At 65.0% G+C, this 445,079-nt stretch carries 430 protein-coding genes, 4 tRNA genes, 4 rRNA genes and 3 pseudogenes (2 of these 441 cut by a window edge); 257 read left to right on the forward strand and 184 right to left on the reverse strand.

The window, feature by feature from the left end:
* Window positions 1-392 carry the 3' portion of a tRNA-uridine aminocarboxypropyltransferase gene (locus tag ABKS89_RS08695; RefSeq protein ID WP_081517923.1) on the forward strand. It extends 325 nt beyond the left edge of the window, so 392 of the gene's 717 nt are visible here — the last part of the coding sequence; its start codon lies beyond the left edge, outside the window; it ends in the stop codon at window positions 390-392.
* Window positions 393-640: 248 nt separating this feature from the next.
* On the opposite strand, the gene ABKS89_RS08700 is transcribed toward ABKS89_RS08695, so the two are convergent.
* Window positions 641-1,525 carry a DMT family transporter gene (locus tag ABKS89_RS08700; RefSeq protein WP_138212697.1) on the reverse strand — a complete coding sequence of 295 codons (885 nt, stop codon included), beginning with the start codon at window positions 1,523-1,525 and terminating at the stop codon, window positions 641-643.
* A 265-nt stretch (window positions 1,526-1,790) separates the two neighbouring features.
* Between ABKS89_RS08700 and erdR the strand changes: the two genes are divergently transcribed.
* Together erdR and ABKS89_RS08710 are read left to right on the forward strand one after the other, a co-directional pair.
* The gene (erdR, locus tag ABKS89_RS08705) at window positions 1,791-2,441 is read left to right on the forward strand and encodes a response regulator transcription factor ErdR (RefSeq protein ID WP_024765291.1); all 651 of its coding nucleotides are present in this window, start codon (window positions 1,791-1,793) and stop codon (window positions 2,439-2,441) included.
* A 108-nt stretch (window positions 2,442-2,549) separates the two neighbouring features.
* Window positions 2,550-2,921, forward strand: a complete 372-nt coding sequence (locus tag ABKS89_RS08710; protein WP_024765290.1) for a diacylglycerol kinase — start codon at window positions 2,550-2,552, stop codon at window positions 2,919-2,921.
* Window positions 2,922-3,036: 115 nt separating this feature from the next.
* Here the strand turns inward: ABKS89_RS08710 and ABKS89_RS08715 are convergent, their stop codons facing one another.
* A complete protein-coding gene (locus ABKS89_RS08715; RefSeq protein ID WP_081517925.1) occupies window positions 3,037-3,963 on the reverse strand; it encodes a LysR family transcriptional regulator in 927 nt (308 codons plus the stop codon).
* A 222-nt stretch (window positions 3,964-4,185) separates the two neighbouring features.
* On the opposite strand from ABKS89_RS08715, the gene fpr reads away from it, so the two are divergent.
* Entirely contained in the window at window positions 4,186-4,962 is a 777-nt protein-coding gene (fpr, locus tag ABKS89_RS08720) for a ferredoxin-NADP reductase (RefSeq protein WP_081517926.1), read from the forward strand.
* 320 nt (window positions 4,963-5,282) lie between these two features.
* Here the strand turns inward: fpr and ABKS89_RS08725 are convergent, their stop codons facing one another.
* Window positions 5,283-5,696 carry a VOC family protein gene (locus ABKS89_RS08725; RefSeq protein WP_348587676.1) on the reverse strand — a complete coding sequence of 138 codons (414 nt, stop codon included), beginning with the start codon at window positions 5,694-5,696 and terminating at the stop codon, window positions 5,283-5,285.
* 60 nt (window positions 5,697-5,756) lie between these two features.
* On the opposite strand from ABKS89_RS08725, the gene ABKS89_RS08730 reads away from it, so the two are divergent.
* Window positions 5,757-6,059 carry a heme-binding protein gene (locus ABKS89_RS08730; protein WP_138212700.1) on the forward strand — a complete coding sequence of 101 codons (303 nt, stop codon included), beginning with the start codon at window positions 5,757-5,759 and terminating at the stop codon, window positions 6,057-6,059.
* Between the two features lie 8 nt (window positions 6,060-6,067).
* On the opposite strand, the gene tsaA is transcribed toward ABKS89_RS08730, so the two are convergent.
* Both tsaA and ABKS89_RS08740 read right to left on the reverse strand, forming a co-directional pair.
* Window positions 6,068-6,766, reverse strand: a complete 699-nt coding sequence (gene tsaA, locus ABKS89_RS08735) for a tRNA (N6-threonylcarbamoyladenosine(37)-N6)-methyltransferase TrmO (RefSeq protein ID WP_348587674.1) — start codon at window positions 6,764-6,766, stop codon at window positions 6,068-6,070.
* Between the two features lie 57 nt (window positions 6,767-6,823).
* On the reverse strand, window positions 6,824-7,597 hold the full coding sequence (locus ABKS89_RS08740; RefSeq protein WP_348587672.1) for an SDR family oxidoreductase: 774 nt from the start codon (window positions 7,595-7,597) through the stop codon (window positions 6,824-6,826).
* A 173-nt stretch (window positions 7,598-7,770) separates the two neighbouring features.
* Between ABKS89_RS08740 and ABKS89_RS08745 the strand changes: the two genes are divergently transcribed.
* A complete protein-coding gene (locus ABKS89_RS08745) occupies window positions 7,771-9,354 on the forward strand; it encodes an ArnT family glycosyltransferase (RefSeq protein ID WP_348587670.1) in 1,584 nt (527 codons plus the stop codon).
* Here the strand turns inward: ABKS89_RS08745 and ABKS89_RS08750 are convergent.
* Genes ABKS89_RS08750 through rimO form a run of 3 tightly spaced genes read right to left on the reverse strand, consistent with a single transcriptional unit; the run spans window position 9,302 to window position 11,511 of the window.
* Window positions 9,302-9,670 carry a DUF2784 domain-containing protein gene (locus ABKS89_RS08750; RefSeq protein ID WP_138212704.1) on the reverse strand — a complete coding sequence of 123 codons (369 nt, stop codon included), beginning with the start codon at window positions 9,668-9,670 and terminating at the stop codon, window positions 9,302-9,304. The two genes, ABKS89_RS08745 and ABKS89_RS08750, sit on opposite strands and share 53 nt — an antisense overlap.
* 7 nt (window positions 9,671-9,677) lie before the next feature.
* Window positions 9,678-10,139: a YehS family protein gene (locus tag ABKS89_RS08755; RefSeq protein WP_081517933.1), complete on the reverse strand. Its 462-nt coding sequence runs from the start codon at window positions 10,137-10,139 to the stop codon at window positions 9,678-9,680.
* A gap of 49 nt (window positions 10,140-10,188) precedes the next feature.
* A complete protein-coding gene (gene rimO / locus ABKS89_RS08760; protein WP_081517934.1) occupies window positions 10,189-11,511 on the reverse strand; it encodes a 30S ribosomal protein S12 methylthiotransferase RimO in 1,323 nt (440 codons plus the stop codon).
* Window positions 11,512-11,755: 244 nt separating this feature from the next.
* On the opposite strand from rimO, the gene ABKS89_RS08765 reads away from it, so the two are divergent.
* A complete protein-coding gene (locus ABKS89_RS08765; RefSeq protein WP_138212705.1) occupies window positions 11,756-13,660 on the forward strand; it encodes a potassium transporter Kup in 1,905 nt (634 codons plus the stop codon).
* Between the two features lie 127 nt (window positions 13,661-13,787).
* Here ABKS89_RS08765 and aceK read toward each other — a convergent pair whose 3' ends face one another.
* The gene (aceK, locus tag ABKS89_RS08770) at window positions 13,788-15,524 is read right to left on the reverse strand and encodes a bifunctional isocitrate dehydrogenase kinase/phosphatase (RefSeq protein ID WP_348587668.1); all 1,737 of its coding nucleotides are present in this window, start codon (window positions 15,522-15,524) and stop codon (window positions 13,788-13,790) included.
* Window positions 15,525-15,700: 176 nt separating this feature from the next.
* On the opposite strand from aceK, the gene ABKS89_RS08775 reads away from it, so the two are divergent.
* Entirely contained in the window at window positions 15,701-16,198 is a 498-nt protein-coding gene (locus ABKS89_RS08775) for a GNAT family N-acetyltransferase (RefSeq protein ID WP_348587665.1), read from the forward strand.
* An 85-nt stretch (window positions 16,199-16,283) separates the two neighbouring features.
* A complete protein-coding gene (locus ABKS89_RS08780) occupies window positions 16,284-17,189 on the forward strand; it encodes a DMT family transporter (RefSeq protein ID WP_348587663.1) in 906 nt (301 codons plus the stop codon).
* A gap of 48 nt (window positions 17,190-17,237) precedes the next feature.
* Here ABKS89_RS08780 and ABKS89_RS08785 read toward each other — a convergent pair whose 3' ends face one another.
* From ABKS89_RS08785 to ABKS89_RS08805, 5 genes are all read right to left on the reverse strand, one after another.
* Window positions 17,238-18,143 carry a DMT family transporter gene (locus ABKS89_RS08785; protein WP_348587661.1) on the reverse strand — a complete coding sequence of 302 codons (906 nt, stop codon included), beginning with the start codon at window positions 18,141-18,143 and terminating at the stop codon, window positions 17,238-17,240.
* Between the two features lie 441 nt (window positions 18,144-18,584).
* On the reverse strand, window positions 18,585-19,679 hold the full coding sequence (locus ABKS89_RS08790) for a polyamine ABC transporter substrate-binding protein (protein WP_081520319.1): 1,095 nt from the start codon (window positions 19,677-19,679) through the stop codon (window positions 18,585-18,587).
* 222 nt (window positions 19,680-19,901) lie between these two features.
* On the reverse strand, window positions 19,902-20,876 hold the full coding sequence (gene cysK, locus ABKS89_RS08795) for a cysteine synthase A (RefSeq protein ID WP_348587659.1): 975 nt from the start codon (window positions 20,874-20,876) through the stop codon (window positions 19,902-19,904).
* An 81-nt stretch (window positions 20,877-20,957) separates the two neighbouring features.
* Entirely contained in the window at window positions 20,958-21,158 is a 201-nt protein-coding gene (locus tag ABKS89_RS08800; protein ID WP_138212711.1) for a helix-turn-helix transcriptional regulator, read from the reverse strand.
* A gap of 22 nt (window positions 21,159-21,180) precedes the next feature.
* Window positions 21,181-21,570: a hypothetical protein gene (locus ABKS89_RS08805; protein WP_138212712.1), complete on the reverse strand. Its 390-nt coding sequence runs from the start codon at window positions 21,568-21,570 to the stop codon at window positions 21,181-21,183.
* A gap of 230 nt (window positions 21,571-21,800) precedes the next feature.
* Here ABKS89_RS08805 and ABKS89_RS08810 point away from each other — a divergent pair, with 230 nt between their 5' ends.
* The 4 genes from ABKS89_RS08810 (at window position 21,801) to ABKS89_RS08825 (ending at window position 25,519) form a co-directional block, all read left to right on the forward strand.
* Window positions 21,801-22,646, forward strand: a complete 846-nt coding sequence (locus ABKS89_RS08810) for an AAA family ATPase (RefSeq protein ID WP_015476360.1) — start codon at window positions 21,801-21,803, stop codon at window positions 22,644-22,646.
* Between the two features lie 131 nt (window positions 22,647-22,777).
* Complete coding sequence (locus tag ABKS89_RS08815; RefSeq protein WP_138212713.1) at window positions 22,778-23,959, forward strand: vWA domain-containing protein; 1,182 nt, start codon at window positions 22,778-22,780, stop codon at window positions 23,957-23,959.
* Between the two features lie 217 nt (window positions 23,960-24,176).
* Window positions 24,177-25,196, forward strand: coding sequence for an AraC family transcriptional regulator (locus ABKS89_RS08820; protein ID WP_138212714.1), 1,020 nt, complete (start codon window positions 24,177-24,179; stop codon window positions 25,194-25,196).
* A gap of 107 nt (window positions 25,197-25,303) precedes the next feature.
* Window positions 25,304-25,519, forward strand: coding sequence for a DUF3079 domain-containing protein (locus ABKS89_RS08825; RefSeq protein ID WP_081520326.1), 216 nt, complete (start codon window positions 25,304-25,306; stop codon window positions 25,517-25,519).
* A gap of 74 nt (window positions 25,520-25,593) precedes the next feature.
* Here ABKS89_RS08825 and ABKS89_RS08830 read toward each other — a convergent pair whose 3' ends face one another.
* From ABKS89_RS08830 to ABKS89_RS08840, 3 genes are all read right to left on the reverse strand, one after another.
* Entirely contained in the window at window positions 25,594-26,163 is a 570-nt protein-coding gene (locus tag ABKS89_RS08830; RefSeq protein WP_138212715.1) for a hypothetical protein, read from the reverse strand.
* A gap of 132 nt (window positions 26,164-26,295) precedes the next feature.
* Window positions 26,296-27,342: a class I SAM-dependent methyltransferase gene (locus tag ABKS89_RS08835; RefSeq protein WP_138212716.1), complete on the reverse strand. Its 1,047-nt coding sequence runs from the start codon at window positions 27,340-27,342 to the stop codon at window positions 26,296-26,298.
* Window positions 27,343-27,541: 199 nt separating this feature from the next.
* Complete coding sequence (locus ABKS89_RS08840; protein ID WP_348587657.1) at window positions 27,542-30,001, reverse strand: DUF3772 domain-containing protein; 2,460 nt, start codon at window positions 29,999-30,001, stop codon at window positions 27,542-27,544.
* Between the two features lie 252 nt (window positions 30,002-30,253).
* On the opposite strand from ABKS89_RS08840, the gene ABKS89_RS08845 reads away from it, so the two are divergent.
* The 4 genes from ABKS89_RS08845 (at window position 30,254) to ABKS89_RS08860 (ending at window position 33,871) form a co-directional block, all read left to right on the forward strand.
* The gene (locus tag ABKS89_RS08845; protein ID WP_138212718.1) at window positions 30,254-31,294 is read left to right on the forward strand and encodes a histone deacetylase family protein; all 1,041 of its coding nucleotides are present in this window, start codon (window positions 30,254-30,256) and stop codon (window positions 31,292-31,294) included.
* An 87-nt stretch (window positions 31,295-31,381) separates the two neighbouring features.
* A complete protein-coding gene (locus tag ABKS89_RS08850; RefSeq protein WP_348587655.1) occupies window positions 31,382-32,479 on the forward strand; it encodes an extracellular solute-binding protein in 1,098 nt (365 codons plus the stop codon).
* A 143-nt stretch (window positions 32,480-32,622) separates the two neighbouring features.
* Window positions 32,623-33,561 (forward strand): DMT family transporter, encoded by a 939-nt coding sequence (locus ABKS89_RS08855; RefSeq protein WP_348587653.1) that lies wholly within the window; start codon window positions 32,623-32,625, stop codon window positions 33,559-33,561.
* A gap of 175 nt (window positions 33,562-33,736) precedes the next feature.
* A complete protein-coding gene (locus ABKS89_RS08860; RefSeq protein WP_260403232.1) occupies window positions 33,737-33,871 on the forward strand; it encodes a PA1414 family protein in 135 nt (44 codons plus the stop codon).
* Between the two features lie 58 nt (window positions 33,872-33,929).
* Here the strand turns inward: ABKS89_RS08860 and ABKS89_RS08865 are convergent, their stop codons facing one another.
* The 6 genes from ABKS89_RS08865 to speB form a co-directional block, all read right to left on the reverse strand.
* Window positions 33,930-34,655: an MBL fold metallo-hydrolase gene (locus ABKS89_RS08865; protein WP_348587651.1), complete on the reverse strand. Its 726-nt coding sequence runs from the start codon at window positions 34,653-34,655 to the stop codon at window positions 33,930-33,932.
* 330 nt (window positions 34,656-34,985) lie between these two features.
* Window positions 34,986-36,587 carry a 5-guanidino-2-oxopentanoate decarboxylase gene (locus tag ABKS89_RS08870; RefSeq protein WP_138212722.1) on the reverse strand — a complete coding sequence of 534 codons (1,602 nt, stop codon included), beginning with the start codon at window positions 36,585-36,587 and terminating at the stop codon, window positions 34,986-34,988.
* Between the two features lie 96 nt (window positions 36,588-36,683).
* A complete protein-coding gene (locus tag ABKS89_RS08875) occupies window positions 36,684-38,063 on the reverse strand; it encodes a sodium:solute symporter family protein (RefSeq protein ID WP_348589611.1) in 1,380 nt (459 codons plus the stop codon).
* Between the two features lie 133 nt (window positions 38,064-38,196).
* The gene (locus ABKS89_RS08880) at window positions 38,197-39,717 is read right to left on the reverse strand and encodes a purine-cytosine permease family protein (RefSeq protein WP_348589610.1); all 1,521 of its coding nucleotides are present in this window, start codon (window positions 39,715-39,717) and stop codon (window positions 38,197-38,199) included.
* Window positions 39,718-39,742: 25 nt separating this feature from the next.
* Window positions 39,743-40,153: a YybH family protein gene (locus ABKS89_RS08885; RefSeq protein ID WP_192224155.1), complete on the reverse strand. Its 411-nt coding sequence runs from the start codon at window positions 40,151-40,153 to the stop codon at window positions 39,743-39,745.
* Between the two features lie 18 nt (window positions 40,154-40,171).
* On the reverse strand, window positions 40,172-41,131 hold the full coding sequence (gene speB / locus ABKS89_RS08890; RefSeq protein ID WP_081520337.1) for an agmatinase: 960 nt from the start codon (window positions 41,129-41,131) through the stop codon (window positions 40,172-40,174).
* A gap of 288 nt (window positions 41,132-41,419) precedes the next feature.
* On the opposite strand from speB, the gene ABKS89_RS08895 reads away from it, so the two are divergent.
* Window positions 41,420-42,316, forward strand: a complete 897-nt coding sequence (locus ABKS89_RS08895) for a LysR family transcriptional regulator (protein WP_024765259.1) — start codon at window positions 41,420-41,422, stop codon at window positions 42,314-42,316.
* Complete coding sequence (locus tag ABKS89_RS08900) at window positions 42,313-42,909, forward strand: tRNA-uridine aminocarboxypropyltransferase (protein WP_348589609.1); 597 nt, start codon at window positions 42,313-42,315, stop codon at window positions 42,907-42,909. The genes ABKS89_RS08895 and ABKS89_RS08900 overlap by 4 nt, the downstream gene beginning before the upstream one ends.
* A 194-nt stretch (window positions 42,910-43,103) precedes the next feature.
* Here the strand turns inward: ABKS89_RS08900 and ABKS89_RS08905 are convergent, their stop codons facing one another.
* Window positions 43,104-43,427, reverse strand: a complete 324-nt coding sequence (locus tag ABKS89_RS08905) for a hypothetical protein (RefSeq protein ID WP_348589607.1) — start codon at window positions 43,425-43,427, stop codon at window positions 43,104-43,106.
* Between the two features lie 268 nt (window positions 43,428-43,695).
* On the opposite strand from ABKS89_RS08905, the gene ABKS89_RS08910 reads away from it, so the two are divergent.
* Both ABKS89_RS08910 and ABKS89_RS08915 read left to right on the forward strand, forming a co-directional pair.
* Window positions 43,696-45,306: an ABC-F family ATP-binding cassette domain-containing protein gene (locus tag ABKS89_RS08910; RefSeq protein WP_348589605.1), complete on the forward strand. Its 1,611-nt coding sequence runs from the start codon at window positions 43,696-43,698 to the stop codon at window positions 45,304-45,306.
* Between the two features lie 175 nt (window positions 45,307-45,481).
* Window positions 45,482-45,922, forward strand: coding sequence for an acetyltransferase (locus tag ABKS89_RS08915; protein ID WP_348589603.1), 441 nt, complete (start codon window positions 45,482-45,484; stop codon window positions 45,920-45,922).
* Window positions 45,923-45,996: 74 nt separating this feature from the next.
* Here the strand turns inward: ABKS89_RS08915 and ABKS89_RS08920 are convergent, their stop codons facing one another.
* A complete protein-coding gene (locus tag ABKS89_RS08920) occupies window positions 45,997-46,344 on the reverse strand; it encodes an antibiotic biosynthesis monooxygenase (protein WP_138212729.1) in 348 nt (115 codons plus the stop codon).
* 74 nt (window positions 46,345-46,418) lie between these two features.
* Here ABKS89_RS08920 and soxR point away from each other — a divergent pair, with 74 nt between their 5' ends.
* Window positions 46,419-46,883 (forward strand): redox-sensitive transcriptional activator SoxR, encoded by a 465-nt coding sequence (soxR, locus tag ABKS89_RS08925; protein WP_348589601.1) that lies wholly within the window; start codon window positions 46,419-46,421, stop codon window positions 46,881-46,883.
* 196 nt (window positions 46,884-47,079) lie between these two features.
* Here soxR and ABKS89_RS08930 read toward each other — a convergent pair whose 3' ends face one another.
* The 3 genes from ABKS89_RS08930 to ABKS89_RS08940 form a co-directional block, all read right to left on the reverse strand.
* The gene (locus ABKS89_RS08930) at window positions 47,080-48,432 is read right to left on the reverse strand and encodes an HlyD family type I secretion periplasmic adaptor subunit (RefSeq protein WP_348589599.1); all 1,353 of its coding nucleotides are present in this window, start codon (window positions 48,430-48,432) and stop codon (window positions 47,080-47,082) included.
* A gap of 5 nt (window positions 48,433-48,437) precedes the next feature.
* Window positions 48,438-50,600 carry a type I secretion system permease/ATPase gene (locus tag ABKS89_RS08935; RefSeq protein ID WP_348589623.1) on the reverse strand — a complete coding sequence of 721 codons (2,163 nt, stop codon included), beginning with the start codon at window positions 50,598-50,600 and terminating at the stop codon, window positions 48,438-48,440.
* A gap of 178 nt (window positions 50,601-50,778) precedes the next feature.
* On the reverse strand, window positions 50,779-52,068 hold the full coding sequence (locus ABKS89_RS08940; protein WP_518300999.1) for a TolC family outer membrane protein: 1,290 nt from the start codon (window positions 52,066-52,068) through the stop codon (window positions 50,779-50,781).
* A gap of 67 nt (window positions 52,069-52,135) precedes the next feature.
* Between ABKS89_RS08940 and ABKS89_RS08945 the strand changes: the two genes are divergently transcribed.
* From ABKS89_RS08945 to ABKS89_RS08980, 8 genes are all read left to right on the forward strand, one after another.
* A complete protein-coding gene (locus ABKS89_RS08945; RefSeq protein ID WP_138212732.1) occupies window positions 52,136-52,480 on the forward strand; it encodes a hypothetical protein in 345 nt (114 codons plus the stop codon).
* A gap of 137 nt (window positions 52,481-52,617) precedes the next feature.
* A complete protein-coding gene (locus ABKS89_RS08950; protein WP_348589595.1) occupies window positions 52,618-61,749 on the forward strand; it encodes a retention module-containing protein in 9,132 nt (3,043 codons plus the stop codon).
* Between the two features lie 179 nt (window positions 61,750-61,928).
* Window positions 61,929-63,113, forward strand: coding sequence for a thiolase family protein (locus tag ABKS89_RS08955; protein WP_138212734.1), 1,185 nt, complete (start codon window positions 61,929-61,931; stop codon window positions 63,111-63,113).
* A gap of 379 nt (window positions 63,114-63,492) precedes the next feature.
* A complete protein-coding gene (locus tag ABKS89_RS08960; protein WP_348589593.1) occupies window positions 63,493-64,548 on the forward strand; it encodes a putative 2-aminoethylphosphonate ABC transporter ATP-binding protein in 1,056 nt (351 codons plus the stop codon).
* Window position 64,549: 1 nt separating this feature from the next.
* Entirely contained in the window at window positions 64,550-66,265 is a 1,716-nt protein-coding gene (locus ABKS89_RS08965) for a putative 2-aminoethylphosphonate ABC transporter permease subunit (RefSeq protein ID WP_348589591.1), read from the forward strand.
* Window positions 66,266-66,375: 110 nt separating this feature from the next.
* A complete protein-coding gene (locus tag ABKS89_RS08970) occupies window positions 66,376-67,401 on the forward strand; it encodes a putative 2-aminoethylphosphonate ABC transporter substrate-binding protein (protein ID WP_037012373.1) in 1,026 nt (341 codons plus the stop codon).
* Window positions 67,402-67,735: 334 nt separating this feature from the next.
* The gene (locus ABKS89_RS08975; RefSeq protein ID WP_348589589.1) at window positions 67,736-68,866 is read left to right on the forward strand and encodes a TIGR03364 family FAD-dependent oxidoreductase; all 1,131 of its coding nucleotides are present in this window, start codon (window positions 67,736-67,738) and stop codon (window positions 68,864-68,866) included.
* Between the two features lie 158 nt (window positions 68,867-69,024).
* Window positions 69,025-70,047 carry a transporter gene (locus tag ABKS89_RS08980; RefSeq protein WP_348589587.1) on the forward strand — a complete coding sequence of 341 codons (1,023 nt, stop codon included), beginning with the start codon at window positions 69,025-69,027 and terminating at the stop codon, window positions 70,045-70,047.
* A 138-nt stretch (window positions 70,048-70,185) separates the two neighbouring features.
* Here the strand turns inward: ABKS89_RS08980 and ABKS89_RS08985 are convergent, their stop codons facing one another.
* From ABKS89_RS08985 to phhA, 3 genes are all read right to left on the reverse strand, one after another.
* Window positions 70,186-71,382, reverse strand: a complete 1,197-nt coding sequence (locus tag ABKS89_RS08985) for an amino acid aminotransferase (protein WP_348589585.1) — start codon at window positions 71,380-71,382, stop codon at window positions 70,186-70,188.
* Complete coding sequence (locus tag ABKS89_RS08990; protein WP_348589583.1) at window positions 71,379-71,735, reverse strand: 4a-hydroxytetrahydrobiopterin dehydratase; 357 nt, start codon at window positions 71,733-71,735, stop codon at window positions 71,379-71,381. Before ABKS89_RS08990 ends, ABKS89_RS08985 begins: the two co-directional genes overlap by 4 nt.
* Before the next feature lie 105 nt (window positions 71,736-71,840).
* Window positions 71,841-72,629, reverse strand: a complete 789-nt coding sequence (gene phhA, locus ABKS89_RS08995; RefSeq protein WP_348589582.1) for a phenylalanine 4-monooxygenase — start codon at window positions 72,627-72,629, stop codon at window positions 71,841-71,843.
* A gap of 260 nt (window positions 72,630-72,889) precedes the next feature.
* Between phhA and ABKS89_RS09000 the strand changes: the two genes are divergently transcribed.
* The gene (locus ABKS89_RS09000) at window positions 72,890-74,452 is read left to right on the forward strand and encodes a sigma-54-dependent transcriptional regulator (RefSeq protein WP_138212742.1); all 1,563 of its coding nucleotides are present in this window, start codon (window positions 72,890-72,892) and stop codon (window positions 74,450-74,452) included.
* Window positions 74,453-74,538: 86 nt separating this feature from the next.
* On the opposite strand, the gene ABKS89_RS09005 is transcribed toward ABKS89_RS09000, so the two are convergent.
* Window positions 74,539-74,748 (reverse strand): DUF6316 family protein, encoded by a 210-nt coding sequence (locus ABKS89_RS09005; RefSeq protein ID WP_081519197.1) that lies wholly within the window; start codon window positions 74,746-74,748, stop codon window positions 74,539-74,541.
* A gap of 292 nt (window positions 74,749-75,040) precedes the next feature.
* Here ABKS89_RS09005 and ABKS89_RS09010 point away from each other — a divergent pair, with 292 nt between their 5' ends.
* From ABKS89_RS09010 to ABKS89_RS09080, 15 genes are all read left to right on the forward strand, one after another.
* On the forward strand, window positions 75,041-75,679 hold the full coding sequence (locus ABKS89_RS09010) for a peroxiredoxin (protein ID WP_045212297.1): 639 nt from the start codon (window positions 75,041-75,043) through the stop codon (window positions 75,677-75,679).
* Window positions 75,680-75,853: 174 nt separating this feature from the next.
* Window positions 75,854-76,867 (forward strand): aliphatic sulfonate ABC transporter substrate-binding protein, encoded by a 1,014-nt coding sequence (locus ABKS89_RS09015; protein WP_348589580.1) that lies wholly within the window; start codon window positions 75,854-75,856, stop codon window positions 76,865-76,867.
* Between the two features lie 3 nt (window positions 76,868-76,870).
* Window positions 76,871-77,695 carry an ABC transporter permease gene (locus ABKS89_RS09020; protein WP_192224160.1) on the forward strand — a complete coding sequence of 275 codons (825 nt, stop codon included), beginning with the start codon at window positions 76,871-76,873 and terminating at the stop codon, window positions 77,693-77,695.
* The gene (locus ABKS89_RS09025; protein WP_348589578.1) at window positions 77,692-78,444 is read left to right on the forward strand and encodes an ABC transporter ATP-binding protein; all 753 of its coding nucleotides are present in this window, start codon (window positions 77,692-77,694) and stop codon (window positions 78,442-78,444) included. The genes ABKS89_RS09020 and ABKS89_RS09025 overlap by 4 nt, the downstream gene beginning before the upstream one ends.
* Before the next feature lie 345 nt (window positions 78,445-78,789).
* Window positions 78,790-79,383 (forward strand): NADPH-dependent FMN reductase, encoded by a 594-nt coding sequence (ssuE, locus tag ABKS89_RS09030; RefSeq protein WP_138212746.1) that lies wholly within the window; start codon window positions 78,790-78,792, stop codon window positions 79,381-79,383.
* Window positions 79,384-79,517: 134 nt separating this feature from the next.
* Window positions 79,518-80,483: a sulfonate ABC transporter substrate-binding protein gene (locus tag ABKS89_RS09035; RefSeq protein ID WP_348589576.1), complete on the forward strand. Its 966-nt coding sequence runs from the start codon at window positions 79,518-79,520 to the stop codon at window positions 80,481-80,483.
* A 157-nt stretch (window positions 80,484-80,640) separates the two neighbouring features.
* A complete protein-coding gene (ssuD, locus tag ABKS89_RS09040; protein ID WP_348589574.1) occupies window positions 80,641-81,789 on the forward strand; it encodes an FMNH2-dependent alkanesulfonate monooxygenase in 1,149 nt (382 codons plus the stop codon).
* 107 nt (window positions 81,790-81,896) lie between these two features.
* Entirely contained in the window at window positions 81,897-82,685 is a 789-nt protein-coding gene (ssuC, locus tag ABKS89_RS09045) for an aliphatic sulfonate ABC transporter permease SsuC (RefSeq protein ID WP_138212749.1), read from the forward strand.
* Window positions 82,682-83,494 carry an aliphatic sulfonates ABC transporter ATP-binding protein gene (gene ssuB, locus ABKS89_RS09050; protein WP_138212750.1) on the forward strand — a complete coding sequence of 271 codons (813 nt, stop codon included), beginning with the start codon at window positions 82,682-82,684 and terminating at the stop codon, window positions 83,492-83,494. The genes ssuC and ssuB overlap by 4 nt, the downstream gene beginning before the upstream one ends.
* A gap of 39 nt (window positions 83,495-83,533) precedes the next feature.
* Window positions 83,534-83,749, forward strand: a complete 216-nt coding sequence (locus ABKS89_RS09055; protein WP_017517652.1) for a TOBE domain-containing protein — start codon at window positions 83,534-83,536, stop codon at window positions 83,747-83,749.
* Window positions 83,750-84,006: 257 nt separating this feature from the next.
* Window positions 84,007-84,426, forward strand: a complete 420-nt coding sequence (locus tag ABKS89_RS09060; protein WP_348589572.1) for an MAPEG family protein — start codon at window positions 84,007-84,009, stop codon at window positions 84,424-84,426.
* 93 nt (window positions 84,427-84,519) lie between these two features.
* Window positions 84,520-85,479 (forward strand): DMT family transporter, encoded by a 960-nt coding sequence (locus ABKS89_RS09065; protein WP_348589570.1) that lies wholly within the window; start codon window positions 84,520-84,522, stop codon window positions 85,477-85,479.
* Between the two features lie 189 nt (window positions 85,480-85,668).
* Window positions 85,669-86,190 (forward strand): sigma-70 family RNA polymerase sigma factor, encoded by a 522-nt coding sequence (locus ABKS89_RS09070; protein ID WP_348589567.1) that lies wholly within the window; start codon window positions 85,669-85,671, stop codon window positions 86,188-86,190.
* Complete coding sequence (locus ABKS89_RS09075; RefSeq protein WP_348589565.1) at window positions 86,187-87,137, forward strand: FecR family protein; 951 nt, start codon at window positions 86,187-86,189, stop codon at window positions 87,135-87,137. The genes ABKS89_RS09070 and ABKS89_RS09075 overlap by 4 nt, the downstream gene beginning before the upstream one ends.
* Before the next feature lie 484 nt (window positions 87,138-87,621).
* Window positions 87,622-90,180: a TonB-dependent receptor, heme/hemoglobin family gene (locus ABKS89_RS09080; protein WP_518301000.1), complete on the forward strand. Its 2,559-nt coding sequence runs from the start codon at window positions 87,622-87,624 to the stop codon at window positions 90,178-90,180.
* Between the two features lie 222 nt (window positions 90,181-90,402).
* On the opposite strand, the gene aqpZ is transcribed toward ABKS89_RS09080, so the two are convergent.
* The 4 genes from aqpZ to ABKS89_RS09100 form a co-directional block, all read right to left on the reverse strand.
* Complete coding sequence (gene aqpZ / locus ABKS89_RS09085) at window positions 90,403-91,086, reverse strand: aquaporin Z (protein ID WP_138212756.1); 684 nt, start codon at window positions 91,084-91,086, stop codon at window positions 90,403-90,405.
* A gap of 240 nt (window positions 91,087-91,326) precedes the next feature.
* Window positions 91,327-91,950 (reverse strand): NAD(P)H-dependent oxidoreductase, encoded by a 624-nt coding sequence (locus ABKS89_RS09090; RefSeq protein WP_348589563.1) that lies wholly within the window; start codon window positions 91,948-91,950, stop codon window positions 91,327-91,329.
* Window positions 91,943-93,337, reverse strand: coding sequence for a class II fumarate hydratase (locus tag ABKS89_RS09095; RefSeq protein ID WP_081519212.1), 1,395 nt, complete (start codon window positions 93,335-93,337; stop codon window positions 91,943-91,945). Before ABKS89_RS09095 ends, ABKS89_RS09090 begins: the two co-directional genes overlap by 8 nt.
* 134 nt (window positions 93,338-93,471) lie before the next feature.
* Window positions 93,472-94,485: a DUF2804 domain-containing protein gene (locus ABKS89_RS09100; protein WP_348589561.1), complete on the reverse strand. Its 1,014-nt coding sequence runs from the start codon at window positions 94,483-94,485 to the stop codon at window positions 93,472-93,474.
* Window positions 94,486-94,606: 121 nt separating this feature from the next.
* On the opposite strand from ABKS89_RS09100, the pseudogene ABKS89_RS09105 reads away from it, so the two are divergent.
* The 5 genes and pseudogenes from ABKS89_RS09105 to ABKS89_RS09125 all read left to right on the forward strand — a co-directional run bounded on the left by ABKS89_RS09105 (window position 94,607) and on the right by ABKS89_RS09125 (window position 99,062).
* Window positions 94,607-95,165, forward strand: a pseudogene (locus tag ABKS89_RS09105) (DUF2059 domain-containing protein).
* A 52-nt stretch (window positions 95,166-95,217) separates the two neighbouring features.
* Window positions 95,218-95,526 carry a BolA family protein gene (locus tag ABKS89_RS09110; protein WP_138212761.1) on the forward strand — a complete coding sequence of 103 codons (309 nt, stop codon included), beginning with the start codon at window positions 95,218-95,220 and terminating at the stop codon, window positions 95,524-95,526.
* Between the two features lie 175 nt (window positions 95,527-95,701).
* Window positions 95,702-96,637 (forward strand): oxygen-dependent tRNA uridine(34) hydroxylase TrhO, encoded by a 936-nt coding sequence (gene trhO, locus ABKS89_RS09115; protein ID WP_138212762.1) that lies wholly within the window; start codon window positions 95,702-95,704, stop codon window positions 96,635-96,637.
* 36 nt (window positions 96,638-96,673) lie between these two features.
* Window positions 96,674-97,276, forward strand: coding sequence for a DsbA family protein (locus ABKS89_RS09120; protein ID WP_348589621.1), 603 nt, complete (start codon window positions 96,674-96,676; stop codon window positions 97,274-97,276).
* Complete coding sequence (locus tag ABKS89_RS09125; RefSeq protein ID WP_348589559.1) at window positions 97,269-99,062, forward strand: ABC transporter ATP-binding protein; 1,794 nt, start codon at window positions 97,269-97,271, stop codon at window positions 99,060-99,062. Before ABKS89_RS09120 ends, ABKS89_RS09125 begins: the two co-directional genes overlap by 8 nt.
* Here the strand turns inward: ABKS89_RS09125 and ABKS89_RS09130 are convergent, their stop codons facing one another.
* Together ABKS89_RS09130 and ABKS89_RS09135 are read right to left on the reverse strand one after the other, a co-directional pair.
* Window positions 99,063-99,950, reverse strand: coding sequence for a methyltransferase domain-containing protein (locus ABKS89_RS09130; protein WP_138212765.1), 888 nt, complete (start codon window positions 99,948-99,950; stop codon window positions 99,063-99,065). It abuts the gene before it with no gap.
* 123 nt (window positions 99,951-100,073) lie between these two features.
* Window positions 100,074-101,138 (reverse strand): PAS domain-containing protein, encoded by a 1,065-nt coding sequence (locus tag ABKS89_RS09135; protein WP_518301001.1) that lies wholly within the window; start codon window positions 101,136-101,138, stop codon window positions 100,074-100,076.
* A 429-nt stretch (window positions 101,139-101,567) separates the two neighbouring features.
* Between ABKS89_RS09135 and ABKS89_RS09140 the strand changes: the two genes are divergently transcribed.
* Window positions 101,568-104,018 (forward strand): EAL domain-containing protein, encoded by a 2,451-nt coding sequence (locus ABKS89_RS09140; RefSeq protein WP_348589620.1) that lies wholly within the window; start codon window positions 101,568-101,570, stop codon window positions 104,016-104,018.
* A 76-nt stretch (window positions 104,019-104,094) separates the two neighbouring features.
* Window positions 104,095-104,883 (forward strand): iron-containing redox enzyme family protein, encoded by a 789-nt coding sequence (locus ABKS89_RS09145; RefSeq protein WP_138212766.1) that lies wholly within the window; start codon window positions 104,095-104,097, stop codon window positions 104,881-104,883.
* 28 nt (window positions 104,884-104,911) lie between these two features.
* On the opposite strand, the gene ABKS89_RS09150 is transcribed toward ABKS89_RS09145, so the two are convergent.
* The 3 genes from ABKS89_RS09150 to ABKS89_RS09160 all read right to left on the reverse strand — a co-directional run bounded on the left by ABKS89_RS09150 (window position 104,912) and on the right by ABKS89_RS09160 (window position 107,470).
* The gene (locus tag ABKS89_RS09150; protein WP_138212767.1) at window positions 104,912-105,868 is read right to left on the reverse strand and encodes a quinone oxidoreductase family protein; all 957 of its coding nucleotides are present in this window, start codon (window positions 105,866-105,868) and stop codon (window positions 104,912-104,914) included.
* A gap of 65 nt (window positions 105,869-105,933) precedes the next feature.
* The gene (locus ABKS89_RS09155; protein ID WP_138212768.1) at window positions 105,934-106,095 is read right to left on the reverse strand and encodes a DUF1427 family protein; all 162 of its coding nucleotides are present in this window, start codon (window positions 106,093-106,095) and stop codon (window positions 105,934-105,936) included.
* Between the two features lie 607 nt (window positions 106,096-106,702).
* Window positions 106,703-107,470 carry an AraC family transcriptional regulator gene (locus tag ABKS89_RS09160; protein ID WP_138212951.1) on the reverse strand — a complete coding sequence of 256 codons (768 nt, stop codon included), beginning with the start codon at window positions 107,468-107,470 and terminating at the stop codon, window positions 106,703-106,705.
* 314 nt (window positions 107,471-107,784) lie between these two features.
* Between ABKS89_RS09160 and hppD the strand changes: the two genes are divergently transcribed.
* The 3 genes from hppD to ABKS89_RS09175 all read left to right on the forward strand — a co-directional run bounded on the left by hppD (window position 107,785) and on the right by ABKS89_RS09175 (window position 110,067).
* Window positions 107,785-108,867 (forward strand): 4-hydroxyphenylpyruvate dioxygenase, encoded by a 1,083-nt coding sequence (hppD, locus tag ABKS89_RS09165; protein WP_081519226.1) that lies wholly within the window; start codon window positions 107,785-107,787, stop codon window positions 108,865-108,867.
* 52 nt (window positions 108,868-108,919) lie between these two features.
* Entirely contained in the window at window positions 108,920-109,561 is a 642-nt protein-coding gene (gene maiA / locus ABKS89_RS09170) for a maleylacetoacetate isomerase (RefSeq protein ID WP_138212769.1), read from the forward strand.
* Between the two features lie 128 nt (window positions 109,562-109,689).
* Window positions 109,690-110,067 carry an MliC family protein gene (locus ABKS89_RS09175; protein ID WP_015476418.1) on the forward strand — a complete coding sequence of 126 codons (378 nt, stop codon included), beginning with the start codon at window positions 109,690-109,692 and terminating at the stop codon, window positions 110,065-110,067.
* Between the two features lie 244 nt (window positions 110,068-110,311).
* Here ABKS89_RS09175 and ABKS89_RS09180 read toward each other — a convergent pair whose 3' ends face one another.
* Window positions 110,312-111,106, reverse strand: a complete 795-nt coding sequence (locus ABKS89_RS09180; protein WP_348589619.1) for a nucleoside-binding protein — start codon at window positions 111,104-111,106, stop codon at window positions 110,312-110,314.
* 369 nt (window positions 111,107-111,475) lie between these two features.
* Between ABKS89_RS09180 and arfB the strand changes: the two genes are divergently transcribed.
* Entirely contained in the window at window positions 111,476-111,889 is a 414-nt protein-coding gene (arfB, locus tag ABKS89_RS09185; RefSeq protein ID WP_088416673.1) for an alternative ribosome rescue aminoacyl-tRNA hydrolase ArfB, read from the forward strand.
* Window positions 111,890-112,000: 111 nt separating this feature from the next.
* On the opposite strand, the gene ABKS89_RS09190 is transcribed toward arfB, so the two are convergent.
* The 5 genes from ABKS89_RS09190 to glcD form a co-directional block, all read right to left on the reverse strand.
* Window positions 112,001-113,692 (reverse strand): lactate permease LctP family transporter, encoded by a 1,692-nt coding sequence (locus ABKS89_RS09190; RefSeq protein WP_348589555.1) that lies wholly within the window; start codon window positions 113,690-113,692, stop codon window positions 112,001-112,003.
* 244 nt (window positions 113,693-113,936) lie between these two features.
* Window positions 113,937-114,335 (reverse strand): heme-binding protein, encoded by a 399-nt coding sequence (locus ABKS89_RS09195; protein ID WP_348589553.1) that lies wholly within the window; start codon window positions 114,333-114,335, stop codon window positions 113,937-113,939.
* Window positions 114,314-115,588 (reverse strand): glycolate oxidase subunit GlcF, encoded by a 1,275-nt coding sequence (gene glcF, locus ABKS89_RS09200; RefSeq protein WP_348589551.1) that lies wholly within the window; start codon window positions 115,586-115,588, stop codon window positions 114,314-114,316. Before glcF ends, ABKS89_RS09195 begins: the two co-directional genes overlap by 22 nt.
* Window positions 115,588-116,628, reverse strand: coding sequence for a glycolate oxidase subunit GlcE (glcE, locus tag ABKS89_RS09205; RefSeq protein WP_348589549.1), 1,041 nt, complete (start codon window positions 116,626-116,628; stop codon window positions 115,588-115,590). The genes glcF and glcE overlap by 1 nt, the downstream gene beginning before the upstream one ends.
* Window positions 116,628-118,127, reverse strand: a complete 1,500-nt coding sequence (glcD, locus tag ABKS89_RS09210; RefSeq protein ID WP_348589547.1) for a glycolate oxidase subunit GlcD — start codon at window positions 118,125-118,127, stop codon at window positions 116,628-116,630. Before glcD ends, glcE begins: the two co-directional genes overlap by 1 nt.
* 229 nt (window positions 118,128-118,356) lie before the next feature.
* On the opposite strand from glcD, the gene glcC reads away from it, so the two are divergent.
* Complete coding sequence (gene glcC / locus ABKS89_RS09215) at window positions 118,357-119,127, forward strand: transcriptional regulator GlcC (protein ID WP_138212775.1); 771 nt, start codon at window positions 118,357-118,359, stop codon at window positions 119,125-119,127.
* Window positions 119,128-119,296: 169 nt separating this feature from the next.
* Here glcC and ABKS89_RS09220 read toward each other — a convergent pair whose 3' ends face one another.
* Complete coding sequence (locus ABKS89_RS09220) at window positions 119,297-119,806, reverse strand: MerR family transcriptional regulator (RefSeq protein WP_348589545.1); 510 nt, start codon at window positions 119,804-119,806, stop codon at window positions 119,297-119,299.
* Between the two features lie 91 nt (window positions 119,807-119,897).
* On the opposite strand from ABKS89_RS09220, the gene ABKS89_RS09225 reads away from it, so the two are divergent.
* A complete protein-coding gene (locus tag ABKS89_RS09225) occupies window positions 119,898-121,130 on the forward strand; it encodes an NADH:flavin oxidoreductase/NADH oxidase family protein (protein WP_348589543.1) in 1,233 nt (410 codons plus the stop codon).
* Between the two features lie 169 nt (window positions 121,131-121,299).
* Here ABKS89_RS09225 and ABKS89_RS09230 read toward each other — a convergent pair whose 3' ends face one another.
* A complete protein-coding gene (locus tag ABKS89_RS09230; RefSeq protein ID WP_138212778.1) occupies window positions 121,300-122,025 on the reverse strand; it encodes an SDR family oxidoreductase in 726 nt (241 codons plus the stop codon).
* Window positions 122,026-122,137: 112 nt separating this feature from the next.
* On the opposite strand from ABKS89_RS09230, the gene ABKS89_RS09235 reads away from it, so the two are divergent.
* A complete protein-coding gene (locus ABKS89_RS09235) occupies window positions 122,138-122,923 on the forward strand; it encodes a LysR family transcriptional regulator (protein ID WP_348589542.1) in 786 nt (261 codons plus the stop codon).
* Between the two features lies 1 nt (window position 122,924).
* On the opposite strand, the gene ABKS89_RS09240 is transcribed toward ABKS89_RS09235, so the two are convergent.
* Entirely contained in the window at window positions 122,925-124,130 is a 1,206-nt protein-coding gene (locus ABKS89_RS09240; RefSeq protein WP_348589540.1) for an MFS transporter, read from the reverse strand.
* 88 nt (window positions 124,131-124,218) lie between these two features.
* On the opposite strand from ABKS89_RS09240, the gene ABKS89_RS09245 reads away from it, so the two are divergent.
* Window positions 124,219-124,773, forward strand: coding sequence for a TetR/AcrR family transcriptional regulator (locus ABKS89_RS09245; RefSeq protein ID WP_348589538.1), 555 nt, complete (start codon window positions 124,219-124,221; stop codon window positions 124,771-124,773).
* 241 nt (window positions 124,774-125,014) lie between these two features.
* Here ABKS89_RS09245 and ABKS89_RS09250 read toward each other — a convergent pair whose 3' ends face one another.
* Window positions 125,015-126,253: a flavin monoamine oxidase family protein gene (locus tag ABKS89_RS09250; protein WP_348589536.1), complete on the reverse strand. Its 1,239-nt coding sequence runs from the start codon at window positions 126,251-126,253 to the stop codon at window positions 125,015-125,017.
* 141 nt (window positions 126,254-126,394) lie between these two features.
* The gene (locus ABKS89_RS09255) at window positions 126,395-127,465 is read right to left on the reverse strand and encodes an AbrB family protein (protein ID WP_348589534.1); all 1,071 of its coding nucleotides are present in this window, start codon (window positions 127,463-127,465) and stop codon (window positions 126,395-126,397) included.
* Window positions 127,466-127,571: 106 nt separating this feature from the next.
* Here ABKS89_RS09255 and ABKS89_RS09260 point away from each other — a divergent pair, with 106 nt between their 5' ends.
* On the forward strand, window positions 127,572-128,474 hold the full coding sequence (locus tag ABKS89_RS09260) for a LysR family transcriptional regulator (RefSeq protein ID WP_348589532.1): 903 nt from the start codon (window positions 127,572-127,574) through the stop codon (window positions 128,472-128,474).
* Window positions 128,475-128,706: 232 nt separating this feature from the next.
* On the opposite strand, the gene ABKS89_RS09265 is transcribed toward ABKS89_RS09260, so the two are convergent.
* Window positions 128,707-129,600, reverse strand: a complete 894-nt coding sequence (locus ABKS89_RS09265) for a TauD/TfdA dioxygenase family protein (protein ID WP_138212783.1) — start codon at window positions 129,598-129,600, stop codon at window positions 128,707-128,709.
* A gap of 128 nt (window positions 129,601-129,728) precedes the next feature.
* On the opposite strand from ABKS89_RS09265, the gene ABKS89_RS09270 reads away from it, so the two are divergent.
* From ABKS89_RS09270 to ABKS89_RS09295, 6 genes are all read left to right on the forward strand, one after another.
* Entirely contained in the window at window positions 129,729-130,760 is a 1,032-nt protein-coding gene (locus ABKS89_RS09270) for an AraC family transcriptional regulator (RefSeq protein ID WP_138212784.1), read from the forward strand.
* Window positions 130,761-131,105: 345 nt separating this feature from the next.
* Window positions 131,106-133,385, forward strand: a complete 2,280-nt coding sequence (gene pvdQ, locus ABKS89_RS09275) for a bifunctional acylase PvdQ (RefSeq protein WP_348589530.1) — start codon at window positions 131,106-131,108, stop codon at window positions 133,383-133,385.
* 189 nt (window positions 133,386-133,574) lie between these two features.
* The gene (gene ppk2 / locus ABKS89_RS09280) at window positions 133,575-134,492 is read left to right on the forward strand and encodes a polyphosphate kinase 2 (protein WP_081519246.1); all 918 of its coding nucleotides are present in this window, start codon (window positions 133,575-133,577) and stop codon (window positions 134,490-134,492) included.
* Window positions 134,493-134,792: 300 nt separating this feature from the next.
* The gene (locus ABKS89_RS09285) at window positions 134,793-136,397 is read left to right on the forward strand and encodes an inorganic phosphate transporter (RefSeq protein WP_348589529.1); all 1,605 of its coding nucleotides are present in this window, start codon (window positions 134,793-134,795) and stop codon (window positions 136,395-136,397) included.
* A 743-nt stretch (window positions 136,398-137,140) separates the two neighbouring features.
* Window positions 137,141-138,379 (forward strand): glutamine synthetase family protein, encoded by a 1,239-nt coding sequence (locus tag ABKS89_RS09290; protein ID WP_348589618.1) that lies wholly within the window; start codon window positions 137,141-137,143, stop codon window positions 138,377-138,379.
* 270 nt (window positions 138,380-138,649) lie between these two features.
* Window positions 138,650-140,002, forward strand: coding sequence for an MFS transporter (locus ABKS89_RS09295; RefSeq protein WP_518301002.1), 1,353 nt, complete (start codon window positions 138,650-138,652; stop codon window positions 140,000-140,002).
* Window positions 140,003-140,045: 43 nt separating this feature from the next.
* On the opposite strand, the gene ABKS89_RS09300 is transcribed toward ABKS89_RS09295, so the two are convergent.
* The 4 genes from ABKS89_RS09300 to flgA all read right to left on the reverse strand — a co-directional run bounded on the left by ABKS89_RS09300 (window position 140,046) and on the right by flgA (window position 142,543).
* Window positions 140,046-140,795, reverse strand: a complete 750-nt coding sequence (locus ABKS89_RS09300; RefSeq protein ID WP_501734531.1) for a flagellar brake protein — start codon at window positions 140,793-140,795, stop codon at window positions 140,046-140,048.
* Window positions 140,796-140,892: 97 nt separating this feature from the next.
* Complete coding sequence (locus tag ABKS89_RS09305; protein WP_081519251.1) at window positions 140,893-141,354, reverse strand: flagellar protein FlgN; 462 nt, start codon at window positions 141,352-141,354, stop codon at window positions 140,893-140,895.
* 43 nt (window positions 141,355-141,397) lie between these two features.
* The gene (gene flgM / locus ABKS89_RS09310) at window positions 141,398-141,712 is read right to left on the reverse strand and encodes a flagellar biosynthesis anti-sigma factor FlgM (RefSeq protein ID WP_045212162.1); all 315 of its coding nucleotides are present in this window, start codon (window positions 141,710-141,712) and stop codon (window positions 141,398-141,400) included.
* A 141-nt stretch (window positions 141,713-141,853) separates the two neighbouring features.
* Window positions 141,854-142,543 carry a flagellar basal body P-ring formation chaperone FlgA gene (gene flgA, locus ABKS89_RS09315; RefSeq protein ID WP_348589616.1) on the reverse strand — a complete coding sequence of 230 codons (690 nt, stop codon included), beginning with the start codon at window positions 142,541-142,543 and terminating at the stop codon, window positions 141,854-141,856.
* A gap of 136 nt (window positions 142,544-142,679) precedes the next feature.
* Here flgA and ABKS89_RS09320 point away from each other — a divergent pair, with 136 nt between their 5' ends.
* Window positions 142,680-143,618 carry a chemotaxis protein CheV gene (locus tag ABKS89_RS09320; RefSeq protein ID WP_081519253.1) on the forward strand — a complete coding sequence of 313 codons (939 nt, stop codon included), beginning with the start codon at window positions 142,680-142,682 and terminating at the stop codon, window positions 143,616-143,618.
* Window positions 143,619-143,740: 122 nt separating this feature from the next.
* The gene (gene cheR / locus ABKS89_RS09325) at window positions 143,741-144,562 is read left to right on the forward strand and encodes a protein-glutamate O-methyltransferase CheR (RefSeq protein ID WP_138212790.1); all 822 of its coding nucleotides are present in this window, start codon (window positions 143,741-143,743) and stop codon (window positions 144,560-144,562) included.
* A gap of 234 nt (window positions 144,563-144,796) precedes the next feature.
* On the opposite strand, the gene ABKS89_RS09330 is transcribed toward cheR, so the two are convergent.
* A complete protein-coding gene (locus ABKS89_RS09330) occupies window positions 144,797-145,165 on the reverse strand; it encodes a hypothetical protein (protein WP_348589527.1) in 369 nt (122 codons plus the stop codon).
* A 111-nt stretch (window positions 145,166-145,276) separates the two neighbouring features.
* Here ABKS89_RS09330 and ABKS89_RS09335 point away from each other — a divergent pair, with 111 nt between their 5' ends.
* Both ABKS89_RS09335 and ABKS89_RS09340 read left to right on the forward strand, forming a co-directional pair.
* Window positions 145,277-149,593, forward strand: coding sequence for an Lhr family helicase (locus ABKS89_RS09335; RefSeq protein ID WP_348589526.1), 4,317 nt, complete (start codon window positions 145,277-145,279; stop codon window positions 149,591-149,593).
* A 57-nt stretch (window positions 149,594-149,650) separates the two neighbouring features.
* The gene (locus ABKS89_RS09340) at window positions 149,651-151,171 is read left to right on the forward strand and encodes a glycosyltransferase family 39 protein (RefSeq protein ID WP_348589524.1); all 1,521 of its coding nucleotides are present in this window, start codon (window positions 149,651-149,653) and stop codon (window positions 151,169-151,171) included.
* 12 nt (window positions 151,172-151,183) lie between these two features.
* Here the strand turns inward: ABKS89_RS09340 and ABKS89_RS09345 are convergent, their stop codons facing one another.
* On the reverse strand, window positions 151,184-151,501 hold the full coding sequence (locus ABKS89_RS09345) for an Mpo1-like protein (RefSeq protein ID WP_045210136.1): 318 nt from the start codon (window positions 151,499-151,501) through the stop codon (window positions 151,184-151,186).
* A 148-nt stretch (window positions 151,502-151,649) separates the two neighbouring features.
* Between ABKS89_RS09345 and ABKS89_RS09350 the strand changes: the two genes are divergently transcribed.
* Window positions 151,650-152,648: an AraC family transcriptional regulator gene (locus ABKS89_RS09350; RefSeq protein WP_348589523.1), complete on the forward strand. Its 999-nt coding sequence runs from the start codon at window positions 151,650-151,652 to the stop codon at window positions 152,646-152,648.
* Between the two features lie 168 nt (window positions 152,649-152,816).
* On the opposite strand, the gene ABKS89_RS09355 is transcribed toward ABKS89_RS09350, so the two are convergent.
* The gene (locus ABKS89_RS09355; RefSeq protein WP_138212795.1) at window positions 152,817-154,271 is read right to left on the reverse strand and encodes a TrkH family potassium uptake protein; all 1,455 of its coding nucleotides are present in this window, start codon (window positions 154,269-154,271) and stop codon (window positions 152,817-152,819) included.
* Between the two features lie 179 nt (window positions 154,272-154,450).
* Between ABKS89_RS09355 and ABKS89_RS09360 the strand changes: the two genes are divergently transcribed.
* Window positions 154,451-155,011, forward strand: a complete 561-nt coding sequence (locus ABKS89_RS09360; RefSeq protein ID WP_138212796.1) for a nitroreductase family protein — start codon at window positions 154,451-154,453, stop codon at window positions 155,009-155,011.
* Here the strand turns inward: ABKS89_RS09360 and ABKS89_RS09365 are convergent.
* The 7 genes from ABKS89_RS09365 to ABKS89_RS09395 form a co-directional block, all read right to left on the reverse strand.
* Window positions 154,992-155,471, reverse strand: a complete 480-nt coding sequence (locus ABKS89_RS09365; RefSeq protein ID WP_348589521.1) for a hypothetical protein — start codon at window positions 155,469-155,471, stop codon at window positions 154,992-154,994. The two genes, ABKS89_RS09360 and ABKS89_RS09365, sit on opposite strands and share 20 nt — an antisense overlap.
* Window positions 155,472-155,497: 26 nt before the next feature.
* Window positions 155,498-156,835: a sensor histidine kinase gene (locus ABKS89_RS09370; protein ID WP_348589519.1), complete on the reverse strand. Its 1,338-nt coding sequence runs from the start codon at window positions 156,833-156,835 to the stop codon at window positions 155,498-155,500.
* Between the two features lie 93 nt (window positions 156,836-156,928).
* On the reverse strand, window positions 156,929-157,384 hold the full coding sequence (locus ABKS89_RS09375; RefSeq protein ID WP_045210140.1) for a Spy/CpxP family protein refolding chaperone: 456 nt from the start codon (window positions 157,382-157,384) through the stop codon (window positions 156,929-156,931).
* Window positions 157,385-157,554: 170 nt separating this feature from the next.
* Window positions 157,555-158,232: a response regulator transcription factor gene (locus ABKS89_RS09380; RefSeq protein ID WP_348589517.1), complete on the reverse strand. Its 678-nt coding sequence runs from the start codon at window positions 158,230-158,232 to the stop codon at window positions 157,555-157,557.
* A 13-nt stretch (window positions 158,233-158,245) separates the two neighbouring features.
* Window positions 158,246-158,668: a translation initiation factor 2 (IF-2, GTPase) gene (locus ABKS89_RS09385; RefSeq protein ID WP_348589515.1), complete on the reverse strand. Its 423-nt coding sequence runs from the start codon at window positions 158,666-158,668 to the stop codon at window positions 158,246-158,248.
* A 107-nt stretch (window positions 158,669-158,775) separates the two neighbouring features.
* Complete coding sequence (locus ABKS89_RS09390) at window positions 158,776-159,075, reverse strand: YciI family protein (protein WP_192431999.1); 300 nt, start codon at window positions 159,073-159,075, stop codon at window positions 158,776-158,778.
* A gap of 1 nt (window position 159,076) precedes the next feature.
* A complete protein-coding gene (locus ABKS89_RS09395; RefSeq protein ID WP_138212802.1) occupies window positions 159,077-159,670 on the reverse strand; it encodes a septation protein A in 594 nt (197 codons plus the stop codon).
* Between the two features lie 214 nt (window positions 159,671-159,884).
* Here ABKS89_RS09395 and ABKS89_RS09400 point away from each other — a divergent pair, with 214 nt between their 5' ends.
* The 6 genes from ABKS89_RS09400 to bglX all read left to right on the forward strand — a co-directional run bounded on the left by ABKS89_RS09400 (window position 159,885) and on the right by bglX (window position 167,599).
* The gene (locus ABKS89_RS09400; protein ID WP_348589514.1) at window positions 159,885-160,760 is read left to right on the forward strand and encodes a PHP domain-containing protein; all 876 of its coding nucleotides are present in this window, start codon (window positions 159,885-159,887) and stop codon (window positions 160,758-160,760) included.
* Window positions 160,757-161,386 carry an L-threonylcarbamoyladenylate synthase gene (locus ABKS89_RS09405; RefSeq protein ID WP_045210146.1) on the forward strand — a complete coding sequence of 210 codons (630 nt, stop codon included), beginning with the start codon at window positions 160,757-160,759 and terminating at the stop codon, window positions 161,384-161,386. The genes ABKS89_RS09400 and ABKS89_RS09405 overlap by 4 nt, the downstream gene beginning before the upstream one ends.
* 100 nt (window positions 161,387-161,486) lie before the next feature.
* The gene (locus ABKS89_RS09410) at window positions 161,487-162,662 is read left to right on the forward strand and encodes a tryptophan--tRNA ligase (protein ID WP_518301037.1); all 1,176 of its coding nucleotides are present in this window, start codon (window positions 161,487-161,489) and stop codon (window positions 162,660-162,662) included.
* Window positions 162,663-162,949: 287 nt separating this feature from the next.
* Window positions 162,950-163,978, forward strand: coding sequence for a segregation/condensation protein A (locus tag ABKS89_RS09415; RefSeq protein WP_518301003.1), 1,029 nt, complete (start codon window positions 162,950-162,952; stop codon window positions 163,976-163,978).
* Window positions 163,979-164,061: 83 nt separating this feature from the next.
* Window positions 164,062-165,084, forward strand: coding sequence for an SMC-Scp complex subunit ScpB (gene scpB, locus ABKS89_RS09420; RefSeq protein ID WP_348589512.1), 1,023 nt, complete (start codon window positions 164,062-164,064; stop codon window positions 165,082-165,084).
* A gap of 217 nt (window positions 165,085-165,301) precedes the next feature.
* A complete protein-coding gene (bglX, locus tag ABKS89_RS09425) occupies window positions 165,302-167,599 on the forward strand; it encodes a beta-glucosidase BglX (protein ID WP_348589615.1) in 2,298 nt (765 codons plus the stop codon).
* 59 nt (window positions 167,600-167,658) lie between these two features.
* Here bglX and ABKS89_RS09430 read toward each other — a convergent pair whose 3' ends face one another.
* Window positions 167,659-168,438: a hypothetical protein gene (locus ABKS89_RS09430; protein WP_348589510.1), complete on the reverse strand. Its 780-nt coding sequence runs from the start codon at window positions 168,436-168,438 to the stop codon at window positions 167,659-167,661.
* Between the two features lie 296 nt (window positions 168,439-168,734).
* Here ABKS89_RS09430 and ABKS89_RS09435 point away from each other — a divergent pair, with 296 nt between their 5' ends.
* Window positions 168,735-169,487, forward strand: coding sequence for a class I SAM-dependent methyltransferase (locus tag ABKS89_RS09435; protein ID WP_348589508.1), 753 nt, complete (start codon window positions 168,735-168,737; stop codon window positions 169,485-169,487).
* A 320-nt stretch (window positions 169,488-169,807) separates the two neighbouring features.
* On the forward strand, window positions 169,808-169,990 hold the full coding sequence (locus tag ABKS89_RS09440) for a DUF1289 domain-containing protein (protein ID WP_138212809.1): 183 nt from the start codon (window positions 169,808-169,810) through the stop codon (window positions 169,988-169,990).
* Between the two features lie 263 nt (window positions 169,991-170,253).
* On the opposite strand, the gene gap is transcribed toward ABKS89_RS09440, so the two are convergent.
* Window positions 170,254-171,258, reverse strand: coding sequence for a type I glyceraldehyde-3-phosphate dehydrogenase (gene gap / locus ABKS89_RS09445; RefSeq protein ID WP_348589506.1), 1,005 nt, complete (start codon window positions 171,256-171,258; stop codon window positions 170,254-170,256).
* Window positions 171,259-171,386: 128 nt separating this feature from the next.
* Here gap and edd point away from each other — a divergent pair, with 128 nt between their 5' ends.
* From edd to ABKS89_RS09495, 10 genes are all read left to right on the forward strand, one after another.
* Entirely contained in the window at window positions 171,387-173,213 is a 1,827-nt protein-coding gene (gene edd, locus ABKS89_RS09450) for a phosphogluconate dehydratase (protein ID WP_138212811.1), read from the forward strand.
* A 114-nt stretch (window positions 173,214-173,327) separates the two neighbouring features.
* Entirely contained in the window at window positions 173,328-174,326 is a 999-nt protein-coding gene (locus ABKS89_RS09455) for a glucokinase (protein ID WP_348589504.1), read from the forward strand.
* A 47-nt stretch (window positions 174,327-174,373) separates the two neighbouring features.
* Complete coding sequence (locus ABKS89_RS09460) at window positions 174,374-175,108, forward strand: response regulator (RefSeq protein WP_081518033.1); 735 nt, start codon at window positions 174,374-174,376, stop codon at window positions 175,106-175,108.
* 19 nt (window positions 175,109-175,127) lie between these two features.
* Window positions 175,128-176,549, forward strand: a complete 1,422-nt coding sequence (locus tag ABKS89_RS09465) for an ATP-binding protein (RefSeq protein ID WP_348589613.1) — start codon at window positions 175,128-175,130, stop codon at window positions 176,547-176,549.
* A gap of 164 nt (window positions 176,550-176,713) precedes the next feature.
* Complete coding sequence (locus tag ABKS89_RS09470) at window positions 176,714-177,976, forward strand: ABC transporter substrate-binding protein (RefSeq protein ID WP_348589501.1); 1,263 nt, start codon at window positions 176,714-176,716, stop codon at window positions 177,974-177,976.
* 103 nt (window positions 177,977-178,079) lie between these two features.
* Window positions 178,080-179,006, forward strand: a complete 927-nt coding sequence (locus ABKS89_RS09475) for a carbohydrate ABC transporter permease (RefSeq protein WP_138212814.1) — start codon at window positions 178,080-178,082, stop codon at window positions 179,004-179,006.
* Entirely contained in the window at window positions 178,999-179,844 is an 846-nt protein-coding gene (locus ABKS89_RS09480; protein WP_348589499.1) for a carbohydrate ABC transporter permease, read from the forward strand. Before ABKS89_RS09475 ends, ABKS89_RS09480 begins: the two co-directional genes overlap by 8 nt.
* 11 nt (window positions 179,845-179,855) lie before the next feature.
* Complete coding sequence (locus ABKS89_RS09485) at window positions 179,856-181,016, forward strand: ABC transporter ATP-binding protein (RefSeq protein ID WP_348589497.1); 1,161 nt, start codon at window positions 179,856-179,858, stop codon at window positions 181,014-181,016.
* A 52-nt stretch (window positions 181,017-181,068) separates the two neighbouring features.
* A complete protein-coding gene (locus ABKS89_RS09490; RefSeq protein ID WP_138212817.1) occupies window positions 181,069-182,427 on the forward strand; it encodes a carbohydrate porin in 1,359 nt (452 codons plus the stop codon).
* A 180-nt stretch (window positions 182,428-182,607) separates the two neighbouring features.
* On the forward strand, window positions 182,608-183,444 hold the full coding sequence (locus ABKS89_RS09495; RefSeq protein WP_138212818.1) for a D-hexose-6-phosphate mutarotase: 837 nt from the start codon (window positions 182,608-182,610) through the stop codon (window positions 183,442-183,444).
* A gap of 164 nt (window positions 183,445-183,608) precedes the next feature.
* Here the strand turns inward: ABKS89_RS09495 and ABKS89_RS09500 are convergent, their stop codons facing one another.
* The 3 genes from ABKS89_RS09500 to ABKS89_RS09510 form a co-directional block, all read right to left on the reverse strand.
* A complete protein-coding gene (locus ABKS89_RS09500) occupies window positions 183,609-183,737 on the reverse strand; it encodes a hypothetical protein (protein WP_017516671.1) in 129 nt (42 codons plus the stop codon).
* Window positions 183,738-183,811: 74 nt separating this feature from the next.
* The gene (locus ABKS89_RS09505; protein ID WP_138212819.1) at window positions 183,812-184,000 is read right to left on the reverse strand and encodes a hypothetical protein; all 189 of its coding nucleotides are present in this window, start codon (window positions 183,998-184,000) and stop codon (window positions 183,812-183,814) included.
* A 21-nt stretch (window positions 184,001-184,021) separates the two neighbouring features.
* Window positions 184,022-184,459, reverse strand: a complete 438-nt coding sequence (locus tag ABKS89_RS09510; protein WP_348589496.1) for a hypothetical protein — start codon at window positions 184,457-184,459, stop codon at window positions 184,022-184,024.
* 222 nt (window positions 184,460-184,681) lie between these two features.
* Here ABKS89_RS09510 and ABKS89_RS09515 point away from each other — a divergent pair, with 222 nt between their 5' ends.
* Window positions 184,682-185,116, forward strand: coding sequence for a PGDYG domain-containing protein (locus tag ABKS89_RS09515; protein WP_348589494.1), 435 nt, complete (start codon window positions 184,682-184,684; stop codon window positions 185,114-185,116).
* A 156-nt stretch (window positions 185,117-185,272) separates the two neighbouring features.
* On the forward strand, window positions 185,273-186,178 hold the full coding sequence (locus ABKS89_RS09520; protein ID WP_348589493.1) for a YihY/virulence factor BrkB family protein: 906 nt from the start codon (window positions 185,273-185,275) through the stop codon (window positions 186,176-186,178).
* Here ABKS89_RS09520 and ABKS89_RS09525 read toward each other — a convergent pair.
* The gene (locus tag ABKS89_RS09525) at window positions 186,175-186,726 is read right to left on the reverse strand and encodes a hypothetical protein (protein ID WP_138212823.1); all 552 of its coding nucleotides are present in this window, start codon (window positions 186,724-186,726) and stop codon (window positions 186,175-186,177) included. The genes ABKS89_RS09520 and ABKS89_RS09525 overlap by 4 nt on opposite strands.
* Before the next feature lie 88 nt (window positions 186,727-186,814).
* On the reverse strand, window positions 186,815-187,723 hold the full coding sequence (locus ABKS89_RS09530; protein WP_348589492.1) for a LysR family transcriptional regulator: 909 nt from the start codon (window positions 187,721-187,723) through the stop codon (window positions 186,815-186,817).
* Window positions 187,724-187,829: 106 nt separating this feature from the next.
* Here ABKS89_RS09530 and ABKS89_RS09535 point away from each other — a divergent pair, with 106 nt between their 5' ends.
* Window positions 187,830-189,062, forward strand: a complete 1,233-nt coding sequence (locus ABKS89_RS09535) for an SGNH/GDSL hydrolase family protein (RefSeq protein WP_348589491.1) — start codon at window positions 187,830-187,832, stop codon at window positions 189,060-189,062.
* Window positions 189,063-189,303: 241 nt separating this feature from the next.
* On the opposite strand, the gene ABKS89_RS09540 is transcribed toward ABKS89_RS09535, so the two are convergent.
* Entirely contained in the window at window positions 189,304-190,428 is a 1,125-nt protein-coding gene (locus tag ABKS89_RS09540) for a PilT/PilU family type 4a pilus ATPase (protein WP_138212826.1), read from the reverse strand.
* 148 nt (window positions 190,429-190,576) lie between these two features.
* On the opposite strand from ABKS89_RS09540, the gene ABKS89_RS09545 reads away from it, so the two are divergent.
* The gene (locus ABKS89_RS09545) at window positions 190,577-191,206 is read left to right on the forward strand and encodes a hypothetical protein (RefSeq protein ID WP_138212827.1); all 630 of its coding nucleotides are present in this window, start codon (window positions 190,577-190,579) and stop codon (window positions 191,204-191,206) included.
* Between the two features lie 39 nt (window positions 191,207-191,245).
* Here the strand turns inward: ABKS89_RS09545 and ABKS89_RS09550 are convergent, their stop codons facing one another.
* The 4 genes and pseudogenes from ABKS89_RS09550 to ABKS89_RS09565 form a co-directional block, all read right to left on the reverse strand.
* The gene (locus tag ABKS89_RS09550; protein ID WP_138212828.1) at window positions 191,246-191,797 is read right to left on the reverse strand and encodes a hypothetical protein; all 552 of its coding nucleotides are present in this window, start codon (window positions 191,795-191,797) and stop codon (window positions 191,246-191,248) included.
* A 101-nt stretch (window positions 191,798-191,898) separates the two neighbouring features.
* Window positions 191,899-192,477: a methyl-accepting chemotaxis protein gene (locus ABKS89_RS09555; protein ID WP_518301038.1), complete on the reverse strand. Its 579-nt coding sequence runs from the start codon at window positions 192,475-192,477 to the stop codon at window positions 191,899-191,901.
* A gap of 9 nt (window positions 192,478-192,486) precedes the next feature.
* Window positions 192,487-193,215: pseudogene (locus ABKS89_RS09560) on the reverse strand (PAS domain-containing protein); the annotation flags it as partial.
* Between the two features lie 136 nt (window positions 193,216-193,351).
* Window positions 193,352-195,109: a hybrid sensor histidine kinase/response regulator gene (locus ABKS89_RS09565; RefSeq protein ID WP_348589488.1), complete on the reverse strand. Its 1,758-nt coding sequence runs from the start codon at window positions 195,107-195,109 to the stop codon at window positions 193,352-193,354.
* A 27-nt stretch (window positions 195,110-195,136) separates the two neighbouring features.
* Here ABKS89_RS09565 and ABKS89_RS09570 point away from each other — a divergent pair, with 27 nt between their 5' ends.
* On the forward strand, window positions 195,137-195,796 hold the full coding sequence (locus tag ABKS89_RS09570) for a response regulator (protein WP_348589487.1): 660 nt from the start codon (window positions 195,137-195,139) through the stop codon (window positions 195,794-195,796).
* 211 nt (window positions 195,797-196,007) lie between these two features.
* On the forward strand, window positions 196,008-196,640 hold the full coding sequence (locus tag ABKS89_RS09575; RefSeq protein WP_348589485.1) for a LysE family translocator: 633 nt from the start codon (window positions 196,008-196,010) through the stop codon (window positions 196,638-196,640).
* A 70-nt stretch (window positions 196,641-196,710) separates the two neighbouring features.
* Here the strand turns inward: ABKS89_RS09575 and ABKS89_RS09580 are convergent, their stop codons facing one another.
* Both ABKS89_RS09580 and mdaB read right to left on the reverse strand, forming a co-directional pair.
* Window positions 196,711-196,992 carry a peptidylprolyl isomerase gene (locus tag ABKS89_RS09580; protein WP_017516439.1) on the reverse strand — a complete coding sequence of 94 codons (282 nt, stop codon included), beginning with the start codon at window positions 196,990-196,992 and terminating at the stop codon, window positions 196,711-196,713.
* A gap of 185 nt (window positions 196,993-197,177) precedes the next feature.
* Window positions 197,178-197,768 (reverse strand): NADPH:quinone oxidoreductase MdaB, encoded by a 591-nt coding sequence (gene mdaB / locus ABKS89_RS09585; RefSeq protein WP_138212832.1) that lies wholly within the window; start codon window positions 197,766-197,768, stop codon window positions 197,178-197,180.
* A 165-nt stretch (window positions 197,769-197,933) separates the two neighbouring features.
* On the opposite strand from mdaB, the gene ABKS89_RS09590 reads away from it, so the two are divergent.
* The gene (locus ABKS89_RS09590) at window positions 197,934-198,227 is read left to right on the forward strand and encodes a putative quinol monooxygenase (protein WP_348589484.1); all 294 of its coding nucleotides are present in this window, start codon (window positions 197,934-197,936) and stop codon (window positions 198,225-198,227) included.
* Between the two features lie 7 nt (window positions 198,228-198,234).
* Here the strand turns inward: ABKS89_RS09590 and ABKS89_RS09595 are convergent, their stop codons facing one another.
* Entirely contained in the window at window positions 198,235-199,674 is a 1,440-nt protein-coding gene (locus ABKS89_RS09595; RefSeq protein WP_348589483.1) for a sensor domain-containing diguanylate cyclase, read from the reverse strand.
* Between the two features lie 244 nt (window positions 199,675-199,918).
* On the opposite strand from ABKS89_RS09595, the gene ABKS89_RS09600 reads away from it, so the two are divergent.
* Window positions 199,919-200,767 carry a CAP domain-containing protein gene (locus ABKS89_RS09600; protein ID WP_192432031.1) on the forward strand — a complete coding sequence of 283 codons (849 nt, stop codon included), beginning with the start codon at window positions 199,919-199,921 and terminating at the stop codon, window positions 200,765-200,767.
* A 4-nt stretch (window positions 200,768-200,771) separates the two neighbouring features.
* On the opposite strand, the gene ABKS89_RS09605 is transcribed toward ABKS89_RS09600, so the two are convergent.
* The 4 genes from ABKS89_RS09605 to ABKS89_RS09620 all read right to left on the reverse strand — a co-directional run bounded on the left by ABKS89_RS09605 (window position 200,772) and on the right by ABKS89_RS09620 (window position 203,740).
* Complete coding sequence (locus ABKS89_RS09605) at window positions 200,772-201,293, reverse strand: hypothetical protein (RefSeq protein WP_348589482.1); 522 nt, start codon at window positions 201,291-201,293, stop codon at window positions 200,772-200,774.
* A 183-nt stretch (window positions 201,294-201,476) separates the two neighbouring features.
* Complete coding sequence (locus tag ABKS89_RS09610) at window positions 201,477-202,313, reverse strand: bifunctional allantoicase/(S)-ureidoglycine aminohydrolase (protein ID WP_138212837.1); 837 nt, start codon at window positions 202,311-202,313, stop codon at window positions 201,477-201,479.
* 187 nt (window positions 202,314-202,500) lie between these two features.
* On the reverse strand, window positions 202,501-203,385 hold the full coding sequence (locus ABKS89_RS09615; protein ID WP_138212838.1) for a LysR family transcriptional regulator: 885 nt from the start codon (window positions 203,383-203,385) through the stop codon (window positions 202,501-202,503).
* Between the two features lie 82 nt (window positions 203,386-203,467).
* The gene (locus ABKS89_RS09620) at window positions 203,468-203,740 is read right to left on the reverse strand and encodes a hypothetical protein (protein ID WP_138212839.1); all 273 of its coding nucleotides are present in this window, start codon (window positions 203,738-203,740) and stop codon (window positions 203,468-203,470) included.
* Window positions 203,741-203,897: 157 nt separating this feature from the next.
* On the opposite strand from ABKS89_RS09620, the gene ABKS89_RS09625 reads away from it, so the two are divergent.
* Window positions 203,898-204,221: a hypothetical protein gene (locus tag ABKS89_RS09625; protein WP_138212840.1), complete on the forward strand. Its 324-nt coding sequence runs from the start codon at window positions 203,898-203,900 to the stop codon at window positions 204,219-204,221.
* A 58-nt stretch (window positions 204,222-204,279) separates the two neighbouring features.
* Here the strand turns inward: ABKS89_RS09625 and ABKS89_RS09630 are convergent, their stop codons facing one another.
* Both ABKS89_RS09630 and ABKS89_RS09635 read right to left on the reverse strand, forming a co-directional pair.
* Window positions 204,280-204,921 carry an amidase gene (locus ABKS89_RS09630; protein ID WP_348589481.1) on the reverse strand — a complete coding sequence of 214 codons (642 nt, stop codon included), beginning with the start codon at window positions 204,919-204,921 and terminating at the stop codon, window positions 204,280-204,282.
* Window positions 204,922-205,019: 98 nt separating this feature from the next.
* Window positions 205,020-205,241, reverse strand: a complete 222-nt coding sequence (locus ABKS89_RS09635; protein ID WP_024763117.1) for a DUF1654 domain-containing protein — start codon at window positions 205,239-205,241, stop codon at window positions 205,020-205,022.
* A gap of 356 nt (window positions 205,242-205,597) precedes the next feature.
* On the opposite strand from ABKS89_RS09635, the gene ycaC reads away from it, so the two are divergent.
* Window positions 205,598-206,227: an isochorismate family cysteine hydrolase YcaC gene (ycaC, locus tag ABKS89_RS09640; protein ID WP_192404027.1), complete on the forward strand. Its 630-nt coding sequence runs from the start codon at window positions 205,598-205,600 to the stop codon at window positions 206,225-206,227.
* A 1,158-nt stretch (window positions 206,228-207,385) separates the two neighbouring features.
* Here the strand turns inward: ycaC and ABKS89_RS09645 are convergent.
* The 4 genes from ABKS89_RS09645 to ABKS89_RS09660 form a co-directional block, all read right to left on the reverse strand.
* Window positions 207,386-207,853: a BRO-N domain-containing protein gene (locus ABKS89_RS09645; protein ID WP_348589479.1), complete on the reverse strand. Its 468-nt coding sequence runs from the start codon at window positions 207,851-207,853 to the stop codon at window positions 207,386-207,388.
* Window positions 207,854-208,223: 370 nt separating this feature from the next.
* Window positions 208,224-209,846 (reverse strand): tetratricopeptide repeat protein, encoded by a 1,623-nt coding sequence (locus tag ABKS89_RS09650; RefSeq protein WP_348589478.1) that lies wholly within the window; start codon window positions 209,844-209,846, stop codon window positions 208,224-208,226.
* A gap of 130 nt (window positions 209,847-209,976) precedes the next feature.
* Window positions 209,977-211,224: a ribonucleotide-diphosphate reductase subunit beta gene (locus tag ABKS89_RS09655; RefSeq protein WP_081518061.1), complete on the reverse strand. Its 1,248-nt coding sequence runs from the start codon at window positions 211,222-211,224 to the stop codon at window positions 209,977-209,979.
* A 243-nt stretch (window positions 211,225-211,467) separates the two neighbouring features.
* Window positions 211,468-214,356 carry a ribonucleoside-diphosphate reductase subunit alpha gene (locus ABKS89_RS09660; protein ID WP_348589477.1) on the reverse strand — a complete coding sequence of 963 codons (2,889 nt, stop codon included), beginning with the start codon at window positions 214,354-214,356 and terminating at the stop codon, window positions 211,468-211,470.
* A 768-nt stretch (window positions 214,357-215,124) separates the two neighbouring features.
* Here ABKS89_RS09660 and ABKS89_RS09665 point away from each other — a divergent pair.
* The 3 genes from ABKS89_RS09665 to ABKS89_RS09675 are packed head-to-tail and all read left to right on the forward strand — an operon-like array spanning window position 215,125 to window position 218,015.
* Window positions 215,125-215,829, forward strand: a complete 705-nt coding sequence (locus ABKS89_RS09665) for a response regulator (RefSeq protein WP_348589476.1) — start codon at window positions 215,125-215,127, stop codon at window positions 215,827-215,829.
* A gap of 3 nt (window positions 215,830-215,832) precedes the next feature.
* The gene (locus ABKS89_RS09670; RefSeq protein ID WP_348589475.1) at window positions 215,833-216,393 is read left to right on the forward strand and encodes a GNAT family N-acetyltransferase; all 561 of its coding nucleotides are present in this window, start codon (window positions 215,833-215,835) and stop codon (window positions 216,391-216,393) included.
* Window positions 216,390-218,015 carry an ATP-binding protein gene (locus ABKS89_RS09675; protein WP_199287117.1) on the forward strand — a complete coding sequence of 542 codons (1,626 nt, stop codon included), beginning with the start codon at window positions 216,390-216,392 and terminating at the stop codon, window positions 218,013-218,015. The genes ABKS89_RS09670 and ABKS89_RS09675 overlap by 4 nt, the downstream gene beginning before the upstream one ends.
* 217 nt (window positions 218,016-218,232) lie before the next feature.
* Here ABKS89_RS09675 and ABKS89_RS09680 read toward each other — a convergent pair whose 3' ends face one another.
* Window positions 218,233-218,661: a TOBE domain-containing protein gene (locus ABKS89_RS09680; RefSeq protein WP_138212848.1), complete on the reverse strand. Its 429-nt coding sequence runs from the start codon at window positions 218,659-218,661 to the stop codon at window positions 218,233-218,235.
* A gap of 127 nt (window positions 218,662-218,788) precedes the next feature.
* Here ABKS89_RS09680 and modA point away from each other — a divergent pair, with 127 nt between their 5' ends.
* Genes modA through modC form a run of 3 tightly spaced genes read left to right on the forward strand, consistent with a single transcriptional unit; the run spans window position 218,789 to window position 221,353 of the window.
* Window positions 218,789-219,544, forward strand: coding sequence for a molybdate ABC transporter substrate-binding protein (gene modA / locus ABKS89_RS09685; protein ID WP_138212849.1), 756 nt, complete (start codon window positions 218,789-218,791; stop codon window positions 219,542-219,544).
* 11 nt (window positions 219,545-219,555) lie between these two features.
* Window positions 219,556-220,242, forward strand: a complete 687-nt coding sequence (gene modB / locus ABKS89_RS09690; RefSeq protein WP_138212850.1) for a molybdate ABC transporter permease subunit — start codon at window positions 219,556-219,558, stop codon at window positions 220,240-220,242.
* Between the two features lie 7 nt (window positions 220,243-220,249).
* Window positions 220,250-221,353, forward strand: coding sequence for a molybdenum ABC transporter ATP-binding protein (gene modC / locus ABKS89_RS09695; RefSeq protein WP_348589474.1), 1,104 nt, complete (start codon window positions 220,250-220,252; stop codon window positions 221,351-221,353).
* Window positions 221,354-221,536: 183 nt separating this feature from the next.
* On the opposite strand, the gene ABKS89_RS09700 is transcribed toward modC, so the two are convergent.
* The 3 genes from ABKS89_RS09700 to ABKS89_RS09710 form a co-directional block, all read right to left on the reverse strand.
* Entirely contained in the window at window positions 221,537-222,910 is a 1,374-nt protein-coding gene (locus ABKS89_RS09700; RefSeq protein ID WP_518301004.1) for an OprD family outer membrane porin, read from the reverse strand.
* A gap of 220 nt (window positions 222,911-223,130) precedes the next feature.
* Window positions 223,131-223,841 carry a 4'-phosphopantetheinyl transferase family protein gene (locus tag ABKS89_RS09705; protein WP_348589473.1) on the reverse strand — a complete coding sequence of 237 codons (711 nt, stop codon included), beginning with the start codon at window positions 223,839-223,841 and terminating at the stop codon, window positions 223,131-223,133.
* A gap of 240 nt (window positions 223,842-224,081) precedes the next feature.
* On the reverse strand, window positions 224,082-224,879 hold the full coding sequence (locus ABKS89_RS09710; RefSeq protein ID WP_348589472.1) for a dienelactone hydrolase family protein: 798 nt from the start codon (window positions 224,877-224,879) through the stop codon (window positions 224,082-224,084).
* Between the two features lie 207 nt (window positions 224,880-225,086).
* Here ABKS89_RS09710 and ABKS89_RS09715 point away from each other — a divergent pair, with 207 nt between their 5' ends.
* The 5 genes from ABKS89_RS09715 to ABKS89_RS09735 all read left to right on the forward strand — a co-directional run bounded on the left by ABKS89_RS09715 (window position 225,087) and on the right by ABKS89_RS09735 (window position 229,832).
* Window positions 225,087-225,758 carry a polysaccharide lyase family 7 protein gene (locus tag ABKS89_RS09715; RefSeq protein WP_138212855.1) on the forward strand — a complete coding sequence of 224 codons (672 nt, stop codon included), beginning with the start codon at window positions 225,087-225,089 and terminating at the stop codon, window positions 225,756-225,758.
* Window positions 225,755-226,963, forward strand: coding sequence for a lytic murein transglycosylase (locus ABKS89_RS09720; protein ID WP_348589471.1), 1,209 nt, complete (start codon window positions 225,755-225,757; stop codon window positions 226,961-226,963). The genes ABKS89_RS09715 and ABKS89_RS09720 overlap by 4 nt, the downstream gene beginning before the upstream one ends.
* 183 nt (window positions 226,964-227,146) lie before the next feature.
* A complete protein-coding gene (locus ABKS89_RS09725; RefSeq protein ID WP_138212857.1) occupies window positions 227,147-227,758 on the forward strand; it encodes an outer membrane beta-barrel protein in 612 nt (203 codons plus the stop codon).
* Window positions 227,759-227,814: 56 nt separating this feature from the next.
* Window positions 227,815-228,492, forward strand: a complete 678-nt coding sequence (locus ABKS89_RS09730) for a response regulator (RefSeq protein WP_138212858.1) — start codon at window positions 227,815-227,817, stop codon at window positions 228,490-228,492.
* On the forward strand, window positions 228,489-229,832 hold the full coding sequence (locus tag ABKS89_RS09735; protein ID WP_138212859.1) for an ATP-binding protein: 1,344 nt from the start codon (window positions 228,489-228,491) through the stop codon (window positions 229,830-229,832). The genes ABKS89_RS09730 and ABKS89_RS09735 overlap by 4 nt, the downstream gene beginning before the upstream one ends.
* Window positions 229,833-229,925: 93 nt before the next feature.
* Here the strand turns inward: ABKS89_RS09735 and ABKS89_RS09740 are convergent, their stop codons facing one another.
* Entirely contained in the window at window positions 229,926-230,927 is a 1,002-nt protein-coding gene (locus ABKS89_RS09740; protein ID WP_348589469.1) for an AraC family transcriptional regulator, read from the reverse strand.
* A gap of 365 nt (window positions 230,928-231,292) precedes the next feature.
* Between ABKS89_RS09740 and ABKS89_RS09745 the strand changes: the two genes are divergently transcribed.
* Complete coding sequence (locus ABKS89_RS09745) at window positions 231,293-232,594, forward strand: dicarboxylate/amino acid:cation symporter (protein ID WP_081518078.1); 1,302 nt, start codon at window positions 231,293-231,295, stop codon at window positions 232,592-232,594.
* 413 nt (window positions 232,595-233,007) lie between these two features.
* On the opposite strand, the gene ABKS89_RS09750 is transcribed toward ABKS89_RS09745, so the two are convergent.
* The 3 genes from ABKS89_RS09750 to ABKS89_RS09760 form a co-directional block, all read right to left on the reverse strand.
* On the reverse strand, window positions 233,008-234,399 hold the full coding sequence (locus ABKS89_RS09750; protein ID WP_138212861.1) for an adenylate/guanylate cyclase domain-containing protein: 1,392 nt from the start codon (window positions 234,397-234,399) through the stop codon (window positions 233,008-233,010).
* 141 nt (window positions 234,400-234,540) lie between these two features.
* Window positions 234,541-235,125, reverse strand: a complete 585-nt coding sequence (locus ABKS89_RS09755; RefSeq protein ID WP_348589468.1) for an HD domain-containing protein — start codon at window positions 235,123-235,125, stop codon at window positions 234,541-234,543.
* Window positions 235,126-235,284: 159 nt separating this feature from the next.
* A complete protein-coding gene (locus ABKS89_RS09760; RefSeq protein WP_348589467.1) occupies window positions 235,285-236,088 on the reverse strand; it encodes a helix-turn-helix transcriptional regulator in 804 nt (267 codons plus the stop codon).
* Window positions 236,089-236,300: 212 nt separating this feature from the next.
* On the opposite strand from ABKS89_RS09760, the gene ABKS89_RS09765 reads away from it, so the two are divergent.
* Together ABKS89_RS09765 and ABKS89_RS09770 are read left to right on the forward strand one after the other, a co-directional pair.
* Window positions 236,301-237,665 (forward strand): APC family permease, encoded by a 1,365-nt coding sequence (locus ABKS89_RS09765; RefSeq protein ID WP_348589466.1) that lies wholly within the window; start codon window positions 236,301-236,303, stop codon window positions 237,663-237,665.
* A 20-nt stretch (window positions 237,666-237,685) separates the two neighbouring features.
* Complete coding sequence (locus tag ABKS89_RS09770) at window positions 237,686-238,783, forward strand: DmpA family aminopeptidase (RefSeq protein ID WP_348589465.1); 1,098 nt, start codon at window positions 237,686-237,688, stop codon at window positions 238,781-238,783.
* Between the two features lie 201 nt (window positions 238,784-238,984).
* Here ABKS89_RS09770 and ABKS89_RS09775 read toward each other — a convergent pair whose 3' ends face one another.
* The 11 genes from ABKS89_RS09775 to gcl all read right to left on the reverse strand — a co-directional run bounded on the left by ABKS89_RS09775 (window position 238,985) and on the right by gcl (window position 253,334).
* On the reverse strand, window positions 238,985-239,983 hold the full coding sequence (locus ABKS89_RS09775) for a sulfate ABC transporter substrate-binding protein (RefSeq protein WP_138212864.1): 999 nt from the start codon (window positions 239,981-239,983) through the stop codon (window positions 238,985-238,987).
* 175 nt (window positions 239,984-240,158) lie between these two features.
* Entirely contained in the window at window positions 240,159-241,814 is a 1,656-nt protein-coding gene (locus ABKS89_RS09780; protein WP_348589464.1) for a mucoidy inhibitor MuiA family protein, read from the reverse strand.
* A 147-nt stretch (window positions 241,815-241,961) separates the two neighbouring features.
* A complete protein-coding gene (locus ABKS89_RS09785; RefSeq protein ID WP_348589463.1) occupies window positions 241,962-242,813 on the reverse strand; it encodes an ion transporter in 852 nt (283 codons plus the stop codon).
* Window positions 242,814-242,902: 89 nt separating this feature from the next.
* Entirely contained in the window at window positions 242,903-244,147 is a 1,245-nt protein-coding gene (sstT, locus tag ABKS89_RS09790; RefSeq protein WP_348589461.1) for a serine/threonine transporter SstT, read from the reverse strand.
* Window positions 244,148-244,364: 217 nt separating this feature from the next.
* Window positions 244,365-245,201: a diaminopimelate epimerase gene (gene dapF / locus ABKS89_RS09795; protein ID WP_348589460.1), complete on the reverse strand. Its 837-nt coding sequence runs from the start codon at window positions 245,199-245,201 to the stop codon at window positions 244,365-244,367.
* 33 nt (window positions 245,202-245,234) lie between these two features.
* Window positions 245,235-246,137, reverse strand: a complete 903-nt coding sequence (locus tag ABKS89_RS09800) for an urea transporter (RefSeq protein WP_348589459.1) — start codon at window positions 246,135-246,137, stop codon at window positions 245,235-245,237.
* 574 nt (window positions 246,138-246,711) lie between these two features.
* Window positions 246,712-248,142: a pyruvate kinase gene (gene pyk / locus ABKS89_RS09805; protein ID WP_348589458.1), complete on the reverse strand. Its 1,431-nt coding sequence runs from the start codon at window positions 248,140-248,142 to the stop codon at window positions 246,712-246,714.
* Window positions 248,139-249,410, reverse strand: a complete 1,272-nt coding sequence (locus tag ABKS89_RS09810; protein WP_151186445.1) for a glycerate kinase type-2 family protein — start codon at window positions 249,408-249,410, stop codon at window positions 248,139-248,141. Before ABKS89_RS09810 ends, pyk begins: the two co-directional genes overlap by 4 nt.
* Window positions 249,411-249,679: 269 nt before the next feature.
* Entirely contained in the window at window positions 249,680-250,570 is an 891-nt protein-coding gene (locus ABKS89_RS09815) for a 2-hydroxy-3-oxopropionate reductase (protein WP_024763150.1), read from the reverse strand.
* 69 nt (window positions 250,571-250,639) lie between these two features.
* Entirely contained in the window at window positions 250,640-251,422 is a 783-nt protein-coding gene (gene hyi, locus ABKS89_RS09820) for a hydroxypyruvate isomerase (RefSeq protein ID WP_138212871.1), read from the reverse strand.
* Window positions 251,423-251,558: 136 nt separating this feature from the next.
* On the reverse strand, window positions 251,559-253,334 hold the full coding sequence (gcl, locus tag ABKS89_RS09825; RefSeq protein ID WP_138212872.1) for a glyoxylate carboligase: 1,776 nt from the start codon (window positions 253,332-253,334) through the stop codon (window positions 251,559-251,561).
* A gap of 356 nt (window positions 253,335-253,690) precedes the next feature.
* On the opposite strand from gcl, the gene ABKS89_RS09830 reads away from it, so the two are divergent.
* A complete protein-coding gene (locus ABKS89_RS09830; protein WP_081518101.1) occupies window positions 253,691-254,122 on the forward strand; it encodes a GlcG/HbpS family heme-binding protein in 432 nt (143 codons plus the stop codon).
* A gap of 244 nt (window positions 254,123-254,366) precedes the next feature.
* On the opposite strand, the gene ABKS89_RS09835 is transcribed toward ABKS89_RS09830, so the two are convergent.
* Window positions 254,367-255,020 carry a TetR/AcrR family transcriptional regulator gene (locus tag ABKS89_RS09835; RefSeq protein ID WP_138212873.1) on the reverse strand — a complete coding sequence of 218 codons (654 nt, stop codon included), beginning with the start codon at window positions 255,018-255,020 and terminating at the stop codon, window positions 254,367-254,369.
* A 212-nt stretch (window positions 255,021-255,232) separates the two neighbouring features.
* Here ABKS89_RS09835 and moaA point away from each other — a divergent pair, with 212 nt between their 5' ends.
* From moaA to ABKS89_RS09865, 6 genes are all read left to right on the forward strand, one after another.
* On the forward strand, window positions 255,233-256,228 hold the full coding sequence (gene moaA / locus ABKS89_RS09840) for a GTP 3',8-cyclase MoaA (protein WP_348589457.1): 996 nt from the start codon (window positions 255,233-255,235) through the stop codon (window positions 256,226-256,228).
* Window positions 256,229-256,293: 65 nt separating this feature from the next.
* Window positions 256,294-257,124 (forward strand): transporter substrate-binding domain-containing protein, encoded by an 831-nt coding sequence (locus tag ABKS89_RS09845; protein WP_518301005.1) that lies wholly within the window; start codon window positions 256,294-256,296, stop codon window positions 257,122-257,124.
* 109 nt (window positions 257,125-257,233) lie between these two features.
* Window positions 257,234-257,719 (forward strand): hypothetical protein, encoded by a 486-nt coding sequence (locus tag ABKS89_RS09850; protein WP_138212876.1) that lies wholly within the window; start codon window positions 257,234-257,236, stop codon window positions 257,717-257,719.
* 131 nt (window positions 257,720-257,850) lie between these two features.
* On the forward strand, window positions 257,851-258,246 hold the full coding sequence (locus ABKS89_RS09855) for a PA2779 family protein (RefSeq protein WP_348589455.1): 396 nt from the start codon (window positions 257,851-257,853) through the stop codon (window positions 258,244-258,246).
* A gap of 11 nt (window positions 258,247-258,257) precedes the next feature.
* Complete coding sequence (locus ABKS89_RS09860; protein ID WP_348589454.1) at window positions 258,258-259,202, forward strand: PA2778 family cysteine peptidase; 945 nt, start codon at window positions 258,258-258,260, stop codon at window positions 259,200-259,202.
* A gap of 73 nt (window positions 259,203-259,275) precedes the next feature.
* Complete coding sequence (locus ABKS89_RS09865) at window positions 259,276-260,235, forward strand: formate/nitrite transporter family protein (RefSeq protein WP_348589452.1); 960 nt, start codon at window positions 259,276-259,278, stop codon at window positions 260,233-260,235.
* A 34-nt stretch (window positions 260,236-260,269) separates the two neighbouring features.
* Here the strand turns inward: ABKS89_RS09865 and ABKS89_RS09870 are convergent, their stop codons facing one another.
* The gene (locus ABKS89_RS09870; RefSeq protein ID WP_138212879.1) at window positions 260,270-261,553 is read right to left on the reverse strand and encodes an NAD(P)/FAD-dependent oxidoreductase; all 1,284 of its coding nucleotides are present in this window, start codon (window positions 261,551-261,553) and stop codon (window positions 260,270-260,272) included.
* A 185-nt stretch (window positions 261,554-261,738) separates the two neighbouring features.
* On the opposite strand from ABKS89_RS09870, the gene ABKS89_RS09875 reads away from it, so the two are divergent.
* Window positions 261,739-261,815, forward strand: a tRNA-Val gene (locus tag ABKS89_RS09875).
* 23 nt (window positions 261,816-261,838) lie between these two features.
* On the opposite strand, the gene ABKS89_RS09880 is transcribed toward ABKS89_RS09875, so the two are convergent.
* Window positions 261,839-262,273 carry a tyrosine-type recombinase/integrase gene (locus ABKS89_RS09880; RefSeq protein WP_348589451.1) on the reverse strand — a complete coding sequence of 145 codons (435 nt, stop codon included), beginning with the start codon at window positions 262,271-262,273 and terminating at the stop codon, window positions 261,839-261,841.
* A gap of 157 nt (window positions 262,274-262,430) precedes the next feature.
* Here ABKS89_RS09880 and ABKS89_RS09885 point away from each other — a divergent pair, with 157 nt between their 5' ends.
* The 5 genes from ABKS89_RS09885 (at window position 262,431) to ABKS89_RS09905 (ending at window position 264,607) form a co-directional block, all read left to right on the forward strand.
* Window positions 262,431-262,556, forward strand: a complete 126-nt coding sequence (locus ABKS89_RS09885; RefSeq protein ID WP_277873389.1) for a hypothetical protein — start codon at window positions 262,431-262,433, stop codon at window positions 262,554-262,556.
* 131 nt (window positions 262,557-262,687) lie between these two features.
* Window positions 262,688-262,774, forward strand: coding sequence for a hypothetical protein (locus ABKS89_RS09890; protein ID WP_518301039.1), 87 nt, complete (start codon window positions 262,688-262,690; stop codon window positions 262,772-262,774).
* A gap of 61 nt (window positions 262,775-262,835) precedes the next feature.
* Window positions 262,836-263,177: a hypothetical protein gene (locus tag ABKS89_RS09895; RefSeq protein WP_348589450.1), complete on the forward strand. Its 342-nt coding sequence runs from the start codon at window positions 262,836-262,838 to the stop codon at window positions 263,175-263,177.
* Window positions 263,174-263,323, forward strand: coding sequence for a hypothetical protein (locus tag ABKS89_RS09900; protein ID WP_348589449.1), 150 nt, complete (start codon window positions 263,174-263,176; stop codon window positions 263,321-263,323). The genes ABKS89_RS09895 and ABKS89_RS09900 overlap by 4 nt, the downstream gene beginning before the upstream one ends.
* A gap of 666 nt (window positions 263,324-263,989) precedes the next feature.
* Window positions 263,990-264,607, forward strand: coding sequence for a hypothetical protein (locus tag ABKS89_RS09905; protein WP_348589448.1), 618 nt, complete (start codon window positions 263,990-263,992; stop codon window positions 264,605-264,607).
* Between the two features lie 21 nt (window positions 264,608-264,628).
* Here the strand turns inward: ABKS89_RS09905 and ABKS89_RS09910 are convergent, their stop codons facing one another.
* Window positions 264,629-264,943 carry a hypothetical protein gene (locus ABKS89_RS09910; protein ID WP_348589447.1) on the reverse strand — a complete coding sequence of 105 codons (315 nt, stop codon included), beginning with the start codon at window positions 264,941-264,943 and terminating at the stop codon, window positions 264,629-264,631.
* Window positions 264,944-265,083: 140 nt separating this feature from the next.
* Here ABKS89_RS09910 and ABKS89_RS09915 point away from each other — a divergent pair, with 140 nt between their 5' ends.
* Complete coding sequence (locus tag ABKS89_RS09915; RefSeq protein WP_348589446.1) at window positions 265,084-265,260, forward strand: hypothetical protein; 177 nt, start codon at window positions 265,084-265,086, stop codon at window positions 265,258-265,260.
* A gap of 456 nt (window positions 265,261-265,716) precedes the next feature.
* Window positions 265,717-266,238, forward strand: a complete 522-nt coding sequence (locus tag ABKS89_RS09920; RefSeq protein WP_348589444.1) for a DUF4946 domain-containing protein — start codon at window positions 265,717-265,719, stop codon at window positions 266,236-266,238.
* 69 nt (window positions 266,239-266,307) lie between these two features.
* Here ABKS89_RS09920 and ABKS89_RS09925 read toward each other — a convergent pair whose 3' ends face one another.
* Window positions 266,308-266,532 (reverse strand): hypothetical protein, encoded by a 225-nt coding sequence (locus ABKS89_RS09925; RefSeq protein ID WP_138212887.1) that lies wholly within the window; start codon window positions 266,530-266,532, stop codon window positions 266,308-266,310.
* Window positions 266,533-266,975: 443 nt separating this feature from the next.
* Window positions 266,976-267,329, reverse strand: a complete 354-nt coding sequence (locus tag ABKS89_RS09930) for a histone-like nucleoid-structuring protein, MvaT/MvaU family (protein WP_138212888.1) — start codon at window positions 267,327-267,329, stop codon at window positions 266,976-266,978.
* Window positions 267,330-267,585: 256 nt separating this feature from the next.
* Between ABKS89_RS09930 and ABKS89_RS09935 the strand changes: the two genes are divergently transcribed.
* The 10 genes from ABKS89_RS09935 (at window position 267,586) to ABKS89_RS09980 (ending at window position 276,098) form a co-directional block, all read left to right on the forward strand.
* Window positions 267,586-268,419: an alpha/beta fold hydrolase gene (locus ABKS89_RS09935; RefSeq protein WP_348589443.1), complete on the forward strand. Its 834-nt coding sequence runs from the start codon at window positions 267,586-267,588 to the stop codon at window positions 268,417-268,419.
* A 240-nt stretch (window positions 268,420-268,659) separates the two neighbouring features.
* On the forward strand, window positions 268,660-270,582 hold the full coding sequence (gene thrS / locus ABKS89_RS09940) for a threonine--tRNA ligase (RefSeq protein WP_301532635.1): 1,923 nt from the start codon (window positions 268,660-268,662) through the stop codon (window positions 270,580-270,582).
* Window positions 270,582-271,133, forward strand: coding sequence for a translation initiation factor IF-3 (infC, locus tag ABKS89_RS09945; RefSeq protein WP_171039364.1), 552 nt, complete (start codon window positions 270,582-270,584; stop codon window positions 271,131-271,133). Before thrS ends, infC begins: the two co-directional genes overlap by 1 nt.
* 60 nt (window positions 271,134-271,193) lie before the next feature.
* Complete coding sequence (gene rpmI / locus ABKS89_RS09950) at window positions 271,194-271,388, forward strand: 50S ribosomal protein L35 (RefSeq protein ID WP_017516491.1); 195 nt, start codon at window positions 271,194-271,196, stop codon at window positions 271,386-271,388.
* Between the two features lie 21 nt (window positions 271,389-271,409).
* Window positions 271,410-271,766: a 50S ribosomal protein L20 gene (gene rplT / locus ABKS89_RS09955; protein WP_045217787.1), complete on the forward strand. Its 357-nt coding sequence runs from the start codon at window positions 271,410-271,412 to the stop codon at window positions 271,764-271,766.
* A 97-nt stretch (window positions 271,767-271,863) separates the two neighbouring features.
* Window positions 271,864-272,880 (forward strand): phenylalanine--tRNA ligase subunit alpha, encoded by a 1,017-nt coding sequence (gene pheS / locus ABKS89_RS09960; RefSeq protein WP_024763164.1) that lies wholly within the window; start codon window positions 271,864-271,866, stop codon window positions 272,878-272,880.
* A 34-nt stretch (window positions 272,881-272,914) separates the two neighbouring features.
* A complete protein-coding gene (pheT, locus tag ABKS89_RS09965) occupies window positions 272,915-275,293 on the forward strand; it encodes a phenylalanine--tRNA ligase subunit beta (protein WP_348589442.1) in 2,379 nt (792 codons plus the stop codon).
* 3 nt (window positions 275,294-275,296) lie between these two features.
* Entirely contained in the window at window positions 275,297-275,599 is a 303-nt protein-coding gene (gene ihfA / locus ABKS89_RS09970) for an integration host factor subunit alpha (RefSeq protein WP_003090661.1), read from the forward strand.
* Window positions 275,580-275,936 carry a MerR family transcriptional regulator gene (locus tag ABKS89_RS09975; protein ID WP_045217778.1) on the forward strand — a complete coding sequence of 119 codons (357 nt, stop codon included), beginning with the start codon at window positions 275,580-275,582 and terminating at the stop codon, window positions 275,934-275,936. Before ihfA ends, ABKS89_RS09975 begins: the two co-directional genes overlap by 20 nt.
* A gap of 85 nt (window positions 275,937-276,021) precedes the next feature.
* Window positions 276,022-276,098, forward strand: a tRNA-Pro gene (locus ABKS89_RS09980).
* Window positions 276,099-276,186: 88 nt separating this feature from the next.
* Here the strand turns inward: ABKS89_RS09980 and ABKS89_RS09985 are convergent.
* The 5 genes and pseudogenes from ABKS89_RS09985 to ABKS89_RS10005 all read right to left on the reverse strand — a co-directional run bounded on the left by ABKS89_RS09985 (window position 276,187) and on the right by ABKS89_RS10005 (window position 278,511).
* Window positions 276,187-277,293, reverse strand: coding sequence for a tyrosine-type recombinase/integrase (locus tag ABKS89_RS09985; protein ID WP_348589441.1), 1,107 nt, complete (start codon window positions 277,291-277,293; stop codon window positions 276,187-276,189).
* Window positions 277,293-277,505: a hypothetical protein gene (locus tag ABKS89_RS09990; RefSeq protein WP_348589440.1), complete on the reverse strand. Its 213-nt coding sequence runs from the start codon at window positions 277,503-277,505 to the stop codon at window positions 277,293-277,295. Before ABKS89_RS09990 ends, ABKS89_RS09985 begins: the two co-directional genes overlap by 1 nt.
* Entirely contained in the window at window positions 277,502-277,738 is a 237-nt protein-coding gene (locus ABKS89_RS09995) for an AlpA family transcriptional regulator (protein WP_348589438.1), read from the reverse strand. The genes ABKS89_RS09990 and ABKS89_RS09995 overlap by 4 nt, the downstream gene beginning before the upstream one ends.
* 174 nt (window positions 277,739-277,912) lie before the next feature.
* Window positions 277,913-278,230: pseudogene (locus ABKS89_RS10000) on the reverse strand (DUF4406 domain-containing protein).
* Between the two features lie 80 nt (window positions 278,231-278,310).
* Window positions 278,311-278,511 carry a hypothetical protein gene (locus tag ABKS89_RS10005; RefSeq protein WP_348589437.1) on the reverse strand — a complete coding sequence of 67 codons (201 nt, stop codon included), beginning with the start codon at window positions 278,509-278,511 and terminating at the stop codon, window positions 278,311-278,313.
* 53 nt (window positions 278,512-278,564) lie between these two features.
* Between ABKS89_RS10005 and ABKS89_RS10010 the strand changes: the two genes are divergently transcribed.
* Window positions 278,565-279,302 (forward strand): RipA family octameric membrane protein, encoded by a 738-nt coding sequence (locus ABKS89_RS10010; RefSeq protein WP_348589436.1) that lies wholly within the window; start codon window positions 278,565-278,567, stop codon window positions 279,300-279,302.
* 415 nt (window positions 279,303-279,717) lie between these two features.
* On the opposite strand, the gene ABKS89_RS10015 is transcribed toward ABKS89_RS10010, so the two are convergent.
* Both ABKS89_RS10015 and ABKS89_RS10020 read right to left on the reverse strand, forming a co-directional pair.
* Window positions 279,718-280,479 (reverse strand): hypothetical protein, encoded by a 762-nt coding sequence (locus ABKS89_RS10015; protein ID WP_348589435.1) that lies wholly within the window; start codon window positions 280,477-280,479, stop codon window positions 279,718-279,720.
* Entirely contained in the window at window positions 280,476-280,733 is a 258-nt protein-coding gene (locus ABKS89_RS10020) for a hypothetical protein (protein WP_348589433.1), read from the reverse strand. The genes ABKS89_RS10015 and ABKS89_RS10020 overlap by 4 nt, the downstream gene beginning before the upstream one ends.
* Window positions 280,734-280,816: 83 nt before the next feature.
* Between ABKS89_RS10020 and ABKS89_RS10025 the strand changes: the two genes are divergently transcribed.
* Window positions 280,817-281,035, forward strand: coding sequence for a hypothetical protein (locus tag ABKS89_RS10025; protein WP_348589432.1), 219 nt, complete (start codon window positions 280,817-280,819; stop codon window positions 281,033-281,035).
* Here ABKS89_RS10025 and ABKS89_RS10030 read toward each other — a convergent pair.
* Window positions 281,032-281,901 (reverse strand): adenine nucleotide alpha hydrolase family protein, encoded by an 870-nt coding sequence (locus tag ABKS89_RS10030; RefSeq protein WP_348589431.1) that lies wholly within the window; start codon window positions 281,899-281,901, stop codon window positions 281,032-281,034. The genes ABKS89_RS10025 and ABKS89_RS10030 overlap by 4 nt on opposite strands.
* Before the next feature lie 250 nt (window positions 281,902-282,151).
* Here ABKS89_RS10030 and ABKS89_RS10035 point away from each other — a divergent pair, with 250 nt between their 5' ends.
* Window positions 282,152-282,238 carry a YceK/YidQ family lipoprotein gene (locus ABKS89_RS10035; protein WP_518301040.1) on the forward strand — a complete coding sequence of 29 codons (87 nt, stop codon included), beginning with the start codon at window positions 282,152-282,154 and terminating at the stop codon, window positions 282,236-282,238.
* Between the two features lie 104 nt (window positions 282,239-282,342).
* Entirely contained in the window at window positions 282,343-282,948 is a 606-nt protein-coding gene (locus tag ABKS89_RS10040; RefSeq protein WP_348589430.1) for a hypothetical protein, read from the forward strand.
* Here the strand turns inward: ABKS89_RS10040 and ABKS89_RS10045 are convergent.
* The 3 genes from ABKS89_RS10045 to ABKS89_RS10055 all read right to left on the reverse strand — a co-directional run bounded on the left by ABKS89_RS10045 (window position 282,941) and on the right by ABKS89_RS10055 (window position 284,382).
* Window positions 282,941-283,261 (reverse strand): hypothetical protein, encoded by a 321-nt coding sequence (locus ABKS89_RS10045; protein WP_348589429.1) that lies wholly within the window; start codon window positions 283,259-283,261, stop codon window positions 282,941-282,943. The genes ABKS89_RS10040 and ABKS89_RS10045 overlap by 8 nt on opposite strands.
* Window positions 283,261-283,521: a hypothetical protein gene (locus tag ABKS89_RS10050; RefSeq protein WP_348589428.1), complete on the reverse strand. Its 261-nt coding sequence runs from the start codon at window positions 283,519-283,521 to the stop codon at window positions 283,261-283,263. The genes ABKS89_RS10045 and ABKS89_RS10050 overlap by 1 nt, the downstream gene beginning before the upstream one ends.
* Before the next feature lie 333 nt (window positions 283,522-283,854).
* Complete coding sequence (locus ABKS89_RS10055; RefSeq protein ID WP_348589427.1) at window positions 283,855-284,382, reverse strand: hypothetical protein; 528 nt, start codon at window positions 284,380-284,382, stop codon at window positions 283,855-283,857.
* A gap of 589 nt (window positions 284,383-284,971) precedes the next feature.
* Between ABKS89_RS10055 and ABKS89_RS10060 the strand changes: the two genes are divergently transcribed.
* Window positions 284,972-285,310, forward strand: a complete 339-nt coding sequence (locus tag ABKS89_RS10060) for a DUF1654 domain-containing protein (protein WP_348589425.1) — start codon at window positions 284,972-284,974, stop codon at window positions 285,308-285,310.
* Between the two features lie 100 nt (window positions 285,311-285,410).
* Here ABKS89_RS10060 and ABKS89_RS10065 read toward each other — a convergent pair whose 3' ends face one another.
* From ABKS89_RS10065 to ABKS89_RS10085, 5 genes are all read right to left on the reverse strand, one after another.
* On the reverse strand, window positions 285,411-286,085 hold the full coding sequence (locus ABKS89_RS10065; RefSeq protein ID WP_348589423.1) for a hypothetical protein: 675 nt from the start codon (window positions 286,083-286,085) through the stop codon (window positions 285,411-285,413).
* A complete protein-coding gene (locus tag ABKS89_RS10070) occupies window positions 286,082-286,543 on the reverse strand; it encodes a hypothetical protein (RefSeq protein WP_348589421.1) in 462 nt (153 codons plus the stop codon). The genes ABKS89_RS10065 and ABKS89_RS10070 overlap by 4 nt, the downstream gene beginning before the upstream one ends.
* A 93-nt stretch (window positions 286,544-286,636) precedes the next feature.
* Window positions 286,637-287,470, reverse strand: coding sequence for a DUF3037 domain-containing protein (locus ABKS89_RS10075; RefSeq protein WP_348589420.1), 834 nt, complete (start codon window positions 287,468-287,470; stop codon window positions 286,637-286,639).
* A complete protein-coding gene (locus tag ABKS89_RS10080; RefSeq protein WP_348589419.1) occupies window positions 287,467-288,210 on the reverse strand; it encodes a HipA family kinase in 744 nt (247 codons plus the stop codon). The genes ABKS89_RS10075 and ABKS89_RS10080 overlap by 4 nt, the downstream gene beginning before the upstream one ends.
* A gap of 45 nt (window positions 288,211-288,255) precedes the next feature.
* Window positions 288,256-289,077, reverse strand: coding sequence for an XRE family transcriptional regulator (locus ABKS89_RS10085; protein ID WP_348589418.1), 822 nt, complete (start codon window positions 289,075-289,077; stop codon window positions 288,256-288,258).
* Between the two features lie 95 nt (window positions 289,078-289,172).
* Here ABKS89_RS10085 and ABKS89_RS10090 point away from each other — a divergent pair, with 95 nt between their 5' ends.
* From ABKS89_RS10090 to ABKS89_RS10275, 38 genes are all read left to right on the forward strand, one after another.
* Complete coding sequence (locus ABKS89_RS10090) at window positions 289,173-289,355, forward strand: helix-turn-helix domain-containing protein (protein WP_348589417.1); 183 nt, start codon at window positions 289,173-289,175, stop codon at window positions 289,353-289,355.
* 65 nt (window positions 289,356-289,420) lie between these two features.
* Entirely contained in the window at window positions 289,421-289,855 is a 435-nt protein-coding gene (locus tag ABKS89_RS10095) for a phage regulatory CII family protein (protein WP_348589416.1), read from the forward strand.
* A gap of 124 nt (window positions 289,856-289,979) precedes the next feature.
* Entirely contained in the window at window positions 289,980-290,852 is an 873-nt protein-coding gene (locus ABKS89_RS10100) for a helix-turn-helix domain-containing protein (RefSeq protein WP_518301006.1), read from the forward strand.
* The gene (locus tag ABKS89_RS10105; protein WP_348590211.1) at window positions 290,849-291,085 is read left to right on the forward strand and encodes a hypothetical protein; all 237 of its coding nucleotides are present in this window, start codon (window positions 290,849-290,851) and stop codon (window positions 291,083-291,085) included. Before ABKS89_RS10100 ends, ABKS89_RS10105 begins: the two co-directional genes overlap by 4 nt.
* A complete protein-coding gene (locus tag ABKS89_RS10110; protein WP_348590212.1) occupies window positions 291,082-291,453 on the forward strand; it encodes a Ref family recombination enhancement nuclease in 372 nt (123 codons plus the stop codon). The genes ABKS89_RS10105 and ABKS89_RS10110 overlap by 4 nt, the downstream gene beginning before the upstream one ends.
* On the forward strand, window positions 291,450-291,815 hold the full coding sequence (locus tag ABKS89_RS10115) for a RusA family crossover junction endodeoxyribonuclease (RefSeq protein ID WP_348590213.1): 366 nt from the start codon (window positions 291,450-291,452) through the stop codon (window positions 291,813-291,815). The genes ABKS89_RS10110 and ABKS89_RS10115 overlap by 4 nt, the downstream gene beginning before the upstream one ends.
* A complete protein-coding gene (locus ABKS89_RS10120; RefSeq protein WP_348590215.1) occupies window positions 291,802-292,089 on the forward strand; it encodes a hypothetical protein in 288 nt (95 codons plus the stop codon). Before ABKS89_RS10115 ends, ABKS89_RS10120 begins: the two co-directional genes overlap by 14 nt.
* Before the next feature lie 297 nt (window positions 292,090-292,386).
* Window positions 292,387-292,776, forward strand: a complete 390-nt coding sequence (locus ABKS89_RS10125) for an antiterminator Q family protein (RefSeq protein ID WP_348590217.1) — start codon at window positions 292,387-292,389, stop codon at window positions 292,774-292,776.
* Between the two features lie 190 nt (window positions 292,777-292,966).
* Window positions 292,967-294,691: a DUF262 domain-containing protein gene (locus tag ABKS89_RS10130; protein ID WP_348590219.1), complete on the forward strand. Its 1,725-nt coding sequence runs from the start codon at window positions 292,967-292,969 to the stop codon at window positions 294,689-294,691.
* Window positions 294,692-295,359: 668 nt separating this feature from the next.
* Window positions 295,360-295,731, forward strand: coding sequence for a hypothetical protein (locus ABKS89_RS10135; RefSeq protein WP_348590221.1), 372 nt, complete (start codon window positions 295,360-295,362; stop codon window positions 295,729-295,731).
* A gap of 1 nt (window position 295,732) precedes the next feature.
* Window positions 295,733-296,485 carry a hypothetical protein gene (locus ABKS89_RS10140; protein WP_348590222.1) on the forward strand — a complete coding sequence of 251 codons (753 nt, stop codon included), beginning with the start codon at window positions 295,733-295,735 and terminating at the stop codon, window positions 296,483-296,485.
* Between the two features lie 193 nt (window positions 296,486-296,678).
* Window positions 296,679-297,224 (forward strand): terminase small subunit, encoded by a 546-nt coding sequence (locus tag ABKS89_RS10145; RefSeq protein ID WP_065086006.1) that lies wholly within the window; start codon window positions 296,679-296,681, stop codon window positions 297,222-297,224.
* Entirely contained in the window at window positions 297,196-299,124 is a 1,929-nt protein-coding gene (locus ABKS89_RS10150; protein WP_348590224.1) for a phage terminase large subunit family protein, read from the forward strand. Before ABKS89_RS10145 ends, ABKS89_RS10150 begins: the two co-directional genes overlap by 29 nt.
* Window positions 299,125-299,139: 15 nt before the next feature.
* The gene (gene gpW / locus ABKS89_RS10155) at window positions 299,140-299,364 is read left to right on the forward strand and encodes a gpW family head-tail joining protein (RefSeq protein WP_233300404.1); all 225 of its coding nucleotides are present in this window, start codon (window positions 299,140-299,142) and stop codon (window positions 299,362-299,364) included.
* Complete coding sequence (locus ABKS89_RS10160) at window positions 299,364-300,842, forward strand: phage portal protein (protein ID WP_348590225.1); 1,479 nt, start codon at window positions 299,364-299,366, stop codon at window positions 300,840-300,842. The genes gpW and ABKS89_RS10160 overlap by 1 nt, the downstream gene beginning before the upstream one ends.
* Entirely contained in the window at window positions 300,839-302,029 is a 1,191-nt protein-coding gene (locus ABKS89_RS10165; protein WP_348590226.1) for a head maturation protease, ClpP-related, read from the forward strand. Before ABKS89_RS10160 ends, ABKS89_RS10165 begins: the two co-directional genes overlap by 4 nt.
* Window positions 302,030-302,039: 10 nt before the next feature.
* Entirely contained in the window at window positions 302,040-302,399 is a 360-nt protein-coding gene (locus ABKS89_RS10170) for a head decoration protein (RefSeq protein ID WP_348590227.1), read from the forward strand.
* A gap of 69 nt (window positions 302,400-302,468) precedes the next feature.
* A complete protein-coding gene (locus ABKS89_RS10175) occupies window positions 302,469-303,464 on the forward strand; it encodes a major capsid protein (protein WP_348590229.1) in 996 nt (331 codons plus the stop codon).
* Window positions 303,464-303,778 (forward strand): hypothetical protein, encoded by a 315-nt coding sequence (locus ABKS89_RS10180; protein WP_518301007.1) that lies wholly within the window; start codon window positions 303,464-303,466, stop codon window positions 303,776-303,778. Before ABKS89_RS10175 ends, ABKS89_RS10180 begins: the two co-directional genes overlap by 1 nt.
* Window positions 303,775-304,212 (forward strand): hypothetical protein, encoded by a 438-nt coding sequence (locus ABKS89_RS10185; RefSeq protein ID WP_348590233.1) that lies wholly within the window; start codon window positions 303,775-303,777, stop codon window positions 304,210-304,212. The genes ABKS89_RS10180 and ABKS89_RS10185 overlap by 4 nt, the downstream gene beginning before the upstream one ends.
* Window positions 304,213-304,261: 49 nt before the next feature.
* Complete coding sequence (locus ABKS89_RS10190; protein ID WP_348590235.1) at window positions 304,262-304,483, forward strand: hypothetical protein; 222 nt, start codon at window positions 304,262-304,264, stop codon at window positions 304,481-304,483.
* Window positions 304,484-304,512: 29 nt separating this feature from the next.
* On the forward strand, window positions 304,513-305,259 hold the full coding sequence (locus ABKS89_RS10195; protein WP_348590236.1) for a phage tail tube protein: 747 nt from the start codon (window positions 304,513-304,515) through the stop codon (window positions 305,257-305,259).
* A gap of 75 nt (window positions 305,260-305,334) precedes the next feature.
* Entirely contained in the window at window positions 305,335-308,607 is a 3,273-nt protein-coding gene (locus ABKS89_RS10200) for a tape measure protein (RefSeq protein ID WP_348590238.1), read from the forward strand.
* A complete protein-coding gene (locus ABKS89_RS10205) occupies window positions 308,607-309,002 on the forward strand; it encodes a hypothetical protein (RefSeq protein WP_348590240.1) in 396 nt (131 codons plus the stop codon). The genes ABKS89_RS10200 and ABKS89_RS10205 overlap by 1 nt, the downstream gene beginning before the upstream one ends.
* A gap of 11 nt (window positions 309,003-309,013) precedes the next feature.
* Window positions 309,014-309,313 (forward strand): hypothetical protein, encoded by a 300-nt coding sequence (locus ABKS89_RS10210; protein ID WP_348590242.1) that lies wholly within the window; start codon window positions 309,014-309,016, stop codon window positions 309,311-309,313.
* A gap of 63 nt (window positions 309,314-309,376) precedes the next feature.
* Window positions 309,377-312,952, forward strand: a complete 3,576-nt coding sequence (locus ABKS89_RS10215) for a hypothetical protein (protein ID WP_348590243.1) — start codon at window positions 309,377-309,379, stop codon at window positions 312,950-312,952.
* Window positions 312,952-313,920 carry a hypothetical protein gene (locus tag ABKS89_RS10220; protein ID WP_348590244.1) on the forward strand — a complete coding sequence of 323 codons (969 nt, stop codon included), beginning with the start codon at window positions 312,952-312,954 and terminating at the stop codon, window positions 313,918-313,920. The genes ABKS89_RS10215 and ABKS89_RS10220 overlap by 1 nt, the downstream gene beginning before the upstream one ends.
* Complete coding sequence (locus tag ABKS89_RS10225) at window positions 313,920-314,693, forward strand: hypothetical protein (RefSeq protein ID WP_348590245.1); 774 nt, start codon at window positions 313,920-313,922, stop codon at window positions 314,691-314,693. Before ABKS89_RS10220 ends, ABKS89_RS10225 begins: the two co-directional genes overlap by 1 nt.
* Window positions 314,694-316,460 (forward strand): hypothetical protein, encoded by a 1,767-nt coding sequence (locus tag ABKS89_RS10230; protein ID WP_348590246.1) that lies wholly within the window; start codon window positions 314,694-314,696, stop codon window positions 316,458-316,460.
* Window positions 316,460-316,696: a hypothetical protein gene (locus ABKS89_RS10235; protein ID WP_348590248.1), complete on the forward strand. Its 237-nt coding sequence runs from the start codon at window positions 316,460-316,462 to the stop codon at window positions 316,694-316,696. The genes ABKS89_RS10230 and ABKS89_RS10235 overlap by 1 nt, the downstream gene beginning before the upstream one ends.
* Window positions 316,697-316,885: 189 nt before the next feature.
* On the forward strand, window positions 316,886-317,218 hold the full coding sequence (locus tag ABKS89_RS10240) for an HNH endonuclease (protein WP_348590250.1): 333 nt from the start codon (window positions 316,886-316,888) through the stop codon (window positions 317,216-317,218).
* A gap of 60 nt (window positions 317,219-317,278) precedes the next feature.
* Window positions 317,279-317,689: a cell wall hydrolase gene (locus ABKS89_RS10245; protein ID WP_348590253.1), complete on the forward strand. Its 411-nt coding sequence runs from the start codon at window positions 317,279-317,281 to the stop codon at window positions 317,687-317,689.
* Window positions 317,690-317,698: 9 nt separating this feature from the next.
* Complete coding sequence (locus ABKS89_RS10250; RefSeq protein WP_348590254.1) at window positions 317,699-318,073, forward strand: hypothetical protein; 375 nt, start codon at window positions 317,699-317,701, stop codon at window positions 318,071-318,073.
* Window positions 318,070-318,327, forward strand: coding sequence for a hypothetical protein (locus ABKS89_RS10255; RefSeq protein WP_348590255.1), 258 nt, complete (start codon window positions 318,070-318,072; stop codon window positions 318,325-318,327). The genes ABKS89_RS10250 and ABKS89_RS10255 overlap by 4 nt, the downstream gene beginning before the upstream one ends.
* Window positions 318,328-319,147: 820 nt before the next feature.
* Window positions 319,148-320,653, forward strand: a complete 1,506-nt coding sequence (locus tag ABKS89_RS10260; RefSeq protein ID WP_348590258.1) for a DNA cytosine methyltransferase — start codon at window positions 319,148-319,150, stop codon at window positions 320,651-320,653.
* Window positions 320,619-322,232, forward strand: a complete 1,614-nt coding sequence (locus tag ABKS89_RS10265) for an McrB family protein (protein ID WP_348590259.1) — start codon at window positions 320,619-320,621, stop codon at window positions 322,230-322,232. Before ABKS89_RS10260 ends, ABKS89_RS10265 begins: the two co-directional genes overlap by 35 nt.
* 3 nt (window positions 322,233-322,235) lie before the next feature.
* Window positions 322,236-323,921 (forward strand): DUF2357 domain-containing protein, encoded by a 1,686-nt coding sequence (locus ABKS89_RS10270; protein ID WP_348590260.1) that lies wholly within the window; start codon window positions 322,236-322,238, stop codon window positions 323,919-323,921.
* A gap of 38 nt (window positions 323,922-323,959) precedes the next feature.
* Window positions 323,960-324,391 carry a DNA mismatch endonuclease Vsr gene (locus ABKS89_RS10275; protein WP_518301041.1) on the forward strand — a complete coding sequence of 144 codons (432 nt, stop codon included), beginning with the start codon at window positions 323,960-323,962 and terminating at the stop codon, window positions 324,389-324,391.
* A 448-nt stretch (window positions 324,392-324,839) separates the two neighbouring features.
* On the opposite strand, the gene ABKS89_RS10280 is transcribed toward ABKS89_RS10275, so the two are convergent.
* Complete coding sequence (locus tag ABKS89_RS10280; RefSeq protein WP_348590262.1) at window positions 324,840-325,058, reverse strand: hypothetical protein; 219 nt, start codon at window positions 325,056-325,058, stop codon at window positions 324,840-324,842.
* Window positions 325,059-325,123: 65 nt separating this feature from the next.
* On the opposite strand from ABKS89_RS10280, the gene ABKS89_RS10285 reads away from it, so the two are divergent.
* On the forward strand, window positions 325,124-325,372 hold the full coding sequence (locus ABKS89_RS10285; RefSeq protein WP_348590263.1) for a phage regulatory CII family protein: 249 nt from the start codon (window positions 325,124-325,126) through the stop codon (window positions 325,370-325,372).
* 30 nt (window positions 325,373-325,402) lie between these two features.
* On the opposite strand, the gene ABKS89_RS10290 is transcribed toward ABKS89_RS10285, so the two are convergent.
* Both ABKS89_RS10290 and ABKS89_RS10295 read right to left on the reverse strand, forming a co-directional pair.
* Window positions 325,403-325,546, reverse strand: a complete 144-nt coding sequence (locus ABKS89_RS10290) for a hypothetical protein (RefSeq protein WP_242015306.1) — start codon at window positions 325,544-325,546, stop codon at window positions 325,403-325,405.
* 181 nt (window positions 325,547-325,727) lie between these two features.
* Window positions 325,728-326,222 carry a BRO-N domain-containing protein gene (locus ABKS89_RS10295; RefSeq protein ID WP_348590265.1) on the reverse strand — a complete coding sequence of 165 codons (495 nt, stop codon included), beginning with the start codon at window positions 326,220-326,222 and terminating at the stop codon, window positions 325,728-325,730.
* 1,017 nt (window positions 326,223-327,239) lie between these two features.
* Between ABKS89_RS10295 and ABKS89_RS10300 the strand changes: the two genes are divergently transcribed.
* The 6 genes from ABKS89_RS10300 (at window position 327,240) to rrf (ABKS89_RS10325) (ending at window position 332,612) form a co-directional block, all read left to right on the forward strand.
* A 16S ribosomal RNA gene (locus ABKS89_RS10300) occupies window positions 327,240-328,776 on the forward strand.
* A 64-nt stretch (window positions 328,777-328,840) separates the two neighbouring features.
* Window positions 328,841-328,917: transfer RNA gene (locus tag ABKS89_RS10305), tRNA-Ile, on the forward strand.
* A 27-nt stretch (window positions 328,918-328,944) separates the two neighbouring features.
* A tRNA-Ala gene (locus ABKS89_RS10310) sits at window positions 328,945-329,020 on the forward strand.
* Between the two features lie 229 nt (window positions 329,021-329,249).
* Window positions 329,250-332,141 (forward strand): 23S ribosomal RNA (locus tag ABKS89_RS10315).
* 134 nt (window positions 332,142-332,275) lie between these two features.
* Window positions 332,276-332,391: ribosomal RNA gene (gene rrf, locus ABKS89_RS10320) — 5S ribosomal RNA — on the forward strand.
* Between the two features lie 105 nt (window positions 332,392-332,496).
* Window positions 332,497-332,612: ribosomal RNA gene (gene rrf, locus ABKS89_RS10325) — 5S ribosomal RNA — on the forward strand.
* Together the 16S, 23S and 5S rRNA genes with 2 tRNA genes alongside form the textbook arrangement of a ribosomal RNA operon.
* A gap of 208 nt (window positions 332,613-332,820) precedes the next feature.
* On the opposite strand, the gene ABKS89_RS10330 is transcribed toward rrf (ABKS89_RS10325), so the two are convergent.
* The 6 genes from ABKS89_RS10330 to ABKS89_RS10355 all read right to left on the reverse strand — a co-directional run bounded on the left by ABKS89_RS10330 (window position 332,821) and on the right by ABKS89_RS10355 (window position 340,316).
* Window positions 332,821-333,279: a GNAT family N-acetyltransferase gene (locus ABKS89_RS10330; protein WP_348590081.1), complete on the reverse strand. Its 459-nt coding sequence runs from the start codon at window positions 333,277-333,279 to the stop codon at window positions 332,821-332,823.
* 118 nt (window positions 333,280-333,397) lie between these two features.
* On the reverse strand, window positions 333,398-334,615 hold the full coding sequence (gene fabB, locus ABKS89_RS10335; RefSeq protein WP_348590083.1) for a beta-ketoacyl-ACP synthase I: 1,218 nt from the start codon (window positions 334,613-334,615) through the stop codon (window positions 333,398-333,400).
* Window positions 334,616-334,625: 10 nt separating this feature from the next.
* On the reverse strand, window positions 334,626-335,141 hold the full coding sequence (fabA, locus tag ABKS89_RS10340) for a 3-hydroxyacyl-[acyl-carrier-protein] dehydratase FabA (RefSeq protein ID WP_138216449.1): 516 nt from the start codon (window positions 335,139-335,141) through the stop codon (window positions 334,626-334,628).
* Window positions 335,142-335,372: 231 nt separating this feature from the next.
* Entirely contained in the window at window positions 335,373-337,289 is a 1,917-nt protein-coding gene (locus ABKS89_RS10345; protein ID WP_348590085.1) for an ATP-binding protein, read from the reverse strand.
* Complete coding sequence (locus ABKS89_RS10350) at window positions 337,286-338,206, reverse strand: ABC transporter substrate-binding protein (RefSeq protein WP_138216447.1); 921 nt, start codon at window positions 338,204-338,206, stop codon at window positions 337,286-337,288. The genes ABKS89_RS10345 and ABKS89_RS10350 overlap by 4 nt, the downstream gene beginning before the upstream one ends.
* Before the next feature lies 1 nt (window position 338,207).
* Entirely contained in the window at window positions 338,208-340,316 is a 2,109-nt protein-coding gene (locus ABKS89_RS10355; RefSeq protein ID WP_242015420.1) for a TonB-dependent receptor plug domain-containing protein, read from the reverse strand.
* Window positions 340,317-340,497: 181 nt separating this feature from the next.
* Between ABKS89_RS10355 and ABKS89_RS10360 the strand changes: the two genes are divergently transcribed.
* The 11 genes from ABKS89_RS10360 to ABKS89_RS10410 all read left to right on the forward strand — a co-directional run bounded on the left by ABKS89_RS10360 (window position 340,498) and on the right by ABKS89_RS10410 (window position 350,633).
* Complete coding sequence (locus tag ABKS89_RS10360; RefSeq protein WP_348590086.1) at window positions 340,498-341,520, forward strand: NAD(P)H-dependent glycerol-3-phosphate dehydrogenase; 1,023 nt, start codon at window positions 340,498-340,500, stop codon at window positions 341,518-341,520.
* A gap of 13 nt (window positions 341,521-341,533) precedes the next feature.
* Window positions 341,534-341,890 (forward strand): DUF4389 domain-containing protein, encoded by a 357-nt coding sequence (locus ABKS89_RS10365; protein ID WP_138216445.1) that lies wholly within the window; start codon window positions 341,534-341,536, stop codon window positions 341,888-341,890.
* Window positions 341,887-342,351, forward strand: coding sequence for a phosphohistidine phosphatase SixA (sixA, locus tag ABKS89_RS10370; protein ID WP_138216444.1), 465 nt, complete (start codon window positions 341,887-341,889; stop codon window positions 342,349-342,351). The genes ABKS89_RS10365 and sixA overlap by 4 nt, the downstream gene beginning before the upstream one ends.
* A 259-nt stretch (window positions 342,352-342,610) precedes the next feature.
* A complete protein-coding gene (locus ABKS89_RS10375; RefSeq protein ID WP_348590087.1) occupies window positions 342,611-344,278 on the forward strand; it encodes an AMP-binding protein in 1,668 nt (555 codons plus the stop codon).
* 15 nt (window positions 344,279-344,293) lie between these two features.
* A complete protein-coding gene (locus ABKS89_RS10380; protein WP_081519161.1) occupies window positions 344,294-344,719 on the forward strand; it encodes a hotdog fold thioesterase in 426 nt (141 codons plus the stop codon).
* Window positions 344,720-345,134: 415 nt separating this feature from the next.
* Window positions 345,135-345,938 (forward strand): AraC family transcriptional regulator, encoded by an 804-nt coding sequence (locus ABKS89_RS10385; RefSeq protein WP_138216442.1) that lies wholly within the window; start codon window positions 345,135-345,137, stop codon window positions 345,936-345,938.
* A gap of 44 nt (window positions 345,939-345,982) precedes the next feature.
* Window positions 345,983-346,630: a LysE family translocator gene (locus ABKS89_RS10390; protein WP_348590089.1), complete on the forward strand. Its 648-nt coding sequence runs from the start codon at window positions 345,983-345,985 to the stop codon at window positions 346,628-346,630.
* Window positions 346,631-346,856: 226 nt separating this feature from the next.
* Complete coding sequence (locus ABKS89_RS10395; protein ID WP_138216440.1) at window positions 346,857-347,657, forward strand: alpha/beta fold hydrolase; 801 nt, start codon at window positions 346,857-346,859, stop codon at window positions 347,655-347,657.
* A gap of 9 nt (window positions 347,658-347,666) precedes the next feature.
* Window positions 347,667-348,527: an alpha/beta hydrolase gene (locus tag ABKS89_RS10400; RefSeq protein ID WP_138216439.1), complete on the forward strand. Its 861-nt coding sequence runs from the start codon at window positions 347,667-347,669 to the stop codon at window positions 348,525-348,527.
* Between the two features lie 83 nt (window positions 348,528-348,610).
* Window positions 348,611-349,501, forward strand: a complete 891-nt coding sequence (locus tag ABKS89_RS10405; protein WP_431312067.1) for a DUF4892 domain-containing protein — start codon at window positions 348,611-348,613, stop codon at window positions 349,499-349,501.
* 76 nt (window positions 349,502-349,577) lie between these two features.
* Window positions 349,578-350,633 carry an AI-2E family transporter gene (locus ABKS89_RS10410; RefSeq protein WP_138216438.1) on the forward strand — a complete coding sequence of 352 codons (1,056 nt, stop codon included), beginning with the start codon at window positions 349,578-349,580 and terminating at the stop codon, window positions 350,631-350,633.
* A 266-nt stretch (window positions 350,634-350,899) separates the two neighbouring features.
* Here ABKS89_RS10410 and ABKS89_RS10415 read toward each other — a convergent pair whose 3' ends face one another.
* From ABKS89_RS10415 to ABKS89_RS10435, 5 genes are all read right to left on the reverse strand, one after another.
* The gene (locus tag ABKS89_RS10415; protein ID WP_138216437.1) at window positions 350,900-352,177 is read right to left on the reverse strand and encodes a CynX/NimT family MFS transporter; all 1,278 of its coding nucleotides are present in this window, start codon (window positions 352,175-352,177) and stop codon (window positions 350,900-350,902) included.
* Window positions 352,178-352,220: 43 nt separating this feature from the next.
* Window positions 352,221-352,868, reverse strand: coding sequence for a FadR/GntR family transcriptional regulator (locus ABKS89_RS10420; RefSeq protein ID WP_138216436.1), 648 nt, complete (start codon window positions 352,866-352,868; stop codon window positions 352,221-352,223).
* Between the two features lie 127 nt (window positions 352,869-352,995).
* Window positions 352,996-353,799 (reverse strand): EF-hand domain-containing protein, encoded by an 804-nt coding sequence (gene xopAW / locus ABKS89_RS10425; protein WP_138216435.1) that lies wholly within the window; start codon window positions 353,797-353,799, stop codon window positions 352,996-352,998.
* A 108-nt stretch (window positions 353,800-353,907) separates the two neighbouring features.
* Entirely contained in the window at window positions 353,908-355,038 is a 1,131-nt protein-coding gene (locus ABKS89_RS10430) for a sensor histidine kinase (RefSeq protein ID WP_138216434.1), read from the reverse strand.
* A complete protein-coding gene (locus ABKS89_RS10435) occupies window positions 355,019-355,774 on the reverse strand; it encodes a response regulator (RefSeq protein ID WP_138216433.1) in 756 nt (251 codons plus the stop codon). Before ABKS89_RS10435 ends, ABKS89_RS10430 begins: the two co-directional genes overlap by 20 nt.
* Before the next feature lie 320 nt (window positions 355,775-356,094).
* On the opposite strand from ABKS89_RS10435, the gene kdpF reads away from it, so the two are divergent.
* The 6 genes from kdpF to ABKS89_RS10465 all read left to right on the forward strand — a co-directional run bounded on the left by kdpF (window position 356,095) and on the right by ABKS89_RS10465 (window position 364,239).
* Window positions 356,095-356,184 carry a K(+)-transporting ATPase subunit F gene (kdpF, locus tag ABKS89_RS10440; protein ID WP_009618573.1) on the forward strand — a complete coding sequence of 30 codons (90 nt, stop codon included), beginning with the start codon at window positions 356,095-356,097 and terminating at the stop codon, window positions 356,182-356,184.
* 8 nt (window positions 356,185-356,192) lie between these two features.
* The gene (gene kdpA, locus ABKS89_RS10445) at window positions 356,193-357,887 is read left to right on the forward strand and encodes a potassium-transporting ATPase subunit KdpA (protein WP_138216431.1); all 1,695 of its coding nucleotides are present in this window, start codon (window positions 356,193-356,195) and stop codon (window positions 357,885-357,887) included.
* A 12-nt stretch (window positions 357,888-357,899) separates the two neighbouring features.
* The gene (gene kdpB, locus ABKS89_RS10450) at window positions 357,900-359,960 is read left to right on the forward strand and encodes a potassium-transporting ATPase subunit KdpB (RefSeq protein ID WP_138216430.1); all 2,061 of its coding nucleotides are present in this window, start codon (window positions 357,900-357,902) and stop codon (window positions 359,958-359,960) included.
* A gap of 186 nt (window positions 359,961-360,146) precedes the next feature.
* On the forward strand, window positions 360,147-360,695 hold the full coding sequence (gene kdpC, locus ABKS89_RS10455) for a potassium-transporting ATPase subunit KdpC (RefSeq protein ID WP_138216429.1): 549 nt from the start codon (window positions 360,147-360,149) through the stop codon (window positions 360,693-360,695).
* A gap of 153 nt (window positions 360,696-360,848) precedes the next feature.
* A complete protein-coding gene (locus ABKS89_RS10460; protein ID WP_348590091.1) occupies window positions 360,849-363,506 on the forward strand; it encodes a DUF4118 domain-containing protein in 2,658 nt (885 codons plus the stop codon).
* Window positions 363,507-363,546: 40 nt separating this feature from the next.
* Window positions 363,547-364,239 (forward strand): response regulator, encoded by a 693-nt coding sequence (locus tag ABKS89_RS10465; RefSeq protein WP_138216460.1) that lies wholly within the window; start codon window positions 363,547-363,549, stop codon window positions 364,237-364,239.
* A 78-nt stretch (window positions 364,240-364,317) separates the two neighbouring features.
* On the opposite strand, the gene ABKS89_RS10470 is transcribed toward ABKS89_RS10465, so the two are convergent.
* Window positions 364,318-365,355, reverse strand: coding sequence for a patatin-like phospholipase family protein (locus ABKS89_RS10470; protein WP_348590092.1), 1,038 nt, complete (start codon window positions 365,353-365,355; stop codon window positions 364,318-364,320).
* A gap of 108 nt (window positions 365,356-365,463) precedes the next feature.
* On the opposite strand from ABKS89_RS10470, the gene selD reads away from it, so the two are divergent.
* Both selD and mnmH read left to right on the forward strand, forming a co-directional pair.
* Window positions 365,464-366,498 carry a selenide, water dikinase SelD gene (selD, locus tag ABKS89_RS10475; protein ID WP_192295356.1) on the forward strand — a complete coding sequence of 345 codons (1,035 nt, stop codon included), beginning with the start codon at window positions 365,464-365,466 and terminating at the stop codon, window positions 366,496-366,498.
* A complete protein-coding gene (mnmH, locus tag ABKS89_RS10480; RefSeq protein WP_348590093.1) occupies window positions 366,498-367,598 on the forward strand; it encodes a tRNA 2-selenouridine(34) synthase MnmH in 1,101 nt (366 codons plus the stop codon). Before selD ends, mnmH begins: the two co-directional genes overlap by 1 nt.
* 390 nt (window positions 367,599-367,988) lie before the next feature.
* Here the strand turns inward: mnmH and ABKS89_RS10485 are convergent, their stop codons facing one another.
* A complete protein-coding gene (locus ABKS89_RS10485; RefSeq protein WP_138216424.1) occupies window positions 367,989-368,336 on the reverse strand; it encodes a GFA family protein in 348 nt (115 codons plus the stop codon).
* Window positions 368,337-368,488: 152 nt separating this feature from the next.
* Here ABKS89_RS10485 and ABKS89_RS10490 point away from each other — a divergent pair, with 152 nt between their 5' ends.
* Window positions 368,489-368,767, forward strand: coding sequence for a hypothetical protein (locus tag ABKS89_RS10490; RefSeq protein WP_081520653.1), 279 nt, complete (start codon window positions 368,489-368,491; stop codon window positions 368,765-368,767).
* A 77-nt stretch (window positions 368,768-368,844) separates the two neighbouring features.
* Window positions 368,845-369,453: a flavin reductase family protein gene (locus ABKS89_RS10495; protein ID WP_348590094.1), complete on the forward strand. Its 609-nt coding sequence runs from the start codon at window positions 368,845-368,847 to the stop codon at window positions 369,451-369,453.
* A 24-nt stretch (window positions 369,454-369,477) separates the two neighbouring features.
* Here ABKS89_RS10495 and ABKS89_RS10500 read toward each other — a convergent pair whose 3' ends face one another.
* Window positions 369,478-369,852, reverse strand: coding sequence for a hypothetical protein (locus ABKS89_RS10500; RefSeq protein WP_348590096.1), 375 nt, complete (start codon window positions 369,850-369,852; stop codon window positions 369,478-369,480).
* 273 nt (window positions 369,853-370,125) lie between these two features.
* Between ABKS89_RS10500 and ABKS89_RS10505 the strand changes: the two genes are divergently transcribed.
* Window positions 370,126-372,081 (forward strand): methyl-accepting chemotaxis protein, encoded by a 1,956-nt coding sequence (locus ABKS89_RS10505; RefSeq protein ID WP_348590098.1) that lies wholly within the window; start codon window positions 370,126-370,128, stop codon window positions 372,079-372,081.
* Here the strand turns inward: ABKS89_RS10505 and ABKS89_RS10510 are convergent.
* Window positions 372,049-373,788: a SulP family inorganic anion transporter gene (locus ABKS89_RS10510; protein WP_348590100.1), complete on the reverse strand. Its 1,740-nt coding sequence runs from the start codon at window positions 373,786-373,788 to the stop codon at window positions 372,049-372,051. The two genes, ABKS89_RS10505 and ABKS89_RS10510, sit on opposite strands and share 33 nt — an antisense overlap.
* Window positions 373,789-374,279: 491 nt before the next feature.
* Window positions 374,280-375,284 carry an NADP-dependent oxidoreductase gene (locus ABKS89_RS10515; RefSeq protein ID WP_348590101.1) on the reverse strand — a complete coding sequence of 335 codons (1,005 nt, stop codon included), beginning with the start codon at window positions 375,282-375,284 and terminating at the stop codon, window positions 374,280-374,282.
* A 237-nt stretch (window positions 375,285-375,521) separates the two neighbouring features.
* Here ABKS89_RS10515 and ABKS89_RS10520 point away from each other — a divergent pair, with 237 nt between their 5' ends.
* From ABKS89_RS10520 to ABKS89_RS10530, 3 genes are all read left to right on the forward strand, one after another.
* Window positions 375,522-376,283 carry an SDR family oxidoreductase gene (locus ABKS89_RS10520; RefSeq protein WP_348590102.1) on the forward strand — a complete coding sequence of 254 codons (762 nt, stop codon included), beginning with the start codon at window positions 375,522-375,524 and terminating at the stop codon, window positions 376,281-376,283.
* Window positions 376,284-376,651: 368 nt separating this feature from the next.
* Window positions 376,652-377,542 carry a bile acid:sodium symporter family protein gene (locus ABKS89_RS10525; RefSeq protein ID WP_348590103.1) on the forward strand — a complete coding sequence of 297 codons (891 nt, stop codon included), beginning with the start codon at window positions 376,652-376,654 and terminating at the stop codon, window positions 377,540-377,542.
* A gap of 689 nt (window positions 377,543-378,231) precedes the next feature.
* Window positions 378,232-378,522 carry a LasR-specific antiactivator QslA gene (locus tag ABKS89_RS10530; RefSeq protein WP_138216417.1) on the forward strand — a complete coding sequence of 97 codons (291 nt, stop codon included), beginning with the start codon at window positions 378,232-378,234 and terminating at the stop codon, window positions 378,520-378,522.
* A gap of 289 nt (window positions 378,523-378,811) precedes the next feature.
* Here ABKS89_RS10530 and ABKS89_RS10535 read toward each other — a convergent pair whose 3' ends face one another.
* The 3 genes from ABKS89_RS10535 to ABKS89_RS10545 are packed head-to-tail and all read right to left on the reverse strand — an operon-like array spanning window position 378,812 to window position 381,845.
* Window positions 378,812-379,975 carry an AAA family ATPase gene (locus tag ABKS89_RS10535; RefSeq protein WP_138216416.1) on the reverse strand — a complete coding sequence of 388 codons (1,164 nt, stop codon included), beginning with the start codon at window positions 379,973-379,975 and terminating at the stop codon, window positions 378,812-378,814.
* 54 nt (window positions 379,976-380,029) lie between these two features.
* Entirely contained in the window at window positions 380,030-381,229 is a 1,200-nt protein-coding gene (locus ABKS89_RS10540) for a benzoate/H(+) symporter BenE family transporter (RefSeq protein WP_138216415.1), read from the reverse strand.
* 13 nt (window positions 381,230-381,242) lie between these two features.
* Window positions 381,243-381,845: a LysE family translocator gene (locus ABKS89_RS10545; protein ID WP_138216414.1), complete on the reverse strand. Its 603-nt coding sequence runs from the start codon at window positions 381,843-381,845 to the stop codon at window positions 381,243-381,245.
* Window positions 381,846-382,011: 166 nt separating this feature from the next.
* Between ABKS89_RS10545 and ABKS89_RS10550 the strand changes: the two genes are divergently transcribed.
* Entirely contained in the window at window positions 382,012-382,653 is a 642-nt protein-coding gene (locus ABKS89_RS10550; protein ID WP_348590105.1) for a hypothetical protein, read from the forward strand.
* Here the strand turns inward: ABKS89_RS10550 and ABKS89_RS10555 are convergent.
* Window positions 382,650-383,093, reverse strand: coding sequence for a MarR family transcriptional regulator (locus ABKS89_RS10555; protein ID WP_081520641.1), 444 nt, complete (start codon window positions 383,091-383,093; stop codon window positions 382,650-382,652). The genes ABKS89_RS10550 and ABKS89_RS10555 overlap by 4 nt on opposite strands.
* Before the next feature lie 82 nt (window positions 383,094-383,175).
* Between ABKS89_RS10555 and ABKS89_RS10560 the strand changes: the two genes are divergently transcribed.
* The 4 genes from ABKS89_RS10560 to ABKS89_RS10575 all read left to right on the forward strand — a co-directional run bounded on the left by ABKS89_RS10560 (window position 383,176) and on the right by ABKS89_RS10575 (window position 386,724).
* The gene (locus ABKS89_RS10560) at window positions 383,176-384,333 is read left to right on the forward strand and encodes an aminotransferase-like domain-containing protein (protein WP_192383215.1); all 1,158 of its coding nucleotides are present in this window, start codon (window positions 383,176-383,178) and stop codon (window positions 384,331-384,333) included.
* Between the two features lie 10 nt (window positions 384,334-384,343).
* The gene (locus ABKS89_RS10565) at window positions 384,344-384,946 is read left to right on the forward strand and encodes a glutathione S-transferase family protein (RefSeq protein WP_081520639.1); all 603 of its coding nucleotides are present in this window, start codon (window positions 384,344-384,346) and stop codon (window positions 384,944-384,946) included.
* A 367-nt stretch (window positions 384,947-385,313) separates the two neighbouring features.
* Window positions 385,314-385,775 carry a bacteriohemerythrin gene (locus tag ABKS89_RS10570; RefSeq protein ID WP_081520638.1) on the forward strand — a complete coding sequence of 154 codons (462 nt, stop codon included), beginning with the start codon at window positions 385,314-385,316 and terminating at the stop codon, window positions 385,773-385,775.
* Between the two features lie 97 nt (window positions 385,776-385,872).
* Entirely contained in the window at window positions 385,873-386,724 is an 852-nt protein-coding gene (locus ABKS89_RS10575) for a cache domain-containing protein (RefSeq protein ID WP_348590106.1), read from the forward strand.
* Window positions 386,725-386,788: 64 nt separating this feature from the next.
* Here the strand turns inward: ABKS89_RS10575 and folE are convergent, their stop codons facing one another.
* Together folE and ABKS89_RS10585 are read right to left on the reverse strand one after the other, a co-directional pair.
* Complete coding sequence (gene folE, locus ABKS89_RS10580) at window positions 386,789-387,334, reverse strand: GTP cyclohydrolase I FolE (RefSeq protein WP_017517249.1); 546 nt, start codon at window positions 387,332-387,334, stop codon at window positions 386,789-386,791.
* Between the two features lie 91 nt (window positions 387,335-387,425).
* Entirely contained in the window at window positions 387,426-387,767 is a 342-nt protein-coding gene (locus tag ABKS89_RS10585; protein ID WP_138216410.1) for a winged helix-turn-helix transcriptional regulator, read from the reverse strand.
* Window positions 387,768-387,841: 74 nt separating this feature from the next.
* Between ABKS89_RS10585 and ABKS89_RS10590 the strand changes: the two genes are divergently transcribed.
* On the forward strand, window positions 387,842-388,390 hold the full coding sequence (locus tag ABKS89_RS10590; RefSeq protein ID WP_348590107.1) for a carboxymuconolactone decarboxylase family protein: 549 nt from the start codon (window positions 387,842-387,844) through the stop codon (window positions 388,388-388,390).
* On the opposite strand, the gene ABKS89_RS10595 is transcribed toward ABKS89_RS10590, so the two are convergent.
* The 3 genes from ABKS89_RS10595 to ABKS89_RS10605 form a co-directional block, all read right to left on the reverse strand.
* Window positions 388,391-388,948, reverse strand: coding sequence for a Smr/MutS family protein (locus ABKS89_RS10595; protein WP_081520635.1), 558 nt, complete (start codon window positions 388,946-388,948; stop codon window positions 388,391-388,393).
* Window positions 388,949-389,016: 68 nt separating this feature from the next.
* Complete coding sequence (locus tag ABKS89_RS10600) at window positions 389,017-389,337, reverse strand: hypothetical protein (RefSeq protein ID WP_348590109.1); 321 nt, start codon at window positions 389,335-389,337, stop codon at window positions 389,017-389,019.
* Window positions 389,338-389,510: 173 nt separating this feature from the next.
* Window positions 389,511-390,107, reverse strand: a complete 597-nt coding sequence (locus ABKS89_RS10605) for a cysteine hydrolase family protein (RefSeq protein ID WP_045208668.1) — start codon at window positions 390,105-390,107, stop codon at window positions 389,511-389,513.
* 180 nt (window positions 390,108-390,287) lie between these two features.
* On the opposite strand from ABKS89_RS10605, the gene prmB reads away from it, so the two are divergent.
* Window positions 390,288-391,202: a 50S ribosomal protein L3 N(5)-glutamine methyltransferase gene (gene prmB / locus ABKS89_RS10610; protein ID WP_138216407.1), complete on the forward strand. Its 915-nt coding sequence runs from the start codon at window positions 390,288-390,290 to the stop codon at window positions 391,200-391,202.
* Window positions 391,203-391,272: 70 nt separating this feature from the next.
* Here the strand turns inward: prmB and ABKS89_RS10615 are convergent, their stop codons facing one another.
* The gene (locus tag ABKS89_RS10615; RefSeq protein WP_138216406.1) at window positions 391,273-392,052 is read right to left on the reverse strand and encodes a hypothetical protein; all 780 of its coding nucleotides are present in this window, start codon (window positions 392,050-392,052) and stop codon (window positions 391,273-391,275) included.
* 49 nt (window positions 392,053-392,101) lie between these two features.
* The gene (locus ABKS89_RS10620) at window positions 392,102-393,121 is read right to left on the reverse strand and encodes an alpha/beta hydrolase (protein WP_138216405.1); all 1,020 of its coding nucleotides are present in this window, start codon (window positions 393,119-393,121) and stop codon (window positions 392,102-392,104) included.
* Between the two features lie 122 nt (window positions 393,122-393,243).
* On the opposite strand from ABKS89_RS10620, the gene aroC reads away from it, so the two are divergent.
* The 6 genes from aroC (at window position 393,244) to ABKS89_RS10650 (ending at window position 397,824) form a co-directional block, all read left to right on the forward strand.
* Complete coding sequence (aroC, locus tag ABKS89_RS10625; protein ID WP_285887938.1) at window positions 393,244-394,335, forward strand: chorismate synthase; 1,092 nt, start codon at window positions 393,244-393,246, stop codon at window positions 394,333-394,335.
* A gap of 55 nt (window positions 394,336-394,390) precedes the next feature.
* Window positions 394,391-395,551: an MFS transporter gene (locus ABKS89_RS10630; protein ID WP_138216403.1), complete on the forward strand. Its 1,161-nt coding sequence runs from the start codon at window positions 394,391-394,393 to the stop codon at window positions 395,549-395,551.
* Window positions 395,535-396,161: a methylthioribulose 1-phosphate dehydratase gene (locus tag ABKS89_RS10635; RefSeq protein ID WP_348590110.1), complete on the forward strand. Its 627-nt coding sequence runs from the start codon at window positions 395,535-395,537 to the stop codon at window positions 396,159-396,161. Before ABKS89_RS10630 ends, ABKS89_RS10635 begins: the two co-directional genes overlap by 17 nt.
* Window positions 396,162-396,208: 47 nt before the next feature.
* Window positions 396,209-396,754, forward strand: a complete 546-nt coding sequence (locus tag ABKS89_RS10640; protein ID WP_024765430.1) for a 1,2-dihydroxy-3-keto-5-methylthiopentene dioxygenase — start codon at window positions 396,209-396,211, stop codon at window positions 396,752-396,754.
* Window positions 396,755-396,864: 110 nt separating this feature from the next.
* Entirely contained in the window at window positions 396,865-397,548 is a 684-nt protein-coding gene (gene mtnC / locus ABKS89_RS10645; RefSeq protein WP_348590112.1) for an acireductone synthase, read from the forward strand.
* A gap of 84 nt (window positions 397,549-397,632) precedes the next feature.
* Window positions 397,633-397,824, forward strand: a complete 192-nt coding sequence (locus ABKS89_RS10650) for a PLDc N-terminal domain-containing protein (protein WP_045208647.1) — start codon at window positions 397,633-397,635, stop codon at window positions 397,822-397,824.
* Between the two features lie 72 nt (window positions 397,825-397,896).
* Here ABKS89_RS10650 and ABKS89_RS10655 read toward each other — a convergent pair whose 3' ends face one another.
* Entirely contained in the window at window positions 397,897-398,424 is a 528-nt protein-coding gene (locus ABKS89_RS10655) for a dihydrofolate reductase family protein (RefSeq protein ID WP_138216400.1), read from the reverse strand.
* Window positions 398,425-398,491: 67 nt separating this feature from the next.
* Between ABKS89_RS10655 and ABKS89_RS10660 the strand changes: the two genes are divergently transcribed.
* On the forward strand, window positions 398,492-399,070 hold the full coding sequence (locus ABKS89_RS10660; protein WP_348590114.1) for a TetR family transcriptional regulator: 579 nt from the start codon (window positions 398,492-398,494) through the stop codon (window positions 399,068-399,070).
* A 24-nt stretch (window positions 399,071-399,094) separates the two neighbouring features.
* Window positions 399,095-399,628: a methylated-DNA--[protein]-cysteine S-methyltransferase gene (locus ABKS89_RS10665; protein WP_348590116.1), complete on the forward strand. Its 534-nt coding sequence runs from the start codon at window positions 399,095-399,097 to the stop codon at window positions 399,626-399,628.
* Between the two features lie 39 nt (window positions 399,629-399,667).
* Here the strand turns inward: ABKS89_RS10665 and ABKS89_RS10670 are convergent, their stop codons facing one another.
* Both ABKS89_RS10670 and ABKS89_RS10675 read right to left on the reverse strand, forming a co-directional pair.
* Window positions 399,668-400,144 carry a methylated-DNA--[protein]-cysteine S-methyltransferase gene (locus ABKS89_RS10670; RefSeq protein ID WP_348590118.1) on the reverse strand — a complete coding sequence of 159 codons (477 nt, stop codon included), beginning with the start codon at window positions 400,142-400,144 and terminating at the stop codon, window positions 399,668-399,670.
* Window positions 400,145-400,146: 2 nt separating this feature from the next.
* Window positions 400,147-401,052: a DNA-3-methyladenine glycosylase family protein gene (locus ABKS89_RS10675; RefSeq protein WP_348590120.1), complete on the reverse strand. Its 906-nt coding sequence runs from the start codon at window positions 401,050-401,052 to the stop codon at window positions 400,147-400,149.
* A gap of 193 nt (window positions 401,053-401,245) precedes the next feature.
* Between ABKS89_RS10675 and speE the strand changes: the two genes are divergently transcribed.
* The 3 genes from speE (at window position 401,246) to ABKS89_RS10690 (ending at window position 405,522) form a co-directional block, all read left to right on the forward strand.
* The gene (gene speE, locus ABKS89_RS10680; RefSeq protein ID WP_348590122.1) at window positions 401,246-402,106 is read left to right on the forward strand and encodes a polyamine aminopropyltransferase; all 861 of its coding nucleotides are present in this window, start codon (window positions 401,246-401,248) and stop codon (window positions 402,104-402,106) included.
* Window positions 402,107-402,428: 322 nt separating this feature from the next.
* Window positions 402,429-404,507: an LTA synthase family protein gene (locus tag ABKS89_RS10685; protein ID WP_348590123.1), complete on the forward strand. Its 2,079-nt coding sequence runs from the start codon at window positions 402,429-402,431 to the stop codon at window positions 404,505-404,507.
* A 229-nt stretch (window positions 404,508-404,736) separates the two neighbouring features.
* Complete coding sequence (locus ABKS89_RS10690; protein ID WP_081520618.1) at window positions 404,737-405,522, forward strand: sulfite exporter TauE/SafE family protein; 786 nt, start codon at window positions 404,737-404,739, stop codon at window positions 405,520-405,522.
* Window positions 405,523-405,541: 19 nt separating this feature from the next.
* On the opposite strand, the gene ABKS89_RS10695 is transcribed toward ABKS89_RS10690, so the two are convergent.
* Entirely contained in the window at window positions 405,542-406,558 is a 1,017-nt protein-coding gene (locus tag ABKS89_RS10695) for an AraC family transcriptional regulator (RefSeq protein WP_348590124.1), read from the reverse strand.
* A 146-nt stretch (window positions 406,559-406,704) separates the two neighbouring features.
* Between ABKS89_RS10695 and ABKS89_RS10700 the strand changes: the two genes are divergently transcribed.
* The 6 genes from ABKS89_RS10700 (at window position 406,705) to ABKS89_RS10725 (ending at window position 412,273) form a co-directional block, all read left to right on the forward strand.
* On the forward strand, window positions 406,705-408,180 hold the full coding sequence (locus tag ABKS89_RS10700) for a flavin-containing monooxygenase (RefSeq protein ID WP_348590125.1): 1,476 nt from the start codon (window positions 406,705-406,707) through the stop codon (window positions 408,178-408,180).
* On the forward strand, window positions 408,164-409,141 hold the full coding sequence (locus ABKS89_RS10705) for an alpha/beta hydrolase (protein WP_348590126.1): 978 nt from the start codon (window positions 408,164-408,166) through the stop codon (window positions 409,139-409,141). Before ABKS89_RS10700 ends, ABKS89_RS10705 begins: the two co-directional genes overlap by 17 nt.
* Complete coding sequence (locus ABKS89_RS10710; protein WP_348590127.1) at window positions 409,138-409,896, forward strand: SDR family oxidoreductase; 759 nt, start codon at window positions 409,138-409,140, stop codon at window positions 409,894-409,896. Before ABKS89_RS10705 ends, ABKS89_RS10710 begins: the two co-directional genes overlap by 4 nt.
* A 154-nt stretch (window positions 409,897-410,050) precedes the next feature.
* A complete protein-coding gene (locus tag ABKS89_RS10715) occupies window positions 410,051-410,734 on the forward strand; it encodes a hypothetical protein (RefSeq protein ID WP_138216389.1) in 684 nt (227 codons plus the stop codon).
* A 280-nt stretch (window positions 410,735-411,014) separates the two neighbouring features.
* Window positions 411,015-411,353, forward strand: a complete 339-nt coding sequence (locus ABKS89_RS10720) for a ribonuclease E inhibitor RraB (RefSeq protein WP_045208619.1) — start codon at window positions 411,015-411,017, stop codon at window positions 411,351-411,353.
* Window positions 411,354-411,568: 215 nt separating this feature from the next.
* Complete coding sequence (locus tag ABKS89_RS10725) at window positions 411,569-412,273, forward strand: type 1 glutamine amidotransferase (protein WP_348590149.1); 705 nt, start codon at window positions 411,569-411,571, stop codon at window positions 412,271-412,273.
* Between the two features lie 167 nt (window positions 412,274-412,440).
* On the opposite strand, the gene ABKS89_RS10730 is transcribed toward ABKS89_RS10725, so the two are convergent.
* From ABKS89_RS10730 to ydcS, 5 genes are all read right to left on the reverse strand, one after another.
* Entirely contained in the window at window positions 412,441-413,865 is a 1,425-nt protein-coding gene (locus tag ABKS89_RS10730; RefSeq protein WP_348590128.1) for a gamma-aminobutyraldehyde dehydrogenase, read from the reverse strand.
* A gap of 75 nt (window positions 413,866-413,940) precedes the next feature.
* Window positions 413,941-414,762 (reverse strand): ABC transporter permease, encoded by an 822-nt coding sequence (locus tag ABKS89_RS10735; RefSeq protein ID WP_348590130.1) that lies wholly within the window; start codon window positions 414,760-414,762, stop codon window positions 413,941-413,943.
* Window positions 414,752-415,603, reverse strand: a complete 852-nt coding sequence (locus tag ABKS89_RS10740) for an ABC transporter permease (RefSeq protein WP_242015422.1) — start codon at window positions 415,601-415,603, stop codon at window positions 414,752-414,754. The genes ABKS89_RS10735 and ABKS89_RS10740 overlap by 11 nt, the downstream gene beginning before the upstream one ends.
* A gap of 47 nt (window positions 415,604-415,650) precedes the next feature.
* Complete coding sequence (locus tag ABKS89_RS10745; RefSeq protein ID WP_348590131.1) at window positions 415,651-416,670, reverse strand: ABC transporter ATP-binding protein; 1,020 nt, start codon at window positions 416,668-416,670, stop codon at window positions 415,651-415,653.
* 134 nt (window positions 416,671-416,804) lie between these two features.
* Window positions 416,805-417,977 (reverse strand): putative ABC transporter substrate-binding protein YdcS, encoded by a 1,173-nt coding sequence (gene ydcS, locus ABKS89_RS10750; protein WP_348590132.1) that lies wholly within the window; start codon window positions 417,975-417,977, stop codon window positions 416,805-416,807.
* 325 nt (window positions 417,978-418,302) lie between these two features.
* On the opposite strand from ydcS, the gene ABKS89_RS10755 reads away from it, so the two are divergent.
* The 4 genes from ABKS89_RS10755 (at window position 418,303) to ABKS89_RS10770 (ending at window position 422,276) form a co-directional block, all read left to right on the forward strand.
* Window positions 418,303-419,715 (forward strand): circularly permuted type 2 ATP-grasp protein, encoded by a 1,413-nt coding sequence (locus ABKS89_RS10755; RefSeq protein ID WP_081520606.1) that lies wholly within the window; start codon window positions 418,303-418,305, stop codon window positions 419,713-419,715.
* Window positions 419,716-419,717: 2 nt separating this feature from the next.
* Window positions 419,718-420,668 (forward strand): alpha-E domain-containing protein, encoded by a 951-nt coding sequence (locus tag ABKS89_RS10760; RefSeq protein ID WP_045208605.1) that lies wholly within the window; start codon window positions 419,718-419,720, stop codon window positions 420,666-420,668.
* Window positions 420,665-421,474 carry a transglutaminase family protein gene (locus ABKS89_RS10765; RefSeq protein ID WP_348590133.1) on the forward strand — a complete coding sequence of 270 codons (810 nt, stop codon included), beginning with the start codon at window positions 420,665-420,667 and terminating at the stop codon, window positions 421,472-421,474. Before ABKS89_RS10760 ends, ABKS89_RS10765 begins: the two co-directional genes overlap by 4 nt.
* A gap of 67 nt (window positions 421,475-421,541) precedes the next feature.
* Window positions 421,542-422,276, forward strand: coding sequence for a proteasome-type protease (locus ABKS89_RS10770; RefSeq protein ID WP_348590134.1), 735 nt, complete (start codon window positions 421,542-421,544; stop codon window positions 422,274-422,276).
* 231 nt (window positions 422,277-422,507) lie between these two features.
* Here ABKS89_RS10770 and ABKS89_RS10775 read toward each other — a convergent pair whose 3' ends face one another.
* On the reverse strand, window positions 422,508-423,311 hold the full coding sequence (locus tag ABKS89_RS10775) for a c-type cytochrome (protein WP_348590135.1): 804 nt from the start codon (window positions 423,309-423,311) through the stop codon (window positions 422,508-422,510).
* 145 nt (window positions 423,312-423,456) lie between these two features.
* Window positions 423,457-423,909 carry a hypothetical protein gene (locus ABKS89_RS10780; protein WP_138216380.1) on the reverse strand — a complete coding sequence of 151 codons (453 nt, stop codon included), beginning with the start codon at window positions 423,907-423,909 and terminating at the stop codon, window positions 423,457-423,459.
* Between the two features lie 75 nt (window positions 423,910-423,984).
* On the opposite strand from ABKS89_RS10780, the gene ABKS89_RS10785 reads away from it, so the two are divergent.
* The 4 genes from ABKS89_RS10785 to ABKS89_RS10800 all read left to right on the forward strand — a co-directional run bounded on the left by ABKS89_RS10785 (window position 423,985) and on the right by ABKS89_RS10800 (window position 428,949).
* Entirely contained in the window at window positions 423,985-425,190 is a 1,206-nt protein-coding gene (locus tag ABKS89_RS10785) for an acetyl-CoA C-acetyltransferase (protein ID WP_138216379.1), read from the forward strand.
* Between the two features lie 17 nt (window positions 425,191-425,207).
* Window positions 425,208-427,352 carry a 3-hydroxyacyl-CoA dehydrogenase NAD-binding domain-containing protein gene (locus ABKS89_RS10790; RefSeq protein ID WP_348590136.1) on the forward strand — a complete coding sequence of 715 codons (2,145 nt, stop codon included), beginning with the start codon at window positions 425,208-425,210 and terminating at the stop codon, window positions 427,350-427,352.
* Window positions 427,353-427,452: 100 nt separating this feature from the next.
* Complete coding sequence (locus tag ABKS89_RS10795; protein WP_348590138.1) at window positions 427,453-428,007, forward strand: cysteine hydrolase family protein; 555 nt, start codon at window positions 427,453-427,455, stop codon at window positions 428,005-428,007.
* Window positions 428,008-428,211: 204 nt separating this feature from the next.
* The gene (locus tag ABKS89_RS10800; RefSeq protein ID WP_138216376.1) at window positions 428,212-428,949 is read left to right on the forward strand and encodes an amidotransferase; all 738 of its coding nucleotides are present in this window, start codon (window positions 428,212-428,214) and stop codon (window positions 428,947-428,949) included.
* Window positions 428,950-429,133: 184 nt separating this feature from the next.
* Here the strand turns inward: ABKS89_RS10800 and ABKS89_RS10805 are convergent, their stop codons facing one another.
* The 4 genes from ABKS89_RS10805 to ABKS89_RS10820 form a co-directional block, all read right to left on the reverse strand.
* Entirely contained in the window at window positions 429,134-430,105 is a 972-nt protein-coding gene (locus tag ABKS89_RS10805) for a magnesium and cobalt transport protein CorA (protein ID WP_138216375.1), read from the reverse strand.
* 99 nt (window positions 430,106-430,204) lie between these two features.
* The gene (locus ABKS89_RS10810) at window positions 430,205-430,426 is read right to left on the reverse strand and encodes a hypothetical protein (protein ID WP_088417497.1); all 222 of its coding nucleotides are present in this window, start codon (window positions 430,424-430,426) and stop codon (window positions 430,205-430,207) included.
* Window positions 430,427-430,774: 348 nt separating this feature from the next.
* The gene (locus tag ABKS89_RS10815) at window positions 430,775-430,966 is read right to left on the reverse strand and encodes a hypothetical protein (RefSeq protein ID WP_081520664.1); all 192 of its coding nucleotides are present in this window, start codon (window positions 430,964-430,966) and stop codon (window positions 430,775-430,777) included.
* Between the two features lie 159 nt (window positions 430,967-431,125).
* Window positions 431,126-431,815: a crotonase/enoyl-CoA hydratase family protein gene (locus ABKS89_RS10820; RefSeq protein ID WP_348590140.1), complete on the reverse strand. Its 690-nt coding sequence runs from the start codon at window positions 431,813-431,815 to the stop codon at window positions 431,126-431,128.
* A 237-nt stretch (window positions 431,816-432,052) separates the two neighbouring features.
* On the opposite strand from ABKS89_RS10820, the gene ABKS89_RS10825 reads away from it, so the two are divergent.
* The gene (locus tag ABKS89_RS10825) at window positions 432,053-433,327 is read left to right on the forward strand and encodes an aq_1923 C-terminal domain (RefSeq protein ID WP_138216373.1); all 1,275 of its coding nucleotides are present in this window, start codon (window positions 432,053-432,055) and stop codon (window positions 433,325-433,327) included.
* Window positions 433,328-433,349: 22 nt separating this feature from the next.
* Entirely contained in the window at window positions 433,350-433,634 is a 285-nt protein-coding gene (locus tag ABKS89_RS10830) for a GNAT family N-acetyltransferase (RefSeq protein ID WP_024765462.1), read from the forward strand.
* Window positions 433,635-433,756: 122 nt separating this feature from the next.
* Here the strand turns inward: ABKS89_RS10830 and ABKS89_RS10835 are convergent, their stop codons facing one another.
* A complete protein-coding gene (locus tag ABKS89_RS10835) occupies window positions 433,757-434,833 on the reverse strand; it encodes a 3-deoxy-7-phosphoheptulonate synthase (protein ID WP_138216372.1) in 1,077 nt (358 codons plus the stop codon).
* A 180-nt stretch (window positions 434,834-435,013) separates the two neighbouring features.
* Complete coding sequence (locus ABKS89_RS10840; protein WP_138216371.1) at window positions 435,014-435,433, reverse strand: PilZ domain-containing protein; 420 nt, start codon at window positions 435,431-435,433, stop codon at window positions 435,014-435,016.
* On the opposite strand from ABKS89_RS10840, the gene ABKS89_RS10845 reads away from it, so the two are divergent.
* The 5 genes from ABKS89_RS10845 (at window position 435,432) to cysB (ending at window position 439,418) form a co-directional block, all read left to right on the forward strand.
* The gene (locus ABKS89_RS10845; protein WP_348590141.1) at window positions 435,432-435,818 is read left to right on the forward strand and encodes a YbbN family protein; all 387 of its coding nucleotides are present in this window, start codon (window positions 435,432-435,434) and stop codon (window positions 435,816-435,818) included. The genes ABKS89_RS10840 and ABKS89_RS10845 overlap by 2 nt on opposite strands.
* On the forward strand, window positions 435,818-436,765 hold the full coding sequence (locus ABKS89_RS10850; RefSeq protein WP_138216369.1) for a putative 2-dehydropantoate 2-reductase: 948 nt from the start codon (window positions 435,818-435,820) through the stop codon (window positions 436,763-436,765). The genes ABKS89_RS10845 and ABKS89_RS10850 overlap by 1 nt, the downstream gene beginning before the upstream one ends.
* A 17-nt stretch (window positions 436,766-436,782) precedes the next feature.
* Window positions 436,783-437,694 (forward strand): 5'-nucleotidase, encoded by a 912-nt coding sequence (locus ABKS89_RS10855; protein WP_081520592.1) that lies wholly within the window; start codon window positions 436,783-436,785, stop codon window positions 437,692-437,694.
* 96 nt (window positions 437,695-437,790) lie between these two features.
* Window positions 437,791-438,276 (forward strand): universal stress protein, encoded by a 486-nt coding sequence (locus tag ABKS89_RS10860; RefSeq protein ID WP_138216368.1) that lies wholly within the window; start codon window positions 437,791-437,793, stop codon window positions 438,274-438,276.
* Between the two features lie 167 nt (window positions 438,277-438,443).
* Entirely contained in the window at window positions 438,444-439,418 is a 975-nt protein-coding gene (gene cysB / locus ABKS89_RS10865) for an HTH-type transcriptional regulator CysB (RefSeq protein WP_138216367.1), read from the forward strand.
* Between the two features lie 56 nt (window positions 439,419-439,474).
* Here the strand turns inward: cysB and ABKS89_RS10870 are convergent, their stop codons facing one another.
* The 3 genes from ABKS89_RS10870 to ABKS89_RS10880 form a co-directional block, all read right to left on the reverse strand.
* Window positions 439,475-440,659 (reverse strand): MFS transporter, encoded by a 1,185-nt coding sequence (locus tag ABKS89_RS10870; protein ID WP_348590143.1) that lies wholly within the window; start codon window positions 440,657-440,659, stop codon window positions 439,475-439,477.
* 77 nt (window positions 440,660-440,736) lie between these two features.
* Window positions 440,737-441,081, reverse strand: a complete 345-nt coding sequence (locus ABKS89_RS10875) for a hypothetical protein (protein WP_045208573.1) — start codon at window positions 441,079-441,081, stop codon at window positions 440,737-440,739.
* A gap of 85 nt (window positions 441,082-441,166) precedes the next feature.
* Window positions 441,167-441,901 (reverse strand): phosphoadenylyl-sulfate reductase, encoded by a 735-nt coding sequence (locus tag ABKS89_RS10880; RefSeq protein WP_081520588.1) that lies wholly within the window; start codon window positions 441,899-441,901, stop codon window positions 441,167-441,169.
* A gap of 189 nt (window positions 441,902-442,090) precedes the next feature.
* Here ABKS89_RS10880 and thrH point away from each other — a divergent pair, with 189 nt between their 5' ends.
* Entirely contained in the window at window positions 442,091-442,708 is a 618-nt protein-coding gene (thrH, locus tag ABKS89_RS10885; RefSeq protein ID WP_024765701.1) for a bifunctional phosphoserine phosphatase/homoserine phosphotransferase ThrH, read from the forward strand.
* A gap of 99 nt (window positions 442,709-442,807) precedes the next feature.
* On the opposite strand, the gene pabB is transcribed toward thrH, so the two are convergent.
* Window positions 442,808-444,151 carry an aminodeoxychorismate synthase component I gene (gene pabB, locus ABKS89_RS10890; RefSeq protein WP_348590144.1) on the reverse strand — a complete coding sequence of 448 codons (1,344 nt, stop codon included), beginning with the start codon at window positions 444,149-444,151 and terminating at the stop codon, window positions 442,808-442,810.
* 162 nt (window positions 444,152-444,313) lie between these two features.
* Between pabB and ABKS89_RS10895 the strand changes: the two genes are divergently transcribed.
* Window positions 444,314-445,079, forward strand: partial view of a winged helix-turn-helix domain-containing protein gene (locus ABKS89_RS10895; RefSeq protein ID WP_138216364.1) — the 5' portion only. It continues 1,943 nt past the right edge of the window; 766 of the gene's 2,709 nt are visible here — the first part of the coding sequence; its start codon is at window positions 444,314-444,316; its stop codon lies off the right edge, out of view.

Genomic DNA, 445,079 nt, shown 5'->3' on the forward strand with positions numbered 1-445,079 from the left:
TCCCTGGCGAGTTCGTCCAGCCCGAGCGCGTGGTCACTACGGTGGAGCCGCAGGACGGCAAGCGCCCGCTGTTCATCCTGCTCGACGCCACCTGGAACGAAGCGCGCAAGATGTTCCGCAAAAGCCCTTACCTGGATCGCTTCCCGGTGCTGAGCATCACCCCCGATGCGTTGTCGCGCTATCGCCTGCGCCGCTCCAAGTTCGACGAGCACCTGTGCACCGCTGAGGTTGCCGCGCTGTGCCTGGGGCTGGCCGGCGACCGCCGCGCCGGCGATGCGCTGGATGCCTACCTGGACGTGTTCAGCGAACGCTACCTGGGCTCCAAGCGCCAACAGCCGCTGGACGAGCAGAGCCCGGCGCATCAGGCGTTGATGCCGTTTACCCAGCGCTGATCTGACAGACCGACTCCCGGTGTAGGAGCGGGCCATGCCCGCGATCGCGCGCATGGCGCGCTCCTACAGGTTGGCACTGTGTTGACCCGTAGGATGGGTGGAGCCCAGGCGATACCCATGCTGCTGATTGCAGGACCGATGGGTATCGCTGCTCTCCACGCCATCCTGCGAATGCGGCCTCGGCAGCCGCGGATGCACTCGGTTCGCGAGCTTGCTCGCGAACAGCATCGATCCAGAGGCGAAGGCAGTCAGGCCGCTGTGGCCACGGCCTTCTTCGGCCACAACTGGGCCACCAGCATGCCGGCGAGCATCAGTGCGCAGCCGAAGTAGCCGCGCACATGCAGGGTTTCGTTGAGGAATAGCGCGCCGGCGATGGCGGCGAACACGGCTTCCAGCGAAAGGATGATCGCCGCGTGGGAGGCGATGGCGTGCTTCTGCGCGATGACCTGCAGGGTGAAGCCGGTGGCGACGCCGAACAGGCCGCCGTAGAGCAGGGCAGGGCCGGCCTGGATGATGGCGTCGAGGTGAATCTCCTCGAACACCAGCGCCAGGATCATGCTCACCACCGCGCAGGTGGCGAACTGCAGGAAGGCCAGGCGGATCGGGTCGTAGCGGCTGGCGAACAGGCCCACCAGCAGGACGTGGCCGCCCCAGACGAAGGCGCCGGTCAGCTGCAGCCAGTCGCCGGAGGCGACGTGGAAGCCCGGGCCGATGCTCAGCATCGCCATGCCGGTCACGGCCAGCGCCGCGCCAAGCCAGGTGCCCATGCCGGCGCGATGGCCGATCAGCAGGCCGAGCAACGGCACGATGATGACGTACAGGCCGGTGATGAAGCCGGAGTTGGTCACGCTGGTGAACATCAGGCCGACCTGTTGCAGGTTGATCCCCACGGTCAGCGCGGTGCCGATGGCCAGGCCCGCCAGGATCAGGCCGCGGTTGAACGGCTGGGCGCCGCGCTTGCTCGACCAGGCCAGCAGCGGCAGCAGTGCCACGGCGCCGAGGGTGAAGCGCAGGCCGGTATAGAGGAAGGGACCGATGGCATCCATCCCGAGGCGTTGCGCGACGAAGGAGACCCCCCAGATCATCGCGGTGAACAGCATCAGGAAATCGGCGCGCAGCGCATGGCTTTTCATCTTGTTCTCGTAACGGGCAGGAAAAAAAGCGGAACTCTGCCGTAACGCCGGGCCTTTGGAAAGGGGACAGGGTTCCCGGCGGGCACAGCGGCAGGGGCTTTCAGACCATTGTGCATGTACTGCGAGGGACGTATTCGCGGCGGACAGCGAAGCCGCTCTTTGCGTACAATGTGACAAGTAGTGCTCTATCCGTGCTCCGACCTTTCGTGCGCAAGTCTGGCTGTTATCCGCGGCGGGACTTCGGCGCGGCCTTCAAGGAAAATTCATGGCTTCCTACGAGATCCTGATCGCTGACGATCACCCGCTGTTCCGCAGTGCCCTGCACCAGGCCCTGACCATCGGTCTCGGCCCCGAGGCGCGGCTGTCGGAGGCGGCGAGTATCGCGGAGCTGGAGACGCGCCTGAACGAGAAGGCCGACTGGGACCTTGTGCTGCTGGACCTGAACATGCCCGGCGCCTATGGCTTCTCCGGCCTGGTGCTGCTGCGCGGGCAGTACCCGCAGATTCCGGTGGTGATGGTCTCGGCCCAGGAAGACGCCGCCGTGGTGCAGCGCTCCCGCGAGTTTGGCGCCAGCGGTTTCATTCCCAAGTCCAGCGAGCTGAGCGTGCTGCAGCAGGCTGTACGGGCGGTGCTCGATGGTGATGTCTGGTGGCCGCCACAGGTGGACGCCGTGACCGAGATGAGCGACGACGTGCGCGCCGCCAGCGCCGGCCTGGCGAGCCTCACGCCGCAGCAGTTCCGCGTGCTGACCATGGTCTGCGAAGGCCTGCTGAACAAGCAGATCGCCTTTGAGCTGAGCGTCTCCGAAGCCACGGTGAAGGCCCACGTGACCGCGATCTTCCGCAAGCTGAATGTGCGCACCCGTACCCAGGCAGCGTTGCTGCTGGCGCAGATGGAATCGGTGCCGGGGGCCTGAGGCCCGTCACACTCAGCCCCTGAGGTCGTCACATTCTGTAATGTCCTTGACCCCTTTTTGACGATCGCTGGTATAGAGTGCCGCGACCTTTGCCTGTGAGAACCACACGTGTCCGCTTCCCCTTTCAAGGGCCAGACCGGCCTGAAACGCATCTTCAACGCCGCCGGCTACTCCCTGGCCGGCTTCGCCGCCGCCTTCAAGGGTGAAGCGGCCTTCCGCCAGCTGGTGCTGATCAACGTCATCCTGATCCCGCTGTCGTTCTTCTGCGACGTGACTCGCGGCGAACGAGCGCTGATGATCGCCGTGTGCCTGCTGGCGCTGATCGTCGAGCTGCTCAACTCCGCCATCGAGGCGGTGGTGGACCGGGTTTCCCTGGAGCGTCACCCGCTGTCGAAGAACGCCAAGGACATGGGCAGCGCCGCCCAGTTCGTTGCGCTGACCATCATCACCGTGACCTGGGCGGGCATCCTGCTCGGCTAAACGGTTTTCGGCAGGGGCTTTCGTAGGGCGAATAACGTGCCAGCGTTATCCGCCGCGCAGAGCCGGCGGATAACCTGTTCCAGGTTATTCGCCCTACGCAGCGTTCGCTTTCGCGTCAGGGAATCATCGGCAGGACGATGTCGTCGCTGCGCGTCACCCCGGCGGTTTCGCTGCGGCACAGTTCCAGGAACTCGCGCATGGTCGCGGTCTGGTACTTCTGCCGGTGCCAGATGAAGTAGAACTGTCGGCGCAGGTCCAGGTCCGGCGTTTCCACCGGCACCAGGCTGCCGCGGCGGAAGGCGTCGCGCAGGGCCAGGCGGGAAATGCAGCCGATCCCCAGTCCCGATTCCACCGCGCGTTTGATCGCTTCGGTGTGCTCCAGCTCCAGCCGCACGTTCAGCGGTTCCACATGGTGACGCATGGCCTGGTCGAAGGTCAGCCGCGTGCCTGAGCCCTGTTCCCGCAGAATCCACGCTTCTTCCGTCAGCCGCTCCAGGCTCGCGCGGCCCTCACGGGCGAGCGGGTGCTGCGGCGCGCAGAAGACCACCAGTTCATCTTCCATCCATGGCTGCACCTCAATGTCCGGGTGCTGGCAGTCGCCTTCGATCAGGCCCAGGTCCAGCTCGTAATGAGCCACGCGCTGCACCACATGGGCGGTGTTGTGCACGTGCAGGCGCACCCGGCAGTCGGGCTGGCGCTGCATGAAGGTGCCGATCAGCAGGGTCGCCAGGTAGTTGCCGATGGTCAGGGTGGCGCCCAGGTCCAGCGAGCCGAAGGCGCTCTTGCCGTTGAGCATGTTCTCGATCTCGCTGCCGCGGTCGAGCAGGGCCACCGCCTGGGGCAGCAGCTGGCGGCCAAGGGCATTGAGCGTCAGGCGTTTGCCGGAGCGGTCGAACAATTTGCAGTCGAACTGCCGCTCCAGTTCGCCCAGCGAGGTACTGGTGGCCGACTGCGACATGGACAGGGCTTCGGCCGCGCGGGAGACGCTTTCCTGCTGGGCGACGGCGACGAAGACTTCGAGCTGGCGCAGGGTGAACTTCATGCTGTGGGGCTCCGGAGAAGGCTGCGCGACATTTCGTCACCCCGGCGTAGGAAGTACCTGACGGTATCCTTTTGCGGCGACTGGGCGGCCTTATCTGCGTTTTGGATTAGCAATATCCAGATAATTTATTTTGCGGATATTGTCGCCGCCTATAAAATGTCGCGCAATTGCGCTACGTCCGGGATCTGCTGGGGTGCGCCACGTTTCTCCTAGGAGTCCTTGATGAGCAACCTGTACACCGAGCGCGTTCTCAGCGTGCACCACTGGAACGACACCCTCTTCAGCTTCAAGACCACCCGTAACCCGGGTCTGCGCTTCAAGACCGGTCAGTTCGTGATGATCGGCCTGGAAGTCAACGGTCGTCCGCTGATGCGCGCGTACAGCATCGCCAGCCCGAACTACGAAGAGCACCTGGAGTTCTTCAGCATCAAGGTCCCGGACGGTCCGCTGACTTCGCGTCTGCAGCACCTGAAGGAAGGCGACGAGCTGATGGTCAGCCGCAAGCCCACCGGCACCCTGGTGCTGGACGACCTCAAGCCCGGCCGGCACCTGTACCTGCTGAGCACCGGCACCGGCATGGCGCCGTTCCTGTCGGTCATCCAGGACCCGGAAGTCTACGAGCGCTTCGAGAAGGTCATTCTGGTCCACGGTGTACGCTGGGTCAGCGAGCTGGCTTACTCCGACTTCATCACCAAGGTCCTGCCGGAGCACGAGTACTTCGGCGACATGGTGAAAGAGAAGCTGATCTACTGCCCGCTGGTGACCCGTGAAGAGTTCCACAGCATGGGCCGCCAGACCGACCTGATGCGCAGCGGCAAGCTGTTTGCCGACATCGGCCTGCCGCCGATGAATCCGCAGGACGACCGCGCGATGATCTGCGGCAGCCCGAGCATGCTCGACGAGACCAGCGAAGTACTGAATGGCTTCGGCCTGCAGATCTCCCCGCGCATGGGCGAGCCGGGCGACTACCTGATCGAGCGCGCCTTCGTAGAGAAGTAAGCAGCGCACGAAAGCTCAGTCGAAAGAACGCCGCGACTCCTTTGGGGGCGCGGCGTTTTTTTATGGTCCGAAATTCCTCCGATGCCCGGAGTGATGCAGGAGCAATTGCCTTTTTCGGGATAAATCTGTGCCTGTGCTTCCCCCTCTCCCTCAGGGAGAGGGGGCAGATTGTGCCGGCTGACGCCATGGTTTCACCCTGCACCTAACGGTCCCCTCTCCCCTTGGGAGAGGGTTAGGGTGAGGGAGGCACACGCGCAGGACTATATGTAGGAGCGGACTCTGTCCGCGATGAGCCCGCATTGCGCCGGAGAAGTCTGCTCCTACAGGAGGCGCTGCCCGGAAACCGCCGGGTGGTAAAGCGGTTGAACCTTGTTCCCCGCCGGGTCGAGCAGGTGGAAGCTGCGCGCGCCGTCGCCGTGGTCGAAAGGGCGGTCCAGCAGGGTCACGCCGCGTGCCTTGAAGTACTGGTACCAGGCTTCCAGCTCTTCCACGCTGTCGACGATGAAACCGTAGTGATCCATGGTCTGCAGGCCGTTGGCCGCGCCGAAGCCGCGTCCCAGGGAGAGGTTGTCGTTGCCGCAGGTGAGGTAGACCAGGTCTTCATTGGCGCGGTTGAGCACCTGCATGCCAAGTACGTCGACGTAGAAGCGCTCGCACTCCTCGAGGTTCGGTACCAGCAGGGCGAGGTGGCGCAGGCCGTTGAGGCGGCCGGGGCGGGCAGGGAGATCGGACATGGACGCGGTTCCTTTTTTGTATACAATTTGATTTCAAATTTAAAACAAAAGGAACGCCCTGTGTACAGCCTGTTCATCAAGACCCGCGTGAAGCCCGGCAGCGCCGAGGACTTCCTCCACGCCATCAAGGCCAATGCCGCCGCTTCCGTATCCAGCGAACCCGGCTGCCTGGTCTTCGATGTGTCCCAGGATCGCCTCGATCCGGACGTTATCTACCTCTACGAGATCTACCGCGACGACGCGGCTTACGAGGCGCATACGCAAACCGCGCACTTCCGCGACAGCCGCCCGCTGGTGGAGCCGCTGATCGTCGAGCAGGAGTGCTTCGAGAGCGACGTGATCGCCCTCAATCCGGTGGACTGACGCCGGCTTCAGTCGACGGCGGGTTGCAGGTCCAGTACGCGGATTTCGCCGTCGGCGGGGTAGTGCCAGTGCACGTCGAGGTCCCACAGGCGCACGCCATAGCGGCGCTCGGGCGGTGGCTTCTGGTAGGCCGGGCGCGGGTCCTGGGCGAGGCACTGCTCGACCAGTTCGCGCACCGGCTGGCCGAGGCGCAGGCCTTGTTCATGGGCCTGAAGCAGAGCTTCGTCGCTCCAGTGTACGGGGATGGGGGCGGGCGGCGCGTCGGCGATGGCGTTGCGTGCGTCCGGCACGATGTCGGCGTAGGGCACGTAGGGCTTGATGTCGATAACCGGGGTGCCATCCAGCAGGTCGATGCCGGACAGCCAGAGGCGGCCGGGCTCGACCTTCTCCAGTTTCACCACGGATTGGCCGAGGCCGTTGGGCCGGTGGGTGGCGCGGGTGGCGAACACGCCCATCGACTGGTTGCCGCCCAGGCGCGGCGGGCGAACCTTCAGCCGCGGCTTGTCTTCCAGTGCCTGGTGGAAGAGGAAGATCAGCCAGACGTGGCTGACCTGCTCCAGGCCCTCCACCGCGTCGCCGGTGTCGAACGGCGGCAGCAGCTCCAGCACGCCGGTCGCGGCCGGGGCCAGTTGCGGCTGGCGCGGGATGGCGAACTTCTCCTTGAAGCAGGAGCGGACGTGGCCGATCGGCGAGATGCTGTGGGACATGGCGGCACGGGCTGTTGCAGGGGCCGCCATGGTACCCGATTCCCCTCGTAGCGGGGCTCAGCCGAGGTGGAAGCCACCGTCGATGGGGATGATGTTGCCGGTCATGTAGGCGCCGGCGGCGCTCGCCAGGCTGATCGCCAGGGCGGACATCTCTTCCTCGCGACCCCAGCGGCCCATGGGGATGACCGCCGTGTCCTCGGCCATCGCCTGTTCGTCGTTGGCGATGTGGCGGGTCATCTTGCTGGGGAAGCGGCCGGGGGCGATGACGTTGACGTTGATGTGGTCCTTCACCAGTTCGCGGGCGAGCATGCGCGACAGCTGGTGCAGCGCGGCCTTGCTCGGACCGTAGGCGTAGGCGCTCTCGCCGTGGGAGGTCACGCCGGCCACCGAGCCGATGTTGATCACCCGCGCCGGGTTCTGCGCGCTGCCGCCTTGCTTCAGCAGCGGCAGCAGTTGCTGGATGCAGCTGAACACGGCGGTGACGTTGAGCTGCATGACCTTTTCCCAGCCCGAGGCCGGGTAGCTTTCCAGCGGTGCGCCCCAGGTGGTGCCGGCGTTGTTCACCAGGATGTCGAGGTGGTCCAGGCGCTCGTTCAGCTCGGCGGCCAGGGCGCGGGCGCCTTCCTCGGTGGCGAGGTTGGCCGGCAGGCCGAGGCACTCGCCGTACTGCGACAGCTCAGTGGCGGTGTCGGCGCAGGCGGCGCCATCACGGGCGCAGATGATCACCTTGGCGCCGGCTTCGAGCAGGCCCTGGGCAATCATCCGGCCGATGCCGCGGGTGCCACCGGTGACCAGGGCGGTCCGTCCGGCGAGGGAAAAGTACGGGTGCATGAGCCTCTCCTGGCTAGGTTTTCGCCTCACCCTAGCGGGATCGCCGGGGCGCTCCGAGCACTATCCAATCGGGAAATGCCGACGCATTACGCGATGGCTGCATTTTCTTAACCTGCGCATAACCATCGCTGCCCTAGTGTCCGGCGCACGTTCGAGAGGCCGGGGGCCGGGTGATGCAGGGTTGGAGCGAAGATCGCAAGGCGCTGGCGCTATTGCTGGGCGTCACGCTGGTGCTGTTGGTATTCGGGCTGGGCTGGCGTGAGGTCTGGGGACCGGAAGTGCGCTGGGCGGACATTTCATTGCAGATGCTGCAGTCGGGCGACTACTTCGACCCCTACCTGCGCGGCGCGCCGTACTACGACAAGCCGCTGCTGTCCTACTGGCTGATCACCGCGCCCGCCAGCCTGTTCGGCCTCAATCACTGGACGCTGCGTCTGAGCACCGTGCTGGCCGGGCTGGGCAGCGTCTGGCTGACCTGGTGGCTGGGCGAGCGCCTGTTGCGCAAGGGGACTGGAGTGCTGGCCGGCTGGCTGCTGGCGACCACCTTCTACTTCCTGTTCTGGGCGCGGGTGGCGACGGCGGACATGCTCACGGTGTTCGGCGTGCTGGCGGCGCTGGCCTGGTACTGGCGTGATCCGGAAGACACACGGTTCTCCGGCTATCTGGGCTTCTTCCTGATCCTGTCGCTGACCTCGCTGTGCAAGGGGCTGATCGGATTCGTCCTGCCGGGGCTGGTGCTGTTGCCGCACCTGTTCGGCGAGGGGCGCTGGCGTCGGCACCTGAACCTGCGTCTGGTGGCGGCACTGGTGGTGGCCGGTGCGGCCTACGCGATTCCCTTCGTGCTGTCGCACTTCTACGGCCAGCCCAGCTACGGCGAGAGCGGTCTGGCGCTGGTGTTCCGCGAGAACGTGGTGCGCTTCTTCGAGCCTTTCGACCACGAGGGGCCGATCTACACCTACCTGCTTTACCTGCCGGCCTACACGCTGCCCTGGGCGCCGTTGTGGATACTCGGTCTGTGGTTCGCCGCGCGCCGCTGGAAGCAATTGCAGCCGAACGCGCGCTGGCTGGTATGGGCGCTGGTGCTGCTGTTTGCTTTCTTCACCGCCAGTGGCGGCCGGCGCAGCTATTACGTGCTGCCGCTGGTGCCATTCGCCCAATTGCTGGCGGCCTGGTGGGTGGTCGAATCGCGACACGAACGTGGGCTCGCCGATCTGGGGCGCATCTGGCCACGGGTAGTGGCAGCGGGGGCGGTGCTGATGCTGCTGGTGGTCGGCGTGGCTTATCCGTGGAGTAATGGCGGTGGCGGGATTCCGCTCTTCGCTAAAGAAGTGCGCGCTGCGGCGGAGCAGACCGCGCCCTGGTCGCAGTGGCGGGTGCTGATCCTCGGGGATGACGATGCGCGCCTGCCGATGTACCTGGAGCAGCGCGGCGAGCGCCAGGCGCATCCGTTCTGCTATGTCCATTCCGGTTATCCACAGGGCGACAGCGCCGTGCTGTTTGCCTGGTTGCGCCAGAGCACCGGCGAGGCCTGGGACCCCGCACGCACCCTGATCATTTCCCAGGTGACCCACGAAGGGGAGCAGCCCCTGAACTGGCTGACGGCGGATCACCGGCTGATCGAATCGAAGCTCAACAATGGTCAGCGCCTGGGCCATGCGAAGAACCAGGAGGCGAGCCTGGCTTACCTGCCGCAGGGTGAGCCGCTCAGCGCGAACTCAGCGCCCGGCGCAGCAGGAGCAGGTACGGCGGCAAATTGACCGCTGCCACCACGAGGCCGAGTGCGACCTGGGTCGTCTCGGTCAGGCCGGCGGGGTAGATCAGTGGAATCAGGTAGTGCTCGACGAAGCCGCCGCTGTAGCCGCTGTCGCCGGCCAGGGCGCGGAAGTGGTTTTCCAGCGGGGTGAGCGGGCAGTAGAGGTGGAGGAACTCCACCGCCATGCCCCAGGCCGCCGCCGGCACATGCAACCAGGCCAGGCGCGGCCAGCGCAGCACCAGCAGGCCGCCGAGCAGCACGAAGAGGATGAACCCCAGGTGCAGCAGGACGACGGCGTCGGCGGCCAGGCGATAGAGCACGTTGGCCTCAGCGCTGCTGGCGCTGGGTCAGGCCCTTGAGGAAGTTGCGCAGCAACTGGTCGCCGCAGGGGCGGTAGTTGTTGTGGCCGGGTTTGCGGAACAGCGCACCCAGTTCGGTCTTGGTGACGATGAAGCTGACGCTGTCGAGGATCGCGAGGATGTCGTCGTCGCGCAGCTCGAAGGCGACGCGCAGCTTCTTCAGGGTGATGTTGTTGGTCAGCGGCAGTTCCACCGGCGGCAGCGGGCGCGATTCGTCGCGGCCTCGGCGATGCACGATCAGGCCGTCGAGGAAGTGCGCCAGCACGCGGTCGCTGCACGGCTTGAAGTCCGGCTCGTCGTCGCGGGCGAGGTAGGCGCCGATTTCCTCGGCACTGACGTTGAACCCGGCCAGCGCGGTGATCTCGGCCACCTGGGCATCGCGGATGTCCAGCAGGTAGCGCAGGCTGCGCAGCACGTCGTTGTTGGTCATGTTCTTACCCTTGAAATGAAAAGCCCCGCTTCAGCGGGGCTTTTGCGGATCAGACCAGTTCGGCCCAGAGGTCGTACTCGTCGGCGTCGGTGATGCGTACGCGCACCTTGTCGCCCGGCTTCACGTCGAAGCTGTCGATGTACACCGCGCCGTCGATTTCCGGGGCGTCGGCGTAGGAGCGGCCGACCGCGCCTTCATCGTCCACTTCGTCGATCAGCACGTCGATTTCCTTGCCGATCTTCAGTTGCAGGCGGGCGGCGGAGATCGCCTGCTGGTGCGCCATGAAGCGCTCCCAACGGTCCTGCTTGACGTCATCGGGTACGACGTCCAGGCCCAGGTCGTTGGCCGGAGCGCCTTCCACCGGGGAGTACTGGAAGCAGCCGACGCGGTCGAGCTGGGCTTCGGTCAGCCAGTCCAGCAGGTACTGGAAGTCTTCCTCGGTCTCGCCGGGGAAGCCGACGATGAAGGTGGAGCGGATGGTCAGCTCGGGGCAGATCTCGCGCCATTTCTTGATGCGCGCCAGGGTCTTGTCCTCGAAGGCGGGGCGCTTCATGGACTTGAGCACTTTCGGGCTGGCGTGCTGGAAGGGGATGTCCAGGTAGGGCAGCAGCTTGCCCTGGGCCATCAGCGGGATCACGTCGTCGACGTTGGGGTACGGGTAGACGTAGTGCAGGCGCACCCACACGCCCATCGAGGAGAGCGCCTCGCACAGCTCCAGCATGCGGGTCTTCACCGGCTGGCCGTCCCAGAAGTCCAGCTTGTACTTCAGGTCCACGCCGTAGGCGCTGGTGTCCTGGGAGATGACCAGCAGTTCCTTGACGCCGGCCTTGACCAGACGCTGGGCTTCGCTGAGCACGTCGCCGACCGGGCGGCTGACCAGCTTGCCGCGCATCGACGGGATGATGCAGAAGCTGCAGCTGTGGTTGCAGCCTTCGGAAATCTTCAGGTAGGCGTAGTGACGCGGAGTCAGCTTGATGCCCTGCGGCGGCACCAGGTCGATCAGCGGGTTGTGCTCGGCCTTGGGCGGGATCACTTCGTGGACGGCATTGACCACCTGCTCGTACTGCTGCGGGCCGGTCACGGCCAGCACGCTGGGGTGCACGTCACGGATGCTGTCTTCGGCGACGCCCATGCAGCCGGTGACGATCACCTTGCCGTTCTCGGCAATGGCTTCGCCGATGGCGTCCAGGGACTCGGCCTTGGCGCTGTCGATGAAGCCGCAGGTGTTCACCACCACCACGTCTGCGTCCTGGTAGGTGGGGACGATTTCGTACCCTTCCATGCGCAGCTGGGTGAGGATGCGTTCGGAGTCGACGGTCGCTTTAGGGCATCCGAGCGAGACGAATCCGACTTTGGGTGTGGCGGTGGACATGTGCGGCTAACCTCGAAGGGCGCGCTGGCGGCGCCTCTGATCAAAAAGTGCGCAATTCTAGCGGCGTCCCGCGCACTTGACCAGCCTCTCTGGGACAACCTGTCGCAGGCCATCCGGCAGCCCTGTTTGCCCGGTAATTCCGGGCAACAGGCTCTATAGTCATTCAGAACCTTCGCACCCGGCCCTTGCATCGACGAATGGCTCGGAGCAGGATGCGCCGAATTTTTTTGAGGAATTTTGTTACATGTCCGATGCAAGCGCCGGCACCGTTGAGCATGAACAGCCCCATTCCAGCTCCGCCGTCGGCCTGATGGTCGGTGCCGTGGGCGTCTGCTACGGCGACATCGGCACCAGCCCGCTGTACACCCTCAAGGAAGTCTTCATCGGCGGTTATGGCGTACAGGCCAACCACGACGGCGTTCTCGGCGTGCTGTCGCTGATCTTCTGGTCGCTGATCTGGGTGGTGTCGATCAAGTACGTGATCTTCGTCCTGCGCGCCGACAACCAGGGCGAGGGCGGGGTGATGGCGCTGTCCGCGCTGGCCCGTCGCGCTGCTGCCGGGAAGCATCGCTTGCAGGCGATGGTGGTGATCGCCGGCCTGATCGGCGCGGCGCTCTTCTACGGCGACAGCATGATCACCCCGGCGATCTCGGTACTCTCGGCCATCGAGGGCCTGGAGATCGCCTTCGACGGCCTGGAGCGCTGGGTGGTGCCGCTGTCGCTGATCGTGCTGGTCGGCCTGTTCCTCATCCAGAAGCACGGCACCGCGCGCATCGGCATTCTGTTCGGCCCGGTGATGGTGGCGTGGTTCCTCGCGCTGGCGGCGCTGGGCGCCTACGGCGTGTCGCGGCAGCCGGAAGTGCTGAAGGCGATGAACCCGGCCTGGGCCGTGAACTTCTTCATCTCGCATCCTGGCATCGGCGTGGCCATCCTCGGCGCCACCGTGCTGGCGCTGACCGGCGCCGAAGCGCTGTACGCCGACATGGGCCACTTCGGCCGCAAGCCCATCGCCCGTGCCTGGTTCGCCCTGGTGCTGCCGGCGCTGGTGCTGAACTACTTCGGCCAGGGCGCGACCATCCTGGTCAACCCGGAAGCCGCGCGTAATCCCTTCTACCTGACCGCGCCGGGCTGGGCGCTGGTGCCGATGGTGGCGCTGTCCACCGCAGCCACGGTGATCGCGTCGCAGGCGGTGATTTCCGGCGCCTTCTCGCTGACCCGCCAGGCTATCCAGCTCGGCTACGTGCCGCGCATGTCGATCCAGCACACCTCCAGCCACGAGCAGGGCCAGATCTACATTCCCATGGTGAACTGGGCGCTGATGGTCGGCGTGGTTCTGCTGGTGCTGGGCTTCGAATCCTCCGCCGCCCTGGCCTCGGCCTATGGCGTGGCGGTGACCGGGACCATGCTGATGACCACCCTGCTGATGGGCGTGGTGGTCTGGCTGCTGTGGAAGTGGCCGCTGTGGCTGGCGATTCCGTTCTTCCTGATGATGCTGTTCGTCGACACCCTGTTCTTCGCCGCGAACCTGCCCAAGGTCGTCCAGGGTGGTGCCTTCCCGGTGATCGCCGGTATCGGCCTGTTCATCCTGATGACCACCTGGAAGCGCGGCCGCCAACTGCTGGTGGACCGCCTCGACGAGGGCTCGCTGCCACTGCCGCTGTTCATTTCCAGCATCCGCTCGCAGCCGCCGCACCGTGTGCAGGGCACTGCCGTGTTCCTCACCGCCCGCACCGACGCCGTGCCCCATGCGCTGTTGCACAACCTGCTGCACAACCAGGTGCTGCATGAGCAGGTCGTGCTGCTCACCGTGGTCAACGAAGACAGCCCGCGCGTGCCGCCGGACCGTCGCTTCGAGGTGGATGCCTACGGCGAGGGCTTCTTCCGCGTGGTGCTGCACTTCGGCTTCATGGAAGACCCGGACATCCCGCAGGCGCTCAAGCTGTGCCACCTCAACGAGCTGGACTTCAGCCCGATGCGCACCACCTACTTCCTCAGCCGCGAGACGGTGATCCCGTCCAAGCTGATCGGCATGGCGCGCTGGCGCGAGGCGCTGTTCGCCTTCCTGCTGAAGAACGCCAACGGCAACCTGCGCTACTTCAACCTGCCGCTGAACCGGGTGATCGAATTGGGGACGCAGGTGGAAATCTGAGTTTTCGCTGTATGAAAAAACGCGCCCAATGGCGCGTTTTTTCATTGTGCCGGGATATCCCTGTAGGAGCGGGCCATGCCCGCGATCGCGCCCATGGTGCGCTCCTACAGGCCATGTGCAGCTTGGCCTAGCGCGCCAGCGCTTCCTCTGGCGATTCGTGGCGGCGGTAGGGGAACACGTCGATCACTTTCCCCGCGCGAATCTGCTCCTGCAGCCCCTTCCAGTAGTCCGCGTCGAACAGGTTGCCGTGCAGCTTGGCGAACTGCCGGCGCAGCTTCAGGTCGACGAACAGGAAACGCGGGAACTCCTCCGGGAACACATCCATCGGCCCCACCGAGTACCAGGGCTCGGAGGACATCTCGTCTTCCTCGTAGCGCGCTGGCGGGATGTGGCGGAAGTGCACTTCGGTGAGGTAGCAGATTTCGTCGTAGTCGTAGAACACCACGCGGCCATGGCGGGTGACGCCGAAGTTCTTCAACAGCATGTCGCCGGGGAAGATGTTCGCCGCCGCCAGTTGCTTGATCGCCAGCCCGTAGTCCTTCAGCGCTTCTTCCACCTGCGCCGGCGTGGCGTGTTCCAGGTAGATGTTCAGCGGGGTCATGCGGCGCTCGGTCCAGCAGTGGCGGATCAGCACCACATCGCCCTCCAGCATCACAGTGGAGGGCGCGACGTCCAGCAGTTCGGCGAGGCAGTCCGGGTCGAACTTGCGCACCGGGAAGCGGAAGTCCGCGAACTGCTGGGTGTCGGCCAGGCGCCCGACGCGGTCGTGGTTCTTCACCAGCTGGTACTTCTGGATCACCGTGGCGTGGTCCACGGTCTTGGCCGGGTTGAAGTTGTCCTTGATGATCTTGAACACGGTGTTGAAGCCCGGCAGGGTGAACACGCTCATGACCATGCCGCGCACGCCGGGGGCCATGACGAAGCGGTCGTCGGTGGTCGCCAGGTGGTTGATCAGCGCGCGGTAGAACTCGCTCTTGCCCTGCTTGTAGAAACCGATGGAGGTGTACAGCTCGGCGATGTGCTTGCCCGGCAGCAGGCGCTTGAGGAAGGCGACCATTTCCGCCGGCACCGGCGCGTCGACCATGAAGTAGGAGCGGGTGAAGGAGAAGATGATCGAGACTTCCGCCTCGTCGGTGATCACCGTGTCGAACTGGATGCCGCGCCCTTCGTGATGCACCAGCGGGAACACCAGTGGCCACTGCTCCTCCGGGGTGAACAGGCGGCCCACCAGGTAGGCGCCCTTGTTGCGGTAGAACACCGAGCCGATGAGTTCGATGGTCAGGGTCGGATCCTTGCACACCCAGTCCGGCAGGTTGGCGTGCAGCAGGCTGTCCATGCGTTGCAGGTCGCGCTCGCGGTCGTCGTAGTCCACGGCGAAGCGGTAGTCGTCGAAGATGCTTTCCAGCGCCTGGCGCAGCTTGCCGCCGGGGCGGTAGACGCGTGTGTGCGGGTCGCGCGAATGGGCGCGCAGCGAGGGCCGGGTGGTGTGTACGAACATCGTGCCGTCGCTGATGTTGTCGTGGCTGAACAGGCCGCAGAAGATCGAGTTGAACCAGGTTTCCGCCAGTTCGTCGTCCAGCCGCGGGTCGATCAGGGTGATGTAGGCGCTCTTGGCTATGGGCCAGCGCTCCACGTCCACCAGGTCGATGCCGGCCATGGCGCGGGTCAGTCTGCCCACGGTCTCGGCGACCATTTCCTCGTACAACTCGATGCGCTCGGCAGAGGCGCGCTGGGCCTCCTGCCACTGTGCCTGCTCGAAACGCGCGGGCGCTCCGGCGGTGATCTGGTGGAACTTCGCGCGGTAGTCGTCGAAGCCTTCGAGGATCAGGGTCGCGATCTCGGTCGCCGGCCAGTGCTGAGCCATGGGAGCGCCTCTGCTGGGTTCTGGTGCAGCGAGCTTAGCCATGGGAATGGGTGAGGGAAAGGGCGATTTCGCCGGAGGATCCTGGCGCTTTCCTGTGAAATTAGCGCGTATGCTGGTCGGCCACGCTCTTGGATGAAGAGCCCTGGAAAGCCCCTTCGGCAAGGAGCCGGCACGCAATGGAAGACTTTCGCATCGAGCGCTGCACCGAGCAGCACATCAATGGCCTCGCGGCCCTCTACAACGATCCGGCGGTGGCCCGTCAGGTGCTGCAGATGCCGCACCAGGCGCCGGAACTGTGGCGCAAGCGACTGGTGCTGGACGACGAGCGCCGCATCACGCTGATGGCGATGCACCAGGACCAGGTAATCGGCAGTGCCAGCCTTGAACAGTACCCGCGCGTGCGCCGCAGCCAATGCGGCAGCATCGGCATGGGCGTCGCCGTGGCCTGGCAGGGACGCGGCGTCGGCACGCGGCTGCTGGCCGAGCTGCTGGAGGTGGCGGACAACTGGATGGGGCTGCGTCGCGTCGAACTGACCGTCTACACCGACAACGAGCAGGCCATCGCGCTGTACCGCAAGTTCGGCTTCGAGGTGGAAGGAACGCTGCGCGAATACGCCCTGCGCGACGGTGTTTACGCCGACGTGCTGAGCATGGCTCGCCTACGTCGCATCTGACAGTGGACTTTGAAAGTCAGCTATGGATGGATGGTGTCTGCCACCAGCGTAGGCTGGTGGCTTACCTGCCCTGGAGCTTTTTGCGATGAATCCCGCTGCTCTGCTGAATATGTTCGGGCTGGCCGCCATCTGGGGCGCCAGTTTCCTGTTCATGCGTCAACTGGTGCCTGCCATCGGCGTGATGCCGACGGCGTTCTTCCGGGTCGTGCTGTCCGCAGTCGGGCTGGTCGTGATCATGCTGGCCCTGCGCACGCGCTGGGATTTCCGCGGCAAGCTGGTGCGTCTTCTGCTGATCGGCGTGATCGCCTCGGGCATTCCGGTGCTGATGTACAGCCTGGCGGCGCAGTTTCTGCCGGCCGGGTATTCGGCGATCTTCAACGCCACCACGCCGCTGATGGGCGTGCTGATCGGCTCGCTGTTCTTCGGTGAGGCACTCACCGGCGGCAAGGCGCTCGGGGTGCTGCTGGGGTTGGCGGGCGTAGCGGTGCTGACCCGCGCCGGGCCCGTGCCCTTCGACTCCCAGGTGCTCTGGGGCGCTGCCGCCTGCCTGGTGGCGACGACCTGCTACGGTTTTGCCGGCTATTTCACCAAGCGCTGGATCAACGACCAGGGTGGCCTGGACTTCGCCGTTTCAGCCCTGGGCAGCCAGACGGGCGCAACCCTGTGCCTGCTGCCGTTCTTCCTCGGCACCAGCCTGGACATGCCGCTGGCGCCACTGGCCGAGCCGAAGATCCTGCTGGCGCTGGCCGGGCTGGGCTTCCTCTGCACGTCCTTCGCCTACGTCCTGTACTTCCGTCTGCTGGCCAGTATCGGCCCGCTGAAGACCATGACGGTGACCTTCCTGATTCCGCCGTTCGGCGTGTTCTGGGGCGTGCTGCTGCTGGATGAGTCGCTGTCCTGGGCGCACCTGCAGGGAGGCGTGCTGATCGCCCTGGCGTTGTGGCTGGTATTGCGCCCGGCGCCGCAGCCGAAGGCAGAGGCAGCCAACTGAGCGAAGTGCAGGCGAGGAGCGGTCCTCGCCTGCGTCTTTCGGGGCCGGCTAGCGGTTATCCACAGCCTGTGTCGACTTGGATTCACGAGCCGGGGCTGCCGGGCGGAAGACCAGCATCAACCCCACCACGATCAGCCCCATGCCCAGCAGGCCGAGGGCGGACAGGCGATTGCCGAACACCGCGTAATCCATCAGCGCCGTGACCGCCGGCACCAGGTAGAACAGGCTGGTGACGTTGACGAGGTTACCCGCCGCGATCATCCGGTAGAGCAGCACGGTGGCCAGCACCGAGACCATCAGGCCCATCCACAGCGCGCTGAGAATGAACGCGGCGTTCCACTCCACGTGCAGCGGCTGGAAGGGCGCGACGCCAATGCACAGAGCGAGCCCGGCCATGTACTGCAGGGGCAGGGTCCCCAGCGGGTTCTCGCGGATGTTCTTCTGCAGGATCGAGCCGCCGGTGATCGACAGCAACGCCAGCAGGCAGCAGGCCAGCCCGGCGAAGGTCAGCCCCGACAGCCCGATGCTCTGGTAGACCACCATCACCAGCCCGATCAGACCCAGCGCGAGGCCGCCCAGTCGCGGCGCCGAATGCCGGCGTTCGAGCAGGAAGCTGGTCAGCATCGGCTGCACGCCCAGAACGGTGGCGATGACGCCGGGGGTGACGTGCAGGTCCAGCGCCATCAGGTAGAAGATCGGGTAGATGCCCAACATCACCAGGCCGGTGAGCACGGCGTGGCGCACCTGCTTGCGCTCGCGCGGCCAGCGCAGGCCGATCAGCGGCGAGAGGATCAGCAGCGCCACCAGCGCGGTGCCGAAGCGGGCGATGAGGAAGACCATGGGCGATGCGTGGGCCAGCCCCCACTTGCTGATGATGGCGGCACTGCTCCACAGCAGCACGAACAGGGAGGTGCTGGCCAGGGCGGCCAGGGAGGAACGGTTGGGCGAAATCATGCAATGCACCTGTCGTCAGGCAGATCACGACCGGCCATCAAGGGGCCGGACACAGACCGGGAGTCGCGTCAGTTGAGCGCGGAAAACCAGGCGATGGAAAACGCGTGTGGCGTCAGAAGCTCACGCCGGGTGGCGGGTAGGCCGCACCGGGAGGCGGAGGCGACGCGACAGCGACGACAGGGAGCGGGGGAGGGCAGGCCGCGCCCGCACCCGCGCCGCAGGCCGGGGAGGCTGCAACGGTGATTGCCGGATCGGGCAATGGGTATCGGGACATGGAAGGCGAACCTGTTCAGTGGGGCAGCGGTTGCGCTGCGTGGGGTGACTATAGCGGCCCGGATCGCCGCTGGCGAGCCCCGTGCGAGTTGTGCGGCAAAGCGCGACTTGCGCGACGAAAACGACAACGCGCGGCCGGGGCCGCGCGCTGTCAGGCAAGGGTGACGCTTACTTGCCAGTCTTGATGGTGTTCCAGGTGCGGGTACGCACGCGATCGATCTTCATCGGCATGGATTCGAGGGCGAACAGCTTGGCCATCTTGTCCTGCGGCGGGTAGATCGCAGGGTCCGCCTTGATCGCCTTGTCCACCAGCGGGTCGGCAGCCAGGTTGCCGTTGGCGTAGTGCACGTAGTTGCTCACGCCGGCCATGACTTCCGGGCGCAGCAGGTAGTTCATGAAGGCGTAGGCTGCTTTCTCATCCGGTGCGTCGTTGGGCATGGCGACCATGTCGAACCACAGCGGCGAGCCTTCCTTCGGTGTGGAGTACTGGATTTCCACGCCGTTCTTGGCTTCCTTGGCGCGGGTAGCGGCCTGCAGGATGTCGCCGGAGAAGCCGACGGCTACGCAGATCTCGCCGTTGGCCAGGTCGCTGACGTACTTGGAGGAGTGGAAGTAGCGGATGTACGGACGCACCTTGAGCAGCGCTTCCTCGGCCTTCTTGTAGTCATCCAGCTTCTGGCTGTGATGCGGCAGGCCCAGGTAGTTCAGGGTGATCGGCAGCAGCTCCGGGCCGTTGTCCAGTACCGCTACGCCGCACTTTGCCAGCTTCTCCATGTATTCGGGCTTGAAGAAGATGTCCCAGGAGTCGATGGGCGCGTTGTCGCCGAGCACTTCCTTGATCTTCGCCGGGTTGTAGCCGATGCCAGTGGTGCCCCACAGGTAAGGGAAGCCGTGCTCGTTGCCCGGGTCGTTCACTTCCAGTGCCTTCATCAGCACCGGGTTGAGGTTCTTCCAGTTCGGCAGCTGGCTCTTGTCCAGCTTCTTCAGCGCGCCGGCCTGGATCTGCTTGGCCATGAAGTGGTTCGACGGCACCACGATGTCGTAACCGGATTTGCCGGTCATCAGCTTGCCATCGAGGGTCTCGTTGCTGTCGTAGACGTCGTAGGTCGCCTGGATGCCGGTTTCCTTGGTGAAGGTCGGCACGGTGTCCGGGGCGATGTAGTCGGACCAGTTGTAGATCTTCACGTTATCGGCCTGGGCGGCGCCGGCGGCAACGGAGAGGGAGAGTGCGAGGGTGGAGAGCAACGGGGCGGAAATTTTCATTCTTGTGTTCCTGACAACGGTGCGGAAAGCCCGGGCCATCCGCGAAAGATGGGCGACGCTTCGTCGCGGGCTGCGCAAGAATTAACCATTTTGCCGGAACATGGCGAGGGGCCATGGCTGCCTGCGGGTCCGCAGACAGCGCACGTGTCACGTACGAGACTTGGGCCGCACCGATTCGGAACGGCAGGTAGGAAACCGCCCCGCAGAGGGGCGGAATAGAGCTTACTGGACCAGTTCCTGGTCCTCGAACAGGCCGTCGAAGAGCATGGTGGAGAGGTAGCGCTCGCCCGAGTCCGGCAGCACCACGACAATGGTCTTGCCCTGCATGTTCGGCTCTTCGGCGAGCTTCACCGCGGCGGCCATGGCGGCGCCGCTGGAGATGCCGCAGAGGATGCCTTCTTCCTGCATCAGGCGCAGGGCCATGTTCTTGGCGTCTTCGTCGGCGATGGTGGCGACGCGGTCGACCAGCGACAGGTCGAGGTTCTTCGGCACGAAGCCGGCGCCGATGCCCTGGATCTTGTGCGGGCTGGGCTTGATCTCTTCGCCGGCCATGGCCTGAGTGATCACCGGCGAGGTGACCGGCTCGACAGCCACCGAGAGGATCGGCTTGCCCTTGGTGTTCTTGATGAAACGCGATACCCCGGTGATGGTGCCGCCAGTGCCGACGCCGGCCACCAGCACGTCCACCGCGCCATCGGTGTCGTTCCAGATTTCCGGGCCGGTGGTCTTCTCGTGGATCGCCGGGTTGGCCGGGTTGTCGAACTGCGCCGGCATGAAGTACTTCGCCGGATCGCTGGCGAGGATTTCCTCGGCCTTGGCAATGGCGCCCTTCATGCCCTTGGCCGGTTCGGTCAGGACGATCTCGGCGCCCAGGGCCTTGAGCACCTTGCGGCGTTCCAGGCTCATGGAGGAGGGCATGGTGAGGATCAGCTTGTAACCACGGGCGGCGGCGACGAAGGCGAGGCCGATGCCGGTGTTGCCGGAGGTCGGCTCGACAATGGTCATGCCCGACTTCAGACGGCCGCCGGACTCGGCATCCCAGATCATGTTGGCGCCGATCCGGCACTTCACCGAGTAGCCCGGGTTGCGCCCTTCGATCTTGGCCAGGATGGTGACGCCGCGCGGGGCGATGCGGTTGATCTGGACCAGCGGCGTGTTGCCGATGGACTGCGCGTTGTCGGCGAAAATGCGGCTCATGATGCGTTCCTTAGGTTCGGAGCTGTGCAGACCCAGCAGCCTATGCCCGGCGGGCTTCGTAGTCCAGTCGGCGCGCCCGGTTCACTGGGGCTGCGCGTCGCTGAAGATGGCCTCGATGGGCAGGCCGAAGACCCGGGCTATACGAAAGGCCAGCGGCAGGCTGGGGTCGAACTTGCCACTCTCGATGGCGATCACGCTCTGCCGCGAAACCTGCAGTTGCAGGGCCAGGTCCTGCTGGCTCCAGCCGCGTTCGGCGCGCAGTGCCTTGAGGCGATTCTGCATGGTTGCTCCTTTCTGGGATCGGTCAGGCAAAGCGTCGGCGCAGCAGCACCACGGCAACGCCATAGGCAGCCCAGAACAGCGGGAAGGCGAGGATCACCGGGAAGCGCGGCCAGGCGGCGTACTGCTCCAGGAAGCCCCAGGCGCTGAACAGCCCGACCACCACGCCGCCGGCCAGCATGGCGGCGCGGGACAGCAGGAAACGCAGGAATTCGTCCGGCTCGCTGCACAGGTAGCGGTCGAACACGTAGAGCATCGCCAGCAGCGGCAGCGCCGGGGAAGTGGCGGCCAGGACGCGCAGGGCATAAGGCAGCTTCTGCAGGTCCAGCCCCCAGCTGATCAGTGCGACCAGGGCGGAGTAGAGGAACATGAGGGCGGCGCAGGACAGGGTATAGCGGCGCAGGGCGGGATTCATCGCGGTCTCCTTGTGATGTAAAGCGAACTTAACATCGGGATTTCAGCGATGTAAAGTAAACTTGTCATCGGCAGGCCATTTGCGATCAGTCATCCCCTGACCCGCCATTCAATGACTGAATGCCGCGTCTGCGTTCACACTCGCCTTGGCTGCGCGGTATAGTCGCAGCTTGTCCGACCATTCGCCCGGCCCGGCAGAGCGCCCGGCCCGCATCGTTCGAGGATTCACCGATGAAGTTCGAAGGCACCCAGTCCTACGTCGCCACCGACGACCTCAAGCTGGCGGTCAACGCCGCCATCACCCTGCAGCGCCCGCTGCTGGTGAAAGGCGAGCCGGGCACCGGCAAGACCATGCTCGCCGAGCAGTTGGCGGAGTCCTTCGGCGCCAAGCTGATCACCTGGCACATCAAGTCCACCACCAAGGCCCACCAGGGCCTCTACGAGTACGACGCGGTCAGCCGCCTGCGCGACTCGCAGCTGGGCGTGGACAAGGTCCACGACGTGCGCAACTACATCAAGAAGGGCAAGCTCTGGGAGGCCTTCGAGGCCGAAGAGCGCGTGATCCTGCTGATCGACGAGATCGACAAGGCCGACATCGAGTTCCCCAACGACCTGTTGCAGGAACTCGACAAGATGGAGTTCTTCGTTTACGAGACCAACGAGACGATCAAGGCCAAACAGCGCCCGATCATCATCATCACCTCGAACAACGAGAAGGAGCTGCCGGACGCCTTCCTGCGCCGCTGCTTCTTCCACTACATCGCCTTCCCCGACCGCGAGACCCTGCAGAAGATCGTCGACGTGCACTACCCGAAGATCAGCGGCACGCTGGTCAGCGAAGCGCTGGACATCTTCTTCGACGTGCGCAAGGTGCCGGGCCTGAAGAAGAAGCCCTCCACCTCCGAGCTGGTGGACTGGCTGAAGCTGCTGATGGCCGACAACATCGGCGAAGCCGTGCTGCGCGAGCGCGACCCCACCAAGGCCATCCCGCCGCTGGCCGGCGCCCTGGTGAAGAACGAGCAGGATGTGCAGCTGCTGGAGCGCCTTGCCTTCATGAGCCGCCGCGCCAGCCGCTGATGTCTTGCTCCCTCTCCCTTCAGGGAGAGGGCCGGGGAGAGGGAGATGGCCCCGTGCCGTGCTTGCCCTCTCCCTAACCCTCTCCCTGAAGGGAGAGGGAACCGTTACCTGCGATTTCCGAGGGCATATCCATGCTGCTCAACCTGTTCAACGAAATGCGCGCGGCCAAGGTGCCGGTGTCGGTGCGCGAGCTGCTCGACCTGATCGATGCGCTCAAGCACCGCATCGTGTTCGCCGACATGGACGAGTTCTACTACCTCGCCCGCACCATCATGGTGAAGGACGAGCGCCACTTCGATAAGTTCGACCGGGCCTTCGGCGCCTACTTCAAAGGCCTGGACAAGCTCGACGACCACCTCAAGGCGCTGATCCCCGAAGAGTGGCTGCGCAAGGAATTCGAGCGCCTGCTGACCGACGAGGAGCGCGCGCAGATCCAGTCCTTGGGTGGCCTGGACAAGCTCATCGAGGAGTTCAAGAAACGCCTTGAGGAGCAGAAGGAACGCCATGCCGGCGGCAACAAGTGGATCGGCACCGGCGGCACCAGCCCGTTCGGTTCCGGCGGCTTCAACCCCGAGGGCATCCGTGTCGGCGACGCCGGCAAGCGCCAGGGCAAGGCCGCCAAGGTCTGGGATCAGCGCGAGTACAAGAACCTCGACGACCAGGTCGAGCTGGGCACGCGCAACATCAAGATCGCCCTGCGCCGCCTGCGCAAGTTCGCCCGCGAGGGCGCGGCGGAAGAGCTGGACATCGACGGCACCATTGACCACACCGCCAAGGATGCCGGCCTGCTCAACATCCAGATGCGCCCCGAGCGCCGCAACACCGTGAAGCTCCTGCTGCTGCTGGATATCGGCGGCTCCATGGACGCCCACGTGAAGGTCTGCGAGGAACTGTTCTCGGCCTGCAAGACCGAGTTCAAGCACCTGGAGTACTTCTACTTCCACAACTTCATCTACGAGTCGGTGTGGAAGAACAACCTGCGCCGCTCCAGCGAGCGCACCGCCACCTTCGACCTGCTGCATAAATATGGGCCGGACTACAAGGTGGTGTTCGTCGGCGACGCCGCCATGGCTCCGTACGAGATCACCCAGGCCGGCGGCAGCGTCGAGCACTGGAACGAGGAAGCCGGCTACGTGTGGATGCAGCGCTTCATGGAGAAGTACAAGAAGCTCATCTGGATCAACCCGTACCCGAAGGACACCTGGAACTACACCGCGTCCACGGGCCTCGTGCGCGAGCTGGTGAAGGAACAGATGTTCCCGCTGACCCTGAGCGGCCTGGAAGAGGGCATGCGCTTCCTCTCCCGCGGCTGATCCGTTTAGCGCCAGGACGGTGCATCTGCACCGTCCCGGTGTCCGCAAAGGTAACCCTGCTGCCGGGCAGGAAATCTCCCGCCCGGCGTCGCAAGCCCCGCCCCGTGGGGATCGATACGGCCACGCCAGGTGGCCGGCACGCAACTTGCCTCACCCTGACCTGCGCCGGCCGCGGTAACATCCGCTGGCGCGCCGTAGCGTCTACGATGGGCATCGAATGAATCCTCTGACCTTCTCCCGCTCCACCTGGCTCAACTCCCTGCACATGACCTCGCTGACCGTCGCGCTGATGGAGTCCGAGGGGCACAGCCGCGAGTCCATCCTCGAGGGCAGCGGCATCACCGGCGACGATCTGCTCGACCTGCGCCGGCTGGTCAGCCCCTGGCAGGAGCAGCAGGTCTTCGGCAACGTGCAGAACCTCGCTGGCGAACCGGCCCTCGGCCTGCGCCTGGGCGTGCGCACGCGGATCACCGCCTACGGCCTGCTGGGTTATGCGCTGATCTCCGCGCCGACCCTGGGCGAGGCGCTGCGCATTGGCCTGAGCTACCCGGTGCTGCTGGGTACCTACTTCCACCTCGCACTGGAAGTGGACGGCGACATGGCCTGGTTGGTCGCCACCGGCTATGGCGAGGAAGAGGAGCTGCGCCCGTTCAACACCGAGTTGTGCCTGGGCTCGCTGAAGGTGGCCTGCGCCGACCTGCTCGGCCAGCCGTTGCCGCTGGTGCGCGCTGAATTCGATTACGCCGGCCCGGCCGATCGCCGCGCCGCCTACGCCACGCTGTTCGGCTGCCAGCTGGAATTCGATTGCGCGCGCAGCGCCATCGGCTTCCCGGCGAGCTGGCTGAACATGCGCCTGCCACTGGCCGACGCAGTGACCCACCGCGAGATGCTCGAACAGTGCCGCCGGCAGAACATCGACCTGGCGGCGCGCCGCGCCTGGCTCGACAAGGTCCGCGCGATCCTCGGCGAGCGCCTGCAGGAACCGCCGGGCCTGGAAGAACTGGCGCGCCGCCTGAACTGCTCCTCGCGCAGCCTGCGTCGCCACCTGCAACAGCAGCAGACCAGCTACCAGCAACTGCTCGACGAACTGCGCTTCGCTCGCGCCAAGGAACTGCTGCAGGACGGCGACATGCCGATCTACCGCATCGCCGAGGAACTGGGCTTCAGTGAGACCGCCAGCCTGCGCCACGCCTTCCAGCGCTGGAGCGGCCAGCCGCCGAGCCACTTCCGTGCATAACGACGCGCGCATGAATTCCGCGCGAAATTGTCGCAGATCAAGGATCAGGTCGGTCTGACAGGCATAGCCTTCAGGGATCCCACAAGGAAACCCTCGAGGGCCTGACCATGGCCAAGAAATTCCCGCTCAATCCTCCGCACCCCGAACGCATCTGCTGGGGCTGCGACCGCTATTGCCCGGCGACCAACCTGGCCTGCGGCAACGGCGCGGACCGCACCATGCACCCGGCCGAGATGCTCGGCGATGACTGGTACCAGTTCGGTGACTGGGGCATAGAGGCGCCCAACACGATTCCCACTGTGCAGCTGGAGCCCGCCAGCTAGCACGCTCCGCGCCGTTGCGGCGCCGGAAAAAAGAAAGCGCGTACTCCCTCCCCGGAGTACGCGCTTTCGCGTCATCAGCCCTTGGCGGGAGTGATGCCGTAGATCTTCTGGAAGCGGGCGATCAGGCCGACCGGCTTCTTCTCTTCCTTCTGCATCAGGTAGACCACGCGTTCACCGTTGGGGCCGCTGGCGATTTCGGTGTGGCGGAAGATCGGTTCGCCCAGGCCGTTCATGTCGACCATGTCGCCGTAGCGCTGGGCAACATAGATCACACCTTCCTGACGGATCTCGCCGTAGAAGCCGGCGGCCGGCGGCAGACTCTGCTTGTAGAACTGGTAGGAGGCGATCTTCTTCGCGTCCTTGTCCTTGTCCTCGGCGCGCACGACCAGGACGACGTTCTGACCGAACTTGTCCTTCTCGCCGACTTCCTTGGTGTAGGTGGTCTTGCCGGTGACGATGTAGTCGCGGTAGACGGTGGCGTCATCGAACAGGTAGAGGGTCTCGTCGGTGCGGACCAGATACCAGTCGTCGTTGTTGGGGGTGGCTTCCTTGCTGGCGACCGGCGCCTGCGCAGCGCAGCCGGCGAGGGCGGCGGCGAGCAGGGCGAGAGATGCAGCTTTGTTGGCATTTTTCTTGTTGAACATCTGGGGGCTTCCCTGGAGTTGAAAGCCTGCGAGTTTCAACGGGCCGCATAACGGATTGATGACGGCAAAATGACGAATTGTTTCCGTGCTACAGCGCCCGTATTTCGGGCGCTGTAGCCGATCGTGGAGGCATTACGGGCGGGCTTCGAGGATCAGATTGAACGGCGTTTGTGCCGCGCGGCGGAAGCGGCTGAACCCGGCTTCCTCGAACACCTTGCGCAGACGTGCTTCGCCGGCCTGAGCTCCCAGCCCCAGCCCGACTTCCTGGGACAGCGAATTGGGCGTGCAGATGAAGGTCGAGGCGGCATAGAACAGCCGGCCGACCGGGTTCTGGTTGTCGTCCAGGTGGTCATTGGCGAAGGGCTCCACCAGCAGCACCGTGCCATCCGCCTTGAGTGCCTGGCGTGCGTGCTGCGCGGCGCCCACCGGGTCGCCCATGTCGTGCAGACAGTCGAAGAAGCAGATCAGGTCGTAGTCGTTGCCGGGGTAGTCCTTGGCGCTGGCGCGCTGGAAGCTGGCACGCCCGCCGACTTCGGCCTGCCCGGCGCGCTGGTTGGCCACGTCGATGGAGGGCTGGTGGTAGTCGAAGCCGACGAAGTTCGACGCCGGGAAGGACTGCGCCATGACGATGGTGGAGGCGCCGTGGCCGCAACCGACGTCGGCGACCTGAGCACCGCGTTCGAGCTTGCCGACCACTTCCTCCAGCGCCGGCAGCCACTCGGCCACCAGGTGCGCGCGGTAGCCGGGGCGGAAGAATTTCTCGGTGCCGGAGAACATGCAGGGGTGGTGATCGCCCCACGCCAGGCCGCCGTCCCCGCGCATGGCGGCGACCAGTTTGTCCTTGTCGTGGTAGAGCGCAGCGACCACGGAAGCGCCGCCGGCGACGTACACCGGCGAGTCCTCGATGGCCAGCGCCATGGCCTGTTCTTCGGGCAGGCGGAAGTTGCCGTCCTGGTGCTCCATGTAGCCGGAAGCGGCGTGGGCGCTGAGCCATTCGCGCAGCAGGCGGGCATTGCAGCCGCTGCGTTCGGCCAGTTGCGCCGGGCTCAGCCATTGACCGTCGGCCATGGCTTTGTAGAGGCCGAGCTCTTCGCCCAGGATGATGTTGGCGAGCATCGCCGCGCCACCCATGTCGGTGACCAGCTTGCCCATGAATTCGTTGAGTCTGGCTTCGTCCATCGCGCGATCTCCCGTGCGCCGCAGCGGGGAGGCCCGGCGGCAACCGAGGAAGGAAGGCGGCAGGCGGCGGTGCCGGGTGCCGCGACGGGCGCCGGCCAACGGCGGGCACGGGGCGCTGCTGGCGCAACGCAAACTCCCGTGCGGGACTGTTGCGCGAAGGCCGGCGAGGCGACTGCCCCGCCGGCGTAACCCCTTCATTCTACGGCGGCGGATTCGGCCCGGTGTCATCGCCGACTTGCGGTGCTGCCGCCTCGTCGGCAGGCTCCGTGCGCGCCAGTTGCGGCCGCTGCAGGATCAGGTTCTGCGGTATGCTCAGGCTGATGCCGGCCTCGCGCAGGCCGCTGAAAATGGTGAACAGCAGGTCGCTCTTGGTCGAGTACACCGCGCGCGGGCTGCTGACGTTGCCCGAGGCGGCCAGGGTCAGGCCGGTGGCGCTCAGGTCCTTGAAAGTCACCGAAGGGGCCGGGGTCTCGACGATGTTCTCGTGTTCGCTGTAGGCCTTGAGCATCAGTTCGCGGACCTTCTGCACGTCGGTATCCAGCGGCAGGGTGAGGTTGATGCCGACCACGCCCAGCGCGCTGCCCATGGTCACGTTGCGCACGTTCTGCGAGATGAACTGGGAATTCGGCACGATCACCGTGGACTGGTCGGACATCTGGATTTCCGTGGCGCGCACGTTGATCCGCCGGATATCGCCCTCCACGCCGCCGGTCAGGCTGACCCAGTCGCCCACTTTCACCGGGCGCTCGGTGAGCAGGATCAGGCCGGAGATGAAGTTCTGCACGATGGCCTGCAGGCCGAAACCGATACCCACCGACAGGGCGCTGACCACCCAGGTCAGGCTGGTGAGGTTGATGCGCAGCGCGGAGAGCACCAGCAGCACCAGGATGACCATGCCGATGTAGCCCACCAGGGTCACCAGCGAGGCGCGCATACCCGCGTCCATGCGGGTTTCCGGCAGCAGCTCGTCGGCCAGCCAGCGCTTGAGCAGGCGCAGGCCGAACAGGCCGGCGGCCAGGGTGCCGAGGGCCAGCAGGATGTCCTGCGGGACGATGTTCAGGCGCCCCAGTGACTGGCCGCTTTCCACCAGCTGTACCAGGCCCTGGAGCAGCTCACCGGGGCTGGTGCCGGAGGTGGAAAAGGCGATCAGCAGGGTGGACAGTACCAGCAGCGTGCGCCCGGCACCGGTCAGCAGGGTGGCGAACTGTGCCTGGTGGCGTGGATCGACGCCGAGGTTTTCCGCCAGCCGCTCGCCGATCGGCTGGCGTGGCGACAGCAGGACCTCGCAGAGGTCGACGAACAGGCTCGTCAGCAGATAGCCGGTGGCGCACACCACGCTGGCCCAGAGCAGCTTGCCGGCGAAGAAGTAGGCCAGCGACAGATAGCCGGTGACCAGCGCCAGCACGATCAGCAGCACGGTCAGCAGCATCGCGAACACCAGGATTCCGGCCAGCGGCGAGGTTTCGTGGCCTTCGGCTTCGCGGCGGGCGGCGCGATAACGATAGAGAGCGACGCCATATAGCACGGCGGTTGCCAGGGCGGTGAGGCCGTTGACTGCCACGGTCAGGGCGAGGCTGGCGCCGCTGGAGCTGTTGATTCGATCCAGAGTGCCCAGCACCAGCAGCATCCAGGCCATCAGCCAGGGGAAGGGGGAGAGGGCTGTGGCCACCGGGTCGGGCAGGTCGGGTAGCCGCCAGGACGGTCGCTGCACGGCCAGCAGCGCGCGGCCCAGGCCCGCGGTGAAGGTGCAGAAGATCACCAGCGAGAGCATCTGGTTGCCGAGGTTGTCCATGTTGCCGCTGAGCTGGCTGTGCCAGTTCATGCCCTCGTGGATCACCGTGGCGCCGCCGCCGAGGGTGAGGATGGTGGCCAGGCCGACCGCCACCGCCAGGGCGCTGCGGCGCAGGCGACCGACAGGAATCCAGCGGATCATCGCCTTGGTCAGCAGTTGCTCCAGCAGGCGCCGGCCGGGAATCCACAGCAGCACGGCGATGATCAGGCTGGCGATGAAGGGCGGCCGGTGTTCGGGCTTCCAGATCGTGGCGAAGGCGTCGCCGATCTGCGCGCGCATGGATTGCAGGCGCGTCAGGTCGTCGTCGGTGGGACGGATCAGGTTCGACCAGAAGCTGGGGCTCAGCGGCGGCGGGTAGCGCATGGCGATCTGCGAGTTGAACTGGCTGCGGCGCAGGTTGACGATCTGCGCGGCGAGGTCCTGGGCGTTCTTGTCCAGCTGGTTGGCGCGCTCCAGCTGTTTCTGCAGGTCTTTCTGGGCATCCGTCAGGTCGTTGCGCTGCCGGGTCAGGCTCTCGGCCTCGTTGGGCGTGACCGGGCCGAGCACCTTGAGCTGGTCTTCGGTGCGCGACAGTGCGGTGCCGATGTCGGTAGCGTTCTGCTCCGCGCGGGCCTGAACGGCCAGCGCGGACTGCCGCAGGTTCGACAGCAGGCCATCGTCGCTGTCGGCGGAGACGCGCTGGCGGATCAGTTCGAGGCGCGCGCTCAGTTGGTCGACGCCAGCATCCTCGGGCAGGTCCGGCAGCTGGATCGAATCGCCGGCCTGGACGTCGGTCGGCTCGTCCGCCAGCACGGCGCCAACGCCGGCCAGCGACAAGGTCAGCATCAGCAGCGCACGGCTGCAGGCGCGTACGAAGGTTTCCCGCATCTTCCCCCATCCTGTGGTCAAAACGCTTGATGATGTTCGACCGGCTCTGGGCCAGGACAATTCCCTGAGCATAGCGCCGCCGCGGTGGGTCTTTGTCGGGCGAAAGTGGATAATCAACGCATACAGATGGTTAAGGGTCATAAATTCTGGCCACATCGATCCCCTTTTGGCCGCTTCCGCTGTTCTGTGTGGCGCGGTCGCTGGGCAGAATTCCCGTCACCGGACAACAAGAATCCTTCAGAGGGTACTCCCATGCTTACCGTGTACAGCGATGATCACCGCCTGCATTTCGGCCAGTCCGAACTGGTCGACGGCAAACTCCAGCCCTGCTTCGAGATGCCCAGCCGCGCGGACACTGTGCTGGCCCGCGTGAAGTCGCAGAACCTGGGCGAAATCATCGAGCCCAAGGACTTCGGCATGGAGCCGATCCTGCGCGCGCACAACACCCGCTACGTCGAATTCCTCAAGGGTGCCTGGGCCCGCTGGGCGGCCGAAGGTCACACCGGCGACCTGGTCTCCACCACCTTCCCGGGGCGTCGCCTGCTGCGTGACGGTCCGATCCCGACTGCGCTGATGGGCGAAGTGGGCCACTACAGCTTCGACACCGAGGCGCCGATCACCGCCGGCACCTGGCAGGCCGTGTACAGCTCGGCCCAGGTCGCGCTGACCGCTCAGGACCACATGCGCCAGGGCGCCAGCACCGCCTTCGCCCTGTGCCGTCCGCCGGGCCACCACGCCGGCAGCGACTTCATGGGCGGCTACTGCTTCCTGAACAACGCCGCCATCGTCAGCCAGGCCTTCCTCGACCAGGGTGCCAAGCGCGTGGCGATCCTCGACGTCGACTACCACCACGGCAACGGCACCCAGGACATCTTCTACCGCCGCAACGACGTGCTGTTCGCCTCGATCCATGGCGACCCGCTGGTGGAGTACCCGTACTTCCTCGGCCACGCCAACGAGCACGGCGAAGGCGCCGGCGAAGGCTACAACCACAACTACCCGCTGCCCCATGGCACCGGCTGGGACGGCTGGTTCGCCGCGCTGGAAGATGCCTGCCAGAAGATTTCCGCCTACGCGCCGGATGCGGTGGTTGTCTCCCTGGGCGTGGATACGTATAAGGACGACCCGATTTCCGAGTTCAAGCTGGACAGCCCGGACTACCTGAAGATGGGCGAGCGCATCGCCGCACTGGGTATCCCGACCCTGTTCATCATGGAAGGCGGTTACGCGGTGGAAGCCATCGGCGTCAACGCGGTGAACGTGCTGCAGGGCTACGAAGGCGCTGCACGCTGATAAGACGAATCGGGCGGATGAGAATCCGCCCGTTTGCTTTTCATTGCTCGCAACCTTTTGCGCGAGCGCATCCAGCTGGGGAAGGACATGAACAAGAATACCGCGCTGCGCGGCCTGCTCGCCGCCGCCACCCTCGTCACGGCCAGCGCCGCCAGCGCTGCGCCGGAAGTGCGCATCTACAACTGGTTCGACTACATCGGCCCGGACACCCTCAAGGGCTTCCAGGGCGAGACCGGCATCAAGCCGCAATACGACGTCTACGACAGCAACGAAGTGCTGGAAGCCAAGCTGCTTTCCGGGCACTCGGGCTATGACGTGGTCGTGCCCAGCGACAGCTTCCTCCCCAACTACCTCAAGGCCGGCGTGTTCCAGCCACTGGACAAGAGCAAGCTGCCGAACTGGAAGAATCTCAATCCCGCACTGCTCAAGGTGCTGGAGAGCAAGGACCCGGGCAACCAGTATGTGATGCCCTACATGTGGGGCACCAACGGCATCGCCTACAACGTCGACAAGGTCAAGGCGGTGCTCGGCGACAATGCGCCGGTGGACTCCTGGGACCTGGTGTTCAAGCCGGAAAACCTCGCCAAGCTGAAATCCTGTGGCGTGGCCTTCCTCGACTCGCCCACCGAGGTGATCCCGCAGGTCCTGCATTACCTGGGCCTGTCGCCCAACAGCCACAACCCGGACGACTACAAGAAGGCCGAGGCACTGCTGGCGAAGCTGCGCCCGAACATCACCTACTTCAGCTCCTCGAAGTTCGTCACCGACCTCGCCAACGGCGACGTCTGCGTGGCCCTGGCCTGGTCCGGCGGCGCGATGCAGGCGGCCAACCGCGCCAAGGAAGCGGGCAACGGCATCCACATCGAGTACCGCATTCCCAAGGAAGGCGCCGCCGCCTGGTTCGACGTGCTGGCGATTCCGAAGGATTCGAAGAACGTCGAGCAGGCCCACGCCTTCCTCAACTACCTGCTGCGCCCGGAAGTGGTCGCGCCGATCTCCGACTACGTGGCCTACGCCAACCCCAACCAGGCGGCGGACGGGCTGATCTCCAAGGAACTGCACGACAACCCCAACGTCTACCCGCCGGCGGACGTGCAGGCCAAGCTGTTCTCGGTGGAAATGCTGCCGCCGAAACTGGAGCGCATCCGCACCCGCACCTGGACCCAGGTGAAATCCGGGAAGTAATGTCGCTGGCAGCTGGCTGAACAGCGGATTTCCGTTGGCGGCCGGCGGGCGCGAACTGGCATGATCGGCGGACTTTCCTCGAGGAAGTCCGCCGATTGTCCTTGTGGCTTCCCGATTCCTGCCCATTGCTGCCGAGCCTCGCCATGAACTCCCAAGCCAACCTCGTCGAGCGCAAGGGCGCCGACGCCTTCGCCATCCAGGTCATGACCGGCCTGTGCGTGATCTGGGGCATCCAGGCGGTGATGGTGAAACTGGCCGCGCCGGACATCGCGCCGATCATGCAGGCCTTCGGGCGCAACCTGGTGGCTGCCGTGGCGGTGGGCCTGATCATGTGCTGGCGCGGTGGCTGGGATGGTTTCCTGCGCCAGGGCACGCTCAAGGGCGGGCTGCTGGCCGGCGTGCTGTTCGCCGCCGAGTTCTTCTTCATCGCCCAGGGGCTGGTCTACACCTCGGCCTCGCACATGGCGGTGTTCATCTATACGGCGCCGATCTTCTCGGCGCTGGCGCTGCATTTCCTGCTGCCCAGCGAGCGCCTGCGGCCGCTGCAATGGATCGGCATCGGCGTGTGCTTCGGCGGCATCGCGATGTGCTTCGGCGGTGGCTTCGACTTCTCCAGCATGGACAGCCGCATGCTGCTGGGCGATGCCTTCGGCGTGCTCGCCGGGTTCGCCTGGGGCATGACCACGGTGGCGGTGCGCACCACGCGGCTGTCCGAGGCCAAGCCGATCCTGACGCTGTTCTACCAACTGCTGATCGCCGCGCTGCTGCTGCCCTTCGCCGCGCTGGCGCTGGGCAAGACCCATGACGTGAGCTTCACCGCCGTCGGCGTGGGCAGCGTGCTGTTCCAGGGGCTGGTGGTGTCGTTCTTCAGCTACTTCACCTGGTTCTGGCTGCTGCGCCGCTACCTGGCGTCGAACCTGGCGGTGTTTTCCTTCATGACGCCGATGTTCGGTATCGCCTTTGGCGTGCTGATCCTCGGCGAGCCGCTGACCCTGAATTTCGTTGCCGGCGCCGCGCTGGTGCTGGCGGGCATCACGCTGGTGAGCAGCGAGCAGTGGATTCGGCGGATGCTTCGCCGCTGAATTGGGAAATGTCGCGCTCTTGATTCAGGTCAGGCGCTGCGGCGAGGGAAGACGATAGTCTTTGTTGCAAGGAGTGAGTGGCACGGGCGGAGAGTGGGACGCCGGGCTATTCTTCCTAGGGCGGCCCATGGTGGTAACGGGCCGCCCGACCTGAATTCGTACAAGGAGGCATTCCATGAAAGTCTGGCTGCAAAGCATTGCGTGGAAACTCGGTGTCACGCTCGGCCTGATCGAGCCTCCACGTCTGCAACCCATCCCCATCCGCAGCGACGAGCAACGTCGCCTGATGGAGCAGCGCCGGCGCTACTGATCGCGCCCGCGTTACCGCAAAGGAAGAACCCGCCAGCTGGCGGGTTTTTTCATGCCTGCTATTCGTGGGCTTTGAACCAGCCGTCGATCATCGACTTCAGCCTTTCCCCGGAGAAGCTCTCGAAGTGCCCGCCGTGCACGGTGCGCACCGGCAGCTCGCGCAGGCGCGCCAGGCTCGCGGCGTAGTCGTCGAGGTTGGAGTGATAGGCATCCTCGATGAGCGGGCCGTCGTAGATGATGTCGCCGGAGAACAGCGTCTGCGTCCTCTCTTCCCACAGGCTGATGCCGCCCGGCGAATGACCGGGGGTGTGCAGTACCTGCAGGGTACGGTCGCCGAGATCAAGCACGTCGCCTTCATCGATGGTGCGGGTCGCCGGCGCGGCCTTGACGCGGTACTCGGCGTAGCACAGCGGGCAGTCCGGGTGCGCATCGAACATCTCGTCGTCGACGAAGGCAGTAGCCAGGGTGCGTTCGCCGTCGGGGCTGGCGAGGATGTCCGCTTCGGCCGGGTGTACCAGGCGCTCGTCGAACTCGTGGTGGCCGGCGATGTGGTCGAAGTGGGTGTGGCTGGCCACGGCCAGCAGCGGGCGGTCGGTGAGCCAGGGCAGTTGTTCGCGCAGGCTGACCAGGCCGGAGCCACTGTCCACCAACACGTCGCGCTCGCGTCCCTGGATGTGCCACATGTTGCAGCGGTAGAAGGGGCGGACGTAGGGCTCGTGGATCAGGCTGACGCCGTCGTAGCAGTGACGGACCTCGAACCAGCGGTCACGGGTGACGATCTTCATGAGTCGGATTCCGGGTGGGATGCGCGACGCGTCCGGCGCGCGGATCGCGGGTGACTGTGCATTCACCCTAACCTCTCCCAGAGGGAGAGGGAACCGTGCGGAACCTTGGGGGGGGAGTGGCCGGCGCCGGTAGCTGCGCCAGACACCCGGCTCCGTGCGTTTCCCGCTCCCTCTGGGAGAGGGCAGGGCGGCGGGGCGGGTTGGGGATAACCCGCCCCACGTCGCAAGCAACGTAGGGCGAATAACCGCTTGCGGTTATCCGCCGATGGCCGTGGTGCGAGGGCCGATGGCGGATAACGCTGGCGCGTTATGCGCCCTACGGGACCTGGGTTACGGCGCGAAGGGCGCCGCTTCCATCACTTCCACGATCAGCGGGCGATCGCTCGGTGCGGTGCGCAGCAGCTCCTGCAGGTGGTCGTGGTCGCGGGCGCGCTCGGCGGCGCAGCCGAAGCCGCGGGCGATGGCGAGGAAGTCCGGGGTGTAGATGTCCACGCCCAGCGGGGTGATGTCGCGGCGTTCCATGTAGCGCTTGATCTCGCCGTAGCCGTGGTTGTTCCACAGCAGCACGACGATACCCACCCTGGCTTCCACGGCGCTGGCCAGTTCGGTCATGGTGAACTGCAGGCCACCGTCGCCCATCAGGCTGATCACCGGGCGGCCCGGCTCGCCGAGCTTGGCGCCGATGGCGGCCGGCAGGCCGTAGCCCAGGGTGCCGTAGCCGGTGGAGGCGTTGAACCAGCGGCGGCCGCCGTCCAGTTCCACCAGGTGGTTGCCGCTGTAGACGGTCTGGGTCGAGTCGCCGACGAAGCGGGCGTCGGGCAGCACTTCGAGGATCTTGTCGAACAGGGTGCGGTAGTGCGCCCAGCCGCTGAAGTCCTCGGCCAGTTGCGCGCGCACCTTGGCTGCGCGCTGGGCGCCGGGGCTGGCGGCGTCGGCCTCGCGGGCAGGCAGCAGCTCCAGCAGGGCGCGCATGGCGGTGCGGGCGTCGGCCTGGATGGCGATGGTCGGCGCGAAATTGCGCATCAGCTGCTGCGGGTCGATGTCGATGCGGATCAGCTCGCCGCCGATCTTGAAGTTGCCGTCGAACACCACGTCGTAGTCGGTCTCGCCCAGCTCGGTGCCGATGGCCAGCACCACATCAGCCTCCAGCGCCAGTTCACGGACCGGGATCAGCGACTGGTTGCTGCCGATCAGCAGCGGGTGGCTCGGCTGCAGCAGGCCCTTGGCGTTGATGGTCTGCGCGGTCGGCGCATCGAGGGCAATGGCCAGCGCGCGGGCTTCGGCCTGGGCGGCTACGCAGCCACCACCGAGCAGCAGCAGCGGCTTCTGTGCCTTGGCCAGCTTGGCGGCGGCCTCGTGCAGCGGCGAGCGGGCCGGGGCCGGGCGGGCCAGCTGCACGCGCGGCAGCACCTGCATGTGGTCGGCCGGGGCGGTGATGATGTCCAGCGGCAGCTCGATGTGTACCGGGCGCGGGCGCTCGCTGTCGAACACGGCGAAGGCGCGGGCCAGCACGGCCGGCAGCTCGTCGACGCTCATCAGGGTGTGGCTGAAGGCGCTGACGCCGGCAACCATGGCGCGCTGGTTCGGCAGCTCGTGCAGGTAGCCGTTGCCGTGGGCCAGGCGCGAGCGCTCGTTGACGCTGGAGATCACCAGCATGGGGATGGAGTCGGCGTAGGCCTGGCCCATGGCAGTGAGGATGTTGGTCATGCCCGGACCGGTGATGATGAAGCAGGTGCCCGGCTTGCCGGTGACGCGCGCATAGCCGTCGGCCATGAAACCGGCGCCCTGTTCGTGGCGCGGGGTGATGTGGCGGATGCCGCTGTGGGGCAGGCCGCGGTACAGCTCGACGGTGTGTACGCCGGGGATGCCGAAGACGGTATCGACGCCCCAGGCTTCGAGTTGCTTGACGAGGAATTCGCCGCAGGTGGTCATGGCAGTTCCTTAAAATTCGTGGGTGAGGTCGTTGTCATAAAGCAAAAGGGCGCGGAGATCAGCTCGCCGCGCCCTTTTGCCTAGCGCAAGTTCTTGTCAGACCGCGTCAGCGACCGGCGCCGGGCGCGGCGACAGCAGGCTGACGACGATGAAGCTGACCAGGCCGATGGCCAGGCTGTAGTAGATCGGGGTGTTGGCGTCGAGGCCATCCTTGAACATGAACACCAGGGCGGTGATGAAGCCCAGGGCCATGCTGGTGATGGCGCCGGCGGTGGTGGCGCGCTTCCAGTAGATGGCGCCGATCAGCGGGATCAGCATGCCGCCCACCAGCAGGTTGTACGCCAGGGTCAGGGCGTTTAGCACGTCGTTCACCACCAGGGCGATGCCCAGGACCACGATACCGGTGAGCAGGGTGCAGATGCGGTTCAGGCTCAGGCGAGTGGAACGCTGGCCGGTGAAGATCGGCAGCAGGTCCTCGGTGATGGTGGTGGAGGCGGCAAGCAGGCCGGCGCTGGCGGTGGACATCATCGCGGCCAGGGCTGCGGCGATCACCAGGCCGCGGATACCGTCCGGCAGGGCGGCGCTGACGATGGCGGCGAAGGCATTGTTGACGTTGTCCAGGTCAGGCAGCAGGACCTTGGCGCACATGCCGATCAGCGCGCCGACCAGGCCGTAGATCACGCAGTACACGCCAGCGGCGGTGCCGGCGTACTTGGTGACCTTGTCGTCGCGGGCGGTGAACACGCGCTGCCAGATGTCCTGGCCGATCAGGATGCCGAAGAAGTAGATCAGGAAGTAGGTGATGATCGTGTCGTAGCCGATGGTGTGGAAGCTGAAGGCGCTGGCCGGCAGCTTGGCGACCAGCTCGTCCCAACCGCCGACGCGGTACAGGCAGATCGGCAGCAGGATGAACATCAGGCCGACGGTCTTGATGATGAACTGCACGATGTCGGTCAGGGTCAGGGACCACATGCCGCCGATGGTGGAGTAGATCACCACGACGCCGCCGCCCAGCAGCACGGACACCCAGAACGGCAGGCCGAACAGGACCTGCATCACGGTGCCGATGGCCAGGGTGGAGACCACACCGATCATCAGCGCGTAGGCGAACATGATCACCGCCGAAGCCTGGCGGGCCATGGGGTTGTAGCGACGCTCCAGGACCTGGGTAACGGTGAAGATGCGCAGCTTGAGCAGCGGTTTGGCGAGGAACAGGTTCAGCGCGATGATGCCGGCGCCCAGGGCGGCGCACAGCCAGAAGCCGGAAATGCCATGGACGTAGCCCAGGCGCACGGTGCCCACGGTGGAGGCGCCGCCCAGTACGGTAGCGGCCATGGTGCCCATGTAGAACGACGGGCCGAGGTTGCGGCCGGCCACGAGGTAGTCTTCGTGGGTCTTGGCGCGGCGCATGCCGTACCAGCCCAGCCACAACATGCCAGCGGCATATATCAGTACGACGATCAGATCTAACGCCATGGTCGGCTCCTCACACTTGCATTGTCATTGTTGCCGCGCGCTTGTGGCGTGCGGTAGGGCACCGGACCGGCGGCAACCGGTCCGATGGGGGGCTTTCAGGTAGAGCCGTTCGTGTCAGGTCACGAACGTTGGATCAGGCCGTCGGCTCGCTGATGCTGCGCACCGGGCGGTCATGGCTGCCGACCCAGCGCGGGCCCTTGGGGCCGTAGACGCCAGCGGGCTCCGGGAAGGTTCGCAGCAGGGCGACGTAGAGCAGGGCGGCCATGCCGAGGGTCACCGGCAGGCTGATGTCGATACCACCGGCCAGGTCGCCCAGCGGGCCGACGAACTGGCCCGGAAGATTAACGAAGCACAGGCCCATGGCCGCGCTCGGGATCCACGCACCCATGCCGCGCCAGTTCCAGCCGTTGTGGAACCAGTAGGCGCCGCCTTCCTGGCCACGGGTGAACACCTGCAGGTCATCGGCGTGGTAGAAGCCACGGCGGATCACCAGGCCGAGGATCATGATCACCATCCAGGGGCTGGTGCAGGTGATGATCAGCACGGCGAAGGTGGACACGCTCTGCACCAGGTTCGCGGCGAAGCGACCGATGAAGATGAAGGCGATGGACAGCAGGCCGATCAGCAGGGTGGCCTGCACGCGGTTGAGCAGGCGCGGGAACACGCTGGACATGTCCAGGCCGGTGCCGTACAGCGAGGTGGTGCCGGTGGACATGCCGCCGATCACCGCGATCAGGCACACCGGCAGGAAGAACCAGCTAGGCGATACGGCCAGCAGGCCGCCGACGTAGTTGTTCTGCGCGATGTAGTCCGGGGCGTTGACCGCAACGATGGTGGCGGTGGCCAGGCCGAACAGGAACGGGATCAGGGTCGCCAGCTGGGCGCAGATCACCGCCAGCATGATGCGCTTCTGCGAGGTCTGGCGCGGGATGTAACGGGCCCAGTCACCGAGGAAGGCGCCGAAGGATACCGGGTTGCTCATGGCCAGCAGGGCGGCGCCGATGAAGGCGGCCCAGAAACCTTCGCTGCCCATCTGCACGGTGCCGGCATAGCCAGCGTCGAACGGGCCGGAGAAGGCGAACAGGCCGAGCAGGAACAGCAGGCTCGCGGCCCAGACGGCGATCTTGTTGACCATCAGCATGAAGCGGAAGCCGTAGATGCAGACGATCAGCACCAGCACGGCGAACAGACCGTAGGCCAGGCCCAGGGTCAGGTCGGTTTCCGGCAGGTCGAACAGGCGCTTGGCGCCGCCGATCAGCGCATCGCCCGAGCTCCACACGGAGAGGGAGAAGAACGCGACGGCGGTGAGCAGCGACAGGAACGAGCCGACGATCCGCCCGTGCACGCCGAAGTGGGCGCCCGAGGAGACTGCGTTGTTGGTGCCGTTGAGCGGGCCGAACAGGCCCATGGGTGCGAGGATGATCGAACCGACCAGCACGCCGAGGACGATGGCCCAGACGCCGGCCTGGAAGGACAGCCCGAAGAGCACCGGGAAGCTGCCGAGCACGGCGGTGGCGAAGGTGTTGGCACCACCGAAGATCATGCGGAACAGGTCGGTGGGCGTGGCGTTGCGTTCGTTGTCCGGGATCTGTTCGACCCCGAATGTCTCGATCGTTGTGATTGCGTGTGCGTGTGCGTTGTTCTTGTTATCCATGACTTCCTCCCGGGGAGCCCTGTCTTTATGGCGTCGGAGACGGTGACAGGTGCTCGTGTGTGGCCAGCCAGCGGCCCTGTTTCGGATCACGGCGGAAGACGATGGTCTCCCGTTCGTGGTTCAGGCTTTCCTCTCCCTGGATGCGCAGCCGCGTGGCGACGTCGTGACAGAACACGGCCACGTCTTCGCCCTGCAGGCTCACAAAGGTGTTGCTCGAAAGGCAGTCAAGGACCTCGAAACCATCGTCACGCAGCCAGCTTTCCCACACCTCGCGGTAAGCCGCGCGCGAAAGCAGCGGCTGCGGCCAGGTGTGGAAGATGAAGCTGGCGTCTTCGCTGAAGGCGGCGAAGTAGGCTTCGGTGTCGGTGCGCGCGAAGGCTGCCACGAGAACGCGGGCAGCCTCCAGCACCTGTGCTACGCAGGCGTCGTTATTCATGGGTGTGCTCGTGCGCGCTTAGCGGCGCTCTACGCCCGGGAGGATGCAGAGCATTTCGTACAGCAGGTTGGCGCCGAGCAACGAGGTGTTGCCGGTGGTGTCGTAGGGCGGGGAGACCTCGACCAGGTCGCAGCCGATGATGTCCAGGCCCTGGCAGCCACGGACGATCTCGATCGCCTGGATGGTGGTCAGGCCGCCGATTTCCGGGGTGCCGGTACCCGGCGCCCAGGCCGGGTCGATGCCGTCGATGTCGAAGGACAGGTAAACCGGGCCGCCGCCGACTTTCTCGCGAACTTCGGCCATCAGCGGTTCCAGCGACTTGTGCCAGCACTCTTCGGCTTGCACCACGCGGAAGCCCTGCTTGCGGCTCCAGTTGAAGTCTTCGGCGGTGTAGCCCTGCGCACGCAGGCCGATCTGCACCACGCGGTCGCAGTCCAGCAGGCCTTCTTCCACCGCGCGGCGGAAGGTGGTGCCGTGGGCGATCTTCTCGCCGAACATGTGGTCGTTCACATCGGCGTGGGCGTCGATGTGCACCAGGCCGACCTTGCCGTGCTTCTTGTGGATGGCACGCAGGATCGGCAGGGTGATGGTGTGGTCGCCACCCAGGGTCAGCGGGAGGATGCCGTGGTCGAGGATCTTGTCGTAGGACTCCTCGATGATGCGCACCGCTTCCATCAGGTTGAAGGTGTTGATCGCCACGTCACCGATGTCGGCGATGTTCAGCGAGTCGAACGGAGCGGCGCCGGTGGCCATGTTGTACGGACGGATCATCACCGACTCGGCGCGGATTTCGCGCGGCCCGAAACGAGTGCCGGAGCGCAGGGAGGTGCCGATGTCCAGGGGCACGCCGACGAAGGCGGCGTCCAGCTCGTTGAGCTCTTCGGGGGACTGGATATGCGGCAGGCGCATCATGGTGGCGATGCCGCCGAAACGCGGCATTTCGTTACCGCCCAGGGGCTGGTGAAGTTTCTTGTCCATGGGGAGGGCCTCAGGCTGATCGCTGTCTTCGTGGAAACAGGCTTGTTGAATACTGAGGGCCGATTCTCGTCACGGGCGGTAGTGAAAAAAATCGCTGGCTACAAATAATCACTTCAGAGTTTTCTAAACTAAAGAGGGTCGCTAGACTGCGCCACCTTGCCGCAGCAGACGGCTCGCCGGGCTTGTGGCCTGTGGTTCCTGAATAGATAGCTGGCTTGCTATCATCCTTTTTTCAGGTACAGAAAGTACTGAACTAGAGCGGCCCGGCCGCGGTTTTGCGGAGTCTTCATGAGCGCGAGCGCACTGCCCGACGTCAAACTGCTGCGGATTTTCGCCTGCGTGGTGCGCAGCCAGGGCTTCGCCGCCGCCCAGCAGGAGCTGAACCTGTCGACCTCGGCAATCAGTACCTACATGAGCCAGTTGGAGAACCAACTGGGCATCGTGCTCTGCCACCGCGGCCGGGGCGGCTTCGGGCTGACCAGCAAGGGCGAGCTGTTCCACCAGGAAACCCTGCGCATCCTCGGCGAACTGGAAGGCTTCGAACGCTACGCGGCGACCCTCAAGGGCGAGCTGCGCGGCACCTTGAACCTCGGCGTGCTGGACTCCACCGTGAGCGATCCGGCGCTGCCGCTGGCCGATGTGATCGGCTCCTTCAGCAGCCTGCACCCGGCGGTGCACCTGCATCTGCAGGTACAGAGCCCGTACGAGCTGCAACTGGCGGTGCTGGATAACCGTCTTGACCTGGCCATCGGCTCGTTCTTCAGCCGGATGAACGGCCTGGTCTACCAGCCTCTTTATAGAGAGCAGCACTGGCTGTACTGCAGCGACCGCCACCCGCTGTTCGACGGCCGGCGCATCCCCGCCGAGCTGATCACCCAGCAGCGCATGGTCGGCCGTGGCTACTGGAGCCAGGCGGAACTGGCGCGGCACGGCTTCAAGCACAGCGCCGGCACCGTGGAGAGTATGGAGGCGCAGCTGATCCTGATCCTCTCCGGCGGCTACATCGGTTACCTGCCCGAGCACTACGCGCACCCCTGGGTAGAGCAGGGGCGCCTGCGTGCGCTGCTGCCGGCGACCTTCGGCTACCAGGCGCCGTTCTCGCTGATCCTGCGCCGTGGCCGCTCCCGTGAGCCGCTGATCCAGAACTTCCGCGACCTGCTGCGCACCCAGCCGAGCCAGTCATGAGCCGGGCCCGCTGTCCGCGCTGCGAGCGCCCGCTGAACCACTGCCTGTGCGCGCTGATCCCGCGCCTGGACAATCGCACCCGCGTGCTCCTGCTGCAGCACCCGAGCGAGGTCGGGCATGCGCTGAATACCGCACGCCTGGCGGCGCTTGGCCTGGCCAATGCAGAACTGCTGGTCGGCGAAGATTTCAGTGGCCTCGACCTGTCCGCCTGGGATGCCTGGCTGCTGTTCCCCGGTGAATCTGCCGTGGCGCTGGCCGAACTGGCCGCGCAGCCTTTGGATAAACCACGCCTGCTGGTGGTGCCTGACGGCACCTGGCGCAAGGCGCGCAAGCTGCTGCACCTCAACCCGAACCTCGCGGCGCTGCCACGGGTCGTTCTTCCTGAAGGGCTGACCTCGCGCTACCGCCTGCGCAAGGCGCCGGCCGAAGGCGCGCTGTCGACCATCGAGGCAGTGGTGCATGCACTCGATGCGCTGGATGCACCGCAGTCTCACTCCGACCTGCTGCGCCCGTTCGAAGCGCTGATCGAAGGGCAGATTGCGGCGATGGGGGAGGAGACCTTCCGGCGCAACCACGGGCCGCGCAGCTCATAGTCGATGGCGGACCTTGTCCGCCATCGCGTGCGTGGCACGCTCCTACAGTCATGCACCCTGTAGGAGCGTGCCATGCACGCGATCCGCCGGCAGGGCCGGCGAATGCCTTACTGCCGACATTTCTATCCGCGCGCGGAATTGATGGGCATCGCTTCGCTCCACACCATCCTGCGTCGTGTTTGCCCTATGGATATCTACGTTTGCCGGGACAAAGTCCGGTAGCGCTCCACCAGCAACGGAATAGCCCGCTCGCGCCAGAATTCGCTGCTGACCATCCCGCTGGACATGCCGCCGTGGGCATGGCGCGGCAGGTGCACGGGTTTGGGATCATCCAGGGAAATGCCGACAAGCTGCTCAAAAAGCGCCGTGAGCCGTTGGGTCAGCTCCACGTCGCCGGCGGGCCACGGCGTGTCGACGAGCAGCTCGGCCATTTCCCGCCACAGGTACGGGTCGCCACGCAGGCCCCACTGGATGGGCTCTTCGCGGAACAGTTCGGCGACGGAGGTGGAGCGGCGCATGGGCTGACGTCCTTGTACGGTGTTCTTGACTGCCGCACGCGGGCGGGGAGGGCAGTGTCGCCGCTCGCGAGGGCGCCTGGAAAGGTTTTCTGCGCGCTGATTTCTGCCCGGCGGCCGCGTCTGCCTCGTGACTGCCGTTATACTGCGCCCCTTATTCCCCTTCGCGAGGTGTTCGTCCGATGCGCAATTGATGCCGCCGTGGTTTCACGGCCCGTTTCCTTCCCTGGCCCGTTCCCGGGGGATTTCCGGCATCAATCTGGTATTGCGCATGACGAGCCCGTTCACCCTGGCGCTGCAAGGCGTCTCTTTCCAATTGCCCAGCGGCGAGCCGCTGCTGAGCGACCTCAATGAAACTTTCGACGAGCGCCGCAGCGCGCTGGTCGGGCGCAATGGCGCGGGCAAGTCCGTGCTGGCGCGGATCATGGCCGGCGAGCTGCCTGCCAGCGCTGGCCGCTGCCAGGCGTCCGGGCTGGTGCATTACCTGCCGCAACGTATCGAGCCGCAGGCGTTCCGCAGCGTTGCCGAGCTGGCCGGTGTGCAACCGTTGCTGGATGCGTTAACGCGAGTCGAGGCCGGTGGAGTCGATCCCGCTGACTTCGAACGCCTCGACGGTCACTGGGATGTCCGCGCTCTTCTGGAAGCCGAACTGGCTGCTGCCGGGCTCGCCCATCTGCTGCCGGACACGCCCGCCTCGCGTCTCAGCGGCGGCGAATGCACGCGGGTGGCACTGCTCGGCGCGTGGCTCAGCGGGGCGGACTGGCTGATCCTCGATGAGCCGAGCAATCACCTCGACCGCGCCGGCCGCGAGGCCCTGCGTGAGCAACTGCAACGCTGGCGCGGCGGCCTGATCCTGATCAGCCATGACCGTCTGCTGCTGGACGACATGCAGCGCATCGTCGAGTTGTCGTCCTCGGGCCTGCGCAGCTATTGCGGCGGCTATGCCTTCTACCGCGAGGTGCGCGAGCAGGAGCAGGACAACGCCCAGCGTGAGTTGCAGCGGCGCAAGCTGGAGCGTGATCGTCAGCACCACGCCATGCAGGAGCAGCGCGAGCGCCAGGAGCACCGGCAGGCGAAGGGGCGCAAGGAGGCGAAGCAGGCCAACCAGGCGAAGATTCTCGTTGACCGGCAGAAGGAGCGCAGCCAGACCAGCATCGCGCGCCTGGCTACGCAGCAGGATGAGCGCCGGGAGCGGCTGGCGCGGGAGGTGCACGAGGCTTTCGGGCAGTTGCGCGAAGAGGTTGCGGTGGTGCTGAACGCGCCGGACTGCGAGCTGCCCGAATCCCGTGGCGTGTTGCAGCTGGAGGCGCTGCGCCTGCCGTTCGGCAATGCCGCGCCGCTGGACTTGCAGTTGAGCGGCCCACGCCGCGTGGCGGTCACCGGGCGCAACGGCAGCGGCAAGTCGACCCTGCTCAAGGTCATCGCGGGCGAGCTCGCCCCTGTGGCGGGCTCGTGCGAAGTGAGGGTGCGCAGTGCCTACCTCGATCAGCATCTCGCCGCACTGTCGCCTGATCGTTCGGTGCTGGAGCTGCTGGAGGAGCGCAATCGCGTGGCGGACCCTTCGGTGTTGCGCACCCGGCTGGCGCAACTGGGATTGCCGGCGGCTCGGGTCGAGCTGCGCAGTGGCCTGCTCAGTGGTGGGGAGCGGCTGAAGGCGGCGCTGGCCTGCGAGCTCTACGCCGAGCATCCGGCGCAGCTGCTGCTCCTGGACGAGCCGGACAACCACCTCGACCTGCCATCTCGCGAGGCGCTGGAAAACCTGCTGCGGCAATACCGCGGCGCGCTGCTGGTGGTGTCCCACGACGAGGCATTGCTTGCCCGGCTGGCGCTGGAGGCGCGGCTGGAATGCGCGGAAAACGGCTGGCGCTGGTCGGTCGGCTAAGGCTTTACCGGCCGGGAAGAGCTGGGTAGGATCGACCTCCCTCTCTTTCCGGCTGCCTCTGCCGTGTTCCGCCCAGGCGTTGAATCGCGAAGCGGGCATTCATGCTGCCGACGCTCCAACGGCCGTCACCTCGCGTGGCGCGCTATCCCTTTGTGATCTGAATCAGGATGAATTCATGCTCATTCGCCAACGCATCGCTGCGGACAATCCGCGGCTGCTCGACATCTGGCTGGGCGCCGTGCGCGCGACCCACCACTTCCTCCAGGCGTCGGACATCGACGACCTGTTGCCCCAGGTCCGTGACCTCTACCTGCCCGCCGTCGAGGTCTGGGTGGCGGTGGACGATGCGGACCTTCCGCTGGGTTTCATCGGGCTCAACGACAGCCATGTGGAAATGCTCTTCATCGACCCGGAACGGCGTGGCCAGGGCATCGGCCGCGCTCTGCTCGATTTCACGCGCGAAATGCGCGGCACGTTGAGCGTCGACGTCAACGAGCAGAACCCGCAGGCGGTGGGGTTCTATCTGCACTATGGCTTCGTCCAGACCGGGCGTTCGCCGCTTGATGGCGAAGGCCGGCCCTTCCCGTTGCTGCATATGAGCCTGCCGGCGGGTTGATTGCGCTGCTCCCCTGTAGGAGCGGGCTATGCCCGCGATCGCGCCCATGGGGCGCTCCTGCAGGGGAAACCGTGTCAGGCGGTCTCGCCGCTGCCGAAGCGAATGCTCCGCGCGCCGAGCTTGAGCAGGCTGTCGGCGAACAGGTCGCTGGCAGTCTGGCGGCAATCCCAGGCGGCTTCCCAGTCTTCCCGGCGGCGCCAGTGCAGGCGGCCGACCAGGCGCTGCGGTTCGCCTTCGGCGTGCAGCTCGCTGGCGAGGTAGCCGGGGCGCAGGTAGAACAGTTCCTGCAGGTGCGACAGGTAATCGCCCAGGCGCGCGGCGATGTGCGGGCGTTGCTGCGGCGTTACGTCGATCTCGATCTGCAGGATGAAGTGCGGATTGTCCACGCAGGCATGGGCGGTGATCGGGGCGGGTTGCGTCATGTTCCTGGGCTCCCTGGCTTGAACCGAATGCCTGGCGAGGGTAAAACCTCAGCTTAAGTTGAGGTCAATAGCCCATGAAAAATACTTCTTCCTGCTCCATGCACCGCGAGTTGAGCGTCGGCGAGCTGGCCAAGCGCGCCGGCGTGGCGGTTTCCGCGCTGCACTTCTACGAGGCCAGGGGCCTGATCAGCAGCTCGCGCAATGCCGGCAACCAGCGCCGCTATTCCCGCGACACGCTGCGCCGGGTGGCGGTGATCAAGGTCGCGCAACGGGTGGGCATTCCCCTGGGCGAGATCGCCGAGGCGCTGGGCTCGCTGCCGACCGGGCACAACCCGACGGCAGCGGACTGGGCGCGATTGTCGGCGCGCTGGCGGGAGGACCTGAACGAGCGGATCGAGAAGTTGCTGCTGCTGCGCGATCAGCTCGACGGCTGCATCGGCTGCGGCTGCCTGTCGATGGAGGCCTGCCCGCTGCGCAATCCGGGGGACCGTTTGGCGGAGGAGGGGCCGGGGGCGCATTGGCGTGGGGAGCGGGGGTGAGGCGCGAGCGATGAAGAGCTGAAAGGCCCCTCACCCTAACCCTCTCCCAGAGGGAGAGGGGACTGTCCCGAGTGAAGTGCGGCAGATGAGTCAGCCGGTTGCCTTGGTGCTAGGGGCTCGGGCTTCAAGCCCTTACGAACTGCTCCCTCTGGCAGAGGGGGGAGGGCGAGCCCGAGCGGCGAGTCCGACCGGCAACTCACCGCTCCCGCAAAGCCTCCCACCGCGCCTTGAGCACCGGTTTGAGGATGTAATCCAGCACGCTCTTCTCGCCGGTGATGATGTCCACCGTCGCCACCATGCCGGGGATGATCAGCAAGGGCTTGGCGTCGGTGCCCAGGTGATTTTTATCGGTGCGCACCTGGATCATGTAGAAGCTGTTGCCCTTGTCGTCGGTGATGGTGTCGGCGCTGATCACTTCCAGCTTGGCCTTGAGCCCGCCGTAGATGGTGTAGTCGTAGGCGGTGAACTTCACCGTGGCCGGCTGGCCGGGGTGGAGGAAGGCGATGTCCTGCGGGCGCACCCGCGCTTCCACCAGCAGGTTGTCCTCCAGCGGGACGATTTCCACCATGTCGTTGCCCGGCTGCACCACGCCGCCGATGGTGTTGACCTTGAGCTGCTTGACGATGCCGCGCAGGGGCGCGACCACCAGGGTGCGGTTGACCTTGTCGTCGATGGCGCGGCTGCTGGCGGTGAGCTTGTTGAGGTCGGTGCGGACGTCGTTGAGCTCCTTCAGCGCGTCGCTGCGAAAGCCCAGTTTCGACTCTTCCACCTTGCGCTGGATCTCGTTCACCGCCGCCTCGGCGCGGGGGATGGCGAGGTTGGTGGCGTTGAGGTCGCCGCTGATTTCCACCGCGCTGCGGCGCAGGCGCAGCAGTTCCACCGGGGACACCGCGCCGGCCTTCACCAGCGGCTCGGACATGTTGATCTCCTGCTGCACCAGCCCGAGGCTCGAGCGGTACTGCTGGGTCTTGGCGCGGAACTCCTGAAGTTCCTGAGCCTTTTGCCGCAGCTGTTCCTGGAGGATGCTCAGTTCGCTGTTCTGCCGCTGCATGCGCGTCTGGTATAGCGCCAGCTGGTCTTCCACCACTTGCGGCGCGTCTTTCTTCAGCGCGTCGGTGAACGCCGGTTCGCGCCCTTCGGCCTCCGCGCTCAGGCGTTCGACACGGGCTTCGAGGGAGTTGCGGTCGGCCTCGGTCTCGCCCTTGTTGGAGGAGAAACGGGTGTCGTCCAGGCGCAGCAGCGGCTGGCCCTTGTTCACCACCTGGCCCTCGCGGACGAAGATTTCCGAGACGATGCCGCCTTCCAGGTTCTGGATGGTCTGCACCTTGGAGGAGGGAATGGCCTTGCCTTCGCCCTTGGTCACTTCCTCGATGTCGGCGAAGTAGGCCCAGGTGATGGCCGCCACCAGCAGCCCGAGCGCCGCCCAGAGGGTGATGCGGGTGGCGTTGGGCGAATCCTCCAGCAGGGTGCCCTGGACCTCGGGCATGAATTCGGTGTCGCGGGCGCCGTTGCCGCCCAGGTAGCCGCGGATCGATTGCGAAAAGTGCATGGCCATTACCCCGCTGCCGGGCCGACGTGGCCCTTGCGCAATGCTTCGATGACCGCGTCTTTCGGGCCGTCGGCGACGATTCGGCCGCTGTCCAGCACCAGCAGGCGGTCGACCAGGCTGAGCATCGAGGTGCGGTGGGTGACTAGCAGCAGAGTCTTGTCGCGGCAGGCCTCGTGCAGGCGCTTGCGCAGGATTTCCTCGCTGCTGTTGTCCATGGCGCTGGTGGGTTCGTCGAGCAGCAGGATCGGCGGGTCGAGCAGCATCGCGCGGGCCATCAGCACGGCCTGGCGCTGGCCGCCGGAGAGCAGCTGACCGCGCTCGCCCACCGGTCGGTCGAAACCGGCCGGGTGTTGCCGGGCCAGTTCGCTGACGCCGGTCAGCTCGGCCACTTCGAGCATCCGTGCATCGCTGACGTAGCGCGCGCCGAGGGTCAGGTTGTCGCGCAGGCTGCCGGCCAGCAGCGGCAGGTCATGGGCGACGTAGCCGATCTGTTGGCGCAGGTCGGAGACGTCGAGCTGGCGCAGGTCCAGGCCGTCGAGCAGGATCTGCCCTTCGTCCGGGTGATAGAAGCCCATCAGCAGACGGCCGAAGGTGCTCTTGCCCGAACCGCTCTTGCCGATGATGCCGATCTTCTCGCCGGGAGCCATGCGCAGGCTGACGTGGTTGAGTGCCGGGGTGGCCTGGTCCGGATAGCTGAAGCTCAGCTGGCGGACTTCCAGCGCGCCGTGCAGCTGGGTGCGCTCCAGCGGGCGCTGGCGGGCCTGGCGCTCCTGCGGCAGCTCCATCAGCGCGTCGGTGCTCTTCATGGTCAGGCGCGCCTGCTGGTAGCGGGTGATCAGCCCGGCGATCTGCCCCAGCGGAGCGAGCACGCGGCTGTTGAGCATGTAGCTGGCGACCAGTGCGCCGACGCTGAGGTTGCCGTCGAGGATGCTGTAGACCCCGGCGCAGATCATCGCCAGGCCGGCGAACTGCTGGAGGAACAGGGTGCCGTTGGTGGCCAGCGCGCTGAGGAAGCGCGCGTGGTTGTCCAGCCGCGCCAGGGCGCCGTGGGTGGACTCCCAGCGGTACTGCCGCTCGCTTTCGGCGCCGCAGGCCTTGAGGGTTTCCAGGCCGCCGAGGGTTTCGATCAGCAGGGCCTGGCGTTCGGCGCCCAGGGTCAGGCTCTTCTGCACGGTGTCGCGCAGGCGGCTCTGGATGATCAGGGCGAATACGATGGTGATGGGGAAGGCCAGCAGCGGCACGGCCACCAGCCAGCCGCCGAGCAGGCCGATGACCAGGATCATCAAGAGCGAGAAGGGCAGGTCGATCAGGCTGGTCAGGGTCAGCGCGGTGAGGAATTCGCGCAGGCCCTGGAAGTCATGGATGCTCTGCGCGAAGCCGCCGACGGTCTCGGGCTTGGCCTTGAGCGACATGCCGGTGATGCGTTCGAACAGGGTGGCGGAGAGAACCACGTCGGTCTTCTTGCCGGCCATGTCCAGCAGGTTGGAGCGCAGTACCCGCAGCAGCAGTTCGAACAGCGTGCCGATCAGCAGGCCGGCGGCGAGCACCCAGAGGGTCGACAGCGCCTGGTTGGGCACCACGCGGTCGTAGGTCTGCATGACGAACAACGGCACCAGCATGCCCAGCAGGTTGATCAGCAGGCTGGCGACCAGGGCGTCGGTATAGAGCCAGCGCGACAGCCGCAGGGTGTCGCGGAACCAGGCTTCGACGCGCGGCACCAGCGGTTTGCGCGCCGCTTCCAGTTCGTGACGCGGGCGCGCGAAGAGGGCCTGGCCGCTGTACTGGGCGGCCAGCTCGTCGGCGCCGACGGCCTGTTCACCGCCTTCGGTCTCGCAGGGCAGGATCAGCGCCTGGCCGTCTTCGCGCCACTGGCGCAGCACGGCGCTGCGGCCGTCGTTGAGCAGCAGCAGGACCGGCAGGTTCAGGTTGGAGATGCTGCGCAACTCGCGGCGCAGCAAGCGGCCCTGCAGGCCGGCACGGGCGGCGGCCCGCGGCAGCAGGGCGGCGGAGAGTCGCTGGTCGCGCAGCGGCAGGCCGGCGGACAGGCTGTTGCGGCTCACCGCGCAGCCATGCAGGCGGCAGAGGATCAGCAGTCCGTCGAGCAGGGGATCGTCATGGCTCAGGCGCGGATCGCCCGGCGCGGGTGTGCCGCGCTCCTGGATGATCATGGTCACGCTACTTCCTCCCGGGCCGGGACGACCCGCGCCAGCGGCACCCGGCGAACACTTGCAGGTGTTCGCCGGCTGTGGCCGGTCGTCGGGTTTTCCGTGCCCCTTCGTATCGCTTCACGGCCGTCGCCCCGACGCCGGGCAGCGCGGGGCAGAGTGACGAGCGCGTGCGATTTTCTTATTTCAGATCAGGCAGGCGTGCCTCGTTCTTCACATCCGACAGGGCCACGGACTCGTGCGGCGCGACGACATGCTGCGAGCGCAGCAGGGCGCCCATGCTGCCGAGCACGCGGTACATCGAGTATTCCTCGGTGTAGCGGACCTCGGTGTAGCGGCGGTTGGCGGTGAACAGTTCGTTCTCGCTGTCCAGCAGGTCGAGCAGGGTGCGCTGGCCAAGGGTGAACTGTTGCTGGTACGCCTCGCGCACCTTGCGGGTGTAGTCGGCGTATTCGCGGGCGGGCTGGGTCTGCTTCTTGGAGTTCTCCATCGCGTCCCAGGCCAGCGAGAGGTTTTCGTTGAGCAGCCGCAGCGCGTTGTTGCGGATGTCCTGGGCCTCGTTGATCTGGTGCGAGGTGGCGTTCAGGTGGGCCTTGTCGCGCATCCCGTTGAACAGGTTGTAGCGCATCACCACCTGGGCTTCCCAGCTGTTGTAGTGGCCTTCGTCGCCGTCGACGTTATTGTTGGCGGCCTTGGCCAGCTCGGCGTCGAAGCGCGGGTAGAAGGGCGCCTTGGCGGCCTCGTACTGGGCTTCGGCGGCGTTGACGTCGGCCTGGGCCGATTTCAGCAGCGGGTTTTCATTGAGCATGCCCTGGCGCGCGGCGAGCAGGTCCGCCGGGACGTCCGCCTTCACGGTGGAGGGGGATTCGAGCTGGTCCGGCATGCGGCCGGTGGCGCTATAGAAGCTGGCCTCGGCATCGGCCAGGTTCACCTCTTCGGTGTAGAGGTTGTTCTGCGCCAGGGCCAGACGGGCGATGGCCTGGTCGTTGTCGGCGGTACTGCCGACACCACGCTCGCTGCGCAGGCGGATCTGGTCGCCGATGCGTTCGTGGGCCTGCAGGTTGTTCTTGGCCAGCGTCACCATCTCGCGGCGCTTGAGCACATCGAGGTAGACCTCGACGGTGCGCAGGGCGGCGGTTTCCGAGGTGCCGAGGATACGGAAGGCCTTGGCGTTGACGTTGGACTCGTTGCGCTTGACCTCGTTGGGGGTGCCGAAGCCGTCGAACAGCATCTGCCGCAGACGGATTTCCGCATCGCCGCGGGTCAGGGTCTCGTCATTGTGGTTACCCAGCGCGCGGGTGCTGGGGCTGTCGGTGTTCTCGCGGCCATAGCCCGCGACAAGATCGACGGTTGGCAGGTAGCCGCCCCTGGCGAATTTGAGCTCTTCATCCGCGGTGAGACGGCTGTTTACGCTCTGGCTGATTTCCGGGTGGTATTGCAGCGTGCTTTGTATAGCTTCGGTCAGCGTCATGGCTTGCCCATGAGTCCCCGACACCGCCAAAAATACACCGCTCCATAGTGCCGCGTTACGACTGCGCATGGCTTTGCTCCTGGTGTTCTTGTACTTCGATGCTCTTTGGTCGCCAATTTATTGGCTTTTTTCTCTTATCAAGCGTTTCACGCCTGTAACATCAGAGCTAAGAACAACTTTTCGAAAACCTCAGAAGAATTTTTCACAAGGGTTATTCGGAAAAAATCTTATGAGCCGTGTGAAAAGCAGCACATTGTTTCTGCGTGCAAGCCCTCGTGTTTCCTGGGTATGGGCCGGAGCAGGCGCTTGCAGAAGAAGCCAGGTACGGTTTGTAGCAGTTAGGGCGGGGACCACCGCAGAAGGACAAGAATCGCGTGGCCAGCATGACAAAAAATTGTCGCTGGCTTTTTGATGCAAAAGCGCTAGCAGTCCTTTTCGCACCCTTCGCAACTTTCTTCGCAGCATCCGGATACAAGCGTGCCATGGCCTGTTTCGGTCAATCGTGTGTCGGTGGAACCGGCCACGGGATGTGCAGCGGAGGAAGGACTCATGGCTACTTTGATGGGTGTCGTCAGCAAGGTAATCGGCGAAGTGTTTGCGGTAGCCGCCGATGGATCGCGTCGTCCTTTGGAACAGGGAGACAAGGTTTTTGTCGGTGAGCAGCTGGTCACCGGCGCCAACGGCGCAGTCGCGCTGAAGATCGCGGGAGGCGGCGAAATCACGCTGGGGCGTGACAGCGCCCTGCCGCTGACCTCACAGATGCTGTCGGCCGCGCACCAGGCCGACCAGGGTGACCAGTCGGTTGCCCAGCAGCAGCCGGCGACGCCGACCAAGCAGGACGTCACCGACGTCAAGGCCTTGCAGGCCGCCATCGCCGCGGGCATGGACCCGACCCAGGCTGCCGAAGCCACCGCCGCCGGCCCGAGCGCCGCGGGCGCCGCCAACGGCAAACCCGGTGGCGGGCACTCCTTCGTGCTGCTGACCGAAGTGGGCGGGCATATCGACCCGACCATCGGCTTCCCCACCGGGCCCATCGGCTCCGGGCCGTTGCCCCTGCGTGAGTTCGACGGCACCCCGGATGTACGCCCCGAGGCCGAGCCGCCCGTGGTCCCGCCGGATGGCGTGCCGAGCGCCGGCCCCAGCGGTCCTGGTGGCGCCAATGTGTTCGAGGCCGGCCTGCCCGGTGGTATTCCCGATGGTGTGGGGGAGGGGGCGACCCACTCCGGCACCCTGGGCTACAGCTTCGGGCCAGATGGCGTTGGCAGCTTCTCCTGGGGCACCGCAGGGCTGCCCAGCCTGACCTCCGGTGGCGTCGCCATCACCTATAGCGTCAGCCCCGATGGTCATGTGCTCACCGGCAGCGCCAACGGCACGCCGGTCTTCACCGTGACCCTCACCGATATCAACACCGGTGCCTTCGAGGTCACCCTGCTGCAGCCGGTGGATCACCCGGTCAAGGGTTCCGAAGACACCCTGAACTTCGATATCCCCTACACCATCACCGACGGCAACGGCACTCCGGCCAACGGCACGCTGACCGTGGGCATCGTCGACGATGCGCCGCAGGCCAGCCTGTCCGCCGACATTGGCGTGGACGTGCTGCTGCAGACCCATGACGCCAACACCGCTGGCGCTGCCTTCGACACCTCCACCGCCGACTACAGCTCGGCCTTCCAGGTGACCGCCAACTACGGCGGCGATGGCGCCGGCACCACCCAGCTCAGCTACAACCTGAACCTGGTAGGCGGCAACGGCACCGACTCGGGCCTGACCAGCGGCGGCGCGACCATCTACCTGTACAGCGTGGGCGGCGCCATCGTCGCTTCCACCTCCGCCAGCGCCGCTGGCATCACCGGCGAGAACACCATCTTCAGCCTGTCGGTGAACGGCAATAGCGGTGTGGTCACCCTGACCCAGTTCAGCGCCGTGGACCATGCCCTGCCGGGCAGCGATGGCAACTACGCCAGCCAGAACGCCGTGCTCGATTCCGGCCTGGTGCAACTGCAGGGCAACCTGACGGTGACCGACCGTGATGGCGACAGCGTTTCCTCCAGCAGCTCGCTGGACCTCGGCGGCCGCGTCAGCTTCACCGACGACGGCCCGACCATCGCCGTGGGCGAAACCGAAGGCCTGCACCTGACGGTGGACGAGTCCGCCCTGGGGGCCGACGCCACCAGCAGCGTGGCCGCGGGCGATCTGTTCAACGCCCAGTTCGGCGCTGACGGCGCCGGCTCGATCACCTACAAGGTCGAGACCCAGGACAACACCGACAGCGGCCTGAAAGACACCGCCACCGGCAGCCAGATCTTCCTGTTCAACACCGCCAGCGGCGTCGAAGGCCGCGTGGGCGGCGTGAACGGTGAAGTTGCGTTCCGCGTGACCCTCGGGCAGGACGGCAAGATCACCCTGGATCAGGTCCGCGCGCTGGTGCACCCGGACAACGCCGACTCCAATGATCCGCTCAGCATCGGTGCAGGCAAGATCAGCCTGACCGCTACCGTGACCGACGCCGATGGCGACCATCAGAGCGCCGGCCTCGACTTGGGCAGCAAGCTGACCTTCCTCGACGACGGCCCGAGCATTTCCGTGGGCAGCACCGAAGGCCTGCACCTGACGGTGGACGAGTCCGACCTGGGCCAGAACGCCACCAGCACCGGTTCTGTGGCCGATCTGTTCAACGCCCAGTTCGGCGCTGACGGCGCGGGCTCGATCACCTACAAGGTCGAGACCCAGGACAACACCGACAGCGGCCTGAAAGACACCGCCACCGGCAGCCAGATCTTCCTTTTCAACACCGCCACCGGCGTCGAAGGCCGCGTGGGCGGCGTGAACGGTGAAGTTGCGTTCCGCGTGACCCTCGGGCAGGACGGCAAGATCACCCTCGACCAGGTCCGTGCTCTGGTGCATCCGGATAAACTGGATGCCAACGATCCGCTGAGCCTGGGCGAAGGCAAGATCAGCCTGACCGCCACCGTGACCGATGCCGACGGCGACCATCAGAGTGCCGGGCTCGACCTGGGCAGCAAGCTGACCTTCCTGGATGACGGCCCGCGCATTGCGCCCATCGAAGGCAGCGACCTGCACCTGAGCGTCGACGAAACCACCCTGGGCCAACCGGCGACCAGCACTGGCTCGGTGGCCGACCTGTTCAACGGCCAGTTCGGCGCTGATGGCGAAGGGTCGATCACCTACAAGATCGAAGCCGCCAACAACACCGACAGTGGCCTGACCGATACCGCCAGCGGCCAGCGGGTAATCCTCTTCAACACCGCCAACGGAGTGGAAGGGCGCCTGGAAACCAGCGGCGAAACCGCCTTCCGCGTGACCCTCGGCCCGGACGGCAAGGTCACCCTGGAGCAACTGCGCGCGCTGGTGCATTCCGACACCAGTGATCCCAATGACTCGCTGAACCTGGCCGGCAAGATCGCCCTCAGCGCGATCATCACCGACAAGGACGGCGACAGCGCGACCACCTCGATCGACCTGGGCGGCAAGCTGACCTTCCTCGACGATGGCCCGAGTATTACGCCGAACACGGGACACGACCTCCAGCTGACGGTGGATGAAACCAACCTGAACTTGGATGCCACCAGCACAGCCAGTGTCTCCGACCTGTTCACCACGCACTTCGGTGCCGATGGTCCGGGGCAGATCACCTACAAGATCGAGACCGAGGACAAGACCGACAGCGGCCTGAAAGACACGGCCACCGGTGACTCTATCCTCCTGTTCAACACCGCCAGCGGTGTGGAAGGCCGGGTCGGTGGCGAGAACGGTGCGGTCGCCTTCCGCGTGACCCTGGGCCAGGACGGCAAGATCACCCTCGACCAGGTGCTCGCCGTCGTGCATCCGACTCCGGGTGACAACAACGAAGGGGTCAGCCTCGATGCGAACACCCTGACCCTGACCGCGACCATCACCGACAAGGACGGCGACAGCTCCTCGGCGCACATCGACCTGGGCAGCAAGCTGACTTTCCTCGACGACGGCCCGAGCATCGCGTCGTGCGAGGACGTGGACATCAAGCTGACGGTGGATGAGACCCACCTGAACGTCGATGCCACCAGTTCGGCCACGGTGTCCGACCTGTTCAACGCCCACTTTGGCGCCGATGGTGCTGGCTCGATCACCTACAAGGTAGAGACCAGCGACAACACCGACAGCGGCCTGAAGGACACCGCCACCGGCAGCAAGATCTTCCTGTTCAACACCTCCAGTGGTGTGGAAGGCCGCGTAGGCGGTGAAGACGGTACCGTCGCCTTCCGTGTGACCCTGGGGCAGGACGGCAAGATCACCCTCGACCAGGTGCGCGCTATCGTCCATCCGACAGCGGGCGACAATAACGAAGGTGTCAGCCTCGACCCGAACACGCTCACCCTCACGGCCACCATCACCGACAAGGACGGCGACAGCGCCCAGGCCCACATCGACCTGAGCGGCAAGCTGACCTTCCTCGACGATGGCCCGAGCATCGAGCCTTGCAACGATGCAGACATCAAGCTGACCGTGGACGAAACCCACCTCGGCGTGCCGGACACCAGCAGCGCTTCGGTGGCCGACCTGTTCACCACCCACTTCGGTGCGGACGGTGCCGGGTCGATCACCTACAAGCTGGCCGGCGCCGACAACACCGATAGCGGGCTGAAAGATACCCAGAGCGGTGCGAAGGTCTACCTCTACAACACCGACAACGGCATCGAAGGTCGCCTGCAAGGCACCGACACCGTCGCCTTCCGCGTCTATGTCGATGGCGATGGCAAGGTCACCCTGGAGCAGCTGCGTGCGCTGGCGCATCCGGACACCGGCAACCCCGATGACTCCCTGAGCCTCAGTGGTCAGGTCACCCTCACCGCGACCATCACCGACAAGGATGGCGACAGCGCCAGCGCCCACATCGACCTGGGCAGCAAGCTGACCTTCCTCGACGACGGCCCGAGCATTGTGCCGTGCCTGGACGCCGACATCAGCCTGGAGGTGGACGAGTCCGACCTGTCGAACAACGCCCGCGTCGAAGTCAGTCTGGTGTCCCAGCTGTTCACGCCGAGCTTCGGCGCTGACGGCGCAGGCACCATCACCTACAAGGTGACCACGGTCGATGGCACCGACAGTGGCGTGCAGACCACCCAGGGCCAGGCCATCCTGCTCTACAACGTGAATGGTACAGTGGTCGGCAAGGTTGCCGTTACCGGCGACATCGCCTTCGTGGTCAGCGAGGACCAGGGCGCGCTCACGCTCGACCAGCGCCTGGCGCTCAAGCACCCGGATGCCACCAACCCGGATGAGGCACTGCGCCTGCCCGACGGCAAGATCACCCTCACCGCCACCATCACCGATGGCGACGGCGACAAGGCTTCGGCCCATGTCGACCTCGGCAGCAAGATGGTGTTCTACGACGATGCCCCGAGCATCAGCGCGAATACCCAGGGCGCTCCCAGCCTGGTGGTGGACGAGACCAACCTGGCCAACAATGCCAGCGCGGACTTCTCCGGCCAGTTCAACGGCAACTACGGTGCGGATGGACAGGGCTCGCTGACCTACAAGGTCGAAGCCGTCGCCAATGGCGGCGACAGCGGCCTGCAGACCAGTCAGGGCCAGACCATCCTGCTGTTCAACGAAGGCTCCAGCGTGGTCGGTCGCGTGGGCGGCCCGGCTGGTGCCATTGCCTTCAAGGTCACTGTGACCGACGGCGTGGTGACCCTCGACCAGCAGATGGCGCTCAAGCATTCGGACGCCAGCAACCCCAATGACTCGGTGAGTATCGCCGGCGGCAAGATCAACCTGGTCGCCACCATCACCGATGGCGATGGCGACTCCAGCCATGCAGAACTCGACCTGGGTAACCGGCTCGCCTTCAACGACGACGGCCCGAGCATCAGCGCCAACAGCCAGGGTGCGCCGGTACTGACGGTGGACGAAACCAACCTGGCCGCCAACGCCAGCGCGGACTTCTCCGGGCAGTTCACCAGCAGCTTCGGCGCCGACGGCGCCGGCACCCTGACCTACCAGCTCAGCGCCGTTACCAACGGCATGGACAGCGGCCTGAAGACCACCGATGGCCAGACCATCCAGCTGTTCAACGAAGGCGGCAATGTCGTCGGCCGCATCGGCGGAGACCAGGGGGCGGTCGCCTTCAAGGTCACCATCGCCGGTGGCGTAGTCACCCTCGACCAGCAGATGGCGCTGCAGCACTCGAACGCCAGCAACCCCGATGACTCGGTCAGCCTGCTGAGCAACAAGATCAACCTGGTGGCCACCATCACCGATGCCGACGGCGACTCGCTCTCCGCCAGCCTCGATCTGGGCGATCGGCTGACCTTCAAGGACGACGGCCCGAGCATCACCGCCAACGCTGGCCAGGCGCCGGTCCTCACGGTGGATGAAACCGTGCTGACCACCGATGCCACCGCCAACTTCAGCGGCGCCTTCACCTCCAACGGTGGTGCTGACGGCGGCACCGTCAGCTACAGCCTGTCGGCGACCGACGGCACCGCGAGCGGTCTGCAGACCACCAGCGGGCAGAGCATCGTACTGGTCAAGGTCAGCGATACAGTGGTCGAGGGCCGCGTGGGCAACGCCGGCGGCGCGGTCGCCTTCAGCCTGACCCTGAACAGCACCACCGGTGACCTGACGCTCGATCAGAAACTGGCGTTCAAGCACACTGACACAGCCAACCCCAACGACTCGGTGAGCCTGCTGGGCAGCAAGATCGCCCTGGTGGCGACCATCACCGACGGTGATGGCGACCAGCAATCCGCCAGCGTCGACCTGGGTGACAAGCTGGTGTTCAAGGACGACGGCCCGGCGCTTATCGCCGGTGGCAACGTGACCGGCCAGGTCATGGAAGATGCGCTGCCCGGCGGCAACCCCGATGGTGCCAGCGACACCACGACGGCCAAGGGCTCGCTGAGCAGCCTGGTGAACTTCGGTGCTGACGGCCCCGGTGCCTTCTCGCTGACCGGCGACTACTCCTCGCTGACCTCGCAGCACCTGACCTCCGGCGGCGTGGCGCTGGTCTACAGCGTGGTCGGCAACCTGCTGACCGCCATGGCCGGCGCCAAGACCATCTTCACCCTGTCGGTGGATACGGCGGGCAACTACGAGTTCAAGCTCGTCGGTCCGCTGGATCATCCGCTGCACAATGGCAGTGATACGGAGCAGCTGGCGCTCAACCTCGGCGGCCTGATCAAGGCCACCGACGGCGACGGCGACCCGGTCAGCCTGGGCAGTGGCTCGCTGGTGATCAACGTGCAGGACGACCTGCCGGTGGTACACAGCGAGCCGCCGTGCCAGGACGTGTCCGAGGTTCCCGGCTTCGTGCTCAACGGCACACTCGACGTGAGCTTCGGCGGCGACGGCCGCGGTGCCTTCGACCTCAGCGGCAACACCGCGCCGGATGGCCTGACCTACGTGGTTACCCAACTGGCCGGTGGCGGCTCGCAGCTGACCGCCTACGACGGTTCCAACGAGGCGTTCTTCGTTCTCAAGGTCAATGCCGACGGCACCTACAGCTTCGAAGTGCTCAACTCGCGGCCGATCTCGACGGTGGAATACGATCTTGCCCAGCTCGCCGCCGGCGGTCCGCGTCCGTCGGCCTCCTTGACGTCTGACGGCCTGACGGTGGTCTTCACCAGCCCCAACGGCAATGTGAACCCCTCCAACAATGGCATGGGTGTGGGCGGCAACAACCTCATCACCCCCGGCGAGAACCTCAACATCGCCTTCAGCGAGAAGATCTACGACGTCAGCTTCGACGTGCAGAAACTCTCCACCAGCGATGTGCTCACCTGGAAGGTGCTCGGTGACGGCGGGGTGGTGCTGGCGACCGGCACCTTCTCGCCGCCGGCCGGCTACGGCGAGAACAGCTCGGCCTCCTTCAACCTGCTGACCGACGGCCACTTCACCAGCGGTTCGGCCTTCCAGCTGTCCGAAGGCGGCTTCAACTCCGTGGTGCTGAGCAGCAGCAGCGGCGACTACCGTCTGGTCACCGTCTCCGCCGGGCAATCGGTCCTGCCGGAGAACCTGGACCTCAACTTCCACGTCGGCCTCACCGACGGCGATGGCGACAGCACCGGGCTGAACCTGTGCCTGGACCTGAGCTCCCCGCAGTCGATCCTGGTGGTGGGCAGCAACAGCAGCGACCTCGACGGCTCCAGCACCCAGCACACCCTGCCCAACCCGCAGGATGTGGACAAGTCCGGGACCATCAGTGGCGGTGCTGGCAACGACGTGCTGGTGGGCGATCCGGGTGGCGTGTCGGTCTATACCCAGCCGGGCAAGAACTACAACATCTCGCTGATCGTCGATACCTCCGGCAGCATGAAGGACCCCTCCGGTACCGGCAGCCTGTCGCGCATGGACCTGGCGAAGAACGCGCTGGTGAACCTGGTCAACGCCATCAAGGGTCATGACGGGGTCATCAACGTCAGCCTGGTGTCGTTCGGCGACAACGCCACCCGCGTCAGCTACAACGGCCTGACGGCAGCCAACGTGGCCTTGCTGATCTCCGCGATCAACGCGCTCAGCGCCAATGGTGCGACCAACTATGACGATGCCATGCAGAAGGCTTCGGCATGGTTCAACACCCAGGTCGGCACCAACCACGCCGATGCGGCTCACGGCTACGTCAACCTGGCGTTCTTCCTCACCGACGGCAACCCGACCGTCTACAACGGCAACTCCGGCAGCGGCAACAGCACCAGCTACAACGACATGAACGTCGCGATCACCTCGGGCAACGACATGCTGCACCATGCCGGCACCCTCGTCGGCGACAACTCGGTGGCGGTCAATGCCATCGGTATCGGCAACGGCATCAACAGCGACTACCTGCGCTACTTCGACAACACCAACACCACCGGCACCGTGGTGACCAATGTCGACGGCACCAACCTCTCCAATACGGTCGGCCAGCCGCAGATCATCAACACCGCCGAGCAGTTGCAGGCGGCGCTGCAGGAAGGCTTCAGCACCAGCACACCGGTGAGCGTGGGCAACGACCACCTGGTCGGCGGCGCGGGCAACGACATCATGTTCGGCGATGTCATCAACACCGACCAGTTGGCCTGGGCCGGGCATGCCGCCGGCACGCACAACGGCCAGGGCTTCCAGGGACTGGTGGACTACCTGACCGCCACCAACGGCACCGCGCCGACGGCGGCCACGATCAGCAACTACATCATCCAGCACGCGGATCAGCTCAACGTCGCCGGGGACATGCGCGGTGGCGACGACACCCTCGAAGGCGGCGCCGGCAATGACCTGATGTTCGGCCAGGGCGGCAACGACAAGCTGATCGGCGGACCCGGCGACGACATCATGTACGGCGGCACCGGCGCGGATGAGTTCATCTGGAAGTCCGGCGATACCGGTCACGATGTGATCAAGGACTTCAACATCGCCGAGCACGACGTGCTGAACTTCGCCGACCTGCTGCAAGGGGAAACCGCCACGGCCTCGTCACTGGCGCATTACCTGACCTTCTCGGTCAACGCCGGCACCACCACCATTGGCGTCAGCCCGATCAGCAATGGCACCGTCACCCAGACCGTCGACCTGGCCAACGTCGACCTCGCCGCCAAGTACGCGGGCCATGCCGGCAACGGCGTGCTCTCGGCGGGGGATACCCAGACCGTGCTCAACGGCCTGCTGGGCGATCACGCGATCAAGACCGACACCGTCTGACCCCGTGTGAAGCCTCTTGAAACCGCCGCCTTCGGGCGGCGGTTTCGTTGCTGCCCGCCCAACGAGGGTGGGGGCACGGCTATACGGCTGGTGAATGATCGTCGCCCTGTGTCCTCACTGGCGCCTATGCTCGGGGCCACACCATCCTCCCCAACGAACAACAAGCAACGAGGTTTCCCATGCGCGAAGTGGTGATCGTCGACAGCGTCCGTACCGGCCTGGCCAAGTCCTTCCGTGGCAAATTCAACATGACCCGTCCGGACGACATGGTCGCCCATTGCATCGACGCGCTGCTGGCGCGCAACAACCTCGATCCGCTGCTGGTGGACGACTGCGTGGTCGGCGCGGGCTCCAACGAAGGCGCCCAGGGCCACAACATCGGCCGCAACGCCGCCGTACTGTCGCGCCTGGGCACCCATGTCGCCGGCATGACCCTGAACCGCTACTGCTCCTCGGGCCTGCAGGCCATCGCCATTGCCGCCAACCAGGTGGCTTCGGGCTGCAGCGACATCCTGGTGGCCGGCGGCGTCGAGTCCATCACCCTGACCATGGGCAAGCAGAACCTCGACAACTTCGTGAACCCGCGCCTGAAGGACGAGTTCCCCGGCATCTACTACCCCATGGGCCAGACCGCCGAGATCGTCGCCCGCCGCTACAACGTCACCCGCGAGCAGCAGGACCTGTACTCCCTGCAGAGCCAGCAGCGCACCGCCCGCGCCCAGGCCGAAGGCCTGTTCGACGATGAAATCGTGCCGATGAGCGTGAAGTACCTGGTGGAAGACAAGGCCACCGGCGAGAAGAAAGTGCTCGACGGCGTGGTCGACCGCGACGACTGCAACCGCCCGGAAACCACCCTCGAAGGCCTGAACTCCCTCAAGCCGGTGTTCGCCGAGGACGGCTCGGTCACCGCCGGCAACGCCTCGCAGCTCTCCGATGGCGCCTCGATGACCCTGATCATGAGCCTGGAGAAAGCCCTGGAACTGGGCCTCAAGCCCAAGGCCTTCTTCCGCGGCTTCACCGTCGCCGGCTGCGAGCCGGACGAAATGGGCATCGGCCCGGTGTTCTCGGTGCCCAAGCTGCTCAAGGCCAAGGGCCTGCAGGTCGCCGACATCGACCTCTGGGAACTCAACGAAGCCTTCGCCTCGCAGTGCCTGTACGCTCGCGATCACCTGGGCATCGACAACGAGAAGTACAACGTCAACGGCGGCTCCATCTCCATCGGCCACCCGTTCGGCATGACCGGCTCGCGCCAGGTCGGCCACCTGGTGCGCGAACTGCAGCGCCGCAACCTGCGCTACGGCATCGTCACCATGTGCGTGGGCGGCGGCATGGGCGCCACCGGCCTGTTCGAGGCCGTTCGCTGAGCACGGCGGGCGAGGGCGCAGGCCCTTGCCCGGATGGCACCGATCGCTCCACGCAAGCGGTTCGGTGTCGCTGAGAGACCCCCGGCGGTGACGCCGGGGGTTTTTCATTTGTGCTTCCCTTCAGGGGCGGGCATAACCACGAAATGTCGGCGCCAACCTGTAGGAGCGCCCCATGGGCCCGCTCCTACACAAAGCGCGGCCCGGGCTCTACACCGCCACATCCAAAAAATTTTCGCCCCCATACCCAAATCTGCCTATGGATCTATCGGCGCACTTGGCCCTTTAGCAATAGTGCCGTCGCAATCGCTCCCTAGCATGGACCTCGTTCCTTCACGCCACGGCTCACGCGGCGTGGACCATAAGAAAACGAGGTACCGCCATGCATCCCACCATCGCCGGCACGCCGCTCAGCGTGCGCCATATCCGCAAGCGCTTCGGCCAGTTCGTCGCCCTCGACGGCGTGTCGCTGGACGTCAAGGCCGGTGAGCTGGTGTGCCTGCTCGGCCCCTCCGGTTGCGGCAAGACCACCCTGCTGCGCTGCATTGCCGGGCTGGAGCAGCAGGACGAAGGCACCTTGCACCTGGGGCAGCGCGATGTGTCGAACCTGCCGCCGCAGGCGCGGGACTACGGCATCCTGTTCCAGTCCTACGCGCTGTTCCCCAACCTCACGGTCGAGCAGAACATCTCCTATGGCCTGACCAACGCTTCGAAGGATGAAGCCCGCAGCCGCGTCGCCGAGATGCTCGAGCTGGTCGGCCTCACCGGCAGCGAGAAGAAGTACCCCGGCCAGCTTTCCGGGGGCCAGCAGCAGCGCGTTGCCATGGCCCGCGCGCTGGCGCCCAGCCCGTCGCTGCTGCTGCTCGACGAGCCGATGTCGGCGCTGGACGCCCGCGTCCGCGAGCACCTGTGCGGCGAGCTGCGCCAACTGCAGAAGAGCCTGGGCATCACCACCGTGATGGTCACCCACAACCAGGACGAGGCCATGCTGATGGCCGACCGCATCGCGGTGATGAACCACGGGCGCATCGAGCAGTACGGCACCGCCCAGGATATCTACAGCACCCCGAGCACGCCCTTTGTGGCCGAGTTCGTTGGCCAGGGCAACTGGCTGCCGTTCGAGCGCGGCAGCGATGGCCATGCCCGTGTCGGCAGCCTCAACCTGCGTCTGCACAGCCAGGCGCCGAGCGCCTCGGGCCGGCTGTTCTGCCGCCCGGAAGCGATCAGCGTGAACCCCGCCGTGCACCAGGAAAACCTGTTCCGCGCGCAGATCCGCGAGATCACCTTCCTCGGCAACCGCTGCCGCATGAGCTTCGAGCTGGAACAGCTGCCGGGCCACGCGCTGCTCGCCGAGCTGGCGCCCGAGGACATGCCGCGCCTGGGCACCCCGGACATCTGGGTGTCGCTGCCGCCCCGTAGCCTGCAGGTGTTCGCCTGAGATGGAAGCCGTGGTGAAACACAGCCCGGCGCTGCCCGCCGGCAAGATTCGCAGCGATCTGGGTGATCGTCTGTTCGTGCGTGGCGGCAAGTACCTGCTGCTGCTCCTGCTCACCCTCGCGGTACTGATGCCGCTGCTGGCCATCTTCTGGCGCGGCTTCAGCGGCGAGGCGGGGCAGGGCGGTGGCCTGGCGGCCATGGGCGAGCTGCTGCGCAGCGACAATTTCCACTGGCTGCTGGGCAACAGCCTGAAGGTCTCGCTGAGCGTGGCGTGCATCGTCGTGCCGGCGGCCTACCTGTTCGCCTACGCGCTGCAACGCACGCTGATCCCGGCCAAGGGGCTGTGGCGCGGGATTTCCCTGCTGCCGCTGCTGGCGCCGTCGATGCTGCCGGGCATCGCGCTGATCTACCTGTTCGGCAACCAGGGCCTGCTGCGCCACCTGCTGCCAGACAACATCTACGGCTTCTGGGGCATCGTCCTCGGCGAAGCCATCTATACCTTCCCCCATGCGCTGATGATCCTGCTGTCGGCGCTGTCGCTGGCCGATGCCCGCCTGTTCGACGCCGCCTCGAGCATGGGCGCCGGGCCCTGGAAGGCCTTCCGCAGCATCACCTGGCCGGCTTCTCGGCAGGGCGTGTTCGCCGCCTTCTGCCTGGTGTTCACCCTGACCATCACCGACTTCGGCGTGCCGGTGGTAGTGGGCGGCGACTACCAGGTGCTGGCGCTGGAAGCCTACAAGGCGGTGGTCGGCCAGCAGCAGTTCGGCCGTGGTGCGCAGATTGGCATGATCCTGCTGCTGCCAGCGCTGCTCAGCTTCGCCGTCGACACCTGGCTGCGCCGCCGCCAGGGCGACGCCATGAGCGGCCGTGCGCAGGTCTACCATCCCAAACCGTCGCGTCGCCGCGACGGCGCCTTCCTTGCCATCGTCGTGCTGATCAGTGCGGTGCTGCTGGGCGTGCTGGGCATGGCCGTGTACTCCTCGCTGGTGAAGTTCTGGCCGTACAACCTGTCGCTGTCGCTGAACCACTACGACTTCAACACTACCGCTGGCGGCGGCTGGCTGGCCTACCGCAACAGCCTGACCATGGCCGCGTGCACCGCGATCATCGGCAGCGCGCTGATCTTCACCGGCGCCTACCTGATCGAGAAGACCCGCGAGCAACGCTGGCTGAGCCAACTGCTGCGCATGCTGTGCTTCGTGCCGATGGCCGTGCCGGGCCTCGTGCTGGGTCTGGGCTACGTGTTCTTCTTCAACTTGCCAGGCAATCCGCTGCACGTGTTCTACGGCAGCATGGCGCTGCTGGTGGTGTGCACCATTTCCCACTACCTGACCACCGCGCAGATGACCGCCACCGCCGCGCTGCGCCAGCTCGACGGCGAGTTCGAGGCCGCCGCGCTGTCGCTGAAGATGCCGCTGTGGCGCCACTACCTGCGCGTCACCGTGCCGATCTGCCTGCCGGCGCTGCTGGACATCACCCGCTACCTGTTCGTCTCGGCGATGACCACGGTCTCGGCGGCGATCTTCCTCTACAACCCGGACACCATCCTCGCCGCCGTCGCCGTGCTGAACATGGACGACTCCGGCAACGTCGGCGGCGCCGCTGCCATGTCGACCCTGATCCTGCTCACCTCCGCGGCCGTGTCGCTGCTGCTGGCCGGCGCCTCGCGCGGCCTGCTGCGCCGCTCCCAGGCCTGGAGGACGGGCGCGAACCCGTAACACCGCTGGACGCTGTCGCCCGGCGCCTGTGCCCTTTCAGGTCAGCTGCCGGGCTCAACCCCTGACAAACCCGCCCCGAGCGGGAGACCAACACTGCCAAGGAGCTCCACATGTTCAAACGTCTTGCCCTCGCCGCCGCCGTGGTTGCCGGTTTCGCTGCACAGGTCCACGCCGCCGACACCGAGCTGACCGTCTACACCGCCCTGGAGCCGGAACAGCTGACCGCCTACAAGCAGGCCTTCGAAGCCGAGAACCCGGACATCAAGATCAAGTGGGTGCGCGACTCCACCGGCATCGTCACTGCCAAGCTGCTGGCCGAGAAGGATCGCCCGCAGGCCGACGCCGTGTGGGGCCTGGCCGCCTCCAGCCTGGCCATCCTCGACCAGCAGGGCATGCTGGAGAAGTACGCGCCCAAGCACCTGGACGCCATCGGCAAGAACTACCGCGACCCGGCCAACCCGCCGGCGTGGGTCGGCATGGACGTCTGGGCCGCGACCATCTGCTTCAACACCGTCGAGGCCGAGAAGCTGGGCCTGGAGAAGCCGGTGAGCTGGCAGGACCTGACCAAGCCCGAGTACAAGGGCAAGATCGTCATGCCGAACCCGGCTTCCTCGGGCACCGGCTTCCTCGACGTCTCGGCCTGGCTGCAGACCTTCGGTGAGAAGCAGGGCTGGGCCTACATGGACGCGCTGCACGAGAACATCGGCCAGTACGTCCATTCCGGCTCCAAGCCGTGCAAGCTGGCCGCCGCCGGCGAATTCCCGATCGGCATCTCCTTCGAGTACCCGGCCGTGCAGCTCAAGCGCCAGGGCGCGCCGCTGGACATCGTCCTGCCGAAGGAAGGCCTGGGCTGGGAAATCGAAGCCACCGGCATCGTCAAGGGCACCCAGCATGAAGCCGCGGCGAAGAAACTCGCCGACTTCTCCGCCAGCCCGAAAGCCATGGAGCTGTACAAGGAAAACTTCGCCGTGCTGGCCCAGCCGGGCATTGCCAAGCCGCAGACCGAACTGCCGGCCGACTACGAACAGCGCCTGATCAAGAACGACTTCGCCTGGGCCTCGAAGAACCGCGACGAGATCCTCGCCGAGTGGCGCAAGCGCTACGACGGCAAGTCGGAGAAGGTCGCGCAGAAGTAAGGTTCGGCTGAAGTTCGACTGTGGTTCGGCACTGGCGGCTCCCTCTCCCCAACCCTCTCCCTGAAGGGAGAGGGGGCTGTCCGGTGTGTTGGTTCGAGGTTGGTGCACTCCTGAAACCCAGGAGGGCAGTATGGTGCGGCGGCTGAAGGCGTATCCGCTCCACTGGAGACTGCCTCGGACTGACATTGGCATCCACTCGATGCTCTGAAGTAGCAGGATTAACGCTGAATTCTTCTCGGCAGAGGAGGGTTCCCTCTCCCTTCGGAGCGGGGCGCGTAGCCAGGGCTGGGAGAGGCGCTTTTCTGCTTGTTTTATACGCAAGGAACTTATCCCCATGAACCAGACCCACTGCGACGTCGCCATCGTCGGCGCCGGCATCCTCGGCCTTTCCCACGCCTACGCCGCCGCCCGCCGCGGCCTCTCCGTGCGCGTCTTCGAGCGGACCGCCACGCCCCTGGGCGCCTCGGTGCGCAACTTCGGCCAGGCGCTGGTCACCGGCCAGCCGCCGGGCGTGATGTCAGAACTGGCCCGTGCCAGCCGGCCGATCTGGGCGCAATGGGCGGAGGGGGCCGGGTTCTCCCTGCGGCGCAATGGCTCGTTGCTGTTCGCCCGCAGCGAAGCCGAGGAGCATCTGCTGGAAGCCTTCTGCGCCGGCCGCGCCAGGGAGCTGGACTACCGCGTGGGCCTGCTGCGCGGCAGCGAACTGAACGACCTCTACCAGGGCCACTTCCGCCACCACCGCGCGGCGTTGCTGGGCTTCGACGACCAGCAACTGTATTCCCGCGAGGCGCTGCCGAGCCTGATCGACTACCTGCGCCGCGAGCACGGCGTTGAGTTCCACTTCTCCACCCTGGTGCGTGACGTCGACACCGGCGTGCTGCGCACCACGGCGGGCACCTTCACCTCCGGGCAGGTGATCGTCTGCTCCGGCCACGACTACCAGACGCTGCTGGCCGAGGTCATCGCACCGCTGGAACCGCAGGTGTGCCGTCTGCAGATGCTGCGCGCCCGCCCGCAGGTCGATCTGGGCCTCGCCCATTCGATCCTCACCGGCCTGAGCTGCGTGCATTACGGCGCTTTCTCCGACCTGCCCGAGGCCGAGGCGGTACGCGAGCAGATTCGCCGCGAGACGCCGGAGCTGGAAGAACAGGGCATCCACCTGCTGGTCAGCCCGACGCCCCATGGCGAGCTGATCATCGGCGACTCCCATCACTACGGCAGCGACGCGGCGCCATTCAATGCCGAATTCGTCGACCGGCTGATGCTGGAGCTGGCCGAGGACACGCTGGGTATGCGCGTGGAGATCGTCGAGCGCTGGCAGGGCGTCTACGGCTCGCGCGGGCCGGGACCGTTCTCGGTGCTGCAGGCCGCCGACGGCATCACCGCCGTGCTGATGCATACCGGCGTGGGCATGAGCATCGGTCCGGCGCTGGGTGAGCGCACCGTCGCCGCGCTGTTCGGCTGACACGGGGCTGTCATCTGCCGTTCACCCGGTTCTGATAACACCGGAAGGGCGATGCGGCTTTCGTAGGGCGGATGAAGCGGAACGCTTCATCCGCCTTGGCGGATGACCGCAAGCGGTCATTCGCCCTACGTCAGCTATCCCAGGTTCAGCGGGGTCCCATGAACCACAGCATCGTCCAGAGCCATCAGGATTCCGACCTGTTCGGCCTGCTTTATGGCTTCAGCTTTCGCCCCGACCAGCCGGGGCTCGAGATCGATTCACCGACCGCCCTGCAGCGCCTGCGTGAGCCGCGCGCGGCGGACGAATTCCTCTGGCTGCACCTGAACCTGGCGCATGCGGCGTGCGAGCGCTGGATGAAGTCGCACCTGGAGCTGCCCGACTACTTCTTCGAAACCCTGCGCGAAGGCTCGCGCTCCACCCGCATCGAGCATGTGGACGGTGCGCTGCTGGCGGTGGTCAACGACGTGGTATTCGATTTCGGCAGCCGCATGTCCTCGGACGTCGCCACCCTCTGGGTCTGCGCCCGTGGCCGCGTGCTGGTCACCGCCCGTGCGCAGCCACTGCGCTCGGTGGATACGCTGCGCTCCTCGGTGAAGCACGGCGAGTGCTTCAATTCACCGCTGGAGTTGCTGATCCACCTGCTGCGCGACCAGGGCGAAATCCTTACCCGCATCGTCCGCGAGACCAGCATCAGCGTGGATCGCATCGAGGATCAGCTGCTGTCCTCGCGTCTCTCTGCCAGCCGCGCCGACCTGGGCGCGATGCGTCGTGTACTGGTGCGCCTGCAACGCCTGCTGGCACTGGAGCCGGGCTCGCTGATGCGCCTGCTCAACCGCCCGCCGATGTGGCTGACGGAGGACGATGTGCGTGTGCTGCGCGAGGCGACCGAGGAGTTCTCCCTGGTGATCAACGACCTCACCGCGCTGGGCGAACGCATCAAGCTGCTGCAGGAAGAGATCGCCGCAAAGATCAACGAGCAGAGCAACCGCACTCTGTTCACCCTCACCGTGGTCACGGTGCTGGCTTTGCCGATCAACATCATCGCCGGCTTCTTCGGTATGAACGTCGGCGGCATTCCCTTCTCCGGCGACCCGGAAGGTTTCTGGATCCTCGTGGTGCTGGTGGCCAGCTTCACCGGTCTGGCCGGGCGCTGGGCGTTCCGCAAGCGCGACGATTACTGACCGACCTGGACAACGGCGCCCCTTGTAGGAGCGGGCCATGCCCGCGATCGCGCGCATGGCGTGCTCCTGCAGTCAGCTTCCGGCGTATGCGCAAAAAAAGACCGGCTCGAAGGCCGGTCGAGGGGGAAGAAATCGTCGTCAGCGGCAGACGCGCGCGATGGCTGCCGCCAGGTGGTCGAGGCGCTCGCCGTCGAGCCCGGCGATGTTCGCGCGGCCGCTGCTCACCAGGTAGATGCTGTGCTCCTCGCGCAGGATGCGTACCTGGTCGGCCTGCAGGCCGGTGTAGGAGAACATGCCGCGCTGGATGGCGATGTGCGCGAAGCGGTCCGCCAGCCCGTGGGGGCGCAAGGCTTCCACCAGACCGACACGCAGCTCGGCGATGCGGCCGCGCATGCCGTCCAGTTCGTCCAGCCAGAGGTTCTTCAGTTCCGGGTCGCCGAGAATGGTGGCGACCACTTCCGCGCCGTGGGCCGGTGGGGTGGACCAGAGGTTGCGGGCGAACAGCGCCAGTTGGCTGCGGATGTCGGTGAGCTTGTCGGCGTTTTCGGCGCAGACGATCAGCGCGCCGACGCGGTCGCGGTAGAGGCCGAAGTTCTTCGAGCAGGAGCTGGTGATCAGCACTTCCGGCAGGCTCTGGGCGAGCAGGCGCACGGAGTAGGCGTCCTCTTCCAGCCCGTCGCCCAGGCCCTGGTAGGCGAAGTCCAGCAGCGGCAGCAGTTCGCGGCGGCGGACGATCTCCAGCACGCGCTGCCATTGCCCGTGATCCAGGTCGAAACCGGTGGGGTTGTGGCAGCAGGCATGTAGCAGCACCACGTCGCCCTGGGGGATTTTCTCCAGCATGGCGAACATGGCTTCGGCGTCGAGGCGGTTGTCCGCGCCAACGTAGGGGTAGTGCTTGATCGGCACGCCAGCGGCGGCGAACAGGGTCTCGTGGATCGGCCAGGTCGGGTCGCTCAGCCAGATGCTCCTGCCCGGGAGGCAATGGGCGATGAACTCCGCCGCCAGGCGCAGGGCGCCGGTGCCGCCCGGAGTCTGGGTGGCGTCGGCGCGTGACTCGGCCAGCAGCGGCGAGGTAACGCCCAGCACCTGCTCGCACAGGCGCGCGGCGAACAGCGCATCGCCGTGGCTGCCGACGTAGCTCTTGGTGGTTTCGCTATCCACCAGGCGCTTTTCCGCGAGCTTCACCGCGCGGGGGATCGGGGTGAGGCCCTGGGCGTCCTTGTAGACGCCCACGCCAAGGTCGAGCCGCGCGGGATTGGGGTCCGCCCGGTAGGCTTCGAGCAGGCCCAGGATCGGGTCGCCCGGTACGCGGGTGACCTTGGCGAAATGGCTCATTTGCGTCCCTCTGCTGTCGCGGCCAGCTCGTCGGTGCGCGCGGCCATGATGAAGTCGTTGCGGTGCAGGCCCTTCAGTTCGTGGCTCCACCAGGTGACGGTGACCTTGCCCCACTGGGTCAGCAGGTCGGGGTGGTGGCCTTCTTCCTCGGCGATGGCGCCCACCGCGTTGGTGAAGGCCAGGGCGTGCCTGAAGTTCTTGAACAGGAAGACCCGCTCCAGTTCCATGTGCTCGTCACGGACCTCGATGTTCCAGTCCGGAATCTGCATGATCAGCACCGCCAGTTCTTCGTCGGACACCTTCGGGGCGTCGGCGCGGCAGGCTTCGCAATGGGCTTGGGTGAGTGCGGTCATGAAAGGTTCTCCTTGTCGTGGGGTGGCATAGGAGTGCGCTCGCGAACCATCTTAGGCTCGCGAGCACGTCTCATCCTAGGCACAGATGGGATCGATTGCAGCGGATCAGGCGGCCTGCTTCGGCGGAAACTTCGGCGCGTGCAGGCCCAGGCGCATGGCTTCGCGCACCAGCGCCATGATGTCCTCATGGGCCAGCTCGAACAGGCGCTTGAGCTCGGGAAGCACGAAGTACAGGGGCTGCAGGATGTCGATGCGGTACGGCGTGCGCATGCATTCCAGTGGGCTGAAGGCCTGGTGCTCGGGCTCGTCGGAGAGGCTGTAGACCGTCTCTTTTGGCGACGAGAGGATGCCGCCGCCGTAGATGCGAAGGCCCTGCGAGGTATCCAGCAGGCCGAACTCGATGGTCATCCAGTAGAGGCGGGCGAGGTACACGCGCTCTTCCTTGCTGGCGGCCAGGCCGAGCTTGCCGTAGGTGTGGGTGAACTCGGCGAACCAGGGGTTGGTGAGCAGCGGGCAGTGGCCGAAGATCTCGTGGAAGATGTCCGGCTCCTGCAGGTAGTCCAGTTCTTCCGGGGTGCGGATGAAGGTGGCGACGGGGAATTGCTGGCTGGCCAGCAGCTCGAAGAAGGTCTGGAACGGGATCAGCGCCGGCACCCGTGCCACGCGCCAGCCGGTGGCGGCCTGGAGCACCTGGTTGACCTCGCCCAGTTGCGGGATGCGCTCATGGGGCAGACCGAGCTGCTCGATGCCGTCCAGGTATTCCTGACAAGCGCGGCCCTCGATCACTTTCAGCTGGCGGGTGATCAGGGTATTCCAGACCTGATGTTCGGTTTCCGGGTAGTGGATGAAACCGTCATCGTCAGGTTGGCGGGCCACGTACTGCGTTGTCTTCATGGAGCCTCCGGCGTCGAGCTGCCTGTTCTTGTGATGACTCACCAATAGCGCGATGCGTGCCGGCGAACAGCCCCCCTTGCGCTGCCCTGGCAGGTCCGTAGTCCGTCAATCCGTAAAGAAAACATTACGATTATCGGCGCCAGCATCCGGCCATGGCTTGAAGGTGCGGTGATCTGTCACATATTCTTGACGGTAATTTCCGGCCGCCTTGCGAAAATCCGTGCCGGAGTGCCCACCACAACGACAACCACGGGCCCGCCATGCGCATCAAAGTGCACTGCCAGAACCGCGTCGGCATCCTGCGCGACATCCTCAACCTGCTGGTCGACTACGGCATCAACGTCAACCGCGGCGAAGTCGGCGGCGAGCAGGGCAACGCCATCTACCTGCTCTGCCCGAACCTCATCAACCTGCAGTTCCAGTCGCTCAAGCCCAAGCTCGAAGCGGTGCCCGGCGTATTCGGCGTCAAGCGCGTCGGCCTGATGCCCAGCGAGCGCCGTCACCTGGAGCTGAATGCGCTGCTGGCGGCGCTGGAGTTCCCGGTACTGTCCATCGACATGGCCGGGCAGATAGTCGCGGGCAACCGCGCCGCTGCGCAGTTGCTGGGCGTGCGCGTCGACGAAGTGCCGGGCATCCCGCTGTCGCGCTACGTCGAGGACCTCGACCTGCCCGAACTGGTGCGGGCCAACAAGGCCCGCATCAACGGCCTGCGGGTGAAGGTGAAGGGTGATGTGTTCCTCGCCGACATCGCGCCGCTGCAGACCGAACACGACGAAAGCGAAGCGCTGGCCGGCGCCGTGCTCACGCTGCACCGCGCCGACCGCGTCGGCGAGCGCATCTACAACGTGCGCCGCCTGGAGCTGCGCGGCTTCGACAGCATCTTCCAGAGTTCGCGGGTGATGGCCGCTGTTGTCCGCGAGGCACGGCGCATGGCGCCGCTGGACGCGCCACTGCTGATCGAAGGCGAGACCGGTACCGGCAAGGAACTGCTGGCCCGCGCCTGCCACCTCGCCAGCCCGCGCGGGCAGTCGCCGTTCATGGCGCTGAACTGCGCCGGCCTTCCCGAATCCATGGCCGAGACCGAACTGTTCGGCTACGGCCCCGGTGCCTTCGAGGGCGCGCGCCCGGAAGGCAAGCTCGGCCTGCTGGAGCTGACCGCCGGCGGCACGCTGTTCCTCGACGGCGTCGGCGAAATGAGCCCGCGCCTGCAGGCCAAGTTGCTGCGCTTCCTGCAGGACGGCTGCTTCCGCCGCGTCGGCAGCGACGAGGAGGTGTACCTGGACGTGCGGGTGATCTGCGCGACCCAGGTCGACCTGTCCGAACTGTGTACCAAGGGCGAATTCCGTCAGGACCTCTACCACCGCCTCAACGTGCTGTCGCTGCACATCCCGCCGCTGCGCGAATGCCTGGACGGCCTGGAGCCGCTGGTGGAGCACTTCCTCGACCAGGCCAGCCGGCAGATCGGCTGCTCGCTGCCCAGGCTCTCGCCGCAGGCGCTGGACCGCCTCGGCCGCTACCACTGGCCGGGCAACGTGCGGCAGCTGGAGAACGCGCTGTTCCAGGCGGTTTCGTTGTGCGAAGGCGGCACCATCCGCCCCGAGCACATCCGCCTGCCGGACTACGGCGCGCCGCATCCGCTGGGCGACTTCTCCCTGGAAGGCGGGCTCGACGCCATCGTCGGCCGCTTCGAACGGGCGGTGCTGGAGCGGCTCTACCGCGAGCACCCGAGCAGCCGGCAACTGGGCAAGCGGCTGGGGGTGTCGCACACCACCATCGCCAACAAGCTGCGGATGCATGGGCTGGGGCAGAACGACGAGCCCTGATGAGCACGAGTCTGCAGGTTGAGCGCGCGGAAAAACAAAACCCCGGCTGGCAGGCCGGGGTTCGTGTGGCTAGGACCTGAGGGAGATCAGCGTCCGACGCGGGCGAACAGGTCGGAGGCCTGCTGCATGCGGGTGATGTACAGCATCACCTCGCGTTCAGCATCGAAGCGCGTGAAGTAAGGGCCTTCCAGCGTTCCCTCGCGGGTGGAGAAGAAGTACTGACCATTGACCGCACTGATGCGGTCGCTGCGGTAATGGGTGGCCGCCTGGCCGTCGCCGACGCGTTGTCCCAACATGAGCTGACCTCCCGAACGAAAGGATTAATTGAATCGAGTGTATGTCGCAAAGCCCCGCCGTGCCTGGGCTACGGAGGAATGGCGACGAACGGCAGTCAATCGTTTCAGCGATGAAACACTCGCCTGAGTGGGCTTCACATTCCCTTGACTATGCTCAGTGTCCGGCGGCGGTCGCCGCCGTGCAGGGTCGAGAAAGGTTGATTATTTTGGTTATAAGAAAATCAAAATATATTCTTTTTAATGCGTAAAGACCTTGTGCATAGTGGTTACCAACACGAACAAGGAGAGACCCATGAGCTTGCGACTCGGCGACATCGCCCCCGACTTCGAACAGGAATCCAGCGAAGGCCGCATCCGTTTCCATGAATGGCTTGGCAACAGCTGGGGCGTTCTGTTCTCCCACCCGGCCGACTTCACCCCGGTGTGCACCACCGAGCTGGGCCTGACCGCCAAGCTCAAGGACCAGTTCGCCGCCAAGGGCGTGAAGGTGATCGCCCTGTCCGTCGACCCGGTGGACTCCCACGTGAAGTGGATCGAAGACATCAACGAGACCCAGAACACCGTGGTCAACTTCCCGATCATCGCCGACGCCGACCGCAAGGTCTCCGAGCTTTACGACCTGATCCACCCGAACGCCAACGACACCCTTACCGTGCGTTCGCTGTTCGTCATCGACCCGAACAAGAAGGTGCGCCTGACCATCACCTACCCGGCGAGCACCGGGCGCAACTTCAACGAGATCCTGCGCGTCATCGACTCGCTGCAGCTCACCGACAACCACAAGGTCGCCACACCCGGCAACTGGCAGGACGGCGACGACGTGGTGATCGTGCCCTCGCTCAAGGACGAGGAAGAGATCAAGCAGCGCTTCCCCAAGGGCTACCGCGCCATCAAGCCCTACCTGCGCCTGACGCCGCAACCCAACAAGTGACTCTCCGCTCCCCATCCGGGGAGTCGCTTAACGAGCAAACCTCGAGCGGAAATCGGGCCGGTTCGCCGGCCCATTTTTTATCCTTCATGCGCGGACCACGCCGCGCTTTTTTATTTAGCTCTGACTTACCCGCCAAACGGGAAGAAGACGCAAGCCCACGCCAAGGAGAAGACCATGGGTCATTCCACCTGGCGCCGCAGCCTGGCCGTCGCTCTTCTCGCGAGCCTGCCGATCGGCGCCTACAACAGTTCCGCCCAAGCCGCCGATGCCCCGAAAGAGGTGCGCCTGGACTATGCCTACTACGCGCCCACCAGCCTGGTGCTCAAGCACTTCGGCTGGCTGGAGAAATCCCTCAAGCCGCAAGGCACCGAGGTGCGCTGGGTGTTCAGCCAGGGCAGCAACCGTTCGCTGGAATACCTCAACGCCGGCAGCACCGACTTCGCCTCTACCGCAGGCCTCGCCGCCGTGCTCAGCCGCGCCAACGGCAGCCCGCTGAAGACCGTCTACATCGCCAGCCGCCCGGAGTGGACCGCACTGGTGGTGCCCAAGGATTCGCCGCTCAAGTCGGTGGCCGACCTCAAGGGCAAGAAGATCGCCGCCACCAAGGGCACCGACCCCTATCTGTTCCTTCTGCGCAGCTTGCAGCAGGCGGGGCTGGACAAGAACGACGTGGAGATCGTCCACCTGCAGCACCCGGACGGCCGCGCCGCGCTGGAGCAGGGCAGGGTGGACGCCTGGGCCGGTCTCGATCCGCACATGGCCGCCAGCGAGCTGCAGGCCGGTTCACGTCTGCTGTACCGCAATGTCGACTTCAACAGCTATGGCGTGCTCAGCGTCACCGAGCAGTTCGAGAAGGAGCAGCCGGAGCTGATCAAGCAGGTCATCGCTGCCTATGAAGAGGCGCGTCAGTGGGCCGTGGCGCACCCGGAGGAGACCGCGAAGCTGCTCGCCGAGGAAGCCAAGCTGCCGCTGGAAGTGGCGAAGCTGCAACTCTCGCGCACCGACTTCAGCAAACCGCTGCCGGGCGCCGAGCAGGTGGCTGCACTGAAGGCTGCTGCACCGATCCTGCTGGACGAGCAACTGGTGCGTCCGGGGACCGACGTCACCGCCGTGGTCGATCAGTTGATCGCGCCGCAACTGGCCGGCGAAGTGATCGGCAAGCCCGCTGTCGCCAAGGCAGGGCAATAGTCCATGCCATCCCAGAGCCTGCGTCTGGCCCGCCAGCGTCGCGCACTGAAACTGCGCTGGCCGCGGCTGAGCTGGCGCGCCTGGCTGGTCCCGCTGCTGCTGTGTGCGGCGCTGGAGCTGTCGGTGCGTGTCGGCTGGCTGGCCGAGCACCAGATGCCGGCGCCCAGCAGCGTTGCGCTGACACTCTGGCAACTGGCCCAGGGCGAACTCTGGAAGCATGTCGCGGCCAGCCTTGCGCGAGTTGCGGCCGGCTTCTTCATCGGCGCGGCGGCGGCCGTGCTGATCGGTACCTGGGTGGGGCTCAGCCAGCGCGCCGAGGCCTATCTGGAACCCACCTTCCAGGCGCTGCGAGCGATCCCCAGCCTCGCCTGGGTGCCCTTGCTGCTGCTCTGGCTGGGCATCGACGAAACCCCGAAGATCGTGCTGATCGCCCTCGGTGCCTTCTTCCCCGTGTACCTCTCGCTGGTGGCCGGCGTGCGCAACGTCGACCGCAAGTGGGTAGAGCTGGGTCGGCTGTATCACTTGTCGCCCTTCGCCCTGGTGCGGCGCATCCTCCTGCCGGCGGCGCTGCCGAGCCTGTTCACCGGACTGCGCGGCGCGCTGAGCCTGAGCTGGATGTTCCTCGTTGCCGCCGAACTGATTGCCGCCACCCGCGGCCTGGGCTACCTGCTCAGCGACGGCCGGGAAACCTCGCGGCCGGACATCGTCATCGCCGCCATTCTGGTGCTGGCGGTGCTCGGCAAGCTCAGCGACAGCCTGCTGAAGGCGCTGGAGCAGCGTGCGCTGGCCTGGCGCGATACCTTCCTTGGCAATGGAGTGAGCGGATGAGCGCGCTGCTGGAACTGCGGGATATCCGCAAGAGCTTCTCCGGCGTGCGGGTGCTGGACGACGTCAGCCTGAGCCTGGCGCCGGGCGAAGTGGTCAGCCTGCTCGGCCCCAGCGGTTGTGGCAAAAGCACGCTGCTGCGCATTGCTGCCGGGCTGGACGACGAGTTCGCCGGCTCTCTGGAGCGCAACCCGTTGCTGGGTTTCGGCCCGGATGGCGATAGCGGCCGTGGCGGTGGTGGGGTCGGCGTGGTGTTCCAGGAGCCGCGCCTGTTGCCCTGGCTCACGGTGGCGCAGAACATCGGCTTTGCCGACGGCTGGCTGGCCGACGATCACCGCATCGAGCACTTGCTGCGCGATGTGGGGCTGGAAGGCAAGGGCGACCTGCTGCCCAAGCAACTCTCCGGCGGCATGGCCCAACGCGCGGCCATAGCCCGTGGCCTCTATGGCCGGCCGCAGGTGCTGCTGCTGGACGAACCCTTCAGCGCGGTGGACGCCTTCACCCGCATTCGCCTGCAGGACCTGATCCAGCAGCTGGCGCTGGAGTACGACATCAGCATCCTGCTGGTCACCCACGACCTCGACGAAGCCTTCTACCTCAGTGATCGCGTCCTGCTTCTGGGCGGCACGCCCAGCCGCCTGCGCCGAGAATTTCCCGTGCCGCTGCCGCGTCCGCGCGACCGCCGCGCGGTGGAACTGGCCTTCCTGCGCGGCGAAGCGCTGACCGAACTGCACCGGTCCCACGTCATCTGACGTTCCGCCCCTACGGGATGCTGCTGTGCTCGGATCGGCCCTCACCCTTACCCTGACTGCGCGCCCCGCTCCTGAGGGAGAGGGGACCGTTCGGTGCAGGATGAAACCACAGCATCAGCCGGCACGGCCTGCCCCCTCTCCCTAAGGGAGAGGGTTGGGGTGAGGGGGAAATGCAGGCGCAGAATTATCCAGGAGAAGACAATTGCTCCTGCGTATAAATCTAAAACGCATAACTAAATGAATAAATACCATTTATTGGAATATGAGAGGGGCTGGTAAGGTCTATGCACATTGGTTAGCAGGGCGGCATTTGTACCGCTCTGATCGTTATAAGGAAGCGTGCAGATGTATGTAGTCACCCTTGCCGGCAGCCCGAGCCAGCGTTCCCGTTCCGGTGTCCTCCTGGACATCGCGCGGAACTGGCTGCACGCCCACGGCGCCGAGGTGCGCTCCTACAGCGTGCACGATTTCCCGGCCGAAGACCTGCTGCACGCACGCTTCGACAGCCCGCGCATTGTCGAGCTGATCGAACAGGTCCTGCGCGCCGACGGCCTGGTGATTTCCACCCCGGTCTACAAGGCGTCCATCGCCGGTGCGCTGAAGGTCATTCTCGACCTGCTGCCGGAGCGAGCATTGGCACACAAGGTGGTACTGCCCCTGGCTACCGGTGGCAGCAACGCCCACATGCTGGCGGTGGACTACGCGCTCAAGCCGGTCCTCGCCGCGTTGAAGGCCCAGGAAACCCTGCACGGCGTGTTCGCCGAGGAGAGCCAGGTGCAATACCCCGAGGGCACTACCCCGGCCCGCCTGGAATCGACCCTCGAACACCGACTGCTGGAATCCCTGGAACAGTTCCACGGCGCCCTCGCGCGCCGGCCGAAACCCATCGACCCGAACCTGCTCAACGAACGGCTGATCAACGCCCGCTGGAGCATCTGACCGACAACCCCAACGCAGGCGAGCGCCAAGCCCCAACCCGGCAGGCGGCAACTGCGTCACAAACGAAAAGGCCCTCACCGTCCCGACAACGGGACCGCAGGTCCGGCAAGCACACTCGATAAAGGAGCACTCCCATGCGGACCCTCACTTTGCGTAGTGGACTGGCGGCCCTGCTGATCGCGGCCCTGTCCTACAACGCCCAGGCAGACGAACAATCCGGTACCGTGCGTATCGGTTACCAGAAGTACGGCACCCTGGTGCTGCTCAAGGCCCGTGGCACGCTGGAGAAGCGCCTGGCCGAGCAGGGCGTCAAGGTGCAATGGACCGAATTCCCCGGTGGCCCGCAGCTGCTGGAAGGCCTGAACGTCGGCAGCATCGACTTCGGCGTCACCGGCGAAACCCCGCCGGTATTCGCCCAGGCCGCTGGCGCCGATCTCGTCTACGTCGCCCACGAGCCGCCGGCGCCCACCAGCGAAGCGATCCTGCTGCCCAAGGACTCGCCGATCAAATCCGTCGCCGAGCTCAAGGGCAAGAAGGTCGCCCTGAACAAGGGCTCCAACGTGCACTACCTGCTGGTGCGCGCCCTGGAGAAGGCCGGCCTGAAGTACAGCGACATCCAGCCCGTGTACCTGCCGCCGGCCGACGCTCGCGCCGCCTTCGAGCGCGGTAGCGTGGATGCCTGGGTGATCTGGGACCCGTACCAGGCCGCCGCCGAGAAGCAGCTCTCCGCCCGCACCCTGGTGGACGGCACCGGCCTTGTGGATAACCACCAGTTCTACCTGGCGACCCGTCCCTACGCGAACAACCATCCGCAGGTGATCACCACCCTGATCGACGAAGTGCGCTCGGTGGGCGAGTGGTCGCAGCAGAACCCGCAGCAGGTCACCGACCAGGTCGCGCCGCTGCTCGGCCTGCCGGCGGATATCACCTTCACCGCGGTGAAACGCCAGGGCTACGGCGCCCAGCCGATCACCCCGGAAGTCACCGCAGCGCAACAGAAGATCGCCGACACCTTCACCCAGCTGAGGCTGATCCCGAAGGCGCTGAGCATCAAGGACGTGGTCTGGACGGCGCCGGCCAAGGTGGCCACCGCCCAGTGACACATCTGTAGGGGCGGGCCATGCCCGCGACCGGCCTGACGCCAGGTGCGATGCGGTTCGCGGGCATGGCCCGCTCCTACACAAGGCAATACGAAATACCCCAATCCCATCATCGCGCGGCTACGCCACGCCGGCGCGCTTCTCTGGAGTTACTGCGATGAGTCTCAACATCTTCTGGTTCCTGCCGACCCACGGCGACGGCCACTACCTGGGCACCGCTGAAGGCGCCCGCGCCGTGGACCATGGTTATCTGCAACAGGTCGCCCAGGCCGCCGACCGCCTCGGTTTCGGCGGCGTGCTGATCCCCACCGGCCGCTCCTGCGAGGACTCCTGGCTGGTCGCCGCCTCGCTGATCCCGGTGACCCAGCGCCTGAAATTCCTGGTCGCCCTGCGCCCGGGCATCATTTCCCCGACCGTGGCCGCCCGCCAGGCCGCAACCCTCGACCGGCTCTCCGGCGGGCGCGCGCTGTTCAACCTGGTGACCGGCGGCGACCCGGACGAACTGGCCGGTGACGGCCTGCACCTGAGTCACGCCGAACGCTACGAAGCCTCGGTCGAATTCACCCGCATCTGGCGCCGCGTGCTGGAAGGCGAGACCGTCGACTACGACGGCAAGCACCTGCAGGTAAAGGGCGCCAAGCTGCTCTATCCGCCGATCCAGCAGCCGCGTCCGCCGCTGTATTTCGGTGGCTCTTCCGATGCCGCCCAGGATCTGGCCGCCGAGCAGGTCGAGCTGTACCTGACCTGGGGCGAGCCGCCGGCCGCTGTCGCCGAGAAGATCGCCCAGGTACGCGAGAAGGCCGCGAAACAGGGCCGCAGCGTGCGCTTCGGCATCCGCCTGCACGTGATCGTCCGCGAGACCAACGAGGAAGCCTGGCAGGCCGCCGACCGCCTGATCTCCCACCTGGACGACGAGACCATAGCCCGCGCCCAGGCCTCGCTGGCGCGCTTCGATTCCGTCGGCCAGCAACGCATGGCCGCCCTGCACGGCGGCAACAAGGACAACCTGGAAGTCAGCCCCAACCTCTGGGCCGGTGTCGGCCTGGTGCGTGGCGGCGCAGGCACCGCGCTGGTCGGCGACGGCCCGACCGTGGCGGCGCGCGTGAAGGAGTACGCGGACCTCGGCATCGACACCTTCATCTTCTCCGGCTACCCGCACCTGGAAGAGTCCTACCGGGTCGCCGAACTGCTCTTCCCGCATCTGGAGCTGGCTCAGGCACAGGCACCGCAGGCGCGTGGCTACGTCAGCCCGTTCGGCGAGATGGTCGCCAACGACATCCTGCCCAAGGCGGCTGCAGCGAGCTGAACAAACGTAGGGCGAATAACGCGCAGCGTTATCCGCCGTCGATCCCGAACGGCGGATGAAGCGTTCCGCTTCATGCGCCCTACGACCGAAGAATCCGGAGAGATGAGATGAGCGTTACCAACAACCTTGCCCAGCGCCTCGCGCCCTGGGCCTTGCCGGTGGGCCTGGTGGTCATCTGGCAGCTGGCGGTGGAGTTCGGCTGGCTGTCCAGCCGCATCCTGCCCGCGCCCAGCGCCGTGGCCGAGGCCGGCTACCACCTGGTAGTCAGCGGCGAGCTCTGGCAACACCTGGCGATCAGCACCTGGCGCGCCGCCGTCGGTTTCGTCATCGGCGGCAGCATCGGCCTGGTGCTGGGCCTGATCACCGGCCTGTCGCAATGGGGCGAGCGCTTCCTCGACAGCTCGGTGCAGATGATCCGCAACGTGCCGCACCTGGCGCTGATCCCGCTGGTGATCCTGTGGTTCGGCATCGACGAGTCGGCGAAGATCTTCCTGGTCGCCCTCGGCACGCTGTTCCCGATCTACCTCAACACCTACCACGGCATCCGCAACATCGATCCGGGCCTGCTGGAAATGTCGCGCAGCTACGGGCTGTCCGGCTTCGCGCTGTTCCGCCAGGTGATCCTGCCGGGCGCGCTGCCCTCGATCCTGGTGGGCGTGCGCTTCGCCCTGGGCTTCATGTGGCTGACCCTGATCGTCGCCGAGACCATCTCCGCCAACTCCGGTATCGGCTACCTGGCGATGAACGCCCGGGAGTTCCTGCAGACCGACGTGGTGGTGCTGGCGATCCTGCTCTACGCCGTGCTCGGCAAGCTCGCCGACCTTGCCGCCCGTGGCCTGGAACGCATCTGGCTGCGCTGGCACCCGGCCTATCAGGTCAAGGGAGGTGCGGCATGAATGCAGTCAATCAGCTTCCCCAGCAACTGAAGAAAGGCATCCCGCTGGCGCTGGAAAACGTGCGCAAGCGCTTTGGTGAACGCGAGGTACTCAAGGGCATCGACCTGCGAATTCCGGCTGGCCAGTTCGTCGCCATCGTCGGCCGCAGCGGCTGCGGCAAGAGCACCCTGCTGCGCCTGCTGGCCGGGCTCGATGAGGCCAGCGACGGCCAGTTGCTGGCCGGCTCCGCGCCGTTGGAAAGCGCCCGCGAAGAGACCCGCCTGATGTTCCAGGATTCGCGCCTGCTGCCCTGGAAGCGGGTGATCGACAACGTCGGCCTGGGTCTCAAGGGCGACTGGCGTCCGAAGGCGCTGGACGCGCTGGCGGCGGTGGGGCTGTCCGACCGCGCCAACGAATGGCCGGCGGGCCTGTCCGGCGGGCAGAAACAGCGCGTGGCCCTGGCCCGTGCGCTGATCCACCAACCGCGCCTGCTGCTGCTCGACGAGCCGTTGGGCGCGCTGGATGCCCTGACCCGTATCGAGATGCAGCAACTGATCGAGAACCTCTGGCAGCAGCATGGCTTCACCGTGCTGCTGGTCACCCACGACGTCAGCGAGGCCGTGGCCATCGCCGACCGGGTGATCCTCATCGAGGACGGCGAGATCGGCCTGGACCTCAACGTCGAGCTGCACCGGCCGCGTGCCCGTGGCTCGGCCAGGCTGGCCGCGCTGGAGGCTGAAGTGCTTGAACGCGTGCTGTCGCTGCCGGCCCAGCCGCCCGAACCGGAACCCGTTTCCCCACTGCCCACGCAACTGCGCTGGGCGCTTTGAACCCACAGTGAAATCCCTATTCTCCCAAGGAGCTACGCCATGACCATCAAAGCCATCAACGTCCGCAACCAGTTCAAAGGCACCATCAAGGAAATCGTCGAAGGCGATGTGCTGTCGGAAATCGACGTGCAGACCGCCGCCGGCATCGTCACCTCGGTGATCACCACTCGTTCCGTGAAGGAGCTGGAACTGGCCATCGGCAGCGAAGTGATCGCCTTCGTGAAATCCACCGAGGTCTCCATCGCCAAGCTGTGAGTGCGGCGCTGGAAGAGGCGGGCAGTCCGGAAACGGGCTGCCCGTTTTCTTTTGCGCTGCCTGCCGAGACACGCGTGGCGCTCTCGTAGGATGGGTGGAGCGCAGCGATACCCATGCTGTCGGCGCGCGGCACGATGGTTATCGCAAGCTCCACCCATCCTACGAAGAGCCCGCCTTTGCGTCGGCGATTCGTGGCTAGAGCAATTGCTCTACTTCCCCTAGACTCCGCTCAAACCAACAAGAGAAAGGAGTCCCGCATGTCCCTGAGTCCCTCTGCCTTCGCGTTGCTCGGCCTGGTCGCCTGGACCGTGCTGCTGGTCTTGCTGCTGGTCAACCAGCGCGGCCTGCTGGTGATGTCCGGCCGCATGAAGGTCAACGCCTTCGCCGCCGACGGCAGCAACACCCCCGGCACCTTCGGCCAGCGCCTGGTGCGCGCCCACGCCAACTGCGTGGAGAGCGTGCCGCTGTTCTGCGCCGTGCTGCTCTACGCGATGGTCACCCAGCAGACAGTGATCACCGACCCGCTGGCGCCGACCCTGCTGGTGGCGCGCATCGTCCAGTCGGTGGTGCACCTGCTCAGCACCTCGGCGCTGGCGGTGTGGGTGCGTTTCGCCGCTTTCCTCGTCCAGCTGATCATCCTCATCTGGTGGCTGCTGCGCCTCTCGACCCTGATCTGACCGGCGACCGGAACAGTTGCACCACGCAACTGTTCCTATGGGGCGATACCGCCATGACTTAGCATGGCGGACCGCATACGCGTCGAGGCACTCATGCACGTTTCATCCGGCCGCTGGCAGTTTGGCCTGTTCCTGGCCCTGGTCACCGCCGTCCTCTGGGGCATCCTGCCGATCAAGCTCAAGGAAGTCCTGAAGGTCATGGACCCGATCACCGTCACCTGGTTTCGCCTGGTGGTGTCCGGTGGCCTGCTGCTCATCTACCTGGGCCTCACCCGCCAGTTGCCGCGCTTCTCGCCGCTGGGCAAGCGCGGCAAGGGGCTGGTGCTGATCGCCATCCTCGGCCTGACCGGCAACTACGTCTGCTACCTGATCGGCCTGCGCCTGCTCACGCCGGGGACCACGCAACTGGTGATCCAGATCGCGCCGATCCTCCTGCTGCTGGGCAGCCTGTTCGTTTTCAAGGAGAGCTTCAGCATCGGCCAAGCGTTCGGCCTTGCGGTGCTGATCTTCGGCTTCGGGCTGTTCTTCAACCAACGCCTGGCCGAGCTGTTCGGTTCGCTCGGCGAGTACACCACCGGCGTGCTCATCGTGGTCTTCGCCGCCTTCATCTGGACCTTCTACGGTCTGGCGCAGAAGCAGCTGCTGACCCAGTGGACCTCGGTACAGGTGATGATGGTGATCTACCTGGGCTGCGGCGCGCTGCTCACGCCCTGGGCGCATCCGCTGGAGGCGCTGGACCTGTCCCCGCTGCAGGGCTGGCTGCTGTTCGCCTGCTGCCTGAACACCCTGGTGGCCTACGGCGCCTTCGCCGAGGCGCTGGCGCACTGGGAAGCCTCGCGGGTCAGCGCGACCCTGGCGATCACGCCGCTGGTGACCTTCGCCTCGGTGGCGCTGGCTGCCTCGCTGTGGCCGGAATTCGTGCGGCCGGAGGACCTCAACGGCCTCGCCTATGTCGGCGCGCTGCTGGTGGTCAGTGGCTCGGCGCTTACCGCGCTGGCGCCGTCGCTGTTGCGCAGCTACCGGGCGCGAAGGGCGCGCATCGCCAACGTCTGAGCTCCCGAAAGGCCGCCGCGAGGCGGCCTTCTGCTATTCATCTCGCGAGACCGGCTTCAATTTCGCAAATGATATGTATTATCATTTGTGCAATTCGATAGTTGCCGGTGGCCGAGCGCCCCGGTTCTGGGGGCGACGTGGTAGCGGGCAAGTGTGGGGCAGGGCGGCGACGCCGGGAGGCGTGTGTCGATGGATGAGCGTTTCTCCCGTTCGGTGTCCCACGCCTATCGCTCCTTCCACGGCGAGTTGCTGCGCTTTTTGCGCAAGCAGCTGGGCAGCTCGGCGGACGCCGCCGACCTTGCCCAGGACGCCTTCGCCCAATGGCTCAAGTCTTCTTCGCGGCATCAGGTGGAGCAGCCGCGCGCCTTCCTGTTCCAGGTGGCGCGCAACCTGCTGCGTGATCACTGGCAGCGCTCCCGGCGCTTTGCCAGCGAGCCGGAAGAGGCCACGGATACTGACCAGCAACCGGCCGCCGAAGGGGGCGAACCCGTGGTGCAGTTCGAGCGACAACGTTATCTGCGGCAGCTTTCCGAGGCGCTCGACAGCCTGCCACCACGGCGCCGCGAGGCCTTCATCCTGCACAAGTTCGACGGCCTGTCGCAGCCCGAGGTGGCGCGGCGCATGGGGATTTCACTGAGCATGGTGGAGAAGCACGTCGCCAGTGCGCTGTTGCACTGCAAGCGGCACGTTCAGGGAGAGGGCGAAGCATGACGCCGCAAGAGGAGCGCCAGCAGGTGATCGACGAACTGGCCGCCAAGTGGTTCAGCCGCCAGCGCTCGGGCGCCTGTGATGCCCGCGAGCGCCAGGCCTTCGCCGACTGGCTGGCGGAAGACCCGGCTCATGCATCGGCCTTCCGTGAGATCGAGCAGCTGTGGAGCGACCTCGACCAGCTTCGTCGGCCCGCCATCGCGCCGCGTCGCCGCTCCAGTCTGCCCTGGCGTGGGCTCGCCGCTGCCAGCGTGTTCTGCGCGGCGTTGTTGCTGGCCAACGACTTCAGCGGCGGCCGCCTGGCCGATCCGCAGCAGGTGCAATCCACCGCGCCGGGCGAGCAGCGCGAGGTCACGCTGGTCGATGGCACGCGGGTGTTCCTGGCGGCGGATTCCACACTGCAGGTGGATTACTCCGAGGGCTGGCGCGATGTGCAATTGCTGCGCGGCGAAGCCTATTTCGAAGTGACCCACGACGCCGACCGGCCCTTCCGCGTGACCGCCGGCGACAGCCGGGTGCGGGTGCTCGGCACCGGCTTCGATGTGCATCGCGAGGGCGATGGGCTGACCGTCGCCGTGCGTCACGGCAAGGTGGCGTTGCAGGCGCAGCTCGGTGCGCCGGGTGAGCAGACGCTGACGGCGGGGGACCGCGCCCGGTTACTCGGCGGGGCAGGGGAGGCGGAGGTCGACCGCGTGCCGGTCGCCTCCATTGCCGCCTGGCGCGACGGCATGCTCGCCTTCCGCAACCAGCCGCTGGGTGCGCTGGTGGACGAGCTGTCGCAATACCGCGCGGCGCCGATTCGCCTGGGTGATGAGCGACTGGCGCAGAAGCCTATTTCCGGCAACGTGCGTCTGGCCCGCCCGGACGACTTCCTCGCGGCACTGCCGGTGCTGCTGGACGTGCGCGTGCAGCGCAAGGCAGACGGCAGCGCAGTCATCCTGCCGCGCTGACTTCCCCGTTCCTGCGCTTGGCCTGAGGGTAGGGCGCATAACGCGCCAGCGTTATCCGCCGCAAAGGAGCCGGCGGATAACCTGTTCCAGGTTATTCGCCCTACAACTCTGATGGTTCGCCGGACGGCGTCTCTGGTAGGAGCGAGCTTGCTCGCGAACGGATTCCCCGCAGCTCCAGAGCGGGGCGGGTTCGCGAGCAAGCTCGCTCCTACGAAGAGCTTCCGCTCCGAGTTAACTGAACAAAAGGGAGACGGTTCATGCCGGCTGACGCGTTGCGCTCACCTTGCACCGCACGGCCCCCTCTCCCTGAGGGAGAGGGCTGGGGTGAGGGGGAAGCCGCGGCACGTTTTCCGAGTGGAGAACCGCCTGCTTCTTTTTTTGAGAAATATTTTTATTTGCAGGTGTGGGTTTTTCTCGAATGAGGGTCTTCCCCGTCATTCGCTGCGAAACGCGCAGCGCTTTTCGACCCTGGGGAGGGCCTTGCATGCAGTCTCGTTTCAACTTCCCGTTCGCGCGCCCGCTGGGCTGCGTCGTGCTGCTCGGCAGCCTGATGATGGCCGAGTACAGCCGCGCTGCCGACTGGCAGGTCGACCTGCCGGCGCAGGCGCTGAGCGAATCCATCGGCAGCCTGTCGCAGCAGGCCGGCGTGCAGGTGCTTTACGACGCGTCCCAGCTGGACGGCCTCAAGGCCCCGGCGGTGAACGGTCGCTACAGCATGCGCGAAGCGCTGGAGCAGTTGCTCGAGGGCTCGTCCCTGGAGCTGGTCGAGGCGGGTGACGGCTTCGTCGTGCGCCGCTCGGGCAAGGTCGACAAGTTCAGCGACAACGCCATCGAGCTGGACTCGCAGACCATCGTCGGCAGCGGCCTGTCGGTGGATTCCAGCAACGTCGGTCGCTCGACCCTGACCCGCAAGGACATCGAGCGCATCCAGGCCGACAACATTCCCACCCTGCTGCAGACGCTGCCCGGCGTGACCATGGGCGGCTCGCCCAAGCCGGGTGGACAGACCGTCAGCATCTGGGGCCTGGGTGATGCCGAGGACGTGCCCTTCACCCTCGATGGCGCGACCAAGAGCGGCTTCGAGCGCTACCAGCAGGGTACCGTGTTCATCGAACCGGAGCTGATCAAGCGCATCGAGGTGGAGAAGGGCCCGCACTCGGTCTACAACGGCAACGGCGGCTTCGGTGGCACCGTGCACATGGAGACCAAGGACGCGCCGGACATGCTGCGTGACGACCAGAACGTCGGCGCCATGCTCAAGTACGGCTACCACTCCAACGACCAGCAGAAAATCTACAGCGGCGCCGTCTACGGCCGCACCGAGGACCGCAAGGTCGACGCGCTGGCCTACCTCACTGCCCGTGACGGCCGCGACATCAAGCTCGCCGGGCACATCCCCGATCCGAACAACAACTACCCGATCAACCCCAGCCGCCTGCCCAACAGCGCCCAGGACCTGGACGCCGGCCTGTTCAAGCTGAACCTGCACCCCAACCTCGACAACGACATCAGCCTGGCCTACAGCCGCTCCCACAGCACGCGCTGGACGCCGTTTTCCTCGGCGTCCTATCCGACACCTCCGACCCAGTCGAGCATCGACCGCTACGGCTACGAGGATGCGCTCAAGCGTCTACTGGCGCACCGTGACACCACCGACACCACCTGGTCGGGCAAGTACGAATACCACCCGATCGACAACCCGCTGATCGACCTGATGGTGCAGTACTCCGAGTCGCACATCGACCAGACCGACGAGCGCAATCCGGACGCCTTCTTCCAGGTCTCCACCGGTGGCCGCAAGATGGACACCGACTACAAGGACAAGGTGCTGGAACTGCGCAACACCAGCCTGTTCGCCACCGGCCCGGTGCAGCACGCGTTCACCGTGGGCACGCAGTTCCACCGCCACACCCGCACCACCGACATGTACATCCCCGGCTCCACCTACGACACCGCGCGCTACAACTACGGCCACTTCCAGCCGACCTTCATGCCCAGCGGCAAGCAGAACACCAACAGCGCCTACATCCAGGACGCACTGACCCTGGGCAGCGTGACCATCACCCCGTCGCTGCGCTTCGACCACGTGCGCAACCAGGGCAAGGACAACGACGCGCCGCTCTACAACAATGCCGCGCAGGGCCACGACTACAGCTCGCAGACCTACAGCGGCTGGTCGCCACGCCTGTCGCTGTTCTGGACTGCCACCGAGCGCCTGGGCTTCTTCGCCGACTACAGCCGCACCTGGCGCGCGCCGGTGATCGACGAGATGTACGAGGTGCAGAACAGCAGCACGGTCAGCGCCACCAGCCGCGACCTGGACCCCGAGCGCATCCACGCGCTGCGCTTCGGTTCGCTGGTCAACCTGCCGGACCTGTTCATCAACGGCGACAACCTGCAGGTGCGCACCACGCTGTTCCAGAACAAGATCAAGGACGAGATCTTCCGCACCCGCAGCGTCGGCTGCGAACAGCAGGCCATCGACAACGGCACCATCTCCGGCAGCTGCGGCGACTACCTGCCGCTGTCCAACTACCGCAACCTGCCGGGCGTGACCTACAAGGGCTTCGAGGTCGAGAGCTTCTACGACAGCCCCTGGCTGTTCGGCGGGCTGTCGTACTCGTGGGTGACCGGCAAGCACGACGGCGCCTACAGCAATCCCTGGGGGCCGAACGTGTGGGCGCGCGATGTGCCGCCGGCCAAGTGGGTCGCCACCCTGGGCACCAAGATTCCGTCGTGGGACGCGCAGATCGGCTGGCAGGGCGAGTTCGTCCGCAAGACCGACCGCCTGCCCAGCGACAAGTATTCCGGCGGCATGGGCACCAGCGTCGGCGACATCTTCTGGGACCAGACGGTCAACGACAGCTACGACACTCACCGCGTGTTCGCCAGTTGGAAGCCGCGCCGCCTGGGCCTGGAGAACACCGAGCTGAACTTCACCGTGGATAACCTGTTCAACCGCGATTACCACCCGGCGCTGGCCGGCGACAGCGTGTACAGCCAGGGCCGCAACGCCAAGTTCAGCCTGACCCAGTACTTCTGATTCGGCGTCGGCGCGAGCGGCGGATAACGCCTGAGGCGTTATTCGCCCTACGGGACGTTCCGATCGGCATTGGTAGGGCGCATAAAACGGAACGCTTTATCCGCCGGTTGCGCCGAAGGCGGATAACGCTTGGAGCGTTATGCGCCCTACGCAATGGCCTGCTACTGAAACGAAAACGGGCGCCCGAAGGCGCCCGTTCACGTATCAGCGGTTCCGGGTGAATCAGGCGGAGGTCGGACGCACCACGCGATAGACCAGTGCACCGATCACGCCACCCACCAGCGGGCCGACCCAGAACAACCACAGCTGCTTCATGAACAGCGGGTCGGCGAAGATCGCCACGCCCAGGCTGCGCGCCGGGTTCACCGAGGTGTTGTCGATCGGGATGCTGATCAGGTGGATCAGGGTCAGCGTCAGGCCGATGGCGATCGGCGCGAAACCGGCCGGGGCCAGTTTGCTGTCGGTAGCGCCCATGATCACGAAGAGGAAGAACGCAGTCAGCAGCACTTCGATACTCAGTGCGGACATCATGCTGTAGCCGGTGGGCGAGCCTTCACCGAAGCCGTTGGCAGCAAAGCCGGCCAGCGCGTCGAAGCCCGGCTTGCCGGAAGCGATGTAGAACAGCACGGCACCGGCGAGCACGCCGCCGATGACCTGAGCGACGATGTACGGGACGACGTCCGTGGTGCGAACGCGGCCACCGGCCCACAGGCCGAGGGTGACGGCAGGGTTGAGGTGGCAACCGGAGATCGGGCCGATGGCATAGGCCATGGTCACGACCGTCAGGCCGAAGGCCAGGGCGACACCCAGTACGCCAATGGCGTGGGCCGCGAAGATGGCGCTGCCGCAACCACCGAACACCAGCCAGAACGTGCCGATCATTTCGGCGGAAAGTTTGCGAAGCATGCTGCCTCCAGAGGCAAGAGGAACCCCGGATTGGGGCGAGCGCATGCTAGGGAAGTCGAGGGTTGGCGCGGTGTAGGGGAATTCCCAAGCTTCAGGGAGGGCGTTCTGAACGCGAGAGGCGTGGGCCGTGGCAGTTGATAGGGCTGGAGGGCGCATAACCCGTTCCGGGTTATGCGCCCTACGCCGATGTAACCGACAGCGTAGGGCGAACAACGCCTCAGGCGTTATCCGCCGTTCTTCTCAGACCTGCGCGCCCAGCTGTTCCGCCCGGCGCAGCCATCCCTGCCGCTGCTCCTCGCCGGAGCCGCGCACCGGACTGAACTCCTCCAGGTGGTGGAGGGCGATGCCGCAGGGCGCGAGGATGCAGCGGGTCATCTGCCGGTGGGCCGGGGCGCCCTGGCGCAGGCGGTAGTGCCAGTGGGTCTGGTCGTGGCTGACCAGCAGGTCGGCGCTGCGCCCGCCCAGCAGTGGCTCGAACTCGCGGGACTCCAGCGAGCGGTAGCGAAAGGCGAAGCCCGGCTGCAGCACGCGGTCGAAGAAGCCCTGCAGCAGCGCCGGCAGGCCGCCCCACCAGATCGGATAGACGAAGGCGATGTGCTGCGCCCAGTGGACCTGCCGCTGGGCTTCGAGCACGTCCGGCTCCAGCGTCTGGCCGAGTTCGTAGCCGCCGCGCAGCACCGGGTCGAAGTTCATCTCGCCGAGCTTGAGCGTGTGCACCACATGGCCCTTGGCGCGGGCGCCGTGGGCGTAGGCCTCGGCCACTGCATGACAGAAGCCGCCGGGCTTGGGTGAGCCCAGCACCAGCAGCACGCGCTTGCCGTCGCCCTCGATAGGGGTGGCGCCGGAGCGGGTCGGCTCAACCATTCTGCCCGGCCTCCAGCATGGTCTCCGGGCGCACCCACTGGTCGAACTCGGCGTCGGTCAGGTAGCCCAGCTCCAGCGCGGCTTCGCGCAGGGTCTTGCCTTCGGCGTAGGCCTTCTTGGCGATCTCGGCGGCCTTGTCGTAGCCGATGTGCGGGTTCAGCGCGGTCACCAGCATCAGGCCGCGGTCGAGGTGCTCGCGCATCTTCGCCGCATCCGGCTCCATGCCGGCGACGCAGTGGGTGTTGAAGTTGCGGCAGCCGTCGGCCAGCAGGCGCGCGGACTCCAGCAGGTTGTGGATGATCACCGGCTTGTAGACGTTGAGCTGCAGGTGGCCCTGGCTGGCGGCGAAGGTGATCGCGGCGTCGTTGCCGAAGACCTGGCAGGCGAGCATCGACAGGGCCTCGCACTGGGTCGGGTTGACCTTGCCAGGCATGATCGAGGAACCCGGCTCGTTGGCTGGTAGCTTCACCTCGGCAAACCCCGCGCGGGGGCCTGAACCGAGCAGGCGCAGGTCGTTGGCGATCTTCATCAGCGCCACGGCAAGCGTCTTCATGGCGCCGGCCAGGGTCACCAGGGGTTCGTGGCCGGCGAGGGCGGCGAACTTGTTCGGCGCGGAGACGAAGGGCAGGCCGGAAAGGTCAGCCAGCTCGGCCGCGATAGCATCGGCGAATTCCTTCGGCGCATTCAGCCCGGTACCGACGGCGGTGCCGCCCTGGGCCAGCTCATAGACCGCCGGCAGCGCCGCGCGCAGGGCGCGCTCGGCGTAGTCCAGTTGGGCGACGAAGGCGGAAAGCTCCTGGCCGAAGGTGACCGGCGTGGCATCCATCAGGTGGGTACGCCCGGTCTTCACCAGGTTGGCGTGGCGTGCGGCCTGCTGGGCGAGGCCGCCGCTGAGTTCGGCGATGGCTGGCAGGAGGTCGTTCTGCACCGCCTGCGCGGCGGCGATGTGCATGGCGGTGGGGAAGCTGTCGTTGGAGCTCTGCGCGCGATTGACGTGGTCGTTGGGGTGTACCGGTTTCTTGCCGCCGCGGCCGTTGCCGGCGATCTCGTTGGCACGGCCGGCGATGACTTCGTTGACGTTCATGTTGCTCTGGGTGCCGCTGCCGGTCTGCCAGACGACGAGGGGGAACTGGTCGTCGTGCTCGCCCGCCAGCACTTCGTCGGCGGCTTCCTCGATCAGGCTGGTGATGTTCTCCGGCAATTCGCCCAGTTGCGCGTTGACCCGCGCGGCGGCCTTCTTGATCAGCGCCAGGGCGTGCACCACGGCCAGCGGCATGCGCTGCCCGCCGATGGCGAAGTTCTGCAGCGAGCGCTGGGTCTGCGCGCCCCAGTAGGCGTCGTCGGGGACCTCGATGGGACCGAGGCTGTCGGTTTCGGTGCGGCTCATGGTGCTTCTCCGGAAAAGGGTCTCGGCCAGTTTAGGCCGCTACGGGGCTTCCGGGTTCCACTCCGGCTCAATGGCCGTGATAGAGCGGTTTGGCTGGCCAGTCGTTTCTCTCGCCGGCATTCCCCGGCGAGCACTCACCAGCGTGCGTGAGTCGCGCCAATCCAGCCCAGCGCGCCATTGACCGGCACCAGGTCGCCCTCGGTGCTGCGCAGGGAACCGTCGAAGCGGCCGAACCACTGGCAGGTCTCGGCGAACAGCGGGCCCAGGCGCGGGCAGGCGCGGTGCAGCTTGCGCGGGGTGAAGGTGAGGTCGACGCGCTCATCGCTGCCGCGTAGCTGCCAGGGCGACAGCGGGTCGTGCGGCACCTGGCGGATATCCACAGGGCCGTCCAGCGCCTGCAGCTCGCCGCCGAACCACAGGGCGTTCTCGCTCAGGTGGCTGTTCTCCGTCCAGCCGGCGCCGAAGTTGCCGGCGATGCCGCCGGGCGCGGCGAAGGCGGCTCGGGTCCATTGGGTGTTGAACGGCCAGACGCCCCGGCCGAAATCCAGCGCGGCGAAGCTCTGGCCGTCGGTGCAGCGGTAGGTCTTGTGGCCGAGGGTGAGGCTGCCGCTGATTGGCAGGCCCATCTGCCGGCTGCAGGCATGGAAGCACTTGCCGCCCATGGGCACCACCAGGTTGACCGACTCCAGGTGCGCCGGGCGCTGCACTTCCAGGGAGAGGTTCAGCGGCTGGCCGCCCAGGTTCGGTGCGCAGGCGGTGATGCGCAGCTGGCCGGGCTGTTCGTCGAAGCCCAGGCACAGCTGGCCGTGCTCGAAGCGATGGCTCTGGTTGGGCGTGTCCGGCAGGTGGCAGCCCAGGCCGAAGGGGCTGAACTGGGTGCGGTGCACCGACTGTCCGGTTTCCAGGTCGAGGAAGTACACGGCGCCGTAGCCCAGGTAGTCGAGGTCGGCGATGGTGATCGAGAGCATCCAGCCCGGCGCGTTGATGCACCAGTGGTTCCAGCGCTTGCGCCGGCCGACGTTGCCGGAAAGCTGGCAGAGCGTCTGCGGCCGCGATGACCAGCCCACGGCCGCGCTGTTCAGACGACCGCGCGCATCGCACAAAGGCGGCGCGGCGACGAGCGTCGGCGGGTGGGTTAGGGTGTTCATCGGTCACATCCGTGTGGCAACGCGCCGCAGCATGACGTTTCATGAACTGTCCTACAAGAGAAGCCGGTCACTTCCAGGCCATTTGGCAGTCTCTTGAGCGCATTCCGAACTTAGGCGCAGAATGGCGGGTCCCACCCGGACACCCTTCAGACTCACAGGACTGCCCCATGACCGTTCTTCGTTCCCTCTGCACCGCAGCACTACTGGTTGGCTTCAGTTCCGTGGCACTGGCTGACGCCAACGCCGAGGCGGAGAAATTCCTCAAGCAGGTCCATGCCGACAAGCTGACCGTGCCGGTCTACGCGCAAGTCCAGCAGATGCTCGCCCAGCGCTTCGCCCAGGCCAAGGCGCCGGACAGCAAGAAGGCCGTGCTCGACCGCTACCAGGCCAAGGCCAACGCCGAACTGGACCGCGCGGTGGGTTGGGACAAGCTCAAGCCTGATCTGGTCAAGCTCTACACCAGCAACTTCAGCGAATCCGAGCTCAAGCAGCTGAACGATTTCTACGCCTCGCCGCTGGGCCGCAAGGTGCTGGAGAAGATGCCGCGCCTGACCGCCGAATCCGCCCAGCTGACCCAGGCCAAACTGCAGACCGCGGTAGAGCCGGTGAACAAGCTGATGGCCGACATGGACAAGGAACTGGGCGTGAAGGCCCCGGCCGCTCCGGCCAAGAAGCCCTGATCGTTCTGATTTCCACCCGCCTGAACCGTACTGACTGCCAGCGAGACCCGACATGAGCATGCGTGACCGTATCCAGACCGCCCTGAGCGCCCTCGAACCCCAGCACCTCGAGGTGCTCGACGAGAGCCACATGCACAGCCGCGGACAGGAAACGCACTACAAGGCCGTGATCGTCAGCCCGGCGTTCGCCGGGCTGAACGCGGTGAAGCGGCATCAGAAGGTCTACGCCACGCTCGGCGAGCTGATGAGCCAGTTCCACGCCCTGGCCATGCACACCTACACCCCCGAGGAGTGGGCGCAGCAGGGCGCGGCACCGGATTCGCCGACCTGCCGTGGCGGCAGCAAGCATGATCTGCATTGAGAGTCTGATGCACTGATCGGCGGCTGACCAACCGCGTGCGGGGTTCGCCCCGCTCCGGTAGAATGCGACTCCCAGCGCCGGCTTCTGCCGGCGCTGTCATTTTCAGCTGTCGATCAGCTTTAGTTTCCAAAGAAGCCCGGTCCGCCCTTTACGCGGGCGACCACTGGAGTGATGCATGACCACCGAGAGAATCGTCGTCGCGGCGTTGTACAAGTTCGTCTCCCTGCCCGACTACGTTGCCCTGCGCGAACCCCTGCTGCAGACCCTGCTGGACAACGGCGTGAAGGGCACCCTGCTGCTCGCCGAGGAAGGCATCAACGGCACCGTCTCCGGCACCCGCGCCGGTATCGACGGCCTGCTCGCCTGGCTGCGCACCGATGCGCGCCTGGCCGATGTCGACCACAAGGAGTCCTACTGCATTGATCAGCCCTTCTACCGCACCAAGGTCAAGCTGAAGAAGGAAATCGTCACCCTCGGCGTACCGGGCGTGGACCCGAACGCCAAGGTCGGCACCTACGTCGAGCCCCAGGACTGGAACGCGCTGATTTCCGACCCGGAAGTCCTGCTGATCGACACCCGCAACGACTACGAAGTAGCCATCGGCACCTTCGAGGGCGCCATCGACCCGAAGACCAAGTCGTTCCGCGAGTTCCCCGACTACATCCGCGAGCACTACGACCCGGCGAAGCACAAGAAGGTCGCGATGTTCTGCACCGGCGGCATCCGCTGCGAGAAGGCCTCGAGCTACATGCTCAACGAAGGCTTCGAAGAGGTGTTCCACCTCAAGGGCGGCATCCTCAAGTACCTCGAGGAAGTGCCCGAGGCGCAGACCCTCTGGCGCGGCGACTGCTTCGTGTTCGACAACCGCGTGACCGTGCGCCATGACCTGACCGAAGGCGACTACGATCAGTGCCATGCCTGCCGCAACCCGATCTCGGTCGAGGACCGCGCTTCGCAACACTACGCTCCCGGCATCAGCTGCCCGCACTGCTGGGACACGCTGTCGGAGAAGACCCGCGCCAGCGCCCGCGAGCGGCAGAAGCAGATCGAACTGGCGCGCCAGCGCAACCAGCCGCACCCCATTGGCCGTGATCCCCGCGCGGAGAACTGATCCATGACCAGCCGCCTGCTCTACGTGATGGACCCGATGTGCTCCTGGTGCTGGGGTTTCGCCCCGGTCGCCAGGCAGCTGGTGGAGCAGGCGCGCGCCGCAGGTGTGCCGCTGGCGCTGGTGATGGGCGGGCTGCGCACGGGGCAGGGCGCCGCGCTGGAGCCGACCACCAAGCGCTACATCCTCGAACACTGGCACGCGGTGCATGAAGCCACCGGCCAGCCGTTCCGCTTCGAAAATGCGTTGCCCGACGGTTTCGTCTACGACACCGAACCGGCCTGCCGGGCGGTGGTCACCGCGCGCCGCCTGGACGAGGACTGCGCCTGGGCGCTGGTCGGTGAAATCCAGCGCGCCTTCTACGCCGAAGGCCGCGACGTCACCCAGGCCAGTGTGCTCGCCGAACTGGCCGAACGCGTCGGCCTGCCGCGCATCGAATTCGCCGAAGCCTTCGACAGCCAGGACAACCACCTGGCGACCCTGGCCGACTTTTCCTGGGCCCGCGACCTGGGCATCGCCGGCTTCCCCACGCTGCTGGCCGAGCGCGACGGCCAGCTGGCCCTGCTGACCAACGGCTACCAGCCGCTGGGCGAACTCGCCCCGCTGCTGGAGCGCTGGCTGGAGCGCGGGCGGCATGCCTGAGCTGTCCGCTGACCGCCTGAGCTGGGCGGAGATTCGCCGGCTCGCTTTCCGTCATCGCAAGGCCCTGCTCCTCGCCAACCTGGTCGCCGTACTGGCCACCGCCTGCAGCGTGCCGATCCCGCTGTTGCTGCCGCTGCTGGTGGACGAAGTGCTGCTGGGCAAGGGCGACGCCGCCCTGCAGGTGATGAACCACTGGCTGCCCGAGGGCTGGCACAAGCCGGTCGGCTACATCGGCCTGATGCTGCTGGTAACCCTGGTGCTGCGCAGCTGCGCGCTGGTGTTCAACGTGCTGCAGGCCAAGTTGTTCGCGCGGTTGTCCAAGGACGTGGTGTACCGCATCCGCCTGCGCCTGATCGAACGCCTGAAGCGCATCGCCCTGGGCGAATACGAGACCCTCGGCGGCGGCTCGGTCAGCGCGCACCTGGTGACCGATCTCGACACCCTCGACAAGTTCGTCGGCGACACCCTGAGCCGCTTCCTGGTGGCGCTGCTGACGCTCTGCGGCACCGCCGGCATCCTGATCTGGATGCACTGGAAGCTGGCGCTGCTGATCCTGCTGTTCAACCCGCTGGTGATCTTCGCCACGGTGCAGCTGGGCAAGCGCGTGAAGCACCTGAAGAAGCTGGAGAACGACAGTACCTCGCGCTTCACCCAGGCGCTGACTGAAACCCTCGAAGCCATTCAGGAAGTGCGCGCCGGCAACCGCCAGGGCTTTTTCCTCGGCCGCCTCGGTGTGCGTGCCCGCGAAGTGCGCGACTACGCCGTCGCCTCGCAGTGGAAGAGCGATGCTGCCGGGCGCGCCAGCGGTCTGCTGTTCCAGTTCGGCATCGACCTGTTCCGCGCCGCGGCCATGCTCACCGTGCTGTTCTCCGACCTGTCCATCGGCCAGATGCTCGCGGTGTTCAGTTACCTGTGGTTCATGATCGGCCCGGTGGAGCAACTGCTCAGCCTGCAGTACGCCTACTACGCCGCCGGGGGCGCGCTGACCCGCATCAACGAGCTGCTCGCGCGCGCCGACGAGCCGCATTACCAGCACCGCCGCGATCCGTTCGCCGGGCACACCAGCGTCGGCATCCAGGTGCGCGACCTGAGCTTCGCCTACCGCGACGAACTCGTGCTGGATGGCCTCGACCTGGACATCGCTCCTGGCGAGAAGGTCGCCATCGTCGGCGCCAGTGGCGGCGGCAAGAGCACCCTGGTGCAACTGCTGCTGGGCCTCTACCAGCCACAGTCCGGCAGCATCCGCTACGGCGGCGCGGCGCTGGAGGAGATCGGCCTGGATTGCGTGCGCGAGCATGTGGCCGTGGTGCTGCAGCACCCGGCGCTGTTCAACGACACGGTGCGCGCCAACCTGACCATGGGCCGCGAGCGCGGTGACGAAGCCTGCTGGCGCGCACTGGAAGTGGCGCAACTGGCGGACACCATCCGCGCCCTACCGCAGGGGCTGGACAGCGTGGTCGGGCGTTCCGGCGTGCGCCTCTCCGGTGGCCAGCGGCAGCGCCTGGCGATTGCCCGGATGGTGCTCGCCGAACCGAAGGTGGTGATCCTCGACGAGGCCACTTCCGCCCTCGATGCCGCCACCGAATACGCCCTGCACCAGGCGCTGGTGCGTTTCCTCGAAGGGCGCACCACGCTGATCATCGCCCACCGCCTGTCCGCAGTGAAACAGGCCGACCGCGTGCTGGTGTTCGACGGCGGGCGCATCGCCGAGGACGGCGACCACCAGCAACTCATCGCCGAGGGCGGCCTCTACGCGCGCCTGTACGGCCACCTGCAGCAGGGCTGATCAGCCGTAGCGGGTGACTTCGAGGAAGGCCACGCAATTGCCCAGGTCGTGGAAAACCCGCGCGCTGCCGATGTCGTTGTAGGGAATGCCCAGCAGCAGGTCGAGCAGGCAGGCATCGCTGCGGTAGTGCGGGCGCCAGTCCAGCAGGCCTTCGAGGTAGGCGATGTCCGGCACGCCGGGGAGGAAGTTGCCCATCAGCAGGCGCCCGCCGGGCAGCAGGCGGGCGAACAGGTTGCGGGTCAGGTCGCGGGCGTCGTGGTCGTCCAGCACCTCGTAAAGGCCCGGCGAGTAGATCAGGTCGAAATGGCGAAGGTCCTGACGTCCGTAGAACAGGTCGTCCAGGTTGCATTGCTGCGTCTGGACGCCGAGCGCGGCATAGCTGGCCTCCACCGTCTGCAGGGACAGCGCCTGCGCATCCAGCGCGGTGAACTGGCGGAACTGGCCATGGCGCAGCGAGCGCGCCAGCTCGACCTCGCGCAGGTGCCCACAGCCCACGCAGAGGATGCGCGCCTGGCCGCTGAGCTGGTCGCAGCAGCGGTCGATCTCCCGAGCCAGCAGCTGGCGGCGCGAGCGCAAGGCGCGGGAGGCGGGGGCGGAGCTGGCGTAGCGGAACAGCTCCTCGGTCGGCCCGTCGGGCAGCAGCGAGCGCAGCGTGCTGTCGATGCCGTAGAGGTAGTCCATCAGCACGGCGTTGCCGGCGCCTTCACCCATCGGCCGTTCGCGGCGCCGGGGGAAGGGCACCACGCGCGGGGCTTCGGCCGGCGGCGCGCTGCCGGTGGCGAGCGCCAGCAGGTCGGTCTCGTCGTCCCGGAGGTGACGCAGCTGCTGTTCGAGTTGCTCGATGGCTTCGCTTAGCGAGTTCGGATTCTGCTGGGTGCCGTTGTCCATGCCGTCCACCTGGGATACCGCTCAGTGATGAGAAAGCGCCACCGGCCGTGCCGGTGATCCGTCCAACACCTTAGGGGGCACTTGGCCCCGGGCCATCATCTGAATGAATGACGGCGCGAAAATTCAGCGCTGCCCGAGCCGCACCAGCAGGCTGACCAGTTCGGCCTGGCGGCTGGTGTGGGTCTTGCGGAACAACGCGCGCAGTTGGCTGCGCACCGTATTGATCGAAGTGCCGAGCTGGTCGGCGCACTGTTCGGGCGTCAGCCCGCGGACCAGCAGGTCGCCCAGGCGCTGCTCGGCCGGGGTGAGGCCGAACAGTTCGCCCAGCAGGCGGCTCTGGCGGTGTGCGTCGAGCAGCGCCAACAGCACCAGCGGGCGCTGGAAGGGCTGGTTGAAGCTGGCCTCGGCGGGCACCGGGGTGACCAGCAGTTCCTGCCCGCTGCCATCGCCCAGCGGCAGCCAGCCGGCGTTGCCCTTGCCGGCGCGGGGCGCGGCCTGGCGTACCAGGGCCTGGAGTTTCGCGTCGTGCTGGCGGCAGTGCAGGCGGCCGAAAACCTCATGGAACAGCCCGCCGCGCAGACCGAGTCGCTGCTGAGCGGCCTGGTTGGCGTACAGCACGCGGGCGTTGCCTTCGAGCAGCCACAGCGGTGTGGGGTGCTGGTCCAGCAGCAGGTCGCGGTGGGCCAGTTGCTGGCGCATTTCGTCGATACGCCCGAACATCCGCGCGGCGCGGGTCAGGTGCTCGCTCAGGCGGGTCAGCAGGGTCTGTTCCTGCGGGGTGGGGTAGCGCGCGCCGAGGCTGGTCAGCACCGACAGGTAGACGCCGGAGTTGGCCTGCTCGTTGAGTTTCAGGCACGACACGTTGTGCATGCCGTTGGGGCGCTGGAATTCCTGGTAGTACGGGTCACGGGCCATGCGCTGCGGGCCGAACTCCTCGCGGTCGTGGTACCAGTGGCCGACCGGGCGGTGGAGCATGAAGCCCTTGGACGGATCGATGGTGCAGAACTCGCGGTTGTAGGTCTCGATGGCGCCGGGGTCGCAGAGGTTGATCTCGCTGGCCAGTGCGCCGCTCTCGGTCTGGTCCCAGAACAGCAGGGCTCCCTGCTGGCGGCCGCTGGCCGAGATCAGCTCGGTGAGCAGCGGCAGCCAGTTGGCCTCCTCGAGCACGCACTCGTAGGTCAGCCCCACGAGCCGGTCGTACCGCCTGTCCATATCCCGCTGTGGCATGGCCGCTCCATCGGTTGATTGCGGATTGCACTTCCGACCTGTGCTCTTCACCTTGCGCTCTCTGCACCTTGCAGAATGCACTCTGCAGATTGCACGATCGACTGAGGTATGGCACATGGCCTTGCCTGTCGCAAGGCCACTAATCGGCCTGCTTTGGATGAGCCACGGGATGGCGACGGAAGACATTTCGCACAGCGAAACGGAACATTTCCGCCGGACGGCTGGAATCCGAACGACCAAGCTCATGCCGACAGTTGGAGGATTTCCCGCGATCGGCTAGAAGTTAAAGAAGGGGCGGCCTGACAGAAAAGTCCCGGGGTAAGCCTTCACTGCACCCCCTGTGGCCCGCCAGGTATTGAAAGAAGGAAGTCGAAACTGGTTATGGATGCAATGGGACTGTTGCCGACCCGGCGTACGACGCGTCTGCTCAAGCTGGTCTGGCCGTTCATGGTCGTGGTCCTGCTACAGACGCTGATCGGCAGCGGCAGCTTCTTTATCCTCTCAGGGGTGCGCGCCTATGTCGGCGGCGAGAGCCTCTGGTCCAAGGGCCAGAAGGACGCCATCCATTACCTGCAACTCTATGGTCAGAGCCGTGATTCGGCGGATTACGAGCGCTACCGCACCGCCATTGCGATTCCCCAGGGCGACCGGACCTTCCGCGCCGCCCTCGATCTCAGCCAACCCGACCTGGAACTGGCCCGCGCCGGCGCCCTGCAGGGTGGCATCCATCCCGACGATGTCGGTGCGCTGATCTGGCTGTACCGCTATTTCCACGAGTACAGCTACTTCGACCAGGCCGTGAAGATGTGGATCATCGGCGACGCCTACCTCGACCAGCTGGAGCAGCTGTCCGACGAGATGAGCGCGAAGATCCGTGCCAATGACGTCCGTCCCGGCGACCTGAGCTACTGGAACAGCCGCATCCAGGCCATCAACGACGGCGTCACGCCGGCCGCCATGGCTTTCTCCGCCGCACTGGGGCAGGGCTCGCGGATGATCATGTGGGTGCTGCTGGTGGTCAACGGGCTGACCGGCCTGGCGCTGATCCTCCTGGCGGTCTGGCGTACCCGCAAGCTGCTGCACCAGCAGCGCGCCTTCGAAAGCGCCCTGGACACCGAGCGGGAACGTGCGCAGACCACCCTGGCGGCCATCGGCGACGGCGTGGTGACTCTCGACCAGCATGAGTGCATTGCCTATTTCAACCCGGCGGCGGAACGCCTGATCGGCTGGGACAACTCCATGGCCGTCGGCCTGCCGCTGCGTTCGCTGTTGCGGATACTCGACGAGAATTCACAGGTCGAGGGCCTGCCGCTGGTGGGGCAGATCCTGCGCGGCGAGGTGGATGGCGGCAGCGAGACCAGCAAGCTGATCCAGCGCCTGGACGGCACCCACGTGGCCGTGACCCTGGTGGCCACGCCCATCCATGCCGATGGCCGGGTGGTCGGCGTGGTGCTGGTGCTGCACGACATGACCCGCGAGCGCCAGTACATGGCCAGCCTGTCCTGGCAGGCAACCCATGACGCGCTGACCGGCCTGACCAACCGCCGCGAGTTCGAATTCCGCCTCAAGCAGGCCCTGGAGAGCTCGGCGGACTCCCACGACCAGCACTCGCTGATGTACCTGGACCTGGACCAGTTCAAACTGGTCAACGACACCTGCGGCCATGCCGCCGGCGACGAACTGCTGCGCCAGGTCTGCTCCGTGCTGCAGCAGTGCCTGCGCGACGGCGATACCCTGGCGCGCCTGGGCGGCGACGAGTTCGGTATCCTCCTGGAACACTGCCCGGCGGACCTGGCGGTGCAGATCGCCGAGCGCATCCGCCTGACCGTGCAGGCGCTGCACTTCATGTGGGAGGGCCGTGGCTTCAACATCACCGTGAGCATCGGCGTGGTGCACATTTCTGCCATGCTGGTGTCGGTGGAGGAGGCGCTGCGCTGCGCCGACATGGCCTGCTACATGGCCAAGGAAAAGGGCCGCAACCGCGCCCAGGTGTTCCGTCCCGACGATACCGAGCTATCCAACCGCGTCGGCGAGATGGCCTGGGTACAGCGCATCCGCCTGGGGTTGGAGGAGGAGCGCTTCTGCCTCTATGCGCAGTCGATCTTCCCGGTCGACGACCGCACGACGGAAGGCGCCCACGTCGAGTTGCTGCTGCGCCTGAATGACGAGTGCGGCCGGCTGGTGGCGCCGATCAACTTCATCCCCGCCGCCGAGCGCTACGGGCTGATGCCGGACATCGACCGCTGGGTGGTCGAGAACGCCTTCCGGACCCTGGCCGAGCGCATCGCCGAGGGCGGTTACGAACCGATCCATACCTGCGCCATCAACCTCTCCGGCGCTACCATCGGTGACGACACCTTCCTCGATTTCCTCCGCGAAGTGCAGCCGCGCTACGGCATCGAGCCCGCCAGTGTGTGCTTCGAGATCACCGAGACCAGCGCCATCGCCAACCTGGTCAACGCCACGCGCTTCATCCAGGAGCTCAAGGCCCTGGGCTACCGCTTCTCGCTGGACGATTTCTGCGCCGGGATGTCTTCCTTCGTCTACCTCAAGCACCTGCCGGTGGACTACCTGAAGATCGACGGCAGCTTCATCAAGGACATGCTCGAAGACCCCATCGACCGCGCCATGGTCCAGGTGATCAACCAGATCGGCCACGTGATGGGTAAGCGCACGGTGGCGGAGTTCGTCGAGACCCAGGAAATCCTCGAAGTGCTGCGGGAAATCGGCATCGACTACGCCCAGGGATACGGGTTGGCGCGGCCGCAACCCTTCAACCGGAGCTTCCTGCGTGAGACGCACGTCGCAGCTGTAGCATCCGACACAACCTCCGGACGGTGACGCGCCGCCAGGAGAGGACTAACCTGAGGCCTGATTTACCGGTGCTTGCATGGATCGACCAGCAACGGAGCCTTGGATGAACGACACCTTTGTTCGCAGTGGGCCGCTCAAGGAGCTTTCCAGCTATCCGCACTGGGCCCAGCGCCTGGTGCAGGAGTGTGAAACCAGCCGTCTGTCGGTGGTCGAGCATCCCCTCTATGCGCGCATGCGTGACGGCCAACTGAGCCGGCAGACCATGCGCGCCTTCCTCATCGGCGGCTGGCAGGTGGTGGAGCAGTTCCCCCTGTACATGTCCCACAACCTGCTCAAGACCCGATTCGGCCGCAGCCCCGGCGAAGACATGGCGCGGCGCTGGCTGATGCGCAATATCCGCGTCGAGCTCAATCACGCCGATTATTGGGTGCACTGGGCTGAGGCCTACGGCGTAACCCTGGCCGAGCTCAAGGCCCAGCTGGTACCCGCCGAACTCCACGCCCTCGGCCACTGGTGCTGGCACAGCTGCGCCACCGAGGAGCTGGCTCTGGCCATGGCGGCCACCAACTACGCCATCGAAGGCGCGACCGGCGACTGGTCGGCGCTGGTCTGCTCCACCGACACCTACGAACGCACCCTGCCTGCCGGCGCCCGCAAGGACGCCATGCGCTGGCTGAAGATGCACGCCCGCTACGACGACGATCATCCCTGGGAAGCCCTGGAGATCATCTGCACCCTCTGCGGCCCGCAGCTCGCCATGCCGCGCTGCCTGGCGCTGCGCGAGGCGATCTGCAAGAGCTACGGCTACATGCGCCTGTTCCTCGACCAGTGCCTGGCGCTGGAGCAGGTGCAGGGCGATGTGCGGCGGGGGCCGATGCAGATAGCCGGCTGAGAGGCGAACCTCCCAGCCGCGCCCCGCCTCAGGGCACGAGAATGATCTTCTCGCTGCTGCCTTCGTTGATCTCGTGATAGCGCTGCACGCCCTCGCTCAGCGGCACTTCGCGCAAGCCTGTGGGCAGAGGCAGCCTGCCGTCATCGAACCACTGGCCGAACTGGCGCAGCATCGCGGCGCAGGCCACCGTGTCGTACAGCAGCGAATTCACTCCCACCACCGAACCGCCTCGGCGATACAACGCCAGGGCCGGCAACTGCACGTGGCCGTCCACCGGTGCGGCGATGATGGCGATGCGGCCGAAGGTTGCCAGTGCGGAGACCGCCGCCGGCAGCCAGAAACCAGTGGTATCGAAGATCACCTCGGCGCCGCCGGGGAAGTGTTCTTCCACCTGCGCCGCCAGGGTATCCGCCGAGCCCAGCAGGATGCTCGGCACGCCCTGGGCTTGCAGCTCCACCTGCGATTCAGCGCGACGCACCGCGCCCAGCACCTGGGCGCCACGGGCCTTGGCCAGGGAAATGGCCGCCGCGCCGACGGCGCCGGAGCCGATCACCAGCAGGCGGGTGCCGGCGCCGACCTGGCTGCGCTCCAGCGCGTCCCAGGCGGTGGTGAAGGGCACGCCGCAGCTGGCGGCCTGGGCGAAACTCATGCGCTCAGGCATCAGCGCCACGCCGCCGACCGGCACGCTCATCAGCTGGGCGTGGCTGCCGTCGCGGCTGAAGCCCAGGCCGCGGCCGGTGCCCCAGACGGATTTGCCCAGCAGCTCGGCCGGGCCCTTCACCACGGTGCCAGCGAAGTCACGACCGGGTACGCGGGGCAGGGTGGTATAGGGGAAGCGGCCGAGCACGTTCTTCACGTCGCTGGGGTTCAGGCCGGCGGCGTGGATTTCCACCAGCACTTCGTCGGCGGTGGGCACCGGGTCGGCGATGTCGGTGAAGCTCAGGGCGGCGAGGTCGCCGGTGCGGTCGAATTGCAGGGCTTTCATGGCTCGGGGTCCTTTGCAATCAAGGGGAAGGCAATCAAGGGAGAGGGCAATCAGGGGAGATGGGTTCAGTGGAACCAGCGGCTCAGCAGCGGCAGGGCGTTCTCGCCGATCTGCATGCCGAGCAGGCCGACCAGCGCTACCAGCGGCGGAGCCGGCGAGCGGAAGTCGAGGAAGTGGTAGGCAAGGCCGACGTTGATGCCGATGGCCAGGGATATCAGGTAGTTCATGCTGTCCTTTCGCGGAGGGTTCCGGCGGCTGGCGGGAATGGAGCCAGTCTAGGAGCCGCGCCGTGGCGCCGCCGGTCATTGGCTTCGGAATATCGGACAGATGTGGGTGGGGAGTATTGGATGGCCGTGTCGGCAGCGCCCACTGTAGGAGCGGGCCATGCCCGCGATCCGCCGGCAGGGCCGGCGATTGTCTCGACTCCAGTGGTGTAGGTTTTTTCTGCCTCGGATTGGGTGTTTCCGCGTCGCTTCGGCGTACGCGCGGATTCTGTGTTTCGCCTCCTCGGGCGAGTCCCTTTTGGCAAGCGCCCCAAAAGGAACCAAAAGGTCTTGCCCCGGACATCCGGTTTTTCGCTTAGGCGAAAAATTCCCTCGTTGAATTGAAGTTTCAGGGGCCCGCCGCGAAGGGCTATCCCTGGCCCATCGCGGCTCTCGCGACATCCATGTCGCTCAACCCCTGAAACTCCAATTCAACGAGGCCTCCTGAACGGGGCCGTTCGGAGTGCGCGGGTATCTCTCTGGAAGACTTTCGAGCCAGAGCCAGAGCCAGATCAGGGCATTTTGCTTTTCGTAGGAGCGAGCTTGCTCGCGAACCGCCCAACGCCGAACCTCACCTGGCGCAATACTCCGACGGCACCACGCCCAACTCACGCCGGAACATCTCGCTGAAGCTCCCCGGCTGATACCCCAGCCCATGGGCAATCTGGCTCACCGCGATGCCCTCGTTGAGCTGTGCCACCGCCGTGGCCAGCTGCACCTGCCGGCGCCACTGGGCGAAGCCCATGCCCAGGCTGCGCTGGAACAGGCGGGCGAGGGTGCGCACGCTGGCGCCGGCGTCGGCGGCGTGCTGTTCGAAGGAAATCTCCTGGGTCGGCTCGGCCATCACCGCCAGGCACAGGTTCAGCAGGCGGCGGTCGGAGTCGTCCGGCAGCGGCACGCGCAACAGCAGGCTGCGCGCACGCTGCAACTCCAGCACCGCCAGTTGCGACAGTGCCTGGTAGTAGTCGGTGTCCGGTTCGCGCTCGTGCTCCACCAGCCTGACGATCAGCTCGCGCAGCAGCCCGCCCACTTCGAAAGCCTGCACCTGCTCGCCGAGGGAATCCGCCGTCCCTGGCCGCAGGTAGATGTTGCGCATCTGCAGCTCGCTGACCACGCGGATGCCGTGGGGCACCTGCGGCGGCAGCCAGACGGCGCGGTTGGGCGGCACCAGCAGCGCTTCGGACGGCGTCTCCAGCCACATCACCCCGGACATGGCGTAGAGCACCTGTCCCCAGTCGTGGGAGTGCGGCTCGATGTGCAGGCCGCGCGGGTAGCTGCGGGCCAGGGCACGCAGAGTCGCCGGCGTGGCTTCGAAATCAGGGGGAGCGGCGCGGGCCATAGTGCGGGCCAAAGTCCGGTTCGGGCAGGGGAGATGGGCCGCATGGTAGCCGCCGCACGGCGCCCTGACGAGAGCGCGGCACTCGCACTGGCAGGCTGGCGCACCACCTTGTCACAAATTCTTTACGGTGCGGCGGCATGCCGCACGGGGCTTTGGGCGGTGTAAGGATTTCTTGCCGGGGCAACCGCGCCAGCAGGCCGCAAACCGGCGGCGCCCGGCTTGTTCCAGAGCCTCGCGACAGTTGAGATGGAGGCATTCCAGACGCCTGGACGGCCCCGCGCCGAGCCAGCCGATAACGACAACGAGGAGGCCGGATGAACGCCGTGACCAAGATCGAACAACACAACCCCATCGGCACCGACGGCTTCGAGTTCGTCGAATTCACCGCCCCCGACGCCCAGGGCATCCAGCAACTGCGCCAGCTGTTCACCGGCATGGGCTTCACCGAGACTGCCAAGCACCGTTCCAAGGAAGTCTTCCTGTTCCAGCAGAACGACATCAACATTGTGCTCAATGGCAGCCCCACCGGCCACGTCCACGAGTTCGCCAAGAAGCACGGTCCGAGCGCCTGCGCCATGGCCTTCCGGGTGAAGAACGCAGCGCAGGCCGCCGCCTACGTCGAGTCCCAGGGCGCCAAGCTGGTGGGCAGCCACGCCAACTTCGGCGAGCTGAACATCCCCTGCGTCGAAGGCATCGGCGGCTCGCTGCTGTACCTCGTCGACCGTTATGGCGACAAGAGCATCTATGACGTCGACTTCGAGTTCATCGAGGGCCGCACCGCCAACGACAACGCCGTCGGCCTGCTGTGCATCGACCACCTGACCCACAACGTCAAGCGTGGCCAGATGGACGTCTGGTCGGGCTTCTACGAGCGCATCGCCAACTTCCGCGAGATCCGCTACTTCGATATCGAAGGCAAGCTCACCGGCCTGCTGTCCCGCGCCATGACCGCGCCTTGCGGCAAAATCCGCATCCCGATCAACGAGTCGGCGGACGACAAGTCGCAGATCGAGGAATTCATCCGCGAGTACCACGGCGAAGGCATCCAGCACATCGCCCTGACCACCGAGGACATCTACGCCACCGTGCGCCAGCTGCGCGCCAACGGCGTGGATTTCATGAGTACCCCGGATACCTACTACGCCAAGGTCGACACCCGCGTCGCCGGCCACGGCGAGCCGCTTGAGCAACTGCGCGAGCTGAACATCCTCATCGACGGCGCGCCGGGCGATGACGGCATCCTGCTGCAGATCTTCACCAACACGGTGATCGGCCCGATCTTCTTCGAGATCATCCAGCGCAAGGGCAACCAGGGCTTCGGCGAGGGCAACTTCAAGGCCCTGTTCGAATCCATCGAGGAAGACCAGATTCGCCGTGGCGTGATCTCCGACCAGTAACTCGCTTGCCGGGCGGCCGCGCGCATAGCGAGGTCGCCCGCGGAGAACCGCCATGCTCACCCTGTATTCCTACTGGCGCTCCAGCGCTGCCTACCGTGTGCGCATCGCCCTCGGGCTCAAGGGCCTGGCCTACCGCCAGGTCCCGGTGCACCTGGTGAAGGACGGCGGGCAACAGCACACCGCCGACTACAAGTCGCTCAACCCGCAGGAGCTGGTGCCGTTGCTGGTGGACGGCGACGCGCGCATCGCCCAGTCCCTGGCCATCCTCGAATACCTCGACGAGACCCATCCGCAACCCGGCCTGTTGCCGCGCGATGCGCTGCAACGTGCGCAGGTCCGCGCGTTGTCTCTGCACATCGCCTGTGACATCCATCCGTTGAACAACCTGCGCGTGCTGCAGTACCTCAGCGGCCCGCTGGCTGTGGCGGACGAGGCGAAGAACGCCTGGATTCGCCACTGGGTCGAGACCGGCCTGCACGCGGTGGAAGAGGGTGTCGCCCACTGGAGCGGCCCGCTGTCCCTGGGCGAGCGCCCCGGCTACTTCGAGGCCTGCCTGATTCCCCAGCTGTACAACGCCCGCCGCTTCGACTGCGACCTTTCCGCTTGCCCGCGCCTGCTCGCCATCGCCGCGCGCTGCGAATCCCTCGAAGCCTTCCAGCAGGCCGCCCCGGAGGTGCAGCCCGACGCCCAGTGATGGGCCGGGTAGTGGAGGGCTGAGTTCTGAAAGGCGTCAGCCCGACTTTGAGACGGGCCGCCCGAGATTGACCGTGCGGCCCGACCTTTCCTAGAGTGACCGGGCCATTTTTCGTCAGAGGGATACTCATGAAAAAAGCACTTTGGCTGCTCGCGGCCGCCGTGCCGGTCCTCCTCGTCGCCTGCGGCGGCGAAGAAAAGAAAGCACCCCAGGTCGACGCGCTGGTCCTGCCCGGCGACGCCAAGCTGGATTCGCGCAGCGTCTCGTACAAGTGCGAGGACGGCCGCAAGATCAGCGTGCAGTACCTGAACAAGGGCGACAACAGCCTGGCCGTGGTGCCGGTGACTGACGCCTCCAGTCTGGTCTTCGCCAACGTCATCTCCGCCTCCGGCGCCAAATACGCGGCCGGCCAGTACATCTGGTGGACCAAGGGCGAAGACGCCACCCTGTACAAGGACTGGAAAGGCGGTGAACCCGCCGACGGCGTGGCCTGCAAGGAGAGCTGATTCTTCTTGTGGCACCCGAACGAAAAAGCCCGGCAGAGCCGGGCTTTTTCATGTCTGGGCCATTGGGTGAGCTTCTGTAGGGCGAATAACGCGCCAGCGTTATCCGCCGTGCGGGAACCGGCGGATAACCTGTTCCAGGTTATGCGCCCTACGAGCGAACATAGGCCAAGACGCGGATTAAACCTGTAGGAGCGGGCCATGCCCGCGATCGCGTGCATGGCGCGCTCCTACAGTTCGCGCCGTGTCAGAAGGTGAATTCGAGGTTCACCGTCGGCGTCGAGGTACGGGTGCCGCGTCCGCCGTCCACGCCGAACTTGTTGTGCCAGTACTCGTAGCCCACGCCCAGCCACAGGTTCGGCTGGCGCTTGGTGCCGGGCAGGGTGGCGAACATCAGCGAGGTGCGCACCAGCGTTTCCGGCGCGGTGTCGTTGTCGTTGTAGTCCTCGCCCTTTTCCCCGGTGTAGTTCAGGAAGCCCTGGAACTTCGCCCCGTGGTCGCCCAGCTGGAACGGCCGCAGCCAGGTCAGGTTGACCATGTAGGTGGTGTCGAAGGTGTGGTCCGGGTGCTTCACGTTGGGGATGCCGGAGTGGTTCTTCTCGCGGTAGTAGAACAGCGAGAGGTCCAGCACGCCGGGCCCGTTGAACTTGATGGTGGGGCCGAACACCAGTGCGCGCTTCTTCGCCGAGCCGAGGTTGTTGTTGCGGCTGGCGTCGAAGCCGAAGGTGAAGGCGTGGTCCTTCACCAGACCCTTGCCCTGCGGCAGGTCGAACACCCGCGAGGCGTACAGCTGGCTGCGGAATACCCCGTAGACCTCGCTGCTGCCGCTGTCGGTGCCCTTGCGCGGGTCATCGCTGTCGGACTGCAGCACGTCGAGGTGGAAGAAGTTGCTGCCGTAGCGGTAACCGTCGGCATGGCTGAAGCTGAAGATGCGCTTGCTGATGTCGTGCGGGTTGTTCGGGTTGGTGAAGCCCTTGCCGTAGCGGAAGCCCAGCGTGTTGCTGGTCCACTCGAAGAAGCGATCGTCATCGGCCTGCGCCATGCCCAGCGGGGCGAGCACCAGCGCGGTACCGAGGGCGAACCGGCGGCCGGTGCTCAGGCGGCGGCTGGAACGCGGTTGGGGGCGGGCGGCGCCAAGGGCCGTCATCGCGGAAGAAACCATGCTGCACCTCTGTGTTGTTCTTATTTTTTGTGGCTTCGGGGCCGGCGTCCCGCAGGGTGAACTGCGGTCGGTGACAGGCTGGGTTCTAATGGTGAATTGATGACATTGCAAGAAAAACTTGTACACAAGTTCGTATACAAAAATTGACGCAGAAGTCAGGAATGGGCATCGGGCGGCACTGCGTTGCGGCTTGGCGACAGACCGACCGCCAGCCGTTATGCTGCTGACTTTCCGACTCTTCCGACAGCCATGCTGCAAATCTCCAACACCGTGCAGATCCCCGACGCCGAGATCGAGCTGAACGCCATCCGCGCCCAGGGCGCTGGCGGGCAGAACGTCAACAAGGTGTCCAGCGCCATGCACCTGCGCTTCGATGTGCGCGCCTCATCCCTGCCGGAGTTCTACAAGGAACGCCTGCTCGCGCTGAGCGACCAGCGCATCACCAGCGACGGCGTGGTGGTGATCAAGGCGCAGCAGTACCGCACCCAGGAGCAGAACCGCGAAGATGCGCTGAACCGCCTGGCGGAGCTGATCCGCAGCGTGGCGAAGGTGGAGAAGAAGCGCCGGCCGACCAAGCCGACGCTGGGTTCGAAGACGCGCCGGCTGGAAGGCAAGAGCAAGCGCGGGGCGATCAAGGCGGGGCGGGGGAAGGTGGATTTCTGAAGCATCGCCGCCCCCTGTAGGGCGGATAACCTGGCACAGGTTATCCGCCGTCTTGCACACGGCGGATAACGCTGGCGCGTTATGCGCCCTACACGAAGCTCCGGCGGCGAATCAGTGCACCAGCATCCCCGTGAACACATAGGCCTGCGCCAGGGTGATCAGGCCGATGAACGCGGCGAAGATCAGGCTGTGCTTGACCGTGAAGCGGAACAGGTCCGACTCGCGCCCGACCATCCCGGTGGCCGCGCAGGCCACGGCGATGGACTGCGGCGAGATCATCTTGCCGGTCACCCCGCCGGTGGTGTTGGCCGCCACCAGCAGCGTGTCGCTGACCCCGAGCTGGTGCGCGGTGGTCGCCTGCAGTGAGCCGAACAGGGCGTTGGACGAGGTGTCCGAGCCGGTCAGGAAAACCCCCAGCCAGCCGAGGAACGGCGAGAAGAACGGGAAGGCCGCGCCGGTACCCGCCAGCACCAGCGCCAGGGTCGTGGACATCCCCGAGTAGTTGGTGACGAAGGCGAAGGCCAGCACCATGCCGATGGTCAGCACCGGCCACTTCAGCTCCTTCAGCGTCTCGCCGAAGGTCGTCGCGCCGCTCTTCACGCCGATGCGCAGGATCGCCATGGAGATCAGCGCGGCGAAGAAGATCGCCGTGCCGCTGGCCGACACCAGGTCGAACTTGTAGATCGCCGGCATCGGCGTCGGGTTGGCGACGATGGGAGCGGCCTTGAGCACCAGCTGGTCGAGGTAGGGCACGGCGATCACCGCGACCCAGTTCTCCAGCGCACCGCCAGGCAGGAACATCGCCTTGAACGGCTTCATGGTCCAGATCGTCACCAGCACGGTGAGGATCAGGAAGGGCGACCAGGCCTTGAATATCTGCCCGAAGCTGTACTGCGATTCCCGGCGCTGCCCGCCACCACCACCGACCGCGCCGAGCGTCGCGGTGCCGTCGGCGTTGATGCTGGAGAACTCCGTCTCGCGCACGTTCGCCGGCTGCCACACGCGCAGGAACAGGGTCAGGCAGACCATGCTCAGCAGCGCCGAGGTGATGTCCGGCAGCTCCGGACCGATGAAGTTGGAGGTGAGGAACTGGCTGATCGCGAAGGTGCCGCCGGCCACCAGCAGCGCCGGCCAGGTCTCGCGGATGCCGCGCCAGCCGTCCATCATCGCCACCAGCCAGAAGGGCACGATCACCGACAGGATCGGCAACTGCCGGCCGGCCATGGCGCCGATCTTGAAGGCGTCCACGCCCGACACCTGCCCGGCGACGATGATCGGGATACCCAGCGCGCCGAAGGCCACCGGCGCGGTGTTGGCGATCAGGCACAGCCCCGCCGCGTACAGCGGGTTGAAGCCCAGGCCGACCAGCAGCGCCGCGGTGATCGCCACCGGCGCGCCGAAGCCCGCCGCGCCCTCGAGGAAGGCGCCGAAGGAGAAGCCGATCAGCACCACCTGCAGGCGCTGGTCGACGGTGATCGACAGCACCGAGCTGCGGATGATTTCGAACTGGCCGCTCTTCACCGTCAGCTTGTAGAGGAACACCGCCGCCACGATGATCCAGGCGATCGGCCAGAGCCCGTAGAAGAAACCGTAGACCGCTGAGGCCAGCGCCTTGTCCACCGGCATGTGGTAGACGGTGATGGCGATCAGCAGCGAGAGCACCAGGGTGATGGCGCCGGCGACGTGGCCCTTGAGGCGGAACACCGCCAGGGCGAGGAAGAAGAAAATGATCGGCACGAGGGCCGCCAGGGCCGAGAGGCCGAGGCTGCCGAGCGGGGTATAGAGCTGCTGCCAGGTTTGCATGGGGATTGTCCCTTGTTGTTGTCGGAGGCAAAGCGTCAGCGGTGGATAACTCTTTCAGGTGGCGCGTGCCCGGGCGGCGCGCGGGCCGGCAGGCATTGAAAAAGCCCCGCAACGCGGCGCGTAGCGGGGCTTCTGAAAGCGGGTTCGGGCAAGCTTTTCGGGGTGTCGCCGCCGGCTCGCTTGAGGCCGGCGACGACCACAACTCGGCCGGTGGCTGTCTGTCGCCAGGGCCGCGTGAGCGCTTTCAAAGCGCTGCCGCTCCGGCGCTGGCGACCTGTGCATCCTCGCCGGCCTTCACCCCGGAAACGCCCACCGCGCCGATCACCTGGCCGTCCAGCACGACCGGCACGCCGCCTTCGAGCGAGGTGATCAGCGGTGCGGTGACGAAGGCGGTGCGGCCGCCGTTGACCATGTCCTCGTAGCCCTTGGTTTCGCGCCGGCCGAGTGCCGCGCTACGAGCCTTTTCGGTGGCGATGTAGGCGCTGGCCGGGGCACAGCCGTCGAGGCGCTCCAGGGCCAGCGGGTGGCCGCCGTCATCGACCACCACGATAGACACCGCCCAGTGATTGCGCTGCGCTTCGGTGCGTGCGGCGGCAAGGATGCGGCCGACTTCCTGCTGGGTCAGAACGGCTTTGCTGAGCATGCTTGCACCTCGCCTTGAAGGGATTCCAATGGCGCATCGGCGAGCGCCTCTTCCACCAGTTCGATCCAGTGCCTGACCGGCGTACGGCCTGCGCCGCCCAGGTGTGTCTGGCAGCCGATATTGGCGGTGACTATGACTTCCGGGGCGCCGCTCTCCAGCGCCTTCAGACGGTTGTCGCGCAGGCGCCGGGACAGCTCCGGCTGAGTCAGCGAATAGGTCCCGGCCGAGCCGCAGCACAGGTGGCTGTCCGGCACGGCGGTGAGGCTGAAGCCCAGGCTCGTGAGCACGCCTTCCACCGCGCCGCCGAGCTTCAGCGCGTGCTGCAGCGTACAGGGGCAATGGAAGGCCAGTCGGCGATCCCCGTGCAGGTGCAGTGCTTCCAGTGGCTCGTCGCGCAACACCTCGGACAGGTCGCGGGACAGTTCGCTGACCCGCCGGGCTTTGGTCGCATACTGCGCATCGCGCTCCAGCAGATGGCCGTAGTCGCGGACGAAGGCGCCGCAGCCGCTGGCCGTCTGCACGATGGCTTCGGCGCCGGCCTGGATCGACGGCCACCAGGCGTCGATGTTCCTCCGCGCCCGCTCCAGTCCCTGTTCCTGGGCGTTCAGGTGATAGTCCACGGCGCCGCAGCAACCGGCATCCGCCGCCGGGATCACGCTGATGCCGAGGCGATCCAGCACCCGCGCGGCAGCGGCATTGGTGTTGGGTGACAGCGCCGGTTGCACGCAGCCTTCGAGCATCAGCATGCGCCGCGTGTGGCGCGGCTTCGGACGCTCCACGGGCGGATGCGGATGGCGCGGCAGCTTGCTTTGCAGGCCCTCCGGCAGCAGCGGGTAGAAGGTGCGCCCGGCCCTGGCCAGCGCGCCGAACAGCGCGGCATTCGGCACCACGGCGCGCAGGCCCTGGCGCATCAGGCGCTCGCCGAAGGTGCGCGGCACCTGCTGCTCGACCACCGCGCGGCCGATGTCCAGCAGATTGTGGTAGTCCACGCCGGAAGGGCAGGTGGTTTCGCAGTTGCGGCAGCTCAGGCAGCGGTCCAGGTGCTCGCGGGTGCTTGCGCTGGGCTCGGCACCTTCGAGCACCTGCTTGATCAGGTAGATGCGCCCGCGCGGTCCGTCCAGTTCGTCGCCCAGCAACTGGTAGGTCGGGCAGGTGGCGGTGCAGAAGCCGCAATGCACGCAGGAGCGCAGGATGCGCTCGGCTTCCTCGGCGCGCGGCAGGTGCCTGGCCTGTTCGCTCAGGTTGGTTTGCATCAGAGCTCCCTGTACATCCGGCCGGGGTTGAAGATGCCTTGCGGGTCGAGCTGCTGCTTGAGGTTGCGGTGGTAGCGCAGCAGCGCGGCGGGCAGCGGGTGGAAGCCGTCGTCGCCGGGTGTGTAGCGCAGGGCATGGCCACCTACTTCGGCGACGCTGTGGCGAATCAGCTCGGCGTCCGCCTCGGACTTCAGCCAGCGCTGCGCGCCGCCCCAGTCGATCAGTTGTTCGCCCGGCAGGGACAGCGCCGGCGTGGCATTGGGCAACGACAGTCGCCAGAGCGTGCCGGGGCCGGCGAAGAAGCCCAGGCGCTGTTCGCGCAGGTCCTGCCAGTAGCCGCTGTCGATCTCCTCGCCGCCCAGGCGCAAACGTGCGGAGCACACCGAACCTTCACCGCCTTCCAGGCGGAGGTGCAGCGCGGTGCCGTCGTAGCAGGCGGCAGTGATCGGGATCGGTTGCGCGCCCCATTCGGCGAGCTCACCCAGCGCCTGGTGGACGCCCATTTCCAGGCGCAGGCTGGCGCACATGCGCGGCTTGGGCAGCACCTTCATCGAGACCTCGGTGATCACCCCCAGGCAGCCGAAACTGCCCGCCAGCAGGCGCGACAGGTCGTAGCCGGCGACGTTCTTCATCACCTCGCCGCCGAAGCGCAGCAGCTTGCCGTGGCCGGTGATCAGCCGGGTGCCCAGCACGTAGTCGCGCACCGAGCCTGACCAGGGCCGGCGCGGGCCGGAAAGCCCGGCAGCGACCACGCCGCCGAAGGTTGCAGCTGAATAACGGGGCGGCTCGCAAGGCAGCATCTGCCCGGCAGCCTCCAGCGCCGCTTCGATCTCCGCCAGCGGCGTGCCGGCGCGGGCGGTGAGCACCAGTTCGGTCGGGTCGTAGCTGACGATGCCGCTGTGCGGGCGGGTGTCCAGCTCCACTCCTTCCACCGGGCAGCCGAGGAAGGCCTTGCTGTCGCCGCCGCGAATGCGCAGCGGCGTGCGTGTGGCGAGCGCCTGGTTCACCTGCTCGAGCAGTTCGCTGCTGGCGTCGGGCATCAGAAGCGCTCCAGGTCGGGGAAGGGCAGTTGGCCGTGGTGCACGTGCATCGCGCCGAACTCGGCGCAGCGGTGCAGGGTCGGGATGTTCTTGCCGGGGTTGAGCAGGCGGTCCGGGTCGAACGCCGCCTTCACCGCGTGGAACAGGGTCAGCTCGTCGCTGTTGAACTGCGCGCACATCTGGTTGATCTTCTCGCGCCCCACGCCGTGCTCGCCGGTGATGCTGCCGCCCACCGCCACGCAGAGTTCGAGGATTTTCCCGCCGATGGCCTCGGCACGTTCCAGCTCGTCGTCCACGTTGGCGTCGAAGAGGATCAGCGGGTGCATGTTGCCGTCGCCGGCATGGAATACGTTGGCCACGCGCAGGCCGAACTCCTCCGACAGCTCGGCGATGCCGTGCAGTACGCGCGGCAGCTCGCGGCGCGGGATGGTGCCGTCCATGCAGTAGTAGTCCGGGGAAATACGCCCGACTGCCGGGAAGGCGTTCTTGCGCCCGGCCCAGAAGCGCACGCGCTCGGCTTCGTCGCAGGCCAGGCGCACATCGGTGGCGCCGGCCGCGCGCAGCACGCCGTCGACGCGCTCGCAGTCGTCCTGCACGTCGGCTTCCACACCGTCCAGTTCGCACAGCAGGATGGCCGCGGCGTCCACCGGGTAGCCGGCGTGGATGAAGTCCTCGGCGGCGCGGATCGACAGGTTGTCCATCATCTCCAGCCCGCCGGGGATGATGCCGGCGGCGATGATCTCGGCCACCGCACGGCCGGCCTTTTCCACTGAATCGAAACTGGCCAGCAGCACCCGCGCTACCTGCGGACGCGGCAGCAGCTTGACGGTGACTTCGGTGACGATGCCGAGCATGCCCTCGGAACCGGTGAACAGCGCCAGCAGGTCGAGGCCGGGGCTGTCCAGGGCGTCGCTGCCCAGCGTCAGGTGCTCGCCCTCGACGGTGAGGATGTCCACCTTGAGCAGGTTGTGCACGGTCAGGCCGTACTTGAGGCAATGCACGCCGCCGGCGTTCTCGGCGACGTTGCCGCCGATGGAGCAGGCGATCTGCGAGGATGGGTCCGGCGCGTAATACAGGCCGTGGGGCGCGGCGGCCTGGGAGATCGCCAGGTTGCGCACGCCGGGCTGTACGCGGGCGAAGCGCCCCTGTGGATTGACTTCGAGAATGCGATTGAAGCGCGCCATCACCAGCAGGATGCCTTTCTCCAGCGGCAGCGCGCCGCCGGACAGCCCGGTGCCCGCGCCGCGCGCCACCACCGGCACTTTGCGCGCATGGCAGAGTTTCAGCAGCGCCTGCACCTGCTCGATGCGCTCGGGCAGCGCCACCAGCATGGGCACGGTGCGGTAGGCGGAGAGGCCGTCGCATTCGTAGGGTTTGAGATCTTCGGCGCGGTGCAGCAGTTCGAGGTCGGGCAGGGCCGCGCGCAGCTCGGCCAGCAGGGCGGACTTGTCGACGGCAGGCAGCACGCCATCGACGCGCTCGTCGTAGAGGATATTCATAGGCTGACGGTGCTCTGATCTTGTTGTTGTGCACGCCCGGCAAGCGGTCGCGTGGAGCCACGGCACGCTGAAAATGCGACCGCTGGTCAGGCGGCGTCCACTGGCATCGGCACTGGTCCTACCAGTTCTTGCGCGGGCGCCCACTGGAAAGGCCCTGTCCTGACAGCTAGTGTTCTTCGCATCCATGCAGGCCAGTCTCAGCTGGTCCTACCAGTTGCGGAGAACACCAATGACGACTTATGCACAGGGCAAGCCGCGCGTCGCCGACCAGGTGGCGGAGAAGATCGAACGGCTGATCGTCGATGGTGTGCTCAAGGTCGGCCAGGCGCTGCCCTCGGAGCGGCGTCTGGTGGAGAAGCTCGGCTGCTCGCGTTCGGCGTTGCGTGAGGGGCTGCGCGCACTGCGCGGACGCGGCATCGTCGATACCGAGCAGGGGCGCGGTTCGTTCGTTGCCGACCTGACCGGCGCCGAGGACGTGTCGCCGCTGCTGCATCTGTTCCGCTCACAACCGCGCACGCTTTACGACCTGCTGGAAGTTCGCGCGCTGCTGGAAGGGGAGTCCGCGCGCCTGGCCGCGCTGCGCGCCACCGAGGCCGACCTGGTACTGATCGGCCGGCGCTTCGAGGAGATGCACGCTGCCTACGACGAACCGCAACCGGTGGACCCGCGCGAGCATGCGCGGCGCGACCATGCCTTTCACCAGGCGATCAGCGAGGCCTCGCACAACCCGGTGCTGGTGCATACGCTGCAGTCGCTCAACGAGCTGATGCTCAGCACCGTGTTCGCCTCGGTGAACAATCTCTACAACCGTCCGCCGCAGAAGCGCCAGATCGACCGCCAGCACGCACGGCTGCACCGCGCCATCAGCGAACGCCAGCCGGAACAGGCCCAGCGCGCCGCCCGTGAACATATCCACAGCGTGCGCGACAACCTGCGGGAGATCGAGCAGGAGGAACAGCGGCTGGTGCGGGCGACCTTGCGCCTGGAAGGCTGGAAATAGCGCTGGGGAAGGGGACGCAACTGTAGGGCGCATAACGCGCCAGCGTTGTCCGCCGTTCCGGGGGGGGGGGCGGCAGATAACCTGTTCCAGGTTATGCGCCCTACGTTTCTGTAGGAACGGGCCATGCCCGCGACCACGTAACGGACCGGCCGGCGGCCGGAGCGCGAAATCAGGATTCGGTGGGGGCAGGGCGCTTCGCTGCAGCAGCGGACTTTGTCCGCTCGTCGCGGGCATGGCCCGCTCCTGCAGGTTTGGCGGGGTGGCTTCTGGTTTTTCGCTCGCGCATCTCGGCCAGCATGCGCTCGGCATTGGCCTGGCAGCCCATACCCTCGGGCTTGTTCTCGATGCCGTCGATCACCGCCAGCAGGCGTTCGCGGTTCTGCCGCAACTGCTGCTCCATCACCTCGATCTCCGCGACCTTGCGGCGCAGGCCGGCGACCAGTTCGCCGTGGCCGTTCTCGATGGGGTTGGAATGCGGCAGCAGGCTGCGGATTTCTTCCAGGCTGAAGCCGGTCTGCTGGGCGCTGCGGATGATTTCCAGCAGGTCGAGGGTTTCCGGCGGGTACGCGCGGTAGCCGTTGGCCAGCCGGCGCGCCGGCGCGATCAGCCCGCTGGCTTCGTAGAAGCGGATGCGCGAGGGCGCGAGGCCGCTGAGGCTGGCCAGTTCACCGATTTTCATGCTGGGCTCCGAAAGGGGCTTGACCTTGAAGTGAACTTTAAACTTAACCTCGCCGCAGCCACAACCACCCGGACAATCACGGAGTCCCGCCATGTCGCCCTTCCAACCCCTGCGCCTGCCCAACGGCGGCGAAGTCCCCAACCGTATTGCCAAGGCCGCCATGGAAGAGAACATGGCCGATGCCGACCAGGCGCCTTCGGCCGCGCTGCTGCGCCTTTACCAGGCCTGGGCGGACGGCGGCGTCGGTCTGATCCTCAGCGGCAACGTGATGATCGACGGCCGCGCCATGACCGGCCCCGGTGGCGTGGTGCTGGAAAACGACCGGCATCTTGAGCGCTTCCGCGAATGGGCGCGCATCGGCCGCTCCCGTGGCGCGCAGTTCTGGCTGCAGCTCAACCATCCCGGTCGCCAGGTGCAGACCAACCTCGGCCAGGGCGCCATCGCGCCGTCGGTGGTGCCGCTGGAAATGGGCAAGTTCTCCAAGCTGTTCGCCGTTGCCCGCGAGATGACCGAAGGTGATATTGCCGAGGTGATCCAGCGCTTCGTCCGCGCGGCCAAGCTTGCCGAACAGGCTGGCTTCACTGGCGTGCAGATTCACGCGGCGCACGGCTACCTGCTCAGCCAGTTCCTCTCGCCGCTGGCCAACAAGCGCCAGGATCGCTGGGGCGGCTCGCTGGAGAACCGCGCACGGCTGTTGCTGGAAGTCGTCCGCGCGGTGCGCGCCGAGGTATCGCCGGAATTCTGCGTGGGGGTGAAGATCAACTCCGCCGATTTCCAGCGCGGCGGCTTCGACGCCAGCGACGCGCGCCAGGTGATCGAGTGGCTGAACGACGAGAAGGTCGACCTGGTCGAGCTGTCCGGCGGCAGCTACGAGGCACCGGCCATGCAGGGCGATGCCCGCGACGGCCGGACCCTGGCGCGGGAGGCGTACTTCCTCGAATTCGCCCGTGAGATGCGTGAAGCGGCGCGCATGCCGCTGATGGTTACCGGCGGCATCCGTCGCCTGCCGGTGGCGGAGCAGGTGCTGGACAGCGGGCTGGAGATGGTCGGCATCGGCACCGCCCTGGCGCTGGAGCCGCAACTGGTGCTGCACTGGCAGCGCGGCAGCCAGACCCAGCCGGAGCTGCCGGCGATCCGCTGGCGTTCCAAGCCGCTGGCGGCGCTGGCCTACATGGCGCTGGTCAAGCTGCAGCTGCACCGTATCGGCGCCCGCCGCGCGCCCAACCCGCAGGCTTCGCCGTGGCGCACGCTGGTGATGGAACAGTGGCGCACGCTGCGCCGGGCCAAGCAGTACCGCCGCTGGGCGGCGCGGCAGCTGGGCTGATCGGGACTACCGCTCCCGTAGGATGGGTGGAGCCTAGGCGATACCCATGCTGCTGATTCGCACGGATCGATGGGTATCGCTTCGCTCCACGCCATCCTACGGTGGAGTTTTCCTCGGACCCCCTGTAGGAGCGGGCCATGCCCGCGATCGCGGACAAGGTCCGCGTCGATCACGCCTGCTGCCGCGTCGCCGCCAGCACGATCTCGCGGATGCAGACGCCCTGCGGCTGGTCGTAGGCGTAGCGGATCGCATTGGCCACGTCCTCGGCGCTGAGCACCTTGCCGCCCATCTCGCGCTTCCAGTCCTGGTAGCCGCTCTTGATCGCCTCGTCGGTGGTGTGGCTGAGCAGTTCGGTCTCCACCGCGCCGGGTGCGATGGTGACGACGCGGACGTTGTGCGCCGCGACTTCCTCGCGCAGGTTCTCGGAGATCGCGTGCACCGCGAACTTGGTGCCGACGTAGGCGACGTGGTTGGGGAAGGTCTTGCGACCGGCCACCGAGCTGACGTTGATCAGCGTGCCGTGGTTGCGCTCCACCATGCCCTTGAGCACGGCGTGCACGCCGTTGAGCAGGCCCTTCACGTTGACGTCGAGCATGCGCTCCCACTCGGCCGGGTCCTGCTCGACCATGTTGCCCAGCAGCATCACGCCGGCGTTGTTCACCAGCGCGTCGGCCGGGCCGAAGCGCTTCTCGGCCTCTGCCACGGCGGCCAGCAGCGCCTCGCGGTCGGTTACGTCCACGGCACGGCACAGCGCGTTGGGCAGTTGCAGCGCCTCCAGGCGCTCGATGCGGCGGGCGAGCAGCAGCAGCGGGTGGCCCTGCTGGGAGAAGAGGCGGGCGGTGGCTTCGCCGATACCGGAACTGGCGCCGGTGACGATGATCAGGGGCTTGCTCATGGGAATTCTCCTGCTATCGGAAATCTGGATGACTGAACGATGCAGTGAAGTATATTGAGCGGTATTACGCCTGAAAAATGGCTTATTCCTGTGCCTGGTATCGGGTTTATCTATGGATATCCGACAGCTGGCCGCCTTCGTCGCGGTCTTCGAAGAACGCAACATCACCGGCGCCGCCCAGCGCCTGTTCGTCAGCCAGCCGACGTTGTCGGTGACCATCCGCCAGCTGGAAGAGGCGCTGGGCACCGAGCTGTTCCTGCGCCAGGCGCGCGGGGTAGAAGTCAGCGAAGCGGCTCGTGCGCTGTATCCCCGCGCCCGCGCCTTGCTGGCCGAAGCTGACGGCCTGCGCAACATGTTCCGCCAAGCCTCGGCACGCCAACCCTTGCACCTGGGTGTGGAAGGGGACGTCAGCGCCGAGCAGGTCGAACGTTTCGTCACCCTCGCACAGCAGGCCGTGCCCAATCTGCTGCTGCATCTGGAGGAGGGCTGCGTGGGCGATGCGCGGCTGGCGGTGGAGGAATTCTGCTGCGAGGACGAACTCTTCGTACCGGTCTGGGAGGACCCGTACGTGCTGGCGTTGCCGCCGGGCGTGGAGGATGCGCAGAGCAGCGGCTGGATCACCTGCCCGACGCATCCGTCCCATCAGCGCCTGATGACGGCTTATGGCAGCGTGCCGGTGGTCGCGCAGGCCAGCACGCTGAACCTGGCGCTGCGGCTGGTCAGCGCGGGGGTGGGCGCGGCGATCCTGCCGGCATCTCTGCTGGCCGGTGCGCCGACGGTGCGCAGCGGCACGCTGAACCTGCCGTTGCCGATCCGCCGCATCGGCCTCTGCCATTCCGCCCAGGCGCTGGAGCACCCGGCGGTACGCGGGCTCTACGACTTCCTGCGAACGATCTGACTCAGGCCTGCGCGTTCTGTGCGGCAGGCGCGCGCAAGGACAGCAGCAGGACCAGCGAGGCCGCGAGAATCTGCAGGCTGGCATAGCCGTTGGTGGTGGCGATCAGGCCGTAGCGCTGGATCGCCAGCCCGGCGAGGATCGCCGGTACGCTGAAGGCCAGGTAACTGAGCACGTAGAAGCTCGCCATCAGCGCGCCGCGCTCGTGGGCGTGGGCCAGCGGCACCACCGAGCGCAGCGCGCCGAGGAAGGCGCCGCCGAAGCCGAGTCCGGCCACCGCGGTACCGAGGAAGAACAGCCAGAGGTTGCCGCTGTCCACACCTAGCAGGGTGATCAGCAGGCCGATGATCAGCGCCAGACCGCCACGGCGCAGGATCACCGCTGCCGGCTGATTGCGCAGGGCGAAGATCGCCAGCGCGCCGCACAGGCACAGCAGCGACACCAGCCCGCCACCGATCATCGGCACCTGCAGGCCGGTGACCTGCCGCGCCAGCGTCGGCCCCAGCGACAGGTAGAAACCGCCCAGCGCCCAGAGGCTGGCATTCAGCGGCGCCACGCTCCAGAACGCGCGGCGCGCCTGCGGGGGAATGCGGATGCGCGGCTTCAGCGAGGCCAGTGCGCCGGGCTGCCGGCTGATGCTTTCCGGCAGCCAGCGCAGCAGCACGATGCCTAGGGCGAACACCGACAGCAGCCAGACGTAGACCTCATGCAGCGGATCGGCGCCGAACTGCACCAGCGTGCTGCTGCCCAGCGCGCCCATGGCCATGCCGAGCATGGGCGCCACGCTGTTGATCAGCGGGCCGCGCTCGCGGTCGATATCCAGCATCGCCGCGCCCAGCACGCTGGTGGCGATGCCGGTGGCAAAGCCCTGCAGCAGGCGCGCGATGATCAGCAGCTCCACCGAGTTGGCGTAGAGAAACACCGCCATCGCCAGCAGCTCGAGGATCAGCGCAGCGCGGATCACCGGGCGCCGGCCGAGGTGGTCGGACAGCGAGCCGAACACCAGCAGCGCCAGCATCAGGCCGCCCGCGTAGATGCTGAACACCAGGGTCAGCAGCGCCGGGGAAAAGTGCCAGGACTCGCGGTACAGCGCATACAGCGGCGTGGGTGCAGCAGCGGCGGCGAGGAAGGCCATGAGGATGGCCGTCAGCAGCCAGGCGGAGGCCTGGGGTGAGAAGCCGGACGCGCTTTTCGATTGGGTGTGTGCCATGATTCAGCTCGCAAAGGCTAAGATTTTGCTTTTGCGAGATGCTGGACCCGTTTTCGGATAAAAGCAAATTCTTTGCTTTAAGGTGCTTATGGCAATCAATCAGGGTGTTCGACCGGGCGGCCGCAGCGCGCGGGTGCAGGCCTCGGTACACAAGGCCGTGGCAGAGCTGCTGGAGGAGCGCGACCGCTCGGAACTGACGGTGCCGCTGATTGCTGCCCGTTCCGGCGTCACGCCGTCGACCATCTACCGGCGCTGGGGCGATCTCAACGAACTGCTCGGCGACGTTGCCCTGCAGCGCATCCGCCCCGATGCCGAGCCGGCGGACACCGGCAGCCTGCGCGGCGACCTGCTGGCGTGGGGCGAGCAGTACATGGAGGAAACCGCCTCGGTGCCCGGCCGCGCGGTGGTGCTTGACCTGCTGGCTGCCGGTGGCGGCTGCTCCGGGCGCTGCATGGCGATCGCCTGCGGCCAGTTCGACATCATCCTGCTGCGTGCCAGGGAGCGCGGCGAGCCGCTGCCGGAGCTGGACCGCATCGTCGACCGGCTGATGGCGCCGCTGGTGTACCGCATCCTGTTTTCCGGCGAGGAGCTGGACGTGGCCTATGTCGAGCGGCTGGTCGATCTGACGCTGGAGGGGTTGTAACCCACCGCTCGGTGCCCCTTGTAGGAGCAACTGTCTTCTTTCCGGCAAGTTTGTGCCGACTTTTCCCCCTCACCCAGCCCTCTCCCTCAGGGAGAGGGGATAGATCGCGCCGGCTGAAGTCATATTTTCATCCTGCACCGAACGGTCCCCTCTCCCTTTGGGAGAGGGTTAGGGTGAGGGCCGATCAGGGCGCAGAAGTATCGGGTAGGGCCATGCCCGCGATCGCGCGCATGGCGCGCTCTTACAACTGCGCGCTCCGCACTGCATCTGCCCATGCCTGCAGGGCTTCACAGGCTGCGACGGCAATCTCCTCGTCACTGCGCCCCGCAAATACCCGCTCCAGCGCATCCGCCGCGATCAGCCCGGCAACCGTCGGCGTGCCCACGGCGTCGGTGAGGTCCAGCCACTCGCCGAAGCTGGCCGGCGTGTCGTACCAGCGCAGGTAACCCGACGGCGATACCGGCCACCAGCGCTGGTCGAACTGCAGCACCACCTTCTCCAGCCGACCCATGCCCAGGTGCGCCAGCGCACCCTGCTGCGCCGCCGGCAGGGGCGGGGTGAAGCGGATATCGCGCAGCACGCCGATGGGCGCGGTGCAGACGCAGAAGTCGGCGCTTTCAGTACCTGCCCGCACCTGCTCGCCGGACCAGTCGATGGCCGTCACCGGCTGGTTCAGTCGGATATCCAGCCCATCGGCGAGATGCGCCGCCAGCTGTGAATAACCCTGCGGCAGGAAGCGGTCGCCGGCGCCGACGCCTTCTTCGTCGAGGGCATCGACCGACAGCGATTCCAGCGGCAGGCAGGCCTCCAGGATCAGGTTGGCGTCCAGGGCGAAACGAGTGGCGCGGCGGGTTGGCTCATCGCGATCTTCGAGATAGCGCGCGACACCTTCCGCCAGTGGCAGGCTGAGGTCGATCCCGGCGCGCAGGGCTTCCCAGGCCGCATCGATGTCGGGCACCGGGCCATCCGCCGCCGCAGCCAGGGGCTGCCCGAAATCGGTTTCCCGCAACGGCAGGCCGAGATACTGGGCGTGGGCGGCCAGCGGGTTGTCGTCGAAGTGCTGCAGCCAGGCGGCGCCTTCGTCCACCCGTACCGGCCCCAGGGAAATGCTGTGGACGCGGCCGCCGATGCGCTCGCGGGCTTCCAGCACCACGCAGTCGATCCCGGCTTCGCGCAGTCGTCGTGCGGCGGCAATCCCGGCGAAGCCCGCACCGATCACCAGTACCCGGCGGGCGCCATTTTCAATGGCGACTTCGGCGGCGCGCAGGCCATCGTTCCAGGCGCCATGGGTCATGGCCGGGGCGACGGGATTGCAGGCCTCGCCGGCCAGCACCAGCTTGCCGCCCAGCGCTTCACCCAAACGTCGCCGATGCTCTGGCGTCGCACCGGGCAGCAGGGTGCTGTAGGCGCCACGGCTGAACGGGTCGTCGCTCCAGTGGGTAACGTGGAAGGCGCTGGGGTGGTGGCGAAGGCTGTCCATGTCGTGCTCGCTCGGTGAAAGAGCGGTGACCTTAGTGGCGGGACGGGCAGCAGTACAAGACTCAGATGCAGCGCTTTTTGTAGGAGCGGGCCATGCCCGCGATCGCGCGCATGGCGCGCTCCTGCAGTTTTTTGCTCCGCGTCAGGCGCGGCTCAGGCGAATCACCGTACGGGCGACGGAAACCCCGGTGAACAGCACCACGAACAGCCGCAGCGTCTGCATCGCCAGCACCAGGCCGACGTCGGAGTGGGTGTCCACCGCGATGATCGCCATGGCGTCCAGGCCGCCGGGGCTGGTGGCGAGGTAGAGGGAGAGGAAGTCCATCCCGGTGATGGCCGCCAGCACCCAGGCGAACAGCGCGCAGCTGGCGATCAGCGCCAGTGCGCTGACCAGCATGGCCGGCAAGTGGCGGCCGACGTAGGCGAGGCTTTCGCGGTCGAAGCGCAGGCCGATGTAGCAGCCGATCACGCCGTAGGCGCTGGCCAGCAACCAGTGCGGCAGGGTGATGTGCAGCACGCCGGTGAGCTGCAGCACGGCGCCGGCCACCAGCGGCACCAGCAGCGGGCCGGCCGGCAACTTTGCGCCGGCGGTGGTGCAGACGAAGATCAGCAGCAGGCAGTTGATCAGGTCGGGCAGGGTGGCGGTGTCGACGATCGGCGTGCTGTGGGCCGCCGAGCCGCCGCCTTCGATGCCCAGCAGACGGCCGACCAGGGCGCCGGCCATGACCACGCAGACCACCCGCACGTACTGCATGGTGGCGACCACGCGCGGGTCGGCGCCGTTGGCTTCGGCCATCGACACCATGGCCGCCGCGCCGCCCGGCGCGGTGCCCCAGGCGGCGGTGCTGCCGGGGATGCCGCCGAAGCGCACCATGGCATAGCTGACCACGGCCGAGAGCAGCAGGGTGAGCAGGGTGGCGCTGAGCATCAGCGGCCAGGAAGCGACCATCGCCTGCAGCACCGACCAGCTCATGGCGTGGGCGACCAGCAGGCCGATGCAGCCCTGGCTCAGGCGGAAGGCCTGGCGTGGCAGGCGGATTTCCGCACCGCTGACGCCAAAGGCGATGGCCACCAGCATGGGGCCGAGAAACAACGCGGCAGGGATGCCGAGCCAGGTCAGCAGTTGCCCGGCGCCTCCGGCTCCGAGCGCCAGGGCCAGCCATTGCAGACTGACGGGGATACGGGCGACGGACAGGGCAGGGCGGCTGGACACGGACGGCTCCGGGCGGGGAAGACGTCGGAATTATCGGTAGCCGGATCGATCAAGTCTATTTTCTAATAGTCATGAATCCATTCCTGAAATTTATCAGTTGGCCGCCATGGACCTGCGTGATCTCGCCTACTTCGAAACCATTGCCGAACTCGGCCACCTGGGCCGCGCTGCCGAGCGCCTGGGGCGCAGCCAGCCGGCGCTGACCAAGAGCATCCAGCGCCTGGAGGAATCCCTCGGCGCGCGGTTGTTCCAGCGCGACGGCCGCCGCATCCGCCTGACGCCAGCCGGCGAACTCATGCTGCAACGCGCCCGGCAGTTGCGTCAGGACATCGAGGAAACTCGCCGCGAGGTGCGCGATTTCGCCAGTGGCGTGGTGGGCAATATCCGCCTCGGCTGCGCCGCGACCATGGCCGAGTACCTGCTGCCACGCCTGACCGAGGACCTGCTGGCGCGCGCGCCGGAGATCACCATGAGCCTGGTACTGGGCCAGGACGATGTGCTGCGCGAGGCGCTGCGCAGCGGGCGGCTGGACATGGCGATCTGCTCGCGGATCGTCGACGACCCGCAGCTGAGCAGCGAGCCGCTGCTGCAGGACCAGGTGGTGGTGGTCGCCAGCCGCGACCATCCGATCTTCGATGGCCCCGTCGCCATGGCTGACCTGTGCCGTTATCGCTGGGTGTTGCCGGCCACCGGCGTGTCGTCGCGGCGCTGGATGGATTCCACCTTCCAGGCCCACCAACTGCCCATGCCGCAGGTGCAGATCGAGACCAACGCGATTCCCATGCTGCCCAACCTGATCGCCCGGACCCGCCTGCTCAGCTTCATCGCCCGCGAGGCGCTGGCCGGCGGGCACGGGATGGACCAGCTGCGTGAGGTGGAGCTGGCCGAGACGACGCTGACGCGGACCATCGGCCTGGCGGTGCGCGAGGGCGCCTACCTGTCGCCCGCTGCGCAGTTGCTGCGCGGCATGTTGCGCGAGCATGCGCAGCGATTCGGCGCAGAACTTTAGCCAACGGCGAAGCACCCTGTAGGAGCGGGCCATGCCCGCGATCGCGCCCATGGGGCGCTCCTGCAGGTTGATGCCGGCATTACCGGCCAGGTAGCGAACCTGCCTGAAACGCCGGCCCTGCCGGCGGATCGCGGGCATGGCCCGCTCCTACAGTTGGGCGCAGCTGCGTAGGGCAAGTAACGCGCCAGCGTTATCCGCCGCGGAGCATCCGGCGGATAACCAAACCGCGTGTTCAGCGACTGGGCACCTCACCCACCACCGTGGTGCGGTACATCTCCCGGCGCATGCCGTGGTAGTCCGACACCGGGTAGTGCCAGGTACTGCGGTTGTCCCAGATCGCCAGGGTGCCCGCGCTCCAGCGCATGCGGCAGGTGAATGCCGGCTGCGTAGCGATGCTGAACAGGTAATCCAGCAGCGGCTGCGACTCCGCCGGGCGCATGCCCTTGATGCCGCTGGTGTAGGCCGGGTTGATGTAGAGGATCTTCTTGCCGGTCTCCGGGTGCCGGGTCACCAGCGGATGCGAGCGCACTTCGCCCTCGTGGCTGCCATAGCGCACCGCCATGTTTTCCATCAGGTCGTTGTGCTTGGCCTCGGCGCCGTAAGCGCGCTCGGGGCTGTGGATGGCGTCGAGGGTTTCCAGCTGCGCGCGCAGCTTCGGCGACAGCCATTCGTAGGCCAGCGCCAGGTTGGCGTAGAGAGTGTCGCCGCCAAACGGCGGGATGTCGTGGCCGTAGAGCAGGGTGAAGGCGGGCGGGCGTTCCTGGAAGGACCAGTCGCTGTGCCAGGCGCCGCCGAACACCACCGGGGTCTTCTCGTTGGCCTCCTTCACCACCCGCACCACGTGCGGATGATCGTCCATGCCGACCACATAGGGCTCGCGGCCGAATTCGCCGAAGCGCAGGGTCACGGCTTCGAGGTTTTCCACGCTGAGGTTCTGCCCGCGGATGAACAGCACCTTGTGCGCCAGCAGCGCCTGGCGCAGCTCGACGTAGCCTTCCTCGCCCAGGGTGGTGAGGTCGAGGTCGCTGACGTCCGCGCCGATCGCGCCGGTGGCGGGGACGATGCGGAAGTGGCGGTAGTCGGCCGCGCGGTTCTGGCTCGGCAGCGCGTAGAAGAACTCGAACATGGGGAAGCCTCTTGTGAGTGTTATTGGCACTTCCAGCATGGTCAGCGCGGGCGCTTTCTTCCATGATGAAGTCCGCCAAAAAATGATGATTCCCGCCACGGCGTACTTTGCCGCCACAGGAGCCCGCGATGGACTGGCGCCAGACCCGCGAGATCACCGGAGTGCGTTACCTGCTCGACAGCGCCCGCGACGAGGGCCTGGGCGCGGACGATTGCCTGGTGGGCAGCGCGATCTCATCGGCTGACCTGCAGGCGCGCGCCGGGCGCATCCAGGCCTGGCAGGAACTGGCGGTGATCCGCAACCTGCTGCAGCGCGTCGGGCGGCCCGGCCTGGGGCTGGCGACCGGGCGGCACTACCACCTCACCTCGCTGGGCCTGCTGGGCTTCACCATGCTTGCCAGCCGCACGTTGCAGGAAGCCTTCGAGACTTTCGGGCGTTTCCAGAGCCTGGCACTGACGCTCTGCCCGGTGAGCAGCGAAGTGGAGTCGCGGGGATTGTGGCTGGTTTTCGATGACCGCGTGCTGCCCGAGGATGCCCGTGCTTTCGTGGTGGAGCGCGGCATCGCCGGTTGCTGGCAACTCTCCGGCGAACTGCTGCAGCGGCCGCTGCAACCTCTGGCCATCGAACTGCGCTGCCCGGCGCCGGGCGATGCCAGCGCGTTCCGCGAGACCTTCGGCATCGAGCCGGTGTTCTCGGCTCCGCGCAATGCCATGCTCTTCGCCCTGGAGGACCTGCAGGCGCCGTTACCGCAGGCGCAGATCAGCGCGCGCGACAGCGGCGAGCAACTCTGCGAGCGCCTGTGTGGCGAACTGGCGCTGACCCTGGCCGCGACACCTACCGCGCGGCAGGTGCAGCAACTGCTGCTGCGCGACTCCGCCAGCCTGCTCGGCGCGGCGGCGGTGGCCGAACGCATGGGCCTTTCCGAACGCACGCTGCAACGGCGTCTGGCCGAGGAAGGGCAAAACCTGCAGGGGCTGAACGACGGCATCAAGCAGCGCCTCGCCGAACGCCTGCTGCGCGAATCGCGGATGGACCTGCACGGCATAGCCCAGTGCCTGGGCTATGCCGAGGCGGCGAGTTTTTCCCGCGCTTTCCAGCGCTGGACGGGGCAGTCGCCCGGTCGTTGGAAACGTCAGTCCGGAACCCTCCCGGCGCACTGAAGTCGAACCGCCCGCGATGCCTCTGCAACGGGCGAAAGCCGCGAGCTAGAGCCTTCTGGTGTGGCCGATTGCCATCGGTCGCGGGCTAATTTCGCGTGCTTCCCATCCGTTGCCCTCAAGAGGCGCATCGTCATTTTTCGTGAGGCGTCCAACAAGAAAAGGAGAATCCATGTCCTGTGCAACCTGCCTGCGCGCGTGCCTCGGAAGGCGCGGCGCGATGACCTTCAGCGCACTGCTTTGGCGGACTTGAGCCGCCATCCACTCCTTGCACCGGCACCGCGCGAGCGGCGCGGCCGCGTGCCCCAGGCCGGGCATCCGGCCGTCATCCGAGCATTGAGGGAATCAATGAGCAAGACTTTCCGACTGGCCGCCGTGGCCGGCAGCCTGCTGGCTACCGGACTGCCCGCGCTGGCCTATGGCGCCGAACTCGAGGCGCAGATCCGCTGGACCCGCTACGGTATCCCGCACATCCAGGCCAGGGACGAACTGGGCCTGGGCTACGGCATCGGCTACGCCTACGCCCGCGACAACGCCTGCCTGCTGGCCGAGGAAGTCCTCACCGCGCGGGGCGAGCGTTCGCGCTACTTCGGCGAGGACGGCAAGACTTCCTCCGGCATCGGCAACCTGCCCTCGGACTTCTTCTACACCTGGCTCAACGACAACGAATCCCTGCGCCGCCTGCGCAGCGCCCAGCCGCAGCCGATCCGCGACCTGCTCGATGGCTACGCCGCCGGCTACAACCGCTGGCTGTGGGACACCCAGGCCGCCGGCACGCAGTGCGCGGGCAAGGCCTGGCTGCGCCCGCTGGAGGCCGACGACCTGCTGCGTCTGACCCGCCGCCTGCTGGTACAGGCCGGCGCCGGGCAGTTCGCCGAGGCGATGATGGCGGCCACGCCGCCGGGGCAGGCGAGCACATCGGTAGTCAGTGACGGCGAGGTGCTGGCGGCGATGGACCGGCGCGAGAATTTCCACCGTGACCACGGCAGCAACGCCGTCGCCGTGGGCAGCGAGCGCTCGGCGGACGGCAACGGCCTCCTGCTGGCCAACCCGCACTTCCCCTGGTTCGGCGCGCTGCGCTTCTACCAGATGCACCTGACCATTCCCGGCCAGCTCGACGTGATGGGCGCCTCTCTGCCGGGCATGCCGCTGGTGAACATTGGCTTCAGCAAGGACGTGGCCTGGAGCCACACCGTGGACACCTCCAGCCACTTCACCCTGTACCGCCTCGACCTCGATCCGCAGGACCCGCGCAGCTACCGCGTCGATGGCCAGTCGCGGCCGCTGAAGGAAATCACCCTGCGCGTTCGCGTATTGGAGCCCAATGGCCGCGTGGGTACGCGCAGCCACACGCTGTACGAGTCCGAGTACGGCCCGCTGCTCAGCGTGCCCGGCAAGTTCCCCTGGAACGCCAGCGAAGCCTTTGCGCTGCGCGACGCCAACCTGGGCAACGACCGCGTGCTGCAGCAGTGGTACGCCATCGATCACGCGCGCAGCCTGGATGAGCTGCGTGACAGCATCGAGCACGTGCAGGGCATTCCCTGGGTCAACACCCTGGCGACCAACGCCGAGGGCAAGGTGCTTTACCTCAACCAGTCGGTGGTGCCGCACCTGAGCCAGCAGCAACTGGCCGACTGCGCCATCGCCGAGTACCAGAAGCAGGGCCTGCCGGTGCTGCAGGGTGGGCGCCGCGCCTGCAACTGGTCGAGCGCGCCGGGCAGCCGTCATGCCGGGCTGACGCCGCCGGAGCAGATGCCGGTGCTGGAGCGCGAGGACTTCGTGCAGAACTCCAATGACAGCGCCTGGATGAGCAACCCGGCACAGCCGCTGACCGGGTTCTCGCCGCTGGTGAGCCGTGATTCGGTGCCGGTCAGCGCCCGCGCGCGCTTCGCCCTGGATCGCTTGAAGGGCGACGCCAGGATCGGCCCGGACGACCTGCAGAAAATGGTCACCGACAACCGCGTCTATGTGGCCGACATGCTCCTCGACGACCTGCTGCAACTGTGCAAGCCGGCCCCGGCGGGCACCGAGGCGGCGTGCGCGGCGCTGGGTTCGTGGGACCGTCACGTCAACCTCGACAGCAATCCGGGCTTCGCCTACTTCCAGGCCTTCGTCGCGCGCTTCCTGAAGATCGACGGCGGCTGGCGCCTGCCCTTCGATCCCAAGCTGCCGCTGGCCACCCCTTCGGGCATCGCCCTGGACAAGCCGGAAGTCCGCCAGCAGGCGCAGCAGGCGCTGGTTGCCGCCGCGCAGGAGATCGACGGCCGCCGCATCCGCGCCGACGAGAAGTGGGGCGAGCTGCAGCTGACCGGCGATGTCGCCAACCCGCTGGGCATCCCCGGCGGCACCGGCAACGAGGGCGTATACAACGCCATTACTTCGGAGTGGCAGGGCGACCATTACCGCGTGCTCAGCGGCAGCAGCTATATCCAGCTGGTGGACTTCACCGCCGACGGCCCGAAGGCGCGCGGGCTGCTGGCGTTCTCGCAATCCAGCGAACCCGGTTCGCCGCATCATCGCGACCAGACCGAGCTGTTTGCCAAACAGCAGTGGCCGGAGCTGCCGTTCACCGACGAGCAGATCAAGGCCGATCCGGAGCTGCAGGTGATGGAGCTGCGCGAGCGGTAAGGGGAAGGCGCCCTTGCGGGCGTTGGTCGCGGGCATGGCCCGCTCCTACAGGTAGTCGTGCTTTTGTAGGAGCGGGCCATACCTGCGAATCCCGGCAAGGCCGGGATAACCGATTGACTCCAGCTGTCACCAGCCTGACACCGAGCGCACCTAGTCTGGCGGCAAAGCCCCGACGCGTAGGCCGCCGCCATGCCCCTGACCAATGAATCCGTGATCCGCCGCATCCACCGCGAACTGCTTGACCACAGCGACGAAGAGCTGGAGCTGGAGCTGCTGGAAGATGTGCGCAACCTCGACGAGCTGTTCGACGAGCACGCCGACGTCGACGAGGAAAAGCTCGCTCGCCGCCGTTACTTCAGCGAGCTGTTCCGCCTGCAGGGCGAGCTGGTGAAGCTGCAGAGCTGGGTGGTGAAGACCGGCCACAAGGTGGTGATCCTCTTCGAAGGCCGCGATGCGGCAGGCAAGGGCGGCGTGATCAAGCGCATCACCCAGCGCCTCAATCCGCGCGTCTGCCGGGTCGCCGCGCTGCCTGCGCCGAACGACCGCGAGCAGACCCAGTGGTACTTCCAGCGCTACGTCTCGCACCTGCCGGCGGCGGGGGAAATCGTCCTGTTCGACCGCAGCTGGTACAACCGCGCGGGCGTCGAGCGGGTGATGGGCTTCTGCTCGGACGACCAGTACGAGGAGTTCTTCCGCAGCGTGCCGGAGTTCGAGCGCATGCTGGCGCGCTCGGGCATCCAGCTGATCAAGTACTGGTTCTCGATCTCCGACGACGAACAGCACCTGCGCTTCCTCAGCCGCATCCACGACCCGCTCAAGCAGTGGAAGCTCAGCCCCATGGACCTGGAGTCGCGGCGCCGCTGGGAGGCCTACACCAAGGCCAAGGAAATCATGCTCGAGCGCACCCACATCCCCGAGGCCCCCTGGTGGGTAGTGCAGGCCGACGACAAGAAGCGCGCGCGGCTCAACTGCATCAGCCACCTGCTGAAGCTGATTCCCTACGAGGACGTCGAGCACCCGGCGGTGATCCTGCCGCAGCGCCAGCGCCACGAAGACTACGCGCGCACGCCGACGCCGCAGCAGATTGTGGTGCCTGAGGTTTACTGAGCAGGATTACGTAGGAGCACCTGCCTTCCTCTTGAATTCCGCGCCTGCGCTTCCCCCTCACCCCAGCCCTCTCCCTCAGGGAGAGGGGGCCGATTGCGCCGGCTGACGCCACGGTTTCATCCTGCGCCGTACAGTCCCCTCTCCCTGGTGAGGGGAGGCCCTGGCGCAAATACGCCAGAAGCAGGCAGTTGGCCCTACGTACAGCATCCCTTCGGTGCAGACAGTCATTTTCGCAGAGACACAATCTGTAACATTCCCTGCCGATCATGACCGGGATATCCCATCTCGCGGACTCCCAGCATGACCACCGATACCCTGGCCGTTCCCGGCGTCGAAGACCGGCCCCATCTGGAACACAGGCCCGGCCGCATCACCGCCTTCATCTTCTTCGCCGTGCTCGCCGTCGGCCTGCTGTTCTCGGCCTGGAGCCTGGTGCGCGATGTCGACGACGTCACCACCGCGGTCACCACCTGGACGCCGTTCCTGCTGCTCGGGGTCGCCCTGTTCATCGCCCTGGGCTTCGAGTTCGTCAACGGCTTCCACGACACCGCCAACGCGGTGGCCACCGTCATCTATACCCACTCGCTGCCGCCGCACTTCGCGGTGGTCTGGTCGGGCTGCTTCAACTTCCTCGGCGTGCTGCTCTCCAGCGGCGCAGTGGCCTTCGGCATCATCGCCCTGCTGCCGGTGGAACTGATCCTGCAGGTCGGCTCCTCGGCTGGCTTCGCCATGGTCTTCGCCCTGCTGATCGCGGCCATCCTGTGGAACCTCGGCACCTGGTGGCTGGGCCTGCCGGCGTCGTCCTCGCACACCCTGATCGGCTCGATCATCGGCGTCGGCGTGGCCAACGCGCTGATGCACGGCCGCGACGGCACCAGCGGTGTGGACTGGGCGCAGGCGACCAAGGTCGGCTACTCGCTGCTGCTCTCGCCGCTGATCGGCTTCTTCTGCGCCGCGCTCCTGCTGCTGGCGCTGCGCCTGCTGGTGAAGAACCGCGCGCTGTACAAGGCACCCAAGGGCAAGACGCCGCCGCCGTGGTGGATTCGCGGCCTGCTGATCCTCACCTGCACCGGCGTGTCGTTCGCCCACGGCTCCAACGACGGGCAGAAAGGCATGGGCCTGATCATGCTGATCCTGGTCGGCACCTTGCCGATGGCCTATGCGCTGAACCGCACCATGCCGGCGGACCAGACCGTGCAGTTCGTCGCCATCGCCGAAGTTACCCAGCAGGCGCTGGTCCGTGCCGCGCCGCAGCCGGCCCCGGCCGACCCGCGCGCGGTGCTGTCGGAGTACGTGCGCACCAAGCAAGCCAAGCCGGAACTGATTCCGTCCCTGGCGGCGCTGACCGGCGCCATCGGCGCGGAAGTGAAGGGCTACGGCAGCCTGGCCCGTGTGCCGGCCGAGGCCATGGGCAACGTGCGTAACGACATGTACCTGACCAGCGAGGCGATCCGCCTGATGGACAAGGACAAGGTCGGCAACTTCGACGCGGACACCACCAGCAAGCTGGCCGCGTTCAAGGGCAAGATCGACGAGTCGACGCGATTCATTCCGTTGTGGGTGAAGGTCGCTGTGGCCATCGCCCTCGGCCTGGGCACCATGGTCGGCTGGAAACGCATCGTGGTGACCGTCGGCGAGAAGATCGGCAAGACCCACCTGACCTACGCACAGGGGGCGTCGGCGGAGATGGTGGCGATGCTGACCATCGGCGCGGCGGACATGTACGGGTTACCGGTGTCGACGACCCATGTGCTGTCGTCCGGCGTCGCCGGGACCATGGCGGCCAACGGCTCGGGCCTGCAGATGCGCACCATCCGCAACCTGCTGATGGCCTGGGTGCTGACCCTGCCGGCGGCCATCGTGCTCTCGGCGTCGCTGTACTGGCTGTTCACCCACCTGTTCTGACCTAGGGTGATGCAACGAAAACGCCGCTCTCCTGAGCGGCGTTTTTTTGCCACCGGACTCCCCTGTAGGAGCGGGCCATGCCCGCGATCCGCCGGCAGGGCCGGCGCCATCCTTCGCTCCAAGGTTGACCCTGTATTGCTGCGTTGGCGTGGGTGTTTCTGCGTCGCTTCGGTGCACGCCCGGAATCTGTGTTTCGCCCCCTCGGGCGAGTCCCTTTTGTCAAACGCCACAAAAGGAACCAAAAAGTCTTGCCCCGGACATCCGGTTTTTCGCTTGGGGCGAAAAATTCCCTCGTTGAATTGAAGTTTCAGGGGCCCGCCGCGAAGGGCCATCCCTGGCCCATCGCGGCTCTCGCGACATCCATGTCGCTCAACCCCTGAAACTTCAATTCAACGAGGCCTCCTGAACGGGGCATTTGGCGCGTGAGGATGTTTCTCTGGAAGTCTTCATGAGCCAGAGCGGATTCCCCTGTAGGAACGGGCCATGCCCGCGATGGCGCGCATGGCGCGCACCTACAGGGAGCTTCCGCGTTTCCTGCTGGCCCCGCTTGAAATATCGAACGCGTGATGCGTATTTTGTACGGGCTCGCGCGCCTCGCGCGGCGTCCTGTGACAGGGACAAAAGAACAAGGATAAGAAGTCATGAGTAACGATCCAGGAATCCCACTCGCCGAGCGTCTGGCTGGAGTGGAAGAGATCGAGTGCGTCACCCCCGACCTCAACGGGGTGCCGCGTGGCAAGGTGATGACCGGCGAGGGCTTCCTCACCGGGCGCCGGCTGCAACTGGCGCGCGGCGTCCTGCTGCAATGCATCATGGGCGGCTACCCGGCCGCGAAGTTCTACGGCAGCGACGACGGCGACCTCGCCCTGATCGCCGAGCCGACCCAGATCCATCGCCTGCCCTGGAGCGACGAACCCCGCGCCTTTGCCATCTGCGATGCGCTGGAGCTCGATGGCAAGCCTTCCGGCCTGTCCACCCGCGGCCTGCTCAAGCAAGTGGTCGCGCGCTACGCCGAACGCGGCTGGAGCCCGGTGGTGGCGACCGAGCTGGAGTTCTTCGTGTTCGCCCCCAACCCCGATCCGCTGGAAGCCTTCCAGGCGCCGGTTGGCCTGGACGGTCGCCGCGAGATCGGTCACTCGGCCTTCAGCGTTTCGTCCAACAACGGCCTGCGCCCGTTCTTCCAGGACGTCTACCGCTGCATGGAAGCGGTGGGGCTGGAACGCGACACCTTCATGCACGAGATGGGCACCACCCAGTTCGAGATCAACTTCCTGCATGGCGACCCGGTACTGCTGGCCGACCAGACCTTCCTGTTCAAGCACCTGCTCAAGGAAGTCGCGCTCAAGCACGGGCTGATCGTGGTGTGCATGGCCAAGCCGCTGGCGCACACGCCGGGCAGTTCGATGCACATCCACCAGAGCATCGTCGATGGCGAGGGCCGCAACATCTTCAGCGACGCCCAGGGCGAGGTCACGCCGGCGTTCCGCCACTTCATCGGCGGCCTGCAGGCGTGCCTGTCGGACTTCACCCTGCTGTTCGCGCCGAACGTGAACTCCTTCCAGCGCCTGTGCCACCCGTACGCTTCGCCGAACAACGCCTGCTGGTCCCACGACAACCGCGCCGCCGGCCTGCGCATTCCGGCCAGCGCGCCGGTGGCCCGTCGCGTGGAGAACCGCCTGCCAGGCGCCGACGCCAACCCCTACCTGGCCATCGCTGCGAGCCTGGCTGCCGGTCTGCACGGCATCGAGCGTGCGCTGGAGCCCACTGCGCCGATCCAGGGTGAGTTCGAGGTGCCGCCGGAGCTGCTGCTGCCCTGCACGATGTACGACGCACTGCAGCGCCTGCAGCGCAGCGAGCTGGCCCGCGAGGTGTTCGGCAACGAGTTCATCGACGGCTACAGCGCGACCAAGGCCATGGAGCTGACCAGCTTCTTCGACGAAATCACCCCGTGGGAGCGCCGCGTTCTCGCCGCGCAGGCCTGAGGCGCATGAACTGATTTGAAGTCTCTGACACAGCTGCGCCGAAACCCGGTGCAGCTGTGATCGGCAGCCATCTTCTGGTGATCTTCAGGCCATCCTCGTTCATCCCGCCGACATCCTTCGAAACGCCCCGCATGACCGTGCGCGACGCGCGCTATTCCGGGCCCGGCAGCCCTCTCGACGCGCCGATTGGCAAGCTCTAAGGTGTGAGCGCAAGTCCCGCTTTCCGCTGCCCGGACGTTGTGCCGGGGTTGTCCTGGACCAGGAGGTCCAATGCTTCGGATCGTCACTGCCTTCCGCGCTCTGTACTTCGCCGCCGTCATGCTCCTGACCGGTTCCGGTCTGCTCAGTACCTACCTCGCCCTGCGCCTGGGCGCGGAGAAGGTCGACGGGCTGTGGATCGGCGCTATGATGGCCGCCTACTACCTCGGCCTGGTGCTGGGCGGCAAGATCGGCCACCGGCTGATCGCCCGCGTCGGCCACATCCGCGCCTATGTCGCCTGTGGCGGGTTGGTCACCGCTGCGGTGCTGGGCATCGGCCTGTTGCCCTGGCTGGGCTTCTGGCTGTTGCTGCGGGTCGCCATCGGCCTGGGGATGATGTGCCAGTACATGGTCATCGAGAGCTGGCTCAACGAGCAGGCCGAAGCGCGCCAGCGCGGTGCCGTGTTCGCCGGCTACATGGTCGCGTCCTACCTGGGCCTGGTACTCGGTCAGCTGGTGCTGGTGGTGCATCCGGGGCTGGGCCCGGAGCTGCCGATGATGATCGCGCTGTGCTTCGCCCTGTCGCTGATCCCGGTGGCGATCACCCACAAGGTCCACCCCGCACCGCTGCGCCCGGCACCGCTGGAGCCGCGCTTCTTCATCCAGCGGGTGCCGCAGTCGCTGACCACGGTGCTGGTGTCCGGCCTGGTAGTGGGTGCCTTCTATGGTCTGGCGCCGCTCTATGCGGTGCGCCAGGGCTTGAGTACCGAGGAAATCGGCCTGTTCATGGGCGGCTGCATCTTTGCCGGCTTGCTGGTGCAGTGGCCGCTGGGCTGGCTGTCGGACCGCATCGACCGCGCCGTGCTGATCCGCAATGCCGCCATCCTGCTGTTGATAGTGGCGTTGCCGCTGGCGCTGTTGCCGCTGCTGCCGGTGCCGCCGATTTCACTGGCGTGGCTTTTGCCGATGGGCTTCATCGTCTGCCTGGTGCAGTTCACCCTGTATCCGCTGGCCGTGGCCTTCTCCAACGACCACGTCGAAGGTGAGCGCCGCGTTTCGCTGACCGCGATGCTGCTGGTGACTTTCGGTGTCGGCGCCTGTATCGGCCCGCTGGCGGCCGGCGCGCTGATGAAGCTGTTCGGCGCCAACATGCTCTACGCCTTCGTCTGCGCCTGCTCGCTGATCCTCATCTGGCGCGTGCAGCCGGAGAAGGTCAGTGGTGTGCACCGGGTCGACGAAGCGCCGGTCAAGCACGTCGCCACGCCGGACAGCCTGGCGTCCTCGCCGCTGTCCGCCGCCCTCGACCCGCGGGTCGACGAAGCGGCCGTGGAGGAGCAGATGAAGGGCAACGACAACAGCGCGCCGGCAGCCGAGCCGGAAGTGGAGGCAGAAGCAGAAGCCGAGGAAGAAAGCCGGCCCGCGTGAGGCGGCAGGGGAAGGGCGGCAAGCGCTTGCCGCCCGGGACGAACTAGAACAGCTCGTCCTTCTCGAAGCGCCGGGCTTCGCGTTGCAGCTGGTAGACGAAGCGTTCGATGTTGCGCTGCGCCAGGCCGCTCATCTGGTGGAAGCGCATGCCGGCGAAGCTGTAGCCGACCTTTTCCTCGAAGTGCACGTGGCGCAGCTCGACTTCCATGGTCAGGGCGCCGAAGGGCAGGCGCGCGGTGAATTCTTCATAGACCTGGCCGGGCTGCAGGCGCTCGGCGGCGTTGCCTTCCAGGCGAATCTTGCAGCCAGTGGCGGAAATGTCGATCAGGCTGCCCTTGAGCGGCGACTTCAGCTTGCTGCCGCCGATCTCCACGGCCACCGGCTGGCCCTGGCTGACGGGGGCGCGGAAGGCGTTGCGGCGCTGGTGGTAGAGCATCTCGGCCGGCACCGGCAGCCAGTAGCAGCGGGCGCCGTCGATCTCGGAGAAGAAAGCGTTCTGGGTGTTTTCCCAGGCGATGCGCACGCCCTCGTGGAAGGCCTCGATGCGGAATTGCTCGCCGTTCTGCAGGAAGCGCTCGCCGTCGTTGGGGATGAGCTCATCGAGGGCAACGATGTTGCGCTCGCGGTTGATCTCGACGACGAAGCTCTGGAAGCGCTGGCTGCGCCCTTCGAAGGTGATTACCAGGGGATCGTTACTGTCCATCAGCATTTTCAGGCTGGCGTGGATCTCCACCGGAGCTTTCAACACCTTCGGTGGTTGAGGGCCATTTTCCTCGGCGAACAGATTGGACACGGTCCGCGGGTCTCCATTGTGTTTGTTATGAGTCGTGCACGGGGCAGGGCCGGATAGTGGCATTCTGCCCTAGGGCGGGCCTTCAGGCCAGAGGAGTTCAGGCCTGGCTGAGCGGGCGCTGGCGGTTGCTCTGGGTGGAGCCGCCGTAGCGATCATAGAGTCGCGGAGTTTCCTGGCCGCGCAGGATGTCGAGCGTGCGCTCGGTGCTGGTCTGGCCGGAACGGATGAGGCGGCCGTTGCGCTGGTTGGCTTCCTGACAGCGTTCGAGCAGGGCGCCGAGTTCTTGCGCACGCGCGGTGAGAGCGGCGTTGCCGGTAGCCTGGGCAATCTGCGCAAGCCCCTCGTTGTCAGCGCTGACCCCGGCCTGTTGCAGTGCCTGGGTGCGGATGCGACCGTTCTGCTCGAGCTGATGCAGCAGCGGCAGCTTGCTGTCGAGCAGCTTCTGCAACTGGTCCAGGTCGCGTGCTTGCAGCGCCTGGAACTCATCGTCGATCAGCTGCAGCAGGCTGCTGGCTGCTTCGATGTCGCCGTTGATCAGGGAAAGCAGGGCATCGGACATCTTGGGCTCGGCGTACTAGCGGTTGACCAGGCGCTGAGTGAACTCAGCGCTGGGATTCGAAATCGAGCAGCTTGCTGGCGACTTTCTGGCTGTCGACCTGGTAGCTGCCGTCAGCGATGGCCGCCTTGATGCGGGCCACTTTCTCGTTGTCGACCACGGGCTGGTCCTTCAGTTGATCGCTTACTTTCTGCAGTTGCTGCGCGGTGTCGCTCAGCTGTACCGACTCGCCGCTCTTGGCCGGGGCGTTGACGGAGGCATTCTCTGCGGCGGCTTCGCTGCGACCGCTCTGGGCAGCACTGCTACGGCCAGTGCTGGCTGTCGTAGAGGCCGGGTTCAGCCGGTTGAAGTCGATGACCATGGTGGAAACCTCTGGAGGTATTGGACGCTTGCCAAGCTTTTCGGCCGTCTTGAGAGAAACTTTAGGCCGAATTTTCGTGCGCCTGAGCACATTTTGCAGAGGGCTGCGTCCATCATGCCAGAAAAAGCCCGGCGCCGAGCGCTACAGGGTGACTTCCACCGCTCCCGGCTCGACCACGCGAGCCTTGACGATACGCTGGGAGCGCAGGTTGCGCACTCGGATCTGCTCGCCGGTTACCCCATCGGACAGCGCCTCGCCGGGCATGAACACGTTGATCGCACTGGTCCTGGCGCGGATCACCACCTGGTCACCCTTGCGCACGGCCGCCGCCTGTTCGAGGAACACCGGTGCCAGCACCTGGTCGTTGACCGTCGGGCGCTTGAGCTTCATGCCGACCACCTGGCTGGGGTCGGTCAGGTAGCCCAGGCTCAGTTGGCCGACGTCCCTTTCGACGACGCTGATATCACTTGCCTCGACGACATGGTTACGCTGCAGGGGCAGGGTGGTGACGACAACTTGACGGAACAGCCTGACCGTCGCCGGCACGAACACCGTCCAGGGGGAGCTGCCCTCGCAGAGCACCCGCACAGTGACCCGACCAACGGGCTGCGCCGGGCTTTCCAGCTTCTGTGTCAGGTCCTTGTCGCACTCTGCCAGACGCAGGCGGGGGTCGATGCGTGCGACTTCGATCTCGTAGCGTGCGTCTATGCCCGAGGTCTGCAGATAATCTTCCACCTTGAACTCAAGAAAGCCCTGGGTGGAGCCGATAAGGATCTCAGGCGCAGTGAAGCCTTCCGCCCCAGCCGGGGAGAGGGTCAGCGCACCCGTCATGCCGAGCAGCGCAGCCATCAGGGCGCGCGCGGGTCTCAGCTGTCGGAAAAATGTCGTTGCTCGTTTCATGCAACGATCCAAGCAATGGTCATGCCGCCTTCGTGAGTCGGGCGGCGTTGCGTGCACAGGAGGCTCAATGGCCGGAGTCATGGATTCGGTCAACCAGCGTACGCAGCTGGTTGGCCAGAATCGTCTCGAACTGCTGCTGTTCCGCTTGAACGGCAGCCAGCTGTACGGGATCAACGTGTTCAAGGTGAAGGAGGTGTTGCAGTGCCCCCGCCTGACCGTGATGCCCAAATCCAGCCAGGTGGTGCGCGGGGTGGCGAACATCCGTGGCGGCACCATTCCGATCCTCGACCTGGCGCTGGCCACGGGGCGTCACGCCCTGCGGGACATCGCCAACAGCTTCGTGATCATCACCGAGTACAACACCAAGGTGCAGGGCTTCCTGGTGCACTCGGTGGAGCGCATCGTCAACATGAACTGGGAGTCGATCCATCCGCCACCCAAGGGAACCGGCCGCGACCACTACCTGACGGCGGTGACGCGGGTCGACAACCAACTGGTGGAAATCATCGACGTGGAGAAGATCCTCGCCGAGGTGGCGCCGACTTCGGAGGACATCTCCGAAGGCGTGCTGGATGCCGAGACCCAGGCCCGCGCGGTGAGCAAGCGCGTGCTGGTGGTGGATGACTCCTCCGTGGCGCGCAAGCAGCTGGTGCGTTGCCTGGAGACCGTCGGCGTGGAAGTGCTGGCGCTCAACGACGGCCGCCAGGCGCTGGATTACCTGCACCAGATGGTGGAAGCCGGCGGGCATCCGGGCAGCGATCTGCTGATGGTGATCTCGGATATCGAGATGCCGGAAATGGATGGCTACACGCTTACGGCGGAAATCCGTCACGACCCGCGCATGCAGGATCTGCACATTCTCCTGCATACTTCGTTGTCCGGGGTGTTCAACCAGGCGATGGTGAAGAAGGTCGGCGCTGACGACTTCCTTGCCAAGTTCCGCCCCGATGACCTGGCGGCCCGCGTGTCGGACCGCATCAAGGCAGTGGATGGCGCGACGGCCTGATGCCGGCGTGACGCGATGCGGGTGGCGCCGGTGCCGCCCGCATCGTCTATGGTTTTTTGAGCACCGGTCAGGCAGTTGCCGTCGTTTTGCCGGCAGCCGTCCACGAGCAAAGAGGCTTATCTGTGACATCCACCAATTCTGAATTCGAGCTGTTCCGGGATTTCCTGGAAAAGACCTGCGGCATCCTCCTGGGCGCCAACAAGCAGTACCTGGTCTCCAGCCGCTTGAACAAGTTGATGGAGCAGCAGGGCATCAAGTCCCTGGGCGAGCTGGTACAGAAGATCCAGATGCGCAGCCAGCTGCGCGAGCAGGTGGTCGATGCGATGACCACCAACGAGACCCTGTGGTTTCGCGATACCTACCCCTTCGAGGTGCTGAAGAACCGCGTGCTGCCGGAGATGATCAAGGCCTCGCCCGGCCAGCGCCTGCGCATCTGGTCGGCGGCCTGTTCCTCGGGGCAGGAGCCTTATTCGCTGTCCATGTCCATCGACGAGTTCGAGCGCACCAACCTTGGCCAGTTGAAGGCGGGCGTGCAGATCGTCGCCACCGACCTGTCCGGCTCCATGCTCACTGCCTGCAAGGCCGGCGAGTACGATAGCCTGGCCATCGGCCGCGGCCTGTCGCAGGAGCGCTTGGCGCGCTACTTCGACCAGAAGACGCCGGGGCGCTGGACGGTGAAGCCGCCGATCAAGAGCCGTGTGGAGTTCCGCGCGCTGAACCTGCTGGACAGCTACGCCACGCTGGGCAAGTTCGACATGGTGTTCTGCCGCAACGTGCTGATCTATTTCTCGGCCGAAGTGAAGCGCGACATCCTCCTGCGCATCCATGCGACGCTCAAGCCTGGCGGCTACCTGTTCCTCGGCGCCTCCGAAGCGCTCAACGCGCTGCCGGACCACTACCAGATGGTCCAGTGCAGCCCGGGGATCATCTACAAGGCCAAGTGACCGGCCGACGCCCCGCCTGTTCGGGCGGGGTTCCTGCAGATACTTTCAGCGCCACCTGATCGGCCTGGTGCCGTTCCGATCGCGCGCATGGCGCGCTCCTACAGATGGGCGCTGCACGTAGAGTTTCCGTTGGTTGTGGATTGCGCCGCGGACAAGCCCCGCTCCCGCGTTGGTCGGCTGACCTGTAGGAGCGGGCCATGCCCGCGATCCGTCGGCAGGGCCGACGCCAGCCAATCACCAGGTCTTCGGCCGATACCCCTTCACGCAGGCCCGCACCTCGTCGTCGATCACGTTGCCCGGCTTGATGCAGTCGGACAGCTTGCGCGGGCTGTCGCTGTAGGGAGAGGTCGCTGGTGCCGCCTGTGGGCCGGCAGGGGACATGCCCAGGCGGCTTTGCAGCACCACCCAGCGCTCCGCTAGCCAAGCGTGGCTGGCTGGATTGCGCCACAGCGCGGTGCCGGCGGCGAGGAGCAGCAAGGGGATGAGAAACCACAGCAGCGGCTTCAGCAGCATTCGCCAGTTGCGCTTCGGGCCTTCGGGCGGCTTCTGCTTGTTCTGCTGCCTGACCTGCTCCCAGTAGTAGTCGCGATCACGGTCGCTCATCGGTGCACTTCCGCCGGTTGGATGCGCGAAGAGTAACGGCTGGCGCGGCCTGCGGCGAGGCGCGATCAGTGGTCCTTGTGACGGGCTTCGCGCACCACCATATTGGTTTGCATGACCGCTCCTCGAACCTCATCCCGCACCAGGCGAGCCGATGTGCTGTCCGCCTTCCACCCGGCGGTGGCCGGCTGGTTCCGTGCGCATTTCCCGGCACCGACGCAGGCGCAGGTCGAGGCGTGGCCGGCGATCCAGGCGGGCGAATCGACCCTGGTAGCGGCGCCCACCGGTTCGGGCAAGACGCTCACGGCCTTCCTCTCGGCCATCGATGCACTGGTCCGCGAGGGATTGGCGAACGGCGGTGCGCTGCCGGATCGCACCTCGGTGGTCTACGTTTCGCCGCTCAAGGCGCTGTCCAATGACATCCGGATCAACCTCGAGGAGCCCCTGGCCGGCATCCGCGCGGCGCTGGTGGAGATGGGCCTGCCCGAGGTGGATATCCGCACTGCGGTGCGCACCGGCGACACCACCTCCCGCGAGCGCGAGGCCATGCGCCGGCAAGTGCCGCACATCCTGGTCACCACCCCCGAATCGCTCTACGTGCTGCTCGGCTCGGACTCCGGCCGCGCCATGCTCGCCGGCGCGCGCAGCGTGATAGTCGATGAAATCCACGCCCTGGCCGCGAGCAAGCGCGGCAGCCACCTGGCGCTGTCACTGGAGCGCTTGCAGGCGTTGTGCGAAGCGCCGCTGGTGCGCATCGGCCTGTCCGCCACGCAGAAACCCATCGAGGCCGTGGCGGGTTTTCTCGTTGGGAGTCACCAGGGCTGCCGCATCGTCGACATCGGCTACAGCCGCGAACGCGACCTGAACCTGGAAGTGCCCGCAGCGCCGCTGGAGGCGGTGATGTCCCACGATGTCTGGGACAAGGTCTACGATCGCCTCGCCGAACTGGCCAGCGAGCACCGCACCACGCTGGTTTTCGTCAATACCCGACGGCTGTCCGAGCGCATCACCCGGCACCTGGCCGAGCGCATCGGCGCCGGCTGGGTAGCGGCGCACCACGGCAGCCTGTCCAAGGAACTGCGCCTGGGCGCCGAACGGCGGCTCAAGGCCGGGCAACTGAAGGTGCTGGTGGCCACCGCGTCGCTGGAGCTGGGCATCGATATCGGCGACGTCGAGCTGGTCTGCCAGATCGGCTCGCCGCGTTCCATCGCCGCCTTCCTGCAACGTGTCGGCCGCTCCGGCCACAGCGTCGGCGGTACGCCCAAGGGACGGTTGTTCCCGACTTCGCGGGATGACCTGATCGAATGCGTGGCGCTGCTCGACAGCGTGCGGCAGAACGAGCTGGACGCCCTGAGCATTCCCCACGCTCCGCTGGACGTGCTGGCCCAGCAGATAGTTGCCGAAGTGGCCTGCCAGGAATGGCGAGAGGACGCGCTGTTCGCGCTGTTCACCGCCGCGCAACCCTATGCCGACCTCAGTCGCGAGCACTTCGACGCGATGCTGCGCACCCTTGCCGAGGGCTATACCAGCCGTAACGGCCAGCGCGGTGCCTACCTGCACCGTGACGCCGTGCACCAGCGTCTGCGCGGCCGGCGCGGAGCCAAGCTCACCGCCGTGACCTCCGGCGGCACCATTCCCGATACCGGCGACTACACCGTGCTGCTGGAGCTGCAGGGCCTCAGCGTGGGCACGGTGAACGAGGACTTCGCGGTGGAGAGCCTGGCCGGCGATGTGTTCCAGCTGGGCAATGTTTCCTACCGCATTCTGCGCGTGGAGCCGGGCCGCGTGCGCGTCGAGGATGCACAGGGTCAGCCACCGAACATCCCTTTCTGGCTCGGCGAGGCGCCGGGGCGCACCGACGAGCTGTCCGCCAGCGTCGCGCGCCTGCGCGGGCAACTGGACGAACTGCTCGCCCAGGGCGAGAACGACGCCGAGCCGCTGGCGCGGGCCATCGACTGGCTGCAGGGGCTGCTTGGCCTGAACGACGCGGCGGCGCGGCAACTGGTGGAGTACCTGGCTCGTGCGCGCCACGCCCTTGGTGCGCTGCCGACGCAGAAGACGCTGATCCTCGAACGCTTCTTCGATGAATCCGGCGGCATGCAACTGGTCATCCATTCGCCCTATGGCAGCCGGATCAACCGCGCCTGGGGGCTGGCGCTGCGCAAGCGCTTCTGCCGCACCTTCAACTTCGAGCTGCAGGCCGCCGCCACCGAAGACGCGATCATCCTCTCGCTGTCCACCAGCCACAGCTTTGCGCTGGACGAGGTGTGGCGCTACCTGCACTCCAACAGCGCCGAACACGTGCTGATCCAGGCGCTGCTCGACGCGCCGCTGTTCGGCGTGCGCTGGCGCTGGAACGCCACCACCGCGCTGGCCTTGCCGCGCTACAGCGGCGGGCGGAAAGTCGCCCCGCAATTGCAGCGCATGCGCAGCGAGGACCTGCTGGCCTCGGTGTTCCCCGACCAGGTGGCGTGCCTGGAGAACATCGTCGGCGAGCGCGAGATTCCCGATCACCCGCTGGTGACGCAGACCCTCGACGACTGCCTGCACGAGGCGATGGACTGCGAGGGCTGGCTCGACCTGCTGCGGCGCATGGAAAGTGGGGCGGTGACCCTGCTGGCACGTGACCTGCCGGCACCGTCGCCGCTGGCGGCGGAGGTTTTGTCCGCCAGCCCGTATTCCTTCCTCGATGACGCGCCACTGGAAGAGCGCCGCACTCAGGCCGTGCAGAGCCGCCGCTGGACCGACCCGGAAAGCGCCGACGACCTCGGCGCGCTGGATGCCGATGCCATCGACGCGGTACGCGCCGAGGCCTGGCCCGAAGCCCGCGACGCCGACGAGATGCACGAGGCATTGACCGGTCTGGGTGGCATCCGCGAAAGCGAGGCGCAGGTCAATGAGGGCTGGCCTTTCCTGCTCAAGTCACTGGCCAAAGCGGGGAGGGCGACGCGCCTGGAGCTGCCCGTGGGCGCAGTCTGGGTGGCGGCGGAACGGCTCAGCCAATGGCTCTCGCTGCATCCTCAGGTCGCGATGAAACCTTCGCTTGATCTGCCTGTGGCGCTGCGTGAACCCTGCGCGGTGGACGAAGCGCAGGTCGAACTGGTGCGGGCGCGCCTGACCGGTTTCGGCCCACGTCTGCTGCGCGAGTTGGCGGATGACCTGGGCATTTCCTCCGGCGATACCGGCTTCGCCCTGGCCAGCCTGGAACGCGAGGGCTACGTGCTGCGCGGCCGCTTCACGCCGGGCGTCAGCGAGGAGGAGTGGTGCGAACGCCACTTGCTCGCGCGCATCCATCGCTACACGGTCAAGCGCCTGCGCCGGGAGATCGAGCCAGTGGCGCGGGCGGATTTCATGCGCTTCCTGTTCGACTGGCAGCGGGTGTCCGCTGGATCGCGGATGCGCGGTGCAGAATCCCTGGCCGGCGTGCTCAGTCAGCTGGAAGGCTTCCAGGCGGCCGCCAGTGCCTGGGAAAGCGACATCCTGCCCAGCCGCGTGGCCGACTACGGCATCAACTGGCTGGACGACCTGTGCCGCGCCGGTCGCATCGTCTGGGCGCGCTTGCCGGGCCGAGCCGCTGTAAAGGGGCGCGGCGGCCCGCTGAAGAGCACGCCTATCGTGCTGCTGCCGCGCGCGCAGATGGCGCAGTGGAGCGCGTTGAGCGCGGGGCAGGCGGATGCCGAGCTGTCCGCCAAGGCCAGCAAGGTGCTGGAGGTGCTCAAGGAGCACGGCGCGTCGTTCTTCGAAGAGCTGGCCAGTGAAAGCCACCTGCTGCGCACCGAACTGGAAACCGTGCTGGGTGAACTGGTAGCGGCGGGGCGGGTGAATGCCGACAGCTTCGCCGGCCTGCGCGCCCTGTTGATGCCGGCGGCGCGGCGGCACCCGCAGCGACGTTCGCGCACGCCGCTGTTCGGCATGGCCGATGCCGGGCGCTGGGCGCTGCTGCGCCGCGCCACGCTGGAGCCGGGAGCGCGGTTGCCGGCGGAAGTGCTCGAACATGTCGCCATGACCTTGCTGCGTCGCTACGGTGTGGTCTGCTGGCGCCTGCTCGATCGCGAAGCCGACTGGCTGCCGCCGTGGCGCGACCTGCTGCGGGTCTACCACCGCCTGGAAGCGCGCGGGGAAATCCGTGGTGGGCGCTTCGTCGCCGGGCTGACCGGCGAGCAGTTTGCCCTGCCCGAAGCCGTCGGCCTGCTGCGCGAAGTGCGCCGCCGTGAAGCGAGCGGTGAATGGGTGGTGGTGTCGGCGGTCGACCCGCTGAACCTGGCCGGCACCCTGCTGCCGGGGCGCAAGGTGGCGGCGGTGAGTGGCAACCGCGTGCTCTATCGCGATGGCGTGCCGGTGGGCGCGTTGATCGCCGGCGAGGTGGAGCTGCTCGCGGAGCTGGCGCCGGATGAGCAGGCCTGCGCGCGGGAATTGTTGATCCGCCGGTAAGCCGGGCGCGGCTGACGTACACTCAGCGGCACGGAAGTTTCTCCCTGCGAGGCTGTGATGTCTTCCCGCGAGTCCCCGAGCCTGCCTGAGCTGTTGCGCCAGTGGTGGTTCCTGCCGCTGCTTGCCCTCGCACTGTGCCTGCGCCTGTACGAGCTGACCGGCTCGGCCATCTGGGGCGACGAAAGCTCCAGCCTGTTCCTCGCCCGCTATTCGCCGCTGCAACTCTGGCAGCACGCCGCCCACGACGTGCATCCGCCGCTGTACTTCTACCTGCTGCACCTGTGGACCGGGCTGCTGGGCGAGGGCGTGTTGTCGCTGCGCCTGTTCAGTGCGGTGTTCGGCACTCTCGCGGTATTCCTCGGCGGCTGGCTGGCCTGGCGCCTCGCCAGTCGCCGCGCGGCATTGCTCGCTGTCGTGTTGCTGGCGCTGCTGCCCACGGCGGTGCGCTACAGCCAGGAAGTGCGGATGTACTCGCTGCTCGGCTGCTGGTTGATGGCGGCGACCCTGGCCTTGCTCTACTGGCTGGAGGAGGGCAGGCGCCGCCATCTGCTGGCTTACGTCCTGCTGATGGCGGCGGCGTTCTACACCCACTACTTCAGCCTGTTCGGCCTGCTGGTGCACTGGGCCTGGTTGGCGACGTTGCCGAACAGCCCGCTGTGCCGGCGCGACTGGTGGTTGGCCAACCTGGCCATCGCCGTGCTGTTCCTGCCCTGGTTGCCCGGGTTACTGGACCTGGTTCGCCACATGGCGGTGCTGGTCGCTGGCGGAGACGTGGGCTGGGCGCCGCCGGTGGATGGCCGCTCCGTTCCGTCGATGCTCTGGCAATGGCTGGCGCAGTCCGATGGCAACGAGCTGGCATGGCCTCTGCTGGTGGGTGTGCCGTTGCTCGTGGTGGGGGCGATGTTGCTGGTGCTGCATCATGATCGCAGCCGCCAGCGCGCCGGCGTGTTGCTCTCGCTCTACGTCGGCCTGCCGCTGCTGGGGTTGTATGGCGTGTCGTTCGTTTCGCCGGTGTTCGTCGAGCGCTACCTGACGGCCTTCGCGCTGGGCCTGCCGCTGCTTTTCGCGCTGGCGCTGGACCGCCTGCTGGAAGCGCGGCGTGCGCTGGGAGTGGTGATGCTTACGACGTTGCTTGGCCTGCAGGGCCTGGGGCTGGCGCGCGCCTACGAGACGGACGCGGACGAGCAGTTCGACGGGATGGTCGCCTACGTCAACGCCCATTACCGCGCCGGCGACCGGGTGGTGGTGGACGATATCCTCTGGTACCTGGCGTTCCGTTACTACAACCGCACCGGCAGCGAACCGCTGCTGTACACCGCGCCGGCTGCGGGTGGTTCGTCCGGGCGGCCGGGGCACTATGGTTTCGGCTCGCTGATCGATGACCGCCAGCACAGCTTCGTCGACCGCCTGGCCGACCTGCCGCCAGGCGATGGTCGCGTGTGGCTGGTGATGAGTCGCTACAACGACCAGGAGATTCCCGACGTGCCCGCCAGCTGGCGACGCATCGCCCAGCACGCCGGCGGGGAAGTGCAGGCGCTGCTGTTCGAACGCGCGTCGCTGCGAAACGCCGCGCGCTGATCGCTCAGTGGCTCAGAAGCGGATGCGCCCGGTGAAGGCGTCCTTGAGCATCACCCAGTCGCCCATCAGCGACCACAGCGGGTACTTGAAGGTGGCCGGGCGGTTCTTCTCGAACACGAAGTGGCCGACCCAGGCGAAGCCGTAGCCGGCCAGCGGCATGGCCAGCAACCACAGCCAGTGCCCGCTGACGATGGCGTAGGCGAGGATCGACAGCACCAGCAGGCTGCCCACGTAGTGCAGGCGGCGGCACACGGCGTTGCTGTGCTCCTGCAGGTAGTACGGGTAGAACTCGGCGAAGCTCTGGAATCGATCGGCGGTCTGGGTGCTCATGGCGCACCTCCTGTTGTTGTGATGGCGCCAGTGTAGGCTGGTGCCTTCAGACTTGCGGATGACAGTGGGGGCCAGTTTAGTATCCCCCTGTGCCGCCGGCTTATCCGGCCGTTCGGCGCGGATCACCACCATAACCAGAAGAAATTGCATGCCTGAGCGTACGACCCTGTCGAGCTGGGTGCGGGGGATCGTCCAGTCGCTGGAGCTGGAAGGCCTCGACTGCCGCGCGCTGTTCACTGAACTGCAGCTGGATTTCGCCGCCCTCGACGACCCCGATGCGCGCTTCCCACAGGACGCCATGAGCCGTCTGTGGAACCGCGCTGTGGAGTTGTCCGGCAACCCGGCCATCGGCCTGAACATTGCCCGCGTGCACACGCCGGCGTTCCCCGTGGTGGGTTATGCGCTGATGTCCAGCCGCAACCTGGGCGAGGGTTTCGAGCGCCTGGAGCGCTACCAGCGGATCATCGCCGAGGGCGCCGACCTGACCTTCCGCCGCCTGCCCGAAGGCTGCCTGTATCGCATCGTGGTCCACGGTGATCTCCTGCCCGTGCCGCGGCAGAGCGCGGAGTGCTCGCTGGCTAGCCTGATCGCGATGCTGCGCTGGATCACCGGACGGGCGATCAAGCCGCTGGAGGTGCGTCTGGCGGGTGATGCGCCGCCGCATATCGAACCCTACCGCGAGCTGTTCCAGGCGCCGCTGAGCTTCGGTCATGCCGATTGCGCGATGCTGTTCTCCCACGAGGACATGGGCGCGCCATTGCCCACCGCCAACGAGGAGCTGGCGCGCCTGCACGACCGTTTTGCCGGGGAATACCTGGCGCGCTTCGTCAGCAGCCGTTTCAGCCATCAGACGCGCCAGGTGCTGTGCCGCCTGCTGCCCCAGGGCGAGCCCAAGCGCGAAAGCGTGGCGCAGGCGCTGCACCTGTCCGAGCGCACCCTGCAGCGACGCCTGCAGGAAGAGGGCACCAGCTACCAGCAACTGCTCGACGACACCCGCCGCGAGCTGGCTCAGCAGTACCTCGCCACACCGCGCATGACGCTGCTGGAGATCGCCTACCTGCTGGGATTCTCGGAGCCGAGCAACTTCTTCCGCGCCTTCCGCCGCTGGTTCGGCAAGACGCCGGGGGAGTACCGTGAGGACTTGTGAGTCGTTGTGTAGAAGCGCCGTGTGCCGGCGTTCCCGGTATATCGGTATGTAGGATGGGTGGAGCGCAGCGATACCCATGCTGTCGGTGCGTGGATTCGATGGGTATCGCTGCGCTCCACGCCATCCTACGGCCTGTTCATCCGGCCCACTAAGCGGCTGCTGGGGCGATCAGTGCCGCCAGAAGGCCGGGGTGAACAGCACCAGCACGGTGATGATCTCCAGGCGCCCGAGCAGCATGCCGCCGCAGAGCAGCCACTTGGCCGCGTCCGGCAGCGAGGCAAAGTTGCCCGACGGGCCGATGATCGGGCCCATGCCCGGGCCGACGCCGGCTACCGTGCTGGCCGCACCGGTGAGCGAGGTCATCCAGTCCAGGCCGAGGAACGACAGGCCCAGCGCCAGGCCGCCGACGGTGGCGCCGAAGAAGAACGAGAAGGTCAGGATCGAACGTACGATCTCTTCGTCCAGGCGGTGGCCGTTGTAGCTCTGGCGGATCACCGCGCGCGGGTGGATCAGCTGGTAGAGGCTGGCGCGCAGCAGGGTGTAGGCCACCTGGAAGCGGAAGATCTTGATGCCGCCGGCGGTGGAGCCGGAGCAGCCGCCGATGAAGCCCAGGTAGAAGAACAGCATGATCGAGAAGTGGCCCCACAGGCTGTAGTCGCCCAGGGCGAAGCCGGTGGTGGTGACCACCGAGGTCACGTTCACCGCGACGATGCGGAAGGCGTCCAGCCACGGCAGGCTGGACGTCACCGAGTACCAGGTGCCCATCACCAGCCAGGTGAACACCAGCAGTGCGAGGAAACCATGCACCTGGTGGTCGCGGATCAGCGCCTTGCGGTTGCCGCGCAGGGTGGCAACGTAGAGCACGAAGGGGATGCTGCCCAGGATCATCACCACCACCGCGACCCAGTGCACCGCCGGCTGGTGCCACTTGGCCAGGGACTGGTCGGAGGTGGAGAAACCGCCGGTAGAGATTGCCGACATCGCGTGGTTGAGCGAATCGAACAGGCCCATGCCGGCCCACCAGAAAGCCAGGGTGCCGGCGATGGTGATGGCCACGTAGACCCCGACTATGTACTTGGCCACCATGTGCGAGCGCGGCATGACCTTGTCGGAGCGGTCGGAGGATTCGGTCTGGAACAGGCGCATGCCGCCGATGCGCAGCATCGGCAGGATCGCCACCGCCATCGCGATGAAGCCGATACCACCCAGCCAGTGCAGCAGCGAGCGCCAGATGAGGATGCCCGGCGACATCTTGTCCAGCCCGGAGAGGATGGTCGAGCCCGTGGCGGTGATGCCCGACATGCTCTCGAAGATCGCGTCGGTGAAGCTGATGTGCCGCGCGAACATGAACGGCAGGGACGAAAAGAAGCAGACGATCACCCAGCTCGACACGGTGAGCATGTACATGTCCCGCGGGCGCATGTGTACCTGCTCCGGGCGGCCGGGAATGACCATGCCCAGCCCGCAGGTGAAGGTGATGATCGCCGACCAGATGAACGGGTGCAGCTCGTTGGCGCGGCCGTAATACAGCAGCGTGGCCATGGGGACCAGCATGGCGACCGCCAGCGTGATCACGAAGATGCCGATGATGAATCCGAGGGTGCGTAGTGTCGGCAGGGCCATGCGCTGAGGTCTGAATCCAATAGGAATCGGCCATTTTACCTGCCGCCTGCCGAGAGTAAACCGCGTGACGCCGTTCCTCTTTACAAGTTGGGCGGATAAGGAGCGCGCCGTCTTTCCCGGACAAATGCGAACCCTTTGCGTCTACAATGGCGGCTTTCGAGATTGACTGGAGGCAGCCCATGGAGGCTCTCGACGCGTTGCTCAACCGTGTGTCCCATGCCCGCCTGAGCGAGCCGGCGCCGTCCGCCGAGCAGCTGGACCGCCTGTTCCGCAGCGCCTTGCGCGCCCCGGATCACGGGCAGCTGCGCCCCTGGCGTTTCCTCACAGTGGAAGGCGAGGCGCGCAAGGAACTGGGTGAGCTGTTCGCCCGCGCCGTGGCGGCCAATGAGCCGGACGGCAAGCCCGAGGCGCTGGACAAGGCGCGCGCCATGCCGCTGCGCGCGCCGCTGCTGGTGGTCGCCGTGGCCCGCCTGCAGGATCACCCCAAGGTGCCGGAGATCGAGCAGTGGCTGGCGGCGGGTTGCGCCGCCCACGGCATCATCCAGGCGGCCTACGTCGAAGGGTTGGGGGCGATGTGGCGCACTGGCGCCATGGCGTTCGATCCGCTGGTGCGCGAGGGCCTGGGCCTGGCCGAGAACGAGCGCATCGTCGGTTTCATCTACCTCGGCACGCCTATCGGCGAGCTGCGCCGCCCGGCGCCGCTGGACCCGGCCGGGTTCGTCAGCGCCTGGCGGGGCTGAGCGGCAGTTCCAGGCGTACCTTCCAGCCAGCGCCGCGGGCGCGCCAGAGCAGGTGCCCGCCCTGCCAGGCGGCCAGGCGCCGCGCCGGGGGCAGGGCTTCCGGCAGCCAGGCCCGCGCATGCGGGTCGTAGCCTTGCAGATCCAGACGCAGCTCACCGCGTGCTGAACTGAGCGACAGCTCCAGCGCAGCATGCGGATGGCGCGCTAGCGCCCCTTCCAGCAAGGCATCCAGGGCTTCGCCCAGCGCATCCGGCCAGCTTTCCAGCGGCCAGGTTCCGCTCTGCGGCAGGCTCAGGCGCAAGCCGGGCCAGCGTGCGCGCCATTGCGTGGCGAGACGCGCCAGTTCCACCGCCAGCACCAGGTACTGCGGATCATCGTAGGGTTCGCTGCGCAGCAGGGCTGCCGGCGGCAGCGCCTGTTGCAGGGCGGGACTCGGGACAGCGAAGGCGGGAAGGCTCATGGTTGCTCTCCGATAATGCGCTCGGTTCAGGCGGCCTGGCGGCGCAGCGGCAGGTCGATGCTGGCCAGGAAACCGCCCTCGGGATGGTTGCCCAGGCGCAGCCGCCCGTGGTGGCGCTCGATGGCGCGGCGGGCGATGGCCAGGCCCAGGCCATGGCCGGGGCTGCTCTGGTTGGGAGCGCGGAAGAAGGGTTCGCCCAATTGCGTCAGGTGTTCCTCGCTGGCGCCGGGCCCGTGGTCGCGCACGCTGATGTGCAGGCGTTCGCCGTCGATCCGTGCCTGTACTTCCAGCGGCTGCTCCGCCGGGTTGAAGCGCAGGCCGTTGCGCAGCAGGTTGTCGAGGGCGCGTTCGAGCATGTCCGGCCAGCCGTCGAGGGCCAGTTGCGGGGCGACGTCGAGCTGGATGTTCTGTTCCGGGTAAAGCAGTTGCGCGTCGTTGCGCAGGCGCTCGAACAGCGGCAACAGGTCGATGCGGCTGGTCGGGCCGGGCTCGGCGTCGAGGCGGGCGAGGGCGAGGATCTCGCTGATCAGCGCCTCCAGACGGTCGCACTCCTGTTCCAGGCGCGGCCACATGGCGGCGCGCTGTTCGGGTTCGGCGCGTTCGGCCAGGGCCAGGGCGATGCGCAGGCGCGCCAGCGGTGAACGCAGCTCGTGGGAAACATCGCGCAGAAGCTGGCGCTGGCTGCCGATCAGCCCCTGCAGGCGGGCACCCATGCGGTTGAAGTCGCGGGCCAGCACGCCCAGTTCGTCACCACGGCGGGAGAGGCGGGCGAGGCTGTCCTGTTGATAACTGGTCTGGCCGAGGTCATGCACGGCGCGGCGCAGACGGTTCAGCGGGCGGGTGATGGACAGCGTCAGCAGCAGGCTGAACACAGTCAGCACCACCAGCGCGATGCCCAGCGCACTCAGCGGCCAGAGCAGGCTGCTGCGGTGCCAGGCCTGCAGCGTCGGGTGCGGAATGCGGTAGATGAACAGGTAGGTCTGGTCGGTGCGGCTGCTGGTGTATTCCTGGCTCAGCTGGCGCCAGGGGAAGCGCGGCAGGTCGTTGCGATCGAAGTTGTTGTCGCGCGGGCGTGGCGGGCGCGGCAGGTAGGTACCGTTGACCAGGCGCTGGCCGGTCTCATCGAGCACCTGCACCGAGAGTTCGTATTGCTTGCGGCGGCTTTCCAGCAGTTCCTGCGCGGCATCCGGGCCTTGCGTCTCGTAGAGCAGGGTCCATTGTTTGGCGATGTCATGCAGGCCGGGATAGCGCGCGATCACCCAGGTGTCCTGGTTCAGGGCGCGGCCCAGCAGGATCGACAGTCCGGCCACCAGCAGGAGGGCGAGCCAGAAGGCGGCGAGGATCCGCCAGAAGAGTGAACGCATGGTCTTCCTGTTCAGCCGCATGGTCTATCCGTTGTCAGGGGCTCCACGGCAAGGCGCCGGGTAGAACCCGGCGCCTGCGCTTGCTGGAGCGAATCAGTTGGTCTTGGCGCCGTCCTTCTGGGCCTTCCAGGTCTGGAATTCAGCCCATTCGGCCTTGCGCTGCTCACGCTGCTTCTTCATCTCGTCGAACTTCTTCTGCTGCTCGGGAGTGAGGATGCCGCGGATGCCGGCGTCGGCCTTGTCACGGTTGGCCTTCAGTTCTTCCTGCATGGCCTTGCGGTCAGCCTCGGGCAGCTTGTTCCAGTACTTCTCGGTGATCGCGCGGCGATCCTTCATCGAGTCGCCCATCAGCTTGCCGACTTGCTGGCGCTGGTCCTGGGTCAGGTTCAGTTCGCGGAACGCACCGCCGTGTTCGCCGCGGTGCATGCCCGGGCCGTGGTCCTTCATGAACGGGGCCGGCGGCGGAGCGTCGGTCGGCGCGGGAGTGGCCGCCAGCGCGACGGTCGGCAGGGCGGCAGCGATCAGCAGGGCGGTCAGGGTCTTGCGCATGGTGTTTCTCCTTTCAGGGGCCGGTCGTTACCGGATGAGCCCAGTCTAGGGTCGGCAAGGTCAAGGGCGGTCAGTCCCACGTAAAGCTTCGGTAAAGATTACGTGAAGCCCGCCTGGAAACTTTACGAAGCCCGGGCCAGAGCGGCCCGGACCCTCCGCAGGGCGAGACTTCAGGCTGCGTAGAAGTAGCCGCGCCCCCGCAGGGCGAGGATGCGCGGGCGACCGTCAGGGTGGCTGCCGAGCTTCTTGCGCAGGTTGCTGACGTGCATGTCCAGGCTGCGGTCGTACAGGGTCAGCTTGCGGCCCAGCGCGAGCTGCGCGAGGGCCTGTTTGTCCAGCGGTTCGCCCGGTTGGCGCAGCAGGGCTTCGAGGATGCGGCTCTCGGAGAGGGTCAGGCTGATTTCTTCGGCGCCGATGCTGGCCACGCCACGCGACAGGTTCAGCGCCAGGTCGCCCAGTTCCAGTTGCGCGGCGGGTTGCGCCGGGTGGCTGCGGCGCAGCACGGCGCGCAGGCGGGCGGTCAGCTCGCGGGGGTCACAGGGCTTGGCCAGGTAGTCGTCGGCGCCCAGCTCCAGGCCGAGGATGCGGTCCAGCGGCTCGCCGCGGGCGGAGAGCATCAGCACCGGCAGGTCCGGGTGGTCGCTGCGCAGCGACTTGAGCAGTTCCAGGCCGCTGCCGTCGGGCAGCATGACGTCGAGCACGACCGCGTCCGGCGCGCGGCTGCCCAGCGCGGCGCGGGCCTGCGCCCCATCGTGGGCGGCGCGGATGCTGAAGCCTTCCTGGGTCAGCCAGGTGGTCAGCAGTTCGCAGAGTTCGACGTCGTCGTCGATCAGCAGCAGTTCACTCATGAAGAGGCTTCTTTCAGTTGATCCATTCGCGGCGCGAGCGGCGGCGGCCACGGCTCAGCATGCCCAGGATGAACGCCAGCAGGGCGGTGCCGGCGCCGGTTACGTACCAGGCCTGTTGCTCGCTGAGCAGGCGCGGCGGCTGGTTGGCCTGGGCCTCGCGCAGCTGCAGCTTCAGGCGCTGGTTTTCCTGGGTGAGACGGGCGATGCGGGCTTCGTCCTGGCTGTTATCCTGCTGTGCCGGTTGCGCAGCCAGTTGCGCAGCCAGTTCGGCGCGCTGCCGTTCGCTGTCAGCCAGGCGCTGCTCCAGTTCAGGATGGGCGGCCGGCGGTTGAGCTGATGCTTGGACAGCGGCTTGCGCCGGTTGCTCCGTGACGGGCTCTTCGGCGAGGGCGGGCAGTGGCAGGACGAGGCAGGCGAGCAGGGGCAAACGGCGCATCGGGACTCCTTGTTCGATGATGTGCCGCCGTCCATGGCCATCCCGGCGCTGTCCGGCTGCGGTGCCCCGCGGCGCTCCGTGCCTCGGGGTGCAACGCTCGCGCGCTGTTAGGGCAGGACTTTCTTGAACGGCTTGACCACGACTTCGGCGTAGACGCCGGCGGCGCGGTACGGGTCGGCGTCGGCCCAGGTCTGGGCGGCGGCCAGGGAGTCGAACTCGGCGACGATCAGGCTGCCGGTGAAGCCGGCGGCGCCCGGATCGTTGCTGTCGATGGCCGGGTGCGGGCCGGCCAGCACCAGGCGGCCTTCTTCCTTCAGCTGCTCCAGGCGTGCGATGTGCGCGGGACGGGCGGCCAGGCGGCGTTCTTGGGAAGCGGTGATATCACGGGCAATGATCGCGTAGAGCATGTCAGTCCTTGGGTTTTTCGCCGGTAGGCTCATCGTGCATGTGGCGGGCCAGGAACACGCCCTGGCCGATCAGGAACAGCAGGGTCATGCCCAGGCTGCCGAACACCTTGAAGTCCACCCAGTAGTCCTGGAAGGTGAAGGCGACGAACAGCTGGACACAGCCGCAGATCAGGAAGAACAGCACCCAGGCGACGTTCAGTTTCGCCCAGAGGGAATCGGTCAGGTGCACCGCATGGCCCATGATGCGCTGGATCAGCGGCTGGCCGCCAATGAAGTGACTGCCGGCGAAAGCCAGGGCGAAGAGCCAGTTCACCACCGGCGCCTTCCACTTGAGGAAGGTTTCGCTGTGGAAGGCCAGGGTCATGCCGCCGAACACCAGGCACGCGGCGAGCGTCACCCACTGGCCCTTGTCCAGCTTGCGCTGCTTGATCAGCAGGGCGCCGTAGACCACGACGGAGGCGGCGATCAGCACGGCCGTGGCGCTGTAGATCCCGCCGACCGAGAAGCTCTGGCCGGCGAGTTCGACGTTGCGCGGGTCGAGCTTGTAAACGATGAAGAAGAGAATGAGGGGAATGAAATCGATGAATTGCTTCATTACGGCAGCCAGAGCCCAGTAGAGCCGGCATAATACCAACCTGCGGATGAACTGAAAGAGCCATCCGCCCAACGCTGCGTCAGATCATGGTTTCAAGCCATTGCCGCGGGAGCGTTGGCACAGAAACGTCTATACAGAAAGCTATCCCGACACCAATCTGCTCCGACACATAGCTATCCTGACACAAAGCCACCCTGCATTCCCTGGAAGCCCCATGCGAGTCGATCTGCACTGCCACAGCACCGCGTCCGACGGACAGCTCAGCCCGACGGCCCTGGTCGAGCGTGCCCATGGGCGCGGCGTGCGCGTGCTGGCGCTGACCGACCACGACACCCTCGACGGCCTGCCCGAGGCGCGCCGCGCCGCACAGGCGCTGGGCATGGAACTGGTGGACGGCGTCGAAGTGTCCTGCACCTGGGGCGGGGCGACCATTCACGTGCTCGGCTACGGCTTCGATGTGACGGCCGAGCCGCTGGTAAAGGCGCTGGACGACCTGCACCGCGCCCGCTGGACCCGCGCCGAGGAAATCGGCCGGCGCCTGGAAGCCAAGGGCATGCCCGGCGCCTTCGAGGGCGCGCGGGCGATTCAGGCCGAACTGGGCGACAGCGAAAACGCCCCGGCGCGCCCGCACTTCGCCGAGTTCCTGCTGCGTCAGGGCTACGTCAAGGACCGCGCCGAGGCCTTCCGCAAGTGGCTGGGCGCCGGCAAGCTGGGCGACGTCAAACAGCACTGGCCGAGCCTCGCCGACGCCGTCGGCACGCTGCGCGCAGCGGGCGCCTGGATCAGCCTGGCGCACCCCTACCAGTACGATTTCACCCGCACCAAGCGGCGCAAGCTGGTGGCCGACTTCATTGCCGCCGGCGGTCATGCGCTGGAAGTCTGCAACGGCCCGCAGCCGGCCGAGCAGGTCGGCGTGCTGAGCATCCTCGTCCGCGAATTCGGCCTGATGGTCACCGCCGGCAGCGACTTCCACGGCCCCAGCGACTGGTCTGAGCTGGGCCTTTACCGGAGCGTGCCGGAAGATCTGGCGCCGCTCTGGCCGCGCTTCGCCAGCGCCGAGAACGCCATCGGGATCAAGGAGACTCCATGAGCCAGTTCTTTCAGATCCATCCGGAAAACCCCCAGGCGCGCCTGATCAAGCAGGCGGTGGAGATCGTCCGGCAGGGTGGGGTGATCGCCTATCCCACCGACTCCTCCTACGCGCTGGGCTGCCGCATCGGTGAGAAGTCCGCGGTGGAGCGCATCCGCCACATCCGCCGGCTCGACGACAAGCACAACTTCACCCTGGTCTGCCGCGACCTGTCCGAGCTGGGCCTCTACGCCAAGGTCGACACCGGCCTGTTCCGCCTGCTCAAGGCACACACGCCCGGCCCCTACACCTTCATCCTCAATGCCACCCGCGAAGTGCCGCGCATGCTGCTGCACCCCAAGCGTCGCACCATCGGCCTGCGCGTGCCGGCCTGCCCGATCGCCCTGGCGCTGCTGGAGGAGCTGGGTGAGCCGCTGATGAGCGTCAGCCTGATCCTGCCCGGCCAGAGCGAGCCGCTGAACGATCCGTACGAGATGCGCGACTCGCTGGAGCACCTGGTCGACCTGATCATCGACGGCGGTTTCGGCGGCGGCGAGGCCTCCACCGTGATCGCCCTGACCGACGAAGACCCGGTGGTCGTGCGTGTCGGCTGCGGCGACCCGGAACCCTTCATGGTCAACGCCTGAACACGCCCGGCGTGCTGGCTATACTCCCTCGTCCCATCGCCGAACCCGCGAGGTTGACCGCTTGACCAGCGTCGAATCCCTGCGCCGTGTGCTGTCCGGCATGCGCCCCACCGGGCGCCTGCACCTGGGGCATTACCACGGCGTGCTGCAGAGCTGGGTGAAACTGCAGCACGAGTACGAATGCTACTTCTCCATCGTCGACTGGCACGCGCTGACCACCGAGTACGACGAGACCGCCAGCATCCGCCAGCACGTGCGCGACATGGCCATCGACTGGCTGGCGGTGGGCGTCAGCCCCAGCGCCGCGACGATGTTCATCCAGTCCCAGGTGCCCGAACACGCCGAGCTGCAGCTGCTGCTGTCGATGATCTGCCCGCTGTCCTGGCTGGAGCGCGTGCCGACCTACAAGGAGCTGCAGGAAAGGATGGTCCACAAGGATCTCTCCACCTTCGGCTTCCTCGGCTACCCGCTGCTGCAGGCCGCAGACATCCTGATCTACCGCGCGGGCCTGGTGCCGGTGGGCTCGGATCAGTTCGCCCACGTCGAATTCACCCGCGAGATCGCCCGCCGCTTCAACCACCTGTACGGCGGTGAGGTGGACTTCGAGGACCGCGCGCAGACCGCCATCGCCCGCCTGGGCAAGAAGACCGGCAAGCTCTACAGCAGCCTGCGCCGTGCCTGGCAGGAGCAGGGTGACGCCGAGGCGCTGGAGACCGCCCGCGCGCTGCTCATGGAGCAGCAGAGCCTGACCCTGGGCGACCGCGACCGGCTGTTCGGCTACCTCGAAGGCAGCAGCCGCGTGCTGCTGCCCGAGCCGCAGACCCTCACCAGCCACGCGCCGAAGATGCCGGGGCTGGACGGGCAGAAGATGTCCAAGTCGCACCACAACACCATTGCCCTGCGCGACAGCCCGGCGCTGATCGAGGAGAAGATCGCGCGCATGCCCACCGACCCCGCGCGCGTGCACCGCCGTGATCCGGGTGATCCGGAGCGCTGCCCGGTGTGGCAGTGGCACCTGATCTACTCCGACGACAGTTGCCGCCAGTGGGTGCAGGAAGGTTGCCGCAGCGCCGGGATCGGCTGCCTGGACTGCAAGCGGCCGGTGATCGAGTCGATCCTCCACGAACTGGCGCCGATCCAGGAACGCGCACTGGACTACGAGGACAACCCCGAGCTGGTGCGCAGTATCCTCGCCGAAGGCGCCGAGCGCGCCCGCGAGGCGGCGCGGGAGACGCTGGTTGAAGTGCGGCATGCCATGGGGCTGTCCTACCGCTGACGAATCGTAGCTCTCCCGGCAATCGGTGCCTGCTATCCCCTCACCCCAGCCCTCTCCCAGAGGGAGAGAGGGCCGTCCGTGCCGGCTGATGCCATGGTTTCCGCCTGCTCCGGCCGGTTCCCTCTCCCGCTTGCGGGAGAGGGTTAGGGTGAGGGGCTTCTGATCTTGTAGGAGCGGACTTCGCACAGGCAGACGGCGGCCCGCGCAAATCCGCCAAAAGCCCCTCGCGCCGCCGGCAAAAGCAGGGATAATGCCGCCTTCGAACCCCAGCGCCTGACGAGTGGCCGATGAGTGACCTGACCGAGCCGGAAGCCCCCGCCGCCGCCCCTGAATACCAGGTGCCGGTGCAGCTGGCGCTCGTCTACGGCGAGGCCCTGACGGAGATGCCGCAGGACCTGTACATCCCGCCGGACGCCCTGGAGGTCTTCCTCGAAGCCTTCGAGGGCCCGCTCGACCTGCTGCTCTACCTGATCCGCAAGCAGAACATCAACATCCTCGACATCCCCGTGGCGGAAATCACCCGCCAGTACATGGGCTACGTCGAATTGATGAAATCGGTGCGCCTGGAGCTGGCCGCCGAGTACCTGGTGATGGCCGCCATGCTCGCCGAGATCAAGTCGCGCATGCTGCTGCCGCGCTCGGCCGAGGCCGAGGAAGAAGAGGAAGACCCGCGCGCCGAGCTGATCCGCCGCCTGCAGGAATACGAGCGCTTCAAGAAGGCCGCCGAGGACCTCGACGACCTGCCGCGCCTGGGCCGCGACTACGTGGTGCCCACCGTCGCCGCGCCGGATGCGCGGGCGCGCCGGCTGTTGCCGGAAGTGGACATGCAGGAGCTGATGCTGTACATGGCCGAGGTGCTGCGTCGCGCCGACCTGTTCGAAAGCCACCAGGTCACCCGCGAAATGCTTTCCACCCGCGAGCGCATGACCGAGATTCTCGAACGCCTGAAAGGTGAAGGCTTCGTGCCCTTCATCACGCTGTTCCGCGTCGAGGAAGGCAAGCTGGGCGTGGTAGTGACCTTCATGGCGGTGCTGGAGTTGGTCAAGGAACAGCTGGTGGAACTCGTGCAGAACGAAGCCTTCGCGCCGATTCACGTCCGCGCCCGCACGGAAGTGCAGGAAGGCGCCGCGCGCTTCGGGGAAACATCGGAAGAGGTGCTGGAAGAAGCGCTGGAAGAGGGCGACGAAGACGTCTTCGAACCACGCGAGGAGCCGCCAGCCGAGCTGACCTTCGAGGACGGCCACTTCGGCGGCCCGGAAGGCGAGGCAGCGCTTGAGCAGGCACTGGACGGCGAGCCGGAAGACGAGCCGCTCTGATCCGCCAGCGTTGCCCTGGCGCCGCGCTTTGAGTAGCTTTCCCGCCTGAACGGCGAAACCTTCAACCCCGACCCGAGCCCGCGATGAATCTCTCCGACCCGCAAGAACTGGCGACCCTGCTCGAAGGCATCCTCCTGGCTGCCGGCAAGCCCATGTCGCTGGAGCGCCTCGGCGAGCTGTTCGAGGAGGCCGAGCGCCCCGAGCCGCAGCAGTTCCGCGATGCGCTGGCAGTGCTGGGCCTGTCCTGTTCCGGGCGGGCCTTCGAGCTGAAGGAAGTCGCCACCGGCTACCGCCTGCAGGTGCGCGAGAAGTTCGCCTCCTGGGTCGGCCGGCTCTGGGAAGAGCGCCCGCAGCGCTATTCCCGTGCGCTGCTGGAGACCCTGGCGCTGATCGCCTACCGCCAGCCCATCACCCGTGGCGAGATCGAGGAAATCCGTGGCGTCGCGGTGAACACCCAGATCGTCAAGACGCTGATGGAGCGCGAGTGGATCCGCATCGTCGGCTACCGCGAAGTCCCCGGCCGCCCGGCGATGCTCGCCACCACCCGCACCTTCCTCGACTACTTCAACCTGAAGAGCCTGGAAGACCTGCCGCCGCTGGCCGAGCTGAAACTGATGGAGCCCGAGCCGCAGCCGATCCTCGAGGACATGGCGCCGGTGGCCAGCCTGCCGAGCCCCGAGGAATACGACGAGGATTACGTCCCGCCGTCGCTGCAGGCCCTGGCCGACCAGGCCGTGCGCGATGCCGGCGAGGAGCCGGAGCCCGCGCCGCCGGAGGAGCCGAAGGAGGAGACCAGCTTCCGCAGCCTGCTCGCCGAGCTGGACGAGATGGAACAGGGCCTGAAGACCGACTTCGACGACCTGATCGACCGCCCGCCGAGCGACGACGAGGACACCGGCGTGGATGCCGACTTCAGCGGCGTGCATGCGCTGCCGGAGGTCGAGCCGCAGGGCGAGGCCGAAGCGCCCGCCCAGCCTGAAGCGCAAGCCGAGCCCGAAGCGCCCGCGCCGGCCGCGCCCGCAGAGGAAGAGTGGGACGAGGAGCGCGCCCTGCGCGAAGCCATGCTCGAGGAAATGGAGTTCAACGCGCGCAATCGCGACCATTGAGCCCAGGCTTTGGCGCATCTGCCCGAGGCTTTCCAGCCGTTCGGTGATTGACTTCCGCCCTCGGCACGACGACCTTATGTGCCGCGTTCGCAAGGCGCTGGCGGCAACACCCGGGGATGCCGCCCGATCGACCGCCCTGACGACGTCTCTCGACAACAATCCACAGTGGCCTGGCGCCTCGCGCAGGCTGCTGAGTACCCATATGAAAAGAACTCCAATCAGCCGTATCTGCTGGCTCGGCCTCCTGCTGGGCCTTGGCAGCGCTTCGCTTTCCGCCGCCCAGGCGCCTGCCGCCGCAGCCGCCGTGCCGCTGGCCGGCCAGTCCAAGGAAGCCTTCCTCGACAGCCTGATGCAGCGCATGACGCTGGAAGAGAAGATCGGCCAGCTGCGCCTGGTCAGCGTCGGGCCGGACCATCCCAAGCCGGTACTGCTGAAGGAAATCGCCGAGGGCACCACCGGCGCGGTGTTCAACACCGTGGTCCGTCCGGGCATCCGCGACCTGCAGGATGCGGCCATGAAGAGCCGGCTGAAGATCCCGCTGTTCTTCGCCTATGACGTGGTCCACGGCCACCGTACCGTGTTCCCCATCGGCCTGGGCCTGGCTGCGAGCTGGGACATGGCATCCATCGAGCGCAGCGCCCGCGTCGCGGCCATCGAGGCCAGCGCCGACGGCCTCAACCTGACCTATTCGCCCACCGTCGACATCGCCCGCGATCCGCGCTGGGGCCGTGTCTCCGAAGGCTTCGGCGAAGACGCCTGGCTGACCAGCAAGGTCGCTGCCGCGGTGGTCAAGGGCTACCAGGGCCAGGGCCTGAACCAGCCGCAAACCATCATGGCCGGGGTCAAGCACTTCGCCCTGTACGGCGCCGGCGAAGGCGGCCGCGACTACAACACCGTGGACATGAGCCCGCAGCGTATGTTCCAGGACTACCTGCCGCCGTACCGCGCGGCCATCGACGCCGGCGCCGGCGCAGTGATGGTCTCGCTGAACAGCATCAACGGCGTGCCGGCCACCGCCAACAAGTGGCTGCTGCAGGACCTGCTGCGCGGCCAGTGGGGCTACAAGGGCCTGACCCTGAGCGACCACGGCGCGGTTTTGGAGCTGATCAAGCACGGCGTGGCCGCCACCGAGCGCGACGCCACCCAGGCGGCGATCAACGCCGGCGTCGAAATGAACATGAACGACGACCTCTACGGCAAGCACATGCCCGAGCTGCTCAAGGCCGGGCTGATCAGCCAGGACGAGATCGACCGTGCCTGCCGCGACGTGCTCGCCGCCAAGTGGGACATGGGCCTGTTCCAGGACCCGTACCGCTACCTGCAGGGCAAGGACCCGGTCGACACCGACGCCGAGGATCGCCTGCACCGCGCCGATGCCCGCGAGATCGCGCGCAAGGGCATGGTCCTGCTGAAGAACGAGGGCGGTGTGCTACCGCTCAAGCGTGACGGCGTGATCGCCCTGATCGGCCCGCTGGCCGACAGCAAGCGCGACGTGATGGGCAGCTGGTCCGCCGCTGGCAAGGCCTTCCAGGCCGTGACCGTGCTCGAAGGCATGGGCGCCGCCACCCGTGGCCATGCCGCGCTGCTCTACGCCAAGGGCGCCAACGTCACCGACGATCCGGAGATCGTCAAATACCTCAACGAGTACAGCGAAGACGTGAAGGTCGACTCGCGCAGCCCGAAAGCCATGATCGACGAAGCCGTCGAGAAGGCGAAGCAGGCTGACGTGGTGGTGGCCGTGGTCGGCGAATCCCAGGGCATGGCCCACGAGGCGTCGAGCAAGACCAACCTGCACATCGCGCAGAGCCAGATCGAGCTGCTCAAGGCCCTCAAGGCCACCGGCAAGCCGCTGGTGCTGGTGCTGATGAACGGCCGGCCGATGGACCTGCGCTGGGAAAGCGCCAACGCCGACGCCGTGCTGGAAACCTGGTTCAGCGGCACCGAGGGCGGCAACGCCATCGCCGATGTGCTGTTCGGCGACTACAACCCGTCGGGCAAGCTGACCATGACCTTCCCACGCTCGGTGGGCCAGGTGCCGATCTACTACAACCACCTGAACACCGGCCGCCCGTTCGACCACGAGCACCCGAACAAGTACACCTCGCGTTACTTCGACTCGCAGAACGGCCCGCTGTACCCCTTCGGCTACGGCCTGAGCTACACCGACTTCAGCGTCTCGGACGTGAAGATGTCGGGCAGCAAGCTGAAGAAGGGTGACCAGCTGACCGCCAGCGTGACCGTGAAGAACACCGGCAAGGTCGCCGGCGAGACCACCGTGCAGCTCTACCTGCGCGACGTCGCCGCGTCCATCAGCCGTCCGGTCAAGGAACTCAAGGGCTTCAGCAAGATCCTGCTGCAGCCGGGCGAGTCGAAGGTGGTGCAGTTCCCGATCCGCGAGGAAGACCTGCGCTTCTACGACAGCCAGCTGCGCTACGCCTCGGAGCCGGGCGAGTTCAAGGTCTACATTGGCCTGGATTCGGACAACGTGAAGGAGCAGAGCTTCACGCTGCTCTAAGCGTCACCCGCTGCCGCACACGCAAACGCCACGGCTGATCCAGCCGTGGCGTTTTTCGTTCAGGCGGCTTTGGCTGCCTTGCGGGAGCGGAGCCCGATCATCCCGCGCACCGCTCCTTGCACCAGCACCGACAGCAGCGCCGCCTCGGCGAAGCTCGGCAGGGTGTCGTTGGTCGGCAGGCGCAACGCCAGCCACAGGCAGAACGCCGCGAAGGCCGGGCGCCCGCTGACCATGCCGCGCAGCAAGGCGATGACGAAGCCCGCGCCGTGCAGCCGCTGCGACGATACGCAGAGCACGATGGAGAGCAGCGGAAAGACCGCCAGCAGGCCGCTCCAGCTCGGCCCGGCCCAGCCGGCGAGGGCGGTGACGGCCAGGGTCAGCAGCGCGCCAGCGAGCATGCGCAGGCCCAGTTCGAAGCGGCCCAGGGCGGCGATGCTGCCTGACAGTTCGGCACGGGGCATGAACAGCTGGCTGGTCAGTGCGCCCAGTGCTGCAGCGATCAGTGCCCAGAAGGGCGAGGCAGGGAGTTGCGTCAAGGCCCAGGCGGCCACCAGCCAGGCGAGCATCGCGCCGCTCAGGGCCAGCGGCCAACGGTGCTTCCGGCACAGCCAGGCATAGGCGAAGTTGAACGCTTCCGAAGCGAAGATCGCCGCCAGCGCCAGCAGCGCGGCGTGGGCGCCGAAGTCGCGGCCGTGCTCCACGGTGATCAGGTAGAGGATGGGGCCGGCGATGGCGGGCAGCGCGGCGAGACAGCCGGCAACGGTCGGTCCCCACCAGCGCCCGGAGAGGGATACCAGCAGCAGGAACAACGGAACCAGGGTGAGCTTGAGGGCGAGCATGGGCGAGGCCGGAAGGCGTGGAGGGCGGATTCTAGCAAGGCGCGCAGCCTTCGATAACCCGCGTCGATGGCGCCGATGGGGAAATCGAGTTGGACCTTGGCGCCGCGCAGCTGGTTTCAATGCTTCTCCCATTAATGGCGCATTGTGAACCTACATCCGTAGTTCTATTGCCGTCGCTACCGCGAGTTCACATTCTTCGGCTGGAGCTGGGGTGGCGGGGCATAGACCTTCAAAGCGGACAGGGAGCCTGTTAATGTTCCGAGTCCAAAGTGGAAACGGCATGACCGGAGAGAAACGTGGGTTTTTTTGATCAATACGAGTTGTTCTATCGCACCAGTCAGACCAGCCCGTATCCGCACCGTCTGAATTCTCGCTTCAAGGCCATCATTGAGCGGAACAAGCTGAAGCTCGAAGGGAAGCGTGTTCTGGATATCGCGAGCCACGATGGTCGATGGGCTTTCGCCGCATTGCAGGCTGGCGCTGCGCACGTGACTGGAATCGAGCCGCGTCAGGAATTGATAGATAATGCTCACTCAACCTTCGCGCACTATGGGATTTCCGCGGATCGTTATGCGTTCGAATGCGGCGATATCTTCGAAGGTATCCTCGGTAGGCAATTTGATGTCGTGTTGTGCCTTGGCTTTTATTACCACACCATTCGTCATGCTGAGCTGTTGGATCTGATAGATCGGACTGGTGCTGAGTTCGTGGTGATCGATACCGAGGTCACTCCAACGGTTGATGAGGTTTCCGTCAAGGAGTCGAGTGATCCTCGACTGGTTTACGCCAATCCCTACAATATCCAGCTCCTCGCTGATCCGGTAGATGACCAGCAGATGGCTTGGACCGATTCCATGACCAGAAATGGCAAGACCATTGTCGGCCGCCCATCTCGAGCCGCCGTCGCTTTCCTTGCTGACCACTTTGGTTATGACTCCGCCACGTACGACTGGCCGGCGCACTTCGCTGTTTACCCGGAGGCTGCCGCCGTCATGGCTGATTACCGCGACGGATGGCGGGACACGTTTTTCCTGGTTCGCAAGCAATAGCCCATAACGCCATCTAAAAGCCCGCCTGGAGCGGGCTTTTTATTGTTTGAAATCCGGGTCGTGGGTTGGCATGCACGATCCTCTGGAATCTTTGAGTGGCTTCGTTCGATTGCGACTGGCTACTGATCCGAGCCCGACATGCGGTGAGGTTTGTACACGCCTCAAGACGGTCTTGGGTGAGGTGCGGATCCTTGCGGGGTCGACAGACTGATTGGTCGGGTCGATGACGCCGATGAGGAAATCGAGTTGGACCTTGGCGCCATGCGGGTGTCCATTGTGCAGGCCCACTGACGTTCACCCATCGAGTCGAGAGGAAGTCCGTGAAGAGTCCGTGCATCAAGATCTGCGAGTTCGAAGAGGGCATCTGCCTGGGCTGCGGCCGCAGTCGCGAGGAAATCAAGGCGTGGAAGCGCGTCGACCACCTGGGCCAGGAGGCGATCCTGGCCGAGGCGGACATGCGCCTGCTGGTGCTGGAGGCGCAGGGGAAAAGGCTGTATCGCTGAGTAGCTTTTCCTGGGGCCTCATGCCGGGGTTTGCCCTCTCCCTAACCCTCTCCCTGAAGGGAGAGGGGACTGGATCGGAGCAAGGTGAAACCAGGGCATCAGCCGGCACGTATTGCTCCCTCTCCCTTCAGGGAGAGGGCTGGGGAGAGGGTGGTCAAAGGCGAATGCAGGAGTTGCAGGCGTAGGGCGAATAACCCGGAACGGGTTATCCGCCGCATCCTCCACGGCGGATAACGCTGGCGCGTTATGCGCCCTACAGAATATTAGCCGCGTGCTGCAGCCATCGCCCGCGCCGTATCCAGCATGCGATTGGAAAACCCCCATTCGTTGTCATACCAGGCCATCACCTTCACCAGCCGGCCGTTCACCCGCGTGTGGCTGGCGTCGAAGATGGCGGAGCGCGGGTCATGGTTGAAGTCCACCGAGACCAGCGGCTGGCGGTTGAAGCCGAGGATCGCCGAGCCCTCGCTGGCGCGTTCCAGCAGCGCGTTGACCTCCTGGGCGCTGGTGTCGCGGGCGACCTGCAGCGTGAGGTCCACCAGCGACACGTTGATCACCGGCACCCGCACCGCCAGGCCCGTGAGTTTGCCCGCCAGCTCCGGCAGCACCAGGCCAACGGCTTCGGCGGCGCCGGTCCTGGTCGGGATCATCGATTGGGTAGCCGAGCGCGCGCGGTACGGGTCGCTGTGGTAGACGTCGGAGAGGTTCTGGTCGTTGGTGTAGGCGTGGATGGTGGTCATCAGCCCGTGCTCGATGCCCAGATCGCGGTGCAGCACCTGGGCCACCGGCGCCAGGCAGTTGGTGGTGCAGGAAGCGTTGGAGACGATGCGGTGCTCCGCGCGCAGGATGCCTTCGTTGACGCCGAACACCACCGTGGCGTCCACATCCTGGCCGGGCGCGGAGATCAGCACCTGGCGCGCGCCGGCCATCAGGTGCGCCGCAGCCTTGTCGCGGGAGGTGAAAAGGCCGGTGCACTCCAGCACGATATCCACCCCCAGGGCCTGCCACGGCAACTCGGCCGGATTGCGGATCGCCGTGACGGCGATGCGGTCGCCCTCTACCCTGAGGCTTTCGGCATCGTGCTCGACGCGGCCAGCGAAGCGCCCATGCACGCTGTCGTACTTGAACAGGTGAGCATTGATCGCGGCGTCGCCCAGGTCGTTGATCGCCACCACTTGCAGGTGCTGGCGGTAGGGGCCCGAGTAGAGCGCGCGGAGTACGTTCCGACCGATGCGGCCAAATCCGTTGATTGCCAGGCGTATAGTCATGAAGGTCGTCTCTTTTCTTTTGTTGTGGTAAAAACCATTAAATTTCGCCGTCGACGAAAAGTAAACGCCTAGTAATCGATGATTATGTTGTAAAAACAACAACCGATAGTCTGTAGGAGAATGCTGCCATGCACCCTCGTGTGCTTGAAGTCACCCAGCGCATCCAGGCCCGCAGCGCGGCCACCCGCCAGCGCTACCTCGACCTGGTCAAGGCAGCCGCCACCAAGGGCCCGCACCGCGGCACGCTGCCCTGCGGCAACCTCGCCCACGGCGTCGCGGCTTGTGGTGATTCCGACAAACAGGCGCTGCGGCTGATGAACCAGGCCAACGTCGCCATCGTCTCCGCCTACAACGACATGCTCTCCGCGCACCAGCCGCTGGAGCGCTTCCCGGAGCTGATCAAGGACGCCCTGCGGCAGATCGGCTCGGTCGGCCAGTTCGCCGGCGGCGTGCCGGCCATGTGCGACGGCGTTACCCAGGGCGAGCCGGGGATGGAACTGTCCCTGGCCAGCCGTGACGTGATCGCCATGGGCACCGCCATCGCGCTGTCGCACAACATGTTCGACGCCGCGCTGTGCCTGGGCGTATGCGACAAGATCGTCCCCGGCCTGCTGATCGGCTCGCTGCGCTTCGGTCACCTGCCGGTGGTGTTCGTGCCCGCAGGCCCCATGCCCACCGGCATCTCCAACAAGGAGAAGGCCGCGGTGCGCCAGCTGTTCGCCGAAGGCAAGGCCACCCGCGAGGAGCTGCTGACCTCGGAGATGGCCTCCTACCACGCGCCGGGCACCTGCACCTTCTACGGCACCGCCAACACCAACCAGTTGCTGGTGGAAGTGATGGGCCTGCACCTGCCGGGCGCTTCCTTCGTCAACCCGAACACCCCGCTGCGCGACGAGCTGACCCGCGAAGCCGCCCGCCAGGCCGCGCGCCTGGCGCCGGAGAACGGCCAGTTCGTGCCCATGGCGGAAATCGTCGATGAGAAGGCCATGGTCAACTCGGTGGTGGCGCTGCTGGCCACCGGCGGCTCGACCAACCACACCCTGCACCTGCTGGCCATTGCCCAGGCCGCCGGCATCCAGCTGACCTGGCAGGACATGGCCGACCTCTCCGAAGTCGTGCCGATGCTGGCGCGCATCTATCCCAACGGCCAGGCCGACATCAACCACTTCCAGGCGGCGGGCGGCATGTCCTTCCTGATCCGTCAGCTGCTCGACGGCGGCCTGCTGCATGAAGATGTACAGACCGTGGTCGGCAAGGGCCTGCGTCGCTACATCCAGGAACCTTTCCTCGACGACGGCAAGCTGGTCTGGCGCGAAGGCCCGGCGGCGAGCCTGGACGAGAACATCCTGCGCCCCATCGACAAGCCGTTCTCCGCCGAAGGCGGCCTGCGCCTGATGGAAGGCAACCTCGGTCGCGGCGTGATGAAGGTTTCCGCCGTGGCGCTGGAGCACCAGATCGTCGAAGCCCCGGTGCGTATCTTCCACGACCAGTCGAGCCTGGCCGCCGCCTTCAAGGCTGGCGAGCTGGAGCGTGACCTGGTGGCTGTGGTGCGCTTCCAGGGCCCGCGCGCCAATGGCATGCCCGAGCTGCACAAGCTCACGCCGTTCCTTGGCGTGCTGCAGGACCGTGGCTTCAAGGTGGCGCTGGTCACCGACGGGCGCATGTCCGGCGCTTCCGGCAAGGTGCCGGCGGCGATCCATGTGTCTCCGGAGGCCCTCAACGGCGGCCCGCTCGCCAAGCTGCGTGACGGCGATGTGGTGCGCGTCGACGGCACTACCGGCGAGCTGCGCGTGCTGGTGGATGCGGCGGAGTGGGATGCCCGTCCGCTCGTCGAGACCCCGACACTGGATAATGTCGGCATGGGTCGCGAGCTGTTCGCCTTCATGCGCAATGCCTTCAGTTCGGCCGAGCAGGGCGCCTGCAGCTTCACCGCCGAGCTCGACGGCTTGCGCTGAGACGCGTACCTGATGGAATCTTCCGCGCGGCGCGACTGCCTGTCCGTCGCACGGGAGAGCCTTCGGCGCTGTCCTACGCTGAACCTTTCCTCCACTTCCAGGCCCGAGCCCACAATGAACTCCAACAACGCTCAGCCCGCCCCGAACGGTTTCGCCCTGGTCGGCGACATCGGCGGCACCAACGCCCGCTTCGCGCTGTGGCGCGGTGAAGTCCTCGAATCGATCCAGGTCCTTGCTTGCGCCGACTACCCGCGCCCGGAAGACGCCGTGCGCGACTACCTGCAGCGCGTCGGGCAGCCGCTGTCGGCCGTCGACAACGTCTGCCTGGCCTGCGCCGGCCCCGTTGGCGCCGGCGATTTCAAGTTCACCAACAACCACTGGGTGATTCGCCGCGACGCCTTTCGCGCCGAGCTGGGCCTGAGCCACCTGCTGCTGGTGAACGACTTCAGCACCATGGCCTGGGCGGCCTCGCGGCTGTCGGAGGAGCACCTGGTACAGGTGCGCCCCGGCAAGGCGCTGGAAGGTCGCGCCAAGCTGATCATCGGCCCGGGCACCGGCCTGGGCGTCGGCAGCCTGATGCCGCTGCCGGGTGGCGGCTGGGAAGTGCTGCCCTGCGAAGGTGGCCACGTCGACCTGCCGGTGACCTCCGAGCGTGACTTCGCCCTCTGGCAACTGCTGCGCGAGAAGTACGGCCACGTTTCGGCCGAGCGCGTGCTCTCCGGCAGCGGTCTGGAGAACCTCTACCGCATGAGCTGCCAGCTCGATGGCGTGGAGCCGAAATGCGCGACTGCCGCCGAGATCGGCGAGCGCGCCATGGCTGGCGACGCCTACGCCGACGCGGTGCTGGAACACTTCTTCGTCTGGTTGGCGCGGGTCGCGGGCAACGCCGTGCTGACAGTCGGCGCGCTGGGTGGCGTGTACATCACCGGCGGCATCGTCCCGCGCTTCCTCGAACGCTTCCAGCGCAGCGGCTTCACCGAAGCCTTCCGCTCCCGTGGCAAGACCAGCGGGCCGTACCTCGACCCGGTTCCGGTGTGGGTCATGACGGCGGACCACCCGGGCCTGTTCGGCGCCGGCGTTGCCCTGGAGCAGGCGCTGCGCAACGAAGGCTGACGCCGCGCTTCATCCCTGAAGAACAACAAGAACAAAGGACGCCCGAAGTGAACCAGCCTGCCCGATCCATCCTGCTGGTGGACGACGACCAGGAAATCCGCGAGCTGCTGGAAACCTACCTCAGCCGCGCCGGCTTCCAGGTGCGCAGCGTCGCCGATGGCGAGAGCTTCCGCCGCGCGCTGTGCGACGAGGACGCCGCCCTGGCGATCCTCGACGTGATGCTGCCCGACGAAGACGGCTTCAGCCTGTGCCGCTGGATTCGCTCGCACCAGCGCCACGCCTGCATGCCAGTGATCATGCTCACCGCCAGCTCCGACGAGGCCGACCGCGTGGTGGGGCTGGAACTGGGCGCCGACGACTACCTCGGCAAACCCTTCAGCCCCCGCGAACTGCTGGCGCGGATCAAGGCGCTGCTGCGCCGCGCGCAGTTCACCCAGGTGCGCGGCGGCGAGGTCATCGCCTTCGACGACTGGCGGCTGGATACCATCAGCCACCGGCTGTTCCACGAGGACGGCGAGGAGCATTTCCTCAGCGGCGCCGACTTCGCCCTGCTCAAGCTGTTCCTCGACAACCCCCGGCAGATTCTCGACCGCGACACCATCGCCAGCGCCACCCGTGGCCGCGAGGTGATGCCGCTGGAGCGCATCGTCGACATGGCCGTGTCGCGCCTGCGCCAGCGTCTGCGCGACACCGAGAAACCGGCGCGGCTGATCCAGACCGTGCGCGGCAGCGGCTACCTGCTGGCCGCCCAGGTTCGTCCGCACCTCGCCGGCCATGAGTGAACGCCGCCGCTGGGCCCTGGTGCCGCGCTCGCTGCTCGGCCGCATGCTGCTGCTCACCTTGCTGGCGGTGCTGATCGCCCAGGGGCTGTCGAGCCTGTTCTGGATATCCCACCTGCGCACCAGCCAGCGCGACGGCCTGCTCACCAGCTCGCGCAGCCTGGCCTACTCCATGGCTGCCAGCGTCAGCTACTTCCGCTCGCTGCCCATCGGCTACCGCCCGCTGGTGCTCGACCAACTGCGCAGCATGGGCGGCACGCGCTTCTTCGTCTCGCTCAACGAACGGCCGCTGAATCTGCGGGCCCTGCCGGACACCACCAACAAGCAGGCGGTGATCGACATCGTGCAGGACGTGCTGCACCAGAAGCTGGGCAAGGACGTCGAGCTGCAGGTGGAGTTCGTCAGCCCGGACGACCTGCGGCTGTTCAACGGCGAGCTGAAACTGGAGGAGCTGCCGCGCTCCTGGGCGCACTACGCGCTGACCCTGGAGCCGGTGAACCCGCCGGTGCTGGTCACGCAGATCCGCATAGGTGAAAGCGAGTGGCTGTACATCGCCAGCCTGATGCCAGCGCCCTACGTCACCCTGGAGCCCGAGGGTCTGCCGCCGCAGCAGATCATCTCCATCGCCTTCACCAGCCTGCTGCTCTTGCTGTTCACCGGCCTGCTTGTGCACTGGCAGAGCCGCCCGCTCAAGCGCCTGGCCCGCGCTGCCCGCGACATCGCCCTGGGCGGTGAGGAGCAGCCGTTGGAGGAGAGCGGGGCGAGCGAGCTGGTGGAGGTCTCCCGCGCCTTCAACACCATGCGCGAACGCATTGACCGCTACGTCAACGAACGCGCGCAGCTGTTCAGCGGCATCTCCCACGACCTGCGCACGCCGATCACCCGCCTGCGCCTGCGCGTGGAGCTGCTGGAGGATGAACAGGCGCAGGACAAGTTCAGCCACGACCTCGATGAACTGGAGCTGCTGGTGAAGGGCGCGCTGCAATGCGTGAAGGACACCGACATCCACGAAAACGTTGAGCCGGTGGACCTCAACCAGCTGCTGCAATACGTTGCCGGCCCCTACATCGCCGACGGCCGTGTCGAGGTGTTGGGCGCGGCACTGGAGCCCTATCCGGGCAAGCCGCTGGCGCTCAAGCGCTGTATCGGCAACCTGCTGGACAACGCCCTGAAGTACGGCGGCCGCGCCCAGCTGAGCATCGAGGACGATGCCGACGCGGTGGTCCTGCACGTCGACGACCAGGGCCCCGGCGTGCCGGAACAGCGCCTGGAAAAAGTCTTCGAGCCGCGTTTCCGGTTGTCCGAACGGGGGCAGGGTTACGGCTTGGGCCTGGGCATTGCGCGCAACATTGCGCATACCCATGGCGGGGAAGTGACTTTGCAGAATCGCCGTGAGGGTGGGCTGCGGGTGACGTTGAGGTTGCCGCGGTTGGAAGTGGAGTAGGGCGCTTCTCGCTCCCGTCATCTTTCGCCATGAACATTCGCCCAATGTCACCGGCCGGTGACAATCAAAGATCGCTTCGTTACCCGGAGAACGGAATGCCTTGGATAGACTCGGAACATCGCAAGCGAAGACTTGCCTCCAATAACAAGAACAAGGTGCTCTCCATGAATGCGATCCGTCGCCTGTCGGCCGCCATCTGTCTTTCCTCCTTCTGTCTCTCCCCCCTGCTGGCCCACGCCGGTGAAGTCGAAGTGCTGCACTGGTGGACTTCCCCCGGTGAGAAGCGCGCTGCCGAAACCCTGAAGAAACTCGTCGAAGCCAAGGGCCACACCTGGAAGGACTTCGCTGTCGCCGGTGGCGGTGGTGAAGCGGCCATGACCGTGCTGAAGACCCGCGCCGTCTCCGGCAACCCGCCGGCCGCCGCGCAGATCAAGGGACCAGACATCCAGGAGTGGGGCGAACTGGGGCTGCTCGCCGATCTCAACGACGTCGCCGCCGAAGGCAAGTGGGACCAGCTGCTGCCGCCGCAGGTGGCGCAGATCATGAAGTACAAGGGCGACTACGTGGCCGTGCCGGTCAACGTGCACCGGGTGAACTGGCTGTACATCAACCCGGAAGTCTTCAGGAAGGCCGGCGCCACGCCGCCGACTACCCTCGACGAATTCTTCGCCGCCGCCGACAAGCTCAAGGCCGCTGGCTTCACGGCGCTCGCCCATGGCAGCCAGCCCTGGCAGGACGGCACCCTGTTCGAGAACCTGGTGCTCAGCAAGATGGGCCCGGAGGGCTACCGCAAGGCCTTCGTCGAACTCGACAAGAGCACCCTCACCGGCGCGCAGATGGCCGACGTCTTTGCCGCGCTGAAGAAGCTGCACGGCTACGTCGACGCCGACGCTGCCGGCCGCGAGTGGAACGTCGCCACCGGCATGGTCATCAACGGCAAGGCCGGCATGCAGATCATGGGCGACTGGGCCAAGAGCGAGTTCACCGCCGCCGGCAAGGTGGCGGGCAAGGACTACCAGTGCCTGCCGTTCCCCGGCACGCAGAAGGCCTTCGACTACAACATCGATTCCCTGGTGATGTTCAAGCTGAGCAACGAGGAAAACCGCAAGGCCCAGGAAGACCTGGCGCGTGCGGTACTCGACCCGGCCTTCCAGAAGGACTTCAGCCTGAACAAGGGCTCGATCCCGGTGCGCCTGGACGTCGACATGACGCCCTTCGACAGCTGCGCCCAGCAGTCGATGAAGGACTTCAAGGCTGCCTCCGCCAGCGGCAACCTGGTGCCGAGCATGGCCCACAGCATGGCTGCCTCCAGCTATGTGCAGGGCGCGATCTTCGACGTGGTCACGAACTTCTTCAACGACCCCGCCGCCGACCCGCAGAAGGCCGCGCAGCAACTGGGCGCCGCCATCCAGGCCGCCGCGCAGTAAGGCGCTCGCCGGCTCCCTGGCGGAGCCGGCCTCTCTCCTCAACTGAACGACTCCGGGTCGCCACGGCAGCCCGGGTGGGCTCACTCATCCGAAGAGAAAGCAGATGGCGACCCGATCTCCGACTTTCACTCCCGCCGCCGCGCCCCGCGCTTCGCTGCTCGATGGCCTGCAGGCCTGGCTGCCGAAGCTGGTGCTGGCCCCGAGCATGCTCGTGGTGCTGGTCTGCGTGTACGGCTACATCGGCTGGACGCTGCTGCTGTCCTTCACCAACTCACGCTTCATGCCGGCCTACACCTGGGCCGGGCTGAGCCAGTACCTGCGCCTGTGGGACAACGACCGCTGGTGGGTGGCGAGCAAGAACCTGCTGCTGTTCGGCGGCCTGTTCATCGGCGTCTGCCTGGCGCTCGGGGTGTTCCTCGCGGTGCTGCTGGACCAGCGCATCCGCCGTGAAGGCTTCATCCGCACGGTGTACCTGTACCCCATGGCGCTTTCCATGATCGTCACCGGCACCGCCTGGAAGTGGCTGCTCAACCCCGGCCTGGGCCTGGACAAGCTGCTGCGCGACTGGGGCTGGAGCGGCTTTCGCTTCGACTGGCTGGTGGACCCGGAACGGGTGGTCTACTGCCTGGTGATCGCCGCCGTGTGGCAGGCCTCGGGCTTCGTCATGGCGCTGTTCCTCGCCGGCCTGCGCGGGGTCGACCCGGCCATCGTGCGCGCCGCCCAGGTGGACGGCGCAAGCCTGCCGACCATCTACCTGCGCATTGTCCTGCCGAGCCTGCGCCCGGTGTTCTTCAGCGCACTGATGATCCTCGCGCACATCGCCATCAAGAGCTTCGACCTGGTCGCCGCGATGACCGCCGGCGGCCCCGGCTACTCCTCCGACCTGCCGGCGATGTTCATGTACGCCCACACCTTCACCCGCGGCCAGATGGGCCTGGGCGCGGCCAGCGCGATGCTGATGCTGGGCGCCGTGCTGGCCATCGTCGTGCCGTACCTGTACTCCGAACTGCGGGGCAAGCGCCATGCATGACTCGACCCTGAAACCGTCGTTCAGCCTGAGCCGCCTGGCGGTGCACGCGACCCTCTGGGGCGCCGTGGCGCTGTACGTGATCCCGCTGCTGGTGATGCTGCTGACCAGCTTCAAGTCGCCTGAAGACATCCGTAACAGCAACCTGCTGGCGCTGCCGGAGGTGTTCACCGTGATCGGCTGGGTGAAAGCCTGGGGCGCGGTGGGCGACTACTTCTGGAACTCGGTGAAGATCACCGTGCCGGGCGTGCTGATCTCCACCTTCATCGGCGCCATGAACGGCTACGTGCTGTCGATGTGGCGCTTCCGCGGTTCGCAGCTGTTCTTCGGCGCGCTGCTGTTCGGCTGCTTCCTGCCGTTCCAGGTCATCCTTCTGCCGATGTCCTTCACCCTCGGCAAGCTCGGCCTGGCCAACACCACCACCGGCCTGGTGATGGTGCACTGCATCTACGGCCTGGCCTTCACCACGCTGTTCTTCCGCAACTACTTCGTGGCTATCCCGGATGCCCTGGTGAAGGCCGCACGGCTGGACGGCGCGGGGTTCTTCACCATCTTCCTGCGCATCCTGATGCCGATGTCCACGCCGATTGTGATGGTCTGCCTGATCTGGCAGTTCACCCAGATCTGGAACGACTTCCTCTTCGGTGTGGTGTTCGCCAGCGGCGATGCTCAGCCCATCACCGTGGCGCTGAACAACCTGGTGAACATCAGCACGGGCGTGAAGGAATACAACGTCGACATGGCGGCCGCGATGATCGCGGCGCTGCCCACGCTGGTGGTCTACGTACTGGCCGGCAAGTACTTCGTGCGCGGGCTCACTGCCGGCGCCGTCAAAGGTTGAGGTAAGCACCGATGTCCACCCTTGAACTGCACAACCTGCACAAATCCTACGGCGCAGGCCTGGCGGACACCCTGAAGTCGATCAACCTGTCGATCGATTCGGGCGAGTTCCTGATCCTGGTCGGCCCGTCCGGCTGCGGTAAATCCACCCTGATGAACTGCATCGCCGGGCTGGAGAACCTCACCGGCGGCGCCATCCTGGTGGACGGCCAGGACATCAGCGGCATGAGCCCGAAGGACCGCGACATCGCCATGGTGTTCCAGTCCTATGCGCTGTACCCGACCATGAGCGTGCGCGAGAACATCGCCTTCGGCCTGAAGATCCGCAAGCTGCCAAAGGCCGAGATCGACGCTGAGGTGGCTCGCGTGGCCAAGCTCTTGCAGATCGAGCACCTGCTCGAACGCAAGCCCTCGCAGCTTTCCGGCGGCCAGCAGCAGCGCGTGGCCATGGGCCGGGCGCTGGCGCGGCGGCCGAAGATCTACCTGTTCGACGAACCGCTGTCGAACCTCGACGCCAAGCTGCGCGTGGAGATGCGCACCGAGATCAAGCTGATGCACCAGCGCCTGAAGACCACCACGGTGTACGTGACCCACGACCAGATCGAGGCCATGACCCTGGGTGACAAGGTGGCGGTGATGAAGGACGGCATCGTCCAGCAGTTCGGCACCCCGCAGCAGATCTACAACGACCCGGCGAACCTGTTCGTCGCCAGCTTCATCGGCTCGCCGCCGATGAACTTCATCCCGCTCAAGGTCCAGCAGCAGGGCGGCCGGCTGGTCGGTCTGCTGGACAGCGGCCAGGACCGCTGCGAGCTGCCGCTGCAACTGGAGGCCGGGCTGATCGAGGGCCGCGAGCTGATCCTCGGCGTGCGTCCGGAACAGGTGCAGCTGGCCAGCGATGGCGCCAACGGCCCGAGCGACCTGCGCGCCGAGGTCGAAGTAGTCGAACCCACCGGCCCGGACACCCTGGCCTTCGTCACGTTCAACGGCGCCAAGGTCTGCTGCCGGCTTGCGCCGGACCAGGCGCCGCAGCCGGGCTCGTCCCTGCAGCTGCGCTTCGATCCTTCCCGCGCGCTGCTGTTCGACGCTCAGAGCGGTGAACGCCTGCGCGCCGAGCCGCGCGGCGACGGCGCGAACAAGGTGACGCCGCTGGCCCGCCAGAAGCATTCCTGAAACACCCCTGCCTGTAACTACGCTAGAAACCAAGACAACGAGGACGCTGGAGATGCACAAGAACAACAACAACCGGCCCGCCGCACGAACCCTGGGCTGCCTGCTCGCACTGGGCTGCGCGGGCAACGTCGCCCATGCCGCCGATGCCTTCTCATCCGAGTCCAGGTGGGGCCTGGGTGACTGGGGCGGCAAGCGCACCGAACTGCTGGAGAAGGGCTACGACTTCAAGCTCGACTACGTCGGCGAGGCCGCCAGCAACCTGGGCGGCGGCTACGACCAGCACACCACGGCGCGCTACTCCGACCAGTTCGCCCTCGGCACCCACCTGGACCTGCAGAAGATCCTCGGCTGGGATGCCACCGAGTTCCAGCTGACGGTCACCGAGCGTAGCGGCCGCAACCTCTCCAACGACCGTATCAGCGACCCGCGCGCCGGGCAGTTCAGCTCCGTGCAGGAAGTCTGGGGCCGTGGCCAGACCTGGCGCCTGACGCAGATGTGGATCAAGCAGCAGTACTTCGATGGCGCGCTGGACGTGAAGGTCGGCCGCTTCGGCGAGGGCGAGGACTTCAACAGCTTCCCCTGCGACTTCCAGAACCTGGCTTTCTGCGGCTCGCAGGTGGGCAACTGGGTCGGCGGCATCTGGTACAACTGGCCGGTCAGCCAGTGGGCGGCCCGGGTGAAGTGGAACTTCAACGACGAGTGGTACGCCCAGGTCGGCGCGTACAACCAGAACCCGTCGAACCTGGAAACCGGCAACGGCTTCAAGCTCAACGGCAGCGGCACCAAAGGCACCATCCTGCCGGTGGAGCTGGTATGGATGCCCAAGGTCGGCGCCCAGCAACTGCCCGGCGAATACCGCCTGGGCTATTACTACAGCACTGCCGAGGCCGACGACGTTTACGACGACGTCAACGGCAACCCGCAGGCGCTCACCGGCGAGCCGGCCAAGACCCATAGCGGCAAGCACGGCTGGTGGGTGGTGGCGCAGCAGCAGGTCACCGCCCATGACGGAGACACCTCGCGCGGCCTTAGCCTGTTCGCCAACTTCACCGTGCACGACAAGGCCACCAACACCGTCGACAACTACCAGCAGCTCGGCGTGGTCTACAAGGGCCCGTTCGACGCGCGGCCCAAGGACGACATCGGCTTCGGCGTGGCGCGCATCCACGTCAACGACGACGTGCAGGATCGCCAGCGCCTGGTAAACCAGGTCAACGGCATCGACGACTACGACAACCCGCTGTACCAGCCCATCCAGGACACCGAGTACAACGCCGAGCTGTACTACGGCGTGCATGTGACCAATTGGCTCACCGTGCGGCCGAACCTGCAGTACATCCGCCATCCGGGCGGGGTGGACGAGGTCAACAACGCCGTGGTCGCCGGCCTGAAGATCCAGTCCAGCTTCTGATTGCTCCCTGGTGCGAACCTGGCCCGTCCTTGCGACGGGCCTTTTTTCATTGGCGCGGGCGCTGCGCGTGACTAGGCTTTGCGGTTAGAATCGCCGCCTTTTCTGTAAGATGTAGTGAAACTACAGAGATCTTCACGCCCCGGAATGTCCGGGCAGGGATTGGATCAGGACATCCGGACAATGCTCGAGCATCCGCTGCAGCGCTTTTTTCATTCCATGCGGGGCAAGCGCCCCTTCGACTGGGTGCGCTTCCAGCGTCGCGACCTGCTGCTCATCGATCACCCGCAATGCCAGGCGGTGTTCAGTCGCCAGGGCGCGCAACTGCTGCACTTCCAGCCGCGCGGCGCGCGCCCGCTGCTGTGGTGTTCGAGCCAGTGGCCGAGCCTGAGCACGGCGCCGATCCGCGGCGGTATCCCGGTCTGCTGGCCCTGGTTCGGCAGCCACCCGGTGGAAGCCGACTGGCCGCAGCACGGCTGGGCCCGCCAGCGCGAGTGGCGCATGCTCGACGCCTGGGCCGACGACAGCAAGGTGGTGGTCAGCTGGCAGCTGGATATCGAGGACTGGCACGTGCGCCTGGAAGCGCGCCTGGGCCAGGACCTGGACATCGAACTCTCCAGCTACCACGAAGATGACAGTGACTGCCTCTTCAGCTTCGCCCTGCAGCCCTACTGGCGCGTGGGTTCGCTGCGCCGCTCGGTGGTCCACGGGATGGAGCTGGACGGCAAGGCCAGCGGCCTGCCCAACACCTGGGCACCCCGTGGCGCGGTCAAGCAGGTGCTCTACAACACCGGTTCCCTGGTGCTGGAGGATGCCGGCTGGCAGCGCCGCCTGCGCATCGATAAGAACACCAGCGCCGGTAGCGTCATCTGGCACCCCGGCAGCCGCGCGGTGGAGCAGGTGGAGCCGGGTGAAGCGGAGCGCTTCCTGTGCATCGGCGCCGCCGGCTATCGCGCGGGCGGGCTGATTCTCGCCCAGGGCGAGCGGATGCTGCTGAATCTGCGGGCCGGGTTGGTCTGACCAGGATTGGTTTAGCGCACTCTTACTTGGGCGGTGCGTCGGAACACCCTTGTAGGAGCGGGCTATGCCCGCGATCGCGCGAATGGTGCGCTCCTGCAGAGTCTCGGGAAGAGAGGTGAGCGGACAGCCTCACCGAGGCCATCCGCAGGACGAGGGGCGTGCCCTCAGGACGGTTGCTGAGGAGTGCCCAGCAGCGACTTGCCGGTTTTCTTCTGCCGCTTGGCCATGCGTTTTTCGTGCGCGGTTTTCAGCGGCTTCTTCTTCGCTTGTTTCTTCGCGTCGAGACCTTTCACGAGCCTGTCCTCCAACGGGACGCCCTCGGGCCGAGAGCTGACTGCTTCAGCATAGTCCCGTGGCAGGCGGCCGTTCAGCCGGCGGTCAGGCGCTCCAGCTCGCGGCGCACCATGTTGGCGTAGTGCGGCGGGCTCAGCCGGTACAGCTCGCTGGCCACCCAGGGCAGCCAGCGGGCGCCGAGCGGCTCACGTTCGGCCAGCAGGCGCCGGGCTTCGGCCTCGGCGCGCTGGGCGTTTTCCTGGTGGTAGTCGGCACGGCTCATCGGTGATTCTTCGGTGCAACGTCAGGTCTTGGCGCAGCTCAGCGTCTGCGGATCGATGGTGATGCTGGCCAGCGGCTTGGCGTCGCTGCCGGCGTACTCGTGGGTGACGCTCAGGTGGTGCTCGCGGAAGCGCTGCAGCAGGTCGGGCTGCTGGCAGGTGGTCTCGGAAAGCTGCTTCTTCAGGCCGTTCTCGAACTTGGCGCGGGCGCCCAGGTCCATGGCGTCGAGACGCAGGTTGGAGATGGCGTAGCGGTAATACAGCATCTTCTTCGCCGGGTCGAGCTGCACGCTGTTGAGGGTGGTCACCTTGTCCACCTGGCGCGGCAGGTTGGACTTGGTCACCTGGTCGAAATAGTCCGCCGATTCCTTGAGGAATTTCGCTTCTTCGGGGGAGTCTTCGGCGTGGACGGCAAGGCTGGCGAGCAACAGGAAGGGCAGGGCGAGACGGGCAAACGGCATGGGAGATTCCTGTACGGCTGTTGGGAGTGGGGCGAAGGTGCAGGCTCTGTAAGTGCGACAGCCAGCAGGTGGCCGGGTTCGGTCGAGTGTGCGCTGACGGCACGCTCATGGTCTGTGAGTGTAGAGCACCGTCAGCCGCTGGCTGCTCGCGGGGCGATTCTTTTGCGAGTAGGCTTGCCCCCCGGTCTTTCCCCCCCTTTTCCGCAGGTCCGCAGTCCCGCCATGATCGAACTGACCCAGGTCGACCTCCGCACCGATCCCGCCGCGCAACGCGTGGTGAAGGACGAAACCGTCACCGTCGAATTCGCCGCTGTGGCAGGCGAATTGATGAGCCTCGAAGGCCCGAACCGTTATGCTGTCGGCGACGCGATCATCAGCGGCGCGACCGGTGAGCGCTGGGTCGTTTCCCGCGAGCGCTTCGATCCGAAATACCGGCCCGCCGATACCGCGCTCGCCCACGGCGAGCCGGGCGCCTACCGCAATATCCCCAGCCCGGTGCTGGCCCGGCGCATGGACGAACCCTTCACCCTGCTGCGCTCGACGGGGGGCGACCGTCTCACCGGTGCCGCTGGCGACTGGGTCATGCAATACGCTCCCGGAGACTACGGCGTGGTGAAGGCCGAACGCTTCGCCAAGGTCTATCGCCTGGCCGACTGAAACCGCCCCCGCACTGGCTTCCACGCCCCGCCAGCGGCTATGGTCTGTGCTGGCGGACGCTCTGCGTCGCGCATTTGTTGCAACTTTGCCGGCGTTGCGCAGGTCCACCCTGCAGCCCGCCGGCGGGCGGGACGCTCATCGGGAGGACGGTGCGGGATGCGATTCATGGACATGCGCGGGCTCAGTCTGGGGCCCTGGAAGCTGCTCAAGCTGACGGTGAAGGAATTCCTCGACGACGAGATGCCCACCTATGCCGCCGCGCTGGCCTACCAGGGGCTGTTCTCGCTGTTTCCCTTCCTGCTGTTCCTCATCGCGCTGCTGGGCTTCCTGCACCTGCCGGAATTCTTCGACTTCCTCCGCCAGCAGGCCGACTACGTGCTGCCGGCGCAGGCGCTGGATCAGGTCAACCCGGTCATCGACCAGCTGCAGCAGCGCCAGGGCGGGCTGCTGTCCATCGGTATCGTGGTGGCGCTGTGGTCGTCCTCGGCGGCGGTGCGTTCGCTGATGATCGCGCTCAACGCCGCCTATGACGTGCGCGAAGCACGCCCGGCGTGGAAGCGCATCCCGCTGTCGCTGTTCTACACCTTCGGCCTGGTGGCGATGCTGATGCTGATCGCCGCGCTGATGATCCTCGGGCCCCAGGTGATGGGCTGGATCGCCGCCAAGGTGGGCCTGGAGGACTTCGTGGTGATCCTCTGGAGCATCCTGCGCTGGCCGGTGATCGTGCTGCTGATGATGATGGCGGTGGCGATCATCTACTACGTCACGCCCAACGTGCAGCAGAAGTTCCGCTTCATCACGCCCGGCTCGATGCTCGCCGTGGTGCTGTGGATTTCCGCCTCGCTGGGGTTCGGTTACTACGTGAAGAACTTCGCCGACTACAACGCCATGTACGGCAGCGTCGGCGCGATCATCGTGCTGCTGCTGTACTTCTACATTTCATCGGCGGTGCTGCTGCTGGGCGCGGAGCTCAATGCAGTGATCGAGCACCATCTGCCCCACGGCAAGAACGAAGGCGAGAAGACCTTCGACCAGGCCGCTCCGGCACCGGACGAAGGCTAGGGCTGAACCGGCTGGCCGGCGACGGCGGGCGGCTCGCTGAGCAGCGCGTTGACCAGCGCGGTGGCCTTCTCGAAGGAGGGGTAGCCGCTGCGGGCGACGTCCAGGCTGCCATAGGCCTTCTGGTAGCGCTGGGCCTTGGCCGGGTCAGCCTGCTCCACCAGGAAGGGTTCGGACCAGATCTTGTAGAGCAGCGCCACAGCATAGGGCTGGCCGGCGTCGGCGGCCTTCTCCAGCAGCGGCAGCACCTCGTCCACCTGCGGGCCTTCCTTGATCTTCAGCAGCGCCATGTAGAAGCTCGCTTCGCCGCGCTCGTCCTTCTCCTGGGCGCGGGCGAGCAGGGCTTCGGCCAGCTCGTAGTTGGCCAGGTCGCCGGTGGCGATCAGCAGTTTCGCCTGCAGCATGTCGTTCTGGTAGAGCAGTTGCTCCTGGCGGCAGGCCTCGCCGCTCAGTGGCTCGTCACAGGGGTTGCCGGCGGGTGTCGAGCAACCGGCGAGCAGCAGCGGCAGGGCCAGGGCGGCCAGCAGGTAAGGTGTGTGTTGCTTGCCCATGCAAGTCCCTCGGGGGCGAATGTCAGGGTTCGACCGGTCGGTGCGCGCGCCGGTTCTGCTCATTGCCGAACAGCATAGCCGCTGCGCGTCATAGAGCCTGGAAACCGGGCAGGCGCGGCAGACGCTCGATGAGGAAGTCGATCAGCGCGCGGGTCCGGGCCGGCAGAAAAAGTCGCGAAGGATACAGCAGGCTGGCCTCCTGGGTAGGCCCGCGCCACTCCGGAAGGAGGCGTTGCAGGCTACCGTCGGCCAGCAGGTCGGCCACCAGCCAGGCCGGCGTCAGGCCGAAGCCGGCACCCAGGCAGTAGCTCTCGCGGATTGCCAGTGAGCTGTTCACCGTGTAGCGGCTGCGTGTGGCGAGGTTAAGCTCGCGCCCGTCGGCGTGGCGCAGCAGCAGGTTCTGCCCGGCGTCGAGCCAGGCGAAGCGCAGGTAGTCGGCCAGCGGCAAGTCTTCGGGAGCCTGCAGCCCGGACTGCCGCGCGAGCCATGCCGGAGCGGCCACCAGATAGCGCGGCGATCGGGCCAGCGGGCGTGCGATCAGCTGTTCCGGCAGTTCGCCGCCCAGGCGCAGGGCGAGGTCGATGCCTTCTTCGGCGAGGTCGACGAAGCGGTCGTTGAGCAGCAGCTCCACCTCGACCTCCGGGTGCAACTGCATGAATTCCAGCAGCAGCGCATTCAGGCGCAGCACGCCCAGGCTCACCGGTGCGCTGACCCGCAGGCGACCGCGCACCTGCTCGGTCTCGCCACGGGCCTCGCTGACGCCCTCGGCATAGCTTTCCAGCGTCTGCCGGGCATGCTCGTAGAAGCGCCGGCCCTGTTCGGTGGGCTGCACGCGGGTGGTGCTGCGGATCAGCAACTGCGCGCCGACCTGCCGCTCCAACGCCGCCATGGTCTTGCTCACCGTTGGCTGGCTGCTGCCGGACTCACGGGCCACGGCGGAAAGGCTGCCCAGCTCCACGGCGCGGACGAAACAGTGCAACGCCTTGAGAGTATCCATGTCCTATTCGTTTATCGAATGACGGGTCTGCAAATATGCCGTCTACCGCCGTGATTGGGAATGGCCGAGCCTGTGCTCCTCTCAATCACCGATCTCGAGGAATGCCATGAAACGTTTGCTGCTCGCCGCCCTGATCACCCTGGCCCTGCCACTGGCGCAGGCCGAAGAAGGACACTGGCAGGCGACCTGGAGCGCCAGCCCGCAGCGCACCTGGGGCAAGGAAGTACCGCTGCCGCTGGGTGTGCCGCCGGTGATCGGCAACCACACACTGCGGCAGAGCGTGAAGCTCAGCCTGGGTGGCCAGCGTGTGCGCGTCGCGCTGTCCAATGCCTATGGCAGCCAGCCGGTGGCCATCGGCGGTGTCGCCGTGGCACTCGCTGCGTCTGCCGGTCAGCTCGATGGCCCGAGCCGCCGCCTGACCTTCGCCGGCCAGCCCACGGCGTACATCGCACCGGGCGCCGAGCTGCTGAGCGATCCGCTGGACCTCGCCGTTCCTGCGCTGGGCGAGCTGGCCGTGTCGATCTACCTGCCGCAGCCCACCGCCATAGAAAGCTTCCACTGGGACGGCAAGCAGCGCGTCTACGGTGGCCCGGGCGAACAGCTCGACGCCGCGCGCCTGCCGGCGGACGGCAAGATGGAAGCGCGGCTGTTCCTCGCCGATGTGCTGGTGGAAAGCCCCGCAGCGCGCCCGGTGGTGGCGGTACTCGGCGACTCGATCACCGATGGCCGTGGCGCCAGCCTGGACGGCAACCAGCGCTGGCCGGACGTGCTGGCGCAGCGGCTGGCAGCGCGTGACGTGGGCGTGATCAATGCCGGCATCTCCGGCGCGCGCCTGCTCTCCGACGGCATGGGGCAGAGCGCCCTGGTGCGTTTCCAGCGCGACGTGCTGGGCAAGCCGGGCGTGAAGGTGGCCATTGTGGCGCTGGGGATCAACGACATCTCCTGGCCCGGCAGCACCTTCGCGCCGAACAATCCGCTGGTGCAGTACGAGGACCTGGTCGCCGGTTACCGCCAACTGATCGCCCAGGCCCATGTGCGCGGTGTGCGCCTCGTCGGTGCGACCATCCTGCCGTTCGAGCGTGCGCTCAGCGGGTCGCCCATCGAGAACTACCACGCCGCCAACAAGGAAGCGCTGCGCCAGCGGGTGAACCGGTGGATTCGCGAGAGCGGCGAGTTCGATGCAGTGGTGGACCTGGATGCGCACCTGCGCGATCCCGCCCACTCGTTGCGCCTGCTGCCGGCCTACGACAGCGGCGACCACCTGCACCCCAGCGATGCGGGGAACCGGGCGATGGCCCGGAGCGTGGACATCGATGCGTTGCTCAAGGGCATCCTGTAGGAGCAACTGTCTTTTTTCCGGCAACTATTTGCCGACGTTTCCCCCTCTCCCTCAGGGAGATGGGGCTGATCTCGCCGGCTGATGCTGTGGTTTCATCCTGCACCGAACGGTCCCCTCTCCCGCTTGAGGAGCGGGGCGCGCAGCCAGGGTTAGGGTGAGGGGCTCTTTATCTCGTAGGGGCGGGTCATGCCCGCGACCCACCTGACGCCCGCATTGCCGGAAAGGCGCCTCGGCTGCCGCCTCAACTACCAAACACCGGCCCGACGCTGTCGTCGTCCATGCCGCGCTCCAGCTTGATCTTCAGCGCCAGGTCGGTGCGCGAGTCGGCGAACTTCAGCGCATCGCTCACGCTCACGCGGCCTTCCTCCAGCAGCTTGTAGAGGCTCTGGTCGAAGCTCTGCATGCCGCTTTCCAGCGCGCGTTCCACCGCGCCCTTGAGCTCGGGCAGTTCATCGCGCTGGATGATGCCGCGAATGTGTGGCGTGCCCATCACCAGCTCCACCGCCACGGCGCGGCGCTGGTGAGTGCCGGGCACCAGGCGCTGGCCGACCAGCGCGAGGATGTTCTGCGACAGGTCGGCCAGCACCTGCGGGCGCGCCTCGTCGGGGAAGAAGCGGGTGATACGCTCGATGGCGTGGCGGCAGCTGGTGCCGTGCAGGGTGGCGACGCACAGGTGGCCTGTCTCGGCGTAGTGCAGTGCGTGCTGCATGGTGGCGGCGTCGCGGATTTCGCCAAGCATGATCACGTCCGGCGCCTCGCGCAGCACGTTGCGCAGGGCGTCCTCGTAGCTGTGGGTATCCAGGCCGACCTCGCGCTGGTCGATGATCGATTTCTTGTGCGTGTGGAGGAACTCGATGGGGTCCTCGATGCAGACGATGTGCCCGGAGCGGTGGCGGTTGCGGAAGTCCAGCATGCTCGCCAGGGTCGTCGACTTGCCCGCGCCCGCCGCGCCAATCACCAGGATCAGCCCGCGGTCCTGCATGGCCAGCTTGTCGAGGATCGATGGCAGGCCGAGGGAGGTGACGTCGGGGATCACCTGCTTGATCAGGCGCACCACCATGGCCACTTCCCCACGCTGGAAGTAGATGTTCGCGCGGAAGCGTCCGACGTCCGGCACGCTCAGCGCCAGGTTCATCTCCAGGTCGCGCTCGAAGTCCTGGGCCTGGGCCGGCGACATCAGTTGCCAGGCCAGGGTCTTCACTTCGCCCACGCCTAAGGGCCGCTCGCCCACGGGCTGGCTGTGGCCCTCGACCTTCAGGTGGGGCGGTGCGCCCACACTGAAGAACATGTCCGAGCCGCCATGCTTCGGCAGCAGCGTCAGGTAGTGGAAGACATCCGGCAGGGTATCCGGGGTCGTGTCGCTCATGGAGCCTCCTTTATCGGCATTTCGTGGGGGCGAACTGTGCCGCGCAAAGGGTGAAGGCAAATTGCCATGGATCATGTCCATCAGTAGAGTAGCGCCGCCGCGCGCGGCTGAGGGCGCACGGCAACATACCGTCAAACAAGGATGGCTCATGAAACTGAAGATGTTGGGCGCCGCTCTGGCGCTTTCGCTGGCCGGCTGCGCCAGCTTCCCGGGGGACCAGGTCGCCGAGACCAAGTTGCCGTCGATGGCTGCCTACCAGCAACGCCCGAGCGTGTTCGTCGATTTCGACTTCTACCAGGGCCAGCCGGGCGCCACCAACGCAGTGGAAATTCCCCAGGCCAAGGAGCAGCTCAAGCCGCAGCTGGAAAGCCTGCTGCGTGATTCGGGGATGTTCAGCCGCTACACCCTGGACGAGTTCCAGAAGCAGCCGGGTGACTACACCCTCAAGCTGAAGGTCTACAACCACGGCTCCACGGGGGCGGCGATGGTCAGCGGTTTCATCACCGGCTTCACGCTGTTCATCATCCCTGGCACCGCCAAGGATGAGTACACCATGACCCTGGAAGTGCTGGACGAGAAAGGCCAGCCGCTGCTGGCACGGCAGAACGACGAGTCGATCCGCACCTGGTTCGGCATCTGGTTCCTGCCCCTGGCCGGCAATACGCCCAAGGAAGCCACCGCCAATGCCTTCGGCCGCCAGTTCAACGCGCTGCTCAAGCAACTGGCAGACCAGCAGGTCCTCAAGTACGCCCAGCGCCCGTCGCCGCTGCGTGGTTGAGTCGAGCGGCGCGCCTGCGGCGCGCCGCTACTGTCCCTCTTATTGCTGCAGGGCCTGGATGAACGCCGGGTCCTGATACAGCTCCGCCAGCAGGCGCGTCACCAGCGGGTTGAAGGCATTGGCCGCGCGCGGAATCGCCACGGCGCCCATGAAACTGCTGTCCCAGCTGCTGTTGACGGTCTTGGTGCTGCTGTAGAGCGAGCGGTCCTGCTCGCGCAGATCGAATTGCGCACTCAGGGTGCCCTTGCCGTCGCCGAAGGCGGCGGCGTCCAGGTTGGTCTGGCGCAGGGTGACCTCCAGGTGGCGCGCAGCGCCCGGCTGCAACAGCCCGGCCAGACGCAGTTCGTTCTCCAGCGCCTTCTGTACGTGATTGCTCAGATTGCCTTCCGGGCTGCGCACCGGATTGGCGCGCACCATCAGCGAGTTCTGCCCGGGCGCTGCGCTGACGCTGGGCGCGTCCAGCTTGGCCAGCGGCTCCTTGGCCTTGAGTGCCTGGACGTTGTCGTAGTTGGGTTCGTAGCGCGGCATGGTGACGCCGCAACCCTGCAGCAGGAGGACGGTGAGTGCGGCGCAGGCGATTCGGGCAGACATGGGACTTCCTTTCCATCGACATAAAAAAGGGCGCGAAGATAGCACGATGATGGCATCGCCGGCTTCGCGCCCTTTCGACGGAGGATTTGCTCCCGTGCCGGTCAGGTCGACAGCTGGTTGGCGAACTGGCCCACGGCGTTGACCACGCGCTGGGCGCTGTCCTGGATTTCGATGATCACTGTGCCGGCCTGGCCGGACAGCTCCAGGCCCAGTTCGGCCTGTTGCTTGCCGCGGTCGATCATGGCCACGGCCTGGCCGGCCAGATGCTGGTTCTGTTCCACCACGCGGGTGATTTCCTCGGTGGCGGCGCTGGTGCGCGAGGCGAGCTGGCGCACCTCGTCGGCGACCACCGCGAAGCCGCGCCCCTGGTCGCCCGCGCGGGCGGCTTCGATGGCGGCGTTGAGCGCCAGCAGGTTGGTCTGGTCGGCGATGCTGCGGATGCTCTGCACCAGCGCGCCGATGGCCTGGGACTGGCGGTCCAGCGCCTCGATGCCCTGGGCGGCCTCCTGCATGCGGTCGGCCAGCTCGCGCATCACATCCACGGTCTGCTGAACCACGGCAGCGCCCTTGGTGGCGCTGTTGTCGGTAGTCTGCGAGGTGTCGAAGGCGATGGTTGCCGCTTGCGCGACGGCGTTCTCGCGGTGCACCTGCTCGGTGATCACGGTGGCGAACTTCACCACTTTGTAGAGGCGGTCGTGGGCGTCGATGATCGGGTTGTACGAAGCCTCCAGCCAGACCTCGTGGCCGCGGCTGTCGATACGCTTGAAGCGGCCGGTGACGAACTCGCCGCGGCGCAGCTTGGCCCAGAAGGCGTCGTACTGCGACGAGTTGTATTCGCCGGGCTCGCAGAACATCCGGTGATGCTTGCCCTGGATCTGCGTCAGGCTGTAGCCCATGGCGTTGAGGAAGCGGTCGTTGGCGGCGAGCACTTCGCCCTGCAGGTTGAATTCGATCACCGCGGTGGAGCGTTGCAGCGCCTCGATCAGGTTCTCGTGCTCGCGGGAGTTCTCGATGGTGCGGGTCAGGTCGCTGGCGTAGATCGAGAAGCGCTGAATCTTCCCGGCGCTGTCGTGCACCGGCTGCAGGATCGAACGCAGCCAGGCTTCCTCGCCGTCGCCGCGCAGCAGGCGGATCACCCCGGCCAGATGCTCGCCGCGCTCGATGGCGTGCTTCACCTTCAGGTGGAAGTCCAGCCCACGGACGTGGTCGGGAATCAGGTCGAGCAGCGGGCGGCCCTTGAGCTGTTCGCCACGGTGGAGCATCTCCTTCTCGAAGTTGGCATTCACCGACTCGATGCGCCCTCGGGGGTCGAGGAACAACACGAGCATTTCCTCGTCGAGGCTGGCGCGGATCTCTTCGACGGAGGCGAGTTCTTCACGCAGGGTGGCGATTTCCTGCTTCAGACGCGAGTTGAACATGCGAGGGCTTTCTCTAGTGGTGAGGCACGAAGGCTGCTGCCGATTCGTTTCACCCAGTGCATCGGCCGATCCAGCCGCGACTTTAGCCCCGAATGAACCGGCGTAGCCCCCATGCCACAAGGCCTGGCGCCAGTTTTCAGGCGGTGCTGGTCACATCCTGACTGCTGGCGATGGCGGCGCGCAGCTGGTCGGTGTCCAGCGGCTTGTGCAACAGCTGGCTGCCGCTGGCGGCGGCCTCGCGCAGGCGCTCGGGGGAGGTGTCGCCGGTGATGATCAGCGCCGGCACCTTGCGCGACAGATAGCTGCGGATACGGCGCACCGCGTCGGCGCCGGTCTGGCCCTCACCCAGGCGGTAGTCGCTGAGGATCAGGTCCACCGGCGCGCGGCCAGTGTGGCTGGCCTCGATATGCCGCTGACAGGCGAGCAGGGCGCTGGTGCCGGGGTAGACGCGATGGCCCCAGACCTCCAGCAGGCTGCACAGCGCGTGCAGCACGTCGACTTCGTCCTCCACCACCATGATGCCCAGGCCGGGCCCGCGGGCGGCCGTCGGCAGCGGCAGGGGCGGAGCCTGCAACGGCGCTTCGGCCACCGGCACGCGCAGGCTGAAGCAGGTGCCCCGGCCCGCCTCGGAGGTCAGCGCCAGCGGATGCCCGAGCAGCCGCGCAGTGTGACGCACGATGGCCAGACCCAGGCCGAGCCCCTGCTTGCGGTCGCGCTCGGCGTTATGCAGCTGGACGAACTCGTCGAAGATCACTTCCTGCTGGCTGGCATGGATGCCGACGCCGGTGTCGAGCACCTGGATTTCCACCTCATCGCCACGCCGCCGACAGCCCAGCAACACGCCGCCCTTGGGCGTATAGCGGAAGGCGTTGCTCAGCAGGTTGTCGAGCACACGCTTGAGCAGCAGCGGGTCGCTGTCCACCCACAGCCGGCTGTCCTGCACACGCCAGCGCAGGTTGTGCTCGCTGGCGGTGCCGGCGAATGCCTCGCGCAGGTCGGCGAACAGCTTGTGCAGCGAGATCGGTTCGCGCGCCACCGGCACCACGCCGGCGTCCAGGCGCGAGATATCCAGCAGGCCGTTGAGCAGGTCGCTCAGGTTGCCGAGCATGGCGCGCAGGCGCGAGGCGATGTCGCGCGCCTGGCGGGCATCGACGGGGCCGCGTTCGGCGAGGGCGGAGAGCGCTCCGACGAACAGCCCGAGGGCGTGGATCGGCTGGCGCAGGTCGTGGCTGGCGGCGGCGAGGAAGCGCGTCTTGGCCTGGTCGGCGGCGCGGGCCCGGTCGCGCTGCTCGCGCAGATCCTGCACCAGTTCGGAGTTTTCCTGGCGCAGGCGGATGGTTTCGCACAGGCTGCGGTAGGTCACCCGGCTGTAGTACAGGTTGACCGCGGCAAGGCAGACGATGAAGAAGCTGTAGGTGGTGTGCTGTTCGTCGGCAATACTCAGGCAGCGCACCAGCATGGGCAACAGCATGGCGGTGAGCGCACCGATGTAGGCCGGAGGGAAGGCCGACAGCGACGGCACCGCGCCACATACCAGGCCCGTGAGCACGATGCAGGTGAAGGCGAACAACTGCGGGTCGCCATGGGCGAAGCCGGCCCAGCCCAACCATCCCCACAGCAGGCTGCTGGCCCAGGACAGCAGCGTGTTGCTCCACAACCATTTTTCTTCCCGCGTGCGCGCCGGGGCTTGCCGGAAGTACGTGCGTGCCAGGACAATCCGCCCCAGCGTGAGCGCGTAGAGCGCGACCAACCAGAAGACCATCGTCGTCGGCGACAGGGCGTTGCGGAAGATGTACAGCACCGGCAGGGGTATCACCAGGTTGGCAAAGAGCACGGCGTAGGACTGGCGGAACAAGAGATCGACCAGATCGCGCTGCTGCAGGCTGTTGTGCATATCCGAAATGCCTCAGGGAGACGAAAGATGGACGGGAAGCGCGAAATGCGGGTGGTCATCGCCGATGACCACGGCATCGTACGGGACGGCTTGCACCTGCTGCTGTCGACCCAGGACGGCATCCAGGTGGTGGGCGAGGCGGGGGACGGCATGCGCCTGCACACCCTGCTGGACGAACAGGGTGCGGACCTGCTCCTGCTCGACCTGAACATGCCCGGCCTCAACCGGCTGCAGTTCATCCACGAACTGCGCCAACGCCATCCCCGGCTGAAGATACTGGTACTCACCGCCAACACGGAAACCGCCACGGTGCGCTCGGTGCTGGACGCTGGTGTACACGGCTACCTGAGCAAGAACGATGACACCGGCGAGCTGCTCGAAGCCATCGAGGCCCTGCGCGGCGGCCGGCACTTCCTGGCGCACAGCTTGCGCGTCCTGCTGGACAGCCCGAACGCGCGCGCGCCGGTCGATGCCGACCTGCTGTCGGCCGTGGAGCTGACCAAGCGCGAGCGGCAGATTCTCATTCTCGCCGCCCAGGGGCACAGTGCGCGGGAAATCGCCGAGCACTTCAGCATCAGCCCGCTGACCGTGCGCAAGCACCGCGAGAACCTCATGCGCAAGCTCGACCTGCACAGCCCCGCAGAGCTTGCCGCCTTCGCCGTGCGCCTGGGGCTGCCCAGCGCCTGAGTCGAACCTCTGCCTTGCCTGCGTGCGCATGCGGCGCGTCCCCGTCCCATGGATGAGTCGTCCGGCAGAGACTAGCGTCCCGCACCCGGGGAAAAAATACGGCAACTGCCGTATGTGACCGGCCGCCCCCGCTGCTTAACCTTTCCCGTCACGGACCAGACGCCGCCTCGATGAGCGCCGGTCGATACCCGATCAAGGGAAGGATCACACCATGACACTGCCTGCCTACTGGGCCTCGTTCGCCGTGGCGACGCTGGCATTCGCCTGCATGCCGGGCCCGGCCATCCTCTACATGACCTCGCAGACCCTCGCCCACGGCCGCCGCGCCGGCCTGCACGCCGCGCTGGGCATTCACCTGGGTTGCTACGCACACATCTTCGCCGCCAGCGCTGGCCTCGCCGCGCTGCTGCACCACGCACCGAACCTGTACCTCACTCTGAAGCTGGCCGGCGCCGGCTATCTGATCTGGCTTGGCGGCACGATGATCTTCGGCCGGCGACACCTGGGCGCCAGTGAAGAGGAAATGGCCGAAGCACGGCCGAAGGTGCTGCGCGACAGCATCATCGTCGAGATGCTCAACCCCAAGACGGCGCTGTTCTTCCTGACCTTCCTGCCGCAGTTCGTCGACCCCTCCGCGAGCCTGCCGGTGGGGCTGCAGTTCTTCATCCTCGGGATGATCGTCAACCTGGTGTTTTCCACCGCCGACGTGCTCGCCGTGCTGTTGGCCTCGCTGATGCTTGGCGCACTGGGCAAGGGGCGCGGACAGCGGCTGATGCCGCGGGTGTGCGGTTCGATCCTGGTAGGGCTGGGAGTGATGCTGGTGGCGCGGGGCGGGCCGGTGTGACGCGGGGATCTGGAGCGGGAAGCAGAGCAGGCGCCGCCCCCGGAAAAGGGCGCGGCGCGGGCGAAGCGGATCAGTCCTCGCGGCTGGTCACTTCCACCAGGTGATAGCCGAACTGGGTCTTCACCGGACCCTGGACGACGTTCAGCGGGGCGCTGAACACGACCTGGTCGAACTCGCGAACCATCTGGCCCGGGCGGAAGGTGCCCAGGTCGCCGCCGCTGCGGCCGGACGGGCAGGTGGAGTTGTCGCGCGCCACCTGAGCGAAGTCGGCGCCGCCTTCGATGGCGGTTTTCAGTTCATTGCACTTGGCTTCGCTGGAAACCAGGATGTGACGGGCGGATGCACGGGCCATGGGATAACTCCTGAACAGGCAGTAGGAAAGGGCGAAGCCTAGCCGATTCCAGGCTCGAACCCAATGCTGTTAGCCAAGCGGTACTGCGTTCCCCTGTAGGACGGGCGGGGGCGCCTAGCCCATGCCCGCGATCGCGCGCATGGCGCGCTCCTACAAGTTAAGCCCGGCGCCGAAGCTTCGGGATATCAGGCCTTGCCGCCCAGCACTTCACTCAGGTGCTGCTGGTAGCGCTGCACATCGCCCTCGATGTTCGGGCGCTTCATCACGTCCACGCAGAGGAAGGTCGGCAGCGGGCTCATGCCCAGGAACTGGTTGGCCTTGTGGAAGGGGAAGTACACCGCGTCCACGCCCTTGCCCTCGAAGAAATCGGTCGGGTCGTCGAAGGCCTGCTGCGGCGCGTTCCAGGTGGCCGAGATCATGTACTGCTTGCCCTGCAGCAGGCCGCCGCTGCCGTACTTCTGCGAGGCGTCGGAACGGGTGCGACCGTCGTTGGCATAGAGGCTGCCGTGGCCAGCGGTGAACACCTCGTCGATGTACTGCTTGACGGTCCAGGGCGCGCCCATCCACCAGCCGGGCATCTGGTACACGATGACGTCGGCCCAGAGCATCTTCTGCACTTCTTCCTGGATGTCGTAGCCGCCGTCGATGAAGGTTTCCTTCACGTCGAAACCGGCGTGGTCCAGGTGGGCGATGGCGGCTTCATGCAGGGTTGCGTTGTAGCGGCCGTCGGAGTGGGCGAACTGTTTGCCGCCATTGATCAGCAGGATCTTTTTCATGGAGTGGGCTCCGTAAGTCAGTAATTCGATGGCGGCAGAATATCGACCGGAGCAGGGTGGAAAAACCCGCTTCCCGGCAAATGATCCGTGCGTGAGAATCAATAATGAAGAGGATTGATTTGCGTCAGGATTAGGCAATCTTTTTCGCATACAGAGTGCCCGCCCATGTACGCCTTCATCCTCCAGGCCCACACCCTTCCGGAAAAATCCCAGGCCTTCGAGGACCTGTTCCGTACCTACCTGACCCCCAGCCGCTCCGAGGAAGGCTGCCTCCAGTACCACATGCTGCGTGACGCCAGCGACCCGACGCTGTTCACCTTCTTCGAGGTCTGGCAGAGCCGCGAGCACCTGGCCATCCACTCCTCGTTGCCGCACATGCGCGAGTTCCACGAGCGGCGCATGGAGTACTTGCGCCGCGATTTCGACATCCAGGAAGTCGAGGTCATGCAGCCACGCTGACCGGCGCTCAGGCCACCACCTGGTTGCGCCCGGCTTCCTTGGCCCTGTAGAGGTTGGCGTCTGCCGCATCGATCAGCGCCTGCAGGCTGTCTGCCGGGGTATCCGAGGTGCTGGCCACGCCGATACTGAGGGTCACCACGCCGCGCTGGCTCTTTTCGTGGGGTAGCGCGGTTTCCTCCACCTCGCGGCGGATCGACTCGGCGACCCGCGCGGCGGCGGCGCTGTCGCAGCCAGGGAGGATCATCACGAACTCCTCGCCGCCGTAGCGCGCCGCGCCATCTTCCTCGCGGCGGCAGCCCTTGCGCACCAGGTGCGCGACATTGATCAGCGCCAGGTCGCCGCGCGGGTGGCCGTAGTGGTCGTTGTAGGCCTTGAACTGGTCGATATCCATCATCAGGACGGCCAGGTGGCCGTCTCCGGCGCGGCGGCGCTGCCATTCGTGCTGCGCCTTGTCATCGAACCAGCGACGGTTGTGCAGGCCGGTCAGCGGGTCGGTGTCGGCCTGGGTGCGCAGCTTGTTCTCCTTGGCGTCGCGGCGGCGCAGGTGGCGCGTCAGGCGATAGGCAAAGAAGAGGGTCGCGGCGTTGATCGCCAGCAGCAGGCCGGCGGTGATCCAGGTGCGTCCGGTCCAGGTCTGGAAGATCGCCTCGCGGCACAGTTCCACCGAGACCACCGCCGGGTAGTCGCCGATGCGCCGATAACCGCGCCAGTGGGCGCTGGCACCGCCGATATCCTCGTCGATCGCGTCAGGGCGGCCGGAGGTGACAAAGGTGTGGAAGCTGCCGCCCTCATCTTCGTGCATGGCCTGTTCCGGCGGCCACTGCGTCAGCAGGGTGCCATCGAGCAGGCGGATGGAGACCACGCCACGCTGGCCCAGGTCCAGGCCACGGACGAAGGCGTCCAGGTGATGCAGGTCCTTGATCGCCACGGCCACGCCCTGGAACTGGCCGTCCTTGCCGACGATGGCGCGGCTGAGCGCAATGCTCGGCCCCGAGCCGGGGTAGGACGGCAGGAACGGGTGGCTGAGGTAAAGATGCCCCGGGTTGTCGCGCTGCGCGGTGAAGTATTCGCGGGCCGACAGGTCGCGGCGGGTTTCGCCGGCATGGTTGAGGTCCACCAGCAACTGGCCCTGGGCGTCGGTCACCACCAGGGTGCCGGATTGCAGCGCGCCCGCCGCATGCCCCTGTACCAGTTCCTGCAGCACCTGCTGGGTCATGGCCGGTGTGCTGGGGCCGGTGATGACGTTGGCGAGGGTCTGCAGCGTCTGCGCGTGGACGTCGAGGTCGCGGTGGAATTCACGCTCCACCAGCAGCAGGGTGTTGGTGCCGCTGGCGCGGGCGTACATCAGCGCGTCCTGCTTCATCTGCAGCATGTGCCAGCCGGCCAGCAGCGAGGCGAGCACGGCGAGCAGGAAAGTCAGGGCGAAGATCCGCAGCGGTTTGAGCACGATGCCCACCTCCCGGGCGATTCAGGATTCATTCAGGTTCCTGAATTGTCCGTGCTGGCGCGCGGCCTTCAATCGCAGTCCCGGACTCCCTTGTCCTATGTCAGGCGCGCCACGATTTCTTTTGCGGCGGGGCGGGGGCAAAGGTTGCCGGGTTTTTCCGCGAAGGGAACCGGAATGCTCCGGCCGCAGCCAAATGCCGAGAAATCACGCATCATTGAGCCCTTTTCGACCTTCGGAGCCGTCCATGCCCAGCCCGTCGTTCCTCCTGCGCAGCCTGCCGCTGTCGCTCGGCCTGCTGGCCGCCGCCAATGCCGGCGCGGCCGACCAGGATCAACTGCTCGAAGCCATCAACGCCTACCGTGGCGACGTGCAGTCCTGCGGCGGCCAGGCCTCCCAGGTGCTGCCGCCGCTGTCGCCGGACCCGCGCCTGGCGCTGCCGGCTTCGGCGGGGGAATGGAAGTCTGCGCTGAACCAGGCCGGTTACCCGATGAGCAGCGTGCGCATGCTCAGCCTCACCGGCCCGCGCGACGTGACGGCGGCCATGAAGGCGCTGCAGGAAAGCTTCTGCCAGGTGCTGCTGGACCCGCAGTTCGTCGATGTCGGCATCGTCCGCGAGGGCGATGACTGGCGCGTGCTGCTCGGCCGCCCGCTGCTGCAGGGCAAGCTGGGCACCTGGGAAGCGGAAGGCCAGCAACTGCTGCAGGCGATCAACGCGGCACGCGGCAAGGGCCGCCAGTGCGGCGGCCAGGCATTCGGCCCGGCCGCTGCGCTGAGCTGGAACGCCACCCTGGGCGGCACCGCCGAAGCCCACAGCCGCGACATGGCCAACAACAACTATTTCGACCACAAGGGCCGCGACGGCAGCACGCCGGGCGACCGCGCGGAACTGGATGGCTACGCCGGCCAGCGCATCGGCGAGAACATCGCCGCCGGGCAGGGCAACGCGCAGAAGGTGGTGGACAGCTGGCTGGCCAGCCCCGGCCATTGCGCCAACCTGATGAACCCGCAGTACAGCGAGCTGGGCGCGGCCTACGCGGCGGACCCGAAAAGCGACGCGGGCATCTACTGGACGGCCATGTTCGGCTCGCCCTGAGCCGTCATCGACCGTTGTCGACGGCGTCGGCCTCGCCGCCCTGGCGCTTCACCTTCGCCGCGAGGATGGCCGACTCGACCGCCGCCAGCGTGCCCGAGGCCGCGGGAAGTTCGAGCACGCGGCTCTCGGCGAGGGTGGAGACGCGCTCGCCGCTGTCCAGGGTGAATTCCACGAACGCCAGGTGCTCCGACCAGGAGCGATAGCGCCGTACCATGAACAGGCTGTGGCGGCTGCGTACCGAGCTGATCTTCTCCAGGGCGATCTTCCGGTGGCTTTCCTGGCCGCAGAGCACCAGTTCGCCCTTGTCGATGAAGGCCGGTTCCGCCTTCGACACCCGCCGCCACTCCAAGGCGAAGCGCCCGCCGAGCAGCAGCAGGCAGAGGGGCAGGGCGGAGAACAGGGGAACGACGCCGCTGAATATCTTGATCAGCGTGAACGCGGCCATCGCCAGCAGAATCAGCAGCGTGGCGGCGCGGTAGAAATGGACGTTGTCGAACTCGGTCTGCGGCAAGAACCGGACTTCCATGTACCTGTTTCCTCGGCGACTGCAAAACATTTCCCAGCCAGACGTTTTAGCAGACCAGGGCATGCTTGCCACGCGAGGCCGGTCACGGCACGGGCGACGCGCAAAAGAAAAACCGGCGCCTGGGCGCCGGTTTTTCAGGTGACACTGCGGGAACCGGAGTCAGTTCCCGGCTGAACCTGCCACTCAGTGCGGCTGGTTCAGGGTCAGGCGCATGTGACGGTTCACATCCTTGTACAGCAGGTAGCGGAAGCGACCGGGGCCACCGGAGTAGCAGGCCTGCGGGCAGAAGGCGCGCAGCCACATGAAGTCGCCGGCTTCCACTTCGACCCAGTCCTGGTTCAGGCGGTACACCGCCTTGCCTTCCAGCACGTACAGGCCGTGCTCCATCACGTGGGTCTCGGCGAACGGAATCACGCCGCCCGGCTCGAAGTTCACGATGTTCACGTGCATGTCGTGGCGCATGTCGGCCATGTCGACGAAGCGGGTGGTGCTCCAGCGGCCTTCGGTATCCGGCATCACCCGCGGCTCGATGTCCTGCTCGTTGGTGACGAAGGCTTCGGGCAGCGGTACGCCGTCGACTTTCTGGTAGTGCTTGCGGATCCAGTGGAAGCGGGTGTGCTGGCCGCTGGTGTTGCGCACCTTGTAGTCGGCGCCCGGCGGAATGAACGCGTAGCCGCCCGGCTGCATCTTGTGCACTTCACCCTGCAGGGTCAGGGTCAGCTCGCCTTCGACGATGAACAGCACCGCTTCGGCGTTGATGTCCTGCTCGGGCTTGTCGCTGCCGCCCTGGGGCGCCAGTTCGACGATGTACTGGGCGAAGGTCTCGGCGAAGCCCGACAGCGGGCGGGCGATGACCCACATGCGCATGTTGTCCCAGAAGGGCAGGTGGCTGGTGACGATGTCACGCATCACGCCCTTGGGGATCACGGCATAGGCTTCGGTGAACATGGCGCGGTCGGTGAGCAGCTCGGTCTGTGCCGGGTGCCCGCCGTGCGGCGCGTAATAGGTGGATTTGGCCATGGGGTAATTCCTCATTGTTGTCTTGCTGCCCGGCGCGTGCGGCGCCGTGGTGAGCAATTCGTGCAGAGCGGCGCGCTGTCGGTGCGCTGGCCGTCGCTGGAAACCACGATATCCAGCGGCGAGTTCATGCACAAATTAAATGTTGGAATCCGCTGTATTCAATTTCTGAATGCGACGATGGAGACGCTCAGCCTTTCGTGTCCTGCGCCAGAACCCGCGACAGCACCCGCGCCAGCTCCTTCACCATCGGGTCCACCGCTGGCCGGTGCAGCATCGCCACCTCGAACACGTCCACCGAGGGTAGCCCGATATTCTTCGGCAGCACTGCGTGTTCCGTCGTCACCGCGCGCTGCGGCAGCAGGCCGATGCCCATGCCGTCGGCGATCGCCGACTGGATGCCGGACAGGCTCGAACTGGTGAAGCTGATGTGCCAGCGGCGGCCAATGGACTCCAGCGCGGCGATCATCTCGTCGCGGTACACCCCGCGCGGCGGGAAGGTGACGATGGGCAGCGGGTCCAGCTCGATGCAGGCGTTCTTCGCGCTATCCACCCAGCGCGTCTTCTCCGGCCAGCAGGCCACCGCCTCGCGGGCGTTCTGCCGCTGCTTGAGCAGCACCAGGTCCAACTCGCCGCGGTCATAGCTGGCGGACAGATCACGGCTCAGCCCGCTGGTGACTTCCAGCTTCACCTGCGGATAGCGGCGGTTGAACGCGGCCAGTTGCTCGGTGGTGCGCCCGGTGGCGAAGTCGTCCGGCACACCGATGCGCACCGTCAGCGCCACGGTGGCGCCGGACAGCGCCTCGACCATCTCGTCATTCAACGCCAGCAGGCGCCGGGCGTAGCCCAGCAGCGTGTCGCCCGCGTCGGTGGGCAGCACATCGCGGTTGCCGCGCTCCAGCAGGCGATGCCCGGCCATCTCCTCCAGCCGGCGAATCTTCTGGCTGACGGTGGACTGGGTCGAATGCAGGCGCGTAGCGGCCGTGGTGAAACTGCCGCAGTCGGCCACCGTGACGATGGCGCGGAGCAGGTCGAGGTCGAAGAGGCGGGTATTCGGTTTGTCACTGTCGCTCATGGCGGTATCGGGAATCTGAATGCGATACCGCTTTCTAGCAGCTCAGCCCGAGCCCCGGCAAATTACCCGGCGCTGTCGACGCTCAGAAGTCGACTGTCTTCGCCCAGGGATCGCTGACGCTGCTGCCGCGGCGGTCGCCCTTGCGGCGGTCATCTTCGAAGCGAATGGTTTGTCGTCGATCGGCGCTGCAACGGCGCTCGGTGTGGCGGGTGTCGATCTGGAACTTGGCCTTGGGCTTGGCCGGCATCGCCGCAACAGGCGCAGCGGTGGGTTCCATGGGAACCAGGCTGAGTTCGTCGATGTTCAGGTCATCGAAGTTGAAATCACTGAGGTCGAAATCGTCGTCGAGATTCATCACGCGTCGCTCCACTGCAATACCCTCAGAGGTGAGCGTAGAAGCGTAGTGGCGTTGCGCCGTATCAGCCGACGGACTGCACGTCGGACGTTTCCTTCAGTGCGATCTAGACTCCAGAAGCTGACCCTACCGGGGGAACCACACGGAGAGCGTCACCATGAAACGTCTACCGCTGTCCCTGCCGGTGCTGGCTGCTGTCGCCGCGTTGTCCGGTTGCATGAACAATGAAGAGTTCCTCGCCTCGAACCAGCAGGCCGCGATCAGTGCCACCGAATCACGGGCGAAGTTCGAGCTCAATTGCGAGTCGATCACCAGCAGCGTGCTGTCGAGCAAGGTCACCAGCGTTCGCCGCGCCATGGAGCGCACCGAGTACACCATCGGCGTGCGCGGCTGTAACAAGCAGGCGACCTACATCACTTACTGCCTGAACCCCACCACCTGCAACGCCATCGCCGATACGGCGCGGACCAGCTCGCCGTAAGTCACCTGGGATGGGGCGTTTGTGGTCCATCCTTCGGCTCAATCCAGCACCGGAAAACTTATCCTTTGGGGCAGGCCTTTTCGATTGGCGCCTGACCTTCCAGGAGGACGGGGAGCGTCAATTTTGTGTTCCCGAGCGAAACCAGTTCGTAGACGGAGAACGCGCAGTACCTTTTGCCGTTGCCTTCCGCATCCTGCCTGATGACAAGACCGACATAGGCTTCATAGTTCTTGCCTGGCTCGAACTGGAAGACCTGTTTGACGGGAGGGCAGGTCAGGTAGGTGCTGCCGTAGCTACCCGCAGCCAGCCCCAGGCTTTCCAGCAGGAACGGTGCCCCGGCGGTGACGCGGTATTCCGCAATGATTTCGGTGTACTGACCTTCTGCCATTCGCGTCGCCCCGAGATACTGGGGCATCTCGGGAGAGAGTCGTTGCGGCATGCCCAACTGGCGAGGATGCAGAGGTGCCTGGGGGTAATTGATGCTGGGTTGGCCATCGCTGAAGCGGCCGGCTTTCGCCATCCCCTTGCTGTCTTTCAGGCAGCCTGGGTAATCGGTACCTCGTACATCGCCATTTGTGATCACTCGCAGATTCGCCGTGGCGGCGGAACTTTCCGGTTCGACATAAGGAACCAGAGGTTTGGCGGAACAGGCGCCCAGTGTGAGTAATACCGGTAACAGCAGTCCTTTGAGGTGAAGCATCTGTCGGTCCTTTGACAATTCGATGAATCGGCGAATTCTACTGAATGTCTGTGTCTACGTGCTGCTTTGCAGCAATAGACGGACCGGCACGTCGCACTTCAATCCAGCCAGCTATGCCACGCCAAGCGGATCGCGCCGTCCTGCAGGGGCAGCAGGGTCAGGTTCGGGGCCTGGCGCAGGTCGGTGACCAGTTGGCTCCAGGCGGCGGAGTCGTCGCTGGGCTCGCGGCGCAGGGTGATGCCGAGGTTCTTCAGGGTGGTCGGGTCTGCCAGCAGGGCGTTCACGCGGGCGGACAGCTGGTTGTAGGTTGCGGCGTGCATGGGAGGCCTCCGGTTCGGGGTGGATGGAAAGTACTGTATGTAAATACAGTATTTCTTGTAAAGACCTGCGTGATCATCGGTAGGTTGATTTCTGAAGGACGTGAAACGGAAGGCTCTGAGACGGTGCTTGGGGTGATGGTCGGCATTTGCTCAGGGGCGCAGCCCCTGGGAGCCGTGGGTTTGAGGGGTGTCTTTTCGCTGTCGTTCTGAAAATAGAACGCTAGAAGCGAATTTTGCCGTCTGGTGGATCAAGGGTGTCGAATTTAATCTTTGTTCCATGCAGTGACGCACTGCAAACGAGTCCAAAACCTTCCGGCCCAGCCGGCACCCACTGAAAGCAAATCGAGGATTTCACCATGACCAACGCCACCTACAACCGCCTGGACAAAGACAACGCCGCCGTACTGCTGGTCGATCACCAGGCCGGTCTGCTCTCGCTGGTCCGTGACATTGATCCGGACAAGTTCAAGAACAACGTGCTGGCGCTGGGCGACCTGGCGAAGTTCTTCAACCTGCCGACCATCCTCACCACCAGCTTCGAAACCGGCCCCAACGGCCCGCTGGTTCCCGAGCTGAAAGCGCAGTTCCCGGACGCGCCGTACATCGCCCGCCCCGGCCAGATCAACGCCTGGGACAACGAGGATTTCGTGAAAGCAGTGAAGGCCACCGGCAAGAAGCAGCTGATCATCGCCGGCGTGGTGACCGAGGTCTGTGTGGCGTTCCCGGCGTTGTCGGCCCTGGCGGAAGGTTTCGATGTGTTCGTGGTGGCGGATGCGTCCGGCACCTTCAACGAGATGACCCGCGACGCCGCCTGGCGCCGGATGGAAGCGGCTGGTGCGCAGCTGATGACCTGGTTCGGCGTGGCCTGTGAGCTGCACCGCGACTGGCGCAACGATGTCGAAGGGCTGGCGGCGCTGTGCTCGAACCACATTCCGGATTACCGGAATCTGATGACCAGTTACAACGCGTTTGCTGCCGCCAAGTAAGCGGTTGCTGAAATGAAAACCGGAGCCTCTTGCGAGGCTCCGGTTTTTTATTGCGCGTTGCAGGGAACCCCCTGTAGGAGCGGGCCATGCCCGCGATCCGTCGGCAGGGCCGACGCCTATCCTCGTTCCATTGTTTGGGTTGTGCTGCGTTGTCCTAGGTGTTCCAGCGCCGCTTAGGTGTGCGCTCGGGATTCGTGTTTCGCCCCCTCGGGCGAGTCACTTTGGCAAACGCCCCAAAGTAACCAAAGGTCTTGCCCCGGACATCCGGTTTTTCGCTTAGGCGAAAAATTCCCTCGTTGAATCGAAGTTTCAGGGGCCCGCCGCGAAGGGCCATCCCTGGCCCATCGCGGCTCTCGCGACATCCATGTCGCTCAACCCCAGAAACTCCAATTCAACGAGGCCTCCTGAACGGGGCAGGCCGGAGTGCGCTGGTATTTCTCTGGAAGCCTTTAGAGCCAGAGCCAGAGCCGGGGATTGGCAGGTTTGGCTTTTCGTAGGAGCGAGCTTGCTCGCGAACCATCCCCGCGCCGACGTACCAGCTTTCGTAGGAGCGGACCTTGTCCGCGATTGGAGTTTCCATCCACGCCGAAGCCACGGCGAAGCACAAACGTAGGATGGCGTGGAGCGCAGCGATACCCATCGATTGCTGTGCGCGGGGCAGCATGGGTATCGCAAGCTCCACCCATCCTACAAAACTCCTCAACGCCGCTGCACTGGCTTTGGCTCTTGCAAGTCTTCCAGCGATACAACCGCACGCGCCGAAATGCCCCTTTCAGGAGGCCGAAGGTGATCGGAGTTTCAGGGGCCGAGCGACATGGATGTCGCGAGAGCGTTGCCGGGCCAGGGATGGCCCGTCAACGCGGGCCCCTGAAACTCCGAAGAACCGAGGGTACTTTTCGCGAAGCGAAAAGCCGGATGGCAGGGGCAAGCCCTTTGGTTACTTTCTGGCGTTTGAGAAAGTAACTCGCCCGAGGGGGCGAAACACGAAGCCTGCGCGCACGCCGAAGCGGCGCAGAAACACCTATTCCGAAGCAACTGACCAACACCAGCGCAGAAGCAGACGCCGGCCCTGCCGGCGGATCGCGGGCATGGCCCGCTCCTACACTGAGCGTCGAAGGGGAAAGCAGAGCGATGGGTATCGCTCCGCTCCACACCATCCTACGTCTTGCTCTCCGGCCCGAGGCTCAGCTCGGGCCAGTTCTGGTAGGGCACCCAGGTCACGCCCTGCCACTTCAACACCGACAACGTCGTCGTCCCCCTCAGGACCTCCCGTCTCGGCTCGCCAGCATCCAGCCGATGCTGGTCCCGCAACGCCGGAATCACATGCAACGACAACCATTGCCGCACGCTGCGATTCTCCGGATGGAAGTAGTGAATCAGCGCCGCATACACCGCCGATTCGCTGATCAGCAGTTCATCGACGTAATCGCCGCTGCCATCGCGCACCCAGGCGCGGCGGAACTGGTCGTCGTCCAGGTTGCGCTCCACGCGCTCGGCCAGCCATGGAACGCCGATCAGCCGGCCCAGGTCGTGGGCGCAGAACCAGCACTGGCGTTCCAGCAGCACGGCGCGCAGCAGGCGCTTGTGGCGGATGAATTCGGTGGGGATGAGGAACTCTTCAGACATGGCGCACCTCCGGGAAGGAGGGCGAAGAGGGCGGGTACAGCGAAGCGCCTTCGGGGCGAAGGCTGGGGGTGACAGGCATTTCCATTACCTCTACGTGATGTGGCCAGCTTTCTTAGGGCTGGGTGCCGGGAGCTAAGAAACCCCACGTAGAGGGCCGGACGTATTCCCCTTTCGGGTCTTGTATTAGCCCACTCCCGACGTCGCAGAGGTTTTTCGAGGACGAATGAAACCGGCGTGCTCGAAAAAGCCGCTTAACTTTCGGGAGCGGTCTGGCCGCTACGTGACAGGCGTTTCTTAGGCGCCGGGCGCGAGGTTATTGGATGGCGCCTTCATAGGTCAAGCGGCCTGCGCATTATTTGCCCTCGACCAATTAAACTCTTCTTGAAAGAGTAATTTGCTTTCCTTGCTTCTCATCAGATGGGAAAAATAAGATTGATCTTCTGTCTTTCGCCAGAAATCCCAAGAGTTCCATGGGTACGTTAGGAGAGAAACCTAGGAGCGAGGATGCAGTCTCCGGAGTTTCTCTAGTGCGTGTGTATGTCCCACGGAGAGAGTTTCCGTTGGTTGTTGTTGATATTTTATGTGTAAATTTTTGCTCTTTATCGAGAGTTTTCTCGGTGGACTCCCATGTGAATGTGGTTTTGTTGTTTGTTGAGTGGGCTTGTACTGTTGTGGTGTCGTTGACCCAGTCGCCGTCCCATGAGAAGTTCTTTTCTGAAGTGGAGAAGTATGAGTCACCATACTTGACTAATTCTCTGTCGAATGAGCTTGATTTTTCGATTACTTTTTTCCATTGATCCTCCTCGTCTGCTTGCTTTGATTTTAGGGATTGTAGAGCTCCGCCAATGTTCTTGTGTGGATCAGTTTGTTGAAGTGCTTGCTTTATTAAATTGTCAGCTTCTACATAAAAGCCGTTTTGTATGTAGAGTGACGCTAGGTTTGACATCGCAAGCGATGAGTTCTTTTCTACGGATCGCTTGTAAAATTCGACCTGTGTTCCGGAACATTTTAGCTCGCCTGCACATACCCCTATATTGTTTAGGGCGGCAGAGTGGTCAGGGTCGATTTTTAATAATTTCTGATAAATTGATGGGGATGAGAATTTTAAATCAGTGTTGCTAAGTGCATAAGCTGCATCAAAGAGTTTGTCCTTATCCCCAGGTGCATATTCAGCAGAAAGACGAAGTGCTAGTGCGCTGTCGTAAGGGGCCGAATCTTTAGAGATTTCCGAGATTGTCCTGTAAACGCTGGATTTCTGCTCTTGAGTTTCACATATTGAAATGCAGTCTCGCAGAGTTTTCTGTGCCTCGGAAATATCACCGAGCTTATGAAGTGTCTTTCCTAGATTTGTTTTGTATTTGATTGAGAGTTCTATGTTGGATGTTTCATTTATGGATGCTTGCCACAAATTCCTTTCGCTTTCATAGTCGGATATTTCGGAAAGGCAGAATCCTAATATTGTCGCGGACTGATCTCGCTGTGTTTCTGTCCTGCTATTTTCATGGATCTCCTTTATCTCGATAAGAATTTGAGGTTCTTTGTATCTTGCATACACGAAATAAAGATAATCAAGTCGATTCTTGTAGCGGTTTTCTGCTATGTTTTCGCTTTCTTGGGTTTTTTCGTAGATTGATTGAGCCCGGTCTTTGTCATCCTGTTCAAGTGCATTGTATACGTCAAGTATCCAGTATGATTCGCCTTCGGTCTTGGGGGTAGGAAGTGTGCTTGTGCTGGTGAGTTCGTTTATTTCAGGAGGGAGTGAAACTTGAACGTCGTCAGATGGTGGCTCTTTGGCTCCTGGTGGGATAGCCGCTTCCACGGCTCCTGAAGCAGACCCAAATGAGAAATTAAATTTTGTTAGTCGCTCAAATATATTGGCGATGCTTCTTCTTGTTATTAGGATCAACGTAATTGAAAATATAGGCCATGCATTGGTTGTTAGGAAGTTTAGGAGGATTTTTAATGCTTCTAGGTAAATGCTTTCTTGTGTCATGCTTGCTGCCCTATAAATAAAAAGCCCCGCACAAAGGCGGGGCTTTTGTCTTTCTATCACTGCCCCAAAAATCCATTTCGGTCTACAGCGTTTCTAATGGTCTTGACTTGCGGTGGTGCTACTACTTCCGTCAGTCCCAGCTCAGCGCGCCGCCGGTCTGGTACTCGATCACGCGGGTCTCGAAGAAGTTCTTTTCCTTCTTGAGGTCCATGATTTCGCTCATCCACGGGAACGGGTTGCTGGTGCCCGGGTATTCCTCTTTGAGGCCGATCTGGGTCAGGCGGCGGTTGGCGATGAACTTGAGGTAGTCCTCCATCATCGCGGCGTTCATGCCCAGTACGCCGCGCGGCATGGTGTCGCGAGCGTATTCGATCTCCAGCTGGGTGCCCTGGAGGATCATCTGGGTGGCCTCGTCCTTCATCTGGGCATCCCACAGGTGCGGGTTTTCGATCTTGATCTGGTTGATCACGTCGATGCCGAAGTTCAGGTGCATGGATTCGTCGCGCAGGATGTACTGGAACTGCTCGGCGGTGCCGGTCATCTTGTTGCGGCGGCCCATGGAGAGGATCTGGGTGAAGCCGCAGTAGAAGAAGATGCCTTCCAGGACGCAGTAGTAGGCGATCAGGTTGCGCAGGAACTGGCGGTCGGTCTCCGGAGTACCGGTTTCGAACTTCGGATCGGAGATCGAGCGGGTGTACTTGAGGCCCCAGGACGCCTTCTTAGCGACCGAAGGAATCTCGTGGTACATGTTGAAGATTTCGCCCTCGTCCATGCCCAGCGACTCGATGCAGTACTGGTAGGCGTGGGTGTGGATCGCTTCTTCGAAGGCTTGGCGCAGGATGTACTGGCGGCACTCGGGGTTGGTGATCAGGCGGTAAACGGCCAGCACCAGGTTGTTGGCGACCAGGGAGTCGGCGGTGGAGAAGAAGCCGAGGTTGCGCATGACGATGCGGCGCTCGTCTTCGCTGAGGCCGTCCTTGCTCTTCCACAGGGCAATGTCGGCGTTCATGTTCACTTCCTGGGGCATCCAGTGGTTGGCGCAACCATCCAGATACTTCTGCCAGGCCCAGTCGTACTTGAAGGGTACGAGCTGGTTGAGGTCGGCGCGGGCGTTGATCATCTGCTTGTCGCCGACTTGTACGCGGGCGGCGGAGCCTTCGAGATCGTCCAGGCCTTCCTGGATGTCCAGGGCGTCGAGGGCCTGCTTGGCGCGGGCGACGGCGTCGGAGTCGTCGGCGGATACGGCGCGCGCTTCTTCGACGGAGCCGGCGGCGTCGGCGTCGAGTTTGTCAGCGTTCTGCGCGGCGGCCTGGGCGACGGCCGGGGCGGCCTTGGCTTCGGTGGCGTCTTCTTTGTCGAATTCGTCCCAGCTCAGCATGGGTCCTCTCCTGTTCTGGATGGCCGTTCTAGGGCGGCCTGATGTCTGGTGGCGTGTGGTGCACGCTAAGAGCTTGTGCGTCTTCCGTCCTGCGCGGTGCGCGGCGGAGGAGGCTGTTGTTCGGTCGGGCTGAGGGGCCTTGAAGAGCCCCTCTCCCTAGCCCTCTCCCTGAAGGGAGAGGGGACTTTGAAGCTGCGGAGTTCTGGCGGTGCCTCGGAGCGTTCCGAGGCACCGCTTACCCCCTTACTGGCAGGCTTCGCAGTCCGGGTTGTCGATGGAGCAAGCTTGCGGGACCGGAGCCGGCTGCGGTTCGGCGGCGGCGGCTTGCAGGCCTTCGTTGCCACCAGCGGACACGGCGTTGAGCTTGCCGGTGTTGATGGTGGACTTCTCGGTGCTGGTAGCGGCCAGGGCACGGAGGTAGTAGGTGGTCTTCAGACCACGGAACCAGGCCATGCGGTAGGTCACGTCCAGCTTCTTGCCCGAGGCGCCGGCGATGTAGAGGTTCAGGGACTGGGCCTGATCGATCCACTTCTGGCGGCGGCTGGCGGCGTCGACGATCCACTTGGTCTCGACTTCGAAGGCGGTGGCGTACAGGTCTTTCAGGTCTTGCGGGATGCGCTCGATCTGCTGCACGGAGCCGTCGTAGTACTTCAGGTCGTTGACCATGACCGGGTCCCACAGGCCGCGCACTTTCAGGTCGCGAACCAGGTAGGGGTTGATCACGGTGAATTCGCCGGAGAGGTTCGATTTCACGTACAGGTTCTGGTAGGTCGGCTCGATGGACTGCGATACGCCGGTGATGTTGGCGATGGTCGCGGTCGGCGCAATGGCCATGATGTTCGAGTTACGGATGCCTTTCTGTACGCGGGCACGTACCGGAGCCCAGTCGAGGGATTCGGTCAGGTCGACGTCGATGTACTTCTGGCCACGGGCTTCGATGAGGATCTGCTGGGAGTCCAGCGGCAGGATGCCCTTGGACCACAGGGAGCCGTCGAAGGTCTCGTAGGCGCCACGCTCGTCGGCCAGGTCACAGGAAGCCTGGATGGCGAAGTAGCTCACCGCTTCCATGGACTTGTCGGCGAACTCGATGGCCGCGTCGGAACCGTAGGCGATGTGCTGCAGGTACAGGGCGTCCTGGAAGCCCATGATGCCGAGGCCTACCGGGCGGTGCTTGAGGTTCGAGTTGCGAGCCTGCGGGACCGAGTAGTAGTTGATGTCGATAACGTTATCGAGCATGCGCACGGCGGTCTTCACGGTCTTCTCGAGCTTGGCGGTGTCCAGCTTGCCGTCGACGATGTGGTTGACCAGGTTGATCGAGCCCAGGTTGCAGACCGCGATCTCGTCCTTGTTGGTGTTCAGGGTGATCTCGGTGCACAGGTTCGAGCTGTGGACCACGCCCACGTGCTGCTGCGGGCTGCGCAGGTTGCACGGGTCCTTGAAGGTCAGCCACGGGTGGCCGGTCTCGAAGAGCATGGAGAGCATCTTGCGCCACAGGTCTTTGGCCTGGACGACCTTGAACACCTTGATCTTGTTGTACTCGGTCAGGGCTTCGTAATACTCGTAGCGCTCTTCGAAGGCCTTGCCGGTCAGATCGTGCAGGTCCGGAACTTCGGACGGGGAGAACAGGGTCCACTTGCCGTCGTCGAAGACGCGCTTCATGAACAGGTCCGGAATCCAGTTCGCGGTGTTCATGTCGTGGGTGCGGCGACGGTCGTCACCGGTGTTCTTGCGCAGCTCGAGGAATTCCTCGATGTCCAGGTGCCAGGTTTCCAGGTAGGCGCAGACGGCGCCCTTGCGCTTGCCACCCTGGTTGACGGCGACGGCGGTGTCGTTCACCACTTTGAGGAACGGAACCACGCCCTGGGACTTGCCGTTGGTGCCCTTGATGTAGGAGCCCAGCGCGCGGACCGGGGTCCAGTCGTTGCCCAGGCCGCCTGCGAATTTGGACAGCATGGCGTTGTCGTGGATGGCGTTGTAGATGCCCGACAGGTCGTCCGGAACGGTGGTCAGGTAGCAGCTGGAGAGCTGCGGACGCAGGGTGCCGGCGTTGAACAGGGTCGGGGTCGACGACATGTAGTCGAACGAGGAGAGCAGGTTGTAGAACTCGATGGCGCGAGCTTCACGGTCCTTCTCTTCGATGGCCAGGCCCATGGCCACGCGCATGAAGAAGACCTGCGGCAGTTCGAAACGGACGCCGTCCTTGTGGATGAAGTAGCGGTCGTACAGGGTCTGCAGGCCGAGGTAGGTGAACTGCTGGTCGCGCTCGTGGTTGATCGCGGCGCCCAGTTTGGCCAGGTCGTACCCTTTGAGCTTGCTGTCGATCAGCTCGAACTCGGAGCCTTTCTCTACATAGGCAACCAGGGCCTGCGCATAGAGGTCAGCCATCTCGTGGTGAGTGGCGCTCTCGGCGACGCCCAGGAAGCCCAGGGCTTCGGCGCGCAGGGTGTCCATCAGCAGGCGGGCGGTGACGTAGGAGTAGTTCGGCTCGCGCTCGACCAGGGTACGGGCAGTCATCACCAGGGCGGTGTTGACGTCCTTCTCGGCCACGCCGTCGTACAGGTTCTTCAGGGTCTCGCGTTCGATCAGGGCGCCATCGACTTCGGCCAGGCCTTCGCAGGCCTCGCGGATGATGGTCTGCAGGCGGCCCATGTCCAGCGGCTGGGTGCTGCCGTCGGCCTTGGTGATGCGGATGCTCGGGTGCGGCTGGGCGATGTCGCTGGCGACGCCGGCGGTCTTGCGCTCGTTGGCACGGGCTTCGCGGTAGATCACGTAGTCGCGGGCGACTTTCTGTTCGCCGGCGCGCATCAGGGACAGTTCGACCTGGTCCTGGATTTCTTCGATGTGGATGGTGCCACCGGAGGGCATGCGGCGCTTGAAGGTCGCGGTGACCTGTTCGGTCAGGCGGCGCACGGTCTCATGGATGCGCGACGAGGCGGCGGCGGTGCCGCCTTCCACGGCGAGGAACGCCTTGGTGATGGCTACGGTGATCTTGTCATCGGTGTAGGGAACTACGGTGCCGTTGCGCTTGATCACGCGCAGCTGGCCGGGCGCAGTGGCAGCCAGATCCTGAGCGGATTCGGCGGCCGTGGGCGCTGCGGCCTGCGGGTTCTCGCGAGTGGTGTCGATTTGCATGGGTGGTTGTCTCCACGTTCTCGTAATTTGGTGTGTTGCTGACGCCGGGGCGCCGTTGCGAAATAAAGAGCAAAAAGAGCAGTCGCCCGCGATTGCAGCCGCAAGCTGGAATTCTTCTGGAACAGGGGGAATGACCCGAAGCGCCTCCCTGGCCCAACTCGGGTGCCGGCTTTACGGGCCGGGACCACAATACCTAGTGGTGTTGAACGTTACGTTGCAACACCCGTACCGCATTTCCATCGACATGAATCGCTCCTTGCGGGCGGGGCCGCCTGGCACATCAGACCGTCTGGAATACGTTGTGGTGGAACCGGAGGAGCCGTGGAACAGGCTCGGGATTTCGACTTTCTTCTTGTGTCCGGTTCGCTGCTGCAACCCCAAGATGTAGGGGTATACCGCAACGGGGATACAAGATAATGCGCTAAGGGGGTGTTTGCAAGGCGGGGTGACGGGGAAAAGCTGTGGATAAAATGTGCATGGAATGTGGGTGAAGCGGGGTAACTCGCGCTATCCCTGATGCTGACTGCCTTTCACCGTTCGTCGTGGTTGGTGAGAGAATTTTCACACGCGTCAGGGGCGCTGCGCGGGGAGGAACACTACCACAATATGTAGTGTTTCTGGCGCAGCAGCCCTTGACCTTTTCGCGCAATGCCTGTTTACGCCGTTGGCGTGCGGCGGCGCTGGCAATCTGGCTACAATGCCGGCCGCTTTTGCGGGCTCTCTATAGTAAGGGGGCTCGTGCTCGCTCATGGCGCATCAGGAGGCAAGGTGGAACAAGAAGCGCGCATTCTCATCGTCGAGGACGACCAGCGACTGGCCGAGTTGACCCAGGATTACCTGGAGAGCAACGGCCTGGCGGTGTCCATCGAGTCCCACGGCGGCAAGGCGGTGGAACGGGTGCTGGCCGAACGGCCGGACCTGGTGGTGCTCGACCTGATGCTGCCGGGTGAGGATGGGCTGTCCATCTGCAAGCGCCTGCGCCCGGACTATGACGGCCCGATCCTGATGCTCACCGCGCGTACCGACGACATGGACCAGGTGCAGGGCCTGGAGATGGGCGCCGACGACTATGTGTGCAAGCCGGTGCGCCCGCGCGTGCTGTTGGCGCGCATCCGCGCCCTGCTGCGCCGCAGCGAGCCGGCCGAGGCGGCGCCGGCGGTAGGTGGCAAGCGCCTGACCTTCGGCAAGCTGGTGATCGACAACGCCATGCGCGAGGCCTGGCTGGACGAGCAGACCATCGAGCTGACCAGCGCCGAGTTCGACCTGCTCTGGCTGCTGGCGGCCAACGCCGGGCGGATTCTCTCCCGCGAGGAAATCTTCAATTCCCTGCGCGGCATCGAGTACGACGGCCAGGACCGCTCCATCGACGTGCGCATCTCGCGCATCCGCCCGAAGATCGGCGACGACCCGATGCACCCGCGCCTGATCAAGACGGTGCGCAGCAAGGGCTACCTGTTCGTCGGGGAACTCTGAGCCGTGAGCGCTGTGCCACCGTTCCCCGAGCTGCACGGCGAACGCTTCCGCCTGCGCGCTTTCACCGGTGCCGACCAGCCGGCGGTTTTCCGCGCGCTGTCGCATCCCGAGGTGATCCGCTACTACGGCGTCTCCTACGCGACGCTGGAAGCCACCCGCGAGCAGATGGAGTGGTTCGAGCGCATCTATAAGGAGAGCAGCGGCATCTGGTGGGCGATCTGCCGGCCGGATGCACCCGAGGACATCGTCGGCGGCTGCGGCTTCAACAACTGGCAGCAGGAACACCGTCGCCTGGAGCTGGGCTACTGGCTACTGCCCGAGCACTGGGGGCAGGGGGTGATGAGCGAGTGCCTGCCGCTGATCTTCCGCCACGCCTTCCGCGAAATGAATGTGCACCGCATCGAGGCCGAGGTGGAGTCGGAGAACCTCGCCAGCGGCCGCCTGCTGCTGCGCCAGGGGTTCACGCTGGAAGGTCGGCGCCGCGAGTGCGAGGTGAAGGACGGGGCGTTCGTCAGTCTGGATAACTACGGGTTGCTCGCGCCGGAGGCAGAGTCCCGGCCATGAAATCCATCTTCCTGCGCATCTACGGCGGCATGCTGCTGACTCTGGTGGCGGTCGCCGCGCTGGCGGTGTTGACGCTGCACCTGGTCAACGACGTGCGCGGCGAGCGCTACCGCGAGGACCTGGCGCGCGGCACCTTCCGCCTGATGGCGGACGAGCTGCTGCCCATGAGCGAGGTGGACCGCAAGCGTGCGCTGAGCCAGTGGAGCCGCCTGCTGGGCATCCCGCTGAAGCTCACCAGCCTGGATGCGCTGGGCATGGAAGGGCGCAGCCGGGCGCGGCTGATGAACGACCAGGTGTTGGTACAGGCCGGCGCGCCCCATGAAGTGAAGGTGATGACCCAGGTGAGCGCAGCAGAAGGGCTGATCCTCACCGGCGAGGTGGAACAGGTCAGCGAGCAGCTGGCACGCGCCACCATCTACCTGCTGATGGACGAGCTCAAGCGCTACCCGGCCAGCGAACAGCCCTATCACCTGGCGCGCATCGTCCGCGACAAGCGTTTCGGCTTCGAGGTGCACCTGCTGCGCCTGAAGGAAGTCGATCTGGACGACGACCAGAGCCGTCGTGTGGAGGAGGGCGATACGGTGATGGCGCTGGGCAAGGGCGGCGATTCGATCCGCGTGCTCTCGGGCATCCTCGATACGCCCTGGGTGCTGGAGCTGGGGCCGATCTACCAGATGAACCCGTACCCGCCGCAGTTGCTGACGATCATCGTGGTCGTCGCGCTGACCCTGATCGGCCTGACCCTGTACCTGCTGATCAGCGGCCTGGAGCAGCGTCTGCGCGGCCTCGAATCTGCCGCCACGCGCATCGCCCGTGGCAGCCTGGACACTCGCGTGGAGGTGCGCGGCGCGGACTCGGTGGGGCGTCTCGCCGGGGCCTTCAACCACATGGCCGAGCAGTTGCACCTGCTGCTGACGGTGCAGCGCGAGCTGGTGCGCGCGGTGTCCCACGAGCTGCGCACGCCGGTGGCGCGGCTGCGCTTCGGGCTGGAGATGATCGAGTCCGCCGAGACCGACAAGGCGCGGCGCAAGTACATGGAAGGCATGGATGGCGACATCCAGGACCTCGACCAGCTGGTGGACGAGATGCTCACCTACGCGCGGCTGGAGCAGGGCTCGCCGGCGCTGAGCTACCAGCGTATCGAACTGGGCGCGCTGGTGGAGCAGGTGGTGTCGGAGATCGCCCCGCTGCGCCGGGAAATCACCGTCACCTGCGAGGCGGGTGCGCTGGTGCCGTTCGACCAGGGCAGCTGGATCGAGGCCGAGCCGCGCTACCTGCATCGAGCGCTGCAGAACCTGATGACCAACGCGCTGCGCTACGCCGAAGGGCGGGTGCGCATCAGTTACCGGGTGAGCGTGGATCGCTGCCAGGTGGACGTGGAGGACGACGGCCCCGGCGTGCCGGAAGCGCAGTGGCACCGGCTGTTCCAGCCGTTCTTCCGCGCCGACGATAGCCGCGCGCGGGTTACCGGCGGGCATGGGCTGGGGCTGTCCATCGTGCGGCGGATCATCCACTGGCACGGCGGCCGCGCGCAGATCGCTCAAAGCGAGGCGCTGGGCGGTGCGTGTTTCACCTTGATGTGGCCGCGTCGCCAGGAGCCGAAGGTCGACGACAGTATTTGACCTTGGAGTCAAAAAATGCAGAATGCTGCGGTGCCATCACCGCTGGATGGCATTCGCCGCGTCACTCTGCATTCCTTCCCTACGGTAAATAGCCTTTTGAGATCGCTCTCTCTTAGGGGGTATTGCAGAGTCACCGGTATCGTTATGTAATTTTTGCTATAACGATCGCTTGCAGGCACAGCAGGCGGACCTGTCAGCGACAGGCCCGTGCAGGGTTTCAGGCAGGAACACCGAGGATCACATGGGACGCTTTGATCACTGCAGTCGCCTTCACGCCGGCCGCCAGGCCCAGCTCGCTGACCGCATCGCGGGTGACCACGGCGACCACTTCGGCGCCGCCGGGCAGGCTGAGCACGACTTCGGCATTCACCGCGCCGTCGGTGACCGACTTCACCGTGCCGGCCAGGCAGTTGCGGGCGGACAGGCGGATGCCGTCGGCCTCGGTCATCAGCATCACCCAGGGCGCCTTGACCAGCGCGATGACCTCCTTGCCCTGGGCCAGGCCCAGGCTCTTCACGCTTTCCTCGGTGACGATCGCCACCAGCTCGCTGCCGCCGGGCAGGGCGACCACGACTTCCGCGTTGACCGCACCGTTGCGCAGTTGCTTGACGCTGCCCTTGAACACGTTGCGTGCACTGACCTTCATGAACTGACTCTCCTTGAACGTTTTGAATGGCCGGCCACTGGCCGGACGTAACACGGGGCTGAACCGAGTTTATAGACCAGTCCTGACAGATCGAAGTTTTAAAAACAACACCCACTGGAGCCTCACGATGAAACACCGCTTCGCAAGCCTGTCCCTGCTGGTCGCTTCCTGCTTCACCCTGCACTCGGCCCTGGCCGATGAAGTGCAGGTCGCCGTCGCCGCCAACTTCACCGCGCCGATCCAGGCCATCGCCAAGGACTTCGAGAAGGACACCGGACACAAGCTGGTCGCCGCCTACGGCGCCACTGGCCAGTTCTACACCCAGATCAAGAATGGCGCGCCGTTCGAGGTCTTCCTCGCCGCCGACGACACTACGCCGAAGAAGCTCGAGGCAGAGAAGGAAATCGTCCCCGGTTCGCGCTTCACTTATGCCGTGGGCACCCTGGCGCTGTGGTCGGCGAAAGACGGCTACGTCGACGCCAAGGGCGAAGTGCTGAAGAAGAACGAGTACAAGCACCTGTCCATCGCCAACCCGAAAGCCGCGCCCTACGGCCTGGCCGCCACCCAGGTGATCGACAAGCTCGGCCTCAAGGACAAGGTCGCCGGCAAGATCGTCGAAGGCCAGAACATCACCCAGGCCTTCCAGTTCGTCTCCACCGGCAACGCGGAGCTGGGCTTCGTGGCGTTGTCGCAGATCTACAAGGATGGCAAGGTGACCAGCGGTTCCGCCTGGATCGTCCCGGCCGACCTGCATGACCCGATCCGCCAGGACGCGGTGATCCTCAACAAGGGCAAGGACAGTGCCGCCGCCAAGGCGCTGGTCGAGTACCTGAAAGGGCCGAAGGCCGCTGCGGTGATCAAGTCCTACGGTTACGAACTCTAAGCTTTCAAGGAATAGCGATGCCCCTCACGCAGGAGGATTTCCTGGCCATCCGGCTCACCATCGAGCTGGCTGCTCTGAGCACTTTGATCCTCCTGCTGATCGGCACGCCGATCGCCTGGTGGCTGTCGCGCACCCGCTCCTGGCTGAAAGGTCCGCTGGGAGCGGTGGTGGCGCTGCCGCTGGTGCTGCCGCCGACGGTGATCGGCTTCTACCTGCTGATCACCATGGGCCCCCACGGCGTCATCGGTCAGGCGACCGAGAGCCTGGGGCTGGGGCGCCTGCCGTTCACCTTCGCCGGGCTCGTGGTGGGCTCGGTGTTCTATTCGCTGCCCTTCGTGGTGCAGCCATTGCAAAACGCCTTCGAGGCCATCGGCAACAAGCCGCTGGAGGCCGCCGCGACCTTGCGCGCGAGCCCTCTGGATACCTTCTTTTCCGTGGTCCTGCCGCTGGCGCGGCCGGGCTTCATCACCGCCAGCATCCTCGGCTTCGCCCACACCGTGGGCGAGTTCGGCGTGGTGCTGATGATCGGTGGCAACATCCCGGGTAAGACCCGCGTGGTGTCGGTGCAGATATTCGATCACGTCGAGGCCATGGAGTACGCACAGGCGCACTGGCTGGCCGGCGGCATGGTGATCTTCTCCTTCTTCGTCCTGCTGGCGCTCTACGCGAGCCGCCGCAGCCGCTCGGCCTGGGCCTGAGGTGGGCATGTCGCAAGAGCTTTCCGCACGTGCCATCGAGGCCCGCTTCCAGATCGCCTATTCGGGCTTCAGCCTGGACGTCGACCTGCAGTTGCCGGGCAAGGGCGTGACCGCACTGTTCGGCCACTCCGGCTCCGGCAAGACCACCTGCCTGCGCTGCGTGGCGGGCCTGGAGCGTGCGCCGCTCGGCCGGCTGGTGGTGAACGGCGAGGTCTGGCAGGACAGCGCCAGCGGCGTATTCCTGCCGCCGCACAAACGGGCACTGGGCTATGTGTTCCAGGACGCCAATCTGTTCGAGCACCTGTCGGTGAAGCGCAACCTCACCTACGGCATGAAGCGCGTGCCGCGCGACCAGCACCGAGTCGAGCTGGAGCAGGCCACCGAGCTGCTGGGGATCGGCCATCTGCTGGAACGCATGCCGGGGCACCTCTCCGGCGGCGAACGCCAGCGCGTCGGCATGGCCCGCGCGCTGCTGACCAGCCCGCGCCTGCTGCTGATGGATGAGCCGCTGGCGGCGCTGGACCTCAAGCGCAAGGCGGAAATCCTGCCGTATCTGGAGCGCCTGCACGACGAGCTGGATATCCCGATTCTCTACGTCAGCCACTCGCCGGATGAAGTGGCGCGGCTGGCCGATCACCTGGTGCTGCTGGACCAGGGCAAGGCCATCGCCAGCGGCCCGGTGGTGGAAACCCTGGCGCGCACCGACCTGCCGATCTCCCATCTGGAAGACGCCGGCGTGGTGATCGATGGCCAGGTGCTAGGGCACAACGCCGACTACGGCCTGCTGACCCTGGCGCTGCCGCACTGCGAGCAGCGCATCCGCCTGGCCCACGCGCCGATGGACAAGGGCAGGGCGCTGCGCATCAAGGTGCAGGCGCGAGACGTCAGTCTGAGCCTGGAACCGGCGGCCCACAGCAGCATCCTCAACGTGCTGCCGGCGACGGTGGTCGAGATCGTGCCGACGGACAACCCGGCGCACCTGCTGGTGAAGCTGGATGTGGCCGGCACGCCACTGCTGGCGCGGATCACCCGCTACTCCCACGACCAGCTCGGCCTGCACACCGGGCAGGAAGTTTGGGCGCAAATCAAATCGGTGGCGTTGCTGGCCTGAGACTGCGCTTGCTATTCGTAGGATGGGCGGAGCGCAGCGATACCCATGCTGCCGGTGTGCTGGAACGATGGGTATCGCTGCGCTCCACGCCATCCTACAGATGCCTCCCGACGTCCAACGTTGCGGATGGATCAGAAACAAAAAGGGCGGCCACTGGCCGCCCTTCTTGTTTCACTCCACGCCTTACAGCAGCGGAATGGTGTAGCTGACGATCAGGCGGTTCTCGTCCTGGTCGCGCTGGCTTGGTACGCCCGCGGTGCTGGTTGCCGGCAGGCCGCTGCGCATGGCGGCGTTCTTCCAGGCCAGGCCCAGGCCCTTGAAGGTGCCTTCCGGGACTACGTAGCCCAGGGCGATGTCGCGTTCCCACTCGCCCTTGTCGCCTTGCTTGGTGTCGATGTTGTCGGCGTTCAGGTAGAGCACGCTGAAGGTCAGGCCGGGCATGCCGAGGTCGGCGAAGTCATAGGCGTAGCGACCGATCCAGGTGCGCTCGCCGGCGCGGTTGAACTTCAGCAGCTGGGCGTCGGAGATCAGGTAGGTGCTGGTGCCCTCGCCGTCGCCGCGGTTGAGGTAGGGGAAGTCGCTGTCACCGGTCAGCACCTGGTAGCCGGCGCCGATGCTGTGGCCGCCCAGGGAGTAGGTGAACATGCCGCTGTAGACGTTGTTGTCCACTTCGCCCTTCAGGCTGTTGCCGCCGTAGTAACCGCTGCTGACGTAGCCGTCGGCGCGGCCGGAGGCGCTGCCGTTCTTGCCGTCGGAGTCGCTGATGAAGACGCGGATGTCGGACTTCAGGGTGCCCGGGCCGATGCCCCAGTTATGGACGAGACCGAGGTAGTTCTGCTTGTAGAAGTTGTCCAGCTCGCCGTAGTAGTACGACAGGGTCAGGTTCTTGGTCGCCTTGTAGTCGCCGCCGGCGAAGTAGAACTTGTTGCTGTCGCGCGAAGAGGCGCTGCTGCCGTTGGCGCCGGCGATGGACATGCTGCGCCAGTCGGTGGAGTTGCGGCCCTTGGTGTGGGTCAGCTGGCCGCCGGTCAGGGTCAGGTTGTCGATGTCGGTGGAGGTGACCTGGCCACCTTCGTAGGTCATCGGCAGCAGGCGGGCGTCGTTGTAGACCACCACCGGCAGCTTGGGCTGCAGGGTGCCGTAGCGGAATTCGGTCTTGGACACCTTCGCCTTGGCGGTCATGCCGAGGCTGCTGAATTCGTCGACGGCGCTGCCATCGCTTTCCAGCGGGAAGATGGTGCCGGGCTGGCGGTCCGCGCCAGCCTTGCCAGCCTTGCCGCCGCCGTCCAGGCGCACGCCGAGCAGGCCCAGGGCGTCGACGCCAAAGCCCACGGTGCCCTGGGTGAAGCCGGAGGAGTAGTTGAGCATGAAGCCCTGGCCCCATTCTTCCTGCTTGCTGGGCGAAGCGGGGCCGTTGCGGTTGTCGGTGTTGATGTAGAAGTTGCGCAGGGTCAGGCTGGCCTTGCTGTCTTCGATGAAGCCGCCGGCGTTTGCCGATTGCGCGATGAGGCCGAGCGAGCTGGCCGCAATGGCGAGCGCCAGGGTGTTTCTGGTCATTACGTTTGCTCCAATGGTCATTTCTTTTTGTGGGGACCCCAAGAACCAGACGTTGCCGTTTGGCTGTATACGATTCTATATACCGATAGGCCTGCTGACGATTCCTCTGAAGGCAAAATCTGCGGATCAAAGGAGGTACGGGGACGTCTGGATGGCGTGCATGACGCCAAATTCTGACTTTTAAGTCAAGACTTTCGGATGTGTCTGTCAGCCGCAGCAGTCAGATTGCAGGGATGGCCACCAGGCTCAGCAGGCGCTCATCGAAAAGGCTGAACTGCCCGTCGATCTCCTTGCCGTGGTGCCATTCTTCCGACAGGTCAGTGAGCAGACGCAGGCGCGCATGGCCCCCGGCGGACCAGTTCAGCAACTCGGCGTGCTCGAAATAGAAGCGCTTGCGCACCAGCGGGAAGAGCGCCTTGAACAGGCTTTCCTTGAGGGAAAAGGTGAGGGTGACCTGCAGCGCGGCCTGCCGTGGGTCGAGGCGCGCCAGTTCGTCCGGCGTGAGGATTTCCCCGGCCAAGCGCTCCGCTCGCGCGGTTTCCAGGCGGTTCTCCACGTCCAGGCCAAGCCCGCGCCAGTGGCTGTCACGGGCGACGATGGCCGCCGCCCAGCCGTCGCCGTGGGTGATCGAGCCGCAGAAGCCCGTCGGCCAGACCGGCGCACGCTCCTCGTCGGTGCCCGGTACCCAGGCCGTCGAGCCGGCGGCCAGCAAGGCCGCACGGGCGCAGATGCGCCCCGCCAGGTACTCGGCCTGGCGCTTGGCGACGGAACGCTGGATGTTGGCCGGCGCCTCGACCCGGCTCAGGGAAAAGTCCCCGGCCTGCAGGCGCTGGCGGTCGAAGCGGGTGCTGCGCAACTGAACGCCGGCCAGGGGCGTGGGCAGGGGCCAGTCGGCGTCGAGTGGGGTGCAGAAGTCGGGGAGGGCGGTCATGGGAGCATTCTGCCGCGCCAGAACGTGGCTCACCAGTCACGCGGCACTTACATTCGTTTGCAAACCTTCACCAAAGGCGTACGGATTCGTCTGACAAGCTTTGTCACACTGCACGCCGCGTTCCCTAGGGGACGCAGGTGAGGTTGTTGTTGGAGTGCCGCCAAGGCGGGCTCTGACCTTAGACACTTGATTGAGTGCGGGAGCCCGAATGGGCTCCCGTTTTTTATTGCCTGCGATTTATTACGCGTCGGGCTTTACGTCGAAGATTTCCTTGAAGAACGCCTGCAGGTCCGCCCAGGACTTCTGGTCGGCGGTCTTGTCGTAGCCCACGTCCAGGCCGTGCCCCTTGTGCTTGTCGGCGTCCGGGCTGGTGAAGCTGTGCTTGGCGCCGGGCTGGATCACCAGCTTGTAGTCGGCCTTGGCGTTGTCCATTTCTGTCTTGAATGCCGCAACGCTCTCGGCCGGTACCAGGGTGTCGGCGCCGCCGTGCTCGACCAGGATCTTCGTCTTGATCTGTCCCGGCTGCGCCGGCGTCTGGGTCGCCAGCACGCCGTGGAAGCTGGCCACGCCGGCCAGCGGCAGGCCGGCGCGGGCCATGTCCAGTACCACCTTGCCGCCGAAGCAGTAGCCGATGGCGGCGATCTTGCTCGGGTCGGTCTGCGGCTGTTTCTTCAGTAACTCCAGGCCGGCCTGGAAGCGCGCCTTGGCGGCGTCGGCATTCTTCAGCGCCTCGGCCATGAAGGCCTTGGCATCATTGGGATGGTCGGTGTGCTTGCCTTCGCCGTACATGTCGATGGCCAGGGCGCTGTAGCCCAATTCGGCGAGCTGCCGCGCGCGGCTTTTCGCGTAGTCGTTCAGGCCCCAGAATTCGTGGACGACGATGACGCCGGGGCGGATGCCGGACTTGGCGTCGTCGTAGGCGAAGTAACCGATCATCTTCGTGCCGTCAGTGGATTCGTAGGGGATTTCCTGAGTCTTGATCGCGGCTGAAGCGCTGGCCGCGAAGGCGAACAGCAGCAAGGCAGTGAGCAGGCGCATGAGGTTTCTCCGTGGCGTTGGCCGTGGCGATGGCGGATGGCGGAACTCATGACGATAGCCGCTGATGCGGAAAACGCCCGTGCAGACTGCACGCAGCCGCTCAAGGGCGCGGATGTCCGCCAGAAGCGAGGGAAGCCGGATGGATGAAAAGTCCGACAGCCTCGTCTACCCTTGCGCCCATGTCCTGACCCGCGAAGCGATAGGCCGATGTTGGACCTGAGCACCTGGAATCTGACCATTCCCCAACGCGGCCCGGCCGCGACCATTTCCACGGCGAAACTCGGCCGTGACTACGAGAGCCCGTATTTCCGCCGCAGCACCGATGGCGTGGAGTTCTGGGTGCCGGTGAACGGCGCCCACACCAGCGGCAGCGAATATCCCCGTACCGAACTACGCGAGACCAAGCCCGACGGCCGCCTGGTGACCTGGCGCTATCCGCTGGCGGAGAACCTGATGGTTGCCACGTTGCGCGTGGAATCCGTGCCCTCCAGCCGGCGCATGGTGATCGGGCAGATCCACAGCAACGGCAGCGGCAGCGCCGAGGCCCTGCCGCTGGTCAAGCTGGTCTACCAGCAGCGCCTGGATAAGGCGCGGGTACAGGCGCTGGTTCGCGACCGACCGGACGACATCACCACGCGCACCTATACCGTCTATGACGGCATTCCGCTGGGCGATACCTTTACCTACCGCCTGGGCGTGTCCAGCAGCGGGGTGCTGAGCGTGCAGGTCGAGGACGGCCAGGTCAGCCAGCAACTGGATACGAAATGGGCTTACCAGGGCCTGTACTTCAAGGCAGGGCTCTACCTGCAGGACAATCGCGGGCCCGCCAGCGAGGGCGGGCGCGCCACCTTCACCGATCTGAGCATTCGACACCAATGAAGACTTCCTCCATCGCGCGCCGCGCATCCCTGGCCTTGTCCCTGCTGCTGCCGGCGGCACTGGTGCAGGCCGCGCCGGGCGACGATTTCGGCTCCTGCCTGAACCGCCTGCAGGGCGCCGCCCAGGCCAAGGGCGTCAGCTCCGCCAGCTTCGCGCAGTTCACCCAGGGCCTGCAGCCGGACATGACCGTTCTGCCGTTGCTGGACGCCCAGCCCGAGTTCACCACGCCGATCTGGGACTACCTGGCCGGGCTGGTGGACGACCAGCGCGTTGCCGACGGCAAGGCGCGCATGGCCGAGCACGCCGACCTGCTGCGCAAGGTTGCCGCGCGCTATCAGGTCGACCCGGCCACGGTGGTCGCCGTATGGGGCGTGGAGAGCGATTACGGCCGCATCACCGGCAAGCGCCCGCTGCTGGTGTCGCTGTCGACGCTGTCCTGCTACGGGCGGCGCCAGTCGTTCTTCCAGGGCGAGTTCATCGCCACCCTCAAGTTGCTGCAGCAGGGCGATATCCGCGACAGCGGCATCACCGGTTCCTGGGCGGGCGCCTTTGGCCAGACGCAGTTCATGCCTTCGACCTACGCGCGCATCGCAGAAGACTTCGACGGCGACGGTCATCGCGACCTCGTAGGCAGCACCGCCGACGCCCTGGCGTCCACCGCCAACTACCTGCGCAAGGCCGGCTGGCGCGAAGGGCAGCCCTGGGGCTACGAGGTGAAACTGCCGGCGGGCTTCGACGCTTCGCTGGCCGGGCGCACCAAGCGCCGTGCGCTGTCCGACTGGACCAGCCGTGGCGTGAAGCGCGTCGATGGAAAGCCGATCCCGAGCATCGATTCCAAGGCGGCGATCTTGCTGCCGGCGGGCGCCAACGGCCCGGCCTTCCTGGTGTTGCGCAACTACGACGCGATCTATTCCTACAACGCGGCGGAAAGCTACGCACTGGCCATCGCCCTGTTGTCCGACCGCCTCCGCGGTGAGCCGGGCCTGCGCACGCCCTGGCCGACCGACGATGCGGGCCTGAGCCGGGCACAGCGCAAGGAGCTGCAGGAGTTGCTGATCCAGCGTGGCTACGACATCGGCCAGCCCGACGGCATGATCGGTGACGTGACGCGCAAGGCGATCCAGCAGGAGCAGAACAAGCGCGGTATGACGCCGGCGGACGGGCGTGCCGGGCAGAAGATCCTGAAGGCGTTGCAGGGCGGCTGAGCATCCTGCCAGTTCCAGCGAAGCCCCGGCCTGTGCCGGGGCTTCGCATTTCTGTAAGAGCGAAATTTCCTTCAGCCAAGTCGTTCAGCATTGGTTCAGCAGTCCGACAGGTTCGGTTCAGTGCCCCCCTCGTAACCTACTCCCCGTCAACACATTTCAGACATCCTTGACGGGAGAATCCCCATGAACACCATGAAGAAAATCGCCCTCGCCACCGCCATCCTCGGTGCCAGCTTCGCCGCCACCGCAGCCAGCGCCGCCGACACCTTCGTCGGTATGACCTGGGGCGAAACCAGCAACAACATCCAGAAGTCCGACGCGCTGAACCGCAACCTCGGCAACCCGAAATTCGACAGCGTGATCAACAACAGCGGCACCTGGGGCGTACGTGCCGGCCAGCAGATGGAGCAGGGTCGCTACTACATCACCTATGAAAACGTCTCCGACACCGAGAACGGCCTGAAGCTGCGCCAGCAGAACCTGCTCGGCAGCTACGACGCCTTCCTGCCGCTGGGCGACCAGGGCACCAAGCTGTTCGGTGGCGGCACCGCCGGCCTGGTCAAGCTGGAGCAGGACTCCAAGGGCTACAGCCGCGACAGCGATGTGGGTTACGCCATCGGCGCCCAAGCCGGTATCCTCCAGGAACTCGGCAAGAACGCATCCGTAGAAGGCGGCTACCGTTACCTGCGTACCAACGCGAGTACCGAGATGAGCCCGCACGGTGGCGGCAAGGTTGGATCCCTTGACCTGCACAGCAGCTCCCAGTTCTACCTGGGCGCAAACTACAAGTTCTGACCGGTACCGCAACCGGGCCCCGCGTGGCCCGGTTGCCTGACTCAGGGAGCACGCGCATGAAACTGCTGGTGGTGGAAGACGAGGCGCTGTTGCGCCATCACCTGTATACCCGGCTCGGCGAGCAAGGCCATGTGGTCGATGCCGTCGCCAATGCCGAAGAGGCGCTGTACCGCGCCAGCGAATACCATCACGACCTGGCGATGATCGACCTGGGCCTGCCGGGCATGAGCGGCCTGGATCTGATCCGCGAATTCCGCAGCCAGGGCAAGACCTTCCCCATTCTCATCCTTACCGCTCGTGGCAACTGGCAGGACAAGGTCGAAGGCCTGGCCGCCGGCGCCGACGACTACGTGGTCAAGCCCTTCCAGTTCGAAGAGCTGGAGGCCCGGCTGAACGCGCTGCTGCGCCGCTCCAGCGGCTTCGCCCAGTCGAGCATCGAGGCCGGCCCGCTGGTGCTGGACACCAACCGCAAGCAGGCGCTGGTCAACGGCGAGTCGCTGCAGCTGACCGCCTTCGAGTACCGCATCCTCGAATACCTCATGCGCCATCACCAGCAGGTGGTGGCCAAGGAACGCCTGATCGAGCAGCTCTACCCGGACGACGACGAGCGCGACCCGAATGTCATCGAGGTGCTGGTCGGCCGCCTGCGCCGCAAATTGGAGGGCGCGGCGGCTTTCAAGCCGATCGATACCGTGCGTGGCCAGGGCTACATCTTCAACGAGCTGTGTAAATGATCCGCTCGCTGCGGCTGCGGCTGATGATCGGCGCGGCGATTCTCGCCGTGCTGTTCATGGCGGCGCTGCTGCCGGCTCTCCAGCGTGCGTTCAGCATCGCCCTGGAGAACGCCATCCAGCAGCGCCTGGCGGCGGACGTGGCGACCCTGGTGTCCTCGGCGCGCATCGAGGGCAATGTCCTGAGCATGCCCGAGCACCTGCCGGTGGAGGACTTCAACCTCCCCGAGTCCAAGTTGCTGGGCTTCATCTACGACCAGTCCGGCAAGCTGGTGTGGCGCTCCACCTCGGCCCAGGACGAGAGCGTTGATTACTCGCCCAAGTACGACGGACTGATCGACGAGTTCACCCGTATCCGCGACGCCACCGGCCAGGAGTTCTTCGTCTACGACGTGGAGATCGACCTGCTCGGTGGCAAGCGCGCGGCCTACAGCATCGTCACCATGCAGCCGGAAAGCGAGTTCCGCGAGCTGGTCAGCGGCTTCCGCGACCAGCTCTACCTGTGGCTGGGTGGCGCGCTGCTGCTGTTGCTGGGCCTGTTGTGGCTCGGCCTCGGCTGGGGCTTCCGCTCCATGCGCGGCCTGCGTTCGGAGCTGGATCAGATCGAAACCGGCGACCGCGAACGCCTGAGCGACGATCACCCCGCCGAGATGCTGCGCCTGACCGACTCGGTGAACCGCCTGCTGGAAAGCGAGCGTGCCCAGCGCGAGCGCTATCGCAACTCCCTGGGCGATCTTGCCCACAGCCTGAAAACGCCGCTGGCGGTGCTGCAGGGCGTCAGCGAAACCCTCGCCGACGAGCCGAAGAACCGCGAGCAGGTACAGGTGCTGCAGACCCAGATCGAGCGCATGAGCCAGCAGATCGGCTACCAGCTGCAGCGTGCGACCATGCGCAAGAGCGGCCTGATCCGCCACCGCGCGGCACTCGATCCGCTGCTGGACACCATCGGCGGCGCACTGGACAAGGTCTACCGCGACAAGCGCGTGAAACTGGAACGGGATATTCCGCCGGGCTTTTCCCTGCCGCTGGAAAAGGGCGCCTTGCTGGAGATGCTCGGCAATCTGCTGGAGAACGCCTACCGCCTGTGTCTGACCACGGTAAAGGTCAGCGCGCGCAAGAACGGCCGGCTGTTCGAGCTGATCATCGAAGACGACGGCCCCGGTGTGCCGGCCAGCCAGCGCGAGCGCATCCTCAAGCGCGGCGAGCGCCTGGACACCCAGCACCCCGGCCAGGGCATCGGCACGGCGGTGGTGAAGGACATCATCGACAGCTACGACGGCGAGCTGGCGCTGGAGGAGTCCGAGCTGGGCGGGGCGTGTTTCCGGATTCGTTTGCCGGGTTAGCCCGCAGCTTGGGCTGGGCGCCGGCGCTCAATTGTAGGAGCGCGCCATGCGCGCGATCGCGGGCATGGCCCGCTCCTACAGGTTGAAGCCGAGTTATTCCCCCTGCTGCGCCCGATAGGCCCCCGGCGTCAGCCCCGTCCATTTCTTGAACGCCCGGTGGAACGCCGAGGGCTCGGAGAAGCCGAGCTGGTCGGCGATGTCCTGGATCGAGTGTTCGTCGCGGCCCAGGTAGTAGATCGCCAGGTCGCGGCGCAGCTGGTCCTTGAGCTCCTGGAAGTTCGGCCCTTCCTCGCGCAGATGCCGGCGCAGGGTCTGCGGGCTCATGTGCAGTTGTGCGGCGACCTGTTCCAGGTCCGGCCAGCTGCGGCAGTCGCGGCCGAGCAGGCGGCGGATCTGGCTGGTCAGGCTGTCGCCGCCGTCGGGGCGGGCGAGCAGGTCGGCGGGGGAATCCTTGAGGAAGTGCTTGAGCGTGCGCTCGTCCTGCAGCAGCGGCATGTCCAGGTAGCGCGCCAGCAGGAGCAGGCTGGTGCTGCCGGCGGAAAAGCGGCGAGGGCAGGGGAACAGCAGGTCGTACTCGGCCTGGTGCTCGGGCGCCGGGTAGCTGAAGGTGGCTTCCTCCAGGCGGATGCGCTGGCCGATCAGCCAGCTGGCCAGGCGGTGCCAGATCAGCAGCAGGCTCTCGGCGAGGAAGTGGTCCGGGTCACGCAGGTGGGTTTCGTCCAGGGTCAGGCGGGCGCGGTCGCCGTCGCGCACCAGCTCGATCCGTGGTGCTTCGGGAAACAGTCCGTAGAACAGCGCGCCGCGTCCCAGTGCCTTTTCCAGCGTGCGGCAATGGATGATCGCGTTGCACATCATGGCGAAGGTGCCGCGCTTGCTGGGCATGGCGCCGAAGCCCATGTACTCGTCGTCGAGCACTTCCCACAGGCGTTGCATCAGGCAGGTGAACTGCGATGGATCGATGCGTGCGCGGGGCTCGTCGAGGATGGCCGGGGCGATGCCGGCGTCACGCAGCAGGACTTGGATGTCCAGCCCCTTGCGCTGGGCCCCATGGACGGCGGCGCGGACGAAATGGCTGGCAATGGTGCGTTCACGCATGAGCGGTCCTTGTTGTTCTGCCCGCACGTCCAACAGCCGCGCGGTTAACCCGATCGAACCTGACCGGAGTTCTACAATCTACGGTACGAAGGCCGTGGCGGATACCCGCCAGAGGGCGGGAAACCCGCCAGTCCGAAGGCGGGTTTCCGCCATTTCTGAGGCCTTCCGTGCCGCGACTTTTTACGGAAGCTATTGAATTTAAAGGGATTAGATATTTTTTAAAGGTCTGGCACAGCACTTGCCATATGCGATCAAGGCCTGCCTTCTGGCATGCCCTGAAAACAAATTCTCCCATTGCAGGGAGATAACGCGTTCGGTCTTGTGTTTCCTCCCAGGGAGCACTCGCCCGTGAGGACAGAGCTGCCATGACCAAGCAACCCTTCTACAAAAGCCTGTACGTGCAGGTACTGATCGCCATCGCCATCGGTATCGCACTCGGCCACTTCTACCCCGACACCGCCAAACTGATGAAGCCGCTGGGCGATGGCTTCGTCAAACTGATCAAGATGGCCATCGCGCCGATCATCTTCTGCACCGTGGTTACCGGCATCGCCGGCATGCAGAGCATGAAGGCCGTGGGCAAGACGGGCGGCATGGCGCTGCTGTACTTCGAAATCGTTTCCACCGTCGCGCTGATCATCGGCCTGGTCGTGGTCAACGTCGTCCAGCCGGGTGCCGGCATGCACGCCGACGTCGCCACGCTGACCGCCGAAATGAACAAGAACGCGGCGCTCACCGGCTTCATCGCTTCGGGCGAGAAGCAGAGCACCATCGACTTCTTCATGAACGTCATCCCGAGCACCGTGGTCGGCGCCTTCGCCAACGGTGACATTCTTCAGGTGCTGTTCTTCTCCGTGCTGTTCGGCTACGCGCTGCACCGCCTGGGTGACTACGGCAAGCCGGTGTTCGAGTTCATCGATCGCATCACCCACGTGATGTTCAACATCATCAACGTGATCATGAAGGTCGCTCCCATCGGTGCCTTCGGTGCCATGGCCTTCACCATCGGTGCCTACGGTCTCGGCTCGCTGGTGCAGCTGGGCCAGCTGATGCTGTGCTTCTACATCACCTGCCTGCTGTTCGTGCTGATCGTGCTGGGTGGCATCGCCCGCGCCCACGGCTTCAGCATCCTGCGCTTCATCTCCTACATCCGCGAAGAACTGCTGATCGTGCTGGGCACCTCGTCCTCCGAATCGGCCCTGCCGCGCATGATCGCCAAGATGGAGAAGCTGGGCGCCGACAAGAGCGTCGTCGGCCTGGTGATCCCCACCGGCTACTCGTTCAACCTCGACGGCACCTCGATCTACCTGACCATGGCTGCCGTGTTCATCGCCCAGGCCACTGACACCCCGATGGACATCACCCACCAGCTGACCCTGCTGGTCGTGCTGCTGATCGCCTCCAAGGGCGCCGCCGGCGTCACTGGTTCGGGCTTCATCGTGCTGGCCGCCACCTTGTCTGCCGTCGGCCACCTGCCGGTTGCGGGCCTGGCGCTGATCCTGGGTATCGACCGCTTCATGTCCGAAGCCCGCGCCCTGACCAACCTGGTCGGCAACGGCGTGGCCACCATCGTGGTTGCCAAGTGGTGCAAGCAGCTGGACGAGAAGACCCTGTCCACCGAACTGGCCGCCGGCCCGGGTAACTCCGCGGAGCTTCAGCCTTCCTGACGGGTTCGCTAAAGAGCAATTCGGCCCGGTGAACGTGAAGCGCCGGAGCCTTTCCAGCCCGCTCGATTGAGCGGGCTTTTTTATGGGCGGATGAAAAGGCCGGGGGCCTTTGTAGGAGCGAGCTTGCTCGCGAAGCCTTTCCCGGCTGCTCTGGCGTTGATCAGGTTCACCAGCAAGGACCGGGGGCGATCGCGCAGTGACACTTCGGTTGGGGCAGGCCGTCGCCAGGCGACGGATCGCGGGCGTGGCCCGCTCCTACAGGGGAGCTGGCGCGGGGGAATCAGGCAGAGTGTAGGAGCGGGCCATGCCCGCGACGCAAGGCGTCAGCCTTGCCGGATTCCAGATGACACCCGGCGAGCGTAGGAGCGGACTCTGTCCGCGACCGGACGGGGGGCAGCGAGGAGGCTGGTGGATCAGAGAATGATCTTGTCCTTGAGCTTCTCCGCCGCCTGCTGCAGCGCCTGGATGACCCGTTCCTTGTCGTAGTTCTGCACGTTGTTGGTGTCCAGGTACATGGAGAAACCCGGCACCTCGTGCTCGACGAAGCTGGGGTTGGAGCCCAGGTCGCGGCGGAAGTCGACCACCTGGTAGATCTGCACCGGCTTGCTGAAGCCCTTCACGGCGATCTGGCCCTTGTCGCGGCACATCAGCACGTCCTTCACCAGCGAGTAGGTCTCGTGGCTGATGAGGATCTCGCCGGCTTCGGCGGCGCTTTCCAGGCGGCTGGCGAGGTTCACTTCGCGGCCGATGATGGTGTAGTCCATGCGTGTGTCGGCGCCGAAGTTGCCCACGGTGCAGTAGCCGGTGTTCAGGCCCATGCGCACCTCCAGCGGCTTGGTGATGCCCTGGGCGCGCCACTGCTGGCGCATGACCTTCATGTGCTTGCGCATGGCCACGGCCATGGACACGGCGGCCACGGCGTCCTTCTTCGCGCCCTGGGTGGCCGGGTCGCCGAAGAACACCATCACGCAGTCGCCGACGAACTTGTCGATGGTGCCGCCGTACTTCAGTGCGATCTTCGACATCTCGTTGAGGTAGTTGTTGAGCATGTCGGTGAGCGCCTCGGCCTCGAGTTCCTCTGACAGCTCGGTGAAACCCTTGATGTCGGAGAAGAACACCGTGAGCTTCTTGCGCTGGGTCTCCAGGCGCACCGTGCGCTTGCCGCTGAAGATCGATTCCCACACCTGCGGCGACAGGTACTTGGCCAGGTTGCTGGCCAGGCGCGCGGCCTTTTCCTGCTCCAGGGTGATGTCCGAGCGGGCCTGGGCCAGGCGCAGGCCCTGCTGGTGCACGAAGAAGGCGGTGATGCAGATGTACAGGGTCGAGAACAGCACGCTGACCAGCGCGACGATGCTCGGCGTCTGGCCCTTGTAGGCCGGAGCGATCAGCGCGGCGCTGAGGACCGCGGCGCTCAGTGCGACCAGCAGCGCCAGGCCCAGGGAGCGCAGGCCGCCGATGATCAGCGCGGAGAAGGCGAGGATCAGCACCAGCATCAGGCTGGGCACCTCGGAGAAGCCCAGCAGTGTGGTGGCGATACCGGCGTGCAGGGCGTCGATGAACAGCAGCACCAGGCGGGTGCGCTGCGGATTGTCGCGCTTGAAGCGGCGGCTGACCTGCTGGGCGAGATGCGGGTAGAGCAGGGCGTACGGGATCATCCAGAGGATCTCGTAGCCGAAGTACTTGGCGAAGGTGCCGGCGGTGATGGTCGCGGCGATGGCGATATACGCCAGCACGCGGGAGTGGTACTCGCGCAGAGGGGCGGGGGTGAGCGGACTGCTGACACGCTCAAGAACGTTAGGCTTCATGCGCAAGAAACTTCCCTGGTGCGCGTAGGCTCGTGGCCAGTTGCGCGTCTGATTTTGGGAGGAATCTTATTCCATGCGCAGCCCCCGGACCAGCGGCGGTTCGCCACTCTTCGTCGCGGACCGCCGGTCACCTCGGGACCCTCAGGCCATCGTGCCGTCGGGCTTCTGGTAGATCGAGCGGCGGGGCTGTGCAAGGACCCGGCGCAGCATGGGCTCGAAGAACTCCAGGGGCAGCACTTCGCCGTCCGGATCGAAGGCGGCGGCGTCGTAGCGCGCGCAGAATTCGATGGTCTGCTCGAACTGCGGGTGGTCCTTGAACTGCTCGCGCAGGTGCCGGTCCAGGCCCAGGTGATGGAAGAAGTAGTAACCCTGGAAGATCGCGTGCTTCTCGATCATCCACAGGTTCGCCTCGCTGACGAACGGCTTGAGGATGGCCGCGGCGATGTCGGCGTGGTTGAACGAGCCGAGGGTGTCGCCGATGTCGTGGAGCAGGGCGCAGACCACGTATTCCTCGTCGCGGCCGTCGCGGTGGGCGAGGGTGGCAGTCTGCAGCGAGTGGGTCAGGCGGTCCACCGGGAAGCCGCCGAAGTCGCCGTCGAGCAGGCGCAGGTGGGTCATGATGCGGTCGGGCAGAAGCGCGGCGTACTGGCCGAAGTCCTTGGCGATGATCGCCCAGTCCTCGGCGCTGCCGTCTTCCATGTGGGTGAAATTGGCGCGTGCGTTCATCAGGCTGTGCTCTCTTGTGATTGTCGTGGCGTGTCTGGATGGCACGGGTCCAGTCTAGAAGCCTGACGGGCACGTGGTAGTGTCCGTGCAGCGCCAGCGGGGTGTCCCGGTGGGCGCGAATGGCGCGGTATCAGCCGCGCGGATGGGCGTGGCGGCCGCTCAGGGATTCTGCGGATCGTGCCCCAGCGACTGCAGGAACAGCGAGAACAGCTCCGGCTGCGAGGAGATGTCGAGCTTGTTGTACAGATGTCGGCGGTGGACCTTGATGGTCTCCGGCGAGATCGCCAGGCGCTCGGCCATGGCCTTGGAGGAGTAACCCCGGAGGATCAGCCGGGCGATCTCCAGCTCACGCTCGGAGAGCACGCCAGCGCCGAAGTGGCTCAGGGCGTCGCGCACCTGCACCGCCACGCCGTCGCTGGTGCCCGGCAGCAGGCGCTGGCTGCGCTGCTGCCAGTGCTGCTGCATCAGAGCCAGCACCCAGGGGCAGAGCATCGCCAGCAGGCCGGTCTGCTCGCCATCGAACAGCTTGCGCATACCCAGTGACAACGACAGCGCGCCCTGGCCGGGCAGTTGGAGGATGAACTGCACCTCGTCTTCCAGCACGTTGTCGTGGAAGTAGCTGAGGAAGTATTCGCTCTGGCGGAACTGGTCCGGGGAGATTTCCTCCAGCCGGTACAACCCGCTGGGCACGCCCTCGCGGCAGGCCTGGTAGAACGGGTCGAGTTGGAACAGGCCGTCGAGGTAGATAGCCATGGCCGCCGGCCCGGCGGTGGGCTCGGCGTCGTATTCCTCCATCGCCACCGGGGTGCCACTGGCCGGGTAGAACATCGCCAGGGCGTTATCGAACGGCAGCCACTGGTGCAGCAGCAGGACCAGTTGCTTCCAGAAGCGCGGCTGGCCGATTTGCTCGATGGCGCGGCCGAGGTTAGCGTGCATGCCGACCTCGCGGAACAGGGTGTGCATCGGCGGTGTTTCTCCGAAAGAGGCGGCGTGGGTTCGGCCCACGGTTTCCTCCTTTTACCTGCCTGCCGTCAAGGGGGCGTAACCCCAAATGGTGATTGGCCGCTCCGCGTGCCCCGCACAGACTCAGCGCCACCTGACGCCCCGAGCAAGAGGGCGCGACAAGGTTTTCGTTCCTGCCTCAGCCACCAATAACAACACGAGGAAACAACGATATGAGCGCTTCCCCTGCGCCAGCGAGCGCGCTCAAGCCCAGCCTGGGCGTGCTCGACGTAGTCGCCATTACCGTCTCGGCGGTCACCCCCGCCAGCTCCGTTTTCGTCATCGCTCCCTTTGCCATCCAGCAGGCCGGCAGCGGCGCCTTCCTGGCCTTTGTCTTCGCCGGCTTCCTGGCGCTGATGTTCGCCTGGTGCTACGCCGAACTCGGCCGCGCGCACAGCTCCGCCGGCGGCGAGTACGTCTACGCCAAGCGCGTATTCGGGGGGCTCGCCGGCTATGCCACCTTCCTCACCGTGCTGGTCTCGCTGCTGTTCATCCCGCCGGTACTGGCGACGGGCGCGGCGACCTACCTCAACAACGCGCTGGGGACGAACTTCGACACCCAGACCGTCGCCCTGGTGATAGTCGCCGCCAGCTACGTGCTGGGCATCCTCAACATCCGCGTGAACGCCTGGATCACCGGGGTGTTCCTGCTCTGCGAAGTGGCGGCGTTGCTGGTGATAGTCGTGCTCGGCTTCGGCCACGTCAGCCAGCCAATGAGCGTGCTGGTGCAGCCGCAGCACATCGACGGCGGGATACTGGCCGCCGCGCCCTGGGTGCTGGTGATCGGCGCCGTGGGCACCGCGCTGTTCTCCTACAACGGCTTCGGCGGCGCGGTGCTGCTGGCCGAGGACATGAAGTGCGGTGGGCGCAATGTGCACCGGGCGGTGATCTGGTCGCTGGTGCTGGTGGTGGCCATCGAGATCGTCCCGCTGACCGCACTGCTGCTGGGCGCGCCGTCGCTGCAGGACATGATCGCCAGTCCCGATCCGGTCGGCTACCTGCTCACCGCCCACGGCAATGCAACGCTGTCGCGGCTGGTCAGCGCCGGCATCTTCCTCTCGGTGTTCAACGCCATCGTCGCCATCGTCATCCAGGTCGGCCGGGTGATCTTCAGCAGCGGCCGCGACGAGCTGTGGACGCCGCTGATGAACCGCGCCTTCACCCGCATCCACCCGCGCTGGGAATCGCCGTGGATCGCCACGCTGTTCCTCGGTGTGCCCTCGGCGGCGCTGAGCTTCAGCTCGAACCTGGAGGAGCTGACCTCATTCACCGTGCTGCTACTGGTGATGGTCTACCTGGTGGTGGCGCTCTGCGCGCTGTTCAGCCGCGTGCTGCGCCGCGACCGCGAGCACCCCTACCGCATGCCGCTGTGGCCGCTGCCGGCGATGCTGGCGGTGGTCGGCGCCGGCTACCTGTTGCTCAACCTGCTACTGGACGCCTCTTCGCGGGACGTCATGATCATTGTCGGGATACTGGCCGTGTCGGTGATTCTCTACAGCACCTACGGCAAGCTCAGCCCGGCCTTCCAGAAGCTCTGAAACCCCTCCAAGGAGACAGCATGCGCGCTCGTCAACTCGGCATCACCCTCGGCCTGGGCACTCCCGGCGAGTTCAACGCCATCACCGATGTGCCTGGCATCCGTGTCGGCCACAGTACTCTGATCGGCGAGCGCGACGGCAAGGCCGTGCGCACCGGGGTCACGGTAGTGCAACCACGTGACGGCGCGGCGCGCCAGCAACCCTGCTTCGCCGGCTGCCATGTGCTCAACGGCAATGGCGACGCCACCGGCCTTGAGTGGATTCGCGAGGCCGGGCTGCTGACCACGCCCATCGCCATCACCAACACCCACAGCGTGGGCACGGTGCGCGATGCGCTGATCGCCGCCGAGCATGCCGAGCTGGCGGACCCGTCCATCTACTGGTGCATGCCGGTGGTGATGGAGACGTACGACGGGTTGCTCAACGACATCTGGGGCCAGCATGTCGGCGCCGAACAGGTACGCGAGGCGCTGGCCGCGGCCGAATCCGGCCCTGTGCGGGAAGGTCCGGTGGGGGGCGGCACGGGGATGATCTGCCACGAGTTCAAGGGCGGCATCGGCACCTCCTCGCGCAAGTTGCCGGCGGAGCAGGGCGGTTGGACCGTGGGCGCGCTGGTGCAGGCCAACCACGGCCAGCGCCGAGATCTGCGGGTGGATGGTTACCCGGTCGGCCGTCAGCTGGGCGACCTGCCGTCGCCCTTCGCCGAGCAGGGCACGCCGGGCATGGGCTCCATCGTGGTGATCCTCGCCACCGACGCACCGCTGTTGCCGCACCAGTGCCAGCGTCTGGCGCAACGTGCCTCGCTGGGGATCGCCCGCACGGGTGGCGGCACCGACGACTCCAGCGGCGACATCTTCCTTGCCTTCGCCACCGGCAACCGCGACCTTCCGCCAGCGGACTACGGACGCAAAGGCCTGCCGTTCGCCACGGCCCTGGAGATGGTGAACAACGACCACATCTCGCCGCTGTTCGCCGCCGCCGCCGAGGCGGTGGAGGAAGCCATCGTCAACGTGCTGCTGGCCGGCAAGGACATGCGCACCGATGACGGCGTGCTGGTGCCTGCGCTGAGTGGGGAGCGGCTGCTGGCGGCGTTGCGCGAAGTGGGTTGGAAGGGATGAGATGACGCATGGGTAGGATGGTGTGGAGCGCAGCGATACCCATCGATGGGCCCTGTGCCGATGCAGCATGGGGATCGCTGCGCTCCACCCATCCTGCGAGTCGCAACCGAAAGATTCGACGCTGTTTGCAGGAGCGCGACTCCATGAAAAAAGCCGGAGCTGCAGGGCAGCTCCGGCTTTCGTCTTTCCCGTCCCGGCGAATCAGTTCGGGGTGTAGATCTGGTCGAACACGCCGCCGTCGGCGAAGTGGGTCTTCTGCACGGTGCGCCAGTCGCCGAAGGTCTTCACCACGGAGAAGAAGTCCACTTTCGGGAAGCGGTCGGAGAACTTGGCCAGCACTTCCGGGTTGCGCGGGCGCAGGTAGTTGTTCGCGGCGATGGTCTGGCCTTCGTCGGACCACAGGTACTTCAGGTAGGCCTCGGCTTCGGCGCGGGTGCCTTTCTTGTCGACTACCTTGTCGACCACGGTCACCGGCGGCTCGGCTTCGGCGGAGACGGTCGGGTAGACCACTTCGAAGCCGCCACGGCCGAACTCGCGGGCGATCATCTCGGCTTCGTTCTCGAAGGTCACCAGCACGTCGCCGATCTGGTTTTGCATGAAGGTGGTGGTCGCTGCACGGCCGCCGGTATCCAGCACCGGGACGTTCTTGAACAGCTGGGCGACGAATTCCTTGGCCTTGGCTTCATCGGCGCCATGCTTCTGCGCGTAGCCCCAGGCGGAGAGGTAGGTGTAGCGGCCATTGCCCGAGGTCTTCGGGTTCGGCACCACGACCTGCACGCCCGGCTTCACCAGGTCGTTCCAGTCCTTCAGGCCCTTGGGGTTGCCCTTGCGCACGATGAACACGGTGGCGGAGGTGAAGGGCGCGCTGTCGTTGGGCAGGCGGGTCGCCCAGTCCTTGGGCACCAGGCCGCCGTTGTCGGCCAGGGCATCGATGTCGGTGGCCTGGTTCATGGTGATGACGTCGGCCGGCAGGCCGTCGATCACTGCGCGGGCCTGCTTGCTCGAACCGCCATGGGACATCTGGATGGTGATCTTCTCGCCTTTCTCTTCCTGCCAGTGTTTCTGGAAGGCGGCGTTGTAGTCCTTGTAGAAGTCGCGCATCACGTCGTAGGAGACGTTGAGCAGGGGCTGGGCGGCCTGGGCGGCGGAGGCCAGGGCGAGGCCGGCGGCCAGCAGCGAGGCGCTGAACAGACGTTTCACGAGCAGTTCCTTTTGGCAGTGTTGTTGGGTGTCGATTATGCCGACAGGTTATATGGCACTTAAATACTTAAAGGCTATTTGCTTATGCGGGGTTCCCCGTGTTCCGCACCCAACGCAGGAGAAGGTTGCCCGGCAGCCTAGCAGGCCTGCCGGGCAATGACTGCCTCGGCGCACATCAGTCCAGTCCGCTGACCTCCAGCTCCTTCGGATATTCCACGCTGAACTTGAAGGTGGTGCTGCGTTTCTCGCCCGGTTTCAGTTGCCAGTCCCACAGCAGCTTGCCGTCGTCCTCGCGGGTGGCGGACTGGTCTTCGGGCTCCAGCAGGGCCACCTTGATCTGCTCGTTGCGCGAGACCGGCAGCTGGTCCTTGAACTGCAGGCGCTGCTCGGTCTTGTGGTTGTTCTGCGCGTCGATGCGGAACTCGTAGGTGACGCGTTTGCGGCCGCCGGTGAGGCCGGTGTAGTCGGTGTAGCGGTTGACCAGCTTGCGCTTGATCGACATCGCCTCGTCGCCGCCCAGGGCCAGCTCGAAGGTCTCGCCCGGCATCACCGCGCGCAGCTGGCCGCTGGCGACGAAGGTGTTCCCCAGGTAAGTGTTGAGCGTACCCGGCAAAAGCGGGTAGTCACTGGCGTTGCGAGTGTCGGCCTGCAGGTAGGCGGCTTCGCGCAGCGACGGCGTGGCCAGGTAGCGGAAGGTCGCCGGAAGCTTGAACTGGGCGATGGAGACCTTCTGCGAGCTGCCGTCGCTGTTCAGCGTGGCACGGGTCGGGATGTGGAAGGAGGCGCTGGTGGTGGCGCCGCTGACTTCGGCGACGGCCACCGGCATCTCTTCCAGCGAACCGGCTGCGGCCATCTCGTCCGCGGCGAAGCGCTGTGCCTTCTTCGCCTCCAGCGCCATCATCGGCGCGGCTGGCACCGGGGCGGGGCGGGCGGCCATCACCGTGCGCGGGTCGAAGGTATCGACGAACCACGGCGAGAGTGCCGGTACGCTGCTGCCCAGGTTGGGGCGGGCGGTGGACAGGGTGAGGTCGACGTCGGTCCAGTCTTCGCCGCTGCTCTGCCGGACTATGCCCTGGTAGCTCATCTCGATCTGCTCTTCGCCATCGCGCAGGCGGGCGTCGTAGGCCGGGCGCCAGGAGGCGTCGTAGAGCGTGTAGCTGAGCTGCAGTTGGACCTGAGCGGGCTTCTCCAGCGCCACGCGCAGGACTGCTCGCTTGTAGTGAGTGCCGTCGCCGGCCAGGTGGCTGCGCTGGTTCTCCAGCTCCTGCTTGCGCTGCTGCAGCTCCTCACCCTGCTGGTCGAGCTTGCGCTGTTCGTCGAGGATGCGGGCGAGATTGCCCTCGCTCAACTGCAGCAGGTTCTTCAGTTCGTCGATGCTCGGCAGCGCCTGGTTCTTGCCCGGCTTGGTGCTGCTGGCCTGGATGTCGGCGAGGAACTGCTTCTGGTTCTCCAGCACGCTGCCGCGGTCGCTGATCTCGCGCTCCTGTCGTTCGATCTCGCGCAGTTGCGCGTCCAGTTGCTGCAGGCGGTTGTCCTCGGAGGGCGGCGAAACCTGCGGCGCGCTGCTGACGTCGAGCAGAGTCGCGGCGGCGCTGGCGCTGAGCGAGGCCTGCAGGCTGTTGTCGTCGATGCGCAGGGGCAGTTGCTCCAGGGCGATCTCATGCTGGCCGGCCGGTAATTGCAGGGTGGCGGTGCGGGTGACGATAGCGCGGTCGGTGTAGACGGTGACCGCGCTGATACGGCTGTCGGCGACCTGCGGTGCGGCCAGCAGCGAAGGGCTGGCCAGCGCGCCGGCCATGGCGAGGATCAGTGGGTGGAATCGAAAGGGCATGTGCTCACCTCGCGGCCTGGAAGGCGGCCGGCACTGCGGAACGCCACCACGGCGTCCGTCCATGCAGCGTGTGACGAAGGGGGCGGTGGAAACGGGTTGAGTGCGAGTGAGGTCATGCCGTCATGGACGACAAGCGGTTATCGGAGGTCAGCTTTGGGCGGCGTCATCCGTTCGTGGAAACAGCGGGTTGCCGCAGCGCGAGCAGAACGCCGCATCGGCTTCGTGGCTGGCCTTGGCGCAGGCGGGGCAAGGCTTGTCCAGCGCGCCCGGCGTGTGCTCCTGGCGCATGGCGTTGTGCAGCTCGGCGCTGAAGATGCCGGTGGGTACGGCGATGATCGAGTAGCCGGTGAGCATCACCAGGCTGGCGATGGCCTGGCCCAGCGGGGTCTTCGGCGTGATGTCGCCGAAGCCCACGGTGGTGAGGGTGACGATCGCCCAGTAGATGCCGCGCGGGATGCTGGTGAAGCCGTGCTCGGGGCCCTCGACCACGTACATCAGCGAGCCGAACACGGTCACCAGGCTCATCACCGAGACGAAGAACACCGTGATTTTCTGCCGGCTGCCGCGCAGCGCGGTGAGCAGGAAGTCGGCCTGGCGCAGGTACTGGCGCAGCTTGAGGATGCGGAAGATGCGCAGCACGCGGATCACCCGTACCGCCAGCAGGTATTGCGCGTCGGGGTAGAAGATGGCGATCACTCCCGGCAGCACTGCCAGCAGGTCGACCAGCCCGTAGAAGCTCAGCGCATAGCGCAGTGGCTTGGGCGAGCAGTACAGGCGCAGCAGGTATTCGATGAGGAAGAGGCCGTTGATCACCCACTCGATGTCGCTGAGCAGGCCGCCGTAGGCGTGGCTGATGTCGTCGACGCTGTCGAGGATCACCACCAGCAGGCTGGCGAGGATGACGATCAGCAGCGCGCTGTCGAAGCGCCGGCCGGCGACGGTGTCGGACTGGAAGATGACGACGTAGAGACGCTGGCGCCAGCTGGGGGAATCGGCCATGGGGGAATCCACGGAGGGGATTCAGACACCTTAGCCGAGATGCACCGGGGCGGCCGCAGCCGCCCCGGTTCACGTAGGCGAAAGCAGGGTCAGGCGCGTTCGCCTTCCTGCGGTTCGTCCACGTCGCCTTCGGCGATGCACGCCGCGGCGGTGAACAGCACGTCGGTGGAGGAGTTCAGCGCGGTCTCGGCCGAATCCTGGAGGATGCCGATGATGAAACCGACCGCTACCACCTGCATCGCCACTTCGCTGGAGATGCCGAACAGGCCGCAGGCCAGCGGGATCAGCAGCAGCGAGCCACCGGCCACGCCGGATGCGCCGCAGGCGCAGATCGAGGCGACCACGCTGAGCAGGAGGGCGGTGGGCAGGTCCACGGCTATCCCCAGGGTGTGCACCGCTGCCAGGGTCAGCACGCTGATGGTGATCGCAGCTCCTGCCATGTTGATGGTTGCGCCCAGCGGGATCGACACCGAGTAGGTGTCCTCGTGCAGGCCCAGGCGCTCGCACAGCTGCAGGTTGACCGGGATGTTGGCTGCCGAACTGCGGGTGAAGAAGGCGGTGATGCCGCTCTCGCGCAGGCACAGCAGGACCAGCGGGTACGGGTTGCGCCGGATCTTGGCGAAGACGATCAGCGGGTTCACCACCAGCGCCACGAACAGCATGCAACCCAGCAGCACGGCCAGCAGGTGCAGGTAGCCGATCAGTGCGTCGAAGCCGGATTCGGCGATGGTGCCGGCCACCAGGCCGAAGATGCCCAGCGGGGCGAAGGCGATCACCACGCGGACGATCAGGGTCACGCCATTGGCCATGTCATCGAGCAGGTCGCGGGTGGTCTGGCGCGCGTGGCGCAGGGCGATCCCCAAGCCGATTGCCCAGGCCAGAATGGCGATGAAGTCCGCCTCCAGCAGCGCCTTCACCGGGTTGGTGGTGACGCTGAACAGCAGCGAGCGCATGACCTCGCCGATGCCGCCGTGCGGTGCCAGTTCGCTGGTTGGTGCGCTCAATACCAGGGTGGAAGGGAAGGTGAAGCTGGCGATCACCGCGACCAGGGCGGCCGAGAAAGTCCCGAGCAGGTACAGCAGCAGGATCGGCCGGATGTGGGTGCGCTGGCCCTGCTTGTGGTTGGCGATGGAGGCCATCACCAGCACCAGCACGAGCACCGGCGCCACGGCCTTCAGGGCGGATATGAACAGCTTGCCGAGCAGGCCGACCGCCACCGCGCCTTGCGGCCAGAGCACGGCGAGGGCGATGCCGCAGAGCATGCCGATGAAGATCCGCAGGACCAGGCTGGTGCGCTTGAGCCGCTGCAGGAGGGTGGGAGTTGGAAGCGTCATGACATCTTTCGCTGCAGGAAGTGGGATCGCCCCGGCGGGCCGGGCGCGAAAGGGCGCGGATTATGCCGTCTGATACCGGGAAATGCGCGGTTAGCCGTCGATTGATCGGTCAGGTTTTGCTTCGGCAGGTGTCAGGTCGCAGTCTGGACGGCCGCGTGCGCACCGGCATTGATCCATGCCGGTCGCGTCGGCAATTCCCGATGAATCAGCCGAGGAATCAGCCGAGGTCGGCGAAGGCTTCCAGGTCCAGGTCGATGCCGGCGACCCGCTGCACGGCGCCGCGCATGGTTACCTGGAAGTCGTCCTCGACGCGGATTTTCAGCAGGCCGCCGGCCAGGTGCAGGTCGATGTGCTCGTCACACAGGCCGAGCTTGCGCGCCACCGACGCGGCCGCGCAGCTGCTGGTGCCCGAGGACAGCGTGTAGCCGGCGCCGCGCTCCCAGATTTCCACCCGCAGCGCGTCGCGGGATAGCCACTGGACGAACTGCACGTTGGTGCGGCGGGGGAACAGCGGGTGGTTTTCCAGCAGCGGGCCAAGGCGGCAGGCCAGCTCGCGGCTGGTCTGCTCGACGAACACCACGCAGTGCGGGTTGCCCATGGAGACGGCGTTGATCTTCAGCGCCACACTGTCGATTTCCAGCGGATAGTCCAGCGCCTCGGGGGTGTCGATCAGCACCGGAATCTTCGCGCAGGCGAACTCGGCGCGGCCCATGGACACCTCCACGCTGCGGCCTTCGTCGGACACCTGGCTGGTCACGGTGCCGCCGGCGGTGACGATGTCGAACGGCTGCCCGGCGACCAACCCGCAGTCCCACAGGTAGCGGGAGAAGATGCGCAGGCCGTTGCCGCTCTTCTCCGCCTCGGAGCCGTCGGGGTTGAGGATGCGCAGGCCGAAGGCGGCATCGCTGTGGTTCGCCACCAGGATACCGTCGGAGCCGACGCCGTGGTGACGGTCGCAGACGCGGCCGATCTGCGCAGCGGTCAGGGCAAAAGGTGCGTCGCCGGCATAGACGAGGTAGTCGTTGCCCAGTGCCTGGTATTTCACGAAGTTCATCGCTGCGGTCCGTCGCCGAAAAGAGGCTTCCGACTATACACGCGGGCCGCTGTTTTCCCTTCGCGGATCGAGCAGCAGGGCTTCCAATGCGCGCTGGCCGAGGATCACCAGCCAGCAGGCGATGATGAAGGGCGCGGTGAACGCGGGCAGACCGACGAGGGCGAAGCCGGGTTGCAGCAGCACCGCCAGGAGGATGCCGCACAGCGGCGCCAGCGGGCTGCGGAAACGCAGCGACAGGGCGATGCCGGCCAGCGCACCGTTCAGACCGAGCAGGCCGGCCTGCGCCGAGGCGGCCGGCAGGTCGAACAGCGGCGCCAGGGCCAGTGCGCCGGCAGCGCCCGCCAGCGCCCAGAACGCGGCGCGGCGTTCCACCAGCAGCAGGCCGAGGGCGATGGTCAGGCCGGCCAGCGGTTCACCGAGGAAGATCACTTCGCCGAAGCCCAGTGCAGTCGAGTCCAGCAGCGGATTGGCTGCGTCGCAGGACAGGCAGGCGCCGCCGCCGGCCGGCGCGAAGCCGAGCGCCTTGCCCAGCGCCACCGAAACCCAGCCCAGCAGCACGAAGGCGGAGGTGTAGGCCGGCAGGCCAAAGCGCCGGCGCGACTGGCGCAGCAGCACGGCCTGCACGGCGACGCTGGTGAGGATGGCGGCGATGCTCAGCATCACCAGCCCCAGCGACCACTGGAACTGGAAGGGCAGCAGCAGGCCGATGAGGATCGGGTTGTAGTCGTGCAGGCCGGCGTCGATGTCCGCCTGCGGCTCGCGCACGAAGCGTGCAGTGAGTGGGCCGAGCAGCGCGCCGAGGAGGGCGCCGGGCAGCAGGTGCGGCGCGGACCAGGCGATGGTCAGCAGCAGGATCAGGCCAAAGCGGGCGTCGGCCTGCAGGTAGATCTGGCCGAAGCCGATCAGCCGGTTGGGGATGTACTTGTTCAGGGGCATCTTGGGTCTGGGCAGTTGAAAGTGACTCCGCAGCGCCTCGTTGGGTGTGGGGCATCGAGGCCCCATCGGCGGGCGCTGCGTGAGAACTTTGTGACGCTGCCATACGGGGCCGCGCCACGGGTCTGGAAAAAGAAAAGAGGTTGTCGGCGGGATCACCGCCAACAACCTCGAAATTCCATGGCCAGCATTGGGAGTTGCTGCGTGGGGGCCATGGACCGACAAGCATTCGGTACGCATGTTTCTGGTGCGCAAGCACTCAGTACAAAGGTCAATCCCGGACGGACGGGGACGCGGCCCCGTATTCCCGGCCCCGTCCGTCCGGGAGTGACTCGGTGCGGAGGCACGCGCTTGGGCGTGGCTCCTGAACTCGGTGTTTCTTCTGTAGCCAGCTTCCCCTCACCCCAGCCCTCTCCCAGAGGGAGAGGGGGCCGTTCGGCGTGGCTATCAGTTCAGTGCTGTTCAGATAACTCTTCGCTGCACCATTCTTTCAATGAGCTCCTCGATCAACCGTCGCTCTGGACGGCTCCCTCTCCCGCTTGCGGGAGAGGGTTGGGGTGAGGGGCTCTGGCCTTTCTTAAGCCCCCAACGCCGGCGCTACGGTCTCGATCCGCAGCATGTTGGTGCTGCCCGGCTGGCCGAAGGGCACGCCAGCAGTGATCACCACGGTGTCGCCACGGCGCGCCATGCGCTGTGCCAGGGCGATGTCCAGGGCGGTGGAGCAGATCTCGTCGACGTGGGCGAGCTGCGCGTTGACCACCGAGTGGACGCCCCAGGCCACGGTCAGGCGGCGGGCGGATTTGAGTTGCGGGGTCAGGCTGAGGATCGGTGCCTTGGGCCGCTCGCGGGAAGCGCGCAGGGTCGAGGCGCCGGACTCGGTGTAGTTCACCAGCACCGCCACCGGCAGGATGCGGCTGATCCGGCGGATCGCGCAGCTGATGGCGTCGGAGACGGTGGCGTCCGGTTCCGGGCGGTTGATCTCCAGCGTGGCCTGGTAGTCCGGTTCGGCTTCGACCTGGCGGATGATCTTCGCCATCATCTCTACCGCTTCACGCGGGTATTGGCCCGAAGCGCTCTCGGCGCTGAGCATTACGCAGTCGGCGCCTTCGCTGACGGCGTTGGCGACGTCGGTCACCTCGGCGCGGGTCGGCGCCGGGGAGAAGCGCATGGATTCGAGCATCTGGGTTGCGACCACCACCGGGCGGCCGAGCTGGCGGCAGACCTGGATGATGCGCTTCTGGATGCCCGGCACGCTCTCGGCCGGCATCTCCACGCCCAGGTCGCCACGGGCAACCATGATCGCGTCGGACAGTTTGGCGATGGCTTCGATGGACTGCACCGCCGAAGGCTTCTCGATCTTGGCCATGAGGAAGGCCTTGTCGCCGATCAGCTCGCGGGCTTCCTCGATATCTTCGGGGCGCTGCACGAAGGACAGGGCCACCCAGTCCACGCCCAGCTCCAGGCCGAAGGTCAGGTCGCGGCGGTCCTTGGCGGTCAGCGGGCTGAGCTTGAGCACGGCTTCCGGAACGTTCACGCCCTTGCGGTCGGACAGCTCGCCGCTGTTCATCACGCGGGTTTCGATGGCATCGCTGTGGGCGTTGAGCACCTGCAGGCGAATCTTGCCGTCGTCCAGCAGCAGGCTCATGCCTGGCTCCAGCGCCTGGATGATTTCCGGGTGGGGCAGGGTGACGCGCTTGTCGTCGCCCGGTGCGTCGTTCAGGTCGAGGGTGAAGGTCTGGCCCTTCTGCAGCTGGACCGCACCGTCGGCGAAACGACCCACGCGCAGCTTCGGCCCTTGCAGGTCCATGAGGATGCCGATGGGGTAGTTCAGTTCGGCTTCCACTTCGCGCACCCAGGCGAAACGCTGGGCGTGGTCGTCGTATTCGCCGTGGCTGAAGTTCAGGCGGAACAGGTTGGCGCCGGCTTCCACCAGAGCGCGGATGTCGTCGCGGCTTTTGATCGCCGGGCCCAGGGTGGCGAGAATTTTTACTTTCTTGTCAGGGGTCATTTGTCGTTCTCGAGGACCAGGATGGCGCGGAAGTCGTTGACGTTGGTGCGGGTCGGCCGGGTGATCACCAGGTCGCCCAGTTCAGCGAAGAAGCCGTAGCCGTTGTTGTTGTCGAGCTCGTGCAGCGGGTTCAGGCCGGCCTTGAGGGCGCGGCTGTAGCTGCACGGGCTCATCAGGGCACCGGCGTTGCTTTCCATGCCGTCGATGCCGTCGGTGTCCCCCGCCAGGGCCCAGATGTTCGGTTCACCTTTGAGGTCGGCGGTGAGGCTGAGGAGAAACTCTGCGTTGCGTCCGCCACGGCCGTTGCCGCGCACGGTCACGGTGGTCTCGCCACCGGAAAGGATCAGGCACGGCGCCTTCAGCGGCTGGCCATGCTTGCGGATCTGCCGGGCGATACCGGCGTGGACCTTGGCGACCTCGCGGGATTCGCCCTCCAGGTCGCCCAGGATCAGCGTCGGGATGCCCGCGGCTTCGGCCTTGGCAGCTACCGCGTCAATGGAGTGCTGGGGCGTGGCGATCAGCTTGAAGTGGCTGCGCGAGAGGCATTCGTCGCCGGGTTTGACGGTTTCCGAGCGCGGATCTTCCAGCCAGGCGCGCACGTTCGCCGGGATGTCGATGGCATAGCGCTTGAGGATCGCCAGGGCGTCGGCGGAGGTGGTCGGGTCGCCCACGGTCGGGCCGGAGGCAATCACCGTGGCCTCGTCGCCGGGCACGTCGGAAATCGCGTAGGTGTACACGCTGGCCGGCCAGCAGGCGCGGGCCAGGCGGCCGCCCTTGATGGCCGAGAGGTGCTTGCGCACACAGTTCATTTCGCTGATGGCGGCGCCGGATTTCAGCAGGGCCTTGTTCACGCTGCGCTTGTCGTCGAGGCTGATGCCTTCGGCCGGCAGGGCGAGCAGGGCGGAGCCGCCGCCGGAGAGCAGGAAGATCACCCGGTCGTTCTCGGACAGGCCGCTGATCAGTTCCAGCACGCGGCGGGCGACGCGTTCGCCGGCGTCGTCCGGCACCGGGTGCGAGGCTTCCACCACTTCGATGCTGCGGCACTCGGCGCCATAGCCGTAAGGCGCCACCACCAGACCCTGGACGTCACCATTCCAGTGCTTCTCGGCGACTTCAGCCATGGCACCGGCGGCCTTGCCGGCACCGATGACGATGGTGCGGCCGCCCTTGTCGGTGGGCAGGTGCTGCGCCAGTACCTGGGCCGGATGCGCGGCGGCAATGGCGGTGTCGAACAGCTCGCGCAGGAAGGCGCGTGGGTCGAGGCTCATGACAGGCTCCGATGATTCTTGTTGTGGTGTTCCATGGCTCAGGCTTCTGCAGGGCAAAAGGCTCAGCGATGGAATCGAACACCCCGGCCGGCGAGGCCGTGATTCCCTACGGCCGGGTGTTCGAGTCGCTTTGCAGCGTGGCGGGCGAGGCCACTCCCATAACTTCGCCCGTCACTTTGCTCTGTGGCGGATAACGCCTTTGGCGTTATGTGCCCTACGTTGGCGTACCTCGCAGGGCGCATGAAGCGGAACGCTTCATCCGCCGATTCTCAGTCCTTGCGGATGGAGAAGTTGGCCATGTGCTCCAGGCCCTTGATCAGGCCGGAGTGGTCCCAGTTGCTGCCGCCGATGGCCGCGCAGGTGCTGAACACCTGTTGGGCGTTGGCGGTGTTGGGCAGGTTCAGGCCCAGTTCGCGAGCACCGGCCAGGGCCAGGTTGAGGTCCTTCTGGTGCAGGCTGATGCGGAAGCCCGGATCGAAGGTGCCCTTGACCATGCGGTCGCCGTGCACTTCGAGGATGCGCGAGGAGGCGAAGCCGCCCATCAGCGCTTCACGCACCTTGGCCGGGTCGGCGCCGTTCTTGGCGGCGAACAGCAGGGCTTCAGCGACGGCCTGGATGTTCAGGGCGACGATGATCTGGTTGGCGACCTTGGCGGTCTGGCCATCGCCATTGCCGCCGACGCGGGTGATGTTCTTGCCCATGGCCTGGAACAGCGGCAGGGCGCGTTCGAAGGTGTTCGGGCAGCCGCCGACCATGATGCTCAGGGAGGCGGCCTTGGCGCCGACTTCTCCACCGGAAACCGGGGCGTCCAGGTACTGCGCGCCGGTGGCCTTGATCTTCTCGGCGAAGGTCTTGGTGGCGGTGGGGGAGATCGAGCTCATGTCGATCACCACCTTGTTCGGGCCCACGCCTTCGGCGATACCGTCCTTGCGGAACAGCACGTCTTCGACCTGCGGAGTGTCCGGGACCATCACGATGATGAACTCGGCTTCCTGGGCGACTTCCTTGGGGTTGGCCAGGCCGATGGCGCCGGCTTCGACCAGCGCCGCCGGGGCGGCGTCGTGGTGGGTGGAAACGAAGATCTGGTGACCGGCTTTCTGCAGGTTCTGCGCCATGGGCAGGCCCATGATGCCGGTGCCGATGAATCCGATTTTGGCCATGAGGAATTCTCCTGGTTGTTCTTGTTAGGCTGGCTGGCGCAGTGCGTACCCACCGCGCCGGCCGGCGAATCAGATGACGTTGTGGCTTTTGAGCCAGCCAAGGCCGGCTTCGGTGGTGGTCTTGGGCTTGTATTCGCAGCCGATCCAGCCGCGGTAGCCGATGCGGTCCAGGTGATCGAACAGGAAGCGGTAGTTGATCTCGCCGGTGCCCGGCTCGTGGCGGCCGGGGTTGTCGGCCAGCTGCACGTGGTTGATCGAGGCGAGGTTCTTCTCGATGGTCCGCGCCAGGTCACCTTCCATGATCTGCATGTGGTAGATGTCGTACTGCAGGAACAGGTTGGCGCTGCCGACCTTCTCGCGGATGTCCTGGGCCTGCTTGGTGGTCTGCAGGTAGAAGCCGGGAATGTCGAGGGTGTTGATCATTTCCATGACCAGCTTGATGCCCGCGGCTTCGAGCTTGCCCGCCGCGTACTCCAGGTTGTTCAGGAAGGTGTTCTCGATGGTCGCGCAGTCGTGGCCCTGCGGACGGATGCCGGCCAGGCAGTTGACCTGGGTGTTGCCCAGGACCTTGGCGTAGGCGATGGCCTTGTCGACGCCGGCGCGGAACTCCTCGACGCGGTCCGGGTGGCAGGCGATGCCGCGCTCGCCCTTGGCCCAGTCGCCGGCCGGCAGGTTGAACAGCACTTGTTCGAGCTTGTTGGCGTCCAGGCGGGCCTTGATCACCTCGGCCTCGACGTCATACGGAAAGAGGTACTCGACACCGCTGAAACCGGCGCGCGCGGCGGCTTCGAAACGGTCGAGGAAGTCCACTTCGGTGAACAGCATGGACAGGTTGGCGCAGAAACGGGGCATGGGGTCACTCCTGTTGAACGGGTCGTGCGTGGTGCTCGGCTTCCTGATGAAAGAGAGCAGGGGGTGGGGGACTCCCCGCCAGGAAATGTCCACCCCCAGCTCCTCCCCGAAGGGAGGAGTCGTACGGATCAGCTAGTCAGTCCAGCAGCGAGATGGCAGTCGGTGCGTCGATGCCTTTGAGAGCCAGCTCTTCGAACTCGTTGACCGCGTTGATCTCGGTACCCATGGAGATGTTGGTGACGCGCTCCAGGATGACCTCGACCACCACCGGTACACGGTGCTGCTGCATCAGCTCACGAGCCTGGGCGAAGGCGGCGCCGATCTGGTTCGGGTCGGTCACGCGGATCGCCTTGCAGCCCAGACCCTCGACGACCGCGACGTGGTCCACGCCGTAGCCGTTGAGTTCCGGTGCGTTGACGTTCTCGAAGGCCAGCTGCACGCAGTAGTCGATCTCGAAGCCGCGCTGCGCCTGACGGATCAGGCCCAGGTAGGAGTTGTTCACCAGCACGTGGATGTACGGCAGGTTGAACTGCGCACCGGCGGCCAGTTCTTCGATCATGAACTGGAAGTCATAGTCGCCCGACAGCGCGACGACCTGACGGCTCGGGTCGGCCTTGACCACGCCCAGGGCTGCCGGAATGGTCCAGCCCAGCGGGCCGGCCTGGCCGCAGTTGATCCAGTGGCGCGGCTTGTAGACGTGCAGGAACTGCGCGCCGGCGATCTGCGACAGGCCGATGGTGCTGACGTAGCAGGTGTCCTTGCCGAAGAACTCGTTCATCTCTTCGTAGACGCGCTGCGGCTTGACCGGCACGTTGTCGAAGTGGGTCTTGCGCTGCAGGGTGCGCTTGCGCTCGCGGCAGGCTTCGACCCAGGCGCTGCGGTCCTTCAGCTTGCCGGCGGCTTTCCATTCGCGGGCGACTTCGAGGAACACCTCCAGAGCTGAGCCGGCGTCGGAAACGATGCCCAGATCAGGGGTGAACACACGGCCGATCTGGGTCGGTTCGATGTCCACGTGAACGAACTTGCGGCCTGCGGTGTAGACATCGACCGAGCCGGTGTGACGGTTGGCCCAGCGGTTGCCGATGCCCAGCACCATGTCCGATTCCAGGACGGTGGCGTTGCCGTAGCGGTGCGAGGTCTGCAGACCGCACATGCCGGCCATCAGCGGGTGATCGTCGGGGATGGTGCCCCAGCCCATCAGGGTCGGGACTACCGGTACGCCGGTCAGCTCGGCGAATTCCACCAGCTTGTCGGAAGCGTCGGCGTTGATGATGCCGCCGCCGGCACAGATCAGCGGACGCTCGGCGTCATTGAACAGGGCCAGGGCTTTCTCGGCCTGGGCGCGGGTGGCCTTGGGCTTGTTCACCGCCAGCGGTTCGTAGGCGTCGATGTCGAACTCGATCTCGGCCATCTGCACATCGAACGGCAGGTCGATCAGCACCGGGCCGGGACGGCCGCTGCGCATTTCGAAGAAGGCCTTCTGGAAGGCGTAGGGCACCTGGCCCGGCTCCAGCACGGTGGTTGCCCACTTGGTCACCGGCTTGACGATGCTGGTGATGTCCACGGCCTGGAAGTCTTCCTTGTGCATGCGCGCACGGGGAGCCTGGCCGGTAATGCAGAGGATCGGGATGGAGTCGGCGGAAGCCGAGTACAGGCCGGTGACCATGTCGGTGCCGGCGGGGCCGGAGGTGCCGATGCACACGCCGATGTTGCCGGCGTTGGTGCGGGTGTAGCCCTCGGCCATGTGCGAGGCGCCTTCCACGTGGCGGGCCAGGACGTGATCGATGCCACCGAGTTTCTTCATGGCCGCATACATGGGGTTGATGGCGGCGCCCGGTACGCCGAAGGCGGTATCCACGCCTTCGCGACGCATGACGAGTACGGCAGCCTCGATTGCTCTCATTCTGGCCATATTTTGTTCCTCGGTTCTTATACTGATTGTGTACAAAAGTTGAGGCGATTCTAGGCAGGCAATTCGACGAAGGTCAAGACGGGTTGTATACGAGGGACTGAGCGGTCATTTTTCACTGAAAGCCTTCTACTGCGGGGCTTTTACGTAAAAGCTGATCTCTGGGTCAAACTATCGTTTGAAAAAATGTATACAAAAATAGATGTGAATTGTCCTTTTAAGTTGCTTTGGGTGAGACCTTCGGCTACTAGATTGCGTACAGATTTCTGATACGCGTGTGCGCAGCATTCACCTGTGCGCACGGCGTGGCCCCGGCTTGTCGACTTGAACCGCCTTATCAACTTGAAGAGGAAAACCTCATGAGCACTCTGAGTCTGGAAACCGCACTGGACATCACCCGTCACGCCCTGGTCGCCAGCCGCGAGCTGTCCACCGCGCCGCTGACCATCGCCGTGCTGGATGCCGGCGGGCACCTGCTGAGCCTGCAGCGCGAGGACGGCGCGAGCATGCTTCGCCCGCAGATCGCCATCGGCAAGGCGTGGGGCGCGGTAGCACTGGGCAAGTCGTCGCGGGTGCTGGCGGCGGACGCTCAGCAGCGGCCGTCGTTCATCGCCGCGGTGAACACGCTTGCGCAAGGCAATGTGGTGCCCGCACCCGGCGGCGTGCTGATCCGCAATTCGGCCAATGAAGTGATTGGCGCCATCGGCATCAGCGGCGACGTCTCGGACATCGACGAGCAATGCGCGATCCGTGGCGTGCAGGCGCTGGGCCTGGTCGCTGACGCGGGCTGATCGAAGAAGGGAAGGGCGCGCGCCAGTCGCGCGTCTGTCCTGCTCCGGCTCGATATTTCTGCGCTCGGGCCGGCCCTCACCCTAGCCCTCTCCCAAGGGGAGAGGGGAGCGTTCGGTGCAGGGAGAAACTGCCGTATCAGCCGGTACGTTCAGCTCCCTCTCCCTCTGGGAGAGGGTTGGGGTGAGGGAGGCCCTGCGATGGACTTCCCAGAGAAGTCAGTTGCTCTCGGCGCTGAGTTTCGGCTCAGATCGACAACGGTCGCAAACGCCCCTGCGGCTTGGGCTCGGCGCCATTGTCCGGCGCGGTGCCGCGCAGCACCAGGCGGGTGATGGTCTCGGTGGCCGCCTCGAAATCCGCCTCGCTGAGGCTGGTCTTGCCGGTGACCATGGAGATCTGCCAGTCGAAGTCGGCGTAGGTCTGGGTCGCCGCCCAGATGGTGAACAGCAGGTGATGCGGGTCCACCGGCGCCAACAGGCCGCGGTCGATCCAGCTCTGCAGGCAGGCGATGTTGCGCTGTGCCTGAGCGTTCAGCTCATCCAGGTATTCTTTGGGCAGGTGCGGCGCACCGTGCATCAGCTCGCTGGCGAACACCTTGGAGGCGTGCGGCAGCTCCTGGGAAATCTTCACCTTGGAACGGATGTAGGCGCGCAGCGCCTCGCTCGGCTCGTCGTCCTCGCGGAACGGCGCGGAGGCCTGCAGCAGCGGCTCCACCACGCTTTCCAGCACGCAGCGGTAGAGGTTTTCCTTGGACTGGAAGTAGTAGTAGACGTTGGGCTTGGGCAGCCCGGCGCGAGCGGCGATGTCGCTGGTCTTGGTCGCCGCGAAGCCTTTCTCGGCGAATTCCTCGCTGGCGGCGCGAAGGATGAGGCGACGGTTACGCTCGCGGATGCTGGTCATTGGCTGGTCTTCTTTCTTTTATTGCTGTTGTCACAGAACAGAGCCGGGCATGGTAGCACCGGGCTCTTGAGCCCCTCAACTCGGCCCCGTCGCGGGTACTTGCGTGCAATTTCCTGACTCGCGGGTCGGTTTTGTGTGTACAGCGACGGCGTTCTAAGGTATTTCTAGCGCACTTTCGTTCGGCACCTGCCATCCGGAACTTCCCACTGCCCATGTCCGATTCCCAGTTGGTCGACCCCTTCGGTCGACGCATCACCTACCTGCGCCTGTCGGTCACCGACCGCTGCGACTTCCGCTGCACCTACTGCATGAGCGAAGACATGCAGTTCCTGCCGCGCGACCAGGTATTGAGCCTGGAGGAACTCGAAGCCGTCGCCGACGCCTTCATCGACCTTGGCGTGAAGCGCATCCGCATCACCGGCGGCGAGCCGCTGGTGCGCAAGGGCCTGACCGGCCTGCTGGCAAGACTGGGCGCACGTTCGGAGCTGGACGATCTCTCCATCACCACCAATGGCTCGCAACTGCGCGAGCGTGCGGCCGAGCTGCGTGCGGCCGGCGTGCGTCGCCTGAATATCAGCCTCGACTCGCTGCGCCGCGAACGCTTCGCCGCCTTCACTCGCTCCGACAAGCTGGAGCAGGTGCTCGACGGTATCGATGCCGCCCGCGAGGCCGGCTTCGAGCGCATCAAGCTCAATGCCGTGGTGCAGAAGGGCCGCAACGACGACGAAGTCTGCGACCTGGTGGCCTTCGCCCTGGAGAAGGGCATCGACATCAGCTTCATCGAGGAGATGCCGCTGGGCAGCGTCAGCAGCCACGAGCGCAAGCAGACCCTGTGCAGCAGCGATGAAGTCCGCACGCAGCTCGCCGAGCGCTGGCAACTGCTGCCGACGCCGGAGCGCAGCGGCGGTCCGTCGCGCTACTACCGCATCGACGGCTATGCCAGCCGCATCGGCTTCATCTCCCCGCACAGCCACAATTTCTGCGGCGACTGCAACCGGGTGCGGGTGACCGCCGAAGGCAAGCTGGTGCTCTGCCTCGGCCACGAAGGTGCGCTGGACCTGCGCCAGTTGCTGCGCGAGCACCCCGGCGACAGCGCGTGCCTGCGCGAAGCACTGATGCAGGCGCTGCAGCTCAAGCCCGAACGCCACCATTTCGAAGCCGACCAGCAGGTGCAGGTGCTGCGCTTCATGAGCATGACCGGCGGCTGAGTCCGCCACGGCGGGCGCCCGGCCCGCCGGACAGAACAAAAACAACAGGCAACAAGGAGAGTCGTTTGAAGCTCAAGGCATTCTGCTGCGCGCTCGCCAGCATTTTTTCCACCGGTGTTTCAAGTGTCGCCATGGCACAGACCTACGTCGTCGGCGTCGAGAACCTGGCCTTCGCCCCGCACTACAGCACCGATGCACGGGGCAATTACCAGGGCTTCGCCCGTGAGGTGCTGGACCTGTTCGCCAGCACCAGCGGCATCACCCTGGAGTATCGTCCGCTGCCGGTGGACGCGCTGCTGCCGGCGCTGCTCTCCGGCCAGGTCGATCTCAAGTACCCGGACAACCCCAACTGGGCGCCCGAGCAGAAGGCCGGGAAAACCCTGCGCTACAGCCAGCCGGTGACCGAGTACGTCGACGGCGTGCTGGTGGCGCCGGAGCGGCTGGGGCAGGGTGTCGCTGCCTTGAGGCGGCTGGCGCTGGTGGATGGCTGGACGCCACGCGGTTATGAGCAGTCGGTGCAGTCCGGGCAGGTCGCCCTCGTGCCCAGCGCCGACCTCAAGCAGATGATCCATGCCGCGCTGAAGAAGCAGGCCGATGGCGTCTACTTCAACGTGGTGGTCGCCACTTTTTACCTGGACAACATCCGCGCGAAGCCGGGGGCGCTGGTGTTCGATCCATCGCTGCCGCACACGCGCAGCGCCTTCCACCTGTCCACGGTGAAGCAGGGCGAGCTGATAGAGCGCTTCGACCGCTTCCTCGTCGAGCACGCGACGGAGGTGTCCGCGATCAAGGCCAGGTACGGCGTCGAGGCGAGCCTGGATTCCGAACACCTGGGCGTCGAGCAGTGGAAAGTGGATTTCCTCGAGCGCCAGAAAGCGAAACAGAAGTCGCCGTGAGCCGCCTTCTTCCCTAGAATCGCCGCTGCCGTTTGCGCGCCAGCCGTAGGGAGGATGAAGTGCGCCGCGCTTTGTTCTTCCTTTGCTGCCATTGTCTGCCGGAGCCGGCATGAGCGAGCTCCGCATTCCCCTGCGCGAAGGCACGCTGGTCTGCCCCGGTTTCCGCATCCAGGCCCAGCCCGAGCCTTCGCTGGCCATCGACGGCGATCTGCTCTGGGCGCTGGAGCAGGCGCGGTGGTGCCCGCTGGCCGTGTCGCTCGAGGAGCGTGATGGCGCGCAGTGGGTTACGCCGCTGCCGCTGGCGCAGCAGGCCGGTTTCGACCCGCAGCGGGTGATCGGCTGGCGCGACGAGCCGGTGCGCATCGAGCAGCCCGAAGGCGTCGAGGATGCCGAGGCCGCCATCCACTGGTGGCGTGGCGGCACGGTCGACGATGTGCGCGGGCGCATCAGCCACCACCCCTGGGGGCGTTTGCTGCGTCTCGAAGGTCCGGGCATCGGTCCGGAGCACATCCTCTTTCCCCGTGGCCATGCCTGCCTCTACCTGGGGCATCTGGACGCCGACTGGCGCCAAATACGCTTCGAACTCTTTTCCTGAGCCGGCATCACACTAGATAGCGGCCCTGCGGTTGCCGCCGATATGGCGGGAGCGTCGTGGTCGGTTGTCTCGCGTGCGAGCGGCCTGCACCTCCTGCCCAGTGCATGCAGTCCATGATGAGGTGACCCAGAATGACCATAACAAGACGGGTAAAGAGCCTTGCAGCAGTCCTGGTGTTCGCGCAGTTGGGTGTCATTGCGGAAGTCCCGTTGGCTCAGGCCGCCATGGTTGGCACCGGCGAAGTGCTGCAGGCACAGCAGCAACAGGTCGACCGCGAACAGTTGTTGAAGATGCTCGATGACCAGGGTGTGCAGAAAAAACTGCAGTCCATGGGGGTCGAGCGCAGCAAGGTCGAGCAGCGCATCAAGAGCCTGTCCAATGAAGAGCTGGCGCAATTCAACCAGCAACTGGACCAGGCCCCCGCTGGCGGCATCATCGGCATCATCCTGTTGTTCCTGCTGATCTTCGTGATCACCGACCTGCTCTGTATCACCCACATCTTCACCTTCGTGAGGTGCCAGCGTTGAGGCGCTGGGCCATGGCCGTCGCGTTTGCGGCGGCCGTGGCACTCGGCGGCTGCGCGCAGTCGCCGACGTTGCCAGCCAGCGTGGAGGCGTTGCCGGAGCGAGTGGAGCTGAGTGATGTGCAGTTCTTCCCGCAGCAGGAGTTCCAGTGCGGCCCGGCCGCGCTCGCGACCATGCTCAACCAGCGCGGCGTGCGGGTGACTCCTCGGGAACTGAAGGATCGGGTGTTCATCCCCGGACGCGAGGGCAGCCTGCAGGTGGAGCTGATAGCGGCGGCGCGGGAGAAGGGCATGCTGGTCTATCCGCTCAAGCCGCGCCTGGAGAATATTCTCAGCGAAGTCGCGGCGGGCAATCCGGTGCTGATCCTGCAGAACCAGGGGCTGGATTGGCTGCCGGTCTGGCACTTCGCGGTGGTGGTCGGCTTCGACCGCAGTCGGCATGAACTGATTCTCCGCTCGGGCATCACCGAGCGCCTGGTGATCGACTTCACCGCCTTCGACGTGACCTGGAAGCGCAGCCAGCGCTGGGCGGTGCTGACCGTGCCGGCCGATCACCTGCCGGCGACGGCGGAGCCGACGGCCTGGTTGAGAGCGGCCCACGACCTGGAGGAGACCGGCCAGCCGGCATTGGCGGAACAGGCCTACCGCATCGCGACCAGGGCCTGGCCTCAGGAGTCTCTCGGCTGGTTCGCCCTGGCCAATGCGCGCTACACCGACGGCAATCTCGGCGATGCCGAGGATGCGCTGCGCCGCAGTGTCCGCGCGAAGCCGGCGTTTGCGGCGGGCTGGTTCAATCTGGCCAACGTGCTGGGCGAGCGCGGTTGTCCACAGCAGGCTGGCGCTGCGGCGAGTTGTGCGCGGCATCTGGCGCCGGATGATGCGCGTTTCTCGCAGAAGATCGGCAGTGCGGGTGCGGCAGGCGACAGTTGCCAGGCGGTGCCGGCCTGCCCAGCGAACTGAGGCGAGCAGGTTTCCTGAACCGAAGCGGAAAGGGCACAGCCTAAACCTGCAATGTCCCAGTGAGGTGCTTGGCATGGCCAGCGAAAAACCACCGGCACGCGGCGGCGCGCGTGCCAAGACGAGCGAGTCGAGCGCAAGGAAGGCGGCGCCTCGCAGTTCCTCCCGCAGCTCGAAAGCCGGTAGCGACACGGCCGACGATCTCTCCGCCGAGGAGCGCCGCAAGGTCGAGAAAAGCCAGCCGCCCCGCGCGCTGGTGCTGCACGAAGTCATCCGCCTGCAGGGCAATCACGAACTGGACCGCACCCTGGCGGCGCTCTGGTGGTCAGCGCTGGCGGCCGGGCTGACCATCGGCCTGTCGCTGATGGCGATGGGGTTGTTCCGTGCACGGCTGCCGGACCACGACATGGCGGTGATCACCACCAGCCTGGGTTATCCGGTGGGCTTCCTGGCGATCATTCTCGCGCGCCAGCAGCTGTTCACCGAGAACACCCTGACGGCAGTGCTGCCGGTGATGAGCGAGCCGACGCTGGAAAAGTTCGGCCAATTACTGCGGCTGTGGTCGGTGGTGCTGGCGGGCAATGTCGTCGGCGCGCTGCTGTTCGCCTACGCCATGCTCCATTTGCCGATCTTCGACACGAAGGCCGACCAGGCCTTCCTCGACATCGGCCGCGAGGTGATGGAGAACGATCACTGGCAGATGTTCTCCAAGGGCATCGTTTCCGGCTGGATGATCGCCACCATGGTCTGGCTGGTGCCGGCGGCGGAGCACGCCAAGGTGTGGATCATCTTCCTGGTCACCTACCTGATGGCGTTGGGCAGCTTCAGCCATATCGTGGTCGGCACCTGCGAGGTGGGTTACCTGATGTTCGCCGGCGAAGTGGGGCTGGCGGCGTTCGTCGTCGATTTCGCCTTGCCGACGCTGGTGGGCAATATCGTCGGCGGCAGCCTGATCTTCGCGTTGATGAGCCACGCCCAAGTGCGCAGCGATACGTCGTCGCCGGAGAAGTCCCCGAAAAGAAAAACGGCGCCCTGAGGCGCCGTTTTTTCGTGCGGTGTGAAGCGAGGCGTCAGATGCCCAGCTTGTCGCGCATGGTGTAGTACCAGGCACCGATCGCGGAGAACGGAACCTGGAACATGCGGCCGCCCGGGAAGGGGTAGTGCGGCAGGGTGGCGAAGGCGTCGAAGCGCTCGGCCTGGCCACGCAGCACTTCGGCCAGCAGCTTGCCCGCGAGGTGGGTGTAGGTCACACCGTGGCCCGAGCAGCCCTGGGAGTAGTAGATGTTGTCGCCGATACGGCCAACCTGCGGCAGACGCGAGAGGGTCAGCAGGAAGTTGCCGGTCCAGGCGAAGTCGATCTTCACGTCCTTCAGCTGTGGGAAGACCTTGAGCATCTTCGGACGAATGATCGCTTCGATGTTCGACGGATCGCGCGCACCGTAGACCACGCCACCACCGAAGATCAGGCGGTTGTCGCCGGTCAGGCGGTAGTAGTCGAGCAGGTAGTTGCAGTCCTCGACGCAGTAGTCGGTCGGCAGCAGGGACTTGGCCAGGTCGGCGCTCAGCGGCTCGGTGGTGATCACCTGGGTGCCGCACGGCATGGACTTGGAAGCCAGTTCCGGTACCAGGCCGCCGAGGTAGGCGTTACCGGCTACCACGATGAACTTGGCCTTCACGCGGCCCTTCGGGGTGTGCACTACCGGGTTGGCACCACGGTCGATCTTCACGGCAGGGGACTGCTCGTGGATCACGCCGCCCAGGGATTCCACGGCTGCGGCTTCGCCCAGGGCGAGGTTCAGCGGGTGGATGTGGCCGCCGCTCATGTCGAGCATGCCGCCGACATAGCTGTCGGTACCGACGACTTCACGGATGCGCTTGGCGTCCATCAGTTCCAGCTGGGTGTGGCCGAAGCGCTCCCACAGCTTCTTCTGCGACTCCAGGTGGCCCATCTGCTTGGTGCTGAGGGCCGCGAACACGCCGCCGTCCTTCAGGTCGCACTGGATGTTGTACTTGGCGATGCGTTCGCGAATGATGCGGCCGCCTTCGAAGGCCATGTCGCCCAGCAGCTTGGCCTGCTTGGCGCCGACGGTGCGTTCGATGACGTCGATGTCGCGGCTATAGCTGTTGACGATCTGGCCGCCGTTGCGGCCCGACGCACCGAAGCCAACCTTGGCGGCTTCCAGTACGGTGACCTTGAAACCGTTTTCCAGCAGGAACAGGGCGGTCGACAGGCCGGTGTAGCCTGCGCCGATCACGCAGACATCGGTTTCCACCTCGCCTTGCAGTTCAGGACGGGCCGGGACCGGGTTGGCCGAAGCTGCGTAATAGGAGGAGGGGTAGGAGGTGTGCGGCATAATGCACCTGTGTTTGTTATTTTTTACGAGATGTGCGGATGCTACCTGAGTCGAATCGGACCGGCTAGTGCCCGTGCAAAATAATTTACGGACGGTCGAACATAAAAAAATTCACTTTTTCAGTGGCTTAGCTGAAAAAGTGCTTGACGCTCTAAAACGATCGCGTAGAATGCGCCCCACACGACAGGCACATAGCTCAGTTGGTTAGAGCACCACCTTGACATGGTGGGGGTCGTTGGTTCGAGTCCAATTGTGCCTACCAAACAAACCCGCTTCTGGCGGTACTTAGAGGGCGATCCGAAAGGATCGCCCTTTTTGTTTTGCATTATTTTTTCCAAACCTTTGCAGAACGGCAGTCGCGGCCTGGAGCTTCAGGTCGGCGCGCGCCCTCTGATACTCGATCGCCTTCTCTTCGTGTCCCTCCTGATAGTAGGTCGTCATCTCGCCGTCGGCATGGCCCATCAGCGCCTGCACGTACTCGGTCGGGAAGTCCTGCTTTTCATATAGCCAGGAACCCAGAGCGCGCAGCTCATGCACAGTGGGCGCGCGAGCTTGTTGGCGATGTGGTTGTGCGCCCCGCAGTCGTCCCGCGTCTTCCTCAATCCATCGTTTGAGTTGCTGCAGGCTCAGCTTGCCGCCGGTGTACTGCAGCTTTCTATACTCGCTGGCCTCAATTGGGCGCGGCATTTTCGCGGTAATTCGTGAAATCACCTTTGCCATGGGCAATACCTCATCCGAACGGCGCCCGCCGGTCCTGTTGGTCATTGTGGTGGATTTGCTGGAAATGACCGGCGCGTTGATATCTATCAGTCAGGCGCCGAGCGAGGAGGGCGAGACTTAGGTCAGGCGCTATGAGCGCTGTTTGGAGGACCTGAAGATGAAAGCTCTGTCCGCATTGGTAGATCTGGTTCGCAGTGACGATGCCGTTGTTGCGCTCGGCGTTTTGTCACTGGTCGCAGGCGCCCTCGCCGTGTCCTCGGTATTGCTGCTTGGGGTGAGCTGAGGCGTATATCAGTTGCCCTCGTGGTGCTAAGCACGAATGGCTGCGCGAGTTCGCTGGGGTGCATATTCGAGCCGTGCCCTTGCACAGGGGGGCTACTCGATCTCATGTCGTGGGACGTTGTGGGCCCGCTGATGATCGTTGACCTGCCATTCTCTGTAGTGCTCGACACTGTCCTGATGTCGATCGACTTGATCGATAACCGACCCTGCAGCTGGTAGAGCGGCACCGCACCGCTGTCGTAGACTCGGCGATCTTTTGCGCTGCTCAGGGATGGTGGAGATGCGATTCGCGAAGGTGTTTCTGCTGCTTGGCCTGTTTGGCTTCTGCCTGCTGCTCATCGACGGTGTTGGCGAGGAGATCAGAAAGAAAATCCCCGTCTCAGTCTTCGGCTCCAGGGAGGAAGCTGCTGCCTTCACGATGAAAGTGGAGACAGCCCTGAAAGACGAGAGCGTTGGGTTTGAAGAGGCAAAGCGCCTTCAGCAGGAGTATTCAGAGAGGGTTGTGCCGCGCTACCGGCTTCTCTTCTGGGGGCAGATAGCGGTCTATGCCCTCGTTCTTCTGGTGGCGACGCTGGTCTATCTTCGTTTCACACCGAAACGCGCTACCAAGGAGTCAGTATGAACGCCAAGGACATGGCTGAGTCGGACCGGTTGTATGCCGCGGTCAACGAAAAGATTCGAGCCTTGGACGAGTTTGTCGAAAGCAACGATGAGAGTTCCCCCGACTTCCTCCCTCAGTTGAAGGCTCACCAGGAAGCGCTTGAGTGAGCTGCCAAGCGTTGGCGCGAGTCCTCGCAGCCCTCCCGGTTCTGGGTCTTCCTGGCAAAGCTCTTCAGGAAGTAGCCACTACGCCTCGTGCTATCAGGTAATGAAGAGCAGGAAATGGAGCGGTGCGAAGCGTGCTTATTGATGGCAAGCGAACCTAATCTGGCGGTTCGTCGCGTGCACGACATGGTGGTGGACATCTGCGTTGAGCGGGAGTCAATCGGTAAGCGATACATCCGCGCACGCTGCCTTGAGTGCGAGGCGGAGTGGCTAAGGGTTGAGCTGACCGCGGCGCCATGGACGGAGTCCTGGGTAGAGGGTTAGTCAAAGGGGCTATACGCCATCCACTGGGCTGCTACATGCGCGCTTGCCCTTGTCGTTATGGTGAGTGCCGTAATCAGGGTGGCGAGGGCTAGAGCGGAAAGCCGTACCTGGAAGAGATCTCCTTGGAACCAGCCAAGGTAAGTCAATACAAGTGAGATCGGGTTGCCTTTCGCCTCGCTCCGCCCTGCAAGCCCTCAGTTGGCTTATGGGTGCGCCGGTCGCCGGTAACTGCCGCGCAAGGAATGCGGTGGGGCGCTGATTGAATTAATCGGAGGTTGGGCGTCGCGATGCTGGTGGTGTGCTATCAATTTGATATTGACGCCCATCACTGAAAGGACTCTCCCGATGCGCCATTGCGCCGTGCTGCTGCTTTCACTTGCCCTGCTGGAAGGCTGCTCCACCACCGACACACTCAAAACTGGCTTTCCGGAGTTGCTGCAGCGGCGGCAGCAACTCATGGCCTTGGCGGCGGGTGGGGACGCCACTGCACAGAAAGAAAGAGTCGAGGTCGAGGAGAAGCTGGATGCGAAGATCCAGTCCGCCATCGAGGATGCCAATCAGACTTGCAGCGAAGTCATCGGCTCGCGCGAGCAGTTGGCCCAGAAGAGGTCTCGCGACACCCTTGGCATCTCACTAATTGGCCTGGCAGCCGGTTCAGTGATTGCTCCCGCGCTGACAGCAGCGAACGCTGCGGCCAATGCGCCCTGGATTGCGGCTTTCAGTGGTGTTGGCGGTGCGAGCGCTGTTGCTGTTCGCCAGGTGGATAGTGCTGGGATGAGCGGCGGTGCAGACATTACGATCGCAAACAACATCAGCTCGGCAGTGAAGACCGAAATGGCGATCGCTCTGAATGAAAGCACGAGTCCTCAGGAACGCTACTCGGCAGCTATCAAGGCCAAGACCGAATGCCTCTACTATCCCCGCTACGTGTATCGCATCGAACCGCCTCAGTCGCCGCAGTAGGCGCGGGCGGTTGAGTCGCCTCTAGTTCATTGCGCTTCTGCGCTCGCTATAGGCTTCGTACTGCCGGCATTTCTGCTCGGCGTTGGCAGACGCCTGGTCGGGTGTCTGATCTCCGTGGTAGCCGAAGCGCACGAAGTACCTGACGACCATCTGGGTATCCGCGTCGAGCTTGGCGCTGCCCTCGTGAACGGCCGCTATCGCCTGCTGCTCGGTCTTGCCCTCGTTTCGGTACAGGGCTCCCGCTCGGGCGAACAGGCCGATGCCGGTGCAGAAGTCGGAGGCTTGGGCGCTGGCGGCAAGGGGCATGAGCAGGAGCAATGCTGTGAGCTTTTTCATGTGACCTCACTGAGCCTGCGATTTCATTCTGCCTCTAAGTATGGAGCCTGCTGCGGCCTTCTGCTCGTCCTGTGCGTGAGTGTGACGAAGTCTCACTCTTTCGGGGCGTGTGTCTGCTGGATCTGCCCAGGTTGTTCGTGATGACGGGAATCAAAAACGCCCGATGCGGTGCATCGGGCGTTTCGCTATCGGCGACTTTCGAAGCCGGGACCGCCGCCGTGGCCGCCGGCACCGTGGTTGCCGCCACCCCCGTGACCACCTCCACCTGGACCGCCGAAGGGCGGGAAGAACGGCCAGCAGCCGGAGAGCAATACTAAGGTGGTGAGCAGAGCGGCTTTGGTCAGCTTGGATAACATCGAGACACCGTGGACATGGAAAAATCGGCGCGAAGTAGACCCGCCGGGGGCGTCGGTGTCTCGAAGAATTTGGTATCGGCAAGGTAAGTATTGTGTCGGCGCTGATGCATTGCCGGCGATCGAAGGACGGCGTTTTGCTGGTGGCACTAACGAGAAGCCCCGCACCTGGAGAGAGCGGGGCTTCAAGACGGCAACTCAGGGGATTACAGGCAAGCCGGTCCTTCGGCTGCACTGTGAATGTAGCTTCGGCCCGGCGTCCTTCCAGTGGTTGGGGCGTCAGGCGTCGTCAGCGGCGCTTGGCGCTGGATGGGCGGTCCGGTAGGGTCGCCCTTTCGTTGGCTCTCGGACGGGCGGCTGGCCCGCGAAATTGCGGGGCTGCCTGCTATGGTGTCCCTTGGGGTGTGCTCGGAGGTGGTGATGGGCGGTCTGCGATCCTGGTTGTTGCTCGGCGTATTGTGGGTGCCGCTACCGGCTTTGGCAGAAATGCAGGTGATCTGGCCGCAGGGCTGGGAGGTTTCCCGTTCGCCAGCGGAAGCGGCTGCTGATGCGCCGGTGGTTCGTCAGCGTGGCGTGCGCATGGCGGAGGATGGATCCCAGGACCTGGTCATGGAGGTCACACGCAGTCGGCTCGGCTCCGCCACCAAGGTCAGTGTCGAGAATGTCATCGTCGAGATGCGCAAGGCGTTGCAGAGGGACTTCATGCGCCAGGGATTCCAGGCAGCGTGCAGCAAGCCGCTGGATGCGAAGCTGGGTGGGCTGGCAGGGCTGGAAGTGCATTGCGGCATCAGCCAGAACGGCACCGAGGTGCTCAAGCAGACCGTGCAGGTCGCGTTGGGTGATGGGGCGGCGTACTCGCTGACCTATGCGGCGCCCTCGGAGCGCTATGCGGCGCTGATGGCGGAGATCGAATCGGTGAAGGCAGGTATCAGTCTGAATTGAGTGCTGCCTTTACAGGAAAGGCAGAAAAGCAAAAGCCCCGCTGATGCGGGGCTTTTTTCGTTTTCAGGCTCAGGCAGCGATGGTGGCTTGCACTCGCTGAATCACCGCGCTCAGCGGTACCTCGCCCTGGTATTGCTGAGGGTAGAGGCGTTCGGTGTGCTTGGCGATGCCATGCTCGTTCACCAGGGTGAAGCTGAAGCCGTGCTTGCGCTTGGCCTGGATAACGCAGTTCAGAGGGGCGAAGGCCGCCGAGAGGGTGCGAATCGCCTCCTGGATTTGCAGGGAGGTTTTCATTGTCTTGTCTTTCCAAATAGGTAACGGTCCTATGACCGTCGAAATCGTCAAAAGCTCCGGGTGCGATCTGAGAATGCAGAAAACGTATGACCGGAATATGGCAGCGATTGGAAACTTGAGGGTCTGTTCGCGTCAGGCTGCGATGTTGGGTGAAAGCAGAGGATCTGACGTGGGGCGCTGATCGCTCGGGCAAATGTTCCTGGCGCGGTTGGCGTGCTCTGGAATCGATGCGGAGGATGCGCTGGCCGTGGCCCTGTAGAGCCCAGCTTCTGCCCTGGATCAGGTAGGGAGTGCTGGGAGGGGCGACCTATGGGTTTGGTGCTCGCTGTCGGCAGTATAAGGATTTCTTCTAACGATGGCTAGTTATTATACAGCCGTTTGTCAGAAGCTGCCAAGCGAAGGAGAAACTCCGCGGAGCGGGAGCGCTCCGCGGAATATCGACATTACTGCAGCCAGGATTCCACGGTGTCGCCACCGTACTGCTGTTTCCAGGCTTTCAGGGTCTTGTGGTTGCCGCCCTTGGTCTCGATGGTCTCGCCGTTGTGCGGGTTCTTGTAGACCTTCAGTTGGCGGGTGCGGCGCGGCTGTTGCGCGGCGGCGGGCTCGGTGGAAGTCTGCGGGTCGAGAATGTCGATGACGTTGCGCAGGTTCATGCCGTACTGGTCCATCAAGGCTTGCAGTTGATCCTTGAACTCCAGTTCCTTTTTCAGGCCGCCATCGCTCTTGAGTTTCTCGAGCAGGGCGAGTTGTTCCTGGAGTTTGCGCTCGGCTTCGCGGAATTCCGCAAGTTTGGACATCTGGGTGCTCCCGTATGCAGGGGTGATTAGTACGGCGCGATTCTGTGTTCTTGTGATTGTTCGCGTCAACTGAATATATGAATTGTTGCGATTGGGAAAACACACTTTAAATGTTAAGGGCACATGAAGGGTTGGCCGATTAATTGATCAATGAGGGATAATGCGCGGGCTAAAGGGTGTGGCGGGATCTTTCGTCGTTCAATAGCCCCTGCGAAACCTGTGTGCTTTATTGTGGTGCGTTGCGTGCGAGTGCTGGATGAATAACGAGATAGTGCAATACCGGGTCGATGATTATGAACTGACGTGCCAGGTTGCCGGGCAGGGCGTGCCGCTGCTGCTGGTGCATGGGTCGCTCTGTGACTACCGCTACTGGCAGGGGCAGGTCCAGGCGTTGTCTGCTCGTTATCGTGTGGTGGTGCCGAGCCTGCGCCACTACTTTCCCGAACAGTGGGATGGCTTGGGGGCGGGTTTTACAACGCAGCAACATGTCGATGATCTTCTGGCGTTGCTTGATCAGTTACCCGGTCCGGTTCATCTGCTGGGGCATTCGCGGGGCGGTAATATCTGTCTGCGCGTGGCGCTGGCGGCTCCGCAGAAATTGCTCTCGTTGACACTCGCTGATCCCGGCGGGGACTTTGCCGATGATGTTTTTGCGGGGGTAAATATCGAAGCGCCAGTATCTCCCGTGGAGCGCAATCAGTTTCGTCAGCAGGCGCTGGAGATGATTCGAGCGGGGGCGGTGGAAGGCGGGCTGCAGCTCTTTGTCGATACTGTCAGTGGTGCGGGAGTCTGGTCGCGGTCTTCTCGGAAATTCCGCGAAATGGCGACGGCTAATGCCATGACATTGGTTGGGCAGGTCGCCGATCATCCCGTGCCTATAAAGCATGAGCAGATCTTGCAACTGCAATTGCCGGTATTGCTGATCGGCGGGGCAAAAAGTCCGGAGCCGTTTCCGCGAATCATCCAGGCATTGCAATCGACGTTTGTGGACGCGCGCTCGGTGACGATTCCCGGTGCGTCCCACGGCATGAATGTGATCCGTCCGGCGTCCTTCAATCGCAGCGTGCTGGAGTTTGTCGATCAGTACTGAGCGAAGTCAGGCTTGCCGCTCGTCAGCTTCCCAAACATGCAGTAACATCCCACGCCTTGCCCGCTATCGTTTGCGGGCAGGTTTCGATTTCTTCCAGTGATCTACGTCCGCGCGCGAAGGCGCAGGGTGCCGACAAGGCGCCTGCCACTGTGAGGCAGGCTTACCCGGCGGGCGACGCTTACTGGCACATCCCAACCCATGTGGCCTTTCGTAGGGGTCACCACTAGGAGAGGAGGCGCCATGCCCATCATTACTCTTCCCGACGGTAGTCAGCGTTCCTTCGATCATCCGGTCAGCGTGACCGAGGTGGCGCAATCCATTGGCGCGGGCCTGGCGAAAGCTACCCTGGCCGGCAAGGTCAACGGCCGCTTGGTCGATGCCTGCGACATCATCGACAGCGACGCGACCCTGCAGATCATTACCCCGAAGGACGAGGACGGGCTGGAGATCATCCGCCACTCCTGCGCTCACCTTGTGGGCCATGCGGTCAAGCAGTTGTACCCGACCGCCAAGATGGTCATCGGCCCGGTGATCGACGAAGGCTTCTATTACGACATCGCCTTCGAGCGCCCCTTCACTCCGGACGACATGGCCGCGATCGAAAAGCGTATGGCCGAGCTGATCGAGAAGGACTACGACGTCATCAAGAAGATGACGCCGCGTGCCGAAGTCATCGAGACCTTCAAGGCTCGTGGTGAGGAGTACAAGCTGCGCCTCATCGACGACATGCCGGACGAGAAGGCCATGGGCCTGTACTTCCATGAGGAGTACGTGGACATGTGCCGCGGCCCGCACGTGCCGAACACTCGTTTCCTGAAAGCCTTCAAGCTGACCAAGATTTCCGGTGCCTACTGGCGCGGCGACTCGAAGAACGAGCAGTTGCAGCGCGTCTACGGCACTGCCTGGGCTGACAAGAAGCAGCTGGCCGCCTACATCCAGCGCATCGAGGAAGCCGAGAAACGTGATCACCGCCGCATCGGCAAGCAGCTCGACCTCTTCCACCTCCAGGAAGAGGCGCCGGGCATGGTCTTCTGGCACCCGAACGGCTGGACCGTCTATCAGGTGCTCGAGCAGTACATGCGTAAAGTGCAGCGCGACCACGGCTACGTGGAAGTCCGCACTCCGCAGGTCGTCGACCGCATCCTCTGGGAGCGTTCCGGCCACTGGACCAACTACGCCGAGAACATGTTCACCACTTCGTCGGAAAGTCGCGACTTCGCGGTCAAGCCGATGAACTGCCCGTGCCACGTGCAGATATTCAATCAGGGCCTGAAGTCCTACCGCGACCTGCCGCTGCGCCTCGCCGAGTTCGGCGCTTGCCACCGCAACGAGCCGTCTGGCGCGCTGCACGGCATCATGCGCGTGCGTGGCTTCACCCAGGACGACGCTCACATCTTCTGCACCGAAGAGCAGGTGAAGAAGGAAGCGGCTGACTTCATCAAGCTGACCCTGCAGGTCTATTCGGACTTCGGTTTCAGCGACGTCTCCATGAAGCTGTCCACTCGTCCGGCGAAGCGCGTCGGTTCCGAAGAGCTGTGGGATCGCGCCGAAAGCGCGCTGGCCGACGCCCTGAACGAATCCGGCCTGGAGTGGGAATACCAGCCGGGCGAGGGCGCCTTCTACGGTCCGAAGATCGAGTTCACCCTGAAGGATTGCCTCGGCCGTAACTGGCAGTGCGGCACCCTGCAGTACGACCCGAACCTGCCAGAGCGTCTGGATGCCAGCTACATCGCCGAAGATAACAGCCGTACCCGCCCGGTCATGCTGCACCGCGCGATCCTCGGCTCCTTCGAACGCTTCATCGGCATGCTCATCGAGCACTACGCCGGCCTGTTCCCGGCCTGGCTCGCACCGACCCAGGCCGTGGTGATGAATATCACTGACAAGCAGGGCGAATGGGCTGAAGAAGTGGTGCGTCAGCTCGAACAAAGCGGATTCCGTGCCAAGTCTGACTTGAGAAACGAGAAAATTGGCTTTAAAATCCGCGAGCATACTTTGCTCAAGGTTCCCTATCTGCTGGTCATCGGCGATAGAGAAGTTGAATCGCAGGCCGTCGCCGTACGTACGCGCGAAGGGGCAGACCTCGGCTCGATGCCGGTCGCCCAGTTCGCTGAGCTGCTCGCTCAGGCGGTTTCCCGGCGTGGTCGCCAAGACTCGGAGTAATCATTATTAAGCGTGAAATGAGACAGGATAAGCGGGCTCTCCCGAAACCGCCGATCAACGAAAACATCACCGCCCGTGAGGTTCGTCTGATTGGTGCTGACGGTCAGCAGATCGGAGTGGTCTCCCTTGATGAGGCTCTCCGTCTGGCTGACGAGGCCAAGCTGGACCTGGTGGAAATTTCTGCTGATGCGGTGCCCCCTGTCTGCCGCATCATGGACTACGGCAAGCACCTCTTCGAGAAGAAGAAGCAAGCCGCTGCTGCGAAGAAGAACCAGCACCAGCAACAGATCAAAGAAATCAAGTTTCGTCCAGGGACGGAAGAAGGGGATTACCAGGTAAAACTACGCAACCTGGTACGTTTCCTTAATGAAGGGGACAAGGCCAAGGTATCGCTTCGATTCCGTGGTCGTGAGATGGCCCACCAGGAGCTGGGCATGGAGCTGTTGAAGCGGGTCGAAACCGACCTCGCCGAGATCGGCACCGTGGAACAGCATCCTAAGCTGGAAGGACGCCAGCTGATGATGGTCATCGCTCCCAAGAAGCGTAAATAACCTCCCGGGCACTGGCAGGCCTGATGGTTATCAGTTGTTAACGAATGCGGAGTACTAAACATGCCAAAGATGAAAACCAAGAGTGGCGCCAAAAAGCGCTTCAAAGTGACTGCTGGTGGCATCAAGCACAAGCACGCTTTCAAGAGCCACATCCTGACCAAAATGACCACCAAGCGTAAGCGTCAGCTGCGCGGCACTTCGATGCTCGCTGCTTCCGACGTTCGCCGTGTAGCGCGCTCCCTGCGTCTGCGTTGATTTCTGGTAGAGGATAAATAAATGGCTCGTGTTAAGCGTGGCGTAATTGCCCGTCGTCGTCACAAAAAGATTCTGAAGCTCGCAAAAGGCTACTACGGCGCGCGTTCGCGCGTGTTCCGTGTTGCCAAACAGGCGGTAATCAAGGCAGGCCAATACGCCTACCGCGACCGTCGTCAGCGCAAGCGTCAGTTCCGCGCTCTGTGGATCGCTCGTATCAACGCTGGTGCTCGTCTGAACGGTCTGTCCTACAGCCGTCTGATCGCTGGCCTGAAAAAAGCGGCCATCGAGATCGACCGTAAGGTCCTGGCCGATCTGGCTGTGAACGAAAAAGCGGCGTTTACCGCAATTGTCGAGAAAGCGAAAGCCAGCCTGGCTTAAGCCCCGCGACAGTTACCGGATCTTGGTCCGGACGTAACGTCACCGATAGGGGAAGAGCCTTACCGCTCTTCCCCTATTTTGTATCTGGAGTTGGTACATGGAAAACCTGGACGCGCTGGTCTCGCAGGCCCTGGACGCCGTGCGGAACACCGAAGACGTCAACGCCCTGGAGCAGATCCGGGTTCACTACCTCGGCAAGAAGGGCGAGCTGACCCAGGTCATGAAGACCCTGGGCGACCTGCCGGCCGAAGAGCGCCCCAAGGTCGGTGCGCTGATCAACGTCGCCAAGGAAAAGGTTCAGGATGTGCTGAACGCCCGTAAGGCCGAGCTTGAGGGCGCCGCCCTCGCCGCCAAGCTGGCAGCCGAGCGCATCGATGTGACCCTGCCGGGCCGTGGCCAGTCCTCCGGCGGCCTGCACCCGGTCACCCGAACCAAAGAGCGCATCGAGCAGTGCTTCACCCGTATCGGCTATGAAGTGGCCGAGGGTCCGGAAGTCGAAGACGACTACCACAACTTCGAAGCGCTCAATATTCCGGGTCACCACCCGGCTCGTGCCATGCACGACACCTTCTACTTCAATGCGAACATGCTGCTGCGCACCCATACCTCGCCGGTACAGGTCCGCACCATGGAAAACCAGAAGCCGCCGATTCGCATTGTCTGCCCGGGCCGAGTCTACCGCTGTGACTCCGACCTGACCCACTCGCCCATGTTCCACCAGGTCGAGGGTCTGCTGGTCGATGAAGACGTCAGCTTCGCCGACCTCAAGGGCACCATCGAGGAATTCCTCCGTGCCTTCTTCGAGAAGGAATTCTCCGTCCGCTTCCGTCCGTCCTTCTTCCCCTTCACCGAGCCTTCGGCGGAAGTCGATATCCAGTGCGTGCTCTGCAGCGGCAAGGGTTGCCGCGTTTGCAAGCAGACCGGCTGGCTGGAAGTCATGGGTTGCGGCATGGTCCACCCCGACGTGCTGCGCATGTCCGGTATCGACCCCGAGAAATACCAGGGCTTCGCCTTCGGTATGGGGATCGAGCGCCTGGCCATGCTGCGCTATGGCGTGAACGACTTGCGCCTGTTCTTCGACAACGATCTGCGGTTCCTCGGCCAGTTCCGCTAGCCCGCACGACCGTCAACGCATTTAGGAGAGCAGGATGAAATTCAGTGAACAGTGGCTGCGGAGCTGGGTAAATCCGCAAGTATCCCGTGACGAGTTGGTTGCTCGTCTGTCCATGGCCGGCCTTGAGGTCGACGCCGTGATCCCGGTTGCCGGTCAGTTCAGCGGCGTGGTCGTGGGCGAAGTGCTGTCGACCGAACAGCACCCGGACGCTGACAAGCTGCGCGTCTGCCAGGTCAGCAACGGTTCGGAGACATTCCAGGTCGTCTGCGGCGCGCCCAACGTGCGCCCGGGCCTGAAGATCCCCTTCGCCATGATCGGCGCCGAACTGCCGGGCGACTTCAAGATCAAGAAAGCCAAGCTGCGCGGCGTTGAGTCCAACGGCATGCTCTGCTCGGCCAAAGAGCTGGAAATCAGCGAAGAGAACGCCGGTCTGATGGAGCTCGCCGCGGATGCGCCGGTGGGCGCCAACGTGCGCGACTACCTCGAGCTGGACGACGCCTCCATCGAGATCGGTTTGACCCCGAACCGCGGCGACTGCCTGTCCCTGACCGGCCTCGCCCGCGAAGTCGGCGCGCTCTATAGCGCCGAGGTCAGGCCGGTGGTGGTCAATGCCGTTGCCCCGCACATCGACGACGTGCGCAGCATCGAGCTGCTGGCCCCTAAAGCCTGCCCGCGCTACCTTGGCCGCGTGATCCGTAACGTCGACCTGAGCAAGCCGTCCCCGCTGTGGGTGGTTGAGCGTCTGCGCCGTTCCGACATCCGCAGCATCGACGCCGCCGTCGACATCACCAACTACGTGATGATCGAGCTGGGCCAGCCGATGCACGCCTTCGATCTCGACGAGATCAAGGGCGGTGTGCGCGTGCGCATGGCGGAGGAGGGCGAGAAGCTTGTCCTGCTCGACGGCCAGGAAGTTACGCTGCGTGCCGACACCCTGGTAATCGCTGACCACGAACGCGCCCTGGCCATCGCCGGCGTGATGGGTGGCGAGCACAGCGGCGTCAGCGCCAAGACTCGCGACCTGTTCCTCGAAAGCGCCTTCTTCGACAACATTGCTGTGGCCGGCAAGGCCCGCTCCTATGGCCTGCACACCGATGCCTCGCACCGCTTCGAGCGTGGCGTGGACTCGCAACTGGCTCGCCGCGCCATGGAGCGTGCCACCGAACTGCTGCTGCAGATCGTTGGCGGCGAAGCTGGTCCGATCGTCGAGCAGGCCAGCGAAGCCGATCTGCCGAAAGTCGCACTGGTCACCCTGCGTGCCGAACGTGTCACCCAGATGCTGGGCATGACCCTGGAAAACGCCGAAATCGAGCGTCTGCTCACCGCGCTGGAATTCGATGTCCAGAAAGCCGGCGCTGATGCCTGGACCGTGGGGGTGCCGAGCCATCGCTTTGACGTCTCCATCGAAGTCGACCTGATCGAAGAGCTGGGCCGCCTGTACGGCTACAACCGTCTGCCGGTTCGCTACCCGCAGGCCCGCTTGGCGCCGAACACCAAGTCCGAGTCCCAGGCCGAACTGCCGGCGTTGCGCCGCCTGCTGGTCGCGCGCGACTACCAGGAAGCCATCACCTACAGCTTCATCGATCCCAAGCTGTTCCAGCTGTTTCATCCTGGCGTCGAGCCGCTGATGCTGGCCAACCCGATCTCCGCCGACATGGCCGCCATGCGCGCCTCGCTCTGGCCGGGTCTGGTGAAGTCCCTGCAGCACAACCTCAACCGCCAGCAGACCCGCGTGCGCCTGTTCGAGAGCGGCCTACGCTTCGTCGGCCAGCTGGAAGGGCTGGTGCAGGAAAACATGCTCGCCGGTGTCGTCTGCGGTGCCCGTCAGCCGGAAGGCTGGGCCAACGGCCGCGAGAGCGTCGACTTCTTCGACGTCAAAGCCGACGTCGAGGCGCTGCTGGGTAATGCCGGCGCCCTCGAAGCCTTCACCTTCTCCCCGGCGGAACACCCGGCGTTACACCCGGGCCAGACCGCCAAGATCGAGCGCGACGGTGTGCTGGTCGGCTACCTGGGCGCCCTGCATCCGGAACTGGCCAAGGCGCTGGATCTGGATCGCCCGGTCTACGTCTTCGAGCTGGTACTGGCCGAAGTCGCCAAAGGTCGCCTGCCGAAATTCAGCGAACTGTCGCGCTTCCCCGAAGTGCGCCGTGACCTCGCTCTGATCGTCGATCTGGATACCCCGGCCGAGTTCGTCCTGGCAAATATCCGTGAAACGGCGGGCGAATGGCTGACGGACCTCAGGCTCTTTGACGTCTACCACGGTAAAGGCATTGATCCGCTTAGAAAAAGCTTGGCCGTTGGCTTGACCTGGCAGCATCCATCACGCACTCTTAATGATGACGAGGTGAACGCGACTACGCAGAATATCGTCGCCTCGCTGGAACAAAGGTTCAACGCCACGTTAAGGAAGTAGCGTATGGGGGCTCTGACGAAAGCTGAAATTGCTGAACGTCTGTACGAAGAGCTGGGCCTGAATAAGCGGGAAGCCAAGGAACTGGTGGAGCTCTTCTTTGAAGAGATCCGCCAGGCGCTGGAGCATAACGAACAGGTGAAGTTGTCGGGTTTCGGCAACTTCGATCTGCGCGACAAGCGCCAGCGTCCCGGACGCAACCCGAAGACGGGAGAGGAAATCCCGATCACAGCCCGGCGCGTCGTCACCTTTCGTCCAGGGCAGAAACTGAAGGCCAGGGTTGAAGCTTATGCTGGAACCAAGTCATAACGACGAGTTGCCCCCCATCCCGGGCAAGCGCTATTTCACCATTGGTGAAGTCAGCGACCTTTGCGCGGTGAAGCCGCACGTGCTGCGGTACTGGGAACAGGAGTTCCCGCAACTCAACCCGGTCAAGCGAAGGGGCAACCGGCGCTACTACCAGCGCCAGGACGTGCTCATGATTCGCCAGATCCGTGCGCTGCTCTACGACCAGGGCTTCACCATCGGTGGCGCCCGTCAGCGTCTCACCGGTGACGAAGCCCGCGATGACGCCACCCAGTACAAACAACTGATCCGGCAGATGATCGCCGAATTGGAAGATGTGCTGCATGTGCTGCGCAAGTAACTGAAAAAAATGAAAAAAGCACTTCTCCAAAGCAATTGCTTGGGGTATAGTGCGATCCGCTTCTGAGGGAACTCAAAAGCAACGTCGGGGCGTAGCGCAGCCTGGTAGCGCACTTGCATGGGGTGCAAGGGGTCGAGTGTTCGAATCACTCCGTCCCGACCAAAATTTCCGATACGGCTCAAGCACTTATGGTGCTTGGGCCGTTTTCGTTTCTGGGCCTGCGCAAAACTGGCGCAAAATGCGCGCAAAATTATCGGGCGAATTCGCTGATATCTAGGTCCGGAACAGCGTCCGACCAGACCACTTCGCAGTGGTCCCGCTGATAATTCTTCGTCATCTCCTCGCTGGCATGGCCGGCAATCTTCTGCCCATCCTTTCCGGCTTTCTTGTACAGGTGCAGCGATAGTGCCCTGACTTCGTGAAAGCCCGGCATCTCCTCCTCACGCCACCCCGCGTAGCACTCAGCAGCGTCCCTGGCGTCCTTGAATGCCCTGGTCAGGTAGCGCTCCTCAATCTTCGTCCAGTGCTCCTTTTGCTCCGCCTGCTTCTTCCGCTCAGGGCGACGGTGCACTAGGAAGGGCGATGGAACGTTGTCCCGGCACCGGCTGAGCACGGCCTGCAGCTCCGGCGTGACTCGGAAGCGAATCCAGGCGGCGTCACTTGCCTTGGCCGTTTTCTGCTGGACTACATACAGAAACCCTTCGCGGACATCGTCGAAGCGCATGGCGAGAATGTCGGTCCGGCGCTGCGCGGTGATCAGCGCAAGGTCGATCGCGTTCTGCAGCCAAACTGGCGACTTCTCCCGAATTGCGCGGAGACCTTCGACGGTGTGGCGCTTCCGCTGCTTTTTCTCGATGCGAGGCATCGTGCTGGCTGCTGGGTTGTCGGCGATAAGCCCCTTCGCCGCAGCATGGTTGAAGATGTCGATCAGCAGGGCGCGCGCTTGGTTGGCAGAGCGCGGGGTAAGGCCGTCCAGGAACTCGGCGACCATGCGGATGGTGAGTTCGTTGATTGCCTTTGTCGGCCAAGCTGCGCGGAACTGACGGAACCGGACGGCGTAAAGTTCCAGCGTACCCTTGGCCAACTCCCGCGGCGGAAGGATGACTTTCTCGTAGGAGTCGAGGAAGGCAGTGAACTGGTCGATTGCCGTGCCTTGTACTTTCGAGACAAGATCCCCGCCGCCCATGAACTCGAGGTTTAGCTGCTTGGCAGCGCCGATCGCCTTGGATCGATCAGGGCCAAAGGGAAACCACTTTCCATCTGTTGGCCGTCGGTAACGGTAGGTGCCGCGCCGCACGTCAAGGTAGAGGTTTGGCGGGAGCCCCTTGTTTGCCTTGTTCCTTGGGCGTGGAGACATCATGCAGCTCCTCGAAGAACCATGGCGACCAGATCATTACTGGTCGACTTGCTGTATGCAGCCCAGTCGATGAACCAGAGCTTGCCGATTCTCTCGCCCGGGATCATCCCATCTCGGAGTTGATTGCGGATCGCTTGGCTGGACAAAGGGGTTCCGTTGTCGCCCCAGCGGCGCCGCTGGAACTCACTTATTTTTATGAGCTCCTTATTCATTCGTGTTCCTCCTGAATCCAGGCCTGACCCTCAAGCCGAGCGACAATCCATTGCTCGATTTCCATGGAGTCCCAGCCGACTGCTCTAGTGCCAATCCGTTTTGCTTTTGGAAATTCCCTCTTGGTCATAAGCAGATAAATGCTCGATCGCTTTAATCCACAAAGACGAATTACTTCTGGCAGACGCATGATGCGTCTTTCGGCAGGCATATGAGTTTCGGTTCCTTTGATCATGATGGCATCTCAAGCGAGTTTGGAGTCGAGTCGCAGAAACCCTCGATCAGAATGCAGGGCAGCCCTGTCGGCGGTCTTGGTCAGTTGGAAGACTTGCATGGTGCGGCTCGTCGACCGGTGCGATGCATCGCAAGCAGTCGCATTGGACGGCGTCGTGTCAGAAGATCGGTCGGCTCATGCTGCACTCCTTGCGTGCTTGGTAAAGTTCGACGCCATAGTGAACGTCATGCCCAGCTCGAGGGCCCGGCCGCGCTCGAGGTTGGCGCCACGGGAGTTGGTCCAGCCGAGGAGGAGATCGATGGTGTCGCAGGTGACCTGTTGGGTCGGGACGGTCATATAGCTGCGCTAGGTTTCGCAGGCAGGTGCCGGATTCTCGGACGGATCTTCGAAGTGCTAGCCGAATTGGCGTAGGCGCTCGGCTTCGGCGTGGAAGGCCGGGTAGTTGAACTCCGGCAGGCCGGTCACGGGGCCGACGAGGTAGATGCGCTGCATGGATACTCCCACCCATACAGGTAGGTGGGCTGGGTCTGCTCGGTGAGCTCCTCGCGGAGTGTCTTGTCCGGTGTGATCACTTAGCCTTCGTCCTGATCGTAGGCCTGCCGGTTGTCCAGCACGGCATCGCTGACCAGCTTCACGTCGCCCAGGGTGTAGCCGTAGTGGTTGTCTGCGGCGCCTAGTTGGTCCAGCAGTACTCGAATTGCGCCGGCCTCGTCGTAGGCCGCTACGATGTCGTAGTCGCCTACTTGGTAGGCCTTGAGGGCTTGTTCGGGCATAGTGGCTCCCGGTCGCCATGGGCTGCTGTGTGATGAATTGGAAGGGGATAGGAATGACCGAAGGCAAGGATGTTTCAATAAACTCAAAATCTGCTAGTTACATCGAGCATTTGCATCCGGAAATGCCTGACGCGCCGACAGCGATCGATGTCGCGGCATCCGATCTGCGCGCTTGGAAAAGCGTATATGAGCTTTGTATTGAGCTGAGAAATTTTGAAATAACTCAATTGGTGCAAAGGAATAACTTCTTCATGATTTTTCAAGGAGTTCTTCTTGCTGGTATTTGTCAATCTGCAGGGCAAATACCGATAGTGAGTTTTATGATATGCCTAGTTGGGTTGTCAGTTTCTCTTTGCCAAGCAGGCATGGCAGCCGGGGCTAAGTATTGGCAAGTCCATTGGGAGTTGAGTACTAAGCTCAGTGAAAGTTGGGTAACTCAGATGTACAAGGTCCATAGTCGGCTGGGTCATGCTATTAAGGAGGGAGACGTTGAGGTGGATCCTCTAGTTATGTCGAAGATCGAGAGAAGACGGGTTCTGGTTCATCTTTTTCAGGATGACAGCAGAAGCAGAGAGGAAATTAAGAAAGAATTGGGACGAAATTGGGTTAAGCGTAGATTTGTGAATTATTTGATTATGCGGCGATTCTCGGCTAGTCGAATTCCAATATATGTGGGTATGTTGTTGGCTTTGGCGTGGTTTCTGTTATTGGTCTGCACTATTAAAATTCCTGGCCTTGATTGGCATGTTTTGGATATCGTCACAGGATTCCCCGTCAAGCTTGGTAAGTGATATTGCGGTTACGATCCCACAGGCCTGACTCGTTGCGTGCTGAGGCCTGGGTTGATGCCGCGACTGTCAGTTGTGCTGACGATCACCTTCGGTAGGGTTCTCCTCGCGCCGTAATGGCGCAATGGCACGGAGTGGGGTAGGTTCGGTGCAACTCAGGCTTATCCGGAGAGCGCTATGGACTGGACTTCGATCACTGCGAATGGTTCGTTAGTGGCCGGTTTGGTCTCCGCGGGGTGTTGGGTTGTGGCGGCTGTGGTGAAGGTGAGGCCGCCAGAAGAGTTCCGAGGGAGGCCCGATGGTGACTACTGGAAGGCGACAGTAGTGAATGGTGCCGCCCTCATACCTACGCTTCGCGCTCAGGCTAAATGGAACAGTATCGCTGCGTTCGCCGCGGCGGCAGCGATCCTTCTTCAGATCACATCGAACCTATTGAAGTGAGCCGGAACTGCTGGGGCATGGCATCTGGCACTTCGTAACTCCAGCGTGCTGGCGCGTTCTGCGCTTCGATTCGGCTTCGCAGAATCGCGGCGCGCGCCTCCTTGGTAGGCGGCGCGTAGGTTCCTCGCCACTTCTTGTCGATGCCGATATTGCGGCCGATGTTCGTGCTGTCTGCGCTGGCGAAAGGCAGGCGGCTGAATACCGCTGGATCCAGCATCCGAAGCCCATGTAACTTGCAGATCGGCCGGCCGTCGTCGTCGCACAGTACTCGCATAGCCTGTCCGATCCGGCGCCACCAACCATCGGTTCCTACCCGCTCGAAGTCTCCCGAGCTGCCTATGCAGAGCCGCATCCATCCACTCGCCAATCGGTCAAGGCGCTCGAGCGATTCGTGCATGTGCCAGACCGGCGCACCGAACCAGCGAGGTAATGGCCACTCTTCGAGAAGGGCGTCGTTGTCGGCCTCGCTTCCGTTGATCACATCGGGCACCACTGCGAAGTCACAGGAAGGTATCAGCTTCGCATCGGCTGCCCAGGCATAGAATTCAGACCAATCAGTGATTGGATTCCCTCCACGCCAAGCGCTGTAAGCGCCATTGTCGATGGCGAATGACTGACAGACCTGAGCAGCAAGGCCGAGTTGTGCCGGATTCTTGAAGCTGATAAAGGCGTGACCGCCGCTGATAGCTGGCTCGGCAGCCGTGTCAGGCGTGATCGGCAGCCCATGGTAGTGAATCATTCCAAAAGCCTCACGGACTCGATGCCTACACCCTGATGAGTACCCCATAGCCGGAGCTCGCCGCCGAAACTGTCATGGAGCTGATCGGCAATCTGCTCCTGGATGCCAACGTCGTGTGCGCGAGTGGCTTCGTTAATCCGCTCCACCATGATCGTCTCTGGCGTCCGAATCTCCAGCTTGTAATCAATCAAGGCCCCATCATTCGGGCAGCGGGCGGTGAATGCCGCGGTATAGATATTGAGTTTTAGGCTCATGGTGTCTCCGTGCCGCTGGCGCAGTTCTGGAAGGTGGGGTAGGTTCGGATGGCCCGGCATGGGGCCGGATCAAGGAGAGATAAATGAGCGAAGAACATCGGAAGCTGATCGGGATTCCCGAAGGCCACACACTCAAGCAGGCAGGATCTGAGCGAGAGCAGCGTAAAGGGCGAGATACCGATATCGACTTCTACGAGGAGTTGAACGAGGCGGGCGAACTGGTTGCCAAGTACGAAGTGAGGGAGAGCATGTCGATCTACCCGCCCTTCACGAATCACGTTTCGTTCAAGAAGCTGGACTAGTCTCCACACATGCAGTCGATCAGGTCTTCCTCGTCGGAGAAGTCCAGCCCTAGAGGCATCTGGCGCCTGATCTGATCGGCCATCCATGCCAGGGCTCGGTAGTTTGGGCGGTCCTTCCGGAAGACCTGGCCACTGCGTTCCTCTGCTTCGATCCACCACCGAGCGCACTCGGGGTTTTCTACGATGGCGCGCAAGATCTTCTCGGGCGACTTGAGAAAGCATAGGTCGCAATTTCCCAGGTCGGAATCGATACCCAGATCGAACAGTTGTCGCGCCCAGAAGTTGTTGACGTCTGTCTTCAGCACGCCGGCGTGATACATCGGGGTGACGTTGTCCCAGCGGTTCGAGCCCTTCTGGTTGGCAGCCATCATCCGGTGATATCGCTTTGGCTCATCGGCGCGAATGCCGATGATTGCGTCCCAGGAGTTGAGGCCTAGCTCGTCGCGCATGAACCAGGTGCTAGCCTTGATCTTCATGCGGTCGGTGCACATGCGGTTGACTGGGTTCGGCAGGATTGGCGGCTCGCCTTTCTCCTCTCTGCGGTAGTCGACGTAATAGCGGAGCATCATGTCAAAGGGCTGACCTTCGCGGCTGGCTGTCTCGTAGTTGACCACCTTCCAGCTAAGGCCCTGGCCATACACTCCATCAAACTCCAGCCAGGTGATCGGCACGCTCCAGTGGCGCTGACACTCGCGGATGAAGTCCAGCGTTTCCGGCCGTTCCTTGCCAGTGTTCTGGAAGGTCACGTGCACGTCGCTAGGAAGCTGTCCGCCGTGCTCCTCGAGGATGTGGTAAAGCATAAAGCCGGACGAGCGCCCGCCGCTGAAGCCGATCTGCGCCGGCCCAGTAATACGATAGGGGGACATGCTTTCTCCAGGGAGACCGTCGCCTCGTGCACTTAAGAAACGTCCTATTGCGACGGAAGGAGCTGGTCATCAGGGTTCTCGCTCCAACGAAGGAGCGGATTCGTATGAGGATGTGGTTCAGGGCGATATCAGCTGCCCTTGTGGTGCTCAGCACGAATGGCTGTGCGAGTTCATTGGGGCATCTGTTCGATCCATGCCTGTACATGGCGTGCAGCTCGATCTGAAATCGTGGGACGTTGTGGGCCCACTGATGATCGTTGACCTGCCATTCTCTGCAGCGCTCGACACTGTGCTGCTGCCTCTCGACTTGATCGATAACCGATCCTGCAATTGGTAGAGCGCCGCCGCGCGGGGGGGGCAACGGGTAGGCAGTTATTGGCATTTTGCGGTATGAGGGGCAGTATCGATGAGGCCAAATCTGGCCTTAAGGGAAGGATTTCTATGCCGTTCGATCTGACCAGACTGCAGAAGTGCTTAATGAGCCTTTCGGCGTTGAAGCGTTTCTTGGAAGATGCCTTGAGGCCAGCGAAATCCATTCCCCGGCAGGATCTTAGAGAGAGCTTAGCGAGCTACCTCTTGATATGTGTGCATTCGTTTGATCAAGAGTGGAAGCGCCTTTCGGGGATGGGAAAAGACGATGCCGAAATTCGCAGAACACTTGAGTTGGCCAGCCCTTTGGTTAAGCGAATTCGCCGGTGGAAAGGACTAGCTAAGTTACGATCCAGGGTTCTTGCTCATGAGCCATATGACAAGGACTCAATGGAGCTTGTCGACCTCCGGGAGTATTTCGGAGAGGGGAAAGCCCCAACGGAGTTTTGGGAGGCAGTTCTGTTGGCAGAGTGCGCTGTTTGGGCAATCGCAATCGCCATAACGAGGCATGAAGCAGAGCAAGAAGCGGCGAAAAGGATTATCTATGCCGACGGCCCGCACAGAATTCCGCCGTGCGGAGTCTCTTCTGAGGAGGATCTACAAGCGGAAATGGATGCTTTTAAGCGCGATTTGCTTTCCGATTCCCCGGATCTAGCTGTGATGTTCCCTGCTAGCTGAGTGCATCTTCACGGTCGAGGCGCTCGGCCTCTTGCCGGCCGAGCCTTTCGAGTTGCCGCTCCACGAATTCCGATGGTTTGAAATCGTGGCGCGGAATAGCGAGGAAGGGCGTGGAGCCTTCCGGGCCCAGGTCATGGGCATGCATGATCAGGAGCTGAACTGCTTCAGAGATTTCCTCGATGCCGTGCCAGCGCATCAGGTTCTCCAGCATGGCGCGAGTACCGCGGCGCACCCGATGGCGCAGCTCGGTCTCGTCCAGGCGCTGGCGCTTCTCGGCCGAGGCCTTGCTGCGTTCCTTCTGGGACTTGGCCATCAGCCTTCCGCCCCTATGTCGTCGCGCTTGATGATCGCTAGGCGCTTGGCGTAGGCGACCGCCTCGGCGTAGGAACGGCGGAAGCCGGCAGCCTTGTCGGTGGTGGTGTCGATGATGTGGAAGAAGCCGCGACCGGTGGGTCGTACCTGGTAGGCCGGCTTCTCCACCACCACGGTGCGGCGTTCTTCGAAGGCGGCGCGGGCGGCGGCGGACAGGGTCAGCAGCTGGGCCAGCTGCGGGCGAATGTTCAGCTGTTGCATGGCGATCACCTCGTCTGGTGGTGGCTTCCTTTGGGCAGCACTCCAGCGCGCGGCTGTGCGCCGGTGGGCGCCGCGGAGGAGTGCTCTCGAAAGGATTCAGGGGGAAGGTGGAAAGGCCCGTCCGACAGGGCCTTTCCGGGTCTCACAAACACCGCCGTATGTGAGTGTTTCGCGGCGCGCCCGGCTTGTTGCCGAACTGCCAGGGCTGTCGGTTACATGGCTGCGGCCTCCTGCTGAGTTACCCGCGGGCATGTGCACGGGCGCACTGGCTTGGGTTTCGCTGATGCTCTAACGCATCCCGCTGCCGCCTCGCTGAAGCGGCAGAAGTGATGCTCAGCAATCGCCCCAGTTGAGCTGCTTGATGTAGTCGCCGCCCTCGCAACGAACTGCTGCTGCGGTTATCAGCTCCGGGGCTTCCAGCAGCTTCTGGGCGGCAGCAAGTCCGGCCTCAGCTCTAGCGGCCGCCACCTTGCCGTGGCCAACCTGGAAAGCCTTGCGGCGACGGTAGGAGTCCATGGCTTGCGCCAGGTCCGGATAGCAGAAGCGCTTCGCTGAAACCTTTGCCACTCGCTTGGTCAGGCGCTTCACCCATTCCGGTGACATCAGTGGTGCCCGGCGTGCGTCGTGGTCGCGCATAACGAAGTAGCAGCGCTCGGTTTCTCGGGTGACGACGTATGTGATGCAGATGATCTCCACGCCGTCCGGATCGATGGTGTCGATGAACCGGTAGTGATCCGGTCCGATCATATTTCGGCTCATATTCATTACTCGGTTGGTGTCATCCCAAAGCGCCCTCTGGGGAAGGCGCTTCAGTGATGCATTGGCGCCGCGCGCACCTGCTGGGGTCTTGCGCGGCTGCATGCTCAGCGATGTACGTATGGCCCGCCGCCGATGCGTGCAGCTCAGGCCTTCAGGTCGTTTGGCTTGGGGCTTCCCTGGTCATGGCGCCGTGCGCGTCGTTCTCGTTTCGCCATGGTCATCGGGCATATGCAACTCGCCGCGTGCAGCCCCGGTGCCCAGTTGGTGTCGGGCACACGACGAGAGGTCCGGCGCGCCGTTCGCCGAGGCTTGGCGCGCTAATTCGATTCGATGTCTCCCCAGTCCACTACGGTGGCTCTGGTCCTCGCACCTGCTTGCCGGGTCATTCACACGGTTTGGCATTTCGCCGCGCTCCACCCTTCAGCCCCTCAGTTGGCCTCTGGATGGGTGCGCCGGTCGCCGGTAGCGGCAGGTGCTGTATTCGTCATTGGGTGCGTTGTTAAAGAGCGGTCGGCTCGGTGGCCTGGCGCCGTAATACGTTGGCGTTGAATCAACAATACGAAGATGTATCGAGCGCGTCAATACGCTTACGTATTGAAATTTCAAAACGTGAGAAGGCCGGAAACCCATTGAAGAGCGATTCGTTTCTGAGTACTGTATGTGCATACAGTATTGGCGGGGAGCTATGGTAATGACGAAGCAAGCGGTCTCGGCAACCAAGGAAAGCGGCCTCCATGAGCTGGACCGGCTGCGCCTGCGGATCTCAGCGATGGTGGGAAGCCCCAAGGCTCAGGCCGATCGGCGCGTGGTGATCTGGCGTCTGGACAGCGATACGGACGAGGCGTGGAGCCAAGTGATGGGGGAGCTGGCCGAGACCGATGGCCTGACGGTAACCAAGCTCGAGGACGGGACGGCGGTTATGGAATGGCAGCCGAGCGGGGAGGAGGGCGAGGGCGCCCAGGGAGAAGAGGAGGAACTACCGGCGGACTTCAAGGTGCAGTACTTGCACGACCAGCCCGCGCCGTTCTGAGGGGAAGGGGACACGAGGCCGCACCAATCGATGCGGCTTAGCTTTGCTGCGGGCGGGTAGCGGCACGCCTGCGCGGCAAGGGCACTGTTCTCGTCCCTTCCTACCGTGCTTTGTTTCCGATGTTTTTCACGGCATGGGGAGCGATTCTGTCGAATGCAGACCCTACCTGGCTGGGTAATAGGGAGAGCACTGCTCGCTTGAGTTCCTGCCCTGCGCGTTGGGCGCCTAAGCGGTCACTGAGTTCAACGATGTTCGGTGCCAAATGGTTATTTTCCGCGTATCTGAATATTTCCTCAAAGTACTGCTCCACTGAAGCAAACGCTTTGGTGTCTTTCATCGAGTCGAGTTGGCAGGCGATTGCCAGCGAGAAATCGATTTTTGCTTGCTCGCGGCGCCGATCCCATTTCGCCACGCATAGGATCAGATCCGAGGCTCCACTGTATTGCCAGCTTGTGCGTTCCTCGATGTCTCGTCGAAACTCATTGAAAGCTCTCGAGTTGTAGTACCACCTGCGTTGTACTACGAGATCCAGTTCGACAGAGCTCTCGTCTCGTGGATGGTCTGAGAATCCCGCGAAGAAAAAGTCAGCGCTGTTTCCGCTTCTGTAATGCCAGTCCGGGATCTGGGGGATGATGTCGCTCTTTGCCAGTTGCGATGATGGTCGAGCAAAGCAGATTCCAATGAGAAGTGAGTTCTTTCCAGTAATCGAGAGGTCATACCTAAAGCGAGCGTCAAGGCGCTCTAGAAGGCTCTGGTAGTCGCATACGGGGTTCATAGATTGCTTCCTTCCTGTTTCTGACCGCGTTCAGCTTCCGACTTCTCGAGCCTGCTGGTTGCCCACTGCTGCTCGAAGTCACGCTTGGCCCTGAGCTTGTGGTTTTGACACTCAACCATCTGCTGGTCAGTCTTCCAGTTATCGCAGCCCCGGGGCACTTGGTAGAACTTGTCCCATGCAGCGTCATGCTGGCGCTGTGACTCGGCTGCAGCCTTCATGACCTGGGCGTCGTACTGATCGACTTGGCGAGGAGGTGGTGGTGCAGGGTGGAGCTGCTGTTGCTGGCGCGCGGCCTGCTCCTGGATCTTCGCCATGGTTGCCTGAGCACGCTCGATCTGGCGCTCAGCCATGTATTCGATCGCTGCCACCCTCGCGTAGTACATCACCACGCAGGTGATGAGCACGCCGATGAGGCCTAGGGCCCAGGACTGGAATGTTTGCGGACGGCGTCGTGCCATGAGGATGCTCCATGCGGTGATGGCTGAATGCTATGCACCTTTGAAGCTAGAGGAAAGGCAAGAAACGAAAAGCCCCGCGGTGCGGGGCTCTTCTCAGTGAATTGACTCGGGAATCCCTTTGCGAATCTCATCTAGCAAGAGCTGCTCGGGTAGTGAGTTGCTGACCACTCGCACCGAATCTATCTCAGCGAGCTGATCCACGATGTCGGTATAGGCCGCGGCCAACTTCGGCTTATGTGCTGGTGGAGATGCGATAAACAGCGTGTCACGCGCCAGCAGTTGGACCTTCTTGAGTCTCCGGACTTTCGCCAGCCAAGCATCTCCATGCTCAAGGATTTTGGCGGGCTCATCGTGTCCTAGATGAATGGGCTTGATGGCTTGCGCCGCCCCCTCTTCATCCAGCAATACGTAGGGGAATTTCACGGGGTAGTCGCTAGTACCCAGTCGATCCTCCTTGTAGCGCTGCTTGAGATTTGCTGCTGCTAGAAGGTGTCCCAACTGACGCTCTAGAACCTTCTCCTCGTACTCTTTGCTGGCGAAGCTCAAATTGATGTAGTGATCGAAGATGGACTCAAGAGCTTCGTCGACCCGATCTACTGCGATGGTTCCTGGTGAGCTGAAGCGCATCATCGTTTCGCGGGGAAGAATGAGGCTTTTGAACGCTGCGAGCTGCGTCGACTGCTGCTGACTGTGCTTGCTGAAGAAGCTCGAGAGACGGGCGAGCTCTTGATCTACTTCTGTGCGCGCACGGATGTAGATTTTCGAATCGAGCTTATGGAAGAACTGGGTCACGCGTTGGCGCTTGGTTTCGATCTTGTAACGAAACTCACCGTTGCTGGCCAGCAGAACCACTCCGATATTCACGAATTCCCCTGTCTCAGGGTAAGGGAGGAAACGGAGTATCGAATAATTGCAGAAGTAGTTCATAGCTGCCCCCAGAAGCGCTCATCCCTGAACAGTTGCAGCGTTGCATACCTTTGACGCAGTGTCGGTTCAGTTTCGTCGATCTCATCCTGATCCCGGTAAAGCCACTCTACCGGTAGCAGGGAGGAAATCCTATCCCACTGGGCAAGCGCTGCGTCAAGCTCACGTTGGTAATCCTGACGAGTGACTAGGTCTTGGAGATGTCCCAACTGGTCACGAAAAACGTGATTGTGGCAGAACTCTGCTGCAGTCAACGTGGCATCGAAAGCGACGTTGTGATCGATCACAACCAGGTTCCCTGTAGAGTCCAGTAAGAGGTTAACGTTCCCTCCCAGCTCCCCAAGGGTACGGTCCCCGTTCTGAATCCACCAATCAAAGACCAGCACTTTACGCTGGAGCTCAAGCGGGACATTCCTCAAGCCGGCCCACATCAGCTCGTTGACGTTATCAACCTGCCTGGATGCGAATGCAGGGCCTCCAGACAAGTCCGTAACATTATCGGCAGAGCTGAAATCAATCAGGCCCTGGGGGATATCCATGAGGCACCACTCAGGAATCGGAAGCCCCAAGTAGGTGCCTAGCTCAGCGGCGATTACCTCGGATATCAAAGAGGGCCCGCCGGCACGGTTCAGCCCCTTCACGAAGTAGCGATGACCATCGTTTGCCCTGATTAGGAATGGTCGTACTGACACACCCTGATCACTTTGGCGGATGATCTCCTCGGCGATTACGTGTTTTGGCATTCAGGTCCCTTGCTTGCCTAGGCTCGAGGTCCAAGCCTCAGTTACTCAAACCAACTGTGCGTTCCAGACCAGCAGCACACGCGCATGGATGTAGGTCTCATCCATCCGGATGACCCTATCCTTGTGCTGCTTATTATCCGAGATCATGTCGAAATGCTCGGCATCGTGCACCTGCAGACGCTTGATGTAGAGGTGCCCCTGCCAGGTGAAGATGAACACCCCATCCCCGTTGAACGCCTGAACGCTGATGTTCACGATCATCGGGTCAGCATGCTTGATGGTGGGGTACATCGAGTTACCCCAGCCGTACACCATCTTCAGGTGATTCGGATCGTCGTAGGTGACGCCGATCTTGCGCAGCTGCTCCTGGCTGACCTTCACGTCACGGAGCATTTCCATGTAGTCGGCCGGCACCTGGCCGTTCCCCATGGCGCCGCGGATGTCGTAGTGCGCAATGCTGATCTCATCGCCTACCGGGCCAGGGCGGGAGAAGTCGGCAGCTATCACATTCGAGCAGGCGGCGGCCTGCACATCTTCTGCGGCCGCCTGCAGAATCTGCTGGCGCGCAGCGGCGCCGAGGCCCTTGCCGTGCTTTTCCAGCATCTCCATTACCTTGGCGGCAGAGCCCGTCGCCGACGTGTCTGCGCGTCTTCCAAGCGGCGCGGTCCCGATCCCAGTCCATAGCCACTCGACAGAGCAGCCGAAGGCCTTGGCAATGGCCTCGATGTTATCGCGCCTGGGGCTCTTCGATTCGCCCTTGATGATGCGGTGCACGGTGGGCTGATTGATGCCGGCGCGGCGGGCGAGCTCTCCCTCGCTCCACTCGAGCTTTTGCATCTCAGCTTCGATCCGTTCGCCAATGTTCATGGTTTCGCCAATAGAAAAACGTATTGCCCGAGTGTATTGCTCGTATCAATACGTGTGCGTATTATAAATAATACGAAAGCGCATTGGAGGTCTCCATGACCGTCAAGGAAATGATCGCTGCGCTGGTCGAGCAGGGGCTTTCACAGAAAGCCATTGCCGTCCTTGCAGGCACGACCCAGCCCACCATCCACAGGGCATCCAAGGGCGCGGGGGTCCGGTACGAGACCGGGAAGGAAATCGAGCGGCTCTACAACGAGCGCGTTCCCTCCGCCGCCTGACCTGTAGCTACAGATTGCCAGCAGCCCAGTCCGGGCTCCACGGAAAGAATCCAGAGGATTTACGAATGCAAGAGTTCCTGAGGGCGTGCCACGGCGCAGTAGAAGACGCCGGGGCGAAGGAGCTGGCAGCCAAGATGGGCTTGCCGCATGTGAGCCTGCTGCAGCGCGCGAACCCGGACAACGACTCGCACAAGCTGACCATCAATCACCTCTACCAGATCCTGCTGCACACCGGCGATCTCCGGCCGCTGCAGGAGCTGGCGCACAACTTTGGCTTTCACCTGGTTCGCCGCGATGTTCAGCCGGCCGACTGCTTGGCAAACGCAACACTGGCGATGGCGAGCGAAGCGGCAGACGTGACGAAGGCTGCCATCGAGGCGCTGGCCGATGGCGTTGTCACGCGGATTGAGTTCAAGCGAATCGAACGGGAGGGGCGTGAGGCGCAGGACAAGATCGAAGTCGTCATCGAGACCGCCCGCGCGAAGGTCGGCGTGCGATGAGAACAAGCGACGGGGAGTGCGGGGGGAGTGCGGGACGCATGCCCACGAAGACCGGATCGAACAACAGCGCGCCACGAAATCCCACGATGGCGAATTGTGGCGCGCCCTCCTGGGAGCTCTGCCAATGAGCACCATCATCATGTCGGCCTGCTGGCCGTTGCAGGGGCTGACGCCAGCACAGAAGGCTGTGCTGATCAGCCTGGCGGATAACGCAAACGACGAAGGCGTGTGCTGGCCTTCGGTGGCGAAGATCGCAGAGCGCACCTGCCTATCCGAGCGTGCCGTGCAGCAGGCCATCAAGGTGCTGAACAAGTCCAAGGCGCTGAGCATTGAAGCGCGCCAGGGGCGGTCGACCATGTTTACCGTGACCCCCGCAGCATTTGCACCCCCGCAGCAGGTTCACCCCCGAAAGAAATGCACCCCCGCAGTAGCTGCACCCACCCCCGCACTTGCTGCACCCCAACCCCCGCAGGAGCTGCACCCCACCCCCGCAGATGCTGCACCCAGAACCGTAATAGAACCATCAGTAGAACCATCAAAGAACCATTCGCCGGCCGGTTCCGGCCTGCCCGCCGAAGAGTTGATTCGTCAGGAAGGCTGCCGGGCCATCTGGGTGGCATACGCCGCGGCGTATCGGAATCGCTACGGCACCGACCCTGTTCGCAACGCCAAGGTCAACGCTCAGGTCCGCGACCTGCTGAAGCGACTCGGCGCCGAGGAGGCCCCTGCTGTGGCCGCCTACTTCGTCAGCATCGCCGACACGTATCTGCTCCGGAACTGCCACGACCTGGGCTCACTGCTCGCCAAGGCCGAGGCATACCGCACCCAGTGGGCCATCCAACCGCCGCCGGCTCCGCCGAAAGTCAGCAAACCCTCCTTCGAGGACGCACAGGCCGAGTACTCCCGGCAGCAGGCCGCGCTCCTGTTCCAGCAGCAAAGCGCCGCGAAGGCCGGCCAGTCATCTGCGCAGCAAGGCGCACCCAGAGGTAACCAATGACCATGATCCAGGAGCCCCTGAAGTGGCGCGCCAAGCGCGACACCTCCGGCAAGGTGATCCCGAAGTGCTGGCAGACCGAGAACGGCTACACCGTTGCCGAAGTCGAGCGCGTGCTGATGCGGTTCGCAGTCACTCGCCCCGGCGGCAAGATCCCCTTCGCCTACGTGCAGACTCGTGATGAAGTACTCGCGGCGATCAGTGCGGATATCGAGGCGTGCGGAGTACCGGCATGAAGGGACGCAACCCAACCGCCGAGCAGAAACTGTGGCATGACCTGCTCGCACGTGTCGTCGGCTGCGCTGCCTGCCGCTTCGGCCACAACGTGTTCAACGACCACTGCAGCATCCATCACGTCGATGGGCGCACGAAGCCTCACGCCCACTGGTACGTCCTGCCGCTATGCGCCGGACACCATCAGGAGGGCACCGGGCCTGTCGGTTTCCCTGGCGTCGCCGTCCACCCGTTCAAGGTTCGCTTCGAAGAGCGTTATGGGCCGCAGGCTGATCTGCTGGCGCGCTGCGCGAGGCTGGTAGCCGAGGAGGGCCATGATGTCCCCGCCGGGTTCCTTGCCTGGCTGGATGGTCCGGAGGTGATGGCATGAACGTCACGCTTCCATGGCCGCCCCGAGAGCTCAACCCCAATGCGCGGTCCCACTGGGCGAAGAAGAGCAAGCGAGCCAAGAGCTACCGATTCACCTGCATGCTCCTTTGCCTGCAGGCGGCACTCAGGGCACCTGCGGGGCGCATTGGGTTCTGCATTGAGTTTGTCCCTCCAGATCGACGTCAGCGGGACGACGACAACATGCTCGCCGCTTTCAAGGCCGGACGAGATGGCATCGCGGATGCGTTGAAGGTGGATGACCACCGCTTCATCACCACCTTCTCGGTGTCGCCCGACATCACTCCTGGTGGCGCGGTCCGCGTCACTATCCAGGCGCTGGAGGTGGCAGATGCTCACACCTGACCACATCGCCTCGATGAATGCCGAAGAGCTGAAGGCGGCTCAGAAGGACAACATGGAGCGGTACCGCTTAAACAGTGCGTGCCAGCGCTTCGCCGCCGGCGCCTGCACCAAGCGCACGCGCGGAGGCTCGAAGCTGCGGGCTTGGCGAGTCGCGAAGCCCGACAGTAAACGCCTTCTGCTTTTGAAGGCACAAGCCAAGGACATCTTGGAGGAGGGCTCGCTGCTGGCCGCCGAGATGAGGAGGAGGGCAGATGCGCAAAAAGCACGGGCCTGACTTAAAACGTGAGCTGATCCAGGTGGAAAGCTGCAGGACGTGCAGGGGGAGTGGGGTTCGAGAGGGGCTCAGCTTTCAGCTCCCATGCGAGGCGTGCGCCGGTGTGGGCTGGATCGCGCGAGGCGGAGCGGAGGTGCCCATCGAGGACATCGCCAGAGCGCTCGGTGCGCGGATGGCGAAGGCGGAGCGGCAGCTCGCAGAGCGAGCACAGATTGCAGCGATAACCCGGAGAACCCGGGATGCGGAGTGGAACAACGAGAAGGGGCCGGGAGGCTCGCATTACAGAGGGGATTGAAGATGGCGCGGACGCGAACTTACGTGGGCAAGGCGCTGGGCGACACCGAGTACCTGCTGGAGCAGTGGGGCTGGTGGCGCATGGATGGGATGGGAGTGCCTGGTTACGTCTCGCCGATGGCTGCCGTGATGAGCTTGGCGAATCCCATGGGTAAAGTGAAGGAGTACCGCATCACCGACGAGGCGGCCGGCTTTGTTGATCGAGCCCTGGCAAAACTGACCAGTCGGGACGCGCAGATGGGGGACTTCGTGTGGTTCTACTTCGGGGCGAAGTGGCCGGCGAATCGTATCGGGCGGGAGCATGGGATGTCGGAGCGTGATGCTCGGCAGCTAATCAAGGCAGGGGTAGCCTGGATCGACGCCTCACTTCTGAGCATGCAAGCGGCCGCATAACGGCCGCTGCCAACGGATTGCATTCACTCCAACGTGTGGGCTTCTGCTCCACGGTGGATCAGTCATTTGATTCAGCGCGAAAATACGAGGGTAAGGCAAGCCGAATTGCCGAGAGGTCCCGCGACCGCAGCTACCAAGTTGAGGCTACAATCCGTACCCAACAATTCAACACAGAATTTGGGAGGATGCTATGAAAGGGATTGAGGCTGGCGCCAGTACGATGGTAGAGATTTTTGGAAAAGAGGCTTGCTATCGATCACCTTTATTTCAACGTCAGTACGTTTGGGGCAAGCAGCAAATAACTGACCTATGGAACGACATTGCTCAAATTGCTGAGGGGGTTGAATCCAGTAGGTTCCTCGGGGCAGTTGTATTTGACATTAAAAGTGCAGGGCGGGCGTTCACTGCTGACGATATCCAGATTATCGATGGGCAGCAGCGATTGTCGACTATATATTTCTTCATAATCCAGTTTGGACTGGTCGCCAAAAAACATGGCCTTCACGATGTTGCAAGCGACCTGTTTGGGAAGTATATTTTAATTCAAAAAAACAAACAGCGTGGCGAGCCAAAAATACATCCAACTCTACTTGATCTAAGGCAGCTTAATAATGTTCTTCGTGATGTACCTGATGAGTATTCAGTCAAGGTTCTTCACGATCATGGGGATAAAAGCGGTCGCATCAAAGATGCTAATATTGAAATATTCAGGCTAATTGAAAAGGCCTGCGTCGGGGAAGACGGACGGTTTAGCTCCGAGCTGCTTGAGAAATATCTAACTATTCTCCTCGAAAAGCTACAGGTTGTAAGTATTTATCTTGGTGAAGAACAAGATCCCCATCAGGTTTTTGATAGCCTGAATGCAAAGGGTATAAAGCTGGAAAGCAAGGACTTAATTAGGAATCTTGTCTTTCAGAAAACCAGCAGTGACCCGGAAGAAACAGAAATGGTCTATCGGTCTAGCTGGCTTCCCTTAGAGGAGGCTATGGGCGCTGCATTTGAAGATTATTTTTTTCCATTTGCACTTTCAGGATCACCCGCAACAACAAAGTCAAAAATGCTTTCCACTTTAAAGGAAAGGTGGAAGGATATGGGTGCTCAGGAGATAATAAAAGATATAAGAAGGCATCAGGATATTTATCTTTGCTTTGTAGGCAGTGATGCGCAATTTGATGAGGTCAAGCGGCGTCATGAGCTATCCAGCAGGGCTGTAAGTGCAATAAATTGCCTAAAACAGATAGGGATGCCATCATCCATTCAGCCGTTTATCTTTAACTTGTTTGAGCTCGTTGTCACAGAAAAGATTAAGCAAGATGTTTTTTCTGATTACTTGGAGTTGATCGAATCATTCTTAGTGCGCAGAGCAATCTGCGGCTACGAACCCACAGGCTTACATGCCTTATTCAAAGATGTTTTTTTCAAGATTGGCGAAAAGGGAGGGCACACCAAGCCCGAAGTCCTCCTCGAGGTGATTTCAGGAAACAAAACCGTCGTATTCCCTGATGATGTCATGTTTTCCGATGCTATATGCAAAAAACCTCTCTACTCAAGAAAAATTAAAAACTATGTCATTATTGAGTATGAGAACGGCTTTGACGGGGATCCGATATCCCACTCTCAACCTATGAATATTGACCACGTCATGCCTCAAACCGCAGGCGCTTGGAATGTGGATGAGAATGAGCATGAGATTTATGTCAATACGTGGGGGAATTTAGTGCCTCTAAGTGCCCCTCTAAATTCGAAGAAAAGTAATCGGACTTGGGAGGATGTTCAGGCTATATATAGGGATGAAAATCTTTACCGGACGCCGAAGACTATTGCAAGCTTAAAGAGCTGGGATATCGAAGCTATATCGAAACGTAGCGCCGATATTGCAGCTTGGGCTTGTGACCGTTGGAGTGACTCGGTTTAACAGGCGGGATTGAGATTTCCGCTATGAATCCGACGGTTTCACCGAGCTGCCTTGCTCAACGTGAAGCGATGGAAACGGCCTAACTTCGAAGTTGCGGGAGATGCATGGACAGCCAATGCAATCCCGCAATTGGAGTTTTTGATAGCGCCACATCGGCTAAAACTCGAGTAAGTAAATCGGGATCTCTGAATCACCGCTATTTGCCAATAGCTGCCATCGTCAAAAGCACTTTCCTGCCGGAATGCTCTATGGTTTCATGCCAGCGTGAACCGTTGTGAACACAGCGAGACGCATTGTGAAGCCCGGCTCCCGAGCCGGGTTTTCTACTTCCTACGCTGGTTAATCTTGCGCAAGAGGTTGCGCTGGACATGCTGAAGCAAGCCAATGTGTTGGCGAGGAGCTGCAGCTAATTCCGGCTGACCTGCACGCATGTGTTGGTCGACTCTAGTTTGCAGGTCCAGATTTCATCGCCGAGCTAATGCCAGCCGTTGAAGAGGTCTGCATTGGTGGGAACGGTCCTGCTCATGCCGCCCTCCCTATTCATTTCCCTGTCCAATTGTCCAGTCAGGTGCGGACTCGTTCGCCAGGCTGCTCGATAGTGGCATCTTAGTATCTGTCTTATGCCAGGGCTGGCGAAGCCTGGGGACTCCCTTATGAGGACAAACACCATGACCGAGCCGGCCTCGACTGCAGTTGGCGGGATCGCGCTCTACAAGCTCGGCGCCTTTGGCTTCTTTGCCATCCTCGCCGCCATCCTGGTAATGGCTATGACCCTGCCGAAGACGGTGAGGGAGTTCGTCGTGGCAATGACCTGCACGGTCGTTTCGAGCGTATGCGGCGGCGCCTTCGTGGTCCGCTGGTTCGACCTCGGCAGTTGGGTGCAGGACGACGTGGGGATGATCGCTATCTGTGGCGTCATCTTCGTCTGCGGCCTGCCGGCCTGGGTGATTGTCCGCGCCTGGTTTGCCTGGAGCGAGGCCCGCAAGGGCGTCGGCCTGCCGGAGCTGGCCCGCGAGTTCCGCGACGGCACTGGCATCTGACATGAGGGGCAGCATCAGTGCCAAGGACCTGGACGACGCTGTCGCCTCGCTGCAGGTGCTGGGTGGTGATCTGCCCAACAAGGCGCTGGCCGACGCGCTCAACCACACGGCGAATCAGGCGAACCGGGCCCTGGTCGATGAGATCGACGAGGTGTTCGATAACCCTACGTCGTTCACTCGCAACGCCGTCCGCGTCTTCCACGCGAAGCCCAACAACCTGGAGGCCTCGCTGTGGGTGAAGGACGAGAAGGACGGCGCGTCGAAGGGAGCCGCGCCCGAGGACTGGGTAGCGCCCCAGGTATTCGGCGGCCCGCGAGTCGACAAGGCATCGGAACGTAACCTGCGCTCCAAGGGCATCCTGCCCGCCGGGAAGTTCCTCGTGCCAGGTGCCGGCGCCAAGCTGGACAAGTTCGGCAACATGAGCCGCGGCCAGATGATCCAGATCCTGTCCGGCCTGGGTGCGCTGGAGTACAAGGCCGGCTTCAAAGGCAATGCCACCGACAGCGCTCGGTCGATCCGCAAGGGCCACCAGCGCGCCTACTTCGTGATGAAGCGGGGGAGTGTGCCGATCGGCATCGGTGAGCGCCGCGACGGCACCATGGTGATGGTGCTGGCCTTCGTCAGCCAGCCCCAGTACAGCGTCCGCTTCAAGTTTCATGATGTGGTCAGGGCCATAGCCGAGGACGACAGCAGGCTCGAAGCGAACATCGAGCAGGCCCTGGCGAAGGCGATGCAGGCGAAGGGCGGCCGCTGACCCTGCCGCTGGGCAGGGGTTGATGCATGTCAGTGGCGTGCTTCATTCCGAGCGGGCAATCTGCGGGGGAATGGCGTGCCACACGAACCTGACCCCCGGGGGCCCCTGGCACATCTGAAAGGCGTGAGGGTAATTCGAGCCCCGCCGTTCCACTACATATGGCCCAAATTCAGAGGTTGGTTGTTGTGTTGTTATGAGCAAATCAGACATCACTCGGCAGCCTCACTGGCTCAATAAAAGCCGGATGGCGGCGAGCCTCGGCATTAGCACGCAAGCCTTTGATAAATGGGGCGTAGAGCCGGTCGCCAGGATTGGTCGCGAGGCCTTCTATGACGTCCGGTCGGTGCTGGAAAACCGCCTCGACTTTGCGGAGCGGAAACACCAACCAGACGGTGACGTTCCGGAAGGGATCGACCCGCTGGCCGAACACAAGCTGACGCAAGAGCGTCTGCGCCTCACCTCGGCCCAGGCCGACGCCCAGGAGAAGAAGAACCTGGTCGCCGACAAGCACCTGGTGCCTACCGAATTTGCGGTCTTCGCCTTGGGCAAGATCGCTGCCCAGATCGGTTCAATTCTCGACACGGTGCCATTGAAATTGCGCCGCAAGCACCCGGACCTCGACGTGCGACACGTCGAGGCGCTGCAGCGAGAGATCGCCCTGGCGCGCAACCGCGCTTCTGAGCTGGGCGACCTACTACCGGGGATGCTGGATGAATATGTCGAGTCCTTGGCTGAATGACCTGCAGAAGCAGATCCGGCTCGGCCTCGAATCCCTGTTCCGTGAACCGCCGCTGACTGCGGTGGAGTGGGCGGATAAGCATTTCTACTTGTCGTCCGAGTCCTCCTACCAGGAGGGGAGGTGGGAGACCGCTGCGTTCCAGGTCGGAATCCTGAACGCGATGGGCAACGACCTGATCCGCGTGGTCAACCTGATCAAGTCGGCGCGGGTCGGTTACACCAAGATGCTGATGGCGAACATCGGCTACAAGCTGCAGCACAAGAAGCGCAACGTGCTGAGCTACTGCCCGACGGACCCTGACGCCGAAGAGCTGATGAAGCGGCACGTCGAGTCGTTCATCCGCGACGTGCCGGTCCTTCTCGCCCTGGCCCCCTGGTACGGGAAGAAGCACCGAGACAACACCCTCGCCGCAAAGAAGTTCAGCCACCAGAAGATGCTCTGGTGTTTGGGCGGCAAAGCAGCGCGCAACTACCGCGAGAAGTCGCCCGACGAGGTCATCTACGACGAGCTGTCGAAGTTCGACGCCGACGTGGAGGGCGAGGGTTCGCCAACCTTCCTCGGTGACAAACGCCTGGAAGGGGCCACCTTCAAGAAGTCGATCCGTGGTTCCACTCCGGGGACGGCGGGCGAGTGCCAGGTCACCAAGGCCGGCGAAGAGTCGCCGCACTTCATGCGCTTCCACATCAACTGCCCGCATTGCGGTGGCGAGCAGTTCCTGAAGTGGGGCGGCAAGGATTGCGCGTTCGGCATCAAGTACGAGACCAACACGCTCGGGGAAGCCGAGAAGGCCTGGTACACCTGCGAGCACAACGCCTGCGTGATCGAGTACCACGAGGCGGTAGAGGCGGCCAATGACGGGCGCTGGGTCTGCGAGCGGACCGGACTCTGGACGCGCGACTCCATGGACTGGTTCAAGACCGATGGCGAGCCAGCGCGCACGCCTCGCTCGGTCACCTTCCACATCTGGACCGCGTACAGCGTCTTCACCACCTGGCTCGACATGGTCGGCGACTGGCTGAACGTGAAGGGCGACCGCGAGAAGCTGATCACCTTCGTCAACACCACCTTGGGCGAGACCTGGGAGGGCGACCAGGGCGAGAAGCTGGAGTGGGAGAACCTCTACGGCCGGCGCGAAATCTGGCAGCACATGCCCGCGCGGGTAGCCGCGTTGACCGGCTTCATCGATACCCAGGACGACCGCTACGAGGCGCGCATCTGGGCGTGGGCCGCCGGTGAGGAGGGCTGGCTGGTAGACCGCTGGATTCTGCAGGGTGACCCGGGCAGCGCCGAGCTGCGGCGGAAGGTCGGGCTCAAACTTCACCAGCAGTACCAGCGCGAGGACGGCGTGAGCATGCGCGTCGCGCTCTGGGGCTGGGACTCCGGCGGTCACTACACCGACGAGGTCTACGAGGAGAGCAAGAAGCACGGCCTGTTCTGGGTCATCCCGACTAAGGGGCACAACGTCTATGGCAAGCCCATTGCGATGTTCCCCGACAACAAAAGCAAGGCCGGCGTCTACCTGACCATGATCGGTACGGACAACGCCAAGGAGCTGATCTACAGCCGCCTGAAGCTGCAGCCCGAGCCGGGCAAGGTTCTCCCGGGCGTGATGCACCTGCCGGCCAACGACGCGATCTGCGACGAGAACGAGCTGAAGCAGCTAACCGCCGAAACCAAGGTGATGAAGATCGAGAAGGGCCAGCGGGTGTATCGCTGGGATGCGAAGGGGCGCCGCAACGAGGCACTGGACTGCGTCGTCGGCGCCCTGGCGATGCTGCGCGTTGCCCAGCAGCGCTTCGGCCTGGTCCTCGATGCGCCGCCCACCACCTCCTCTGCACCTTCATCCCCGGCCACCAAGCGCCGCAGCTCCGGCAGCGGCTACCTGAAACAACGTCGATAACCACGCGAGGCGGATATGACCGAGGCGCAGCAACGGCTGGCGGATGTGCGCGCGGCCATCCATGACATTCTCACCAAGGGACAGGCCATTACCAAGGACGGCCGCAAGCTGGAGCGCGCCCAGCTCTCCAGCCTGCGGATGCTGGAGAGCCAGTACGTCGCCGATGTCGATATGGAGACCGCGCGCAATGTTCGCCGGTCGCGGGCGTTCCGGCTGTACTCGGGCGGGAAGGGGGTGTGATGAAAGAGTTTCCTCGTCGCGCCCTGGCGGGCTCCCGCCTTCCTGGACGCATCAAGAACAGCTACGACGGCGCCGGTACCGGCCGCCGAGCGAAGAACTGGGACGCGCCGCCGGGCTCCATCAACACCCTTTCTCTGCCGGCGCTGCCCATGCTGCGCAAACGCTCCAGGGCTGCGGTCAGCAATGACCCGTATGCCGGCGGTGCCATTGACGCGCGCGTCAGCAACCTGATCGGCACCGGTATCACGCCGATGCCCACGACCAGGGACAAGGAGCTGCGCCGCCTGCTGCTCGATCTGTGGGCAGATTGGACGGACGAGTCCGATGCCGACGAACGAACTGATTTCTACGGCCAGCAGGCCCTTGCGGCACGGATGGTCGAGGAAAGCGGCGAGTGCTTCGTACGCCTTCGCCCGCGCCGCCTCGAGGATGGACTGGCTGTGCCGCTGCAGGTGCAGCTGCTGCCGGCCGAGTTCGTGCCAGTCGAGAAGAACGAGACGACCCGCAACGGCAACCTGATCCGCGCGGGGATCGAGTTCAACGCACTGGGCAAGCGGGTCGCGTACTGGATGTACCGCCGGCACCCGGGCGACAGCACGGTGACTGCTGCCGGCTACAACCAGTTGGTGCGCGTGCCGGCAAGCGAGGTGCTGCACATCTACGAACTGCGAGAGGCGGGACAGCTCCGTGGCGTGCCGCGGTTGTCGCGCGTTCTGCTGCGGCTGCGCTCGCTGGATAACTTCGACGACGCCGTGCTGTTCCGGCAGGAGGTCTCGAACCTCTTCGCCGGCTTCATCACTCGCCCGTCACCGTCGGACATGCCGCAGCTCGACCCCATCAACGGCGGGCCCGCCCAGCTGGACTCGGACGGCTTTACCCCGATGGTGGGGCTGGAGCCTGGGACCATGCAGGAGCTGCTGCCGGGGGAGAAGGTGGAGTTCTCGAAGCCACCGGAGGCGGGCAACAACTACCCGGACTTCATGCGGCAGCAACTGCAGGCGTCCGCAGTCGGGGCCAGCGTTCCCTACGAGCTGATGACGGGCGACCTTCGACAGGTCAACGACCGTGTCATCCGCGTGGTGCTCAACGAGTTCCGGCGCCGCTTGGAGCAGCTCCAGTTCAGCGTCTACGTCCACCAATTCTGCCGGCCGATTCGCGCGGCCTGGTTGGACATGGCGTACCTCTCCGGCGCGATCGCCTTGCCTGACTTCGCGCGCAGACGCCGCGAGTACTTGCGCACGCGCTGGGTTCCGCAGGGCTGGGCCTACATCCATCCGGTGCAGGACATCCAGGGCAAGCTCATGGAAATCAACGGTGGCGTCACGTCGCGCAGCGAGGTGGTGCTGCGTAACGGCTACGACGCCGAAACGATCGACGAAGAGAACAGAGCCGATCAGGCCCGAGCACGGGAGTTCGGGCTTTCCTACACCACGGGTGGCGAAGCGCCGCTCAAAGACGACGAGGGCGAAACCCCATGATCAGCTTTTCCAGCCTGAAGGCGCTGGCCGGCCAGCTCGGCCTGGTCATCGTCAACAAGACCCCGGCCCCGCCGGCTCCCCAGGATGGCACCTGGTACCAGATCAAGGCCGCCGCCGAAGGCGCCGAGGAAGGCGGGGCCGAAGGTGGCCAGGCGATCGAGGTCTACATCTATGGCGAGATTGGCGCGTGGGGCGTCACGGCGAACCAGTTCATCCAGGACTTGAAGGCCGTCGACGATGGCACGTCGCCGGTGCTGGTCGCCTTCAACACTATCGGCGGCGACCTGTTCGAGGGCCTGGCGATTCACAACGCGCTGAGCCGGCTGGGTGAGCGCTGCACCGCGCGAGTGGATGCGCTGGCCGCCAGTGCTGGCAGCGTCGCGGCTTGCGGCGCACACCGCCTGGTGATGGCGTCCAACGCCATGCTGATGATCCATAACCCATGGACCTGGGCGAGCGGCGATGCGGACGATTTCCGCAAGGTCGCCGACATGCTCGACCAGACCCTAGAGGCGATCGTCGCCTCTTACAAGCGCAAGGCCCCCGAGGTCGACGATGCCGAGCTGCGTCGGCTGATCAACGAGGAAACCTGGCTGACCGCCACCGAGGCCAAGAATCTGGGCCTGTGCGATGAGGTCATCGAAGGGGTGACGGTCAAGGCAATGGTCGGCGATGGCGGCGCACTGCGCCGCTACCACAAGGCGCCGCTGGCTCTTCTGGCATCGCTGGAAGAGCCGGAGCAGCCACCGGCTGAGGTGGTGCCGCCGGCCGATGAGCCACCGGCCACTCCTGTTCCTCAACCCAACGCCGCCGCCCTGGTCAGCCGCATCATCAAAGGCTGCGCGGACGCTGGCATCAGCAACCTCGTGGAGGTCCTGTCCATGTCTGGAGACCTGAAAGACGAGGCGAGCGTCGACGCAGCAATCGCACGGGCCAAGGCGGTCCGTGAGCTGTGTGTCAGCGCGCGCCTGCCCGAACTTGCCGCGGACTACGTGAAAGCCGGCCTCGAGCCGGAAGCCGTGCGCGCCCGCCTGTTCGACAAGCTGGCCGGCAACGGCTTCGGCGAAATCATCAACACCCCGCCGCTGGATGATCAGCCGGCACCCACCACCCCGAAGGCTGCTTCGCCCGCGAAGGTTTACGCGAGCCGCAAGCAAGCTCGCACCGCCAAACCCAAGGCTTCGTAAGGAGAAGCAGATGAACAAAACCGAAGGCTTCCACGCTGGCGAGTTCCTCCTGTCGGAGGGCGCCGGTGCCATCTCGCGCGAGCAGGTCACCCTCGCGGCAACCGCTATCGACCTGCCGGCCGGCCAGCTCCTGGGCATCGTCACCGCGTCCGGCGAATACGCGCCGTACGACAACGCCGCTACCAACGGCACCGAGGTCGTTGCAGGCATTCTCTACGCGCCGAAGCCGATCTCTACCGAACCGCAGGCGGCGACCATCGTCGCGCGCCTCGCCGAGGTGGTGGACGTAGCGCTGACTGGCCTCGACTCTGCCGCCCGCGCCGACCTCAAGGCCCGCAACATCATCGTCCGCGCCGGCACGCCGTACTGATCCGCGCCGCTCACACCCAACCCCTTCAAACCCCGCTTCGGCGGGGTTTTCCATTTCTGGAGCATGCCAATGGCTGAGATCAATATTTTCGAAGACGAAGCGTTCGGCGTCGGTGCCCTGACTGCCGCGATCAACGAAACCCCCGAAGTGCCCGGCCGCCTGGCCGCGCTTGGCCTCTTCGAGGAAGAGGGCAGCACCACCATCACCCAACAGATCGAGAAAGACGGTGACGCCTTGCACCTGGTGCCGGCCGCTGATCGCGGCGCCCCGGGCCTGGTTGTCCAAGGCAGCAAGCGCGTGCTGATCCCCTTCAACAACGTGCACCTGCCCCAGACCTTCAGCATCATGGCTGACGAAATCCAGGGCATTCGTGCCTTCGGTGAGCAGACCGAACTGCAGGCGGTGCAGGACGTGGTGAACCGCCGCCTGGAGAAGATGCGCCGCGCGCTCGATGCCACCCATGAGCACCAGCGCATGGGTGCGGTACTCGGCACCATCCTCGATGCCGACGGCAGCACCGTACTGCTCGACCTGTACGACCGCTTCGGTATCAGCCCCCAGGTCGTCCAGATGGAACTGGGCACCGCCACCACCAAGGTGCGTCTGAAGGCCGGCGAGGCGCTCGATGCGCAAGAAGATGCGCTGGGTAACATCCCCAGCAGCGGTTCCCGCGCGCTCTGCGGTAAGAACTTCTGGAACGCCCTGATCACCCACAAGTCGGTCGAAGAGACCTACCTGAACACTCAGCAGGCCGCCCAACTGCGCGGCGACGCCCGCGAGGAGTTCGAGTTCGGGGGCATCGTCTGGGAGCGCTACCGCGGAAAGGTCGGCGGTCGTTCCTTCATCCCGGACGATGAAGCCCGCCTGATTCCGCTGGGTGTGCCGGAGCTGTTCCTGAGCATCTTCGCTCCGGCCAACTACATGGAAACCGTCAACACCCTGGGCCTGCCGTACTACGCCAAGCAGGAGGCTATGCCGTTCAACAAGGGCATTGCCGGCGAGGCGCAGTCCAACCCGCTGCACATCTGCACCCGCCCGCGCGCGGTCATCAAGCTGGTGAAGTAGTGGCCGGCTTCGGCGACCTGGTCGACGAAATGGACGACACCATCCTCGAGGTTCTCGGGGATGGTGAGTTCGCCCTGGTCGACCGCAACGGCCATGTGCAGGTCGATGTGCTCCACGGCCTCGTCGAGGACGGCGTGGAGCGCGTCGATAGTGGGGCGGTGGATCGCTTCAGGACCATCGAGGTCCGCAAGGCGCTGCTCGGCTCCTACGACCGGCGCGGCGGCTTCGTTGACGCCGAAGGCAATCGCTGGACGATCGACGGCATCCACCTGGATGACGGCCACCTCATCACCTTCTACGTGGTGCCCGAATGAGCCTTGATCGAAATATGCAGGCCGAGATCATCGGCCAGGTCGTGGGCGTGTTGGCTGGTGTCCCGCAGTTTGGTGCTGCCGTCGAGGAAGATTCGGTGGCGCGCGTGCTGGACGCGGAAGACGCCGACCTGCCTGACGAGATGATCGTGCTGCAGGAAGGCGACACCGTGGAGCTCGATCGCACGCCGAGCAACTGCAGGGAGCAGTGGACCATCAACCTGGTGGCCATGTCCCGCAAGCGCGACGCCCCGCAGGCATTGCGCGCGGCTCGCCTCGCCATCAAGCGCGCGCTGAAAGGCAGCAAGGCCGGTATCGAAGTGGCGGGGCTGATTTCGGTCGAGTTCCCCGCTTCGTCGGTTCGCCTGCCGGAGCCTGGACGCCGGTGGAGCTATCGCGTCGTGCCCATCACCTTCACCTACAACCAGCCTCTGTAACTCAACCACCAGGCCGCCTTCGGGCGGCCTCTTCATTTCCGGAGGGCGCATGCCCGAGATCGTAATCACCAAGGCCTTCAACCACCGCGAGGGGTCGCAGGTCACCCACTACCCGAAGTCGGAGAAGGCCGTCGCGGTCTCTCAGGCTGTCGCCGAACACGCGCTGGCCCGCGGCTTCACTCCCAAGCCTGAAGAAAAGGCGCAGAAGCCCGCTGCCAAACCTGCTGCGCCGGTCCCGGCAGCGACCACTGAACCCAGCGCAGGCAAGTAAGCCGCGCGGCCTCCCATCAGGAGATCCCAATGCTCAAGCCCATTGACCGCTCTTTCATCGGCGAGGGTCAGGTGTTCGCCCGACTCTTCGGCTCCCAGGACGCGCTGCTGCCGCTCGGCAACTGCGACGCCTTCAGCATCAGCTATGCCACCGACCGCAAGGCGTTGCCCGACTACATGGGCGGCGGCGGTAACCGCAACGTGCGCACCCGCCCGACCGACGTCACCGGCTCCATCGGCATGTACGACATCACGGCGGACAACGTGTCGCGAGTAAGCCGCGGCACGATCAAGGTCACCCCGACCACTGCACTCACCGACGAGGCTCACACCTCCACCGGCGAAGCGGGCGAGCTGATCCCGTTCAAGTACCTGCCGGACGTGTCCAAGACCGTCACCGTCGAGACGGCCGCCGGGACCGAGTTGGTTGCCGGCACCGACTACCTGCTGACGCCCCACGGCATTCAGGTGCTGACCGATAGCGACATCGACGCCACCGGCGTCAAAGTCAGCTACACCCCGCGCAAAAGCTCGGCTGTGCACATGCTCAACGGCTCGGAACGTGAGTACGAGCTGTACATCGCCGGCCTCAACGATGCCCAGTCTGGCGAGCCGTATGCGCTGCGCATCCGCCGCGCCAAGTTCGGCATGCTCCAGGAGCTGGCCGTGCTCGGCCAGGACTACCTGAAGCTGACCGGCCCGATCGAGCTGCTCTCCGATCCGACCGTGGTTGCGGACGACATCTCGAAATTCTGCCAGATGGACCTCGCGGCCTAAGCCGCCCGGCCACGGATGGCCACCCCATGAACAAAGCCCGCCACCCGGCGGGCTTTTTTTTGCCCGGAGTTTTTCATGGCAAACCCGATCCAGCGCCTGATTCAGTTCGTGCTGCGTGGCAAGGACGACCTGTCCGACCCCGCCAAGAAAGCCACCGAAGCCATGGAGGCGCTGCGCGCCAAGACTGGCGAGCTGAATCAGGCATTGGACTCGGCGAAAGATGCGCGCGGCATGGTCGTCGCGCTGAACAACACCGAGCGCGCGATCGCCCAGACCAAGACCTCGATCGAGCGAGCGGAGAGCACCGTCCAGGCGCTGCGCGAGGCGCTCGATAAGAACCCGGACAGCAAGGGCTTCGAGACCTCTCTGAAGGCGGCTGAGCGCGATGCGGCGAATCTGCGCCGGACGCTGGACACGCTGAACACCAAGCACGCCGACCAGCAGCGTGCCGCCAGGGAGGCAGGCGTCGACACCAGCAAGCTGGCCGACGAAGAGAAGCGCCTGGCGGCCGAGGTCGCCAAGGCCAAAGACGGCATCAGCCAGAACGCCAAGGCCCTGCGCGAACTTGAGCGCGACCAGGCCCGTGCGGCGCGCGAGGCGGCCAACCACGTCTCCCGCGTGACCGCGCTGCGCCAGGCGATGGCCTCGGGCGTCAGACAGGCTGCCGGCTATGCCGCGGCCTTCTTCGGCATCCAGGCGGCATTCGGCCTGGTGGGCAGGGGCATTGACGCGGTGCGCACCGGCATCGTCGAGATGCTCAGCACCGGGGACATGTTCGAGAACCTGCAGAACCGCCTGACCTCGCTCATGGGGTCGGTCGAGGGCGGCGAGCAGGCAACAGCGTGGATCAAGCGTTTCGCCAAGGACACGCCGCTCCAGCTGTCCGACGTCACCGATGCCTTCGCCTTGCTGAAGGCCTACGGCGTCGACCCGATGAACGGATCGCTGAAGGCCATCGAGGACCAGTCCGAGAAACTCGGCGGCGGCCTGGAACGCCTGGAAGGTATCTCCACCGCCCTCGGCCAGGCATGGGCGAAGGAGAAGCTGCAGACCGAAGAGATTCTGCAGCTGATCGAACGCGGCGTGCCGGTATGGGACATGCTGGGCAAGGTAACCGGCAAGACCACCAGCCAGCTGCAGGACCTGGCCACCAAGGGCAAGCTGGGCCGGGACGTGATCCAGGCCCTGATGGATGAGATGGGCCGCAGTTCCGAGGGCGCCGCGGCCAAGGCCATGGGCACCCTGACCGGGCTGGTCAGCAACCTGGCCGACACCGCGACCGACTTCCTCGGGCGCATCGCCAACAGCGGCGCGCTGGACTACGCGAAGAACAAGCTGAAGGAACTGGGCCAGACCATCGCTCAGATGGACGCCGACGGCCGCCTGGACAAGCTGGCCCGCGGCCTGTCCGATGCCTTTGTCCAGGGCGCCGAGTGGATCGGCAACTTCGTCAAGCGCATGGCCGAGGTGGACTTCGGCACCCTGGTCGACAAGACCTCGGCCTGGTTGAGCGACTTCAGTACCTCGCTCGACGACATGGCCACCAAGGTCAAGCTGTTTGTGGCGCCGTTCCGCACGCTGTTCAACGGCCTGACCACCGGCCTGAGCGGCATCGCCCTGGCGTTCACCAGCAACATGGGGCTGATGGTCTCTGCCATCGAAGCGATCGCCGCGAAGATTCCCGAGGCGCTGGGCGGCGAGGAGATCCGGCGCTCGGTCGCGGGCGTCAGCGAAATGCTCGCCGGCATGAGCGAGGGCTTCAAGAACCAGATCCAACAGGACGCCAAGGACATCGCCGCCGCCTGGAAGACCAGCGCGGACGAGGGTGAGGGCGCAGTCCAGCAGCAGGCCCAGGCCGTCACCGAGCACTTCGGCGACATCAAGGCCAGTGCGCAGGATGCGTCCGGGGCGTCCGTGCAGGCGGTCACCAGCCTGCAGAACGCCCTGGACCAGATCAGCTCGGCCACTTCGGTGGTGCAGTTGACCAAGCTGCAGGAGGAAATGCGCAAGGCGTACTCCGAAGGGACCTTGCTGCAGGACGAGTACGCCAATGGCGCCGGGGTCCTCAACGCGAAACTGAAGGAGCTGAAGACCGCCGCCGGCTCGGCCGCCCTCGGAGTGTCGGACCTCAGTACGGGCCTGGAAAACCTGAAGCAGATTCAGGACGCCATCAGCAACGCCCGTACCACGGCGGACATCCAGAGCATCCGCACCGCGCTGAACAAGCTGTACAACGATGGCACGATTAAGGCGCAGGACTTCAACCGGGAGCAGCAGCGCCTGGGCGACAAGCTGAAGGAGCTGAAGGCCGCTGGCGATACCGGCGCGCAGGGTATGGACCAGTTGGCCGAGTCTACCGGCAAGGCCACCAAGACCCTGGAAGAACAGCGCCAGGCCATCGGTGAATCGATGGAGGCCACGCGCAAGGCGGTCGGCAGCACTGAAGAGGACATGACTGGCTTCGCCAACTTCTTCGGCGGCGTCATCAGCAGTGCACGCACCCCGCTGGCGCAGCTCAGCGCGGAAACGCTCGCGCTGTTCGATCAGCTCAAGGGGATCTCTTCTGCGAGCCCGGAGATTGACACCAGTTCGCTGGAAAGCACGACCGAGGCGCTGGCGCGGATGCGGCAGGAACTGGCAGCAGTCGATGCAGCATCGACTATGCCGGGAGTTTCAGGTCTCGGGCGCTGGGCTCTGTCGATGAAGGCAGACAGCGACCGACTGCAGGTCTCGTACCTGGAGCAAAAGCAGAGTCTGCTTAGCCTGCTCGATGGCTACGAGGGCGGCACGATCACCGTTCGAGACTTCTTGGAGCAGGCCAAAGCCGCGCGCAACGGAATGAATCAATTGGGCAATTCGGACCTGCGCCAGTTGGAGAGCGCCATTGAATCGGCGAAGCAGCGGATGCAGCAACTGTCCGAGGGCTCGCGGGACACCTTGGCGAGCCTGCAGGAGGAGCTGGCGGGGCTGCGCGGCGAGCAGGACGCGGTGGACCGCAGCAAGTTCGCCAGCCGCCAGCGCGATCTGCAGCGGCAGCTTGCCGATGCCCAGGCGGGCGGCGATCTGAACGCGGTGCAGAACCTGATGACGGCGCTGGGCACGCTGCAGCAGATCGAAGCCGAGACCAACAGCCAGCGGCAACTGGCCGAGCAGAAGGCGCGGGTAGAGGCGCAGAGCGCCGCGCCGCCAGCCGCAGCGCCCGAGGCTCAGCCAGCTGTTGTCGCACCTTCCCCGCCAATGAAGACGATCCGCATCGAGGTACAGGGGCGGAGCGTGGACGTTGGCGTAACCGATGACGGAAGCCAGCTGCTCGACGTGCTCGGCCTGGCTGCAATGAGGACAAGCTGATGATGCTCGACAGCATCGAACTGGATGACCAGTTCGAATGGGCGGACGAGTTCGACTGGGACGCGCTGGCGCAGGACCAGGAGCGCTCGCTGACCGGGGCGCTGCTGGTGCAGGAGGGCGTCAAGCTGCACGGGCGCCCGATCACCCTCAAGGCCAACGGCGGCGTCTGGACACCTCTGTCGGTGGTGCGGCTGCTGGAGGCGCTGCGCGATCAACGGCTGAAGGTGATGGACCTGGTGCTGCCCGATGGGCGCGAGTTCTCGGTGATCTTCAACCGCAGCAACGGCGCGCCGCTGAAGGCCACGCAGACCTTCCGCGAAGTGAACCCCTCGCCGGACGCTACCTACGACGTCGAGATTAGCCTGATCACGGTGGCCCCGGTGGCCGCCCCTTGATGGAGAAAACCATGCAACTGATCCCGTATTGGGTTGGGGGTAGCGTTGTGGCGGCGCGCTCCGAGGAGGGCGCCATTGCGGTGATGGAACTGCACGAGTCCGCCGGCCACTACACCCTCGACGACGTGATGGCGATGCCTGAGAGCCAGCTAGACCTGCAGGTGACCCTCGACGCCCCGGAGACCTTCCGCGAGGCCTTGGCCCGTTGCCAAGCCGAGTCGCCCAGCTGCCGGCCCGACTCGCGCCTGGCTCAGGCGCAGGCCGGCATGGGGCGACCGCAGCTGATCTACTGGGATTTCCCCAGCGCGTAACCCGACACCCTCTCTCTACAGACCCCGCCCCGGCGGGGTTTTTTGTTTCTGGCTGGAGTGCCCATGGCTATCAGCAACGACAACATCAAGCTGCTCAAATCCCAGCGCCTGACCGACGAGGCCGACGGCGGCGGCCGCGCCACCGGTACCGCCGTGGCGGACAGCGAGACCAACAACCTTTTCCCGGACATCTCGCGCCTGGACCGCACCATCGGCCGCATCAACCTGCGCAAGGCCTTTGCCGGTGTGGTGTCGACCAATGACGACCCGTACCTCGGTGCCCACTGCATCCTGACCAAGGCGCCGGCCGATCCGCGTGTGTCGGTGGTGCTATTCAACACCGGGAGCCAGACCGACGAGCGAGCCAACGCCCGCGATGCCATCGAGTCGTTCGTGGTGCCGGCGGTGGCTGCCTCCTTCGAACTGCTGGGCAACCAGCTGCAGGGGCAGCGCGCCATCGCCTGCGTGCAGCGCGAGGAGCAGCGCCTGCCGGAGATCGGTGAGGTGTATCAGCTGGTCAACGGTACGACCTCGCAGTACGTGCGGTTTACGGCAGTGGAGGCCTCGCTGGAGTCCTTCACCTATGACTACGGCAACGGCAACTTCGTGACCTTCACCCGTCGCCGCCTGGACCTGTCGATCAGCTCACCGCTGCTGACCACCTTCCCTGGTGGCACGCCGACCCCGGCGGGCACGACGTCCACCAACGCCGCGAACATTTCCAAGGCTCAGGTGCTCTCGACCCAGGTCGCGGACGCTGCCCATTACTACGGCATCAGCCCCCTGGCGGCTGCCGTCACGGCCGGTGCGCTCAACGTCACGGTGAAGTCGGTCTATGCCCAGTTGGTGCCCAGCAGCACCCGCGAAAATGCGCTGATCGACAAGCTGGCCGGCTATCAAAAGCGCCTGATGCTGACCACCGGCCCCTCGCGCGCTGTGGCGCTGACCTTTGTCCTGGTCACCGGCGGGCAGTCGCGCAGCTTCATCGGCACCGGCGTGGCGCCGGGGACACTGACCCTGGTCGTCAACGGCGGCACCTTCTCCGACGACAGCACCGGCAAGCTGCGCTTTGTGTCCGGCAGCAACTGGATCACCAGCAGCGCCGTCGACTATGAGACGGGCGAGATCAACCTGGTGCGCGCCACGGCCGGCTATACGGGCTCGGCCAGTGCCACGGTGCAGCCGGCGGCGGCCGCCACTGGCGAGATGGTCACCGGGGAAATTCCCATCGACCTGTCGAATCGTGGCTACGTCTACACCCTGAGCCTGTCCGACGCGCCGCCGCTGCCGGGCACCCTTGAGGTCAGCTACATGGCCCTCGGCAAGTGGCAGACCCTGCGCGATCCGGGCAACGGCGAGCTGACCGGACAGGGCAGTGGCACGATCACCTTCGCCACCGGCTCGGTCGCGCTGACCCTGAACGCGCTGCCCGACGTCGGCAGTTCGGTGATCTGGGCTTACGTCGGCCAGAACACCTCGGCTTTCACCCAGCGCACCGGCGTCTCGGCGCAGGCCAAGGCCAAGGTCAGCCGCACGCTGCCGCACCAGGGCATCCTGCCGGGCAGCTACAGCGCCACCTTCAAGGTCGGCGGCGTGACCAAGACCATCACCGATGCCGGCAACGGCACGCTCAGCGGAACCGGCGGTTCGGGGGTGATCAACTATGCCGCCGGCACGGTGTCGATGGAGCTGACCGCCACGCCGGATGCGGGGACCGCGATCACCCATGCCTACCAGCAAGGTTCGGTCACCGACACGCCGCTGGCGGTCACGTCGGATTCGTCGGGGATGGCGACCTTCACCATCCCTGGCGCGCCGCTGAAGCCCGGTAGCGTCCAGGTGAGCTGGCTCACCCGGCGCCGTCAGGCGGTACCGGCCATCGACAAGAGCGTGACGGAGAGCGGCAGCACGCTACCGGTGTACGAGTCCGAGATTCAGGTCAGCAACGCCGTGACCGACAACGGCTCGGGCTCCTGGGGCGGCGGCCTGACCGGGAGCATCAACTATTCCACCGGAGCTGCGTCTTTGCAGGTCGCCAGGCAGTACGTGTACATCCAGTACACCTACGCGACCGAGAAGAACGGCTTCAAGCCGGACACCCTGGAGCTGGTCAAGACCAACACCAACCTGCTGGAGTCTTTCGGCGGCACGCTGACCATTCGGGCGCAGGGCAACGGCCAGAGCTACGGCGCGCAGACCGACGTGCAGTCGGTGGTGCCGGTGACGCTGGATCTGTTGCCAGGTGTGGCGGAGGCGATCCTGCCGGGCTCGCTGCTGTTCACCTGGGGCGGGGAGACCTACGTCGACCGCTCGGGGATTCTGTACAAGGGCATCAGCTCGGCCACTAACGCCGGCACGGCGGTCGGCTCGGTGGACTACGCCGGCCGCACCGCCACGCTCAGCACCTACAGCGCGGGTGCCGGTTCCGCCGTGACTGTGCTGGCCTGCCTGACCACCAACGCCGGCTTCAGCGTCAACGCGATGACCTTCCGCACGCCGGGGGCGCCGCTGCGCGCAGGGAGCCTGCAGGTCACGGCGGTGCGCGTGGACACCGCCGCGGTCGTCATGGCCACCGCTGATGCCAATGGCGTGTTCAACAGCCCGGTGATCAAGGGCACGGTGGACATCGACACCGGCATCGTGCGCCTGCGCTTTACCAGCAACCTGAGCGACCAGACCGGGGCGAGCGACATCCCGGTGATTCCGCTGCTGCTGCGCTACAACGGGGTGATCTTCTCGACCCTGCCGCTGGATGCCAGCCTGATCGGCCTGGACCCGGTGCGCTTGCCGTCGGATGGCCGGGTGCCGCAGTACCGCGAGGCCGACGTGCTGGTGATCCGCCACGTCGCCGAGACGGTGGTGGCTTCGCCTGTTGCCGGTGGCACCGTGCAGTTGGCCCGGCAGCAGCAGGCGGCCATCGAGGTGGTGGACGTTAACGGCCAGGCTCTGGCTGCGACCAGCTACACCGTCGACCGCGAGTTGGGCCGGGTTACCTGGGGCAACCCGCTGGTACTGAAGAACGCCGCAGGCGACCCGCTGACGCCACCGCTGGTGATCCAGGATCGTGTCGAGCACATGACCCTGTGCACCGAGGTGCAGATCAGCGGCGACCTTGAGCTGGCCTCGCCAGTGCCGTGGGATCTGCCGGCGAACGAGACCACGGTGTCCAGTGCGGTGAGCTGGGGCGACCTGCAGTCGCGCTATCACCACTGGTTCACGCAGAAGGCCTGGAACACCGGTGCACCGAACTGGACGGACGCCCCCATCGGGGACACCACCACGGCGAATTACAACACGCTGAGCTATCCGCCCATCGTCACCAATCAGGGGACCATCGATGGCAAGTGGGCGCTGGTGTTCACCTCGGCTACGCAGTTCCAGGTGGTCGAGGAGAAGCTGGGGGTCATCACCACCGGCACCACCGCCAGCGACTGCGCGCCGCTCAACCCGCAGACCAATACGCCGTACTTCACCATTCGCAAAGAGGGGTGGGGCACCGGCTGGGCGGCGGCCAACGCGGTGCGCTTCAACACCGACTCGGCGCTCGGTCCGCTGTGGATCGCGCGCACGGTGCTGAGCGGCCAGGGCACGGTCGAGGACGATGAATTCCGCCTGCAGATTCGAGGAGATGCTGACTAATGGCAACGCTCTATTCGAGCATCGACACGGGCGCGCCGACCATTGCCGTGGGCACCGGAGAGGCGTTCTACTTCGGCGCGCTGAAAACCATCCTCAAGGGTTGCCTGGTCGGCGGCTACGGCAGTAAGCCAGCCGCCGGCTGGGCATTGGTCGCGGAGGACACAAACTACCTGGTGCTTCGTAACGGGCCTGGCTCCGGCTATATCTGCTTCACCTACACGACCAATGGATTTGTCAGGATCACGCTCGCCGCCACTTTTGATGGTGTAACCAGCAACATCATCACGGGGCAAGGAGTGAAGTCGGGGGTAGCGGCAAACAATGCTGTCCCTCAGATGATCTACATCGGCAGTCTTGCCGCCAATAGCCGCTTCTGCTGGGCGTTGGCGGCGGATAGCAAGAGCGCCGTGCTGACGACATTCTGGTACGCCAACAACGCCGGGGCCCAATTCGAGAACATGACCGGGCAATCGCAGTTCGGTGGTTCGATAGCGTTTGGCGAGGATAGCGGCGGCAACTTCCTGGCCATTGGGGGGCTGAACACGGCAACCACCCCCAGCTCGGCCATCAACTACTTCAATGCCACCGGGATGACGGTTCTACGTGACCCTGCGACGGGCCTGCTCGTAGACACCGGCTCCATTGCGCCGGTCACGCCGTTGGGGATCACGACCGCGCCGGTTGGGACCATCGTCTATCCCCTGGAGCGGGTAGACCTGGTGCGCTACCCATGGATGACGCCGACGAAGGATGCGGGGACGTTGCGGGGTGTGACGGTGCAGCCGAACTCTATCGGTTACATGAACTACGCGCTTCGCTCTGTAGGTAAGGGCTCGGCGGTGGGTGACTTGACGCTGAGCAATGCTGCTAATCCGTTCGAGCTGGTGTCGGGCATGCCGGTGTCGCCTCTCAAGACGTATTACACGAACGGGGGGCTGTTTCTCACCATTGATCCGAGGTTCTGGTAATGGCCCTGACTGTCACGCATATCCCGCTCGTCCTCGGGCAGGTGGTGCCCCCGCGCGTAGCTTTCCGCTTTCGTGTCCTGCGTGAGGGCGAGGTATCGGCGGGCGAGAAGCGGGTGCTGTTCTTCCGTAGCTTCGCTCAGGTCGGCCAGGTGTCTATCGCTTTCGAGACGGTAGGGGGCGAGTTCACGCGGTACGAGTCCATCCAGCAGCAGACCCTGAACGACCAGGGAGAGTGGCTGGTGATTGGCTACGACGACACCGCGCCCCGCAAGATCCGCGCGGCTTACCTGACCATTGGTGCCGCTGGCACGTACACCTTCAACATCACCTCCGGGGATGGCGGTGCCTCCGGCGATCGGGCTGCATTGTCAGCGCGGGTGCGAGTGGAAGGTGCGGCGGTTGCGCGCGAGGTGCTGGTGGTGGAGAAGCCCAGCTCCGGCCAGTGGCGTGTCGCCGGCTACGGCCCGGTAAACGACGGGGACGGGACAATCGACGTGCGGGTGACGGATGGGGACTGCTACGCCATCGGCCTGGATGAGTGGGGCGTCGACTTCGCGCCGAGCCTCCCGGTCACCGAGGGCCAGGTGGTTCGGCCTTCAGTCTTCCTGGGCTGGGTATACCGGATCACGCAGACCGGAGTCCTGCCGGCCGTCGAGCCAGAGTGGTGGGACGACAGCCTGGAAGGCCCGCAGCAACTTGGCACTGCCCGAGCCGTGGTGCGGCGCTACTACCAGCCCATCGCGCATGGGCCGTTGCGTATCGAGGGGGAATAGATGCTCACACACGACTCGACGGCGAGCTGGAATGAGGCCCGCCGGAGGCTTGATGCTGCGCGTCGTTCGGAGTGGGGCGAGGTCGCGGCGAAGGAACAGGCCGGCGGCTCGCGCTGGGGATTGGCAGCTGACTGCGAGGAAGAGGGGCGGAGCAGTTGGGACACTGTGCCTGCCCAGGATCAGCAGCGGCTGACGGCCTGGGGCCAGGCAGGAGGCGAGGATGCCGCCGCGCGTAGTGCTTGGGACACCGTGGCGCAGAAGGATCTGGCGCGGCGCCTTGGCTGGGACCGCTCCATCAAGGCGCAGGACGTGCGCCTGCGGCTGATCTACAACCCCAGGCCAGCGCAACGGGACACGGCCAGCGGGCAGACCTGGTTCCGCAGCGATGAGTTCGGTCCGCGTTTCGATGCGGCGGCCGAGCGCGCAGCCAGCCTCTACATCCCCAAGGCGGGGCTGGTGGAGTTCTCCTTCTCAGGGGCGCGCTACGTGCCCAGCACCACGGCTTCGGTGTTCTTTGACTTTCGCTACACCCCGCGCGCCCGCGCCATCCAGCCAGTGGATGGCGGGGCGGTGGTGCGCTTCACCCCGGCGAGCATCCTCGATGCCATGCGCACCCTGCCGTGGGGCTGGGGCACGCCCACCGACCCAAAGCCGACAGGCATCGTTTACCCGGACTATCCGGGGCCAGTGGTCGTGGTCGACCCGCCCCAGGAACCCGACATTCTGGAGACCTACATGATCGCCAACACGGTCACCCTGGTGGACGTGGCCACCGGCACGCCGCTCGATGCCATCAGCATCGACATCGGCCTGGACATCGATAGCTTCGCGTGGACCTTCAGCGCCGAACTGTTCGGGCGCACCTCGCTGAACCTGGTGAAGCAGGACGCCGCCGGGCCGAAGACGGTAGAGCTGACGATCAACGGTTGGGTGTGGCGTTTCCTGGTGGAGCGCTACAGCGGCACCGGCAAGCTCGGCAGTGAGCGCTATTCGATCAGCGGCAGTAGTCGCACGCAGCTGCTGGCTGAGCCATACGCGCCCGCGCGCAGCGGCATGAACACTGTGGGCATCAACGCCCGCAACATCGTGGACGATCAGCTGGAGTTCACCGGCTTTACCGCGAACTGGGACACGGTGGCCATGGGGCCGCCGGACTGGACGTTGCCGGCCGGCGCCTTCAGCTATTCCGACATGACTCCGATGGGGGTTATCCATCGGCTCGCCGAGGTCGCCGGCGGCATCGTTCGGCCTTCCCTGGCCGGCGACTCCTTCACCATCTTGCCGCGCTACCGAGAGGCGACCTGGTACTGGCACAGCGCGGTGCCCGATTGCATCGTGCCAGCAGAGATCGTCGCGGAGTGGGGCAGCGAGTGGAGCCCGCAGACCGCCTGGAATTTCGTCTATGTGAGCGGCATCAACTACGGCGTGTCCGCACAGGTGCGCCGCGCTGGCACGTCCGGCGATGAGCCGGCGCCGGATGTGATGGAGGAGTGGATGACCGGCACCGATCCGGCACGCACGCGCGGCATCTGCGAACTCAGCAAGGGCGGCAATCAGGCCATCGAGACCCGCCGCATCCCGCTATTCGAACTTGGAGGCAGCGCCCCAGGCCTGGTGCAGCCCGGCATGCTGGTGGAGTTCCGCGATGCTGACGAGACTTGGCGCGGCCTCTGCCTGGGCGTAAGCATCCGGGCCGAAGGCGTCGGCGCTTCCAAGGTCTGGCAGACGCTGAAGATCGAACGCCATTACGAGGAGGGCGGCACCTGATGGCAACCGTGAACCCGTGGAAGAAATTCATCGGCCTGTTGCCTGGCGGTTCCAAGACGGTGGGGGAGGTGGTGAGCGTCAACACCTCGGCCGGCACCTGCGTGGTGGAGCTGCGCAACGGCAGCCAGGTGGTCGCCCGCGGCACCAGCGTGGCGGTCGGACAGAATGCCTTCATCAGCGACGGCCAGGTGATGGGGCAGGCGCCGAGCCTGCCGCAGTACGACTTCGAGGTATAGGGATTGCCAGGTGGATGCAGGCTGGCTTAGATTCTGGTTGCGCGCCCCATAAGGGGCGTTCCAGACGATGGGGGTTGCCCCTCGTTCTGCGGCCAGTTCTCTTTTGACTGGTCACCGTTCGGTTCGTGTCTATGCGGCTGACGGACTTCCTTTAATTAGGAGGCCGTCGCCGGCCTCAAGGACACGAACGTGAACATCCAGACCATCCGCACCAAAGCCTTCCAACGCCAGTCCGGCCGCTGCACTTACTGCAATTGCCCGATGTGGCAATCCTCGCCCGATCAGTACGCCGTAGAACACCAAGTCAGACTGAGCCAGACGCACGAATTTCAGTGTACGGCTGAGCATTTGCTCCCCCGGTGCGAAGGTGGCACCGATGCGGCCAGCAACATCGCCGCGGCCTGCTGGTTCTGCAACTCTCGCCGGCACCAAGCAAAGCGTCCGCTTTCGCCGGAAGCCTACCGCGCCAAGGTTCAGCGCCGTATGAAGAAAGGAGGCTGGCACTCTGCTCGGCCAACTTGAATAACTGAGACATCAACCAAGCCCGCCCTTCGGCGGGCTTTTTCATGCCCGGAGAAAAGCATGAGCGATCGTGAAGTGGATGTGCTGGCGCGGACCCTGTGGGGCGAGGCGCGCGGCGAGGGGTTCGCCGGCATGGTTGCCGTCGGGTTCACCATCAAGAACCGCGCGGCCCGTCCGGGCTGGTGGGGCAAGGACATCGTCAGCGTATGCCAGCACCCCTGGCAGTACAGCTGCTGGAACGTGAAGGACCCGAACTATCCGTACCTGAGCGGTGCACGGCCGATCCCCTCGGCCGAGTACGTGAAGGCGCGCGAGGCGGCGCTGGTCGTCATCGCAGGCCGACAGGCCGACCCGACAGGCGGCGCCACGCACTACTACTCGACCAGCCTCAAGACGCCGCCGGCCTGGTCGGTGAAAGCCAAGCAGACGGTGCAGATCGGGCGGCACCTCTTCTTCCGCGATGTGCCGTAGGAGGTGCCCATGCTGACGTTTTCATGGAAGGTCGGCGCGCTGGCGCTGGCGGCTGCCTTGCTGGTGGGTGTCGGTGCTGCCGGCGGGGTATGGCTCAGTTCTGAGCAATACGCCCCGCAGCTCCAGGACACGGGCGCCAAGCTGGCGACCTGCACCGCGGCACGCGACAACGTGCTGGCGCTGGTCACCGAGCAGGGCGCCAAGCTGGGCGAGCTGGCGAACCAGGCCGAACAACGACAGGCCAAGGCGGCTCAGGCCGTCGCCGATGCGCAGCAGCAGGCTGGCCAGCACTACGCCGCCGCCCAGCGGCTGCAGCAGGAGCGCGCCGAGGGCGACCCTGCTGCGGTGGCCGAGGCGCTGATCGACAAGGAGTTGGGGTTATGAAGTGGCTTCTGGTGTTGGTGGTCGCGCTGGCGGGATGCGCCGGCCAGATCGAGCGTGAGCCGCGCACGGTGCGCGTGGAGGTGCCGGTGGCAGTTCCGTGTCGAGCGCCGGCTGTGGAGGTGCCGACCTGGGCGACGGCATCGCTACAGAAGGGCGACAGCCTGCAGACCAAGGTGCGGGCTTTGCTGGCGGAGCTGGAGCAACAGAAGGGGTACGAGGCGCAGTTGCTCGCCGCATTGCAGGGCTGTCAGTAAGCCATAAATAGCGAAAGGCCCCAAGGGGGGGCAGGGGCACCCGACAGGCCTCGCTGAGCAGGTTGCCCGCAAGCCAGAACTGATCGCCAACACCATGTACGCCGAGCGCACCGGTAATGCCCCGATTGGATCTAGCGATGGCTGGCGGTACAGGTGGCAGGGGGCTGCAGTAGATCACCGGCCGAGCAAACTACCGCGCCGCCGGCCAAGACACCGGCCGACCGCTGGAAGACGAACTGGAGTTGTTGGAGCTGCTTGAGTGGGTGACGCACAGCCTCATCGAGCTGGCTGATGCCAACCACTTGGGGGACGGATGTCGAGGCCGGACGCCGGCCGGTGCTGCTGAGCGCCGCACACTGTGGGCGAGAACCAATGCGGCGCTGGCATGACCGCCATCTTTTGGGGGCGCCATCCCCCACCGCTGCTGGCGTTCGGCGACGGGGCTTAGGCGTGTTTGCGCTATTACGGTTTGCTGCGGTTCATGTGAGAGCAAGTTGAGCAGCGGTTATGCAGTGCAAATATCTTCACGGATAGGTGAATAGGAGGCTGGTGCAAGGGTATGCGGTTTGGTGCACAATGGCGCCACATCCACCATCGGTTTCCAGCAAATGGCTCGCTCCCCCATTACTCCTGATCGTAAGACCGTCAGGACCTCAGTCATGCTGCCTGAGGATGTTCACCTGCAGGTGCAAGCCCTGGCTGATGCGAATCAGGTTTCGTCCGCATGGGTCATTCGCATGGCAGTACAGCGTTTTCTGGACGAGCACCAGGGACAGCTGGAATTGCCTCTTCGCCTGTCTAAGCGACAAGGATCTGATTTATGAGTAACGATGTCATTCTTCGTAAACTGGCGCGCCTGCAATCTGCCGCAAAGCCCCGTGTCCTGGATCTATTCTCCGGCTGTGGTGGCATCTCGCTCGGTTTCGAGTCCGCAGGTTTCGAGATGCGGGGCTCCGTTGAGTTTGATCCCGATGCAGCTAGATCGCATGGTATTAACTTCCATGGTGGCGCTGAGGCCCATAGTCAGCCGATAGACATTACAAAAACGACGCCTGCCGATCTGTGCCGACAGCTTAATCTGGGTGATGTAGCTGATGCCTTCGATATTGTGGTGGGAGGGCCTCCCTGCCAAGCATTTGCGCGGGTGGGTAGATCCAAGCTGCGTGAAATCGAAGAGCACCCCGAAGCGTTCATCCATGATCCGCGCGCGCAGCTCTACAAGAAGTATTTGGAGTACGTAGACGCATTCCAGCCGCTGGCCGTGCTCATGGAGAACGTTCCCGATATTCTGAATCACGGTGGGCAGAATATCGCTGAAGAAACGTGCGAGGTCCTGGAAGCCAAAGGCTATATCTGTGGTTATACCTTGCTCAACGCAGCGTTCTATGGCGTCCCGCAGATGCGGGAACGGATGTTCCTGATTGCGTACCGACATGAGCTGGGAGCGAAAGTTTCGTTTCCTTCGCCCAGCCACTGGTTGATATTGCCACCCGGTTATGAGGGCTCTCGCTCTGTTGCACTTAAGTCGCTGCGAGGGTTGGCCGATCAGGCTCACTCCTACATAGAGCCCCCAGCTGCAACCTCAGATCTTCCACCTGCAGTAACGGCCGAGGACGCGCTAGATGATCTTCCAGCAATCAATGCTCGGGAGCTACTTGCTGCTGGGAAGATCGCCCGAGGCGCTCGCCGTTTTGATACCCCTGTCAGTTACAGTCGCAGGACGCCTTCTGCCTACGCAGAGCTGATGCGTACTTGGCCAGGTCATGAAGCTCCTAAAGAGGGGCCGACAGACCATGTCATCCGCTACTTGCCTCGTGACTATGAACTGTTCGCCCGCATGAACCCAGGTGATCAGTATCCAGAGGCATATGCGCATGCAATCGACATGTTCGAGGAGCGGCTAGCTGTCGAGCGTGCCCGCGGTGCGGAGCTTGCTGAGGGTTCTGCAGAATACAAGGCTCTAAGGGACTCGATCGTGCCCCCATACGACGCGAGCAAGTTCCCGAATAAGTGGCGCAAGATGTGGCGCGATCAGCCAGCACGCACGCTCATGGCCCATCTAGGCAAAGATGGCTATAGCCACATCCATTACGACAGCAAGCAGGCTAGAACCATTTCGGTGCGCGAGGCTGCACGCCTGCAGTCTTTCCCGGATGGGTTTCATTTCAGCGGCACCATGAACCCTGCTTTCAAGCAAATCGGAAATGCGGTTCCGCCTCTTATGGCAAAAGCACTTGCTACCCAAATGATGCAAACCATCAAACAGGCAGTCATACAGAAGGATATGGTAGATGAGCCTTGTCGAGCGGCAGAAGCAGTTTCTTAAAGCCGCACAGAAACACTTCGGTACGTCAGATGCGGTCCGCCCGAGAGCACTGTTCGGCGTTTCGAATAGCGCCAAGATTATTGAGGGTGGTATTCAGCTTGGCGTAGTAAACCTTGAGAACGTCAAAGACGACGTCGAGGCTATGATATTTGGCTGTGTCCTCCGGTTTCCCCCGGAGGACGAGGTTTACTTTTCCGTTCTGGTTCGCAAGGACATAGGCAATTTCCTGACGCGCTTAGCCGAGATGAAACTCCTTGGACAAGCTGGAAATCCTGGTGGCCTCACAAAGAACAGTGACCGGAATAATGTGGTAGCGCTCTATCTTGCTTCTGACGGGCGTTTGTGGATGCGCAATGCCCAATTCTGGGACAGCCTGAAGATTGATTTAACACCTTTCGGGCCTTCTACAGAGCCAGACGAAATTGTTGTCGCACTGTATCCTCCAGCGGCATCGGCGCGCCGCAGCCTCCTTGCCCGTGAGTTCGTTGGTTGGTTAAGCAGTTTGGTTGGATGGAAGCAAATCCACGAACTTCCTGTCTGGATGGATGCGGAAACGCTCAGTCCCGATATGCATCGCATGCCGCGGGACATTCCGATTGCGGATATCGAGAATAACGTTAGTGGGTTGGGTGGCCACTATCCGAATGGTGAGGTCCGGCGGTTTCATGCCGCTCTGAACTTCCTAGATCACAAGCGCTTTGTGATTCTTTCGGGGCTCTCTGGTACTGGTAAGACGCAGCTGGCATTGAAGTATGCGCGTGCAGTCCATGGTCTGACTTCGAGTACAGTCCCCAATCCGCTGCTATTCGAGTGTCCGGTTCGCCCGGAATGGACGGATCCTACTGGGTTAACGGGCTACTATGACGTTCTGACGAATCGTTACGTCGTGCCGACTTTTTTAAAGGCCGTGATGGTCGCGAGAGCGTTTAGTAGCTCTCCGGTATTTGTGATCCTCGATGAAATGAACCTTGCGCGGGTTGAGTACTACCTATCTGATGTATTGTCTGCTATCGAGACAGGTGGAACACTGAAGCTGCATTCCAACGAAGTACCGCTGGAGGGTACAAGTGGTGCCTCTGTTGAGGATGAAATTCCTATACCGTCCAACCTTTTCATCATCGGCACAATAAATGTCGACGAGACAACTAATCCTGTTAGCGACAAAGTACTCGATCGCGCATCGGTAATCGACATGTCTGAAGTGGACGCGCCGGGCTTCCTGGCATCGCTGGCCATCCGTGATGCGAATCTAAAAAACGCGATAGCCGTATCAGAGTCAAAATTGATCGAGATCCACGGGATCCTGGGGAGGCACGGTTTAGGTTTCGGTTATCGGGTTATGGAGGAGTTCGTGCGATACCATGCGTTTGATGCCACGCACCTGCAAAGCCCGAGTGATAGCGTTACGGACGAGCTGTTGGTGCAAAAGATCTTTGTCAAGCTACGCGGTGCAGAGCTTCAGCGCCCGATGCTCGATGCTTTGGCGAAGGCCTGTGAAAATCTTCCGCGCTCACAGAAATACGTCCAAAAACTACTGGCTGATCTGGACGAGTATGGCTCCTTCCAGGCGATGCACTGAGACATGACTGCGCTTTATATCCAGAGCGAAGGGGGAGGGGCTTCATGGCAGGTTTGGCCTTCCCAGGATGTAATCCCTGAAGGTGCAATCAGGGAGGCCTCTTCATACCTGTTTGAATTACGTGACAGTGACGATGCGCTTGCTGCGGACCTACTGATCGACGATATACCTGTCGAGGCTTTACGTTCGCGTCAGACTCGTGTTGCGCGATGGCGTTGGACACCCGGTTTTCATGCCGGCTCTGTGGAAGTAGTGCTACGTCTACCCGGTATCGGAGTTCGCCGGTTCGAGATTACAACTGATCCGGATCTTCGCAAGCTTACCCGCAGCGACTTCGACTCTATGGTGCGCGAGGTATTGGAGGACTGCTTTGCTCTATTCTCCCTTAGCGCATTCCGTAAGGGCATTGCCCGCCAGCCCGGCAATAAGCCTCCACCGTTGGCTCGGCTTGAGTTTCTGCGCTCACGAGCTGAGGAAATTGTGCAGGTCATTGCGGCAATCAAGCGTTCGCCGCGGCACGCTTTAAGTGCTGAGCAGGTGACAGTACCTGCTCACCGCGCCATACGCGCTACTGGGCCGGAAATTATTAAGTCGTTTCGAGCTGGACTAATCCGCTCCGAGACCGTTAAACCATCTCGGTTACCTGAGGTGCTTGGTGGCCGCCTGCCTGCTCAAATTACGATCCGAAAACGTCGAAACAGTGTAGACATTCCGGAGCACCGCCAGATCAAGGCCTGTCTTCGGGCATGGGCTGCGTGGCTTTCCCGTGTGGCCGACATGTTGGCTAAGGCAGGTCGCACCGATGACCTTGAGGTGCTCACTACCGCCAGCAGGTGGGCTGTCCGGGCGCGGCATATTGCTCGGCGGCTCAATGATGCTGCTGGTTCGGGCTTTATGACAGACGTTACCGACGGTCCAGCAAAATTGCAGATGTCTTCGCTGTTTCGTAATGATGCTGTTTATCGTCGCTTTTACCGGCTGTGGCAAGACATGAATCTGGGGCTCGCCGCTATTTCCGGCGATTTTCTGCAAATGCCACTGGCCAGAACCTTTGAATTGTACGAGCTGTGGTGCTTCCTGCGTCTTCTTCGTGCGACTGTTCAAGAATACGGTTCAACAGGCCTTGACCTGCGTAGTCTGTTCGTGACTGACGCGGCCGGTGGTGTGACGATTTCCGCGGCTGCCGTCATCGTCCCAATTGGCCCTGACAAAGTATTGTGCTTCCAGCGCGAGTATCGAGAGTACTGGGTGGAGTCAAAAGGAGAGGGTGACTTCGGTACCTTCGGTACCTTCGGTAGCTTCAGTCGGGCCATGAAGCCCGATGTGGTTTTGGCAGGAACCGGTTTCGGTGACCCCAGTCGACAGCTGATCATCCTGGATGCCAAGTACCGTATTAATAATGGTCTGAGTGATGGCCTGAGCTCGATTCACATGTATCGAGATGCGTTGGTGAAAGAGGCTGAAAATGGTGAGATTGAGGGGGTAGTGACGGCTGCATACTTGCTGACGCCGCACGCGCCTGTTTTGGGTTCTGACTTCAAAACTGAAGATCTACCTGGGCGGCTTTTCCATCCTCAGTATCGGGATAAGTTCCGTTTTGGAGCTATTACCCTACGCCCTGGTATGAGTGACAACGAGTTGCGAAGTAGCCTGAGAGCGATCGTCGCAGATGCTGTTGGGGCACACTAGTGGTTGATGTGCTTACTCCCGCGCAACGCCAGCTCAATATGAGTCGGATCCGGGGTCGTGACACTAAGCCAGAAATGATCGTCCGGCGCGGGTTGCATGCCCGGGGCTTTCGCTATCGACTGCAGGATCGCAAATTACCTGGCCGCCCGGATCTTGTCTTTCCGCGCTATCATGCTGTGATTTTCGTCCATGGCTGTTTTTGGCACGGTCACGACTGTCCGATGTTTAAACTCCCTGCAACCCGACAGGATTTCTGGGCTGCAAAAATCGCGTCTAATCGTGCTCGGGATGAGCGAGCTACCGCAGCTCTGCTCCAGCGGGGATGGCGGGTCGCCAATGTTTGGGAATGCAGTGTTAGAGGCGCAAATAGACTGATCGGTGATGACGTCATCACAAAGTGCCAAGCCTTCCTGCTTTCACAGGATCTCACGCTGATAGACATCTCAGGGATGGCAAGCTCGCAACGATAGTCCGGCGAAGTCCCTGTGTACCTCCCGGACTAGCTGCCGAAACGTTCTGGAGGTAGGGCGCTTTAATCCTGGCAAACCAAGTGTGCGCATGCACTTCAGTGGGGTAGCCAATCAGGGGCAATTCGGGCTTTAGGAAGTACGCGCCTCCGGCGTGCCTTTGGTTGCCGGGTGCGCAAAACCCCCACTGCAGTCCGCGTAGCTACGTTTGCAAAACACCTAAATCTGGTTGCTTTGGTTGGCCTGAATCGGGGTGTTTTTTTATAGGATTCAGCAGCTTGGCTTGGTTCTGCCCCATGCATGGGGTGCAAGGGGTAGAGTGTTAGAATCACTCCGTCCCGACCAAATTGATGTAAACAAAACCGCCTTCTGGGCGGTTTTGTCGTTTCTGCTCTATGCATTTTCAAGTAGTACGCTCGGCCCGGCATATGATCGGTGCCCATATCGACTCTCACAGTGACACCTGTTCGATCTGGGCGTCGAATCCCGGCATCACCGGCCCGGACCATTCGGTGCTGATAATATCGATTCTGGCCAGATCAACTTGGCGTTGCGGCTGTTCCTGTACTGATGCGCTGATATCCGCTGGCATCGAGGCGATAAACGCATTGAGTTGAGCTTGAAGGGCAAGTAGTTGGCCCTGAAGATGGTGAGTGGAAGGCTGGCACATGGACGACTCCTTCGCTGGCGATGGTTCGGACGATAGGCGCGCTGACGCCAAGGAAAAACTAGGACATGAATCTCACCGTACTAGGCGCCCGTCGGAAGGTAATGGCGGTCGTCGTGAATGAATGTCCGGGCGGCAAGGACGAAGCAGCTGCGCGACCTGGTATCCACGAAAAGCGTCTCGAGAACCAAATCTATGAAACGGTCGGGTGCAAGCCGCTGAGCGACTCGGAGTTGTTGGTGCTGGAACAGCAGACTGGCACGCACCACTTGCCCGACTACATTTGCTCGCTGTACGACGGCGTGTTCGTGCCGTAGCCGCAGGCTGGAGAGTTGGATAACGTCGACTTACACCAGCGGACGGTGACCGCAGCCGCGCGAAGAGGTGAGGTTGATCTGATGATCGCCGCCGCCCTGGCTGACGGAGAGATAGACGATAAGGAGACCGCGCGAATTCGAGCGCTCCATGCAAAGTACGTAGCAGCCCGTCATGAGGATCTCCAGGCAGCGATCATGCTGTATGGCGTGGAAGGTTGAGGTGTTGAGGGGGGGCTCTATAGTGCCTGCTGAGGCGTGAGGGCGGGTCCCTGCTCTTTATTCGGGGTGAATTTTAAGAAAAAGGCCGGGTCAGCAATGAGCCGGCCTTTTGCATTTCTCTTCCTGCAAAAAAATCCTAGATCGATCGCCAGCTCGGCGCGTCCCGGAGGGCCCATTCATCCTGCGTTGCCAGGAAAGTCGGTAGATCCCGTCGCGCAATCCAGATTTCGCCTTGCCACTTGATGACGCCGATGCGTTGGTTGGCCCAGGTCATGAAAGCACGGTGGGGAGTGGTGTCGGGAGTGTGCTGGGTGTCGTGGAGTGTGGGGAGGACTTCGTCGCTGAGCCATTTGGCGATGTGGCGGTGTTCGGGGTGCCAGAATCGGTAGAGGGCTTTGTAGGCGCCGGATTCGTTGATGACCTCTACTTCCTCGCGGAAGCCGCTGAGGTATTCCAGGGCAACGGCGCGTTTTTGTTCCGGGTCCATGCGTTTGGGCAGATGGTAGGGGCGGCCGGTGCCGATCAAGCGGCCGAAGTCGAGGCCGACGAACCAAGGCTGGCGGTCGATCAGGACGGCGCGTAGCTGGTGGGTGTGGCGTTGGAAAATGACAGGTCTGTAGGCGTCTTGCATGGTGGAGCTCCATCTACGAGGTTGAGGAGCCGCCACGCGTCGTCGCTATTCGAAGGGTGGCGGACCGCGCAGGGTTAGCGAACCGGGAGATGGAACCGGCAGACCCGAGGGCCTCCCCGCGCGATCCGCCATAGAGCCAGTAGTGAATACTACAGGCGTGAAAGGGCCTACAGGAAACCTTCGCTGTTTCCCGCATGCGCTTTCAGCGCGGTCGCGCCATCTCTCAAGTCGCTAAACCTGGTCACGGGATTGACCGTGACGGGCGAAGGATGGGGGAGGGTTTGCCGAGGCGGCAACCTGCAAAGCGCGTAGGAATCCGGGAAGCGCACCTCTGGGATGTGAGCTTCAGCGGTGCCTCCTTTATATAGGCGGCAGGACGCAGCTGGCTGGAAGCCGTTGATGCGTCGGTGCGGAGAGGGGCAGACACGTGCTGCTTCTATATAGAGGGGGGGAGGGGAGAAGCCCTTTTGTCATCTTTCTGCAAAAAGTCGTTGACGGCCGATTTAAACTCCCTATAATGCGCACCACTCCCAGCGACGAAGCGCTGAAAGAGCTTGAAAATCAAGTACTTACAGAGGTTCGGAGTTAGGAGTGGTGGTCAGGCAGGTGATTCACTTGCCGCTCTTCGTTAGCTGCTCCGGCAGTGAGCTGAAAAGAAGATCGCCGAGGTGGTTGACAGCGAGTTTGATCGCTGTAGAATGCGCCTCCCGCTGATGAGAAGGTTTCCTTCGCTGAAGCACAAGCGATTGAGTAGAAAAGAAATTTTCGAAAAATAAAGCTTGACGGAAGATGAGGTTAGCGTAGAATGCGCGCCTCGGTTGAGATGAAAGCCTTAACCAGCTGCTCTTTAACAAGTTGAATCAAGCAATTCGTGTGGGTGCTTGTGATGTAAGACTGATGATCGACTGATTATCAGCAACGCAAGTAACACTCGTGAATTCGAGAGTTTTAGCTCTTTAAACAGAGCATGCGATTGCTGAGCCAAGTTTAGGGTTTTCTCAAAACCCAAGCAGTATTGAACTGAAGAGTTTGATCATGGCTCAGATTGAACGCTGGCGGCAGGCCTAACACATGCAAGTCGAGCGGATGATGGGAGCTTGCTCCCGGATTCAGCGGCGGACGGGTGAGTAATGCCTAGGAATCTGCCTGGTAGTGGGGGACAACGTTTCGAAAGGAACGCTAATACCGCATACGTCCTACGGGAGAAAGCAGGGGACCTTCGGGCCTTGCGCTATCAGATGAGCCTAGGTCGGATTAGCTAGTTGGTGGGGTAAAGGCCTACCAAGGCGACGATCCGTAACTGGTCTGAGAGGATGATCAGTCACACTGGAACTGAGACACGGTCCAGACTCCTACGGGAGGCAGCAGTGGGGAATATTGGACAATGGGCGAAAGCCTGATCCAGCCATGCCGCGTGTGTGAAGAAGGTCTTCGGATTGTAAAGCACTTTAAGTTGGGAGGAAGGGCAGTAAGTTAATACCTTGCTGTTTTGACGTTACCAACAGAATAAGCACCGGCTAACTTCGTGCCAGCAGCCGCGGTAATACGAAGGGTGCAAGCGTTAATCGGAATTACTGGGCGTAAAGCGCGCGTAGGTGGTTTGGTAAGATGGATGTGAAATCCCCGGGCTCAACCTGGGAACTGCATCCATAACTGCCTGACTAGAGTACGGTAGAGGGTGGTGGAATTTCCTGTGTAGCGGTGAAATGCGTAGATATAGGAAGGAACACCAGTGGCGAAGGCGACCACCTGGACTGATACTGACACTGAGGTGCGAAAGCGTGGGGAGCAAACAGGATTAGATACCCTGGTAGTCCACGCCGTAAACGATGTCGACTAGCCGTTGGGATCCTTGAGATCTTAGTGGCGCAGCTAACGCGATAAGTCGACCGCCTGGGGAGTACGGCCGCAAGGTTAAAACTCAAATGAATTGACGGGGGCCCGCACAAGCGGTGGAGCATGTGGTTTAATTCGAAGCAACGCGAAGAACCTTACCTGGCCTTGACATGTCCGGAATCCTGCAGAGATGCGGGAGTGCCTTCGGGAATCGGAACACAGGTGCTGCATGGCTGTCGTCAGCTCGTGTCGTGAGATGTTGGGTTAAGTCCCGTAACGAGCGCAACCCTTGTCCTTAGTTACCAGCACGTTATGGTGGGCACTCTAAGGAGACTGCCGGTGACAAACCGGAGGAAGGTGGGGATGACGTCAAGTCATCATGGCCCTTACGGCCAGGGCTACACACGTGCTACAATGGTCGGTACAGAGGGTTGCCAAGCCGCGAGGTGGAGCTAATCCCATAAAACCGATCGTAGTCCGGATCGCAGTCTGCAACTCGACTGCGTGAAGTCGGAATCGCTAGTAATCGTGAATCAGAATGTCACGGTGAATACGTTCCCGGGCCTTGTACACACCGCCCGTCACACCATGGGAGTGGGTTGCTCCAGAAGTAGCTAGTCTAACCGCAAGGGGGACGGTTACCACGGAGTGATTCATGACTGGGGTGAAGTCGTAACAAGGTAGCCGTAGGGGAACCTGCGGCTGGATCACCTCCTTAATCGAAGATCTCAGCTTCTTCATAAGCTCCCACACGAATTGCTTGATTCACTGGTTAGACGATTGGGTCTGTAGCTCAGTTGGTTAGAGCGCACCCCTGATAAGGGTGAGGTCGGCAGTTCGAATCTGCCCAGACCCACCAATTGTTGTGGTGTGCTGCTGATCCGATGGGGCCATAGCTCAGCTGGGAGAGCGCCTGCTTTGCACGCAGGAGGTCAGGAGTTCGATCCTCCTTGGCTCCACCATTAATCGTCGAAAGCTCAGACATGAATGTTCAGGATGAACGAACATTGATGTCTGGTCTTTGTGCCAGAACTGTTCTTTAAAAATTTGGGTATGTGATAGAAGTAGACTGAATAATCTCTTTCACTGGTGATTATTCAAGTCAAGGTAAAATTTGCGAGTTCAAGCGCGAATTTTCGGCGAATGTCGTCTTCACGTTCGAGACAATAACCAGATTGCTTGGGGTTATATGGTCAAGTGAAGAAGCGCATACGGTGGATGCCTTGGCAGTCAGAGGCGATGAAAGACGTGGTAGCCTGCGATAAGCTTCGGGGAGTCGGCAAACAGACTTTGATCCGGAGATCTCTGAATGGGGAAACCCACCTAGCATAAGTTAGGTATCTTGCACTGAATACATAGGTGTAAGAGGCGAACCAGGGGAACTGAAACATCTAAGTACCCTGAGGAAAAGAAATCAACCGAGATTCCCTTAGTAGTGGCGAGCGAACGGGGATTAGCCCTTAAGCTTCTTTGAATCTAACAGAACGCTCTGGAAAGTGCGGCCATAGTGGGTGATAGCCCCGTATGTGAAAGGTTCTTTGAAGTGAAATCGAGTAGGACGGAGCACGAGAAACTTTGTCTGAATATGGGGGGACCATCCTCCAAGGCTAAATACTACTGACTGACCGATAGTGAACCAGTACCGTGAGGGAAAGGCGAAAAGAACCCCGGAGAGGGGAGTGAAATAGAACCTGAAACCGTATGCGTACAAGCAGTGGGAGCCTACTTTGTTAGGTGACTGCGTACCTTTTGTATAATGGGTCAGCGACTTATATTCAGTGGCGAGCTTAACCGTATAGGGAAGGCGTAGCGAAAGCGAGTCTTAATAGGGCGTTTTAGTCGCTGGGTATAGACCCGAAACCGGGCGATCTATCCATGAGCAGGTTGAAGGTTAGGTAACACTGACTGGAGGACCGAACCCACTCCCGTTGAAAAGGTAGGGGATGACTTGTGGATCGGAGTGAAAGGCTAATCAAGCTCGGAGATAGCTGGTTCTCCTCGAAAGCTATTTAGGTAGCGCCTCACGTATCACTCCAGGGGGTAGAGCACTGTTTCGGCTAGGGGGTCATCCCGACTTACCAAACCGATGCAAACTCCGAATACCTGGAAGTGTCAGCGTGGGAGACACACGGCGGGTGCTAACGTCCGTCGTGAAAAGGGAAACAACCCAGACCGTCAGCTAAGGTCCCAAAGTTATGGTTAAGTGGTAAACGATGTGGGAAGGCTTAGACAGCTAGGAGGTTGGCTTAGAAGCAGCCACCCTTTAAAGAAAGCGTAATAGCTCACTAGTCGAGTCGGCCTGCGCGGAAGATGTAACGGGGCTCAAACCATACACCGAAGCTACGGGTGCATCGCAAGATGCGCGGTAGAGGAGCGTTCTGTAAGCCTGTGAAGGTGAGTTGAGAAGCTTGCTGGAGGTATCAGAAGTGCGAATGCTGACATGAGTAACGACAATGGGAGTGAAAAACTCCCACGCCGAAAGACCAAGGGTTCCTGCGCAACGTTAATCGACGCAGGGTTAGTCGGTCCCTAAGGCGAGGCTGAAGAGCGTAGTCGATGGGAAACAGGTTAATATTCCTGTACTTCTAGTTACTGCGATGGAGGGACGGAGAAGGCTAGGCCAGCTTGGCGTTGGTTGTCCAAGTTTAAGGTGGTAGGCAGAGATCTTAGGTAAATCCGGGGTCTTAATGCCGAGAGCTGATGACGAGTCATCTTTCAGATGATGAAGTGGTTGATGCCATGCTTCCAGGAAAAGCTTCTAAGCTTCAGGTAACTAGGAACCGTACCCCAAACCGACACAGGTGGTTGGGTAGAGAATACCAAGGCGCTTGAGAGAACTCGGGTGAAGGAACTAGGCAAAATGGCACCGTAACTTCGGGAGAAGGTGCGCCGGCGAGGGTTAAGGATTTACTCCGTAAGCCCATGCCGGTCGAAGATACCAGGCCGCTGCGACTGTTTATTAAAAACACAGCACTCTGCAAACACGAAAGTGGACGTATAGGGTGTGACGCCTGCCCGGTGCCGGAAGGTTAATTGATGGGGTTAGCGAAAGCGAAGCTCTTGATCGAAGCCCCGGTAAACGGCGGCCGTAACTATAACGGTCCTAAGGTAGCGAAATTCCTTGTCGGGTAAGTTCCGACCTGCACGAATGGCGTAACGATGGCGGCGCTGTCTCCACCCGAGACTCAGTGAAATTGAAATCGCTGTGAAGATGCAGTGTATCCGCGGCTAGACGGAAAGACCCCGTGAACCTTTACTGTAGCTTTGCACTGGACTTTGAGCCTGCTTGTGTAGGATAGGTGGGAGGCTTTGAAGCGTGGACGCCAGTCTGCGTGGAGCCATCCTTGAAATACCACCCTGGCATGCTTGAGGTTCTAACTCTGGTCCGTTATCCGGATCGAGGACAGTGTATGGTGGGCAGTTTGACTGGGGCGGTCTCCTCCTAAAGAGTAACGGAGGAGTACGAAGGTGCGCTCAGACCGGTCGGAAATCGGTCGTAGAGTATAAAGGCAAAAGCGCGCTTGACTGCGAGACAGACACGTCGAGCAGGTACGAAAGTAGGTCTTAGTGATCCGGTGGTTCTGTATGGAAGGGCCATCGCTCAACGGATAAAAGGTACTCCGGGGATAACAGGCTGATACCGCCCAAGAGTTCATATCGACGGCGGTGTTTGGCACCTCGATGTCGGCTCATCACATCCTGGGGCTGAAGCCGGTCCCAAGGGTATGGCTGTTCGCCATTTAAAGTGGTACGCGAGCTGGGTTTAGAACGTCGTGAGACAGTTCGGTCCCTATCTGCCGTGGACGTTTGAGATTTGAGAGGGGCTGCTCCTAGTACGAGAGGACCGGAGTGGACGAACCTCTGGTGTTCCGGTTGTCACGCCAGTGGCATTGCCGGGTAGCTATGTTCGGAATAGATAACCGCTGAAAGCATCTAAGCGGGAAACTAGCCTCAAGATGAGATCTCACTGGGAACTTGATTCCCCTGAAGGGCCGTCGAAGACTACGACGTTGATAGGTCGGGTGTGTAAGCGCTGTGAGGCGTTGAGCTAACCGATACTAATTGCCCGTGAGGCTTGACCATATAACACCCAAACAATTTGCGTGTTGTACGGTGAAGACGTAACGAACCGAAAGTTCGTGTGAACCGCAAATACCTGTCACATACCCGAATCTGGATGAGCGTGTGCACCTGCCACGAGCGTCCATAAAGAATTGCTTGACGACCATAGAGCGTTGGAACCACCTGATCCCATCCCGAACTCAGTAGTGAAACGACGCATCGCCGATGGTAGTGTGGAGTTTCTCCATGTGAGAGTAGGTCATCGTCAAGCTCCTATCCCAAGACCCCTGGTCAGCATCGCTGGCCGGGGGTTTTGCTTATTAGTGTAAGCAACCCGAATTCGGATGAGCGCCAAGGCGAGCATCCAGCCGAATTGCTTGACGACCATAGAGCATTGGAACCACCTGATCCCATCCCGAACTCAGTAGTGAAACGATGCATCGCCGATGGTAGTGTGGAGTTTCTCCATGTGAGAGTAGGTCATCGTCAAGCTTCTAATTCCAAAGCCCCTGATCAGCGAAAGCTGGTCGGGGGTTTTGTTTTTGGGGCGGAAAAAGCCAATGCGGGAGCCCTATACAGGGCGAGTAACCCGGGACGGGTTATCCGTTGCGATGGCGGATAACGCTTGAGGCGTTATGCGCCCTACGACCGGCGTTTGCCGGGGCCGTGAAGGGATGCGGTTCGCGGGCATGGCCCGCTCCTACAGGGGAGTGAGGGGCTTGGTCATAATGAGGGTGCGCTCTTCACCGTGGAGTTGTTCGCGCAGCAGGCGATAGCCGAGGCGGGCGTAGAAGCTTTCAGCGGTGAGGGAGGAGGGGACCAACAGGGCCTCTATACCGCGCTGCAGGGCGGCTTCCTCGATTTGCTCCATCAGGGCCTGGCCGATGCCCTTGCGCTGCTGCTGAGGCGTTATGAAGAGGCTGCGCACGGCATTGCCATCCAGGGCGCCTGTGCCGACGATCTCGCTCCCCAGCAAGGCAACGAAGACCAGGCGTTGCGCCAGCAACTCGATCACCCGCTCCGGCGTGAAATGCGCCACCACAGACTCGATGACACTCGCCGGGTAGTCCTGGCCGTTGCTCTCCCTGACGGCCGCAACGATCACCCGGCTGATGGCCGTGGCGTCGTCGCTGCGGGCCTGTCTGATCGTCAATTCCATCTCTGCGCTCCCTGTGATCCGCCTGCTCATCCTGACGGGATCGGCAGCGCGAGGGTAGGGCGGAATCACAGGCAACAAAAAAGGCGCCCTGGGGCGCCTTTCCTGTTTGGATCACCGATCAGCCGTTGTGGCGTTTCAGGACCAGGGTGGCGTTGGTGCCGCCAAAGCCGAAGCTGTTACTCATGACGGTGTCGATCTTCGCGTTTTCGCGGGTCTCGCGCAGGATCGGCAGGTCAGCGACTTCCGGGTCCAGTTCGTCGATGTTTGCCGAACCGGCGATGAAGTTGCCTTCCATCATCAGCAGGCAGTAGATCGCTTCGTGAACGCCAGCGGCGCCCAGGGAGTGGCCGGACAGGCTCTTGGTGGAGCTGATGGCCGGGGCCTTGTCGCCGAACACTGCGCGCACGCCACGGATTTCAGCGACGTCGCCGACCGGGGTGGAGGTGCCGTGGGTGTTCAGGTAGTCGATCGGGGTGTCCACGGTCGACAGGGCCTGCTGCATGCAGCGGATGGCGCCTTCGCCGCTCGGGGCAACCATGTCGTAGCCATCGGAAGTCGCACCGTAGCCAACGATTTCGGCGTAGATCTTGGCGCCACGCTTGAGGGCGTGTTCCAGCTCTTCGACCACGACCATGCCGCCGCCGCCGGCGATGACGAAACCGTCACGCTTGGCGTCGTAGGCGCGGGAGGCCTTTTCCGGGGTGTCGTTGTACTGGGTGGAGAGGGCGCCCATGGCGTCGAACAGGCAGCTCTGGCTCCAGTGTTCTTCCTCACCGCCGCCAGCGAAGACGACGTCCTGCTTGCCCAGCTGGATTTGCTCCATGGCCTGGCCGATGCAATGCGCGCTGGTGGCGCAGGCCGAGGAAATGGAGTAGTTCACGCCCTTGATCTGGAAGGGAGTGGCCAGGCACGCGGAAACGGTGCTGCCCATGGTGCGGGTGACGCGGTATGGGCCGATGCGCTTGACGCCCTTCTCGCGCAGGGTGTCGATGGCTTCCATCTGGTTCAGGGTGGAAGCACCGCCGGAGCCGGCGATCAGGCCGGTGCGCGGGTTGGAGATCTGCTCGGGGCTGAGGCCGGAGTCCTTGATCGCCTGTTCCATTGCCAGGTAGGCATAAGCGGCGGCGTCGCCCATGAAGCGGAAGACCTTGCGGTCGATCAGCTCTTCCAGGTTCAGGTTGACCGAACCGGAAACGTGGCTGCGCAGGCCCATCTCGGCGTAGCTGGGGTTGTGGCGGATGCCAGCACGGCCTGCACGCAGGTTGGCGGAGACGGTGTCTTTGTCATTGCCCAGGCAGGAAACGATGCCCAGACCGGTGATCACGACGCGACGCATGCGGATACCCTTAGAAGCTGTCAGTGGAAGTGAACAGGCCGACGCGGAGGCCTTCGGCGCTGTAGATTTCGCGGCCATCGACGCTGACGGTGCCGTCGGCGATGGCCAGGATCAGCGAACGATTGATCGTACGCTTGATGTGAATGTTGTAGGTGACTTTCTTGGCGGTCGGCAGGACCTGGCCGAAGAACTTCACTTCGCCCGAACCCAGGGCACGGCCGCGGCCGGGGTTGCCCTGCCAGCCGAGGTGGAAGCCGACCAGCTGCCACATGGCGTCGAGGCCCAGGCAGCCCGGCATGACGGGGTCGCCTTCGAAGTGGCAGGCGAAGAACCACAGGTCCGGGTTGATATCCAGCTCGGCGACCAGTTCGCCCTTGCCATACTTGCCGCCGACTTCACTGATGTGAGTGATGCGGTCGATCATCAGCATGTTCGGGGCGGGCAGTTGCGCATTACCCGGGCCGAAGAGCTCGCCGCGGCTGCAGCGCAGCAGGTCTTCTCGGGTGAAGGCGTTTTGTTTGGTCATGCGAGCTCCTCAAAAATCCTGGATAGCAGGCGTTGTTTGGCTTGTGCCTGCGGCGCCGCGTTCCGTTGTTCTTGTCACGGTGTCATGCGGCAGCCTAGTCATAGACTATTGCCTTTAAGTGAAAGTCACAGCAATCGGCGAACGCTTGTTCACTTTTCGCCGATGCCAGGTTTCCCCGTCGGGACGCAGGCCCCGGGCCGGTCCGCAGTTTGCGGGCAAGCGCTCCATCGATCAACGACCTGGAGCAACCCAGCGCTGCAGAATCCGCTGCAGCTCCGCGCGCTTGAACGGTTTGGCGAGGTAGTCGTTCATTCCCGCTTCAAGGCACGCCTCGCGGTCGCCCTGCAGCGCATTGGCGGTCAGGGCGATGATCGGTACCTGTTCGCCGCCCGGTTTCGCACGAATCTGCCGGGTGGCTTCGTAGCCGTTGAGCACCGGCAGGCGGCAATCCATCAGGATCGCCGCGAACTCGCCGCGCTCCGAGGTACGCACTGCCTGGGCGCCGTCACCCACCAGCGTGACGCGATAACCCAGGCTGCGCAACATAGCTTCTATGACCGTTTGATTCACCGGGTTGTCCTCCACCAGCAGCACGGACTGACCAGTGGCAAGCGCGTCGCCGCCGTTCGTCCCGTCGCCTGCGGCACTCTGACGCTCCCGGAAGGGCAGGGGAATCTCCAGAGTGAAGGTCGAACCACAACCCTCCTCGCTGACCGCACCCAGAGTGCCGCCCATCCGTTCGGCCAGGGTGCGCGCGATGGACAGCCCCAGCCCCGTGCCGCCGTAGCGCCGCGAGGTCGACGAGTCGGCCTGCTGGAAGGCCTCGAACATGTGCTCCAGGCGCTCGCGGGAGATGCCGATGCCGCTGTCCTGCACCGAGCAGCTGAGCCACAGCACTTCGTCGTCCAGCGCCTGCCAGGTGGCTTCCAGGCGCACGCCGCCTTCTTCGGTGAACTTCAGGGCGTTGCCCAGCAGGTTGACCAGGATCTGCCGGATGCGCGTCGGGTCGCCCTGCACCTCCAGGTTGTCGAGGCCGTCCTGCACGTTCATTTCCAGCTCCAGGCCGCGCTGCTGGGCGCTGTGTTGGAAGACCTGGATCGAGCTCTGGATCAGCTCCAGCAGGTTGAACGGGATGCGCTCCAGTTCCAGCGCGCCGCGCTCCACGCGGGAGAAGTCGAGGATGTCGTTGATCACCTTGAGCAGGTGCTCGGTGGATTCGGTGGCCAGTGCGCTGTACTCGGCCTGCTCCTGGTTCAGTTCGGTGGTTTCCAGCAGCTGCAGCATGCCCAGCACGCCGTTCATCGGGGTGCGCAGCTCGTGGCTCATCATCGCCAGGAAGTCGGACTTGGCGCGGTTGGCCTCTTCGGCTTCCTCTCGCGCCGCCACCAGCTGCGCAATGCTGCGCTCCTGCTCCAGGCTGGCCTGCTGCAGGCCGCGGGCGAGGTTGTTGATGTGTCGGGCGAGGTCGCCGACTTCGCCGTCATCCGGCACCGGCAGGGTGGTGTGGTAGTCGCCGGTCTGGATCGCTTGCACGGCGCGGCCCATGGTGCGGATCGGCGCGGCGAGGCGGCGGGCGAGGCGGCGCGCCAGCAGGTAGGTGAGGATCAGCGCGAACAGCGCGAGCAGGCTGGCCTTGAGGAGGATTTCCTGCTGCCGTTCGCTGAAGGCATCGCTGGCCATCCCGACCACCACGCGGCCGAGGTAGTCCCCGCTGGGCGGTGCGGCCGTCGGTAGCATGTCGTTGGAACTGGCCAGGTCGCTGCCATTGAGGGCGATGTTCTCGCGCTGGATCGAGGCGTGGAAGATTTCTACCTTGGTGCTCGCCTGCGCGGGATCGGCGGCGTGCTCGACGTAGACGAGGATATTGTCGCCGCGGTCGCGTACTTCGATGAAGCGCACGTGGGCGGTGCTCAGGGTTGCCCGCAGCAGGCTCTGCAGCACCGGCAGGTTGCCGGAGATCACCCCGTATTCCGCTGCCGGGGCGAGCTGGTTGGCGATCAGCTGGCCGGTGTGGTTGGACTCCAGGCGCAGGTCCTGCAAACGCGAATACGTGAAGTAGGCGGTCAGCAGCACGGTGAGCAGCAGCGCCGGGCCGAGGCTGATGGCCAGCATGCGCGTCTGGATGTTCCAGCTCTTGCGGGAACTCATGGTTTTTCTCCTTCGGCCAGGCGCTGCGCGAGTTCCGCGTCGCCTTGCAGGTCGATGCCGAGCGAGCGCGCCACCTGGCGGTTGCTCTGCACCTTGAAGCGTTTGGGGTAGAGACTGCGGGGCCATTGCTCCGCCGGCTCGTCGAGCAGGGTGTCGAGGGTCTCCAGCCAGTCGCTCTGGTCGCTGTAGGTGCTGGCCAGGCTGCCGGCCTTGACGAAGGCAGCGGTGGGGCCGATCAGCGCCCGGTTCCCGGCGTAGGCGCTGAGAAGGATGCCCTTGATGGTCTGCGCGTTATAAAGCTGTTTGTCGTCCAACCCGAGCAGCAGGTCACTGCGACCGAGCAGTTCTCGTAGCGGGCGGCTGTCTTCGGCGCGGGTTTGCAGCTCGCTCGTCAGTTCGACGCCGAGCTGTTCGGCGCTGTGCTGAAGCTCTTCCAGGAGGAACTCGCTGCTGGGGCCGACCAGCACGCCGATGCGTTGCGGGCGCGGGCTGAGTTGCAGGGCAAGTTGCAGCTGGCGCTCTGGTGGTGGGTCGCTCCACAGCAGGCTGAGGTGCGGCGGCTCGCGCTCGCCCAGCACCTGCCGGGCTTCGACGCGGCTGACCAGCAGAGTCAGTGCCGGCGGTGCGTCGTGGCTGGCCAGGCGCCAGTTCAGCGCGCCGCTGCCGAGCAACAGCAGGCGGGTTTCGCCATCCAGGCTGGCGGCTGGCGGCAGGTTTTCCGGGGATTCCAGACGCACCTGGTCATGTGGGCGATGGTGCGCCAGGGCTTCGGCGAAGTCCTGCAGCGCAGGGCTCTGTTCGGTGCTGACCAGCAGGATGTCGCGGGCCTGGGCCGGCTGCGCGAACAGGCAGGCCAGCCAGAGGAGCAGGGCGCTGAGGAGGGTTCCGGGGCTCGTCCATGAGCAGCGGGCAGACATGCTAGAAGTCCACCTCGGCGCTGAAGTAGAGCAGGTGGCGGCTGTCGTAGCGGTTTTCCGGCCAGGTCAGCGGCTCGTCGTCCAGGCGCTGCTGTAGCACGCCGGCCAGTTCCAGCGCCGCGCGGCCCAGGGGAATGCGCTTGGCCACGCGCAGGTCGACGCGCTCGAAGCGGTGCTCGTTCAGCGCATCGTCACCGTAGTAGAAGACCGAACTCGACCAGCCGCGCCCCCAGTCGCGCATCCAGCCGGCCGAGCCGCTGTTGCGCGCGGTAAGGCGCTGGTCGTAGCGGCTGCTGGCGTCGTAGTCGACGTAGGCGTAGGTCAGGCGCACGCGGTCCTGCCGCGTCAGGCGCCAGTCGAGCTGGGTTTCGGTGCCACTGAAGCGGATTTCGTTGTCATTGGTCGGTTCGAAGTCGGAGACCTTCAAGGGATCGCTGATCAGCCCGTGGATTTCGTCGTAGTAGGCTTTGATGTCGAGCGCGAGCCCGAGTTCGTCGAATTGGCCGTTGTAGCCGATTTCCCGCGAGCGCATGCGCTCCTGGTCGAGGTCGCCGGGACCATGGGCGCGGGCAAAGTAGTAGGCGCTGGACTGACCGTAGACCGGCGCCGAGAGGTTGCGCACCCGGTAGCTCCAGTTCACGTCATTCTCGTACATGTCCGGCGAGCGCACCGCCTCGGAATACACCGCGCGCAGGCTGTGGCGCGGAGTGATCAGGTAGTTGAGGGCGAGGCGCGGGCTGACCGAGCTGCCGGAGAGCTGGTCGTCCTCCACCATCGCGCCGCCCTGCAGCAGCCAGTGCGGTGTCAGGTGCCATTCCAGCTGGCCGAACAGGCGCCAGATGTCGTTGTTCACCGTGCCGTCGAAATAGGTTTCCGAGGTGGCCTGGTCGTGGCGGTAGCTCATGCCGCTGACCAGCCGCACGCCGTCGGCGAGGCTCAGGGTGTCCTGGACTTCGAGGTCGTAGCGGGTCTCGCGGATGTTCTGGTTCACCTGCCCGCACACCGGCAGGTAGGCGCCGGCCGCCAGCTGCTGGACCACCTGCCGGGCCAGCGCCTGCTCCTGCGCCGTGCCACGGGGAATGCGCGGCAGCGTATCGGCGAAGCTCTCCACGTACTTCGGATTCATATCCCACAACTGCGCGAGCTGCGGGCTGAAGGCGATCTGCGCCTCGCACGCGCCGAAGTCCTGCAAACGCTCCCAGTGTTCGGCGTAACCCTGCACATAGAGGCTGTGCTCGGGGTTGATGTCGAAGGTCCAGCGCAGGGAGCCGGCGTAGTCGCGGGCGGTCAGGTCGGAGTTGTCGTCACCGGCGGCGATGTTGCCGAAGATCGGTTCGTAGTCGTAGGGGCGCTGATTGCTGCCTTCCTTCGCCGCCAGCTGCCAGTCCAGGCTGTTGCGCAGGTCGAGGTTGTGGCTGGCCGTCAGGTTGAAGCGACTCAGGCGGCGGCCGTCGCGGTAGTCGCGGCCGAACTGGTCGTGGTCGAAGCCGTCGTCTTCCTGCCCGGAAAGCGACAGCCGATAGTCGCCGGAGCGGTCATGGATGCCCTGGCTGGCGTACCAGTCGCGCACGCCGTTCTGCCCGGCGGTGTACTTCAGTCGCGTGCCCTGGCTGTCGGCCGGGTGGCGGGTGAGGATGTTGATCACGCCCATCAGCGCGTTGGCGCCGTAGCTCACGGCGTTGGGGCCGCGGAAGACCTCGATGCGGTCGATGTCTTCGATGGCCACCGGGATGTCGCTCCAGTCCACCGTGGCCAGGCCCGGGCGGTACACCGAGCGGCCGTCCACCAGGACCTGCAGGCGCCGCGCCTCGGTGACGTTGGTGCCGTGGTAGTTCACCGTCGCCTGGTTGCCCGACAGGTAGCCGACCATCATGCCCGGCACCAGGCGCATCAGCTCGGGAATGTCGCGGGCGCCGGAGGCCTTGATCAGGTCGCGGTCGAGCACCGTCATGCTGCCGGGAACTTCGGCGGGGGACTGTTTGAGCCGGGTCGCGGTCAGAACTTCAGGGACGTCGAGGCTGTCCACGAACAGGTCGCCCGCCACGGCCTCGCCCGCCAGCAGTGCGGCAAGCAGGGAAAGTGGCAGGGGAGCGCGGACGGGACGATGCACGGAACGACCTTGTTCTCGGTTCTTATGGGATTGGTCAATGTCTACGGCTAGACGTTTCCACAGGACGGATGTTAAACGAGGCAGCGCTGATTGCCAGTCCCGCGATCCGGACTGGCCGGTCGCCGATGCGGCCTTATAATGCCCCAATCGCCGCCCCTAAGCGGTCACCAATGGAACAGACATGACACAGCAGCAACCGATCGCCGTCCTCGGTGGTGGCAGTTTCGGCACCGCCTTCGCCAACCTGCTGGCAGAAAACGGACAGCGCGTTCGCCAGTGGATGCGCGACGAGGAACAGGCCGAGGCGATCCGCACCCGCCGGGAGAATCCCAACTACCTCAAGGGCGTGCGCATCCATGACGGCGTGGAGCCGACCACGGACCTCGCCGCGACCCTGGCAGAGTGCCAGATGATCTTCGTCGCGGTGCCTTCCAGCGCCCTGCGCAAGGTGCTCGACGGCCGCAGCGAGGAGCTGGCGGGCAAGATGCTGGTCAGCCTGACCAAGGGGATCGAGGCGCAGAGCTTCAAGCTGATGAGCCAGGTGCTCGAAGAGATCGCGCCAAAATCCCGCATCGCGGTGATCTCCGGCCCGAATCTGGCGCGCGAGATCGCCGAGCATGAGCTGACCGCCACCGTGGTCGCCAGCGAGGACGAAGACCTCTGCGCCCAGGTGCAGGATGCGCTGCACGGTCGCACCTTCCGCGTCTACGCTAGCGGCGACCGCTTCGGCGTCGAACTGGGCGGAGCGCTGAAGAACGTCTACGCCATTATTGCCGGCATGGCTGCCGCGCTGGGCATGGGCGAGAACACCAAGGGCATGCTGATCACCCGCGCCCTGGCGGAGATGACCCGCTTCGCCGTCCAGCTCGGTGCCAACCCCATGACCTTCCTCGGCCTGGCCGGCGTGGGCGACCTGATCGTCACCTGTTCGTCACCCAAGAGCCGTAACTATCAGGTGGGTTTCGCCCTGGGCGAAGGCCTGACCCTGGAAGACGCCGTGGCGCGCATGGGCGAGACCGCCGAGGGCGTGAACACCCTCAAGGTGCTCAAGGCCAAGGCCGACGAGCTGCAGGTCTACATGCCGCTGGTGGCCGGCCTCAACGCCATCCTGTTCGGTGGCCGCACCCTGGAGCAGGTCATCGGCGCGCTGATGAGCGGCGAGCCGAAGACCGACGTCGATTTCATTCCCACCACCGGTTTCTGAGGAGGTATCGCTCATGTCCGCTGAACATCCGTCCGCTCAACGTCAGGAAAAGGAATCACTGGTCCTGCGCGTCGTCTGGATGCTGGTCTTCGCGCTGGTCTGGTTCGTCGCCGAGATGATCCTCGGCGCCGTGGTGATCATCCAGCTGATCTACCGCATCATCTACGGCGCGCCCAGCGGCAGCCTGATGGGCTTCGGCGACAGCCTGAGTCAGTACTTCGCGCAGATCGGCCGCTTCGGCACCTTCCAGACCGAAGAGAAGCCCTGGCCGTTCGCCGACTGGCCTACCGCCCATACGCCCGAAGGCGAGGCTCCCCACGACGTGCCGCCGGCGCCGCACCCGGTGCGCGACGAGGAGCCCAAGCTTTGAAGCTCTGGCTGCTGCGTCACGGTGAAGCCGAACCCCAGGCTCGCCGCGATTCCGAGCGCCGTCTGACGGCACACGGCGTCAAGGAAGTGCTGAAAAGTGCTGCCCAGCTCGCCGGCCAGCCGCTGGATGGCATCCTCGCCAGCCCCTATGTGCGCGCCCAGGAAACCGCCGAACTGGTCCGCGAGGCGCTGGGTTTCGAGGGTTCCGTCGGTACCGCGCCCTGGCTGACCCCGGACGACGATCCGAAGGATGTGCTGCGCTTCCTCGACGGACGCAACGAGCAGAACCTGCTGCTGGTCACCCACCAGCCGCTGGTGGGCGCGCTGGCCGGCCTGCTGGTGCATGGCAGCCGCAGCGACGCAGTGCCGTTCAGCACCGCCACCCTGGCGGAACTGGAAGGCGAGGTGCCGGTAGCGGGGCTGATGGAGCTGGTGTCGCTGTACCATCCGCGGCATGCCTGAGCCGGATGAGTCCCTGCGAAAAGGCCCCGAAAGGGGCCTTTTGCATTTCTGCCGTCGGCAAATCGTGCCTGGATGTTTCCGCGCAGGGCCCGTCGCAGAGCGTCCGGTGCCCATCCTTCGGCTAAATCCTACAAAAGTTCACACGACCAGCCTTGTCTGCCGCTGCGCTGCATGGAATATTCAACCAAGCAAGTGCTTGGTTGATCCATCGCTATATCCCTGAGCTACACCTCTGACAACAAGAACAAAGGAGGGGCACGTGGTTAAAGCAGTCCGATTACCACTCGACCTGTTCTATCAGCGCGAGAAGAGCCACCCGAACAAACGCTACCTGGTGCAACCGCTGACCGGCGGCGAAGTGCAGACCCTGACCTGGGGCGAAGTGGGCGAGCAGGCCCGCCGCGCCGCGGCCTGGCTGCGCAGCCTGGACCTGCCCGAAGGCAGCCGGGTGGCGATCATTTCGAAGAACTGCGCGCACTGGATCGTCGCCGATATCGCCATCTGGATGGCCGGCCACGTCTCGGTGCCGCTGTATCCCAACCTCACCGCCGATTCCGTGCGCCAGGTGATGACCCACTCCGAAGCGCGGGTGGCCTTCATCGGCAAGCTGGACGACTGGCCGGCGATGGAGGGCGGCATTCCCGACGGCGTGCCCACCGTTGCCCTGCCGCTTCACCCGCAGGGCCGCTTCGACCAGCAGTGGAGCGACCTGCAGCTGCAGGCGCCGATCAGCGACGATCCGCGCCCGGACGCCGCCACCCTGGCGACCCTCATCTACACCTCCGGCACCACCGGCACGCCCAAGGGCGTGATGCACACCTTCGGCAACTTCGCCTTTGCCGCCAGCCATGCCATCGACCTGTTCGGCGTCGGCGAGGAAGACCGCCTGCTGTCCTACCTGCCGCTGTGCCACGTGGCCGAGCGCATGTTCGTGCAGATGGCATCGATCTACGCCGGGCAGACGATCTTCTTCGCCGAAAGCCTGGACACCTTCGTCGCCGACATGCGCCGCGCGCGGCCCACGGTGTTCTTCGGCGTGCCGCGCATCTGGACCAAGTTCCAGATGGGCGTCTACGCGCAGATGCCGGCGCAGAAGCTCGACCGCCTGCTGCGTTTGCCGATCGTCGGCCGCCTTGTGGGCCGCAAGGTGCTTGCCGGCCTAGGCCTGGACGCCGTGCGCTTCGCCCTGTGCGGCGCCGCGCCGGTTCCCGAGGCGCTGCTGGGCTGGTACCAGCGCCTGGGGCTGAATGTGCTCGAGGTCTATGGCATGACCGAGAACTGCGGTTATTCCCACGTCTGCCGGCCGGGTGAGCAGCGGGTCGGTTGGATCGGCCGCAACAGCCCCGGCGTGGAGGTGCGAATCAGCGAAGAAGGTGAAGTGCAGGTGCGCAGCGGCGCGACCATGGTCGGCTATTTCAAGGACCCGGAGCGCACTGCCGAGACCATCACCGAGGACGGCTTCCTGCGCACCGGCGACAAGGGCGAGCAGGACGCCGAAGGCCACCTGCGCCTGACCGGCCGCATCAAGGAAATCTTCAAGACCGCCAAGGGCAAGTACGTCGCCCCGGCGCCCATCGAGAACCGCCTCGCGGTGCATTCGCGGATCGAGCAGATCTGCGTGGTCGGCGACGGCCTGATTGCCCCGCTGGGCCTCTGCGTGCTCTCCGAAGTGGGCCGCCAGGAAGCCGCCAACGGCTCGCGCAGCCAGCTGGAACAGAGCCTGCAGGAGCTGCTGACGGAGGTGAATGATGCGCTGGACAAGCACGAGCGCCTGGCCGGGCTGGTGCTGGTCAAGGATGTCTGGACGGTGGACAACGGCTTCCTCACGCCGACCCTGAAGATCAAGCGCAACGTGGTGGAAGGGACCTACGGCAAGCGCTTCAATGAATGGGCGGAGCGCCGCGAGGCGGTGCAATGGCATGAATGACAGAAGGAATGCGGAATGACCTGGCGCACCACGCCCGACCTGGAAAAGCTCAACGCGAACCTGAAGAACACCATCGGTGAAGTGCTCGACATCCGTTTCGAGGCGTTCGATGACGACTCGCTGACCGCCAGCATGGTGGTGGATTCGCGCACCCACCAGCCCTACGGCCTGCTGCACGGCGGCGCCTCGGTGGTACTGGCGGAGACCGTCGGTTCCACCGCCAGCTACCTGTGCCTGGACAACAGCAAGTACTACTGCGTGGGCCTGGAAGTGAACGCCAACCACCTGCGCGGCCTGCGCAGCGGGCGGGTGACGGCGGTGGCGAAGGCGGTGCATATCGGCCGCTCGACCCACGTCTGGGAAATCCGCCTGCATGGGGATGACGGCAAGCCGAGCTGCATCTCGCGGCTGACCATGGCGGTGGTGCCGCTGGAGCGCTGAACCAGTTCCAATCTGCGGCCTGTCCCTGGATGGGACCGCAGGATGGCGTGGAGCGAAGCGATCCCCATCGATCCCTGCACCAGCAGCATGGGTATCGCCTAGGCTCCACCCATCCTACAGAGGCGCTCCCTGCGATCGTAGGAGCGCCGCCCGGCGCCCTCGCAATGTTGAACCGGCGCCTCGGCCGTAGGATGGCGTGGAGCGAAGCGATACCCATCGATCCCTGCACCAGCAGCATGGGTATCGCCTAGGCTCCACCCATCCTACAAAGGCGCTCCCTGCGGTTACATCTGACTGTAGGAGCGGGCCATGCCCGCGATCGCGCGCATGGCGCGCTCCTACAGGAAGCACTGCCGCCCGGCACCCTCGCAATTTTGTCCAAGACCCGCCGTTCCCGCGCCGGTAGAGTAGGCCCATGGAACGCATCGAACACCACAGCAGCGGCCTGCCCGGCGTCCGTTTCATCGACGCCGAGTACCGCCGTTTCGCCTTTCCCCGGCACTTTCATCTCGACTATCACGTCGGGCTGATGCTGGACGGCTGCCAGCGCTACACCCACCAGGGTGAGCGCTCGCTGGCCGGGAATGGCGACATCCTGCTGATGAGCCCCGAGAGCATCCACGACGGCTCCAGCGAAGGCGAGGACGGCTACCGCATCCGCGTGCTGTCCATCGACCCGCAATGGCTGGACGATGCCTGCCGCGCCTTCAGCGATGGCCGCCAGGGTGCGCCGCGCCTGACCGCCGCGCAGCTGCGCGACCCGCTGCTGCAGGTCGAGCTGCAACGCGCCCACGCCCTGATGCTGGGCGGCGAGCGGCTGGCACAGGAAGGCCAGCTCTGGCAAGCGTTGGCCGCGCTGCTGGAGCGCGCTTCCAGCCTGCGCATCCGCGAACCGGGGCAGGGCTTCGATGCGCCGACCTGGGCGCGCATCCGCGAGTGGCTGGAGTCGCGCCTGGAGACCCCGCCGACCCTGGAAGAGATCGCCGAGTTCTGCGACCTCAGCCCCTGGCAGGTGCTGCGCCGCTTCCGCCACCAGTGCGGATTGCCGCCGCACCAGTGGCTGACCCAGCTGCGTCTGGAACGCGCGCTGCCACGGGTGATCAAGGGCCAGCCGCTGGCGGAGATCGCCCTGAGCCTGGGCTTCTATGACCAGGCGCACTTCAGCCGCCTGTTCCGCCGTACCTACGGATTGCCGCCCGCGCGACTACGCCAGCGCTGATCCGCCACCCAATCTCGTTTCCTTTCCCACTGGAGAATCCCGCCATGCAGGAGGTTCACGTCTTGCTCATGCTCACCGCCGTGTTCGCGGTCGCCCTGGTCAGCCCCGGCCCGGACGTCGCGCTGGTGGTGCGCACCTCGCTGCACCAGGGCCGCCGCGCCGGGGTGCTCAGCGCCCTCGGGCTGGCCTGCGGCATCCTGGTCCACGGCACCCTGGTGCTGACCGGCGTGTCGTTGCTGCTCAGCCGTTCGCCGCTGCTGTTCAGCGCGCTGCAACTGGTGGGCGCGGCCTACCTCGGCTGGCTCGGCATCGGCGCACTGCGCGCGCTGCGCAAGCCGGGCGGGGCAGGGCGCATCGACGGCGAGTTGTCCGCATCGAAGCTCGGGCCCTGGCTGCGCGGGCTGGCGACCAACCTGTTCAACCCCAAGGCGCTGGTGTTCTTCCTCGCGCTGCTCAGCAGCCTGATCCCGGTGGGCATGTCGGCGCCCGGCAAGGTCTCGGTGGCGGCGATGCTGTTCGTCGTCGGCTTCGCCTGGTTCAGCCTGCTCAGCGTGATCCTCACACGACCGCTGTGGCAGCAGCGCCTGCTGCGCGCGGTGCCGGTGATAGACGGCGCCTGCGGGTTGGTGTTCCTGCTGGTGGCGGGCGGCATCCTGTTCAGCGTGGTGAATCACGCGGCGCATTGGGTGTGAGGTGTGCTGGCGGATAACGTGTTCCACGTTATGCGCCCTACGATGGGGCTCCTGTAGGGCGAATAACCGCTCGCGGTTATCCGCCGATAGCGGGCGGATCAGGGCAAATCCGCCGGAGCGCCATGGAGTTTGGCCGTAGTGCCGTCATTCGCGGGAGCACGGGTCATTGCCGCGCCCCCGGTGCTGTCGGAAAATTCAGGCTGTCATTCCCCTGAGTTCACGCAGCATGTCGCAAGCGGTCTTCTTCGCCCACGCCAACGGTTTCCCCTCGGGGACCTACGGCAAGTTGTTCGATGCCCTGGAGCCGGATTACCGGGTCCATCGGCTGGACATGCACGGCCATGACCCGCGCTTCCCGGTGAACGCCAACTGGGAAAACCTGGTGGAAGAACTGCTGCATCACCTCGAGGCGCTGGATGAACCCGTGTGGGGCGTCGGCCATTCCCTCGGCGGCGTGCTGCATTACCATGCGGCGCTGCGCAAACCCGAGCTGTACCGCGGCGTGGTGATGCTCGATTCGCCGTTGCTGACGCTGGCGGACCAACTGGTGATCCGCGTCGCCAAGCGCTTCGGCTTCATCGACCGGCTGACGCCCGCCGGCCGCACCCTCGGCCGCCGCGAGGACTTCGACGACTTCGCCGAGGCGCTGGAATACTTCGCCGGCAAGCCGCTGTTCAAGCGCTTCGACCGCGATTGCCTGGAGGCCTACGTGCGCCACGGGCTGGCGCCGGTCGACGCGCGCGGCCTGCGGCTGAAGTTCGATCCGGCCACCGAGATATCCATCTACCGCAACGTGCCGCATACCGCGCCGGGGCGTGCCAAACAGTTGGCCGTGCCGCTGACCATGGTGCGCGGCCGCCACAGCCGCGTGGTGCTGCCGCACCATGCCCGCCTGATCGGCCGCATCCCCATGGGCGAGAGCCTGTCGCTGCCCGGCGGCCACATGTTCCCGCTGGAGCGCCCGCAGGACACCGCCGCGCTGCTCAAGACCGTCTTCGCCCGCTGGCAACAGCGCGCCAACGCCTAAGGAATCGCCATGACCGCCAAAGTCCAGGAAATCCGCCTGAACCTGCCGCACATCGAGCTGGCCGCACACCTCTTCGGCCCGGAAGACGGCCGCCCGGTGATCGCCCTGCACGGCTGGCTGGACAACGCCATGAGCTTCGCCCGCCTGGCGCCCAAGCTAGAGGGCGTGCGCATCCTCGCCCTCGATTTCGCCGGCCACGGCCATTCCGGCCACCGCGCGCCGGGGGCCAGCTACCTGCTGTGGGACTACGCGCTGGACGTGCTGATGGTGGCCGATCAGATGGGCTGGGAGCGGTTCTCCCTGCTTGGGCATTCCATGGGCGCCATCGTCTCGGTGCTGTTGGCCGGCGCCATGCCCGAGCGTATCGAGCGCCTCGCTCTGATCGACGGCCTGGTGCCCTACACCGGCGAGCCGGACACCTCGCCGCAGAAGCTCGGCGAAGCGCTGCGTGCCCAACTGGCCCTGCCGAACAAGCGCAAGCCGGTCTACGAGGCCATTGACCGCGCGGTGGAAGCGCGCATGAAAGGCGTCGGCGCGGTCAGCCGTGAGGCGGCGGAGCTACTGGCCTCCCGTGGCCTGGTGCCGGTGCCCGGTGGCTACACCTGGCGCACTGATGCACGCCTGACCCTGCCGTCGCCGCTGCGCCTGACCCGCGCCCATGCGCGACAATTCGTCCACTCCGTGCAGTGCCCGACCAGCCTGGTGCTGGCGCAGCAGGGCCTGATGCTGGTCGAGCCGGCCACCCGCGAACTGCTGAAAGACAGGCCCTTCGCGGTCCACGAGCTGCCCGGCCAGCACCATTTGCACCTGGACGACGAGGCCGGCGCCGAAGCCGTCGCAGCGATCTTCCGACCCTTCCTGCAAGCCTGAGGGAAACACCCCGTAGCGCCCTGCGGCTTGACTAAAGCGGGGCCGGCCGCGACGCTGCACGGATCGCTTCAGGGAGATTGTGCATGCTCGACATCCAGAACGCCGCGCGCCAGGGGCCGGAAAACCCTCACTTCGTCAGGACCGACGCGCACCGGATGTCACGGCTGCTCCGCACGCTGATCGCCGGCGGCCTGCTCGGTTTCGCCAGCCTCGCCGGTGCCGCCGACCTGCCCGACAGCCACGACCTGGAGATCCTCCCGCGCTTCCCGCGATCGGAGATCGTCGACTTCAACCAAGCCGCCAGCCAGGAACGCATCTACCCGCAAGGCTCGATCAGCCGCATCAGCGGGCGCCTGCGCATGGAAGGAGAGGTGCGCGCCATCGGCGACCTGACCGCCGTGACCTATCGCCTGCCTGACGAAGATTCCAGCCAGAGCGCCTTCGCTGCCGCGCGCAAGGACCTGCTCAAGGCCGACGCCACGCCGCTGTTCTGGTGCGAGAGCCGCGATTGCGGTTCCAGCAACCTGCTGGCCAACTCGGTGTTTGGCAACTCCAAGCTGTTCGGCCCGGACGAGCAGCAGGCCTACTTGCTGGTGCGCCTTGCCGCGCCCCACGAGAACAGCCTGCTGGCGGTCTACACCATCACCCGTGGCAACCGCCGCGCCTACCTGCATGCCGAACAACTGGACAGCGCCGACGCCCTCGGTGAACTGCTGCCCAGCCCGTCGACGCTGATGCGCCTGCTCAAGGCCAACGGCGAGCTGACCTTGAGCCACGTGCCTCAGGAGCCGGGCGGCGCCTGGCTCGACCTGCTGGTGCGCACTTTGCGCCTGGACACCGGCGTACGGGTGGAGCTGGCTGGCAAGCACGCGGGCGACTGGCGCAGCGCACTCACTGCCCAGGGCGTGCGCGACGCTCGTCTGGAGCAGGGCAAGGATGATAGTGATGGCCTGCATCTGACCTGGCTGCGCTGATTTCCCTGGGGCGATTCTCCGACGCTGAAGGCTGAAACGCCCTACACTGGGGCTTTCGAGCCAACCGGGGTTTCCAATGTTCGACAACGATCGCCTGTTGCTGCGCCTGCTGTTGCTCGGCCTGCTGGGCGCGAGTATCTGGGTGCTGCTGCCGTTCTGGTCGGCGCTGTTCTGGGCCGCTGTGCTGGCCTTTGCCAGCTGGCCGCTGATGCGTCTGCTGACGCAGTTGCTGGGCGGTCGCCAGGCCTCTGCGGCGGGCTTGCTGACCGTTGGCTGGATCGTGCTGGTGGCGCTGCCGCTGGTGTGGCTGGGCTTCGGCCTGGTGGACCGGGTGCGCGAAGGCGTCGAGCTGGTGAAGAACCTGCAGGTGTCCGGCCTGCCGCCGCCGCCGGAGTGGATGGCGCGGGTGCCGCTGATCGGCGACCGGCTGATCGGCTGGTGGTACCAGGCCGACCAGCAGGGCGTGGCGATGTTCTCCGCGCTCAAGCCGTACATGGGCGAGGTCGGCAACTGGGCCCTGGCGCGCAGCGCCAAGCTGGGCGCGGGCATCTTCGAACTGGTGCTGAGCCTGGTGCTGATCTTCTTCTTCTACCGCGATGGCCAGCGCCTGCAGGCGTTCGCCCACGGCGTGCTGGAACGCCTGATCGGCGCCGCCGCGCAGCAGTACATGGACATCATCGCCGGCACCGTGCAACGGGTGGTCAACGGCGTGATCGGCACCGCCGCGGCCCAGGCCGTGCTGGCTACCATCGGCTTCCTCATCGCCGGGGTGCCGGGGGCACTGGTGCTCGGCCTGCTGACCTTCGTCTGCAGCCTGCTGATGGTGCCCCCGCTGGTGTGGGGCCCGGCGGTGATCTGGCTGTTCTACCAGGAGAGCTACGGCTACGCGGTGTTCATGGCGATCTGGGGCTTCTTCGTGATCAGCGGCGTGGACAACATCCTCAAGCCCTACCTGATCAGCCGCGGCGGCAACCTGCCGCTGGTGGTGGTGCTGCTGGGGGTGCTCGGCGGGTTGCTCAGCTTCGGCTTCATCGGCCTGTTCCTCGGCCCGGTGCTGCTGGCGGTGGTGTACAACCTGGTCAGCGCCTGGGTGGCCAGCTCGCAACGGCCTCCGCCGCCGCCGGTGGTTTGATACTTCGGCGCGAGGGATTGCCCTCACCCTAACCCTCTCCCGGAGGGTTAGGGGACCGGTTGGTGCGCTTTGCAAGATGGGAGCTCGCCGGCTGACTCCTTAGAAGAGCCCCTGCGCCGAGCGGCTCCCTCTCCCTCTGGGAGAGGGCTGGGGTGAGGGTGTCAGCAGACGCACCAAAGTTCACAGCAACGTAGGGCGAATAACCCGGAACGGGTTATCCGCCGAAATGGCGGATAACGCCTGAGGCGTCATGCGCCCTACGTGATTCAGACGTGCTCGCTCTTCACCTGCACCAGCTTGTCCCGCCCGGCGCCCAGGCCGAACACGATCCCCGCCACTGTGACCACCACGAAGATCACCCCGGTCGCTGCCCAGCCGCCGGTGGCGTCGTGCACCACACCGACCAGGAACGGCCCGCAGGCCGCCAGGGTGTAGCCCACTCCCTGGGCCATGCCGGAGAGATTGGAGGCGACGTGGGAGTCCGGCGAACGCAGCACGATCAGCGCCAGCGCGATGCTGAAGGTGCCGCCCTGGCCGAGGCCGAGCACCACCGCCCAGCCCCAGATGCCCGAGAGCGGCGCGAACAGCAGACCGAGCAGGCCGGCCAGGGTCAGGGCCATGACGATCACCACGGCGATTCGCTGGTCCTTGCCACGGGTGGCCAGCCAGGGCGCGGCGAGGGCGCTGAACAGCTGCACCATCACCGAGCCGGAGAGCACCAGGCCGGCTTCCACCGCGCTCAGGCCACGGTCGATGAGGATCGATGGCACCCAGCCGAAGACGATGTAGGCCAGCGATGACTGCAGGCCCATGTACAGCGTTACCTGCCAGGCCAGCGGGTCGCGCCACAAGCCTTTTACCTTGTACACCGCGCGGTGGGCGTGGTGGTTCTGGCGGGTCTGTGGCAGCCAGATCGCCGCAGCGACCACGGCGGGGATGGCCCAGAACGCCAGCGCCAGTTGCCAGCTGTTGTCCATCAGCGTCGCCAGCGGCACGGTCGAGCCGGCCGCGGTGGCGGCGCCCAGGCACAGGGCCATGGTGTAGACGCCGGTCATGGTCCCGGCGATGTGCGGGAAGTCGCGCTTGACGATGCCCGGCAGCAGCACGCCGATGATGCCGATACTGGCGCCGGCCACCAGGCTGCCGAGGAACAACCCGGCCACCGGGAACAGGCTGCGCAGGACGATGCCGCCAGCCAGGGTGAAGAGGATCAGCAGTACGGTGCGCTCGGCGCCCAGACGCCGCGCGAGCATCGGCGCCAGCGGTGCGAACAGGCCGAGGCAGAGCACCGGCAGGGTGGTCAGCAGGCCCGCAGCGGCAGCGGACAGACCGGTGCCGTCACGCACGGTGTTGAGCAGCGGCGACAGGCTGGAAAGCGCCGGGCGCAGGTTGATCGCCACCAGCACCAGACCCAGCAGCAACAGCCAGGTGCGTTGCGGGCGTGGCGCGGCTTTCGCGCCGTCGTCCTCGGCGTCGATCAGCAGTTCTTCGGGCGGGCAGGACACCTTGTGCTCGGTGTCTTTCGGGTCATTGGGCACGGACATGGTGGGCATTCCAGGGCAGCAAGGCAGATGAAAGAATTCAGAGTCAGATCAGCAGCGCGCGGTTCGCTTTTGCGGCTGCGTCGGCGTCGCCGCGGGCGATGGCATCCACCAGCTCGCGGTGCAGTTCGAAGCTCGGTTGCGGCCGGTTCGGGTCGCTGATGGTGCGCTCCAGGCCGGCGCGGATCACCTGCGAGAAGTAGCGGTACAGCTCGCTGAGCACCGGGTTGTGGGCGCTGTCCACCACGCGCTGGTGGAAGGCCAGGTCGTGGGCGATGTACTCGTCCAGCGCACCGCCGTGATGAACGGCGGAGGTCTCCAGCGCTTCGCGCAGGGCAGCGAGGTCGGCTTCGGTGCGGCGCTCGGCGGCCAGTCGGCTGGCTTCCACCTCGATGACGCCGCGCGCTTCCAGCGCCTGTTCCACCGAGCTGCGAGCCAGCACCAGCATGGTGTCCAGTGGGTTGGCGCAGGCGCGCACGTAGGTGCCGTCGCCCTGGCGCACTTCCAGCACGCCGGAGAAGGTCAGCACGCGTACTGCTTCGCGCACGGTATTGCGGCTGATACCCAGGGACTCGGCCAGTTCGGGTTCCGGCGGCAGGCGCTGGCCCAGCGGCCAGGTGCCGTTGTCGATCCGCAGGTGGATCTGCTCGAGGGCGATGTCCACCAGCGAGCGCTTCTGAATGAGGCTTGGCATTGAAACATCCAATCATCGGATGAATTTGAAGAGGCCAAGATTAGGGCAGAGGCGGAGCGCTGGCAATGCGGGAAGACGAGGAGGCCGCCGGAGCGGGGGGCGCTCCGGCGGTGGGCATCGACGCGGATCAGGCGGCGATGTTCACCAGGCTGCCACTGGTCGCCTGGAGGGCGGTGACTTCGCTGCTCTGGTACTGCTTGAGCAGGTTGGCCACCAGCTTCTGGTAGGCGGCGCCAGTATTGCCATTGGTTGAGGAGGCGCTGGTCGAGGAGCTGGAAGCGGTGGTCGTCGAGCTGTCCGAAGCACTGCTGGAGGAATCGTCGGACGAACCGCTGGAGGCCGACGCCGGCGGGGGCGGCGGCGGGCCGTCGGGGCGTTGGGCCTGCAGTGCGCTGGAGAGTTCGTCGCTGCTGATGGAGCCGCTGCCGTCGGCGTCGAGCTGGCTGAACAGTTCACTCAGGCGTTCGCTGTCGTCGTCGCTGCTGCCCAGGGCGGAGAGCTCGTCACTGCTGATGCTGCCGTCACCGTCACTGTCCAGCGCGCTGATCAGGTCTTCGGCGGAGTCGCCCAGACCGCCCATGCCACCCATGTCGCCGGGCGGTGGGGGAGGCGGAGGCATGGCCGCTGCCAGTTCGTCCTGGGAGATGCCGCCGCTGCTGTCGCTGTCCAGCTCGCTGAGCAGGGCGTCGATGTCGATGTCGCTGCTGTCCGAGTCATCGCTGGAGGACAGCGCGCTGGTCAGTTCGTCCTTGCTGATGCTGCCGTCGCCATCGCTGTCGATGGACTTGAACAGGTCTTCCTGGAATTTCGCCGCGCCCTGGGAACCGCCAGTGCTGCCGCTCTGCGTGGCGGTAGTGCTGCTGGCGGTCTGGGTCCGGGCGAGCGAGCTGGTGTAGTAGCTCGCATAGCTGCTGCTCACGCCGCTGATCATGGGAGATTCTCCGTGGTGGCCAAAGCGGAGGGTTCTCCGCTGATGACAGCCTCGGGCCCGCCTGTGTCGCGGGTTTGTGCGCTTTGTTAGCTGGCGGCTACAACGGCGTTACGCCGTTGTGCTTCTGGGCAGGCGCAGCACGGCGGTGGCGCCGCCGCCCGGGGTTTCCTCGAAGAACAGGTCGCCGCCCTGGCGCCGCGCGGCATCGCGGGCGATGGAAAGGCCCAGGCCGACGCCGCCGGAATTGCGGTTGCGCGAGCCTTCCAGGCGGAAGAACGGTTCGAACACCTGCTCGCGCAGCTCTGAGGGGATGCCCGGGCCGTGGTCGCGGACGCGGATTTCCACTTCGCGGGTGCCGTCGCGCAGCTCGATGCTGACATCGCCGGCGTAGCGCAGGGCGTTGTCCAGCAGGTTGTTCAGGCACGAGCGCAGCGCCATTGGCTGGACCTTGAGCGGCGCGCAGAAGCCTTCCACGCCGACATCGGCGCCGCGCTCGCAGGCGTCTTCGGCGAGGGAGTCGGCCAGTGCCTTCACGTCGAACCACTGCAGCGGCTCGCTGGCGCGCTCCTGCTGCAGGTAGTGCAGGGTGGAGTCGAGCATGCCGATCATCTCGGCCAGGTCCTGGCCGATGCGCGTGCGCAGTTGCGGGTTGTCGATTTCCTCGACGCGCAGGCGCAGACGCGACAGTGGGGTGCGCAGGTCATGGGATACCGCCACCAGCATGCGGCTGCGTTGCTGCACCTGTTCGCGGATGCGTTCGCGCATGCGGTTGAAGGCGTGGGCGGCCTGGCGGGCTTCGCGCGGGCCGGTTTCCGGCAGCGGCGGGCTGTCCAGGTCCTCGGACAGGCGCAGCGCGGCGTCGCCCATGCGCTGCACCGGGCGGGCGAGCAGGCGGGCGCCGATGCCGGCGGCGAGGATCAGCGCCAGCAGCTGGAAGGCGAACGGCGCGCTCCAGAACGGCAGGCGCGGCGGCGGGGGAGGCGGCGGGCGGAAACCCTCGGGGCCCGGCGCGAAACCTTGCGGCGGCGGACCACGCTCGAAGCCCTGTTCCGGCGGCGGGGGCGGCGGCATGTCGGGCCGATGCGGGCCGTAATGATGGAACCAGGCGAAGGCCAGCAGGTGCGCGACCACGATGGCCAGCAGGAACACCCCGAACAGCCGGGCGAACAGGCTGTCGGCGCGCTCCAGGGGTTTTTCCTTCGCGCGCTCGGGCGCGGACTCAGGCGATATCGCGGACATCGAACAGGTACCCTTCGCCGCGCACGGTCTTGATCAGCCGGGGCGAGCGCGGATCGTCGCCGAGCTTCTGCCGCAGGCGCGAGACCAGCAGGTCGATGCTGCGGTCGAAGGCCTCGATGGTGCGGCCCCGGGCCGCGTCCAGCAGCAGTTCGCGGTTGAGCACCCGCCGTGGGCGTTCGAGGAACACCCAGAGCAGGCGGAATTCAGCATTGGACAGCGGGACCACCAGGCCATCGGGCGCATGCAGCTGGCGCAGCACGCTGTCCAGGCGCCACTGGTCGAAGCGCACCTGGGCACGCGGTTCGCCGCGGGTGCCTTCCTCGCTGGTGAGGCTGGTGCCGCGCACACGACGCAGGATGGTCTGGATGCGCGCTACCAGTTCGCGCGGCTCGAAGGGTTTGGCCATGTAGTCGTCGGCGCCCAGTTCCAGGCCGATGATGCGGTCCGCCGGTTCGCAGCGGGCGGTGAGCATGAGGATCGGGATATCCGACTCGGCGCGCAGGTAGCGGCACAGCGAGAGGCCGTCTTCACCGGGCAGCATCAGGTCCAGCACTACCACGTCGAAGCTTTCGTTCTCCAGCGCGCGGCGCATTTCGACGCCGTCGGCGACGCCGTGGGTCTCGATGTTGAAGCGCGCGAGGTAGCCGCAGAGCAGTTCGCGGATCGGCTCGTCGTCATCCACCAGCAGGGCACGGGTAGTCCAGCGGCGTGGGTCGTCGGTAGTGGTCGGGTACATGAAGAAACCTGTCGCGGGAAACGTGGGGCAGGATGGCCAGGGGCCGCCAGGGGCATGCGACGCGCGCATGCTAACCCGTCATCGCGTGCGCGGGCCATGGTCGGCGAGGCTGCGGTGTGCGGGTGTCGCCAGCGTGTCCGCTCTGTATCGGGCTCGATACAAAGCCTTCCGATCACCGCGCCAGAGCGGTTTTTTACGCTTTCTTTATGCCGCCCGCCGGGGCTGGGAATCGCTCCTTTACGCGCAGCTTGCGGAAAATTTCCGTCAGGCGGCAACGGCCGCCCAAGCGATGGAGTCGCCCGCGTGAGGAGAAAGCAATCATGAGCGTGCTCGACGGTGTGTCACTGGTCCTGGCTACGGGACTGTTCATCTACCTGCTGGTGGCGCTGCTGCGCGCCGACCGTTCCTAGGAGACGTCATGAACAGTCATGACCTGTTGCTGATCGTCGCCTTCCTGGCGCTGGTGCTGGTGCCGGCGCCGTTCCTCGGGCGCTTCTACTACAAGGTGATGGAGGGGCAGCGCACCTTCCTCAGCCCCCTGTTCCTGCCGGTGGAGCGGGCGATCTACCGCGCGTGCGGCATCCACCCCGAAGACGAGCAGGACTGGAAGAGCTACACCCTGGCCCTGCTGGCGTTCAACCTGGTGGGGCTGGTGCTGCTGTTCGCCATCCTCATGCTGCAGGGGCTGCTGCCGCTCAACCCGCAGCACCTGCCGGGTCTGGAGTGGACGCTGGCGTTCAACACCGCGGTGAGTTTCGTCACCAACACCAACTGGCAGGCCTATAGCGGCGAGGCCTCGCTGAGCTACCTGAGCCAGATGCTCGGCCTGACCGTGCAGAACTTCGTCAGCGCCGCCGTCGGCCTGGCCGTGCTGGTGGCGCTGGCCCGAGGCATCTCGCGCAAGTCGACGAACAACCTCGGCAACTTCTGGGTCGACCTGACCCGCGCCACCCTCTACGGGCTGATCCCGCTGTGCCTGCTGCTGGCGCTGCTGCTGGTCTGGCAGGGCGTGCCGCAGACCTTCCTCGACTATGCCCACGCGCTGACCGTGCAGGGCGCCGACCAGTCCATCCCGCTGGGCCCGGCAGCCAGCCAGATCGCCATCAAGCAGCTGGGCACCAACGGCGGCGGCTTCTTCGGCGTGAACTCGGCGCACCCGTTCGAGAACCCGACCATCTGGAGCAACCTGTTCGAGGTCGTGTCGATCATCCTGATCCCGGCCGCGCTGGTGTTCACCTTCGGCCACTACGTGAAGGACCTGCGCCAGAGCCGCGCCATCCTCGGTTGCATGCTGGTGCTGTTCGCCCTGGGCCTGGGCGTGACGCTGTGGGCCGAGTACCAGCCCAACCCGGCGCTCAGCGCGCTGCCGGTGGAGCAGGTCGCTCCGCTGGAGGGCAAGGAGAGCCGCTTCGGCACCACCGCCAGCGTGCTCTGGGCGGTGACCACCACGGCGGCTTCCAACGGCTCGGTGAACGCCATGCATGACAGCCTCAACCCGCTGTCGGGCATGGTCGCGATGCTCAACATGATGGTCGGCGAAGTGATCTTTGGCGGCGTCGGCGCGGGCCTTTACGGCATGTTGCTGTTCGTCCTGGTGGCGGTGTTCCTCGCCGGACTGATGGTCGGCCGCACCCCGGAATACCTCGGCAAGAAGCTCGAGGCCCGCGAAGTGCGCCTGCTGGTGGCGACCCTGCTGGTGATGCCGGTCGGCGTGCTGGTGCTCGGCGCCATCGCCGCCAGCCTGCCGGGCCCGGCCTCGGCGGTGAGCAACCCCGGTGCCCATGGCTTCAGCCAACTGCTCTACGCCTATACCTCGGGCACCGCGAACAACGGTTCGGCCTTCGGCGGCTTCGGCGCCAACACGCCGTTCCACAACCTGATGATCGCCCTGGCCATGCTGATCGGCCGCTTCGGCTACATCCTCCCGGTGCTGGCGATCGCCGGCAGCCTGGCGGCGAAGAAAGCCACCCCGGTCGGCCCCAACAGCTTCCCGACCCACGGCCTGCTGTTCGTCAGCCTGCTGACCGCCACCATCCTGCTGGTGGGTGGCCTGAACTTCCTGCCGACGCTGGTGCTGGGCCCGGTGGCTGATCACCTGACGCTTGGCTTCTGAGGAGCCGCCTCCATGAATGCGAAAACCCAGGAACTGGCCCTGAACAAGGCCGTCGAAAAACGCCCGACCACCGCGCTGTCCGCCCTGTGGAAGCCGGCGCTGGTACAGGCCTTCGTCAAGCTCGACCCGCGCCAGCTGCAACGCTCGCCGGTGATGCTGGTGGTGGCCCTGACCGCCGTGCTGACCACCGTGCTTTGCGCGATAGGCGGCGACTCGGTGCCCACCTTCGTTGCCGTGCAGATCGCCGTGTGGCTGTGGTTCACCGTACTTTTCGCCAACTTTGCCGAGGCTCTTGCCGAGGGCCGCGGCAAAGCCCGCGCGGACAGCCTCAAGGCCGGCACCCAGGGCCTGCAGGCACTGCGCCGGACTGCCAGCGGCAACTTCGAGAAGGTCGCCGCCAGCAGCCTGCGCAAGGGCGATGTGGTGCGCGTCGAAGCCGGTGAACTGATCCCCGGCGACGGCGAAGTGATCGAAGGCGTGGCGGCGGTCAACGAGGCCGCCATCACCGGCGAATCCGCGCCGGTGATCCGCGAGTCCGGCGGTGACCGCTCGGCCGTGACCGGCAACACCCGGCTGGTCTCCGACGCTCTGCTGGTGAAGATCACCGCCAACCCCGGCGAATCCACCCTCGACCGCATGATCGCCCTGGTGGAAGGCGCCAAGCGCCAGAAGACCCCCAACGAGGTGGCGCTGGACATCCTGCTGATCGGCCTGACGCTGATCTTCCTGCTGGTGGTCGTGACCTTGAAGCCCTTCGCCCTGTTCGTCGGCGGCAACCTGCCGCTGGTGTTCCTGGTGGCGCTGCTGGTGACGCTGATCCCCACCACCATCGGCGGCCTGCTCTCGGCCATCGGCATCGCCGGCATGGACCGCCTGGTGCGCCTGAACGTCATCGCCAAGTCCGGCCGCGCCGTGGAAGCGGCGGGGGACGTGCACGTGCTGATGCTCGACAAGACCGGCACCATCACCTTCGGCAACCGTCGCTGCAGCGCGCTGCACACCGCTCCCGGCGTGCAGCCGCTGGAGTTGGCCGAGGGCGCGTTCCTCGCCTCGCTGGCCGACGACACGCCGGAGGGCAAGTCGATCGTTGAGTTCCTCCGCGCGCAGATCATCCTGCCGGAGCCGGACCGCAACCGCGTGACCCCGGTGGCCTTCAGCGCCGAGACGCGCCTGTCGGGCATCAACATCGACGGCCACGTGTACCGCAAGGGCGCGGTGGACGCCGCGCTGGCCTTTATCGGTATGGACCGTGCGCAGATGCCCGAAAGCCTGGCCAAGGAAATCGAGCGCATCGCCCAGAGCGGCGGCACGCCGCTGCTGGTGGTGGCTGACGGCAAGCTGCTCGGCGCCATCCACCTCAAGGACGTGGTCAAGCCGGGCATCCGCGAACGCTTTGCCGAGCTGCGCCGCATGGGTATCCGCACCGTGATGGTGACCGGCGACAACCCGCTGACTGCCGCGGCCATCGCCGCAGAAGCGGGCGTGGACGACGTGATTGCCGAAGCCACGCCGGAGAAGAAACTGGCGCGCATTCGCCAGGAGCAGGGCGAGGGCCGCATGGTCGCCATGTGCGGCGACGGCGCCAACGACGCCCCGGCCCTGGCTCAGGCGGATGTCGGCATGGCCATGAACGACGGCACCCAGGCCGCCCGTGAGGCCGCCAATCTGGTGGACCTGGACAGTGATCCGACCAAGCTGCTGGACGTGGTGCAGGTGGGCAAGGAACTGCTGGTGACCCGTGGTGCGCTGACCACCTTCTCGGTGGCCAACGACGTGGCCAAGTACTTCGCCATCCTCCCTGCGCTGTTCGCCGGCATCTACCCGCAACTGGGCGTGCTCAACGTGATGAAGCTGGCCAGCCCGCAGAGCGCCATCCTCTCGGCCATCGTGTTCAACGCGCTGATCATCGTCGCGCTGATCCCCCTGGCCCTGCGCGGCGTGCGCGTGCAGGCCAGCGACGCCTCGCAGCTGCTGCGGCGCAACCTGCTGATCTACGGTGTGGGCGGGCTGCTGGCGCCGTTCCTGGGGATCAAGGTGATCGACATGATCCTGGTCGCTGTGGGCCTTGCCTGAGGCACGGGGGGGGGGTCCCCTCACCCTAACCCTGGCTGCGCGCCCCGCTCCGTAGGGAGAGGGACCGTTCGGAGTGATCGGGAAGCACCGATCTGGCCGGACACGCCGAACTACTCCCTCTCCCTCTGGGAGAGGGCTGGGGTGAGGGCAATCCCTCGCTCCGAACCTGACAAGAGGAACACGAACATGCTCAACCAACTCCGCCCCGCCATCGCCTCGCTGGTACTGCTCAGCGCCGTCACTGGCATTGCCTACCCGCTGGCCGTCACCGGCATCGCCCAGGTCGCCTTCCACGACCAGGCCAACGGCAGCCTGGTCCGCGACGACCAGGGCAACGTGCGCGGCTCGGCACTGATCGCACAGAAGTTCGACGGCGCCCAGTGGTTCCATTCGCGCCCCTCGGCCGGCGACTTCGCCACCGTCTCCAGCAGCGCCAGCAACCTCGCGCCCGGCAACCCGGCGCTGGCCGAACGCATCGCCAAGGACGCCGCCGCCCAGCAGATCGGCGCGCAACCGGTGCCACTGGCGCTGGTCACCACCTCCGGCAGCGGCCTGGACCCGCAACTGCCACCGGCTGCCGCGCTGTACCAGGTGCCGCGCATCGCCCTGGAGCGTGGTGTACCGGCGGCGAGCCTGGAGAAACTGGTGGAGGCCAACACCGAACGCCCGCTGATCGGCCCCGCCGTGGTCAACGTGCTGGCGCTGAACATGGCCCTGGCCAGCCTGCCTCGCTAGACTCCAGCGCCAGAGCCGTCCAGGCCGTTGCACGATGCCATCGGCCTGCTGCGGACAGCTCCCTCTCCCACCGGGAGAGGGCTGGGGTGAGGGGCTGTTTCCCCGCCCCGGCACACATGAAACGAGCGCCCCGCGCGCTCCGAGGATAGCCCCATGACCGACTCCAACCGCGCCGACGCCCTGCTGGCCGACCTGCCCCCCATGGGCCGTGGCCGCCTCAAGGTATTCCTCGGTGCCGCGCCGGGGGTCGGCAAGACCTACGCCATGCTGCTGGCCGCCCAGAGTCAGCTGCGCCAGGGCGTCAAGCTGCGCGTCGGCGTCGTCGAAACCCACGGCCGCGCCGAGACCGAAGCCTTACTCGCCGGCCTGCCGCAGCAGGCGCTCAAGCGCTCGGTCTACCGGGGCATCACCCTCGAGGAAATGGACCTTGACGGCCTGCTCGGCGACCCGCCGGCGCTGGCGCTGGTGGACGAACTCGCCCACAGCAACGCCCCCGGCAGCCGCCACGCCAAGCGCTGGCAGGACATCCAGGAACTGCTCTCCGCCGGCATCGACGTCTACACCACGGTCAACGTCCAGCACCTGGAAAGCCTCAACGACCAGGTGCGCGACATCACCGGCGTGCAGGTGCGCGAAACCGTACCCGACTGGGTACTGCAGGAAGCCTACGAACTGCTGCTGGTGGACCTGCCGCCGCGCGAGCTGCTGGAGCGCCTGCGCGAGGGCAAGGTCTACGTGCCCGAACAGGCTCGCGCCGCCATCGATGCCTTTTTCAGCCAGACCAACCTCACCGCGCTGCGCGAGCTGGCCATGCAGACCGCCGCCGCGCGGGTGGACGACGATCTTGCCCATCGCTACCGCCAGCAGGGCGGCGACGCCCCCGCCGTGCGCGGAAGGCTGCTGGTGGGGGTGGATGGCGAACACAACGCCGAGCGCCTGGTGCGCCACGCCAGCCGCGTCGCCGAACGCCGGCATCTGCCCTGGTCGCTGGTGCATGTGGATACGGGCGAGGCGCGCAGCGAAGCTTCGCGCATGCAGCTGCAGAACGCCCAGCAACTGGCCGAGCGCCTTGGCGGCGACGTGGTGGAACTGCGTGGCGGCGAAGTCGCGCGCACCCTGGTCGAACATGCCAAGGAACGTCGCGCAACACTGCTGCTGGTCGGTCGCTCGCGGCAGCGCTGGTATCGCCGGCTGTTCGGCGGCGGCCTTGCGGCGCGGTTGCTGCGTCTGGGCGATGGGCTGGAGATCAGCGTGCTCGACAGCGAGGCAGATCTCGCACCGCCCAAGGCCCGCCCGCAAACGCCCTGGCCCTGGGGCAACTACCTGCTCGCCACGCTGGCCGCCGGCTGCGCCAGTGCCCTGGCCTGGGCGGTGGCCAGCGTGCTGGAGCTGCCGAACATCTCCCTGGTGTTCCTCGCCGCCGTACTGCTGGTGGCGGTGCGCAGCAGCCTCGGCCCGGCGCTGGCCTGCGCGGTGCTGTCGTTCCTGGCCTACGACTTCCTGTTCATCCCGCCGCATTTCTCCTTCTCCATCCAGCGCGAAGAAGACGTGCTGACCCTGCTGTTCTTCCTGCTCATGGCCGGCCTCACCGGCAACCTCGCGGCCCGCCAGCGTCGGCAGTTGCAGGCATTGCGCGAAACGCAGGAAGAGACCAGCCAGATGCTCGAACTGTCGCGCAAGCTCACCGCCGCCACCGACCGCCAGGCGGTGATGGCCGCCGCCGCGCAGCAACTGGGGGGCTGGGAAGGGCTGGATATCTGCCTGCTCGGCCGGGTCAACGGCGAATGGACACTGGAGGGTGGCCTCAACCGCACGCTGGAGGACCAGGAGCGCGCCGCCGCCGACTGGGCCTGGCAGCACGACCAGCCTGCCGGCCTGGGCACCGGCACGCTGCCGGGCGGGCGCTGGTGGTGGTGGCCGCTATCCGGCGAGGACGGCCCGCTGGCGCTGCTTGGCGTCAGCCCGCGCGATTCGCAACCTTTATCCGGGTCGCGCCGTCGTCTGCTGGCAGCTCTCGGTCAACCGCTGGCGCAGGCATTGGCCCGTGCGCGCCTCGCCGAAGACCTCGAGGCCGCGCGTCTGCACGGCGAAACCGAACAACTGCGCAGCGCGCTGCTGGCCTCGGTCAGCCACGACCTGCGCACGCCGCTGACCTCCATGCGCGGCGCCATCGACAGTCTGTTGGCCCTCGGCGACGCCATCCCGCCGCCGGATCGCCGCGAGCTGCTGGAAAGCACCCGCGACGAGGCCGAGCGCCTGGACCGCTACATCCAGAACCTGCTGGACATGACCCGCCTCGGCCATGGCGGCCTGAAGCTGTCGCGCGACTGGGTGTCGCCCGGCGACATCGTCGGCAGCGCGCTCAATCGCCTGCGCGCGGTGGTCGCTCCGTATCGGGTGGAAACCCGCGTCGCGCCGGAACTGCCGCTGCTCTATGTGCATGCCGCGCTGATCGAACAGGCGCTGGTCAACGTGCTGGAAAACGCCGCGCGTTTCTCGCCGCCGCAAGGCCGTCTGCGGGTGGCGGTGGAGCAGGGTGACGAGGAGCTGCGCTTCCTGGTCAGCGATGAAGGTCCCGGCATTCCGCCGGCGGAGCGCGAGAAGATCTTCGACATGTTCTACACCGCCGCGCGCGGTGACCGCGGCGGGCAGGGCACCGGGCTGGGCCTGGCGATCTGCCAGGGCATGGTCGGCGCCCACGGCGGGCGGATCACCGTCGAGGACGGCATCGACGGGCGCGGCACCACCCTCGTGCTGCACCTGCCGCTGCAACAACAGCCGGACCTGGAGCAGCTTGATGCTGCTGTCTGAAAGGCTCAAGCTGGACGCCCCCAGCCAGCCCGGACTGCCGATGAACGCCAGCGCCGCCACCATCCTGGTCGTCGACGACGAACCGCAGATCCGCAAGTTCCTCCGTATCAGCCTCAGCGCCGGTGGCTACAAGGTGCTCGAAGCCGGCACCGGCGAGGAAGGCCTGGCCCAGGCCGCGCTGGGCCGCCCGGACCTGGTGGTGCTCGACCTCGGCCTGCCCGACAAGGACGGCCAGGACGTGCTGCGCGAACTGCGGGAGTGGTCGCAGGTGCCGGTGCTGGTGCTCTCGGTGCGCGCCAGCGAAAGCGAGAAGGTGCTGGCGCTGGACAGCGGCGCCAACGACTACGTGACCAAGCCCTTCGGCATCCAGGAATTCCTCGCACGCATCCGCGTGCTGCTGCGCCAGGGGGCGAGCGGCGAAACGCAGGAGGCGGTGGTCGCGGTGGGGCCGCTGAGTGTGGATTTCTCCTATCGCCGCGTGCTGCTCGATGGCGAGGAAGTCTCGCTGACCCGCAAGGAGTACGCGGTGCTCTCGACCCTGGCGCGCCATGTGGGCCGCGTGGTGACCCAGCAGCAACTGCTCAAGGACATCTGGGGACCGACCCATACCGAGGACACGCACTACCTGCGCGTGGTGGTCGGCCATCTGAGGCAGAAGCTCGCTGATGATCCGGCGACGCCGCGCTTTATCGTCACTGAGGCAGGCGTCGGTTACCGCTTGCGCGAGGGCTGACTTCCCGGGTTTCCGTGCAGGAGCGGGCCATGCCCGCGATTCGCGCCCGTAGGGCGCTCCTGCAGGGGGCGGCTCAACTCAATAAGGATTCTCCGCCTCATACCGATCCAGCGTATCGCTGGCGATCTGCCGGCCGAGGGCGATGAGTTCGGGGGCCTTGTAGAACTCGAAGAAGCGGCACACGCGCTTGGGCACATTGATCAGGATGTCCGGCGGGTAGCCGGCGATCTTGTACTGCGCCAGCGAGGTCTGCATGACCTCGAAGCTCTGGTTCACCAACTCCAGCAGCGAGGCCGGGCTGCTGCTGTCGATCACGTGGCTGCCGGTGGCCGAGCGTGGCGAGCCCTTGGCCTGTGGAGCTGCGGCGGGTTGCTGCATTTCCGGTTCGGCGGGCTCTTCGGAGGTGGCCGGCACCGGGTGCAGCAGGGCGTCGGCGATCAGCTCGGGTGGTGGCTCGACTTCGCCACGGCGGAAGAAGCTCAGTTTGTTCGACAGCCCGGAGATCACCGAATCGAAGCGGCCCTTCAGCGCCGGCGGGCGCTCGATCACCGGCAGCGAGTACTGGCGCTGGTTGGTGGCGTTGAGGTTGACCGCAACGATCAGGTCGGCGTGGGTCGAGACCACCGGGACGATCGGCAGCGGGTTGAGCAGGCCGCCGTCCACCAGCATGCGGGTGCCCTGCATGACCGGGGTGAACAGGCTGGGGATCGCCGCCGAGGCGCGCATGGCCTGGTGCAGGCAGCCTTCCTGGAACCAGATTTCCTGCTGGTTGGTGAGGTCGGTCGCCACCGCCGTGTAGGGGATCGGCAGCTGTTCGATATCGATCTCGCCGAGAATTTCGTGGATCTTGCCGAATACCCGCTCACCGCGAATGGCGCCGAGACGGAAACTGACGTCGAGCAGGCGCAGCACGTCGAGGTAGTCCAGGCTTTCCACCCAGTCGCGGTACTCGCCCAGCTTGCCGGCGGCGTAGATACCGCCGATCACCGCGCCCATGGAACAGCCGGCGATACACACCACCTCATAGCCGCGCCGTTCGATCTCCTCGATCACTCCGATATGCGCATAACCGCGCGCGCCGCCGGAACCGAGTACCAGCGCGATCTGTTTTGACATGGGGCAACTCCGCGTGACGAACCCTGCGACGATACGCCGTGGGCAGCGGCCGCGCCAAGCCGGGCTTTGCTAGAATCGCCGTTTGATTTCCCTGCCCGGAGCCTCCCGATGAGCGAACCGATCCGCCTGACCCAGTACAGCCACGGCGCTGGCTGTGGCTGCAAGATTTCCCCCAAGGTCCTGGAAGTCATCCTCGCGGGCAGCGGCGCGCAGAACCTCGACCCCAAGCTGTGGGTCGGCAACGCCTCGCGCGATGACGCCGCCGTCTACGAAATCGATGCCGAGCGCGGCGTGGTGTCCACCACCGATTTCTTCATGCCGATTGTCGACGATCCCTTCGACTTCGGCCGCATCGCCGCCACCAATGCCATCAGCGACATCTACGCCATGGGCGGCGACCCGCTGATGGCCATCGCCATCCTCGGTTGGCCGGTGAATGTGCTGGCGCCGGAAATCGCCCGCGAAGTGATTGCCGGTGGCCGCAAGGTCTGCGACGAAGCCGGTATCCCGCTGGCCGGCGGACACTCCATCGACGCGCCCGAGCCGATCTTCGGCCTGGCCGTCACCGGGCTGGTGGAGAAGCGCTTCATGAAGCGCAACGACACCGCCACCGCCGGCTGCAAGCTGTACCTGACCAAGCCGCTGGGCATCGGCATCCTCACCACCGCCGAGAAGAAGGCCAAGCTGCGCGCCGAGGACGTGGGCGTCGCCCGTGACTGGATGTGTACCCTGAACAAGCCCGGCGCGCGCTTCGGCAAGCTCGACGGAGTGAAGGCGATGACCGACGTCACCGGCTTCGGCCTGCTCGGCCACCTGGTGGAAATGGCCGACGGCAGCGGCCTGACCGCGCGCGTCCGTTATGACGCCGTACCGCGTCTGGCCAGCGTCGAGTACTACCTGGAAGCCGGTTGCGTGCCCGGCGGCACCCTGCGCAACTTCGACAGCTACGGCGAACGCATCGCGCCGCTGCCCGAACTGCACAAGCTGCTGCTGTGCGACCCGCAGACCAGCGGTGGCCTGCTGGTGGCGGTGGAGCCTGCGGGCGAGGCACAGTTCCTCGCCACGGCAAAGGAACTGGGCATGGACCTGGCGCCCATCGGCGAACTGGTCGGCCGACAGCGTCACGCGGTCGAGGTGATGTGATGCGCGACAACACCCGCCACTACCGCGAACTGTTCCTCGGCGATGTGAAGATGATGGACGTGCGCGCCCCGGTCGAATTCGACAAGGGCGCGTTCCCCAATGTGATCAACCTGCCGCTGATGAACGACAGCGAGCGGCAGAAGGTCGGCACCTGCTACAAGCAGAACGGCCAGCAGGCGGCCATCGCGCTGGGCCACGAGCTGGTCATGGGCAAGCTCAAGTCCGAACGCATCGAGGCCTGGGCGAACTTCGCCAGGGCCAACCCCGAGGGCTACCTGTACTGCTTCCGCGGCGGGCTGCGTTCGCAGATCACCCAGCAGTGGCTGAAGACCGAAGCCGGGATCGAGTACCCGCGCGTGGTCGGCGGCTACAAGGCGATGCGTGGTTTCCTCTTCGACACCACCCGCGCCGCCGTCGAGGAATGCCAGTTCGTGCTGGTGGGCGGCCTGACCGGCACCGGCAAGACCGAGGTCATCGCCCAACTGGCCAACAGCCTGGACCTGGAAGGCCATGCCAACCACCGTGGCTCCGCCTTCGGCCGCCGCGCCACGCCGCAGCCGGCGCAGATCGATTTCGAGAACCGCCTGGCCATCGACATCCTGAAGAAGCGCCACGCCGGCACGGAGCAGTTCGTGCTGGAGGACGAGGGGCGCATCGTCGGCAGCTGTTCGGTGCCGCTGGAGCTGTACCAGGGCATGCAGCACTACCCGCTGGTGTGGCTGGAAGACAGCTTCGAGCAGCGCGTGGAGCGCATCCTCAAGGATTACGTGGTGAACCTGTGCGCCGACCACGTGCAGGTAGTGGGCGAGGAGGGCGGCTTCGACTCCTTCGCCGCCTACCTGCGCAAGAGCCTGTCGGGCATCGTCAAGCGCCTGGGTGGCGAGCGCTACCAGCGCCTGGCGGCGATCATGGATGAAGCTTTGGAAGAGCAGAAACGCAGCGGTTCGGTGGACCTGCACCGGGGCTGGATCGAGGGGCTGCTGGGCGAATACTACGACCCGATGTATGCCTTCCAGCGCGAGAGCAAGGGCGAGCGCGTGGAGTTCCGTGGCACCCAGGACGAAGTGTTGGAGTACCTGCGCTTCCGCGCCGAACGCTGATCCCGGCGCTCCCCTTGTGGGGCTCGCACCGGCGCCACGACGGAGCATCACCGTAGGATGGGTGGAGCTTGCGATACCCATGCTGCTGTCGGCGCATGAGAACGATGGGTATCGCTGCGCTCCACACCATCCTACGCAAGCGTTTGCCGGGAAGGGTGGCGGAGCTTCGTAGGGCGCATAACGCGCCAGCGTTATCCGCCGTCATGGCATCGGCGGATAACCCGTTCCGGGTTATGCGCCCTACGCGCTACGAATAGCTTCCAGTCGACAACTCCCGAATGGGCTCTGGCTCTTGAAAACCTCCAGAGAACATCCGCCCGGAGCCGAAGCAGGGCGTCGGCCCTGCCGACGGATCGCGCGCATGGCGCGCTCCTACAGGGGCTGCCAGCGTCACACGCTCTTGCCGTCGTACTCCTTCACCGTCAGTCCCGCCAGCTCCACGCCCGGCAGGCAGCGCACATTGATTGCCGCCATCGGCGTGCCGTCCGGCATCGCGCCGTAGGCCAGCGGCGCGCAGCCGCAGGTGGGGCAGAAACGGTGCTCGATGCGATGGGTGTTGAACGTATAGGTGCTCATCGCACTCTCAGGAGTCGTCAGCTTCAGCTTGCCGCGCGGCACGAACCACAGCAGCGAACCCTTGCGCCGGCAGATCGAGCAGTTGCATGACACGACTTCACCGACGTCCCCTTCCACTTCGAACGCGATCTGCCCGCAATGGCAGCTGCCCTGGTGCACCATGGTCCTTCTCCTTGTCGGGATACCCCGTGGGCAAACAGTGTAGTAGTCGCTTGAATGCCATCCGTCCGGTGGCATACTGCGGCGCCGTCCGGCAGGCCTCTGCGCCGCGTTCTAAGCTGGATTCACCCCCGAATACTTCCAGGAGTTTCGTCATGCCGCGCATTCCCCTGATCATCGCCCTGCTGCTCGCCGTCGCCGGCTGCTCGGGCAAGACCGTCAACCGCGACAGCTGCGCCAACGAGCTGAACGCCGCCTGGCACGAGCTGGACCTGGCCAAGGCCGAAGGTTTCGCCGGCACTGTCAGCTACTCCAAGGCCGTCGGCCTGCTGACCGCTGCCAAGACCCAGCAGCAGGTCGAGGCGTACGACGGTTGCGCCGACAAGGCCAGCCGCGCGCGCTTCTACATCAAGGAATCCCGCGCCGGCCGCTGAGCCGCGCATCGCCGGGCTGCCTGAAGCGGCCCGCGCCTTTCCCACCGCATCGCCCGCCGTTCTGCCAGGATCAGCCCATGCAACTCGACTTCACCCAACTGTCCAAGGCCGAGGCTTACCGCTGGCTGGCCTCCACCGTCACGCCACGCCCGATCGCCTGGGTTACCACCTTGTCCAGGGACGGCCAGAGCAACCTCGCGCCGTTCAGCTTCTTCCAGGTCATCAGCGATTCGCCGCCGACCCTGCTGGTCAACACCAGCGTGCGTGAGGACGGCAGCGTCAAGGACACCCTGCGCAACGTACGCGAGACCGGCGAGCTGGTGATCCACCTGGTCAGCGCCGCCCAGGCCGAAAACATGAACGCCACCGCCGCCTGGCTGCCCCACGGTGTCAGCGAGATCGAGCACGCCGGCATCGCCACCGTGCCCAGCGAACGCGTAGCTCCGCCGCGAGTGGTCGGCGTGCCGGTGGCCTTCGAATGCCAGCTGGCGGAAATCATGCCGTACCCGGCGGACAATCCCTCCAGCATGCTGATCTTCGCCCGCGTGCTGCTGGCGCACATCGATGAGTCGGTGATGCAGGACGAGCGCCATGTCGATCCGGCGAAGCTGGACCTGGTCGGTCGCCTGGGCGGCACCCAGTACAGCTATACCCGCGACACCTTCAGCATGATTCGCCCGAAGTAGGACGCCGTGCCTGGCGCTGTGGCGTCAGGCGAACTCCAGTTCCAGACCCAGCTGCCAGTGGATGCCGCCCATGCGCGCCACGTCCAGCCGTTCGCCGAGAGCGAAGAGCTCCGAGAGCAGTTCGTTGCGACGGGTGAATTCCAGCGTGCTGCCGTGAACCAGGCTGACGATGCCGTGGACCAGGCTCCAGCCGGTCTGGGCATCGAACCAGCAGTCGAGCCACTCGCCCTTGACCTCGTCGCAGGCCAGCGGGCAGACGAAGCGGCGGATCGGCAATTGCCCGCGAGCGAGCAGCAGCGGATCGAGGCGGCGCTGCTCGCGGTACAGCTCCGGCAATTGGAGTGCGTGGGCGAATCCCGCCAGCGGGCGCTGCAGGACCAGTTGATAGTAGGCGTTCATCCGAGCACCTGGAGTGGAAAGTCAGGTGTCGGAATCTGAACGGTCAGGCCGGCAGGTCGCTGTCGGCGATTTCCGTATCCGGGCAAGGAAAGTCCTGTTCAGTGTTCTGGATACGACCTCCACGTATCTCTGTGCAGCATCACCGTGCCATCACCGTCGTGCCCTCTATCCAGTCGGTGGGCGGCGCTCCTAATGTTCCGCGCAAAAGCAGCGATAACGATCAGGAGACCTTCGGGATTTCCTGCAACGCCATTGCGGATGGGGGGAGAAGCCATGGTTGCCTTCGTGCAGCGTCGTCTGGCCGATATGGGAACGGCGAAGAAACTGGCCATCGGATTCGGCCTGGTGCTGTTGCTGACGGCCGTGGTAGCGGTGATCGGCGTGACCTCGCTACGGGCAATTTCCCAGCGCTTCGACCTCCTCGGCGACATGTCGACCATCAACCGCGAGTTGCTGGAGATGCGCCAGAGCGAGAAGGACTTCGTGATCGACGCCAGCGATGCCTCGGCCAAGCGCCTGCGCGAACACGCAGGCAACCTCGGTGAAGCGGTGGCGCGTCTCAAGGCCCAGCCGGATCAGGCGGCGGCCATGGCCCGCGTCGAGCAGGGCGTTGCCGACTACCTTGCGGCCTTCGCCAGCTTCGAGAAGTCCAGCAAGAGCCGGCGCCTGTCGCTGGACGCCGCCACCTGGTCGGTGAGCGGCGCGTCCAACAGCCTGGACATCCTGCAATCCAGCCTCGCCGATGACGGCGCCTATGAACTCAAGGATTCCCAGGGCCAGAAGGGCGAGGAACTGCTGCAGCAGGCCGCCCAGGTCAGCCAGCTCTACCGCCTGGTGCTGCAGGGCCTGAACGAGGCCCGCTCGCGCCTGGAGGCCGGTAGCGAAGAGAAGGCCGAGGGCGGCCGCATCAAGTCCGCCGCCGAGGCGCTGGAGCTGTCCGCCAAGCTGCAGGAGGCCATCACCGATCCGACCTACGTCTCGGTGCTCAAGGACGTCATCACCAACATCAACGCCTTCGTCGAGAAGCTCGACGAATACACCGCCAGCCTCGAACAGGAAAAGCAGGTTCACGCGCAGATGAACGACCGCGCGGCGCTGGTCATGCAGCAGGTCGACGACGCCTACGCCGCCCAGCGTGCGGCCATGCAGAGCCAGTTGCGCACCAATACGTTGCTGATTGTCGCTTCGGCGGCGTTGGCGCTGCTGGTCGGCGCGCTGGCCTCGTTGCTGATCACCTGGATGATCGTGCGACCGCTGCGACAGGTGATCGGCATGGCTCGGCGCATTGCCGAGGGCGATCTGAGCGTGAGCATCGAAGTGCGGCGCAAGGATGAGATCGGCCAACTGATGAGCGCGGTCGGCAGCATGGCCGACAGCCTGCGCGGTATCGTCAGCCGCCTGAGCGACGGCGTGGGGCAGATCACCGCCTCGGCGCAGGCGCTGTCCAGCGTCACCGAGCGCACCCAGCACGGGGTGAACAGCCAGAAAGCCGAGACCGATCAGGTTGCTACAGCGATGAACCAGATGGCCGCCACCGTCCACGACGTGGCGCGCAATGCCGAAGAAGCCGCCAGCTCCGCCGAACAGGCCGACGGCAAGGTGGCCAGCGGGCAGGACGTGGTGCGCCAGACCCTCGGCCGCATCGAGCAACTGGCCGATGCGGTGCGCGCGGCCACCCAGAGCATCGAGCAGCTCGGCCGCGAGAGCCAGAGCATCGGCAGCGTGCTGGACGTGATCAAGAACGTCGCCGAGCAGACCAACCTGCTGGCGCTCAACGCCGCCATCGAGGCCGCGCGGGCGGGCGAGCAGGGAAGGGGCTTTGCCGTGGTTGCCGATGAAGTGCGGGCGCTGGCGCGGCGTACCCAGCAGTCCACCGCAGAGATCGAGACGCTGATTGCCGCCCTGCAGAGCGGCGCGAATACATCGGTGCAACGTATGCAGCGCAGTCACGCGCTGGTGGAAATGACCGTCGGCGACGCGGTACAGACCGAGGCCGCGCTGGGCACCATCGCCTCGGCGGTGGCGGTGATCCACCAGATGAACCAGCAGATCGCCGCCGCTTCCGAGCAACAGAGCGCGGTGGCCGAGGAGATCAGCCGCAGCGTCAGCAGCATCCGCGGCATTGCCGACGAATCGGCGCAGGCCATGGAGTCCACGGCGTCTTCCAGTGTCGAGCTGGCGCAGCTCAGCCGCGAGCTACAGGGGCTGGTTGGGCAGTTCCGCCTGTGACGCCTGGGCGCTGGCCGCCTGCTCGCGCTTGCGCTGCTGGTGCCAGCGCCGGTAGGCGGTGACGCCCGCGCGCACCGAACTGAACACCAGCGGCGGCTTCACCTCGCCCAGGGCGCCGGAGCGTTTGAGCATCGCCAGGGTTTCGCCGGTCACCCGCGCCAGGGACAGGTGCACGCCCTGGGCGTCGAGAGTCTGCTGCACTTCGCGCAGCGAGGTCAGGCCGCTGATATCCAGGTTGAGGATGCCCTCGGCATTGAGCAGCACCGCGCGCGTGTTCGGTGCCTCGGCCACCACTTCCAGCAGGCGCTGTTTGAAGTAGTCGGCGTTGAAGAACAGGATCGGCGCATCGAAGCGGTAGATCACCAGCCCCGGCAGGGTATGGGCGTTGGGGTACTGCTCCAGCTCCACCTGGCCGTCGATGCCGTGTACCCAGCCCATCACCGCGTCGTGCGGGCGATAGGTGAGGTAGAGCAGGCGCAGCAGGGCGAGCATGATGGCGACGAAGATGCCCGGCAGCACGCCGACGCTGAGCACACCGGCCGTGGTCAGCACGCACAGGCCGAACTCGAACCGGCTCAGTGCCCAGAAGCCGCGCAGCGCACGGAAGTCGATCAGCCCCCAGCCGGCCATCAGCAGCACCGCGCCCAGCGCCGGCATCGGCACCCAGCCCAGCGGCTTGCTGAACAGCAGCAGGACCAGGCCGATCACCAGTGCGGCGACCACGCCGACCAGCTGGCTCTTGCCGCCGACCATGTCGTTCACCGCGGTGCGCGAGTCCGCGCCGCTGATGACGAAGCCCTGGGAAATCCCCGCGCCGATGTTGGCCATGCCCAGCGCCATGAACTCGTGGTTGGCATCGATGGCGTAGCCGTGGCGGGCGGCGAAGCTGCGTGCGGTCAACATGGCGCTGCAGAAGCTGACGATGGTGATGCCCATGGCATCGCGGAACAGGCTGCCCAGTTCTTCGTAGCTGGTCTTCGGCCAGCTCAACTGCGGGAGGCCTTGCGGTACTTCGCCGAGCAGCTTGATGCCGTACTGGTCGAGGCCGAATACGGCGGCGATGACCGAGGCGAACAGCACGCCCACCAGTGCGCCGGGAATCTTCGGGTAGCGACGCGGCAACAGGATCATCAGCGCCAGCGTGCCGACCCCCAGCGCCAGGGTCGGGAAATGGGTATCGGCGAGGTTGCGCACCAGGGCGATCAGGCCGCGGACGAAGCCGCTGGTTTCACTGTGGTAGCCGAGGATCTTGCCGAGCTGCCCGGCGATCAGGCTCAGGCCGATGCCGTTCAGGTAGCCCACCAGCGTGGGCCGAGAGAGGAAACTGGCAACGAAGCCGGCGCGGGCGAACCCGGCAGCGATGGACATGGCGCCCACCAGCACCGCGACGATCATCGACAGTTGCAGCAGGCGCTCCGGGTTGCCGGCCGCCAGCGGTGTGATGGCCGCCGCGACCATGGCCGCGGTGGCGGCATCCGGGCCGACCATCAGCTGCCGCGAGCTGCCGACGATGGCGTAGATCAGCATCGGCAGGATGCAGGCGTAGAGCCCGACCTGGGGCGGGAAGCCGATGATCTGCGAATAGGCGATGGCGGTGGGAATCTGCACCGCGGCCACCGACAGGCCGGCTTGCACATCGCGCGGCAGCCAGTCGAAACGATAGTGCAGCAGGCTGTCCAGACCGGGCAGCCAACGGGCGAGGGACATTCGGGGGGATCTTCCTTGGAATCGACCAGGGGAAATCCTAGCTGGAAAGGCTCAACAGAGCTTGTCGGAAATCATCGAGATAGAGCGAGGAATGCAGAGCTCCGGGAGCGGGCCATGTCCGCGAACATCCTGCCCCCTGTGATTCTGGCGCAGTGCCTTCTCCCTCACCCCAGCCCTCTCCCAGGGGGAGAGGGAGCCGATTGTGCCGGCTGACGCCAGGGTTTCAACCTGCACCGAACGGTTCCCTCTCCCGCTTGCGGGAGAGGGTTAGGGGCTTTTGCTCCTGTAGGAGCAATTGTCTTTTTCCGGAAAACTTGGGCCTGCGATTTCCCTCACCCCAGCCCTCTCCCAGAGGGAGAGGGAGCCGACTGTGCCGGCTGACGCTGTAGTTTCATCCTGCGCCGAACGGTCCCCTCTCCCTCTGAGCGGGGCGCGCAGACAGGGTTAGGGTGAGGGCCGATCCGAGCACAGGAATCCTGGTAGGAGCGGCGTCAGACCTTCAGCACCAACTTGCCGAAGTTCTCGCCGCTGAACAGCTTGGCGAGAGTCTCGGGGAAGGTTTCCAGGCCTTCGACGATGTCTTCCTTCGACTTCAGCTTGCCCTCGGCGATCCAGGTCGCCATGTCCTTGAAGCCTTCCTGGAAGCGGTGGGCGTAGTCCATCACTACCATGCCTTCCATGCGTGCACGGTTGACCAGCAGCGAGAGGTAATTGGCCGGGCCGCGCACGGCTTCCTTGTTGTTGTACTGGCTGATCGCGCCGCAGATCACCACCCGCGCCTTGGGCGCCAGGCGGGCAAGCACGGCGTCGAGGATGTCGCCACCAACGTTGTCGAAGAACACGTTCACGCCCTTGGGACACTCGCGCTTGAGGCCGGCGTTGACGTCCTCGGCCTTGTAGTCGATGGCGCCGTCGAAGCCCAGCTCATCCACCAGGTAGCGGCACTTGTCGGCGCCGCCGGCGATACCGACCACGCGGCAGCCTTTGATCTTGGCGATCTGCCCGACCACGCTGCCCACCGCGCCGGCGGCGCCGGAGACGACCACGGTGTCACCGGCCTGGGGCAGGCCGACGTCGAGGAAGCCGAAGTAGGCGGTCATGCCGGTCATGCCCAGCGCGGACAGGTACAGCGGCAGGGGCGCGCGCTGGCTGTCGACTTTGTAGAAGCCCTTGGGCTCGCCGAGGAAATAGTCCTGCACGCCGAGGGCGCCGTTCACTTCGTCGCCGACCTTGAAGTCCGGGTGCTGCGAGGCGATCACCTTGCCCACGCCCAGGGCGCGCATCACGTCGCCGATGGCCACCGGAGCGATGTAGGACTTGGCGTCGTTCATCCAGCCGCGCATGGCTGGGTCCAGCGACAGGTAGTGGTTCTTCACCAGGATCTGACCGGGGCCGGGCTCGCCGACCGGGGTTTCCACGTAGGCGAAGGTGTCGCGGGTGGCGGCGCCGACCGGGCGCTGGGCGAGCTGGAACTGACGGTTGATCTGGGCGGACATGGCAGTGGACTCAGTCAGGGGGAAAGCCTAGGTGATAGTCCGCGCGCGGCGTTGGGGCAAGTTCCGTCCGCCGGGGGAATGTCCGGCCATCGGTTCCAGTGATCCGGATTTGACGGAATCATCATTGGCATGGATGCAGCGAAGTCGCCCCGCCTGATAGTGCTTCGCGCCCGCAATGCGCTGGCTAGACTGCGACGGTTATCCCCATTCGCTTCGCAACGCTTTCGAGGAACGCTCATGAGTCAGCTGCTTTCCGGCCAGGTCGCCCTGGTCACCGGCGCCGCCAACGGCATCGGCCGCGCCACCGCCCAGGCCTTCGCCCAGCAGGGCGTGAAGGTCGTGGTTTCCGACGTTGACGCCAAGGGCGGCGAAGGCACCGTCGAGCTGATCCGCGCGGCGGGTGGCGAGGCGACTTTCATCCGTTGTGACGTGACCCGTGACGCCGAGGTCAAGGCGCTGGTGGAAGGCACCGTGGCCGCCTACGGCCGCCTGGACTACGCCTTCAACAACGCCGGCATCGAGATCGAGAAGGGCAAGCTGGCCGACGGCGAAGAGAGCGAGTTCGACGCCATCATGGGCGTCAACGTGAAGGGCGTCTGGCTGTGCATGAAGCACCAGATTCCGCTGATGCTGGAACAGGGCGGCGGCGCCATCGTCAACACCGCCTCGGTCGCGGGCCTGGGCGCCGCGCCGAAGATGAGCATCTACGCCGCCTCCAAGCACGCGGTGATCGGCCTGACCAAATCCGCTGCCATCGAATACGCAAAGAAGAAAATCCGCGTCAACGCGGTTTGCCCGGCGGTGATCGACACCGACATGTTCCGCCGCGCCTACGAGGCCGACCCGAAGAAGGCCGAGTTCGCCGCTGCCATGCACCCGGTGGGCCGCGTCGGCCGAGTCGAGGAAATCGCCTCCGCCGTGCTCTATCTGTGCAGCGACCACGCCGGCTTCACCACCGGTATCGCGCTGCCGGTGGATGGCGGGGCGACGGCGATCTGATTGTCTCGGGGCAGCCCGGTGTTCGGGCTGCCCTCACCATTTTTCCGTGAGGCACCTGCAGCCCCGTAGGGCGCGTAACGCGGCAGCGTTATCCGCCACGAACCGTGCGGCGGATAACCTGTTCCAGGTTATGCGCCCTACACGCTGCCGCGATGTGCTCGCGTATGGCACCCCCCTGTAGGAGCGGGCCATGCCCGCGATCGCGCGCGTAGCGCGCTCCTACAGGGGGCTCGCCTGCAAGATCCCACCTCGTTCGCTACAAACTTTCGCATTCTGTTACAGGATGAAGTGGTTTTGGCCTGCAAGGCCAGTTACAAGCGCCCAAGAGGCCGAAACAATCGGCCCATTCCAGTTGGAGAATAATGACAATGACCAACGATCCCTTGCTGACGCTTTTCATGCCCATCGCCCTGGGCATCATCATGCTGGGCCTCGGCCTGTCCCTGACCATCGCCGACTTCGCCCGCGTGGTGCGCTACCCCAAACCCGTGCTCATCGGCCTGGTCTGCCAGATCATCCTGCTGCCCCTGGCGTGCTTCCTCATCACCCTGGGCTTCGCCCTCGAGGCGGCGCTGGCCGTGGGCATGATGCTGCTCGCCGCATCCCCCGGCGGCACCACCGCCAACCTCTACAGCCACCTGGCCCACGGCGACGTCGCGCTGAACATCACGCTGACCGCGGTGAATTCGGTGATCGCCATCCTCACCATGCCGCTGATCGTGAACATGTCGCTGCTGTACTTCATGAACGACGGCCAGACCATCCCGCTGCAGTTCGCCAAGGTGGTGCAGGTGTTCATCATCGTCCTTGGCCCCGTGGCCATCGGCATGATCGTGCGGCGCCTGCTGCCGGGCGTGGCGGCGGCACTGCAGAAGCCGGTGAAGATCCTCTCCGCGCTGCTGCTGGCGGTGATCATCGGTGTGGCCGTGACCAAGGACTGGCAGACCTTCCTCACCTATGCGCCCATCGTCGGCGCGGCGGCGCTGTGCTTCAACCTGCTGAGCCTGGCCCTGGGCTACTGGATTCCGCGCCTGCTCAAGCTCTCCAAGCCGCAATCCATCGCCATCGGCATGGAAATCGGCATCCACAACGGCACCCTTGCCATCGCCCTGGCGCTCAGCCCGATGCTGCTGAACAACAAGACCATGGCGATCCCGGCGGCCATCTACGGCGTGCTGATGTTCTTCACCGCCGGCCTCTTCGGCTGGTGGGTCAGCCGTGGCGTCGCCAAGACCGCACCGGAGCAGGCGCCCGCCTGACGCCCGGATTATCCCTGTAGGAGCGGGCCATGCCCGCGATCGCGCGCATGGCGCGCTCCTACAGGTGATCTCCGTGTTAACCGGCCGGCTAGAGATGGGTTGCGTCCGCGACCTCTCCTGTATCGGTCCATCTTCCTACGCAAATGCGACAAGGTACTCGGGAAGCGTCCTGCACCGGCATCGGAAGAACCGGTAGCATGCCGCATTGCTGTGCCTGCAAGTCCGCCGGTAAGGTTTCCGGGTCGCGACGGTCGTCGTGACCTGGGTGTGGTAACCCGGTGGAAGCAGGCGCGGAAGCGCCATGGCTGTACGGTTGGCGCTTTTTTGTGCCCGCTGTGCGCTGAGCTATGGCGGGCCGTGCAAGGCGGTCTTCGGATCGGCCGGGTCCTGCTACCGGTTTACCACCCTTGTGCGGTCCGCCACCCTTCGTGTGGTAACGGAGGGCGGGTGGCTTGATCCTCAGCAGGAGTACAGAAAGATGCACTACCCCGCTTTTACCCCCGCGCACCACCGGCAACACCCCTCTGGAATTCCTTCTATCGACTAGTAGAACTGGCTGAACCCTCGGTGCTCACCACCCTGCCGGGCACCTGAGATTTGCAGCAGGCCGCCGGGTGTATTGGGAGCCTGGCGGCCCTTTGGACATCGATCGACGTCGGCGCCCGCGAGCGCGGCAAAGGGAGTTTTCAATGAGAGACAAGAAGGTGCGTAACGCGAGATTCCACCTGTGCCACATTCCGCAGGCCGATGGCTGGCCGGGGCTGGCGCTGGAGTGGCCGATGGATTGCCAGCCAGCCGCCGACGCCGGCGTGGCCCGCGTCGAGCAATGGTTCGCCGAGCGGCACAAATCCAACCTCTGGATGGCCTTGCATATGGGGCGACTGGACCAGGGACGAGGCTTCCCTCAGGTCGCCTATGAAACGGCTTTCCTCTGGCGCCTGCAGCAACGCCTCATGGCCGCCGCCTCGCCAGCGTCCTGAAGGTCTGAAGTCTCGGGTTCGCAAGCAAGCTCGCTCCCGTGGAAGCTGGCAGGGCGCCTACCTCCTCCCTGGCATCTCGCCGGCTCCTGCGGGAGCGAGCTTGCTTGCGAACCCCGACTTCCTTCGCACAGGGCAGCGGGCCATGCCCGCGATCGCGCGCATGGCGCGCTCCTACAGGTTGGCACCGTGCCTTGCCGGTTGGTTTCTCACGTTCCTGGCTGAATGGCTTCGCGGACGAAGTCCGCTCCTACGACCCTTTCAACTTCGGCGTCGACCAGAAGGCGCAGTCTCAATCCGGCCAATGCCATGCCGGGGCATCGAACATGCCCTGGTCGCGGATGCGTGTCTGGCCCAGTTCCTTGTCCAGGTGCAGGCAGTTGCACTCGGGGTGCTCCTCCAGCGTGGCGATCAGTCGGCTGGCGTGGGACACGACCCAGACCTGGGTGTGCTTCGAGGCGGCGATGATGAGGCGGCCCAGCGCCGGCAGCAGGTCCGGGTGCAGGCTGGTTTCCGGTTCGTTGAGCACCATCAGTGACGGCGGGCGCGGGGTGAGCAGGGCGGCGACCAGCAGCAGGTAGCGCAAGGTGCCGTCGGAGAGCTCCGCCGCGCTCAGCGGGCGCAGCAGGCCGTATTGCTTCAGCGCCACGGCGAAGCGTCCGCCGGGCTGGCAGTCGATCTGCAATTCGGCGCCGGGGAAGGCATCGCTGATGGCAGCTTCCAGCGCAGTCGCGTTGCCGATTTCACGGATGGTCTGCAGCGCGGCGGCGAGGTCTCGGCCGTCGTGGTGCAGCACCGGTGTGCGGGTGCCGAGTTGCGGCTGGCGCGCGGGGGCGTCGGCATCGGTGCGGAAGTGGTCGTAGAAGCGCCAGCCGCGAATCTGCTCGCGTAGCAGCAGGGCTTCGGGGCAGTCCGAGCCGCTGCCGATCTGGGTGAACAGGCTGTCGAAAGTCGGGATGTGCTGCTCCAGCACCTGCCAGCTGCGGCCTTCGCGGGCGCGCAGCATCGGGCCGTTGCGCTCCACCAGTTGCGAGGCGGGGCGGTACCAGGGGCCGGCCCAGATGCTTTCGTGCTTGATCTCCGGGTCGAGGCCGAAGGCGCTGACCACCGGCGGTGGCGGCAGGCCGAGGGCGATGGCGTAGCCGAAATCCTCGCCGGCAAAGCCCAGGCGCAGGCGCTTTACTTCGTTGCGCGGGCCGCCCTGGACTTCCACTTCGCCCGTGCGCATGCGCCGGGAATGGGTTTCCGGCCCGGCCCAGAAGGTGGATTCCAGCCCGCCCTCGCGCGCCAGTGCATTCACCACGCCACCCTGTGCGGTCTCGGCAAGCAGGCGCAGGGCGCGGTAGAGGTTGGACTTGCCGCTGCCGTTGGCGCCGGTGATCAGGTTCAGCCGGCCCAGCGGCAGCACCAGCGAGTTGATCGAGCGGTAGTTGGCGACAGCCAGGGTGTGCAGCATGCGGGGCGATCCGGTTCGGGCAATCGCCCGCATGCTAGCAGAAGGGTTGTGCCTTTACGGCGCGCGGCGCCAGTTCAGCACCAGCTGGGTCAGCAGGCCGGCCACCAGTCCCCAGAAGGCCGAACCGACGGAGAACAGGGTGAAGCCCGAGGCGGTGACCAGGAAGGTGACCATCGCCGCTTCGCGCTGGCGCGCGTCAGCCATGGCGTTGGTCAGGCCGTTAGTGATCGAACCGAGCAGGGCCAGCGCGGCGATGGACAGCACCAGCGCCTTGGGCAATGCAGCGAACAGCGCCGCCAGGGTGGCGCCGAAGATGCCGGCGATGCCGTAGAACAGCCCGCACCAGAGCGCGGCGGTGTAGCGCTTGTGCGGGTTTTCGTGGGCCTCCGGGCCGGTGCAGATGGCCGCGCTGATGGCCGCCAGGTTGATGCCGTGGGAGCCGAACGGTGCCAGCAGCAGCGAGGCGATGCCGGTGGTGGAGATTAGCGGCGAGGCGGGCACCTGGTAGCCGTCGGCGCGCAGCACGGCGAGGCCGGGCATGTTCTGCGAGGCCATCGCCACGATGAACAGCGGGATGGCGATGCTGATGGTGGCGGCGAGCGAGAAGCTCGGCGTGGTCCACACCGGGCGGGCGATTTCCAGCTGGAAGTGGCTGAAGTTGAGCAGGCCGAGGAAGCCGGCCAGGGCAACGCCCACCAGCAGCGCGGCGAACACCGCGTAGCGCGGCGACAGGCGCTTGGCGATCAGGTAGCTGACGAACATCGCCACCACCAGCGCGGTCTGCTGCTGCGCGGCGTTGCAGATTTCGATGCAGATGCGGAACAGCACGCCGGCCAGCAGCGCCGAGGCCAGCGAACCGGGTACCTGGCGCATCAGGCGCTCGAAGCTGCCGGTGACGCCGCAGAGAGTGATCAGCGCGGCGCACACGATGAACGCGCCGATGGCCTCGCCGTAAGGCACGCCGGGCAGGCTGCTGATCAGCAGTGCGGCGCCGGGGGTGGACCAGGCGATGACGATGGGGGTGCGGTAGCGCAGGGTCAGGCCGATGGTGGTCAGGGCCATGCCGATGGATAGCGCCCAGATCCACGAGGAAATCTGCGCGGTGGTCAGCCCCGCTGCCTGGCCGGCCTGGAACATCAGCACCAGCGAGCTGGTGTAGCCGGTGAGCATGGCGACGAACCCGGCGACGATGGCGGCGGGGGAGGAGTCTGCCAGCGGGCGCATGGGCGCGGAGGCGGGAGTAGTGTCAGTCATGCACGAACTTCCATCAGGTGCGGGTGAACAGAGGGTAGAGCGAAGCGACCAGCAGCGCCGCCATGCCGAGGTTGAACAGGCGAAGTCGCAGCGGGTCTTCCAGCCAGCGCCGCAGCAGGCTGCCGAGCACCGTCCAGACGCCCACGCTGGGCAGGTTGACCACGGCGAACAGGGTGGCGATCAGCACCACGTTGCCGATCCAGCTGTTGGCCGGGAGGTAGGTGGCGATGGCGCCGACGGCCATCACCCAGGCCTTGGGGTTGACCCACTGGAAGGCGGCAGCCTGGAGGAAGGTCATCGGCTTGGCGTTGTGCTCGCCCTTGGCTTCGGGCGCGCCGGAGCGGGCGATCTTCCACGCCAGGTACAGGAGATAGGCGCCGCCGGCGTAGCGCAGCGCGGTATAGGTGGCCGGGAAGCGCTCGAACAGCTGGTGCAGGCCCAGGCCCACGGCGACTACCAGCAGCAGGAAGCCGATGCTGATGCCGAGCATGTGCGGGATGGTCCGGCGCACGCCGAAGTTCACGCCCGAGGCCAGCAACATCATGTTGTTGGGGCCAGGGGTAATGGAGGTGACGAAGGCGAAGAGCACGAAGGCGCCGAGGAGTTCGAGGGGCATGGCGGTATACCGGTCTAGTTGTAGGACCAGCCTAATCCCGCGGGCTCCGGGCTGTCCCATAACAGCCAGTGGCCGAGTGGCCCGTACAGTGCGAGCGGCAGTGGCGTGCGCGGGAGTGCGCCGGTATGGTGCGGGAAAGCCGTACGACTGATGGAAGATCGCCACCATGGAACAGAATCCCTACGCCGCCCCCAAGGTCGAGCTGGTGGATCAGAGCGCTCCGGGGGCCTTCCTCGCCCGGCGCTGGAACCCCGGCCACCTGCGTCTGCTCGGTTTCCTGAGTCTCGCGCTGCTGCTGTGCAATGTGGTGTTGTTCGCCCTGTCGTTCACGGCAGCGCTGCATGAGTCGAGCACCTGGCAACGCTACGAACTCTGGGTCGGTGTGCTCAGCACGGTGCTTGGCTGCTTCCTGCTGTGGCGTACCCGCAGCTTTCTCGAGGATCGTTTCAATGCCCGCGGGCTGGCCTGGCCGGTCGGGCTGTCGATTGCCATCGCGCTGGTGATGCAGGTCTACAGCCTGATCTTCGACGAGCAGCTCAGCGGCGAATTCAACGGCGCGCTGATGGGCTTCATGGGGCTGTTCGTGCCCACCGGCATCGTCACCCTGTGGTACGGCATCCGCCTGCTGAAGATCGAGCTGCCGTACCCGTCGGTGAAGGTCATGGGCTGGCTGGAGGTCACCTCCGGCGTGTGCCTGCTCAGCGTCCTGCTGTTCCTGCCCGGCACTGCCCTGGCGATGGCCAGCCTGCTGCCGCTGGCGCTGATGTTCCTGCGCGCCGCCCGCGAGCTGGAAGCCGCTGCCCGCTAGTCCTCGTCCTGCGACCAGGCGATGGCCTGGTTGACCGCCAGCCAGCCGCGCACGGCGTCTTCTCCGGCTTCGTCGAAGGCGCGTTGCAGCAGGCGTCCCTGTTCCTGGCGCAGGGCCTTTTCCAGCTTGCCGCCTTCGGCCGTCAACTCCAGCAGGCGTCGGCGCTTGTCGTTGTCGCAGGCTTCGCTGCGGATCAGGTCGCGCTCCAGCAACTGGCGCAGCGGCACGTTCAGCGCCTGCTTGGTCACGCCCAGGGCGGACAGCAACTCGCTGACACTCAGCCCCGGATTGCGCGCGATGAAGAACAGGATGCGATGGTGCACACGGCTCAGGCCGCGGCGCTCCAGCATCTCGTCGGGTTTCGCGGTGAAGGCCCGGTAGCTGAAGAAGAAGGCTTCCATGGCCTGGAGTTGCAGGGCATTTTTTATTAGGTCAGGCATATTGACGTATCCGTCTCGGGCGTCGTAGCTTCGGTCAAGCAGTTTGACTCATTCTTCCGTGCTCCCGCTACCGGTGACTCCCATGGCCTTCTCCGAACGCATCGCCCGACTGAAAAGCTCTCTGATCCGTGAAATCCTCGCCGCGGCGCAGCGCCCGGAGGTGATGTCCTTCGCTGGCGGCCTGCCGGCCGAGCCGATGCTGCCGAAGGTGAACTGGGATGCCATGCCGGCGAGCATGGGGCAGTACGGCATGAGCGAAGGGGAGCCGGCGCTGCGCGAGGCGATTGCCGCCGAGGCGCGCGCGCTGGGCGTGCCCTGCGAGGCGAGCCAGGTGCTGATCGTCAGCGGCTCGCAGCAGACGCTGGACCTGGCCAGCAAGCTGTTCATCGATCCGGGCACTGAAGTGCTGCTCGAAGCGCCGACCTACCTCGCCGCGCTGCAGGCCTTCCAACTGTTCGGCGCGAACTGCCTGACCGTGCCGCTGGGCGCCGAAGGCCCGGACGTCGCCGCGCTGCGCCAGCGCCTGGAGACCAGCAAGCCGGCCTTCGCCTACCTGATCCCGACATTCCAGAACCCGTCCGGCGTGCGCTACAGCGAACAGCGTCGCGATGAGGTGGCCGCCGTGCTCGACGAGTTCGGCGTGACCCTGATCGAGGACGAACCCTACCGCGAGCTGGTGTTCGATGAGGGCGCCGCGACCCCGCTGGTCAGCCGCCTGAAGAAGTCCAGCTGGATCTACACCGGTACCGTGTCGAAGACGCTGCTGCCGGGTCTGCGCGTGGGCTTCCTGATCGCCACGCCGGATCTGTTCCCGCACCTGCTGCGGCTGAAGCAGTCCGCCGACCTGCACACCAACCGCGTTGGCCAGTGGCAGGCACTGCAGTGGTTTGGCACCGAGGCGTACCGTGGCCATCTGGCTGAGCTGCGCGATTTCTATCGCATCCGCCGCGATGCCATGCAGGCGCAGCTGGAGGAGCACTTCGGCGAGCTGGCGGAGTGGAACGTGCCCCAGGGCGGGCTGTTCTTCTGGCTCAGGCTCAAGCAGCCGCTGGACACCCGCACGCTGCTGGACGCGGCGCTGGCGCAGAACGTGGCCTTCATGCCGGGTGAGCCTTTCTTCACCGAACCGGATGCCAATCCCGGCTATTTGCGGCTTAACTTCAGCCACGTGGCGCCCGAACGCGCCGGCGAGGGACTCCGTCGACTGGCGACGGTGATCCGTGACGCCCAGGCCCAGTGAGGAGATGAGCATGTACACCGTTTACGGCGATCAACTGTCCGGCAACTGCTACAAGGTCAAGCTGGCCCTGCACCTGCTCGGCCTGCCTTACCAGTGGCGCGAGATCAACATCCTCAAGGGCGAGACGCAGACCGCCGAGTTCCTGGCGATGAACCCCAACGGCAAGGTGCCGGTGCTCAAGCTCGAGGACGGCACCTGCCTGTGGGAATCCAACGCCATCCTCAACTTCCTCGCCGATGGCAGCGAGCTGCTGCCCAGCGAACCGCGTCTGCGCACTCAGGTGCTGCAATGGCAGTTCTTCGAGCAGTACAGTCATGAGCCCTACGTGGCGGTGGCGCGCTTCATCGAGTTCTACCTCGGCCTGCCCGAGGAGCGCCGCGAGGAGTACGCGCGCTGCCACAAGGGCGGCTACAAGGCGCTGAAAGTGATGGAGAAGCAGCTGGAGCAGACGCCTTATCTGGTGGGCGACACGTACTCCATCGCCGATATCACCCTGTACGCCTACACCCATGTGGCTCACCAGGGCGGCTTCGACCTGTCGAACTTCCCGGCGATCAACGCCTGGCTGGCGCGGGTGGCGGATCACCCGCGGCATGTGGGCATGCAGGACTGATCTGCGCCTTGCTTTCTGAAAACGCCGCTTCCCAGGAAGCGGCGTTTTTCGTTGTGCGTCCGGTGCTCTTGGTAGGAGCGAACTTGCTCGCGAACAGGTTTCCGGCAACACCTGACCTTGGGCGATTCGCGAACAAGCTCGCTCCTACAGGCTGATCCGGGCGTCGGTGAAGAAAACCGGCAAAATGCTATCAGAAAAATCCGAAATAACCGCTCTAAACCGCGGATTACGGCGCTTTGGGGTTGACCGGCATCATGGCGGCGTTTTGTCGCCCTCCCTAATCTGGACGCGCTGCCATGCGGGATGTACCGATGTGGCCGGGCGCGAGCGGCAGGCAGTGTCGTCGTCCGGCATGGGGAGGGGAAAGATGGCCTATCTGGTCTGGCAGGCGGATCTCGACACCGGGATCGGAGTGATCGACGCACAGCACAAGCGCATCGTCGAAATGATCAACCAGCTGCACGAGGCCCAGGCCCATCACGATCGAGCGATGCTCGGCGGCGTGATCGAGGAACTGGTCGACTACACCATCTCGCACTTCGCCTTCGAGGAGACCCTGCTGGAGGACTCCGGCTATCAGTTCACCCGCGCGCACAAGAAAGTCCATGAACTCTTCATCAAGCGCGTTTCCGATTACCGCACGCGTTTCGAGGCCGGCGAGGACGTCGCCGAGGAGCTCAAGGGCCTGCTCGGCCGCTGGCTGTTCAACCATATCCGCAACGACGACGCCAACTACGTGGAGGCGGTGAAGGCGACCATGCACGAGCTGACCCGAGATCAGGGCCATGGCGGCTGGCTTTCGCGCTCGATGAAGCGATTCTTCGGCTGAATCGCCCGCTGTTTCGGCAGTGAATGCCCACGCGAATCGCCCCTGGCTGGCTATGCTCTGTGCACAACTACAAGCTATGCCACGGGGGTATTCGCGCATGAAGACGCTGTTGAAGTCACTGTTGCTGCTTTCTTTCCTGTCGTCCTTCCCATTGTTCGCCGCCCAGCCGAGCGCCACGTCGGGCTCTGACGACCAGCGCGCCAAGGCGCTGCTGTCCAAGGCGGTGACCGCCTACAAGCAGGACGGCGACAAGGCCTTTGCCGCTTTCAGCCGCCAGGGCGAGTTCGTCGATGGCGACCTCTATGTGTTCGTGGTGGACAGCAAGGGCACCATGCTCGCCAGCGGCGGGCCTTCGGTGGTGCTGATCGACCGCGACGTTTCCTCGACTCTCGATCCTTCGCTGCAGGAGCAGTTCGCCAAGGCATTGAAGTCGCCGGAAACCGGCAAGGTGCAGCAGGCCGACTACCGCTGGAAGAACTGGGCGGACGGCAAGGTGGAACGCAAGCACGTCTATTACCAGCGCGTCGGCGAGCGCTTCCTCGCGGTGGGCTACTACATCCCGCGCGCTTCGGCGCAGCAGGCGGCGGCCATGCTCGACAGGGCGGTGAAGGCCGTCGAGGCCGACCCGCAGGGCACCTTCAAGCAGATCACCGCACTGGACAAGGCCTTCATCGAGGATGACCTCTACGTCTTCGTGGTGGACCTGGAGTCCTCGAAGTTCGTCGCCCACGGCTTCAACACCCGCATGGTCGGCACCGACTTCGACTCGTTGAAGGACCCGGGCGGCAACCCCATCGGCCACGCCATGCTGGAGCTGGTCAAGGCCAAGGGCGAGGCGGAGTTCGAGTACCAGTGGCGCAACCCGGTGACCAGCAAGGTGGAGAACAAGCACGCCTTCCTGCGCAAGGCCGGGCACTACCTGGTGGCAGTGGGTTACTACACCCGCTGATGCCTTCTTGCAGGCACAAAAAAACCGGCCCGAGGGCCGGTTTTTTCATGGCGGCGGTTCGCGATCAGCGGATCAGGCTGAGGAACTCGCTGCGGGTGGCGGAGTTCTCGCGGAACTCGCCGAGCATCACCGAGGTGACCATGGAAGAGTTCTGCTTCTCCACACCGCGCATCATCATGCACATGTGCTTGGCCTCGATCACCACGGCCACGCCCAGCGCGCCGGTGACCTGCTGTACGGCCTCGGCGATCTGCCGCGACATGTTTTCCTGGATCTGCAGGCGACGGGCGTACATGTCGACGATGCGCGCGACCTTGGACAGGCCCAGCACCTTGCCGTTGGGGATGTAGGCGACGTGGGCCTTGCCGATGAAGGGCAGCAGGTGGTGCTCGCACAGCGAGTAGAGCTCGATGTCCTTGACCAGCACCATTTCGCTGTTGTCGGAGCTGAACAGGGCGCCGTTGACGATCTCCTCCAGCGTCTGCTGGTAGCCGCGGCAAAGGTACTGCATGGCCTTGGCGGCACGCTTGGGCGTGTCGACCAGACCTTCGCGGGTGACGTCCTCACCAAGCTGGCTGAGGATCGCGGAGTAGTTTTGTTCCAGGGACATGATCTACCTGTGGCAATGACAAAAATAAAAACCGTGGCGCAGGGTAGGGCGCTCAGCCCCCTCTGGCAAGGCCCGCGCGCCGGTTGGCGCGTTATGGCTGCTGGTTTGTCGCCAGCTGCTGCGCCCAGCCCTCGGCCCATTGCGCCAGTGGCAGGCAATGCAGTGCCAGCTCCCGGCCCAGCTCGGACAGCTGGTAGCCGTCCGCACCGTTTTCCACCAACAGCGCCTCGCGTAGTTCGCCCAAGCGGGTGTTGAGCACCGAGGGCGAAAGGCCTTCGCAGCGCGCCTGCAGCTCGCGGAAACTCGCCGGCCCCTGGTGCAGTTCCCAGAGCACGCGCAGGCTCCAGCGGCGGCCGAGCAGGTCGAGCAGCGCCATGATAGGCCGGCCGCTGTCCGAGCCGCGTACGGGGTTGCCGGGGAGGGGAAGTGTCATCGACTCTCCTTGCTACTTTTTCAGTAGCGGTCTAGCTTGAGTGCTACTTAATTGATAGCAGCCGGAGGCGCATCATGACACAACCGCGTATCGAACCGTTGCAACCGCCGTTTCCCGAAGACATGCAGGCTGCCTTCACACGGATCATGCCGCCGGGCGTGGAGCCGCTGAAGCTGTTCCGTACCATGGCGCATAACCCGAGGGTGCTGCAGCGCTTCTTCGCTGGCGGCCTGCTGGATCGCGGCAGCATCGCCCTGGAGGACCGTGAGTTGCTGATCCTGCGCACCACCGCGCGCTGCGGCGCGGAATACGAGTGGGGTGTGCATGTGGCGTTCTATACGGGAAAGACCGGCTTCAGCGAGGAGCAGTTGGCCGACACCTGCCGGGCGACGCCGGCCGCTGCATTGTGGAGCCCCGCGCAGCGGGCCCTGCTGGCGCTGGCGGACAGCCTGCACGACTGCTCGACGGTGAACGACGATCTGTGGGCGCGGCTGAGCGAGCACTTCAGCGCCGAGCAACTGATCGAGTGCCTGATGGTGGTGGGGTTCTACCATTCGGTGTCGTTCGTGGTGAACGGCCTGAAGGTGGAGCGGGAAAGCTACGGCGCGCGTTTCCCGGCTTGATTACTCGTCGCGGCCTTCCAGCATGGTGCGCCGCAGCATCACGTAGATCGCCCCGGTGCCGCCGTGACGTGGCAGGCAGGAGGCGAAGCCGAGCACCTGCGGGTGCTGGCGCAGCCAGGTGTTCACGTGGCTCTTCACCATCGGGCTGCGGCCATCGACACGTGCGGCCTTGCCATGGGTGACGCGGACGCAGCGGATCTCGAAGCGAGTGGCTTCGGCGATGAAGTCCCAGAGGGTTTCGCGGGCGGTCTCGATCTTCATGCCGTGCAGGTCGAGGCTGCCCTCGAAGGCGATCTGGCCGGCCTTGAGCTTGCGGATCTGGCCTTCCTGGACGCCGTCGCGGGCCCAGTAGAGTTCGTCTTCGGGGCCGACGTCGATGACGAACTGGTCGGACAGGCCATCCACCCGGATGTTCTCGGTACGCACGGTCGCGTTCTGCCGCAGCTCCTTGAGCTGCTTGCGGTCGGCCTTGGGTTTGCCGGTGTCGGCCTGGTCCACGGTGATGCGCTTGACGCCGCGCATCTCGCGGGCGAACTGGGAAAAATCGTCGTCTTGCATGCGCACCTCCTCGAAGAGCCGCGCAGTCTAACGGATCGTGCCGGTCCTACGGAAATTCGCCCAGGAAATCAGTTGCGGCGCTTCATCAGTCGCGGCGACAGGCTCAGGCCGTCCCGGCCGCGGGCACGGCGGCGGGCCGCGCGCCAGAAGGTGACGCCCAGCCAGAGGCACAGCAGGCCGATGACCAGCAGCACGGCGCCGGCGCCCGGCTCGATGTGCAGCACGCCCACGGCGGGCTGGCGGCGGAGCAGGGCGGCGACGCCAGCCATGCTGGACAGGATGCCGAAGGCGGCGATCACCGCGGCAATCGCGGCGGCGAAGCGCCAGCGCCAGCGGCCCGGACGTTTCGGGCGCAGGCTGGGTGGATCGAACTTCTCGGTCATCTTCATCCCGACTTCCTCATCTGTTGAACGAGGCTATGACCGGTGGGGAGGGGTGGGGTTCCAACCCCAGGGTCGGGAAGCGCGGCGAACCCGCTGGGTGAGCGGGTTCGCGGGCTTTCGCGCCTAAGCTGAGCCTAACCCCGGGCGCTTGTCGCTGCCGCCCGTCGGGACGAGTGGCTTCAGACCAGCGCCTGGGCCTGCGCGACCACGGCGGCGAAATTGTCGCCCAGGGCGGCGATTTCCGCGCGGTGCAGGTCGCGGGCGGCGAGCACGCCACCTTCGGGGGTGGGGATGTCGCGGGTGGCGCAGGCTGCGTCCACCAGGGTGCAGCGATAGCCGTAGTCCTTGGCGGCGCGGACGGTGGTGCTGATGCTGGAGTGGGTCATGAACCCGCAGACGATCAGGTCCAGGCGACCGCTTGCCTGCAGGCGGTCATGCAGGTCGGTGCCGGCGAAGGCGTTGGGCAGGCGCTTGTCCACCACCACCTCGCCCGGCAGCGGGGCCAGTTCCGGCAGGAAGCGGCCGCGCGGGCCCTGCGGGTCGAGCAGGCCACCGACCACGCCCAGGTGGTGCACGTGGACGACGGGAGTGCCCATGTTCCGGGCCGTCTCCAGCAGCAGGCGAATCTGCGCCACCGCCGCGTCCAGGTCAGGCAGGGCGAGCACGCCGCTGCGGTATTCCTCCTGGGCGTCGATGATCAACAGAGTGCTCTGGCGCAGAGTGGCCGGCGGATATCCGCGCCCACTGATCTGCAGCATGCTGAGCGGATGGGACATGTCTGGACTCCTGTAAATGCATGTTCACTCATTGTGGGCCGTAACGCGTCCGCTGTGAATCTTTGCGAACTCGCGCCAAAGTGGTATTGGCATTCTTCTCAGGAACCGCCCGGAGGCGCCCCAGAGCCCCCGCGTTCCGCTAGAATGCGCCCCTTTTTGCGAGCTGCGAGGACTGCTGCCGTGACCGAATCCCGTTTGCTGACCCTGCGTGACCACATCCGCTGGGCCGTCAGCCGCTTCCACGCCGAGGAACTGTTCTTTGGCCACGGTACCGACAACGCCTGGGACGAAGCCCGCCAGCTGGTGCTGGGCGCGCTGCACCTGCCCTGGGAAATGGCCGATGCCTACCTGGACTGCCGCCTCGAGGACGAGGAGCGCGACTACCTGATGCACCTGCTGCGCCGGCGCATCGAGGAGCGCGTGCCGACCGCCTACCTGCTGGGCGAAGCCTGGTTCTGCGGCATGCCGTTCGTGGTGGACGAGCGCGTGCTGGTGCCGCGTTCGCCGATCGCCGAACTGATCGAGCGCCGTTTCGAGCCCTGGTTGGCGGCCGACCCTGCGCGCATCCTCGACCTGTGCACTGGCTCGGGCTGCATTGGCATCGCCTGTGCCAGCGCCTTCCCGGATTCCGAGGTGGTACTGGGCGACCTGTCGTTCGACGCTCTGGAAGTAGCCAACATCAACATCGAGCGCCACGAGCTGGGCGAGCGCGTCTACACCGTGCAGGGCGATGGTTTCGAAGGCCTGCCGGGCCAACGTTTCGACCTGATCGTGTCGAACCCGCCCTATGTCGACGCCGAAGACTTCGCCGATATGCCGGCCGAGTACCACCACGAGCCCGAGCTGGGCCTGGCCTGCGGCAACGACGGCCTGGACCTGGTGCGGCGCATGCTGGCCGAGGCCGGGGACCACCTGACCGAGCGCGGCACGCTGGTGGTGGAAGTGGGCAACAGCCAGGTACATGTGGCGGCGCTCTACCCGGAAGTGGACTTCACCTGGCTGGACTTCGAATACGGCGGCCACGGCGTGTTCCTGCTCTCGGCACAGCAGTGCCGCGAGCATCAGGATCTGTTCAAGGAGCGGATCAAGGCCTGAATAAACCTGTAGGAGCGGGCCATGCCCGCGATCGCGCCCATGGGGCGCTCCTACAGGGAAGCGCCACGCCTCAGTGCGTGGCGATCCAGATCAGCAGGCCGGCCTGGAACACGGCGAACACCGTCAGGCAGGCAATGGTGAAACGCAGGCTGGTGTCGTCGCGGCGGAAGGTTTCGATGCGCTGCTCAAGCCGGCGGATTTCGTTGGACTGGGTGGCGAGGTTCTGGTCGGCCTGTTCCAGCATGGAACCGGCTTCCAGCAGCGGCAGTATCTGCACCTTCTCCTTGTGCCAGTCGTCATACAGCTCGCTGACCCGGCCGACGCTGTAGCGCGCCTTCAGCAACCGCGAGTCTTCGTAGATCACGTCGAAGCCCTGGGCGCGCAGGAAGTGGTCGCGGCGCTGCCGGGCCTCTTCGTTGGGCGTGTCCTTCATCGCCAGCGCGCCACCTTCGACGCGGTAGTGCGACCACTTCTTTTTCGCCCAGGCCACCCCCTGGGCCAGCAGGAAGCGCCCGAGGCCGCGGTTCAGCGGTTCGGTGGCGAAGCCTGAATCGGCGCCAAAACGCACTTCCTTGTTGCGGTGGTCCGCCCAGACCTCCAGCAGGTTCACTTCCTTGCGCAGCACCTGGCCGGGCACCTGGACGGTCAGGCGCAGCAGGCTCTGCTCGGCGTTGTGGCGTTCCACCCGGCCGAGCTGGACGAAACGCAGCGGCCGCGCACCGGTGCTGCGGTCGGTGGGCAGCGGCGCCAGGCGCAGCAGGCGATAGTGTTCCGGCGCCAGCTCGGCCCACGGGTGCGGGCGGGCGGCGGCCTCGTCGGCGGCGACGGCGGTCTGTTCAGCTTCGGTCATGGGGTTCTACCTCGGGGCCTGGTGGGCGTGACCAGGGCTCTCCCGTGGTTTATCGACGCACCGGCGGATTTCTTGAGACGTTCGCTCCAGATTCCGCCAGCGTGCCACCGGGCAAGGTCTGCGCCTGCCGGATGAAAGTCGTGACGCGCTGCACCAGCTCGCGGGCCAGCGGCAGGTTGGGGTTGTTGTAGGAGGCGAGCTGCTGCGGACCGCTGGTCGGAACGATGCGCAGGATGTGGTTCATTCCCGAGATCAGGTGGAAGTCGCTGTCGGGCTTGGCGCGCTTGAGCGCCTGGGCATCCTCGACGCCGACCTGGATGTCGTTGGTGCCCTGCAGGATCAGGGTGGGCAGCTTGAGCGTGGCGAAGGCACGGGCCGGGTCCTGGCGGAACAGCGAGATCAGGTAGGGCTGCACGCTGGGGCGGAACAGCACCTTCAGTGGTTCCGGCACATTGGGCTGCAACTGCCCGGCCTGCAGGCTGTCGATCAGTTGGTCGGCTTGCGCCAGCAGGGGCGGGGGCAGGCGGCCCTGCAATTGTTCGCGCAGCACGTCGCCGATCGGGCGGGCGCTGCCGGCCAGCGAGACCAGGGCCTCGGCGTGGGTTTGCGGTGCGGCGAGGCTGGCGATCAGCGCGCCTTCGCTGTGGCCGATGAGAATCTGCCGGCCGAAGCGCGGGTCGTGGGCCAGCTTGTCGCTCCAGGCCACCACGTCGCTGACGTAGGCCTCCACGCTGAGTTCTTCCTCGCGCGGCGCTGCGGGCAGGCTGCGGGCCACGCCGCGCTTGTCGTAGCGCACGCTGGCGATGCCATTCTCCGCCAGCGCCTCGGCCAGCTTGCGCAGGTAGGCGTTCTGCCCGCCCTCGGGATTGTTGCCGTCGCGGTCGGTGGGGCCGGAGCCGGCGATCAGCAGGGCCACCGGCGGTGGAGTTTCAGTTTGTGGCAGCAGCATCGTGCCGCGCAGCACGCCGTGGCCTGTGTCCAGGTCATAGGGGCGTTGCAGGATGCTGGTGGGGGCGGCCTGGGCGAGGGAAGCAATGAGCAGGAAGCAGAACAGGGCAAGACGGCGCATCGATGACTTCACGATGGGGCTGATGGCGCTTTGATCCTCACGGGCCGCGAAGGTTCGCAGGGCGGATTGACGCAGGTATACTGCTCGGCCTTTTCGATACCAGTCTTTTCGCGGAGCCTCGCATGTCCGGCAACACCTACGGCAAGCTGTTCACCGTCACTACCGCTGGCGAAAGCCACGGCCCGGCGCTGGTCGCCATCGTCGACGGCTGCCCGCCCGGCCTGGAGATTTCCCTGGAAGACCTGCAGCGCGACCTGGACCGCCGCAAGCCCGGCACCAGCCGCCACACCACCCAGCGCCAGGAAGCCGACGAGGTGGAAATCCTCTCCGGCGTGTTCGAGGGCAAGACCACCGGCACTCCGATCGGCCTGCTGATCCGCAACACCGACCAGAAGTCCAAGGACTACTCGGCGATCAAGGACCTGTTCCGCCCGGCACACGCCGATTACACCTACCACCACAAGTACGGTGTGCGTGACTACCGTGGCGGCGGCCGCTCCTCGGCTCGCGAGACCGCCATGCGTGTGGCCGCCGGCGCCATCGCCAAGAAGGTGCTGGCAGGCATGGGTATCAGCGTGCGCGGCTACATGAGCCAGCTCGGTCCGATCGAAATCCCCTTCAAGACCTGGGACAGCGTCGAAGAGAACGCCTTCTTCAGCCCCGACCCGGACAAGGTGCCGGAGCTGGAGGCCTACATGGACCAGCTGCGTCGTGACCAGGACTCGGTCGGCGCGAAGATCACCGTGGTCGCCGAAGGCGTGCCGCCGGGCCTGGGCGAGCCGATCTTCGACCGCCTGGATGCCGAACTGGCCCACGCGCTGATGAGCATCAACGCGGTGAAGGGCGTGGAAATCGGCGCCGGCTTCGCCAGCGTCGCCCAGCGCGGCACCGAGCACCGCGACGAGCTGACCCCGGAAGGCTTCCTGTCGAACAATGCCGGCGGCATCCTCGGCGGCATCTCCTCCGGCCAGCCGATCATCGCTCACCTGGCGCTCAAGCCGACCTCCAGCATCACCACCCCCGGCCGTTCCATCGACGTGAACGGCAACCCGGTCGACGTCATCACCAAGGGCCGCCACGACCCGTGTGTGGGCATCCGCGCGACCCCCATCGCCGAGGCGATGATGGCCATCGTGCTGCTCGACCATCTGCTGCGTCATCGTGCGCAGAATGCCGACGTGAAGGTCGGCACCCCGGTCCTCGGCCAGCTATGACCGAGCAGAGCCTTCCGCGAATCACCCGATTCGCGGAAGGTTCGTCGCGCCGCCGATGACGCAGGTTCCCTACTGGCGGCTGTCCAGTTTCTACTTCTTCTATTTCTGCCTGCTGGGCGGGACGGCGCCGTTCCTCGCGCTGTATTTCCATCACCTGGGTTTCTCCAGCGCGCGCATCGGCGAGCTGGTCGCCATCCCCATGCTGATGCGCTGCGTGGCGCCGAACCTGTGGGGCTGGCTGGGCGACCGCAGCGGCCAGCGATTGGCCATCGTGCGCTTTGGCGCGGTGTGCACGGCGCTGTGCTTCGCCGGTATCTTCCTCGGCCACAGCTATGCGTGGCTGGCGCTGATCATGGCGGGGCACGCGTTCTTCTGGCACGCGGTGCTGCCGCAGTTCGAAGTGATCACCCTGGCGCACCTGAGCGGGCGCACCGAGAGCTATAGCCGTATCCGCCTGTGGGGCTCCATCGGCTTTATCTGCACCGTGGTCGGCCTCGGTTGGCTGTTCGAGTTCGCCAGCCTGGACGCCTATCCGCTGGCGTTGCTGGCGATCATGCTCGGCATCGTCGGCGCCAGCTGGTGGGTGCCGAACGCCCAGCCACCGGCGCGGCAGGACGAAGCCAGCGCCGGTGGCTTCCGCCAGCAACTGCTCAAGCCCGGCGTGCTCGCGTTCTACCTCTGCGTGTGCCTGATGCAGCTGTCCCACGGCCCGTACTACACCTTTCTGACCCTGCACCTGGAGGCGCTCGGCTACGCCCGTGGGCTGATCGGCCAGCTCTGGGCGCTGGGCGTGGTGGCCGAGGTGCTGCTGTTCCTGGTCATGCCGCGCCTGCTCAAGCGCTTCTCCCTGCGCCAGGTGCTGGTGGCGAGCTTCCTGCTGGCGGCCCTGCGCTGGCTGCTGCTGGGCACGCTGGCCGGGCATCTGCCGGTGTTGCTGTTCGCCCAGTTGCTGCACGCGGCGACCTTCGGCAGCTTCCACGCCGCGGCGATTCATTTCGTCCAGCGCAGCTTCCAGGCGCGCCAGCAGGGCCAGGGCCAGGCGCTCTATGCCGCACTGGCGGGAACCGGCGGCGCGCTGGGCGCGCTTTACTCCGGCTACAGCTGGGGTAGCCTTGGCCCGGCCTGGACCTTTTCCATCGCCAGCATCGCCGCGCTGGCCGCCGCCTTCATCATCTGGACCCGTCTGAACGAGGACCCGCATGAACGACACCCGTGAACAGCTGACCCGGCAGATCATCGACGCCGGCCGCTTCCTCTATGGCCGTGGCTGGTCGCCGGCCACCAGCAGCAACTACTCGGCGCGCCTGGCGGCCGACCGCGCGCTGCTCACGGTCTCGGGCAAGCACAAGGGCCAGCTCGGCGAGGACGACGTGCTGGAAACCGATCTGGCCGGCAACAGCCTCGAGCCGGGCAAGAAGCCTTCGGCGGAAACCCTGCTGCACACCCAGCTCTACGCTTGGCGCGCGGAGATCGGCGCGGTGCTGCACACCCATTCGGTCAACGCCACCGTACTGTCGCGCCTGACCGCCGGCGACCGCCTGGAGCTGGAGGACTACGAGTTGCAGAAGGCCTTCAGCGGCGTCACCACCCATGAAGGCCGCGTGACCGTGCCGATCTTCGACAATGACCAGGACATCGCCCGCCTGGCCGCCAGGGTGCAGCCCTGGCTCGATGCGCATCCGGACTGCCCCGGTTACCTGATCCGCGGCCACGGCCTGTACACTTGGGGCCCACGCATGGCCGATGCCCTGCGCCAGATCGAAGCCTTCGAATTCCTCTTCGAATGCGAACTGAAAGTACTGAGCCTTCGCGGCGGCACGCGCTGAGCGAATCCGGCCCGCTTTTGCGGTAATAGCCCAGAAGGATAACGACCATGAGCAGCCTGACCGTCTACCACGAATCCAACCCCGAGCAGCCACTGAAGCTGCTGACCCACGCCGAGGACATCGCCTCCACCCTGGGCGAGCTGGGCGTGCGCTTCCAGCGCTGGGCGGCCAACGCGCCCATCGTCCCCGGCGCCAGCCAGGAAGAGGTGATCGCCGCCTACCAGCACGAGATTCGTCGCCTGCAGGAAGAAGAGGGTTACGTCACCGTCGACGTGGTCAGCCTCACCGCCGACCATCCGCAGAAGGACGAGCTGCGCGCCAAGTTCCTCGACGAGCACCGCCACGGCGAGGACGAGGTGCGTTTCTTCGTCGCCGGCCGCGGTTTGTTCACCCTGCACATCGAGGATCACGTCTACGCCGTGCAGTGCGAGAAGAACGACCTGATCTCCGTGCCCGCCGGCACTCGCCACTGGTTCGACATGGGCGAGCGTCCGCACTTCGTCGCCATCCGGCTGTTCAACAACGCCGAGGGCTGGGTAGCGAAGTTCACCGGTGACGAGATCGCCAAGCGGTTTCCGTTGCTGGAAGACTGATTCTTTCGCCCCGGCGTTGCCGGGCGTTCCTTGCTTTTCGTAGGAGCGAGCTTGCTCGCTCCTACCGCCATATCCCCCGCCTGTGCCAGGGGCGGGTAGCTGGAGTTCCCATGCCCATCAAAGCCATCCTCACCGACATCGAAGGCACCACCAGCGCAGTCAGCTTCGTCTTCGACGTGCTGTTCCCCTATGCCGCCGCGCACCTGCCGGACTACGTGCGCGAGCACGCCGCCGAGCCCGCCGTGGCCGAGCAACTGGCCGCCGTACGTGCCGACAGCGGCGAGGCGAACGCCGACACCGAACGCTGCATCGACATCCTCCTCGGCTGGATCGCCGAAGACCGCAAGGCCACGCCGCTCAAGGCGTTGCAGGGCATGGTCTGGGAGCAGGGTTACCGTGCCGGCCAGCTCAAGGGCCACGTCTACCCGGACGCGGTCGACGCGCTGCGCCACTGGCACGCCGAGGGCTATCGGCTGTACGTCTATTCCTCTGGCTCGATCCAGGCGCAGAAGCTGATCTTTGGCTGCTCCGAGGCCGGCGACCTGTCGCCGCTGTTCTCCGGCTACTTCGACACCACCAGCGGGCCCAAGCGCGAGCCTGATTCCTACCAGCGCATCGCCGCTGCCATCGGTCTGCCGGGCGAGGAAATCCTCTTCCTGTCCGACGTGGTCCAGGAGCTGGACGCCGCGCAGCACGCCGGCCTGCAGACCATCGGCCTGGCCCGCGAGGGCGGTGTGCTGGAAGGCCACGACACCGTGGCCAGCTTTGCGGTGATCGACCCGGCGCGGGTCTGAGTCCACCGTTGGCCCACGCCCGTGCCGTTGCGGCGCGGGCGGCTATGCTGATCAGGCCGACAATCGCATAGAGGGATCTTCTATATGGGTTCGACCCTGAGTGGCCTGATCAGCCTGATCATCTTTGCCCTGGATATCTGGGCGATCATCAACGTGGTGAAAAGCAACGCCGAGATGTCGATGAAGATCATCTGGATCCTGGTGATCGTCATCCTGCCGGTGCTGGGCCTGATTATCTGGGCGGTAGCGGGGCCGCGGGGGAATGTGAAGATCTAGTTGCCGTACCGCTCCCTGTAGGAGCGCCCCATGGGCGCGATCGCGGGCATGGCCGCTCCTGCAGGGTGCTCCTCAGCGAAACCGATAATGCATCCGCACGCACCCCGGTTCGATCACCTTGGCCGACAGCAGCGTCGGTGACACCCGCAGGCCGGTGGCAGGGAACAGCGGGAAGCCGCCGCCAATGATCTCCGGCATCACGTAGACCTCCAGCTCATCCAGCGCCCCGCGCTCGAGGAAGGCCATCTGCAACTGGCCGCCGCCGAGCATCCACACGTCGCCATCGTCCAGCGCTCGCAGCTCCGCGACCAGCGCGTCGACATCGCTGCGGATTTCCAGCGGGCCCTTCGGGTCGTCGATGGGGCGAGAAGTCACCACCAGCACACGTTGTTCGCCGTAGGGCCAGGGACCGGGATCGGCGGCGAGGAAGTCGTAGGTCGCACGGCCCATGACGACCGTGCAAATGCGCTGGAGGAACAGGTTGTAGTCATGTTCGCCCAGCTGCAGCTGGTCATGCTTGAACAGCCAGTCCAGCCCGTGTTCCGGGGTGGCGATGAAGCCGTCGAGGCTGCTGGCGATGTAGCCGAGAATCCTGGCCATGTGGGGTCTCCCTGGGTAAGCTTTGCGCTAATATATAAATGAATGTTCATTTATAAAAGAGGGCGACATGGCTCGAACCAAGACGGTGAGTGACGAAGCGATACTCGATGCCGCCATGGCGCTGATGGTGCGTGAAGGGCCGGAGGCGGTGACCTTCGCCGCTGTGGGCCGCGAGGTCGGGCTGTCCGCCGCGACGCTGGTGCAGCGGCATGCAACCAAGGCCGAGTTTCTCCGCGCCGTGCTGCTGCGCGCCTGGGACCAACTGGATGAGCAGACCGCGCGCCTGGACGAGAGCGCCGAGCTGAACCCGGAAGGCGCGGTGCGGATGCTGGTGGCGATGTTTCCGGTGGGCGAGGGCGAGACGGATTACGCCGAAGGGCTGCTGATCCTCCGTGAGGACATGCGCGATCCGCTGCTTCGTGAGCGCGGTGCGCAGTGGGGCGCCACGTTGGCCAAGGCATTGGGGCGGCGATTGAGCGATGACCCGCAGCGGCAGCCGATACTCGGCCGGCTGATGGCCAGCCAATGGCAGGGCGCGCAGCTGTGGTGGGCCTTCGAGCGCCAGGGCGATCCGGCCAGCGCCATCGGCGCTGAGTTGCGGCGCTGGTGCGACGTCGTGCTGAAGGCGGAAAGGGTTGCGGGATAGGGCGCAGGGATAGAGACTCAACCGATGCATTACTGCCTGATCGAAACAGACCTCGGCTGGTTCGGGCTCGCCTGGAGCCCGCAGGGAATCACGCGCGCCTATCTGCCGGGCGATTCCGTGCACAGCGTACGCGAGCGCTTCGACAAGCTCGGCAGCGAAACCGCCCACTGGCCGGCGTTCATCGACGAGGCGCGCCAGCTGGTCCTGGGGTATGCGCGGGGCGAGGCGGTGTCCTTCGACAATCTGCCGCTGGACCTGTCGGCAGTGAGCGATTTCCACCGCCGCGTCTACGACGACATTCTCCAGCTGGGGCGCGGCGAAACCACGACCTACGGCGAGATCGCCCGGCGCCTGGGTGATGTCGGCTTGTCCCGCGCAGTGGGGCAGGCGATGGGCAGCAACCCGATCCCGCTGATCATCCCCTGCCACCGTGTGCTCGCCAGCGGCGGCAAGACCGGCGGCTTCTCCGCGCCGGGCGGCAGTACCTCGAAGATGCGCATGCTGGCGCTGGAAGGTTTCGAGGACCCGCAGGCAGCGCAGGCCGCTTTTGATTTCTAAGCAGGATTTTCAGGTCGGTTGCTTCCTTAGGTCAGACTGTCAGGTCGTTTCCAGCGCGCCTTCCAGGCGCAGCAACAGTTCCTTGCGCGGCAGGCCGCCGGCGTAGCCGGTGAGGCTGCCGTTGCTGCCGATCACCCGGTGGCAGGGGACGATGATGCTGATGGGGTTGGCGCCGTTCGCCGCGCCCACCGCCCGGATTGCCTTGGGTCGGCCGATGCGCCGCGCGAGCTCCGCGTAGACGGTGGTGTAGCCGTAGGGAATCTCCAGCAGCGCCTGCCAGACCTGACGCTGGAACTCGGTGCCGCCAGTATTGAGACGCACATCAAAGCGCTGGCGCTTGCCGGCGAAATACTCGTCCAGCTGCCGCGCTACCTCGTCCAGCAAAGGGCTGCCCTGTTGCCAGTCAGGCTCGGGATAGTGGCGCGTCTCCAGGTCCATGTAGAGCATTCGCAGGCCGCCCTCGTCGCCGGCCAGCAGCAGGCGGCCGGTGGGGCTGTCGTGGTAGCGGTAGTGCATGGTCATCCTCCGGTGCGGCCGGCCTGGGAATAGGCGTGCCACAGATAGACGGCGGCGTAGGCGCGCCACGGCCGCCAGGCTTCGGCGCGGCGTTGCAGTTCACGGGCGGTGATGCCTTCGGCGCCCCAGACCGGCGACTTGAGCAGGCCCAGGTCGGCGGCGGGGAAGGCGTCCGGATCACCGAAGGCGCGTAGGGCGACGTATTCGGCCGTCCAGGGGCCGATGCCGGGGAGGGCGCAGAGGCGCTTCACCAGGTCCTCGGCGCCGTCGTCCACATGCAGTGCCAGCGCGCCGCTGGCGCAGGCGGCGGAGAAGCGCTGCAAGGTTTCCACGCGTTTGCCCGGCATGCCGATGCCGGCGAGGTCGGCTCCGGCCAGGGCTTCGGGCGTGGGGAACAGGCGGGTTGGCTGGCCTTCGACTTCTCCGGGCAACGTCTCGCCCAGACGCTGCACCAGCCGCCCGACGATGGTCACCGCCGCTTTCACCGTGACCTGCTGGCCAACGATGGCGCGCACGGCCTGTTCGAATGGGTCGAACGCAGTGGGCAGGCGCAGGCCGGGGGCTTGCAGCAGGAGCGGGCCGAGGACGGGGTCGCCGTCCAGGTGCCCGGCGATGTGTGCGGGGTTGCTGTCCAGGTCGAACATCTTGCGCACCCGCGCCGTCAGCGCCTCGGTGTGACGGGCCGGCAGGTGAAGCTCCAGTTCCAGCTCGGCGCTGTCGTCCAGCGGCGTGACGCTGAACCAGCCGCTGTCCGCGCCCAGCCGCACGCTGCGGGCGTAGCGCCGGGGCGACAGGCATTCGACGCCGGCCAGGCTGCGCAGGGCGAAGTGGTCGTGGAACTGCTGCCAGTCCCAGGGGGCCTGGTAGGGCAGGCGGATGATGCGGGAATCGGCGGCTGTGTTTTTCATGCAGCGACCATACCTGTTGCGCGCCGGGCTGTCCTCCCGCGCCTGACTTTCAAACTGGCGCGGCTGGCTCCTTATATAGAAGGCGCCGACGGCAGGGTTCGACCTGTCATCTTCCGGCACGTAGAATGCGCGCCTCTTTCGGGGCGGCCCGGCCGTCCCCTCCTTGTGTCTTGTCCCGACGGGAGCCCACTGCATGCACGATTACCAGGAAACCCTCTACGACGGCTATGGCCAGCGTTTCAGCGTCGACAGGATGCTCCACGAGGTGCGCACCGAGCACCAGCACCTGGTGATCTTCGAGAATGCCCGCATGGGCCGGGTGATGGCGCTGGACGGCGTGATCCAGACCACCGAGGCCGACGAGTTCATCTACCACGAGATGCTCACCCACGTGCCGATCCTCGCCCATGGCGCGGCCAAGCGTGTGCTGATCATCGGCGGCGGCGACGGCGGCATGCTGCGCGAGGTGTCCAAGCATGGCAGCGTCGAGCACATCACCATGGTCGAGATCGACGGCACCGTGGTCGACATGTGCAAGGAGTTCCTGCCCAACCATTCCCAGGGTGCCTTCGACGATGCGCGCCTGAACCTGGTGATCGACGACGGCATGCGCTTCGTCGCCACCACCACGGAGAAGTTCGACGTCATCATCTCCGACTCCACCGACCCGATCGGTCCGGGCGAAGTGCTGTTCTCGGAGAACTTCTACCAGGCCTGCCACCGCTGCCTGAACGAAGGCGGCGTGCTGGTGACCCAGAACGGCACGCCGTTCATGCAACTGGACACCGTGCGCAACACCGCCGGCCGCATGAATGGCCTGTTCGCCGACTGGCACTTCTACCAGGCGGCTGTGCCGACCTACATCGGCGGTTCGATGACCTTCGCCTGGGGCTCGACCAATCCGGCGCTGCGCAAGGTCGACGTTGCCACTCTGGCCCAGCGCTTCGCTGCAAGCGGCATTCAGACCCGCTACTACAACCCGGCCATCCACGAGGGCGCCTTCGCCCTGCCGCAGTACGTGCTGCAGGCCATCGGCAAGCCGGCCAACGACTGATCCAGCGCTGCCCGCCACGCCCCGCGCGTGGTGGGCAGGGGCGCAATGCCCCGGATTGCCCGTCCTTCGGGACATTTTCTTCACACGCCGCCCGGCACTATCCCCGCCGTCAGGCGGTCCCACCTGCGCCGGTTCACGCTTGCATCATCCCGAAACGAATGTACGGCCAGGCTTAATGTCCGCTTAAGGCGCGCACAATAGAATGCGACGCCGCTGCTTTTGCGGTGTAATGCCGCGGCCTTTCGCGCTCGCGCGGGCAGCCCGTCTGTCCGGCCATGGCGACGCTCCTTCGAACCCTGAACGTTCACAACGGAACCAAGAAATGGGCCAATCAGAAGTCCTGACCAACCGCCAGACCGGTGCGAGCCTCACGCGGCCGACCCTGTCCAGCCACCTGGCGTTCACCGCGCTCAGCGTCGTTGCGCTGATGGTGATGTTCTCCCTGCTGCGCGTGGCGCTGCTTGTCTACAACCGCGAGCTGATCGGCAGCACCCCGGCGTCCACCTTCGTCGAGGCCTTCATCACCGGGATGCGCTTCGACATCCGCGCAGTGGTCTACATCGTCGCCCCGCTGGTGTTCGCCATTGCCAGCGTGCGTGCCATGGGCTGGCGCTGGCTGTGGAAGACCTGGCTGACCATCGCCGCGAGCATCACGCTGTTCCTCGGCGTGCTGGAGATGGACTTCTACCGCGAGTTCCACCAGCGCCTGAACAGCCTGGTGTTCCAGTACATGTCCGAAGACCCGAAGACGGTCATGAGCATGATCTGGTACGGCTACCCGGTGGTTCGCTACCTGCTGGCCTGGGCCGCCGCCACCTGGATCCTGTACCTGCTGTTCCGCGGCATCGACCGCGCGACCCGTCCGGATGCTTCCGGTCCGTCCGCCGCCGCCTGGTACATCCGCGTGGCCGTGATGCTGGTGGTGATCGTGCTCTGCGTGGTGGCCGCCCGCGGCACCCTGCGCCAGGGCCCGCCGCTGCGCTGGGGCGATGCCTTCACCACCGACTCGATGTTCGCCAACCAGCTGGGCCTGAACGGCACCCTGAGTCTGATCAAGGCCGCCGAGAGCCGCTTCCTGTCCGAAGACCGCGACAACATCTGGAAAGCCACCCTGCCGGTGGAGCAGGCGCGTGACGTGGTGCGCCAGATGCTGGTGATGCCGGACGACAAGCTGGTCGACGCCGACGATGCCGCCGTGCGCCGCGACTACACCCCGCCGGCCGACGGCACCCTGCCGATCAAGAACGTCGTGGTGATCCTGATGGAAAGCTTCGCCGGCCACTACGTCGGTGCGCTGGGCGGCAAGGGCGACATCACGCCGTACTTCGACAAGCTGAGCAAGGAAGGGCTGCTGTTCACCCAGTACTTCTCCAACGGCACCCACACCCACCAGGGCATGTTCGCCACCATGGCGTGCTTCCCCAACCTGCCGGGCTTCGAGTACCTGATGCAGACGCCCGAGGGCGGCCACAAGTTCTCCGGCCTGCCGCAGCTGCTGTCGGCGCGCAAGTTCGAGGACGTCTACGTCTACAACGGCGACTTCGCCTGGGACAACCAGTCCGGCTTCTTCGCCAACCAGGGCATGACCTCGTTCATCGGCCGCAACGACTTCGTCAATCCGGTGTTCTCCGACCCGACCTGGGGCGTGTCCGACCAGGACATGTTCGCTCGCGGCAACGAGGAACTGGACAAGCTCGAAGCCACCGGCAAGCCGTTCTATGCCCTGCTGCAGACCCTGTCCAACCACGTGCCTTACGCACTGCCCAAGGACCTGCCGGTGGAGCGCGTGACCGGTAACGGCAGCCTCGACGAGCACCTGACCGCCATGCGTTATTCCGACTGGGCGCTGGGGCAGTTCTTCGAGAAGGCGAAGAAATCGCCGTACTACAAGGACACCCTGTTCGTGGTCGTCGGCGACCATGGTTTCGGCAGCCCCGAGCAGCTGACCGAGATGGACCTGTTCCGCTTCAACGTGCCGCTGCTGCTGGTAGCCCCGGGCATCCAGGAGAAGTTCGGCGCGACCCGCGACACCGTCGGCACCCAGATCGACATCGTGCCGACCATCATGGGCCGCCTGGGCGGTGAAGTGCGTCACCAGTGCTGGGGCCGCGACCTGCTGAATCTGCCGGCCGGCGACAAGGGCATCGGCGTCATCAAGCCGTCGGGCAGCGAGCAGGTGGTTGCCGTGATCTCCGGCAACCGCATCCTGATCCGTCCGAAGGAAGGCGATATCCGCGTCTACGACTACAAGCTGGGCAGCGACTTCGGCGTGAAGCGTGTGGACAGCGCGCCGGACCAGGAGAGCCTGCGTGTGCGCCTGGAGTCCTTCATCCAGACCGCGACCAAGAGCCTGCTGGACAACACCGCTGGCGTGGTGGACGGCAAGCCCGACGCGAAGTGATCGAGCGTTGAATGAAAAGGGGCCTTCGGGCCCCTTTTTCATTCCATTGGCGTTCCCGTGCCCATGGGAAACCGTCGCCGCAGACGATCTGCGTCAGGATTTCGCGCGGATTCAAACTGTAGAATCCAGTTATAAATTAAGACCACATCGGTCTAATGGATTATAAGAAAACTGGTTATCCTCGCCGCCACACCACGAGGTGATCAGTTTCGCCAGTCAGGACGCGTAGATGGATGTTGGCAATATCGGTTTCGTAATCGCGGGTCTTGTCGTTGGCTTTATCGTTGGAATGACCGGTGTCGGCGGCGGTTCGCTGATGACGCCGATTCTCCTCTGGTTCGGTATCAACCCTGCCGCCGCAGTGGGCACCGACCTGCTCTATGCCGCCATCACCAAGTCCGGCGGCGTCCTGGTTCATCGCAAGAACGACAACATCGACTGGCGCATCACCGGCTGGCTGGCCTTGGGCAGCGTCCCGGCGGCGGCGCTGACGCTGCTGTTCCTGCACAGCCTGCACACCGATACCGCGGCCATGAACGCCGTGATCAAGAACGCCCTGGGCGTCGTGCTGCTGCTCACCGCACTGGCCGTGCTGTTCAAGAAGCAGGTGCTGGCCTTCGCCCAGCGTCATGCCGGCGACAGTTTCCACTTCAGTGGCTCGAAGCTGAACACCCTGACCGTGATCACCGGCGCCATCCTCGGCGCGATGGTTGCGCTGACCTCCATCGGCGCCGGCGCACTGGGCACCGTGGCGCTGTTCATCCTCTATCCCTTCCTCGCTACCCGCCGCCTGGTAGGCACCGAGATCGCCCACGCCGTACCGCTTACCCTGGTCGCCGGCCTCGGCCACGCCAGCATGGGCAACATGGACTGGGGCCTGCTGGGCTACCTGCTGATCGGCTCGCTGCCGGGCATCTACGTCGGCAGCCACCTGGCCGGGCGCATTCCGGACGGCATCCTGCGGCCGTGCCTGGCGGTGATGCTGGCAATGATCGGCTACAAACTGGTCTTCTAATTGCTCGCTCCCAGAGCGCTCAGCCGCGGCGGAAACGTCCCGGCGTCACACCTTTCCAGCGGCGGAAGGCGTGGATGAAGTTCGATACCTCGCCATAGCCGAGCCGCTCGGCAATCTCCTCCAGACGAATCGCCCCGGTGGCCAGCAACTCCTCGGCCAGCGCCTGGCGCACCTCGTCCAGCAGGGCGCGATAGCTGCTGCCTTCGGTTTCCAGCCGGCGTCGCAGCGTGCGCGAGGTCATGTGCAGTTCATCGGCCAGTTGCTCCATGTCCGGCAGCCGCCCCGGGGTGCCCAGCAGGCGATCGCGGATCTGCCCGGACAGCCCGGTGCGCACCTGGCGCCGGGCGAGCAGGGCGCGGCACTGTTCCTCGCAGCGGCGCGCCACCTCTGGGTTGGCGCCGGGTAGCGGCATTTCGAGGATGCGGCTGTCGAAGACGATGCGGTTTTCCGCCTGGCCAAAGAGCGGCGTCACGCCCAGTTCATCGATGTAGGGCTGCAGGTCAGCCGGCGCCTCGCGGCGGAATAGCGCCTGACGAATTGGAGGCGGCTGGTTGGTGAGGTCGCGCTGGATGCGCAGCACGCCGCCGCCGTCGCGGTCGATGAGGAAGTCGCGCAGGTCCTCCGGTACGGCGACATCGTCCAGCACCAGGTGCGCCTCGCCGTCGTGCTCCTCCAGCGTCATGCGGTGGAAGGCGTAGGTCAGGTCGAGGTAGCGCAGGCCCAGGTGCGCCGCGCTGAGGAAGGTCGAGCTGCTGAGCAGGGCGAAGCCCCAGATGCCATAGGTGTTGAGGTGATAGCGCAGGCCGGCCTTGAGGCCGATGCCGGGGCGCTGGCCGATCTGCCGGTTGATGTTGCGCAGCAGTTCCAGTTCCTGGGTGGCTTCCACCTCGGCACCGGGGTCGGCGAGCACGCCGATGTCCAGGCCAGTGCCATCCAGGCACTGTTCCAGGGTCATGCCGTGGTCAAGGCCGAACTGCGTCATGAGCTGCACGCTGATGGCGCTGCGCCGGGGCGACCAGGCTGGGGTGGCAGGCATCGGAACCTCGGCTTCCAAGTGACCGAAAATCAGGGGTGACCGAAAGTCACAATTTTATGTCCGACTATGCCATAACCCGTCGTGGGAAGTCGCACTAGGATGTTGTCATCCGCCGCTGTGCGGACTTCGAAACCGGGAGCACAACAATGACAACATCTTCCCGTCGATCGGCCGCCCCGCGCGTGCTGATCATCGGTGCCGGCTTTGCCGGCCTGGGCCTGGCGATCCGCCTGCAGCAAGCGGGCATCCAGGACTTCCTGATCCTCGAAAAGGCCGCCGACGTCGGTGGCTGCTGGCGCGAGAACGTCTATCCGGGCGCCGCCTGCGACGTGCCTTCGCACCTGTACTCCTTCTCCTTCGAACCCAAGGCCGACTGGTCGCGCAAGTTCGCGCCCCAGGCGGAAATCCTCGATTACGCCCGGCACTGCGCGGACAAGTACCGCTTGCGCGAGCGCATCCGCTTCAACTGCGAAGTGCGCGAGGCAAGCTTCGACGAAGCGGACGGAGAGTGGCTGGTGACCTGTGCCGACGGCGAGGAACTGCGCGCCCAGTCGTTGATCTGCGCCCTCGGCCAGCTGAGCCGCCCGCTGATCCCGAAGCTGCCGGGCATCGAACGCTTCCAGGGCAAGGCTTTCCACTCGGCGCAGTGGGACCACGGTGCACCGCTGGAGGGCAAGCGCGTCGCGGTGGTCGGCACCGGCGCCAGCGCCATCCAGTTTGTCCCGCAGATCGCCCCGAAGGTGGCCGAGCTGCTGCTGTTCCAGCGCAGCGCCGCCTACGTGATTCCCAAGCCGGACCGCCCCTACGCCGACTGGGAGCGCCGCATCAAGTCGCGCCTGCCCTGGCTGCAGCGTCTGGATCGGGGGCTGAAGTACGTCCAGCACGAGGCCCGCGCGCTGGCCTTCACCGTATTCCCGCCGATGATGAAAATCATGCGGATCAGCTTCCATCTGCACATGCGCAAGAGCATCAGCGATCCGCAACTGCGCGCGCGGCTGGAGCCCGATTACCCCATGGGCTGCAAACGCATCCTGATCAGCAACGATTACTACCCGGCGCTGGCGCGCAGCAACGTGAAGCTGGTGGACACTGGCATCCGCGAGGTCACCGAGGATGCCATCGTCACCCGCGACGGTATGCGGCATCCGGTGGATACGATCATCTACGGCACCGGCTTTGCCGCCACCGAGTTCCTCGCGCCGATGCGCATCACCGGCCTGGCCGGGCGCGAACTGAACCAGGCCTGGAGCGACGGCGCCGAGGCGTACAAGGGCATCAGCGTCAGCGGCTTCCCCAACTTCTTCATCCTCTACGGGCCGAACACCAACCTGGGGCACAACTCCATCATCTACATGCTGGAGAGCCAGTTCCCCTACGTGCTCGGCTGCCTGCAGCGGATCCAGCGCGAGGGCCTGAAGTACCTGGACCTCAAGCCGCAGGCGCAGCAGGGCTTCAACCGCCAGTTGCAGCACGACCTGCAGCACACTATCTGGGAGCGCGGTTGCAGCAGTTGGTACAAGACCGCCAGCGGGCGCAACACCGTGAACTGGCCGGGCTTCACCTTCCGCTATCGCCAACAGACCCGTCAGCCGGAGTTCGCCGACTATGACTGTATCCGTTGAACCGAAAGTGCCGCTGTCGACCCGCCAGAAACTGCTGACGGCCACCCTGCGCGGCGCGCTCAACCTGCTGTTCCGCGGGCTGATGGGCCCGCAGTTGCCGGTGAAGGCGCAGCGTGCTCTGCTGCGCGGGCTGACGGCTGCCACGCTGACGCCCCGTGGCGTGCACCGGGAGCAGACGACGCTGGGAGGCGTTCCCACCGAAGTCTGGCGGCCGGAGGGCGTGGGCGAGGGCAGGGTGATCCTCTACCTGCACGGAGGGGCCTACCTGATTGGCTCACCGGCCACGCACCGGGCTATCACTGCCAACCTGGCGCGCCGCTGCAAGGCCGAGGTCTGGGTGATCGACTACCGCCTGGCGCCCGAGCATCGCTTCCCCGCCCAGCGTGAGGACGCCGTGGCGGCCTACCGCGCCCTGCTGGACAAGGGCATTCCTGCGCCCGCCATCGCGGTGGCCGGGGATTCCGCCGGCGGTCACCTGACCCTGCAGCTGGCGCTGGAAGCCAAGACCCAGGGCCTGCCAATGCCGGGCGCGCTGGTGACCTTCTCGCCGGTCACTGATCTTTCCGCCGAGCACCTGCATGCGCCGGCGGCGGGTGACCCACTGATCACCCGCGCCTGGATGGACAGCGCCATGGAGATGTTCTGCCCGCCGGGTGTGCCCCGCGCGGATGCCCGGCTGTCACCGCTGCATGCTGATCTGGGCGGCTTGCCGCCGCTGCTGATCCAGGTCGGTGAGGACGAGGTGCTGCGCAACGACAGCCTGCGCTTCGTTGATGCCGCAAGGCGCTACGGCAATACGGTGCAATTGCAGCGCTTCCCCGGCTGCTGGCATGTGTTCCAGGCCCACGCCGGCCTGCTGGACGTGGCCGATCGCGCCTTGCAGGACGTCGCCAATTTTCTCGCCAGCCATTTGCAGGCCGGGCACCCGCAACCCACCTCAATGCAAGGAATGCAGCGATGAACACCATCCTGATCAGCGGGGCTGCCTCAGGCATCGGCGCCGCCACTGCAAAACTGTTCCACCAGCGCGGCTGGCGCGTCGGCCTGATCGACCTCAATCCTGAGCCACTGGCGGCGTTGGCAGCCGAGCTGGAAGGCGCCTGGCAGCGGGCGCTCGATGTCACCGATGCCGAGGCGGTATCGGCGGCGGTGCGCGAGTTCGCCGAAGCCCACAACGGGCACCTGCGCCTGCTGTTCAACTGTGCGGGCATCCTGCGTTTCGGGCGCTTCGAGGACATCAGCCTCGCCGAGCACAACCGTATCATCGCCATCAACGTGCAGGGCGTGCTCAATTGCTGCTATGCCGCGCTGCCGTACCTCAAACGCACGCCGGGCGCGCAGGTGCTGAACATGGGCTCGGCGTCCGGGCTATACGGCGTGCCGCAGATGGCCAGTTACTCGGCGTCGAAGTTCGCCGTGCGCGGGCTGACCGAGGCGCTGGAGCTTGAATGGCGCGAGCTGGGCATCCGCGTCGCCGACCTGATGCCGCCCTTCGTGCGCACGCCGATGGTCGCCAGCCAGACCTTCGAGCCGCCGGTGCTGCGCCGCCTGGGCGTCACCCTGGTGGCCGAGGACATCGCCCAGGCCGCGTGGCGGCAGGCCCAGAGCGGCGGAGTGCACCGGCCCATCGGTGCGATGTTCCGCGCCATGTACTGGTCCGGCCAGCTCTCGCCGCCGGCGATCAACCGCTGGGTGATGGCCTGGCTCAGCCGCTGAGCACAACGCGCGGGCGTTCACGGTCCGCTTCGAGAATTCCCCGGAGGACGGCTGCGATCAACGTCACGGTCGGACGCTCCCATTAGAGTGCGTACTGGAAATCCGCCCCGGCGCCTTCTGGCCGGGGTGGCAACGCATTGAAGGAGCCTGATTCGTGGAGCAACCGCGACTTTCCTGGAAAGCCGCCTGGAACAAGGCCTGGGGCGACCTGACCGATCCGTTCGACCGGCTCAGCGAGGTCGCCTTCGGGGTGATCATGGCGCTGACCATCATCTCGGTCATTCCCACCGCGGCGGATGGCGCGGGGCGGGAGCAACTGGTGCTGGCAGCGCTGGGCTGCAACCTGGCGTGGGGCATGGTCGACGCCCTGATGACCCTGGTTGGCATGCGCGTGGACCGCGAGCATCGCCACGCCGGCCTGCGCGCCCTGCGCCGCTCGGCGGATGAGAAGAGCTTCCGCGAAGGCCTGCGGGAATTCCTCCCGGAGCTGATGGTGGATCACCTGCAGAGCAGCGACGTTCAGCGCCTGCGCGGCAACTTCCTGAAATCATTGCTCGGTACCGGGGAGGTACCGAGTCTGGGGCGCGAGCATTGGCTCGCGTGGCTGATCCTGGCCGGCCATACCTTCCTCGCGACCTTGCCGATCATCCTGCCGCTGCTGGTTATCCGTGACGACCTGTTGGCGCTGCGCCTGGCGCAGATCACGGGTTTGCTGCTTATGTTCGGCCTGGGCTGGCTGCTGGCACGCTGGGCTGGCGGCCGGCCGTGGCAGGGCGCCGTTGGTTTCACCGCGCTGGGCGTGGCCATGACCGGCATCTGCCTGGCACTGGGTGGGTAGCTTCCCGGGTGGCGCCATCCGGCTGCCGCCTGTCGCCGCCGAACGGGCCTTAGCGTCAAAGTAGCGGCAGGGCGCGCCGCCAGACGCTACGCTGAGCAATGTGGCCGGGAGATTTCCGCTGCGCCGCTCGGCGCGTTCGGCGGAGTTGGCCACCATTTCGGGGGACGTTGCGTCATTTGACGTTTCCCGGCGGCACACTGAAGTGCCCGGAATACGCCCGCGCAGGGCGTGTTCGTTGGCGGGGAATACACTCTGAACGTCTCGACAGGAGGTGCGTACCATGGAAAAGCCCCTCTCGGAGGATATCAGCGTCAACGTGTTGCGCCGGATGAAGGAAGGTGGCTTCGATTTCGCTCGTATTCATCCCATCGATTTTTTCGCCATCTTTTCCGATGAACAGAACGCCCGCAAAGCTGCCCGGCAGTTTCGCGGCGAGTCGCTGAGAACCCAGGTCGAAGCGCGTGATGACGGCGGCTGGAATCTGCAGATCAGCAAGGTGATGTTCGCCACCCATGCCGCCATCGGCGATTTCGAACACGACCTTGAGGAAGTCGTGGTGCCACTGGGCGGTACGCTCGATGGATGGGGCGTGACCCAGGAGGTCACCTCCCTGCGTTGATCGCAACACGTCGTTGAGCCGTCTTTCGACGGCCGATCTTCTACCCGCGCTCTTTACCCGTAAGAATGAAAATGCGCGCCGTCGCCAGCGGTGACGGCGCGCCTTTCTTCGTCCGGGAGACGGCGCCAGGGCGGCAGCCGTGCAAGGACGAGCTTGCGGACACGCCCGGTTTCCTCATCGCCACCGATGCGGCAGACTGCCGCGCGGAGGTGACCATGACCGATATCCTGATCCTGACCCACGTCGATTTCTGCCCGCCCGGCCACCTGGGCGCGCTGCTCGACCGTCTGCAACTGCCGTTCGACGTACGCCGTGTCGATCTGGGCGAGCTGGAAGGCTACGACCTGGAGCGACCGAAAGCCGTTGCCATCATGGGCGGGCCCATGAGCGTGAACGACGACCTGCAATGGCTGCGCGATGAGATCGCCGCGATCCGCCGCTTCATCGAGCGCGACGTGCCGATGATCGGCCACTGCCTGGGTGGTCAGCTGCTGGCCAAGGCGCTGGGCGCCGATATCCACCGCCTGCCGTACACCGAGATGGGCTGGCAGCCGATGCGCCGCCAGGAAGGGCAGAGCCCGTGGCTGGCGCACCTGCCCGAGGAATTCCCGATCTACCAGTGGCATGGCGATACCTTCGACATTCCCGAAGGCGCCACCCGCCTGCTCTCCAGCCCCTGGTGCGAGAACCAGGGCTTCAGCTTCGGCGAGCGCATCCTCGGCCTGCAGGGCCACCCGGAGATGACGGAGGAACTGGTGGGCGGTTGGGTCAATGGCTTCCCGGAATACCAGGACCCCAGCCAGCCGAGCCAGGAGTGCGCGGAAGCGATGCTGGCCGACCTGCCGCAGAAGGTCGCGGCGATGAACCGCGTGGCCGAAGGCTTCTATCAGCACTGGCTGAAGCTGGCCGGGCTGGCCTGATCGGCACCGCGCTTTGCACCATTGGTGCATGGCGCATGTTCAACGTGTCTGGCCCGAGTTCCCCTGTAGGAGCGCCCCCTGCATTTCTGGAAATGCGGCCCGCTCCTGCAACGGCCCGCGTTGCGTAGGGTGTATCACCGTTCGCGGTTGTACGCCGATGCGCAGACTCAATGCTTGAACATGATGTGCCGCGCCACGGTGTAGTCCTCCAGGCCATACATGGACAGGTCCTTGCCGTAGCCGGACTGCTTGAAGCCGCCGTGGGGCATCTCGCTGCACAACATGAAGTGGGTGTTCACCCAGGTGCAGCCGTACTGTAGCCGCGCCGCCACCCGTGAGGCGCGGCCGACATCCTTCGTCCACACCGACGAGGCCAGCCCGTAGTCGGAGTCGTTCGCCCAGCGCACCGCCTCGTCCGCATCGCTGAACGGGGTCACCGATACCACCGGGCCGAACACTTCGCGGCGGACGATCTCGTCGTCCTGCTGGGCGTTGGCCACCACCGTCGGTTCGTAGAAGAAGCCGTTGCCACTGACCACCTTGCCGCCCGTGGCGATCTGGATGTGCGGGCTGGCCTTGGCGCGCTCGACGAAGCCGGCGACGCGGTCGCGCTGGGCCGCAGTGATCAGCGGGCCGAGTTCGGTGCCGGGGTCGTTCTGCAGGCCTGTCTTCAGGCTCGACACCGCGCTGGCGAGGTCGGCGACGAAGTTGTCGTAGACCTTCTTGCCGGCGTAGATGCGGCAGGCGGCGGTGCAATCCTGCCCGGCGTTGTAGAAGCCGAAGGTGCGGATGCCGGCGATCACGTCTTCCAGGTCGGCGTCGTCGAAGACGATCACCGGGGCCTTGCCGCCCAGTTCCATGTGCAGGCGCTTCACGCTGTCGGCGGCGCTCCTGATGATGGCCTTGCCGGTTCCCACCGAGCCGGTCAGCGAGACCATGCGCACCAGGTCGTGGCTCACCAGCGGCGCGCCCACGCTCGGGCCGCGGCCGAACACCAGGTTGACCACACCGGCAGGGAACAGCTCGGCGATGAATTCGGCCACCCGCAGGGCAGTCAGCGGCGTCTGCTCGGAAGGCTTGAGCACCACGCAGTTGCCGGCAGCCAGTGCCGGCCCAAGTTTCCACGCGGCCATCATCAGCGGGTAGTTCCATGGCGCGATGGAGGCGACCACGCCCACCGGGTCGCGGCGGATCATCGAGGTGAAGCCGGGCAGGTACTCGCCGGCGGCGGAACCGGGCAGCACGCGGCAGGCGCCGGCGAAGAAGCGGAACACGTCGGCGATGGCCGGGATCTCGTCGTTCAGCGCCGCGGCGTAGGGTTTGCCACAGTTGTCGGATTCCAGCCGGGCCAGCTCTTCGGCGTGTTCCTCGATGCGGTCGGCGAGGCGCAGCAGGAGCATGGCGCGGTCTTTCGGCGCGGTCTGCGACCAGCCGTCGAAGGCCGCGTCGGCGGCGCGCACGGCGCTGTCCACCTGGGCTTCGCTGGCCTCGGCGATCTGGCCGATCACGGTGCCGGTGGCAGGGTTGAGGATATCCAGCGGAGCGCCTTCGCCGGCGACGAACTGGCCGTTGATCAGGAGTTTGGTTTGCATGGGGGGCTCCTTTTCTTCAGTGGGTTTCCCTCTCCCTGAAGGGAGAGGGCTAGGGAAGGGGCGTTTGGTACAGAGTCATTTCCCACTCCCCGCCACGTCGCTGGTCCCGCGCGTCAGGTAGTAGGCGCCGAGGATCGGCAGCATGGTGGCGAGCATCACCAGCATGGCGACGACGTTGGTGATGGGCACGTCGCGCGGGCGGCTCAGCTGGTTGAGCAGCCACAGCGGCAGGGTGCGCTCGTGGCCGGCAGTGAAGGTGGTGACGATGATCTCGTCGAACGACAGGGCGAAGGCCAGCATGCCGCCGGCCAGCAGCGCCGTGGCGATGTTCGGCAGGATGATGTAGCGGAAGGTCTGCCAGCCGTCCGCGCCCAGGTCCATGCTTGCTTCGATCAGGCTGAAGGAGGTACGGCGGAAGCGGGCGATCACGTTGTTGTAGACGATCACCACGCAGAAGGTCGCGTGGCCGATGACGATGGTCAGGAAGCCCGGCTCGATCCCCAGCGTCTTGAACGCCGAGAGCAGGGCGATACCGGTGATGATGCCGGGCAGCGCGATGGGCAGGATCAGCATCAGCGAGATGCTCTCCTTGCCGAAGAAGTCGCGGCGGTACAGCGCGCCGGCGGCCAGGGTGCCGAGGACCATGGCAATCAGCGTGGCCACGCAGGCGATCTTCACCGACAGCCAGATGGCGTCGAGCACGTCGCCGCGCTGGAAAGCGATGCTGAACCACTTCAGGGTGAAGCCCTGCAGCGGGAAGCTATAGGCCGACTCCTCGGTGTTGAAGGCGTAGAGCAGAATCACCAGGATCGGGAAGTGCAGGAATACCAGCCCGCCCCAGGCTGCCAGGCGCAGGAACCAGGAGGGGCGATTGGTGGAGTGTGCGTCAGAGCGCATCGAAGGCCCCCAGTCGCTTGGCAATGGACAGGTAGACGGCGATCAGCACGATGGGCACCAGGGTGAAGGCCGCCGCCAGCGGCATGTTGCCCACCGCGCCCTGCTGCACATAGACCATGGTGCCGATGAACAGCCCGCTGGGGCCCACCAGTTGCGGGATGATGAAGTCGCCCAGGGTCAGGCTGAAGGTGAAGATCGAGCCCGCCACCACGCCGGGGAAGGCCAGCGGCAGGATCACCTGGAAGAAGGTCTGCCGCGGGTGCGCGCCGAGGTCCGCCGAGGCTTGCAGCAGCGATGGCGGCAGACGCTCCAGGGCGGCCTGGATCGGCAGGATCATGAACGGCAGCCAGACGTAGGTGAACACCCAGAAACGCCCCAGGTGCGAGGTGGACAGGGTGTTGCCGCCGACGCCTGGCACGCCCAGCAGCAGGTCCAGCAGGCCGAGCAGGTGCAGGTGCTCGATTATCCAGTAGAGGATGCCGCCCTTGGCCAGGATCACCGTCCAGGCGTAGGCCTTGACGATGTAGCTGGCCCACATCGGCAGCATCACCGCGATGTAGAAGAAGGCCTTCTCCTTGGGCCCGGCGTAGCGCGCCATGTAGTAGGCGATGGGGAAGGCGAGGACGGCGCTGGCCACCGACACGGCAATTGCCATGCTGAAAGTGCGCAGGACTATGTCGTAGTTGGCCGGGTTGAACAGGGCCTGGTAGTTGGCCAGGGTCAGGTCCGGCGTCACCGCCATGGTGAAGTCGTCGAAGGTGTAGAAGCTCTGCCAGAGCAGGGCGAACAGCGAGCCGATGTAGATCACCCCGAACCACAGCAGCGGCGGGATCAGCAGCATCAGCAGGTAGAGCGTGCTGCGCCGGTAGAGGAAGCTGGAGATCGCCCTCACGGCGCCGGCTCCTCGAGCAGCGGCACCAGCGCGCTGCGTGCCCAACAGGCGGTCACCGCGTCACCCGGTTTCGGCCGTTGCTCCTCACGCTCGCCATTGGGCAGGGCCGCGACCAGGCGCACGCCATTTTCCAGCTCGATCTCGTAGCGGCTGCTGGCGCCCATGTATTGCACGTCGAACAGCGTACCGCTGACTTCCAGCTCGCCTTCGCCGGCGCGGCCGAAGCGCACGTGCTCGGGACGCAGCGAGTACGGGCGCGACTCGCCCAACAGGCGTTGGCCGAGGTCGCCGCGTAGTACGTTGGCGGTGCCGACGAACTCGGCGACGAAGCGCGTGGCGGGGCGACGGTAGAGGTTGCCGGGGGTGTCGACCTGTTCGATGCGGCCCTTGTTGAACACTGCCACGCGGTCGGACATGGACAGCGCTTCGCTCTGGTCATGGGTGACGAAGATGAAGGTGATGCCGAGCTGGCGCTGCAGCTTCTTCAGCTCAACCTGCATCTGTTCGCGCAGCTTCAGGTCGAGCGCGCCAAGGGGTTCGTCCAGCAACAGGACGCGCGGGCGATTCACCAGTGCGCGGGCCAGTGCGACGCGCTGGCGCTGGCCGCCGGAGAGCTGCGCTGGCTTGCGCTTGCCGTACCCGGCCAGGGCGACCATGCCCAGGGCCTCTTCGGCTCGGTGGTAGCGCTCGGCCTTGGCCACGCCTTTCACTTTCAGGCCGTAGGCGACGTTGTCCAGCACGCTCATGTGCGGGAACAGCGCGTAGTCCTGGAATACTGTGTTCACGTCGCGCTCGTAGGGCGGCAGGCCCGACGCTTCTGCGCCATGGATACGGATGGAGCCGGAGGTGGGTTGCTCGAAGCCGGCGATCAGCCGCAGGCAGGTGGTCTTGCCCGAGCCGGAGGGGCCGAGCATGGAGAAGAACTCGCCGTCGCGGATCTCGATGGACACCGAATCGACGGCGCGCACCTCGCCGTAATGACGGCTCACGTCGGTGAACTGGACGGCTGTGGTCATGCTGCTGGCTACCTGAATGGCGGGGGCTGCATCAGAAAAGGTAGCGCATGGCGGGAAGGGTGCTGGTTGGGGCGCGCTGAAACGAAAACAGCGGATGACCGGGACCGGTCATCCGCCGTCGGGAGGACGCTACGTCACCTCCCGCCCATGATCGCAATGTAATCCTGCGTCCACCGGCTGTACGGCACGCACTGGCCCTGGTCGCACTTGGCCTGCGGGGTCTTCCAGAAGGCGATGCGGTCGAACTGGTCGTAGCCGTTGGTGGCGCAACCTTTTTCGCCCAGCAGCTGGCTGCCGGTGCAACCATCGGGCGAGGCGGGCACCGAGCCGAACCAGGCGGCGACGTCGCCCTGCACCTTGGGCTCCAGCGACCAGTTCAGCCACTTGTAGGCGCACACCGGGTGCTTGGCGTCGACGTGCATCATGGTGGTGTCGGCCCAGCCGGTGACGCCTTCGCTGGGGATGGTCGAGGCGATCGGCTGCTTCTCGCCCAGCAGCGCGTTCACCTGGTACGGCCAGGAGCCGGAAGCGGCTACGCCTTCGTTCTTGAAGTCGCTCATCTGCACCGTTGCATCGTGCCAGTAGCGGTGGATCAGCTTCTGCTGGCCGCGCAGCAGCTTGAGCGCGGCGGCGTACTGTTCCTCATTGAGCTCGTAGGGGTCCTGGATGCCCAGCTTGGGCTCGGCGGTCTTCAGATAGAGCGCCGCGTCGGCGATGTAGATCGGGCCATCATAGGCCTGCACGCGGCCCTTGTTGCTCTTGCCGTCGGGCAGCTTCTGTTCGCTGAACACCACACTCCAGCTTTCCGGCGCCTTGGGGAAGACCTTGGTGTTGTACATGAGCACGTTCGGCCCCCACTGGTAGGGCGTGCCGTAGTGCTTGCCGTCCACCGTGTGCCAGGGCGCGTCCTGCAGGCGCTGGTCGACGTTCTTCCAGTTGGGCACCAGGGCGATGTTGATCGGCTGCACGCGCTTGCCGTAGACCAGCCGCAGGGATGCGTCGCCGGAGGCTGTGACCAGGTCATAGCCGCCCTTGGCCATCAGGCTGACCATCTCGTCGGAAGTGGCGGCAGTCTTCACGTTGACCTTGCAGCCGGTGTCCTTCTCGAACTGGCTGACCCAGTCGTAGTTCTTGTCGCTCTCGCCGCGTTCGATGTAGCCGGGCCAGGCAATGATATCCAGCGCGCCTTCGGGGTTGCCGAGCTGTTTGAGCGCCTCGGCGGCCTGCAGCGAGGCGCTGGAAAGCAGGCTGGCGCCGGCGAAGGCCAGCGCCGCGACTTTCAGTGAAAACAATTGCACTGATGACATGGACGGACTCCTGTTGTTCTTCGTGTGGGAGCCACTGCGGAACCAGCGCGCAGAAAAATGGCACCTCCGTTGACCGCTGCGAGTCCATGGGGAATGGCCACGCTCTTGCAGCGTAGTTCTGGCCCCGGAGGCTGACAAGCGAGCCCTGGCGCGGCCCGCGGCCCCAAAAGGGGCGCGCCCCGCGCGGCCTGCAGCGGTTTCGCACCATGGCAGTGCGGCCTGCGCAAACAGCCTTTGCAAGTCATTGAATGGACAGGAAATCGACCTCTGGCACGGGCCTTGCGAAGCTCTGTTGCCGAGTGAGAGCGGCAACAAGGAGTGGAAGATGGCTCGGGTGTTCTATGACGAAATGCATGACGCCGCTGGCGCCTGCCGACCGCACTACACGGAGTTCGCCCGCTGGCTGGCGGACATGCCCGGCGAACAGCTGCAGCAACGCCGCCGCGAGGCCGACCTGCTGTTCTATCGCGCGGGCATCACTTTCACCCTCTATGGCGACGACCAAGGCACCGAGCGCCTGATCCCCTTCGACACCATCCCGCGCAGCATCCCCGCCAGCGAGTGGAAGATCATCGAGGCCGGCTGCATCCAGCGGGTGCAGGCGCTCAACCTGTTCCTCGCCGACCTCTACCACGACCAGCGCATCCTCAAGGAGGGGCTGATCCCGCCCGAGCAGGTCCTGGCCAATGACCAGTACCAGCTGGCCATGCAGGGCCTGGACGTGCCCGGCAACGTCTACGCGCACATCGCCGGCATTGACCTGGTGCGCGACGGCAACGGCGCCTACTACGTCCTCGAAGACAACCTGCGCACTCCCAGCGGCGTCTCCTACATGCTGGAGAACCGCAAGATGATGATGCGCCTGTTCCCCGAACTGTTCGGCGCCCAGCGCATCGCGCCCATCGACCACTACCCGAACCTGCTGCTCGACACCCTGCGCCAGGCCAGCGAAGTGGAGCAGCCCTGCGTTGTGGTGCTGACGCCGGGCCGCTTCAACAGCGCCTACTTCGAGCACGCCTTCCTGGCGCGCGAGATGGGCGTGGAGCTGGTGGAAGGCGCCGACCTGTTCGTCCGCGACGAGCGCGTCTACATGCGCACCACCTCGGGCCCGATGCCGGTGGACGTGATCTACCGGCGGGTCGATGACGACTTCCTCGACCCGCTGGCCTTCAACCCCGACTCCATGCTCGGCGTGCCCGGCCTGCTGGCCGCCTATCGCGCCGGCAACGTGGTGCTGGCCAACGCCATCGGCACCGGCGTCGCCGATGACAAGTCGGTCTATCCCTACGTGCCGGAGATGATCCGCTTCTACCTCGACCAGGAGCCGATCCTGCACAACGTGCCGACCTGGCAGTGCCGCCGGCCGCAGGACCTGTCCCACGTGCTGGCGCACCTGCCCGAGCTGGTGGTGAAGGAGGCCCAGGGCTCCGGCGGCTACGGCATGCTGGTGGGCCCGGCTGCCAGCAGCGCCGAGATCGAAGCCTTCCGCGCCCGGCTGATGGCGCGTCCGGAGGCCTACATCGCGCAGCCGACGCTGAGCCTGTCGACTTGCCCGACCTTCGTCGAGAACGGCATTGCCCCGCGCCACATCGACCTGCGGCCGTTCGTCCTGTCCGCGCCGGACAACGTGCGCCTGGTGCCCGGCGGGCTGACCCGTGTGGCGCTGCGCGAGGGTTCGCTGGTCGTCAACTCGTCACAAGGTGGCGGTACCAAGGACACCTGGGTGGTGGAGGACTGACCATGCTGAGCCGTACCGCTTCGGACCTGTACTGGATGTCGCGTTACCTGGAGCGCGCCGAGAACCTCGCGCGCATGCTCGACGTGTCCTACTCGCTGTCGCTGATGCCCCAGGACGGCCGTGGCGATGGCCTGGAAGAGCTGGCCATGCCGCTGCTGATCACCGGCAACCTCGACGCCTATCTCGCCCGCCATGGCGAGCTGCACGCCGAGCGCCTGCTGAACTTCTTCGCCCTCGATGCGCAGAACCCGGCGAGCATCTATTCCTGCTTCGGCGCGGCCCGTGCCGGTGCCCATGCGGTGCGCGGACGGATCACCACCGACATGTGGGAGAACATCAACGCCACCTGGCTGGAGATGCGGGACATCGCCCATCAGGGCCTGCTGCGCTACGGGATCAGCCACTTCTGTGAATGGGTGAAAGACCGCTCGCACCTGTTCCGCGGCGCCACCTTCGGCACCAGCATGCGCAACGACGCCTTCCACTTCATCCGCCTTGGCACCTACATCGAGCGCGCCGACAACACCCTGCGCCTGCTCGACGCGCGCCACCAGGTGCTGGGCGAACACAGCGCCGGCCCGGCCGAAGGCACCGCGCGCGGCTACTACCAGTGGACCGCGCTGCTGCGCGCGCTGTCGGCGTTCGAGGGTTACACCGAGCTGTACCGCGACGCCCTCAACGCACGGAATATCGCCGAACTCCTGCTGCTGCGCGAGGACGTCCCGCGCTCGCTGCTGGCCTGTGCCGAGGAGCTGCGCCAGATCCTCGCCAGTCTGCCCGGCATCAACGGCCGCCCGGCCCAGCGTTTGGCCGCCGAACTGGAAGCGCGGGTGCGCTACACCGGCATCGACGAAGTGCTGGGCAGCGGCCTGCATCCCTGGATCACCGACCACATCGGGCTGGTTCGTCAGCTCGCCAACGCCATTCACAGCTCGTACCTGGAGGCCGCATGAAACTCTCCATCCGCCATGACACCACCTACCGCTACGAAGATCAGGTGCGCGCGAGCATCCAGTACCTGCGCCTGACCCCGCAGGAGAGCGAGCGCCAGCACGTGCTCGACTGGCAGTTGCACCTGCCGCGCCCGGCGCACCCGCAGCGCGATGCCTACGGCAACATCCTTCACGTACTGACTCTGGATGAGCCCCACGAGGCCATTGTCATCGCCGCCCACGGCCACGTGGAGATCGATGTGGAAAACGAGCGCGAGCACGATCACCTGTCGCCGCTGCCGTTCCTGCGCAGCACCCGGCTGACCCAGGCTGACGGCGCGCTGCAGGAGTTCGCCCGTGCCCAGTGTGCCGAGCGCCGTGACCGCAAGGCGATGATTCGGCTGATGCAGGCGCTGAACGAGCGCATCGCCTATGTGCCCGGCTCGACCCAGGTGGACAGCACTGCCGCCGAAGCCTTCGCGGCCGGGCAGGGCGTCTGCCAGGACCACGCCCACGCCTTCCTCGCCTGTCTGCGTTACCTCGGTGTGCCGGCGCGCTACGTCTCCGGCTACCTCTACACCGACGTCGAGGACCACCTGGCCAGCCACGCCTGGGCCGAGGCCTGGCTCGATGACGCCTGGTACAGCTTCGACGTGACCAACGTGCTGGACCGCCCGGAGCGTCATCTGAAGCTGGCGGTGGGTCTGGACTACCTCGATGCCTGTCCGGTGCGTGGGATGCGCCGGGGCGGCGGTGGCGAACAGATGCACGCCCGCGTCACCGTGGCACCGGGTCATCTGCAGCAGATGCAGCAGGCGCAACAATGAGGATGCGTGGCACAAGCAACGGCACCGGCATAAGATCGGTGCCAGTTCCTGCCGCCATGAGAAAGCCATGACCTACTGCGTCGCCATGAACCTCGCCCAGGGCCTGGTCTTCGTTTCCGATTCGCGCACCAACGCCGGCGTCGACAACATCGCCGTGTTCCGCAAGCTGCATGTCTTCGGCACGCCGGGGGAGCGCCTGATCGTGGTGCAGAGCGCCGGCAACCTGGCCACCTCGCAGTCGGTGATCAGCACGCTACGCCAGCGCATGGGCGGCGACGGACCGAACCTCGGCACGGTGGAGAATCTCTTCGAGGCCGCGCGTCTTGTAGGCTCGACGCTGCGTGAGGTGGTCGATCACGACGAGAACATCGGCCAGAACCAGGGTGTCGACCTGGGCAGCTCCTTCCTGGTCGGCGGGCAGATCGGCGCCGAAGTGCCGCGTCTGTTCAACGTCTACCCGCAGGGCAACTTCATCGAGTCCTGCCGCGACACGCCGTACTTCCAGATCGGCGAGAGCAAGTACGGCAAGCCGATCATCGACCGCGCCATGAGCTACGCCACGCCGCTGGAACAGGCCCTGCGCTGCGCGCTGATCAGCTTCGACTCGACCATCCGCAGCAACCTCTCGGTGGGCATGCCGCTGGACCTTCTGGTGTACCGCGAGGGCAGCCTGGAAGTGCCGGCGGGGTATCGCATCCAGGAGGGTGATCCGTATTTCGAGGGCATTCGCAACCAGTGGGGCGCGGGGCTGCGCCAGTTGCTGGGCGAATTGCCGGCGCCGCCGGGGGATTACTGGCACTGAGGCCTGGCTAAGCATTTGCGCTTGAGCTGAAACCCCTCACCCCAGCCCTGGCAGCGCGCCCCACTCAAGGGGAGAGGGAGCAGTCTGTGCCGGCTGACGCGGTCGTTTCATCCTGCTCCGAACGGTCCCCTCTCCCTCTGGGAGAGGGTTAGGGTGAGGGCAATCCCTTGCGCCGCAACCCAACGGCGGATAACGCTGGCGCGTTATGCGCCCTACGAAAGCCGGGCGCCTTTAACCGCCAGCCTTCACCTTCCGCCCCGCCATGTGCTTCAGGTAGGCGACGATCTGCTCCAGTTCCGCCTCGCTTATAACGTCCGCAGCAAAGCCCTTCATCCGCGCTTCCGGCCAGTGCCGCAGGCTCTGCGGATCGCGGATGTACTGCTTGAGGTAACCCGGCGCAAAGTACTCGGTGGGGTTATGCGGCAGGTTCAGGTCCGGGCCGAACTGCGAGTCACCGGCACCGTTCAGGCGGTGGCAGGCCAGGCAGTTCTTCTGGAACTGGGCGAAGCCCTGCTGCACCGATTCGGGCGCATTCTTCGCCGGCAGCAGCGCCGGGAAGCGCTCGGCCAGCGGCTTGAGATAACGGATGCTGGCGACCTGGAAGGGCCATTGCTCCGGGCCGATGCCAGCGGCTTTCGGATCGGTCCACACCAGGTAGAAAGGTCCGGCGGAAGGCTTGCCTTCGGCCAGCGGTGGCCAGGGTTTGCCGGTCGCCTCGATGGCCAGCCAGGCGCGCGAACCTTTTTCCGCCAGCAACGGCGCGGCCGGCAGTTCGGCGGCGAAGCCGTCCAGCGCCACGGCCTGCAGGTGGTCGGCCGGCTTCACGCCTTGCAGCAGCGCCGCCAGCGGTACCGCGCGGTAATGCATGGTGCGGTTGTAGGAGACGTCGGCGGGAATCTCGATGTCTTGCGCCTTGGGGTTGGCCAGCAGCTGTTCCGTGCTGAAGTCGTGCTTGCCGTCGGGCAACTCCAGGGTGAGCGTGGCGGCGAACGTGGTGGGGCAGAGCAGGAGCAGCGTCAGCAGCAGTGGGCGCATGGTCGCATCCGTGGCGGGAGAGGGCCGCGGAACATTAGCAGAGGAGTGGGCGCAGCAGGAGGTGGGGTGGCTCCCGCGCTGCGTTGACCGTGGCTCGCGGATGGCGGCACGCGGTACGCAGCGGCGGGGTAGCCGGGTGTTGGCCCTAGCCGACCAGACGACTCAGATTGGGGATGATCAAAACAACGGTGGTTGCGAAGACGATCAGGCTAGCCTGACGCCACTTTCTCGATTGTTTGTCCATGATGTCCTTCCGCCTTTCTTGTTCTTGGCACGGCTCACTCACGGCCTGTTGATAGTGACACCCATGCCTTGGCTTCTGGTTTATCGAGCCGAGCCGGCAAAACCCGGCAACGGCACTCTTCGCATCATCTGCCTGTTTGAGTCTAAGCCTAGTGCCGCGCGGGCTTAGACCATCTGGCAGCAAGTCCTGCAGCTTCAGGCATATTCCCTCTATATGACCGGGCGGTGACAGCTCTGTTGAGCTTTTCGACCGTTCGTCTGCCTGCTCCGGCAGGCCCTGTCCAGAGCCTTCGACCCGTTCGCCGCCGGTCGGTGGCTGAGCGTGGCGGTCAATTGCGCTGAGCGTTGCGGTCATTGCCCCTTGCCGATACGCCGCTAAGGTAGGCCGACACGCCACGCCTGCGTGACGACAACTCTAAGAGAGAACGCCATGACCGAAGCATTCATTTACGACGCGGTGCGTACTCCCCGCGGCAAGGGCAAGAAGGACGGCGCGCTGCACAGCGTCAAGCCGGTCAACCTGATGGCCGGTGTCCTGCGCGCGCTGCAGCAGCGCAACCAGCTCGATACCGCGCAGGTCGACGACATCGTCCTGGGCTGCGTGACCCCGGTGGGCGACCAGGGCTCGGACATCGCCAAGACCGCCGCGCTGGTCGCCGACTGGGACGAGCAGGTCGCCGGCGTGCAGATCAATCGCTTCTGCGCCTCGGGCCTGGAAGCGGTCAACCTGGGCGCCATGAAGGTGCGCTCGGGCTTCGAGGACCTGGTGGTGGTCGGCGGCGTGGAATCCATGTCCCGCGTGCCCATGGGCTCCGACGGCGGCGCCTGGGCGCTGGACCCGGAAACCAACCTGCACACCAGCTTCGTGCCCCAGGGTATCGGCGCCGACCTGATCGCCACCCTGGAAGGCTTCAGCCGCGCCGACGTCGATGCCTTCGCCCTGCGCTCGCAGCAGAAGGCCGCCAAGGCCCGTGCCGAAGGGTTGTTCGGCAAGTCGCTGGTGCCGGTGACCGACCAGAACGGCATCGTCCTGCTCGACCATGACGAATTCATCCGCGCCGATTCCACCCTCGAAGGCCTTGGCGCGCTCAAGCCCAGCTTCGAGATGATGGGGCAGATGGGCTTCGACGCCAGCGCGCTGCGCAAGTACAGCTTCGTCGAGCGCATCGAACACGTGCACACGCCGGGCAACAGCTCCGGCATCGTCGACGGCGCCACCGCCATGCTCATCGGCTCCGAGGCCAAGGGCCGCGAGCTGGGCCTGAAGGCCCGCGGGCGCATCGTCGCCACCGCGGTGACCAGCACCGACCCGACCATCATGCTCACCGGCCCCGCGCCGGCGACCCGCAAGGCGCTGGCCAAGGCCGGGCTGAAGGCCGAGGACATCGACCTCTACGAAGTCAACGAAGCCTTCGCCTCGGTGGTGATGAAGTTCATGAAGGACATGGGCGTGCCGGAGAGCAAGGTCAACGTCAACGGCGGCTCCATCGCCATGGGCCACCCGCTGGGCGCCACCGGCTGCATGATCCTCGGCACCCTGCTGGATGAACTGGAGCGGCGCAACCTGCGCTACGGCCTGGCCACCCTCTGCGTGGGCGGCGGCATGGGCATCGCGACGATTATCGAAAGGGTTTGAGGCCGGAGAACAAGAAAATGACCGATGCCATCCGTTACGACAAAGGCCAGGACAACATCGTCGTCCTGACCATGGACATGCCCGGCCAGAGCGCCAACACCATGAACGGTGTCTACCGCGAGGCCATGGCCGCCACCGTGGCGCGCCTGGAAGCCGAGAAGGATTCGATCGCCGGCGTGGTGATCACCTCCGCGAAGAAGACCTTCTTCGCCGGCGGCGACCTGAATGAACTGATCAAGGTGACCAAGGCCGACGCCCAGGCATTCTACGAAGGCATTCTGGTGCTCAAGGGCCAACTGCGCCGTCTGGAAACCCTCGGCAAGCCGGTGGTCGCCGCCATCAATGGCGCGGCCCTGGGCGGCGGCTGGGAAATCTGCCTGGCCTGCCACCACCGCATCGCCCTGGATGAAAGCCACGTCCAGCTCGGCCTGCCGGAAGTCACCCTGGGTCTGCTGCCCGGCGGTGGCGGCGTGGTGCGCATGGTGCGCCTGCTCGGTTTGGAGAAGGCGCTGCCGTACCTGGCCGAAGGCAAGAAAGTGCGCCCGGACCAGGCGCTCAAGGCCGGCCTGGTGCACCAGCTGGCCTCCAGCCGCGAAGAGCTGCTGAGCAAGGCCCGCGAGTGGATCGCCACCAACCCGGCCGCCAAGCAGCCGTGGGACAGTGCCGGCTACAAGATCCCTGGCGGCACGCCATCCAGCCCGGCTGTGGCGCAGATGCTGGCCATCGCCCCGTCCGTGCTGCGCGACAAGACCAAGGGCTGCTTCCCGGCGCCGGAGAAAATCATGTGCGCCGCGGTCGAAGGCGCGCAGGTGGACTTCGATACCGCACAGCTGATCGAGGCGCGCTACTTCACCGAGCTGACCACCGGCCAGGTGGCGAAGAACATGATCGGCACCTTCTGGTTCCAGCTCAACGAGATCAACGCCGGCAAGTCCCGTCCGCAGGGCATCCCGCCGCAGCAGACGAAGAAGGTCGGGGTGGTCGGTGCCGGCATGATGGGCGCGGGCATCGCCTACGTCTCGGCCGCCGCCGGCATCGAAGTTGTGCTCAAGGACGTTTCCCTGGAGTCGGCAGAGAAGGGCAAGGCCTACTCCGCCGGGCTGCTGGACAAGAAGGTCAGCCGGGGCCAGATGAGCGCCGAGAAGCGCGACGCCTTCCTTGCACGGATCAAGGCGACTGCCAGCGATGCCGACTTCGAAGGCTGCGACCTGATCATCGAAGCGGTGTTCGAGGACCGTGGCCTGAAGGCCAAGGTCAGCGCCGCCGCCGAGTCCGCCGCGCTGCCCGATGCAGTGATCGCCTCCAACACCTCGACCCTGCCGATCACTGGCCTGGCCGAAGCCGTGGCGCAGCCGCAGAAATTCATTGGCCTGCACTTCTTCAGCCCGGTGGACAAGATGCCGCTGGTGGAGATCATCCGCGGCGAGAAGACCGACGACGTCACCCTGGCTCGCGCCTTCGACTACGTCCTGCAGATCAAGAAGACCCCGATCGTCGTCCACGACAGCCGTGGCTTCTTCACCTCCCGCGTGTTCGGCACCTTCACCAACGAAGGCCTGGCCATGCTTGGTGAGGGGGTGTCGGCGGCGATGATCGAGAACCAGGCGCGCCAGGCCGGTATGCCGGTAGGCCCGCTGGCGATCAGCGACGAAGTGTCGATGAGCCTGATGACCCACATCCGCGAGCAGACCCGCAAGGACCTGGAAGCCGAAGGCAAGCAGTTGCCCAGACACCCGGCCTTCGCGGTGGTGGACCTGATGGTCAATGAGTACAAGCGCCCGGGCAAAGCCGCCGGCGCCGGCTTCTACGACTATCCCGCCAACGGCAAGAAGCACCTGTGGCCGGAGCTGAAGCAGCGCTTCGAGAAGGCTGACGCGCAGATCTCCGCCGAGGACGTGCGCGACCGCATTCTCTTCGTGCAGGCCATCGAGACGGTGCGCTGCGTGGAGGAGGGCGTGCTGACCTCCACCGCCGACGCCAACATCGGCTCGATCTTCGGCATCGGCTTCGCGGCCTGGAGCGGCGGCGCGCTGCAGTTCATCAACCAGTACGGCCTGCAGGACTTCGTCGCCCGCGCCCAGTACCTGGCCGAGCAGTACGGCGAACGCTTCCTGCCGCCCGCGCTGTTGCTGGACAAGGCGGCGCGGGGCGAGAGCTTCTGAGGCATCCTCCGCTGAATGAGAAAACCGGCCCGAGTGGCCGGTTTTTTCTTGCCCGAGCAAATCGTAGGATGGCGCCTTCCCCTTCAGCAGGATCGCCCCGATGACGCCTCCCGCCTTGTTGATCATCGACCAGCAGAAAGGCATGCGTGACAGCCCCGAGCCGCGCAACAACCCGCAGGCCGAGCAGCGCATCGGCGAACTACTGGCCGTATGGCGCCGGGAAGATTGGCCGCGGGTGCATATCCGTCACATTTCGCGCACGCCGGGGTCGCCATTCTGGCCCGGCCAACCGGGCGCCGAGTTCCAGGAGGCGCTGGCGCCGCTGGAGCATGAGCACGTAGTGGAGAAGAACGTGCCGGATGCTTTCATCAGCAGCGGGCTTGAGCGCTGGTTGCGTGTGCGGGGCATCGGGGCGCTGGTGATCTGCGGGGTCAGCACCAACAACTCGGTGGAAGCCACGGCGCGCACGGCGGGCAATCTGGGCTTCGCTACGCAGGTCGTCGCCGACGCCTGTTTCGCCTTCGACAAGCGCGATTTCAACGGCGTGCAACGCCGTGCCGAGGAGGTCCACGCCATGTCCCTGGCCAACCTGCAGGGCGAGTATGCGCAGGTGCTGGACACGAACTCGGTGCTGCAAAGGCTGTCCATCAGCTGAATCCTTGCCAACCGGCCGTCACTCCTGTGCATCCGTGCAATTGAAGGAAGTCGGTTTTTCCGGTATTTCCCCTGAAATTCCTACACAAGAATCGGCCTCGGCATCTTGTGTGGTGAAAAAATAGGGCGTAATTTTCACGCGCGTTTCATCAGTGTCAGGAAAACCATTCTTATCAGCCGCCAACCCCCCAGGAATCACCCCTGCATGTCGTTGCACATCTGCATTCTGGAAACCGACATCCTCCGCCCCGAACTCATCGATCAGTACAAGGGCTATGGCTGGATGTTCCAGCAACTGTTCGCCAAGCAACCCGTTCCGGCCGAGTTCACGGTCTACAACGTGGTGGAAGGGCATTACCCGCCCGAAGATGAGAAGTTCGATGCGTACCTGGTGACCGGCAGCAAGGCGGACTCCTTCGGCACTGATCCCTGGATCCAGACCCTCAAGGACTACGTGCTCAAGCTCTACGAGCGCGGCGACAAGCTGCTGGGCGTGTGCTTCGGCCACCAGCTGCTGGCGCTGGTGCTGGGCGGCAAGACCGAGCGCGCGAGCCAGGGCTGGGGCGTGGGCATCCACGACTACCGCATCGAGGAGCAGCCGGAGTGGATGAGCCCGGCGCCGGGCGATGGCCTGACCCTGCTGGTCAGCCACCAGGACCAGGTTACCGAGCTGCCCCACGGCGCACGTCGCATCGCTTCCAGCGACTTCTGCCCGAACGCGGCCTACGCCATCGGCGACCAGGTGTTGTGCTTCCAGGGCCACCCGGAGTTCCAGAGCGACTATTCCCAGGCGATCCTCGAGCTGCGCAAGCACATCTTCAGCGAACCGGTGTTCCAGTCCGGCATCGACAGCCTCGCACGCCCGCACCAGGGCACGGCGGTCGGCGAATGGATGATGCGCTTCGTCCAGCAGGGGCGTGATGAGAAGAAGAGCGCGGCCTGACTCCTGCCGTGCTGACTGAAAACGCCGCTCAATCGAGCGGCGTTTTCGTTTGTGCGACGGAGTGTTGCCAAACGGCTTTTGTAGGATGGGTGGAGCGCAGCGATACCCATGCTGTCCGTGTGATGAGCGATGGGTATCGCTGCGCTCCACGCCATCCTGCGTCGAGGTTTCCTGGACCTTATTGTCAGAGCCAATCGGCCTGCTTGAAGCTGATGTACAGCCCGACACAGCCCAACGCCAGCAGCCCCATGATCAGGAAGTAGCCGTAGTGCCAGTGCAGCTCCGGGATGTATTCGAAGTTCATCCCGTAGATGCCGGCCACGGCAGTGGGGAAGGCGAGGATGGCTGCCCAGGCGGCGAACTTGCGCTGCACCACGCTCTGCCGTGAGGACTCCAGCGCCAGCCCGACCTCGATGGTCTGGCTGGCTACGTCGCGCAGGGTGGTGAGGTCTTCGAGCAGACGGTTCACGTGGATCGCCACGTCGCGGAAGTAGGGCCGCATCTGCTTGTCGATGAAGGGGAAATCCAGGCGCTGCAGCTCCTGGCAGATCTCCACCATGGGCGCGGCGTAGTGCTTGAGCTTGAGCACCTCGCGGCGCAGGCCGTAGATCTTCTCGATCTGCTCCTGGGTCAGCGACTTGCGCAGCACCTGCTGCTCCACTACCTCGATTTCCTCGCGGATCGCCTCGACCACCGGCTCGTAGTTGCTCATCACGAAATCCAGCAGGGCGTAGAGCACGAAGTCGGTGCCATGGGCCAGCAGCAGTGGTCGCGCCTCGCAACGCTGTCGGACCTGGGCGTAGGACTGGGAGAAGCCGTGGCGCGCACTGATGATGTAGCCGATACCGGCAAAGAGGTGCGTTTCGACGAACATCAGCCGACTATCGGCGCGGATCGGCGAGTAGATAACGATGAACAGCGCATCGCCGAAGGTTTCCAGCTTCGGCCGGCTGTGCTTTTCCAGGGCGTCGGACACGGCCAGTTCGTGCAGGTTGAACTGCCGTTGCAGGTTGAACATCTCTTCCGGCGTTGGCTCCTGCAGGCCGGTCCAGACGAAGTGGTCGGGCTGGCACGCCCAGCGGTAGCCGTCCTCGAGCGGGATGTCGGAGACCTTGCGGCCCTTGCTGTAGACGGCGGAAGCGATGACTCGGCCCATGCTGAAGCCCACCCTGCTGTGGATCTGGTGTGGAGTCGGGAGTCGTTCTGCAGGGATTGAGTGTTGGCCAGCCTGGCGCGACGCGCCAGCGAAGCGGAATCAGGAGTGAGGCGTGAGCGCTTCCTGGAGACCTTGCAGGGCCACGGGCACCGCCTGGTTGAAGCGTTCGAAGAGCCCGCTGCGGTCGATGTTGTCCACCGGGGCACGGCGCGCGCCGTCGAAGCCGGCGCTGAGGGCGGTGATCACCAGGATCACGATGGTGTAGAGCCCCAGGGCGGCGAGGGCGCCATTGCGGGCGTAGCGGTGGGCTTGGCGGTTCATGCTGGCGACTCGGGCTCGGGGAAGTGATGGCCCAGTGTCGCTTTGGTCATTTCGATTGAATAACGATGCCGGTTGGTTCCCGGTATCAGGCAAATTGATAGATAGCGGCGCTACGACCAGACGCAGGGAGGCGGGTGGCGGGACGTTGTCGGATGTTTCCGGGACTCTGGCGGGCTTCATGGCTGCTTGACCCTCGTCAGGGAGGGGCGGTGACGGGTGTGGCGGCCGCCGAGAAAGGCTGAGGTTGCGTCATCGTCCGTGGAAAGCCCGGCATCACGCCGGGCTTTTCGCTTCGGGCTCGACTGCATGACGTCACCTGCTGCAGGCGGCTGGCGGGATGTGAAGCTTTCAGCCCTGCTTGGAAGCGGCTTCGACATTCACCTGACTGGCGGACTGCTCGGACTGCTGTTGCTGAATAGCGGCCTGGGTCATGTGAACCATGCGGTCCTGCATCAGCGGGGACTCTTCGGCAAAGCTGGCCTGGGCGGCAAAGGCGGTAGCGGCGGCCAGTACGCTGGCGGCGATGATGTTGAGTTTCATGATGAACACCTCTGGGTTGGATTGTTTGGGTTCATCTATAGGTTAATGCGTAATAATTTTTGAAAAATAGCAAAAAGGATTAATCAGTGTTGCTATTTAGGTAATAGTAGTGGCATGAAAAAGCCCGGCATCAGGCCGGGCTCTTTTGTCATCGGGCGATCAGGCCAGGTGATTCCGGTCCAGCTCAATGGACTTGTCCAGGGTCTCCAGCAGCTGTTTGCGCACTTTCAGCTTGGTGTTGCGGTGGGCAGTCATGTTCAGCTTTTTCAGGTGCTGGGCGGCTTCCATGGCGGCGGCCTGGAGTTGTTCGGCCGGCACCACCTTGTCGAGGAAACCGGCGTCCACGGCGTCGCGCGGGTTGAACATCTCGGCGTTCACCACGGAGCGAGTGAAGGCGGAGCGTCGCAGGCGGTCACGGGCCAGTTCGATGCCGACGTGGTGCATGGTCATGCCGATGGCCACTTCGTTGAGGCCGATCTGGAACGGGCCGTCGACGCCAATGCGGTAGTCCGCCGAGAGCAGGATGAACGCGCCCTTGGCCACCGCGTGGCCGGTGCAGGCGACGATGACCGGGAACGGGTGGGACAGCATGCGGCGGGCCAGGGTGGAGCCGGCCGCCACCAGGTTCACGGCGTTTTCCGGGCCGGAGGTCATCACCTTGAGGTCGTAGCCGCCGGAGAGAATGCCTGGCTGGCCGGTGACGATGACGATGGCACGGTCCTTCTCCGCCTGGTCCAGGGCCTGGTTGAAGGCTTCGATGACCGCCGGGGAGATGGCGTTCACCTTGCCGTTGTTCAGGGTCAGGGTGGCGATGCCGTCTTCGAATTGGTAGCTGATCAGCTCACTCATGGCAGAGGGTCCTGGGTTGCAGTCCTTGGATTGGAAGTGGCCAGAACATACTGACGCAGGCCTGGTGCGTAAAGCGTTTTGACTGACTGATGAGTCAGCTGCATGCCACTAAATTCGGGCAATTTCTGTGCGCTGTGCACGCAAATTCCGACGGCGTTCGTGGAGAGGTCTCAGGCGTACTGTTAAGCTGCCAGTATCCCTACGCTCCGCTCTCGCACAATCCAGGATGTGCCCGCCATGTCGAAGATTCTCAAGTGGTCCCTTTTTGCCGTCGTGGCGATCGCCCTCATCATCAAGGCGTCGCTCTGGCTTTCCGTGCGCAGCGTGGTGAACGAAGCCATCGCCCGCGTCTCGCCATTCATGGAAATCACCTATGGCGGCATCTCCTCGTCCTTTGACGGCCGTGTCGGTCTGCAGAACGTGGTGATCAGGGTGCCCATGGCCGGTGACAGCCTGAAGGTTTCCCACGCCCAGTTGAAGTTCAATGGGCTGCGCGAGCTGCTGAGCTTCAAGGAGCGCCTGGATGAGGGCAAGCTGCCGGAGCAGTTGGCAGTGGACCTGAAGGGTGTCGAACTGCAGATCCACGGTCCGTTCATGCAGTCGCTGTATGCCCAGCCGGCAGAGAAAAGCGCCTTCACCGCCATGAGCGAAGTGGCCTGCGGCAACGTTCGCAACATCGGCGTCGACGAGTTGCTGCAGATGGGGTACCGCACCCTCGAGTCGGATATCGAGTTTTCCTACCGCATGCAGCCGGGTGCGCAGACCCTGACCTTCGACCTGCGCAGCGATACCCGCGACATGCTGGACATGCACACCAGCATGACGCTGATGAACGTCTCAGAGCGCCCGGGCGACATGCGCGTGAACCCGCCGCGGGTATCCCAGGTCGTGGTCGAGATGAACGACAACCAGTACCAGCGGCGGGTCAGCGAATTCTGCCGTGGCAAGCTGGGCGTGGACCAGAAGGCCTACACCGCACTGTCGCTGGATAAATTCGACAAGGCCCTGCGCCAGCAGCGCATCGCGCTCGACAAGCCGGTACTCGAGGCTTATGGCCGTTACCTGGAAGATCCGCGCTCGCTGCGTATCGAGCTGACGCCGAGCGAAGGCATGACCTGGGGCGGTCTGCAATTTTTCGAGCCCAAGGATGTGATCCAGATGCTGCATCCGGTCGTCTTAGTGAACCAGCAGTCAGTCACACCGCTGGGGTTCGCGTGGGTCGATCCGGTTAAGGAAAAACTCACGCCGGAAAGCCAGTATCAAATGGTTTCGGCCCCGGAAACGGTTGAGTCGCAGGCCAAAACGCAGCAATATGAGTTCGTTAGCGTTGAAAGCCTTGCCCAGTACACCGGCAAGCGCCTGCAGTTCATCACGTTTGATGGTGCCTATTATCAGGGTGTGCTGCACAAGGTGGAGAACGGCCGAGTCTATATCACCGTCATGATCGGGACGGGCTCGGCGGAAATGTTCCTCCGCCTGAACAAGATCAATCAGGTGCGGGTCATGTTGTGAGGCCCTGCGAAGGAGAGAGCAAGTGAGTGAGTCGTTGTCCATCCAGCATGATGAAACCAGCCACCAGTTCGTAACGACTGTTGACGGTCATCGCGCCTATCTGGCCTACATGGATCTGGGCAAGCAGACGCTCGACATCTATCGCACTTTCGTTCCGGACAGCCTGCGTGGCCGTGGCATCGCCGCTGCACTCACCGAACATGCGCTGCAGTTCGCCGAGCGCAAGGGCTACAGCGTCATCCCGTCGTGCTCCTACGTCGAGCGCTACCTGGAGCGTCGCCAGCGCCATACCGATACCGCACTCTGATCTACTGGGAGCGGAAACAACAAAGCCCGGCCAATGCCGGGCTTTTTTGTGCCTGCAGAAACGCCGCAGCGCCAAAGAAAAAGCCGGGCTGATGCCCGGCTTTTTCTTTCGTGCCCTGAGCGTCAGCCGCGCTGGCGCTTGGGCAGGACTTCCTTGAGCTTGGCATGCATGCTGCGCACGGCCTTCTCGGTGGTGTCCCAGTCGATGCAGGCGTCGGTGATCGACACGCCGTACTGCAGCTGGCACAGATCCTTCGGGATCGGCTGAGCGCCCCAGCCCAGGTGGCTTTCCACCATCAGGCCGACGATGGAGTTGTTGCCTTCGGCGATCTGGTTGGCGACGTTGTCCATCACCAGCGGCTGCAGGGCCGGGTCCTTGTTGGAATTGGCGTGGCTGCAATCGACCATCACGTTCAGCGGGATCTTCGCCTTGGTCAGTTCCTGTTCGCACAGGGCGACGCTGACCGAGTCATAGTTCGGCTTGCCGTTGCCACCGCGCAGCACTACGTGACCGTAGGCGTTGCCCTTCGTGGTGACGATGGAGACGCCACCTTCCTGGTTGATGCCCAGGAAACGGTGCGGGCTGGAAACCGACTGCAGGGCGTTGATCGCCACGGTCAGGCTGCCGTCGGTGCCGTTCTTGAAGCCGACCGCCGAGGACAGGCCGGAAGCCATCTCGCGGTGGGTCTGGGATTCGGTGGTGCGTGCGCCGATGGCCGACCAGCTGATCAGGTCCTGCAGATACTGCGGGGAGATCGGGTCGAGCGCCTCGGTGGCGGTGGGCAGGCCCATCTCGGCGAGGTCGCGCAGCAGCTGGCGGCCGATGTGCAGACCGTCCTGGATCTTGAAGGAGTCGTCCAGGTACGGGTCGTTGATCAGGCCTTTCCAGCCGACCGTGGTGCGCGGCTTCTCGAAGTACACGCGCATCACCAGGAACAGCGTGTCGGAGACTTCCGCGGCCAGCACCTTCAGGCGCTCGGCGTATTCGTGGGCGGCCTTGATGTCGTGGATCGAGCAGGGGCCGATCACCACGAACAGGCGGTGGTCCTTGCCGTCGAGGATATCGCGGACGACCTGGCGGCCGTTGGCGACGGTGCGCAGGGCGGCGTCGGTCAGGGGGATTTCGCGCTTGAGCTGCTCCGGCGTGATCAGTGTCTCGTTGGAGGCAACGTTAAGGTCGTCGATCTGTAAATCAGCCATCGTGGTACTCAATCAGGTCACGGGTGCCGGCCGCCAGAAATCCCCGTGCGATGGGGCGCAGGCAGAGGTGTCGCTAAGGGGAACCCGAACCTTAACCGTTCAGGCAGCGCCTCGACAATGGCTCGATGCAGGAAAATGCCCGCAACACGGGCATTTGCGCGACTTTCTGCGGGGCGCCGATCAGACCGCGCAAAACATCGGGAAGTCGGCGGCGTTCTGCGCGATCCACTCCAGCGCCAGGGTCTCGAACGGCAGTTTGGCGCCGCTGGCCTGCTCCCGCTGACGGCGGTACTGCTCGATCTGGCAGACCTGCTCGACCATGCGTGCCCGGAACAGGGTGTCCTCGTCGATGAAGGCGATACCCACGAGGTAGTCGCTGGGCTGCTTGCGGCTCCAGGCGATGACGCCGGGGTAGCAGGCGGAGTCGCCCAGCAGGGGAATGCGCAGCTCGATGGAGGTGCCGCGGCGAAAGCCCCGTGGCGAATTGCACGCGACGCCGCCGAGGCTGATATTGTGCAACCGCTGGCGCGGCAGGAAAGTCTGTTTGCGGATGACCAGCTCGACCGGAAAATCGCAAGGGTGACGCAGGAACTGACGCATGACGGAGCGCTCCGACTGCAATCTTTATAGTGGTGGCACCTTGAGTATAGTGCCGGCCCTGGAGCTGACTGACCTGGATGCCGACCGCCGGCTGCTGGAGCTGCCGGGCGTATCGCTGCTGATTTTCACCGGCGCTGGCTGCTCCACCTGTCGCTGGGCGCGGCAGGTGCTGCCGCAGTTCCACCTGCCCATCGACCGCCTGTGCTGGATCGACGCCGGGCACAGCGGTGGCCTGATCGAGCGCTATGAGGTCTTCCATCTGCCGTCCCTGTTCCTGGTGCGCGACGGCCACTTCCTGGGCCCGGTCCACGCACCGCTGCGCCCCGAACCCCTGATCCAAGCCCTGCGCGCTGCCCTGGCGCGTCCTGCTGAGGAATTGCCTTGATGAATCTGCGAATCGGCATCATCGGAACCGGCGCCATTGGCGGTTTCTATGGCCTGATGCTGGCCCGCGCCGGCCATGACGTTCATTTCCTGCTGCGCAGCGAATATCCCGCCGTCGCGCAGAACGGCCTGCGCCTGAACAGCCAGGTGCACGGCGCGCTGAGCCTGTCGCCGGTGAATGCCTACGACGACGTGGCGAAGATGCCGCCCTGCGACTGGCTGCTGGTGGGCGCCAAGACCACCAGCAACGCCGATCTCGCGCCGCTGATCATTCAGGCCGCTGCGCAGGGCGCCAAAGTCCTGCTGCTGCAGAACGGCCTTGCCGTGGAAGACGAACTGCGCGCGCTGCTGCCCGAACACATCCACCTGCTGGGCGGGCTCTGCTTCATCTGCGTGCACCGCGCCGAACCGGGCGTGATCGAACACCAGGCCTTCGGTGGGGTGAACATCGGTTACCACTCGGGCTCCGCGCAGGAGGCCGAAGCACGTCAGGCGATCGTGGAGGAGGGCGCCGCGCTGTTCCGCAGCGCCGGCCTGGACTCCAACGCCATGCCCAACCTGGAGCAGGCGCGCTGGCAGAAGCTGGTCTGGAACATCCCCTATAACGGCCTCTCGGTACTGCTCGACAGCGGCACGCGGGCGATCATGGACAACCCCGACAGCCGCGCCCTGGTGGCCGAACTGATGGAAGAAGTCATCGCCGGCGCCGCCGCCTGCGGACACTCGCTGCCCCAGGGCATAGTCGGGGCGATGCTCAGCTCCACCGATGCCATGCCGGACTACCTGCCCAGCATGTACCATGATTTTGCCCAGCGCCGGCCGCTGGAGCTGGGCGCGATCTACGCGGCACCTCTGGAGGCTGCGCGCAAGGCCGGGCGTGAACTGCCGAAGATCGAGGCGCTGTATCGCGCGCTGCGGTTCATCGACGCACGCAACCAGACTCGCTGACGAACACCGGGGGAAGCATGGCGAAAGGGCTGGGCGACAAGCTGGTGGTGGCGATCTCCTCGCGGGCGCTGTTCGACCTGCGGGAAAGCCATCAGGTCTATGAAAGCGAGGGCGTCGAAGCCTATCGCCAGTACCAGATCGACCGCGAGGACGAAGTCCTGCCGCCGGGCGATGCCTTTGCCCTGGTGCAGAAGCTGCTCGCCCTCAACGGCGGCACCGACAGCGCGCCGGTGGAGGTGGTCCTGGTCTCGCGCAACAGCGCCGACACCGGCCTGCGCGTGTTCAATTCCATCCAGCACTATGGCCTGGGCATCTCCCGCGCAGCCTTCGTCGGTGGCCGTAGCCCTTATCCCTACCTCAAGGCGTTCAACTGCCACCTGTTTCTCTCCACCCACATCGAGGACGTGCGCAACGCGCTGGACGCCGGCTTCGCTGCCGCGACCATCCTTTCCGGCGGAACCCGCCGCGAAGCCAATGGCGAGCTGCGCTTCGCCTTCGACGGCGATGCGGTGCTGTTCTCCGATGACTCCGAGCGGGTCTACCAGCAGGGAGGCCTGGAAGCCTTCCAGACGCACGAGCGCGAGTCCGCCCGCGAGCCGCTGGGCGGCGGGCCGTTCAAGCCCTTCCTCAAGGCGCTCAACCGCGTGCAGCAGGCGTTCCCGCAAGAGTCCTGTCCGATCCGCACGGCGCTGGTCACCGCGCGCTCGGCCCCAGCCCATGAGCGGGTGATCCGTACCCTGCGCGAGTGGGACATCCGCCTGGACGAGTCGCTATTCCTCGGTGGCCTGGACAAGGCTGCCTTCCTCGAAGCCTTTGCCGCCGACGTGTTCTTCGACGACCAGCCAATGCACTGCGAGAAGGCGCGGGAGGTGGTGGCGACCGGCCATGTTCCTCACGGCGTGAGCAACGAGAAGAAGGTCGCCGGATAGCCGCCCGGCCGCGACATCCGGCCTTCTCGGAGCGATTCGCGTTCTCCTGCTACGCTGCTGGATAGGCCCCGCCGCGCAGGCAGTCGAGGAGGCCGCATGATCCGAACGATTCTTTACGCCACCGACCTCGGTCTTTACGCCCCCTACGTCCTTCAGCACGCACTTTCGCTGGCCCGTGCCTACGGAGCCGAGGTGTATGTCGTGCACGCGGTCGAACCGCTGGGGCTGTTCGCCGAGTCCGTCCTGCAGACCTACCTGGACGAAGGCACGCTGAGCGAGATGCGCACCAATGGCCTGACCAATGTCATGGGCAGCATCGAGCAGCGGGTGATGGAAGGGTTCCGCGATGAACTGGGGGAAGCGCGCCAGGACGCCGAGCTGATCCGCTCGGTGCGCGTGGTGCAGGGGGACGCGCCGATGGTGATTCTCGACGAGGCCAAGCGCCTGGATGTCGACATCATCGTCGCCGGCAGCCACAGCCACGGGGATGGGCTGAACACGCCGCTGGGGCGTACCGCCGCGCGCCTTGTGCAGCTGGCCGAAGTGCCGGTCTATCTGGTGCCGATGCTGCAGCACCGCTGAGAGCTTTGTGACGATACGTCGGACAAGCCCGGAATTTCCGTGGGGCTTTAGACGAATGGCATGCAGGGCGAAAAAAAACGTCTAGTTTTATTCCTTAAACCATTAATATGGTTATAAAACGACAAGCCCCTGATCGCGGGTCGCGACATTCATTTCGAGGAAAGTCCATGAAGCTTCAGCAACTGCGCTATATCTGGGAAGTCGCGCACCACGATCTGAACGTCTCGGCCACTGCCCAAAGCCTGTACACCTCCCAGCCTGGCATCAGCAAGCAGATCCGCCTGCTGGAAGACGAACTGGGCGTCGAAGTCTTCGCCCGCAGCGGCAAGCACCTGACCCGCGTCACCCCGGCAGGCGAGCGCATCATCACCACCGCCGGCGAGATCCTGCGCAAGGTCGAAAGCATCAAGCAGATCGCCCAGGAGTTCTCCAACGAAAAGAAGGGCACGCTGTCCATCGCCACCACCCACACCCAGGCGCGTTATGCGCTGCCCGGCGTGATCAGCGGCTTCATCAAGCAGTACCCGGACGTCTCCCTGCACATGCACCAGGGCACACCGATGCAGATTGCCGAGATGGCCGCCGACGGCACCGTCGACTTCGCCATCGCCACCGAGGCGCTGGAGCTGTTCGGTGACCTGATCATGATGCCGTGCTACCGCTGGAACCGCTGCGTGATCGTGCCCCAGGGCCACCCGCTGACCAAGGTGCCGAAGTTGACCCTGGAGCTGCTCGCCGAGCAGCCCATCGTGACCTACGTATTCGGCTTCACCGGCCGCTCCAAGCTCGACGAAGCTTTCAACCAGCGCGGCCTGGTACCGAAGGTGGTATTCACCGCCGCCGACGCCGATGTGATCAAGACCTACGTGCGCCTGGGCCTGGGCGTGGGCATCGTGGCCCACATGGCGGTCGACCCGAAGCTCGACAGCGACCTGGTGATGCTCGACGCCAGCCACCTGTTCGAATCCAGCGTGACCAAGATCGGTTTCCGTCGCGGCACCTTCCTGCGCGGCTTCATGTGCGACTTCATCGAGAAGTTCGCCCCGCACCTGACTCGCGACCTGCTGGCCAAGGCCGTGCAGTGCCACAACAAGACCGAGATGGACGAGCTGTTCGACGGCATCGAACTGCCGGTCTACTGATCGCGTCCCGTACCCGAAAAAAGCCCGGCAGATGCCGGGCTTTTTCATTGCTGACGTCAGTGGATACGCCAGCGCAGCAACAGCAGGGCGGCGAAGGCCAGCGCCGCGCCGGTCAGGAAGGTCCAGCTGGCGCCGAAACTCTGCCACAGCCAGCCGGCCAGCACGCTGGCCAGCAGCATGGCGATGCCGCTGGCGAGGTTGAACACGCCGAAGGCGGTGCCCTTGAGATCGGCTGGCGTGGTGTCGGCGATCAAGGTCGCCAGCAGCCCCTGGGTGAAGCCCATGTGCAGGCCCCAGAGCGCGACGCCGACGAGCATCAGCGGCGTGGAGTCGGCCCAGGCCAGCAGCAGGTCGGCCGCCACCAGCAGGAGCATGCCGATCGCCAGCAGACCGCTGCGGTCGGTGCGGTCCGACCACCAGCCCACCGGGTAGGCCGAGAGCATGAACAGCAGCGCCATTACCACCATGACGATTGGCGTCCAGGCCATCGGCAGGCCGATGTCCTGGGCACGCAGCACCAGGAAGGCTTCGCTGAAGCGCGCGAGGGTGAATACTGCGCCGATGCCAACCACCCACCAATAGCGCGGCGGGAAGCTGCGCAGCGCGTCGCGATGGATCGGCGAGCGGAAGCGGTGGGTGCCTTCGGCCTGTTGCGGTTCCTTGACGAAGAAAACGATGGCCAGCACCGCGATGCCGGCGGGAATGCAGGCGAACCAGAACACCAGCGGCAGGTCGTTGCCCAGCCAGAGCATCAGCACGATGGCCAGCAGCGGGCCGGCGAAGGCGCCGACGGTGTCCATGGACTGGCGCAGGCCGAAGCAGGCCCCGCGGATCGATGGCGGCGAGACGTCAGCGATCAGTGCGTCTCGTGGAGCTCCGCGGATGCCCTTGCCGATACGGTCGAGCAGGCGCGCGGCGAAGATGGTCTCGCCCGAGGTGGCCAGCGGGAACAGCGGCTTGGACAGCGCCGCCAGGCTGTAGCCGAACAGCACCAGGCCCTTGCGCCGGCCGAGGAAGTCGCTGATGGCGCCGGAGAACACCTTGACGATCAGCGCGGTGGCCTCAGCGACGCCTTCGATCAGGCCTACCGCGACCATGCTCAGCCCCAGGCTGCCGACCAGGAACAGCGGCAGCAGGCTGTGCAGCAGTTCGGAAGACACGTCCATGAACAGGCTGACGAAACCCAGTGCCCAGACGGTGCCGGGAATGCGAGGGCGTGTGGAGTCCGAGCCATTGGCCATGGGTTACGTCCTTGTGCGTCAGGGAAAGAGGAAACAGTCTGTCCGGACGGGCATCAAGAAAGCGTCAAAGGCGGCGCTCAGAGGCGATCGAGGTCGTCGCGCTGGGCCAGTTCGGCCAGGGCTTCGCGGGAGTCCAGCGGGAGCTCGCCACGGCCTTCGAGCACCTCGTGGAGGAAGCTCATGAACACCGTGTAGACGACCTCGCGGCCATCATCGTGGCGGACGACGAAGAAGGGGGCGGTGTCCACGCCGTACTGCGCGGCGACCAGCCAGCCGGTGCTGGCGGGGTTGCGCTCGTCGGCGACCAGGGTGCGGTCGATGCGATTCAGGTAGCCGCCCTTGACCAGGCGTTCGTGGACTTCGCGGCATTTGCGGCAGTCCTGGCCATCGGCCAGGACCTTCTTCACCAGGGTGATGCGCATGGGATCGGCTCCGTCGCAGGCGTGCAGGCGTCCGATCCTGGGCTGCGGGCTGACAGGGAAAATTCCGTCAGCCGAGCGTAAGGCTTCAGGCCTTGCTGATCAAATTGCCGGCGTGCAGGCCACACTCTTTCTGCGTGGCTTCTTCCCACCACCAGCGGCCTTCGCGCTCGTGCTGGTTCGGCAGTACCGGGCGGGTGCAGGGCTCGCAACCGATGCTGATGAAGCCGCGCTCGTGCAGGCTGTTGTAGGGGATTTCCAGCATGCGGATGTAGGCCCAGACCTCTTCGCTGCTCATGTTCGCCAGCGGGTTGAACTTGACCAGCGGTTTCTCCGGGGTGGAGAAGGCGCCGTCTACTTCGACCACGGCGACCTGGCTGCGGGTGCCGGGGCTCTGGTCCTTGCGCTGGCCGGTGGCCCAGGCGGTGACGGTGGACAGCTTGCGCTTGAGCGGCTCGATCTTGCGAATGCCGCAGCACTCGCCATGGCCGTCCTTGAAGAAGCTGAACAGGCCCTTCTCCTTGACGAACGGCTCCAGCAGGCGCGGGTCCGGGGTCATCACTTCGATGGCGATGCCGTAGTGCTCGCGGACCTGTTCGATGAAGCGGTAGGTCTCCGGGTGCAGGCGGCCGGTGTCGAGGCTGAACACCTTGACGTTCTTGTTGAGCTTCCAGGCCATGTCCACCAGCACCACATCCTCGGCGCCGCTGAAGGAAATCCACAGCTCGTCGCCGAAGTGCTCGAAGGCAAGCTTCAGGATGTCCTGTGGGGCTTTGCTGGCATAGCTCGCGGCGATTTCCGCGATATCGAACGGGAGGCTCATCAGGCGGTATTCCTAGTTTTAATGGCGCAAGGCGCTCTGTGGGCGCGATGGTAGCAAAGAGGGGAATATGCCCCTAAATAACCATGAGGAAGGTCGACTGTGGTGTTTGGGTATAAGTGGCGCGTTGCGCCGCCTGGAGCGAGCGGCTAGAGTGCCGCCTCTCAAGTCAAACCTGCGGGGAAATCGTTCGTGGAAATCGCCTGTCTCGACCTGGAAGGGGTTCTGGTTCCGGAAATCTGGATCGCCTTCGCTGAAAAAACCGGTATCGAAGCGCTCAAGGCGACGACCCGTGACATCCCGGATTACGACGTGCTGATGAAGCAGCGCCTGCGCATCCTCGACGAGCACGGCCTGAAGCTGTCCGACATCCAGGAAGTGATCGCTACCCTGAAGCCGCTGGAAGGCGCGGTGGAGTTCGTCGACTGGCTGCGCGAGCGCTTCCAGGTGGTGATCCTCTCCGACACCTTCTACGAATTCTCCCAGCCGCTGATGCGCCAGCTCGGTTTCCCGACCCTGCTGTGCCACAAGCTGATCACCGACGAGACCGATCGCGTGGTGGATTACCAACTGCGCCAGAAGGATCCGAAGCGTCAGTCGGTCATCGCCTTCAAGAGCCTGTACTACCGTGTGATCGCCGCTGGCGATTCCTACAACGACACCACCATGCTCTCCGAAGCCCACGCCGGCATCCTGTTCCACGCGCCGGAAAACGTGATTCGCGAGTTCCCGCAGTTCCCGGCCGTGCACACCTACGAGGACCTGAAGAAGGAATTCCTCAAGGCGTCCAACCGCCCGCTCAGCCTGTAACACTGGCTGTGACGAAAAAGCCCCGCTGATGCGGGGCTTTTTCTTTTGTGCGTTTTTGTAGGAGCGGACCATGCCCGCGATCGCACGCATGGCGCGCTCCTACAGGTTTTCCAAGGTCCGCAGTAGCACGCCCACCTTGGTCAGCGATTCCTCGTATTCCTCTTCCCAATTCGAGTCGGCGACGATGCCGCCTCCGGCCCAGCAGCTTGCCTGGCCATCCTTGACCAGCACGGTACGGATGGCGATGGAACTGTCCATTTCGCCGCGCACGTCGAGGTAGAGCAGGCTGCCGCAGTAGATGCTGCGCTGGGTCGGCTCCAGTTCGTCGATGATCTGCATGGCGCGGACCTTCGGTGCGCCGGTAATGGAGCCGCCGGGGAAGCTGCCTTCGAGCAGGTCCAGCGCGTCCTTGCCGTCCGCCAGTTCACCACGCACGCTGCTGACCAGGTGGTGGACGTTGGGGTAGGTCTCCACCGCGAACAGCTCGGGCACACGCACGCTACCGGGGCGGCAGCTGCGGCCCAGATCGTTGCGCAGCAGGTCGACGATCATCAGGTTCTCGGCACGGTCCTTCTCGCTGGCGAGCAGGGCCTCGGCATTCTGTTGGTCGGCCTCGGGCGTGTCGCCGCGCGGGCGGGTGCCCTTGATCGGGCGGGTTTCCACCTGGTTGCCGTGGAGCTGGATGAAGCGCTCCGGCGACAGGCTGAGGACGGCGCCTTCAGGCAATGCCAGATAACCGGCAAAAGGTGTAGGACATGCCTCGCGCAGCGCGCAGTAGGCCAGCCAGGGCGAGCCGCTGCAAGGCGCGCGGAAGCGTTGCGTGTAGTTCACCTGATAGCAGTCGCCGGCGAGGATGTAGCCGTGCACCCGTTCCAGCGCCTCGCGGTATTGCTCGCGGCTCAGGTCCGGACGGAAGGGCGCGGAAAGCTGGAAGGGCGGCAACTCTTCATCGTGGCGAGCGCTCTCGAACAGTGCGATCAGGCGCTCCCGCTCGCTCGTCGCCAGCGACGGGTGGAACACCAGCTGGCTGCTGCATTCCTCATGGTCGGTAACCAGTGCCCAGGCATACAGGCCCAGGCGTGCATCCGGCAGGGCGAGGTCGTCGAGGTTCGGTTCGGGCAGGTGCTCGATGCGCCGGCCGAAGTCATAACCGAGATAACCGATCATTCCGCCGACGAATGGCAATTTGCGATTGTCCGGGACTCTTGCCTCGCCCAGGCTCTGCAAGGCGGCTCTTGCGCGGGCGAAAAAGCTCTTGGCCGATTCGTCGGCGGTTGGTGCCAGTTCTGCCAATGGCCAGGCGCTCAGAAGGTCATAGCGTCCACGTGTGGCAATGGGTCGACCGGCGTCCAGGAGTACGGCGCCGGGTGCCCGATGAATCAGGGCGAAGCGTTCGCCCGGGTCTTCCCGGTAAGGAAGCGGGTACAGAAAACAGTCAGGCATGGGTAACAGCGTGCAGGCAAATGAGGTGATCAGGTCGGCTGAAGCGTCGATCCTAGAGCTATTTCTTCAGTTTACGTAGGAAAAGCATTCTGATAAGAAGTGACGAATCCCACGCGGACAGTGCTCCGTACCAACAACGATAATGACATAGGGATACAGGCCGTGGATGTAGTGCTCGAGCCCGCAGCCGGCAGCCTTCTGCGCTCCAGATTAACACCCCCTCGGGTGCCTGCTGATTATTTGATTCGTCCCGAGGTCCAGAATGCCCTGGACCGACATCCTTATGCCTCGATCCTGTCGTTCTCGGCGCCCGCCGGCTTCGGCAAGACCACCGCACTGGCGGCGCTGGCCGGCAAGCGTGCAAGCGAAGGCCACAAGGTCGCCTGGCTCTCCCTGGAGAGCGACGACGACGATCCCGGCCGTTTCTGCCTGAAACTCATCCAGGCCCTGGCCACGTCCGTGCCGGGCACCGGTGAGGATGCGCTGGGCTACGTGCACAACACCATGCGCGTGCCCGTGGTCGCGGTGATGGAAAGCCTGCTGATGGACCTCTCCCGCGACGAGCGCAAGGTCCTGCTGGTACTCGACGACCTGCATGAGATCACCCATTCCGACGTCTTCGCCGGCCTCAACCGCCTGGTGCAGTACGCGCCGCCCGGCCTCACCCTGGCCATCGGCAGCCGTTCCCAGCCGCCGCTGAACCTCGCCACCTGGCGCGCCAAAGGCCTGCTGCTGGAAATCGGCCAGGACGAGCTGCGCCTGTCCCGCGACGAAACCCGCGAGTACCTGGCGCGCGATGGCCTGCAACTCGAAGATAGCTGCCTGCAGTCGCTGCACAACCAGACCGAAGGTTGGATGGCGGGGGTTCACCTGGTCAGCCTGTGGCTGCGCCAGCAGCCGGGTGCTCCGGAAGACCTCAAGCTGCTCA

It is taken from the genome of Pseudomonas sp. LABIM340 (assembly GCF_040017195.2).
Lineage (GTDB): Bacteria > Pseudomonadota > Gammaproteobacteria > Pseudomonadales > Pseudomonadaceae > Pseudomonas.

Coding starts and splice junctions, on each gene's coding strand:
- rpmI (WP_017516491.1), top strand. CDS start 271,194: ATGCCAAAGATGAAAACCAAGAGTGGCGCCAAAAAGCGCTTCAAAGTG.
- ABKS89_RS09350 (WP_348589523.1), top strand. CDS start 151,650: ATGCCTGAGCGTACGACCCTGTCGAGCTGGGTGCGGGGGATCGTCCAG.
- ABKS89_RS09005 (WP_081519197.1), bottom strand. CDS start 74,748: ATGTTGGGACAACGCGTCGGCGACGGCCAGGCGGCCACCCATTACCGC.
- ABKS89_RS10090 (WP_348589417.1), top strand. CDS start 289,173: ATGACCGTCAAGGAAATGATCGCTGCGCTGGTCGAGCAGGGGCTTTCA.
- ABKS89_RS09145 (WP_138212766.1), top strand. CDS start 104,095: ATGAACGACACCTTTGTTCGCAGTGGGCCGCTCAAGGAGCTTTCCAGC.
- rimO (WP_081517934.1), bottom strand. CDS start 11,511: ATGTCCACCGCCACACCCAAAGTCGGATTCGTCTCGCTCGGATGCCCT.
- ABKS89_RS08985 (WP_348589585.1), bottom strand. CDS start 71,382: ATGAGCCATTTCGCCAAGGTCACCCGCGTACCGGGCGACCCGATCCTG.
- ycaC (WP_192404027.1), top strand. CDS start 205,598: ATGACCAACGCCACCTACAACCGCCTGGACAAAGACAACGCCGCCGTA.
- ABKS89_RS10805 (WP_138216375.1), bottom strand. CDS start 430,105: ATGGGCCGAGTCATCGCTTCCGCCGTCTACAGCAAGGGCCGCAAGGTC.
- ABKS89_RS09815 (WP_024763150.1), bottom strand. CDS start 250,570: ATGGCCAAAATCGGATTCATCGGCACCGGCATCATGGGCCTGCCCATG.
- ABKS89_RS10075 (WP_348589420.1), bottom strand. CDS start 287,470: ATGAACTACTTCTGCAATTATTCGATACTCCGTTTCCTCCCTTACCCT.
- kdpF (WP_009618573.1), top strand. CDS start 356,095: ATGAGCGTGCTCGACGGTGTGTCACTGGTCCTGGCTACGGGACTGTTC.
- ABKS89_RS09510 (WP_348589496.1), bottom strand. CDS start 184,459: ATGCCGTTTGCCCGTCTCGCCCTGCCCTTCCTGTTGCTCGCCAGCCTT.
- ABKS89_RS10270 (WP_348590260.1), top strand. CDS start 322,236: ATGACTGCGCTTTATATCCAGAGCGAAGGGGGAGGGGCTTCATGGCAG.
- ABKS89_RS10005 (WP_348589437.1), bottom strand. CDS start 278,511: ATGCCCGAACAAGCCCTCAAGGCCTACCAAGTAGGCGACTACGACATC.
- fpr (WP_081517926.1), top strand. CDS start 4,186: ATGAGCAACCTGTACACCGAGCGCGTTCTCAGCGTGCACCACTGGAAC.
- trhO (WP_138212762.1), top strand. CDS start 95,702: ATGACCACCGAGAGAATCGTCGTCGCGGCGTTGTACAAGTTCGTCTCC.
- ABKS89_RS10165 (WP_348590226.1), top strand. CDS start 300,839: ATGATCAGCTTTTCCAGCCTGAAGGCGCTGGCCGGCCAGCTCGGCCTG.
- ABKS89_RS09290 (WP_348589618.1), top strand. CDS start 137,141: ATGACCGGCGAGGGCTTCCTCACCGGGCGCCGGCTGCAACTGGCGCGC.
- ABKS89_RS10260 (WP_348590258.1), top strand. CDS start 319,148: ATGAGTAACGATGTCATTCTTCGTAAACTGGCGCGCCTGCAATCTGCC.
- ABKS89_RS10725 (WP_348590149.1), top strand. CDS start 411,569: ATGACCGATATCCTGATCCTGACCCACGTCGATTTCTGCCCGCCCGGC.
- ABKS89_RS09675 (WP_199287117.1), top strand. CDS start 216,390: ATGAAATCCATCTTCCTGCGCATCTACGGCGGCATGCTGCTGACTCTG.
- ABKS89_RS10145 (WP_065086006.1), top strand. CDS start 296,679: ATGAGCAAATCAGACATCACTCGGCAGCCTCACTGGCTCAATAAAAGC.
- ABKS89_RS09025 (WP_348589578.1), top strand. CDS start 77,692: ATGAGCGCGCTGCTGGAACTGCGGGATATCCGCAAGAGCTTCTCCGGC.
- ABKS89_RS09015 (WP_348589580.1), top strand. CDS start 75,854: ATGGGTCATTCCACCTGGCGCCGCAGCCTGGCCGTCGCTCTTCTCGCG.
- fabB (WP_348590083.1), bottom strand. CDS start 334,615: ATGCGTCGCGTCGTGATCACCGGTCTGGGCATCGTTTCCTGCCTGGGC.
- ABKS89_RS08980 (WP_348589587.1), top strand. CDS start 69,025: ATGAACCACAGCATCGTCCAGAGCCATCAGGATTCCGACCTGTTCGGC.
- ABKS89_RS08725 (WP_348587676.1), bottom strand. CDS start 5,696: ATGTCCGATCTCCCTGCCCGCCCCGGCCGCCTCAACGGCCTGCGCCAC.
- ABKS89_RS10065 (WP_348589423.1), bottom strand. CDS start 286,085: ATGAACCCCGTATGCGACTACCAGAGCCTTCTAGAGCGCCTTGACGCT.
- ABKS89_RS10760 (WP_045208605.1), top strand. CDS start 419,718: ATGCTGAGCCGTACCGCTTCGGACCTGTACTGGATGTCGCGTTACCTG.
- ABKS89_RS09870 (WP_138212879.1), bottom strand. CDS start 261,553: ATGCCGCACACCTCCTACCCCTCCTCCTATTACGCAGCTTCGGCCAAC.
- ABKS89_RS09745 (WP_081518078.1), top strand. CDS start 231,293: ATGACCAAGCAACCCTTCTACAAAAGCCTGTACGTGCAGGTACTGATC.
- ABKS89_RS10520 (WP_348590102.1), top strand. CDS start 375,522: ATGAGTCAGCTGCTTTCCGGCCAGGTCGCCCTGGTCACCGGCGCCGCC.
- ABKS89_RS10600 (WP_348590109.1), bottom strand. CDS start 389,337: ATGAAGATGACCGAGAAGTTCGATCCACCCAGCCTGCGCCCGAAACGT.
- moaA (WP_348589457.1), top strand. CDS start 255,233: ATGTCCGATTCCCAGTTGGTCGACCCCTTCGGTCGACGCATCACCTAC.
- ABKS89_RS10670 (WP_348590118.1), bottom strand. CDS start 400,144: ATGCACTACCGCTACCACGACAGCCCCACCGGCCGCCTGCTGCTGGCC.
- ABKS89_RS10775 (WP_348590135.1), bottom strand. CDS start 423,311: ATGCGCCCACTGCTGCTGACGCTGCTCCTGCTCTGCCCCACCACGTTC.
- modC (WP_348589474.1), top strand. CDS start 220,250: ATGTCGCAAGAGCTTTCCGCACGTGCCATCGAGGCCCGCTTCCAGATC.
- thrS (WP_301532635.1), top strand. CDS start 268,660: ATGCCCATCATTACTCTTCCCGACGGTAGTCAGCGTTCCTTCGATCAT.
- ABKS89_RS10435 (WP_138216433.1), bottom strand. CDS start 355,774: ATGTACCCGACCACTACCGACGACCCACGCCGCTGGACTACCCGTGCC.
- ABKS89_RS10620 (WP_138216405.1), bottom strand. CDS start 393,121: ATGCGCCGTCTTGCCCTGTTCTGCTTCCTGCTCATTGCTTCCCTCGCC.
- ABKS89_RS09780 (WP_348589464.1), bottom strand. CDS start 241,814: ATGCCCTTTCGATTCCACCCACTGATCCTCGCCATGGCCGGCGCGCTG.
- ABKS89_RS08810 (WP_015476360.1), top strand. CDS start 21,801: ATGAAGTTCGAAGGCACCCAGTCCTACGTCGCCACCGACGACCTCAAG.
- kdpB (WP_138216430.1), top strand. CDS start 357,900: ATGAATGCGAAAACCCAGGAACTGGCCCTGAACAAGGCCGTCGAAAAA.
- ABKS89_RS10380 (WP_081519161.1), top strand. CDS start 344,294: ATGACCTGGCGCACCACGCCCGACCTGGAAAAGCTCAACGCGAACCTG.
- ABKS89_RS10045 (WP_348589429.1), bottom strand. CDS start 283,261: ATGGCCAAGTCCCAGAAGGAACGCAGCAAGGCCTCGGCCGAGAAGCGC.
- ABKS89_RS10585 (WP_138216410.1), bottom strand. CDS start 387,767: ATGACACTTCCCCTCCCCGGCAACCCCGTACGCGGCTCGGACAGCGGC.
- ABKS89_RS09455 (WP_348589504.1), top strand. CDS start 173,328: ATGAACTCCAACAACGCTCAGCCCGCCCCGAACGGTTTCGCCCTGGTC.
- ABKS89_RS10465 (WP_138216460.1), top strand. CDS start 363,547: ATGAACGCCAGCGCCGCCACCATCCTGGTCGTCGACGACGAACCGCAG.
- ABKS89_RS10675 (WP_348590120.1), bottom strand. CDS start 401,052: ATGAAAAACACAGCCGCCGATTCCCGCATCATCCGCCTGCCCTACCAG.
- ABKS89_RS10605 (WP_045208668.1), bottom strand. CDS start 390,107: ATGTCCCATCCGCTCAGCATGCTGCAGATCAGTGGGCGCGGATATCCG.
- ABKS89_RS10110 (WP_348590212.1), top strand. CDS start 291,082: ATGAAGGGACGCAACCCAACCGCCGAGCAGAAACTGTGGCATGACCTG.
- ABKS89_RS08905 (WP_348589607.1), bottom strand. CDS start 43,427: ATGCGCCGCTCCACCTCCGTCGCCGAACTGTTCCGCGAAGAGCCCATC.
- ABKS89_RS08960 (WP_348589593.1), top strand. CDS start 63,493: ATGCATCCCACCATCGCCGGCACGCCGCTCAGCGTGCGCCATATCCGC.
- glcE (WP_348589549.1), bottom strand. CDS start 116,628: ATGCCCGACGCCAGCAGCGAACTGCTCGAGCAGGTGAACCAGGCGCTC.
- gpW (WP_233300404.1), top strand. CDS start 299,140: ATGACCGAGGCGCAGCAACGGCTGGCGGATGTGCGCGCGGCCATCCAT.
- ABKS89_RS08940 (WP_518300999.1), bottom strand. CDS start 52,068: ATGACGCTGACCGAAGCTATACAAAGCACGCTGCAATACCACCCGGAA.
- ABKS89_RS10235 (WP_348590248.1), top strand. CDS start 316,460: ATGGCAACCGTGAACCCGTGGAAGAAATTCATCGGCCTGTTGCCTGGC.
- ABKS89_RS10820 (WP_348590140.1), bottom strand. CDS start 431,815: ATGAGTGAGCTGATCAGCTACCAATTCGAAGACGGCATCGCCACCCTG.
- ABKS89_RS10430 (WP_138216434.1), bottom strand. CDS start 355,038: ATGTCCGCGATATCGCCTGAGTCCGCGCCCGAGCGCGCGAAGGAAAAA.
- ABKS89_RS09000 (WP_138212742.1), top strand. CDS start 72,890: ATGCGCATCAAAGTGCACTGCCAGAACCGCGTCGGCATCCTGCGCGAC.
- ABKS89_RS10525 (WP_348590103.1), top strand. CDS start 376,652: ATGACCAACGATCCCTTGCTGACGCTTTTCATGCCCATCGCCCTGGGC.
- ABKS89_RS09565 (WP_348589488.1), bottom strand. CDS start 195,109: ATGCACAACAGCCTGCAGCAGCGCGATCTGGTCGATCTCTTGTTCCGC.
- ABKS89_RS09180 (WP_348589619.1), bottom strand. CDS start 111,106: ATGGCGCAGGCCGATGACGATCGCTTCTTCGAGTGGACCAGCAACACG.
- ABKS89_RS10415 (WP_138216437.1), bottom strand. CDS start 352,177: ATGTCCGTGCCCAATGACCCGAAAGACACCGAGCACAAGGTGTCCTGC.
- ABKS89_RS08840 (WP_348587657.1), bottom strand. CDS start 30,001: ATGCGGGAAACCTTCGTACGCGCCTGCAGCCGTGCGCTGCTGATGCTG.
- ABKS89_RS09570 (WP_348589487.1), top strand. CDS start 195,137: ATGGACGGGAAGCGCGAAATGCGGGTGGTCATCGCCGATGACCACGGC.
- ABKS89_RS10765 (WP_348590133.1), top strand. CDS start 420,665: ATGAAACTCTCCATCCGCCATGACACCACCTACCGCTACGAAGATCAG.
- ABKS89_RS09580 (WP_017516439.1), bottom strand. CDS start 196,992: ATGGCCCGTGCATCCGCCCGTCACATCCTGGTTTCCAGCGAAGCCAAG.
- ABKS89_RS08765 (WP_138212705.1), top strand. CDS start 11,756: ATGTCCGATGCAAGCGCCGGCACCGTTGAGCATGAACAGCCCCATTCC.
- ABKS89_RS10330 (WP_348590081.1), bottom strand. CDS start 333,279: ATGGAATTGACGATCAGACAGGCCCGCAGCGACGACGCCACGGCCATC.
- ABKS89_RS10060 (WP_348589425.1), top strand. CDS start 284,972: ATGACGAAGCAAGCGGTCTCGGCAACCAAGGAAAGCGGCCTCCATGAG.
- ABKS89_RS09535 (WP_348589491.1), top strand. CDS start 187,830: ATGAAACGTTTGCTGCTCGCCGCCCTGATCACCCTGGCCCTGCCACTG.
- ABKS89_RS10660 (WP_348590114.1), top strand. CDS start 398,492: ATGGCTCGAACCAAGACGGTGAGTGACGAAGCGATACTCGATGCCGCC.
- ABKS89_RS10510 (WP_348590100.1), bottom strand. CDS start 373,788: ATGTCCCTCGCCCGTTGGCTGCCCGGTCTGGACAGCCTGCTGCACTAT.
- ABKS89_RS08815 (WP_138212713.1), top strand. CDS start 22,778: ATGCTGCTCAACCTGTTCAACGAAATGCGCGCGGCCAAGGTGCCGGTG.
- ABKS89_RS09850 (WP_138212876.1), top strand. CDS start 257,234: ATGAGCGAGCTCCGCATTCCCCTGCGCGAAGGCACGCTGGTCTGCCCC.
- ABKS89_RS09320 (WP_081519253.1), top strand. CDS start 142,680: ATGGCCGGAGTCATGGATTCGGTCAACCAGCGTACGCAGCTGGTTGGC.
- ABKS89_RS09905 (WP_348589448.1), top strand. CDS start 263,990: ATGCGCCATTGCGCCGTGCTGCTGCTTTCACTTGCCCTGCTGGAAGGC.
- ABKS89_RS08975 (WP_348589589.1), top strand. CDS start 67,736: ATGAACCAGACCCACTGCGACGTCGCCATCGTCGGCGCCGGCATCCTC.
- ABKS89_RS10365 (WP_138216445.1), top strand. CDS start 341,534: ATGTCCGCTGAACATCCGTCCGCTCAACGTCAGGAAAAGGAATCACTG.
- ABKS89_RS10730 (WP_348590128.1), bottom strand. CDS start 413,865: ATGCAAACCAAACTCCTGATCAACGGCCAGTTCGTCGCCGGCGAAGGC.
- ABKS89_RS10685 (WP_348590123.1), top strand. CDS start 402,429: ATGGGCCAATCAGAAGTCCTGACCAACCGCCAGACCGGTGCGAGCCTC.
- ABKS89_RS10515 (WP_348590101.1), bottom strand. CDS start 375,284: ATGTCCGCCCAGATCAACCGTCAGTTCCAGCTCGCCCAGCGCCCGGTC.
- ABKS89_RS08780 (WP_348587663.1), top strand. CDS start 16,284: ATGAATCCCGCTGCTCTGCTGAATATGTTCGGGCTGGCCGCCATCTGG.
- ABKS89_RS09090 (WP_348589563.1), bottom strand. CDS start 91,950: ATGGTTGAGCCGACCCGCTCCGGCGCCACCCCTATCGAGGGCGACGGC.
- ABKS89_RS10105 (WP_348590211.1), top strand. CDS start 290,849: ATGACCATGATCCAGGAGCCCCTGAAGTGGCGCGCCAAGCGCGACACC.
- ABKS89_RS10040 (WP_348589430.1), top strand. CDS start 282,343: ATGCCGTTCGATCTGACCAGACTGCAGAAGTGCTTAATGAGCCTTTCG.
- ABKS89_RS10385 (WP_138216442.1), top strand. CDS start 345,135: ATGGAACGCATCGAACACCACAGCAGCGGCCTGCCCGGCGTCCGTTTC.
- ABKS89_RS08865 (WP_348587651.1), bottom strand. CDS start 34,655: ATGAAGATCGTCACCCGTGACCGCTGGTTCGAGGTCCGTCACTGCTAC.
- ABKS89_RS10265 (WP_348590259.1), top strand. CDS start 320,619: ATGAGCCTTGTCGAGCGGCAGAAGCAGTTTCTTAAAGCCGCACAGAAA.
- selD (WP_192295356.1), top strand. CDS start 365,464: ATGAGCGAACCGATCCGCCTGACCCAGTACAGCCACGGCGCTGGCTGT.
- hyi (WP_138212871.1), bottom strand. CDS start 251,422: ATGCCCCGTTTCTGCGCCAACCTGTCCATGCTGTTCACCGAAGTGGAC.
- gap (WP_348589506.1), bottom strand. CDS start 171,258: ATGACTATACGCCTGGCAATCAACGGATTTGGCCGCATCGGTCGGAAC.
- ABKS89_RS10800 (WP_138216376.1), top strand. CDS start 428,212: ATGTCGTTGCACATCTGCATTCTGGAAACCGACATCCTCCGCCCCGAA.
- ABKS89_RS10280 (WP_348590262.1), bottom strand. CDS start 325,058: ATGTGCCAGCCTTCCACTCACCATCTTCAGGGCCAACTACTTGCCCTT.
- ABKS89_RS09405 (WP_045210146.1), top strand. CDS start 160,757: ATGAGCCAGTTCTTTCAGATCCATCCGGAAAACCCCCAGGCGCGCCTG.
- glcC (WP_138212775.1), top strand. CDS start 118,357: ATGACGACTTATGCACAGGGCAAGCCGCGCGTCGCCGACCAGGTGGCG.
- ABKS89_RS10030 (WP_348589431.1), bottom strand. CDS start 281,901: ATGTCCCCCTATCGTATTACTGGGCCGGCGCAGATCGGCTTCAGCGGC.
- ABKS89_RS09270 (WP_138212784.1), top strand. CDS start 129,729: ATGGACTGGCGCCAGACCCGCGAGATCACCGGAGTGCGTTACCTGCTC.
- ABKS89_RS08830 (WP_138212715.1), bottom strand. CDS start 26,163: ATGTTCAACAAGAAAAATGCCAACAAAGCTGCATCTCTCGCCCTGCTC.
- ABKS89_RS09260 (WP_348589532.1), top strand. CDS start 127,572: ATGGACCTGCGTGATCTCGCCTACTTCGAAACCATTGCCGAACTCGGC.
- ABKS89_RS09575 (WP_348589485.1), top strand. CDS start 196,008: ATGACACTGCCTGCCTACTGGGCCTCGTTCGCCGTGGCGACGCTGGCA.
- ABKS89_RS10420 (WP_138216436.1), bottom strand. CDS start 352,868: ATGCCAAGCCTCATTCAGAAGCGCTCGCTGGTGGACATCGCCCTCGAG.
- ABKS89_RS08785 (WP_348587661.1), bottom strand. CDS start 18,143: ATGATTTCGCCCAACCGTTCCTCCCTGGCCGCCCTGGCCAGCACCTCC.
- ABKS89_RS09235 (WP_348589542.1), top strand. CDS start 122,138: ATGGATATCCGACAGCTGGCCGCCTTCGTCGCGGTCTTCGAAGAACGC.
- ABKS89_RS10285 (WP_348590263.1), top strand. CDS start 325,124: ATGAATCTCACCGTACTAGGCGCCCGTCGGAAGGTAATGGCGGTCGTC.
- ABKS89_RS10400 (WP_138216439.1), top strand. CDS start 347,667: ATGACCGCCAAAGTCCAGGAAATCCGCCTGAACCTGCCGCACATCGAG.
- ABKS89_RS09750 (WP_138212861.1), bottom strand. CDS start 234,399: ATGAAGCCTAACGTTCTTGAGCGTGTCAGCAGTCCGCTCACCCCCGCC.
- ABKS89_RS09095 (WP_081519212.1), bottom strand. CDS start 93,337: ATGAGCCGCACCGAAACCGACAGCCTCGGTCCCATCGAGGTCCCCGAC.
- ABKS89_RS09305 (WP_081519251.1), bottom strand. CDS start 141,354: ATGTCCGATGCCCTGCTTTCCCTGATCAACGGCGACATCGAAGCAGCC.
- ABKS89_RS09410 (WP_518301037.1), top strand. CDS start 161,487: ATGCGCCCCACCGGGCGCCTGCACCTGGGGCATTACCACGGCGTGCTG.
- ABKS89_RS08860 (WP_260403232.1), top strand. CDS start 33,737: ATGAAAGTCTGGCTGCAAAGCATTGCGTGGAAACTCGGTGTCACGCTC.
- ABKS89_RS09545 (WP_138212827.1), top strand. CDS start 190,577: ATGAAACTGAAGATGTTGGGCGCCGCTCTGGCGCTTTCGCTGGCCGGC.
- ABKS89_RS10630 (WP_138216403.1), top strand. CDS start 394,391: ATGACGCAGGTTCCCTACTGGCGGCTGTCCAGTTTCTACTTCTTCTAT.
- mnmH (WP_348590093.1), top strand. CDS start 366,498: ATGCGCGACAACACCCGCCACTACCGCGAACTGTTCCTCGGCGATGTG.
- ABKS89_RS10690 (WP_081520618.1), top strand. CDS start 404,737: ATGGATGTTGGCAATATCGGTTTCGTAATCGCGGGTCTTGTCGTTGGC.
- ABKS89_RS09625 (WP_138212840.1), top strand. CDS start 203,898: ATGAAACGTCTACCGCTGTCCCTGCCGGTGCTGGCTGCTGTCGCCGCG.
- ABKS89_RS09505 (WP_138212819.1), bottom strand. CDS start 184,000: ATGAGCCGTGCCGACTACCACCAGGAAAACGCCCAGCGCGCCGAGGCC.
- ABKS89_RS10635 (WP_348590110.1), top strand. CDS start 395,535: ATGAACGACACCCGTGAACAGCTGACCCGGCAGATCATCGACGCCGGC.
- ABKS89_RS09900 (WP_348589449.1), top strand. CDS start 263,174: ATGAACGCCAAGGACATGGCTGAGTCGGACCGGTTGTATGCCGCGGTC.
- ABKS89_RS10275 (WP_518301041.1), top strand. CDS start 323,960: ATGAGTCGGATCCGGGGTCGTGACACTAAGCCAGAAATGATCGTCCGG.
- ABKS89_RS09285 (WP_348589529.1), top strand. CDS start 134,793: ATGACCACCGATACCCTGGCCGTTCCCGGCGTCGAAGACCGGCCCCAT.
- ABKS89_RS10855 (WP_081520592.1), top strand. CDS start 436,783: ATGGCGAAAGGGCTGGGCGACAAGCTGGTGGTGGCGATCTCCTCGCGG.
- ABKS89_RS09365 (WP_348589521.1), bottom strand. CDS start 155,471: ATGAGCCTTCCCGCCTTCGCTGTCCCGAGTCCCGCCCTGCAACAGGCG.
- phhA (WP_348589582.1), bottom strand. CDS start 72,629: ATGAAGACAACGCAGTACGTGGCCCGCCAACCTGACGATGACGGTTTC.
- ABKS89_RS08955 (WP_138212734.1), top strand. CDS start 61,929: ATGCGCGAAGTGGTGATCGTCGACAGCGTCCGTACCGGCCTGGCCAAG.
- ABKS89_RS10230 (WP_348590246.1), top strand. CDS start 314,694: ATGCTCACACACGACTCGACGGCGAGCTGGAATGAGGCCCGCCGGAGG.
- ABKS89_RS09645 (WP_348589479.1), bottom strand. CDS start 207,853: ATGTCTGAAGAGTTCCTCATCCCCACCGAATTCATCCGCCACAAGCGC.
- ABKS89_RS09035 (WP_348589576.1), top strand. CDS start 79,518: ATGCGGACCCTCACTTTGCGTAGTGGACTGGCGGCCCTGCTGATCGCG.
- ABKS89_RS09615 (WP_138212838.1), bottom strand. CDS start 203,385: ATGAGCGACAGTGACAAACCGAATACCCGCCTCTTCGACCTCGACCTG.
- ABKS89_RS08845 (WP_138212718.1), top strand. CDS start 30,254: ATGCTTACCGTGTACAGCGATGATCACCGCCTGCATTTCGGCCAGTCC.
- ssuE (WP_138212746.1), top strand. CDS start 78,790: ATGTATGTAGTCACCCTTGCCGGCAGCCCGAGCCAGCGTTCCCGTTCC.
- ABKS89_RS09125 (WP_348589559.1), top strand. CDS start 97,269: ATGCCTGAGCTGTCCGCTGACCGCCTGAGCTGGGCGGAGATTCGCCGG.
- flgA (WP_348589616.1), bottom strand. CDS start 142,543: ATGACGGGTGCGCTGACCCTCTCCCCGGCTGGGGCGGAAGGCTTCACT.
- rplT (WP_045217787.1), top strand. CDS start 271,410: ATGGCTCGTGTTAAGCGTGGCGTAATTGCCCGTCGTCGTCACAAAAAG.
- ABKS89_RS08885 (WP_192224155.1), bottom strand. CDS start 40,153: ATGAATAACGACGCCTGCGTAGCACAGGTGCTGGAGGCTGCCCGCGTT.
- ABKS89_RS08835 (WP_138212716.1), bottom strand. CDS start 27,342: ATGGACGAAGCCAGACTCAACGAATTCATGGGCAAGCTGGTCACCGAC.
- ABKS89_RS09710 (WP_348589472.1), bottom strand. CDS start 224,879: ATGCGCCTGCTCACTGCCTTGCTGCTGTTCGCCTTCGCGGCCAGCGCT.
- ABKS89_RS09705 (WP_348589473.1), bottom strand. CDS start 223,841: ATGACCGCCCTCCCCGACTTCTGCACCCCACTCGACGCCGACTGGCCC.
- ABKS89_RS09120 (WP_348589621.1), top strand. CDS start 96,674: ATGTGCTCCTGGTGCTGGGGTTTCGCCCCGGTCGCCAGGCAGCTGGTG.
- ABKS89_RS09195 (WP_348589553.1), bottom strand. CDS start 114,335: ATGCTCAGCAAAGCCGTTCTGACCCAGCAGGAAGTCGGCCGCATCCTT.
- ABKS89_RS09530 (WP_348589492.1), bottom strand. CDS start 187,723: ATGGATACTCTCAAGGCGTTGCACTGTTTCGTCCGCGCCGTGGAGCTG.
- ABKS89_RS08915 (WP_348589603.1), top strand. CDS start 45,482: ATGCTCATTCGCCAACGCATCGCTGCGGACAATCCGCGGCTGCTCGAC.
- ABKS89_RS10160 (WP_348590225.1), top strand. CDS start 299,364: ATGAAAGAGTTTCCTCGTCGCGCCCTGGCGGGCTCCCGCCTTCCTGGA.
- ABKS89_RS10010 (WP_348589436.1), top strand. CDS start 278,565: ATGACCGAAGGCAAGGATGTTTCAATAAACTCAAAATCTGCTAGTTAC.
- ABKS89_RS10565 (WP_081520639.1), top strand. CDS start 384,344: ATGTACACCGTTTACGGCGATCAACTGTCCGGCAACTGCTACAAGGTC.
- arfB (WP_088416673.1), top strand. CDS start 111,476: ATGCTGCAAATCTCCAACACCGTGCAGATCCCCGACGCCGAGATCGAG.
- ABKS89_RS08970 (WP_037012373.1), top strand. CDS start 66,376: ATGTTCAAACGTCTTGCCCTCGCCGCCGCCGTGGTTGCCGGTTTCGCT.
- maiA (WP_138212769.1), top strand. CDS start 108,920: ATGCTCACCCTGTATTCCTACTGGCGCTCCAGCGCTGCCTACCGTGTG.
- ABKS89_RS09990 (WP_348589440.1), bottom strand. CDS start 277,505: ATGAATAAGGAGCTCATAAAAATAAGTGAGTTCCAGCGGCGCCGCTGG.
- ABKS89_RS10130 (WP_348590219.1), top strand. CDS start 292,967: ATGAAAGGGATTGAGGCTGGCGCCAGTACGATGGTAGAGATTTTTGGA.
- ABKS89_RS08875 (WP_348589611.1), bottom strand. CDS start 38,063: ATGGCGTTAGATCTGATCGTCGTACTGATATATGCCGCTGGCATGTTG.
- ABKS89_RS10210 (WP_348590242.1), top strand. CDS start 309,014: ATGCAACTGATCCCGTATTGGGTTGGGGGTAGCGTTGTGGCGGCGCGC.
- ABKS89_RS10555 (WP_081520641.1), bottom strand. CDS start 383,093: ATGCCTGACCTAATAAAAAATGCCCTGCAACTCCAGGCCATGGAAGCC.
- ABKS89_RS10120 (WP_348590215.1), top strand. CDS start 291,802: ATGCTCACACCTGACCACATCGCCTCGATGAATGCCGAAGAGCTGAAG.
- erdR (WP_024765291.1), top strand. CDS start 1,791: ATGGCTTCCTACGAGATCCTGATCGCTGACGATCACCCGCTGTTCCGC.
- ABKS89_RS10185 (WP_348590233.1), top strand. CDS start 303,775: ATGAGCCTTGATCGAAATATGCAGGCCGAGATCATCGGCCAGGTCGTG.
- aceK (WP_348587668.1), bottom strand. CDS start 15,524: ATGGCTCAGCACTGGCCGGCGACCGAGATCGCGACCCTGATCCTCGAA.
- ABKS89_RS09175 (WP_015476418.1), top strand. CDS start 109,690: ATGAAAAAAGCACTTTGGCTGCTCGCGGCCGCCGTGCCGGTCCTCCTC.
- ABKS89_RS09995 (WP_348589438.1), bottom strand. CDS start 277,738: ATGATCAAAGGAACCGAAACTCATATGCCTGCCGAAAGACGCATCATG.
- ABKS89_RS08910 (WP_348589605.1), top strand. CDS start 43,696: ATGACGAGCCCGTTCACCCTGGCGCTGCAAGGCGTCTCTTTCCAATTG.
- ABKS89_RS09375 (WP_045210140.1), bottom strand. CDS start 157,384: ATGCGCAAGACCCTGACCGCCCTGCTGATCGCTGCCGCCCTGCCGACC.
- ABKS89_RS08945 (WP_138212732.1), top strand. CDS start 52,136: ATGGCTTTGCTCCTGGTGTTCTTGTACTTCGATGCTCTTTGGTCGCCA.
- ABKS89_RS09515 (WP_348589494.1), top strand. CDS start 184,682: ATGATCGAACTGACCCAGGTCGACCTCCGCACCGATCCCGCCGCGCAA.
- ABKS89_RS10195 (WP_348590236.1), top strand. CDS start 304,513: ATGCTCAAGCCCATTGACCGCTCTTTCATCGGCGAGGGTCAGGTGTTC.
- ABKS89_RS09985 (WP_348589441.1), bottom strand. CDS start 277,293: ATGTCTCCACGCCCAAGGAACAAGGCAAACAAGGGGCTCCCGCCAAAC.
- ABKS89_RS10360 (WP_348590086.1), top strand. CDS start 340,498: ATGACACAGCAGCAACCGATCGCCGTCCTCGGTGGTGGCAGTTTCGGC.
- pheS (WP_024763164.1), top strand. CDS start 271,864: ATGGAAAACCTGGACGCGCTGGTCTCGCAGGCCCTGGACGCCGTGCGG.
- ABKS89_RS09720 (WP_348589471.1), top strand. CDS start 225,755: ATGAAGACTTCCTCCATCGCGCGCCGCGCATCCCTGGCCTTGTCCCTG.
- ABKS89_RS10470 (WP_348590092.1), bottom strand. CDS start 365,355: ATGTCAAAACAGATCGCGCTGGTACTCGGTTCCGGCGGCGCGCGCGGT.
- ABKS89_RS09430 (WP_348589510.1), bottom strand. CDS start 168,438: ATGCTCGCCCTCAAGCTCACCCTGGTTCCGTTGTTCCTGCTGCTGGTA.
- ABKS89_RS09865 (WP_348589452.1), top strand. CDS start 259,276: ATGGCCAGCGAAAAACCACCGGCACGCGGCGGCGCGCGTGCCAAGACG.
- ABKS89_RS09475 (WP_138212814.1), top strand. CDS start 178,080: ATGGCGACCCGATCTCCGACTTTCACTCCCGCCGCCGCGCCCCGCGCT.
- ABKS89_RS10815 (WP_081520664.1), bottom strand. CDS start 430,966: ATGAAACTCAACATCATCGCCGCCAGCGTACTGGCCGCCGCTACCGCC.
- ABKS89_RS09295 (WP_518301002.1), top strand. CDS start 138,650: ATGCTTCGGATCGTCACTGCCTTCCGCGCTCTGTACTTCGCCGCCGTC.
- ABKS89_RS09540 (WP_138212826.1), bottom strand. CDS start 190,428: ATGAGCGACACGACCCCGGATACCCTGCCGGATGTCTTCCACTACCTG.
- ABKS89_RS09265 (WP_138212783.1), bottom strand. CDS start 129,600: ATGTTCGAGTTCTTCTACGCGCTGCCGAGCCAGAACCGCGCGGCCGAC.
- ABKS89_RS09415 (WP_518301003.1), top strand. CDS start 162,950: ATGAGTGACCTGACCGAGCCGGAAGCCCCCGCCGCCGCCCCTGAATAC.
- ABKS89_RS10225 (WP_348590245.1), top strand. CDS start 313,920: ATGGCCCTGACTGTCACGCATATCCCGCTCGTCCTCGGGCAGGTGGTG.
- gcl (WP_138212872.1), bottom strand. CDS start 253,334: ATGGCCAGAATGAGAGCAATCGAGGCTGCCGTACTCGTCATGCGTCGC.
- ABKS89_RS08880 (WP_348589610.1), bottom strand. CDS start 39,717: ATGGATAACAAGAACAACGCACACGCACACGCAATCACAACGATCGAG.
- ABKS89_RS09370 (WP_348589519.1), bottom strand. CDS start 156,835: ATGCGTTCACTCTTCTGGCGGATCCTCGCCGCCTTCTGGCTCGCCCTC.
- ABKS89_RS09520 (WP_348589493.1), top strand. CDS start 185,273: ATGCGATTCATGGACATGCGCGGGCTCAGTCTGGGGCCCTGGAAGCTG.
- ABKS89_RS10540 (WP_138216415.1), bottom strand. CDS start 381,229: ATGACTGACACTACTCCCGCCTCCGCGCCCATGCGCCCGCTGGCAGAC.
- ABKS89_RS10720 (WP_045208619.1), top strand. CDS start 411,015: ATGGAAAAGCCCCTCTCGGAGGATATCAGCGTCAACGTGTTGCGCCGG.
- ABKS89_RS08715 (WP_081517925.1), bottom strand. CDS start 3,963: ATGAAGTTCACCCTGCGCCAGCTCGAAGTCTTCGTCGCCGTCGCCCAG.
- ABKS89_RS08950 (WP_348589595.1), top strand. CDS start 52,618: ATGGCTACTTTGATGGGTGTCGTCAGCAAGGTAATCGGCGAAGTGTTT.
- aqpZ (WP_138212756.1), bottom strand. CDS start 91,086: ATGCTTCGCAAACTTTCCGCCGAAATGATCGGCACGTTCTGGCTGGTG.
- cysK (WP_348587659.1), bottom strand. CDS start 20,876: ATGAGCCGCATTTTCGCCGACAACGCGCAGTCCATCGGCAACACGCCG.
- ABKS89_RS09010 (WP_045212297.1), top strand. CDS start 75,041: ATGAGCTTGCGACTCGGCGACATCGCCCCCGACTTCGAACAGGAATCC.
- ABKS89_RS10790 (WP_348590136.1), top strand. CDS start 425,208: ATGACCGATGCCATCCGTTACGACAAAGGCCAGGACAACATCGTCGTC.
- ABKS89_RS08870 (WP_138212722.1), bottom strand. CDS start 36,587: ATGACCACCTGCGGCGAATTCCTCGTCAAGCAACTCGAAGCCTGGGGC.
- ABKS89_RS10035 (WP_518301040.1), top strand. CDS start 282,152: ATGATCGTTGACCTGCCATTCTCTGCAGCGCTCGACACTGTGCTGCTG.
- pyk (WP_348589458.1), bottom strand. CDS start 248,142: ATGACCCCTGACAAGAAAGTAAAAATTCTCGCCACCCTGGGCCCGGCG.
- ABKS89_RS09660 (WP_348589477.1), bottom strand. CDS start 214,356: ATGCAAATCGACACCACTCGCGAGAACCCGCAGGCCGCAGCGCCCACG.
- ABKS89_RS10875 (WP_045208573.1), bottom strand. CDS start 441,081: ATGCGCATCACCCTGGTGAAGAAGGTCCTGGCCGATGGCCAGGACTGC.
- ABKS89_RS09975 (WP_045217778.1), top strand. CDS start 275,580: ATGCTGGAACCAAGTCATAACGACGAGTTGCCCCCCATCCCGGGCAAG.
- ABKS89_RS09650 (WP_348589478.1), bottom strand. CDS start 209,846: ATGACACAAGAAAGCATTTACCTAGAAGCATTAAAAATCCTCCTAAAC.
- ABKS89_RS09220 (WP_348589545.1), bottom strand. CDS start 119,806: ATGAAAATCGGTGAACTGGCCAGCCTCAGCGGCCTCGCGCCCTCGCGC.
- ABKS89_RS10115 (WP_348590213.1), top strand. CDS start 291,450: ATGAACGTCACGCTTCCATGGCCGCCCCGAGAGCTCAACCCCAATGCG.
- ABKS89_RS10530 (WP_138216417.1), top strand. CDS start 378,232: ATGAGAGACAAGAAGGTGCGTAACGCGAGATTCCACCTGTGCCACATT.
- ABKS89_RS08855 (WP_348587653.1), top strand. CDS start 32,623: ATGAACTCCCAAGCCAACCTCGTCGAGCGCAAGGGCGCCGACGCCTTC.
- ABKS89_RS08755 (WP_081517933.1), bottom strand. CDS start 10,139: ATGACCAACAACGACGTGCTGCGCAGCCTGCGCTACCTGCTGGACATC.
- ABKS89_RS09340 (WP_348589524.1), top strand. CDS start 149,651: ATGTCTTCCCGCGAGTCCCCGAGCCTGCCTGAGCTGTTGCGCCAGTGG.
- ABKS89_RS08790 (WP_081520319.1), bottom strand. CDS start 19,679: ATGAAAATTTCCGCCCCGTTGCTCTCCACCCTCGCACTCTCCCTCTCC.
- ABKS89_RS09755 (WP_348589468.1), bottom strand. CDS start 235,125: ATGAACGCACGCGCCAATTTCACCCACATGGAAGACGGCAGCGCCGAG.
- ABKS89_RS08930 (WP_348589599.1), bottom strand. CDS start 48,432: ATGCACTTTTCGCAATCGATCCGCGGCTACCTGGGCGGCAACGGCGCC.
- ABKS89_RS10485 (WP_138216424.1), bottom strand. CDS start 368,336: ATGGTGCACCAGGGCAGCTGCCATTGCGGGCAGATCGCGTTCGAAGTG.
- ABKS89_RS10250 (WP_348590254.1), top strand. CDS start 317,699: ATGCTGACGTTTTCATGGAAGGTCGGCGCGCTGGCGCTGGCGGCTGCC.
- soxR (WP_348589601.1), top strand. CDS start 46,419: ATGAAAAATACTTCTTCCTGCTCCATGCACCGCGAGTTGAGCGTCGGC.
- ABKS89_RS10080 (WP_348589419.1), bottom strand. CDS start 288,210: ATGCCAAAACACGTAATCGCCGAGGAGATCATCCGCCAAAGTGATCAG.
- ABKS89_RS10550 (WP_348590105.1), top strand. CDS start 382,012: ATGGAACAGAATCCCTACGCCGCCCCCAAGGTCGAGCTGGTGGATCAG.
- ABKS89_RS10150 (WP_348590224.1), top strand. CDS start 297,196: ATGAATATGTCGAGTCCTTGGCTGAATGACCTGCAGAAGCAGATCCGG.
- ABKS89_RS09735 (WP_138212859.1), top strand. CDS start 228,489: ATGATCCGCTCGCTGCGGCTGCGGCTGATGATCGGCGCGGCGATTCTC.
- ABKS89_RS09490 (WP_138212817.1), top strand. CDS start 181,069: ATGCACAAGAACAACAACAACCGGCCCGCCGCACGAACCCTGGGCTGC.
- ABKS89_RS10345 (WP_348590085.1), bottom strand. CDS start 337,289: ATGAGTTCCCGCAAGAGCTGGAACATCCAGACGCGCATGCTGGCCATC.
- ABKS89_RS10655 (WP_138216400.1), bottom strand. CDS start 398,424: ATGGCCAGGATTCTCGGCTACATCGCCAGCAGCCTCGACGGCTTCATC.
- speB (WP_081520337.1), bottom strand. CDS start 41,131: ATGGACAAGAAACTTCACCAGCCCCTGGGCGGTAACGAAATGCCGCGT.
- ABKS89_RS10650 (WP_045208647.1), top strand. CDS start 397,633: ATGGGTTCGACCCTGAGTGGCCTGATCAGCCTGATCATCTTTGCCCTG.
- ABKS89_RS09835 (WP_138212873.1), bottom strand. CDS start 255,020: ATGACCAGCATCCGCGAGCGTAACCGTCGCCTCATCCTTCGCGCCGCC.
- ABKS89_RS08990 (WP_348589583.1), bottom strand. CDS start 71,735: ATGACCGCACTCACCCAAGCCCATTGCGAAGCCTGCCGCGCCGACGCC.
- ABKS89_RS09880 (WP_348589451.1), bottom strand. CDS start 262,273: ATGGCAAAGGTGATTTCACGAATTACCGCGAAAATGCCGCGCCCAATT.
- tsaA (WP_348587674.1), bottom strand. CDS start 6,766: ATGTCCCACAGCATCTCGCCGATCGGCCACGTCCGCTCCTGCTTCAAG.
- ABKS89_RS09245 (WP_348589538.1), top strand. CDS start 124,219: ATGGCAATCAATCAGGGTGTTCGACCGGGCGGCCGCAGCGCGCGGGTG.
- ABKS89_RS09910 (WP_348589447.1), bottom strand. CDS start 264,943: ATGAAAAAGCTCACAGCATTGCTCCTGCTCATGCCCCTTGCCGCCAGC.
- ABKS89_RS09525 (WP_138212823.1), bottom strand. CDS start 186,726: ATGGGCAAGCAACACACACCTTACCTGCTGGCCGCCCTGGCCCTGCCG.
- ABKS89_RS09855 (WP_348589455.1), top strand. CDS start 257,851: ATGACCATAACAAGACGGGTAAAGAGCCTTGCAGCAGTCCTGGTGTTC.
- ABKS89_RS10665 (WP_348590116.1), top strand. CDS start 399,095: ATGCATTACTGCCTGATCGAAACAGACCTCGGCTGGTTCGGGCTCGCC.
- ABKS89_RS09765 (WP_348589466.1), top strand. CDS start 236,301: ATGAGCGCTTCCCCTGCGCCAGCGAGCGCGCTCAAGCCCAGCCTGGGC.
- ABKS89_RS09070 (WP_348589567.1), top strand. CDS start 85,669: ATGGATGAGCGTTTCTCCCGTTCGGTGTCCCACGCCTATCGCTCCTTC.
- ABKS89_RS09725 (WP_138212857.1), top strand. CDS start 227,147: ATGAACACCATGAAGAAAATCGCCCTCGCCACCGCCATCCTCGGTGCC.
- ABKS89_RS09925 (WP_138212887.1), bottom strand. CDS start 266,532: ATGAAAACCTCCCTGCAAATCCAGGAGGCGATTCGCACCCTCTCGGCG.
- ABKS89_RS10705 (WP_348590126.1), top strand. CDS start 408,164: ATGACTGTATCCGTTGAACCGAAAGTGCCGCTGTCGACCCGCCAGAAA.
- ABKS89_RS08800 (WP_138212711.1), bottom strand. CDS start 21,158: ATGCAGAATCGCCTCAAGGCACTGCGCGCCGAACGCGGCTGGAGCCAG.
- ABKS89_RS09480 (WP_348589499.1), top strand. CDS start 178,999: ATGCATGACTCGACCCTGAAACCGTCGTTCAGCCTGAGCCGCCTGGCG.
- ABKS89_RS08820 (WP_138212714.1), top strand. CDS start 24,177: ATGAATCCTCTGACCTTCTCCCGCTCCACCTGGCTCAACTCCCTGCAC.
- ABKS89_RS09655 (WP_081518061.1), bottom strand. CDS start 211,224: ATGCTGAGCTGGGACGAATTCGACAAAGAAGACGCCACCGAAGCCAAG.
- pheT (WP_348589442.1), top strand. CDS start 272,915: ATGAAATTCAGTGAACAGTGGCTGCGGAGCTGGGTAAATCCGCAAGTA.
- ABKS89_RS09920 (WP_348589444.1), top strand. CDS start 265,717: ATGGGCGGTCTGCGATCCTGGTTGTTGCTCGGCGTATTGTGGGTGCCG.
- ABKS89_RS09160 (WP_138212951.1), bottom strand. CDS start 107,470: ATGGCCCGCGCCGCTCCCCCTGATTTCGAAGCCACGCCGGCGACTCTG.
- ABKS89_RS10590 (WP_348590107.1), top strand. CDS start 387,842: ATGACACAACCGCGTATCGAACCGTTGCAACCGCCGTTTCCCGAAGAC.
- ABKS89_RS10880 (WP_081520588.1), bottom strand. CDS start 441,901: ATGAGCCTCCCGTTCGATATCGCGGAAATCGCCGCGAGCTATGCCAGC.
- ABKS89_RS10020 (WP_348589433.1), bottom strand. CDS start 280,733: ATGAGCCTAAAACTCAATATCTATACCGCGGCATTCACCGCCCGCTGC.
- ABKS89_RS10695 (WP_348590124.1), bottom strand. CDS start 406,558: ATGCCTGCCACCCCAGCCTGGTCGCCCCGGCGCAGCGCCATCAGCGTG.
- ABKS89_RS10780 (WP_138216380.1), bottom strand. CDS start 423,909: ATGACCGCAACGCTCAGCGCAATTGACCGCCACGCTCAGCCACCGACC.
- ABKS89_RS10770 (WP_348590134.1), top strand. CDS start 421,542: ATGACCTACTGCGTCGCCATGAACCTCGCCCAGGGCCTGGTCTTCGTT.
- ABKS89_RS10835 (WP_138216372.1), bottom strand. CDS start 434,833: ATGGCTGATTTACAGATCGACGACCTTAACGTTGCCTCCAACGAGACA.
- ABKS89_RS09890 (WP_518301039.1), top strand. CDS start 262,688: ATGATCGTTGACCTGCCATTCTCTGTAGTGCTCGACACTGTCCTGATG.
- ABKS89_RS10100 (WP_518301006.1), top strand. CDS start 289,980: ATGAGCACCATCATCATGTCGGCCTGCTGGCCGTTGCAGGGGCTGACG.
- ABKS89_RS10700 (WP_348590125.1), top strand. CDS start 406,705: ATGACAACATCTTCCCGTCGATCGGCCGCCCCGCGCGTGCTGATCATC.
- ABKS89_RS10200 (WP_348590238.1), top strand. CDS start 305,335: ATGGCAAACCCGATCCAGCGCCTGATTCAGTTCGTGCTGCGTGGCAAG.
- ABKS89_RS09155 (WP_138212768.1), bottom strand. CDS start 106,095: ATGAACTACCTGATATCCCTGGCCATCGGCATCAACGTCGGCCTTGCC.
- ABKS89_RS10070 (WP_348589421.1), bottom strand. CDS start 286,543: ATGGCACGACGCCGTCCGCAAACATTCCAGTCCTGGGCCCTAGGCCTC.
- ABKS89_RS09885 (WP_277873389.1), top strand. CDS start 262,431: ATGAAAGCTCTGTCCGCATTGGTAGATCTGGTTCGCAGTGACGATGCC.
- sstT (WP_348589461.1), bottom strand. CDS start 244,147: ATGACGCTTCCAACTCCCACCCTCCTGCAGCGGCTCAAGCGCACCAGC.
- ABKS89_RS08805 (WP_138212712.1), bottom strand. CDS start 21,570: ATGAATCCCGCCCTGCGCCGCTATACCCTGTCCTGCGCCGCCCTCATG.
- modA (WP_138212849.1), top strand. CDS start 218,789: ATGAAACACCGCTTCGCAAGCCTGTCCCTGCTGGTCGCTTCCTGCTTC.
- ABKS89_RS10085 (WP_348589418.1), bottom strand. CDS start 289,077: ATGAACATTGGCGAACGGATCGAAGCTGAGATGCAAAAGCTCGAGTGG.
- ABKS89_RS08850 (WP_348587655.1), top strand. CDS start 31,382: ATGAACAAGAATACCGCGCTGCGCGGCCTGCTCGCCGCCGCCACCCTC.
- ihfA (WP_003090661.1), top strand. CDS start 275,297: ATGGGGGCTCTGACGAAAGCTGAAATTGCTGAACGTCTGTACGAAGAG.
- kdpA (WP_138216431.1), top strand. CDS start 356,193: ATGAACAGTCATGACCTGTTGCTGATCGTCGCCTTCCTGGCGCTGGTG.
- ABKS89_RS10190 (WP_348590235.1), top strand. CDS start 304,262: ATGCCCGAGATCGTAATCACCAAGGCCTTCAACCACCGCGAGGGGTCG.
- ABKS89_RS10755 (WP_081520606.1), top strand. CDS start 418,303: ATGGCTCGGGTGTTCTATGACGAAATGCATGACGCCGCTGGCGCCTGC.
- ABKS89_RS10350 (WP_138216447.1), bottom strand. CDS start 338,206: ATGTCTGCCCGCTGCTCATGGACGAGCCCCGGAACCCTCCTCAGCGCC.
- ABKS89_RS09020 (WP_192224160.1), top strand. CDS start 76,871: ATGCCATCCCAGAGCCTGCGTCTGGCCCGCCAGCGTCGCGCACTGAAA.
- ydcS (WP_348590132.1), bottom strand. CDS start 417,977: ATGTCATCAGTGCAATTGTTTTCACTGAAAGTCGCGGCGCTGGCCTTC.
- ABKS89_RS10850 (WP_138216369.1), top strand. CDS start 435,818: ATGAATCTGCGAATCGGCATCATCGGAACCGGCGCCATTGGCGGTTTC.
- ABKS89_RS10870 (WP_348590143.1), bottom strand. CDS start 440,659: ATGGCCAATGGCTCGGACTCCACACGCCCTCGCATTCCCGGCACCGTC.
- ABKS89_RS09590 (WP_348589484.1), top strand. CDS start 197,934: ATGTACGCCTTCATCCTCCAGGCCCACACCCTTCCGGAAAAATCCCAG.
- ABKS89_RS08740 (WP_348587672.1), bottom strand. CDS start 7,597: ATGCACCCGTACTTTTCCCTCGCCGGACGGACCGCCCTGGTCACCGGT.
- ABKS89_RS10395 (WP_138216440.1), top strand. CDS start 346,857: ATGTCGCAAGCGGTCTTCTTCGCCCACGCCAACGGTTTCCCCTCGGGG.
- ABKS89_RS08895 (WP_024765259.1), top strand. CDS start 41,420: ATGAGCGCGAGCGCACTGCCCGACGTCAAACTGCTGCGGATTTTCGCC.
- ABKS89_RS10595 (WP_081520635.1), bottom strand. CDS start 388,948: ATGCAAGACGACGATTTTTCCCAGTTCGCCCGCGAGATGCGCGGCGTC.
- ABKS89_RS10860 (WP_138216368.1), top strand. CDS start 437,791: ATGATCCGAACGATTCTTTACGCCACCGACCTCGGTCTTTACGCCCCC.
- ABKS89_RS10215 (WP_348590243.1), top strand. CDS start 309,377: ATGGCTATCAGCAACGACAACATCAAGCTGCTCAAATCCCAGCGCCTG.
- ABKS89_RS09230 (WP_138212778.1), bottom strand. CDS start 122,025: ATGAGCAAGCCCCTGATCATCGTCACCGGCGCCAGTTCCGGTATCGGC.
- ABKS89_RS10245 (WP_348590253.1), top strand. CDS start 317,279: ATGAGCGATCGTGAAGTGGATGTGCTGGCGCGGACCCTGTGGGGCGAG.
- speE (WP_348590122.1), top strand. CDS start 401,246: ATGCACGATTACCAGGAAACCCTCTACGACGGCTATGGCCAGCGTTTC.
- fabA (WP_138216449.1), bottom strand. CDS start 335,141: ATGACCAAACAAAACGCCTTCACCCGAGAAGACCTGCTGCGCTGCAGC.
- ABKS89_RS08900 (WP_348589609.1), top strand. CDS start 42,313: ATGAGCCGGGCCCGCTGTCCGCGCTGCGAGCGCCCGCTGAACCACTGC.
- ABKS89_RS09080 (WP_518301000.1), top strand. CDS start 87,622: ATGCAGTCTCGTTTCAACTTCCCGTTCGCGCGCCCGCTGGGCTGCGTC.
- ABKS89_RS09550 (WP_138212828.1), bottom strand. CDS start 191,797: ATGTCTGCCCGAATCGCCTGCGCCGCACTCACCGTCCTCCTGCTGCAG.
- ABKS89_RS10170 (WP_348590227.1), top strand. CDS start 302,040: ATGAACAAAACCGAAGGCTTCCACGCTGGCGAGTTCCTCCTGTCGGAG.
- ABKS89_RS10125 (WP_348590217.1), top strand. CDS start 292,387: ATGGCGCGGACGCGAACTTACGTGGGCAAGGCGCTGGGCGACACCGAG.
- ABKS89_RS09485 (WP_348589497.1), top strand. CDS start 179,856: ATGTCCACCCTTGAACTGCACAACCTGCACAAATCCTACGGCGCAGGC.
- ABKS89_RS10095 (WP_348589416.1), top strand. CDS start 289,421: ATGCAAGAGTTCCTGAGGGCGTGCCACGGCGCAGTAGAAGACGCCGGG.
- flgM (WP_045212162.1), bottom strand. CDS start 141,712: ATGGTCATCGACTTCAACCGGCTGAACCCGGCCTCTACGACAGCCAGC.
- ABKS89_RS08965 (WP_348589591.1), top strand. CDS start 64,550: ATGGAAGCCGTGGTGAAACACAGCCCGGCGCTGCCCGCCGGCAAGATT.
- ABKS89_RS09930 (WP_138212888.1), bottom strand. CDS start 267,329: ATGTCCAAACTTGCGGAATTCCGCGAAGCCGAGCGCAAACTCCAGGAA.
- scpB (WP_348589512.1), top strand. CDS start 164,062: ATGAATCTCTCCGACCCGCAAGAACTGGCGACCCTGCTCGAAGGCATC.
- ABKS89_RS10785 (WP_138216379.1), top strand. CDS start 423,985: ATGACCGAAGCATTCATTTACGACGCGGTGCGTACTCCCCGCGGCAAG.
- ABKS89_RS10175 (WP_348590229.1), top strand. CDS start 302,469: ATGGCTGAGATCAATATTTTCGAAGACGAAGCGTTCGGCGTCGGTGCC.
- ABKS89_RS09470 (WP_348589501.1), top strand. CDS start 176,714: ATGAATGCGATCCGTCGCCTGTCGGCCGCCATCTGTCTTTCCTCCTTC.
- folE (WP_017517249.1), bottom strand. CDS start 387,334: ATGTCCCTGGAACAAAACTACTCCGCGATCCTCAGCCAGCTTGGTGAG.
- ABKS89_RS10135 (WP_348590221.1), top strand. CDS start 295,360: ATGACCGAGCCGGCCTCGACTGCAGTTGGCGGGATCGCGCTCTACAAG.
- ABKS89_RS09130 (WP_138212765.1), bottom strand. CDS start 99,950: ATGGACAACGGCACCCAGCAGAATCCGAACTCGCTAAGCGAAGCCATC.
- ABKS89_RS09335 (WP_348589526.1), top strand. CDS start 145,277: ATGACCGCTCCTCGAACCTCATCCCGCACCAGGCGAGCCGATGTGCTG.
- ABKS89_RS09065 (WP_348589570.1), top strand. CDS start 84,520: ATGCACGTTTCATCCGGCCGCTGGCAGTTTGGCCTGTTCCTGGCCCTG.
- ABKS89_RS09895 (WP_348589450.1), top strand. CDS start 262,836: ATGCGATTCGCGAAGGTGTTTCTGCTGCTTGGCCTGTTTGGCTTCTGC.
- ABKS89_RS10405 (WP_431312067.1), top strand. CDS start 348,611: ATGCTCGACATCCAGAACGCCGCGCGCCAGGGGCCGGAAAACCCTCAC.
- ABKS89_RS10495 (WP_348590094.1), top strand. CDS start 368,845: ATGCAACTCGACTTCACCCAACTGTCCAAGGCCGAGGCTTACCGCTGG.
- ABKS89_RS10015 (WP_348589435.1), bottom strand. CDS start 280,479: ATGATTCACTACCATGGGCTGCCGATCACGCCTGACACGGCTGCCGAG.
- ABKS89_RS10255 (WP_348590255.1), top strand. CDS start 318,070: ATGAAGTGGCTTCTGGTGTTGGTGGTCGCGCTGGCGGGATGCGCCGGC.
- glcD (WP_348589547.1), bottom strand. CDS start 118,127: ATGAATATCCTCTACGACGAGCGCGTCGATGGCGTGCTGCCTGCCGTC.
- ABKS89_RS10220 (WP_348590244.1), top strand. CDS start 312,952: ATGGCAACGCTCTATTCGAGCATCGACACGGGCGCGCCGACCATTGCC.
- ABKS89_RS09605 (WP_348589482.1), bottom strand. CDS start 201,293: ATGGAAGTCCGGTTCTTGCCGCAGACCGAGTTCGACAACGTCCATTTC.
- ABKS89_RS10290 (WP_242015306.1), bottom strand. CDS start 325,546: ATGACGGGCTGCTACGTACTTTGCATGGAGCGCTCGAATTCGCGCGGT.
- ABKS89_RS09240 (WP_348589540.1), bottom strand. CDS start 124,130: ATGGCACACACCCAATCGAAAAGCGCGTCCGGCTTCTCACCCCAGGCC.
- ABKS89_RS10745 (WP_348590131.1), bottom strand. CDS start 416,670: ATGACCACAGCCGTCCAGTTCACCGACGTGAGCCGTCATTACGGCGAG.
- ABKS89_RS08935 (WP_348589623.1), bottom strand. CDS start 50,600: ATGATCATCCAGGAGCGCGGCACACCCGCGCCGGGCGATCCGCGCCTG.
- ABKS89_RS09810 (WP_151186445.1), bottom strand. CDS start 249,410: ATGAGCCTCGACCCACGCGCCTTCCTGCGCGAGCTGTTCGACACCGCC.
- ABKS89_RS09730 (WP_138212858.1), top strand. CDS start 227,815: ATGAAACTGCTGGTGGTGGAAGACGAGGCGCTGTTGCGCCATCACCTG.
- ABKS89_RS09225 (WP_348589543.1), top strand. CDS start 119,898: ATGTCGCCCTTCCAACCCCTGCGCCTGCCCAACGGCGGCGAAGTCCCC.
- cysB (WP_138216367.1), top strand. CDS start 438,444: ATGAAGCTTCAGCAACTGCGCTATATCTGGGAAGTCGCGCACCACGAT.
- ABKS89_RS09150 (WP_138212767.1), bottom strand. CDS start 105,868: ATGAAAGCCCTGCAATTCGACCGCACCGGCGACCTCGCCGCCCTGAGC.
- ABKS89_RS09055 (WP_017517652.1), top strand. CDS start 83,534: ATGACCATCAAAGCCATCAACGTCCGCAACCAGTTCAAAGGCACCATC.
- ABKS89_RS09610 (WP_138212837.1), bottom strand. CDS start 202,313: ATGGCCAAATCCACCTATTACGCGCCGCACGGCGGGCACCCGGCACAG.
- ABKS89_RS09100 (WP_348589561.1), bottom strand. CDS start 94,485: ATGAACACCCTAACCCACCCGCCGACGCTCGTCGCCGCGCCGCCTTTG.
- ABKS89_RS10535 (WP_138216416.1), bottom strand. CDS start 379,975: ATGCTGCACACCCTGGCTGTCGCCAACTACCGCTCGATCAACTCGCTG.
- ABKS89_RS10735 (WP_348590130.1), bottom strand. CDS start 414,762: ATGCGCTCTGACGCACACTCCACCAATCGCCCCTCCTGGTTCCTGCGC.
- ABKS89_RS10825 (WP_138216373.1), top strand. CDS start 432,053: ATGTCGAAGATTCTCAAGTGGTCCCTTTTTGCCGTCGTGGCGATCGCC.
- ABKS89_RS09630 (WP_348589481.1), bottom strand. CDS start 204,921: ATGCTTCACCTCAAAGGACTGCTGTTACCGGTATTACTCACACTGGGC.
- ABKS89_RS10640 (WP_024765430.1), top strand. CDS start 396,209: ATGAGCAGCCTGACCGTCTACCACGAATCCAACCCCGAGCAGCCACTG.
- ABKS89_RS09330 (WP_348589527.1), bottom strand. CDS start 145,165: ATGAGCGACCGTGATCGCGACTACTACTGGGAGCAGGTCAGGCAGCAG.
- ssuC (WP_138212749.1), top strand. CDS start 81,897: ATGAGCGTTACCAACAACCTTGCCCAGCGCCTCGCGCCCTGGGCCTTG.
- ABKS89_RS09830 (WP_081518101.1), top strand. CDS start 253,691: ATGAGCACTCTGAGTCTGGAAACCGCACTGGACATCACCCGTCACGCC.
- ABKS89_RS10810 (WP_088417497.1), bottom strand. CDS start 430,426: ATGAACCGCCAAGCCCACCGCTACGCCCGCAATGGCGCCCTCGCCGCC.
- ABKS89_RS09400 (WP_348589514.1), top strand. CDS start 159,885: ATGCGAGTCGATCTGCACTGCCACAGCACCGCGTCCGACGGACAGCTC.
- ABKS89_RS08825 (WP_081520326.1), top strand. CDS start 25,304: ATGGCCAAGAAATTCCCGCTCAATCCTCCGCACCCCGAACGCATCTGC.
- ABKS89_RS09935 (WP_348589443.1), top strand. CDS start 267,586: ATGAATAACGAGATAGTGCAATACCGGGTCGATGATTATGAACTGACG.
- ABKS89_RS08700 (WP_138212697.1), bottom strand. CDS start 1,525: ATGAAAAGCCATGCGCTGCGCGCCGATTTCCTGATGCTGTTCACCGCG.
- ABKS89_RS10840 (WP_138216371.1), bottom strand. CDS start 435,433: ATGCGTCAGTTCCTGCGTCACCCTTGCGATTTTCCGGTCGAGCTGGTC.
- ABKS89_RS09680 (WP_138212848.1), bottom strand. CDS start 218,661: ATGAAGGTCAGTGCACGCAACGTGTTCAAGGGCAGCGTCAAGCAACTG.
- ABKS89_RS10490 (WP_081520653.1), top strand. CDS start 368,489: ATGCCGCGCATTCCCCTGATCATCGCCCTGCTGCTCGCCGTCGCCGGC.
- ABKS89_RS09190 (WP_348589555.1), bottom strand. CDS start 113,692: ATGCAAACCTGGCAGCAGCTCTATACCCCGCTCGGCAGCCTCGGCCTC.
- ABKS89_RS10140 (WP_348590222.1), top strand. CDS start 295,733: ATGAGGGGCAGCATCAGTGCCAAGGACCTGGACGACGCTGTCGCCTCG.
- kdpC (WP_138216429.1), top strand. CDS start 360,147: ATGCTCAACCAACTCCGCCCCGCCATCGCCTCGCTGGTACTGCTCAGC.
- aroC (WP_285887938.1), top strand. CDS start 393,244: ATGTCCGGCAACACCTACGGCAAGCTGTTCACCGTCACTACCGCTGGC.
- ppk2 (WP_081519246.1), top strand. CDS start 133,575: ATGCCCCTGACCAATGAATCCGTGATCCGCCGCATCCACCGCGAACTG.
- ABKS89_RS09110 (WP_138212761.1), top strand. CDS start 95,218: ATGAGCATGCGTGACCGTATCCAGACCGCCCTGAGCGCCCTCGAACCC.
- hppD (WP_081519226.1), top strand. CDS start 107,785: ATGAACGCCGTGACCAAGATCGAACAACACAACCCCATCGGCACCGAC.
- ABKS89_RS09700 (WP_518301004.1), bottom strand. CDS start 222,910: ATGACCAGAAACACCCTGGCGCTCGCCATTGCGGCCAGCTCGCTCGGC.
- dapF (WP_348589460.1), bottom strand. CDS start 245,201: ATGAACTTCGTGAAATACCAGGCACTGGGCAACGACTACCTCGTCTAT.
- ABKS89_RS10570 (WP_081520638.1), top strand. CDS start 385,314: ATGGCCTATCTGGTCTGGCAGGCGGATCTCGACACCGGGATCGGAGTG.
- ABKS89_RS09620 (WP_138212839.1), bottom strand. CDS start 203,740: ATGAATCTCGACGACGATTTCGACCTCAGTGATTTCAACTTCGATGAC.
- ABKS89_RS09860 (WP_348589454.1), top strand. CDS start 258,258: ATGGCCGTCGCGTTTGCGGCGGCCGTGGCACTCGGCGGCTGCGCGCAG.
- ABKS89_RS10560 (WP_192383215.1), top strand. CDS start 383,176: ATGGCCTTCTCCGAACGCATCGCCCGACTGAAAAGCTCTCTGATCCGT.
- ABKS89_RS10390 (WP_348590089.1), top strand. CDS start 345,983: ATGCAGGAGGTTCACGTCTTGCTCATGCTCACCGCCGTGTTCGCGGTC.
- ABKS89_RS10740 (WP_242015422.1), bottom strand. CDS start 415,603: ATGCTGCTGATCCCGCCGCTGCTGTGGTTCGGGGTGATCTACATCGGC.
- ABKS89_RS09385 (WP_348589515.1), bottom strand. CDS start 158,668: ATGCGCCGTTTGCCCCTGCTCGCCTGCCTCGTCCTGCCACTGCCCGCC.
- ABKS89_RS09760 (WP_348589467.1), bottom strand. CDS start 236,088: ATGCACACCCTGTTCCGCGAGGTCGGCATGCACGCTAACCTCGGCCGC.
- ABKS89_RS09140 (WP_348589620.1), top strand. CDS start 101,568: ATGGGACTGTTGCCGACCCGGCGTACGACGCGTCTGCTCAAGCTGGTC.
- ABKS89_RS10615 (WP_138216406.1), bottom strand. CDS start 392,052: ATGACCGAAGCTGAACAGACCGCCGTCGCCGCCGACGAGGCCGCCGCC.
- ABKS89_RS10025 (WP_348589432.1), top strand. CDS start 280,817: ATGAGCGAAGAACATCGGAAGCTGATCGGGATTCCCGAAGGCCACACA.
- ABKS89_RS09075 (WP_348589565.1), top strand. CDS start 86,187: ATGACGCCGCAAGAGGAGCGCCAGCAGGTGATCGACGAACTGGCCGCC.
- ABKS89_RS10055 (WP_348589427.1), bottom strand. CDS start 284,382: ATGCAGCCGCGCAAGACCCCAGCAGGTGCGCGCGGCGCCAATGCATCA.
- ABKS89_RS09495 (WP_138212818.1), top strand. CDS start 182,608: ATGCTCGAGCATCCGCTGCAGCGCTTTTTTCATTCCATGCGGGGCAAG.
- ABKS89_RS10575 (WP_348590106.1), top strand. CDS start 385,873: ATGAAGACGCTGTTGAAGTCACTGTTGCTGCTTTCTTTCCTGTCGTCC.
- ABKS89_RS10505 (WP_348590098.1), top strand. CDS start 370,126: ATGGTTGCCTTCGTGCAGCGTCGTCTGGCCGATATGGGAACGGCGAAG.
- ABKS89_RS08775 (WP_348587665.1), top strand. CDS start 15,701: ATGGAAGACTTTCGCATCGAGCGCTGCACCGAGCAGCACATCAATGGC.
- ABKS89_RS10050 (WP_348589428.1), bottom strand. CDS start 283,521: ATGCAACAGCTGAACATTCGCCCGCAGCTGGCCCAGCTGCTGACCCTG.
- ABKS89_RS10845 (WP_348590141.1), top strand. CDS start 435,432: ATGACGGAGCGCTCCGACTGCAATCTTTATAGTGGTGGCACCTTGAGT.
- mtnC (WP_348590112.1), top strand. CDS start 396,865: ATGCCCATCAAAGCCATCCTCACCGACATCGAAGGCACCACCAGCGCA.
- ABKS89_RS10460 (WP_348590091.1), top strand. CDS start 360,849: ATGACCGACTCCAACCGCGCCGACGCCCTGCTGGCCGACCTGCCCCCC.
- ssuB (WP_138212750.1), top strand. CDS start 82,682: ATGAATGCAGTCAATCAGCTTCCCCAGCAACTGAAGAAAGGCATCCCG.
- ABKS89_RS10710 (WP_348590127.1), top strand. CDS start 409,138: ATGAACACCATCCTGATCAGCGGGGCTGCCTCAGGCATCGGCGCCGCC.
- ABKS89_RS09715 (WP_138212855.1), top strand. CDS start 225,087: ATGTTGGACCTGAGCACCTGGAATCTGACCATTCCCCAACGCGGCCCG.
- ABKS89_RS09600 (WP_192432031.1), top strand. CDS start 199,919: ATGCCCAGCCCGTCGTTCCTCCTGCGCAGCCTGCCGCTGTCGCTCGGC.
- ABKS89_RS09355 (WP_138212795.1), bottom strand. CDS start 154,271: ATGGCCCTGCCGACACTACGCACCCTCGGATTCATCATCGGCATCTTC.
- ABKS89_RS09250 (WP_348589536.1), bottom strand. CDS start 126,253: ATGGACAGCCTTCGCCACCACCCCAGCGCCTTCCACGTTACCCACTGG.
- ABKS89_RS09060 (WP_348589572.1), top strand. CDS start 84,007: ATGTCCCTGAGTCCCTCTGCCTTCGCGTTGCTCGGCCTGGTCGCCTGG.
- ABKS89_RS09740 (WP_348589469.1), bottom strand. CDS start 230,927: ATGCGTGAACGCACCATTGCCAGCCATTTCGTCCGCGCCGCCGTCCAT.
- ABKS89_RS09770 (WP_348589465.1), top strand. CDS start 237,686: ATGCGCGCTCGTCAACTCGGCATCACCCTCGGCCTGGGCACTCCCGGC.
- glcF (WP_348589551.1), bottom strand. CDS start 115,588: ATGCAAACCAACCTGAGCGAACAGGCCAGGCACCTGCCGCGCGCCGAG.
- mdaB (WP_138212832.1), bottom strand. CDS start 197,768: ATGAAAAAGATCCTGCTGATCAATGGCGGCAAACAGTTCGCCCACTCC.
- ABKS89_RS09915 (WP_348589446.1), top strand. CDS start 265,084: ATGACGGGAATCAAAAACGCCCGATGCGGTGCATCGGGCGTTTCGCTA.
- xopAW (WP_138216435.1), bottom strand. CDS start 353,799: ATGATCAGCGGCGTGAGCAGCAGCTATGCGAGCTACTACACCAGCTCG.
- ABKS89_RS09345 (WP_045210136.1), bottom strand. CDS start 151,501: ATGAGCACCCAGACCGCCGATCGATTCCAGAGCTTCGCCGAGTTCTAC.
- ABKS89_RS09360 (WP_138212796.1), top strand. CDS start 154,451: ATGGAGGCTCTCGACGCGTTGCTCAACCGTGTGTCCCATGCCCGCCTG.
- ABKS89_RS10545 (WP_138216414.1), bottom strand. CDS start 381,845: ATGCCCCTCGAACTCCTCGGCGCCTTCGTGCTCTTCGCCTTCGTCACC.
- ABKS89_RS09380 (WP_348589517.1), bottom strand. CDS start 158,232: ATGAGTGAACTGCTGCTGATCGACGACGACGTCGAACTCTGCGAACTG.
- ABKS89_RS09800 (WP_348589459.1), bottom strand. CDS start 246,137: ATGCCCCTGAACAAGTACATCCCCAACCGGCTGATCGGCTTCGGCCAG.
- ABKS89_RS08745 (WP_348587670.1), top strand. CDS start 7,771: ATGCAGGGTTGGAGCGAAGATCGCAAGGCGCTGGCGCTATTGCTGGGC.
- ABKS89_RS09635 (WP_024763117.1), bottom strand. CDS start 205,241: ATGCACGCCGCAACCTACAACCAGCTGTCCGCCCGCGTGAACGCCCTG.
- pvdQ (WP_348589530.1), top strand. CDS start 131,106: ATGAGCAAGACTTTCCGACTGGCCGCCGTGGCCGGCAGCCTGCTGGCT.
- ABKS89_RS08920 (WP_138212729.1), bottom strand. CDS start 46,344: ATGACGCAACCCGCCCCGATCACCGCCCATGCCTGCGTGGACAATCCG.
- ABKS89_RS10205 (WP_348590240.1), top strand. CDS start 308,607: ATGATGCTCGACAGCATCGAACTGGATGACCAGTTCGAATGGGCGGAC.
- ABKS89_RS10295 (WP_348590265.1), bottom strand. CDS start 326,222: ATGCAAGACGCCTACAGACCTGTCATTTTCCAACGCCACACCCACCAG.
- ssuD (WP_348589574.1), top strand. CDS start 80,641: ATGAGTCTCAACATCTTCTGGTTCCTGCCGACCCACGGCGACGGCCAC.
- ABKS89_RS09390 (WP_192431999.1), bottom strand. CDS start 159,075: ATGCTCTACGCGATCATTGCCCGTGATATCACCGCTTCCCAAGAACGC.
- pabB (WP_348590144.1), bottom strand. CDS start 444,151: ATGCCTGACTGTTTTCTGTACCCGCTTCCTTACCGGGAAGACCCGGGC.
- edd (WP_138212811.1), top strand. CDS start 171,387: ATGCACCCTCGTGTGCTTGAAGTCACCCAGCGCATCCAGGCCCGCAGC.
- ABKS89_RS09785 (WP_348589463.1), bottom strand. CDS start 242,813: ATGGCCGATTCCCCCAGCTGGCGCCAGCGTCTCTACGTCGTCATCTTC.
- ABKS89_RS10410 (WP_138216438.1), top strand. CDS start 349,578: ATGTTCGACAACGATCGCCTGTTGCTGCGCCTGCTGTTGCTCGGCCTG.
- ABKS89_RS10500 (WP_348590096.1), bottom strand. CDS start 369,852: ATGAACGCCTACTATCAACTGGTCCTGCAGCGCCCGCTGGCGGGATTC.
- ABKS89_RS10795 (WP_348590138.1), top strand. CDS start 427,453: ATGACGCCTCCCGCCTTGTTGATCATCGACCAGCAGAAAGGCATGCGT.
- ABKS89_RS09395 (WP_138212802.1), bottom strand. CDS start 159,670: ATGAAGCAATTCATCGATTTCATTCCCCTCATTCTCTTCTTCATCGTT.